The organism is Stenotrophomonas sp. Nf1 (genome assembly GCF_003028475.1).
Lineage (GTDB): Bacteria > Pseudomonadota > Gammaproteobacteria > Xanthomonadales > Xanthomonadaceae > Stenotrophomonas.
The window spans coordinates 1-461373 of the sequence record NZ_PYTV01000002.1 but is presented as its reverse complement, the minus strand read 5'-3'; the positions used below and the strand labels follow the sequence as shown (position 1 = coordinate 461373).

Here is a 461373-nt window from a genome sequence, read left to right as displayed (position 1 = left end):
GCGCCAGCGTCTGCGCGCCCTGGTGCTTGCCGCTCCAGGTCTTCAGCTGGCCGGCCAGCCGCTCGAAACGCTGCCGCGTGCGTTGGTGGTAGCCCGACGGCTGGGCGTCCAGTTCGGCGATCAGCGCGGTGGTGGCTTGTTCGATACGCGGTGCATCGTCCGGTGCAAGCTTCAGCAGGCCTTCGACGTACAGCACGCCCCACTGCACGCGGGTGGCCGGCCCTTGCGCGCTGTCGTACGCACGCTTCAGCCATTCCAGTGCGGCGGCGTTGTCGCCGCGTTGCTCGGCCAGTTCGGCCAGTTCGGGCATGTAGTAGTACGGCTGCTCGCTACGCTTGAGCTCGGCCAGCAGCAGTGCCTCGGCGCCGGCATCGTCGCCGACCTGGCGCAAGGCGTAGACCGCGCTGCTGATCGTGGCCTGCCGCGCATGCGCATCGCTGGCGGAGGCATCGGCGGCAGCCACGCGCTGCTGCACGCGTTCGATCAACGCGGCCGGCAACGCGCCCTTCGGCTGCGCCTGGCGCGCCAGCGTCACTTCTGTCAGCACGCGCGACAGTGCATCGTCGGCGCGGTCCCCGCGCTCGGTGTCTGCACGTTCCAGCGCGACCAGCAGTTGCTGGCCCAATGTGTTGCTGGTGGCAGGGCCGGCACTGGCCTGCTTGACCAGCTTCGCGCCGGCATAGCCGAGCAGTTCGCGATTGCGACGGACCTCGGCCGGCTGCGCCAGGACCGCCTGCAGCAGTTCGCGCACCTGGGTGGGGGAGGTGGCTGGCTTTTCCGAAGTCGCCAGCGCCAGCAGCGCGAAACGACGTTGCAGCGCCGCGTCCGGTGCCGCCCTGGACAGCTGCTGCAGCACATCGGCGCTGCCGCGCTCGCCGGCCAGGCGGTTGGCGTCCACTTCCCAGCCATAGTCGCCCAGCACCTGCCAGTCCTCGGCGGTCAACCTGTCCGGCGTGGCCAGTGCCGTGGCCAGCGTGGCGGCCACCGCGCTGCGGCGGCTTGCGGCCAGGGTCAGTGCGCGGGTCAGCTCGGCCGCGTCGTTGCCACCGGCCACGCGGGTGATCTCGTTGCGCTTGGGGTCCAGCACGATCAGGGTCGGATAGCCGCGTACGCCGAAACGCTCGCCCCAGGCCTGTGCGCCTTCCTCGTCACCGTCCAGATAGACGGGCACGAACTTGCCGGTCAGCGCGATGAACGCCGGGTCCTTGAACAGGCCGGCCTTGAGCTGGTTGCAGGGCGGGCACCAGACCGCGCCCCAGTACAGCAGCACCGGCTTGCCGCTGTCGGCGGCCTCGGCGAAGGCATCGTCGACATCGCCCTGGCGCCAGGCGATGGCTTTGGCCGCTGCCGGCTCGGAGGCCTGCACCGCGGCAATGGGCGCCTGCGCCGGGGAGCAGGCGCTCAGCGCCGTGGCCAGCAACAACAAGGGAAAGGCAGCGCGCATCGGCAGCATCTCGAAGAGCCAGGGTAAGCCGGCATTGTAGGAAGGGAGGTCGGCTGCATTGATTCAGTTTGATCATGAGCAGCAAGGGGCAGGGCATATGCGCCCTGCGCTCAACCCGGGCGCTGCAGCTCCGCCGCGAGCACGCCGGCCATCCAGGTCATGAAGGCTTCGACACGGCGGGGCAGGTGGCGGCGCTGCGCATAGACCAGATGAACCGGCATCGGCTCGGCCACGCAGTCGGGCAGCACTTCCACCAGGCGGCCAGTGCGCAGTGCATCGCGGGCGCCCAGTTCCGGTACCTGGATGATGCCCAGCCCGGCCAGCGCAGCGGCGCTGTAGCCATCGGCGCTGTTGACGGTCAGCGCGCCGCGCATCGGCCAGCTCTGGTAGCGCTGGCCGTCGAAGTACTCGAAACCCGGCGAGCGCTGGCCGAGGGTGCCGACGTAATGCACCAGGTGGTGCTGGTCCAGATCGGCCAGCACCTGCGGTACGCCGCGCGCAGCCAGGTAGCCGGGGCTGGCTGCGTTGACGATGCGCATCTGCCCGAGCGGACGGGCCACCAGGCTGCTGTCGTCCAGATGGCCCACACGCAGCACGCAGTCGAAGCCTTCGCGTACCACATCCACGCGCCGGTCGGTGGCGCTCAGTTCCACTTCCAGGCCCGGATGCAGGGCCAGAAAGGCGGGCAGCTGCGGGATCACCACGTTGCGGGCCATGCCGCCGGGCATGTCCACCCGCAGGCGACCACTCAGTTCGCTGGGCTGACGCCGGAACAGATTCTGCAGCTCCTCCATGTCGTCCAGCAGGTCGTGCGCGCGCTGCTGCAACTGCGCGCCGTCGGCGGTGAGGTGGACGCGGCGGGTGGTCCGGTGCAGCAGCTGGGTACCGAGGTCGGTTTCCAGCCGGGCGATGGCCTGCGACACACTGGCCTTGGGCAGGCCCAGGCTGTCCGCCGCGCGGGTGAACGAGCCCAGCTCGGTAACGCGCAGGAACACGCGCAGGGTGTCGAGGCGGTCCATCAATTGTTCACCTGGATTGAACAGTAAAATCAGCATCGCGCGATTTATGCGCGACGGCAATCCCAATAGTCTGGCCGCACCTTCTCCTTTCCTGGTGCCTGGCCATGACTGCTTCCTCTTCCCGTGTCGTCCTCATCACCGGCGGCAGCCGCGGCCTCGGCCGCAACGCCGCCCTCGCGCTGGCCGCCGACGGCGCCGATATCGTGATCACCTACCGCGCCCAGGCCGAGGCGGCGGCCGAGGTGGTCCAGCAGGTGCAGGCCCTGGGCCGTCGCGCGCAGGCGCTGCCGCTGGACGTGGCCGACAGCGCGGCCTTCCCCGACTTCGCCGTTCGCCTGCGTGACGCACTGCAGGCGTGGGGAGCCGATACGCTGCAGGGGCTGATGAACAATGCCGGTGAGGGCCTGTACGCGCCCATCGCCGACACCACCGAGGCCCAGTTCGACCATGCCGTGGCGGTGCACCTGAAGGGGCCGTACTTCCTGACCCAGGCGCTGTTGCCGTTGATCGCCGATGGCGGCCGCATCCTCAACGTATCCAGCGGCCTGGCGCGCTTCTCGCTGCCGGGCAGCTCGGCCTACGCGATGATGAAGGGCGGCATCGAGGTGTTCAGCCGTTACCTGGCCAAGGAGCTGGGCGCGCGCGGCATCAGCGCCAACACGCTGGCGCCGGGTGCCATCGAGACCGACTTCGGCGGTGGCCGGGTGCGCGACGATGCGCAGGTCAATGCGATGGTGTCGTCGATCACCGCGCTGGGTCGTGCCGGCCAGCCCGATGACATCGGTCCGGTGGTGGTGGCGCTGCTGTCGCCGGCTACCGGCTGGGTCAACGGCCAGCGCGTGGAAGCCTCCGGCGGCATGTTTATCTGACCGCCGACGTGGCGGTCAACGTGGCGGGGTGAAGGTGAGGGGCTGGTAGACCAGCCCGTTGAACTCGCCTGCCTCGCCGTCCAGCACGAAGCCGTAGCGCTGGTAGGTGGTCACGGCATTCAACGACGCGCGCACGCTCATCGTCGGCGTGCGCAGCTGCGGCAGCACGGCCCGGAACAGGGCGTGGCCGATGCCCCGGCCCTGGCAGCCGGGATCGACGAACAGCATGGCCAGATGCCGGCCTTCCTTCAGTTCGACCACGCCGACGATGCGGTTTTCGTGCTCGGCCACCAGGATGAGGTTGTCGCCGTGCTGGCGCGCAGCGAACGCATCGGCGGCCGCGACGCTGCCGAAGGTCGCGATGCCGACCTCGCCGAGGGACGGCGCGACGGCCACGTTGAAGGCGGACAGGCACAGCGCGCTGATCGCGGGCAGATCATCGACGTGGGCGGGGCGGATCCTCGGCATGCAGTGTTCTTCCTGTGGTGGGCGGCGCGTCATCGCCGCCGTAGCCCTGCACGCTAAGCTGTCGCCATGAGTGAATTCAATGCGGCACACGCGTTGGTGTTTCCGGGGCAGGGCCTGAGCCTGGGCCTGATGACGCCCGTTGCCGCGCACGGGGTGGCCGATCCGCATGCGGCACGACGCATCGCGCGGTTGGCCGATGACCTCGGTTTTGCCGCGCTGTGGACGCGCGACGTGCCGCTGATGGTGCCGCAGGGGCCCGACGCGACCGCCAGCGCGCTGGACGATCCGTTCCTCTGGCTGGGCATGCTGGCGGCGGCCACCGAGCGCATTGCGGTCGGCAGTGCAGCCATCGTGCTGCCGCTGCGGCAGCCGTTGCAGGTGGCGAAGTCGGCGATGAGCCTGGACCGGATCAGCGACGGGCGCTTCCTGCTGGGGCTGGGCTCGGGCGATCGCCCGGAAGAGTTCGCGGCGTTCGGCGAAGACCTTGAGGGCAGGGCGGCGACGTTCCGCGAACGCTGGTCACTGCTGCGTGCCGCGCTGTCCGTCGATGCGGAGGAGCGGGCTTCGGTGCGGCAGGCCACGGGTGGTTTCGATGTATTGCCAGCGCCAACCACGCGCATTCCGATGCTGGTAGTGGGCAGCGCACGGCAGAGCCTGCAGTGGATCGCGCGCGAGGCCGAAGGCTGGGCCACCTACCATCGCGAAGAGGCGGCGCAGGAAGGCCGCATCGGGTTGTGGCAGCAGGCGCTGGCGCAGCAGGGCGGACCAGCCAAGCCGTTCGTGCAGTCGATGCTGCTGGATCTGCAGACCGATCCACAGGCGCCAGCGGAAGCGCTGCCGCTGGGCCTGAAGGTTGGGCGCGAGGGGCTGCACGACTACCTGCAGCGCGTGCACGCGCAGGGCGTGGCGCATGTGATGTTCAACCTGGTCGACAACGGGCGGCCGGTGGAGCAGGTGCTGCGCGAGATCGGCGAGCACGTCCTGCCGGACCTGCTTCGGTAGGTGTCCACCTGGGTGGACACGGGGTTGCCGTTGCGGCCGATGCTTCTTTCGCGCAGCAGCAGTCGAGCATGGCTCGACTCTACATCGAGCGTGCATCTGCGTATCATTCGCGTTTGATATCCCGCTTCCGGAGTTCTGCGTGACCCCATCGACCCCCATGCACCCGAGCGGACGGCTGTTTGCTGCCGTGGCCTTCATCGAGGCCATCACCTGGGCCGGCCTGCTGATCGGTATGTGGATGAAGTACGGGCCGATGGCCAATGTGGCGCTGGTGAAGCTGTTCGGCCCGCTGCACGGCGTTGCCTTCCTGGTCTACGTGGCGGTCACCCTGTTTGCCGCGGTGCGCCTGCGCTGGCCGTGGTGGGCGAGTGCGCTGGCATTGCTGGCGGCCATTCCGCCGCTGGTGACCCTGCCGCTGGAATGGTGGTTCAAGCGCCGTGGTCTGCTGGGTCTGCGTGCAACGCGCTGAACCCGCTGTTGCATGCCCATTCAAGAGAATGGGTATCAAATGCAAATACGAGCCGTTATCATTTGAGGGTGGCGTCTGCTCCTGAACGGGGCGGATGCCGGGCCGGGCGCAGCTGCGCGTCCGGTGATCCTTCCCTGTTACGGCTGGTGTTCCATGCACGCACGTCCCGTCGTTCCCGGCTTGCCGGCGCTGGTGTTGGCGGCCCTGATCGGCACCATGGCGATGATGTCCTTTGTCGCGGTGATCGGCCCGGTGGTCCGCCTGCTCGGCCTGTCCGAATGGCACGCTGGCCTGTCGGTCACGGCTGCCGGCGTGCTGTGGATGCTGGCCGCACGCCCCTGGGGCCAGCTCAGCGACCGCATCGGTCGCAAGCGCGTGCTGATGCTGGCGATGAGCGCCTACACCGTGGTCTACATCGCGCTGGCGGTGTTCATCGATGTGGCCCTGCAGACGGTGCCACCGGTGCTGGTCTCGGTGCTGGTGCTGGTCGGCGCGCGCGGCCTGATCGGCCTGTTCTATGCCGCAGTGCCGCCCACGGCGGCGGCGCTGATCGCTGACAAGGCGCCGACCGGGCAACGTGCCAGATTCCTGGCCCGGCTGGGCAGCGCCAACGCGCTGGGCATGGTGCTGGGGCCTGCCGCGGCCGGTTGGCTGGCGTATACCCATCTGTCGTTGGCGTTGTACGTGGCCGCGTTGCTGCCTCTTCTTGCCCTGGCGCTGCTGGCCTGGCGGTTGCCGGCCACCGAGCCGGTGGTTGGCGCGTCCGCGCCGCGCCGTCCACCGATGAGCCGCCTCGACCCGCGCCTGCGCCTGCCGCAGCTGGCAGCGTTCATCGCCATGGTCTCGGTGACCATCGCGCAGGTCACGGTCGGCTTCTTCGCCATCGATCGTCTGGGCCTTGATGCAGCAGCCGGTGCGCGCATGGCGGGCATCGCGCTCACCGCGGTCGGTGTCGGCCTGATCCTGGCGCAGGCGCTGGTGATGAAGCTGGACGTGCACCCGCGTCGCTGGATCATCCTGGGCGCGCTGATTTCCGGCATCGGTTTCGCTTCGGTGGCGGGTGTGCAGCAGGCCTGGCAGTTGCCGGCGGCCTACGCGCTGGCCGCCTTCGGCATGGGCTTCGTATTCCCCTCGTTCCAGGCGCTGGCTGCCGATGCGGTGCAGGCGCAGGAGCAAGGCGCCGCCGCCGGCACCGTGGCCGCCGCCCAGGGCCTGGGCATGGTGGCCGGGCCGATGCTCGGCACGCTGTTGTATCGCGGCGGGCCGAGCCTGCCTTACCTGCTGGTGGGCGCGCTGCTGCTGTTGCTGTGCGCGCTGGCCGCAGCGCATCGGATGAAGGAGACCGCATGAACGATTCCCTGATGCAGGGCGCGTGGCCGGAGGCTGTGCCATCGCCGCTGGAAACCACGGACGACGCCTCGTTGTTCCTGTTGCAGCACGCCGGCCAGCATGTGCATGCGCGTGGTTGCCGCGCGGTACTGCCCGCTGGGGCGCTGGCGACGCTGGCCGAACGTGCCAGCACGTTCTTCGCGCAACAGCGCGGCGGGCCGGGCCTGCTGGTCGGTGCGGTGCCCTTCGAGCCGCGCGCCGACGATGCGTTGTACCAGCCCGAACGCCTGCTGCCGCCGTTGCCGTTGCAGCCGCAGGCAGCACCGCCGCTGGACGGTACGCTACGGGCCGAGCCTGCGCCGCAGGTCTACGCGGCGGCCGTGGCGGCCGCGGTGCAGGTGCTGCGCGCACCGGAACACGATCTGCACAAGGTAGTGCTGGCGCGCAGCCTGCTGGCGCACACCCGCCATGCGCTTTCACCGGAGGTGCTGCTGGCGCGGTTGGGTGCCGATCCTTCGGTGGCGACCTATGCGGTGCCGTTGCCGGTGGAACTGGGTCAGGCGCCGGCCTGGCTGGTGGGGGCGACGCCGGAGCTGCTGCTGCGCAAGCGCGGCACCCAGCTGCTGTCGCATCCGCTGGCAGGATCGGCGCGACGCAGTGCCGATGCCGCCGAAGACGAGCGCGCGGCTCAGGCGCTGCTGGCCTCGGCCAAGGATCACGACGAGCACCGCCACGTGGTCGAGGCGATTGTCGATGGGTTGGCGCCGTACTGCCGCCACATCGATGCGCAACCCCGTCCCGCGCTGCACGCCACGGCCAGCATGTGGCACCTGGGCACGCGTATCCATGCCACGCTGAAGGATCCGCAGACCTCGGCCGCCGAGCTGCTGGCACAGCTGCATCCCACGCCGGCGGTCTGCGGCACGCCGCGCATGGCCGCACTGCAACGCATCCGCGAACTGGAACCGGTACCGCGTGGCTTCTATGCCGGCGCGGTCGGCTGGCTGGATGCACAAGGCGACGGCGACTGGTACGTGGCGATCCGCTGTGCACGGTTGCAGGGCACCCAGCTGCGCCTGTACGCCGGTGCCGGCATCGTTGCCGAGTCGCAGCCCGAGGCCGAGGTGGCCGAAACCGCAGCGAAGTTCGCTGCCCTGTTGAACGCACTGGGCGTGCATGACGCCGCGCCCGCGATCGAGCCCGCCGCATGAACACACCGACCGTTTTCTCACGCCTGCCATTGCAGCAGGTCTGGCCCGAGCCCCTGGTGGCGCGCTATCGCGAGGCCGGCCACTGGCGCGGGGAGACCTTCCCGGCTTTCCTGCGCGAACGGGCCGAGCGTTATGCCGATGACATCGCCGTCGTCGCCGGCGACGTGCGCCTGAGCTATGCACAGCTATGGCACGAAGCCGGGCGCATCGGTGCCGGCCTGCTGGAACGCGGGTTGCAGCCGGGTGAGCGGGTGCTGGTGCAGCTGGGCAACACGGCCGGTTTCATCGCCACGGTCTGTGGCCTGTTCCGCGCCGGCCTGGTGCCGGTGTACGCGCTGCCTGCGCATCGCATCACCGAACTGGTACATTTCGCCCGCAAGGCCGAGGCCAGTGCCTACATCACCACCGACCTGCACGATGGCTTCGATCACCGGACGCTGGCGCAGGCATTGCAGGCCGAAGTGCCGGCGATACGCGAGGTGGTGATCGATGGCGATGCGCAGGCGTTCATCGCGCTGGACGGGCTGCAGGGGGACCGCAGCCAGCTGCCGGCCGACCCGGATCCGCAGTCGGTGGCCTTCCTGCAGATTTCCGGTGGCAGTACCGGCCTGTCCAAGCTGATTCCGCGCACCCACGACGACTACATCTATTCGTTCCGCGCCAGCAACGCGATCTGCGGCATCGACCGCGACAGCGTGTACCTGGTCGCGCTGCCGGCGGCACACAATTTCCCGATGAGCTCGCCGGGCTTCTTCGGCGCGCTGTATGCCGGTGCCCGTGTGGTGCTCAGCCCCGGCCCCGGCCCGGATGCGGCGTTCCCGCTGATCGCCCGCGAGCGGGTGACCTGCTGCGGCCTGGTGCCGCCGCTGGCGCTGCTGTGGGCGCAGGCCGCAGCCACCGCCAAGCACGACCTGTCCAGTCTGCAGGTGCTGCAGGTGGGCGGTGCCAAGCTGGTGCCGGAGGCGGCGCGGCGGGTCATCGAGGGTCTTGGCTGCACCTTGCAGCAGGTATTCGGCATGGCCGAGGGCCTGGTCAACTACACCCGGCTGGATGATCCGGAAGACCTGATCGTGGCCTGCCAGGGCCGGCCGATCAGCGAGGATGACGAAGTGCGCGTGGTCGATGACCACGACCAGCCGGTCGCCGAAGGCGAGGTCGGGCATCTGCTGACCCGTGGCCCGTACACCATCCGTGGCTACCACAATGATGCGGTGGCCAACGCACGCGCGTTCACCGACGACGGCTTCTACCGCACGGGTGATCGGGTGCAGCAGTTGCCAGGTGGCTACCTGGTGGTGCAGGGCCGTGCTGGTGACCATATCAACCGCGCGGGCGAGAAGATCTCCGCCGAGGAGATCGAGGACCACCTGCTGGCCCACGCGGGCGTGTTCGACGCCGCCGTGGTCTCCATTCCCGATGAGTACCTGGGCGAGCGCAGCTGCGCCTTTGTGATACCACAGGGCGAGCCGTTCAAGGCGCCGGCGCTGAAGGCCTGGATGCGCGGGCGTGGCCTGGCCGCGTTCAAGGTGCCCGACCAGATCGTCTTCGTCGACAGTTTCGATACCACCGCGGTCGGCAAGATCAGCCGCCGCGAACTGCGCGCGCAGCTGCGCGCGCGTCATCTGCAGCAGACAGGAGGAACGCGCTGATGGCGCTGCCCCGTATTACCGATTATCCCTTGCCGACCGCTGCCGAACTGCCGCCGTCACGCGGCCCGTGGCGCCCGCAGCGTGATCGCATCGCGCTGCTGGTGCATGACATGCAGCGCTACTTCCTGGCTGCGTTCGACGCCGGCAACGCGCCGCTGCGGCCGGCGGTGGACAACATCGCGCGACTGCTGGCGCATTGCCGCGCGCACGCCATTCCGGTGTTCTATACCGCCCAGCACGGCGACCAGGACCGTCGTGACCGCGGCCTGCAGGCTGACCTGTGGGGCCCGGGCATGCGCCGCAGTGCCGACCACGAGCCGATCATCGAAGCGCTGGCACCGCAGCCGGGCGAGCATGTGCTGGTCAAGCACCGCTACAGCGCGTTCCAGCGCAGCAACCTGGAAACGCTGATGCGGGTTCGTGGCCGCGACCAGCTGCTGGTGACCGGTGTGTATGCGCACATCGGCTGCACCGCGACGGTGGTGGAGGCCTTCCAGCGCGACATCGAAGCGTTCATTGCTGCCGACGCAGTGGCCGACTTCTCGCGTGCCGACCACGATCAGGCCCTGCACTGGATCGCGCGCACCAGCGGTGTGCCGATGACCACCGACCAGTTGCTGGAGGTGCTGTGATGGCGGCCACGGGTGAAGCGCTGGACCTGGAGCGCATGCGCGCCGATGTGGCGCGGGTGCTGGAATGCATGCCGGCCGAGATCGGTGACGACGACAACCTGATGGATCTGGACCTGGATTCAATGCGCATGCTCGGCCTGGTCCTGGCCTGGGGCAACACCGGCCTGCCGCTGGAGTTCTCACAGCTGGCCGAGCACACCACGCTGCGCCAGTGGTGGGGCGTGGTGCAGACACTGCAGGCATCGCAGAACGCATGAACGCCGTTGCGCTGGCCACACCGGTGGCGTTGACCGAGGCGCAGGCCGGGCTGTGGTTCGCGCAGCGGCTGGCGCCGGACAATCCGTCGTTCAACACCGCCCATGCGGTGTGGATCGACGGGCCGCTGGATGTGTCGGCGTTCCTTGCGGCGGTCGACCAGGCGGCGGCCGAGGCAGAGGCCTTCGCGCTGCGCTTTGCCGAGCGTGCCGATGGCCAGCCCGTGCAATGGCATGAGCCGGCGCACGTGCCACGGCTTTCGGTACGTGATGTATCGGCCGAGGCCCAGCCCGCGTCAGTGGCACGTGCGTTGATGCAGGCCGACCGGCTCAGTCCGGTCGATCCAACCCGCGACCGGATCAGCCAGCAGGTGCTGTTCGACCTGGGCGGGCAGCGCTGGGTCTGGTACCTGCGCGTGCACCATCTTGCCGCCGACGGCTACGGCATGGCGCTGTTCACCGATCGCGTCTGCGCGCTGTACGCCGGTCGTGCGGGCGAACCGATGCCAGGACTGGCAGCGGTGCTGGCCGATGATGCCGCTTACCGAGCCGATCCACGCCGTGCAGCCGCTGGGCAGTGGTGGCGCGAGCAGATGCAGGGCGCCCCGGCCGGCGCTGGCCTGGCGGGATCGCTGGAGGCGAGCAGCGACGCGCTGCGCTGGGTGCAGCCGCTGGATGCGGCGTTCCGCGAGCGCCTGCTGCAGGTGTCGGCAGGTTGGTTGCAACCCTGGCCGGATGTGCTGGCTGCGCTGTCGGCCGAGTACCTGCGGCGGATGAGCGCTGCCGACGAAGTGGTGCTGGGCGTGCCCTACATGGGCCGCCTCGGCAACGCGTCGGCGCGGGTGCCGGCGATGGTGATGAACGTATTGCCGCTGCGTGTGGCAGCCGGCGAGGGCAGCGTCGAGGCCTTCACCCGCGCGCTGGGCCTGCAACTCAGCCGGAGTCGCAAGCGTGGTCGTTACCGGGGTGAGCAGCTGCGCCGCGATCTGGGCCTGGTCGGCGCGCAGCAGCGCCTGCACGGCCCGATGGTGAACGTGCAGCCGTTCTACAAGCCGTTGGCGCTGCCGGGTGTACAGGCGACGCTGGAGGTACTGTGTACCGGCCCGGTTGACGATCTGACGCTGGGCTTCCGCGGCGATGGCCAGACGTTGCTGGATCTGGAGATCGAAGCGAATCCCGCACTCTACAGCCGCGAGGATGCGGAAGCGCATGCGGCGCGGCTGCTGCATTTCGTGTCGACGGCGCTGGGCGCTGATGACATTGCGACGGTGCCGCTGGCCACGGTCGCGGAAGCCCAGCGTGTGGTGCACGACTTCAATGCCACCACGCATGCGCTGCCACAAACCACGCTGGTCGAGCTGCTGCAGCAGGGCATGGATCGTGATCCGCAGGCGCCTGCGCTGGTGTTCGGCGAAACGGCGCTGGACCATGCCACGCTGGAAGCGCGCAGCTTCGCACTGGCGGCACAGCTGCGGGCGACGGGCGTCGGCCCCGGCAGCGTGGTGGCGGTGGCACTGCCGCGTTCGCTGGAACTGGTGATTGCACTGGTGGCGGTGCTGCGCGCAGGGGCGGCCTACCTGCCGCTGGATCTTGCCCACCCCGATGAGCGCTTGGCGCGCATCCTTGCGTCTGCGCAGCCGGCGTGTGTTCTGGCCGCGGCAGACGTGCAGGCGCGCATGCCTGGCGTGCCCGTTCTTGCGCCGGAGCAATGGACCGCGCTGAGCTTTGCTGCGCCCTGGGCCGACCCGGCACCTGATGATGCGGCCTACGTGATCTATACCTCCGGCTCGACCGGCGAACCCAAGGGCGTGGTGATCGAGCACCGCGCCATCGTCAACCGCCTGCTGTGGATGCGCGAGTATTACGGTGTCCGCGCCGACGACCGGATCCTGCAGAAGACGCCGGCCACCTTCGATGTCTCGGTCTGGGAGTTCTTCCTGCCGCTGCTGTGCGGTGCCACGCTGGTGATTGCCGGGCCGGATGCGCATCGTGATCCCACCGAGCTGGCGCGACTGATCAGAGCGGAAGGCATCACCACGGCGCATTTCGTGCCGTCGATGCTGGATGCCTTCCTGGCGGCGCCGGCCTCCGACGGCCTGCAGATGCGCCGGGTGTTCACCAGCGGCGAGGCGCTGGACGCCTCGCTGCGTGATCGCTTCCACGCGCGCGTGCAGGCCGAACTGCACAACCTGTATGGCCCGACCGAAGCGGCTGTGGACGTCAGCTATTGGCCTGCGTCTTCGCAGGATCGGTCACGGCCGGTGCCGATCGGCTTCCCGGTCTGGAACACACGCCTGTACGTGCTGGACGCGCGGATGCAGCCGCTGCCGGTGGGCGTACCCGGCGACCTGTACCTGGGCGGCGTGCAGCTGGCGCGTGGCTACCTGGGCCGCGACGACCTGACCGCCGAACGCTTCCTCGCCGATCCGTTCCTGCCGGGCGAGCGCATCTATCGCACCGGCGACGTGGCGCGCTGGCGCGCCGATGGCGCGGTCGAGTATCTCGGCCGCAGCGATCATCAGGTGAAGCTGCGTGGGCTGCGCATCGAACTGGGCGAGATTGAAGCGGCGTTGCGCGAGCTGCCGGGCATGGACCGGGTGGAAGTGCTGCTGCGGCATGATGCCCCCCATGATGCGCGGCTGGTGGCCTATGTGCCGGCCGCGCTGGCCGATGCGGCAGTGCTGCGCAGCCATCTGGCCACGCGTGTGCCGGACTACATGGTGCCATCGGCCTTCGTGGGCGTGGATCACTGGCCGGTGACCGCCAACGGCAAGCTGGACCGCAACGCGCTGCCGAAACCTCCGCAGCAGGCGGTGGCTGGACTGGCCGCGCGCACACCGCTGGAGCGGGAGCTGGCGGGCCTGTTCGCCCAGGCCCTGGGCCGCGCCGAGCCGGTAGCGGTCGACGCCGACTTCTTCAGCCTGGGCGGTGATTCGCTGTCTGCGGTGCACCTGTTGCTGGCCATTGAACAACGTTGGCGCTGCGATCTTGGCTTGGGCGCGTTGTTCGCGCAGCCGACTGTGGCCGCGCTGGCCGTACGCATCGCCGAACCACCGGCGCTGGCCGACCACGCATTGGGCCCGGTGATCGCACTGGCCGCAACCGACGCCACCGGGCCTTCACCGCTGTTCGTGTTGCACCCGGCCGGTGGCATCGCCTGGAACTACCGAACCCTGGCGCGGGCGCTGCAGCCGGCGCGTGCGGTGTATGGACTGCAATCGCCGGCGCTGGACGCACAGCAGCCACTGCCTGGCAGCATCGAGGCGATGGCCAATGACTACGTGCAGCGCGTGATTGCGTTGCAGCCGCACGGGCCAGTGCATCTGCTGGGCTGGTCGGTGGGCGGCATCCTGGCGCAGGCGATGGCGGTGCGCCTGCACGAGATCGGGCGCGAGGTGGGTGAGCTGGTGCTGCTCGATGCCTATCCCAGCGAGTGCTGGCGGGCCGAGCCCGAACCGGACCCGATTGCCGCCCTGCGTGCGCTGCTGGCCATCGCCGGGCACGACCCCGACGCGCATCCGGAACTGGACAGCCGTGAGCGCATCCTGGCGTTCCTGCGTCGCGGCGGCAGTGCGCTGGGCAGCCTGCCGGATGTGGTGCTCGACGGTGTAGTGCGTGCGGTGACCGGCACCAACCGGCTGATCCGCGAGCATCACCACCGGCCATTCATCGGGACCTTGGTGCATGTTCGCGCGGGTCGCGATCATCAGGCGCGGCCGCAGCTGCAGTCGGCACTGTGGCGTGCACACGCACACACGGTGCAGGCGCTGGAACTGCCGTTCCTGCATGCCGAACTGACCGGGCGCGATGCGGTGGCGCAGTTGGCGCCGTGGTTGTCGGCGCGTCTGCGCCAATGGGATGAGCAACAGGAGATCGCAACATGCAGTTGACCGGCTTTGAAGGCCGCGTGGCGTTGGTGACCGGCGCGGCCGGTGGCATCGGCGCGGCCTTGGTGCCGCTGTTGGCCGAGGCCGGATGCACGGTGGTGGCGACTGATCGCCAAGTGCCTGCCGTGGCCGGACCGCGCGTGCAGGCCTTCGCACTGGACGTGACCGACAGCGCGGCCGTGGATGCACTGGTGGACCGCGTGGAGGCCGATATCGGGCCGATCCGGCTGGCCGCCAGCGTGGCCGGGGTGCTGCATGTGGGCGCGGTGGCGGCGACGTCGGATGCCGACTGGCGTCGCGTGTTCGCCGTCAATGCCGATGGCGTGTTCCATGTCGGGCGTGCACTGGCGCGTGTCATGTCGCCGCGCACTGCGGGGGCCATCGTGACCGTCAGCTCCAACGCCGCCGGCGTGCCCCGGCACGGCATGGCGGCCTACGCCGCGTCCAAGGCGGCAGCGACCATGTTCACGCGTTGCCTCGGGCTGGAGCTGGCGCCGCTGGGCATCCGCTGCAACATCGTCGCACCGGGTTCCACGCTCACCCCGATGCAGACCGGCATGTGGCAGGACGCGCATGGCGCCGAGCGGGTGATCGCCGGCAACCTGGAGACCTACAAGGCCGGCATTCCCCTGCGCAAGCTGGCCACGCCGGAAGACATCGCCCATTCGGTGATGTTCCTGCTGTCCGAGCAGGCCGGCCATGTGGCGATGAGTGACCTGTACGTAGACGGCGGCGCCACCCTGCGCGGCTGAGCCCCGACTGCGGACGCCCGGCCGCTGGCCGGCATGCCATGGAGCCCGGTAGTGCCGGCCGCTGGCCGGCAACCTCAGCCAGCTTTCAGGCATCTCCCTGCCTTCAACAAGGCACGCCCCGACATTCAAGCCCAGTCGCCCGATCCACCATGGGCCATGAGCAGCCATCGCCTACGCCTAGGCCGTCACTCCATCATCGGCCAGGCCTACGTTCTGACCACAACGACGCATCAGCGTCGCCGGCTTTTTGAAAGCAAAGCCACCGCCGGTTGCGTGATCGATCAATTCCACTACATCGAACAACGAGGACTCGTACGGTCGCTGGCCTGGGTGGTGATGCCGGATCACGTGCATTGGATGCTGGAGCTGACGTCTGCGAACCTGGCCGATGTTGCGCGCCGGCTCAAGTCGTCCAGCTCGCTGGCATTGAATCGGTTGGCCGATCGTCGGGGTGTGGTATGGCAGTCTGGCTATTACGACCACGCGGTGAGGGCCGCGAAGTCGCTTGAGCGGCAGGCTCTGTACATCTTGGGGAATCCGATCCGGGCCGGGCTCACTGAAGAGATTGGGGAGTATCCGTTCGCATGGTCGGCTTGGCTGTGATGCCGGCCAGCGGCCGGCACTACCGAGGCATGTCGAGTGATTGCAGGTAGTGCCGGCCGCTGGCCGGCAACCTCAGCCAGTTTTCCGGTTTCTCCATTGACCACGTGGCGAGGGCCAATCGGAGCGATCGGGGAGTGTCCGTTTGCTGTGATGCCGGCCAGCGGCCGGCACTACCCGGAGATGGCGGGTGACTCCTGGCGGGCTGTCAGGGCAGGGTCAGACGGTACACCAGCACGCGGTTGTCGTTGTCGTATGGGCTGTCGCAAGGCTCGCCCTGCATGCGGCAATGACGGGCGATGAAGTCGTTGTCGTTGCCGATCAGCAGCAGCACGTCGTTCGGATGTTGTGCGTCCAGCGCCGGCAGCACGTCCATCGCCTCCCACTTCTCTGACAGCAGGCCGTCGTGCGGGCCGCGCCGGGTATCCAGATCCAGCCCGGCTCGGGCCAGCTGCGGACGGTCGAGCAGGTTCAGCAGTTCGTCGCTGCGGGCGGGCACGATCTCCCGCTTCAGCGCGGCGCCGGTTGGCTCGGCCAGCACCGACGCGGTGCTGGTTTCATAGGTGGAGCCTGCCAGATTGCTGGCGCCGGCCACATCCACCAGCAGCACCGACTTGTAGACGATCGGATCGTCGCCGTCCTTGCCCAGGCCATTGCCATCGCGCGCCAGCAGCAGGAAGCGGTGCGCGTCCAAGGCGCGTAGTTCGCTCTGCGCGGCGGTGCGGTCCAGCTTGCCCTTGCCGTCGTGGGCATAGGCCGGCAGGGCCATCACGTAATGGCCGATCGGCTGCTGCGGCGTCGGCGAGGCCGTCACGTCATAGACCAGCACACGGGTATTGATGCGGCCTGCGGCATTACCCTGCGCGCTGTCCTGCAGCGTCGCGCTCTGCAGGGCCACGAACAGCCGGCTGCCATCGGGCGAAAGGCCCATGCCTTCCACGCCCTGGTTGTTGCGGCGCCCGCTCTGCGGTGGGGCCAGTGAGCCGAACGCCGGCTTGCCATCGCGCTGCGGCCTGATCGCCGGCGGTGCCACTATCACGCCCTGCAGCTGGCCCTGTGCATTGAAGTAGTAGACGTTGGCGGTGTACTCATCGCCGATGTAGAAATGACCATCGGCAGTGAACTGCAGCGATTCCGCATCCAGCGAGACCTTGCCCGCACCGGCGCCGCTGGCCGGCGAGGGCAGCACCACCTCGCGCTGGGTGATCGTATGGTCACCCGGGTCGGCACCGGTGAACGTTTGGCCGTTGAAGTCCTTCAGCACAACGCCCTTGTCCGGCACCATCGTCAGCGTGCCCAGCGTGCCCGCCTTGCCCTGCGTCGTGTCGATACGCAGCCGCATGCGCTCCACGCGGCCGGCGTAGTCGTAGAACAAGCCGGCCTCGGGATCGTTGCGGCCACGGTCGGGCAGGGTCCACAGCACGCCCTCGTAGCCGTTGGCGGTGCGCTTCCAGGTGCCGGGCTGTACCGCCAGCGACGAGAACGAGCCCAGCGTGTCGCCGAGGAAGTCGACCGTGCCCGCCGGCAGCCGCCCGGCTGCAACCAGGCCTTTGTCCACATAGGTGCGGCCGCCCAGCTGCATAGTGCGCGGCGGTGCGTCGCTGGCCTCATGCGGGGCGGAATATCCGCTGGCCGACAATGTGGCCAGCAGCAGGGCGGTTGCGAGCATCAGTGGACTCCGGGCCGTCGATCAGAAGCGAAGGTCGAGGGTACCGAACACCTGGCGCGGTGCCGACGCATGGAACACGTACAGCTTGCCGGCCGGGTCGCTCGGCGCGAACACGCTCGAATCCAGGTTGCTGGCGTAGCGCTTGTTGGTCAGATTGGTCACATTGAACGACAGGCGTACGCCCTTGGCAAAGCTGACCTGGCCGAAGTCGTAGCCACCGGCCAGATCGAACACGGTGAAGCCACCAAAGCCCTGGTCATTGGTATAGGTGTAGAAGCGCTCGCCGGTGTACTTGCCACGCAGGCTGGCGAACCAGCCGTTGTCGCGCCAGGTGATCTCGGTGGCCAGCAGCTGTTTGGGGGTATCGGTCTGGATCTTGCCCTTGATCTGCTGCTCGACGCCGGCCTGCACGTAGTTCGACGCATAGGTCGAGCGGTTCAGCGAGGCCGAGGTGTACCAGCTGAAGTGCTCGTTCGGGGTCCACAGCACAGTCAGCTCGGCGCCACGGCTGTCGACGCCGCCCACGTTGTAGAAGCGGTTGCCGCAGGTGGGGCCAACCGGCTGCCGCGAGTCACAGGGGTTGTACTGCAGCAGGCGGTTGTCGAAGCGTACGTTGTAGGCGGCGATCGAGGCCTGCACAGTGTCGGTGACGAAGCGGTAGCCGGCCTCCAGCGAGCGCGATTCTTCCGGCTTCAGGTTGCCCTGCGCGTTCCAGGTGGCCTGGCTGACTGCCTGCGGACCCAGCTTGAAGCCGCCCTGGAACATGGCGATGTTTTCGGCGTAGCTGGCGAACACTTCGTGATGCTCGGCCAAGCGGAAGTTGGCGCCCACGCTGGGCAGGAAATTCCTGCTGGCCTTCAGCGAGCCGGTGGCGAACTGGTTGTTGGAGGTCGGCGGGATCGGCATCTTCGCATCGCCCGGCAGCGCCTGTGCGTCGGAGGTGGCATGCGGGCTCTTGGCGCCGAATTCCAGGGTCAGGCGATCATCAAGCAGGCGCCAGGTGTCCTTCAGGAAGAACTGATGGGTCTTCCAGCGCGTGCGCTGGGCGAACACGCCGACATCGGAGGGCAGGGTGTTCATGCCGCTGAGGTCGCGCGGGCCGTCCACGGCGGTCTGGTAGCGTTCGGCGCTGCTGGTGTTGCGCTCATACCAGACGCCGCCCTCGATGCGATGCGCGCCCAACTCCCAATCGAACGACAGCGTGCCGCCATCGCGGTCGATGGTATAGATCGTGTTGCGGAAGATGATCGGGATTTCCTGCGCGGTGCCCTTGTTCGACCACGCGCCGCTGTTCCAGTTGTGGCCTTCGCCGCGATCGTCATGGTGGTAGGCCAGCGCCCGCAGGCTGAAACCATCGGCCAGGAAGAAGTCGCCGGCCAGGTAGTAGAGATTGTCGTCGCGCAGGATCTGCCCGGCGGTGAACGCCCCGTCGGCATCCTTGTCCGGGCCACTGTTGTCGCACTTCTTCGCATTGAAGCTGGCCGTATTGCAGTAGGCCTTGGCCACCGCCTTGTTCCAGTCCGGCGCGTAGCCGCCCCAGTCCCAGCCCAGGCCGCGCGACATCTCGTCCTTGGACAGGTAGAGGTAGTCGGCCTGGGTGGTGCGCGACGTATCGACGAAGCCGGTGATCTGGCCGCGGCCGAAGTTCCACACGCCCTTGGCGTTGAACTGCTTGGTGATGGATTGGTTGTAAGCGGTCTGGTCGTTCCACAGGTCCGAGACGGCGTTCATGCCCGACACGTAGCCGGAGAAGCCGTTGTACTCGCCACTGTCCACGCGCACGAAGGTGCGACGGTTGGCATCGCTGCCGAAGGTCTGCACCACGCGGCCGCCGAGTTCCTGCGCCGGGCGGTCGGAGGTATAGGAAATCGTGCCGCCGAGGTTGCTGGTGGACGGCGTACCGAGGCTGCCGATGCCCACCGCCAGTTCCGCGCCGGCCATGTTCTCGCTGATCAGCGCACGGTTGATGGTCAGGCCGTTGTAGTTGTTGTACGCGCCATCGCCCAGCGGCACGCCATCCAGGGTGTAACCCAGGCGGGTGGAATTGAAGCCGCGCAGGCTGAGGGTCATCGACTGCTCGTTGGTACCCAGCGCATCGGCCGACTGTGCGTTGACGCCCGGCAGCAGGTTCAGGGTCTTCTGCAGGCTGGTGCCCGGCGGCAGGATGTCGAGGTTCTCGCGGGTGATGCGCTGCACCTGGCGCGCTTCACCGCTGCCGATCACCGAGACCGCGTCGAGGTCGGTGGCGGACGTGCCAGTGGAGGCCGGGGCGGCATCCTGCGCCCAGGCCGCGGGGGCAAGCGCAATGGACAGCGCAGCGGCCAACAAAGTCTTGGTCATGTTACGGACACTCAGGCAGGCACGAGCCACCGCGTGGGCGCGGAGCTCATGGAGTTCAAAAGGGGAGACAGCCGATGCGACCGGCAGCGCTGCAGGCGCCGTGGGTCAACGTGAAAATGGTGCGCTAGACAGATGACTGTCTGGTGACATGTTCATCCGTTGCGAGGGCTGACCTGTAGAGCCGAGCCCATGCTCGGCTGTTTCTGGCCGGAGCCGAGCGTGGCTCGGCTCTACAATGACACTTCTGTAGTGCCGGCCAGCGGCCGGCACTACCCCTTCGGTGTCTGGCGCGGCTTGCGCGTACGCTTGGGCTTTGCGGTATCGGCGCCGCTGGCGGCACCGTCCTGCAGCGCCTGCAACCACGACAGGGTGTCGACGTAATCGATGAAATGCCGCAGGTAACCGGGGCTGGTCGTCTGCATCGTGTCGAGCATGCGTTGTACCAGTACCGCCGAGTTCAGCGGGCCGCCGTCGGCCGGGGCTTCGGCGCGCAGCGAGCGGCGCACCTGCAGTTCGCTGCGCAGCTCGGTCCACTCGCGCTGTGCCTGCGCCAGCATCGGCACCTGCGGGTAATGCGCCAACGCGCGCGATCCCGCATCGAGATCGCGTACCAGGGCGCGCAGGCCCTCGCGTGCGGGCGGCTTACTTGCCATCCGGGGCCTTGGGCTTGGGAATCGGCGCGATCTCGACGCGGCGATTGCGCGCGCGGCCTTCTTCATTGGCATTGGAGCTGACCGGCTGCTCGCTGCCGAACGCGGCGGCAAACACCGCATCGGCAGGAACACCGTCGGCGATCAGCGTGCGGGTCACGGTCAGCGAGCGCTGCGCGGACAGCTCCCAGTTGTCGGCGAAGCGGCGGTTGCCTTCGCGCACCGGCGCGTCGTCGGTGAAGCCGCTGACCATCAGGATCTCTTCGCGGCTGCCCAGGTAAGCGGCCAGCGGTGCGGCCAGGCTGCGCAGCAGTTCCTGGCCTTCCGGCTGCAACTGGTCCGAGTTCAATGCGAACAGCACGCTGCCGCTGATGCCGATGCGGCCATCGACCAGGGTCACGCGGCCGGCGGCGAGCGGGCCGGCCAGTGCCTGTTCCAGGGTCTGCAGGCGCTTGGCCTCGGCCTGGCGCTGCTTCACTTCCTGGTCCAGCCGCTGCGACAGCTCCAGCTGCACGGCCACCACGCCGACCAGGATCAGCACGAATGCGCCCAGCAGCACCGACATCAGGTCGCCGAAGGCGGCCCAGATCGGCGCGTGCGAGCCACCATCGACCTCCAGCTCGTCGCTCATGCGCTACCGGCCTTGCCGCGCCGTGTGGCCAGTTGCTGCAGTTCCTCCATCACCTGCTTCTGCGACAGCAGGCTGAGATCAACCACCTCACGTGCCTGTGCCACGTAGTAGGCCAGCTGTTCGTCGCTGCGCGCCAGCGAGGCGTCCAGCGCGCCGCCGATCACTTCCAGGCGGCCGGACAGTTCGGCGGAGGCGCTGCCGAACTGCGCGACCGCTTCACCGAAGGCGCCAGCCAGCTGGCCCACATCTCCGGCGCTGCCACTGAGCGCTGCGGCTATGCCATCGAGCTTGCCGGTCTCGGCGGCGATATGGTCGGTGAAGCGGTTGCCGACGCGTTCCAGCAGCTCGGCCGAACCGCCGACCAGTGCGTCCACCGCGGTGCGCTGTTCGTGCGAGGCGTGGTTGATCGCATCAAGCAGGGTCTGCACGGTAGCCAACAGGCGCCCGCGCTCTTCCAGCATCGCGTTGTCGCGCACCAGGCTTTCCGACAGCGTGCTGCGCAGTTCATTGATGACGTCGGCGGCGGCCTTCGGCGCGGCGGCGGCGGTCTGCAGCAGGGTGGAGACTTCGGCGAGGGTGGCGCTGGCCTGCGCGCGGCCGTTGTCGCCGATCTGTTGTGCGGTCGTCGCCAGGGTGTCGCAGACCTGCTGTTGCTGCGCGGCCAGATCGCGGGAGATGGCCTGCAATGCGTCGCTCCAGTGTTGCAGGCGCTGCTCATCGCCGGCCTGCAACTGCGAATGCAGCGTGGCGTGCGCCTGCTGCAGTTCGGTGCTGACCGCGTCCCAGCGCGCCTGGCGCTGCTGTTCGCGGTGGTCCAGGCTGGCCTGAAGTTCGGCATGCGCACTCGCGGCGGCAGTCTGCGCGGCCTGCCAGTCCTGCGAGCGCTGCTGCTCGTGGTCCTGCAGCAGCGACTGGCTGGCGGAGTGTCGTTCGTCCAGCGCCTGCAGCAGCGCCTGCGCGCGCTCGTCCAGCTGCTCGCTGGCGGCCAGCAGGGCCTGTTGCTGGCGTTCGACCAGCGCGGTGTTCAGCGCCTGCTGCTGCTCGGCGGCGCTGCGCCAGGCCTCGGCATTGCCGCTGGCATCGGCCTGCAGGCGCTCGCCGATGCGTGCGACCAGTGCTTCGGCCTGCGTGCGTTGGCCCTCGCTGAAGCCCTGCAGGTGCTGGCGCAGATCGCTGACCAGCGCCTGCTGCGCCTGGGCCTGTTCGCCCACGACCTTGGCCCAGCTGACCTCGGTGGCCACGCGGCTGCGCTCGAAGCCATCGGCCAGCCCGGCCAGCTGTGCCTGCACGGCCTGCTCGACACGGGCGTGCAGGGCTTGGCCATGGTGAGCCAGGCCGGCCAGCGTGGTTTCGGCCATCGGCTGCAGCGCGCCACCGATGGCGGCGGCGCTGGCTTCGGCACCTTCGCGCAGCGACTGCTGCAACGAGACCGCCAGGCGTTCCTGCAGCGCCTGGCTCTGGGTCAGGAACTCGGCTTGGCCGGCCAGCAGGCGTTCGTTGGCGGCCGAGCTGTGCTGTTCAAAGGTCTGGGTCATCGCCTGCAGGCGGTCGACCAGCGCCGGCAACGCAGCGGACTGCGCCTGCAGCAGGCGCAACGATTCGGTGCGCTGCCAAGCCTGCGAGTACGGATGCAGGTCGCCGGCAACGGCGCGGTCCAGCTGCTGCACGGCCTGCAGGCGGTCGCGGCGCAGCAGGGCGGCCAGCAGGCCGAGCATGGCCGAGCTGGCAACACCGGCAATCGAGGTGCCAAAAGCTACCGCCAGGCCCTGCACCGGCGAGGCCAGCGAACCACGGATGGCGGCCATGTCGGTCGCGCTCTGCAGCGCAAGGCCGGTGCCGCGCAGGGTATCCATCATGCCCAGCAGGGTGCCGAGCATGCCCAGCAGCACCAGCAGGCCGACCAGGTACGGGGTCAGAACCGGTGCGGGCAGGGCAGTGCGCTCGCCTTCCACGCGCAGGCGCACGGCGTTGCGCAGGCTCACCGGCACGCGCTCCAGCCAGGGGGACAGGCTTTCCCGGGCAGCGGAAAGATCACTCAATGCACTGCGCAGCCCGTTGCTGGCCTGGCGATAGCGGTACAGCTCCACGCCACCGGCGATGTAGCAGGCCGCGATGATCGCCGCCACCGCCGCCCCCAGGGGATGCACCGACACATAGCCAATGCCGATCCAGCACACGGCCAGCAGGCCGACAAGGAAGACAACGACATGGAAAGCAGTTCTGGACATGGTGTTCCGGTCAGTGGGAGCGCAGGGCGTCTTGCAGCCCTTCGATCGGGTGGAAGCGCAGCTGCAGCTCGGCGAGCAGCAGCGTGCGCATGTCGTGGCGGAAGGCCGCGCGCCAGCCGGGCTGGCCGTGCACGCGCTCGAAACGGGCGCCGAGCACCGCTGGCGCGGTGGCCAGCAGGCTGTGCTCGCGCGGGGTGAGGGTCTGCTCCATCACCGCGTCGACCTCGGCCAGCCGCGCCAGTTCCGGCGACGCCTGTACCAGCTGGTCGCGCAGGCGCCCGCGCATGCGCCCGGTGGCGGTCTGGATGGCCTGCTGCAGCACCCGGTAGCGCTGCCGCAGCGAGGCGAAGTTGGGCGCGGCGGCGGCCTCGGCCAGGTCGAGCAAGCGCTCGGCCTCGGCATCCTCGCTGATCGAGGCGCGCAGGCTGGCCTGGGCCTGGGCGCAGTCGGCCAGCACATCCTCGACCGCCTCGGTGGCCTCGCCGGGCTCGGGCAGGCGTCCGCCGAGGGCCCCGGACAGGGCCACGGCGCGGCTCCAGTCCACCCACTGGCCGAGGCGATCGGTCAGGGCGGGACTGCTGGCCGGCATCGCGCCGTCGCTGAGACGGGCGAGCAGGCGGAGGAACTCCGGTCCACCCAGGACCGGCTGCGCTGCGTTCGCCATCAAGGGGTGAGGGGCCAAAAACCGTTGATTTTACAACCAGATGACCCCGGCTGGATGAAGGCGCGGCGGCAAGGCAGGACCCGCAGGCGCGACAAGGCTTAGAATGACCGGCTGCACCCACCCGTTCGACCCTTGGAGTACCCCATGACTGTTGCGCAGTTCTATCCGATCGGCACCCCCGGACAGCCCTGGGGCGACGCGGAACGCGCACAGTGGCGGGCCCGCCAGCAGCGCCAGCGCAGCTACCACGACGACGTGGTGGCGGCCCTTGAGCGCCTGGACGACAGCGTCTTCGACGTGATCCAGTACGGCCAGCTGGACTATGCCCCGGACCACTACCCGCTGTTTGCCGTGGTCAACCATGACTGGAACCCGGCGCTGCCGGCCGCGCTGATCACCGGCGGTGTGCATGGCTACGAGACCAGCGGCGTGCACGGCGCCCTGCAGTTCCTGGAACAGCAGGCCGAGCGCTACCTGGGCCGGCTCAACCTGATCGTGGCGCCGTGCGTCAGCCCCTGGGGCTACGAGCGCATCCAGCGCTGGAACCCGGATGCGATCGATCCGAACCGCAGCTTCCGTGACGGTGGGCAGATCGAGGAAGCCGCCGCCCTGATGGCCTGGGTGGCCGAGCGCAAGCCGAAACTGCTGGTGCACCTGGACCTGCACGAGACCACCGACAGCGACCTGCACGAGTTCGACCCGGCACGCTGCGCCCGCGACGGCAAGCCGTTCGAGCGCGACACCATTCCCGATGGCTTCTACGTGATCGGCAACAGCGAAGATCCGCAGGCCGAGTTCCAGAAGGCGCTGATCGCTGCGGTCGCGCCGGTCACCCACATCGCCCCGGCCGACGCCGAGGGCAACCTGGTCGGCCTGCCGTTGCAGTCGCCGGGCGTGGTCTGGGGCGAGTCGCGTTCAATCGGCGCCTGCGCCGGCTTCACCGATGCGCGCTTTGCCACCACCACCGAGGTCTACCCGGACAGCCCGCGCACCAACCCGCAGGAATGCAACGACGCGCAGGTGGCGGCGGTGTGCGCAGGCCTGGATTTCGCCCTGGCCGCGCAGTAAGCCATTCCCGCATCGGCAGCGCCGGGCCACGCCTGGCGTGTACGGGTGTGGTCTAGCCCAGCAGAATCACGCCCCACACCGCGCCGACCATCAGCAGTGCGGTGGTCTGCGCGGCGCTGCCCATGTCCTTGGCGTTCTTGGAGAGCGGGTGATGATCGAGCGAGATGCGGTCGACCACCGCCTCGATGGCCGAGTTGAGCAGCTCCACCAGCAGGCTGATGAAGCACACGGCCAGCACCACCGCGCGTTCGACGGTGCTGATGTCGAGCACGAAGGCGGCGACCGTCAACAGCGCGTGCAGCAGCAACAGCTGGCGGAACGCAGCCTCGCCACGGAAGGTGGCGATGAAGCCATCACGTGAGTGGATCAGCGTGTGCAGGATACGGCGCAGCCCGGTCTTGCCGTGCGGGTACTTGCCGCTGTCCCTGGGATGAGGTGGCTGCATGCCGGCCCTGCGATGAATGACCTCGCACCAGCATGGACAGGCGTGCGTCGGGAAATCGTCGGATGGCCGCAGGCCGTTTACCCGGCCGGGCTGCGCGAATCGCGGATCGAGTACACCACCGAGAAGATCTTCCAGCCCCGTTCGGTGCGGACCAGCTGCCACAGCTCCTTGCCCCAGTTGGTCTTCTCGCCGTCGTCGTGGAAGCTGTAGTCGAAGGATACCGAGGCCACGTCGCCATCGGTTTCGATCCTGGTATTGAAGAATTTCTCCTCCCTCGGCTTCGGCGACGCGACGGCGCCGTCGATCAGCGCGATGAAATTGTTGGCGGGAATCTTCCGCGCCTTGATCGCATCGGGCTTGGCCTTGCGGATGTCCTGCAGGCGCACATCCTCGGACACGAACTGCCAGCCGATGTCTTCCGGCTTGTCAGAGAAGAACAGGCCCATGTAGGTCGGCTTGTCCTTGTTGATCAGCGAGGTGCGGAAGGACTCGACCACCTGTTCGATGGCCTTGACGTCGGCAGGCGCGTTCTGCGCGGCGTGGGCGGGAAGGCTGGTGAGCAGAACGGCGATCAGGGGAATCGTCAACGAACGCGCCATGAATCTCCTTGGGGGCGGGTAGCGACCTGTGCCGGCGCCTGCTGGCCGGGGCCGTAGCACTCTACACGCGTGGACAGGTCAGCGGCGCAGTGCGTCGATGATCAATCCGCTGGCAATCTCTACCAGCAGGTACTCGGTATCGGACTGCCGCACCCAGCGCTGGTCGCGGCCCGGCGCGCGCAGATGGTAGCGTGCGTAGTCGTCCACCCAGTAGCGGCGGTCCACCTCGGCCCAGGGCAGGCGTTCACCGCGTCGCCAGGCCTTCTTCTGCCAGCCCGGCGGCGGCGCCTCGCGGTTGTGCGGCCCGCCGGCATGCGGTGGCGGGCCATTGCCACGCGCGTGGTGCGGCGGGTCGGCGAAGGCCGGTGCACTGGCGCATGTCGCGGCGGCGGCCAATGCAATGGCAAGCCATCGTGTGGTGTTCATCGCTACCTCCGGTAACCGCCGCAGCAGGCGGCGGGCGCGGAGACTATAGAGCGGGGCAGGTGAACGCATCATTCAATGGGTTCGGCCTGGCCCGCGACGGCGCTGATGGCCGCCACCACCGCCGCAGGATCCTCGCGCTGGAGGTTGTGCCCGGTCGGCAGATAGCGGTGCGAGCCACGCGTGAAGGCCGAGAAGAGCAGGGCGTGCTGGTGCTTCCAGAGGGCCTTGCCTGCGGCGGTTTCCTCGAAGAACAGGGGCTCGGCCGCCAGCTGCGTTGCAGTGAGCAGTGCGACCGGGACGTCCGGCATCGTGCGCGGGGTGTCCGCACCGGGCGCATCGAGCTGCTCGATCAGCAGGGTGTAGTCGGCGGCAAGCACCGGAGGCAGCATCGCCCGCAATTGGGCATCGTCGGCCTGCACGCGCGCGCTGTCGGCTGCCATGAAGGCGTGGCGCTGGCCCAGGGTGGCCGGGTCCACCAGGACCAGGCCCTGCAGCCGCTCGGGATGGCGGCGGGCGAACTCGGTGGCCAGCAGTCCGCCGTAGGAGTGGCCGACCAGCACAATGCGGCGGCCGGGCGCCAGGGTATCGATGACAGCGGTGAGGTCGGCCAGATGCGCATCGATGCGCTTGGGCTGGCCGTCGCTGCCGGATCGGCCGAGGCCGGCACGGGCATAGGCGATGCTGTGGTAACCCTGGCCCAGGCCTGCAATCACGCTCTTCCAGGCGCCCGCGCCCTGTCCGAACCCGGATTCAAAGACCACCGTCACCGGGCCCGCGCCAGACTCTTCGGCCTGCAGCGTGTAGGCGCCACGGTTCACCTGGATTTCCCCGGCGTGGACACTGCCTGCGGCCGCCAGCACCGCAGCCAGCACCCACAACGTCACTCGGCTGCTCTTCATTGCCACTCCCCTGGGCCGTGACGCGTGCCAGCCCGTGTGATGGGTTGGGTCTGCAGCGCCATGCTGCAGCCCGTCGACCTCGCGACAGGTCGTGCTGGTAATGTAGTGAGGTATAACACCAGCAGCCTGTGCTGGAAGTCATCCTGTTGGGCCGGTGTGCGCATCTGCACGGGTACGTTGCGCACTTGTCGCGCGCCGAGGCGATGTGCAACGTCGGAACCCGTGCGGCAACAGCTCTGAAGGACGGCGATGCGGGTGATTCTGGCGGTGATGCTGGCGGCGTTGGCGAGCCCGGCGATGGCACTGGAGGCGGCAACGCCGGCGCAGTTCGACAGCCATGTGGTGCAGGACCCGGCGCTGGGAGAGGTCGGCTGGCACCTCGACAATGTCAACGCGCAGGCGGTAGGGCCGCTGGTGGTCTGGCTGCCCGGCTCGGGCGCGTTCCCGCATTTCCAGCGTTTCAGCGATGGCAGCCGGGGGGCCAGCTTCCCGCGTGACCTGTTCGCCTTCCGCGACCGCGCGCATTTCCTGCTGGTGGACAAGCCCGGCATCCCGTTTTCGGCGGAGCTGCGCCTTGACCAGGCCAAGGGACGACCGCTCCCACTGGATGGGCCGATCTATCGTGCCGGCCTCACGCGCGAGAACCTGATCGCGCGCACGGTGCTGGCCATCGCTGCGGCCCGCCGCAGCTTGGGGGATAGAGTCTCGCAGGTGGTGATCATCGGCGGCTCCGAAGGCGCGCAGTATGTCTTTGCAGTGGCTGCACTCGCCCACGCCGACAAGGCCGTGGGCTGGGGTGGGCTGGCACTGCCGCAATATCACGACTTCATCATCGAGCAACGGCTGCGCGCCGAACGTGGCGAGATCACCCGCGCCCAGGCGCAGGCGTCGGTCGAGGAGATCTTCGCGGCCATCAAGGCGATCAACGCCGACCCGCTCGGTCTGCAACAGACCTTCATGGGGGAGACCAACCGGCGCTGGTCCGGGTTTGGCCCGCATGCGGTGGTGGACGACATGCTGGCGCTGGATATCCCGTTGCTGCTGGTGCAGGGCGGCGACGACGACAAGGCACCGATCATCAACACCGACCTGGCGATGGTGGCCTTCCTGTCCCGTGGCCGCAGCAATCTGGACTATTGGGTGTATCCGGAGGCCGACCACGGCTATCGGGTGCCCGATCCGGCGAATCCGGGCAAGCGCGTTTCCATTGCGCCGGACATCTGGACGCGTGTCTGGGCATGGGTGACGAAGCAGCCCTGACCCGGACGCACGCTGGCGCAAGCGGGAGGGCAGGGCAGGTGGGCAACGGGGCAGAACGAAGTCTCCGCCCCGTCGTCCAGGGTCATCGCGCTACGGTCGCCCATCCACCTGCAGCCGCACCACCGCTTGCGCGCCCAGTGCCAGGGCTGCCTGTTTCAGTCCTTCCATCACCCGGTCGCCTACGTACTGGTCGGGCTCGCCGTTCTGCCGGGTGCGCTCGGCGGCCAGCAGGATCTCGTGCACCACCCGCAGCCCGGCGAGCGCGCCATCGGCGTCGGCCAAGGCGAGGCGGCGTCCGGGAAGCAGGTAGCGTTCCGGCCACGGCTGGCCATCCGCCGCGACGCCGCTGTTGATGCGGTTCAGATTGGCAATGAAGGAGTGGCTGTCGGCAGGTGCTGGGCGCGCGGCGGGTTCGTCAGCGTTGGCCGGGCCGCGGTAAGCATGCAGATGGGGAAAGTCCGGTTCGTTCATGGCAAGGCTCCGTGCAAGGCAATCGGTAGCCGCCACCCGGAAGGTGGCGGGCGGTACGTGGTTCGAATCCGGGTTGGCCTCAAGCCGGTGGGCGCGAACGCCCCCACGCACCGCCCGCCATGTATCGGCAGACGGATTGCCAGCCGGTGTCACGCAAGGCGGCACCGACTGGCAAGCGCAATCACTCAAAGCCAACACGGGATTCGAAACCCGGCCACCCGTTTTCGGTGGCGTGCCATCTGAACCCTCGATGCTGTGCCATGCCCATCAGGAGAGTTGCAAATTGGTTCTGATTGAAGACGCGTTCGGCAGTGTTCCACGCTGTTGAGTGCTGACAGCGCTGGCTGGCGCAGGCATCCCCTTGTGCTTGGGCATCTGCGACAGGCGTCGTGATCGTGACGGATGGTACGGCGGGCCAACCGCGTCGATAGCGACAAAGCATCCCAATTCAGCGGCGCGCGCCCCGGGTTGACGCTTTCACCGCCCCAGCGCACTCTGGGCACTGGGGTCGACAACCCGTTCAGGGGGCAGGCTGCAGGGTGGTGCCAGGAGGTGGAACAGCCATGAGCCAACTCACCGACAGCTTCGGACGCAGCTTTCCGTACCTGCGCTTGTCGCTCACCGAAGCCTGCAACTTCCGTTGCAGCTACTGCCTGCCCGACGGGTATCAGGCTGACGGCCGCCCACGTTTCCTGCAGGTGGATGAGATCGCGCGCCTGGTGCGCGCGTTCGCCGCGCTGGGCATGAGCAAGATCCGCCTGACCGGCGGCGAACCCAGCCTGCGCAAGGACCTGGACGAGATCATCGCCACCGTGGCGGCGGTGCCGGGCATCGCCAAGGTGGCCATCACCACCAATGGCACGCTGCTGCCCAGGCGCCTGCCGGGCTGGCACCGCGCCGGGCTGACCGCGCTGAACGTGAGCATGGACAGCCTGCAACGCGAACGCTTCGCTGCCATCACCGGTCACGACCGGTTGCCGGAAATCGAGCAGGGCCTGGCCCTGGCGCAGGCGCTGGGCCTGCCGTCGATCAAGCTCAATGCGGTGCTGCTGCGTGGCCTGAATGATGATGAGCTGCCGCAGTGGATGGACTATCTGCGCGAGCGGCCTTTCAGCGTGCGCTTCATCGAGCTGATGCGTACCGGCGACAACGAAGCCTATTTCCAGCGCCATCACCTGCGCGCCGATGTGATGATCGAGCAGCTGCTGGCCGCCGGCTGGCACGAGCACCCGCGCGCGGCCGACGCCGGCCCGGCGCGCGAGTTCGGCCACCCCGACCATCGCGGCCGCATCGGCATCATCGCCCCGTATTCGCGTGACTTCTGCAAGGGCTGCAATCGCCTGCGGGTGACCGCCAAGGGCGACCTGCGGCTGTGCCTGTTCGGCGAGTTCGGCGTGCCGCTGCGGCCGCTGCTGCAGCACGACGACGACCATGACGCGCTGCTGGCGCGCATCACCACCCAGCTTGGCCTGAAAGCGGCCGGGCATGGCCTGCACCAGGGCCAGACCGGGCTGACCCCGCATCTGGCCTCCATCGGAGGATGAGCAACACGATGAGTGGGGAATGGAATGCGGCGTTTCACATGGCCGATGTGCGCAACAAGCGCATCACCCGACGGCGTGCGGTGGCGGTGGGCGAACTGCATGCCGGCCCGGTGGCGTATCCGCTGATTGTCGAGCGCCGCCTGCCCAAGGGCGATGCGCTGGTGATGGCCGAGATTGCCGGCCTGCAGGGCGCCAAGATGGCCTCGATGCTGATGCCGCTGTGCCACCCGTTGCCGCTGGAACTGGTGCAGGTGTTCTGCGCGCCGGTGCCGGAGCGGCAGGCGATCCGCGTGTGGTGCGAGTGCGCCAGCGAAGCGCGCACCGGCGTGGAGATGGAAGCACTGGCCGGGGTCAACGCGGCGCTGCTGACGCTGTATGACCTGAGCAAGCCGGTGGAACCGGCGCTGCGCATCGAAGGCATCCGCCTGCTGTTCAAGGAGGGCGGCAAGCGCGGCGTCTGGCTGCACCCCGAGGGCATGGACGAGGCCGAGCGCGCGCGTTTCAAGCCGCGTGCGCCGAAGGGCCTTGAGGGTGCCAGGTGTGCGGTGATCACCCTGAGCGACCGCGCCAGCGATGGCACCTATGAAGATGCATCCGGCCCGACGCTGGTGACCGGCCTGCAGAAGATGGGCGGAGAAGTGGTGGCTGCTGAAGTGCTGCCCGATGGCATCGAGCCGTTGGCCAGCCGGGTGCAGGCGCTGGCGGGCGAGGGCGTGCGCCTGTGCCTGTGCACCGGCGGTAGCGGCCTGGGCCCACGTGACCTGACCCCGGAAGCGCTGCGTTCGTTGAACGCGCGGCCGGTGCATGGCCTGGCGCAGATGGTGCGCGCGCTGAGTGCGCAGCACACGCCGATGGCCTGGCTGAGCCGCGCCGAGGTGGTGCAGCTGGGCAGCATGCTGGTGTTCGCGCTGCCGGGCAGCCCGAAGGCGGCGGCACAGTGCCTGGACATCCTGGCGCCGGTGCTCGGCCACGCACTGGCGATGGTCGATGGCGGCGGCCATGCCGAAGGGGGCGCGGCATGATTGCCTACAGCGAAGCCTTGCAGCATCTGCTGGACGCGGCCATGCCGCTGCCGGCCGAGCACCTGCCGTTGCATGAAGCGGCTGGCCGTATCCTGGCCAGTGACATCCACAGCGCGCAGTCGCTGCCGCCATTCGACAACTCGGCAATGGACGGCTTCGCGCTGCGCGCCGAAGGCCGGGTGTTCGAATCGGGTGCCGAATTGGCGGTGCAGGGCTGGCAGGCCGCCGGTGATGCCAGCGCCGAAGGCGGCGAGGGTGCCTGGGAAATCATGACCGGTGCACGCATGCCGTCCGGGCTGGATACGGTGGTGCCGATCGAGAATGTGCGGATCCTTGCCAGCGAAGCAGGCCGGCCGACCCGCGTCGCACTGACCTCGACGGTGAAGCCGGGCCAGAACGTGCGCCTGCGCGGCCAGGATGTGAGCGCAGGTGATCGCGTGCTGCAGGCGGGGCAGACGCTGGATATCAATGCCCGCACCCTGCTGCACGCCCTCGGCGTGGGCGAGGTGGCAGTGGTGGCGCGGCCGCAGGCGGCGGTGATCGCCACCGGCAAGGAGCTGGTGACCGAAGCGGCGCAGGCGCTGGAATCGGGCCAGATTCGTGACAGCAACCGGCCGTACCTGGTCGGCCGCCTGCAGGCAGCAGGTGCTGCGGTGGTCTGGCAGGGTACGGTGGGCGACGACGAGGCCGCCTTCAATACGGTGCTGGATGAGGCGCTGGGCGCTGGCGCGCAGCTGCTGATCAGTACCGGCGCGGTGTCGGCCGGTCGCTACGACTTCATTCCCGATGCGCTGGCCGGGCGCGGTGCACGCATCGTGTTCCACAAGGTGGCGATCCGCCCGGGTAAACCGCTGCTGTTTGCGGTGCTGCCCAATGGCGCGCTGTATTTCGGCCTGCCGGGCAACCCGGTGTCGGCGGCCGTCGGCCAACGCTTCTTCGTCGAGCCGGTGCTGCGCCGCCTGTTGGGGCTGGCGCCGGAGGCCGTGTTGCAGCTGCCGTTGCAGGCCGACGTGCGCAAGCCGCCGGGCCTGCGCTTCCATGCGCGGGCGCGGGTGGAGGTGGATGCACAGGGGCGCCTGAGCGCGCGCGTGCTGTCCGGGCAGGAATCGTTCCGTTTGATGTCCATGCTGCAGGCCAACGCCTGGGTGGTGCTGGAGGCTGACGGTGACCTGGCCAGCGCCGGCACTTACGTGCGCGTGCAGGGCTGGGGCCACCACGAACCGGTGCAATTGGTGAGCCAGGAAACGTGATGAAACAAGTGACGTTGCAGTTGTTCGGTGCGTTTTCCGATCTGGACGCCCGCCGCGAGATTGCGGTGGAGGTGGCCGGTGGCACCGTGGCCGACCTGCGTCAGGCGCTGCGCGAGCTGCTGCCGGTGCGCTGGCCGGGCTTCCGCGCCGGCCTGCTGGACTATTCGGCGTTTGCCGACCAGCAGCGCGTGCTGCGCGACCATGACGCGCTGCCCGACGATGGCCGGGTGGCGATCCTGCCGCCGGTCAGTGGAGGTTGAGCGATGAGTGAGACGATCATCGCCAGGGTGGTGGACCGCGCGCAGGCCGCGATCGATCCGGCCGAGGGCATTGCTGCGGTGTCTGATCCGGGCTTCGGTGGCGTCGATGTGTTCATCGGCAAGGTGCGCGACGTGAACGTTGGGCGCGCGGTGACCGGCATCACCTACGATCTGTTCGAACCGTTGGTGCTGAATGAGTTCAAGCGCCTGGCCGCCGAGGTGGAGGCCGCGTTCGGGCCTAAGCTGAGGTTGTATGTGGCCCATGCCCGGGGTCGCCTGGGCATCGGCGATGTGGCGGTGGTGGTGGCCGCAGGCAGCCCACACCGCGATGAGGCCTTCCGCGCCTGCCGGCAGTTGATCGAGGCGGTGAAGCACCAGTGCCCGATCTGGAAGCAGGAGCATTACGTGGACGGCGACAGCGCGTGGAGCGAGGGGTGCAGCCTGTGCCACGTGGATGATGAAGCCGCACATGATCACCATCACAGCCATTGACCTCGGTAGATCCACGCCATGCGTGGATGGGGCGTTTCCCGCGTACCCGGCTGCGGCAGCCACGCATGGCGTGGCTCTACTGAGGGGTGACCGGGCCACGCGCTGCGTGGATGCGCGCCAGGAATGCAGTAGATCCACGCCATGCGTGGATGGGGCGTTTCCCGCGTACCCGGCTGCGGCAGCCACGCATGGCGTGGCTCTACTGAGGGGTGACTGGGCCACACGTTGCGTGGATGCGCGCCAGGAATGCAGTAGATCCACGCCATGCGTGGATGGGGCGTTTCCCACGTACCGGGCTGCGGCAGCCACACATGGCGTGGCGCTACCGTGAGCGGGACCATCGACGGCATCGTGCTGGCCGGTGGCCTGTCCACCCGCATGGGGCGCGACAAGGCGCTGCTGCAATGGCAGGGGCGCGCCCTGCTGGAACACATGCAGACCCTGCTGCTGCAGGCCGGTGCTCGACGGGTCTGGATCAGTGGCGACTACCCGGCTTTCGACGGCGTACCGGATCGGGTCGCGCGTTGCGGTCCGCTCGGTGGGCTCTACAGCGTGGCGATGCAGATGCCGGATGGGCCCGCCTGGGTGGTGCCGGTGGATACGCCGCAGATGACGCCAGCGCTGTTGCAGCGCTTGCACGTGGTCAACGACACCGCTTGCACGGTGTTTGCCGATGAACCGTTGCCGATGCGGTTGCAGATCGATGATCATTGCCGTCGCGTGCTGCAGGAACTGATTGACGATCCAACGGCGCGCCGTTCACTGCGCGCGCTGCAGGAGCGCCTGGGCGTGACCCGGCTGCCCCTGGCCGCGGAAGATCACGCCTTGCTTCTCAACTGCAATACCCCGTCGGAGTGGGAGTCCATCGCACCATGAAAGTCCAGCTGCAACAGCAATCGATGCGCCTGCGCGTGGATGAACAGGAACTGGCACGATTGCTGGCCGGCGAGTCGCTGGAGAACCTGACCCGCTTCGGCGGGAGTGGTGGCTGGGGTGTGGCGCTGTCGCTGCATGCCGGGGAGCAGGCGGTGCTGCTCGACGGTGGCACGTTCTGCCGGCTGGTGCTGCCGCGTGCAGGGGTCGAGGCATTGGCGCAGCGCTTGCCCTGCCGCGACGGCCTGGGCTTCAGCATCGCGCTGGATGACGACAGCCTGCTGCAACTGCAGTTCGACGTGGACGTGCGCGACAGCGTGCGCCAGCGTGGCCCGCATCGGCGCCCAGAGCCTGCGGCGGAGTAAGCGCTTTGCGTACAAGGGGCTCAAGGCCGCTGTCGTATGATGAGCGCCTTCGTTCCTGCGTTGCTGCAATGCCCCTCAAGCCACCTGCTCCTTCCTTGCCCCGAGCGGCCACGCCCAACCCGGCGGCGGCCGACGACGGCGATGCACTGCACTTCTGCAGCACCTGCGCGTTCTCCGATGCCTGCACGTCGCAGGGCTATGACAAGACCGCGCTGGGCGAACTGCATGTGCTGGTCGACCATGTGGGTCCGTTCCAGGCCGGTGACTACCTGTTCCGTGCCGGCGATCCGTTCGACTCGATCGCGGCAGTGCGTGCGGGCATGGTCAAGACCTTCGTCGAGGACAGCCAGGGCAACGAGCAGGTGCTGGGTTTCAGCCTGCCCGGCGAGGTGATCGGGCTCAATGCCATCCACGGTGCACGCTTCCCCTGCAACGCGGTGGCGCTGGATACGGTGTACCTGTGCCGGATCTCGTTTCCCAGGCTGAGCCTGCTGGCCACGCGCATGCCGGGGTTGCAGGCCAAGCTGTTCAGCCTGCTGAGCGCGGAGATCGGCAAGGTGGCCACGCTGGCCGCCAACCAGCGCACCGATGAACGCATGGCGGCATTCCTGCTCGACCTTTCCCAACGCTACGCGCGGCGTGGCTTCTCGGCCACCCGCTTCAACCTGAGCATGGCCCGGACCGAGATCGCCAACTACCTGCGGATGGCGCCCGAGACGGTGAGCCGGGTGTTGCGCCGGTTGAGCGACGAGGGTGTGATTGCCGTCAATCAACGTGAGATGCTGTTGCTGCAACCCGAACGGCTGGCGGCGTTGGCCGTGGCCAGGGAATCCGATCCGGACTGACGAGACAGCCAAGGGGCCGACCATGAAGCGCGCAGGACTGTTGTTGCTGGGAATGCTGGCTGCGATGCCGGCCTGGGCGGCCGAGCTGACGGTGTCGGCGGCGTCGAGTCTGACCGAGAGCTTCCGGGAACTGGGCGCGGCCTATGAAAAGGCGCACCCAGGCACCAAGGTGGATTTCAACTTCGCAGCCTCCGGCGTTTTGTTGCAGCAGATCAGCCGCGGTGCGCCGGTGGATGTGTTCGCCTCGGCCGATGAAACCACGATGGATCAGGCGCAGCAGCAGGACCTGCTGGCCGCCGGCACCCGCGAGGTGTTTGCGCTGAATGCGCTGTGGGTGGTGGTGCCGCCACAGGCGAAGGCCGCGCCGCGCACGTTGAAGGACCTGGCCGGTACCGGCGTACAACGCATCGCGCTGGGCAACCCGGACAGCGTACCGGTCGGCCGCTATGCCAAGGGTGCACTGGAAGCGGCTGGACTGTGGCCGGCAGTGCAGGGCAAGGCCATCACCACGCAGAACGTGCGCCAGTCGCTGGACTATGTGGCACGTGGTGAGGTCGACGCCGGCTTCGTCTATGCCACCGACGCGCAGGCGATGCCTGATCGCGTGCGCCGCGCCTTCGCGGTGCCGGTGGCCGGGCGTATCGCCTATCCGCTGGCGGTGATCAAGGCCAGCGCGCAACCGGCGGAGGCGAAACGCTTCGCCGCCTTCGTGCGCTCGGCACAGGGCCAGGCGATCTTGGCCAGGCACGGGTTCGGCAAGCCCTGAAGCATGGATCTGGACTGGAGTGCGCTCGGGTTGTCGCTGAAGGTGGCCGGCTGGGCCACCGCGATCAATCTGGTGCTGGGCGTGGCGCTGGGCGCGTTGCTGGCCCGCCGTCGCTTCCCCGGGCGCGAGCTGCTGGATTCGCTGCTGACCCTGCCGATGGTGCTGCCACCGACCGTGCTGGGCTACTACCTGCTGGTGCTGATCGGGCGCAACGGCCCGATCGGTGCGTGGCTGCAGTCGTGGTTCGGCATCAATCTGGTATTTACCTGGCAGGCGGCGGTGATCGCCGCCGCCGTCGCGTCATTGCCGCTGGTGTTCAAGCCGGCGCGGGCGGCCTTCGAAGAAGTGGACGGGCAACTGGAGCAGGCGGCGCGCACGCTGGGGGTTTCCGAGGCGGCGGTGTTCTTCCGCATTACCTTGCCGCTGGCCTGGCGCGGCATTCTGGCTGGCCTGCTGCTGGCATTCGCACGTGCGATGGGTGAATTCGGCGCCACGCTGATGGTGGCCGGCAGCATTCCCGGCCGCACACAGACGCTGTCGATTGCGATCTATGAGGCGGTGCAGGCCGGTCAGGATGGCCGGGCCAACGCGCTGGTGATCCTGACCTCGGTGGTCTGCATCGTGATCCTGCTGCTGGCCGCGAGGCTGGTGGGCGGACGCCGACGGGAGCTGCGCGATGTGGCTTGACCTGCGGGTGCAGCGGCGCTTGCGTGCGGCGGGCCAGGAGTTCGTGCTGGACGTGGCCTTGCAGTGCACGCAGCGGCAGGTGGTGCTGTGCGGCCCCTCTGGTGCCGGCAAGAGCCTGACCCTGAAAGCGGTGGCCGGGCTGCTGCGGCCCGGCCAGGGTCATGTGCGCCTGCAGGGGCAGACGCTGTTCGATGCGGCCCGTGGTGTCGATCTGCCGCCGCAGCGCCGGCGGCTGGGCTATGTGTTTCAGGACTATGCGCTGTTCCCGCATCTGAGCGTGCGCCAGAACGTGGCGTTCGGGCTGCGCAAGGGCGTGTTGAATCCCCGCCCCGGGCAGCGGTTCGATGCCGCGGAGCAATGGTTGCAGGCGTTCCGCATCGACGGTGTGGGCGATCTGTTGCCCTCGCAGGTATCTGGCGGCCAGCGCCAACGCACGGCCTTGGCACGGGCGCTGGTGACACAGCCGCAGGCGCTGCTGCTGGATGAGCCGTTTGCTGCGCTGGACCATGACCTGCGCGATCACCTGCGCCAGGAACTGGCCGCAGTGCTGGACAAGACTGGAATTCCGTTGCTGCTGATCAGCCACGACCCGCAGGACGTGGCGATGTTCGGCCAGCAGGTGGCGCGGCTGGTGGACGGGCGCATCGTCGGCGATTGACCGGCCGGGTGCATGATCGGCGCTTGACCGGTGGGGAGGTAGTGCCGGCCGCTGGCCGGCAACCAGGAAATCCTCGGCAGCCGGCCAGCGGCCGGCTCTACCCCATGGGCAAGTCAATACAGCTCGCAGTGGATGCGGCCTTCACCGCGCAGCGTGTCCCAATGCCCCTTACCGCCGATGGCATCGATGGCTTCGCGTACCGCGCCTTCCAGGTGGCGCTTGTTGCCGCACAGGTACAGGTGCCCGCCGCGGGCGAGCACGTCGCGCACCTCGCCAGCGCGCTGCTGCAGCACATGCTGCACATAGACCTTCTCGGCACCATCGCGCGAGAACGCAGTATGCAGGCCGGCCAGCACGCCACGCGCCTGCCAGTCCTGCAGCTGCTCGCGGTACATGAAGTCGTGCGCGCGATGCTTCTCGCCGAACACCAGATGCACCTCGTGTTGGCCGGCATTGGCCTGCACTTCCTGTATCAGGCCCATCAGCGGTGCAATGCCGGTGCCGGTACCGACCAGCAACAACGGCGCCTCATCCGTATCGGGAAGATGGAAGCCTGGGTTGGAACGGCAGTACACGCGGGCATGCGCGCCGCCATGCAGCAGGCTGCCGGTGGCGGTGCCGCAGCGTTCGCGGCCGCGCAGGGTGTAGCGCACTTCACGCACGCACAGGCTGAGCTGGCCGCCGCGCGGGTGCGAGGCAATCGAATAGGCACGCGGCAGGCGCGGCGACAGCAGCTCGCGCAGGCGCGTCAGCGGCACGCTGTCCGGGGTGGCGTGGTCCTGCAGCACATCCAGCAGGTCCAGGCCGTACAGGTAGGCCTCCAGCTCGCGCTTCTGGCTGACCTTCAACAGGCCCTTCAGCACCTCGCTGCCACCGAGCCTGGCCACTTCACGCAGCACACCCTTGCCCAGCAGGCGCAGTTCGCGGTCGTGCAACGCGGCCAAGGCGGTCGCGTCGCCATACCAGTCCGCCAGCCCCTGCAGCAGCGCCGGGTCGTTCTCCGGCACCACATGCAGGGTGTCACCTGCGCGGTAGGCGATGCCGCTGCCGGCGATATCCAGCTGCAGGTGCCAGGCGGCTGGATCACTGCTGTTCAAGCGGCGGCGTTCAAGCACGCGCGCGGCAAAGGCGTTGTCTTCAGCATAGGCGGTGACCTGCAGGCGCAGGTCACGGCCAGCGCCCAGGTCGCCCTGCAGCACCTGCCCCAGCACCGGCTGCCATCGCTGGAAGAACTGCTCGTAACCGAGGTCGGCGTCCACGCGGTGCAGCAGCGGTTGCGCCTGGCGTTCACTCAGTGCGGTGTCCAGCGCCTTGGTGAAGCCGCAGAAGCGGGGGTAGCCGGTATCACCGAGGCCGAACACGGCGTAGCGCAGGCCGCTCAGGGTCGGCGTCTGGCGCAGGGCTTCGAAGAACTGCTCGCCATTGGCCGGCGGTTCGCCGTCACCGAACGAACTGGAGATGGCCAGCAGTACATCGCCCTGGCCGAGGCTGGCCACATCGATGTCGTTGAACGCAAGCACCTGCGGCTGATGGGGTTGCAGGCCCGCGCCCAGGCGCTGGGCCAGGGCGCGGGCATTGCCCGACTCGGAGGCGAAGCCCACCAGCAGGCGGTTGATGGGCGAGTGTGCCGGCAGGGCGTTCACGCCGCCTCGTAGAAGTCGTCGAACTTTTCCTTGCTGAACTCGACCAGGTCGTAGTTCTGCATCAGGTCGTTCACCACGCGGCGGATGCTGATGTAGGAGGTGATGTTGCCCTCGGCGTCGAACAGCGGCTGCACGGTGGTATCGACCACGTAGAGCACGCCACCCTTGCCGAGGTTGGGCACGATGCCGGTCCAGGTCTTGCCGGCCTTGATCGTGTCCCACATGTCCTTGTAGACCGCCTTGGGCACATCCGGGTGGCGCACGATGCTGTGCGGCTGGCCGATCAGTTCTTCGCGCGCGAAGCCAGTGAGCGTGCAGAACAGGTCGTTGGCATAGGTGATGTTGCCTTGCAGGTCGGTGGTGGAGATCACCATGACGTTCTGCAGGGCATTGAGCAGCTGGGCGTTGTCTGGGGTGTAGTGCATCGCAGGGTCCTTGTGGAGGCCGGTAACGCCGGCGTGTTCGGGTCCTGCATAGAGATACGCCCGCACGACGGCGGGCGTTTTGACATTGGTCAAGCGGGTGGCGCGATGGGCTGCGACGCGGTGTCGCAGGCGCGGGTTCGAACTGTAGAGCCGAGCCCATGCTCGGCTGCCGTTCGCACAAGCCGAGCGTGGGCTCGGCTCTACAGGTGGGGTGAGCGCTTCAGCCCATCAGGTAGCGCAGCGCTCCGGCCGAGACCACGCCGATCAGCACGGTTGGCAGCATCGACAGACGGGTGGCGGCCAGCAGGGTGATCGCCAGCGCGGCCAGATCGGCCGGCTTGTCGGCGACGAAGTCCGGGGCGATCACCGAGATCAGCACGCAGCCTGGCGCGGCTTCCATCACGGTGACCGCGCGCTTGCTCAGCGTGCGGTTGCGCAGCGCGAGGAAGCCGACGATGCGGGTGAGGTAGGTGGCGGCGGCCATCAGTACGATGGTCAGCACCGAGGTCCAGTGGATCAGTCCGTTGAAGATCATGCCGCGTCCTCGGCCAGCAGCCAGGCAGCGGCCAGGCCGGCCAGGGCGCCGCTGGCCACGTACCACGCACCGGGCACCAGCAGATAGGTGGCGGCGGCCACCAGCAGGCTGACCAGCCACGGCCGCGCCGCCTTCATGCCCTGCCACATGCCGCGCAGCAGTACCAGGAACACGGCAGGGAAGGCCATGTCGAAACCATAGGCGTGGATGTCGCCCAGCAGCGGGCCGATGATCGCGCCCAGCGCGGTGCAGGCCACCCAGACCGTGTACAGGCCGGCCGAGACGCCCAGGTAGTAGGCCAGGCTGAAACCCAGGGCACGGCGGCGCGCGTCGGCCACGCCCAGCGCCCAGCTCTCGTCGCACATGAAGAACAATGCCGGCAGCACGCGGCGGCGCGGCAGGTGCTGCAGCAACGGGGCCAGACTGGCACCCATCAACAGGTGGCGGCTGTTGACCAGCGCGGTGATCGCCACGATCAGCGCGATGTGCGGCGGCGAGGTCCACAGTTCGACGGCGGCGAATTCCGAGCCACCGGCGAAGTTGAGGCCGGTCATCAGCGGCACTTCCAGCGCGGTCAGGCCCTTCTGTGCGGCCTGGGCACCGAGCACCAGGGCAAACGGGATGAAGCCGATCATCACCGGCACGGCGGCGCGCAGGCCGCGCAGGAATTCGGCGCGCGGGGCGGTATCGCAGGCGGCATCCGGCAGGGGGAGGGTGGTACGGGCGTCCATGGAGCAGCAACGAAGTGGGGGTAGCCCATGCTAGCGGTCCGATCGCGAAATCGGGTTGCGTTGCTGCCATTGCATTGCGGAATATTGGCATTCCGTGCGGCCCATCCGGCCATGAGTGAAATGCCATGCACTACCAGCTCGACAATCTGGATCGCCGCATCCTCGATGCCCTGCAGCGCGACGGTCGCCTGCAGAACCTGGAACTGGCCCGCCAGGTGGGGCTCTCGCCCTCGGCCTGCCTGCGCCGGGTGCGGCTGCTGGAGGAGGGCGGTTACATCGATCGTTACGTGGCGTTGTTGAACGAGGCCAAGGTGGGCCGTGGCTTCACCGTGTTCGTGCGGGTGTGGTTGCGCGGGCAGGACGAGGACACCACCAATCACTTCATCAACAGCATCAAGTCATTCCCGGAAGTGCTTGAATGTCATCTGATGGCCGGTGACTGCGACTTCCTGTTGCGGGTGGCGGTGGCCGACCTCGACGCCTACCGCCAGTTCCAGATGCAGCACCTGAACCGGATCGCCGGGGTGCAGAACACCAAGACCGAGATCCCGATGCAGCGGATCAAGCAGACCACCCAGCTGCCGCTCTGAGCGGGCGCCTGGCCGGGGTGCACCCGGCCCCTGCGGTAGTGCCGGCCGCTGGCCGGCAACCTCAGGAGCAACAGCCGAAGCAACAGCGTGCATTCCGTGGGATGGCGGGGTGGGTCCGGTTGCAGGGGACGCCGTAAACCCGTCCATGGGGCTTGGCCGCGGCATCCATGCCGCGGACACCCCTGCAACCGGACCCACCCCGCCTTCGACAGATTTCCACGATCTGCCGGAACGGCATGATCTGCGTTTGGTGGGTGTCGACCGTGGTCGACACGTTTGGGGCGGCACGGGGTCGGATCCCGATGCTGCGCAACAGGCTCTGACCCCAGGAGCAGATGATCATGTCTGTTCGATTCCTTGATTCCTGATGCGTGACTGGCTTTACGGAGCCTGCCTCGACGCCAGGCCGCCGGCGGCGGTCATCGCAATGACATGTGGCCCCGGTACGGTGTGTCCCGCTTGCAGCTGCTGTCGCTGCCGAGGGTCATGTGTTCTACGTCAGGGGGCTGAATGGACACCGTGCGATCAGAACGTGGAGGCTGGCCATCGCCGGATGGCTGCTGCTGGCCTCTGCCGCTGCGGTCGCGCAGGACGCGGTTCACGCCTACGACATGCCTGCACAGCCGCTGGAACAGGCCATCGAGCGCTTCAGCGTCATCAGCGGGTGGTCGGTGATGTACCCGGGCGATCTTGCCGCAGGCCGCAGCAGCCATGCGCTGCACGCCAGCCTGGCGCCGCTGCCCGCGCTGCTGGCCCTGCTGCAGGATTCGGGCATCGAGGCCGAGGTGATCGGTGAGCAGCGAGTGGTGCTGCGACGGGGTTCGCAGCCGATGGCCGACGCAGTTTTCGACGGCGGGCTTGCCGAGGCCGAGCGCCGGCGCCGTTACGGCGGCCTGCAGCAGCGCCTGCGTGAAGCGTTCTGTGATGACCCCGGAATCTCCCCTGGCCACTACGCCGCGACGCTGCGCTTCGGTGTCGACAGCGAAGGCCGTGTGCAGGCGCCCGAACTGGTGTCCGGCAGTGGCAGTGCCCGCCGTGACGCGCGGCTGCTGCAGGCGCTGCAGGGCCTGGTGGTGGCGGCCGATGCCGCCGCGCTGCCGCAGCCGGTGACGCTGCAGATCCGTCCTTCCGGCACCGACCACGACTGTGGCCGGCGCTTGCCCCTTCCATGATTTCAAGGATTCGAACATGAGCAACGGTACGGCTGGGGCAGTTGACCTGATGGATCACCTTCTGGGGGCCTACGACGAGCTGAAGCGCCGGCTGGTGCGCAAGCTGGGTTCGGAGGAGTTGGCTGGCGACGCGCTGCAGGACACCTGGATGCGCCTGAGTGCGCGCCGTGATCGTCTGGACGCGGTGCAGAACCCGGCGGCCTACCTGCTGCGGATGGCGATGAACACCGTGATCGACCGCCAACGCGCCGACCACCGCCTGCTGAGTCTGGAAGAGGTGGATACGCTGATGGACATGGCCGACCCGGCGCCGGGCCCGGCACAGGCGGCCGAGCTGGACTTCGCGCTGGAGGACATGGTCGGTCTGCTGCAGCGCATGCCCGAGCGCCGCCGCCGCATCCTGCTGGCAATCCGCGTCGATGGCCTGCAGCAGCGCGATGTGGCCGACCACCTGGGCGTGTCGCTGCGGCTGGTGCAGCGCGAGCTGAAGGCGGCCCAGGATTACCTGGCCGAGCGCAATGGGCAGGGGCGCCAGGTGCGGTTCTGAGCGACGGCATCCGTCTACACTTTGACGCCGAGCAGAACCCCGCAGCGTGCGGGTCCGGCATGAGCCCCCATGGACGCTGACGATCGCCCGCAACGCCCGCTGGATGCCGTCGAGCGTCAGGCCCACGCGTGGGTGGTGCGGTTGACCTCGGGTGAAGCGACCGCTGCCGATGGACGCAGGTTCCGCGCGTGGTGTGAGGCCGACCCGCGTCATCGCGAAGCGTTCGGCCGTGCGCGCCGCCAATGGGATCAGGTGCGGCTGGCAGGGGAGCAGCTGCCCGCGGCCGCGCGCCAGCCGGTGGCTCCCACCCAGGTGCAGCGTTGGAGCCGCCGCGCGTTCCTCGGTGCGGCCATCGCCGCACCGGCCAGCCTGGTGGTGGTGGCGGCGATCCGCCCACCGTTGGGACTGTGGCCGTCGGTGACGGCGATGACCGCCGATTTCCACACCGGCACCGGTGAGCGGCTGCAGATCGCGCCCTCGCCGCAGCTGAAGATCGACCTGGATACGCAGAGCAGCCTGCGCCGTCGCGCTGACGCACAGGGTGAAGGCTTCGAACTGGTGCAGGGACAGGCCGCGATTGAAACCCGGGCTGGCCTGCACCTGGCCTTGTTCGCCGGGCCGGGGTGCGTGATCGTCGATGACGGCCCGGTGCGGCTGGACGTGCGCAACACCAACGCCCAGGTGCGGGTGACCTGCCTGCAGGGTACGGTCCGCATCGAACACCCGCAGGGCCGCCTGCAGCTGCAGGCCGGTCAGCAGACCCGCTATGACGAGCGCCTCAGCGGGGTTGTCGCTGAGGCGGTGGCGTCCGAAGCCAGTGCCTGGACCGAAGGCATGCTGGTGTTCCGCCGCGCACCGTTGCGCGAGGTGGTCGACGAAATCAACCGCTACCGCCGCGGCAAGGTGCTGCTGGGCGGGTCGGCACTGGCGCGTGCTCCGGTCAGCGGCCGCTTCCGCATTGATGATCCGGAGGCGGCGCTGGAGCAGCTGCGGCTGACGATGTCGCTGGATCTGCGTCGCTTTCCGGGTGGCATTGCCGTCCTTGGTTAGGTGAAGAGGCTGGCCGTGCGCGCCGCGGACGGTTGTTGCAAGCAAGGGAGGCCAAGGATGCGCAACGAGACCATCGGTGTGCTGGATCTGCGCCGCAATCTGTCGGCGTTGCTGGAAACCACGCAACGACGGCCATTGATGGTGCATCGCTACGGCTCGCCATGGGTGTGCGTGGTGTCCGACGCGCAGTGGCAGCAACAGGCGGTACTGCTGGACTTCGATCCCCAGTCGCATCCGTTGGGGATGCTGCTGCGTCTTCAGCAACAGGCCTTGCCGCTGGCGGAAGGCGGTGTGCTGCCGCCCGCAGCGCTTGCCCGCGCACTGCTGCTGGCAGGCATCCACGGCGTCGACACGCTGGCGCAGCTGCACGAGCAGGTGCTGCACCATCGGCTGTGGCATTGGTTCGTGGCCGGCTCCCGTGGCGTGATGGACCGATGGCAGCTGCCGGCGCTGCGCGTTGCGATGGCGGCACGCTGCGACGACGCAGGCCTGATCGATGCGCTGGCCGCGTTCGCCGCCCGCAGTGATGTGGCGATGCTGGCGCGCCGCTGCGGTGGCGATGCGCCGCGGCTGGAGCGCGAAGCCTGCAAGCGGATGACGCTGCGGTGACAGTACCGATGAATCGCCACCCAACGCACACCGCTGCGATTGCGCTGTCGCTTCACCTGCCTTGCTGACGTCTTCTCCAGAGTACGGCGCATCACGCGTCGCGGAGCACAGGCGACGCCGATGGCAGACAGTCGCAGGATCAGCATGCTGGAACTGGATCGCCACCTGAGCCAGTCACTGGAGCAGGCGCGGCACACGCCCCTGAATGTGCAGCGTTACGGCCACCCGTGGGTCTGGGTGCTGTCCAGTGACGCCTGGGCCGATGCTGCACGCTGGGCCACACTGGACAGCAGTTCGCACCCGCTGATGGCACTGCGCAGTGCCCTCGACCTGCAGCTGCACCCCTGGCCCGACACGGCCATGAGCGCTCTGCCACTTGACGCAGGCAACCCGCGCGCGCTGCAGCGGGCTGCACTGCTGGTGGTGCTTCAGGGCCTGGACAGCGCGCAGCGCGTGTACGACGACCTGCGCTACCACCAGGCTTACCGGCAGTTCATCGGCCTCGACCACGGCACGGCCTGGTCGCCGATGCAGTGTGTGCGCCTGCTGCACGCCTGCACACAGCCACTGCTGCGCGACTGCATCGACAGCGCGCTGGCCGCCGTTCCACCGCATCTGCTGGAGGCGGTGTGCCCCCAGCGTGCACATGGCACGCCAGCGCAGGCATCTGCGCAGCGAATTTCCGGCGGATGTTTATCGTACTGACACATGCACCGCTGACGATGGTGCAGCGGTCTCTTCCAGGATGACGAGGGCGGAACAATGGCAAGGCAGTTGGGTGGTCGCAGGGCGCGGCAGCAGGGTTTCAGCCTGATCGAGATCATGGTGGTGGTGGTGATCATCGGCATTCTGGCCGCGTTGATCGTGCCGCGCCTGATGGATCGCCCCGATCAGGCGCGCATGGTGGCAGCGCGTCAGGACATCGCCGCCCTGATGCAGGCGCTGAAACTGTACAAGCTGGACAATGGGCGCTACCCCAGTGCGGAACAGGGCCTGCAGGCGCTGGTGAAGCCGCCGCAGGGCAGTGGCGCGGTGCCCGCCACGCCGTACCTTGACCGGCTGCCGAATGACCCCTGGGGGCATCCGTACCAGTACCAGGTTCCCGGCAGCCACGGCGATATCGACGTCTTTTCGCTGGGCGCGGACAGCAAGCCCGGCGGCGACGCCGGAAACGCGGACATCGGTTCCTGGCAGCTGTGAGGCGGGTCGATGTCACCCCGGAAGCGTTCGGTTCGGTTTGCCCATCAGCGCGGCATGGCGGTGATCGTGGCGATGCTGGTGGTGGCGCTGGTGGCGGTGATCGCCACCGCGCTGCTGACCCGCCAGGCCGCCCAGCTGCGCGCGCTGCGTGGCGACCAGCTGCGCGCGCAGGTGCGCATGGCGGTGGATGCCACATTGGAGCGCGCCGCGCAGCAGCTGCGTGAGGACGTGCGCGAGCAGCTGACCACGGTCCGCAGTGGCCGGTGGGCGCGCCCGTTGCAGTTGCAGGCGCCGCTGCCGGTGCAGCTGCAGCTGGTCGACGCGCAGTCGCTGTTCAACCTGCGCAATCTGCTCGCGCACGGGCAGGCCGATGCCGACGCGCGCCGTGCGTTCGTGGCGCTGTGCAGCAGCCAGGGGCTGGGGCAGGGAGCGTGCGGCAGCGCCGCCGACTACATCCAGGCGCGCCTGCGTGATGGTGATATCCAGGCCCAGGCGCCGTTGCCACGCGAGTCGCTGATCGAACAGGCGCTGGCCGGTTCCGACCCGGTGGCTGTGCAGGCGCTGTCGCGGCGCACCGTGGTACTGCCGGCGCAAACGCTGATCAACGCCAACACCAGCGACATCAGCGTGCTGCAGGCCGTTGCGCCCGGCGTCGAGCGCGGGCGCCTGCAGGCCCTGCTGGGCGACCGCGATGGTGGCCATTGGCTGCTCAACCGTGGCGACATCGCCAACCGACTGCAACTGAGCGACGAACAGATGGCGATGCTTCCCCTGGGTATCCATAGTGAATGGTTTCTTGCGGTCGGCCAGGTGCAGGCCGACGGCAGTGCGGTCGAGTTCCGCGCGCTGATCTGGCGCGAGTACCGGGATGACGGGGTGCGCGTGCAGCGGGTGTGGACGAGGATCGGTGCATGAACGCGCAGCTACGGGTACGCCTGCCGGTGCTGGAACAGCTGCGTGCCGACAGTCCGGTGGCGTGGGCGCTGATGCGCAAGGGCGAGGTGCTGGCGCACGGGTGTGACGCCCTGGTGGCGCTGGGCCAGCGGCACCCGCAGGGTGAGGTGCTGGCCTGCCTCGATCCGCACGACCTGATCCTGCTGGAGCTGGCGCTGCCGCCGCTGACCGGGCGCCGGCTGCAATCGGCGCTGCACGGCGAAGTGGAAGCGATGCTGCTCGATGACCTGCAGGAGGTGGCGCTGGCGCATGGCAGCCAGGCCGTCGATGGCACGGTGCCGGTGGCCTGGCTTGGCCAGCAGGCGATCGCGCAGGCCCAGCAGGTGCTGGCCGCCAGCGGATTGCAGCTGCGGGCGCTGTATCCCACGCCGTTGCTGCTGCCATGGACGCCGGGTCAGGCCACGTTGCAGGCTTGTGGTGAACACCTGCTGGTGCGCAGCGGGCGCGAGCGCGGTTTCGTGCAGTGGTGTGGCGGACGTGACGCGGCGGCGGTGATGCAGGCGCTGGCCGCGCGCCTTCAGCAGACCGGTGCACACGCAGTGCAATGGATCGGCAGCGTGCCGTCGGCATGGCCGTCGACGCTGCCGGCAACTGCGGTCGGGCAGCCACAGCAGGCGTGCGGACCGTTGCCCAGCTGGTCTCTGCCTCTGCCCGGCAACGCTCGGCAGGCGCCGCGGCTGGCGATCGGGTTGGCGCTGGCGGCGATGCTGCTGGCAGCGCTTGGCCTGCAGTTGCAGGTGTCGCGTTGGCGCAGCGAAGGCGAGGCGCTGCAGCAGGATATGGCGCGGCAGCTCAGTGCGAATTTCCCGGAGATCACCGAGGTGGTGGACCCGGTGCTGCAGGCGCGGCGGGCCTTGGCGGTGCCGCTGCCGGCAGCGCCCTTGCCGCCGGTGCAGCGTCAGGTGGCCAGCACCTTGCAGGCGATCCCGGAGCTGGCCGGGCGGGTGCGTGGCCTGCACTACCAACCCGGGCAGCTGGAACTGGAACTGGATGCCGATGCGCAGGCCGTGGCCGACGACGCGCAGCGGCTGGAGCAGTGGCAACAGGCGACGCAGGCGCAGGGCCTGCAGCTGGCGCGTGAGAGCAGTGGACGCCTGCGCGTGAGCGGAGGCGGGCAGTGACCACCCGTGCTGCGCGCTTCGGTGATTCGCTGGCCGGCCTGTCGCAGCGCTGGCAGCGTCTGCCGCCGCGCGAGCGCCTGATGCTGGGGCTGATGGTGGTGGCGCTGCTGGCCGCAGGGCTCTGGTCGTTCTGGCTGGAGCCGCTGCTGAAGCAGCGCAGCCACTGGCAGGCCGAGCTGCCGCGCTTGCAGGCACAGGCCCGTGCATTGGCCCCGTTGCTGCGCGCCCGCGAGCGCCAGCAGCAGGCACAGGGCCAGCGCCCGACGCTGGCGGGGCTGCGCAATGGCATCAAGGCGGCCGGTCTTGCCGACGGCCTGCACATCGAAGCGCGCGAAGGGCGCTGGCACCTGCAGGTGCAGGCCGTGCCCGCCGACGCGTTGTGGAACTGGCTGCTGCCGCTGCTGGCCGACCCGGCCATCGAGCTTCAGCAGCTGCAACTGACACGCACAGGGGATGCGAACATGCCGGCGGCACGGATTTCCGGAAACATCGTGGTGGCGCTCGCTACCGGTGGCCATCCATGAGGGCGATGCGCAGCCTTGCCTGGACCACCACCTTGGCGCTGATCGTGGGCATGGCCCACGCGCCGGCGCCGGCATGGGCGCAGGACGCCCACGATGAGCCGGTGCAGTTGAACCTGGTCGATACCGATATTGGCGGCGTGCTGCGCATGGCGGCCCGTTTCACCGGCCGCCAGTTCCTGGTCGATCCACGCGTGACCGGCAAGATGACCGTGGTTTCAGACGGCCCGGTCAGCCGTACCCAGGCCTACCAGCTGCTGCTGGGGGCGCTGCGCATGCGTGGTTTTGCCGTGGTCGAGAACGGCGGCGTCAGCCGGGTGGTGCCGCAGGCCGATGCCAAGCTGCTCGGCGGACGCGTGGGTAGCGGCGGCGCGGGCGGTGAGATCGTCACACGCACCTTCGCGCTGCGCTACGAGAACGCTGGCGCGCTGGTGGCGGTGCTGCGGCCGATGATCAGCCCGGACAATCCGATCACCGCCAACCCGGGCAACAACACGCTGGTGATCACCGACTATGCGGACAACCTTGAGCGCATCGCGCGGGTGATCGCCAGCGTCGATACCCCGGCCGGCATGGACACCGACGTGGTCAAGCTGCAGCAGGGCATCGCGGTGGATGTGGCGGCGATGGTCGCTCCGCTGCTGGACGCGCAGGGGGCCGAAACCAGCCAGAAAGTGGTGGTGATGGCCGACCCGCGCAGCAACAGCGTGCTGCTGCGTTCCAGCAGTCCTGGCCGCACCCGCCTGGCCCGGCAGCTGGTGGAGAAGCTGGATCGCGCGCAGGACGAGTCGGGCAACCTGCACGTGGTCTATCTGCGCAATGCCCAGGCCAACCAGCTGGCCGGCGTGCTGCGTGGGGTGGTGGCCGGGCAGAGTGATGCGCCGGCGATGGGCAGCACCGAAGGCGTCACGCCGCTGCCCGGCGACGCCGGCCGCACCCAGCCGGTACAGCCGACGCAGCCACAGCAGGCAAAGACCGGGGGAAATGCGCTGGAATCACAGCGGCTGGACCCCAGCCGGCGTGATCCGATCGATGCCGGCAGTACCGGCTTCAGCCAGAACGGCATCTCGGTGCAGGCCGATGTGGCCACCAACACGCTGCTGATCTCGGCGCCGGAACCGGTGTACCGCAATCTGCGCCGGGTGATCGACCAGCTCGACCAGCGTCGCGCGCAGGTGCTGGTGGAAAGCCTGATCGTGGAGGTCAACCAGACCGATGCGGCCGAACTGGGCGTGCAGTGGATGCTGGGCAATGGGCGTACCTTCGGCGGCACCCACTTCGGCGGCGCCACCGGTGGCAGCGGCCTGAACACCGCCGCGCGCACCACCCTGGACGTGCTGCCCAAGGATGGCCTGAAGATCGGCGTGATCGACGGCACCATCAACCTGCCCGGGGTCGGCCAGATCCTCAACATGAAGGCGTTGGCCAATGCGCTGCAGAGCAAGGGCGGTGCCAACATCCTCTCCACGCCCAACCTGATGACGCTGGACAACGAGGCGGCCAGCATCATGGTGGGGCAGACCGTGCCGTTCGTCAGTGGCCGTTACGTGACCGATGGGGGCGGCGGCAGCAACAACCCGTTCCAGACCATCGTGCGCGAGGACGTGGGCCTGAAGCTGCGCGTGCGCCCGCAGATCTCCGAAGGCGGCACGGTGAAGCTGGACATCTACCAGGAAGTCAGCAGCATCGATGCGCAGAGCGCGAACAGTACGGCCGGCATCATCACCAACAAGCGCGCCCTGGATACCAGCGTGCTGCTGGACGATGGCCAGATCATGGTGCTCGGTGGCCTGCTGGAAGACAGCGTCAGCCATGGCCGCGATGCGGTGCCGGGCCTGGGGAAGATCCCGGTGTTGGGGGCGCTGTTCCGCAGTGACACCCGCAAGCGTGCCAAGACCAATCTGATGGTGTTCCTGCGCCCGCACGTGGTGCGCGACCCGGCCGCCGGGCAGCGCTTGACCCGCGACCGCTACGACTACATGCGCAACGCACAGGCGGGTGCGCAGCCGGTACAGAGCTGGGCGTTGCCGGCATTGCCGGCGCCGCAGTTGCCGCCGCAGGATCTGTCCGTGCTCGGCCAGGGCAACGCGCGCGATGGCCAGGGCCAGCCGCTGCAGAACACCAGCCTGGCCGCGCTGTATCCGGCCGGCGACGGCGATGCGCAATTGGTGCAGTTTGCGCAGGGGCTGGAGCCGGCACGCGCGAGCCAAGGCGTGGCGCAGGTGCGGGCGCTGGGATTGCAGGCCTATGCCGAGGCCATCCCGGGTGAAACGGGCCAGCGCCTGCGGGTGCGCCTGCCGCGTGATCCGGCGAAGCTGGACCCGGCGCTGCAGCAGTTGCGCGGGCTGGGCTACACCCCGGAACTGGTGATCGGGCCGTGAGCGTGCCCGCGCCATTGCCGTATGCCTGGGTGCGCAGCCATGGCGTGATGCTGGCCGAAGCGGGGGGCGAGGCCGTGTTGCTGGGCACGGCCGACACCGCCGCGTGGGCGGTGGCCGAGCTGCGCCGCCGCCATGGACCGCTGCCGTTCCAGGCGCTGGACGCGGCCACATGGCAGCAGCGGTTGGGCGAACAGTATCGTGACGGCGGCGATGCCGCAGCGGTGGTCGGTGCCGCCGAAAGTGAAGTGGATCTGGACCGGTTGATGCAGGACATGCCGGAGGTGACCGATCTGCTGGATGCGCAGGACGATGCGCCGGTGATCCGCATGATCAACGCGCTGCTGGCCCAGGCCGCCCGCGACGGCGCCAGCGACCTGCATATCGAACCGTTCGAGACCCATTCGGTGGTGCGTTACCGTGTCGACGGCACGCTGCGCGACATGGTGCAGCCGCGTCGCGCCTTGCATGCAGCGCTGGTGTCGCGCATCAAGATCATGGCCCACCTGGACATTGCCGAGAAGCGCTTGCCGCAGGACGGGCGCATCGCGATCCGGGTCGGCGGCCGCCCGCTGGACATCCGTGTCTCCACCGTGCCGACCGGGCACGGCGAGCGCGCCGTGCTGCGCCTGCTGGAGAAGGACGCAGGCCGCCTGCAGTTGCAGCGCCTGGGCATGGCCGACGATACGCTGGCCACATTCACCGGGTTGATCCGGCAACCGCACGGCATCGTGCTGGTGACCGGGCCGACCGGCAGCGGCAAGACCACCTCGCTGTACGCCGCGCTGGGCCAGCTCGACAGCAGCACCAGCAACATCCTCACCGTGGAAGACCCGGTGGAGTACGACTTCGCCGGTATCGGCCAGATCCAGGTCAATGCGCGTATCGGCATGAGCTTCGGCACCGCGCTGCGCGCGATCCTGCGCCAGGACCCGGACACCATCATGATCGGCGAGATACGTGACCTGGAAACCGCGCAGATTGCGGTGCAGTCGTCGCTGACCGGCCATGGCGTGCTCGCGTCGCTGCATACCAACGATGCGATCTCGGCGGTAACCCGTCTGGCCGACATGGGAGTGGAGCCGTTCCTGCTGGCCTCCTCATTGCGCGGCGTGCTGGCACAGCGGCTGGTGCGGCGGCTGTGCATGCAATGCCGGCGTGCCGAGGTGGACGACGAGGGCCGCACGGTGTGGCGCGCAGTGGGCTGCCCTGCATGTGCCAACAGTGGCTATCGCGGCCGCACTGGCATCCACGAACTGTTCGTGGTGGATGAGCGTGTACGTGCGTTGATCCATGAAGGGCAGGGCGAGCCCGCGCTGCGCGAGGCGGCGCGGCGTGCCGGCATGCGCAATCTGCGCGAGGATGGCCAGCGCTGGGTCGACAGTGGGGTGACCACGCTGGAAGAAATCCTGCGCGTCACCGGCGACGGCTGAGGCGGCCATGGCACTGTTCGACTATCAGGCGGCCAACGCACAGGGCCGCATCGAGAAAGGGCAACTGGATGCCGACAGCCCGCGCGGCGCCCGCCAGCTGCTGCGTGGGCGTGGACTGACGCCGGTACAGGTGAGTGCGGCACGCGGTGCCGGTGCTGGCTGGGGTGCCCGCCGCTTGTCGGCCAGCGAGCTGGCCTGGGCCACGCGCCAGCTGGCCAGTCTGCTGGCGGCGAGCCTGCCCCTTGAGGCGGCGTTGAGCGCGGTGATCGAACAGGCCGAACGCCCGCATGTTTCCCAGGCGCTCACCGCAGTGCGCGCCGACGTGCGTGCAGGTCAGCGTCTGACTGTGGCACTGGCGGCGCGCCCACGCGACTTCCCGCCGATCTATCGGGCACTGGTGGGTGCAGGGGAAGACTCCGGCGACCTCGCACGGGTGATGGAGCGCCTGGCCGACTACATCGAGGAGCGCAACGCGCTGCAGGCCAAGGTGCTGACCGCCTTCATCTACCCGGCGGCGATCAGCCTGGTGTCGGTGGCGATCGTGATCTTCCTGCTCAGCTACGTGGTTCCACAGGTAGTGACCGCGTTCGTGCAGGCGCGGCAGACGCTGCCGATGCTGACCCAGGTGATGCTGGCGGCCAGTGCATTCGTACGCAGCTGGGGCGTGTGGGTGGGGCTGGGCCTTGCTGCGTTGGTGGTGGCGTGGCGGCTGGCGCTGCGCCGGCCCGAGCTGCGCCTGCGCTGGGATGCGCTGCTGCTGAGGGTGCCGATGGTCGGGCGCTTCGTGCTGGGCGTGAACAGTGCGCGCTTTGCCTCGACGCTGGCGATCCTGCTCGATGCCGGTGTGCCGCTGCTGCGTGCGCTGGAGGCGGCACGACAGACGCTTGGCAATGCATTGCTGACGCGCTGCGCCGATGATGTGTCCGCGCGGGTGCGCGAAGGCGCGGCATTGGGCTCGGCGTTGAAGGTGCAGAAAGTGTATCCGCCGATCCTGGTGCATCTGGTGGCCAGCGGCGAGAAGACCGGCGCGCTTGCACCACTGCTGGATCGCGCCGCACAGACCATCTCGCGCGAGATCGAACGCCGTGCGATGGCACTGACCGCATTGCTGGAGCCGACCATGATTCTGGTGATGGGCGGCGTGGTGCTGACCATCGTGCTGGCGGTGCTGATGCCGATCATGGAGATGAACCAGCTGGTGCAATGATGCGCAGAGCGCATCACCGGTGGAGTCGACTGTCAGTCGACTGCTCTTCGCAGATGCCAAGAACACCCCGCGCGTCGCGCGTTAGTCGACTAATAGTCGACTCTACACAGTCGACTCTACACAGTCGACTCTACGCCGTTGACACTGCCCAGTAGCGGTAGGCGTGTCGCCACGCTTTCGATTCTCCACACAAAGCTCCACACCTTTTTCCGATCTTCCACAGGTTTCTTAAGCGGCCTGTCATCGGTACGGACCAGCATAGCCACGTCGCCGCAGAGCGGGCTGGGAGGCCCTCGGCGGCAGCAGGCGTGTAATGACCGTTCCTCCCTTGGTGTTTCACCTTCGCAGTAAACCCTTCAGGAGAAGATCATGAACAAGTACAAGACCCTGGCCGCGCTGGTTGCCACCGCGCTGCTGGCCACCGCCGGTGCCGCCTCGGCCCAGACCGCCGTCACCGGCGGCGGCGCTTCGCTGCCGGCCGACCTGTACAAGGGCCAGGCCGACAGCATCCTGCCGGCCAACTTCAGCTACGCCGTGACCGGTTCGGGCACCGGCAAGAAGGCCTTCCTGGAAAACAACTCGAGCCTGTTCCAGGCCACCGGCACCGTGCATTTCGCCGGCAGCGACTCGGTGCTGAGCGGCACCGAGCTGAGCACCTACAACAGCACCTACAACGTGTCCGGCGATGCCAACCGCTATGGCGCACTGGTGCAGATCCCGTCGGTCGCCACCTCGGTCACCATTCCGTTCAACAAGGCCGGTTCGGCGGTTGATCTGTCGGTCACCCAGATCTGCGGCATCTTCTCCGGCAAGATCAACAACTGGAGTCAGCTGGCGGGCCTGGGCCGTACCGGCGCCATCCAGGTTGTCTACCGCGGCGAAAGCAGCGGCACCAGCGAACTGCTGAGCCGCTTCCTGACCAGCGCCTGCCAGCCGGCTGACGTGTCGGGCACCAACCTGAAGCTGACCAACGGCGTGCCGGCATTCTCGGTGCAGTCGACCTTCGCCAACCTGTTCACCACCGTGCCGTCGAACTTCATCGCCGCACCGGCCACCGGTGGCACCTCGCTGTACAACGCCGTCTATGCCGTTGACGGCCGCGTCGGCTACGTCGGTCCGGACGTGATCCCGAGCCTGACCGATGCCACCAAGATCGCCAAGGTCAAGGGCTTCTCGCCGGATGAAGTGAGCGTGCAGGCCACGCTGGAAACCGCTGCGCCGCCGACCGGTGCCGCTGCCGAGAATCCGGCGAACTGGGTGCCGGTGTTCGGCAACCCGAACGCGGGCTATCCGATCGCCGGTTACACCAACTTCGTGTTCGGCCAGTGCTACAAGAACGGCACTGTGGGCGCCAACGTGCGTGCCTTCCTGGCTCGCCACTACGGCAGCGTCGTCGACGCCAACGGCGTCGAGAAGGGCCCGAATGACGACGCGATCCGCGCGCACAAGTTCATTCCGCTGACCAAGGCCTGGCGTGATGCCGTCCGTACCCGCTTCGCCACCGCCAGCAATGCCGGTGCGGTGAACAATCCGAGCACCTGCTCGGGCATCGGTCGTCCGCTGTAACTGCAATTGCGTCTGTAGTTGCAGGAGACACAAGGCGCCGGCAGCAATGCCGGCGCCTTCTGCGTATGTCCGCTGCATGACAGTGATGGGCGTGTCGCCTTCACGCCGCCACCACCGTCTATGAGGTGCAGGGCGTGCCTGGCGCAGGCCCATCCGTATACGCCGCCGCCGACGCGGCCCATCAGGTTGACGAGGTCCCCGATGTCGCACCCGCATTCGCCCACCGCCCGCTTCCCTGCTGCCCTGTGGCGCAGCCACCCGATGGCCTGGGCCGTTGCCGTGGCCCTGGGCAGCGTGGTGGCCCCGGCCAGCCAGGCCCAGCAGGCGTTCAGCCCCGGCTGGTTCGCCGAACGCGGTGCGGCGCAGGGCGCGGCGGCACAGAGCGGGCGCATGCCCAATGGCGTGCCGATCCAGTTCCAGCTGCCCGCGCAGCAGCAGGATGCGGCGCGGCAGAAGCTGCAGCAGTCCATCGACAACCTCGGCACGGCCGCGCAGGCCATCGCTCTGCAGCAGCGCCTGCAGGAGCAGGCACGGCAGACGCGCCGCGAGGCGGGCTTCGTAGTGGCCGATGGCCTGGGCAAGGATGGCCTGAAGGTCGACGAGAATCCGTTGACGCGTGGCTGGATCAACGCCCGCGAGGCGATCCAGTCGCAGGCAGCCGACGGGCGGGTGCTGGTCAACATCGAGCAGACCGCCGACCAGGCGATCCTGAACTGGGAAACCTTCAACATTGGTGGCAACACCACGCTGAATTTCCTGCAGAACGCCGACTGGGCCGTGCTGAACCGGGTCAACGATCCCGCCGCACGGCCCAGCCAGATTCTTGGCCAGCTGAAGGCCAATGGCACCGTATTCGTTGCCAACCGCAATGGCGTGGTGTTCGGCAACAACAGCCAGGTCAATGTCCGCAACCTGGTGGCGGCGGCGGCGCGCATCAGCGACGCGCAGTTCCGTGAGCAGGGTCTGTACAGTGCCGACGCGAACACCTCGGCGCTGACCGACGCCGTGGGCAAGGTCATGGTCGAACGCGGTGCACGCATCACCACCCACGAACCGACCACGGCAACGCGGGGCGGTGGCTACGTGCTGCTGGCCGGCCACAGCGTGGAGAACGCGGGCCAGATCGAGACGCGCAAAGGTCAGACCCAGCTTGCCGCCGGCGACAGTTTCGTGATCCGCCGTGGCGCGGGCACGGCGCAGAACACTGCATCGACCACCCGTGGCAATGAGATCGCGCCGCGCTTCGTCGCCGACAGCACAGCCGGCAGCGTTCGCAACAGCGGTCTGATCCAGGCCCGCGAGGGCGACATCACGCTGGCCGGTCGCACGGTCGAACAGGCCGGTGTTGTGGTTGCGACCACCACGCTGAATCAGCGCGGCACCGTGCACCTGCTGAATTCGGCGTCCGATGCTGCGGGCCGCGTGACCCTGGCTTCCGGTTCGACCACGGCCGTGCTGCTGGAAGACGATGGCAAGAGCATGGCGCTGGACAGCCAGCGCGATGCCCTCATCAAGGAGTCGGCCGAGCAGGACAAGCTTCGCGGTGCCAGCAACAGTGGCTCCTTCGACAATCTCTCGCGGCTGCAGGACCGCCGCGAGCAATCCCGCATCGAAGTCGTCTCCGGCGGCGATGTGAACTTCCAGGCCGGCTCGCTGGCAGTGGCCACCGGCGGCCAGGTGATCGCCGACGCCAGCCGCCGCAGCTATCTGGATGATGGCGCGCGCGTGGATGTCTCCGGTGCGGTGGGCGTGCAGGTGGCGATGGAAAGCAACAACGTCAAGGTGAAGGTGCAGGGCAACGAGCTGCGCGATTCGCCAGACAACCGTGACAGCGGCAAGCTGATCAGCAGCGAGGTGTGGATCGACCGCCGCCAGTTGACCGAAGTCGCCGCCGGTACCGGTGGCTATGAAGGCACGCGCTGGTATGCCGGTGGCGGCCTGCTGGAAGTGGGGGGCTACCTGGACAATCAGGGGCATTCGATCAGCGAATGGGCGGCGCAGGGTGGCACCGTCCAGCTGGCAGGCAAGGAAGTGGTCAGCCACGCCGGTTCGCGCATCAATCTGGCCGGTGGCAGCCTGGATGTGCAGTCCGGCGTGGTGCAGCAGAGCTGGCTGCGTGGGCGCGATGGCCAGTTGTACCGCCTTGACGATGCACCGGCGGAGATGCTGTACGACGGGCTTTACCAGGGCTACGAACTGAAGCAGGAGCGCTGGGGCGTCACCGAGTCCTTCCGCAACCCGCTGGTCGCCCCCGGTCAACGCTTCGACAATGGGTACACCGTGGGGCGCGACGCCGGCCGCCTGCTGATCTCGGCGCCGACAGCGGTGCTGCAGGGCCAGGTGGATACGGTGGCCTTCCAGGGCCTGCAGCAGACCCGCCGCCCCGACCCGGGGCAGGACGGGTACGCGCAGGCGCAGACGGCCGCGGCCCGCAACGCCCAGCTGTGGCTGGGGCGCTTCGACAACACCGGTCGCAGTGCGGTGTTCGATTCGAATGTCCGCATCGGAGAGATCCAGGCCGACCCCCGGCCGTGGACGCTGCAGGCGCCGATCGCCGAAGCACAGCGCAATACGGTGTGGCTGGACAGCGAGGTGCTGAGCGCCCAGCGCTGGGGGCAGGTGGACCTCGCTGCGGCGGGCCGTATCGACCTGGATGGCACGCTCAGGTTGCAGGAGGGCGGCCGGCTGGGACTCACCGCAAGCCGCGTCAGCTTCGGTGGCACGGTGCAGATTGCCGGCGGGCAGGTGGACGCCGGCAACCTGCTTGCGGCGCTTGGCGGGCCCACGGCGCTGCTCAGGTCCGGGCGCGGCGCGGTGGACGTTGCGGCGGGCGCGCGGATCGATCTTGGCGGTGGCTGGAGCAACGCGCTTGCAGCGTCGGAGGGCGGTCCCGCACAGGCGTGGATCGACGGTGGACAGGTGCGCTTCAACAGCAGCCACGACATCGGCATGGGCGAGGGAGCGACGATTCTGGTCGATGCCGGCGGTGCGATCGATGCCAACGGCAAGGGGCGCGTCGGCAAGGGCGGCAGCGTCAGTCTGCACGCGGCCAGCACCGAGGTCGCCACCGACGGCAGCGGCCGGCTGCGCTTGGGCGAGGGCGCGCGCTTCAGCGCACTTGGTAATGGCAGCGGCAACTTCACGTTGGCAACCGGCGGTGCGGTGTCCATCGGCGCGTCTGGCAGGGATGCATCGGCAGCCTCGCTGCGATTGCAGGCAGCGCTGTTCAACAGCGGCTTCGCCGGCTATGACATCGCCGGTCACAACGGGTTGACGGTTGAAGAGGGCACCCAGCTGCAGGTGGAGCGACCTGCGCTGCGCCTGGCCGAGGGCGCACTGCAGGCTCTGACCCGCGAGCAGGGCATGCAGGCCTGGATGCCATCGTTGTACGAGGCCGATCCGAGCAGCGGTCGCGTGTCGCAGCGCGGCGGCGCGAGCCTGACACTACGCGCGGGGCATCTGCTGTCCACGGCCGACCTGCGCGTTGGCAAGGGGGCCAGGATCGAGGTCGACCCGGGCCAGTCGATCGAACTGTTCAGCGCCGGCAACCTGAGCGTGGCCGGTCATCTGAAGGCGGCCGGCGGTCGCATCCGCCTGGACGAGGCATTTGACCCATCCGGTGTACGTGGCGATGCTCGTCGCGAGCGCCAGTGGACGATCGCCAATGGCGCACTGCTGGACGTGAGTGGCGATACCGTTTCGCTGGCCGACGCGCGCGGGACGTTGCGCGGGCAGGTGCGCAAGGGCGGAACGATCGAGATCGGGGGCGCGCTGGACTGGGAAGACCAGGACAACGTACGCCACCTGCCGCCCGATACCTTCGTGGTGGTGGAGCGTGGGGCGCGGCTGGATGCGTCCGGTGCCTCGGCGCTGCTCGATATCGAGGGCAGCGGGCGCACCCGCGTGGACAGCGACGGCGGCAGCATCGTGCTGCGCACCGGAAATGCCCTGTACCTGCAGGGTGAACTGGACGCAGCGGCCGGCGGCGACGGCGCGCGCGGCGGCACCCTGGGCGTTGCCTTCGGTGGTGGCACTTACGGCCGGACGGCAAACGGCAAGGACGTGCTGGCACCACGGGTGATCTCACTGACCCAGCACGCTGCGCAGGCGGCGGACCTGCCCGCACGCCTTGAATACGGCCATGCGGCACTGTCGGTGGAGCAGATCGAGGCCAGTGGTTTCGATCATCTGGCCCTGTTCGGTGACATCCGTGCCCAGGGGGATGTCAATCTGCGCATGGACCAGAGCCTGCGCATCCAGGGCTTGAACGAGCGTTACCTCGGCTTCGTCCCGGGCGGCAGCGAGGGTGGCCGCCTGCAACTGGCCGCGCCGTATGTCCGCCTTGCGCAGGGCCGCTGGTGGCAACCGGCCGGCGAAGGTACGTTGCGCCCGCTGGAGGCGCCCCTCGACGCCGGCCGGCAGCATCGCCTGGAGGTGGGCGCCGATCTGATCGACCTGCGCGATGTGACCTGGCTGGCGGGCTTCGATCAGGTCGCGCTGCGCAGCAGCGGAGACATCCGCATGCTGGCCCCGGTCGCCAGCAGTTCGCTGGTCTCCACGCTGGCAAGCCCGGGCTCGATCGATATCAGCGCCGCACGCCTGTACCCGGCGGCCCGGGCCAAGGGACGCATCGTGGCCGGCGTGCCCGACATCGGACCTTCAGGCGAGCCGTTCTGGCAGAACCCCGACGCCTTGCTTCGCATCCATGGCGCTGCAGGCGGCACGCAACCGGCACCGGACTCTGCGTTCGGAAGCCTGGAGCTGGTGGCGGCGACGGTGGTGCAGGGCGGCAATGTGCAGGCACCGTGGGGCCGTGTGCAGCTCGGTGGCCGGCAGTTCAACGCCGATGCGGCCGGCCGCGTCGACCTGCTTGCAGGCAGCGTGACATCGGTGAGCGGAGCGGGCCTGCAGCTGCCGTTTGGCGGCACCGTCGATGGTGTGGGCTGGCGCCGCAACGGTGCCGACTTCGATGTGCTGGGCCCCGGCTCGACCAACATCCCGATCGGTATCGACATCGTGGCCAACGCTTTCAATGGCGTGGCGGGCAGCGTGCTGGACGTGTCTGGCGGCGGCGAGCTGTCCGGTGCCGCATTCGTGGCCGGGCGCGGCGGCTCGGTGGACATCCTGCGGCACGCGCTGGCGGACGCGAACCCGCGCTACCGCTTCAGCGGCAGTGACAATGCGGTCTACGCGATCATGCCGGGACGCTCGGGCACGCAGGCGCCGCAGGCGATCGCTGACGGCAGCGCCGATCCGCGCGTTGGCCAGCAGATTGTCATTCCTGCCGGGGTTCCCGGCCTTCCGGCGGGAACCTACACGCTGCTGCCGGCCAGCTACGCACTGCAGAAGGGCGCATTCCGCGTCGAGGTCGGCGCTGAAAGCGCCGTCGGCAGCCGCCAGCCCGTGGCCACCGGCACCGGCTCCTGGCGCGTCAGTGGACACAAGGCGCAGAGCCTGGGTGGTGCAGTTTCATCGCTGCTCACCGATCTGGTGCTGACGCCGGCCGATGTGGTGCGCCGCCATGCCAGCTACAACGAGACCCCCTACAGCGCGTTCGTACAGGGCGTGGCCGAGCGGCGTGGTGAAGCGCTGCGCTGGCGGCCAACGGATGCCGGCAACCTCAACCTGGTGCTGGGTGATGGCGCCGGACGTTCCAGCGTGCCAGCCGCGATCTTCCAGGGCGTGTCACGCTTCAACGCCGGCAGCAACGACGGGCGGGGCGGCACGCTTTCGGTCAATCTGCTCGCTTCCAATGAGGCGACGCTGGAGATTGCCACCCAGGGCGGTCGTGCCGGCAGCGGTAGCGGCAGCGGCGCCACCCTCTTCGATTCGGCGCTCAATGCATTCCGCCCGGAAACGATGCTGATCGGCGGGGTTTTGCGACGTGACGCGACGACTTATTCGCTGGAGGGCAGCGCGCAGCACATCGTGGTGCGCAATGGCGTCAACCTGACGGCGCAGGAAGTGCTGCTGTCGGCCGCGTTCGGGGGCAAGGGAATCCTGGTCGAGCAGGGCGCTTCGATCGATACCTTGATCGCGGCCGATCCCTCGCGCGTGGCGCAGCCCACGGCGCCCTATCTGGTGTCGGGCGGCCTGCTTGCCGTGTCCAACCAGCGCTTGACGGCGTTCAGTGCGCAGGGCGGCAGTGCCGCCGGTCCGGTGGCGATCGACATCGGCGGATGCGTGGTGGACTGCAATGGCCAGACCCGGCTGCTGTCGGCAGGCAGCATCAATGTGGTCACCGACGGCGCCTTGAACATTGGCGACGCGGTGAGCTATGGCACACGCCAGCTCGGCCTGGGCATGTCGGCCCTCAATCTGGGCAGTGCCGAAGCCATTGCGGCGGCCACGGCGGCTGGTGGCCTGCCGGCCGGCATGACCATGAACCAGGAGGTGCTGCAGCGGTTGCTGCGCGGAAACACCGCCACCGGCGCGCCGGCGCTGGAGGCGCTCAGCCTGACCGCGCGCGATGCCATCAACGTCTTCGGCAGCGTGGACCTGGACACCCGTGAGGGCGCAACCGGTCGCAGCAGCCTGCGCAGCCTGGTGCTGGGCGCACCGGCCATCCACGGTTACGGCAGCGCTACCGACCGCGCGCGCATCTTCGCCGATACGCTGGTCTGGGACGGTACGCTGGCCGGCACCGCATTGGCCGGCGGTGAGCAGACCCAACCGGCCGGCGAGGCGATGGTGGGGCGGCTTGGCCAAGGACAGCTGGAAATCAATACGCGGGTGCTGGAGCTGGGGCGTGCGCCCTTCACCCGGCCCAGCTCGTCGGTGGCCGCAGATCGCCAGGTGCTTGGCTTCGCCGGCGTTATGCTGGCAGCGTCGGATCGCATGCTGTTCTCCGGCAAGGGCAGCCTGGACGTGTTCCAGCGCCAGGGCGACTACGTGGCAGGCAGCGGCTGGCAGTTCAGTGGCGGCGCGCTGGATATCGTCACCCCGCTGCTGACCGGCAACGCGGGTGCGCAGCTGGCCATCCGCAATGGCGGAACGGTGCAGCTGCGCGGTGCTGCGGCGACCACGGGCAGCGATGCATTGGGTGCAGAGTTGTCGATCACGGCCGAACGGATCGGCATCGACAGCCGGCTGGCGCTGGCGTCCGGCCGGTTCGAAGCCAACGCCCGCCAGGACGTGGCGCTTGGCAGCAACGCGGTGCTGGACATGGCCGGACGTAAGGTCAGCCTGTTCGACGTGGACAAGTACAGCTGGGGCGGCGACGTGGCGCTGACGAGCCGCGAAGGTGACATCGTTGCCGACGCCGGGTCGCGTATCGATCTTTCCGCCCGCAACAACCGCGGCGGCCGCTTGACCGTCGCTGCGCTGGGCCCGCAGGGCGGCCGTGTCGATCTGGCCGGGACCCTGCTGGGCGGCGCCAGCGGCCGCTACGACGCCGGTGGCACCGAAGTGCCGTACGACGGCGGCGAGCTGGTGCTGCGTGCACGCCAGTTGCAGGACTTCTCCGGCCTGAATACTCGGCTTACCGCCGGTGGCATCACCGGAGGCCGGATCTTCCAGTTGAGTGAAGGCGACCTGCTGATCGGCGATGAGGTGAAAGCCCGCAATGTCGATATCAGCGTCGATGGCGGCAGCCTGCAGGTCACCGGCCGCATCGATGCCAGTGGCGAACAGGTCGGCAGCATCCGCCTGTCGGCCCGCGATGTGCTGCGTATCGATGGCACATTGGATGCGCATGGCAGCGGCCTGCGCGTGGACAGCTACGGCAAGATCATCGACAGCCCGAACCGGGCCATGATCGAACTGACCTCGGCCAATGGCAGCCTGCAGCTGGGCGCGGCTGCCTCGATGGACCTGCGCGCCGGCACGTCGGTGGCGGTGGGTAGCAGCCCGGGCCAGAACGACGGCCGCGCACGCGGCAGCGTCAAGCTCAACGTGCCCCGCGCGGGCAGCAACGATGCAGCGATCGAGGTGGCCAGCGGCATCCGCATTGCCGGTGCCGGCGACCTCCAGGTCAACGCCTTCCGCAGCTACGATTCGGCGCCGCTGGCCAGCGCTCCAGACGTGCACGGCCATCGTCCGCAGGTGATCAACCAGCAATGGCTGGATACGGTGGTGGACCCGGACAACAGCCTGTGGATGAACGCCGCGCTGGCCAATACCGGATTGCAGCAGCGCACCGCCGCCCTGGGCAGCTACCGCCTGCGCCCCGGTGTGCAGCTGGTGGCGCGGAGCAGCAGTGACAATCCGCGTGGCGACCTGGTGGTGGCCGGCGATATCGATCTGTCCGGCTACCGCTACGGACCGCAGTCGAACCGTCTCGATCCTGCACGCCGTGGATTCGGCGAGTCGGCCGCGCTGGTGCTGCGTGCCGAGGGCGATATCAATGTCTACGGCAGCATCAACGACGGATTCGCGCCGCCGCCTGCCAACCCGGATGAAGACGGCTGGTTGCTGCTGGAGGGGCGCAGCGCAGGCTCGCCGAACACCGCATTTGGCGGCGATCTGATCGTGCCCGGCGAGGGGGTCAAGCTACAGAGTGGCACCGAATTCCGCGCTGGTGCGACACTGAACTACGCGCTGCCTTTCCAGGCCCTGACCTTGCCGTCCGGTACGGTGCTGCCGGCGGCCATGACGCTGTCGGCAGAGCTCACGCTGCCCGCCGGCAGTGTGCTGGGGGCGGCGGTGACCACCGATGGCGGCCAGGTGCTGCCAGCAGGCACCGTGCTGGCCCAGGCGCTCACCCTGCAGGCCGGCGCACGGCTGGGTGCCGGCTTCCGCCTGCGCACGCCGGCGCCGGTGGTCGCACAGGTGTGGCCGGCCGGTGTCGCACTGCCCATTGCAATGAAGCTTTCCGGCGCACTGGATCTGCATGCCGGTGCCATCATCCCCTCGATGACCAAGGTTGAACTGGCTGGCGACGCTCCGGTGAAGCTGCGGGTGGCCGACGCCAGCGGTCGACAGGGGCGCAATTGGGCGTTGGCCGCGATGCTGCCCGAAGGGACCACGTCATGGGATCTGACCGCGGTGGCCGGTGCAGATACTGCGTCTGCCGATCCGCGCACGCGGCGCTGGGGCAGTGACGGCAGCATCGTGCTCGCCGACAGCCACTACAGCACCATCGGTACGGTGACCACCACGACGGAATGGAAAGGCGATCGTGTCGTCAACCTGGAAGGTTCGCTGTTCTGGTGGGGAGACGACAGTCTGGTCGGCAAGTCGCCGCGGGAGGCCGCTGAAATGCTCGGCGTCGCCGAAGGTGACATCTGCGAGCTGGGACCGTTCTGCGGCGCGGCGCCACGCCTGGTGGACAAGGAGGGTTCGCTGATGTGGTGGGGCGACGAGTCCTGGGTCGGCAGGCCTGCATCGGAACTTGGCGCCGAGATGGGCATGTCCGAGGAAGATATATGTGCAGTCACCGGCTACTGCTACGGCGGCGGTACGCTTACCGAAGTCACCACCTACGGCAAGCGCCTGGGCGCGCCGGCCTGGAGCGTGTTGCGTACCGGCAAGGGAGACCTGGCGCTGCTGGCGGCGCAGGACGTGCGCATGAAATCCGGCTTCGGTGTCTACACCGCAGGTACGCCCACCCATCTGGGTGATGGCAGCGATCCGCGCTTCAACGCGGCGCGTGCGCCGAAGCCGGAGAACACCTTGCTGCTCGGTTCGACCCAGGTCTCCGGGGCCTACGACGCGGCCCTCGCCAGCTATCAGGCGTGGTATCCGGACCAGGGTGGCAATCTGCGCATCGAGGCGGGGCGCGACATCATCGGCGATACATGGAGCTTCCGCGCGGAATCGGGCACGGTCCAGCGCGACCAGGCTGGCCACTCAAGCGCAGCGGTGGGCAACTGGTTGTGGCGGCAGGGATCGGGCACCACCGGCGGTGTCGTGCAGACGCCGACCAGTTGGTGGATCAACTTCGGAACCTACAGCACGGTGAGGCCCGAACTGGATGCAACCCCCCGCCTGGTGGGCTTCACCGGGTTCGGGACGTTGGGGGGCGGCAATCTGAGCCTGGACGCAGGCCGCCATATGGGCATGCTGGACAGCATGGGCAACGCGCTGGGGTACGAGATCTCGCCGCATTCGGGTGCGCTTTCGGTCGCGGTCGGATCAACCGGGCGCGTGGTCGATGGCCAGTTGCATGTCACCGGCGGCGGTGACATGGCCCTGCGCAGCGGGGGGGCACTGAATCCGGGCCTGCGTGCCAGCAGTCGTGGCAGCACATCGGATCAGCAGGACCTGGACGTCAATGGCGTGGTGACCAATGTTCGTGGCAATACCCGCATCGACGCTGCGCGCATCGGTGGCCTCAGTGCGGTCCAGGCCAGCTATGGGCAGCTGGGCCTGAAGGATCCGCTGATGGCGGACAGCCCGGTTGCGATGGCCGGACCGGTGCTGGTGCTGGGCGACTCAACCGCGCAGTTGCAGGCACGCGGCGACGTGGTGCTGGGTAGTGCCGCCGATCCAGGCCGGGTTCCCGTGGCCAATTTCAACACCATCGTGCTGGATGATGGCAGCCGCGCGTCTGGCACAAGCTGGTTCTCGCTATGGACGCCGCGCACCGCGCTGGACCTGTTCTCCGCCGGCGGCAATCTCTCGCCGGGCCTGGTGGGCACGCAGCATGCGAGCGGCAGCAACCAGGCCAGGGAGGTGGTCGAGAGCAACGCCAGCAATGGCGACATCTATCTCAACTACTGGTTGTATCCCTCCCGATTCACCGCCATTGCGGCCTCCGGCAACATCAATCTCGCCAATCTGCGCAGCAGCAGTGTGCCCGATGCCCAGGACGTCATCCTGCTGGCGCCGTCGGCGTCGGGGCGGCTGGAGGTGTTGGCGGGAGGATCGATCCTGGCCGCCAACCAGGCGACACAGATCGCGCGCTCCAGCAGTGATGCCCGCATCCCTGGCCCGTTCGATCCCGGCTTCATCGCGCAGGGTCCCGGAAACGCCGGAACCGTGCGCAGCAATGTATCCGTCGATGGGAACGCGGCCAGCCCCGGCACCGTGCTGCCGTACTTCGCGTTCGGTCCCAATACCGCGCTGGGTGCGTTGTTGCCGGCTACGCCGACTGCGGTCAGCCGGTTCTATGCCGTGGCCGGCGATATCATCGGGCTGGGCAGCGGCAGCAGGCGGCAGCTCTCGCGCAATGGCCAGAATGGCGGGCGTACCGTATTTGACTGGTTTGAGGCGGGTTCGGCGGTACGGCTGCGCGCCGGCCGCGATGTCATCAGCGCGGATGTCACCGCGCTCAACACCAGCGGTACCGATATCAGCGGGATCGAGGCGGGCCGGGACATCATCCGCAGCAACCTGACGGTGGCCGGCCCGGGCAATGTCGAGGTCAGCGCCGGTCGCCAGCTGCGCCAGGAAGAGGCGGGCAGCATCGTCAGCCTGGGCGGCATCGTGCAGGGCGATACGCGCCCGGGCGCAAGCATTGCCTTGACGGCGGGCAACCAGGGCATTGATTTCGACGCAGTGCGCTCCCGCTACCTGGATCCGGCCAACCTCGCCGATGCCTCGCAGTCGTTGGCCTCGCAGCCCGGCAAGGCGGTGAAGATCTATGACAAGGAGTTGAGACAGTGGCTGCAGCAGCGCTTCGGTTCAGTTGTCGAGGGCGCAGAGGCCCTGGCGGCGTTCGACCGGCTACCGAAGGAACAGCAGCGCATCTTCCTGCGCCAGGTCTACTACGCTGAACTGCGTGAAGGTGGGCGTGAGTACACCGATGCCGAAGGCCCGCGTTCGGGTTCCTACCTGCGCGGTCGCGAAGCGATCGCCACGCTGATGCCGGACAAGGCTGCCACGGGCGCATCGGTCCAGCGTACCGGCGACATCGTGATGTACGGGGGTTCGGGCGTGCGTACCGAAGCCGGTGGCAACATCGAGCTGATGGCGCCGGGCGGGCAGATCGTGGTCGGTGTGCAGGGTGTGGTGCCACCGGCCAGTGCCGGACTGGTGACGCAGGGGCAGGGCGACATCCGGCTGTTCAGCCAGGACAGCGTTCTGCTGGGGCTGTCGCGGGTGATGACAACATTCGGCGGAGACATCCTGGCCTGGTCGGAGCAGGGTGACATCAATGCCGGGCGTGGTTCGCAGACTACGTTGTTGTACACGCCACCGCGTCGCGTCTATGACGGTTGGGGCAACGTGATCCTGTCGCCGCAGGCCCCGGCCAGCGGTGCAGGCATCGCAACCTTGAACCCCATTGCCGAAGTGGCGCCGGGCGACGTCGACTTGATCGCGCCGCTGGGCACCATCGATGCAGGCGAGGCTGGCATCCGTGTGTCGGGCAACATCAACCTTGCCGCGCTGCAGGTACTCAACGCCGCCAACATCCAGGTACAGGGCGAAAGCAAGGGCCTGCCGGTGCTGGCCACGGTGAACGTCAACGCGCTGGCCTCGGCCAGTGCGGCGGCCAACAGCGCCAGCCAGGCCGCACAGGACGTGATGCGCAAGAGCCAGGACGATGCGCGGCGCAACCAGCCGTCGGTGATCAGCGTGCAGATTCTGGGCTTTGGCGGCGGCACCAGCAGCATCGCTCCACCGGCGCGCGGCACCCAGGTCAGCAGCGGCTACGACAGCAACAGCGCTTTCCAGTTCCCGCAGGCGAACCCCGAGGAAGGCACGCAGCGCCGGTAGATCCACGCCCTGCGTGGATGCTTCGGACGTCGGTAGATCCACGCCATGCGTGGATGCGACCAACCTGCAGGAACACGCAGCATCGGGCCAGCCGCCACGGAACGGCAGCGGCCCCAGCCAGGACGGCACGGAGGGCAGGGAGCGGCCATCGGCGGTGAGGACCACCGACACGGCGCCGCCGGGTGCAGGAGTGCGCCCGGCGGCAGGAGGGTGGTAGAACCACGCCCTGCGTGGATGGTTGGGCCAGCCTCAATGCCGACCAACGGTCGGCATCCACCGGATCACGCTCGTACCCACCGGCTCACGCTCGCGCCCACCGGATCGCGCTCGCACCCACCGGCTCACGCTCGCCAGTAGATCCACGCCATGCGTGGATGCGTTGCCAGGGAAGAATCCTACAGCGCCAACACCCGCCGGTAGCTCAACGTCCCACGCCCATCGCGCAGCCCCAGCCGCAGTTCCAGCCCGGTGGCGGGCAACACCTCAGCCTGGCCCGGCAACGCCGCCCAGCCCACACCAGGCTGCCATGCACGCAGTTCGAAACGCTGTACATCGCGTGCCACGGCAATGCCCTTCGAAGGCTCCGGTGCGGGCAGGGGGTAGCGGTCGGTGGCTGCACCGCTGGCCCGCCACAACGTGTTGCCCTGCCGCCACCAGCGTACCCGCTGCCAGCGCAGCCCGTCGCTGCCCACGCTGCGGGTGATCTCCAGTGCGAAGCTGCCATCCGGGTGCCGCTCGCTCAGCAGCGAAGGCGGCAGCAGCCGCTGCGGCTGGTCCGCAGGGCGCACCGCACCATTCATCAGCGCGTCGTCTGCGCGCATTTCGATATCGCGCTGGAACTGCTGCAGTACCCGCAACGCGGTAGTGGTCTCGGCATCGGCCTGGCGCAGGCGCTGGTCGCTGCTGGCCACGCTGTCCAGCGCGCGCCAGCAGATCAATGCCAGTACGCCCATGATGGTGATCGCGATCATCACCTCGATCAGGGTGAACCCGCCGGCAGGGCGCCTCATGGCGGCGATGTCCACGGCAGCTGCAGCCGTGCCAGCGCCTGCGCCGGCGCATCCTCGGCAACCACGCTCAGTTCCAGCTGCGCTTGCCCGTCCGCGCCCGGCCCCAGCTGCTGCTGCACCAGGAAGCTGCCGCGCCCCTGCACGCAGCGCTGTCGCCCCTGCTGCGGCACCTGCCCGGAAAGGCGCAGTTCCTGCCAGCGATCCTGCGCGCACAGCAGCGCGAGGCGACGATCGCGCAGGCGCGATTGATCGTCGGTGGCCACGGCCACCGAGCGCATCACCGCGGCCAGCGCGATCGACACGATCGCCAGTGCGATCAGCACTTCAATCAGGGTGAATCCGCCCGCGTTCCGCTTCATTGCACGACCTGCAACTGTCCGCTGCCATCATCACGAAGACGCACGCTGCGGCCGTCCAGCGACAGTGCCAGTTCCCAGGGAACCCCGATCCATTCCGGGCTGAGTTCGATGGCGGTAGCGGGCTGTACCGTGACGCCTGCCGCCTGCCAGCGTTGCGGTCGCAGCAGATCGTCGCGCTGCACCTCCACCCAGCGGGAGCCATCGCGCCGGCTGAATCGATAGCCGGAGGCATCGGCCTGCCAGCGCAGGGCCCTGCCATCGATACGGGCCTCGTCGCGCGCCACCTGCAGGCGCTGCGCCAGCCGCTCAGCCTCCTGCCGCAGTTGGCGGGAGGGATCGAGCAGGCTGCCCAGCCCCAGGCCGATACCGGCCGTGCAGATGCCGATGATCACCAGCACCACCATCAGTTCCAGCAGGGTGAAGCCGCGCGGAATGCGCTGCATCGACATCGCCTCCTGTCCTTGCCGACGCCGGGCAGCGTACGCGCCCATGATGAAACAAAAGCGTCAGCGGCAGCTGTTAGCGTGGGCGTACACGAAGGTGGCGATGGTGCGGAACATGGATGGCAGGCGCTGGGATCGCAATCGGATGTTGACCCTGTTGGCAGCCACGCTGCTGCTGGCGGTGGTGGTCTATTGGGGCGTGACCCTGGCCGCGCCGGTAGCGGCCGCCGCCGCCAGCGAAGCGCACGCCGGGCCTCCCGCACGGCCCGCCTTCGATGCTGCTGCAAGCGTGCCGCTGGTGCGGCTGCTTTCACCGGGCGCGGTGCAGACCGAGGTTGTCGTGCTGGGCGTGATGGCCGGCGACCACGCGCCGCTGGCGCTGCTTTCGGTGGATGGCGGGCCCGCCGAGGCCTACGCGCCTGGGCAACGGCTGGGCCCGTCTACGGTGCTGGCCAGCGTCAGCGCCAGTACCGTGGAACTGACACAGGCCGGGCAGTCGCGCAGCCTGCCGGTGCCAGGGCTGCCCCCGATGCCGACCGATGGCATCGTGCCCAGCAAACAGCAAGGCGGCTCCCTGTAGAGCCGAGCCCATGCTCGGCTGCTCCTGCGTGATATTGCCGATGAATGCAAAGGCCGCCGAGCATGGGCTCGGCGCTACAGATGCGCAGGCTCAGCGCGCAGGTCGCTGCGGTACCACCGAGCGACCAAAGGCATCGCCCATGCGCTGCCGCGTGCCTTCCAGGTTGTACTGCATGCGCTGGTTTCCCGGTAACCGCATCAAGCGTTCGGCCTCGGGCAGCGTTGCCGGTTTGGCCGCGTTCGCAGGCGGCGCCAGTTTGCGCTGCAGGCAATCCCAGGCCGGGATGCGCTCGCCGTTGACCTGCACTTCGATGCAGGGCGCGGCAGCTTCCTGCTTCTTCGCCTCGTCGGCACGAACCGATGGCAGCGACAGCAGCAGGGCAGGGGCAAGGGCGGCGCGCAGGCACGCCATCAACGATTCACGCATCTCGAATCTCCCGCAGCAGTTCACGTTCTGCAATGAAGACGTGTGGCGAAGGCAGGGTCCGCCGGCAGGCGTTTCGGCGCTGTCAAAAGATGACAGTGCTGTCACAAAACTGTTGGCGGCTTTGACGCGGCGTACACGTCCTGTTGGTAGACCCACGCGCCGCTCCCTGGCCATTCCCTTCGATACGACGCGATGCCTTCGATGACTCCTGTTCCGTGCCGAGCCGACCGCCTCACGCTGCGCCTGCATCCACTGGTGCTGGCCCTGGCCGCGTTGCCGCTGCCACTGCTTGCGCAGGACGTGGTGCCGGCGCCCAGCGTCAACATCAACGAGTACATCGTGCGTGGCAACACGGTACTCGACCCACGCCAGATCGAACGCGCGGTGGAGCCGTTCCTCGGCCCGGGCAAGACGCTGGCCGATGTCGAGAAGGCGCGCGATGCGGTGAACGCCCTGTACCAGCAGGCCGGCTACCAGTCGGTCTATGTCGAGCTGCCGGAACAGCAGGTCAGTGGCGGCGTGGTACTGCTGAAAGTGCAGCAGACGCCGATCGGCCAGTTGCGTGTGGTGGGCACGAAGCATGAGTCTCCCGACCGCATCCGCGAGCGCGTGCCTGCGCTGGCCGAGGGCAAGGTGCCGGACTTCGACCAGGCCCAGAAGGAACTGACCGCGCTGAATGAGGGCGGGCGTCGCCAGGTGATGCCACTGGTGCGCGAAGGCCAGGTGCCGGGCACGATGGATGTGGATCTGCAGGTGGAGGAGAAGTCGCCGTGGCGCGCCAGTGCGGCGCTCAACAACGACCACAGCGCCGACACCGAGAAGCTGCGGCTGAGCGCGTCGCTGGCCTACGACAATCTGTGGAAACGCGGGCACAGTGCCAGCGTGAGCGTCTACATGGCGCCGGAAGATACCACGCAGGCCAAGGTGTTCTCGGCGTCATACACGATGCCGTTCGAGGGCACGCCGTGGAGCCTGGAAGCGTCCGGCTACAAATCCGACAGCCGCGTGCTCAATGCTGGTGGCCAGGTCGGCACCGGCACCGGCACCAATGTGATCGGTAACGGCCATTCGATCGGCCTCAAGCTCAACTACCGCCTGGCCGGCAGCAGCCAGTGGTGGCGCCAGCTCAGCCTCGGTGTGGATTTCAAGGACACCGAAGAAGATACGCAGATGGGCAAGGACAGCCTGAAGACGCCGTTGAAGTACGCGCCGATCACGCTGGGATTCGTCGGTGTGCGCCAGGGCGAACACGATCAGCTGAGCATCAATACCCAGCTGGTGGCCGGCACCCGGCGCCTGTTCGGCTATGGCAGCGACGCCACCGCGTTCGGCCAGAAGCGCTACTGGGCCGACCCGAGTTTCGTGGCGTTCAAGGCCGATGTGGCCAACACCCACACCTTCGGCAGTGACTGGCAGTGGTACGCGCGCGGCTCGCTGCAGGTGACCGACGCGCCGCTGGTGTCGGCCGAACAGTTTGCCGCCGGCGGTATGTACACCGTGCGTGGCTACCTGTCGGCCGAGGCGATCGGCGACTACGGCGGCTTGGCCAGCCTGGAATGGCGCACCCCGGCGTGGTCGCTGTGGAGCGGCACCGATCTGCGCGTCTACAGCTTTGCCGATGCGGCCTACCTGCGCCTGCGCCAGCCGCTGCCCGAACAGCGTGACAAGTACAACCTGGCCTCGGTCGGCCTGGGCGCGCAGCTGCGCCTGGGCGAACACCTGCAACTGCGCCTGGACTACGCCTGGCCCTACGCCGATGGCCCGGTCACGCGCAAGGACGACCCGCGCCTGCATTTCAACATCAGCACCAGCTACTGACCCTTTCCTTGAACATGCGTTCTCCGGAGACCCTTCGCATGGACCGTTTGCTTTCCCGAGTATTGCTGCTGCTGGCCGCGCTGGCCGCGCTGGTCGCGTTGCCCGCCGCTGCGGCCGATGCCAACTGGTGGCAGGCCGAATGGAAGTACCGCAAGCCGATCACCGTTGACGCTGGCCCGCAGGGCGCGGGCCTGGCCGGTGACCCGGGCCGCACGCCGCTGCTGCTGCGCCTGCATACCGGCAACTTCGGTTTCGACGGCACCCAGGATGCGGGCAACGACCTGCGTTTCGTCTCGGGCGATGGCCGCACCGTGCTGGCCCACCAGATCGAACAGTTCGATCCCACGCTGGGCCTGGCCCTGGTCTGGGTGGACGTGCCGGCGGTCAGCGCCGCTGCGCCGCAGACGATCTGGATGTACTACGGCAATGAAAAGGCCCCGGCCAGTGGCAACGGCCAGCAGGTGTTCGACCCGGACTACACGCTGGTCTATCACTTCGCCGAAGCAAACGCCCCGGCTCGCGATACCACCGCCTACGGCAACAATGCCGGTGCGGTGGCGTCGCCAGCGGAAGGTTCGGTGATCGGCCGTGGCGTGCAGCTGGGCACCGCGCCACTGCCGCTGCCGGCCAGCGCCTCGCTGGCACAGGAGGCGGGCGCACCGCTGACCGTCTCGGCCTGGATCAAGCCGGGCAGCAACAATGCCGCACAGGCCATCTACGCCCGCCGTGATGGCGCGTCCGAGCTGGTGCTGGGCCTCGAGAACCGGGTGCCGTTCGTGCAGCTCAATGGCCAGCGCAGCACGCCGGCACAACCGATTCCGGAAGGGCAGTGGGCGCACGTAGCCATCACCGCAGAGAAGGGCGCCGTGCAGCTGTACCTCAACGGTCGCGTGGTAGCGCAGCTCAGTGGTGATCTGCCGGCGCTGACCACCGCCCCGGTGCTGGGTGCCGACGCGCCCGGCGCGCCCCAGCCACTGGCCAACTTCGAAGGCGCGCTGGATGAGCTGCGCATCTCGCGGGTCGCGCGTCCGGCGGCACTGCTGCTGGCCGACGCCACCGCGCAGGGTGCCGATTCGCGCCTGATCAGCTACGGCGCCGATGAACAGTCGGCCGGCCAGAGCCACTTCGCCTTCATCCTCAAGGCGATGCCGTTCGATGCCTGGGTGGTGGTCGCCATCCTCGGCCTGATGATGTTGCTGTCGTGGGCGATCATGATCGCCAAGAGCCGCCACTTCGGCCGCACCAGCAAGGCCAATGCGGTATTCACCGAGAACTTTGGCAAGCTGTCCGGCGTGCCGCTGCGCACCCTGTCCGACATGGATCGCCAGGGCAAGGCGCCCACTGCGATGCACGACGGTTCGCTGTGGCGCATCTACCAGGTGGCCATCGATGAGATGCAGCAGCGCCATCAGCGCGACGGCAACAGTGGTTACCTCAGTGGGGCCACCATCGCCGCGATCCGCGCCTCCATGGATGCGGTGATGGTGCGCGAGCAGGAAGCGATGGCCCGCCGCATGAACTGGCTGTCGACCACCATCGAGGGCGCGCCGTACGTGGGCCTGTTCGGCACCGTGATCGGCATCATGCTGGTGTTCGTGGTGGCGGCGATGGCCGGCGCGGTGGACATCAACTCGGTGGCGCCGGGCATGGCCGCGGCGCTGTTGTGTACGGCGGCCGGCCTCGGCGTCGCGATCCCGGCACTGTTCGGCTACAACTATCTGGGCGCACGCGCCGAGGCGATCGGCGCCGACATGGCGGTGTTCATCGACGAGTTCGCTGCGCGTCTGGCCGAAGAGCAGGACGGGCGCGGCGCGGCCGCGGCCCAGGGCTGAGGGGCGAACCATGGGCCAGAAGGCGAAGTTCGGCATCAAGAAGCGCGAGAAGGGCATCAATGTGACGCCCTTCGTCGATGTGCTGCTGGTGGTGCTGGTGATCTTCATCCTGACCAGCAACGCCTCCATTCCCGGCATCGAGGTGAACCTGCCGAAGGCCAGCAACAGCGTGGCATTGGAGAAGCCCAAGACCAAGGCGATCACCATCGACCCCAGCGGCCAGGTGTTCCTGGATGCGTACCCGGTGACGATGGCTGAGCTGGAGGACCGCCTGCGCACCGAGCGCGCGACCACGCCGGATTTTCCGGTGATCGTGCGCGGCGATGCACAGGTGCAGTACGCCCGCGTGGTCGAGGTGCTGGACCTGCTGCGCCGGCTGGAGCTGGCCCAGGTCGGCCTGGTCACCGGCAAGGCACAGGGCTGAGGCATGACCGCCCATCAACCCCCTCGGCCGGAGCCTGGCATGCGCGGTCGCCAGCTGCTGGTGACCGTCGCGCTGGTGCTGGTCGCGTTGCTGGTGCTTGGCATCGCGGTGTGGTGGCTGCTGTTCAAGGACACCGCCAGCACCCGCCGGCCGGTGGTGCAGCCGCCGATGCTGGCGCTGCCGCCACCGCCTCCGCCGCCACCGCCGCCGCCGGAGAAGCCGCCGGAACCGGAGACACCGCCGGAAGAATCGATGCCCGAGCCGGAGCCGCTGGATCAGCCGACGCCGGCTGAAGAGCCCACGCCGACGCCGGACACCGCCGACCCGGTGACGATGAACGCCGACGCGCAGGCCGGCGGAGACAACTTCGGCATCCAGTCCGGCAGTGGCGGCGGTTCATCCGGCGTCGGCCGCGGTGGCGCCGGCAATGCCACCTATGGTCGCTACCTCGGTTACCTCATGCAGCAGGCGATCTCGCGCGACGACAAGGTCAAGCGGCTGGCATTCCAGCTGCAGGTGAATGTGTGGCTGGCCAGCGATGGCCGCCTGGAGAAGGTCGAGCTGGTGCGCGGCAGCGGCAACGAAGACGCCGATGCAGCCGTGCTCGATGCCCTGCGCCGCATCGGCAAGGTCGACCAGGCGCCACCACCGTCGCTCGATTTTCCCGCACGCGTGCTGATCCAGGGCCGCCGTCCCGGCGCCTGATTCCCGACTTCCGTGATTTCCCTTCTTTCGATGAGAACCGTGATGAACGACCACCACCGCGCACGAATCGACTCCCGCCGCCCGCGGCCGGCCCGACGGGCGCTGCTGTGCTGCGCCGTGCTGCTCAGCCTGGCCGCCCCGGCCGGTGCGATGGCCGCCGAGACCACCATGGTCAAGCTGATCAAGGGCCTGATCGCCAGCGGTGCGCTGAAGCCGGAAGACGGCCAGGCGCTGCTGGTGCAGGCCGAGGCTGAAGCCGCTGCGGCACAACGCACGGCAGCCACCAGCGGAGCCCCCGCCAGCGGCGGCGTGGCCCTGGAAGCCGGCGACGTGCGCGTGCCCTATGTGCCGCAGAGCGTGCGCGACGGCATCCGCGATGAAGTGCGCCAGGAGGTGATGGCGCAGGCGAAGTCGGAAGGCTGGGCGGCACCCAACGAGGTGGCCGAGTGGACCAAGCGGATCAAGGTTACCGGTGACATGCGCGTGCGCAGCGAGTCGCGGTTCTATTCCGAGCGCAACAGCGACATCGTGAGCAACTGGGCGTCGATCAACTCCGGCAGCGGCTTCGATACCAACACCAACACCAATCTGCAGCTGCCGCCGCTGCTCAACACCCGCCAGGACCGTCGCAACCTGTGGCGCATCCGCGCCCGCCTGGGTATCGAGGCGACCATCGGCCAGCACACCACCGCCGGCGTACGCCTGGCCAGCGGCAGCAGCAACGGCCCGGTATCGACCACCGAACAGCTGGGCGGCGGCCTGAGCAAGAAGGACGTGTGGCTGGACCAGGCCTGGCTGGCCTACAGCCCGGCCGACTGGGTGACAGTGCGGGGTGGTCGCTTCGGCAACCCGTTCTGGACCAGCGACACGCTGTTCTCCAACGATCTGAACTTCGATGGGCTGGCCGCCAACCTGAAGTACGACTTCGATGGCGGTGATCTCGATGTGTTCGGCAATCTTGCGGTGGTCCCGCTGGAGTACACCTCCGACAATGCGCCGAACCGCAACCAGGTGAAGACGCCCAACGAGAACAGGTGGCTGTCGGGCGCGCAGGTGGGCGTGAACTGGCGCTTCAATGAAGACAATGCCCTGCGCGCCGCAGTGGGCTACTACGATTTCAAGAACATCAGCGGCCGGCTGTCCTCACCGTGCCTGCTGTATGCCGGCGCCGACGGCTGCGATACCGACTGGTCGCGACCGGCGTTCATGCAGAAGGGCAACACCCTGATGCTGATCCGCGACATCGCGCGCAACCCGTTGGATCCGGCCAACACGCCAACCCCGCAGTACGTCGGCCTGGCCTCGGCATTCCGCCTGGCCACGCTCAACCTGCGCTGGGATACGCAGCTGGCGCAGGGCGTCGGGCTGCGCCTGGACGGCGATTACATCCGCAATCTTGCCTACGACAAGCAGGCGATGTTCAACCGCGCCAACAATGGCATCGTCAACAACTACGGTGCCGGCGGTGCCGCCAGCATCGATACCTTCCGCAGTGGCGATACCGCGTGGATGCTGCAGGCCACCTTCGGCGCCACCGAGTTGAGGGAGAAGGGCCAGTGGCAGGCGCTGCTGGGTTACAAGCGGATCGAGGCCGACGCGCTGCCCGATGCCTACAACGATCCGAACTTCCACCTGGGCGGCACCAATGCGCGCGGCTACTACGTGGGCGGCGCTTACGCGCTGGATGCGCGCAGCTGGATCAGCGGCAAGTGGATGGCGGCCAAGGAGGTGTCCGGGGCGCCGCTGTCGATCGATGTCTTCCAGCTGGAGTTCAACACCGGGTTCTAGACAGCGGGCGTGATGGCGGTCACGCGACACGTGGCGGGGGCGCAGCGATGCGCCCGTCTAAGGAAAGGAGACCACGCGTTGTTCAAAAGGAGGAGTGGATGAGCCGTCGCAAGCTGTTCGAGAGTCCCGAACCGTCCAGCCAGTCGCTGGGCATCGGCCCGGCCTACGTATCGGTGGAGGGCCTGCGCCAGCACCTGGCGGAGTTCCTGCTGTATGCGGGCCGGCCGGTGGTGATCATGCGCGGTCGCAGCGAAGTGGGCTACTTCCTGCCGGCGCGCTGCTGGCGCCAGCGTGACGACGATCCGCTGGCAGCTGCGGCGGCCGATCAGCTGCTGGATGCGGCCGGCTTCCGGGCCGAGGATATCCAGCAGGTGGAACAGGAGTTCAACGCCATGCGCCAGCGCACCGTGCTGCACTCACGGCGCTGAGCGGCCTGTAGAGCCGAGCCCATGCTCGGCTCCGCAGCATGCAGCCGAGCATGGGCTCGGCTCTACAGTAGATCCACGCCATGCGTGGATGGGGCTACGCGGTCGCCCCGCGCTCACTGGTGATGCGTGCACCCTCACGCATCACCAGCGTCACCGGCGTCTTCTCCACCACCTCCAGCAAGCGCTGCCATTGCGCGTCACTCAGTCCGGCGCTGGCATGCAGCACGCGGTGCACGTGGAAGCGTCCGTCGGCGTCACGCTCCGAGCGCAGTTCGGCATGGAATTGGCCAAGGTCCCAGCCCTTGCGCTGCGCGTACATGCGCAGGGTGATGGCCGTGCAGGCCGCCAGCGAAGCCAGGTACAGATCGAATGGCGCGAAGCCCTTGCCCTGGCCGCCCAGCGAGGCGGGCTCGTCAGCGTCCACTTCAAAGCTGCCATTGCTGAGGTGGTGCAGGTAGTTGTCGGCGGTCGAAACAACGCGTGCGTAGGCCATCGGGATCTCCTTCTGTCTGTAGCGTCGAGCCATGCTCGACGGCGCTCACTCGGTACGATCGTACGAGAACTGGATGCCCGCCGTGCCACCGGTCTCGATGAAGAGGTTCATGAAGGCCGGCACGGTCTCCGAGCGCGCCCAGTCGCGCTGCAGTTCGCAGAACAGCTGCGGCACGCTGATCAGCTGGCCGCCAGCCTGTTCGATGCGGCGCAGCGCGGCTTCGTGCGCGGCCAGCGAGGTACCGCCCACCGCGTCGACCACCACATACACCTCATAGCCTTCCTTCAACGCGTCCAGGGCCGGGAAGGTCAGGCAGGCCTCGGTCCACAGCGCGGTCATGATCAGTTTGCGGCGGCCGGTGGCTTCCACTGCCTTGCGGAACTCGACATCTTCCCAGGAGTTGATGGTGGTACGGTCATAGGTGGGGTAGTCGCCCAGCACCTTGCGCAGCTGCGGGATCGGTGGCTTGTTCAGGCCGGTCTGGACGTTCACCGTCGAATGCACGATCGGCAATCCATAGGCAACGGCGGCCTTGGCCGTGCCGACGATGTTGTTGACCAGCAGCTGGCGGTCCATCGATGCGATGGAGTTCACCTGCACCGGCTGGTAGTCGATGATGATGAAGGCGGAATTCTGCGGCGTCAGCAGATGGTCGCTGGCAGGATCGCGGATCGGTTCACTGGACATGGTAGGTCTCCGGGAGGCGGTGCCGACCTTGGGCCGGCACGTTGGGGGCTCAGGCGCGCTGCGAATCAAGCCGTTCGTGATGCTTCTGCACGTCCTGCGCCTTCAGGTAGCTTTCGATCAGCAGCTGGTAGTTGGGGAAGATCTTCGTATAGACCTCAGCCCACTGCTGCGCATCGTCGCGGTTCCAGCTGCGCTGGATTTCCGAGGCCACCGCGGCAGTATCCATCGGCACCACGCCGGCCTGCACCACGCGGGCCAGGGTGATCTCTTCGGCCATCTTCGAATAGGTGCCCGAGGCGTCGATCACCGCGAACACCTGGTAGCCATCGGCCACCGCGGCAATCGACGGGAACGCCATGCACACGCTGGTGATGGTGCCGGCGATGATCAGCTGCCTGCGGCCCGTGGCCTTCACCGCGGCAACGAAGTCGGGGTTGTCCCAGGCGTTGATCTCGCCCTTGCGCGCCACGTACTGCGCATGCGGTGCAGCGGCGTGGATGTCCGGAATCAATGGGCCATTGGGGCCCTGCGGCACCGATGCGGTGGTGATCACCGGCATCTTCGCCAGCGTGGCCATCGTCGCCAGTGCGGTGGCATGGGCGCGGACGGCCGTGAACGGCATATCGCCGATGGTCTGGAACAGTCCGCTCTGGTGGTCGATCAGCAGCATCGCCGCGTTGTCCGGGTCGATCACCGGGCGGGCACCATTGAAGTTGGCGGGGGTACTCATGGTCAGGCTCCTGGAGAAGGCGGGCGATGGCCCGCCGTGTCGATGCGCTCAGTGCGCGATCTGGCCGAAGCGGCCGCTGTTGAAATCGTTGACCGCCTGGGCGATCTCGGCCTGGCTGTTCATCACGAACGGGCCGTAGCCCACCACCGGCTCGTCGATCGGCTCGCCGCTGAGCAGCAGCACGGTGGCATCGCTGTCGGCGTCGACGAACACGTCCTCACCGCTGCGGTCGAAGGTGACCAGCTGTGCCTCGCCGACCGGGGCGCCGCCGTTGATCCGCACCGTGCCCTTCAGCACCACCAGCGCCAGCGTGCGGCCCTCGGCCACCGGCAACTCCGCATGCTGGCCCTGCAGCAGGCGGATGTCCCAGACATCCATCGGCGTGTGGGTGCGCGCCGGGCCGGCGTGGCCATCGAACTGCCCCGCAATGACACGGACGCGGCCAGCGCCGTCAGGCAGTGCGACCGAGGGGATCTGCGCGTCGAGCAGGGTCTGGTAGCCCGGCGTGCCCATCTTGTCGCGCGCCGGCAGGTTCACCCACAGCTGGACCATGTCCAGCGTGCCGCCGCGCCTGCTGAATTCCGGGGTATGGAACTCCTCGTGAAGGATGCCCGAGGCTGCGGTCATCCACTGCACGTCGCCCGGGCCGATGGTGCCGCCGGCGCCGGTCGAGTCACGATGGGCGACTTCGCCCTCGTAGACGATGGTGACCGTCTCGAAGCCGCGGTGCGGATGCTGGCCGACCCCGCGCGGGGTATCGCTGGGCGCGAAGCTGTACGGGCCGGCGTAGTCCAGCAGCAGGAACGGGCTCAGGTGCTGGCCGTGGGTGTTGTAGGAAAACATCGAACGGGCGGGGAATCCGTCGCCCACCCAGTGCGGCCGGGGCGCGCTGTAGGTACCGGTGACACGCTTCATGGCGATCTCCTGGCCGGGGCTGCCGGCCGCTGTTCTTCGTCGCGGAAACGATAGGGCTGCAACGATTGGACCGGTAGACGCCGATATTTGCCGTCATAGTCCTATCTGGTGAACAATGCCGGCAGGCCGCGCGCCGCAGGAGATCGCCCCGTGTTCATCGCTGATATCCGCCGTTGTGACCTCAACGACCTGTTCTACTTCGCCATGGTGGTCGAGCACGGCGGGTTCTCCCAGGCCGGGCGCGCCCTGGCCATGCCCAAGTCCAAGCTGAGCCGGCGCATCGCGCTGCTGGAAGAACGGCTGGGCGTGCGCCTGATCCAGCGTTCGACCCGGCGTTTTTCGGTCACCGAGATCGGGCAGGACTATTACCGCCACTGCAAGGCGATGCTGGTCGAGGCTGAAGCGGCCGAAGAGGCGATCGCGATGTCACGCGCCGAACCGCGCGGCACGATCCGGCTGGCGTGCCCGATCGCGATCCTGCATGCACGCATCGGCGTGATGCTGGCCGACTTCCTGGCCCTGCACCCCCAGGTGACGCTGCAGCTGGACGCCACCAATCGTCGCGTCGATGTGGTGGGCGAGGGCATGGATGTGGCCATCCGGGTGCGACCGCCGCCGCTGGAAGACAGCGACCTGGTGGTGCGCGTGCTGGCACGACGAGCCTGGTGCACCAGTGCCAGCCCGGCCTTGCTGCAACGCCTGGGTACGCCACAGGTGCCGGCCGATCTGGCGGTGCTGCCAACGGTGGATCTGGCTTCGCCCAGCCAGCTGCATGTGTGGGACTACAGCGGGCCCGATGAGGTGCAGGCCAGCGTGCATCATCGGCCACGCCTGGTCAGCGATGACATGATCGCGCTGCGTGCGGCAGCGGTGGCCGGGGTGGGCGTGCTGATGCTGCCCAGGATGATGATCACCGACGAGCTGGACAGTGGCGCGCTGGTGCCGGTGCTGCAGGAGTGGGCGCCGAAGCAGGGCATCGTGCATGCAGTGTTTCCGTCGCGGCGCGGGCTGCTGCCGGCGGTGCGGGCATTGATCGATTACCTGGCCGAGCGTTTCGAGGCGTTGGACGAGCCGTAGGTCTGCCCTCCACACATGGCGTGGATTACTGTAGAGCCGAGCCCATGCTCGGCTGTCCCTGGCGCATGCACAGCCGAGCATGGGCTCGGCTCTACAAGGCGTGGCTTGCCGCCTGCGGCCGCGCAGCCCATGCGGCGCGGCCTGCTGCCAGCGGTGCGGGCATTCATCGATTACCTGGCCGAGCCGTTGGCCTGCCATCCACGCATGGCGTGGATCTACTGTAGAGCCGAGCCTATGCTCGGCTGCCCTTGGCGCAGGCACAGCCGAGCATGGGCTCGGCTCTACAAGGCGTTGCATGCCGCTTGCGGCCGCGCAGCCCATGCGGCGCAGCTTGCTGCCGGCGGTGCGGGCATTGATCGATTACCTGGCCGAGCCGTTGGCCTGCCATCCACGCATGGCGTGGATCTACTGTAGAGCCGAGCCCATGCTCGGCTGCCCTTGGCGCAGGCACAGCCGAGCATGGGCTCGGCTCTACAAGGCGTGGCTTGCCGCCTGCGGCCGCGCAGCCCACAATCCACCTCCGGACCGTCGCCATCACGCCCATCATTCCCCGGTCCGGCCTTGGCACCTATGTCTCCCAATGCCCTGGCGCTGGTCGAGCTGCTGATCCGCGAGCGCCGTGCGTTGTCACGCTTCATCGCACGCTACCTCGACCCGGCCAGTACCGAGGACACCCTGCAGAACCTGTACCTGAAGGCCAGCAGCGTGCCCGGCGATCCGCCGATCCTGGAGCCGCGCGGCTACCTGTACCGGATGGCCTACCACCACGCGCTCAACCGCAGCCAGGCCGACGCGCGCGAGCGGCGCGCGATGGCCGAGTACGCTGTGGACATGGCCGATGCTGGCCACGATGGCGAGGCCCACGCGCTGGACCAGGCGCAGCTGCGCGAGATCACCCAGACCATCCTTGCCTTGCCGGCGCAGGTGCGCGAGTGCTTCGTGCTCAACCGCTACCTGGGCCTGAGCGAACGCGAGATCGCCGCCCGCCTGGGCATTTCCAAGAGCGTGGTCGGCAAGTACGTGCTGCGCGCGGCGCTGCTGATCCAGCAGCACCAGCAGGGAGCACGCCGATGAGCCGCGATTGCCGTGGGCAGATCGCCCCCGCCGTTGTCACAACAGGAAGGCGCACCCGTTCGTGGTGCGGCAGGCCACAACCATGATCACGTCCGAACCCTCGCCGCGTCAGGCCAGGCAGGCGTTGCGCTGGGTGATCCGGTGCAGTGCAGGCCCGCTGCCCGATCGCCAGCAACAAGCCCTTCAGCGCTGGCTGCAGGCCGATCCGCAGCATGCACAGGCCTGGCGCCAGCAACAGGCGTTCTGGCAGCGGCTCGATGCCGCCGGCCCCGAGGTGCTGGCGGCGCTGCCGGCGCTGACCGCCGATGACCGGGGCCTGCGCCCGATCGCGCCGCGCCGTCGGCTGCCCTGGCTGCTGGCCAGCGCGGCTGCGGTGGTACTGATGGTCGCAGCGGCACCGCACGCGTTGTTGCTGGCACGCAGCGACCTGCGCAGCAGCGACGCCCCGCGTGTGGTGCAGCTGGACGACGGCAGTACCGCCGTGCTGGATGCGGGCACCGCGCTGGCGCTGGACTTCGACGATGGGCAGCGCCGCCTGCGTCTGCTGCGCGGCCAGGCCTGGTTCCAGGTAGTCCACGAGTCGCGGCCGTTCCGGGTCGAGGCCGGTGGCGGCCAGATCCACGATATCGGCACGGCGTTCAGCGTCTCCCTGCACGACCACAGCGTCAGCACCGAGGTCAGCGAAGGCGTGGTCGAGGTGAGTCCGGGCGACGGCAGCGTTCAGCGCCTGCACGCCGGGCAGGTGCGGGCGTTCCGTGACGGCCGTTGGCTGCTGCCGGTGCAGCAGCGTGTGCCGGAGGACATCGCGCCCTGGCGCCGTGGCCAAGTGGCCATCGATGATCGCCCTGCCGCGCTGGCCATCGCCGATCTGGCGCGCTATCGCCGTGCACCGGTGTGGGTGTTGGGCGGGCAGGGTGCGCAGGTGCGGGTCAGCGGCCTGTTCCATGTGCAGCAGCCGGATACCGCCATCGATGCCGTGGCCGCGCAGGCGGGCCTGCGTGTGCAGCGCCTGCCAGGCGGTGCCATGGTGCTGTGGTGATGGGGGGCGCGCGTGGACGGATCGGCCGCATGAAAAAAACATGAAAAAACCGTGGGCAGCCGCTGCACCCTGCTGTCTATAGAGGTATAGCCAGAGCGAAACACCGTTTCTCCTCAAGCCAGACCCACCACCGGCAGCGGATCTGCCCGTGGTTCCGCCCCGCTTGAGGAGTTCCTGTCCATGCCGTCCACGGCATCTGCCTGTCACCGTCGCGCCACCGTTCTGGCTCTGGCCATCTCCACCGCACTGCTGCCGATGGCCTGGGTGCCGAGCGCGCAGGCGCAACCGGCGATCGTCGCGCCGTTGCGCACGTACGCCATTCCGGAACAACCCTTGGCCGATGCGGTGCGTGCATTCGGCCGCCAGGCCGACGTGCAGGTGGTGTTCCGCAGCGATCTGGTGGAAGGCCGCCGCTCCAGCGCGGTGAACGGCGAGTACAGCCAGATGCAGGCCCTGCAGCAGCTGCTGCGCGGCAGCGGGGTGCGCGCGCAGCGCGGCATGGATGGCACCTGGAGCCTGCGTGCGGCAGCGCAGGCCGGCGAGGGGGAAGGAGTGCGGGTGACCGACACACTGGACGTGGCCGGTCGCCTGCAAGCGGAGGGGGGCGAGGCCCGCGATCGGCGTGGCTACGATGATGTGTTCGCGCTCGACCTGACCACGGCGTACTCGGGGCGCGACCGGGTGGAGCGCTATCGCGGCTCCAATCCGGCCGACGTGGTCAAGGATCTGGTCGGTGTGTTCAGTGGCGACGCACGCAACAGCGGCGCGCTGGACATCAACATCCGTGGCATCCAGGGGCCGGGGCGGGTGCCGGTCAGCATCGATGGTGGCGAACAGGCGCTCACCGTCTGGCGCGGCTACAACGGGGTCAGCAACCGCAACTACATCGATCCCAACCTGATTGGTGGCATCCAGGTCATCAAGGGGCCAGGGCTGGTGCGCGATGTGCACAGCGGGATCGGCGGTGCGCTGGTGATCAAGACCATCGACGTTGATGACATCGTTGCGGCCGGCGAGCGCTTCGGCGGGGAGCTGAAGATCGAAGGCAGCAGCAATGCGGTGGCGCCGCGCCTGCCACGCCTGCACACCGGCGAAGACTACCGCACGGTATCCGGCTTCCCGCAGGGCTCGCCGGCCTCGCCCTATGACGACCGCACCCTGGTGGTGCCGGTGAAGTCGCGAAGTGGCAACAATCCCTTCGACGGCGAGGACCAGGCCTGGCGCCTGGCGCTCGGCTACCGCGGCGACACCGTCGACCTGATGGCCGCCTATGCCTGGCGCAAGCGTGGCAACTACTTCTCCGGCAGCAAGGGCAGCGCCTACTACGACCAGGACCCGCGCGAGCAGTACGAGTACCAGGGCATCGACTACATCACCACGCTGGCGCGCTACTTCAAGCCCGGCGATGAAGTGCCCAACACCTCCAGCGAACAGGAATCGTGGCTGCTGAAGGGCAGTTGGCAGATCAACGACGACCAGCAGCTCAAGGCCACCTGGCGGCGCACGCTGTCGCACTACGGCGAGATCATGCCCTCGCGCATCCTGTCGGCACCGGATTACGGCCGCATCCAGTGGCCGCTCAGCCGCGTCGCCTCCGATGCCTGGAACCTGGAATACCGCTTCCAGCCAGCCGGCAGCCGTTGGCTGGATCTGTACGCCAACCTGTGGCGCACCGAGACCGACAGCGATACCTACACTGCAGGCGGTTTTCCGAACTTCGCGCCGGGCAACCCGGCCTGGAACCCGGACGCCAGCCCGATCCTGCGCAACACCGCGCTGGCCAATGCGCGCAACGATCGCACCGGCCTGACCCTGAGCAACCGTTTCGCCCTGCATTCCACCCTGGATCTGACCGTGGGCGGCAACTGGCAGTACGAAAAGCTCGGCTCGCGCGACCCGTACTTCGGTCCCTCCGATGGTTGGCGCATGTTCCCGCGTGCCGGCCGCCGCCAGGAAGGCGAGGGCTACCTCAACCTGGAATGGCGCCCGTTCGAGTTCCTCACCCTCAATGCGGGCGTGCGCTACAGCCGCTACTGGGCGTTCGACGATTTCCTGCAGGCGCATCCGGAGCTGCTGACCAAGGGCGTGGGCGGCAAGGAAGCGACCTACCGGACCAACGAGCTGCCCGAACGCCCGGCCAGCCTGCAGGCGCAGATCGATGCGCTGGAATCCGAGCGCGAGTTCTGGGAGAGCATCGGCATGGGCTGGTTCGTCGATGATTCGCTGCGTGGCCTGCTGGCCTACTACGAAACGCCCCAGGCGGTGGAACACCGCATCGCCTGGCAGCCCGATGCCAATGGCAACTACAGCCGTGCCACCAACCCCTGCCTGAATGGCCAGGTGGCGGGCATTCCCGGTGCGCTGCCGCTCTACGCCGGTAGCGATCTGGTCTGCAGCATCGGCAGCACCCTGCAGTCGCGACCGGTGGACGGGCGCAACGAACGCCGTCGTGACCATGCCTGGCTGCCCAGCTTCTCGGCCACGGTGAACCTGTCGCCGGCCGCACGCGTCTACCTGCGCTACAGCGAGGCGGTGCGCTTCCCGAGCATGTTCGAAAGCACCATCGCCTTCTCCAGCAGCCTCAACCCGCTGTATGCGCTCAAGCCGGAACACGCCTACAACTACGAGTTGGCCTACGTGCACAACCTGTCAGGGCTTTTCGGCAACACCGCCGACGCCGATGTGAAGCTGTCCTACTACGTGCACAAGACCCGCGATGTGATCGAGCGTGATGCGTACTTCCTGTTCGACAACATCGACAAGCAGACCATCCGTGGCATCGAACTGCAGGCGCGCTTCGACAACCGCCGCTACTTCACCGACCTGGGCATCGCGCGCACGCTGGAAAACGAGGTGTGCGACGAAAGCACCGCGGTGCTGCTCGATGCCAACCGAGGCCTGGTTCCGAACTGCGTGCAGGACGGTTTCGTCGGTGGCTACCTGCTGACACAGGCCATTCCGAAACTGTCGGTGAACCTGTCGCTGGGCACCCGCCTGTTCGATGAGCGGTTGGAACTGGGCAGTCGCATCGTGCACTACCAGCGCCACGACAACCCGGACCTGCAGGCCTACCGCGACCGCCTGCTGGCCGGCGGCAGCAGCCTGCTCTGGCAGAACGTGCCGTTCACCTGGGGAAACATCACCACCGTCGATGCCTATGCGCGCTGGCGCTTCAACGAGCACGCCAGCGTGGAGCTGGTCGGCAGCAATCTGGGCAACCGTTACTACGTCGACCCAGCCACCCGCTCCACGCTGCCGGCGCCGGGCCGCACGATCAAGCTCGGCGTCACCGCGCGCTTCTGACCTTCCGCATTCAAGCGTTTCACCCGTAGTTCCCTCAACCCAAGGAGCAATACCATGAAGATGATCTCCCGTTCGGTGCTTGCCGTTGCTGCCACCTTCGCCCTGGCCGGTGCCGCACAGGCTGCCGATATCGTCGGTGCGGCCAGCCCGGTGACCGACGCCGAGCTGTATGTGGCCGTCGGCGATTCCCAGGTCAACGGTGGCCCGCACTCGGCCGGCAAGGCCGGTATCGGCGTCGGCACCGTTTCCGGCGCCCGCCGTGTCGACTTCCAGGGCCTGTCGGCCTACTCGGTGCCGACCACGGTCAACGGCACCACCGTGCGTACCCTGGCCATGCCGATCACCGGCGCGCCGGGCAGCCACTCGGGCATGGGCCACTTCAACTTCGTCAAGGTCGGCAGCGGCGATGTCTGGTTCGGCGAGTGGTCCAAGGATGGCGCCGCCGGTGGCTTCAACAACCGCCAGGTCTACTTCGTCGGTGACCGCACCGGCACCACGCTGCCGGCCGGCGTGGCCACCTACAGCGTGGCGGGCCTGAACAAGTTCAACGGCAGCAACCTGCTGTCGGGTACCTTCCGCGCCAACTTCGGCAATGGCACGCTGGCCGGTGGCATCAGCGGCGGCGGCCTGTCGGTTGCGGTCAATGCCTCCATCAACAGCGCCAACGCCTCGTTCGCCGGCTCGGCCACCGCCAACGGCTCGGTCACCGGCACCACCCAGGGCCAGTTCTTCGGCGCCAACGCCGCCACCCTGGCCGGCATCGCCACCTTCGCCGGCAACAGCCAGTACGACACCGCCTTCGGCGGCAGCAAGAACTGATCGCCACGCCCCTTAACGGGGCAGGGCAGGGACAAGCCGCGATCCGCCAGTCCCTGCTTCGGCCCGCTGCATGCATCATCACGGATCGACCATGCGCCATCCCATCTTCCTTCTCGTCCTGCTGCTGGCCGCCGCCGATGTGCGCGCCCAGCAGGACGATCTGCGTCGTGTGCTTGAACAGGGCAGCGAACTGCGCCATCAGCAGCAGGACCAGCAGCGCCTGCAACAGGCCGAATCACAGCGCCCGACCATCACCATCGACGGCCAGACGATGCGCGTGGAGCGCACCATCGACGACCTCGGCCAGGCCCTGTATCTGTCGTTGCAGCACCAGCAATGGCAGGCCGCCGCAGCGTTCCTGGGCGAGTACATCGAACTGCCCGGGCACGACCCGTTGCTGCGCCACTACGCACAGGGCGCGCTGGCCCGGGTGGCCGGTGACCATCGCGGTGCCGCGCGCGAGTATGAGGCCCTGCTGGAGGCGCAGCCGGACTTCCTGCCGGCCCGCCTTGAACTGGCGCGCGTCTACGCCGAGGATCAGCGCGACCGTGAGGCGGCGGCGTTGTTCGCGGCGATCGCGGCCGGCATCGACAGCGACGATCCGGCCACCGCCGGCGTGCGCGCGCGGGTCGATGGTTATCTGGCCGCGTTGCAGGCGCGCCAGCGCTGGAAAGGCGCGGTGGCGGCCGGGCCTGCCTGGAGCGACAACATCAACCGCAGCTCGGCCAGCCGCACCTGCCTGTTCGGCGTGGGCGACAGCTGCATCATTGAACGCACATTGCCGAAGGCGCAGCAGGCCGTCGGCCTGGATTACGATGCCAGCCTGGAGCGGCGCTGGGCGCTGGCCGGCCACCATGGCCTGTACGTGCGTGGGTTGGCATTCGGCCAGGCGTGGCGCGGGCACAGCGCCTACAACGAACTCAACGCCAGTGTGCAGGCGGGCTACAGCTGGCGCAGTGCGCGGCACACCGTGCTGCTGGCGCCCAGCTACGACTACCAGGCATTGGGCAACCACGCCCTGCAGGGCGGCAGTGGCATGCATGGCGAGTGGCAGTACGCACTCGATGCCCGCAGCCTGCTGAAACTGGAGGCCGACTGGAGACGCCAGCGCTACCGGCAGCCGGGCCTGGCCGACAACTACGATGGTGAGCTGGCCGCGCTGTATGCCACCTGGTTCCGCGCGCTCAACCCGCGCTGGACCGTGTTTGCCGGCGTGGACCTGACTGACAGCCATGCTGCCGATGACGCCAACGGTTACCGCCAGCGCGGCGTGCGGCTGGGCGCGGCACGCCAGTGGAGCGGCACCACCGCCACGGTGTTCGTTTCGCTGCGCCAACGTGACTACCACGCCTGGAGCCCGCTGCTGGAAGCGCGCCGGCAGGACGACGAACAGAACCTGATCGCCATCGTGCGCAGCGAGCGGCTGGCAGTGGCCGGCCTGGTGCCAAGCCTGAGCCTGCGCTACGCCCGTATCGACAGCAACGTTGGCTGGTTGTACAGCCATGACCGCAGCCTGTTCAGCCTGAAGTGGGAGCGTGCGTTCTGAGCCGTCTGCGTGCCCGGGGTGAATGCGCCGTGGGCGTGATCTTCATCGATCGTCACGCGCCCTTGTAGTCCAGTTCGCGCATCCTGCCCACGTTGCGGCGCGACAGGCCGCGGGTACCGAGGAGTGCGGCGCGTGCGGGAAGCAGGCAACACAGCGGAAGGGTTGAAAGGGCTACGTGTGCTGGTGGCGGAGGATGAGTTCGCCATCGCGATGTTCCTGGTGGACTACCTGGAACTGAAAGGGGCGCAGGTGGTCGGGCCGGCCGGTGATCTGCAGGCGCTGGGACAGCTGGTCGATACCCACCCCATCGACGTGGCCCTGCTGGACATCAACCTGGGCGGTGAACAGGTCTATCCGTTGGCAGATCGCCTGGCCGAAGCCGGCACGCCGTTCCTGCTCACCTCCGGTTACGACGACAACCTGCCCAGCCGCTTCGCGGCGGCGCCACGCTGCACCAAGCCTTACCACATCGAGGCCCTGGTCCAGCAGCTGGCCGGGCTGGCGGCAGCCCCGCAGGTGTCTGCGGGCCTGCGTTGATCGCAGCGCATGGCGCGCCGTAGCGACGATATACATGCCGACGGCCTGCGGGGGTCGATGCCCGCACCGTTGCATCGGCGCGCGCGCCGCGACGGCATGGCCGCACGCATTGCCCAGCACGAATGGTCCAGCACGCCGCTGGGCGCCATCGAGCACTGGCCGCCGCATCTGCGCGCCACGGTCGATCTGATGCTGGCCCACGGCTTCCCGATGATCGTGCTGTGGGGCGAGCAGCTGGTGCAGCTGTACAACGATGGCTACGCCGAGATCCTGGCCGACCGCCACCCTGCGGGGCTGGGCCAGCCAGCCCGCGAATGCTGGCCGGAGGTGTGGCACATCAATGGCCCGCTCTACACGCGGGTCTGGCAGGGCGAAACACTCACCTTCGAGGACAAACGCTTTGCGCTGGCGCGGCAGGGCCGCCTGGAGGACCGCTGGTTCACGCTGACCTGCAGCCCGATCCGCGGCGGGGAAGGGCGCATCTGCGGGGTGCTGGTGACGATGTTCGAGACCACCGCCGCGCATCGTGCGCTGGCGGCGCGCGAACGCGAGGAGCAGCGCCGGCGCGAGAGCGAACGGCGCCTGGAACTGGCCTTCAAGGTACTGCCGGTGGGCCTGTGCATCGTCGATCTGCAGGGCCACATACAGTTGTCCAACGACCAGATGCGTGCCTACCTGCCCACCGGCAAGGTGCCCTCGGCCGACACCGCCAACCAGTACCGCTGGCGTGGCTGGCATGCAGATGGCACACCGATTGAACCGCAGGATTTCGCCATCGCACGGGCCATGCGCGGCGAAACCGTGGTGCCGGGGCTGGAGTTCCAGTTCCTGCATGACGATGGCCGCACCCTCTGGACGCGGGTGGCGGCCGCGCCGCTGCGTGATGCCGATGGTGAGGTCAGCGGCGTGTTTGCCATCGCCGTGGACATCGACGATCTCAAGCGCGCCACCGAGCGCCAGGCGGTGCTGCTGGCCGAGCTGCAGCACCGGGTACGCAACATCATGTCCACCATCCATGCCATCGCCTGGCGTACCCGCGAATCGGTCGGCAGCGTGGATGAGTATGCCGACCGGCTGTGTGGGCGCCTGATGTCGCTGGCGCGCACGCAGAGCCTGCTCACCCGCGGCGCCAACGCTGGCGTCTGCCTGCGTGGCATGCTGGAACAGGAGATCGCAGCGCAGGTGCCTGCGGCGGCGGCCTGCCAGCTGCAGGGTGAGGATGTGCTGCTGCCGCCGAAGGCGGCCGAAGTGTTGTCCCTGGCCATCCACGAGCTGGCCAGCAATGCGCTGCGGCACGGTGCGCTGGCCCATGAAGACGGCCGCATCCAGGTGTGCTGGCGGGTGGAGGAGCGGCAGGGTGAGCCCTGGCTGCAACTGCACTGGTGCGAGCGCCATGCCGAGGTGGAGGGCTGGGCGCTGCCGCGCCAGCGCGGCCTGGGCCGGGCCCTGATCGAGCAGCGGGTGCCGTATGAGCTGGCCGGCAGCGGCCAGCTGCGCTTCGGGCCGCAGGGCCTGGATGCCCGCATCGGCTTCCCCTTGCGGGAGCGCGGCAGCTTGCTGCAGACCGACGCCCCGCAGGCCCGGTCGGGGGGCTGACGCAGGGGGAATGGGGCATTTATCCCCAATTGGGCCAAATTGGGCATAATGGGCTCAATCGTTCCCGCCTGGAGCCGTGCCATGACCCTTCCGCTGGACCTGCCTGGCCTGGAAAAGGCCCCTGCCTCGTCGGTGAAGACCCGTGGCTGGCCGAGCCTGATGCGCACCGTGCGCGAGAAGCAGGCGCTGGTCATCACCAACCACAACCACCCCGAAGCGGTGATCGTGGACATCCGCACCTACCAGGAACTGCTGGCCAAGGCCGCCGGCGGCGATGCCGATGAGCGCAGCGAGGAACTGCTGCGCCTGCGCACCGAGTTCGACCAGACCCTGGCCGGGCTGCAGCGCGGGCAGGGCCTGGGCAAGGTGCTGGGCAAGCCGATCCGCCGCGGCCGCAAGGTGGCCCTCGGCCGTCCGCTCTGACCGATGGGGCGGATCCTGGTACTGGCCGGTGTCAATGGCGCCGGCAAGAGTTCACTGCTGGGCACCTGGCTGGAAGCCGACGGCCTGGCCTGGTTCAACCCCGACAGCTTCACCCGTCGCCTGGTCGAGGCCGGCTGGCCGTTGGCCGAGGCCAACGCCGAGGCGTGGCAGGAAGGCACCCGGCGGCTGCGCCAGGCCATGGCCGAGGGCAGCGACTTCGCGTTTGAGACCACGCTGGGCGGCAACACCATTCCGCGCCTGCTGCGCGAGGCCTGCGATCACCACCAGGTGGCCATCTGGTTCTGCGGCCTGGCAACCGTGGAGCTGCACATCGCCCGTGTCGCCGCGCGGGTGGCCGCGGGCGGCCACGATATCCCCGTGGAGAAGATCCACGCCCGCTTCGATTCGGCCCGCGAGAACCTGCTGGATCTGCTGCCGTACCTGGCCGAGCTGCACGTCTACGACAACAGCGCCCCGGCCGACGCCGAAGGCTGCGTCGAGCCGCTGCCGGTGCTGGCGATGGAACACGGGCAGCTGCAGTACCCGGTGTCCGTGGCCGAGCTGCTGCACACCCCGGACTGGGCCAAGCCCATCGTGATGCGCGCCATGGAATTGAACAGCGCGCACGACTGACCGCAGGGACGTGTGGTGGGTGCGACCCACCGCCCTGGTGGGTGCAGCCAACCGCTCTGGTAGGTGCAACCAACCGCTCTGGTGGGTGCGAACCTGGGTTCGCACGCTTGAATCAACCCGCGCGGGCCACCATGCCCAGCACCGTGCCGGCCAACGCAAGCCAAGCCGGCACCGTCAGCCGCCGGCTGACCAACGCCGCGCCCACCACCGCCAGCATCGAAAACACGATGGCCAATGCCAGCAGCGGCTCGCCGCGCAGGAACTGATGGATGCAGCCGGCACAGCCGGCAATGGCCAGGCTGATGGCAAGGAAAACGGGGAACACGGAGCCAGCGTACACAGACGTACCTCGCGAAGATGCAGGCCATAGCGGCCGCGCAGCGCGCGAATTTAGCCCCGGTTGCAGATTGCGAGGCGTGCATCACAGGCCGTGCGCGTTGCGCTTACATCGTGCTGCCTAGGCTGGACCACACCCCACATCCACTGTCTGCTGGAGATTGCAATGGCACGTACCATTCCCGAAGGAACCCTGATTGTCGTCGCCGATGGCGGCTCGGCCCGCGTGTTCACCAACGTGGGCAGCGATCGCGAGCTCACCTTGAAGCAGGAAGGCGAACTGCGCCTGCAGGACATCAGCGCGCAGGGCGTATCGGGGCAGGGCCCGGCCGGTGCAGTGCCGAAGGATATGTCGGTGTCGCAGCTCAACGAAGCCACCTTCGCCAAACAGGTGGCCGAACAGCTCAACGACGACGCCCTGAACAACCGTTACGCCCACCTGGTGCTGGTGGCCGACCCGACCACGCTGGGGCGCATCCGCCCGCTGCTGCACAAGGAAACCCAGGCGCGGCTGCTGGGCGATATCGCCAAGGATCTGACCAACGCTCCGCTGGCTGACATCCAGAAGGCGGTTGCCGCATAGGTGCCTGGATGCATACCGGCGGGACGGATCAACCGGCGGGATGGATGGGCCGACTGGGTAGAGCCGACTGTTAGTCGGCTATCGCGCGAAGCGCGGGCTTTGGCGGGCGCGAAGCGAAGTCGACTAACAGTCGACTCTACCCAGTCGATGCGGTCGATGCCGTTGGCATCGTCTGCCCCGCCCGCCACCAGGCCCTCAGTGATACGTCACCTTCTCCGCTTCCGCCCGCAGTTCCTGCAGCAGGCATCGCCCGTGCTGGCTCAGCATCACCATCGCCATGGCAATCTGCTTGGGGTTGTAGTCCATCGGTGCCGGCGGCTTCGGCTCGGGGCCGTACTGCTCGCCAATCAGGATGGCCATGCCTTCGGCGCTGTTGAATGCCTGTTCGATACGATGGAACAGCGATTCCATGGCCGGGCTGAGCGTGCGTTCGGACGTCATGCGGGAACTCCTTGGGTAGCGAAGGCCACCGCAAGGGTGGCGGGCGATGCGAGTTGGAACCCGGAGAAACTGAAGAACTCCGATGGCCAGACGGCCACACGCAGCGCCCGCCGTAGTCACGACAGGCAGTTCTTCAGTTTCAAGCGGGGGTTCCAATCCCGGCAGCGGAATCCCCGCTGCGGCGCCATCGTGCACACATCACGGCGCGGAACACTCATTGATGTTTCCTGCCGAATGGGCGCAATCGAAAGATCACATCACTCACCACAACTCACTCCCGCGAAAACATGTCAGGCGCGACCATCCCTGTCGCGCCTTCCATGCAGTGGCCGGGAACTCCTGTTCTCCGGCCACACCTCTCGCCCCCAGATCAACCCGCAATCGAAACGATCACGGGTTGAAGGCGACCGATTGCCAGCCAGAACTGACACTGTGATCGGCGTATGTGCGCCATGCGTAGAGTCGAGCTTGCTCGACTGCTCTGTAGAGTCGAGCCATGCTCGACTGCTTCAAAACCAGCCGAGCATGGCTCGGCTCTACAAAAGACCAGCTGGGTGTGGCCTGGTTCCGCGCGGAAAAGCAGTCGAGCAAGCTCGACTCTACCGGCCAACAGGTGTCGAACAAGGCCCGGTGCCCCAGCATCGCGCCGTTGTGGAGCCGGGGTTCGCCCGGCTCCACCAGCACGCCGCTTTACCAGCTGTAGCTCACACCCACCTGCGCGGTGGTCTGGTGATAGCCGCTGGCACGCTGCAACGACAACCCGCCCCAGGCACCGAAGCCATTGGCGAACTTCAGCGATGCGCCGCCGCTGAACTCACCACGGCTGCGCGGCACTCGCGCATCGGCCACTTCGTCGTTCATGCGGATCTGCGAGTCGCTGCGGTTGTGCAGCCAGTTCGCTGCCAGGTACGGCTGCACCTCGGCGGCGCCGTTGCCCCAGCGGGTCACGCCGGACAGGCGCAGGCCTGCGCGGCCGAACAGGCCGTTGGCATCATCATTGGCCACCGTGGTGCCGTTCACCTCGATATGGCGGCTGTCGCTGAAGCGGTTGTAGCCCACCTGTAGCTGCGGCTCCAGGAAGATGCCGCCGTTGCTGGCACCGCCCACGCGGAACGCATAGCCGGTTTCCACCGCGCCCTGCCAGGCACGGCTGTCGTAGCGCTCCTCGGCCAGGCCGACGCCCTGCACGCGGTTGCGGAACTGCGCACGCTGCACCGAACCATCCACATAGAAGCCGGCATACGGGTCAGCGCCATTGCCGCCACGCCAGGTGCCGTACAGGCCCAGCGCTTCGCCCTTCACCTTGCCGCGTGCGTGGTAGCCGGTCACCTCGTTGGTGGAGGTGCTGCTGGCGTTGCCGGTGGACAGCATCACGCCGGCGCTGCTGCCATTGTCGGCGCGCCACAGATCGGCACCCACGGTCAGCGCCTGGCTGTTGCCACGGATGTCCAGCTGGCGGCTGATGGCATCGAAGCCATTGCGCGAGCCATCCACGCGCGCCCAGGCACGGCCGGAATTCTGGCCGGCATGGCGTTCGTGGTAACCCAGGCGGAACATGGTCTGCGCGGCGTGCAGGTTGGCCAGGTAGGCGCCGACTTCCGGGCGCAGCAGCGGCACCGGGTCAATGGGGTCCACCGGGTCGATGGGATCGACCGGATCGACCGGATCGACCGGGTCAACCGGCTTGCACTGCGGAAGACTGGGGTCGGTTTCACACGGGTCGGGGAAGAACTGGCGGGACGAGCTGAGGTACCAGTTGCCATCGGTGCCGGTGCCCTTGTGCAGGAAGTACTCGTACTGGCCACCCACGGCGCGGCCGGCCAGGGTGTACTGGCCATTGGAGGCGCCGCCAACCTGGATCAGCTCGATGCCCTGGGTGGTCTGCGCGCCTGCACCGTCGATGTTGTTCACGCGCACATTGGCGGTGCCGCTGGTATCGCCGCCGACAATCAGCTTGTCGGTGGCCGCATCATCGCCGGCCAGCACAGTGTTGAAGACCAGCGTGCCGCCGTTGCTGGCAAAGTTTCCGGCCACGTTGAGGGTGTGGAAGGCCGAGCCATCGCCGAGCGCGATCTCACCGCCGCTGCCCAGCGACAGTGAACCGGTGCTGCTGTCGCCGGTGAGCTGCCAACGGCCGTTGTCCACCGCCATCGAAGTGATGTTCTGGGTGGTGCCGAGCAGGGTGGCGTTGTTGGTCAGGTTCACATCGACGGTGCTGCCGGCGGTGTTGACGATGTTGCCGGTGAGGTTGGAGTTGTCGATGGTGAAGCCGACGGTGGCGGCGGCGGCGGTGACTTCCAGGATGTTGCCGTTGCTGCCGATGAGCTGGGCGCCGTTGCGGGCGGTGAATGCAATCCTCGGGTCCGAGAGGAGCGGCGATCGTGCCGCGGCCACAACCAGTGCGCCCCCCCCTTGCCCTCCACCTTGGATGCGTCGATCACGACATCGGATGCATCTGCTCCACTGCCCTGCTGAGTACTGCCCACGGCGTAGATACCATTCTGGGCGCCGGTAACGACGCTTCCGTTAGTTACACGGATATCGGACCCTTCGAAAGCAACAATGCCATTGCCTGCCAACGCGGCATTGGCACCGGCGTTGGCGAGTCCAGTAACCTGGGAGCGATCAAGGGTGAGCACGCTGCGTTGCCCCGGCAACGGCCCGATGACGCTGACTCCCGCGCCGAGCCCAGTGATCTGGCTATTCGTGATGCTGGCGGTAGACGCAGGCAGCTGACTGGTAAAATCGATAGCAAGCGAGAATCCTCGCCCATTGGTGTTGACCACAGTGGAGTTGGACATGATCAGGTCACTGTTCAGCAGGCGAAGCATGCCTGGGCCGGATGCTCCAGACACTTCAGCACCGGAGATTGTCAGCTTCGATTGCTCTCTAGCGGCAATGTCGAGCGTAGTTCCACCGGGATTGACGGTGAGCTGAGCATTGTTGAGCGTCCACGTCTCCGGCACATCACCCGGCTGCACGGTTGCAGATTCCCCAGGGTTCAACGTGCCGGCATACACCGGAGCAGCCAGGGCAAGAGAACTGGCCACGGCCAGCGCGAGGGAACGACGAACAGCGATCTTCATGACGGAACTCCTGTGGGGACCAGACTTCAGGAAAAGAGCCGCATTCACTTCGTCGGCGTGAATCAGACGCGCAGGGGGTGTGAAGGCAAAGTGATAGCGGCGGGTTTCGTGACCCCCGGCACAGCAAAATGTGAATTGGGTCGCCCTGCGACATGAATAGCCGGGACTGACTTTGCTGCGCCGCAATGGGCTCGGCGCACAGTTTTCCGATCTGGCCACGGGCAAGCCATGCAATAAGTTGCAGATGAAACAGGACAGCTTTTGTCGTGTTTGGAACTGTTCAGCTGCAGCGCAACATGCCGCCACCCATGGCCAGTGCTAGCATCCGGCCATCACCTAAATCGATCCAAATGCCGATGCCCAGGTTGCACCGTCGTCTCCTGATCGCTGTCGTCGCTACCGCCATGCTCGCCTCCGGTGCGGCCCTGGCGGCACCGCCGAAATCCGCCGCTGAACGCGCCTACGCCTCGGTCGATCCGTTCATCGGCACGGGCGGTGAAGGCCATACCTACCCGGGTGCGACGGTGCCGTTCGGCATGGTCCAGCTCAGCCCGGACACGCGCATCCAGCCGCGCGAGAAGGCCTACGGCTGGGCCGCCGGCTACCGTTACGACGACAGCAGCATCGTCGGCTTCTCGCACACGCATTTCTCCGGCACCGGTCATTCCGATCTGGGCGATATCCTGGTGATGCCGTTCACCGGCACGCCCGGCTTGGAGCGTGGTGATCCGGAAAAGCCGCGCAGCGGCTACGCCTCGCGCTTCCGCCACGACGACGAGAAGGCCGAGCCGGGCTACTACGCGGTCACCCTGGACGACTACAAGGTGCGCGCCGAGCTGACCACCAGTGCGCGCGTGGGCGTGCACCGCTATGCCTTCCCCAAGGGCACCGACGCCAAGGTGTTGCTGGACATGCGCACCAGCATGTACGACTACCCGGGCAAGATCCTGTGGTCGCGGGTGCGCGTGCGTGCCGATGGCACCGTGACCGGCTTCCGTGAGACCCGTGGCTGGGCGCCGGGCCGCCAGCTGTATTTCGCGATGCGCTTCTCGCGCCCACTGTCCGGCCACGAGCTGCATAACACCGAGCAGGACATCGTCTACAAGGGCTTCCCGCCGCCGGGCGAGAAGGACCCTGCACAGCGTGCCCAGATCGAAGGCCGGCAGCTGGTCGGCACCTTCAACTTCGGCAAGCTGGATGCACCGCTGGTGGTGAAGGTGGCGATTTCGCCGGTCAGCGAGGCCGGGGCCATCGCCAACCTCGATGCCGAAGTGGCCGACTTCGATTTCGACCGCGTGCGCGCGCAGGCCAAGCAGGAATGGACGCAGGCGCTGTCGGTACTCGATATCGACGCCCCCGAACACGCCCGCCGCAGTGCTTATACCGCGCTTTACCACACGCTGCTGGGGCCGACGCTGTTCATGGATGCTGATGGCCAGTACCGCGGCTCGGACAACGCCGTGCACAAGGCCGAGGGCTATACGAACTATTCCACGTTCTCGCTGTGGGACACCTACCGGGCGCTGCACCCGCTGCTGACCCTGGTGCAGCCGGAAAAGCGCAACAGCGACTTCATCAACTCGATGTTGGCCCATCATGAGCACAGCCCGTACGGCATGCTGCCGGTGTGGTCGTTCCACGGCCTGGAAGACTGGTGCATGATCGGCTACCACGCGGTGCCGGTGATCGCCGATGCCTACGTGAAGGGTATTCGCGGCTTCGATGCCGACAAGGCGCTGAAGGCGATGGTCGAGACTGCGAACTACGGCCCGTACGACGGCATCGCGCAGTACCGCGAACTGGGCTATGTGCCGATCGACGAAGAAGGCGAGGCGGCCAGCAAGACACTGGAATACGCCTTCGACGACTGGACCATCGCGCGCATGGCGCAGGCCATGGGCAAGACCGATGTGGCCGCCACCTTCGACAAGCGCGCCGGCAACTGGCGCAACGCCTTCGACAAAGACACCGGCTTCATGCGCGCACGCAAGCGCGATGGCAGCTTCCGCACCCCGTTCGACCCCAGCGCCAGCGGCTATGGCACCGACTACACAGAAGGCAATGCCTGGCAGTACTCGTGGTACGTGCCGCAGGACGTGGCCGGGCTGGCAGCCGCGCACGGTGGCAGCGACAAGCTGCTGGCGCGACTGGACGACGTGTTCAACGCCAAGGTTGATCCGTCGATCTTCGCGCACATGGAAGACATCACCGGCCTGATCGGCTGGTATGCGCATGGCAACGAGCCCAGCCACCATGTGGCGTACCTGTATTCGTATGCCGGGCAGCCGTGGCGCACGCAGGCGCGGTTGAAGCAGATCATGGACACCCAGTACGCCGACCGCCCCGATGGCCTGGCCGGCAATGACGACGTGGGCCAGATGTCGGCGTGGTACGTGTTCACCGCGCTGGGTTTCTACCCGGTGGCGCCGGGCTCGGGCGAGTACATCCTCGGCCGCCCGTTCCTGCCGAAGACCGGGATGCGCCTGCCCAACGGCAAGACCTTCACCATTGTGGCCGACGGGCTGGATGACGCGCACACCTATGTGGGCAGTGTGAGCCTCAATGGCAAGCCGTTGCAGCGCACGTTCCTACGCCATGACGAGATTCTGGGCGGCGGCGAACTGCGCTTCAGCATGCAGGCCGAACCGAACAAGGACTGGCCGGGGCAGGGCGCGCAGGCGCCGTACTCGATGAGCCGGTGATGTGGCGATGGCTGGCATACGGGGATCCCGCTTTGGTAGGTGCCAACCTTGGTTGGCACGCGCGGGGATCAACAGCGCCAATCAAGGTTGGCTGCTACCGATCCATGCCTCCCGCTGAACCCGCTTTGGTAGGTGCCAACCTTGGTTGGCACGCGGAAGATCAACATCGCCAACCAAGGTTGGCCGCTACCGGGGCATGCCTGCCGATGAACCCCGCTTTGGTAGGTGCCAACCTTGGTTGGCACGCGGGAAATCAACGGCGCCAACCAAGGTTGGCCGCTACCGGTCCATGCCTCCCGATGAACCCGCTTTGGTAGGTGCCAACCTTGGTTGGCACACGCGGGGATCAACATCGCCAACCAAGGTTGGCTGCTACCGGGCCGTGCCTCCCGATGAACCCGCTTTGGTAGGTGCCAACCTTGGTTGGCAAGCGGGAAATCAACGGCGCCAACCAAGGTTGGCCGCTACCGATCCATGCCTCCCGATGAACCCGCTTTGGTGGGTGCCAACCTTGGTTGGCAAGCGGGAAATCAACGGCGCCAACCAAGGTTGGCCGCTACCGATCCATGCCTCCCGATGAACCCGCTTTGGTAGGTGCCAACCTTGGTTGGCAAGCGGGAAATCAACGGCGCCAACCAAGGTTGGCCGCTACCGGGTTGTGCTTTGCTCTTGTTCGGCGCCTGCCACGGTTGGCGTCTACCCAGGTATGCCGCCAACGGCAGCCGAGCATGGGCTCGGCTCTACAGGGGGTGTTCGGTAGCCGTCAGGCGAACCGAAGGCTGACCCGCGCGCCGCCGATGGGGGCGGTGCTGATCGCCAACGCCGCGCCATGCCGCTGCGCGATCTCGGCCACGATCGCCAGCCCCAGTCCACACCCATCGCCTTCGCTGCTGGAACGGTAGAAGCGTTCCGTGACACGTCCACGCTCGGCCTCAGCGATGCCGGGGCCATTGTCGTCCACCCACACCTGCACGCCGTCAGCATCCCGCTGCACACCCAGCGTGATCACGCCGCGCACGGCGCCATAGCGCAATGCATTGTCCAGCAGGTTGCCCAGCGCCTCGCGCAGCAACTGCGGGTCACCCTGTACCGGCACGCCTTCGTCCGGGCCGTCGTAACCCAGGTCCACACCCGTCGCCAGCGCCCGGTCGGCATAGCGCTCAACCACGCCTCGGGCAAGCGCGGCCAGGTCCACCGGATGCAATGACAGCACGCTGCCGTGCGAATCCTCGGAACGGCTCAGCATCAGCAACTGATTGACCAGATGTTGCAGCCGCGCCAACCCGGCCAGGGTGCCGGACAAGGCCAACTGCTGCGCCTGCGGATCGTGCTGGCGCAACGAACTTTCCAGTTCCACCTGCATGGCCGCCAACGGTGTGCGCAGCTGATGCGCGGCATTGCTGACGAAGCGCCGCTGCGCGTCCTGCATCGCATCCAGCCGTTGCAGCAGGGCGTTGTAGGCTTCCACCGCCGGCCACAGTTCGCGCGGTGCCTCCTGTGCAGGGTCCAACGGTGCCAACGGGTCGGGGCGGGGGCTGGCCAGCCGGCGTGCGACCTGGTTGGCATGGCGCGCGGCAGCGCCGGTGCCGGACCAGGCCAGCCACGCGGCCAGCGCCAGGATCGCGGCCTGGAACGGAACGCTGGTCATCAGCAGTTTGCGTTCCAGCCGATGGCGCTTGCGCAGTGTCTCGGCCACGCGCAGGCGGATCTCATGGCCGGGCCCGGCGCTGACCACCACTTCCACCATGCGTACCGCCTGGCCACGCAGGCGTGCGTCGTAGTAGACCGCGTCGCTGCCATCGGCGGCGAGCGCTGGGCGCGGCAATGCCTCGGGCAGATCGCCATACAGTCGCCCGCCGGTGGCATCGACCACCTCGCCATGCACTTCGTCGGCGGTGTCCCAGGTGAACATGCGCGAGACCGCCGGGGTGATCTCGATGGGGACGCGGTCGTCCTGCACCTTCACCAGCTCGGACAACGACATCGCCGAGTCCAGCAGCCAACGGTCGTAGACCTGGCCGGCATAGAAGCGGGCCAGCGCGAACGAGCCGACCGCGCTGCACAGCATCAGTACCAGCAGCGGCAGCCACAGGCGGCGCAGCAGCAGGCCGCGCAGGCTGTGCACGCGCTCAGTCACCGCCGGCCTCCAGGCGATAGCCGAGGCCGCGCAGCATGCGGATGCCCACGCCAGCGCGTGCCTGTTCCAGCTTGCGGCGCAGGCGGCTGACATGCACCTCGATCACCGACAGGTTGGCCTCGTGGTCCCAGCTGTACAGCGCATCGAACAGCCGTTGCTTGGTGACGGTGCGACCGGGATGCTGCATCAGCGCTTCGACCAGCGCCAGCTCGCGCGCGGTCAGTTCGATGCGCTGGCCTTCCACCTGCACTTCATTGCGGATGCTGTCGAAGCACAAGCGGCCCAGCCGCTTCTGTGCCGGTGCATCACTGCGCCGGCGTGACAGCGCACGCAGGCGCGCCTCCAGTTCGCCGAGCGCGAAGGGTTTTGCGAGGTAGTCATCGCCGCCGCGGTCCAGCCCAAGAATGCGGTCCTCCACACCGTCACGTGCGGTAAGAATCAACACCGGCAGGGTGACGCCCTCGTTGCGCAACCGCGACAGCAGATCGAGCCCGTCCACGTCGGGCAGCGAGAGGTCGAGCACCATCACGTCATACGGCGCACTGGCCAGTGCCGCCGGTGCATGCAGACCACGCGACAGGTGGTCGCACAGATGGCCGGCACCCTGCAGGGCGCGGATCAGTCCATCGGCCAGGGCGGCGTCGTCTTCGATCAGCAGGATTCGCATTGCAAGCTTCGTGCAAGGTTGGGGCAAGTTTGGCGCAAGTGCGTCACCTTAACGTGACGTGCATGAATTTCTCCCTTCATGTTGCGGCCGTGCTGGCCGCCCTTGTGTGCGCACCCACGGCGTCAGCGTTGTCGCTGGCCGACGCGCAGCGTGCGATGGATGCTCACAACCCGGACCTGCGTGCAGCGGCACTGGAGCTGCGCGGGGTGCAGGGCGATGCGCAGAGTGCCGCGCTGCGGCCGGCAGCCGAGCTTTCGATCGGCAGCAGCAAGATCAGCCCGAAGCACGGCATCGGCGCCGGTCGCTGGCAGGACAAGCGGGTGGACAGCACGCTGGGCCTGGGCTGGACCTGGGAGCGTGGCGGCAAGCGAGCGCTGCGCATCCGCCAGGCCGATGCGTTGCTGCAGGTGGCCGGGCTGGAGATGCTCGATACCCGTCGCCGCCAGCAGGTGGCGCTGCACGAAGCCTATTTCGGGCTGAAGGGCGCACAGGAGCGCGCGCAGATTGCCGAGGCCAACCGGCAGAGCTCGGCCGAGCAGATGGCAGCCGCGGACAAGCGGGTGGCCACCGGTGCGATGGCGCCGGTGGACCGCGCGCGGCTGGCGGTGGACGATCTGGCGGTGGCCGACGCCGCACGCGAGGCGGCGCTGGACCTGCGCGATGCGCGGCACACGCTGGGCCTGTTGCTCGGCCGCGACGACAGCGGCGAGCTGAGTGCCGATGACCCGTGGCCGGACGCCGCCGGTGTGGCCGGTACGCGGGCCTTCGATCCTCAGCAGCGCGCCGACCTGCGAGCCGCGCGCTCGCGGCTGGCGGCCGCCGATGCCGGCGTGGCGCTGGCACGCAGCGAGCGTCACCGCGATATCCAGCTGGGGTTGGAGGCCGAACGTGAACCGACCGATATCAGTGGTGTCACCTGGGGCGTGTCGCTGACCATCCCGCTCGGTGGCCCGTCGCGTGCGCGCGGCGCGATCCAGCGCGCCGAAGCCGATCGGGACACCGCCGCGCTGGAACTGCAGGTGCTGCAGCGTGAGGCGCGTGCCGAACTGGACCAGCTGCAGGCCAGCGCGCAGGCCGCCGCCCAACGCCGTACCGACTACGAAGGCCTGCACGCTGATGCCGCACGCAAGGCGGTGCTGGGCATCGAGCTGGCCTACCGCCGTGGTGCCGCCAGCCTGACCGATCTGCTGGATGCGCGCCGTAGCTGGCGCGACTTCGAGGCCGCGCTGATCGAAGCACGCGCCGACCATGCCATTGCCCTGGCGCGCTGGGAAGCGGCCACATCCGTTGCTGAAGGAGAATCCCGATGAAGTCCACCGTCGCCCATTGCCTGCGGGCGCGTCATGCTGTGCTGCCGGCGTTGCTGGCGCTGGCCCTGCTGAGCGGCTGCGGTCGCGAGCCGGCGTCGTACAGCGAGGATGCGCCGCAGGTCAGTGCCGGGCAGATCCAGTTCCCGGCCGACAGCCGCCAGCTGGAGGTGCTGCGCAGCGAGGCGGTGACCGCCGGTGCCAGTGCCAGCCTGCAGCTGCCGGGCCGGGCGGTCTGGGATGAAACCCGCTCCAGTGCTCTGCGCACGCCGCTGCCGGGGCAGGTGGCGCGTATCGAGGCGCAGCCGGGGCAGAGGGTGAAGGCTGGTCAGGTCATCGCCTGGATCACCTCGCCGGAGTTCGGTCAGGCGCAGGCCGAGGGCGCGCGTGGCCGCGCCGAGCTGCAGCAGGCGCGCAGGGAGCTGGACCGCACCCGCGAGCTGCACGCCGCAGGCGTGGCGTCCGGGCGCGAGCTGGACGAGGCCGAGGCCAACTTCGCCGGCAGCCAGGCCGATCATGCGCGTGCGACCGCCTTCGCCAAGGCCTATGGCAATGGCCAGCGCGTTGATCAGCGCCTGCCGTTGCGCGCGCCCATCGATGGTGTGCTGGTGGAGCGGCGGATGAACCCGGGGATGACGGTCAGCCCGGACAGCGAGCAGCCGTTGGCGGTGATCGGTGACCCGGATCGCCTGTGGCTGCTGCTGGACATTCCCGAAAGCCTGGCCGGGCGCCTGAAGGCCGGCATGCAGGTGAGCGTGTCCGGCGCCGACGGCACCCCCTTGCAGGCCACGCTGCAGCACGTGGACGACTTCGTCGACAGCGAGCGCCGCGTGGTACAGGCGCGCGCCGAGCTGGACAACCGCGCACGCAGCTTCAAGGCCGGGCAGTACGTGCGTGCACAGGTGGCGTTGCCGGCCGAGGGGGGCGTCAGCCTGCCGGATGCGGCGGTGTTGCTGATCGATGGCACGCAGGTGGTGTTCGTGGAAGAAGGCAGGGGCCGCTTCGTACGCCATGCTGTGCATGCCGAAGAACTCGGTGACGGCCGCTTGTGGGTACGTGAGGGTCTGGCGGCCGGCAGCCGGGTGGTGGTCGAGGGCGGGCTGCTGCTGCAGCAGCTGGTGGACAGCGCTCCGGCCTCATCGGCCGCCGGTAGCGGCACGAGGCATGCCGCGCCATGATCGATCGCCTGATTGCCTATTGCCTGCGCCAGCCGTTGATGGTGATGCTGGCGCTGCTGTTGTTCATCGGCGCCGGTATCGCCGCGTTCCGCGTGCTGCCGGTGGAAGCCTTCCCGGATGTGTCCGATACCCAGGTGACGGTGGTGTCGCTGCACCCAGGCCGTGCCGCCGAAGAGGTGGAACGCGAGGTGACGATGCCACTGGAGGTGGCACTGTCCGGCATTCCGCATTCGGTGCGGGTGTTCTCACATACACAGTTCGGCCTGTCGATGATCATCCTGACCTTCGATGACAAGGCCGATGACTATTTCGCGCGCCAGCAGGTGCTGGAGCGCCTGCAGGGCGTGGAGCTGCCGGAAGGGGTGACCCCGGAGCTGGAGGCGATGAGCTCGGCGGTGGGCGAGATCTACCGCTATGTGCTGAAGGGCCCGCACCTGACGTCCACCCAGCTGCGCACCACCCAGGAATGGGTGATGGAGCGTGGTCTGCGCACCGTTCCGGGGGTGGCCAATGTGGTCAGCTTCGGCGGCTTCGCCAGAACGTTCCAGGTCAAGCCGGACCTGGACAAGCTGCGCGACCGCGGCATCAGCCTCGGCGAGTTCGCCGAAGCGCTGGAGAAGGGCAGCTCGAACGCGGGTGGCGGCTACGTGGAACGTGGCCAGCAGCAGTTCCTGATTCGTGGTGTCGGCCTGATGCGCACGCCGGCCGACATCGGCAACGTGGTGGTGGCGCAGCGCGGAGGCACGCCGGTGCTGGTACGCGACCTGGCCGGCATCGCCGACACCGGGCTGCCCAGGCAGGGCCTGGTCGGTCAGGACGACAACGACGACGCAGTGTTCGGCATGGTGCTGATGCGCAAGGGCGAGAATCCGTCCGATGTGCTCGACGCCCTGCATAAGCGCATCGCCGAGATCGAAGCGAACCAGCTGCCGGCCGGGGTCAGCATCGAGCCGTTCTATGATCGCTCGTGGCTGGTCTCGACCACTTTGAAGACGGTGTTCCGCAACCTGTTGGAAGGCGCGGTGCTGGTGTTCCTGGTGCTGTGGCTGTTCCTGTACAACGCCCGCGCGGCGTTGATCGTGGCGGCGATGATGCCCTTGGCGCTGCTGTCGACCTTCCTCGGCCTGCACCTGTGGGGCGTGCCGGCCAATCTGCTGTCACTGGGTGCGATGGACTTCGGCATCATCATCGATGGCGCGGTGATCGTGACCGAGCACATTGTTTCGCGACTATCGAAACTGCCACCCGACGCCGACCGGAAGACGCGCTTTTCGACCATCCTCTCGGCGGTATCGGAGGTGGGCCGGCCGACGTTCTTCTCGATGCTGATCATCATCGCCGCGCACATCCCGATCTTCACCCTGCAGCGCCAGGAAGGCCGCATGTTCGCGCCGATGGCCTACTCGGTGACCTCGGCGCTGATCGGTGCGTTGATCCTGGCGCTGACCGTGGTGCCGCTGTTCTGCTTCTGGTGGCTGCGGCGCGACCGCATGCGTGACGGCAACCCGCTGATGGACCGCCTGGCCGGCTGGTACAAGCCAGTGCTGGAGCGCGCCCTGGCGCGACCGCGTGCGGTGGTGCTGACCGCGGTGGCGCTGCTGGTCGCGACGCTGGCACTGGGCACGCGGCTGGGCTCGGAGTTCCTGCCGGAGCTGGACGAGGGGTCGATCTGGCTTACCGCCACGCTCGATCCCAGCACCAGCCTGGCCGAAGCGCAGCAGCAGTCGCGGCGCATCCGCGAGCTGGTCGGCACCTTCCCGCAGGTGTCGACGGTGGTGGCCAAGCTCGGCCGCCCGGAAGACGGCTCCGATGCCAAGGGCGCCAACCAGATCGAGGCGCTGGTAGCGCTGAAGCCGGAGAAGGAATGGCCTAAAGGCGTGGACAAGCGGCAGCTGGTGAGCGACCTGCAGCGCACCCTGGAGCAGCGCATTCCCGGGCCGGAGTTCTCGATCTCGCAGCCGGTGCGCGACAACATCCTGGAGAGCATTTCGCAGATCAAGGGCCAGGTGGTGATCAAGGTCAGCGGCTCGGACCTGGAGGTGCTGAACCGGCAGGCGCAGGCCATCCTGGCCCAGGTGCGCGGCGTGGAGGGCGTGGAGAGCGCCTTCATCGACCGCGACGGTTCACTGCCACAGCTGCAGATCGAGATCGACCGCGACCGTGCCGCGCGCTACGGCCTGAACGTGCGCGACGTCGATGAGGTGATCGAGACCGCGCTGGGCGGACGCCAGGTCGGCGAGCTGTGGGAGGGTGACCGCAGGTTCCCGATCACCCTGCGCCTGGACGACGCCGACCGCGACCTGCAACGGCTGCGCACGGTGCCGGTGGGTATCGGCGATGGGCATGCGGTGACGCTGTCCGATGTCGCCGACTTCCGCATGGCCAGCGGCGCGATCAACATCTCGCGTGAGAACGCACAGCGGGTGAAGGCGGTCAGCATCTTCATCGCCGGGCGCGACATGGGCAGCGTGGTGGCCGACATGCGCAAGCGCGTGGATGCGAACGTTCCACTGGCCGAGGGCTATCGGCTGGAATGGTCCGGTGAATTCGAGAACCAGCAGCGTGCGATGAAGCGGCTGGGCTGGGTGATTCCGTTGTCGGTGCTGCTGATCTTCGTGCTGCTGTTTGACGCCTTCAAGGACATCAGCAGCGCAGCCCTGATCCTGGCCAACGTGCCGCTGGCGATGATCGGCGGCATCCTGGCCTTGTGGTTGACCGGCATTCCGCTGTCGGTGTCGGCGGCGATCGGGTTCATTGCCTTGTTCGGGCAGGCGGTCCTGAACGGGGTGGTGATGCTCAGTCGGTTTGCCCAGCTGCGCGAACAGGGCATGGACCTGCTGCAGTCGGTGGTGCAGGGCTCGCTGCAGCGCCTGCGCACGGTGCTGATGACCGCGCTGCTGGCGATGTTCGGGCTGTTGCCGATGGCCACCTCGCATGCGATCGGCGCCGAGACCCAGAAGCCGCTGGCGGTGGTGGTGATTGGTGGCCTGCTGTCGGCGATGCTGCTGACGTTGCTGGTGCTGCCGACGCTGTATTACTGGGTGCACCGGCGGCGGGAGGCCCGCGCTGGATGACCCCGCGGTAGAGCCGAGCCCGCGCTCGGCTGCTTCTGGCCTGCGCACGAAAAGCAGCCGAGCATGGCTCGGCTCTACAGTAGATCCACGCCATGCGTGGATGGGGCATGCCGCTGTACGACCGGCAGCACCATCTCGAACACGGTACCCGTTTCGTCGGAGACAACACTCACGCTGCCGCCGTGCGCCTGCGCGATGGCACGGGTGATCGCCAGGCCCAGCCCGGCGCCCTCATGGCGGCCACGCTCGCCACGGTAGAAGCGGTCGAACAGGCGCGGCAGCGCCTCGGCGGCAATCGGTGTGCCGATGTTGTGCACGCTGATCCTGCACAGGCCCTCGGCCTCGACCAGCCGCACCCGTACCTCGCTGCCTGCAGTCGCGTGCTTCAACGCGTTCGAGAGCAGGTTGGCAATCGCCCGGTGCAGCATCAGTCGGTTGCCCTGGACCTGCAAGGCGCCTTCGCGGTGCAGCGTCAACTGCCGATCCTCGGCCAGTGGCTCGTAGAACTCCAGCAGCGCATCCACCACGGCATCCAGCGGCACCGGCTCGCGTGAGGGCAGGGCGCCGGGTGCTTCGGCCTGCGCCAGGTACAGCAGGTCGCCCACGGTCTGGGCCAGCTGCTGCAGCTCCTCGGCGCAGGACGCCAGGGTTTCGCGATAGGCCTCGTTGCTGCGCGGGTGCGCCAGCACCACCTGCACCTGGGTGAGCATATTGGTGATGGGCGTGCGCAGTTCGTGGGCCAGATCACCGGAGAACCCGGTCAGCCGCGCGAAGTCCTGCTGCAGGCGTGCCAGCATGCCGTTGAGGGTCTGTGCCAGCTGTTCCAGTTCGGCCGGCGCGCTGCGTGCGCTCAGCCGGCGCTGCAATCGACCGGCGGTGATCTGCCGGGCTTCGTCAGCCAGCGTGTGCAGCGGTCGCAGGGTGCGCCGCACCACATAGCTGCCGAGCAGGCTGCTGGCCAGTGCCGCGCCGATGATGGCGATTGCCAGCAGATGGCGGAACCGTTGCAGGAAGGCGGCGTGACGATCATCGTCAATGGCCAGCAGGGTCACCAGTGAACCGCCGTCGGCCAGGATCTGCCGCAGGTGCAGGGCATGCATGCAACGGCCATCGGCAAGGATCCAGTCATGACGGCGTGGCGCGGTGTCGATGGGTTGGCGGCGTGCGTGTTCGCGCAGCGGCGCCGGGGCGGTGGAGAACAGGACGGCACCGCGGTCCTCGACGATGTGGAAGGCGATGTCAGGATGGTGGCCGAGCGCCTCGCCCAGGCGCTGCGCGCGTCCGGGAGCAGGTCCGTTGCCGGCCAGGTCGCGGATCAAGGCCGCCTTGTTCTCCAGTTCGATGAAGTCCTGCGCCACCAGATCGTGACGGGCGCTGAGATAGATCGCCACGCCCAGCGCCGCCAATACCAGCGTAGCAACGGTGGCGAACAGCAGCGTCAGGCGTACCGCGATGGAACGGCGCAGGCTCATCCTTGGTGAGCGGCGCCCTCGTCAGGCGCCTCCAGCACGTACCCCATGCCGCGCACGGTGACGATCAGCCTGGCGTCGAAGCCATCGTCGATCTTCGCGCGCAGGCGCCGGATCGCCACATCGATCACGTTGGTGTCGCTGTCGAAGTTCATGTCCCACACCTGCGAGGCGATCAACGAGCGCGGCAGCACTTCACCGCGGCGGCGTGCGAGCAGCTCCAGCAGGGTGTATTCCTTCGGACTGAGGGTGATGCGTTGGCCGCCGCGCTCCACCCGGCGGCGCAGGGTGTCCACCACCAGGTCGGCGATGACGATGCGTTCGGCCTGCGGCACCACCTGGCCACGGCGCAGCAGGGTGCGCACGCGCGCGAGCAGCTCGGCGAAGGCGAAGGGTTTGCCGAGGTAGTCGTCGGCACCCAGCTCCAGGCCCTGCACCCGGTCGGCGATGCTGCTGCGCGCCGTGAGAAACAGCACCGGCACCTGCCCGCCGGCGGCGCGCAGGCGTGACAGCACGTTCCAGCCATCCATGCCCGGCAGCATCACATCGAGGATGACCAGCTGGTACTCGCCCCCGCTCGCCAGATGCAGGCCATCAAGGCCATTGCAGGCCAGATCGACCACGTAGCCGGCCTCGATCAGGCCCTGGCGCAGGTAGTTTCCGGTCTTGGGTTCGTCTTCGACGATCAGCAGCTTCATGGTGCGCCCATCATCGCAGTTTGCGCTGTCATAGGCAGGCAGGGTTCATGCCAGCGGGTCCAGCGTGCCCAGTACAGCGACGCAGGCCAACACCAGCAGCACCAGCGCCGACTCGCAGGCCAGGCTGTGGCGCAGCGCGCGCAGCGGTCGCGGTTGCCAGCCGCCACGGATGGAGGCGGCCAGCGCCGGCACCAGGCGCCAGCGATGCAGCGCAGCCAGCCCCAGCATGCCGGCCACCAGCGCCAGCTTCAGCAGCAACCAGCGCCCATGTGCGGTGCCGGTCAGGGTCTGCGCGGAGCCACCGAGATCGACGTAGGTGTAGGTCCCTGTCATCGCCAGGGTAGCAACGATGACGGTGCCGGGCAGCGCAAACCCGTGCGCGGCCTGCCACAGCGCATGGGTGCGTTCGCGCAGGCGCAGGCCCTGCGGGCGCAGCGCCAGCTGCAGGATGGCGGCGATCGCGCCGACCCAGGCGCCGGCCGCCAGCAGGTGCACGATACCGGCCAGTTGCCTCAGGGTGCCGCCCAGCCCATCGCCAGCGGCGGCGTGCCCGTTCCAGGACAGACTGGCCAGGGCCGTGGCCGCAAGCACGAGCGCGACCAACCGGCGCAGCCCCTGCAGCGGCCGGTCCAAGGCCAGCAGCGGCAGCATCGCCAGCACGGCGAGCACGCGCAGCAGCCCTGCTTCACCGACCGGTGTACCGGTGAGGAACCAGAGCGCCGTTTCGCGATCAATGTCGAGCGGCGCAACGCCGAGCACGCCGGACAGACGGGTCACCGCGTCGATGATCACCAGCGCCAGCGTGATCAGGGTCAGTGCCAGGCCGATAGCGCGTGGCAGCGCGGGGCGGGCGAACAGCGTCCGCCCGAACAGCAGCATCAGCACTAGGTACAGCGCCAGCCGCAGCGCATACGTGGAGAGCTCGGCCATGACCCGGGCCTACTTCACGGTGAAGCGGTAGCTGCCGGTGATCGGGTGGCTGTCCTGGCCGACCGCACGCCACTGTAGTGCGTAGTTGCCTGCGGGCAGCGGCGCGGCGAAGCGGACACGCAGCGTATGTCCATCTTCGGAGATCTCCTGCGTGGTGGTCGGCATGGCCATCTTCATGCGGCCATGGTCCATGCTCAGCTCGACGCGCGTGGCACGGGGCATCACTCTTTCACTGAACTGAAGCTCGATCTGGCTGGCCGGGACCACGGTCGCGTCGGCGGCCGGCGTCGAGCGCACCAGGCTGGGATGGGCCAGGGCCAGTGGCGCAACCGCGAGGCCGGACATGAGGACGAGGAGGGCGGTGGAGCGCAGCAGGGGGCGGGCCATGCGTGGGATACCTGTGGAAGACATGGCCCTCAGGGTGGAGGGCCGCGCCTTTCGCTGCCCTGACCCGTACATTACCGATCTGTAATGTTCCGTCCGCCCACAGGTAGCGCCGGCCGCTGGCCGGCATCTAGACGCGCAACCATAGGTTTTCACTTTTGCTGCGCCTAAGGTTTCGCGAGGGCAGAGAACCTTTGGTTGCAATGGTCACCGACCACGTCGGGCAGTAGTTCCTGGAGGTAGCGAGCATCGGCGTCGGGGTCGTTCATACAAGCGACCGTAACATCGATATTTAACCGTAACACGTGCAGGTTACGGTTAAATATCGATGTTACAGCCCCGCGCAAGAACGTATCAAAGGCTCGCTCGGTGCTACTGCAATAGCCAACGATCGCCATTGAGGGGCTCTAAGCCATCTATATAAGTCCGAATCAAGATGGTTCGCCACCAGACGAGATGCGCTACTCGCAATCGACGTCCGCTTTCGGCCAGAAGCGGAGCATAGGGCCTTCAGCGGTGGCGCTGGCTCTGCGAGAAGACTGATTGAGCATTCGCAGCCAGTAGCCCAAGTGCTCAATGACGCTATGCTCTGCAGCCAACTTGGAGGAATTCTCATGAAGGGACTCAAGATCAACACGATTCTTTCCATCACCGCTCTTTGTCTTTCAGCGCTATCGCTCTTCACCGCTTACAGTTCACGCGATTCTTCTCGCGTCCTGGAAGCTAGAGGTTTGGTGATCAGGGATGCCTCCGGTGTATCACGCGTGGAGATTGGCGCCCCGGTCAGTGATCCCATGGTGCATGGCGAGCGGGGGCCGCGGGCAGCTCCGGCGTCCGGGATCATCCTTAATGGGCCAGATGGAAATGAGCGAGGCGGCTATCTCACCGTCGATAGCGGTGATGAGGCTTTGCTCACGCTGGACGGCGCAGGAGATGCCAAGGAGGTGTTCAAGGTAGTCGCAAATGAATCCGCAGGTGCCTCTCTATTCCTGATTCACCAAAACGGCGCGGCGGCAATGCTGACGACTTACCAAGGTCACCCAGAGCTGCAGTTCTTTGAGAGCGATGGAAGCGTGTCCTACGCTCAAGGCGCCGAGGAGTAGTCACTGTTTCCTTTTCACGCGGGGAGGAACCGCGCGGTAGAAACAGTCGTCGCCGGGCTAAGCGGTCTCCTAAACGGAAGTCCGCTCCCGGCCAGAAGCGGACACCCCCCAATGTTCTGCCACGCGAGGGCGAAACTCCATCCGTTGCCACCGGTAGCCAGTGCCGACTGTTCCAAGTGCAGAACTCGCCTCGAAATTATCCGCGTTTGTCCACACTTTTGCGGAGCTGCAAGTGGTGTCCTTCCCGCTCAAAAGGCGTGCCGGGAGTGGGAGTACGCACTGCAGGCGCAGCTTGTTCAGCGCTGATCTGCCCCCTGATGCGAGCGTGCAGACACTCAACTATCGCCCAGTGGACAGTGATTAAGAATAGTGCTGCCGTCAGCGGTGATTGACCATTTCAAGCTTGCTCCTGCACCTGCGTACACCGTATCAACCTCCCACGCAAGGAAGCCGGAGGCTTGAAGTGCGAAGCGGCGGCTTTCAGTGACATCTTCTATGCTTCCCCTCTCGGCGAGATCCCTCAGGTCGCCGAGGAATACGCTGAGCACCATGTCTGAAAGGCGATCGAAGTCTGAGGACGGAATCTTGCGCCTTCCAACAGCGACGAACAGATCGGCCAGCATCTTTAGTTTATGTAGTGGGTCCGCACGGTTGATCTTGTCCAGCAGCAATTCGCCTAATCGCTCTCGCTTTGCTTCTGTTCCAGCCAGTTCGTCGACGACACGGGCTCGTTCGCTGGCCGATAGGTTTTCAACGCCGGCCAGGAACCGGGCTACTTTTGCGGCGTACAGACGATCACATACTGCCGCCGCTCCCTGACGTACGGCAAGCACAACGGAGACTACGGGAACCTTACCCAGGACGTTCTCGTCTAGCGCCTCTTCCCATACTGCCGAGGCCACATCCGTTGTAAGGCTGGCGGTGGGGCCGACGAGAGCGCCTATTAGGTCGGCAGGAATCTTCATACGGCTAGTGCCTAGGGGTGAGTTCGGATGTGTTTTACCACGCCATCTGGGTGAGTTCTGCCCCTCAGCTCGTACTTGGGGCAATTCGTGTCCAGAAAAATGTCGACTGTCCAAGAGAAACGTTGCCTGAAGAACTTCACTCTCATCCGCGGCTCATCTTTCCCCTTAAGGCTAAGGGTGGATCTCCGCCCCATCCTCGACAAAGCGTCCTAATTCGCCAGAGCGCGCAAGGTCTGCTCTGGGTCCAAAGCGGACGTCACAACCGGCTCAGTCACCAAGCCATCCCAATGTCCGCTTCCGGCCAGAAGCGGACTTCTGCACTTTTACTGCTGCACACTTGCGGCAGCACGAAATCCGATCACTGAATCCGGCTATACGCTGAATTGTTAACCACACCAATTGCCCTAGGATCGAGCCGCTTCAGGCGAAATGCGGCACCAGCCCATTCGGATCGATCCGCAACGAGCGGGAGGCGCTGCCGCCCACCACAGGCCAGACTGCCGCTCATCGTGCGCTGAACCGGTGGCTCAGTGGCTAGTGCATCGGATTGCCAAGGGCTTGTTGGAATGTCTCGCTGAGCTTAATATCGGGCGATGGTGTGATGAGCGTCACAGTATCAGCGACAGACTAGGAGTGGTTCTCAGGGGCAAATAGCAGGCGTGCAGTATTACGTGCGACCTTCTGAAAGGGATACGAGAGAGAGCTCCTATAGTCTGGAAGTTGAAGATACATAAATAACCGTGCCCTTTCCCACGATGCGAGAGAAGGGGCAGGCCATAGCGATTGAAGCTTGGTTGGGCCATGCAGCGTCAGATTGCGCAGATGAGGGAGCGTCAAGTGCAGCAGTTTGTTGAACGCGTGAGGGACAACATCGTCCCGCTTTCTGTAGCGAATTCACTTCCAGAAGCTTTCTCTGAGTGGAGGTTCACTGAGAGAACAATTGATCACGAGCAGCCAGCAGTCACCTGCGAGCTGTGTGAGCAAGAGCAGCTTAGGTATCAGTTCGAGATTGCGAACGAGATGAATCAGAACACGATGCTCGTTGGCTCGACTTGCATTCTTAGGTTCAAGGTCGCTGTCTATGAAGATGGCCGGAAGCTAAGCGAGGCCGACGCGCGGACCAAGCTTTCTAGGCTCACGGAAAGGATGCGCCAGGACAGCTGCATCGAGCGGCTGCAGAGAGTCAGTGACGCCGAGGCAAGCGAGGGAGCCGGAAAGGGAGACATTCTGCCCAATGCGCTCGCCTACTACAGAAAGAATGGAAGGCTTACGCCGAAGTATGCGTTCGTTGTGCTTTGGCGCCTCAAAAAGCACCAGATCGACCACAACCCCAGCTTCTTCAAGATCTCTCTATCAAATGATAAGCATAGGGACGATCTCAGAGCGATGCCGGTCAGTCGAGTGCATCTCATCTGGCCGGCGTTGACGTCTCAGCAGCGGAAAATTGCAGAGCGACTTGGGCACGCTCCGCCACCTCAGTTGCCTTGAGAAGTAGACGTTATTGCAGTTACGGAACATTGAGCCAATAGGGAAATAGATCATGTACCTACACAGCATCAAGGCGAGCGGCTTCAGAGGATTTGGAGACACAAAGTCATCGCCGAAGTTGGATCTCACACTCAACAAGGGCTTGAACGTCCTAATTGGTGAAAACGACGCTGGCAAGACGACCATCATCGATGCCATCCGGTTGCTCCTTTGGACCACGAGCTATGAAAGCGTCCGAATCCAGGAGTCGGACTTCCATGTGCATGGTGTAGCGCAGGCTGAGACACTGACGATCCAGGCATGCTTGAAGGAACTGTCCGTCTCCCAGGAAGCAGCTGTTCTGGAATGGCTTACCTACGAGAAGGATGGCAGCAGATCGCTGATCCTTCACCTGCAGGCGACACGGCTTCCGGCTACTCCGGGCAGGCGGTCACGAGTATTCTCAGTTACACGGTGTGGCGCGGATGGATCAGGGCCCGAGATCGGTGCTGCTGTGCGAGAACTGGTCCGGGCGACCTACCTACGCCCTCTCCGAGATGCAGAAGCTGAGCTTCGGCCCGGCAGGCTCTCGCGACTTTCGCAGATACTGGGCGCTCACAAGTCAATGGTCTCTCAAGACAACAATGACTTCGATCCTGAAGGCGGCATCCCCCCTGCGACGCTCGTGGGGATGATGAGTCGCGCGCAGTATGACATTCAGCGCCATGAGACCATCGGCACTGTCCAAGATGACATCAATACCAACTACCTTTCCCGAATGTCCTTCGAAGGGGAGGCACTCTCCTCCCGGATCCGTATCGCTGGGTCGAGTAGCCTTACCCAGATCCTTGAGAGATTCGAGCTGTCGCTAACTCCACCGCTGAGCGTTGATCAGGATGCGAAGTGCGCTCGCGGGCTTGGATACAACAACGCGCTATTCATGGCAACTGAATTGGTTCTGTTGAGTGGTGACGAAGAGGGGCTTCCGCTGCTGCTCATTGAAGAGCCTGAGGCCCATCTGCATCCTCAGCTTCAGGATCGAGTGCTACGGCTGATGGAGAACAAGAGCGCGGACGATCAGTCCCCGGTACAGGTTGTCCTTTCAACTCATAGCCCTTCCCTTGCGACCACCGCTCCTTTGCAGTCCCTTATCCTTGTCAGGAAATCTCGGACGTATCCGCTCCGGCAAGCGGACACCCGTCTGGACAAGCTTGATTTTGAGTACTTGGAGCGCTTTCTTGATGCAACGAAGGCGAACCTGTTCTTTGCGCGAGGAATCTTGGTAGTAGAAGGCCCAGGCGAGGCCTTACTACTTCCGGCGCTCGCCGAGGCAGCTGGGCTGTCTCTTTCAGGCCACGGCGTATCGATCGTCAATGTCGGTGATGTCGGACTGTACCACTACGCACGCATCTTCCAACGCGCGGACGGGTCCGAATCGGTTGGTATGCCAGTAGGTTGCGTTACCGACAGAGATATCGTTCCAACGCAGGCAACTTACGTCGATCCGCCAAAGAAGAAGGGTCAGAAGCGATTTGAGAAGGACTACACCGCAGCAGAGGCTGCTGCAGTGGTACAGAGAAAGAAGGACAGGGTCGAAGTGGAGGATGAAAAGTCTGTCCGTGTCTTTGTCTCAGATCAATGGACGCTTGAGTATGATCTCGCACTGAGCGACTGCTCCCAGCTAATTTTCACCGCTGTAAGCCTAGCTTGCGCCAAGAAGTCCCAGGGACTTAAATTCGACGAGTCCAAAATTCCCGAATTGGAGATCGAGGCGGCCGCAGCATGGGCGCTCCTTCAGGGCAAACATGCCGGAGACAAGGTTGCTATGGCATGTGAGATCTATGAGCCACTCTACGAAGGCGATGCTTCCAAGGCAGTCGCCGCGCAGTTCGCGGCTCGGCTTCTCGCCACTGGAAACTATGGCAGTGGGCAGGATCTCTTGAACATGCTGCCTTGCTATCTTCGAGAAGCTCTGCTTCACGTAACCACTGGTGCACCAGAGGCATGCGCCTCAGCGGAGAATGATGATGCTGAGCCCGCGCAAGAGGAGATCGCATGACCCTGCCCACAATCGTTGATCAAGACTTAGCGCTACTGGCTGAACTGATGCCTGGCTTGGACTTCAGTGATCCTGAACGAGCCGCAGTTCTCCAAACAATGACTTCCTGCGACGTACAGGCCGCTCCGGGAAGTGGGAAAACTACGCTCCTTGCTGCCAAGCTGATGCTGCTGTCTTCCAAGTGGAAGCACGCCAACAGGGGCATCTGTGTAATAAGCCACACAAACGTAGCAGCTGCGGAGATATCGAATCGCCTAGCATCGAATTCTCATGGCGCATCACTATTGTCGTATCCACACTTCATAGGAACGATTCACTCATTTATCAACACGCACCTTGCCCTCCCTCTGCTTCGCTCTGAGGGCATTGAGATCGACTCTATCGACAATGACGTGTTCCAAAGAAACGCTCTCTACTTGATGCAGAGGAAGTGGACTCTCAGGGCTTGGGCGAAAAGGCAGACTAACGGCGAGGATATCGTCGGAACGCTCATCCACGTAGGCGAAGATCTCAAGCTCGGCACGGAGATTGGCAGTCTTCCTGGCGAGAGCTCCCCTACATGGAGGCAGGCAGAAGAGATCAAGCATCAACTGAGTTCCGAAGGAATTTTCCGCCACGCGGACATGCTTGCTTTCGCAAGTCACCTACTGAAGAGGCAACCCTCCGTGGCCCGCGCGGCGTCATGGAGGTATCCACTGGTTCTCATTGATGAGATGCAGGACACTGATGCTGAACAAGAACATCTCCTGAACTCAATCTTCGGAGAGTCGGTGACCGTACAGAGGTTTGGTGATCGCAATCAGAGGATACTTAACAATGGAAAGGATGAGGGGAAACTCACCTTTCCGAAGGAAGGGGCTCTCACCGTAAGTTCTACTAAGCGCTTTTCAGAGGACATCGCGGCAATCGTCTCCTCTGTCCAAGACTATCCTGCGCAGATAGTGTCCGAGCGACAGGGCGAGCACGCGCCGGTAGTGATTCTGTATGACGACGGAAACGTTGCTGATGTCATCAGTCGATTCGGGCAAATAGTCATCGACACTTTGAGTGACCAGGATCGTGCTGGGCTGCCCGTCAAGGCGATCTGCTCAAGAAAGACCGGCTCATCAAAATTGGGACTCGGGCGCCATGTCGTTGACTACCATCCTTCGTTCTCGATGACTGCATCGGGAACAAGTTGCAAGGAGTCCGTCCGGTCGCTCCTGGCTGATCCACTGGAATGGGGAGTGGCTCCGGTCGACCTATCCAAGCGCACTCGCGACATCTCCCGCGCTCTTTTGCTCTGCTTCCGAGCAGGAGGCAGCAAGCTCGTTCGTGACGTACGAGACGCCAGCGGGCTTCTACGAGCACTTGAGAGACAAGGCGTTGACATTGCGCCGATCCGTAGCCTTCGATACAGGCTAGTGGTAACTGGAGGCTTGATTGGGACGAGCACGTGGCCACAGACTATCTCTCAGATATTTGATGTACTGAAGCCTCATCTGAAAGATGAGATCGATGAGAGTGAGTTCGCTGCGGCGCTGGAGATTGATGGCGATGCTAAGTCCGATTCCTGCGTATTGAACAACTCAGTCATCGTCTCTCATGGCGGAAAGACTGTCTCAATTGAGGTTGGCACCACCGCATCCGTCAAGGGTGAAACACACCTAGCCACTCTAGTTCTTGATGGGATAGTCCATCACCTAAAACGACATGACATTGGGGCGGCCATGGAGAGCATTGCCAATGGATCCCCAATTCCCAGCGGCCCTAGATCGATCAAGGGGGCGTATCGAGGTCTCTACGTTGGCATGTCCCGCCCCACTAAGCTTCTAGCCATCGCAACTCACAGAGATCGCGTGACTGCCCCGCACTTGGCTGCACTGGAATCAAACGGGTGGAGGGTGGTTGACATGTGCGCCTAAGCGTCGTTGCAATCAGATCTTATTGAGTTCGACCGCGTCCAGCTCCGGATGGCCGGCGATATCTGATCTTCACGGCCGCCAGCCAGCGCATAGGCGGTCTTTTAGCAGGAGAAGTTGATGTACGGAGACAACCCCGCAGGTCGTCTGCTATCGATCGTTGAAGCTGGAAGGGACGTAGACCATACAATCGTTGCGCACGACGCGTGGTGCGCAATTCTCGGCGTTCAACGCGATCGCACATCTGTGCTCTTGGAGAGGGTGGGGCGTGTGATGGCGCTTCCTGGTCAAGTTGTAGCCCAACTAGAGGCCAATCATCCTCGGCAGTTTGCTCGAAACACTCACCAGCACATGGTTGGGTGCTTCTTGTCTGCATTCAGTCGCAACATATTTGGCACGCGCTGGGCGGACTACATGTCGCCTATCGATACGCACACTATTCAGTTCCTCAGTAGTATGGATGAGCTTTTTGAGTCCAAGCAGCCCGGCGGGACTCTGACCTCTGAACAGTTGCAAGAGCTCCGTAGTAGCACAAACGAACTGATTGAATTTGTACTGCAGTCCTCATTCCCTGACGATCTGAAGAGGATTCTGTTGGATCGACTCAAGATTGTCGTCAACACGATCGACACATACTTCATCACGGGGGCCGCACCAATTCTGGATGCGGTGCTATGTTCGGTCGCGCACGCCAACCTCAGCGAGAATGGCAAGAGCAGCATGTCCACCGATGAAGGAAAGTCCTTCATGGATCGCCTGGCCACCCTTGCGAACCTAGTGACGGTGGCGACCGGAATGGTTGCGATCGGGCAAGCGTCAGCGACAATGTTGGCCTACGTTGCAAAGTGATCACGTCGCACGATGCGTGTTTGTGAGGGCAGGTCCAAGTTCATAGACCGATTCCGCGCTTACCCGGCTCCGACCTCTTGATGGGCACATGAACCGTTGAGCGCAGTGACGTGTTGCGAGAGACGCCCAGCGGTGCCGTTCACCATGTAGCGACGCGATGGCGGCCTTTCCAAGGGAGAGGCCTCGATCGGGAATCCGCGTGACATCTATAACTGAATAAAGGCAACCAAAGTTCTTCCTTCACTAGGCACAACGTCTATGCCGTTGATTTAAGAAAGCCTTCTGATAGAAGGTCTCAACCTATGGTTGCGGTGCAACCATAGGTTGACCTTGGCAGCACGCGTGACGGTCATAACTATGGTTGCGGGAAGGCCGTAACTACGCTTGCGCGGCTACATCACAGCACGCGCAGCGGCCCCTGCATGCGATGGAAGCGGCCATCGGCGGCGGTGAACCAGGCCAGCGAACGTCCGCCCACGAAGTCATCGACATGCACGACCGTTGCGCCATCGGCTTCCTGCCACGAAATGGCATAGACCCCCTCGCTGAGCTGCTGCCACTCGCAGGCGGCTTCGCCGCGTGCGCCGGCATGGGCGCCGGAGACGATGGCGTAGTGCACGTGGCGGCCATCGGCGCTGTAGACATTGTCGGCGGCCAGGCCGTCATAGCTGACGCGGAAGCCGCGGCCGGCGAAGGGTGGCAGCGCGGTGGCGGTACTCATCGGATCGCCACCGGGTTGATGTTGACCTGGGTCGAGCCGACGTACAGCGGCTGGCCGAGCACGAACAGGAATTCCCAGGCCTTGTCGCGCACCAGCGCACGGCTGTCGATCAGCTCAAGATTGTAGATGCCGCGCTTGGCCAGCATGTACTGGTTGATCGGGAACTCCTCGGCACCGTGCGGGTTCGGGTAGACCTCCGAGGCCCAGGTGTCGCCACCGAAGGCGACGATACCCTGGTCGGCCAGCCACTTCGCGGCCTCCATGCCGATTCCGGGTTCCACTGCCAGGAACTGTGCGTCGTCCTTGCCGATCAGTTCCAGCCAGCCGGTGTTGAACAGCACCACGTCGCCCTTGCGCAGGCGCAGCCCCTGCTTCTTCAGCACGGCCTGGATGTCGGCCACGCTGAATTCGGTGCCGCCGGGCACGATCGCCTTGCCGTAGTGCGCGGTCATGTCCAGCACGACGCCGCGGGTGACCAGTGGCGGTACCTTCTCGACGCCGAGCTTGCGCACGCCGTCCACGGTGACGAAGTCGGCGGCCTTGTTGCCGTTGTAGTAGACGTTGTCGATGCCGATGTGGCCGATGCCGTTGAGCTGGGTGCCAACGCCGGTCCAGGCGTTGACCAGTTCATCGTTGAAGGTGAACTTGTTGGGGCCCAGCGACTTGCCAGCCTGCTGGCCGACCTGCACGTTGTACAGGCGGAAGCTGCGATGGCGGAACGCGGGCAGGTTCTTGTCCACCGGCACCGCCAGCGGATAGGTCTTGCCGGTCCTGACCAGCGAGACTGCATGCTTGACCACCTCTGCGCTCAGCAGGTTGGCCGCACCGATCTCGTCGTTCGCGCCGTAGGCAGAGGGATACCAGTCTTCGGCGGTGGCCTGGAAGGACAGCGGCAGGGTGGCCAGCGCAATCGCGGCCAGGGTCTTCATCTTCATGGCAAAGCTCCGGTAACTGTTGACTGTCAGGCTGTCGCGGCGGTGCCGGCATGGGCCGGGAAGTGCGGCAGCACGTACTCGGCGATTTCGTGGAAGGTCTCGGCCAACGGCCGTTCGTTGCGGCGGAACTGCAGGCCGATGTGGTCGACGCCGGCTGCCTGCAGGGCATGCAGCTCGGCCAGCAGGGCGTTGCGGCCGCCGCGCAGGCCAAAGCGCCAGCGCTGCAGCGGGGCATCGGCATCGGCCATCAGGTCCAGATGGATGAAGCTGGCATAGGGCTTGTTGCCGGCCACGGCGCGCCAGGCCGCCACCCGTTGCGCATGGTCCTGTGGCGTGCCCGGGTAGGCCAGGCAACCGTCCATGTGCTGCCCGATCCACGCAGGCTGCTGCTGGGCGAGGCCGGCCACCCACAGCGGCAGGGCGGGGCCACCGGTGGGCAGTACGTCCAAGCCCTGCGGCAGGTGCGCGGTAGCGCCTTCGCGCAGCAGTGCGATCTGCTCGCGGAAGCGGCTGCCGCGGTTGTCGAAGTCGCGGCCGAACAGCGGGTACTCCACCGGGCGATCGCCACTGGCCACGCCCAGCAGCAGGCGGTCACCGCTCAGCCGCTGCACGCTGCGCGCCGACTTCAGGGTCAGCAGTGGCTCACGGATCGGCAGCACCACCGCAGCGGTACCCAGCAGGATGTTCTCGGTGATGCCGGCCAGATAGCCGAGGTAGCTGAACACCTCGAAGACCTGCGCTGCATCGCCGAAGGCCGGGTCGTACACCGGCACGTCGCGCACCCACAGCGCACGGAAGCCGAGGCGGTCGGCCAACCGGGCCAGCTCCGCATGGCGCCGCAGGTCCGGTTCGCCGGGCAGGCGCTGCGCGGCGCGTCGTGACTGTTCGCCCAGCGGCGTCCAGTCATTGTCCAGCGGTGCTTCGATGCCGATGCTGAAGCCACCGGCCTGCAGCTGCGTCAATGCACTGCGCATGGCCAGACGCCTCAGTCCCAGGCCGGAGCCAGGCCCGGCGGATCGACTTCGCGGCCGTTGCGGTCAAGCGCGGCGATCGCGGCCAGATCATCGGCATCCAGGTGCAGGTCCTGGGCGAGCAGGTTGCTGGCCAGGTTCTCGCGCTTGGTCGAGGACGGGATGACCGAGTAGCCCTGCTGCAGCGCCCACGCCAGCGCGACCTGGGCCACGGTGGCCTGGTGCTTGTCGGCGATGGCGGCCAGCACCGGGTCCTTCAGCACCTTGCCGTAGGCCAGGGTCATGTAGGAAGTGACGGTGATGCCCTGCGCCTGCAGGAAAGCGGTCAGTGCCGGGTTCTGCAGGTAGGGGCTCAGTTCGATCTGGTTGGTGGCGATCTCACCGGCGCCGACCACGTCGATCGCCTGCCGGGTCAGTGCGATGTTGAAGTTGGACACACCGATCTGGCGGGTCAGGCCCAGCGCCTTGGCTTCGGCCAGCGCGGTCATGTACTCGCGCAGCTCAACGCCATTGCCCGGCGCCGGCCAGTGGATCAGCAGCAGGTCCACGTAGTCGGTGCGCAGCTTGGCCAGGCTGTCGCGCAGGCTCGGGATCAATTTGTCGGCTGCGTAGTTGTCCACCCAGATCTTGGTGGTCAGGAACAGCTGGTCGCGTGGCACGCCGGACTCGGCGATGGCCTGGCCGACCTCGGCTTCATTGCCGTAGATCTGTGCGGTATCGACCGCCCGGTAGCCGATCTCGAGGGCGTTGCGCACCGAGTCGATGACGGTCTGACCGGTCAGACGGAAGGTGCCGACGCCAAAGGAAGGAACGCGCATGTTGGACTCCAGGGACTTCGTTGGGAGCCGATGGGCTCGGGACAGGGCGAAGTGTGGGTGCTTTACATTTGTTGATTAAGCCGTGTATACGGGAAATGCTTTTGCGCGCAGGTAAAAAATGAAAACGACCCTGGATGAACTGAAGGCCTTCGTTGCCGTGGTCGACAGTGGTTCGATCACCGCGGCGGCCGAGGCGCTGGAGCTGACCATCTCGGCCACCAGCCGCACCCTGGCGCGGCTGGAGGACAAGCTGCAGACCACGTTGCTGCGCCGGACCACGCGGCGGCTGGAGCTGACCGAGGAGGGCGCGGCGTTCCTGGAGTACGCGCGCACGATCCTGGCCACCGTGGACGAGGCCGAAGAACAGATGGCTGCGCGGCGGCTGCAGCCGGTGGGGCGCCTGCGCGTGGACGCCGCCACGCCGTTCATGCTGCACGTGATCGTGCCGTTGCTGGAGGGCTTCCGCGAGCGCTACCCGCAGGTGGAGCTGGAGCTGAATTCCAATGAGGGCATCACCGATCTGATCGAAAAGCGCACCGACGTGGCGTTCCGCATCGGCGTGCTGCGTGATTCCACCCTGCATGCGCGGCCGATCGGCCACAGCCGCATCCGCGTGGTGGCCAGTCCCGAATACCTGCGTCGGCACGGCACGCCCACGCGCTTGGCGCAGCTGCACAAGCATGACCTGCTGGGCTTCACCCAGCCCAGTTCGTTGAACGAATGGCCGCTGCACGACGCCGATGGTGGACCTTTCGTGATCGAGCCAGCGATTGCTTCGTCCAGTGGCGAGACGCTGCGGCAGATGGCAGTCGCCGGGTTGGGCATAACCTGCCTGTCCGACTTCCTGACCCGCCAGGACCGGCGTGAGGGTCGGCTGGTGCAGCTGTTCGCCCGGCAGACACAGGAGGTACGGCAGCCGATCAACGCGGTGTACTACCGCAATACCGCGCTGGCCGCGCGCATCACCTGTTTCGTGGACCACGTGACGCAGACGCTGGGGCGGCGCCCGTTCGACGAATAGAGAGGGGTGGGGCCGGCCGTTGGCCGGCGTTGCCCGTTGGCTGCGGTAGATCCACGCCATGTGGGGATGCCAGATTCCTGCCGGCCAGCGGCCGGCACTACCGGCTGCGCAATGCGCCTCGGTTCGCCAGGTGCGCCGCTGGAGATGGGTAGAGCCGGCCGCTGGCCGGCTTGGCCCGTTGGCTGCGGCAGATCCACGCCATGCGGGGATGCCAGATTCCTGCCGGCCAGCGGCCGGCACTACCGGCAGCGCAATCGATGGGTAGAGCCGGCCGCTGGCCGGCTTGGCCCGTTGGCTGCGATAGATCCACGCCATCTGCGCAATGCGCTTCGGTTCGCCAGGTGCGCCGCCGCCAGCAGTACGCCGCCACAGGCGGTGGCCAGACCATGCCAGAGCAGCGATTCCTTCAACGGCGCGTACAGCGATGCAGACAGCAGCAGCGCGGCACCGGCCACCGCCAGCCGCCGGGGCCAGCGTTGGCCGTGGCTGCGCGAACCGGCCAGGGTGCTGACCAGGGCGATCGCCGAGGCCAGCAGCGCGAACAGCCATTCCCAACGCGACATCAGCAGCAGGGTGGTCATCAGCGCGTGGCCGGGATGCTGGAACGAACGAAGCGCCATCATCGCCGCCGGCACGAAGGCCAGCAGCAGGGGCAGGGCAACGCAATGCGCGGCACAGGCCAGCGACAGCCCGGCGCCAGCCAGGTCGAAGCGGGGATGCCAGCGTGCCGATGCTGGCGGCTGGGGCAGGGCCCTTGCGGGCGTCGTGGGGTTGTGGTCCATAATGTTACATAGTAACAATTGGAGCCTCCCCCATGAAACGCCCTGCTGCTCTTTTCCTGCTGCTGGCTGCCAGCACCGCGCAGGCCCACGACGTTCGCCACCCGGGTGCGCACGTCCACGGCCAGGCCACCATCGATCTGGCGCTGGACCAGGCCACCCTGGCGCTGGAGCTGCAGGCGCCTGGTATCGGCATCGTCGATTTCGAGCGCGCACCGGCCACCGCAGCCGAGCGCGCAGCGCTGGCACGCGCCACTGCTGTGCTCAGCGGTGGCAGCTGGGTGACTCTGCCCACCGCAGCGCACTGTCGCCTGTCCAGCAGCAGCGCCAAGGCCGAAGGTTTTGAAGCAGCCGCCGCGGCAGGGCAGCACCGCCATGCCGGCTTCAGCGCCAGCCTGCAGTACCGCTGTGCGAACCCGGTGGCGTTGCGCGCTCTGGTCGTGCGCCTGCCGACACTGTTCCCGGGCCTGCACGAGGTCATCGTCAATACCGCCACCGACCGTGGCCAGGGTCGCAGCGTGCTCAACGCGGGCAATCTGCGCGTGGTGCTGGCACCGTGAGCGTACGGCCGGTGATCGCGCTGGAGGAGGTGCAGTTCGGCTACGGGCTGCGCTTGGTACTGGATATTCCGCGGCTGTGGATCGAACAGGGCAGCAGCGTGCTGCTGCGCGGTATCAGCGGGGGCGGCAAGAGCACGCTGCTGGGTCTGCTGGCCGGGGTGCTGCTGCCGAGCCGGGGAAGGCTGGAGGTGGCGGGCCACGCACTGCCGGGCATGCGCGGGCCGGCACGCGACCGTTTCCGTGCCGACCACCTGGGGGTGATCTTCCAGCAGTTCAATCTGCTGCCCTTCCTCAGCGTGCGTGACAACATCGCGCTGGGATTGCGTTTCTCTCCGCTGCGCAGTGCGCGCATCAGTGGACCGCTGGATCACGAGATCGTGCGCCTGCTGCGCGCCCTGCACCTGGACCCGGCGCTGATGCGGCGCCCGGCCGGCACGCTCAGTGTCGGCCAGCAGCAGCGGGTGGCCGCCGCGCGTGCGCTGATTGGTCGCCCGGCGCTGCTGCTGGCCGACGAACCGACGTCGGCGCTCGACCGTGAGGCGGCCGCCGCGTTCCTGCGGCTGATGTCCTCGCAATGCCAGGCCGCCGGCACCACCGTGCTGGTGGTCAGCCATGACGACAGCCTGGAACCGCTGTTCGACCGTACGGTCGCGCTGTCGGCGATCAATCAGGCAGGAGCTGCGCATGCTTGAGCTTGCCTGGGCCAGCCTGCGCAGCCGTGCGTTGAGCGTGGGCCTTGCGGTACTGGTGATCACCCTCAGCGTGGTGCTGCTGCTGGGCGTCGAACGCGTGCGCACACAGGCACACGAAGGGTTTGCCAGCACCGTCTCGGGTACCGATCTGATCGTCGGCGCACGCTCGGGGCCGGTGAATCTGCTGCTGTACTCGGTGTTCCACATCGGCGAACCGACCAACAATGTGTCCTGGCAGTCCTACCAGGCACTGACATCGCTGCCGCGGGTGAAGTGGGCGGTGCCACTGTCGCTGGGCGATTCCTGGCGCGGCTTCCGGGTGGTCGGCACCAGCGACGGCTTCTTCGAGCACTACCGCTACGGCGCGGGCCATGCACTGGCATTCACGCGCGGGCATGCGTTCGACGATCTGTACGATGCGGTGATCGGTGCAGAGGTGGCGCGCGCGCAGAAGATCGGCATCGGTGATGAGGTCGTACTGGCCCATGGCACCGGCGCGGTGACCCTGGCCACGCATGCCGACAAGCCGTTCCGGGTGGCGGGCATCCTGCAGCGGACGGGCACGCCGGTCGATTCATCGTTGCTGGTCTCGCTGCCAGCCATCGAGGCGATCCATGTCGATTGGCGTTCCGGCGTGCAGCTGCCCGGCCAGCAGGTCAGCGCCGAGCAGGCCCGGCAGCTGGATCTGACCCCGACCAGCATCACCGCCTTCATGCTCGGGTTGAACTCGCGCGTGGCCACCTTCTCGGTGCAACGCAGGATCAACGAGTATCCCGACGAAGCCATGCTGGCGATACTGCCCGGTGTGACCCTGCAGCAGTTGTGGCAGTCGCTGGGCACGGCCGAGCGGGCGTTGCAGCTGATCAGCGCGATGGTGGTGCTGTTGGGCATGGTCTCGCTGGTGGCACTGCTGGTTTCCACGCTGCAGGAGCGGCGCCGCGAGATGGCGGTGCTGCGTGCCATCGGCGCGCGGCCGGGTTACATCGCCGGCCTGCTGGTGGTGGAAGCGGTGGCCACCAGTGCGGTGGCCTGTGTGCTGGCGTTGGTGCTTCTGGTGGCCGCCAGCATTGCCGGGCGCGGCTGGGCCCTGGCCACCTTCGGCCTGTCGATCACCCATGTCTGGCCGGAGCTGGGCGAGCTGGCCTGGGTGGCGGGCGTGCTGGCGATCAGCGCGCTGGCCGGGTTGTTGCCTGCGTGGCTGGCCTACCGCCGTACGCTGGCCGATGGCCTGTCGCCGGGGGCCTGAGCATGCGCGCACTGCGGCTGCTGCCGATGATGCTGGTGCTGGTGGCCTGCCAGCGACCGGTCGATACCGGTGTGCAGGCGTTGCCACCGTCGCCGGTAGTCGATCACGAAGCTGCAGTGGCGTTGCAGGAGCAGGAACTGGATTGGCTGCAGATGATGCCCGGCGACGAGCTGGCGGCGCTGGAGCGCGGCGAGGGCCCGCAGGTTGAACACAACGGCAACCGTCGCATGCCACAGTTCGGCACCTTCCGCACCGTGGACGCGGTGCTGCAGCGGCCGGTGCGGTTGCCGGGCTACGTGGTGCCGCTGGCCACTGCGCAGGACGGGCGCCTGACCGAATTCCTGTTCGTGCCGTACTACGGTGCCTGCATCCACGTGCCGCCGCCGCCGCCGAACCAGATCGTGCATGTGCTGCTGTCGCGACCGATCGCGATGCCGGACATGTACTCGCCGTTCTTACTGGCCGGCACGCTGCAGGCCGAGCGGCTGGATGACGAACTGGCCGGCTCGGCCTACACCATGCGCGATGCGCGGCTGAGGGCGTATGAACCGTAGACATCTGTTCGTACTCGCAGCTTGCCTGTGGTTGGCTGGCTGTGGGCAGCGCGTTGATGATGCCGTGGCAGTGGCACGGGCTGCACCTGCGGCCAGCGCAGACGCACACGATGCCGCCATCGAGCGCTGGGATGCGTTGCGCCCCGATGAGGTGAGCTACCAGCGACCGCCGCCGCAGATCGGCCTGTCGCGCAACGGCATGGACGGCGTGGGCGGCCTGATCGACGACACCGGTTCCGGTACGCCGCCCGGTCAGGCCATCGACCATTCCAGCCCGGAGCGGGCCCGGCAGTTCGGTTCTTCGCGTGTGGTCGATGCCGTTGACGGTCGCACGGTGGATCTGGACGGCTTTGTGGTGCCGCTGGGTACCAATGATGCCGGGTTGGTGGACGAGCTTCTGTTCGTGCCGTTCTATGGGGCCTGCATCCATGTGCCACCACCGCCGCCGAACCAGATCATCCATGTAACCCTGGCCACGCCGATTGCGCTGGGCAACCTGTGGGATCCGTACCGGCTGGCCGGGCGCCTGCGGGTCAAGCGCTTCGATGCGGACATCGCCAGTGCATCCTACGATGCAGCAGCGGCGACACTGACGGCGATCGGCACCTGATGCGTGCGCGCTGGCTCCTGGCTGCGGGCCTGCTGGCAGCGGCTGCGGTGCTGGTGGTGTGCTGGCCACGGCCCACGACGGTGCCATTTCCTGCACCGGCCGCCGACGCCGCGCGGCGCATCGAACAGCGGCTGGTGGAAGACATCGCCTTCCGCAACGACGTACTGTTCCTGCTGGCGGCCACGCTGCGCGACCGCTGCCAACCGGCGCAGGCGGGTCTGCTGGCGCGCATGGCCAATCGTGCATCATTGCCGGTGCTGGCGGCGGTCAGTGCGGTGACGGCGCAGGATCCAACCCTGGATCGGCCGATTTATCAGTACATCCAGCATCTCGCCGACCAGGTGCGGTGTGGCCAGCCGCTGCGGATGCCGCTGGCAGCCGGTGGCAGCATGGCGGTGGACGTCGAGCAGTACGCGCGTACCTTCCCCGACAGCTACTTCGACCCGCAGCGCGGCAGCGAACCGCGCGACTTCGCGGGGCTGCCGCTGCAGCAGCGGGCCGACAACGCCTGCAACAGCGTGGTGTACTCGGTGCTGCCGCTGGGCGGTACCGATTGGCGGTGCAGCAGCCTGCGCGCGAATGCACGCGCGCGGGTGCGCGGTCTGTGCGAAGACGAGCTGCGTCGCCAGCATGGCGGCACCGGCGGTGAGCTGGACCCGGCCGTGGGGCAGGGCATGCAGGCGGCGGTGGTGGCGGCGATCGTCGCGTTGCCGCAGGACTGCCGGTGATGCCGGTGGCGCCTGAACATGAACATCGCCCGCCGGCCAACCTGAATCGCTGCACTGATCTCTCATAACTATACAGGACGTCCGGTATAGTTACGGCGGTATCCCTCCTTGTCAGGTTGTCCCATGGCTTTGTCCCAGCCCTTGGTCGGTGCTCCGGCCCTGTCGCGCGCCCGTCGCTGGGCGCTGTTGTTCACCGTTGCCGCCGGCCTGTTGCTGGTGACGCTCGACAACTCCGTTCTCTACACCGCGCTGCCCACCCTGACCGAAGAACTTTCGGCCAGTGCCGGGCAGGCGCTGTGGATCATCAACGCCTATCCGCTGGTGATGGCCGGCCTGTTGCTGGGTGCAGGCACGCTGGGCGACCGAATCGGCCATCGCCGCATGTTCCTGATCGGCCTGGTGGTGTTCGGCATCGCCTCGCTGGGCGCGGCCTTCGCTGGCAGCGCTGCGCAGTTGATCGCGGCGCGTGCGTTCCTGGCGGTGGGCGCGGCGGCGATGATGCCGGCCACGCTGGCGCTGATCGGCCTGAGCTTCCACGAAGAACGCGAGCGCAATATCGCCATCGCCATCTGGGGCTCGGTGGCGATCGTCGGTGCGGCCCTGGGCCCGATCATCGGCGGCTGGCTGCTGCAGTACTTCTGGTGGGGCTCGGTGTTCCTGGTCAACGTGCCGGTGGTGGTGGTCGCCTTCGTGGCCACCGTGCTGCTGGCGCCGGAAGGACTGCGCGACACCGCGCGCCCGTGGGATCTGCTGTCCTCGCTGCTGGCACTGGCGGCGCTGTCCGGGCTGGTGCTGGCGATCAAATCGCTGATCGCCACACCGCCGTCGTACGCGTTGGGCGCCGGCGCACTGCTGCTGGCCGTGGTTTCCGGCGCGGCGTTCGCACGCCGCCAGCAGCAGCTGCCATACCCGTTGCTGGATTTCACGATCTTCCGCAATCCGGCGTTCCTGGCCGGCACGCTGTCGGCGGTGTTCACCCTGTTCGCGATGGCCGGGCTGCAGCTGCTCACCACCCAGCGCTTCCAGCTGGTGGCAGGCTTCACGCCCCTGCAGGCCGGCCTGCTGGTGTCGGTGGCAGCGTTGGGGAGCCTGCCCAGCGCGCTGCTGGGCGGCAGCATCCTGCATCGCGTTGGCCTGCGCCCGCTGATCTGCGGTGGTCTGGCGGCCGGTGCGCTGGGTGTGGCGGTGGTGGCCTTCGGCTTCCCGCACGGCCTGGAATGGGTGGTGGCGGGCATGGCGATCACCGGCCTGGGCATGGGCGCGGCGATCTCAGTGGCGTCCACGGCCATCCTCAACAACGTGCCGCCCCACCGTGCCGGCATGGCCTCGTCGGTGGAAGAGGTGTCCTACGAATTCGGTGGGTTGTTGGCAGTGGCGATGCTGGGCAGCCTCAGCGCGGCCATGTACAGCGCGTTCCTGCCGGACTCGGCCGAGATTCCGGCGCTGGCCCGCGAAGGCTTCACCCAGGCGCTGCATGCCGCGCGTGCGGGCGGGCAGGGCGAGTGGTTCGCGCTGGCCGCGGCGGCCTATGACCGCGGTTACCAGATCGTGCTGCTGGCGATCACCGTGGTACTGGCCGCCGGTGCGGCGATCATCGCGCGCCTGCTGCGTGGCCGGGTCGGTGGCCGCGAGGGTGCGGCCGATCGAGTAAAATGACGTGATGAGAACCAGCAAGCGCGACCGCATCCTCGACGCCGCCGTCAACGTGATCAATCGTGACGGTGTGCGTGCGGTGACCTTCGAGTCGGTAGCGGCCGAAGCCCAGCTGACCCGCGGCGGCCTGCTGTACCACTTCCCGTCGCGCGAAGCGCTGCTGCGCGGCATTGACGAGCATCTGGTGCAGGCCTGGGAGGCGTCGATGGAGGCGCTGCTGGGCAAGCGTGCCGATGAGGCGACCGCACTGGAGCGTTACCAGACCTTCGTGCGGGTGTCGGCGCAGAGCGCCACCCGCGCCGAGTTGATGTTCATGCTCGAATCGGCCGACCCGGAGGCCGATGAGCGCCCATGGGGGCCGGCGGTACGCCGCTGGGCACCCTCTGCGCCGGAGGCAGGCTGTGTTGATTCCACCGCGCTCGACAATTTCGTGGCGCGGCTGGCGGCCGATGGCCTGTGGATCTACGAAGCGATGTACGAAGGCCAGCTGGATGAAGCGGTGCGCGCGCAGGTGGCCGAGCGCATCGCCGGGTTGCTGGCGAAGAACGACGGGGCGGCCAGTTAGGCCATGGGCCAACGCGCGGACAGCGCTTGTGGTAGAGCCGACCGCTAGTCGGCTGCCATGTGGCGTCGAGCCATGCTCGACCGCCTTCCGGTCAGGCCACGAAAACCCCGCGCTTCGCGCGATAGTCGACCAGCGGTCGACTCTACCCAATCGGTTGGTCGGCGCGGGTTTCGGTAGAGTCGACTGCTAGTCGACTGCTCTTCCATCAGACAGCGAGAACCCCGCGCTTCGCGCGATAGTCGACCAGCGGTCGACTCTACCTCTCATCCATCTACCCAGCCTGTGCTGCGCTTGCGGCCAACCACGCACGCGGCGATGCGCCCAGCCGTTTGCGGAAGGCTTTGGACAGTGACGCGGTATCAGCAAACCCCACCTCAATCGCCACCTGCTTGACCGCAACGCCCGCGCGCAGCTGTGCACAAGCCAGGCTCAATCGCCAGTCCAGGAGGTAGCTGGCCGGTGTGGCCTCCATCACCTCCTTGAACAGCACAGCGAACGCGCTGCGCGACATCCCGGCGGTCGCAGCCATGCGTGGCAGCGTCCATTCGTCCCGGGGCGCCTGGTGCATCGCCACCAGTGTGCGTGCCAGCCGCGCATCGGACAGCCCGCGCATCAACCCATGGCTGACCCCCGCCGCATCCGGATGATCGACCACCCAGCGCAGGATCTGGATCAATGCCACTTCGAACAGGCGATTGGTCAGCAACCGCGACCCGCAGCGCTGGCGGTCGGCTTCGGCAAACAGCAGGCGCAAGGTGTCGTCCAGCTCGCCGACGGCGGCCAGCGGTACCACCATCACCGGCGGCAGCGACTGCACGACCGGGTTGCGCGCGCCACCATCGAAATCCAGCGTGGCGCAGGTGAAGTCCGGGCCATCCAGCGGCGCGTTGTGGAACACATGGTGCAGCGGCTGCGGGTACAGCAGCAGGCTGGGGGTGTCGATCTTCAGCCGTGGCAGGACCGCATCCCCATCGGGGTGCCGGACTTCCATCTGCCCCTGGCGCAGGATGTGCAGGAAGGCGCGCCCGGGCTGCGGCGCGAAGACATGACGCCCGCACAGTGGCCCGCTGTGGAACAGCGCGGCCTGCACGCGGAAGCGCTCCAGCAGGGAGGAGAGGCGATCAGGCGCCGGGCGGGCAGCGGGGTCGGTGGAGACGCTCATGGACGAATGGACAATGGATGTGGCTGATGTGGCACATATCGTCCATGGAGTCTACCTAGGATGGCCGGGTCGTCCAATCCCGGGCGCGTTTCCAAGGAGATTCCCCATGTCCCGTATCCCCCTGATCGATGCCACCCACACCACGGCCGATCGCCAGGCCCTGCTGGGCCAGGTCCACGCCGCCTTTGGCGCCACCCCGGCGATGTTCCGCGCCGTGGCCAACTCGCCGGCCGCCCTGCAGAGCATGTGGGCTTCGTTCGGCGCCTTGGCGGGCGGGCGACTGTCGCCGCTGCTGGGTGAAAAGATTGCCGTGGCCATCGCCAACCGCAACGCGTGTAAGTACTGCCTGGCCGCGCACACCGCGCTGGGCCGCAAGGCCGGGGCCAGCAGCGAGCAGATGGCGGCCGCGCAGATCGGCCAGTCCAGCGATCCGGCCACTGCGGCCGCACTGGCGTTCGCGCTGAAGGTGGTCGAGCAGCGTGCACAGATCGCAGACGGCGACGTGCAGGCACTGCGTGCGGCGGGCTTTGATGATGAGCAGATCGTGGAGATCCTGGCGCACGTGGCGCTCAACCTGTTCACCAACTACGTCAACGTGGCCTTCGATGTGCCGGTGGATTTCCCGAAGGTGGCATTGCGCTGACGCACCGTTCCGCGTTTCGGTTGGCGAAAACCTCCGCGCTGCGCGCGTTAGTCGACCAACGGTCGACTCTACCCAAGCGGTGGGTCGGCGCGCTGGTCGACTGCCTTTCGGTAGAGTCGACTGTTAGTCGACTGCTCTTCCATCAGACAGCGAGAACCCTGCGCTTCGCGCGATAGTCGACCAACGGTCGACTCTACCCAAGCGGTTCGCCCGCCTGCAGCCGGTCGGGATGGGTGTACACATTGAAGCCGCTCTCACGCGCAAACCCGACCAGGCACAGCCCGGCACTGCGGGCCAGGTCGATCGCCAGTGCGGTCGGCGCCGACACGGCGGCCAGTACGCTGGCGCCGGCGCGCACTGCCTTGCTGACCATCTCGTAGCTGGCGCGGCTGGAAATCACCAGCAGGCCGCCGTCGATGGCGTGCTCGTTGTGGTGCAAAGCGCCGATCAGCTTGTCCAGCGCGTTGTGGCGGCCAACATCTTCGCGCACCCAGCCGATCCGCCCGCTGGCGTCGGCCCAGGCCGCTGCGTGAATGGCGCCGCTTGCCGCATTCATCGGCTGGTGCTGTGCCAGTGCGGCCAGGGCACGCTGCAGCGCAGCCGGTGCGTAGGTGCGGCGTTCGCGGATCGGCGGCAGGGGCCGCAGCACATCCTCAAGCTGGCGGGTGCCGCACAGGCCGCAGCCGCCACGGCCGGGCAGCAGGCGTTCTGCCTCCGGATCCAGCGCGGCGCCGGGCGCATCCGCAGCCACGGTCATCTGCAGTTCGATACCTTCCAGCTGCGGCCTCACCTCGACCGCCAGCAGCTGCGCGGGCGCCGTGATCAAGCCCTCGCTGAGCGAGAAGCCCAGCGCGAAGTCCTCCAGGTCACACGGCGTGGCCATCATCACCGAGAACGCGGCGCCGTTGTAGCGCATCGCAACCGGCACCTCTTCGGCCACCACATCGAGCTGCGGCTGCGGGAGTCCGCCACGCCAGCGATGCAGCGGGCGCTGGGCCGTGCCGGCAGGCGGGGTGTGTGGCGGGGTCGGGTCGGGCATGCAGCGCATCCGGGCAGGGAAGGTGCGCAGGCAACGAAGTGCCTGCGAAATCGAGGATAGCGCAGTACCCGGCCGCTGACGCAGGTGTAACCGTTGCCATGCCACGCTGGCCGCTAAGCAGCATGGGCCTCTGGCGCGCTGGCAGGGGCCGTGATTGACTGGAGCGGCGGGCAAGGCGCCCGCAGGCGGCCGATTCTGTGCGGCCGTTCGTCGTTGAGTTCCTCAGACCAGGTCGCCGAACATGTCCGAGCAGAAGCCGCCGCGTTACAAACCCTACAACCAACCGGCCGGTGGCTGGGGTGCCGCTGGCGCCACCGCCAAGGTGCTGCTGCAGCAGAGCGTGATCGGCAAGGGCTCCAAGGCGCTGCTGGCGATGAACCAGCCGGGCGGCTTCAAGTGCCCCAGCTGCGCATTCCCCGATGCCGACGAGCGCAAGAAGCTGGAGTTCTGCGAGAACGGCGCCAAGGCCCTGGCCTGGGAGGCAACGCAGTTCCGCGCTGGCCGCGAGCTGTTCGCGCAGCACACGGTCACCGAGCTGATGGCGCAGAGCGACTACTGGCTGGAGATGCAGGGCCGGCTGACCGAGCCGATGCGCTACGACGCGACCACCGATCACTACGTACCGTGCAGCTGGGACGAGGCGTTCGCGCTGATCGGTCGTCACCTGCAGGCGCTGGACAGCCCGCATCAGGCCGAGTTCTATACCTCCGGGCGCACGCCCAACGAAGCGGCGTTCCTGTATTCGATCTTCGTGCGCGAGTTCGGCACCAACAATTTCCCGGATTGCTCGAACATGTGCCATGAGCCGACCAGCCGAGGTCTGCCGCCGGCCATCGGGGTGGGCAAGGGCACCATCGTGCTGCAGGACTTCGAGCACGCAGAGGCGATCTTCGTCATCGGCCAGAACACCGGCACCAATTCGCCGCGGATGATGAGCAACCTGGTCGAGGCGCGTAAACGCGGCATTCCGATCGTGGCGGTCAACCCGATGCCCGAGCGCGCCCTGATCCGCTTTGCCGAGCCGCAGGATGTGGTGCAGATGGCCACCTTCGGTTCGACCGAGATCACCAGCGAGTTCGTGCACATCCGCATCGGCGGCGACCTGGCGCTGATCAAGGGCATGATGAAGGTGATGTTCGAGCGTGAAGCACAGGGCGAGCGTGTCCTGGACCACGACTTCCTGGCCGAACACACAGTGGGCCTGGAGGCGCTGCGCGAGGATGTGATGGCGCAGGACTGGGAGGAGATCGTGCGGGTCTCCGGCATTTCGCAGGCGCAGATCCGCCGCTGTGCGGAAATCTACATCCGCTCCAAGGCCACGGTGATCTGCTATGGAATGGGCCTGACCCAGCACCAGTACGGCTCGCGCCTGCTGCAGCAGGTGGCCAACCTGCTGATGCTGCGCGGCAATTTCGGCAAGCCCGGCGCGGGCATCGGCCCGATCCGTGGGCACTCCAATGTGCAGGGCGATCGCACCGTGGGTATCGACGAGAAGCCCAAGCCGGCCTATCTGGACCGGGTGCAGCAGGTGTTCGGTTTCGATCCGCCGCGCGAACATGGCCATCATGTGGTCGAGTCGATCGAGGCGATGCTGGACGGCAGCGCCAAGGTATTCATCGGCCTGGGCGGCAACTTCATCCATGCCGTGCCCGATACACCGCGCGCCTATGAGGCGATGCGCGGCCTGGAGCTGACCGTGGGCATCGCCACCAAGCTCAACCGCGGGCATCTGGTGCATGGCCGTGATGCCCTGATCCTGCCGGTGGTGGCACGCTCGGAACGTATCGTGACGTCAGCCGGCGAGCAGTTCGTCACCATCGAGGATGCGATGTCGAACGTCACCGCATCGCGCGGCGTGCTGGAACCGGTCAGCGCGCAGGTGCTGCCGGAGGTGGAGATCGTCTGCCGCATGGCGATGGCCACATTGCCGCACAGCCGGGTCGACTGGGCAGGCTGCATGTACGACTACGTGCCCATCCGTGAGCTGATCGCCGCGGTGTACCCGGAGATCTACGCCGGCTTCAACACGCGCATCCAGCAGGCGCACGGTTTCCATCTGGACATCCCGCCGCGCCGCCGGGTGTGGCCCACGCCCAATGGCAAGGCCAACATTCTGCTGATGCCCGGGCTGGACGTGGATGACCCGGTGGACGACCCGGAGATGCTGCGGTTGGCTACCGTGCGCTCGCATGACCAGTACAACACCACCATCTACAGCTACAACGATCGCTACCGCGGCGTGTACAACGATCGCATGGTGCTGTTCATGAACATCGAAGACCGCCTGGCGCGCGGGTTGGCCAAGGAAGCGCTGGTCAGCCTGGAAACGATCAGCGCCGACGGCGTGGACCGGCGCATCGAGGGGCTGACCGTGCTGGACTACCCGATGCCGCGCGGTGCATTGGCAGGCTACTACCCGGAACTGAATCCGCTGCTGCCGCTGGATTACTACGACCGGATCAGTGGCACTCCGGCGGCCAAGTCGATTCCAGTGCGGATGCGGGCGATGGCAACGGCCTCTGCGTGACATCCGCATCGGCTATCATCAAGGGGTGAACCTGCCTGGCCTGCTGCTGCGATGGATGCTGCTCGTTGCCCTGGTGCTGAATGCACCGGCGCTGGCGTTTGCCGTGCCTGCGTACAGCGGAACGGCCGGCCAGGAACACTGCGCCGCACCGCACTCGGCTGCGATGAGCGTGGCTGGCTGCTGCGATGATGCGGCTTCGATGGCCTGCCAGAGCGGAGAGTGTGAGTGCCCGCCTGCCTGCTTGGGCATGCTGGCGACCGCGAATCGAACACCGGCCTCGCCCTGGCGAGAGGCGCCGTTGGCGGCGAGTTCGTCGCAACGGGCGCCGCCGCCGATGCTCGACCCATTGCGCCCCCCCATCGGTTGATTCCTTGCGGGCGTGCTGCGTCCGTCTCGATTGCACGACACATTCTTGTCTCTGCCTGTGCCTTCAATGCGCGGGCGGCGGGCTGCATTGCCCGCTATTGCAAAGGAATCATTCCATGAACCGTTCTCTCTCCCTCGGCCTGCTGCTGGGCACCGTTCTGACCACCGCCGCCTGCGCGCGCGCTGCCGACGAATCCAGCGTCGCCCCGGTCGCCAGCGAAGCTGCACCGGCACCGGCCGTCGTGGCCCAGGTCGATCCGGCACTACCGGTTGCGATCGTGCACAAGACATCCAGCTGCGGCTGCTGCGGCGTCTGGGTGGACCATCTGAAGGCCGCCGGCTTCCAGGTGGATGTGCGCGATACCGACGACATGAACCCGATCAAGGTCCGCCTCGGCGTGCCGGTCGGCAAGTCCTCCTGCCACACCGCCGAGATCGGCGGCTACGTGGTGGAAGGCCACATTCCGGCTGCGGACATCAAGCGCTTGCTGGCCGAACGCCCGGCTGCGCGCGGGCTGGTGTTGCCGGGCATGCCGGCCGGTTCGCCGGGCATGGAAATGCCCGATGGCTACGTGCAGCCGTACACCGTCGAGCTGGTGCGCACCGATGGCAGCACCGAGCCGTTCGCCCAACATGGGCAGGGCGGCTGATAGACGGCGGGTGCCGATCGGTCTGACCGGCACCTCTCGACGCGTCCTGTGTAGAGCCGAGCCCACGCTCGGCTGTTTGCGGCCGGCAAGCCGAGCATCGGCTCGGCTCTACAGGATCAGTGCGATGCCGTTTCCTTGGCCAGCTGCGCGTCGAATTTCTTCTCGGCCTCATCGGCGTAGTCCTTGCAGGTCATTGCGTTGACCGCCGCCTTGCTGCCGGCGGCGTAATCCCAGCGGCTGGCGCCGGGATGCGGGGTCAGCAGCAGATCGCAGGGCAGGGCGCGCACCGTGGCGAAGCTGCGCCGGTAATCGTCGACCAGACGCGGATAGCGGTCATTGCCCTGCAACCGGTAGCCCGGCGCGCTCAGGCTGTCGGCGTAGGCGATGCGCACCGGCTTGCCGTTGCGCGTGTCGGTCCAGGTCCAGGCGGTACTGCCCGGGGTGTGGCCGGGCATGAAGTGGGCGGTGAAGGTGATGCCACCGAGGGAGACAGTCTCACCGTCCATGACGATGCGGTCGGCACTGGCCGGCGGGTAGGTGATCCCATCGCCGAAGTGCAGATCGTTGCTGCCGCCACGTGCCAGCAGCACGGCCGATTCGGCATTGGCGACCAGATGCGCAGCGGTACGCCGTTTCAGTTCCGCCACCGGTCCTGCGTGGTCGGCATGCGCATGACTGAGCAGGATCCATCGCAGATCCTGCGGGGCCACCCCGCGCGCTTTCATGTTGGCCAGCAGGTGGTCGGCCATCTGCGGCATGCCACCGTCCAGCAGCACCGCGCCGTCAGGGGTCTGCACCAGCAGGGCGGTCAGCTCCTGGGTGCCGATCTGCCAGGTGTGGTCGGCAATCTGCAGCGGTGCCATCGGCTGCAGCCAGGAGGCGTCGACGGTATAGGCGCGCAGTTGCGGCAGCGGTGCCTCAGCGGCATGTGCCTGGATGACAGGCAGTGTGGCAGCGAGGGCGAAAGCAAGCAGGGAACTGCGCATGGTGCATGTCCGTCTGAAGGAGGCCCAGAAACTAGCATGGGCCTCCTTCATCGCGTCGCGCATAGATTTCATGGCTCCCATAAGGGCGCCATGGCTCAGTACCGGTACTGCCAGCCCAGGCTCAGCACCCGCCCACGGCCGGAGAAGTAGCTCGGGTTCGACGGCGTGGTCTGCGAGTAGTAGCTGATGTACTGCTTGTTGGCCAGGTTCTGCACGCCCAGGGTGAAGCTGTGCTTGTTCAACGCGTAGCGCGCCACCAGGTCCATCGTGGTGTAGCCGTTGAACGTCGCCACGCGGTTGCCGAGCTGGTCGAAATCGCGGTCGAAGGCATGGCTGGCCTGCAGGCGGGTACTCAGCTGCGGGGTCCAGTTCTGTTCCCAGAACGCGGTCAGCCGGTTTGGCGCGATGTTGACGCCGGCCAGGTCGCTGTCCAGGCGGCCATCGACGTTGGCGTCGTAGCGTCCGTTGGCGCGCGCATAGCCCAGGCCCAGGCGGGCATCACCCAGGCGCACGCGCAGGTTGCTTTCAAAGCCTTCCACGCGGGTGGCCTGGCGCTGCACGTTGTAGGCGTCGATGCCCGCATCGTAGACCAGCACCGAACCCAGCTTCGATTCGGAGGTGTAGTAGGCAATGTCACCGCTGAAGCGGCCGTCGTCGTACTCCAGGCCGATCTCGCGGTTGTCCGACACTACCGGCGACAGGTCGACCAGGTTGTCCACGCGCTGGCCGTCGCGATTGATCGCGCGCAGCACGCGGCCGACGTCGGCCACCGTGTAGCCCTCCGAATACGAGGCGTACGCGTTGAGTCGGTCGTTGATGTACCAGACTGCGCCGATGTTGGGCAGCGTCTCGCTCATGGTCGGCTTGCCACCGGCCACCTTGCGCGCGCCGTAGCGCGGCAGGGTGGTGTAGTCACCCACTTCCAGCTCGCCCTTCTCGTAACGCAGGCCACCGGACAGCATCAGGTGATCGGTCGGCCACCAGTGCAGCTGCAACAGCGGAGACAGGCTCTGGTAGGTGGTCAACGGTACCCAGTTCATGCCGCTGGCCAGCAGCACCTGATGGGTACGATCGCGCAGCCCATCCAGGCCCACGGTCACGTCCAGCGTGGTGTCGGCAATGCGGGTCCAGCTCTGGGTCAGCTTGAAGCCGCGCTTGTCCGATTCGTTCTGGGTCTGGTCCCAGGCGGCGTTGGCGCCGGTGTTGCCCCACGGGTCCCACTGGCTGGCGCCATAGCGTCCTTCAAAGTCCACCGCGAAGGCCTGGGCCTGGAAGCGGCCACCCAGCAGATCGGCGGCGCTGTAATCCACGGTCAGTGAACGCGAGCGGTTCATCGGCGGGTCCAGCGGCGTATCACCGGGCACCGAAACGGTCGGCCGGCCGGTACGGAAATCACCATTCACCGCCACGTAGTTGTCCAGCCCACGCAGCTCGTAGCGATTGGCCATCACCTGCAGGCGATGGCCCTCGGCCAGGTTCCAGCCCAGCTTGGCGAACACGTTGGACGAGGTCGAGTCCATCAGCTCGCCCTGCGCATTGGTACCGATCGAGCGGCCCTCGCCATCATGGAACAGGCCCTGACGCTCGTAGGCGAGGCCGGCGACGAGGTCGAAACGATCGCCGCGCACGCCCACCAGAGCCGAGGCACGCTGGCCGTTGTCATCGTGGCGGTTGGGCAGGGCGCTGCTGTAGGTCAGGTTGCTGTCCAGCAGGAACGCGCCGGGTTCGGTGGGGGCACTGCGGGTGATGATGTTGACGATGCCGCCGGTGCCGCCGATGCCCTGCAACGCGTTGGCGCCGTGGATGACCTCGATGCGCTCGATCATCGCCGGGTCGATGGTGTGCGAATCGCGCGAGCCATCACGCAGCGGGGTGGACTGCGGCACGCCGTCGACCATGTAGAGGATGCCGCGGCCACGCATGCTCTCGCCGTAGTTGGACATCTTCTCGCGCGCGGGCGCGAAGGCCGGAATCTGCGCCGACAGCACGCGCGACATGTCCGAGCCCAGCGCCAGCTGCTGGGCAATGTCCTCGCGGGTCAGCACGGTGATGGTGTTGGGCATGGCGGTTTCACCCTGCGGCATGCGTGCGGTGGAAGCCGAAACCGTGACGCGTGCCAGCGAGGTCGGGCCCGCAGCCGGGGTGGCCCGCGCCGGGGTGCTGGCCTTTGCGGGGGCCGGTGCCGGTGCCGCAGCGGCACTCACCACGAACACGCCGGGCGAACGTTCCTGCAGGGTCAGCGCGTGGCCGGCCAGCAGGCGTTGCAGCGCGTCGCGCGGTGTGTAGCGGCCTTCCAGCGCGGGCGCACTGCGGCCGCGGGTGCTGTCGGCGGCAAACAGCAGCTGGATGCCGCTCTGCCGGGCCAGTGCGTTCAGCGACGCCGGCAGTGGCCCGGCCGGCAGGTGCAGTTCCACGGTGGCGGGGGCGCGGGTCTGCGCGGCAACGGGCAGCGCGGCGCACAGGCAGGCCGCGAGCAGGGCGGGGGCCAGCCGGCGCAGGGCGGCGGGCGGAACGGGGCGGGTCATGCAGGGTCCTTCGGAGGGGTTCAAGCACCTGCCGGATGGGACGGCGCGCAACCCACCCTCAGCCTTGCAGGGAGGATCACCGGCGCGCGCGCAGGTGCAGGCTGCCGTCGGCGGCGGTATGCACCTGTACCGGCAGGATCTCCGGCAACAGCGCCACGGCGGTTTCGGCGCGGTCGGCATCGAACACGCCGGAGACCTGCAACGGGCCCAGCGCCGGATCGTCCAGCACGATCGGGCGATCGTGATAGCGCTGCAGGATGCGCAGCACCTCGGACAGCGGCAGGCGATCGAACTGCAGGCGGCCGCGGGTCCAGTCGGCGCGATCGGGGCTGGCCGGCTCCGGCGGTGACAGTGAGCCGGCCTGGGCGAGCAGGCGCTGTCCGGGTTTGAGCCGCTGTTCGGCGCCGCCGCCCTCCACGCGCACGCCGACCTCACCGCGCCACAGGGTCACCTCGCTCAGGTCGCCCTGGCGGTCGACGTCGAACACCGTGCCGTAGTTGCGCACATGCACCGGCCCGGCCTCGACCTGGAACGGCCGCCACGCCGAATGCCGCACGTCGAAGCGCGCCTGGCCCTGTGCCAGCAGCACCTGCCGCGAACGGAGGTGGCGGCGTACCTGCAGCCGGGTACCGGCATCGAGCAGCACATGGCTGCCATCGGGCAGCGTGATCTGGCGCCGTTCGCCCACGGCGGTCTGGTAGTCGCGCACCTGCCAGGCCGGGTCGGCGATGCACACGGCGCTGATGGCCACCAGCAGCACGGGCAGCACACTCTTTGCGATGCGTCCGCCGCGTCGGCGCTGCAGGGCGGCCGGGGGCGGCAGCGGAAAGCGCTGCTTCAGCGCATCGCGATGCTGCTCCAGCACCTGTTCGGTAGCAACCGGCTCGGTCGGCGGCTGCGGTGGAGGCACCGGCTTCATTGCGGCCCGGCGTGCAGTCGGCAATCGGCCATGGCCAGGCGCAGGTGGCGCTCGACCGCCTTCAGGCCGATCCCCATGCGCTGTGCCACTTCGGCCTGCGGCAGCTCGTGGATCTTGTGCAGGATGAACACCTGCTGGCGCCGGCAGGGCATGCGTTCAATGGTGGTGCTCAAGCGCTGCAGCGCCTGCTGTCCCTGTGCCTGCTGTTCCGGCCCGGGTCGCGCGCAGGCGCCATCGGGCAGTTCGGCGCGCGGCTCCACCCAGTGCCGGCGCAGGTCTTCGGCACGGCAACGGTCGACCGCAGCGTCGTGGGCGATGCGGCGCAACAGCGCGATCGGTTGCCGCGCGTCCTGCACGGCCGGGCGCTCAAGCAGGCGCAGACAGACCTCGTGCACCACTTCGCGGGCCAATCCGGGCGAGCGGAAGCGACGGCGCAGGTAGTCGACCAGTTCCTCGTAGTGGCGCACCAGTGACGAAAGCAGCGGTGCGGCGGGCAGTGGCGATGAGGGCGACTCGTGCATCCGGAACGGGCGAGGGTGAAAGGCGGGTCGCGCAACAGGACGATCCCTGCGCGGTGATGGAATATTAATGGGAACGGTTCGCATTTGCCATCCATGCCGCATGCAGGCCATTGTTCGGTGGGCCTGGATGGTGAAAACACGATCATCGTCTGGCGCGCAGAATCGGCCCGTGCCAGCCTGCACCCGGGCTGAGGGGAGTGAGACATGCACGTACTTCTGGTCATCATCGCCGGTGTGCTGCTGCTGGCGGTGTTCATGCTGTTCGGGCGTCTCTGGAGCGTGGGCAGCTCGCAGTTGCCGACCGCGTTGCTGGCCTTCGTTGCCACCTGGCTGGTGCTGGCGCTGGCCAATCTGTGGGTGGGGGTCTACCGGGCCGGCTACGCCTTCAGGGAAGAGGCGCCGATCCTGCTGCTGGTGTTTGCGGTGCCGGCGCTGCTGGCCGGTCTTGTCTACTGGCGCCTGGCGCGCTGAGGGCGTCCGATGAGCACACCCCTGCGCCTGCCGGCGCTGCGCCAGCGCGATGGCCACCACGCACGGGTCACCTACGAAGAATTGTTCTTCGATCTGGTGTACGTGTTCGCGGTCACCCAGCTCAGCCACCACCTGCTGCACCACCTGGGCCTGGCCGGGGTGCTGCAGACGCTGGTGCTGTGGTTTGCGGTGTGGCTGGGCTGGCAGTACGCCTGCTGGGTCAGCAACTGGTTCGACCCGCAGGCGCCGCGCATCCGCGGGCTGTTGTTTGCCACGATGCTGCTGGCACTGCTGATGTCCTCGTCCATTCCCGAGGCCTTTGCCGACCGCGCCTGGGTGTTCGCCGGGGCCTACGCGACGATGCAGGTGGGGCGCACCGCCTTTGTGCTGTACGAGGTGGGAGGCACGCATGCGTTGGCGCCGAACTTCCGCCGCATGTTGGCCTGGGTGTGCGTGTCGGCCTGTTTCTGGCTGGCCGGTGCGGCGGCCGAGGGCCATGCACGGCTGGCGCTGTGGGCGCTGGCGGTGGCCTGTGAGTACGTTTCGCCGATGTTCGGCTTTGCCTTTCCCGGGCTGGGCCGCTCGCACACCCGCGAATGGACCATCGAAGGCGGGCATCTGGCCGAGCGCTGCCAGCTGTTCGTCATCGTTGCCTTGGGAGAGACACTGCTGGCCACCGGCGGTGTGCTCAGCGAGGTGGAGCACTGGAGCGGTGCGGTGGTATCGGCCGTGCTGGCCACCTTCGCCGGAACCCTCGCCATGTGGTGGCTGTATTTCGGCATCTCCAGCAGCGACGCCACCGAGGCGATCACCCATGCCGACGATCCGGGGCGGATGGGCGCCAACTTCCACTATGTGCATGCGCTGCTGATCGCCGGCATCATTGCCACCGCGGTCGGCAACGACCTGGTGATGGACCACCCGGGGGCGGCGGTGACGCCGGCGTATGCCGCGCTGATGGTGGCCGGCCCGCTGATCTACCTGCTGGGCAGCGCGCTGTACAAGCGCGTGGTGTATGGTCGGGCGCCACGCTCGCATCTGTTCGGTGCCGTGGCACTGCTGGTGCTGGGCCTGCTGCTGCCATTGACCCACCTGCTGGCCGCCGGCTGGTTGACCAGCCTGGTGCTGCTGGGTGTGGGCCTGCTGGATACACGGCTGAAACGGCGCATCCAGCAGGCAGGCAGCTAGAAGCCGCCGCCGGTCTTGAAGCCGCCACCGCCGCTGATGCCGCCACCGCTGCGGAAGCCGCCGCTGCTGGAACCGGAGTCCGAGCGGGCGCTGGAGCTGGAACTGGCGCCCGACCAGAAACTCGAACCGGAGTCCGAACTGCTGGAACTGCTCGATCCCCAATCGAACAACCCGCCGGAGGAGGCGGTGCTGGAGCGCCGCGGGCGGCTGCTGGCGGTGGCGAACAGCGAAGTCATGATCGGCTCGACGACGCTGCGGGCCGGGGCGCGATAGCTGCTGCGCTCGGCATCGAGCGCCAGCTGGTAGCTGCGGCGAGTGGCCTGCAGCGATGCCAGCGACGCCTTCAGCGTCTCCATGTCGCTCGTGTGCTGGCCGACGCTCCCTTCGATCTCGGCCAGGCGCAGGCGACGGGCATGGATCCGCTCCAGCACCGCATCGTCCTCGGCCGTGGCAGTCGCGGCGACGCGGCGGTACAGATCGTCGAGGTTGCGCGAGGACAGGGCGCGCGCCAGGGTGACCAGCACCGAACGGCCCTCGGTGTCGGACCAGCTGCGGAAGTCGGTGATCCGCGCCTGCTGGGCATCCACCGCCTGGCGTTGCCGCTGTTCGTCCAGCAGCGCCTGGGCCAGGGCACTCTGCGCATCCCGCAGGATGCTGCGCAGCACGCCGCCACCGGACAGCGCCGCGGCTGAATCGCGGGCAGCCTGTACCGGGGCGTGCGCCTGCTCGGCCTGCTCGCGGGCCTGCGCCGCATGCTGTTGCAGGTAGCCCGGCAGCTCGGTCAGGGTCCGGTACTCGCGGCGGGCACGGTCGTAGCCGCACAGATCGGCCAGCCATCCATCGACGGTGCGCAGCAGCGGCCAACCCCGGTAGCCGCTGCCACCGAAGTCGCGCGACAGCAGGTACATGAAGATCGGGTCGGCCTGGTAGGCACCGGCCTTGGCGTCATGTTCGGCCTGGGCCGAAGCGGCCATGCGCTCGGCGGTATCCCATCGCGCCTGCGCCAGCTCCAGGGCGTCCAGCTGGGCCAGGAAGTCGCTGTCATTGCGCAGCGTGGCCTCCACCTTGTCCTGCAGCTGCTGCAACCGCTCGCCGGCGGCATCACGCGCGGCTGCGGCATCGAGCGAGCGCTGCTGCAATGCCTGCTCCTCATCCAGCAGCCGCTGCAGTTCGTCGTCGTGCGTACGGCCTTTGCGTTCACGGCGGTCCAGGTCGGCACGCGACTGCAGCAGCAGATCGCGGGCAACGGCCGGTTCAACCTCGTTGCTGGCCTCGGCCTGCAGCCGGGCCAGTGCATCGAAATCGGCACGGGTCTGTTCGCGCAGCACGTCCTGTTCCTTGACCAGCTCCCGGCATTGGTTGCCCTGGGTGGCCAGGCGGGCCTGCAGGTCGGCGATCTCGGCTTCGACGTCGGCCAGCGCGGTATTCAAGTCACTCATGTCAGTTCCTCAGGCATCACCATTGGGTGATGTAGCCGCCGGTGGTGGGCATGCGGAAGCGCGGCGTCAGGCTGCCGCGCGGCTTGCTGCCGATCTGGTCGTCTTCGATGATGCCGTTGTCCTGCTTGTCGGCCGCTACACGGTTGTAGGTGGCCTTCGGCACGCGCACGCCAAACAGCGTGACCTGTTCGTCCTTGCCGGTTTCCTCGTTGCGGACGGTGATGGCGACGGCGTTGCCGGCTTCGTCCAGTGCCTCGCTCACCAGGTAGTAGTTGCGTCCGCCATTGGCGTTCTCGTTGTAGCGCCAGACGCCAGTGCGCTCATCGTCGCGGTTGACGATGCGGTAGACCAGGGTCTGCTGCAGCATCGCCACCAGCCCGGCGACCTGGTCCAGCGCCGGCCCGGCTTCGGCCAGTGTCTCGACGCGGATCAGGGTGGCCGCATGATCCAGCGCACGCTGCAGACGCTTGCGGTCGTCGCCGGCAACCCCGGTGGCCAGGCCGTCGGCCTTGAGCTGGGCCAAGCGCTCATTGAGCGCGGCCAGCTTGCCGGCACTGCCGATCAGTTCCTTGAGGGTGGCCGTGGCCTGGCCGGCCGTTGCGATGTCGCCGGCACGCAGGGCCACGTCGCCGTCGGTGTAGGCGCGGGCACGCAGCCGTTCTGCATCCGGGGTCAGGCGTGCGGCCTTGGCGGCCAGGTTGGTGGCATCGAGCAGTTCGCTTGCATCGGTGGCCTGGCCAAGCGTGGTGACGCGTTCGCTCAGTACCGGCAGGGCTTGCTGTGCCCGCGTCAGCGCCTGCTCGGCGGCCTGGCGCTGCTGTTCCACCCAGTCGGCGGCCTGGCCGGCGGTGGCCGTGCTGCCGTGGCTGACCCGGGTGACCTGGTCGCGGCGCACCAGGGTTGGCAGCAGAGTGTCCGCTGCCGGCACCTCGGCGAAGCGCCGCTGCGCTTCCGACAGCGCGGCCTGTGCCCCGTCGGTCAGTGGTTGCAGCCGCTCACCGCTGGCCGTGGTCCGCGGCAACAGCCCCTGCAGCGCCTGTTCCTGCGCGGCCAGCGCGTGGCGTGCGAGGCCGATGGCCTGCTGCTGCGCCGTGACCTTGTCGTTGAGGACCTGGACATTCTTCTCGATGTTGGCTTCACGCACGAAGGCGCCGAAGCTGCGCGCGAGCAGCAGTACCATGCCGAGCGCCAGCAGCGCCGCCGCGACCATCAGCGCCCATTTGAGCACTCGCCTGCGATCGATCCAGCGCCTGGCCAGCCACGCCTTCCAGCCACGCGGCGCGGTGTACAGGTAGCGCTGTTCACGCTGGGCCTGGATGCCGGCCTCGAGGATCTCGTCGGAGACCTCGATGCCCTGCGAGCGGTACAGCTCGAGCAGGCGTTGCTTCAGCGTCGCGTTGTCGTGGCCACTGTCGGCCAGTGCCTTCATCTCGGCATTGCGGTAGCGCAGCTGGTCGACCACATCCATGGTCAGCAGCGCATCCTGCAGCTCGGCAGGCGCCATCGTCGCACTCACGTCAGCGCGGCTCCGGGCTCGGCGGTGCCTGCAGCAGGGCGGCGAAGCGCTGCTTGCCCTGTTCGACATAGCGGGCGATCTCCGCCGAATCGCGGGTGGCCTGGCTGCGCAGCTGCTCGATCTCCTGCAGCGACGTCTCCTGGAAACGCACCACCGCATCGACCAGCTTGCGTACCGAATCGACACCGATGGTGCCGCCGTAGCCGGCCTTCAGGCCCTGGTGCAGTACCTCGTCGCCGATGCTGGCGACCGCTTCCAGGCCCTTCGAGGTGCCTTCGGTCATCGCGTTGAGCGCCTGGGTGGATTCGTGCAGGCCCATCTGCGTGGTGAAGGCCAGATTCAAGGCGGTGAAGCTGGTTTCATTGGTGGAGAAGAACACCACCGAGCGTTCGTTGACGCGGCGCTTGACCTCGTGCGACTGGTGCACGCGCAGCATGATCGCCTCGGAGGTGGCGTAGTTCACCTGCAGGTTCTCGGCCAGGTCCTTGGCCAGCTGGAAGCGCGATTCCTCGGCCTGCTGGTTGCGCAGGGCCTCATCGCGCGCCATCACCAGGCGCCCGGTGTCGGCGGCATCGGCGGCCGGGTCGGCGGAGTCGACGCGCTGCTGGGCCTGCTTCAGTACGTCCCGCGCATCGGCCAGCGCCTGTTCCTGTAGTTTCAGCAGCTCGTGGGCCTGGATTTCGGCGTCCTTGATCGACAGGCGGAAATCGCCGTACATCTCCAGCACGCGCGACTCGCGCTGCAGCTGCTCGGCCGAATCGCGGCTGACCTCAAGGAAGGTGTGGCGGATCTTTTCGAAGCGGCTGGGAATGTCGCCGCGGGTGACCTTCATCCACAGGTTCTGCAGGCGCTCGCCCATGTCGATCTTGCCGTCGCTGACCTGCTTGACCATGTTGCTGGCATCGTCACGGATGCTGTCGAAGGCGCGGATGATATCGGTGTAGCGGTCGGAGACCTTGGCCGAGCTGATTTCATCACGCATCACGGCATTGAAGTGCCCCGACTGCTGCAGCACGCGCGCGATCGCCACCACGCGGCCCTGGTCCAACGTCGCCAGCTGCGAGACCAGCGCGATGGCAGGTGCGTTGTTCTCCTGCGGTGCGGCCAGGCCCAGGCTGCGCAGGGTGGCCATGGCGCGGTCCAGGTACTTGATCGGCGCCGCAGCGGCCGGCGTGGCAAGGAGGGTGTTGTCGGACATGTCGATGGCTCCGGTCAGGGCGTGCAATGAGGAACCTGCCACGCGGAACGGGCAGGGTGCTGCGCAACGAAGGGAATGGGGCGCGGCAGCCATCGGCTGTGCGGCAGGGTGGCCCGGGCAAGGGCCACCGGCCCGATGCGGGCAAGGAGGTTGTCCTGGTCGAACATGGATGACGCGTTCCCTGCAGATCGCCCCCTGGCGATTCTGGGCCCATTGTAGCGAGGGTGAGGGTCAGGTGAAGCCCCACCGATGCCAGGGTGGAGTAGCGTTTGCCGGACGCCCATCGAGGGCGACCGGCGAGGCGACCGTGCAGAACCTACCGCAGTGGCTGGTGTGGGCCGGGTTGTCTGCCGTGTTCGCGGCGCTGACCGCATTGTTCGCCAAGGTTGGCGTCAAAGGGGTCGATTCGGACCTGGCCATGGCCATCCGCACACGTCATCGTGCTGGCCACGAAAAAATCGTGATGTCAGCTACGTTCCACACGGGAGAACAGCATGCAGGGTGAAGCGCGCGGTACGTTTGAGGTGACATTGCTGCCGATCGGCGGCAACGACGGCCCGATCGGCGTGCTGTCGATCGACAAGATATTCCGCGGCGATCTGCAGGGCAGCAGTGTCGGGCAGATGCTGGCATTCCGCACGCCGGTGGAAGGCTCGGCCGGGTACGTGGCGATGGAACGGGTGACCGCGGTACTGGCCGGCCGCGAGGGCGCTTTCACCCTGCAGCACAACGGGCTGATGACCCGCGGCACGCCCGAGCTGAGCGTGGTGGTGGTGCCCGATTCGGGCAGCGATGGCCTGCAGGGCCTGGCCGGTACGCTGGAGATCAGCATCACCCAGGGACGCCACGACTACCGGTTGCTGTACAGCCTGCCGGATGCGGGCTAGACGGCTGACCGCAGTCAGCCCGCGCCGGCCTGCAAGCGGTCGTACATGCGCACCAGATCGACCAGGGTGCGCGCGCCCATCTTGCGCATCACCTGCGCGCGACGCACCTTCACCGTGATCTCGCTGACCCCGAGGTCGCCGGCGATCTGCTTGTTGAGGCGGCCGCGCACCACGCCATCAACCACCTCGCGCTCGCCTGGGTTGAGCGTGTTCCATCGCTGCTGCAGCGCGTCCAGTGCCTCGCCTTCGCGGCGCCGCTGGCGGTCGATGTCGATGCCCTTGTGGATCGCATCCAGCAGTTCCTGGTCACGGAACGGTTTGGTCAGGAACTCGATGGCGCCGTCCTTGATCGCATTGACACCCATCGCGATGTCACCGTGGCCGGTGATGAACACCACGGGCAGCTGCAGGCCGTGGTTGCCCATCGTGCGGTGGAACTCCAGGCCACTCTGGCCGGGCATGCGTACATCCAGCACCAGGCAGGCCGGTGCATCTTCCCGTTCCTGTTCGAGGAAGGCCTGGGTAGAGGCGAAGGCGCGAACCTGCAAGCCCATCGAGGCCAGCAGGTCCTCCAGCGCGGCGCGCACCGACGGATCGTCGTCGATGACGTAGACGATGGGTGCCGGATCGGCGCGGGGGGCAGCAGGCTTACGCATGGGGCGCTTCCGTGGCGATGGGCAGCTCGAACACGAAGCAGGCGCCGCCGCCAGCGGGTCGCTCGGCGCGGATCCGGCCGTGGTTGGCCTCGATCATCGAACGGCTCAGGCTCAGGCCGAGCCCAAGCCCGTGTGACTTGGTGGTCCAGAACGCATCGAACACCCGCTCGGGCTGGTCGGCCGGCAGGCCCACGCCGCGGTCGCGCACGCTGAGGCTGATCCAGGAGCCGTCGCGCCGGGTGTGCAGCGACAGGCGCCTGTCGGCGGTGGGCACCGACTCCATTGCGTCCACGGCGTTGAGGATCAGGTTGCCGATGACCTGCTGCACCTGCACGCGATCGGCCCGCACGGGCGGCAGGTCGGCCTCCAGCAGCAGGGCGACGTCCACGCCATGCCGATCCAGCTCGCTGCGCGAGAGCGCGAGCATTTCCTCGACGGCCTGGTTCAGGTCGAAGGCGTGACGTTCCGGCGCCGCGCCCTGGGTCAGGCCACGGATGCGGGCGATCACATCGCCGGCGCGATGCGCGTCGGCCAGGATCCGGGCCACGGTCTGCCGCGCCTTGTCCACGTTCGGCGGGTCCTGTGCCAACCAGCGCTGGCACGCCTCGGCGCTGCTGGCGATGGCCGCCAGCGGCTGGTTCACTTCATGCGCGATGGAGGTGGTCAGCTCGCCCACGGTGGACGCCCGCGCGACCCGCAGCAGCCGGCCCTGCGCTTCCTGCACCGCCGCCTTGGCCGCCTCCATGTTCAGCGCGAGGTAGGTGGTGATGCCGATGACCAGCATGCCGATCACCGAATTGACCAGGCCGATACGGTAGGTGCCGAAGCGGGTCAGGAAGAAGCTCAGCGCGGTGAGTGCGACGCAGGCGATGGCCAGGGTGATCAGCTCGCGCGCGCCCAGCACGCGCGAGGCGGCAAGAATGACCGCAGCGTAGAAGCAGGCTGCCGCAACGGCGTAATCGGTGACGGTATCGAGCAGGAAGATCGCCGCCATCACGACGATCAGGGCCAGCAGCACCAGGGGGCGACGGGGCGACAGCGATGGCATCGGGACAGCTCCCTGGCGTGGGTGGAAAGGATAGCAAAGCGCAGTCGGTGGATGCCGACCCTGGTCGGCAGGCTCTTGTGCTCTGGGTGCCGGCTCCCGGTAGGTGCCGACCGTTGGTCGGCACAGCAATTGAATGGCCGGGGGCGATGAGGGTTTGTGCCGACCAACGGTCGGCACCCACCAAAGCGATGCACGGTGCGTCCGGGGGGCACGAGGCTGCCGGCCAGCGGCCGGCACTACTCCAGGCTGGCGTTCCAGAATCCCTGCAGCACGCCGGGCGTGGTGGCCAGGGTTGCCAGCACCGCATCCAGCTCGGCGGCATCGACCGTGGTGGCGTACAGCACCGCTTCGAGTTCAACATCCCGTTCGCCGAAGGGGCGCTGGTCCACCGCACGCACCGGATACTGCGCCTGCTCCAGCAGCAGCAACAGCTGGTCCAGCACCTCGGCCTGCTGCTCGCGCTGGCAGACCACGTTGATCGCATAGGTCGCCTCGCTGAAGGCTTCCGGCAGCGGTTGCCGCTGGATGCGGTTCACCACCGGCCGCAGCAGGGTATTGGCGGCCAGCACGAACACGGCGGCCAGCACCGCTTCCGGCAGCAGCTTGATGCCGGCACATGCGCCCACCGCCGCCGAGCCCCACAGGGTGGCGGCGGTGTTCAGGCCGGACACCTGCGCGCCATCCTTCATGATCGCGCCGGCACCGAGGAAGCCGACGCCGGAGATCACGTAGGCCACCACATGCAGCGGCGACGGCGGGCCGCCATACAGGTCATGGAAGCGCACGGCCAGGTCGACGAACACCGCTGCGCCCACCGCCACCAGCGTGTTGGTGCGCAGGCCGGCGGTGCGCTGGCGCAGCTGCCGCTCCAGGCCGATGACCGTGCCCAGCACGAAGGCCACCGACAGGCTGATCAGCGAGCTGAGGGTCGCGCCGGCGTTGAACGCCGGCAGGTGGGGGTTGAGGTCCATCCTGTTTCTCCCTGGACATGGCGCCGGGCCGTTACTGCCAGCCGTAGCGGCGGATGTACAAGCGCTTCAGCGCGGTGGTCAGCACCGCATAGCCGAACAGGATCGCCACCAGGAACGGCCAGTAGCCGGCCGGCAGGGCCTGCAGCTTGAAGTAGCCGGCCAGCGGGCTCATCGGCAGGGCCACGCCGATGGCCATGATCAGGCCGGTCATCAGCAGCAGCGGCGGTGCGGCGATGCTCTGCAGGAACGGCAGTTTCGGGGTACGGATCATGTGCACGATCAGGGTCTGGGTCAGCAGGCCAACCACGAACCAGCCGGACTGGAACAGGCTCTGGTCGGCGGCGCTGCGCGCGTCGAACACGTACCACATCAGCGCAAAGCAGGTCAGGTCGAAGATCGAGCTGATCGGCCCGAAGAACACCATGAAGCGCCCGATATCGGCCGGATTCCACTTCAGCGGCCTGCGCACCAGCTCTTCATCCACGTTGTCGAACGGAATGGCGATCTGCGAGATGTCGTACAGCAGGTTCTGCACCAGCAGCTGCAACGGCAGCATCGGCAGGAACGGCAGGAACGCCGAGGCCACCAGCACCGAGAACACGTTGCCGAAGTTGGAGCTGGCGGTCATGCGGATGTACTTGAGCATGTTGTTGAACGTGCGCCGGCCCTGGATGACGCCTTCCTCCAGCACCATCAGGTTCTTTTCCAGCAGGATGATGTCGGCGGCCTCCTTGGCAATGTCCACGGCGCTGTCCACGCTGATGCCGATGTCGGCCGCACGCAGCGCCGGGGCGTCGTTGATGCCATCGCCGAGGAAGCCCACCACCTTGCCCTGGGCGCGCAGCTCGCGCACCAGGCGTTCCTTGTGCAACGGCGTCAGCCGGGCGAACACGCGGTGATGGTGCAGCGCCCGCGACAACGCGCCGTCATCCATGCGCTCGATCTGCGGGCCGGTCAGGATGGTGTCGGCATCCAGCCCGACCTGGGCGCACACGCGGGCGGTGACCAGCTCGTTGTCGCCGGTGAACACCTTCACCTCCACCCCGTGCGTGGCAAGGGCCTGCAGCGCCTGTGCGGCCGATTCCTTCGGCGGGTCGAGGAAAGCGACGTAGCCGACCAGGGTCAGCGCACACTCATCAGCCTGCGAATACACGCTCTGGCTGGCGGCGGTCTCCTTCATCGCCACTGCCACCACGCGCAGGCCCTGTTCGTTCAACTCCTCGGTGGTCTGCCGCACGCGGGCCAGGCGCTGCTCGTCCAGCGGCATGTCCTGGCCGTTCTCGCGCACGGTGCTGCACACCGCCAGCATCTCCTCCACCGCGCCCTTGCAGATCAGCTCATGGTGGTCCTCGCGTTCGGAGACCACCACCGACATGCGGCGGCGCTGGAAGTCGAACGGAATCTCATCCACCTTGTGGTAGTCCTGCGACAGCCGCAGCGAGCTCTGCAGCTCCACATGCTCCAGCACGGCGCGGTCGAGCAGGTTGATCAACCCGGTCTGGAAGTGGCTGTTGAGGTAGGCGAACTTCAGCACGTCCTCCGAGTCATGGCCGAATACATCGGTGTGCCGCTCGAGCGCGATCCGGTCCTGGGTGAGGGTGCCGGTCTTATCGGTGCACAACACCTCCATCGCGCCGAAATTCTGGATCGCATCCAGGCGCTTGACGATCACCTTGCGCCGCGACAACAGCACCGCGCCCTTGGCCAGGGTGGAGGTGACGATCATCGGCAGCATTTCCGGGGTCAGGCCTACCGCCACCGACAGCGCGAACAGGAACGCCTCGGTCCAGTCGCCCTTGGTCCAGCCGTTGATCAGCAGCACGAACGGCACCATCACCAGCGCAAAACGGATCAACAGCCAGCTGACACTGTTGACGCCGGCCTGGAAGGCGGTGGGCGCGCGGTCGGTGGCGGTGCTGCGCTGGGCCAGCGTGCCGAAGTAGGTGCGGTTGCCGGTGGCCAGCACCACCGCCGTGGCGGTGCCGGAGACCACATTGGTGCCCATGAACAACAGGTTGTGCTGTTCCAGCAGACCGGCCAGGCCGTCGCCCGGGTGGGCGAACTTCTCCACCGGCAGCGATTCGCCGGTCATCGCCGCCTGTGCAACGAACAGATCCTTGGCAGTCAGCACGCGGCAGTCGGCAGGAATCATGTCGCCGGCCGACAGCACGATGTGGTCACCGGGCACCAGCTCGCGGATCGGCAGGTCCAACAGCCGCGCCGGGCCCCGGCTGTGCAGATGCGCGCCGAAGTACTGGTCGGCCACATCGGCCGCCTCGGTGCCCGGAGTGCGTCGCAGCACGCGCGCGGTATTGCCGACCAGCGCCTTCAGCCGCTCGGCGGCCCGATTGGAGCGGCCTTCCTGCACGAAGCGGATCAGGGTGGAGAGCAGCACCATCGCACCGATCACGATCGTCGCCTTGACGTCCTCGGTCAGCCACGACACGGCTGCCAGTACGCTCAACAGCAGGTTGAACGGATTGCGGTAGCACTGCCACAGGTGCCGCCACCACGGCAGCGGCTTTTCGTGATCCACCTCGTTGGGGCCGAGCGAGGCCAAGCGTGCCTCGGCTTCGTGCGCGCTGAGGCCATCGGCGTGCGAGGCCAGCGTGTCCAGCAGTTGCGCTTCATCCTGCTGGGCGAGGGTGACCAGGCCGGTGGTCAGCGTGAACGGTGCAGCGTCCGCGCTGCCCGGGCCGAAACCAGCCTCGGGCATTGCGCGGCGGCCGAACAGATTGCCTGCGCGACGGCTGCGCAGGAAGGCATTGAACCAGGCGTTGAGCAGGCTCATGGGAACTCCTCGAATGTCAGAGCCGGCCGCGGCCGGAACACGAACGGATGGGGCGGAACAGTTCAGGCGTGGCGCATGGCCAGCACGGCCGGCGACCATGGCTGCATGTGCAGGCGCTGGCTGCCGCCGATGCACAGCGGCTTCATCGCATCGCGCAGCGGGTAGGGCAGGTGGCGCAACACGTTGATGCGCTCGCTGATCGGCAGCAGTGACAGCGCATCGGCCACCACGCGTGGCGAGCCCAGCGACAGGGCGCGGGCGAACATGACCGGGCCGTGCTGCAGCAGCTGGCTGCGCAGGGCGGCGACATCGCGCTCACCGATCAGGCGGCGCAACGTGATGTAGAGGATCTTGTAGGACATGGGGGCGATCTCCAGGCAGGCGGCGCCTGGCGGTCCCCCGTCACTCAGGCAGGCAGGGACCAGCGGGCAGGCGCCAGGAACAGGCAGCAAGCGGGCGTGCGGGGCGCATCGCGCCCGGCAGGGTCGGGGTCCATCTGCGTCTCCTTGAGGGAAGTGGCAGGCCGGGGTTGCCCTGGCCAGTGGCGCTATTGTCCGCCCGTGAATGGGGCAGTCCTAGAGGCCCGTGGGTTAGCCGGGCTATACCTTGGTATAGCCGGCTGCCGGGGCCGCGCCGGAATCGTGATCAGTGCGAGCCGCTGGTGTTCCTGCACACGTCGTACTCGCCGCGGGTCAGCGTCTTGTCACGGTCGGTATCGCAGGCATGCAGGCGCTGCGCCCAATCGGGTGCCACCGCATCGACCTCGGCCAGGGTGACGATGCCGTCCTTGTCCTTGTCCAGCGATTCATACGGCGGAATCAGCTTTACCTGGGTCACCTCATCGGCGGCGGTCTTGCTGGGCTCCTGTGGTTTGGAACACGCCCCCAGCAGCAGGCCGGCTGCAACAACGAGGGCGGCGGGAACGAAACGGAAACCGGTCATGGCGTGCTCCTGTTGGCGGGGGCAGCCACTACGGCGCCCACCGGCGGATGATCGGCGCCGATCTGTAAGGGGTACGCGAAGAATCGTGCGCTGCCGGCGCTGGCATTGGGACCCCGTTCACCCGCGCCTGCGCGCAGCAATCGGAGATCCACCTGTCGAAATTGTCAGGCAGGCGACAGCAGGGTGCCGGAGCCGGCCGGAGAGGATGGCAACAGGCCCGCGCAGCCCCCGCGCCGGCACCGGCATGGACCCCCACAATGCGAATCCCGCTGCTGTCCGCACGATTGCGTCGTCGTCACCTGGCTCTGGGGGCGCTGCTGCTGGTCGCGCTCTCGCTGCTGATGCTGTTCCATGGTGTGTCGCGCGGAGACGCGCAACCGGCCAGCGCGCCACCGCCGGTGCCGGTGGTCACCGGTCGCGTCGAACAACAGGACATCGCCCACTGGCGAAGTAGCGTCGGCACGGTGCAGTCGCTGCAGAGCACGGTGCTGCGGCCGCAGGTGGATGGCGTGTTGACCGAGGTGCTGTTCGAGGAAGGTCAGAAGGTGCGCAAGGGGCAGCTGCTGGCACGCATCGATGATCGGGCGATCCGCGCCGACCTGGGTGGGGCGCAGGCCGCGGTGGCCCGCGATCGGGCCACGCTGGATGCCGCGCGCTCCGATCTGGCGCGCCTGCAGCACCTGTCCAGCGATCAGCTGGTGTCGCGGCAGATGCTGGAGCAGCAGGCCGCCACCGTACAGCAGCTGCAGGCCACCGGGCGCGGCAACCAGGCGGCGGTGGATGCCGCGCAGGTGCAGCTGTCGTATACCCGCATCCTGGCGCCGATGGACGGCCGCATCGGCCTGCGCCAGGTCGACCCGGGCAACCTGGTGCGCGCCAGCGATACCCAGGGCCTGGTGACCGTACAGCAGACCGACCCGATCTCGGTGGTCTTCGCGCTGCCGCAGGATGCGCTGCCGCAGCTGCGCCAGGCCCTTGCGGCCGGGGTGGTGCCGGTGCAGGCGCTGGACCGCGATGGCGGCCAGCTGCTGGCCGACGGCACCTTGCAGGTGATCGACAACCAGGTGGAGGAAACCTCCGGCACCGTGCGCCTGCGCGCACGCTTTGCCAACGCCGATGATCGCCTGTGGCCGGGCCAGCTGGTCAGCGTGCGCGTGCGCACCGGGCAGAGCGCGGCCACGCTGGTGGTGGACGCCGCCGCGATCCAGCGCGGCATCGAGGGCAGCTTTGTGTATCGGGTGGTGGCCGATGGCAGCGTCGAAGTGCTGCCGGTCAGCGTCGGTGAATCCGAGAACGGCAAAGTGGCGGTGCAGGGCGAGCTGCGGGTGGGCGATGTGATCGTCCGTGATGGGCAGTCGCGGTTGCGTCCGGGCGTGGTGGTTGCCGAGGCCGCGTCTGCGCCGGCGACCCAGCGCGGGCCCGCACCGTGAGCGCGCGGGTTTCGCTGTCCAGCTGGTTCGTCAGGCATCCGGTGGCCACCACGCTGCTGACGCTGGCGGTGATCCTGCTCGGCGTGGCCGCATTGCCGCGCTTGCCGGTGGCGCCGCTGCCGGAAGCGGAATTCCCGACCATCCGGGTCAATGCCAACCTGCCCGGGGCCAGCGCCGAAACGATGGCCTCGGCGGTCGCCACGCCGTTGGAAACCCAGCTGACCGGTGTGCCAGGCATCATCGAGATGACCTCCACCAGTGCGCTGGGCAGTACCTCGATCACCCTGCAGTTCGATCTGGAAAAGGACATCGACACTGCCGCGCAGGAAGTGCAGGCGGCGATCAATGCTGCCGCCGGGCGCCTGCCCAGCGATCTGCCGAACCTGCCGACCTGGCGCAAGGTCAACCCGGCCGACAGTCCGATCCTGGTGCTCAGCGTGGTCTCGGCGCAGATGTCGATGACCGAACTGAGCGATCTGGCCGAGAGTCGGCTGGCGCGTTCGATCAGCCAGATCAGCGGCGTGTCCGAGGTCAACATCGTCGGCCAGCAGCGCCCGGCCATCCGCATCCAGGCCCAGCCCGAGCGGCTGGCAGCGATGGGCATGACCCTGTCGGATCTGCGCGGCGTGGCCCAGAACGCCAGCCTCAACCAGGCCAAGGGCGCGCTGATGGGCGGCCAGCGCACGTCCACCTTCGAGGCCAACGACCAGCTGTTCGACGCGCAGGACTATCGGCAGCTGGTGGTGGCCTACCGCGATGGCTCGCCGGTAACGCTCGGCGATGTGGCGCAGGTAGTGGACGGTGCCGAGAACGCATATGTGCAGGCGTGGCCGAACGGGCAACCGGGGGTGGGCCTGATCATCAGCCGTCAGCCGGGGGCCAACATCGTGCGCACCACCGATGCGGTGCTGGCCGCGTTGCCGGCGCTGCGCGCCAATCTGCCGGCCAGTGTCGATGTGGAGGTGCTTAATGACCGTACGCGCACCATCCGCGCCTCGCTGCACGAAGTGGAACTGACCCTGGTGCTGACCATCGTGCTGGTGGTGCTGGTGATGGGGCTGTTCCTGCGCCAGCTGTCGGCCACGCTGATCGTCGGTGCGGTGCTGGTGGTGGCGTTGGTGGCCACGTTCGCGGCGATGTATGTGGCCGGTTTCAGTCTGAACAACCTCACCCTGGTCGCGCTGGTGGTCGCGGTCGGTTTCGTGGTGGACGATGCGATCGTGGTGGTGGAGAACATCCACCGCCATCGTGAGGCCGGACTGGGGCCGATGGAAGCGGCGCTGAAGGGCGCCGGCGAGATCGGCTTCACCGTGGTCTCGATCAGCCTGTCACTGATCGCCGCGTTCATCCCGTTGCTGTTCATGGGCGGCGTGGTCGGGCGCCTGTTCGCCGAGTTCGCGCTGACCATCACGGTGGCGATCCTGATTTCGATCGTGGCCTCGCTGACGCTGGCGCCGATGATGGCCGCGCACCTGATGAAGCGCATGCCGACCCACCGCGATGGCCAGGACACGCTGGCCGGGCGGCTGCTGGCCGGTTATGACCGCAGCCTGCAATGGGCACTGGGCCATCAACGTACGGTGCTGCTCGGCTTCGGCGCCACGGTGGCGGTGGCGGTGGCGTCCTACGTGATGATCCCCAAGGGCTTCTTCCCGTTGCAGGACACCGCCTTCGTGATCGCCACCACCGAGGCGGCGCAGGACATCGGCTACGAGCAGATGGCCGCCAAGCACCGGCAGCTGGCCGCCATCGCCGCCGAGGACCCGGCGTTGCAGGCCTACAACCATGCCGTGGGCGCCACCGGCGGCAGCCAGACCCTGTCCAACGGCCGCTTCTGGTTCGTGCTGAAGGATCGCGGCGACCGCGATGTGGACGTGCATGCGTTCATCGACCGCCTGCGCGCGAAGATGGCCAGCGTGCCGGGCATCACCGTGTACATGCGCGCCGCGCAGGACATCAATCTGGGCGCAGGGCCGGCGCGCACCCAGTACCAGTACGCGTTGCGCGGACAGGACAGCCGCGAGCTGTCGCGCTGGGCCGAGCAGCTGACCGAGCGCCTGCGCAGCCTGCCGCAGCTGCGCGATGTATCCAACGACCAGCAGGTCGGCGCCAGTGTCACCCGCTTGCAGATCGACCGCACCGCTGCGGCGCGGTTCGGATTGACCGCCAATGACATCGACCAGGTGCTCTACGATGCGTTCGGCCAGCGCCAGATCAACGAGTTCCAGACCGAGACCAACCAGTACCGGGTGATCCTGGAGATCGCGCCGAGCCTGCTCGGCGAGGTCGACGCGCTGTCCTACTTCCACCTGCGCTCGCCGTTGACCGGGCAGATGGTGCCGCTGTCGGCGGTGGCCCAGGTGCAGCCGCCGGGCAACGGGCCGTTGTCGATCAGCCACAACGGCATGCTGCCGGCGGTGAATCTGTCGTTCAATCTGGCCCCGGGAGTATCGCTGGGCGAGGCGGTGCAGCTGGTTGAACAGGCGCAGGTCCAGCTGGGCATGCCGGCCAGCATCAGCGGCCGCTTCCAGGGCACCGCGCAGGCGTTCCAGGAATCGCTGGCCAGCCAGCCATGGCTGATCCTGGCCGCGCTGCTGGCGGTCTACATCATCCTCGGCGTGCTGTACGAGAGCTTCGTGCACCCGCTCACGATCCTGTCCACGCTGCCTTCGGCCGGCATCGGCGCGGTGCTGATGCTGTGGCTGTGGGGGCTGGAGTTCTCGATCATGGCGTTGATCGGCATCGTGCTGCTGATCGGCATCGTCAAGAAGAACGGCATCCTGATGGTCGACTTCGCGCTGGACGCGCAACGCAACCGCGGATTGTCGCCATTGCAGGCGATCCACGAGGCCTGCCTGACCCGCTTCCGCCCGATCATGATGACCACGCTGGCCGCGCTGCTGGGCGCGATTCCACTGATGATCGGCTTTGGCACCGGTTCGGAGCTGCGCCAGCCGCTGGGCGTGGCTGTGGTCGGCGGCCTGCTGATCAGCCAGCTGCTGACCCTGTACAGTACCCCGGTGATCTACCTGGCCCTGGACCGGCTGTTCCTGCAACGTCGTCGCGAGCGCAGGGCAGCGGAAGGTGCCGCGCTGACGGAGCCCGGATGAAACTGCTTATTGTCGAGGATGAGAGCAAGACCGCCCATTACCTGCGCACCGGCCTGGGTGAGCAGGGCTGGGCGGTGGACCTGGCCGCCGACGGCGTGACCGGCCTGCACCTGGCCCGCGAATTCGACTACGACGTGATCGTGCTGGATGTGATGCTGCCGGGCATGGATGGCTTCAACGTGCTGCGTGAACTGCGCCGCAGCAAGCAGACCCCGGTGATCATGCTGACCGCGCGTGATCGCGTGGATGACCGCGTGCACGGGCTGGGGCAGGGCGCCGATGACTATCTGGTCAAGCCGTTCTCGTTCATCGAACTGCTGGCACGGCTGCAGGCACTGGTGCGACGTGGCCGGCAGCAGGAGCCGACCGAACTGCAGGTGGGTGACCTGCAGGTCAACCTGCTGGCACGCCGCGCCTATCGTGACGGCGCACGCCTGGATCTGACCGGCAAGGAGTTCGCGCTGTTGGCCCTGCTGGCGCAGCGGCGTGGACAGATCCTGTCCAAGACGGTGATTGCCGCGCAGGTCTGGGACATCAACTTCGACAGCAATACCAACGTGGTGGAAGTGGCGATCAAGCGCCTGCGCGGCAAGCTCGATGGCCCGTACCCCAGCAAGCTTCTGCATACCGTGCGCGGGATGGGCTATGTGCTGGAAGTTCGCGAGGACGAGGACGGGCCGCGATGAGGTGGTCGATCGCGCAGCGCCTGTCGGCGATGTTCGCTGTGGCCGCGCTGCTGGTGTTCACCCTGCTCGGCATCGGTGTGTATGGCGTGCTGGAACGGCAGGTCGTGCGTTATCAGCATGCCGAGCTGCAGACCAAGCTGCACGCAGTGAGCGGCAGCGTGGCGATGTGCGATACCCGTGAGCGCTGGACCAAGGTGCGCGAGAAGGTCGGCAACCTGATTTCCGGTGACCGTGACACGCTGGTCTGGGCCTGGAGCGATGACCCGACCTTCCGTATCGGCAGTGCGCAGCCGCAGGTGCAACCCCCCGGCAGCCATGACGGAGGGATGGGGACCCTGCAGCGTGACGGTGCGCACCCGCTGCGCACGCTCTACGAGCGCGTGCCGGGCAAGGGCGTGCGGCCGCCGGTGGACCTGTGGATCGGCATCGACTCCGAGCCCTATACGCATGCACTGCAGCGGTTTGCCGTAGCGCTGTGGGTGGCCGGTGTGCTGGGCGTGCTGCTGGTGGCCGGCCTGGGCTACTGGATCGCGCGGTTGGGATTGGCGCCATTGCGGGCGCTGTCCGACGAAGCGCGCTCACTCAGTCCCCAGCGGCTGTCGCAGCGGCTGGACACTGCGGGGCTGCCGGCCGAGCTGGGTCACCTGACCGGAGCCTTCAACGGCGCGCTGGATCGACTGGAAGCTGCCTACACGCGGCTGGATGCCTTCAATGCGGACGTGGCGCATGAACTGCGCACGCCTCTGGCCAACCTGATGGGCCAGACCCAGGTCGCGCTGTCGCGGCCGCGCGATAGCGCCGACCTGCAGGAAGTGATGCAGTCGAATCTTGAAGAGCTGGAGCGCCTGCGCGCGATCGTCAACGACATGCTGTTCCTGTCGCGTGCCGGGCAGGGTGACATCGCCATGGACACCCGCACCGTGTCCCTGGCCGAAGAGGTGGCCACGGCCGGGGAGTTCCTCGAGCTGCTGTTCGAGGAGGCAGGGCTGACCCTGCGCATTGAAGGTGATGCCAGCGCACGCATCGATCCGTCGCTGCTGAGGCGTGCATTGACCAACCTGCTGCACAACGCCGTGCAGCACGCGCGGCCTGGCAGCGTGGTGCGGGTGCAGCTGCAGGCCGAAGGCAACGGTGCCCGCATTGCGGTGCTGAACGAGGGCGACGGCATCGCCCGCGAACACCTCCCGTTGCTGTTCGAGCGCTTCTACCGGGTGGATGAAGCCCGCGAGTACCGAGGCGAGCGTCATCACGGGCTGGGCCTGTCCATCGTCAAGGCCATCGCCATGCTGCACGGCGGTGAAGTATTCGTGGCCAGCCAGGACGGACTGACCACGGTGGGATTCAGTGTCGGCTGAAGGAATCGCGCTGGGTAGAGTCAACTGTTGCTCGACTGCTCTTGGCGCGATGCTGGAAAGCCCGCGCTGCGCGCGTTAGTCGACCAACGGTCGACCCTACCAGGAGCGGGGTGCCGGCCATCACGGGGTCGGCTGGAGGAATCCCGCTGGGTAGAGTCGACCGTTGGTCGACTGCTCTTCGCACGAAGCCGGAAAGCCCGCGCTGCGCGCGTGAGTCGACCAGCGGTCGACCCTACCAGGAGCGGGGTGCCAGCCATTACGGGGTCGGCTGAAGCAATCCCGCTGGGTAGAGTCGACCGTTGGTCGACTGCTCTTGGCGCGATGCCGAGAAGCCCGCGCTGCGCGCGTTAGTCGACCAGCGGTCGACCCTGCCAGGAGCGGGGTGCCGGCCATTACGGGGTCGGCTGAAGCAATCCCGCTGGGTAGAGTCGACCGTTGGTCGACTGCTCTTGGCGCGATGCCGGAAAGCCCGCGCTGCGCGCGTGAGTCGACCAGCGGTCGACCCTGCCAGGAGCGGGGTGCCGGCCATTACGGGGTCGGCTGAAGCAATTCCGCTGGGTAGAGTCGACCGTTGGTCGACTGCTCTTGGCGCGATGCTGGAAAGCCCGCGCTGCGCGCGTTAGTCGACCAGCGGTCGACTCTACCAGGAGCGGGGTGCCAGCCATTTCCCCGGCCGATTCTTCACGAACCCAACGGATTCGCGGCCGATCGCTCTCGATGTCCCGTCAGACTCTGTCCGCAAACGCATCGGTGGCGCGCACCAGTGCATCGGTCGTGGCCGCTTCGTTGGCGCTGTGGCCCGAAGTCACCATCCGCAGCTGTGCTTCCGGCCAGGCCTTGGCCAGATCCCAGGCGCTGCGCGGCGGGCAGATGATGTCGTAGCGCCCCTGTACGATCACGCCCGGCAGGTGGCGGATGCGGTCGATACCGCGCAGCAGCTGGTCCGGCTCCAGGAAAATGCCATTGCGGAAGTAGTGCGCTTCGATGCGTGCCTTGGCCAGGGTATCCAGCGGGTCATCGCTGGATTCGGCGTCCACCTCGTGTTGCAGCGTGGCGGCGTTGTCTTCCCAGCCCAGCCAGGCCTGGGCCGCGGCGATGCGGGTGGCCTCATCCGGGCTGTCCAGCCGTGCCCAGTAGGCCTCGATCATGTTGCCGCGCTCGGCCTCGGGAATATGGGCCTCGTAGCGGTCCCAGCGCTCCGGGAAGATCCAGCGCGCACCGCCATCGACTTCGGCGAACCAGCGGTTCTCGATCTCGCGGCCGAGAAACACGCCGCGCACGATCAGCCCGGTGGCCCGCTCGGGATGCGCCTGCGCATAGGCCAGCGACAGCGTGGAGCCCCACGAGCCGCCGTAGACCAGCCAGCGCTCGATGCCCAGGTGCTCGCGCACCTTCTCGATATCGGCCACCAGATCCTGCGTGGTGTTGTCGCGCAGCTCGCCGAACGGGGTGGAACGTCCGCTGCCGCGCTGGTCGATCAGCACGATGCGGTAGCGCGCCGGGTCGAAGAAGCGCCGATGGGTGGGCGAGATGCCGGCGCCGGGCCCGCCGTGCAGGTACACCACTGCGATGCCACCGGGCGTGCCGCATTCTTCCACGTGCAGGGTGTGCAGATCGCTGACCGGCAGCGTGAACTCGCGGTAGGGCTCGATGGCGGGATACAGGGTGCGCATGGCAGGCGTCTCACGAACGGGGCCGCCAGCATAGCGCCCTCTGCGTGCCAGCACAGGGCATGCCACGTTGCCGATGCTGTAAATGCACTGGCCGATGCGCGTACACACGGTGCGATGCATGCGCAACTGAAATTGCTGCAAGCGCGTTTGACAGCATTTGGAGTCGCGCTTATAAGTTTCAGGCGGCGTTAACAAGGATCAATCACGACGCCGCATTCAGCAGTGTTCATCTCCCAACAAAATAAGGAAGTGAAGAATGAACAACGTACTTGCTCTGCAGTCGCTGGAAATCGAGTCGCTGGAAGCTGAAGCCGAGTGTGTGGTCTGCCTGTCCTGGTACAGCTCGGGCCTGGGCATCGACGAAGGTTCGGACAAGGCGTAGTCCATCGGGCTGCCCTGAACCTTCTGCCACCGGCCGGCGTCCGCCGCGCCGGTGGCGAAGTCTTCAACGGTTGAAGTCGCTGCGCCGTTCACCTGGGTGGACGGTGCAGTCTGTCGGCGCGTGCGATGCGGACACGGTGGATCCCGCCGTGTCGACAAGGAGGTGTGGAGTGAGTGAGGTAACGGCACGTCTGTACACGCTGGCTGACAGCCTGCATTTTGAATCACCGGACCGCTACCGGCCGACCGATGAGTATGCGGCAATCGCGCGCAGCCGCTTGCCATCCAGCTGGACGATGCAGGCGCGGGGCTTCTGGACTACCTGTCGTCCTGCGCAGAGCGTAGCGGCCAGCCACGGCTGGAAGATCCATTTGTCCAGCATTCCTGAAAACGCCGAACGCACGCTGTCTGCGATCCTGCCGGTGGTGCTGGAGGCCGGCGTGGCGTTCAAGTTCTGCTCCGACCCCTTCATGCTCGGGCTTTCGCTGGGCAAGGGATGGTCGCGCTTCCAGGTGGGCAAGTTCATCACGATCTACCCGCAGGACCCACAGCAGTTCCAGGCGCTGCTGCCACAGCTGCATCAGGCCACCTGCGATCTGGCCGGCCCGCATGTGCTGACCGATCGCCCCTACGCCGACAGCACGGTGGTCTACTACCGGTATGGCGCGCATGCCGGCGTATCGCGGCCGGATCCCTATGGCAGTCTGCAGCAGGGCTACCCGCTCAGCGACGGCGCATGGCAGGAAGACGTGCGTGGCCCGGCATTCCGGTTGCCGCCCGGCGTCATCGATCCGGTCACCCGCGCTGCCGAAGCGGCGCCGCAGTCACCGCAGGGGCCGATCACCCTCAACGGCCGCTATGAAGTGAAGGGGGTGCTGAAGTTCAACGGCACCGGCGGCATCTATCACGGGCGCGATACCGCGACCGGGCGCAAGGTCGTCATCCGCGAGGTGCGTGGCTTTTCCGCTGCCGATGGCAGCGAAGTGCCCAACGGCATGGTCAATGCGATCCAGCGTGAGGCCCGGATCCTGCAGAAGCTGTCCGGGACCGGACGTGTGCCGGTGTATGTGGACCTGTTCAAGGAATGGAACAACTGGTTCCTGGTCCAGGAGCAGCTGGAGGCGATCACGCTGTGGGACAGTGCGATGGCGTTCTATTTTGCCGATGAGGATCAGCGGTCGCGCGACGGTTTTGAGCGTATCCGCACGAAGATCCGCCAGATCGGCGAGGCGCTCCAGTGCGTTCACGACCATGACGTCGTGCTGCGCGACCTGACCCGCAGCAACGTGATGTTCACCGCTGATGGGGACGTGAAATTCATCGATCTGGAATTCGCGCACGAGATCGGTGTCGACTCGCGCTGGGCCAAGGGCTGGACACCGGGCTACGCCTCGCAGCAGCAGCTGGAAGCGCAGCGCCCTACGGTGCAGGAGGATCACTATGCGTTCGGCGCGCTCATTCTGGACATGATCACCTTCTGTGCCTCCGGCCTGGATCTGAGCCGTGAGGCCCTGCTTGAGCGCAAGCTGCGGCAGGTGCTGGATGATCTGGGCCTGCCCGCCGATCTGCACGAAATCGTGACGGGCCTGACGCTTCAGGACGTGGATGAGCGCTGGAGTATCGCGCGTGCGTTGGCACACCTGGCCAAGGCGCCGGCGCCCGCCCCGGACCGATTGATGTTTCCGACACGCGCGCAACTGCTGGAGCTGGCAGCGCCGGTAGCAGAGACGCGCGCGCGCATTGCTGCCGTGTTGGACGGCTACGAACGCTACCTGGGCTCGACCTGCGATCTCTCACGCAGCGATCGCCTGTGGCCGGCGGGCCTGCAGATGTTCATGACCAACCCGGTCTCGCTGCAGTTCGGCGCGACCGGCGTTGCCATGTTTCTGTTGCAACGGAGCGGCCAACTGCAGCCGGCTGTGCTGGACTGGATCGAACGCGGTGCCACCCCGCAACGATGCCCGAGCGGCCTGTACTCCGGCCGCGGCGGCGTCGCCTTGCTGATGATGTGCGCAGGCCGCCCGGACACGGCGCGCCGCCTGTTGGCCGAGATCAACGATGACCCGGCCGCGCGGGTGCTGCCGGGGCTGTACTTCGGCGCTGCGGGACTGGGCCTGCTGAATCTGCACGCCTGGCGGTCGTTGCGCGACCCGGCCTACCTTGAGGCGGCGGCGCGCATCGGCGATGCGATGCTGCAGCAGGGGCAGCGCGCTGCCATCGGCCTGTACTGGAAGGCCGGGGACCGCACTGGTCTGGGGTTGGGCGATGGGCAGAGCGGGATCGCGCTGTTCCTCACCTATCTGGGCAAGGCGACCGGCGCGCAGCGCTATCTCGATGCGGCCGCCGATGCACTGGATTTCGATCTCGCCCATGGCCTGCGCATTGCCGGCAGAACGGTATGGCCCACGCACGTTGAAAGCGGACCGGCCGCGCCGGCCAGCCCGCATACCCGTTTCGGATCGGCGGGCATCGGCATGGCCTGCCTGCGCCACTTCGTTGCTACCGGGCGTGAGCGTTTCCGCGAGGCGGCGCTGGACTGCGCGCATTCGGTGCGGCCACGGGTCACCAACAAGATCTGGCAGGACAGCGGCAATGCCGGCTTCGGTGAGTTCATGCTGGACATGGCGCATTTCCTCGGCGATGAGCGCTTCGCTCATGCCGCCTTCTACCAGGCCGAGGCGATCCTGCCACACGCGATCGACTGTGAGGGAGGCATCGCCTTTGCCGGGCCGGCACACTATCGCCTCTGCAACGACTTCGGCATGGGCGGCTCCGGCATTGGTGTGTTCCTGGATCGACTGCAGAACCGCCGCCGTCGCCTGCTGATGCTGGATGAACTGCTGGAGCCGTCGCCGACACCCGCCGCATGATCCTGCGACGTTGCCGGTGCGCTGCCCGGCAACGTCGCGTCCTGGACGGGCCAGGCGCCTCAGAAATCCATCGTCGCCGACAGCAGCACCGTTCTCGGCGCACCCAGTGCCAGGCTCGACAGCAGGGGCATGCCCCAGTACGCCTTGTTGGCCACGTTGTTCACCGTGGCACGCAGCGCAAACGGCCGGCCCGCCATCGTCGTGCTGTAGCGCGCGCCCACATCGAACAGCGTGCGGCCCGGCACCGACAGGCCGTTGTCTGCACTGATGTACTGCTTGGACATGGCCGTCGCATTGCCAGTCAGGGTCAGCCCCTGCAACGCCGGCACATCCCATTCCACGCCCAGCTTGGCCTGGCGCTGGGCCACGGCAGTGGCGATGCGGCCCTCATTCACGCCGCCGGCGGTACGGGTCAGCTTCGGTTGCACATAGGCCAGGCCACCCAGCAGGCGCACCCCGTCCAGCGGTGAACCGAAGAAGCCCCATTCCACGCCACGGTTTCGTTGCTCGCCACCAAACGAGAAGATGTTGGTGACCGGGTCGGTGTAGCTGCTCGGGCGCTTGATCTCGTACACGCTGAAGGTGTGCGCGAAACTGCCCCGGTCCAGCTTCAGGCCCAGCTCCTTCTGCTTGGTGCGGAAGGGTGCGAACACATCGCCAGCGTTGGCCGCGGTCATCGGTGCGGTGGCGCCCTGGCTGAGGCCTTCGATGTAGTTGGTGTAGACCGAGACGGTGTCGCTGGCTTTCACCAGCAACGCGGCCGCCGGGGTGGTGGCGCTCTCGTCATAGCGCGAGGTGCGCGCACCGGTGGCCACGTTGAAGGTCTCGCTGAGTACCTGCTGGCGACGCACGCCCAGCGTCAGCTGCACGCGTTCATCGGCGAAGGACAGGGTATCGGCGACGCCAAGGCTGTCCAGCCGCAGCTCGGTGTGCGAGATGTGCGGCGCGATGAACGGCGCGGCCGGCCCCCACACCGGGTGATAGAGGTTGGTGGTCCAGTCCCAGCCCGGCACGCTGCGGCGGCCATAGTCGTTCTGGGTGTGCTGGTAGTGGGTCACGTTGGCGGCCCACTGGTGGCCGACGCTGCCGGTGCGGAACGTGCCGCGCAGGCCGGCATCACCGGACTGCTTGCGGATATCGAACGCCAGCTGGCCGATCACCGTGCTGAAATCGCCGGCCGGATTGAGCACCTGTGCGCTGATCGAGCCGTTGTAGCGGTAGTCGGTCCTGCTGGTGCCATAGGCCAGGTAGGCCATCAGGTTGTCATTGATGTCCAGCTCGCCGCGCAGCATCGCGCCCTTGTCCCGGCTGTCCACGTACGCCCAGTCCGGGTTGATCAGGGTATCGCCGCGCGGCGGGCGCGGAATCGCCACCCCCGGGGCCAGACCGACCCCGCGCGCCGGGCCGTCAATGCGGTCGTCGGCGCTGTACAGATCGGCCGACAGGCGCGCACGGCTGCCGCGCCAGTCCAGTGCCAGCGACCCCAGCTGCACCTTCTTGCGCTGCTTGCCGACGGCACCGTCGCCATCACGCCAGGCACCGTTGAAGCGGATGCCGAACTGCCTGTCGGTGCCCATCCGGCGGCCGACGTCCACATGGGTGCCGAACTGCGCATCGGAGGCGAAGTTGGCACTGACCCGCAGCAGCGGCTGCTCGCCGGCACGCTTGGGCACCAGGTTCACCGCGCCGCCCACCGAGCCGCCCGGCGGCATGCCGTTGAGCAGCGCCGACGGGCCCTTGAGCACCTCGATGCGCTCGAACATTTCCGGCGAGGTGCGGTAGAACGGCGCCATGCCGCTGAGACCGTTGAAGGTGGTGTCGCTGGTACTGGAGGCGAAGCCACGGATGGCGTAGTTCTCGCTCCACGAGCCGGTGACGCCGTTGCTGAACACCGTGGGGTCGGTGGCGGCAATGACCTCGGTGATGTCCCGGGCCTGGCGGTCGCGGATGAACGCTTCGGTATAGCTGACCGTGCTGAATGGTGTGTCCATGAAGTCCTTGTCACCGAGCAGGCCGACACGGCCGCCGCCGGCCACCTGTCCGCCGGCGTAGTCGCTGGTGACCCGCCGCTGTTCCTGCACCTGCACCGAGGGCAGGGTGGACGGTGCCGATTCGGCAGATTCGGCCAATGCGGCGAACGAGGCCAGCAGGCCCAGCGTGAGGGCCGAAACGCGGTGGCGCCGGTCCGCGCCCGGCGGAGGCGTCGGCAGCCGCGCAGCGGCCATGGCCGGACGGACGGGCGAAGCGGGTAGATCAAACACGGTCATGCCAGGTTCCTGTAGATCGCAGGCGCGAACGCGCCTGGCGCGCTGCCATCGGCAAGCACGGGAAGAGGGCGCAGCGCAGGGTTGTTGGCTGGGTGGGGACCTGGCGGGAGATGAGCCACCGGCTCGATTCGGGTGTGGGCCACGGCGACGGGCCGGGCGCACTTCCATTTAGTTGAGTAAAATAAACTAAATCACAGGAAGCGGACAAGAGGGTCCCTTTGCTGTCACCCTGCCAACGCTATGAGTACGCAACCCGATCCAATACTGCCGCCCCGTGGCCGGCCGCCCACCATCACCCCCGAGCGTCTGGCCGACATCGGCATCCGCCTGGGGCTGCCCGGCCTGACCATGGCCACCGTCGCTGCCGAACTGGCGGTGAGCCAGGCCGCGCTGTACAAGCGCGTGGCCAATCTGGAGGCATTGAAACGGTTGGTGGCCGATGCCGTGTTCCAGCGCTGGCAGATTCCGCGCGCATCGCGTGATGCCGCGGGCGGACTGCAGGGCTACCTGCTGACCTTCGTGGCGTCGTTGTGCGAGGTGGTGAAGGCGCATCCCGGGCTGCCGCCGTATCTGCTGCGGCGTTCGGTGGCGACCACGCCGATGCTGGAAAAGATCGCCGCCCACCAGGTGCATGTGGCCGAGGTGTATGGGCTGCCGATCGACAAGGCGCGTTGGCTCCTGGCCACCCTGGCGTTCCACTGCATCGCCGGTGCCGACACGATCTACGCAATCGCCGACGATGAGGATGGCCAGGTCATCACCGAGTTCAAGCAGGGCCTGCGTGCGCTGGTGATCGGGTCGTTGCAGGTATTGGAAGAGGACGGCGCGGACCTATCGCCGTGACCCCATCCGCGCATGGCGTGGATCTACAATGCGGCCATGCCTGCCACGCCCACCCTCGATGACCTGCGCCGCTTCGCTGTGGCGCGCACCCTGTTCGCCCCCACCACGCTGATGGCGGCGATCCGGCGGCTCGGCTTCGTCCAGGCCGACCCGATCCGCGCCCCGGCGCGTGCGCAGGACCTGACCCTGCGGCACCGGGTGAAGGACTACCGCGCGGGGGATCTGGAACGGCGCTATGCGCGCCTGCCGGTGGAAGAAGACTGCCTGGTCAACTACGGTTTCCTGCCGCGTGAGCATCTGGCGCTGATGCATCCGCGGGTGTCCCGGCGCGCGTGGGATGCGCAGACCCGGCGCCGTGCAGACGATGTGCTGGCCTTCGTGCGCGAACGCGGCAGTGTGCACCCGCGCGAAGTCGATCAGGCCTTCGCGCATGGCCGGGTGACCAACTACTGGGGGGGCACCAGCAATGCCAGCACCCAGCTGCTTGACGGCATGCATTACCGCGGTCTGTTGCGCGTGCAGCGCCGCGACAGTGGCACGCGCATCTACACGTTGGCCGACCACGCCGAGGCCGATGCCAGCGAGGCCGCGCAGATCGAGCGCGCGGCGGCGCTGGTCAACCTGGTGGTGCGCAAGTACGCGCCACTGCCGTCGGCCAGCCTGACCTATCTGGTGCGCCTGCTGGGCTATGGCGCACCGCACCTGGCCAAGCAGACCCGGCACGCGTTGAAGCTGGCCAGGCAGCAGCTTGCCAGTTGCACGCTGGACGGCACCACGTGGTACTGGCCGGCGGATGAGAATCCACGCTCCCGCCGGCACGCGCCGGACGAGCAGGTGCGCCTGCTGGCACCGTTCGATCCGGTGGTGTGGGATCGCCGCCGCTTCGAGCAGTTGTGGGGCTGGGTCTACCGGTTCGAGGCGTACACACCTGCACCCAAGCGCCAGTACGGCTACTACGCACTGCCGCTGTTGTGGCACGACCAGGTGGTGGGTTGGGCCAATCTCAGCGTACGCGACGGCGAGCTGGCCTCGAGCGTGGGCTATGCCGGGCGATCGCTGGCGCGCGATCGGGTGTTTGGCCGGGCCCTGCAGGACGAGCTGGAGCGGATGCGCGTGTTCCTGGAGGCGGCCGGGCGCTAGCACCGGCGGCAGCGGAGGCGGCGTTCAGTGCCCGGAATCGGGCGCCTGCACCGGACGCATCTGCTGGCGGATGCGGGCGCGTGTCCGGTACAGCTGGGTATCTGCGCGATGGATGGTCTCGGCCACGGCCTCACCCGGGCGGTGCTCGGCGCTGCCCATCGAGAACGGCGTGGGTGCGGCGGCGGCATGCTGCCGGTACCAGCCTTCCAGCGCGGCCAGGCGCGCAGGCGGGGCATCCAGCACGACCAGGAATTCATCGCCGCCCAGCCGCACCACGACCTCGCGTTCGGCCAGCGGCCGGCGCAGGAAGGTGGCGAACTCCACCAGCACCGCGTCGCCGCGCCGATGCCCCTGCAGATCGTTGATCTGCTTGAAATGGTCCAGGTCGAACAGCAGGCAGGCCCAGCTCGCGTCGAGCTGGGCGTCGAGCCGATGCAGGTAGCGGCGGTTGTGGCAGTGGGTCAGCGGGTCGCGCTGGGACAGCTCGCGCAGGATGCGCTCCTGTTGGCGCAGCGCGGTGACGTCCTGCGCATGCCCCAGCACGTAGGGCGGATCGGCCTCTTCGTCGAGCACATTGTGGTAGGCCCAGTAGCGGCGATGGCCATCGGCGCCGATCAGCTCGATCACGCCCGAATCGGTGTGCGCCGCGGCGATGCGTGCCAGGTAGGCGTCGAACGCGTCGCGGCGATCTGTTGGCATCAGCGCGCCGAGGCTGCGCCCGACCATCTGGCTCTCCTCGAAACCCAGCGACTGCACGGCCGCCGGGTTCACCGAGGTCAGCGTGCCGTCCAGGGTATGCGTGCAGATCAGGCCCAGGCTGTAATGGAACAGGCGCCGATAGCGTGTTTCGCTGGCTTCCAGTGCATCCAGCACGGCGCGCTCGTCGGTGATGTCCTGGATCGCGCCGACCAGGCGTGTGTGGCCATCGACCTGCTGCCGTCCACCCACCACGCGCACCCAGATGTGGCGTTGGTCGGCGGTGGTCATTGGCAGCTGTATTTCCCAGGGCGTGCCTTCGTCGACGCAGCGCTGCACCGCGCTCTGCATGATGCTGCGGCTGTCGGCGCGATAGAACGACAGTGCCGATTCCAGTGTGGGCTGGTAATTGCCGCGGACGCCGTGGATATGCTTGGTCTCGCGGGTCCAGCGCACCTCGTTGCTGTGCAGGTCCAGCTCCCAGCCACCCACGCGCGCGGCGCGGTTGGTGCGCTCCAGGAAGTCCTCGCTGCGCTTGAGTTCGCGATGCAGTGCCTTGGCCTGGCCGACCTGCGCCAGCAGTGCGCTGCGCTGTTCCAGCACCTGGGTGGTGACCCGCGCCAGGTGCACCATCAGCTCGCGCTGCGAGGGTGACAGCACGCCGGGCATCGGGTCGAGCAGGCACAGGGTACCGATGCGCGCGCCATAGGCCGAGCCCAGCGCGATGCCGCCGTAGTGGCGGATGCGCGGGCCGCCGGTGACCAGCGGGTTGCTGGAAAAGCGGGGGTCCTGGCGCGCGTCGGCGACTTCGAACAGGGTGTCCTGTTCGATGGCATGGGTACAGAAGGAGATGTCGCGCGAGGTCTCGCTGACACCTTCCAGGCCGATGTTGGCCTTGAACCACTGGCGCTGTTCGGCGACCACCGAGATCAGCCCCATGGTCATTCCGGTGGCGGAACGGGCCGCTGCGACGATGGCGTCGAACACCGGCTCCGGCGGCGTATCCAGAAGGCTCAGTCGGTCGATTTCAAGCAGTCGGTCGGCTTCGTCCATGGTGCGTGACAGGGCAGGGGCGTGGGCGGGAGGCTGCGACGGCACCGGCGATGCTAGCGCCGCCGATGTTATCTAGTGCCAAGCACAGGTGATGCCAGCGTGAGGCGAGGGCAGTCGTCGGTCCGCACGCCTCGACTCGATCAGAAGCCGATCACCACATCGTTGAGCGGCAGCTGCTGCCGGCGTGGCTGCGGCGACGGGCTGTTCCAGGCAGGCCCTTGCCCGAACAGCTGCGCCTCCGATTCCGGACCGTAGTACTGGAAACGGTCGAAGACATAGGGAATCCCCTCCGAGCCCTCGAAGTGCACGCTGTTGCTCAGCTGGAAATGCAGGTGCGGTGCCGCCGAGTTGCCCGATTGGCCGAGCTCGGCCAGGGCCTGCCCACGCTGCACCGTCTGCCCGGGCCTGACCTTGATGCTGCCCTTGCGCAGATGGGCGTAGCTGGCGAACACGCCGGGCGCGATTTCCAGCACCACGTAGTTGCCGAACAGGCCGGCTGCGGTAAGCGATGCGGGCTCCGGCTGCGCAGTGAGTGGCGCATGCTCCGGTTCGCCATCGCGGGCATCGCGCACCACGCCGTCGGCCACCGCGATGACCGGTGCCGCGTAACCGACCCAGTCCTGGTGGCGCGTGTGCTGCAGGCGCTCGGGGGCGGCGTGCACCGCGCGGCCCTGTGCGTCCACCCCCACCAGATCGAGCGCGAACCGCTGCGGGATGGTCAGCGCGCCGTTCACCGCCACCAGGCTGCCCCAGTGATGCGACTGCGCCGCCCCGGGGCCTTCATGGGCGAGCCAGCGCCCTCCGCGCAAGGGTGGGCCGAGTACGGGTGGAACGGTTGGCTGCGTCGCGATCACAGCGCCTTCCAGGGCAAACCGTTGCTGATGATCGTTGCGGAAATCGATGTGGTGGCGAAGTGTGGTCGGCACCGCAGCGCCTGGCGGCAGTGTCAGCCACAGATAGATGACCGCGCGTTTGCCGGCGGCGACGGTGACCGGGGTTCCGTCGGCAGGGGCGGGGCGGGTCCATGCCGATAGCCCTTTGGCATCCAGATTCAACAGCGGTTGCGCGTCGCCGTCAGCGAATACCTGCAGATCCTCCGGGAACAGGGAGCCGGTATCGCCATAGAAATTGCTGACATGCAGTTCATAGGCGAGGTGGCGGGCACCGTCACTGCCGGTGAACACCGACGGCGCGAACGGTACCCGCGCCTCGACCGGGGCCGCAGCGGGCGTGGTGGCGGGGGCGGCAAGCAGCGGGGCCGCCAGCAGCATCAGGACGGTGGCGGACAGGGTGCGGCAGGTCATGCGGCAATTCCCGGGTGGGTGGCGCCGGGCGGGCGCGAGGGACCCATCATAGGGCGCCACGCAGCGCGCTGTACGGCGTTCCGGTGGCCGGCCCTCACCGGATCCATGGATCGCCGAAGGCCAGCTCGCCATCACCCAGCGGGAACTCGTTCGCGCGCTCGGTCCAGTGTCCCTGCGCATCGCGGGCACGGAACTGCCGGATCACGAAGGGCAGCCCTTCGCTGTTCATGATGTCGGCGCCGGAAGATACCTGGAAATGCAGATGCGGCCAGCGTGCGTCGCCCGAGTTGCCGATGCGTGCGAGGCGCTGGCCAGCGCTCACCCGTTGGCCGGCCTTGACCGCCACGCTGCCGGGTTGCAGGTGCGCATAGTGGGCGTACTGCCCATCGCCCAGATCCAGAACCACGGTGTTGCCCGCCAGGGTGTCCATGCTCAGCGGCAGCGCCGGGGTAAAGCCGGCGGCGGTGCGCGGGACGTTGTCGGGCAGTCCGTCGCGTGCCTGCACCACGACCGCGTCGGCCACCGCGAATACCGGTTGCGCATAGGCGTGGTAGCTGCGCACGTCGAGCGGATCGCCGCTCAGGACGGCCGCATCGATGCGCCGTTTCCAGTCGATGGCGTATCGCCGCGAGATCTGCGCGCGGCCGCCGGCCACGAACAGGCCGGGCCGATGATGACGGTCCAGCGCCAGGGCATTGTCGGCCAGCCAGTGCTGGCCACGTACGGGGCTGGCAAGCACGCTCACCCGGGTGCCCCGGGTCGGCACAGCTGGGCCGTCGGCGATGCCGCTGTCCAGCCGCAGGCGATGCCCCAGCTGCGTGGGAACCGGTTGCGTGCGCGCGAAGGCAAGGCAGAGGTAGGCGGTGGCCGAGCGCCCGGCAGGCAGTGGCTGTGCCGCGTCCAGTGATCCACCGCCGATCATGCGCAGTGCGCCAGACAACTCCGCGCCGGACAGCGAGCGCAGCAGGCGAGGGCCGTCCGCACTGTCGCCGCTGATGTCCAGCGCCTGGATCAGCATCGGACTCTCCGAGGCGTTCAACAGCTGGAGCTCGTAGACCAGGTAGTGCAGGCCGCCTGCATCGAACACGGAAGGTGCCACCGGCGTGCGCACCTCCAGCTGCGGCGGCGGAAATGCTGGGCTCGCGCCGGTGCCTACGGGAGCCGGTGCACCCGCCGCATCTGCAGTGGTGCAGCCCTGGGGCAGGGGCAGGGCGGGCGCCGCGTGGAGGGCCCAGGGCGTGGTCACAGCGAGCAGGAGCACCAAGGGCAGGGCGGCGGGCTTGGCCATGTTGATACCGGGCGATCATGAGCGATGGCCGAGTGTACGCGGTGACGCGGCGCGGCGTGCGGGAGGCGGGGCCAGCCGCCCCCCGCACGCCGGCTGCGATTACTGCGGTGCCACCAGGATGGAGGCATCCAGCACCGGGAACGTCTGCGGCGCCTGGCCGGACGACGCAACCAGACGGATCTCCAGTGTGGTCGTGCCGCCAGCGGCGGCGTTGAGTGCCTGTAGTGCCCCCAGTTTCTGCGGCAACGGCACCGCAAACGTGGTGGGATGGCTGTGGTCCATGCCGGGCATGCTCGGGCCGAAGAACGATACGGTGCCCGCGTAGTAGGGGCTGTCGGCCGCTACCGAGGTGGTGCCTGCGGGCGCGTTGATCAGCACGTCGAACTCGCGGGTGTTGTTCAACCCGCGTGGGCGCTCCAGCGTCACTTCGGCGATCAGCTGACGTGGCCCTGTCGATGCCAGGTGCGCGCGCACCGCTTCATCGGGAATGGCCACACGCACCGCACCATCGGAACGCGTGCCGCGCACCAGCCGCACCGCACCGGCAGCGGCCGGTTGCGCGGCGGTCTTCAGCAGGTCGTTGCGGCCCGGGTACACGTAGTCGTAGTCGAAGGCCGTGGTGGAGAAGAACGCACTGGCCGGACGCTCGCCGACGAAGCCACCCTGCGCGTTGACGAAGAAGCGGAACGGCTCGTTCATGAACTGACGCCGCTGCTCGACGTCCACCGGCATGATCGGCTTGCCTCGCTGGTACTGCAGCTGCGTCCACACATCCCACAGGCGGTCCATGTTGGCGTGGTGCAGGTAGAAGATCGGATCCAGCGGCGACAGGAAGTTGGTCATGTTGCCGTACGGGCCGGGATCGACCGCGCCGACACCGCCGATGCAGTTGTGCACCTTGTTGTGCGGGAAGCCTTCGAGCACCGAGAATTTCGTGGCGCCATCCGGTTGCACCACGTGCGAGGCCGTGCGCGAACTGGTGAAGCTGCGGCTGACATCGGCGTTGTAGAACTCCACCGGCGACAGCCCGGAATGGATGGTGTCGGGTGAAACCGCCGAGCGCGTCTTGTCGTCGAGGCCCGGATTTTCCCGCCACAGATAGCGCGCGCCGCAGGTGATCGCGTAGGCCGCGTTGCCGGAGATGCCGGTCTTTTCCGTGGCGCTGTACCCGGTCACATCGTTCCACACATCGTCCGCGGTGAGATAGCCGCGCAGCTTGAGTTGTCCACGCTGCCCGGCATCAAGCGATTCCCAGTAACGCTGCAGCGCCGGCCGCATGAAGCGGGTGAACACCGCCAGGTTGCGTGTGTAGGGGGCGTAGGCGCTGTCGGTGGGCGACAGCACCCCATCGAACATCGTCGGCGGAATACGCGGCAGCTCGGTCCAGTCCCAGTAGGGCATCGCGAACTGCGGATCACCACTGAGCGTGCGGATGGTCTGCTCGAAGTAGCCCACATAGCCACGGTGCCAGACGTAGAACCACCAGTTGCCGTGCGGGCAATCCATCAGGTGCACGAAGGCATTGCGGAACCAGTTGCGCGGATCACTCGCCGGCAGTTTCAGCATGGCCTCGATGCCGCGCGCATAGCTTTTCAGCATGCGCTGGCCTTCGGGGCTGGTGACGTTATAGCGGTGGTAGCGTGCCTGCACGGCCTTGTCGGCCGGCGCGGCGCCGCTGGCCCAGGCCCCGGGTGCGATCAGTGACGCCAGCGACGCACTGGCGGTGCTGGCAAGAAAATCACGACGTGTGTAGCGCATAGCCTTCCCCCTGGTGATTGGTTGAACCGCGTTGGGTTACAAATCACTGGCAGGGCCGGCGGCAGCAGGGTGGCCGGCCCGACGGGGCCATCCAGCCCCGCCGCTTCCACCGCCTGGCGCAGTGATGGCCGGGGTGGAAGCGGCGGTAGTATAGGCATGCGCCTTGGCGACGATCTGCGAAGCAGGCCACAGACAGCGGCGCGTGCACAGCGCCGCGGCTGAAGCCGTTCACCGTCGTCGTCGGGGCGTCTTCGGATCTCAGCCAGGCATGGCCTGGCGCTACGGCTCGGGTTTCACGCGGACCACGCGCCGTCGATAGTCGTACACGTTGTCACCGTCGATGCGCGTGGCTTCAGTGCCACGTACCTGGCCCACCTTCTGGTTGGAGCCGGTGACCGGTTTGGCCTTGACCTCGGTCTCGTGCTCGAAGGCGTGCGATTTGTCGGTGTTGCGGTAGTAGCGGTACAGCGCCCAGTACAGCGCGGTTGCGCCGGCCGGGCCTGCCGCCAACAGCCAGAGGCCACTGTCGTCGCTCATGAGGTTGCCATCAGGATTGCAATTGCCAGGGTTTCGATGACGGTGCCGGCGGCCAGTGCCGCCAGCAGCATCTTCCATTGCTGCACCGGCACGCTGCCCATGGTTTCGCCGGTGCGGCCGTTCACTGCGATGTAGTGCAGCATGCCGCCATTGCGGCCAGGCTGGTGGTAGGAGTAAAGCCAGACCGGCAGGTACATCGATACCCAGCGGGTACCGTGGACCTCCAGTTGCTCCTGCTCCCAGCGCACGCCGCGGTTGTAGCCGCGTACCGATGCTTCCACCTGCGAGCGCGCGATCGACAGCAGCTGGTCCTCCAGCCGCGGACGCAGTTTCTCCACGTCCACGTTGCGCTTCTCCGAGGTGAAGCCTGCCAGGTAGGAGGCGTTCCACTTCACCGCGTTCTTGGTGTCGAACGGCAGGATGGTGTTGATGATGTTGTTGGTGTTGGCGCTGACATCCAGGTTGCCGCGCTCGGCCGAGGATTCCATCTGCAGATCGTCGACGGTGAAATCGACCTGGCGCTCGATCTGGTAGACATCGGCGTCGTACACGGTGCGCTTGTTCTTGTCGTTGCCCACTTCGTAGCGGCGGGTCTGGATCTCGCCCTTGCCGGCCACCGCTGCGCTGACATTGCTGTCGACAATCATGTAGGGCAGGTACACGCCCACCACGTTTTCCGGGGTGAACTGCTGCTTGAAGGCCTTCAGCGCGAACAGCCGGCGCTTGTCCACGAACTGGCGGATGCGCGCTACCGCATCGTCCTTGCTGATATGGAAGGGCAGCACGGCGTCGGGCACGGCACCGTTGGCGATCTGCTCGTTGACGCCGAACACATGCCGGCACCAGTGGCAGCGTGCGGTCATGGTGCTTTCGGTGTTGACCGTCACCTCGGCACCACAGCCGGTGCATTTGAAGGTCATCAGCGCTGAGGTGTCGGCATCGATGTCACGCGCACCGGAGGCGATGACGGTGCCGCGCAGCTGGTCGATGTCCTCGCCCAGCCCGAATGCCTCTTCCACCCGCTCGCCATGCCATTGGTGACGGCAGTACATGCAGATGAGGATGTCGGTGCCGGGCTTGGGCCGGATGTCGGTGGCGCCGCACTTGGGGCAGCGGTTGAGGCCGTCCTTCAGTTCGCTGGCCGAGGTATCGATGGCCAGCGGGTCGGGCGCTTCCACTTCATCGCGGATCGCCTGTGGCAGTTTCGAGGCGTCCAGCGGGAAGCTGCCGGGCAGGGGAGGTACGTCCTGCGGCGAACCCGGGCCATCGAGCGACGCCGCCGGCAGTGGCGGCGGTGTCGCAGGCGCGGATCCGGGCAGCGGCGGTGGGCCGTTTCGGGGATCGGACATGGTCGTCGTGCGTCCTGCCCGTTACAGGCCCAGTGCCTTGGCCTTCAGTGCGTCGTAGTCGCTCTGGGTGATCAGGCCCAGATCCAGCATCTCCTTGGCCTTCTTCAGCTTGGCCACCGGGTCATCGGCGGCCGGCGTCACCGGCTGCTGCATGCCGCCCACGCCGAACATGCCCGAGGCCATGCCCACGCCCACCAGGCCCGCCGCGCCACCGTTCTCGCCGGCCGACTGGATGCCCTGGGCCACGCTGGCCTGCAGGTTGGAATTGCCGCGCGAACCAGACAGGGCATCGGCGCGCTGCACGGTCTTCAGCAGTTCGCGGGTGTTGGCGTCGTATTCGATGGAGACGATCGCGGTCTTGACGATGGCCAGGCCGCGGTCGGACTTCCACTGGTAGCCCTGTTCCACCGCGGCCGACAGGCTCTGCGCGAAGCCCAGCGAATCCTGCTGCAGCTTGGTGATGCGGTTGCCCTTGCCGGGATCGTTGGTGTACAGGCTGAACGCCGGCGCCAGCGAACCGACCACTTCATTGAACAGCTGGCTGGCCGCTGCATTGTCCAGGTCGGTGAAGTCGAACACCTGGCCCGGCCGCAGGTAGCTGGCCGGTACGAAGTTCTTCACGAACAGGATCGGGTCGACGATCTTCAGCGTGTACGAACCACGCGTGACCGCGCCGACCTGGGTATTGAGGAAACCGTCGTCCCAATAGATTTCCGACTGGGTGCCGAAGCGGTTGTCCGGCAGTTCCTTCAGCGACACGAAATAGGCGGCCTGCTGCGAGCCCGGCTGGCCACCGAACTTGAAGCGTTCCCAGCTCTGCTTGATGAAGGTGCTGACCAGGCCGTCACCAGCGAAGATCGACTGCGAATTCAGATCGTCCGAGCGCCACTCGTAGCCGCCGGGTTCGGCAACGAATGCGGTAATGGCACCGTCCTGGAACAGCAGCAGGCCATAGCCCTCCGGCACGATGATCTTCGAGCCGTTGCTGATGATGTTGGACGAGCCGCTGGTGTTGGAGCCGCGGCCGGCATTGGTGCCCTGGGGCACCGCGGCGAACAGTGCGGCGGTGGACGGCAGCCCCGTCGGCACGGTGTAGAAGTCCTTCCACTGGTCGGCCAGCACGCCGCCGACTGCACCCTTCACTGCCTGTACCAGACCCATGACCCGCTCCCTGAGATTCGTGGGCAGGCACCATGCCTGCCAAGCTGGACCGAATATAGCAGCGGGCGCCGACCCCTGTGGTGCCGGAAGATGAACCCGGGCCAGCGCGGGTCAGTGTCCGTCGGCACCGGCCCGGCCGGCACGGATGGCCAGCAGCACGGCGGCCATGTCCAACCCACCCAGGCCCATCTGCTGGGCACGGGCGAACAGCGCGTCGCTGTCCTCGATCAGTGCGGCGTGCATGCCGGCCTCGCGCGCCGCACCGGCCACCAGTCCGCTGTTCTTCAGTACATCGGTGATCGACGCCTGCACCTGGAAATCGTCGCGGATCATCTTGTCCAGCTTGATCCGCGACACGTCGCTGGCCATCGGCCCGGCATTGAGCACCTCGGCGAAGCGCTCCAGCGCGATGTCGTGCTTTTCGGCGAAGTGCACCGCCTCGGCCAGCCCGGTGACCAGCGTGATGAGGTACAGGTTCACCGCCAGCTTCATGCGCAGTGCCGACGGAACCACGCCGCAGGCGACGCATTGCCGCCCCAATGGCGCCAGCAGGGCTGTGGCCTGCTCGACATCGGCCGGCGCCCCGGCCAGCAGGATGACCAGTTGTGCGGCCTCGGCCTGCACGCGCGATCCGGACACCGGCGCTTCGACGTAGCGCCCGCCCGCGCCGCGCACCTGTTCGCACAAGGCCTGTGAAAACGCGGCAGAACTGGTGCCCATGTTGATCAGCAGGCGGCCCTGCACGCGTTCGCGGAAGGCCGCGCCGTGGCGGTCCAGCACGCTGTCGATGGCCTCGTCATGGGCCAGCATCAGGATCAGGGTGTCGCACGCCGCGAACACGTCGTCGAGCGATGCGCACACCCCGATGCCCACCGCCTGCGCGGCGGGATAGGTACGCCCGTAGCGCGACCAGCCCAGCACCGCAGTGCCTGCGCGCGCCAAGTGACCCGCCATCGGCGTTCCCATCACGCCCAGGCCGAGGAATCCAACAGGCATGACAGGCTCCGGATCATGGCAGGGCGCCCATCATGCCGCAGATCGGTCCTGGCTGGCTCAGGCGCCGGCGCGCAGGATCAGCGCGTAACCCACCAGCAGCAGCACGCACAACGGCAGCGTGACGAACGAAGCGATCAGCCAGCGCAGTGCCTTGCGTGAGGCCACCGTGGCGGCACCGATCTGGCCGGCGGCCACCAGTGACGAGGTGCGGTTGGCGTAGACCGTGGCAACGATGCCGAACGGCCAGAAGCCACCGAAGATGCTCAGGATGGCCCACATCAGGTAGTTCTTCGGGGCCGTGTTGGTGCCAGTGGTACGTTCCATGCAGTGAATCTCCGTGATTGGGGCGCGGATTATGTACGCCGCATGCGAGGCTGGAAACAGGGTGAACACTGGGCAGTGACCAGTCATCACTGGCAGGCGCCAAAGCAGCGTCCAAGCCTGCCATTGACGCCTCCGCTACGAGGGGCGAAAAGCCGGACCTGAATATTCACGTGATTATCATCACGATTTTCCTGAAACTCGCTTTCGATAATCGGGAGCAGCGACGCCGGCCAGGGTGTTGCGGGTATCCCGATCCGTCCGACGTCCGCATCGTCGAGCTACCGACGGCAACTCCCTGGGGGCATGGGGGCGGACAGCGTGAACGTTGATCTGCGTATGCAACGGCTGGTGCGGGGTGCGGCGACGGCATCGCAGCATCACGCAATGAGGCCAGAACGCTACGCATTGCGCGATCGGCTGGTGCAACGGCACCGGGTCGCCATTCGAAAGGGGAGTTTCAATGCACAGGCAAGTCAGTGAGATGTTGCAGCGCGCCTATCGGCCACACCGGTCCCTGCCGGATCTGCTGGGTGCGTTCGTGAAGGAGTTTTCGCAGCATCAGGCCCTGCGCGGTGGGCGCGTGCATCTGCGTGGCACCGGCACCGGCACCGGCAGCGCGGAGGACACGGCGACTGCAGCGTCGCCGCCGCAGGCACCCGGTTCGAGCCAACGCGTGCCGATCCGCTACGGGGGGGAGGTGCTGGGTGAGCTGCAGCTGGAGGGAGAGCCCGGCGGTCTGGACAGCCGGGCGCTGGCGCTGGGCGAGCTGTTCGCACACCGTTGTGCGCATCTGATCAAGCGTTACGAAGCGCAGGCCTGGGCCGAGCAGGCCTTGAGCCGGCCGCTGCTGCTGGTCGGTGCCTGTGACGCGCTGAAGCGGATGGAGGAGTTTGTCGAGCGCGCAGCCGCCAGTCGTTTGCCGGTATTGCTGCGCGGTGAGTTCGGCACCGAGAAGATGGAGCTGGCCGCGGCGCTGCACAGCGGCGGCCCGAGACGGCGCGGGCCGTTCGTGGAGATCAACTGTGCGCACGCCCAGGGTGAGCCGGCCGATTGGTTCGGTCGTGCCGGTGGCGGCACCCTGTACCTGCATGAAGTGGATGAGCTGCCTGCCGCTCTGCAGGGCCAGCTCTCGCACAGCATCCGCGGCCTGCAGGCGGCAACGGTCGACGCCGACCCGGTGCGCGCCATCCGGGTCATCGCTTCCACCAGCGCCGACCTGGAACAGCGCGTGCGCGAGCGGCAGTTCTCGCGTGCGCTGCTGGCCGGGCTGGAATTCCTTACCGTGGACATTCCGCCGCTGCGTGAGCGCACCGAAGACATTGGTGCCCTGGTGGCGCGTTCGCTGCAGATGCATGGGTTCAACCCGCAGGTCATCGGCGGCGACGTGCTGGACACCCTGCGCAGCCACGACTGGCCCGGCAACCTGCTGGAAATGGAACGGGTGGTGGTGCGGCTGGCGGTGATGACCGGTGGACGCAGCATCCGCCGCGAGGACGTGCTGCGCCACGCGCCGGGGCTGGTGGCCAGCGCCGATGCAGCGGCCCCCGTACCGGTATCGTCGGCGATCGACCCGCCTGCGCCCGAGGCCACCCGGCAGGAGGACGCGGTGGCCGCGCCGGTGTCGGCACATGAGGGGCTGCATGATGGTCTGAAACGGGCGCTGGCTTATCTGAAGGACCATGCCGCCGAGCCGGTGACCCTGGGCGACCTGGCCCGCCAGGCGCATGTGAGCCAGTCGCACCTGGGGTTCCTGTTCCGCAGCGAACTGGGCACCACCTTCAAGCTGCTGCTGCAACAGCTGCGCATCGAACATGCCAAGCAGCTGCTGCGCGGCGGCCAGCGCCTGCGTATCACCGATGTCGCCCTGCAGGTCGGCTTCGGTGACCTGAGCCACTTCGAGAAGAGCTTCCGCCGGGTGGTCGGGGTGAGCCCGCGCAGCTACCGCCGCACGCCGGAGCAATGAAAAAGCCCGGCGCAGGCGCAGGCCTGGCCGGGCCGAGTCACCGCCGCAGCGGGCGCTACCTGGCGTTCGCTTCGGTTGCCCGGCGTACCGCTTCTTCGGCCGCCTCGTCGGCACGCCGCGCCGCTTCGCTGGCGGCCTCGACCGCCTGCTGTGAGACCGCCATCGCCGCGCGGATGCCGGCCTCGCTGGCGGCCATGGCCGCGTCGGCCATCTCCTGCGCGATCTGCATCGGTGTCTTGCCACTCGGGTAGTCAGGGGTGGGCGGTGAGGGCAGCGGGGTCGGGAAGGTCATCGCAGGAACTCCTTCTGGGGCTGGGGATGGGGCGCCGTCGCGGTGGCCGCCCAGGATGTGGCGCAATGCCGCCTGGGCATCGGCCAGGATCTGTTGCGCCTGTTGCCGCGCCGCAAGGCGGCCAGCGGCCACGGCCACCCCGGCGGCGCTGGCCAGAGCGGCGGTGGCGGCCGGAACGCCGTCTTCGGGCGCGGCAGGCCGGTCCGGGCTCACACTGCGCCCGCCTCGAAGCCCTGCTCGGCGTCATCGTGGATGAAATGGCGGATACGCCGATAGTCCTGCAGGGTGATGACGTTGTCCTCCACCTGCACGCGCGCCTGTTCCTTGGAACCATCGATCGCGAACAGCAGGCTTGCGCCATCCTGGCCAAGCTGGCCACGGGCAACCGGATGTTCGTTGAGGAAGACCTGCGCGCTGCGCAGCTGGCGCCGTGTGGCCTCGCGCAGGCGTTCACCGTCCAGCGGTAGACCCGAACCATCGTTGAGGAACAGGGCGACCTGTTGCGCCGCCAGCGAGATGCGCGCGTAGCCGATCTGGCGGTTCGCGGCCAGGGTCTCGGCAATCGCCGCGCGCACCTGGTCCGGCGACGGCAGGCTGGGCAGCTGCGGCCCATCCAGGTAACCGAACAGCATCGGCAACAGGGTCTGCAGCGCATGGGTAGCGCGTTCCATGCGCAGTTCGCTGCTGCTGCCGGTCGGGTGCACGCGCTGGTAGAAGCGATAGTAGTCGGCGAACTCGATCGGCCTGCGCGCATGCAGCAGGGCGAACCGCGCTGCCTCGGCCTGGGCCTCGGTCGCCTGGCCCGCGCTGCCCTGCTCAGCGGCCAGCTGGTACAACGCCAGCGACTCACGGAAATCGAGCTGGCGCAGCAGCGGCGCATCGCCGGCGTCGACGGCGACCAGGAACGGGCGGAAGGCCTCCAGCTGCGTGTTGCTCAGCAGGCCGTGGCGAGTCAGTACCGCGTGGGTCTCGTTGACGAGCGGGCTGCTGGACGGGCCCATTTCAAGCTGGCGCAGCACATCCAGTTCGTCGTTTCCCAGGCTGAGCAGCTTGATGGGGCTGACCTGCAGGCCCGCCTGCGGCAACCACGTCATGCGCGAACCATGCAGGCCCTGCTGTACGCCGTCCAGCATCGCGCCTTCGTCGGCGAACATGTAGCGGTGCTCGTGCGAATCGATCGCCCATTGCAGCCAGTAGTGGCCGCCATCGATGAAGTGCAGCACGCGCCGGGTGCGTGGACCGAGCTGGCCGAGGTGAGGAATGGAACGACCGTCAATGAAAACGCTCATGCGTGGCTCTCCTTGCGGCCCTATGCGGCCGGAAAATCCTTGAGGACGGTCGCAGCCGCACTGCCGACCCGTGTGAAGTCGTCGGTAGCCCCTTGCATCATGGTCTGCGCCTGGGTCAGTACCCTCGCATACTTTTCGTCTCCCGTCGCCAGGTACTGGGCCATGGCCACACCGGCGGCGGTGGTGGCGATGGTGGAGACGTTGCGAAGCGCATCGGCGGCATCCTGGACGGCGATCGCCGCCGACTGCGCGACCGACTGGTAGGCCTTGCCGGCACCGCTGGTCTTGACCACGGTGCTGGCCATGGTGGCCGTCTGCACCTGGTTGATCACATCGATGACCTGGGCGTTGACGTTGCTCGGGTCCATACGGGCTCCTTGAGGGGCGGTGGGCGGCCGGACGCATCCGGCGCGGCGTCACGCGGCGGGATCAGTGCCGTCGCTCGCCGGGGTGGAAGGGGAGTCGGGCGCGGGGTCCTGGGCGGGACCCGCTGCCGGATCCGGACCGGGCGTGGAGTCGGGCGCAGGACCGGGCGCGGGCGCCGCGCCTTCGCCTGCAAGCTGTTCAAGCGTGTGCAGGCTGGCGGTGGCGGCCGCAGCGTCGGCAGTGGCACCGTGGGTCTGTGCCTGCAGGACGCTGATGGCGGTCTTTCCTTCTGCGGTGGCCGCGGCGATCACCGCAGAAGGCGAGGGTGGGGCCGGCACCGGGCCGGGCAGCGGGATTACGTTCGGCGGCGGTGGCGGTGCCGGCGCGGGCGGTGGGGGCGGCACCGGCCACGGCGCGTTGATCATCTTCGCGCAGGCCGCGGTCACCGCCGCCGAGCTGACCATGCCGGCGCCCTGCTGGCGCGCGACCGCGTTGTGCATGGCCGTGCTCAGGGTCTCCAGCATCACCATGTCCAGCATGCCGAAAGCCTGCGCCGGCGCCTGGCCGACCAGCAGCGTGGCGGCGGCGCTGACGCTGTCGACGATCTGGCTGTTGACCGTGTTGTCACTGCTCATGATGGAACGGCTCCCTTCTGGATGATCAGGGCCAGGACCTGGGCCAGGCTTGCGCCGGCGGTCACCTGGCCACGTTGTTGGTTTGCCACCGCGTTCTGCATCGCCAGGCCGATGCTGTCGGCCATCGCCAGGTAGGTGGCGGACATCGCAAACGACGGGGCAAGGCCGATCGCCAGCGCGGACCCACTGCTGGTGGCATCCAGCAGGTAGCCGATGGCAGGCGGCGCGGCCATCAATCAGGGGCCCGGCGTGACGCCACCCGGGGCGGGGGCGCGGTGGGCGACGTCACGCCGGGCCAACACGTCAGCGCAGGCCCAGGATTTCGCGGGTGGCCACGCCATTGGAGGCGGTGTCGATCGCATACAGCGTGGACACCCCCTGGGTGGTCGACGCCTGCATGGTCACGTAGGACTGCTGCTGGTTGTTGGTGGCGTTGTGGGCGGCGTTGGACAGCGCCTGGCTGGTGGCCACGAACAGGTTGCCCATTGCGATCGCCGGCGCATCACCGAGAACCTTGGTGTTGACCTGCGAGACCGAGTCGGTGATCTGGCTGTTGACGGCGGTGGGAAATGCCATGGTGAAAGCTCCTTGGATGGACTGCACTACAGGAACGGAGATCGACGACATTCAGCTGGATCAGCCGAGGATCTTCCGGGTTGCGGCGCCGGTGGCGCCGGTATCGACGGCATAGAGCAGGGCCACGCCCATCGTGGTGGCCGCCTGGGCGGTGACATACATCTGCTGCTGGGCCAGCGTCGCGTTGTGGGCGGCATTGGCCAGCGCCTGGGCGGTGGCCTGGTACAAGGTGCCCATCGCCGTGGCCGGTGCCACGCCCAGCACCTGCAGGTTGGCCTGGGTGACCGAATCGGTGACCTGGTCGTTGACGGCCGTGGGAAACGCCATGGATCAGCTCCTTGCCTGCCGGCGCGTTACGCGCCGAGGATCTGCTTGGTGGCCACGCCGGTGGTGGCCGTGTCGATCGAGTACAGCGTGGCCACGCCCATGGTGGTGGCCGCCTGCGCGGTCACATAGGACTGCTGCTGCGCGTTGGTCGCGTTGTGGGCGGCATTGGCCAGCGCCTGCGCGGTGGCCTGGTAGAGATTGCCCATCGCCACGGCGGGGGCGTCACCCAGCACCTTGGTGTTGGCCTGGGTAACCGAATCGGTGATCTGGTCGTTTACAGCGGTCGGAAATGCCATGTCTTGCTCCTTTGGGTTGGCGGGTCAGCGGCGGAACGACGGATCAGGAACCCAGCCCGCGCACGCGGGTGCTGAGGATTTCCTTGCTGGCCACGGCGGTGGTGGCGGTATCGATCGAGTACAGCGTGGCCACACCCATGGTGGTCGCCGACTGCGCGGTCACGTAGGACTGCTGCTGCGCGTTGGTGGCGTTGTGGGCGGCGTTGGCCAGCGCCTGTGCGGTGGCCTGGTAGAGATTGCCCACTGCCACGGCGGGCGCATCGCCCAGCACCTTGGTGTTGGCCTGGGTGACCGAGTCGGTGATCTGGTCGTTTACCGCGGTTGGAAATGCCATGTGCTGCTCCTGCGGAAAGTGGAAGTGCGGGGTAGTCACGGTGCCTTGGGGGGAACTGCCTGTGCTTCACCGTGGGCCCAGCGTAGGAAATGACGACGCCGCCGGATTGGCGGAATCGACGAAGAATGCGGGGCGATCCCCGTGAAGGCGCGGCCGGGATGCGGCGGATCTGCTGATCGGCACCGTCGATGCCGCGGGGCAGGGGGCCGTGCGCCCCCTGCCGGTGCAGCGCAGGGGCTGCTAGAGCATGTACGGGATCTTGAACGCCAGGGTGAAGTCGGGCGCATCCGGCGTCAGGCCGATGCCCAGCAGGGTCACCAGGGTGGTGTGCTGGTTCAGCGCATAGGTCACGCCCAGGTTCAGCGACGCGGCGTTGGCGTCGCTGCCGATCACCTTCACCCACTGGCCGCCCTCGAAGCGGGTCGAGGCGCGGGCGCTGATGCGGTCGCTGAAGGACAGGCTGAGGCTGGTGCGCTCGTTGAAGGCGAAGGCCACGCCCGCGCCGAAGTACACCGAACCGCCCAGCTTCACTTCACCGGGATTGACCGTATCGGGGTTGCTGTCGATATCGTCGAAACTGCGCGCGAACGAGTGCACGTAGCCCACATTGGCGAACAGGATGGCCGGATCGGCGGTCTTCACCATCGACAGGCCCAAATTGGCCTGCCAGACGCCGTTGCCGGTGGGTTGCTCGCGTGGCACCGCGAAGCGGATGTAGTCATCGTCGTCGCGTTCGATCACTTTCCAGTCCAGGCCATACGGTGCGCGCCCGGTGGGGGCGGTCACCCCGGCGGTGAGCACGGTTTCCGGGCGCCAGCCACGCTCGCCGAACAACCGGTAGTTCGCACTCAGTCCGATGTCACCCAGGCCATTGCCGTTGGTCTCTTCCTGCGCGATCGCCGCCGCCGCGCCACCGGCACCGCCTTTCTGGTAGACAGTGCGCCGCGCCAGGTACGGCACGTCCAGGTTCAACGTCAGGTTCGGGCTGACGCCCCAGCGCGCCGCCAGGTTGTAGGTGAGCGAATCGGACTCCACGTTCTCGATGGCGATGTTGCCCAGGAAGATCGCATCCAGCGCCAGGAAGCCGTTGAGGGTGAGCTGCTTGCGATCGTAGCGCGCGTAGGTAAGGCTGTTCTCGAGGGTGAAGCGACGCGAGAACAGCGCCGATTGCTGCTGCTTTACATCATCCACGCTGCGTCGCGATTCCTGCTTGGCCTGCTGCGCCTCGGCGGCAGTGCTGGCATAGCCTTCACTGCTGGGAGGAACGGCGGCGGCCGCAGCCTGTGCCAGCGGCGCCGCAGGAGCGGCGGCGTCCGGGCCGGCCCGGCCCGCCAGGCGGGCCTGCATCGCCTGTACCTGCATGTCCAGCTCGCGCAGCCGTCGCACTTCCTGGGCGTAGTTGCTCTTCAGCTGCTCCAGCTGGTTGGCCAGTGCCTGCACGTCGGCGCCATCGTCGGCACCAGCGCCGGGTGTGGGCGGCGCGGCAAGCGCGGTGCCTGCCAGCGCCGCCAGCGCCAGCGGGGTGATCCTCAGTAGGGTGTGCATGTTCGTGCCCTGCGTTGTGACTCGCTTCCCCCAATGCCGGGCCGCTGTTACTGGCCCGGCCCCATGCCGCGGTTCAGTGCAATCGCCTGGGCCACGTTCTGGCTCAACGGCAGGTTGCCGCCCGCGGTATCGCGTACCAGCTCCAGCCGCAGCTGGTTGCTGGCGCTCTGGCCATCGCCCACCAGGGCAATGCCCTGGCCGACACTGCCGTTGCGTATCCACTGCTGCACCAGACCCTGTCCATCCACCTTCAACAGCAGGCGCGCCTGGTTGCCATCCAATGCCGCAGTGGCATTGATGCCGGCCTGCTGTGCGCTGGCCGAATGCGCGCCGTCGCTGAAGCCGGCGGGCACGGCGCCATCGCGCACGGTCAGCGTGGTCGCGTTGCGCGCCACGTTGCCATCGCCGGCCACCTGTACGCTCTGCACCAGTCCGCTGGCATTGGCCAGCCCGCTGCTGTCGATGCTGCGGCCGGAGGTGTCCGGCAGCGGCGCATCGGCCGCGGTGACCTGCACGCTGGGCTGGAAGCTCAGCCGGGGGGCGCCGCCGCCGCGGAAATCCATGCCCAGCGTCAGTGCGCCCTGCAGTGCGGCGCCATTACCGGCCTGCCACTGCGACACCATGGTCACCCCGAACCACGCCACCGTGTTGCCTCCCACGGTGTAGCGCCCGCGCATCAGGTTCAGTTCCGGGTCTGGAATCTCGGTCAGGCCACGGCCGGGGGCGGCCTCCGCTGCCCGGATCGGCAGGGCAGGCGTCGCCAGCAGCAGGGCCATCCAGCAACATTGACGAAACATGTGCGTGCCTCCTTCAGAACAGGTCGGCGTGGCTGAAGCCGAAGTCCACCAGTTCCGCATCGGTGATCGGCCCCTGTCGCGCGTAGAGCGCGCGTGCACTGGGCCGTTCGCTGGGTTGCAGCAGGACGGTGTTGCGGTCGAAATCACTGCCGATCACCACGAACACGGCGCGTGATGGCCAGGCCGCCAGGAAGTCGGGCAGGGCCAGGCTGCGATTGCCGAGAATCGGGTCGGCCACCTCCACGTAGCCGTCGCGCACCTGCTTGAGCACCACGAAGTGGCGGAAGCCGCGCACATCCATCAGCACCAGGCCGGGAACGCGCAGCGTGCGCAACCGCGCCTCGTCGATGCGATAGCCCCGCCCGCGCATGCCCAGCGACTCCACGTAGCGCTTGATGTCCAGCAGCGAGAAGCCGCGCTCGGCTACCAGTGCAGGATCGGATACCCCCATCATCCCTTCGATCACCGTCGCTTCATCGGTCTGCAGGTGGTAGGCATGGCGCAGGATGGTGGCCAGCGCCGCCGCACCGCAGCTGTAGTCGGTGTGCTGGCGCACCACGTTGCGGTAGCGCCGCTCCTGCATGCTCTCCACCTTCTGCTGCAGCAGCGCGCCGTTGGGCAGCACACCGCTGAAACGCACATCGCCCGCCCACGCCGGGCCCGTGCCCAGCAGCAACAGGGTCATCAGCAGCAACCACGCGCGACAGCCGGACATGTCGTTCTCCGTCAGCAGGGGGGAGCCCCTGTCCCAAGGGGGAGGAGGAACAGGGGCTCCCGGGGACCCGGCCATTGGCGGACGGCCGGGGTGTTGCGCTTACTCGCCGTTGCCACCACCGCCGCCCGTACTGGGCTGGGCGACCGCCAGGGCGAGGCTGTTGGCCTGCAGGTTGCCGGTGCCGGCGGCCACGTTCACGCCGATGTTGCCGGAGGCGCCGGAGAACGCACTGCCCGACAGCGCCGAGGTGTTGGTCGCATTGACGTTCACCCAGCGTGTGGTGCTGACCGTGCCGCTGAGGCTGGCGTACAGGTCGGCCACCCCCAGTTCGACGAACTGGCTGGTGCCGCTTTCACGCGTATCGAAGCCCAGGCCGCCCACCCCCGGCCGGTTGGGGTTCATCGTGGCGTTCTGGATCTCGTTGTCCAGGTCGATGTGGCCGGTGCTGTTGCCACCCGGGTGCGGCAGATCGCCACTCCACGTATCCAGGTAGTAGTTGGCCATCTGGTAGGCGTTGCCGGTGCCACGGTAGGTGCCGGCGCCGTAGGCCAGGGTCAGGCCACTGACGCCACCGTGCATGCCGACCTGCACCGTATCGGTGTAGGACTGCACGAAGCCGGCATTGCTGACCGTGTTGCCGGTGGAGACCTGGTTGGAACTGATGCTGGACTGGGCAACGGCGGTGGTGGCCACCGATGCGGCCAGTGCGTTCTTCTGCTCGTTGTTGTTGCCCGAGGCGATGTTCACCCCGATGTTGCCCGACGCGCCACCAAAGGCATTGCCACCCAGCGCCGCGGCGTTGGTCACACCGGAGTTCATGGTGGCGTTGCCGAAGCCGGCCTGGTTGACGAACACTTCGGCGTCGGCCATGCCGAAGCTGAAGGAGGCGTCGGCCGCCGACAGCGAGGCCGCGTTGTCCTGCGCATTGTTGTCGCCGGAGACGACGTTGAAGCCCAGGTTACCCGAGGCACCGGCACCCACGCTGTCACCGATCGACGCACTGTTGGTGACCAGGCTGTTGCTGGTGGCGTTGTTGCTGATCGACTGCCGGTTGTCGATCACCGCGATCGCGGCCGAGTCCAGGTCGATGTCGCCATTGATGCTCGGATCACCGGAGAAATTGACGTCGGTACTCAGGCGCAGGTCCTTTTCCAGGTTCACGTCGACGCCGTGGTTGTTCTTTTCCTTGCGTTCGTCGGTCTGGATGTTGCTGTGCTTCTGTACGTTGACATTGACGGTGCGGTTGCGCACGTCGTTGTCGGTGTGGTTGTGGGTGTCGTTGCGGGTCTCGCTGACGGTGTGGTTGTGGTTGATGTTCGCGTTGGCGTTCTGGTTGTCCCAGCCATTGGCCGCAGCGGCGGTCGAGGCAGTGGCAATCGCCATGGCGAGCATGGTCTGTTTGACGGTCGCTTTCATGGTGCCCTCTCTCTCATCGGATGGTGCATCGCGTGGGTGGTTGTCACGGGCGGTCCTGCACGACCAGGCCCAGTACGTTGGCCGTATCGTTGCCGCTGCCCGCGACCTGATTGAGTTGCAGGACTCCGTCGAATCCCCGCAGCGCGGTGCTGGCTACACCGGCGCTGCGGGTGCCCGTCGCAACGCCGCGACCGGCGTCGTCCCGCCCCCCTGCCAACGCGGAACCTTCGGCGGCCAAGGCCGTGTCGTCGGTTTCGCGTATGCCCTGTCGGGCCAGCGTCGCGCTGACGACGTTGAGCGTCGTGTTGGCGATGCCGCTGGCCTGGTTGATCGAAGCGATGCCGCTGGCGCCCGCCAGTGCATCGCCGCCGATGTCGGCGCGTGCATGCAGCGGCGCCGACAGCACGCGGTTGCCGCCTTGAAGCTGCTGCGCGTTGATGGCCACGTCGGCGCGCTCGCCGCTGGCGATGCCGCGCAGATTGCCCTGCAGGTTGAGATCGCCGGCGGCCTGGTTCACCGCGATCGCGCCGCTGGCGCCGGCCAGGGCGCGGCCGTCGATGCGGGTCACGTCGAGGTAGGCCAGCATGCCGGTGTAGTCATCGGCGTGTGCCGGCAGCGGGGCCAAGGCCACCATCAGCAGCGGCCAGCAGTGGCGTTTCACTTGCCACCTGCCGGGGCCGGGCCCTGCAGCGGGAACTGCGCAAGCGCACCGCGAACGGTATCGCCGATGCCGCGTGTGCTGTTGCCGACCGCGCCCAGTGGACCGCTCATGGTGCCCCCGAGGCTGCTGCCGAGCATGCCCTCGCTGCTGCGGCCGAGCGTGCCGCCCAGGGCCTGCTGGGTCACCCGCTCGACGGTGGTGCCGTGTGGCGTTGCAGGCCCGGCGCTGCGGCCGGCGCCCATGCCGGCGTAGTCTTCCTCGCTCAGTTCGTCCATGCCGCTGCCTGCGGCACCAGTGCCCAGCGCAGTGGCGATTTCGCGCTGGGGCTTCGGGTCGGCGATCAGGGCCATGCCCGGCGGGGCCATCCGGTAGGCCGGCCGCGCCGCCACATCGCGCAGCAGGACAATTTCGCCCGGCTGCGCCTTCACGCCCTGGCGAGCACCGGAGGCGCCGACGCTGGGGGCAGCCGACAACGAGGCCAGCGCCAGTGCGGCTGCCAGGCTGCGAATGAGGGTAGTGCCGTCCATGCCGATCTCCCGCGGTGGGTGCGGCGGAGGGACGCATCAACCGTGCCAACTTCACGAGGCCCGCCCGCCAACAGATGGCCAGGGCGCGCGCGCCCGGGGTGGCGCCGGGGTGTTACAACCGTGTGGGAAAAGTGTTGGGATTGCGCAGCCCCAAGTGCCGCAGGGCAAGGCGGGGCGCGGCCTGTCGCATTCCTGTTACAGGTGCGGCCGCCGACTGCAACGGTGCCGCTTCAGCTGGCGAGATCTTGACGCGGCGCTCATTGCGCAGCCGTTTAGCGCAGCGCTAGGATCCGCCCAACAAAGGCCGCCGTGGTGGCCGTTAGAGGTCCCGGCGGGGGGCGGCACGCCGGTGATTGCCCGACAGTCCGCCGACGGTGTCCGGTTGCTGGGGGAAGCATGGCGGCGGTCCCGGAGGCTTCTACATCGCGTTGCGTACTCTGGTTTGGTGAACCGCTGGCGATTGAGCGCAGTGCGCTGGCGGCCGCAGGCTGGTACGTGCGCAGCATCCATCCTGATCCGGGCATGGCCATCGGCCTGCGCGGGCGCGACCGGCTGCTGGCCGTGCTGGACCTTCGCCACCTGGATGCAGCTGCGTTGCAGCTGCTGATGCCGTGGATCGAGCAGCACCAGCATCTGCCATGGCTGGCGGTTCTGCCGCCCAGCGCAGGTGCGATGCCGGCAGCGTGGCTGCCGTTGCTGCAGCACTGCCAGGCACGCTTCACGCTGCCATTCGGCTTGCAGGATCTGGTCAGCGCGATGCGCCAGCAGTTCGATGCGGACCAGTTGCCCGCTGAGGCGGCGTGCAGCGGCCAGGGGCCGCGCGCCCTGATCGGCGAGAGCCCGGCGCTGCATGCGGTGCGCACGGTATTGCACAAGTTCGCTCCGGTGGAGCTGCCGGTGCTGGTGACCGGTGAGACCGGCACCGGCAAGGAACTGGCCGCACACGCGCTGCACGCGCTGTCGGGGCGCGCGGGCAAGCCGTTCATCGCGGTCAACTGCGGGGCGATTCCGGCCAATCTGGTGCAGTCGGAGCTGTTCGGGCATGAGCGCGGCTCGTTCACCGGGGCCGACAAGCGCCAGATCGGTGTCTTCGAATCCGCGCAGGGCGGTACGGTCTTCCTCGACGAAGTGGGCGATCTTCCGGCCGAGGCGCAGACCAGCCTGCTGCGCGTGCTGCAGGAGGGCACCTTCGAGCGGGTCGGCAGCAGCCAGCCGTTGCGCGCCGATGTGCGGGTGCTGGCCGCGACCCACGTCGAACTGGAACACGCGGTGGCCCAGGGCCGCTTCCGCAGTGATCTCTACTACCGCCTCAACGTGCTGCGCTTGCTGATGCCGCCCTTGCGCGAGCGTGGCGCCGATGTACAGCTGCTGGCCGAGCACTTCCTGCGCTGCTTCCGCCTGCGCCACGCCGTGCGCGCGCGTGGCTTCTCGCCGGCGGCGATCCAGGCAATGCGCCGCTTCGACTGGCCGGGCAATGTGCGTGAGCTGCTGAACCGGGTACAGCGGGCGGCGATCATGGCCGAGGGCGAGCTGATCAACGAGCGTGATCTTGAGCTGGGCGCACCGGTGCAGGCGCTGCCCGGTGCGATGCTGCACGATGCGCGCGGCCAGGCCGAGCGTGATGTGCTGCTGCAGACCTTGCGCCAGACCGGTTACAACGTGTCCGAATGCGCCCGGCAGATGCAGATTTCGCGGGTGACGGTGTACCGGCTGTGCCGCAAGCACCGGCTGGAGCTGCCTGCGCAGCGCTGATCCGGGTTGACGGCCGATGCCGCGCCGCACACGCTCCGCTATCCATTGTCTGCATGACCCTGCGCGAGATGAGCCAGAGCCCTGAACTGCTGCGCCGCCTGCTGCGTGCCAAGGACCGCATGGACCATGCCAGCCACGAAGACTGGCCGGTCTCGCGCCTGGCCGAGGTCAGTGCGGTGTCGACGGCGCATTTCGCGCGGGCCTTCAAACAGGCCTTCGGCCTGCCGCCGCATCGTTATCTGCTCAGCCGCCGCATCGAGCGGGCGGTGGCGCTGCTGCGCGAGACCGATCTGCCGGTCACCGAGATCGCGGCGCAGACCGGCTGGGCCAGCCTCGGCACCTTCGGTCGGATCTTCCGTGACATCACCGGCGACAGCCCGGGCAATGTGCGCCTGCGCGAGCGGTCCGGCCATGCAGGCGCCGATCACGTTCCCGAATGCCATGCCCGTGCCGCGCAGCGCCCGGACCTGAACATCGCAGTTTTGGAGAAGCGTCGCCGCCAGGCGGTTGCTAACGTGGACCCCACCTGAGGGAGGTCCCATGACGAACACCGTGAACACGGTCGGCCTGTATGTACGCGACCAGGATGAAGCACTCGAGTTCTACGTCGGCAAACTGGGCTTCGAAGTCCATACCGATGTCCGCAACGGCAGCTATCGCTGGCTGACCGTGCGCAGTCCCGGTCAGGATGGATTCCAGCTGGGCCTGTTCGTGCCCGGACCGCCGACCCACGATGCTGCGACGGCACTGGCCCTGCAGCAGCTGGTGGCCAAGGGCGCGATGCCACCGCTGGTGCTGGCCGTGGAGGATTGCCGGGCGCGCCATGCACAATGGCAGGCGCAGGGCGTGGAGTTCACCCAGGAGCCGATCGAGCGCTTTGGTGCGATCGATGCCGGATTCCGTGACCCGTCAGGCAACGGCTGGAAGATGATTGAAGCCCGTTCCGAAATGAGGCGGCGGCAATGAGCCGCGGCAGCTGGGCGCGACCGGTGCATCGCTGGACCTCGATCGTGTTCACCGTGGCGGTGATCGCCAATTTCATCGCCCGTGGCCTGGGGCAGGGGGAGCCGGCGGCGTGGATCACCTATTCGCCGTTGCCGCCGCTGTTCCTGCAATTGTTCACCGGCCTGTACCTGTTCGGGTTGCATTACGCAGGCAGACGCCGCAGCACCGCGCCCGGTGCTGCGGGGTGATGCAGGCTCAGGCTGCCGCGTCGGCGGCGTAGGCGGCCAACAGCGCCGGAAGATCCTCCATGCGCTGGAAGATCACCTGCGCACCGGCCGCACGCAGTGCCTCCGGCGTGCTGTGGTGCGGGCCGCCTTCGCTGAAGCCGAACACGGTGGCACCGGCGGCAACGCCGGCGGTCGCGCCGGTCACGGTGTCTTCGATGACCGCGCAGCGCTTCGGGTCCACGCCCAGGGCGGCGGCGGCTGCCAGATAGACGTCCGGGTGCGGCTTGGTGTTCGCCTGGTCCTGGCCGCTGTAGACGTGGCCGCCAAAGGCATCGAGGATGCCGACCTTGCCCAGCTGCAGCTGCACTTTGTGCAGGTCGGCACCGGAGGCGCAGGCAATACGCCCGCCGGTCGCCGCGGCGATCGCACGTACCGCCGCCGGCGCGCCCTGGATGGCCTGCAGGTCGCGTTCCAGCGCGATGTTGCGCTGCTGGCGGAATTCCTCCAGCCATGCCTCGGTGAACGGCTTGCCGGTGCGTTCTTCGATCAGCCCGGCCAGGTGGGCCACCGACTGGCCGAGGAAGACTTCGCCGGCCTGGGCCGGGGTCAACGGCCAGCCGCGCTCGGTCAGCATTTCCGAGAGCACGCGGGCCACCAGCGGCTCGGAATCGACCAGCACGCCGTCACAGTCGAACAGCACGGCATCGAAGGGGTAGGGGGACATCAACAGCTCCTGGCAATTGCAATCACGGTGCGACGGGGCGCCTATCTTCCCACGGCGGAACGGGCAGGAACGCATCCACCAGCGCATCCACCGCCGCACGCACCTTCGGAGCAAGGTCCCGGGTCGTGGGCCAGATCGCATGGATGGGCGCGCTTTGCATGCTGTCCGCCGAAATTACCCCGACCAGCGCGCCACTGCGGAGCTCTTCTCCCACCAGCCAGGTGGTCGCCTCGCCAATGCCAAGGCCTGCCAGAAGTGCAGACCGCAACGCCTCGCCATCGCTGATGCGATGCCGGCCCTGGATGCGATGGCGGACGAGCGTGCCGTCCGGACCCGGCGCCGTCCAAGGCAGCACATGCCCCTGCCTGCCAAAGGTGACGCAGTCGTGCGCGGCCAGATCGGCGATGTTCTGCGGTATGCCGCGCGCCCGCAGATAGGCAGGTGCCGCACATATCATCGAACGTTGGTATCCCAGTGCGCGTGCGGACAGCGAACTGCTCTCGGCAAGTGGTCCCAGTCGCACCGCAAGATCGATGTTCTCCTCCAGCAGATCCACGGCGCGGTCGGTGAAGCTGACGTCCAGCTGCAAACCGGAGTGGCGTTGCGCCAGCGCGATCAGTATCGGCATGACCCAGCGCTGCCCGAACGCAACGGGCAGGCTGACCCGCAGCACGCCAGCGGGCTCCCGCCGGCGCGAAGCAGCATGGGATTCGGCCTCATCCAGCTCCGCCAGGATGCGGCGGCAAACCCGGTAGAACTCCGCGCCCTCCACGGTCAATGCCAGACGTCGGGTGGTGCGATCGAGCAGGCGCGTACCCAGCCGCCGCTCCAGTGTGGCCACGCTCTTGCCTACGGCGGATTTGCTCAGGCCCATGCGCAGCCCCGCGGCAGTGAAGCTGCCGGCATCCACGGCCTGCACGAATACGCTGATGCCCTGCAGGCGTGCCGCGCTGTACGTGGTCATGTTTTGCTGATTGAAGAAGAATTGGCGCCAGTCTAGATCGAATATTCCGCAACTGGCCACCTCGGCGCGTCAATAGACTGGCTGGGCGCACTTCTGCGCAGCTTCGAGAAGCCCCGTGTCCATTTCAACGATGAATGCCTGGGAACTGACCGGCCCAGGCCTGGCCAGACTCCGTTGCGCTCGGCGCCCCTTGCCGGAACCCGCGCCCGGAGAAGTGCTGGTCAAGGTGGGAGCGGTCTCTCTCAACTACCGTGATGTCCTGATGGTGGACGGTGCGTTGCTTCCCGGCCAACTGCCCGCTCACTTTGTGCCGGCATCGGATATGGCCGGGGAGATCGTCGGCGTTGGCGAGGGCGCGCGACGCTTCACTGTGGGCCAGCGGGTGATGGGCAATTTCTGGACGCAATGGCTTGATGGCCCGCCGCCCGATGCGATCCTCCAGCACGGCCTCTCCCTCGGTGGACCGCTGCCCGGGATGCTGGCCGAATATGTGGTGTTGCCGGAGGCCGTCGCCGTTGCTACGCCCCCTTCGCTGTCAGACGTGCAAGCGTCCACATTGCCAGTGGCGGCGCTGACGGCGTGGTTCGCGTTGGCTGAGACCGGCCGGCTGGCTTCCGGGCAGACCGTGCTGGTGCAAGGCACCGGAGGGGTTTCGCTGTTCGGCCTGCAGTTCGCGCAGGCACTGGGTGCGAAGGTGATCGTCACCTCGCGCAGCGAGGCCAAGCTGGACAGGGTGCAGCGCCTGGGTGCCTGGGCCGGAATCAACACCGGCAGCGATCCGGAGTGGGCAACCCGGGCAGTGGCGTTGACCGAAGGCAAGGGCGTGGACCATGTGCTGGAGGTACTTGGCGGCGACAATCTCGCCCAGAGCGTGCAGGCGCTGGCCATTGGTGGGCAGATCCTGCAGATCGGCTTCCTGCAGGGACGGGAGCTGCAGTTGCCCGCCCTTCCGCTGATGCTGCGATGTGGCGCGCTGAAAGGAGTTTCAGTCGGTCATCGCGCGAGCTTCGAAGCGATGAATGCCGTCATCGAACGTGCAGGCATCCAACCGGTGATTGATTCAGTCCATGATTTCCCCGATGTGCTGGCCGCCTTCGCACGGCTCCAGCAAGGGCCATTTGGCAAGGTGGTGATTCGGGTAAACGAGCTCTGATCGAGTGGCAAAGCGCCTGTGCGGCGCGGGAAGCGCACGCACAGGCAGATCGGCAGTCAGCCCAGGTCGCAGCCGGCCGGCTGCGGCCAGGTGGTGGCCGGCAGCATGTTCTTCAGCGAGGCCGGTGCGTTGATGGCCACGTAGCTGGCACCCAGCAGCTCCTCCAGATCGGCGATGGTCACCAGGTAGCTGTCCAGGCTGCCCAGGTTGGCTTCATTGGGGATGATCCAGCTGATGGCCTTGGCGGTACCGGTGTTCGGGTCGCGGGTGATGATCGTCTTCCAGAAGAACTCCGGGGTCGGAATGCCATGGCTGGCCAGGAAGTAGTCGTTGGCGGCATCGCCATAGACCACGCCGCCGTAGACGTCCACCGGCGCGATGTCGCGGTAGCACTCGGCCACGTTCTCGGCCTTCACCCAGATGCCCTGGTTGAAGCTGGACACCTGCGGAACGATGTTGGTCATGTAGTTGGCGCGACGGATGTAGGTCGCGTTGTAGTCCATGTGGTTGGAGGTCACCAGGTGGCCGCGGTCATAGCCGGACTTGATGCTGGCATAGGAGGCGGTGCTGTTCTGGCCCAGGCAACCGGCCGGCAGGTCCGGGTCCTTGTAGAAGCTGGACGGCCGCGCCGCCGAACCGGTGTCAGCGGTGAGCGTGTATTCGTAACGGGTGGCGCTGTGGATGTCACAGTCGTAGGTCAGCACGAAGCCGCCCTTGTTGAGGGTGACGACCTGGGCCTGGGCGGCGCCGGCGAAGGCGCTGAGGACGAACGCGAAGACGAAGCTTGCAAGGCGCATTGCGGTTCTCCAGCAGAAGATTCAGGGCGCAGCCGTCCACCTCGACCTGGCCGTGGCGAGGTCATGGGGAGACACTGCGGATGCGGAATGCGGGTGCTGCCGATTGCGGTGGAGCGTGACCGCGGCGAAGCGGCCAGACCGGCCGTGCGGTGGCACAAGCGTCACAAGCTGTCGCCTTTCGGTCAACGAGGAAAAGGCGAAGCTGTGACAGTGCGCAAGCACTGGCGACGTGTCAGATCAGGCGATGGGTGGGTGAAATGCGCGCATGCTAAGGCCAGGCCTTTCCTGCCGAACAGATCAGGGCTGCGCCTTCAGCATGTAGTCGCCAGCGCGTGCGCCGGCCACCACCGACCAGCCCGGCGCGAGCTGCAGCGACCAACCGTCGCCCTGCAAGAGCGGCCCGTCCGCTGCAGGGGCCTGCACGAACACGGCTTTCCAGTCGCTGTGCATCAACGCACCGTCGGTCACCTGCAGCGTGCCCCAGTCATCGGTCAGGCGCAGCGTCGGATACACCGCGCCGCTGCCCGGCAACGGCTGCACGCTGTTGGGGTCGAACTGGATGCGCATGCGGCGCAGATCCAGCCGCAGCACCGGCCCGCTCACGAAACGCGCGTGGTTGCGTTCAATCTGTGCCTGCCGATGCTGCGCGCGCAGCGTTTCGGCGCGGTGAAGCGCCGCACCGTCGTAGCGGTTGGCCGCCGCACGCATCGCCGGTTCGTCCAGGGTCGGCTCGATGCGCGACGCCTGCGCAAGCAGCGTACCGAGATCGCGGGGGGGCTGGTCGAGCGCGCTGCGCCAGCGCGGTGCGGCCTGGTCCAGCAGCAGGCCGTAGGCCGGGCCGGTGGCATAGGCGAAGGATCGGACGAAGCTGCGGTCGTCGACGTGTGCGCGAAGATCGTGCAGCGCGGCCTCGATACGCGCGGCCGGTGTCGGATTGCCGACCCGCACGCCGGTGTATTCGGCCAGGCCCTCGTTCAATTCCAGTGCCGCTTCTTCCTTCGCGGCTGAGGGGAAACGTCGATGGCGCTCGGCACGGAAGGCGAGGGCGTCGCTCACCGCGATACGCTGGGCATTGTCGTCGTTGGCCAATAATGCGGCGGCCAGCGCCCGCCATTCCAGTTGCAGCAGATAACGCCCACCGAGGGTGTCGAGATGATCATTACCGCCTTCGACCGGCCCGGCGATGGACAGTGCCGGCTGCAGGCGATGGAACATCTCGTGTGCCAGCAACGTGCGGCGCCGCGCGTCATCCTGTGGCAGTGGCCACAGCAGCTGCGTCCAGCGTGTGCCGGACCAGTCGACGGCGGTGTTGGCCACCAGTGCATCGGGGGGCAACTGGCCGACGAAGATCGCGCCACGCGCGCTCAGGGCGCCCTGTGCATCCTGCTGCGACGCCTTCAGCTCACGGCTGGCGGCATCGACCAGCATCATCGGTCCACACAGCGATGCGCCCCACAGCGCGCCGTCGTCAGCGCGGCACAGCGCATCGGCTTCGCTGAAAACAGCATGCGCCGCAGCATCGGCCATCGGTGTATCAACCGCGTCAGCCCGCCCGATCACGCAGGGCAACAGGCACATCAGTGCGTAACGTCGCAACTCCATGGCATCCCTGCATCGGTGTGTGGCGTGCGCGCATGGTAGCGGTTGCGGCCGATCGTCGTTGGCGGGGCGAGGGTGCCTTCCATACCCGGGCGTACAGCAAGGCGCTGCGCCGTCGTGCTGCAAAAACTGTGCGACACGTCAAATTTTAGGGTAGTGTCGGGGTCGCTGCCGGGGACGCAGCGAGGTGTGCAGCGTTGGGGACGACGCGCGGCACCAGCAATTGAAGCACCAGACACCACAGCGCCGGCGCTGCGCCGGCGTGCATCTTGGGCTTTCATTGAAGGGGTATTCGATGCGCAATGCATGGATCAAACGAAGCAAATGGGTCGCGTTGACACTGGTGGCCGGTGCCGCTCTGGCGGCCGCTGCCGTCGGCGTGCGCAGTACCGCCACCCAGTCGAAAACCGGCAATCCCTCGGTGGACGCGCGTGCCGGCAACCCTGCCGGTCCGGCCGCCACCGGCCCCGGCAGCAGCCTGGGTGAGCTGTCCAACCGCTACATCGTGGTCTACCGCGAGGAACCGCTGGCCACCTACAAGGGGGACATCCAGGGCCTGGCGGCGCCGGAACGCCTGCGACCCTCGGCCAGTGCCGCACGCGCCGCGGCGGCCACCGGCAATACGCCCACCCCGCGCATCGCCGTGCAGGGCGCACGCTCGCGCGACTACGTGCGCTTCCTGGCCGGTCGCCAGGCGCAGCACGAAGCGCGCATCAACGCCACGCTCGGCCGCAGCGTGCGCGTGGAGCGCCGGATGCAGCATGCGATCAACGCCTCGGTGCTGCAGATGAATCCGCAGGAAGCCGAGCAGGTGCGCCAGCTGCCCGAAGTGGAGCTGGTGGAGGAGTACAAGGAGTACGAACAGGACACCGATGTCGGTCCGGGGCTGATCGGTGCCACCGCGCTGTGGAATGCCACCCCGACGCCATATCGCGGTGAGGGCATCGTGGTCGGCGTCATCGACTCGGGCATCAACTTCGGCAGCCCGGCCTTCACTGCCCGCGCTGAAGATGGCTACGAGCACATCAATCCGCTGGGGGCAGGCACCTATCTGGGCACCTGTGCCCCCGGTGGTGTCGATGAGGGACGCTGCAACAGCAAGCTGATCGGTGGCTACGATTTTGTCTGCACCGCACCCGGCAATCAGTGCGGCGTGGCCGATGTGCGCGAAGAGCCTGGATTCGGCGATACCAACGGCCATGGCAGCCACACCGCGTCGACCGCGGCGGGCAATCCGCACACCGCGTCCTACCGAGGCAACCAGATCCACATTTCCGGTGTGGCCCCGCGCGCCAACCTGATCGCCTACGACGCCTGCTACACCGAGGTGTCCAGCGGCCGTGGCCTGTGCCCCAACACCTCGACACTGGCGGCGGTGAACCAGGCGTTGGCCGACGGTGTGGTCGATGTCATCAATTACTCCATTGCCGGCGGCACCGCACCCTGGGGTGAAGCGGTGTCGCTGGCCTTCCTCAATGCGTCCGATGCCGGCATCTATGTGGCGACCTCGGCCGGCAACTCCGGCCCGGGCCCCAATACCCTGGGGCATCTGGAGCCGTGGACCGGCAGCACCGCCGCAGCCACCCACGGGCGCGGCGACATCGAGCTGTACGCCGCGGTAAGCGGGCCTGGCGTGGTGCCGCCGGAGCTGAGTGTGATCCTGCTGACCGAAGGCTCCGGTGGCGTGCCGTTCACCACGCCCATTGCCGCCAGCACGCCGCTGCGGGTCAGTGCCGGCATCGACACCGCCAATGATGGCTGCGCCGCATTCCCGGCCAACACCTTCCAGGGTGCGATCGCGGTGATCCGGCGGGGCTCGTGCAACTTCAGCGACAAGGTCAACAATGCGGCCGGTGCCGGTGCCATCGCGGTGCTGATCGCCAACAACCAGCCCACGCCGATCCTGCCCAACGTGGCGGGCGCCACCATCCCGGCGTTCGCCATCGACCAGGCCGACGCCAATGCGCTGCGCACTTTTGCCAACAGCGTGGGCAATGCTGCTACCGGCGGCATCGCCTATCCGGCCACCAAGGTGAGCAACACACCGGACGTGCTGGGTGATTTCAGCTCGCGCGGCCCGGCCGGCGTGTTCGATCTGGTCAAGCCGGACGTGACCGCGCCAGGCGTGCGCGTGCTGGCAGTGGTGGCCGGTACCAGCGTGACCGGCTCGGAGAACGCAGTCGGTCTGATGGATGGCACCTCGATGGCCTCACCGCATCATGCCGGTGCGGCCGCGCTGCTGCGCCAGGCACGACCGGACTGGACCGTGCAGGAAGCGCGTTCGGCGCTGATGATGACGGCGCGCCAGGAGGTGATGAAGGAGGATGGCGTCACCCCGGCCGATCCGTTCGCGATGGGCGCCGGTCGCATCCAGGTCGATCAGGCATTGCGCGCCGGGCTGGTATTGAACGAGACCAAGGCCAATTTCCTGGCTGCCAACCCCGCCAACGGCGGTGATGTGGCCTCGCTCAACATCGCCAGCATGGGCAAGCGCAAATGCCCGGACAGCTGCAGCTTCACCCGCGTGTTCCGCAATGTGCTGCCGACCCGGCAGACCTGGACAGCGAAGGTGACCGGCCTGACCGCGGTGGTGTCGCCGTCGGTGTTCACCCTGGCGCCGGGCGAAAGCAAGGCGGTTCGGGTGATCGTCACCACCGGTGCGGTGCCCAACGATGGCAGCTGGCGGTTCGCACGCCTGACCGTGGCGCCGCAGGGCGGTGACACCAGCCAGCCGTTGCTGCGTCTGCCGATTGCGGTTTCGGTGCCGCCGCCGCAGATCGCCGCCACGCCGCCGACCAGCTCGCTGACCCTCCCGACCGGTGGCAGTGGCTCGGTCAACCTGCAGATCACCAACACCGGCGGTTCGCCGCTGGAATGGCAGATCGACAACTCCGGGGTAGGCACCCGCACGTTGGTCGCGCAGGCGCCGAACAACGCCAATGGGCGCCGCTCCACGCGCTTCACCGATGCCGCTTCGGTCGGTGCGCGCGCGCAGTTGTCCGCCGATGACTTCACCCTGGGCGAGACCACCGGCATTACCCGCATCGTGGCCGATGGCTTCGTCAACGGTGGCTCGCTGGCGACCTCGACCAACCTCAACTGGTCGATATTCCGCGACGTCGGCGGCAATCCGGAAGGCAACCCGGAATCGAGCCCGCAACTGGCGGTGTGGTCGCATACCGCAACCGTTGGCAGCGCGGGCGTGAGCACCTCTGCCACCCTGGCCAGCATCAACCTGGACATGGCCGCCGCCGGGCAGAACGTCAGCCTGCCTGCCGGCCGCTACTGGCTGGTGGTTTCGGTGCGTGCACCGCTGGCCACCAGCTGGTTCTGGTTCAACGCCACCAGCGGCGACAGCGTGTACCGCGGCGCGATCATCAACCCGGACGGCAGCGGGGCCTGGTCGGCCACCACCGGTGCGCCGGGCCTGGCCTACGGGCTGGGCGGCAGCAACGCCTGCGGTGCCGGCTGGATCGGTACGCCCTCGCGAGCGCTTGGCCGCATCGTGGCCGGTGCCAACCAGACCACGCAGGTGCAGATCAACGCCGGTGGGCTGGCGCCAGGCAACTACTCCGGCTTCGTCTGCGTGGGCAGCAATGACCCGACCACGCCGAAGACCGCCGTGCGTGTTGCGTTGACGGTCACACCGTAAGGCGCGCGCAGCATCCGGGCCGGTCCCGCAGGGGCCGGCCCGTTCTCCAGCGTTTCCGGCCGTGGCCGGAGACCTTCCTTGATGGACCTTGGGGGTACCGTGAAGACGATGCACAAGCACATCCTTGCCGTGGCGCTGGCCATGGCAACCGCGCCGGCGTGGGCCGGTGATACCTGCCAGCTTGACGATGGGTTCGGCGGCGTTTCCAGTGGTGGCGCGACCGCCGGCGGCGCCGCGTCGATGGCCTGTGGCAATGGCGCCGACGCCAGTGGTGATCTGTCCGCTGCGGTCGGTACCGGCGCCAGCGCCAGCGGCACCGGCAGCACCGCCATCGGTGCCGCCAGCAGTGCCTCCGGCGACCAGAGCGCGGCGGTTGGCGTGGGCGCGTCCGCGTCCGGCGCCAACAGCGCGGCGATCGGTGACAGCAGCACCGCCAGTGGCGATTTCAGCAGCGCCAGCGGCTCCGGCAGCTCCGCCACCGGTTCGTTCGCAACGGCGTCCGGTGCCGGCAGCACGGCCAGCGGCGAGAACAGCACGGCGGTGGGCAGTCTGTCCGAAGCCAGTGGTACCAACAGCAGCGCACTGGGCAACGGTGCCGTGGCCTCGGCCAACGACAGCGTTGCACTGGGCAACGGCTCGGTGGCCGATCGTGCCAACTCGGTGTCGGTCGGCAGTGCCGGCAACGAACGGCAATTGACCAATGTGGCCGCCGCCACCCAGGGCACCGATGCGGTCAATCTCAACCAGATGAACTCCGCCAATGCCGCCACGCTGTCTTCGGCGAACGGATATGCCGACACCCGGGCCGCCGCTGCCGTCACCACGGCCAATGCCTACACCGACGCCAGCAGTGCGACGACGCTGTCATCGGCCAACGGCTACACCGACACCCGCGCCGCGGCCGCCGTCACCACCGCCAACGCCTATACCGATGCCAGCAGCGCAGCCACGCTGTCGTCGGCCAATGGCTACACCGACACCAAATCGGCGCAGGCGGTCACCACGGCCAACGCCTACACCGATCAGCGCCTGGCCCAGTTCGCCGTGGACAACAACGGGCTGCGCCAGGAGATGGAGCGCCGGCTGCGCCACCAGGATCAGCGCATCGATCGCATGGGCGCGATGAGTTCGGCGATGTTGAACATGGCCATCAATGCGGCTGGCTCGCAAAGCCCGCGCGGTCGCATTGCGGTCGGTGCCGGCTTCCAGGGCGGTGAGCAGGCGCTGTCGATCGGCTACGGCAAGCGTATCGGCGAGCGCGCTTCGTTCTCGCTGGGCGGGGCCTTCAGCAATGGCGAGAAGTCGGCGGGCATGGGCTTCGGCGTCGATCTGTAGTCGAGGGACGCGGGCAGGGGGCGGGTAACGCCCCCTGTTCAGCATTGAATGCCCGACAACATGCCGGCAACGGCATGTTGCGTCGCAAGGTGCCAGCCACCATGCGCACTGGTACGGTCCAGCCCGTTGCATACCAACAACGGGGAGAGACGACGATGCGCAAGCTGGTGCTGATGTTGATCCTGCTGACGGGCCTGGCACCCTCCGCCTGGGCGGCCACGGTCAAGACCACCCATACCACCATCAACAGCTGGGACGGAACGCCGCTTGGCGCCTTCGTCATCGAGCCGCAGGACGCCGGCAGCGGACGGTTCCCGCTGCTGGTGATGCCCAGCAGCTGGGCCGTGCCCAGCGCCGAGTACGTGGGCGTGGCGCAGGCCCTGGCCCGCCGTGGCTACATCGTGATCAGCTACAGCTCGCGCGGCTTCTGGGAGTCGGGCGGCAACATCGACATCGCCGGCCCGGCCACGGTCGAAGATGTCAGTGCGCTGATCGATTGGGCCTTGGACAACACGCGGGCCGACCCGGCGCGGATCGGCGTTTCGGGCATTTCCTATGGCGCCGGCACCAGCCTGCTGGCGGCCGCGCGCGATCCGCGCATCAAGGTCGTGGCCGCCTTGAGCGGCTGGGCCGACCTGGAAGCCTCGCTGTACAGCAACCGCACCCCCAGCGCGCAGGGCATCGCCTTGCTGGTGGCGGCCGGGCTGGCCACCGGACGCCCGGGCTCCGAGCTGGCCACCATCAACCGCAACGTGCTGCTGGGCAATTTCCAGGGTGCAGTCGATTCGCTGTTGCCGGTCGCGGCCCAGCGCAGCCCGGCCAGCAGCGTGGATGAGATCAACGCCAACCGGCCGGCGGTGTTCCTTGCCAATGCCTTCAATGACAGCCTGTTCCCGCCCGGCCAGCTGGTGGACTTCTTCAACCGCCTGCAAGGGCCCAAGCAGCTGCAGCTGCGCCACGGCGATCACGCACTCAACGAGCTGCTCGGTGCGCTGGGTATTCCCAATGAAGTCTATGAGCAGGCGGGCGACTGGTTCGATCACTACCTCAAGGGCGTGGACAACGGCATCGATCGCCAGGCCGCGGTGCAGCTGAAGTCGCAGAAGGGCCTGTGGAGCCGCTATTCCAACTGGCAGGCCACCGGCAATGGCGCCGTCAGCTACGCGCTCACCGCACCCGGCGGCCTGCTGCTGCCCACCGGCGGCCTGGCCGAGAACGGCCGCAGCACCGGCTGGAACTATCGCATCGGCAGTGGCCTGTTGACCGCCGCCAACTCGGGCGTGGCGATGGCATCGGGCGCCCTGCAGATGATCAACCTGCCACCGGGCGCGTACATTCCGTTCGTGGGCCGCAGTGCCGCCGGCGTCTGGCAGGGCCCGGTGCAGTGGAGCGCGCGCCGGCTCGATGGCACGCCCGAGCTGCGCGTCACGGTCACGCCCAGCCGCGCCAATACAACGCTGTATGCCTACCTGTACGCCGAAGACGTGCTCGGCAATGGCCAGCTGATCAGCCACAAGCCCTACACGCTGCGAGATGCGACGCCAGGTCAGGCGCAGACTCTGGACCTGCGCCTGGAGGCCAGCAGCTGGAACCTGCCTGCCGGCAGCCGCTTGACGCTGGTGATCGACACAGTGGATCTGCGCTACGCCGGCATCAGCCAGCTGGGCGGAACGGTCACCTTCAGCTCGCCGGCCGCGGCGCCTTCGCTGCTGAAGGTGCCGTTGCACTGAGGCGCAGCGGCAGCCTGCATGCCACAGCTCAGAGCGGCTGTGGCAGCAGGGTGCGGATCGCCTCGTGCTGCTTGGACAGCGTGGCCCGTTGCACGAAGCCCTGGATGATCGACGCGGCCACCTTGCGTTGGTTGTCCATGTCCAGCAGCGGGGCGATCTGTCCGGCACCGGTGGGGGAGTCACGGAACGGGCAGCCCACCGCATCGGCGGTGGTCAGGGTGATGATCGCCTTGGCCAGGCGTGCCGAGGGCGCGCGCTTGGCGTGGAAGATCACCAGCGTGCGCTCGTAGCTGATGCCGGTGGGGCGCACCGTGGAGTGCAGGGTGTCTTCGATGGTCACGTGCCGGCCGTCAATCCAGTCCAGCGCCTGCATGCAGTTGGCGATCGTGGCACGGCACAGCGTGGCGTAGTCGGTGCGGATGACCACCGCGTAGTCTACGCCGGAGACCGGCACCCGGTTGAGGTCCAGGTAGGGGTTCTGCGCCAGCGTTGCCACCAGTGCCAAATCATCGCTGAAACCGCAGGCGGTACCGAGAGGCGCACCCAGGCGCTGCAGCAAGGTCTCCATCCATTGCATGCCCCACTGGCGCCCGGCCATCAGCTGGTTCCGTTGCCGGACGGTCAGCGCACCCTGTTCGACGCCTGCCATGGCGTCGCGCATGGCGTCCTTCACCGCCGCCATGCAAGCGTCGACCTGCTTCATGCAGTCAGCACCAGCGGTATGGACTGGTGTGGCAGAGATGCCGTCGATCACCCGCTGGAACACCGAGAGATCACGTTGCTGATTCAGATACCAGTCGTGGATGCGCTGCACGTTGCGGCGGCGCTTGTCCAGCTTGTCGGCGCCGGGCCAGTTCGGATAGGCCGCGATCTCGCACAGCATCGTCAAGCCTTCCCAGAGGTGATATTCCATGCTGGGCAGTGGCAGGCGCCAGCGTTCATCGGCACCGGCATCTTCGGTGATCACCAGATGGTTGCGCACGATGTCCGACCACACCGTGATGGCTTCAACCGTGTCGCGGCGCGGCGTGGTGACATCGATCAGTTCCATCAGGATCGGCCGTGGCGTCACCGGGTCATCGCCGGTGGGCGCGCGTGGATCCTTCACCCAGCGCGCATGCCAGGTATACCCCAGGCGATACAGCACGAACGGCTTGATGCCATCGTTGAGGATGATCCCCGGTGGCGGTGGGGGTGCCGGCGCGGGCTGCACCGGCGGCGCCACCGGCGGGACCGGAGGCGGCAGCACCGGCGCATTGGCCGGCGCGGTCGCCGCCTTGGCCGATCCGATTCCCTTCAACGGTGTGCTGGTGAACAGATGCAACCCGGCGCGGTCGCGCTCGTAGACCTTGCGGAAGGTCTGTGGATTGTCACAGGTCACCAGGCACGATTGGCCCGGCGGAACGTAGATGTCGACCGTGGTCAGATCCACCACCTGGCCGCACAAGGGGTTCTGCGCGGGTGGGGCGAGGCTGATCTCCAGCGCGATGTTCAGACCGGCCGGGCCCATCACCTCGATCACGATGTCCTCCACACCTCCATGCAGGGCGTCCTGCGCCGGAATCGGAATCCAGGGATTGATCACCACCTGGGTGTCCCAGTCGGACCTGCCGAAGTCGAACAGGGTCGGCGGTGGCTCTGCCGGGCGTTCGATCAACGCGTCAAGGGCGTTGCCACCTTTTACGTAGAAGAACAGCAGCGCCTGGTCGGGCCTGAGGTTGTAGTCGCGGCGGACCGTGCTGACCAGGCTGCGCAGGCGGTCCTTGATGTCCGACAGGGCCTTGACCACTACCGAGCGCACCTCTGGGTACGCCTGGGCGTTGTTGATCTGCGCGGTCAACTGCTTGCTGATGTGGCGACGCGCCTCGCGTTCCGGCGTGCTTTCTTTCATGGGGAGCCTCGTAGGCAGAGGGGGGCAGGGGGCGGCTCAGCGCGGGGCCAGCAGTGCGGCGATCGCGCCGTACCAGTCGATGGCCTGGCTGCTGCGCCGGGCGCGCGCCAACGCGCGGGCCGCACCGGGTACCGATACCGGTATGCGCACACCCAGATACCGGCGCAGATCCCGGGTGGCGACCAGCACGGCGGTGTCCACTTCCCAGTCCGAAACCGCCGTTGCCGCCGGGCGGGAACTGCCGAGCAGGACGCGGGTGTTGCGCGCGGCCAGATCCGCAACCCGTTGCAGCTCGTGCGGGGTGGTGCGGAAGCGGACCAGCGAGAAACTGCCGCCGCCTTCCGGGAACACGCGTGCACGCAGATCACACGCAGCGTGTCCCTGCGACAGCCAGATGCCAAGCTCTTCGGCAAACTCGCGGCGTGCGGTGTGCTCGCGCCATTCGTCGTTCAAGCGCCCACCGCCGGGCAACGACCACTGGCCAGCCTGGTTGACCAGCACCGGCACGATCGCATCCGACCATTCGCGAACCTCCACCACCAGGCGCGCGGCCAGCACCTGGGCGCCGGCCCAGTCCGGCACGGTTCCCGCCTCGGGCTGCAACGCCGCCGACAACTCAGCCACGGTGGTGCGCGCCACACTGCCAGGCGGCGGTGTCTCCGGGCGCTCGGTGTACAGCAACTCAAGCGCGGCCAGGGTCTGCAATGTCACCTCGGCAATGGGCGCCCTGCGATCCGCGTTGTCGCGGGCCTGCGCCAGCGCGTCGCCGGTCTGCGGCAGTGAACGCTCGCCATCGCGCGCCACTGAATCAGCGGCGCGCAGGGCATCGGACAACAGGTCCGCCGCCTGGCTCCACTGCTGTTCGGTGGCGGCGGTGCCGGAGGTGCAGATGGCCAGCACCGCGACCATCGCCTCGGCAGAGAGCACGACGACGGCATTGCTGCCCCACCAGCTGTTGAACACCCGCTTGCGGGTGATCAGGTAGTGGTCGCCATCCCACAGCGCGACATAGACCTGGTTCATGGCATCACCCTCCCACCCGCAGAGAACGATGAGGGACGGTGGCTGCGCACCACGCTGCTGTCGGGTTCCACGAAGGGGTTGCCATGTCTCGCTCCTGCGGGCTTGAGGGGTGGAGGCGGCAACACAGCGCGATGGACCACGGCACGTTGCATTGACGTGCGATCACTCTAGGGACCGGTCGGAACGGACGATTGGCGCCAGCCACGGAAAATGCGGTGCGATTCGACGGAACCCGGTCGAATCGATGCATTGATTGCGCCGCACGCCCTGTGCGGGCAACGCACGCGCGCCGCCCGGGCCTGGACAGGCCGGGCGTTGCCTCAGGGGCTCAAACGGTGATTGCCGCGGCGGTCTTGGGGCGCCTGGCGGCTATCGAATCGATTGCGGCACGCGCCGCAGCCTGCCCACGTCGTAGCCCATCTGCGCGATCCGCTGCACGGCCTGCTGGTAGTCCTGCTCGGACACCTTCGGCGTGCGCGCCATGTACCAGACGTAGTCGCGCTTGCTGCGCGCGACGATGGTCTGGCGGTAGTCATCGTCCAGCCAGGCAATGAGGTATTCGGCCTGGATGGGCCAGACGAACTGCATGCCCCAGACCGCGCCCTGGCCCTCCTTCTCCACGCGTCCGATCGGGTGCATCGACCGCTGCGGGGCGGCAAAGCTGCCCTTGCGATAGGTAAAGGTGGTCTGGATGCGCCCGTCCGGCCGCAACGCGTAGCTCTCAACCGCGTCGTAGGCCTCGCGCTCCGGCCACGAGGGAATGTGCGCGATCACGTACCAGTCGCCCATGAAGCGTGGCACATCCACCGAGGGTGGGCGTGGCAACGGACGGGTGTCCTGGGCACTGCAGCCGGAACCGAACAGGCCCACGGCCAGTAACGGGAGCAGGGAGAACAGGCGCATGGATCACCTCAGCGGGGGCGGAACAGATAGTGGGCGACCAGCCATTGCTGGCCGCCGTCATAGCCGAACAACTCGGCACAGGCCATCCAGAACATCCGCCAGCGCTGCCACCAGATCCGGGCGGCGGCCGCGCCGTAGGTGGCGATCAGTACCGGCATCACCCGCTCGCGTGCAGCGTCCTGGTTGGCCAGCCAATGCTCGGCGGTGCGCTGGTAATGGGTGCCATCGAGCAGCCAGCGCTGCTCCAGCCGCAGGTCGCGCTGGAAATGCAGCAGGGTATCGGCCGCCGGCATCAGGCCACCGGTGAAGAAGTGACGGCCCATCCAGTTGTCGCCGCCATCGGTCTCGAACGGGTACATCAGGGTGCGGTGCGCGAAGATGTGCACGAACAGCGCGCCATCGGCCTTCAGCCAGCGACCGATGCGCTGCAGCAGCTGCGGGTAGTTGCGCACGTGCTCGAACATCTCCACCGAAACACAGCGGTCGAACCGTGCGTCAGGCAGAACCAGCTGGTTGACGTCACAGGTAAGCACCTCGACGTTGCCCAGCCCACGTGCAGCGCACTGCGCCAGGATGTGCTCGCGCTGGCTGTGTGAGTTGGATACGGCGGTGATCCTCGCATCTGGATAACGCTCGGCCATCCACAGCGTCAGCGAGCCCCAGCCACAGCCCAGCTCCAGGATCTGCTGGCCATCGGCCAGTGCAGCGCGCTCGCCATACAGCGCCAGCATCGCTTCCTCGGCCTGGTCCAGGCTTTCCTGCCCGCTGGCGTAATAGCAGCTGCTGTACTTCAGGCGCTTGCCCAGGCAGGCCTGGAAAAAGGCAGCGGGCACCTCGTAGTGCTGGCGATTGGCCGCGTCGGTATGCAGTGCCACCGCGCTTCCGGCCAGCTCGGCAAGGCGCTGCCGGAAGCGCGCGGACTGCGCGTCGATGCCGCCGCGCGTTTCTTCATGCAGGCGCTGCGCGCACAGGCGGCGGATGCCCGCGCGCAGCGCCGCATCGGGCACCAGCCCGCGCTCGGCCCAGGCGATCAGACCAGTCTCTTTCGTGTCGCTGGCGGGCATTGCAACGGTGGCGGTCATTCTGGCTGCTCCTGGCTACGACGGGGAAACCACGGGAAGAACATCGGCGTGCTGCGCTGGTAATCGCGATAGTCGTCGCCGCGGCTGCGCAGGGCCTGTTTCTCGGTGAACGGGATGCCGCTCAGGTAGCGCAGGAACACGTACATCAGCAGAGGCCCGGTCCAGGCCAGCCACCACAGCGGTGAACCCACCGCCAACAGCACGTAGGTGAACCAGTGCAGCCATTCGAAGAAGTAGTTGGGATGCCGCGAGTACCGCCACAGGCCGGTACGGCAGGTCCGGCCCTGGTTGGCCGGATCGGCGCGGAAGCGTGCCAGCTGGCGGTCGGCCAGCGCTTCACCGCCCACACTCAGCAACCACACACCCACGGCCGCCAGCAGCCAGGGCGAGAGGCCCGCGCGCGGATGGGCGGCAGCGGCCACAAAGGGCAGGGCGAACAGGGCCACCAGCAGCGCCTGCGCCATGAAGAAACCGAAGATCCGCCGTTGATCGCCCTGCCAGTGCTCGCGCAGGTAGCGGTAGCGCCCGTCCTCGCTTTCATGGCGCACGCGATGCCACAGGTGCAGCGCGAGCCGGCTGCCCCACAGGCCGCCAAGCACACCCAGAGCTACCCGTGGCGCCAGCGCGCCGTCGCCCAGCACCGCCAGCAGCAGGGCCGATGCGCCGACGCCTTTGGCCCACAGCACATCGACCACGCCGATGTTGCGGTGGCGGCGTTGCCAGGCCCAGCCCCAGCACATGATCAGTACCGCGTACAGCAGCACCCACAGCAGCGCGCTCATGGTGATACTCCTGCAAGCGGTGGCGTCGGCGTCGGCGCTGCCCAGCGCCGGGCGGCAAGGCACAGCACAGACAGCGCGATGCTCCAGCCTGCGCCGAGCAGCAGCACGCCGCGCCAGGCCGGCGCGATGAACTGAACGGCATCGAAGCCGCGGGCGGCGGAAAGATAGGCCAGTGGTGCCAGCAACAGACCGAACAGGAACGGCAGTGCGGCATGGCGCTGCAGGAAGCGCATCGACGAGGTGAGCGTCATCGCGAACGCCGCCCACAGCGCCAGGATCCACGGTGGTGGCGCCCAGCCCAGCGCTGCTGCGGCATAGCGCACGCTGCCGCTGGCGGCGGCGCTGGCATCCACCAGCCAGGCGCACGCCAACGCCAGCAGGATCAACCGCAGGTCCAGGCGAACGTGCGGAGAGCTCGACAGCTGGCTGCCGATGTACAACGCCGCACTCAGCAGCGCAGGCCACTGCCAACCTCGGCCCGCGCCGGCCACGGCGCACAGCCAGACCAACTGGTTGCCCACCAGGTTGACCCAGGGCCGGCGCATCTCAGCCTTCCCGCCCTGGCGCCAGGCTGGGCCGGTAACTCGGCCGCGCCATCAGCAGGTGCGAGACACCGATCGAGCGCTCCAGGAAGCCCCCCTCGCAGTACGCCAGGTAAAACTCCCACAGTCGGCAGAACCTTTCATCGAAGCCCTGCGCATGCACCGCCGCCCGCTGGGCCAGGAAGCGCCGGCGCCAGGCCCGCAGGGTCAGCGCATAGGAATGGCCGAAGTCCTGCTGGGCGATCAGCTGCAGATCGCTGGCGCGGGTCTTGGCGGCCATGATCGCGTTGATTGAAGGAATGAAGCTGCCCGGAAACACGTAGCGCTTGATGTAGTCCACGCTGCGCCGCGCCTGTTCGTAGCGGTGGTCTTCGATGGTGATCGCCTGCAGCAGCGCCAGGCCATCGGGCTTGAGCAGCCGCTGCAGGGTGGCCATGTAGGTGTCCAGATACTCGGCACCGATGGCCTCGATCATCTCAATGGACACCAGCTTGTCGAACTGTCCCTCCAGGTCACGGTAGTCCTGCATCAACAGCGTGATGCGGTCCTGCAGGCCGGCGGCGTGTACGCGCTGGGTGGCCAACGCGTGCTGCTCGGCCGAAAGCGTGGTGGTGGTGACATGACAGCCATGATGGCGGGCGGCATGCAGGGCGAAACCGCCCCAGCCGGTGCCGATCTCAATCACCCGGTCGCCGGGCCCCAGCTGCAACTGCCGGCAGACCTGTTCCAGTTTGCGCTGCGAGGCCGCCTCCAGCGATTCGGTTTCACTGGCGAACAGGGCGGAGGAGTACATCAGGTCCGGCGACAGGAACAGACTGAAGAAATCATTGCCCAGGTCGTAGTGTGCCGCGATGTTGCGGCGGCTTCCTTCGCGGCTGTTGCGGCGCAACCGGCCCCACCCGCGAAGCAGCCAACCGCCGATACGGGCCGGGCCGTGCTCCATGCCGTCCAGCAGGTCGCGGTTGCGCACCAGCAGCTGCACCAGCCCGACCAGGTCATCGCACTGCCATTCGCCCAGGATGTAGCTCTCGCCGGCGCCGACGCTGCCCTGTGCGGCCACCCTGCGGAAGAAGGTCGGATCGTCGATGTGCAGCGTGACCCGCAGCGCGGCGTCCGTTTCCCCCAGCCGGACCTCGCCCAGCGCATCGCGCACGCACAGGCATCCACCACGCATCGGTGCCAGCTGCGCCAGCAGTCTCCGGCGCAGGAAGGTGTCCAGGGCGCCAGGCCGGGGCAGGGCCACGGCAGGGGTTACGTTGTTCATCGTGGCTTCTCGGCAAGGGAAGGGTGGTCGTGCACCGGGTTGCGCTTGAACCACAGGCGCAGGGCCTGCCAATGGATGGCCGCCACCACCTGCACGGTCATCAGCGGATAGCAGGCAAGTACGCGCGCCAGGCCGCGCCCGTCCAGTGGGCGCCGCCGCAGGGTCTGGGTTGCGTCGAACTGGCGCACGCCGTGCTGCAGCACCTGCATGTACACGCGCAGATCCTGCCCGGGCATGCTGAAGCGCCAGTCGTAGCGGCAGTCCATGGCCATGAACGGCGAGACATGGAAGCCCTTGTCGAACTGCCAGCGCAGCGAGGTGCCTTCGTGGCTGGCGGTCGCAGCCGGCAGGACGTAGGCGTGCCGCTCTTTCCAGGGGGTGTTGGTGATCTCGGCAACGATGCACTCCAGCGTGCTGCCGTCAGCGGCATAGCAGTAGTAGAAGCTGACCGGATTGAAGACATGCCCGCCGTAACGCAGATGGGTCAGCAGGCGCACCGGCCCGGCCGGGCGATGGCCGAGGGTGGCCGCAGCATGATCACGAATCGCCTCGGCCAACGGCCTGGCCGCATCGCCGAAGTAGTCGCTGCGGCGGAACTCGGCCAGGTTGCGGCGGTTCACCGACCACAACCAGCGGCCGGCGAACACCGACTCCAGCTCGTCCAGATCGAGCAGCAGCTGCGCGACCGGGTAGCGGAACTGATGGGCGTGCGGCTGGTGCCGGCGATGCACCACCTGGCCGAAGTAGAGGGCACTGGCGCTCACGCGGCCACCTCTCCCGGCGCCGGCTGTGGCCGTTGCTGCAGCCGCCCGCGCATCGCATCCACCACCTGCCGCGCACTGCGGATGCCATCCTCGTGGAAGCCCCAGCCCCAATAGGCCCCGGCGAACCACGTATGGCGCCGTCCCTGCAGCTCGGCCCAGCGCTGCTGCGCGCGCACCGCGGCGTGGTCGTGTACCGGGTGGGCGTAGTGCAGGGTGCGCAGCACCGTGGCCGGGTCGATGGCCTGGCTGCGGTTGAGCGTGACCACCAGCGGCGTGCGCCCCGGCAGGCCCTGCAGCAGGTTCATGCAATAGCTGACGGTACAGGCCGCAGCGGGGTCGCGCGGCACGTGGGCATTCCAGGCAGCCCAGGCCTTGCGGTTGCGCGGCAGCAACGAGGCGTCGGTATGCAGCACCACCTCGTTGGCCTGGTAGCGGATGGCGCCCAGTACCTCGCGCTCGGCGGCGTCGGCATCGCGCAACAGCGCCAGCGCCTGATCGCTGTGGCAGGCCAGGATCACCTCATCGAAACCCTCCACGCCGGCGGCGCTGCGCACCCGCACGCCATGCGCCATGCGCTCGATGGAATGGACCGGGCAATGCAGCCGTTCATGCACCCGCCAGCGCCGGCGCAACGCATCGACATAACGCGCGGAGCCGCCACTGACCACCCGCCACGGCGAGCGGCCGCGAATCTGCAGCATCTGGTGATTGGCCATGAACTGCGCCAGGTAGCGGGCAGGAAACGCCTCTACGGTTGCGCTGGGCGAGGACCACAGGGCCGATGCCATCGGCAGCAGGTGCTCTTCGATGAAGGCGCTGCCGTAGCGCTGGCTGCGAAGGTACTGCCCCAGCGTCGGCCCTTCGGCCTCGGACAGCAATCGTGGCGCATCACGATAGAACCGGCGTAGATCCGAGAGCATGCCCCAGAAGCGTGGCGAGACCAGGTTGCGGCGTTGGCAGAACAGGCCGTCGAGCGAGGTGGCGTTGTATTCCACGCCACTGCGCTCGCTGTGCATCGAAAAACTCATGGTGGTCGGCTGCGAGGCCACCCCCAGTTCGTCGAACAGGGCGGTCAGCAGCGGGTAATGCAGCGGGTTGAAGACGATGAAGCCGGTATCCACGGCCAGGTGAAGACCGTCGACCTCCACCTCATGGGTGTGGGTGTGGCCGCCCAGATGATCGCCCGCCTCGAACAGCGTGACCTCGTGGTCTCCGTCCAGCCACCAGGCGCTGGCCAACCCTGCAATGCCCGATCCGACGATGGCGATGCGCATGTCAGTACCTCGCCTTGGCCAGCACCCAGGCCGGAATCGGCTTGAGTCCTTTCACCAGGCCCAGCAGCGCCATCAGGCGCAGGCCGTACCAGGTCAGATCCACCTCCCACCAGCGGAACCCCTGGCGCACCGTGCCGGGGAAGAAGTGATGGTTGTTGTGCCAGCCTTCGCCGAAGGTCAGCAAGGCCAGCCAGAGATTGTTGCGGCTGTCGTCACGGGTATCGAAGCGCCGGCGACCGAAGCGATGTGCCAGTGAATTGATGGTGACGGTGGCGTGGAACAGCACCACCGTTGAGATGAAGAAGCCCCACACCAGCAGTTGCGGCCCATCGGTGTGCAACGCCGGCGCCCAGCGCTGCAATACTTCACCGGTGGCATAGAGGCTGGCTGCGAGCAGCACCGGCACCGCAGTATCGAAGCGGTCCAGCCAGCGCAGCTCGGGAAAGACCGCCAGATCCGGTATCCGTGACAGATCGGTCGCAAAGGCGTCACGGGTCAGGAACCAGCCCATGTGGCTGCGCCAGAAGCCTCCCTCGCGCGGCGAGTGCGGATCCAGCGGCTGGTCGGCATGGCGGTGGTGATGGCGATGGTGCGCGGCCCACCACAGCGGCCCGCGCTGCACGCTGGCGGCACCGATGGCCGCAAACACGAACTGCACCCCCCGCGAGGTCTGGAAGGTGCGATGGGAGAAATAGCGGTGATAGAACGCGGTGATGGCAAACATGCGGACCGCGTAGAGTGCCGCGGCGACGATGACCGCCGTCCACGAAATGCCGACCCAGATCACCGCCAGGCAGGCCAGGTGCATCAGCGCGAACGGCACCGCGCGCAGCCAGTCGATACGCTCGCCGCGCTCGATTGCAGCGTCGGGCGCACTGCCGCTGTCGAACCACCGTTGCAGTGTGCGCAACAGGCGATGGCGACGACGGGGTAGGGACTCGACAGCGGCCATCATGCGATCCGGGTGGGCGTATGCATCCTCTACGCAGCATCGGCGGGTTTGGATGCAGATCGTGTGGAATTCACTTCTCCGTAACGGCGCAAGTGGCGACCAGCGGCTGTGCCCATGCGCGCCGCCACTGCGCTTCGTCGCTCGGCTCTGGTGTGGTGGCAAAGCGCACCACAACCTGCGGATAGCGGCCTTGGGCGTCGCGTAGATTGCTGGTGCCGCGAAATTCCAGCAGGCGTCGATCGGCATCGGCATAGGTCAGTGCCAGGCGCGGTGCGACGCTTCCGTACCACGCATCCAGACCGACCTCGAAGGACTGTGCGGCGATGTTCTGCCAGCGCACAGCGCCACGGTGGACAACCTTGACCGGAAAGAAGCGCTGCCGGCCCGGCACCAGGAAGGGCATGCGCAGCACGTCACCGCGCATCAATGCCTGCCAATGCAGGCGGATCGCGGCGTCGAACCCGGCATCGACCACCGCGCCCTCGGGCAGTTCGAGCTCGCCAGTGCGCGGCGTGGCGGTCTGCGATTCTTTCCATGACACCTGCACGTTCGGACCATCGACGCGCACGCTCGCCTCCTGGCCGCTGCGCCGATCCTGCAGCTGATAACCGCGGGCCTGCACCTGGCGGCTGGAGGGCAGCCGCTTGCGGGCAAAGGGGGCGCCCTCCGGGCACAGATACTGCACCCAACGTTCTGCACCTTCCTCGGTGCTTTGCATCCAGTGCACCTCGCGATAGGCCGGCGTGCCATCGGCGAGGCGGACCACCCCCTCGGTTCGCAGCATCGGGGCGGACCAGGCGACCTGGGGCAGGCACAACAGGAACCAGGCGATACGCATGCGCTTGCTTCCGGCGGGGGTTGCAGAGCCTACGGCCGGCGCAGGCAGATGGATGCAGCCGTGGCCTGCATCCAGTTGCGCCCTTCTGCCGTAGAGGAGGCGAACCTTCACCCGCCCGCCGCGAACGCAGATGTACCCTGACGCCGCCCCCACCTCCCTTGACTTCGACACCGCCCGCATCGTGTCCAGTTCCCAGCAGCCGAGCAACGAGCCGATGAACTGGACAGGCGACATGGATGGTGTCGCGCGCCTGCGCGACCGCGACTGTTTCATGCGCATCTACGACCACTTCATGCCGCGGCTGTGCGTCTACCTGCGTGGCCTGGGCGCACCCGCTGCGGTCGCCGAGGAACTGGCCCAGGAATGCCTGCTGCGGCTGTGGCTGCGTGCGGCCGATTTCGACCCGGCGCAGGGCGCACTGAGTACCTGGCTGTACCGCATCGCGCGCAACCTGCATATCGACCGGGTGCGCCATGAGCGCGGCTGGATGCAGGTGCAGGCGGCGGTGGATGAGGCCGCCAGCGCCGATATGGTGGAGCGCAGCAGCGCAGAACAGTTTGCCGACCAGATGCGACTTCGCCAGCGCATCAACGAACTGCCTGCCGTACAGGCACGGCTGGTGCGCATGTCGTACTTCGAAGCCAAGAGCCATGCCGAGATCGCGCAGGCGCTGGGCATGCCGCTGGGCACGGTGAAATCGCACCTGCGGCGCGCGTTCCTGCAACTGCAGGCGAGGGTAGGGGGTGGTGCATGAGCCCGCGCCACCACCTGCACGAATCCACCCTGATGAGCTACGCCGCCGGTGCCTTGCCGGCGCCGTTGAGCGTGGTGGCAGGCGTCCATCTTGAACAGTGCCCACACTGCCGGCAGCGGCTGCGTGAGGCTGAAGCCATCGGCGCGGCCCTGCTGGAGCAGACCCAGCCGGTGACGCAGGAATCGCGGCATGCGCAGTTGCGCGGCGCCATGCTGGCACAGCTGGACCTGGCCGGCGAGGCCACCTCGCGCCGTGCGCCTGCGCCCCGTGGCCGCGTCGAGTCCGGCGCCGATCCCGACGCCCTGCCGGCATCGCTGCATCCGTACTTCGGGCGCTCGCTGCGCAGCCTGCCGTGGCGTTGGATGGCGCCCGGCGTGCACTGCATCCGCGCCGAGCAGATGCCGTCGCTGATCATGCTGAAGATCGCCCCCGGCAAGTGCCTGCCGATGCACAGCCACGGCCGCTCGGAACTGACCCAGATTCTGCAGGGCTCCTACAACGATGCACTGGGCCTGTTCACCCCGGGCGACATGGCCGATCTGGACGAGGATGTCGAGCATCAACCGGTGACGGCTCCGGGTGTGCCCTGCATCTGCGTGTCTGCGCTGGATGCACCGCTGGTGTTCAGTGGCTGGCTGGCGCGGAAGATCCAGCGGTTCGTGAAGCTTTAGGGCGGCCTCTGCATCGTTGCACGGCCGCCCAGCGCCGTTGCTGTCCGCTCCCGATGTGCCAGGGTTATCCTGAGGCCTCATGACGGGGAAGGGATGTTCCATGGGAATGGAGAACGCGCCGGAGCAACTGACAGCGGCCAAGGTACTCAAGGCCCTCTCGGCTCTGGGGAGCGGAGCCATTGTGGTCTGCCTGGTGAACTTCATGGTCGGGATCGACTGCCCGGCTGACCGCTATCCGCCGGTTGTCCTGGGATCGCTTTTCCTGTCCCTGGCAGTGCTGTTTCTGTACACCAACTTCAGGATGCTGGGCCGGGGACTGCTGCAGGCGCCTGTGCAGGCAACAAGACTGGCGTTCGCCGCGGTTGTGGCGGTCGAAGTGACAGGAGTGGGGCTGATCATCGGCCTGCATCGCGAATGCGACAGCGTCATCCGGATCATTCCCCTGCCGGCGGTGCTCCTGATCTTCTACACCGGCTCGATTTTTGCACTCGTATTTGGAGATGCCTATCTTGGCGTGCTGAGACGCATCATCCGGCTTGGCCGCAAGCCCATTGACTTCATGAACGACCGCGATCTTGGGCACAAGTAGCAACGGCAACAGTACGAGGCCGACAGGGCCGATCAGCCTCCAGCGCCGGAGGCACCCGGCCCGTCGCTGGAAGGCAGCAGTGAAGGCCGCTGATCAAACCACTCGCGCGCCTTGATCAGATGCCATTGGCGCCGGTCGCCCTCCAGCTCGACGCCTGCACCGAGCACGCCCCAGCGCAGATACAGGTCGCCACGCTTGCGGCGCTCCAGCAGGTCCAGCCGTGCACGTACCGACAGGCGCTGGTTCTCCGCCCGCAGGCCGTCGACCACCAGATGGCCCGGGCGCCATTGCAGTCGCGCCTGCGCGTCCACCCGGCCCGAATCCAGCAGCGACAGTGTCCAGCGCGGGTAGTCGGTGCGCTCGGCAAACAGCGCCAGCAGGGGCCGGGCGTCACTGAGCGTGAGGTCAGTGGTGGCATCCACCTGGAACGGGGATTGCGCATCGATGCGCCCCTGGCGGAAGACCACGTCGCCCTGCCAGGCCGTCGTGCGCGGCGCCCCATTGATCTGCACATTGCGCAGGGCGACGCTGGTGCCGGACAGATCGAAATGGCGTTGGCTGAAATCGCCCCGTCGCAGCGCGGCATTCACTTCAACGTCCCCGCCCATGCCCAATCCGGCTACGTCGGCGCTCGCGCTGCGCCCAACCAGGCGTGCGCTCCCGTGTCCGACGCGGCCTTCGGTATCCAGCGTGACATCACCGGTCAGCACGCCTGAGCCTTTCAGCAGGCGGACCTGGCGGCTGCCCAGATAGCGGTTGTACGCGGCCAGATCGGGAATGTCGGCCTCGCTGAAGCGCAGCCGTGCGCGTACACCCTTGCGCAGTTCCTGCAGGCGTCCATCGCCGCTCAGGTCCACTGCCAGGTCACGGCCGTCGAACAGGCGCACGTCCTTGGCGTCGAGGGGCCGCGCACTGAAACGCGGCAGGCGGATGGCCAGCTGCGCCTGCGTCGGCTGGCCCGCCTTCAGTTCGCCGTGCGCGCTGGCGGTGCCGGCCAGGCGCACGCCGGCAACCTCGGCCACCGCTTCAGCGGCAGGGATGTCCACCGTGCTGCCTTCGGCCAGCTCGCCATCACGCAGGTGCAGGTCGGCTTTCAGCGTGCCGCCGCCGTCCAGTTGCAGCCAGGGCTTGCGCACGAACAGGGCAGGGATCCAGTTGAGCGAAGTGAAGGCCCATTCGCCACGCAGCGTGCCTGAGCTGCGCTCCAGCAGCTGGGAGGGCTGCTGGAACGGAATGTCGCGGCCGCGGATATGCAGGTCCGCGTCGACTTCGGCGCCCGACCCCGGTCGTGGCGGCAAGCGCGCCTGCAGGCGCAGATCGTCGGCCACATTCAGCTGGAGCGCGAGCACGCCGCGATCGGGCGCACCGTCGCCCATCTGCAAGGGCAGATGCCAGAGCGCGTGGTCACCGGGCTGGAGTTGCCCGTTCGCAAGATGCAACTCGGCGCGCAGCCGGCCGGCCACGGGCGAGCTGGCAATCTTCGGCCGCAGCGCCTCGGTATCCATGCGCAGGCCCTGGCTGCGGGCATCGACGCTCAGCGCGGCGCGCAGCAGCTTCATTTTGGCCAGGCCCGGCGCCTGGTCCCGGTAGTGGCGCGGATAGCTGAAGCGCGGGGTGAGGTTCATGTCGCCCAGCAGTTGCACGCCATCGAAGCTGGTGTCGGCTTCCTTGAAGGTGACGGTGGAGTCGAGCAGTTCCGATGGGCCACCGCGCAGCTGCTTGACGAAACCGACCGTGCCCTGGCCCCGGCCGATGATCAGCAGTTTGCCAAGGCGGGCGCTGCGGATGCTGTCGCTGTGAATCGCGTCGAAGCGCAGCGTCCAGCCCTGGTCGCTGCGGGGAGGGGGAGGGATGGCGTCCTCGACCCGGCTGATCTCGGCCGAAACGCCGGTGGCCTGCAACCGTGGCACCCGCACCTGGCGCTTGAACAGCGGCAGCACGGCCAGCCGGGCGCTGGCGCGCTCGGCGTGCAGTACGTACACCGTATGGTTCACATGCCCGCGCATATGCACGTTCCAGGCAATGACATGCCCGGGCAGCACGGTGATGGCCGGGCCCGTGGTCATCACGAACTTGTGGGGCTTGCGGTTGGTGACCTGATCGAACAGCGGTGTATTGAGGAACACGTTGCCGGCCAGCAGATAGACCGCATAGACCACCAGCAGTGCGCGCAGCGCCACGCGTAACGGTCGGGGCCAGTGCCGGTAGCGCATCAGGATCAGGGTTTCACCTTCCAGGGCGGGGGAACGCCACTATTACCGAGCTCGTGGCGGCGGGGTGTGAACGCTGGCGTGACGCGTCACGCAGACAGACGGCCACGGCGGACACGACGAGCGCATCCGCCGCAGTGGCGCCGCTACTTCGGCATCAGCACCGAATCAATCACGTGGATCACGCCATTGGACTGGGCGACGTCGGCAATGCTGACCGCGGCCTTTCCGCCCTTGGCATCGACAAGCCACAGCTTTCCGTCGTGCAGCGCAACGGTCAGCGGCTCACCTTCGACGGTTTTCAGGGTGGCCTTGCCGCCATGCTTTCGGGCATCGGCCATCAGCTGCATCGCGCTGTAGTTGCCGGGCACCACGTGGTAGGTGAGGATCCGGGTCAGCTGGGCCTTGTTTTCAGGCTTCACCAGCGCATCCACCGTGCCTGGCGGCAGCTTGTTGAAGGCCGCATTGGTGGGTGCGAAAACGGTGAAGGGGCCTGCACCGTTCAGGGTGTCAACCAGGCCGGCGGCCTTCACGGCGGCCACCAGGGTGGTGTGGTCCTTGGAATTGACCGCATTGGCGACGATGGTGCGGGTCGGATACATCTCCGCACCACCGACCATGACCGGGCCGGCCGCAAAGCTGACCGTCGCGGCGGAAGCAAATACAGCCAAACCTGCAGCAGTGGCAATACGCTGGAGAACGTTCACGGTACGTCCCTCGATTGGGCGCCCGCCAGATGCGGGCACCTAAGCTACGTTGCCGGGCCGCAGATGGATGCAGCACTTCTGGTGAAGACTCAAGAATGCCGGTCTGCGGCCGATAGCGGGAGCGACCACAGGCGATGGAGCAGCAATGGATTCCACTCATCCGCATGGAGACGTGCATGGAAAGGTGCAGGGGGCCGCGACAAAGGACTATCCCCACTACATCGATGCGACAATCGACCCCGAGGAACCGGTCTACCTGCGCGTCAACCTGGCCTCGCTACGCCACGCACTGCGCGACAACCCGGCGTGGGCAGACACGCCGTTCGAGCGCGATGAACATACCTTCAATGTTTTGAGGTACGGCCGCGCCATGACGACGATCCATCAAGGATCCGCGATCTACACCCCGGAGTTGGGCAGCGAACACGGACGGGTGCGCGTTCTCAATGGACGGCACAGGTTGTACGCGCTCATCGATCTGGGCTATTCGCACGCGCGGATCGTGACCGCCCCCTCACACGCTACAGTCCTTGGCGCGCTGGTCGATCCGGTCGACAGTGCACAGGACCACAGCAGCCACCGGTAGCGTCCTGCACGCCATCGGCAAACGCTACAATCGCCGGATTCATCAATGCGAACGGATTCCCAGGGGGAAGCAATGAAGAACGGAATTCTCGGTGGATCGCTGCTGCTGGTTGCAGCGCTGGCCACGCCTTTTACCAGTTCCGCGCAGAGCGGCTCGCTCAAGAGTCAGGCCAAGGCGGCAGCCAAGGAGCTGCGCAGGCTGGGCGAGCCGATGGATCGCTGCAATCTGGCGGCCACCACCAATGACACGGCGGTAGTCACCAGTGTTTCCGGCGGCAACGTACTGCAGCCGGGCGACCGCCTGCTTGCCCTCAACGGCCAGGATGTAGCCGGCAAATCCAAGGATGCAGTGGGTGTCGTGCTCAGGGGCATCGGGCCCGACCTGACCGTGCCGGTGGTGGTGGAACGCGCCGGCACCCGCACCGAGCTGTCGCTGCCATGTGGCAATGCCCGGTCGCGCATGGAGGCGGTGCTGAGCGGCCTCGATGCCGCCGCGAGCGGCAATTACCAGGCGTGCGCCGATACGCTCAGTGCGCGCAAGGATCTGGGTGGCAGCATGGCCGTGCTGGCGGCGCAGTGTGGCGAAGCCGCCAAGAGCATCGGCCCGTCGCGGCAGGCCGAACTGATCCACGAAGCGCTGAAGCAGCGGATCGCCGAGGCCCAGTGGGAACCGGACGCGCGCAGCAACATGATCGATGTCATGCGCAAGCAGCGGGTACTGATCGAAAAGTACCTGGGCCAGGACCGGTACGCGGAGCTGGTGGCGGCAACCGAGCGTTGGCCGGGGGCGGAAACGCTCTACAAGCGCACCGAGATCGACCAGAGCCAGTTCCGCCGCATTGCCCAGGAAGCGGTGCGCGGCCGTCTGTTCGACCCGGAATCGGCCCGCATCGACATGCCCTACGGCTTCCTGCGCGGCAGCTGGCGGCCGCTGCTGCAGAAGGCCGTGGACGGCTACTGGACCTGCGGCACGGTGAACGCCAAGAACCGCATGGGCGGCTACGTCGGAAGCAATGCGTTTGTCGTGGTTCTCGGTGAAGAGGGCCAGGTGAAGTACTTGGAAATGGGCAACAGCCGCGAACTGGACCTGGTAGGTACGGCGTGCGCCAAGGCCGTGGCCTCCCTGCCGCCGGCACCGGCGGAAACCGCGACACGCGCAGGCGGCGCGGGCAGCGCCAGTGCAGGCTCGCTTGCCGATGAGCTGAAGCAGCTGGCCGAGCTGAAAGCCAGCGGCGCGCTCACCGAGGCCGAGTTCGAAGCTGCCAAGCAGCGCGTACTGTCCAGCGGCAAGACCCCGTAAATACCTGCCGGCTGGAGCAGGAGACGGTACCCGACTGAACCCCGGGTGCCTCCTGCCGGACGGGCGATGCAGTTTCGGCACAGTACGATGTCCATCGGTTCTTCGGCCCGATAGCGTTGCGGTGGATCACCCCCTCACAGGATTCCGCCATGCGCTATCTGGTCGTACTCGACCCGCAATCGACCACCAGCAAGTGCTACGCCAGCAAGGGCCCCGACGGCACCTGGTTTGGCCAGCCGTGCGTGGTGTGCTCCGAGCTTGACGCCTCGCACCCCACCTACCTGTTCGCGGTGCGCTCGTTCATGCATGGCGCCCGCGCCATCAGGCAGCGGATCCACTTTCCGCATGAAGCGGTGGCATTCGTCATCGAGGACGAGCACGAAACGGGCACCCACATCGGATTCCGCCAGGTGGCCTGACGCAGCGTCCGCCCCACCTGCCGGCGCGCAGCCAGCCTCAGCCGAGGCTGCCCAGCGCAGGGTCGTGCAGGCAGCGCAGCTTCTTCTTGTTGATCTTGCCGACGCTGGTGCGCTCGAGTGAGGCCACGAACTGCACGCGTTCGGGAATCGCGTAGCGGGAGATGTCGCCGGCGCGGCTGCGCGCCGCCACCTGCTCGATGATCTCGGCCTCGGTCACCTCGCTGCCGGCGTGGGTGACCACCAGCGGCAGCGGGCGTTCGCCCCATTTCGTATCGGCGATGCCGATCACAGCCACTTCGCTCACCGCCGGATGCAGCGCGATGATGTCCTCCAGCGCGAGCGAGGAGATCCACTCGCCGCCGGTCTTGATCACATCCTTGATGCGGTCGGTGACCCGCAGGTAGCCGCCGCCATCGATGTTGCCGATGTCTCCGGTATGCAGATAGCCGCCGTCCCACAGTACGGCCGAAGCGTCCGGGTTGTGCAGATAACCCTGGGTCAGCCAGGGCGCACGTACCACCACCTCGCCGGTGGCGATGCCGTCGTGGTCAACATCGTGCAGCTCGGCATCGACGATGCGCAGGTCGACCAGCGGCACCGGAATGCCCGCCTTGGTGCGCAGCGACAGCGCCTCCTCCGGCCCATCAGCGGCGTCGCTGTCGATCTGGGCCAGGGTCAGCAGCGGGCAGGTCTCGGACATGCCATAGCCGCCGAAGATGTCGATGCCGCGCGCCAACGCCCGTTGTGCCAGCGAACGTGGCAGCGCGGCGCCGCCGATGATCACTTTCCAGCGGCTCAGGTCGGTGCCCGCTGCGGCGGGATGCTCCAGCAGCATATGCAGGATGGTCGGAACACAGTGCGAGAAGGTCACCTTTTCGCGCGCGATCAGCGCCAGCAGCGTGCCCGGCAGGTAGCGCCCCGGGTAGACCTGCTTGATGCCCAGCAGCGTGGCCACATAGGGCACCCCCCACGCGTGTACATGGAACATCGGTGTAATCGGCATGTAGACATCATCCCGGTGCAGCCGGCCCTGACTGGCGGCACTGCCCAGCGCGGCCATCGCCGCCAGCGAATGCAGCACCAGCTGCCGATGGCTGAAATAGACCCCTTTGGGCAGGCCGGTGGTCCCGGTCGTATAGAACGTGGTCGCACGGGTGTTCTCGTCGAACTCCGGGAAATCCGTAACGGGCGTAGCCTGGCGCAGACCCGCCTCGTACTCGGCGGCGAAACCGGCCGGCAACGGGCCTTCGTCATCCTGCAGCAGCACGCGCGTGCGGATGTCCGGCAGCTGCCCGTCGAGGCTGTCCAGCAGGGGCAGGAACTCGCGATGGACCAGCAGCACCCGTGCGCCGCTGTGGTTGAGCGTATAGGCAATCTGTTCGGGAGCCAGCCGGATGTTCACCATCATCAGCACCGCGCCGAGCATGGGCACGGCGAAGTAGCTTTCCAGATAGCGGTTGCTGTCCCAGTCCATCACGGCCACGGTATCGCCCTGTCGCACGCCCAGCGCGGTCAGCATCCCCGCCAGCCGGCCGATGCGCTCCTGCAACGTGCGGTAATCGAAGCGGACGTGGTCGCCGCACACGATCTCCTGCTGGGGACTCACCGCCAGCGGCGTCAGCAGCAGCTGTTTGATCAGCAGGGGATAGGCATGTGCAGTGTGATCAGCGGTGGATGGCATGGCGCTTCCTTGTGGGAACCCGGCCTGCGGCCGGCGTGTGTCAGCCCACACTAGTCCTGCCAGCGGTGCGCGCCAGCGTACCTAGGTCCCAGTGCCTGCCGGCCAACCTTTTTGCTACGCTCGCCAGGACATGCCCACTCTGCTCATCGCCGATGACCACCCGCTGTTCCGCGCGGCATTGCACCGCGCGGCGGAGGAAGCTGTTGCCGACCTGCAGATCAGCGAAGCGGCGTCACTCGATGGCGTGCTGGAGATCCTCGAACGCCAGCCGATCGATCTGCTCCTGCTCGACCTGCACATGCCCGGCAACCACGGCTTGGCCGGGCTGGCCACCCTGCGCGCCCTGCAACCCGGCTTGGCCGTCATCATCGTCTCGGCCAATGAAGAGCCGCAGGTCATCCGACGCGCCCTCGATCTCGGTGCGGCCGCGTATCTGCCCAAGAGCTCGGGACTGACCGAACTCCACTGCGCACTGTGCTCGGTGCTGGAAGGTGAGCGCTGGATTCCGCCGTTGCTGCGCGAGCCGGTGGCACGTGTGGCGCACTTCAGCAAGGACGCCGACCTGGCCGCACGCCTGGCCAGCCTGTCCGCCCATCAGTACCGGGTACTGGGCCTGGTCGCCGAAGGCCTGCTCAACAAGCAGATCGCCGATCGGCTCGGTGTGCAGCTGCGCACGGTCAAGGCGCACATGACCCGTATCATGGAGCGGTTGGGCGTGCGCAACCGCGCACAGGCCATTCGCGTGCTGCACGAAATGGAGTTGGCCGATCCGTCCCGGCAGATCGAAGCAACGCCGGACCGTTGACGGTCAGGCGGTGCTGGCCGTTGCCAGCAGATGGTTGATCGCCCAGCGCAAGGCCAGGGGCTTGAACGGTTTGCTCAACAGCGACAGGCCCGCCGCCCGCACCGCCTCGCGGGTGGCGCTGCCGGTATCGGCGCTCAGGATCACGGTGGGGCGGGGGCCGTGCCGTACCGCCAGGCGCTTCCACAGCGCCACGCCGGTATCGCCATCGTCCAGGTGGTAGTCGAACAGCCACAACGCAGCCTGCTGCGCCGAGGGCCCGATGGCGGTGGTGTCCGTTGCTGCGGTGACCTCGCACCCCCATGACAGCAGCAGCTGCCGCAACGCCTGCAATGCCTCATCGTCGTTGTCGACAATCAGCACGTGAACGCCCTTGAGGGGGCTGTTGCCGATGGCCGCCGGTGCGGCGCTGGGCATGGCCGGTGGCGTGGCGCGTGCCACGCTGATCGAGAAGGCCGATCCGCGCCCCGGCGCGCTGCGCAGCTGTAGCGGTGCGTCCAGCAGGTCGGCGATGCCGCGGGCGATGGTCAGGCCCAGGCCCAGCCCCTGGCCGTTGCTGCGGTCGACCCGATGGAACTCCTCGAAAACGACCGCCTGCTGCTCCGCTGCGATACCCGCGCCACTGTCGTGGACGCCGATCGACAAGCGCTCCCCCTGCCGGCGGACCCCCAGCAGCACGCCGCCGTGGCGGGTATAGCGGATCGCATTGGCCAGGAAATTCTGCAGCACCCGGCGCAGCAGCAAAGGATCGCTGTGGACCCAGGCGCCGGTCCGCACGTAGCCGAAATGCAGCCCGCGGGCCGCGGCAAGCACGGCAAATTCCTGGGCCAAGGGGTCCAGTACGCTCGACAGCGCGAACGGTCGCGGATCGGCGACCAGTCCGCCCGCCTGCAGGCGCGAGATGTCCAGCAGACCCGACAGCAGGTCATCGGTGGAATCCAGCGCGCTGCGGATCTGGCGCAGGAAGCTGCCCAGGAACTCCGATTCGATGTGCTGCGACATGGCATCGGTCAGCAACTGCGCCGCATGCAGCGGCTGGATCAGGTCGTGACCGACGGCGGTGAGGAAGCGGGTCTTGGCCACATTGGCGCGCTCGGCCTCCTGCACGGCATGCTGCAACTGCGCGGTGCGCTCCTGCACGCGACGCTCGAGGGTTTCGTTGCTGCGCTTGAGCGCATCTTCGGCACGGCGGAAGGCGGTGACATCGGTGAACGTGGCGACGTAGCCGCCGCCCGGCATCGGATTGCCGCGGATCTCCACAATGGTGTCATCCGGGAACACGCGCTCGGACAGGTGCGGCGTGCCCCGCCGCATGTGTGCCACGCGACGCTGCAATGCCCTGGCAGGCGAATCACCGGCCGTGTTGCCGATGTCCAGTTGCCCCAGCGCCCACGCGGTCAGGTTCACCACCGGCTGCCCCACCTGCAACAGCTCCTGCGGGAACTTGAACAGCGCGGCATAGCGGCTGTTCCAGGCCACCAGCTGCAACTGCGCATCGACCACGCTGATGCCCTGGCTCATGTTCTCCAGCGCCGCCTCAAGCAGGCGCTGGTTGAAGCGCAGCACCTGGGTGGCTTCACCCACCGCGCGGGTGACCGCATCCAGCGGGGCGGCACCGCCGTCGCGCGCCGCTTCAACCAGCAACCGAGCCATGCCGGCGCCGACCACCGCCGTCAGCTCGCGCTCGATGGCCGTGACCCGATCGTCATCCAGCAGCTGTCCGGCGTGCCCTCCCATCAACTGGCGCGCACGTTCCTGCCCCAGGAAGCGACCTGCGGTCCTGCGCAGCGAGGCCGCCGCCACCGCGTCCTGGCGCGGCGGCAGTGCCGGCCGCACCGCGCGTGCCACCAGCACCACGGTCAGCAGATTGACCGCCAGGCTGGCCCCCATGCTGAGCGCGATATGCCCCGGCTGCAGGCGCAGCGAGACCACGCTCAGCCAGTGCAGCGCGTCGGTGTCGGCCGGCGACGACGCGGTGGGGATCACCATCGGCAGCAGCACCAGCCACAGCCAGGCCAGCGAGCCCAGCAGAATGCCGGCGATGATCGCCGGGGAGGGCGTGCGCGGGCGATAGACCGCCAGCAGCACGGCCGGTGCCAGCTGCGAGAGCGCGGTGAACGACATCAGGCCGAAGTCGCTGAGCGCTTCGGTGCCGCTCATCGCGCGGCTGTACAGCCACGCCATCAGGAACACGGCAACAATGCCGGCGCGGCGGAACGCCAGCACGCGCGGCCGCAGGTCGGCGCTGGCCACACCGTGTTCGATCCCGCCCAGCAGGCGCGAACCGAAGCCGTGGTTGCCGAGCATGATCGACAGCGTCAGGCCCGACAGGATCATCATGCCGGTGGCCGCGCTCAGGCTGCCCAGATAGGCCAGCAGGGCCAGCAGGTGGTGGCCGCCGGCCTGCGGCAGGGCCAGCACATACAGATCCGGCGTTACCGACGCCGGCAACGCCGCGCTGCCGGCCAGCGCCATCGGCACCGACGGCAGGCCGATCAGCAGCAGGTAGACCGGGAACATCCAGCGCGCCGTCTTCAGGTCCGACGGCTGGCGCAGCTCCACCACGCCCACGTGGAACTGGTGGGGCAGGGTGAAGGCAGAGATCGCACCGAGTGCGACCATGGTGAGGTAGTCCGGCACCACGGCCGGCGCGGGCAGCTGCGCCATCTTCTGCAGCAGCGGCGTTCCGGCCTGCTGCACCGAATGCGCGGCGTACAGGCCGATGGCCAGCAACGCCACCAGCTTCAGGATCGATTCCAGCCCCAGCGCCACCACGATGCCATGGTTGTGCTCGGTGGCCGACGCCTTACGCGCCCCGAACAGCAGGGTGAACGCAGCCATCGTCAGCGCGAACCAGAAGGACATGTCCAACTGCCAACCCACCGGAGCGAAGCGATCGCCCAGCAGCGCGCCCAGGCCCTGGCTGACCGCTTTCAGCTGCAGCGCGATGTAGGGAATGATGCCCAACAGCGCCACCAGGGTGATGGTGATGCCCAGCCCCTGATCGGCGCGCAGGCGTGCCACCACCAGGTCGGCGATGGTGGCGCTGTTGTGCTGCCTGGCCAGCCGACCCAGGCGCGCCAGGAAGGGCAGGCCGAAGGCAAAGATCAGCGCCATGCCGACCAGTGTCGGCGGAATCGGGACGCCCCACTGCACGCCCTGCGAGGCCGCCCCGTAATAGGTCCACGCCGTGCAGTGCACGGCCAGCGACAGCGCATAGATCACCGGCCAGACCCGGGCCAGCCGATGCCCGCGGCGCTCACCCCACAGCGCCACGCCGAACAGCAGTACGGTCCACGCAATGCAGGCGAACAGGACGACAGAGGGCGTCAACATCGCTCCAGTGTAGAGAGAACCCGGACCGGGCGGCGCTAGTCGGCCAGCACGATCAGTGACAGCTGCTCAGCCACCACTGCCAGCGCGCCATCGGCAACCCGCTCGACCACCTTGTGCTGGGTCAGCAGCCATTGCCCGGGCTGGCGCGGTTGCAGCGACAGCAACCGCGAGCGCACCTGCACTTCGGCCCCGCTGGCGACCGGTGCCAGGAAGCGCACCTTGTTCAAACCGTAATTCAGCACATGTGCAATGCCGGGGAAGCCGGCCAGGGCCGCCACGTCATCCTCCACCGTCAGCGACAGCAGCAGGAAGCCGTGCGCGATGGTCTGGCCGCCGGGCAGGTGGCCGCGCGCCCGCGCCGGGTCGACATGGATCCAGTTGTGGTCGCCGGTTGCATCGGCGAAGGCATCAATGCGTGACTGCGCCAGCTGCGTGGCGCGTCCCAGGCGCTCGCGTGCGGCCCACTGCTGCAGGGGCGCAAGCGCGGCGGGCAGCGCGCCGTCGCTCATCGCACCCGGTCCAGCAGGGCCAGGATCGCCTCACGCGCTTCGGGCTCGTTCAACATCGGCGCGTGGCCTACGTCGGGCACTTCCACCAGCCGTGCGGTGTCCGAGCTGCTGGCCATCTGCCGGGCAACATCGGCCGGCAGAATGTCCGACAGTGCGCCGCGTACCACCAGTACCGGCACCCGCGCGGTCAGGCCGCGCACCGCCCGCCACAGCACCGGGCGCAGCAGCCACAGCAGCCACGGCCGGGTGGTGCGGATCACCGCCGGGTCGTAGTCCAGCTCCAGCAATCCATCGCCGCGCGGCCGGAACGTGCGCACCGCCATCGCACGCCAGTCGTCCGGCCCAAAACGCGGGAACGCCGCTTTGCCGATCGATTCGACGTAGGCGGTGGCCTGCGGCAGATCCATCGGCGGCACCGGCTTGCCGGCATATTTGCCGATCCGCGCCAGTGCCTCGCGCGGCACCTTGGGGCCGGCATCATTGAGCACCGCTGCGGCGACCAGCTCGGGTGCACGCGAGGCCAGGGTGATGGTGACCAGCACGCCCAGCGAGGTGCCGACAAACACCGCCTTGCCGATGTTCTGCGAACGCAGCAGCGCCACCATGTCATCGGCATACGTGCGCGGGTTGTAGCTGGCCGGGTCCTTCGCACGCTCCGAGCCGGCGCGCCCGCGCAGGTCAACGGCGATCACCCGCCAGCCTGCCGCAGTGAGTGAATCGGCCAGCGCATCGAAGTCGGCACCGTTGCGGGTCAGGCCCGGGATGCAGACCACCGTGCCGCGCGGCACTTGCCCGGCGGCTGGGGCATGGTCGCGCGCATGCAGGCGCAGGCCATCGTTGCTGTTCCAGTACAGATCTACACAGGACTGCATCATGCAGAGGTTTCCTAGAAATCGTAGCGGACGCTCAGGCTATATTGGCGCGGCGGTCCGTAGAAGCCAATCAGGGTGCCGACCGCCGGGATGTTGTAACCGGTGGTGCGATAGGATTTGTCGGCCAGGTTGCTGCCCTGCAACGAGAAGGTCCAGGCATCGTCCAGGCGCCAGATCACACCGGCATTGACCAGCCCGTAACCGTCCTGGCGGATCACCGGGCTCAGATCGGTGGTCGGCCATACCTCGCTCTGGTAGCTGTAGCTCACCCGCGCCGAGAGATTGCCGCCGTTGGCCAGGTCGGTGCGGTACTCCACGTTCAACGCGCCGGAAAAATCCGGAGCATTGGTGAACTTCATCTGGTCGGCCACATTGACGCCGCGGTCCATGTACTCATCGTACCGGGTGTCCAGCCAGGCCAGATTGCCCGAGATCAGCCAGTGCCGGCTCGGCAGGTACTGGTACTCCAGTTCCAGGCCCTTGACGGTGCCGGCGCCGGCATTGGTGAAGTCGCCAAAGAACGAATCGTCGATGCCATCGCCATTGGTGTCCAGGCCGGTGAACACCGACAGCTGGATATCCTTGTACTTGTTGTAGAAGGCCGACAGGTTCAGGAACAGGCGCTGGTCGAGGAAGGCCATCTTGCTGCCCACCTCATAGCTGTCCACGGTCTCGTCATCGAACGGTTCGGCCGAGCGCGGCACCGCCACAGCATTGGCGCGGATGTTGTAGCCGCCGGACTTGAAGCCGCGCGTGGCCAGCCCGTAGACCATGATGTCCGGGGTGATCTGGTAATCCAGCGAGACCTTGGGCGAGACATTCTTGAAGTTGGTCTTCTTGTCGAAGTCTGCGGTCACCGCCACCGGCCGGCTGAAGCCCGGGTCGGCGTAGAGGCGGTTGAGCACGATCGCGCGCTTGTCCTCGTCGGTGTAGCGCGCGCCCAGGTCAAGCTTCAGCGCGCTGGTCAGGTCGAAGGTCCAGTCCGCGTACAGCGCGATGCTGTCGGTCAGCACCTTGCCCTGGTTGTCGGCGAACTGCGCGCTGAAGTAGTTGTTCTGGATCTGTCCACCGGCCTCGCCGCTGAACTGGTAGACGCCGACCACGCCACGCACGCGACCACCGGCATCGTAATTCAGCTGCACTTCGTTGCTGACCTGGTTGTCGTTGTAGGTGCCACTGACGTCGGCCAGCTTCACCGGCGTGGTGTCGAAATCGATGTTGGCCGCGCTGTCCGATTCGCGCTTGGCCACCACGTACTTCACCGCAACGTCTTCATTGGGCCGCCAGTTCACCGTGGCCGACGCGCCCTTGGTTTCCACATCGTTGAGGTTGCGCATGCCCGAACGGATGTCGTAACGGCTGTCCATCGGCGGGTAGGCGCGCAGGAACGGGTTGGGCGCCAGCATCTTCGAACCACGCATGCCGGACTGGTCGTCGATCCAGTCCAGTGCGAACTGCACGTCGAAGTCATCGCCGGCGTAGGCGCCCAGGTTCAGGCGCGCCGCGTTGATCTGCTTGTCGCTGACTGGCTGGCCAGTGAAGGTGTTCTCGCCGAAGCCATCGTGGTTCATGCTGGCCACCGCCACGCGGGCACGCAGGCCGCTGTCGGTGCCGCCGATGGGGCCACCGATGGCCGCCTTGGCGTCCAGCTGGCTGTAGTTGCCCACCGTGACCTGGGCAAAACCCTCGGTCTGCGTGGGCAGGCCGCGCGAAATGTACTTGATCGCACCGCCAATGGTGTTCTTGCCGTACAGCGTGCCCTGTGGCCCGCGCAGCACTTCGATGCGCGACACATCGAACACATCCAGCAAGGCGCCTTGCGGCCGCGCGATGTAGACATCATCCAGGTAGATGCCCACGCCAGGGTCTGCGCCCCAGGTGGGGTCGGACTGGCCGATGCCGCGGATATAGGCAGTGACCGTGCTGCTGGCGCCACGCGCCGCGTAGATGGTCAGGTTGGGCACCTGCGCATCGAGGTCGCTGATGTCCTGCACGTTCATCCTGTCCAGCGCCTCGGAGGTGAACGCGGTGACCGCCACCGGCACTTCCTGCAGGGTTTCCTCGCGCTTGCGCGCGGTCACCTTGATGCTGTCCAGGTTGGTCGGGGTGGCAGAGCGGGCCGTGGCCGGTCCGGTCGCCGGCGCCTCCTGCGCCAGCGCCGGCGCGGAGGCCAGCAGCATGCCGATCATCAGGCTCAAGCCATTCCGTTTCATTCCATCCTCCCCAGGCAGGTCCATTGCAGATGGCCCGATGCCACCCCTGCTGCCAAGGCTAGCGGTGTCATCCGGCGCTCACGAGTGGACCTAGGTCCAGTCGGCAGCCGCGTGCGGATGCGGATACTGGCCACGCGCCCCCCGCCGCACGTGCTGCCCGGTACCCCGTCATCCACGACTCATGCAGGAGGATCTGGCCATGAAACCCGCATTCGATTCAAACAAGGCGATGTTGCTGGTGCTGTGCATCTGGCTGGCCACGGCAGGCAGCGCCTTCGCTGCCGCGCCGGCCGGGCACTGGGACATCGCCCTGTACGGCAATCTGTTCGGCGTCCGCGAATATCAGGTCTGGGTACCGGCCGGCTACGACGGCGCCCAGCCATTGCCGCTGCTGCTGGTCCTGCACGGCTGCGTCAACGGCCCGAACCTGATGGGCGAGGCCTCGGGGTTCAACGATGTGGCCGATACCGAGGGCTTCATCGTGGTCTATCCACGGCAGAACGTTACCTCCAACCCGGCGCGCTGCTGGAACTGGCAGCTGCCGATCAACCAGGCCCGCGACAGCGGCGAGCCGTCGATCCTGGCCGGCATCGTCGACAAGGTAAAAGCCGACTACAGCGTGGATCCGCATCGGGTCTATGTGACCGGCATTTCGGCCGGCGGTGCGATGACCTCGATCATGCTGGCCTGCTACTCGGATGTGTTCGCCGCCGGCGCCATCCATTCCGGTGGCATGTTCAAGGGTGCCACCACCATTTCCGGCAGCGCCTATGCGCTCCTGGCCGGCAGCATCTATTCGCCGGACAGCAACGGGCGCCTGGCCTGGCAGTGCTCGGGCTCGCCCTCGCCACGGCCGCTGCCGGTACTGGTGTTCCATGGCAGCGCCGATCTCACCGTCAACCCGGTGAACGGGCAGCAGGCCGTGCGCCAGTTCCTGCAGACCAACGACCTGGCCGATGATGGCCTGGACAACGATTCGGTGAAGTACCAGCCGACCAGCACCTATCACGGCCAGGTACCGGGTGGGCGCGCGTACACCGTGGATACCTACCGCTACGGCGGCCGCACGCTGGCCCAGCATTACGTGGTGCAGGGCATGGGCCACGCCTGGAGTGGCAGCCAGTCGGGCCTGCCGTTCACCGACCCGAAGGGGCCCGATGCCACGTTGATCACCTGGCTGTTCCTGAAGGATTACCAGCGCTGAGGGGAGGGGCCGTCGCCCAGGCAGGCATGGCCAGCGAGAACGCTACCATCGCCGGGGAAATCACCAACACCGAGCTCATGCGTTAGGTGCTTAGGCTCCGGAAGGACCTGAGCCTGCTGGCCCGGAAGTTCTCCTGACCGGCGGTGATGGCGGCAGCAGCGACCGCAAACCGGCCGCTGCTTCAGCCTCATCATTCATCTCAAGCCGGTGTACTCAGCGCGCGGCCTGCTTTCGCAGCAGCCAGGCTGCAATGGCTTCACCGACCTGATCAGGAGCGTCTTCCTGCGGGTAGTGCCCGCCTTCCACAACGATCTCGTCCTGGTTGCGCCAGCTTCGTACACGCTCGATCAGCCGTGGGCTGTAGGTTCCCGGGTCGGCACGCAACCACAGCTTGGGAACAGGGCTGGAACCGAGCCACTCCTCGTTCTTCAGGAAGGCGTCGGCAACTTCAGCCGGAGCGCCATCGATCGGGATCTGTCGTGGCCATGCAAGCATCGTCCGACGGTCTTCGCCCGGGCGCAGGAAGGGGCGACGATACTCGGCGGCTTCCTCATCGCTGAAGTTCCTGCGCGTGCCCTTCAGCAGACTGCGCTCAAGGAAGGCATTCTGCAGCAGGATCAGATGCTCGCCCTCGTCGGAGCGCACGGACTGGAAGAACTGCCGCGGTCCGTCCGGCAGCTCTTCCGAGCGGATGGCGGCAACCAGACCCTCCATGTGGATGAGGGCCTGGGTCGCACCGCCGTGGCGTCGGGCCCAGTCAAACCCAAGCGGGGCACCCCAATCGTGCATTACCAACGTTACGGCATGGTCGATGTGCAGCGCGGCGAGGAAGGCGTCGAGGTACAACTGATGCTGCTTGAGGGAATAGAGGGCATCTCCCGGCCCGAGCTTGTCCGAATCACCCATGCCGATCAGATCCGGGGCAACAACCCGGCCGATGCTCTGCAGATAGGGAATGATGTTGCGCCACAGGTAGGATGAGGTGGGATTTCCATGCAGCAGCACGATCGGATCACCGGTGCCTGCCTCGATATAGGCCATGCTGCGCCCGTTGGCGTTGACTGTCTTCTTGTGGAAGGGGTGCATGTGCTTCTCCTGGGGAGGGTCGCGTACGGGGTGCGCTGCGGGGGATAGAATCGCCACGGGACGGTCCCGTCGGGGTTCGTAGTCTAGAATGACAACATGTTGTCATTCGGGAAACATGTTGTCAACTTACAAAAGGCGTCATGCATGCAACAAAGCGACCCAAAAACCAGCGCCGGCCTTGAGCTCTGTGGCCTGATCTTCACGGTGCTCCGCCTCAACGGCCGCCTGGTCTCGGCGGGCGACCGCATCGCTGCGCCGTTTGGCCTGACCAGCGCCCGCTGGCAGATCCTTGGCGCAGTGGCCATGAGCCCATCCGTCACCACCGTGGCAGGCCATGCCAGGACGATGGGGCTGACCCGGCAAGGGGTGAATCGAATCGTCGGCGAGCTGGTCGCAGACGGCTACCTGAAGCTTCAGGACAACCCGGGCCACCGCACTGCGAAGCTGGTGGTGATGACGCCGGAAGGGCAACGGGCGCTGGACAACTGCATGCGGGCCCAGGCGCCGTGGGCGAACGAGGTCTCCGAGGGCTTGAGCCCGGCCCGGATCGCGAACGCGCACAAGCTTCTGCAGGAAGTGCTGCTACGCACCGACCAGCACGCACAGGAGTGATTCCTGCGGCGCCCCCGGTGGGGTGCCTGATGGCACCTCCTGTGGCGCTGGGCCCTCGGCTATCGTGAGCGCCCGTTCCCACGCCTTCCCAAGTGCGCACGCATGGACGCCACACCGAACACGGTCCGAACCCGGCGCTGGCTTTGCGCCTTCGTCCTGTCCACCGCGCTGCTGGCCGCCGGCTGCGCCGATACAACAGTGCCGGCCAAGGATCTGGGGTTGGATATCGACGAGGTGGCCCAGACCCTGATTGAGCAGCCGTTGCTGCACTCGGCCTCGATCGGCGTGGTCCACCGTGGCCAGACGTTCATCCGTCATCGTGGCGACATGCAGTCCGGAAAACCCGGTGCGCCGACCGATGCCACCCTCTATGAGATCGGCTCGTTGAGCAAGACCCTGGCCGGCACGCTGGTGGCCAATGCGGTGCTGGAAGGCAAGCTGGGGCTGGATGACGACGTTCGCACCTACCTGCAGGGCGACTATCCGAACCTGCAGTACCAGGGCGCGCCGATCCGCATCCGCCACCTGCTGTCGCACACCAGTGGCCTGCCGAACATGCTGCCGGAGCGCGCGAACACCATACTGGCCGGCTTCACCGATCACCGCACACCGGCTGAACTCAACACCCTCTACGCCGGCTACGGCAAGGCGGATTTCCTCAACGATCTGCACGCGGTGCGGATCCCCCGGATGCAGGGCAACGAGTACGCGTACTCCAGTGCCGGAACCCAGCTGACCGCGCATATCCTGGAACGGGTCTATGGGCGTGACTATGAGGCGCTGCAACGTGCGTTCTTCAGCGACGCGGCTGGAATGACCGGCGTCACGATCACCCTCAGTGGCGCCGACGCATCGCGACTGGCGGTCGGCTACCACAGCGACAATCCGGTGCCGACCACGCCCATGCCGGAGTTGCCATGGGGTGCGTCCGGCAATGTGAAGGCCACCGTCCCCGACATGGTGAAGTACCTGCAGTTCCAACTGGCCAACGGGCCGGTGGTGAAGGAGTCGCACCGCACCTTGGCCCGGTTCGACGACGAATTCAGCATCGGCTACTTCTGGAACATCGTTGCCGGCGATCAGCTGAAGGGCATCTACTATGCCCATCATGGCGGCGTGCCCCGCTCGCAGTGCTATATCTACGTCATGCCGAAGCACGACCTGGGCATCTTCGTCATCACCAACCAGAGTGGCGAGCAGACCGCGCACGCCATGGAGGCGGCCGTCGATGCGCTTGTGCAAAGGATCGCCGCGCGCGAAACCGCAGCGAACCCGGCTGCGTCCCCCTGAAGGAGGACGCGCTGCCTGGCATCAGGCCAGAGCGGAGAGCTCCTCACGCACCAGCTTCGCCCCCGCGCTGAGTGCGCGCAGCTTGCCGCGTGCCACCGCGCGCGGCAGCGGGGCCATGCCACAGTTGGTGCTCGGGTAGAGCTTGTCGGCATCGACGAACTGCAGCGCCTTGCGCAGGGTATTGGCCACGTCCTCCGGCGTTTCAACCGTGTGCGAGGCCACGTCAATGGCGCCCACCATCACCTTCTTGCCGCGTACCAGCTCGATCAGGTCGATCGGCACATGCGAGTTCTGGCATTCCAGCGAAATGATGTCGATGCTGGAGCGCTGCAGCTTCGGGAACGACTCTTCGTACTGGCGCCATTCCGAACCCAGCGTCTGCTTCCAGTCGGTGTTGGCCTTGATGCCGTAGCCATAGCAGATGTGCACGGCGGTCTCGCACTTCAGCCCTTCAACCGCCCGTTCCAGCGCTGCCACGCCCCAGTCGTTCACTTCATCGAAGAACACGTTGAAGGCGGGCTCATCGAACTGGATGATGTCCACGCCGGCCGCCTCCAGTTCCTTCGCTTCCTCGTTGAGCAGCTTGGCGAACTCCCAGGCCAGCTTCTCGCGGCTCTTGTAGTGGGCGTCGTACAGCGTGTCGATCATGGTCATCGGGCCGGGCAGGGCCCACTTGATCGGCTGCGCGGTCTGCCGGCGCAGGAACCTCGCGTCCTCCACGAACACCGGCCTGGGGCGGCTGACCGCGCCGACCACGGTCGGCACGCTGGCGTCGTAGCGGTTGCGGATGCGCACGGTCTCCCGCTTCTGGAAGTCGACACCGCTGAGGTGTTCGATGAAGGTGGTCACGAAATGCTGCCGGGTCTGCTCGCCATCGCTGACGATATCGATGCCGGCGTGCTGCTGTTCCTGCAACGAAAGGCGCAGGGCGTCCTGCTTGCCTTCAACCAGGCCGTCATCCTGCAGCTTCCAGGGTGACCACAACGTTTCCGGCTCGGCCAGCCAGGAGGGCTTGGGCAGGCTGCCCGCGGTGGAGGTGGGGAGCAGTATCTTCGTCGGCATTGCGGCGTGTTTCCTAGGGGGCGAATGAAAAGCGATGGATCAGCGGGCAGCCCACTGCTCAAGCACGGCGCGGTAGGGCTTGATGAAGTGTTCTTCGGTGAAACGGCCCTGCTTGACCGCCAGCTGGCTGCGCTCTTCGCGGTCGTACACGATGCGGGTGGAGGAATAGTCCTGGTGCTTCAGACTGGGCTGGTAGACCTTGCCGGCCACCGAATTGGCGTTGTAGATCTCCGGGCGGTAGATCTTCTGGAAGGCTTCCATGGTGGCGATGGTGCCGATCTGCTCCAGGTTGGAGTAATCGCCCAGCAGATCGCCGCGGAAGTAGAACGCCAGCGGCGCGACGCTGCCCGGCGGCATGAAGTAGCGCACCTGCAGGCCCATCTTGTCGAAGTACTGGTCGGTGGCGGAGAACTCGCCCTGGCGGTATTCCATGCCCAGGATGGGGTGGTGGTTGCCGGTGCGATGGTAGGTCTGGCTGCTGGACACGCTGATGCAGATCACCGGCGCCTTGCTGAAGTTGGCGCGGTAGGCCTCCGACTGCAGGAAGTGCTTGAACAGCTTGCCGTGCAGGTCACCGAAGCCTTCCGGAATGCCGAACGTCGCCTTGCCTTCGTTGCTGGCCGGCAGCACCACGCTGAAGTCGTAGTCGCGCACATACGACGAGAAGTTGTTGCCGACGATGCCTTCGATGCGCGCGCCGGTGCGGGTATCGACGATGGTCGGCCGCAGCACCTCAATCAGCGGAAATGGGTCAGCATCGCTGGCATCGTCGATATGCATCTCCACCGAGATGATGTCCAGCTCCACGCTGTAGCGATCGGCGCCCGGGTTGTCCCAGTGCGCCAGATCGTTGAAGCGGTTGTTGATCATGCCCAGCGTGTTGCGCAGGTTCTGCTGGCGCGCGTCACCTCGGGCCAGGTTGGCGAAATTGGTGGTGATGCGCGTGCCGTCAGCGGGTTGGTAGTCCTCGTTGAAGGGAATGCGCGAGATGCGGAAGGTAAAGGTGTCGGTGGTCATGGGCGGCGTTCCGTGGTGCAAGGTGGCATCCGAAGGCAAAGGGGGAGGGGCTTCGGCATTCAAAGCGTGGCAAAGGTTTCGGCCACGGCTGGCGCGCGACGGCGCGGCAGCGCCAGCAGCGGCAGCGCCCGCTGAACGGCCAGCCGCGCCCGCTCGATCAGGGCATGGCTGTGCAGCCGGCCGTCGGCGAAATCGCGGTCGGTGGCGTACACGCCCAGCGGCAGGGTGCGGGCCTGGAAGAAGCTGAAGAGCGGCCGCAGCTGGTGGTCGATCATCAGCGCGTGGCGCTCGCTGCCGCCGGTGGCGGCCAGCAGGATCGGGGTATCGACCAGCGCATCCTGGTCGACGAAGTCGAAGAAGTGCTTGAACAGGCCGGTGTATGAGCCGCGGTAGACCGGCGTGGCCACCACCAGCACATCGGCCTGTTCGACGCTGGCCAGCGCGTACTGCACGGCGTCCGGCAGTTGTGTGCGCCACAACACACCGGCAAGCTGCGGGGCCAGTTGGCCCAGCTCGATCAGCTGCGGGTCGCTGGGCACGTGCTCGCCAATCACATCGAGCAGGTGCTCGCACAGGGTGGCGGCGCGCGACGGGCGCTGGAGTCCGCCGGAAACGGCGACGGTACGGAGGGGGCGGGTGGGCGAAAGCATGACCCGATGCTAGCCAGCGCCTTGCATGACGTAAAATGGTATTACTTCACCAATCCATGAGCAGGATTCATCGTCATGCTGGAACGGATCCACCTGAGCATCGTGCAGCAGGTCGAGCAGCAGGGCTCGCTCACCGCCGCCGCCGGCGTGCTCAACCTCACCCAGTCGGCGCTGAGCCACAGCATGAAGAAGCTCGAGCAGCAGCTGGGCACCGATATCTGGCTGCGCGAGGGCCGCAGCCTGCGCCTGACCCAGGCCGGGCAATACCTGCTGGCCGTGGCCAACCGGGTACTGCCGCAGCTGGACCTGGCCGAAGAGCGGCTGGGCCAGTTCGCCCAGGGCGAGCGCGGCACGCTGCGCATCGGCATGGAATGCCACCCCTGCTACCAGTGGTTGCTGAAGATCGTCTCGCCCTACCTGGCTGCGTGGCCGGATGTGGATGTGGACGTGAAGCAGAAGTTCCAGTTCGGCGGCATCGGCGCCTTGTTCGGCTATGAGATCGACCTGCTGGTCACGCCGGATCCGTTGCTGAAGCCCGGCCTGAAGTTCGTTCCGGTGTTCGATTACGAACAGGTGCTGGTGGTGGCCAAGGACCATGCCCTGGCCAGGGTGGACCATGTAAAGCCGCGCCAGCTCGCCCAGGAAGTGCTGATCAGCTACCCGGTGCCGTTCGAGCGGCTGGACATCTACAACCAGTTCCTGTTGCCGGCAGGCATCACCCCACGGCGGCACAAGGCCATCGAAACCACCGACATCATGATGCAGATGGTGGCCAGTGGCCGCGGCGTGGCGGCCATGCCACGCTGGCTGGTGGAGGAGTACGCCGCGCGCATGGATGTGGTGCCGGTACGCCTGGGGGCAAAAGGCATCCCCAAGCAGATCTATCTGGGCGCGCGCCAGAGCGACACCGGCATCGACTACCTGGAGGCCTTCATCGAGCTGGCCCGCCACAGCACGCCCATCGCCCGCGCCGCACACGGGGCTGCGTGATGTCCGCACGGCTTTCCGCGCGGGCGCACGCCTTCATCAACGCCTTTTCATTGGAAGTCAGCGCCAAGGCGCTGCCGGCGCTGCGCGAACAGGCTGCCCGCATCGCACCCGGCACGCGGGTCTCCATCCCCTATCTGGCCAGCGAAGACGACGAGGCACGGCTGGCCGCGGCGCGCGCGGTGCGCGAACTGGGCTTTGCACCGATGCCGCATGTGTCCGCACGTCGCGTGCCGTCGCGCGCGGCGCTTGAGCACTTCATCGGCCGCGCCGTCAGCGAGGCCGGCGCCGAGTGCTGCCTGTTGATTGCCGGCGATCTGTCCACGCCCGCCGGCCCCTTCGCAGACAGTGCCTCGATCATCGGGACCGGCATCCTCGAGCGCGCCGGCATCAAGGCGGTCGGCATCGGCGGGCACCCGGAAGGCCATCCGGTGATGGACGATGCGCAGCGCTGGCAGGTGCTGGCGCACAAATGCCAGGCCATCGAAGCACGCGGCATGGCGCCGATGATCGTCACCCAGTTCGCGTTCGATGCCGACCGGGTGTTGGCCTGGCTGCACGCGCTGCGTGGCCATGGCATCAGCCATCCGGTGCTGCTGGGCGTGCCGGGCCCCGCCAGCATTGCGCGGCTGGTGCGCTACGCCACGATGTGCGGCGTGGGTGCCAGCACCTCGATGCTGGCCCGTTATGGCATTTCGATGGGCCGGTTGCTGGGAACCGCAGGCCCGGAGGCGTTCGTGGATCGCCTGATGCAGGGCTTGCGCGACGACGATGGCCCGGTCAGTCCACACCTCTTCCCGTTCGGCGGCATCGCCCCCTCGCTGGACTGGATCGACGCGTATCGGCAGCGTGGCACCCCAGGCGCCCGCTGAAAAGTCTGGCCCACGCGCAATCGAGGCCCGCTTTTGCGGGCTTCGTCCAGCCACAGAGGCGTTTCGTCGCAGGTCTTCTTCCGCAGCGGCGTGTTCGGCTAGGCTGCGCGCACTGACTGCCAGATGGAAGGGACCCATGAACCGATGGTTGTTGCTGGCCCTTGCCGCATTGCCCTGCGCCGCTGGCGCGGTGGTGATCCGTCACGACGTTGACGATGCCCGCTACCGCATCGAGGCCGCCGCGTTCCCGGCACTGGCCGACATGCCGGGCGAAGGGCATGGCGTTCTGATCGCGCCGCGCTGGGTGCTTACCGCAGCGCATGCGGCGCCGATGGAAGGCATGGGCGCAACCGTGGCTATCAACGGGACGAGCTACGGCGTCGAACGGGTCGTCCTGCATCCCGGCTTCAAGCGCCTGCCGGAAGACCTGGGGAAAGAGGCCATGGCCACCGGCAGCGCGTCCAAGATCCATGCGTTCCTGGCCACCTCCGATGACATCGCGCTGGTCAGGCTGGCGGCGCCGGTCAACGATGTGCTGCCGGTCGATCTCTATCGCGGTACTGGCGAGGCCGGGCAGGTTGCCGCGCTGATAGGGAAGGGCGCCACCGGCACCGGCGCCACTGGGCTGGTGCCGGGTGGGTCGCATCGCACGTCGTTGCGTCGGGCCTACAATGCCATTACCGGTGGCAATGATCGCTATCTCTGGTATCGCTTCGACGCGCCGCCGCAGGGGCTGCCGCTGGAAGGCGTGCTGGGCAGCGGCGACAGCGGCGGTCCGCTGCTGATCACCGTGGGCGACCAGCCGCAACTGGTGGGCCTGGGCTCGTGGATCACCGCCGTGCCCGAGCATGCGCTGGAAGCGGGCTTCTACGGGCAGATGGTCTACAACGTCCGCGTCTCACGCTACATCGACTGGATCGAGAACGTGATGAGCCGGAGGCCCCCTTTGTAGAGCCGAGCCATGCTCGGCTAAAGCTCTCCACCACACCGAGCATCCCCCGGCACACCACCTGCCATCCACTGCATCACCCGATCCATCAAAACAGGCTCCGGCACGCCGGCAGACATCTGTTCCAGCGCGCCCAACGGCTCCATCTGCCATCGCAGGAAGGCCCGCAACGGCAGAACATCCGGCGCCCGCTGCTCGGCATCCAGTGATACCTGCATCAGCAGATGCTGCGGCCGCCGTTCCAGCCACAGCACCGGAACGCCCCGGCAGTGAATCTGCAAAGGCGCGCCTTTCGGCGTATCGACGAACTGGAAGCCCTGCCGTGGCCGCTCCTCCACGAACTGCATTGCCTGGCGGCGCAGCTGCGAGAAGCGATCGTCGGAGATGAGCTGGAACACGAGCTGCTCGGGCACGGGCGGCGATGGCCATCGAAGCCGCACCGCCACCACCACGGCAAGGCTCAGCACGGTGGTGGCCCAGCGGAACCAGACCACTCAGACCTCCGGGCGCACCCGCGTACTGGCGTGCGCGGTCAGCCCCAACCCGGCCATGATCAGGCCCTCCATCACGCGGGGGCCGACGTACTGCGCCAACTCGCCGTTCTCGCGGGCGCGTTGTGCGGCCAGCAGAATCTCCATCACCACCCGCAGACCCGCCAACGAGCAGTCGGTGTCCGCAAGGGCGATACGCCGCCCGGGCAGCTGATGGCGCTCTGGCCACGGCTGGCCATCGGAGGCCGCGCCTGCGCCAATGCTGTGCAGCAGGGCGATGAGCGTGTTCGCGTCCGGCGCGGGCCCATTCGCAGGCGGGTCGTGGATCGGGTGTGGGGCAGGGGAGTGCGGCGTGGTCATGGCGGGGCTCCTTGCGTGCAGGCAGAAGCCGCCACCGATAAAGGTGGCGGACGATGCGTGGTTCGAAACCCCGTGTGTGGATGACCGGGCAGGCTCAAGGCCTCCACGCACCGCCCGCCATAGCCGGCCGACGGATTGCCAGCCGACACCGCACAGGGCGGTGCCGGCTGGCAAGCGCTAACTACATCCACACAACCGGGGTTTCGAATCCCGGCCACCCGTTTTTGGTGGCACAGAAAGGAATACGCCCAGTTGTGCAGGAAGCCAAGGCCGTGAGGGCAATGCCGTCACAGAACTTGACGCTTTCTGCATTGTCGCACACCGCGAAAGCGCGCGAGAGGCTTGCCCTGCAAGGGATGCCGGCAGTAGGCAGCGGGTAGGTCCTAAGTGCCTTTCAGCCCAAGGCGCGGGGCGCGGAAGGTGTCATATACGACACGTTGTCGCATCTGCGTCGCCATCGCGGTGCTGCGCGCGGAGCCAATTGCTCACGTGGCGCGTGAAGCCTGTCGGTCCGGTCAACGCTGGGGATGGCGCATGTCTGGCGGGCAGCTCACGAGGCCGGCGTTGCTGATCGCCTGCCGCGTGCCACAGGCAGGGCAGGCCAGCACGGTGCCCCCAGCCACATGCTCCATGTCCTGCTCGCTCCAGACACTGGCCGCCCCGCAGGCCGTGCAGGTGGCTTCAATCTGCAGCGCACGGGCCAACCCGCCCTCTGCGCCCAGCCGGTAGGTGAGGTTGGTGATCTTGAAAATGCCGGTATGACTCATCGGAACGCCAGATTAGGTCTACAGCAGAAAGATAGGGCCGGGCAGATGGCAGGAGCGTTGATGCGGTGTTGAGGCGAGGTGGAACCGGATTCAGTCACCACCACGCGAACTGAATTCCTCAAGCCTGGCACGGCTGACCGATTGGTGATTGCCGCAGCCCGGGCAGCTGAGCGCAGCCGCCCCATCGAGGTCGACCAGCCCGTGGCCGGGAATGGCGCGGAACTGCCTGGAGCATTTCAGGCAGGCGCAATCAATGCGGGTGACCTGCAGCAGGGTGCCATCTGCACGTGTCACTCCTTCGACGCTTGTTACATAGAACTGTCCGATGTCACGCATGAAGATGAACAAAGCCCTGAACGTGGGGCGCCCATCATGCCTGCTGGCACGCGACCCAGGGCCGGGTGAATTCTGAAGAGTTAAGAATGCGGCGCCGGGGTGCATCTTGAACGGGATGCTAGAGTGTGAGTGCGTGCCGACGTGGCACTGCTTATCCAAGGCGAAGACCATGCCCATCCGGGCCGTTGTATATGCAAGTGAAGTAGCCGTAGGTCTTTCGATTGAACATCTGGAAGCGCTGGTCGCCGATGCGGCGAGGTTCAACAAGGTTGCCGGCGTGACCGGCGTGCTGCTGCACGATGGCGTTCGATTCGTGCAGTACTTCGAAGGCCCCGAAGACGGGGTCGCCAGCGTGTATGAGCGTGTCCTGCAATCGAACAGCCACACCGGCATTGTCGAGCTGGCGCGAGGCCGTGTTTCAACCCGGCAGTTTCCCTATTGGTCGATGCAGCAGCTTCCCGCCGACCAGCTTCTGGTGGGCAGGCTGGCCAGGGCCGACTGGTCGCGCTTCAAGATCAGCGAACCGGAAGACATCGCAGGTTCGGTGTGGGGTATCGATGTACTGGCGGCCGCCGTGGCGCCACACGTGCAGGCCGCCTAGCCGACACGCGGATCAGGGTCGGGCGTGACGCGGTGCGCGTCACGCGATCATTCCCATCACCCACATTCACCCTGCAGCAGCGAGAATACAGCTCTGGGCGCGCACAGGTGCGCGTCGCTCACTGCCTGCAGGATCGCAAAGATGTCCCACATCCCCTTTGGTGAATCGTCATGTGCCGCCGCAGCGAGCGGCTGCGTGGAGGTGCGCGGCGCGCGCGAGCACAACCTCAATAACGTTGATGTCTCCATACCGCGCAACGCGCTGGTGGTGTTCTCCGGGGTCTCCGGTTCCGGCAAATCCTCGCTGGCGTTCGGCACTGTGTTCGCCGAGGCGCAGCGGCGCTACTTCGAATCGGTCGCGCCCTATGCCCGGCGCCTGATCGACCAGGCCGGCGTGCCCGATGTGGATGCCATCGACGGGCTGCCGCCCGCGGTGGCATTGCAGCAGCAGCGCGGTGCCAGCAATGCACGCTCATCGGTGGGCAGCGTCACCACGCTGTCCAGCCTGGTGCGCATGATGTATTCGCGCGCCGGCGCGTACCCGGCCCACCAGCCGATGCTGTACGCCGAGGATTTTTCGCCCAACACGCCGCAGGGCGCCTGCAGTACCTGCCACGGGCTGGGGCATGTCTATGAGGTGACCGAGGCCTTGATGGTGCCGGACCCGTCGCTGAGCATCCGCGAGCGCGCCATCGCGTCGTGGCCGCCGGCATGGCACGGGCAGAACCTGCGCGACATCCTGGTCACGCTGGGCTACGACATCGACGTGCCGTGGAAGAAGCTGCCGAAGAAGGACCGCGAGTGGATCCTGTTCACCGAGGAGACGCCGAGCGTGCCGGTCTATGCCGGCTTCACACCTGCCGAGACCCGCGCCGCGCTCAAGCGGAAGCTCGAACCCAGCTACATGGGTACCTACACCGGCGCGCGTCGCTACGTGCTGCACACCTTTGCCAACACCCAGAGCGCGCTGATGCGCAAGCGGGTCTCGCGCTACATGGAAGGCAAGCTGTGCCCGGCCTGCCATGGCAAGCGCCTGAAGCCGGAAGCACTCTCGGTCACCTTTGCCGGCGTGGATATCGGTGAGTTCATGCGGCTGCCGCTGGATCAACTGGCTGATCTGCTGGAACCCATCGCGCAGGGTGACTTCAGCGCGCAGCGCCAAGGCGCACGCGCCAGCGGCAGCGCCACACGTCGCGACCGCGCCGCGCGGGCCGCCAGTGGCCGCGCCGTCCATGCGGCGGCCCCCGACGTGCGGCTGACGTCGGCCCTGTCGGAAGAGAAGCGGCTGGCGGCACAACGGCTGGCCGAAGGGGTGATGGCGCGCGTACGGCACCTGCGTGCGCTGGGCCTGGGTTACCTCTCGCTGGATCGCGCCACGCCAACGCTCTCGGCCGGCGAACTGCAGCGGCTGCGGCTGGCCACCCAGCTCAGCTCGCTGCTGTTTGGCGTGCTGTATGTGCTCGATGAACCTTCTGCGGGCCTGCATCCGGCCGACAGCCAGGCGCTGTACGACGCGCTGGACCGCCTGCGTGATGGCGGCAACTCGGTGTTCGTGGTCGAACATGATCTGGAACTGATGCGCCGCGCGCAGTGGCTGGTGGATGTGGGGCCCGAAGCCGGAGAACGGGGAGGGCGCGTGCTGTACAGCGGCACGCCCGATGGCCTGCGTCAGGTGCAGGATTCGCGCACCGCCCTGTACCTGTTCGACCAGGTGCCGGCAGCGGTCAGCCGCCAGCGCAGCGCCGCCAGCTGGCTGGAACTGAAAGGCATCCACCGCCACAACCTGAAGGGCGTGGATGCGCAGGTGCCGCTGGGGCTGCTGACCGCAGTGACCGGCATTTCAGGTTCAGGCAAATCCAGCCTGATGGCACAGGCGCTGCCGGAGCTGATGCTGCTGCACCTGGGCCACGAGCCGGCGGACGACAGCGCGGAGAACGCGCCTGCCGAAGGCCCCACCGTCATTGAAGCGACACGCGGCCAGCTGGCAGGCGACGTGGACGCCATCCAGCGGGTGGTGCAGGTGGACCAGAAGCCGATCGGCCGCACGCCGCGCTCCAATCTGGCCACCTATACCGGCCTGTTCGACCACGTGCGCAAGCTGTTCGCCGCCACCCCGGCCGCGCGCCGGCGCCGCTTCGATGCCGGTCGCTTCTCGTTCAACGTGGCCAAGGGCCGATGCGAGACCTGCGAAGGCGAGGGCTTTGTCAGCGTCGAGCTGCTGTTCATGCCCAGCGTCTATGCGCCATGCCCCACCTGCCTCGGCGCCCGCTACAACGAAGCCACGCTGAAGGTGCTGTGGAACGACCGCAACATCGCCGAGGTCCTGCAGATGACGGTGGACCAGGCGCAGGCATTCTTCATCGAGGAAGAGCCCATCGCCCGGCCGCTGCAGCTGCTGCAGGAGATCGGCCTGGGCTATCTGCGGCTGGGCCAGCCGGCTACCGAACTCTCCGGCGGTGAGGCGCAACGCATCAAGCTGGCCACCGAACTGCAGCGCAGCCAGCGCGGGCGCACGCTTTACGTGCTGGACGAACCCACCACCGGCCTGCACGCCTCGGACGCGGACAGGCTGCTGGTGCAGCTGCAACGGCTGGTGGACGCGGGAAACACGGTGGTGATGATCGAGCACGACATGCGCGCGGTCGCCCAGGCCGACTGGGTGATTGACGTAGGGCCGGGCGCAGGCAGTGCTGGTGGCACCATCGTGGCGAAGGGAACGCCGCAGCAGCTCGCCCGCGCGAAAGGCAGCCGAACCGCCCCCTTCCTCGCGCGCGAGCTGCCTGCTCTGTAGAGCCGAGCCACGCTCGGCTATAACCCCTCATCACCAGCGTGCCCCGCGCCAGCCGGGCAGCATCGTGGCTGCGCGCGCGGGTCGCCCTCCACCCTCATTCGTGGCGTTTGAGACCGTCCGGGAGCGCGCCAACCGTGCGCGCCATCACGCAATTCGTGAGGCAATTGACATTCCCCAGCGGCTTCGTGATAGTCCGCGGCAGGCTCAGGGGTGAGCCCATAGCAGGGATGTTATGAACCAGGCACATGCGGCCCTTGCGGTCGCGGACGGGGAGAGAGGGGGCGCTTCCCAGGATACGGTCGATCTAGGCCTGCGCGGACTGGTGCTGCTTGCGCAGTACCATGGCGTAGCGGCAGACGCGGGGCAGTTGTCGCACGCGTTCGCGGCCAGCGGTGAGTCCTTCGACCAAACCACCCTGCTACTGGCAGCGCGCCAGCTGGGCCTGAAGGCCAGCGTCGCGCGGATACCCATTGCGCGCCTGCCAATGGTCAGCCTTCCCGCACTGGCATGGGACACATCGGGGCAGGCATTCCTCATCGCACGCATCCACGGCGAAGAGGTGCTGATCCATGACCTGGCGCAACGGCGCCCGCGCCAGATGACCCTCGACGAACTGGACGCATGCTACGCCGGCACGCTGCTGCAGGTGGCATCACGGGCCTCGGTGCTGGGGCAGCTGGCACGCTTCGATTTCACCTGGTTCATTCCTGCAATCATCAAGTACCGCAGGATGCTGGCGGAGGTGTTCATCGTCTCCCTCTTCATCCAGCTGTTCGCACTGGTCACGCCACTTTTCTTCCAGGTGGTGATGGACAAGGTTCTGGTCCACAACGGCCTGACCACCTTGGACGTGATCGCCATCGGGCTGGTGTGCATGGCGCTTTTCGAAGTGGTGCTCAGCGGCCTGCGCACCTATGTCTTCGCGCACACCAGCAGCAAGATCGATGTTGAGCTGGGCGCACGGCTGTTCCGGCATGTCATGACGCTGCCGCTGGCCTATTTCGAATCGCGCAGGGTCGGCGACACCATCGCGCGCGTGCGCGAACTGGAGAACATCCGGGGATTCCTGACCGGCAATGCGCTGACATCGGTACTGGACCTGCTGTTCACCGTTGTGTTCCTCGCCGTCATGTTCTGGTACAGCGGCTGGCTGACCCTGATCGTGGTGCTTTCGTTGCCGGTCTACGCGCTGATCTCTGCGGGCATCACGCCGGTTCTTCGCCGGCGGTTGCAGGACAAGTTCGCGCGGGGGGCTGACAACCAGTCCTTCCTGGTCGAAACGGTCAGCGGCATAGGGACGGTCAAGGCGATGGCCGTTGACCCGCAGGCCACACGCACCTGGGACAACCAGCTGGCGGGGTATGTCAACGCCAGCTTCGGTGTCACCCGTGCCGCCACGGTGGGGCAGCAGAGCGTCCAGCTGGTGCAGAAGCTGGTGGGGGTGGCAATCCTGTTCTTCGGTGCCAAGCAGGTACTGGAGGGAAAGCTGTCACTGGGCCAGTTGATCGCGTTCAACATGCTGTCCGGCCAGGTGGCCGCGCCGATCATCCGGCTGGCCCAGCTCTGGCAGGACTTCCAGCAGGTGGGCATTTCCGTGGAGCGGCTGGGCGACATCCTCAACACCCGTACCGAACTGCCGGGCAGCCGCGCGGCCCTGCCGCCGATCCAGGGCGGCATCAGCTTCGAGCGCGTGCAGTTCCGTTACCGGCCCGAAGCCCCCCAGGTCCTGGATGGCATCGATCTGGAGATCAAGCCCGGTGAGGTCATCGGTATCGTCGGCCGATCGGGCTCGGGCAAGAGCACGCTGACCAAGCTGGTGCAGCGGCTCTACATTCCCGAGCGTGGCCGCGTACTCATCGATGGGCACGACCTGGCGCTTGCCGATCCGGCATGGCTGCGCCGCCAGCTGGGAGTGGTGCTGCAGGAGAACTTCCTGTTCAACCGCAGCATCCGCGACAACATTGCCCTGGCCGACCCGGGAGTGCCCTTGGAGCGTGTGATCCGCGCCGCGACGCTGGCCGGTGCGCATGACTTCATCGTCGCGCTGCCCGAAGGCTACGACACGATTGTCGGTGAGCACGGCGCCGGACTCTCCGGTGGGCAGCGGCAGCGGGTGGCCATCGCCCGTGCGTTGATCACCGAGCCACGCATCCTGATCCTGGACGAGGCCACCAGCGCACTGGACTACGAATCGGAGCATGCCGTGATGCGCAACATGCAGGCCATCTGCAAGGGCCGTACCGTGCTGATCATTGCGCACCGATTGTCCACGGTCCGCCATGCCGACCGGATCGTGGTGGTGGAGAAGGGCCGCATCGTCGAGTCCGGCAGCCACGCCGAGCTGGTTGATCGCCCCGGCGGCGCCTACCAGCGGCTGCACACCCTCCAGGCGGGCACGCCATGAAACACGTGCTCGAAGGATGCGCGGCGTTCGTACAGCGCTATTACGGCGCGTTCCGTGCACACTGGGCGGCGCGGCACGCACACCAGACGCCGGCGCGCCAGCGGGCGGAGCGCGAGTTCCTGCCCGCTCACCTGGAGCTGATCGAGACCCCCGTCTCGCCGACAGCGCGCTGGACGGCCTGGATCATCATTGCCTTCTTCTGCATCGCGCTGCTCTGGGCCTGCCTGGGCAAGCTGGACATCGTGGCGGTGGCGCCCGGAAGGATGGTGGCTGACTCGCGCACCAAGATCGTGCAGCCGCTGGAGACGGCCGTTGTGCGGCGTATTCTGGTGCGCGACGGTCAGCAGGTCGCGGCCGGGCAGCCGCTGATCGAACTGGATACCACCGCCAGCGGCGCAGAGCTGAGCCAGGTGGACGCGGCGCTGACAGAATCACGCATGACCGCACTGCGGCTGGCCGCGATGATCGAGGCGATGTCCTCGGGGCAGCGACCACAACTGCCGCAGGCCGAAGGGATCGCCGATGCACGACGCACCGCCGAGCAGCAGCTGCTGCTGAGCCAGTTCGACGCGCTGCAGGCCAACCGGCTCAGGTTGCAGGCGACCATCGACCAGCGGGCGGCGGAGATCCAGACCACCTCCGAGGCCATCGCGCCGATGGCCGAGCTTGCACGGATCACCAAGGTGCGTGCGGAGGACTATGCGCGGCTGGTGCAGGGCAACTACGTTGGGCGCCATGACTACCTGCTGCGCGAACAGGAGCGGATCAGCGCCGAGCGGGATCTTGCCGTGCAGCACAATCGCCTGCGTGAGCTGAAAAGTTCACTGGCCACCGCGCAGGAAGAATTGCGGGTGCTGCTCACCGAATCCAAGCGGCAGTTCCTGGAGCAGCTGCGCGAAGCACAGCAGCAGATCGCACAGGGAACGCCAGAACGGGACAAGGCTGGGCAGCGCAACCGCTTGATGACCCTGCGCGCGCCCGTGGCCGGCACCGTGCAGCAGCTGGCCGTGCACACCGTCGGCGGCGTGGTCACGCCGGCCCAGGAGCTTCTGGCCGTGGTGCCTCGGGAGTCGCTCGAGGTGGAGGCCACCATCCTCAACAAGGATATCGGCTTCGTCCGCGCCGGGCAGGCCGTTGTTGTAAAGGTGGAAAGCTTCCCGTACACGCGCTACGGCTATCTGACCGGGCGCGTGGTCAGCGTCTCGCACGACGCGGCCCAACACGAAACCCTGGGCTCGGTCTTCCCTGCACGGATCCGCCTCGATGGCAGCACCCTGGATATCGATGGCGTGGTGGTGGGTATGAGCGCGGGCATGGCGCTCAGCGCCGAGGTGAAGACCGGCAAGCGACGGGTGATCGACTACCTGCTCAGTCCCTTGCGGCGGCATGCCGGGGAAGGGCTGCGCGAGCGCTAGTACCAGCCTCCAGCGAACGCGCGCGCAAGCGCGCAATCCGGTTCGCAGGGCGTTCGTTGTTCGAGTGGAAACGCTGTTGAAGATGCTGGCGGGATCCCCGCTCGGCAGGCTCCTGTTCCAACCCTGGCAGAACGGCAGAGCGCTCTGTGGGTTCCTCTTCCGGTGGCGTGCTTCGGCACTCCGCTGCACATGACGATACGACCAATCAACGAAAGGAAACGGTGATGGCTGCAGATGCGATCAATGATGCAAAGGCGATGCTGCTGACCGAGATATCAGCGGCCCTTGCGGCCAACCTGAAGCTCGGGCTGGATCGGGTGAGGCCAGCGGACGGGACCGGTGCAGTTCCTCCTGACCAGCTGCTCGCCATGTACAAGGATGTGCTGGAACAGAATACCGAGCTGCTGAGCATCTACGCCAGCCGGTTCCAGCTGGAAGGAAACGCCGATCTGCTGGCGTGGTGCCAGGGCATGATCGCCGACACGCAGCGTCAGCTGGCGCTGGTCAACAAAGACCAGGAGCCGGCCATCACCCTGAAGGATCTGGCCAGCGGTGTGATCAGCTCGCTGGACGAGCAGGGCAAGCACATCTCGCTGGGCGGCTCGGAAAAGGTCTTCGGCGTGGTGGGCAAGGGACTGGACCGCCTCGACGTCATCCAGAAGATGCTCGACGGTGACTTCAGCGCGGCGGCGGCCGTGTTTGCAGGCAGCGCCGTCAATACCGTCGTAACCGGTGTGCTGACCGGCGCGGTGGTCGCGGCGGGCGTGGTCTCCTGGCCGATCGTTGCCGGCATCGCGGTGATCGGCGCGGTGGCCGGTATCGTCGGCGGCAACATGGCCAACGACCTGGTCGAGGACTTCTTCGAATTCGCCAAGGAGCCGGAAGACCTTCGCGACGATGCCTACAATTCCATCGTCTTCCAGATCCAGCACGGCGGCAGCAGCTACCTGCCCGCCATGGGCGACTACCTCAGCTTCGGCACCTCCGGCGATGACCAGCTCAGCGCGCAGTATCTGCAGGGCAACGGCAGCATCCTGATCGGCGGAGGTGGCAATGACAGCCTGCACGGTGCCGAGCGCGTGGACCGCCTGAGCGGCGGCGCCGGCAACGATCTGCTGAAGGGCTATGAAGGCAACGACGTGCTCAACGGCGGTGCCGGCAATGACGTTCTGGAGGGCGGCAAGGGATCCGACCGGCTGGAAGGCGGCACCGGCTTCGACACCTACGAGTTCCACCTGGCCGATTTTGCCGGCGGATCGCAGGACATCGTGGTCGATACCGATGGCATCGGCAAGATCACCTTCGACAACGTCGCCATCGGCGATCTCTCGGTCAATCATGTCTCCCGCGACGGCCTTGGCTGGGAAACCCAGGACCGCAAGTTCCGCCTGCAGGTGGTCGGCAGCGGCGATACCTCCTCGCTCATCATCACCCACCGCGAGACCGGCGGCCGCATCGTCGTACGCAACTGGTCCAATGGCGAGCTGAACATCACGCTGCCAGGCCTCGGCCAGCCGGGTACGCCCGAGAATCCGTACGCGTTGACCAACGAGAACGACCAGGTCGGCCACGATGGCGATCCGGATGAAGTACGCAGCGGCAACGACATCATCAGCGCGATGGGCGGCAATGATGGCGTGGACGGCGGCTATGGCGACGACTGGATCGACGGTGGCCACGGCAACGACCTGATCCTTGGCGGGCCGGGCAGCAACCGTCTTCTCGGCGGACTGGGAGACGATGTGCTACTCGGCATTCCAATGCTGCTGGCATGGACCGTGCCGAACGATCTGGAAGGCTGGTACGAGGACATGCGCGAACGCAACGATGTCCTCAATTTCGGCAAGGGCTGGTACACCCACATGGAGGGTCACGCGCCGGTCAACGGTGACGCGACACAGAACCTGATCGGCTTCCAGGTCAGCGCCACCTACGACAACGGGCAGGATCCCTGGGTCGAAACCGATTCGAACGTGAGCCCGAGTGGCGACGATGAGATCGACGCCGGGGACGGCTCGGACGTCGCCTACGGTGGCGAAGGCGATGACAACATCAGTGGTGGCACCGGCAACGACCTGCTGATCGGTGGCGCCGACAACGACTACATCCGCGGCGAGGAGGACAACGATCTCATCCTGGGTGATGACTTCGCTGCCGCCGGCGGCATGTGGGATTTCGTGGCGACGCAGATTTCCAGCCAGGCCAATACCTCGGGCAACGACACCCTGATCGGCGGAGCGGGAAATGACCGCATCTACGGGCAGGGAGGCCACGACATCATCGACGGCGGTGAAGGCGATGACATCCTCCAGGGCGACCGTGTCGACTATGGGCTGGGATACTCCTACAACGTCGGCGGCGTGGCCGGGGATGACTTCATTGATGGCGGCGAGGGCAACGACCAGATCTACGGTGACGGCGGCAACGACACCCTGCGCGGCGGCAGCGGCAACGACATGATCGTTGGCGATTCCATCGGGATCGATGGATCGCTGCATGGAAACGACACGATCGATGCAGGCGAAGGTGCCGACACCGTGATCGGCCTGGGCGGCAACGACGTGATCCGGGGCGGTAATGGCAACGACATTCTGCTCGGCGACGGCGCCCTCAGCGATGTCGGCGCAGACTTCCACGGCAACGACACCCTGTACGGCGAAGCGGGCGACGACGAGCTGCAGGGCAACGGCGGCAATGACTTCCTCGATGGCGGCACCGGCGACGATCTCCTGTCCGGCCAGGATGGCAACGACACCCTGCAGGGCGGCGACGGCAAGGATGAGCTGCAGGGCGGCGACGGCCAGGACACGCTGTCCGGTGGAAACGACGACGATCGCCTGTTCGGCCAGGACGGTGACGACGTACTGAGTGGCGATCACGGCAACGATGAGCTGTATGGCGGCGCGGGCAATGACCGCTTGAGCGGTGGCGCAGGCATCGACAAGCTGGGCGGCGGCGTCGGCAATGATGTCCTGGATGGAGGCGATGGCAACGACACCCTGGACGGCGAAGCCGGTGACGACACGATCTATGGCGGCGCCGGCAACGACACCATCGACGGCGACGACGGCAGCGACCTGGTCTTCGGTGGCGCCGGCGATGACGGCATCTATGGCGGCATCGGCAACGACGAACTACACGGCGAGGACGGCGATGACATCATCTCGGCCGCCGAAGGCAATGATCTGGTCCTTGGCGGTGCCGGCAATGACATGCTCAACGGCGACGCAGGCAACGACGATGTGCAGGGCGGAGACGGCAACGATCACCTGACCGGCGGCGACGGCGAGGATGTTCTGACCGGCGGTGCAGGCAACGATCTTCTGCGCGGCGGCGCAGGCAACGACCGTTTCCATTTCGAGTCCGGCTTCGGCGCCGACCTGGTGGTTCTGGAAGATGCAGGCGCAGGCCAGGACACCATCAGCTTCGGCAGCAGCATCGCTGCCGAAGACCTGACCTATACGGCCCATGGCCTGGATCTGGTCATCCTTCACGCCAGCGGTGTCGACTCCATCGTCGTGCGCGGATTTTTTGCGGCAGGGATGGCCGCAGCGGTGCAGCTGCCCAATGGCACGGTCTTTGATCGGGCCTACTTCGAGCAGCTGCTGTCCATCCCCGCACCGACCGGCGTGGGCAGCGCGGGCGACGACCAGATGGTCGGCACGGAGAACGCAGACAACCTGCACGGCGGTGGCGGCAATGATGTCATTCATGGCCTGGCCGGCGACGACTTCCTGTACGGCGGTGCCGGCAACGACACCCTCAGCGGCGGGCTCGGCGGCGACGTACTCGACGGTGGCACCGGCAACGACACCTACATCTTCAACTTCTACGACGGCTACGACTCGATCCTCAACCTGGGCGAGGCGGACGCGGGCAGCGATGTGATCCAGCTTGGCACGTCGATCACCCGGGACATGATCAACAACTTCCAGGTCTCCGGAGACGACCTGATGATCGCCTTCCGGCAGGGCGCCGACTTCGCCAGCATCTACCTTGAAGGATTCCTCTCGGCAGCCAACGGCACGCATCGCATCCAGTTCGCCGATGGCACCTGGTTGTCGGCGCAGGATTTCCGGGGCAACTCCGATGCATGGGTCGGCACCGACGGCGATGACCTCTACCTTGGCACCGCCGCCAACAACAATGTGCAGGGCGGGCTCGGCAACGATGAGCTGCACGGACTGGCCGGCGACGACCGCATCTTCGGCGGCGCGGGCAATGATCGGATCTTCGGCGGCGCGGGCAACGATTCGCTGGACGGCGACGGCGGCATCGATGAGATCGATGGTGGCGACGGTGACGACCAGCTGTATGGGGACGACGCGATCTCCGGCCCCGGAGAGTACGACGTGCTGCGCGGCGGCGCGGGCAACGACCGTTATTACGTCGGTGCCGGTTACCAGGATGCGCCCAGCCCGGATACGGTGATCGAACTGGCGGGCGAGGGCATCGACACCGTGTATGCGGAGTCCTACTCCTACACCCTTACCGCCAACGTCGAGAACCTGGTGGGCGTCTACGCCTCCACCTTCCTGTACTGGCAGAACCCCGAGTACTACGGGTGGCGCGTCAACATCCCACGCAAGTTCGTCGGCAACGACCTGGACAACACCATCCAGATCGGGCCTGCGCCCTGGAACGGCAACCACGATCAGCGCCTGTACCTGCTGGACGGTGGCGCTGGCAACGACACCCTGATCGGCAGCATTGCCGATGAGATCTACGTCGTCGACAGCCTGGGCGATGTCATCGTGGAGACCGACACCGGTGTCGGCGCATCGTTCGATACCATCCGCGCTTCGTTGTCCTACTCGCTGGCAGACCACGCCAACATCGAGCGGCTTGAACTGTGGGGCGCCAACGCGCTCTCCGGCTGGGGCAACAGCGGCAACAACATCCTGGTCGGCCGCACGTCCGATGCGGCCAATCACCTGTATGGCGGACTCGGGGATGACACCTACGTCATCACCGCCAAGGATGTGGTGGTGGAGAATGCCGGGGAAGGCATCGACACCGTGATCATCGATCACGTCGACGAAGTGAGCAGCGCGACCCAATGGTTCAACGTGGCCGACTACGCCAACGTCGAGAACCTCTCGCTGGGCAACAACCTCAGCCTGGACCTGTACTTCAGCGGCAGCAACAACGAAGGCGCCTTCAATGCCAACCTGCGTGGCAATGCCGGCGACAACCGACTGGTCGGCAACGGCTTCAGCAATGAACTGCGCGGTGGCGGTGGCAACGACACCCTGGTGGGCGGCGAGCGCGAGCTCAACACGTCCTACGCCACCGGCCGCGACTACCTGTACGGCGAGGAAGGAAACGACCTCCTGCAGGCCGGAAGCGGGGGCGCCGACCTGTATGGCGGCACCGGCAACGACACCCTGGAAGGCGGCACCGGCAACGATGACTTCCATTACGCGCGGGGTGATGGCCAGGACACCATCGAGTCCAAGGGCTATGGCGTCTCGACCCGCGACCGTGTGATCTTCGCTGCCGGCATCGATCCGGACGACATCACCTGGTCGCAGGTCGGGCTGGATCTGGTGGTCCAGGTGGGTACGGATCCGTCGGACCGGATCACCGTCAGCGGATACTGGCAGGAAAGCGATGCGGGCATCGTTCTCAGCCAGCGCATCGACGAATTCGTGTTCGCCGATGGCACCATCCGCAAGGGCGGGCTGGATCGGCTGCCGTTCACCAACAATCCGCCCGAAACCCTGATCTATTACTTCGATCATGAGGCGGTGGGCGAAGAGGCCTTCACGCTTGCACTGCCGGCCGGCATGTTCCGCGATGCGGCCGATGACTCGCTTTCCTTCAGCCTGGGCAACGGCAGCCCCGAGTGGCTGGCCATCGACGCGAGCACAGGCGTCATCTCCGGCAGTCCGCCCAACGGGGGTGGCGAGTACACGGTGCAGATCGTCGCCAGGGACAGCTGGGGCCAGACCACCACCTCGTCGCTGTCGCTGGGCGTGCGCAATGTCATCCGCGGCACCGCCGCGGCGGACTCCCTCACCGGCACCCAGTTCCGCGACGACATCCATGCCGGTCAGGGCAACGACACGCTGACAGGCGCGGGCCCCGGCGATCGTCTCTACGGTGGCCAGGGCGACGACACCTACGTGGTCACCGACGCCTCCCAGCAGATCATCGAACTGGCCGGCGAAGGCCACGACACCGTACAAAGCTCGAGCTACACCTACACGCTGGGCGAGCAGGTCGAGGGCCTGACGCTGCTGGGCCAGGCCGTCGAGGGCATCGGCAACCAGCTGGACAACCTGATCATCGGCACCGACGGTGACAACCTGCTCGACGGAGGACTCGGCAACGATCGGCTCGTCGGCGGGCTGGGGGACGACATCTACCGCGTCGACTCCGTATCGGACCAGACCGTGGAGCAGGCAGGCGAGGGCATCGATACGGTGCTGGCAGACCTCAGCTGGCAGCTCGGCGACAACGTGGAGAATCTCGAACTGGTCGGCACCGGGCACTGGAACGCGACCGGCAATGCACTGGACAACCAGCTCATTGGCAATGCCGGCAACAACCGCATGGAGGGTGGCGGCGGCAACGACTGGCTGCAGGGCGCGCAGGGCGACGACTACTACGTGACCGGTTCGGCCCAGGAGCGTGTGATCGAAGAGCTCGATGCGGGCGTGGATACGGTCGAACGGCGCTTCGAAACCAATCTGGTGCTGGCTTCGAACGTGGAGCACCTGGTGCTCGGTGCCGGCATCGTGACCGGCAATGGCAACGGCCTTTCCAATCAGATCACGGGCAATGCTGCGGCCAATCGACTTTCGGGTATGGATGGCGACGACACCCTGATCGGTGCCGATGGCGACGATCAGCTGTGGGGTGGCACTGGCCTGGACATCCTGCACGGCGGCAACGGAGCAGACTACCTGGACGGCGGGGCCGGTGCCGACCAGCTGCGCGGCGGCGCCGGCAATGACGTCTACATCGTGGACCACGCCGATGACTCCGTGATCGAACTGGCGGGCGAGGGCACCGATCAGGTCCAGGCGTCGGCAAGCCACGTCCTGTCGGCCAACGTGGAAAACCTGTTCCTGACCGGCACCGCCGCCATTGCCGGCACCGGCAATGATGCCGCCAACTACATCGCGGGCAATGCGGGCGCCAACACGCTCAATGGCGCCGGCGGCAACGACACGCTCAGTGGCGGTGCGGGCAACGACCTGCTGATCGGCGGCTCGGGCAACGACGCCTACCTGGTGGATGCCAGCAGCGGCAGTGACACCGTCGACAACACCGGCGGCGGCAGCGACACGCTGTTCTTCGGCGCTGGTGTGAGCCGCGAGCGCCTGAGCTTCTCCCGCAACGGAAACGACCTGCTGATCTCCATCGATCAGTCCGCCACGCCGGCAGTGCGCGTGCTCAATCACTTCCTCGGCGGCGACGCGGCAATCGATTTCGTGCAGCCCGACGGAGGCAACACCCTGACGGCTGCGCAGATCAACCAGATCGTTGCCGGCAACGGCAGTGGCTTCGATCAGGTGGTGCAGGGCACAGCGGCGGGCGAGCAGCTGGTCGGTGGCGCCGGCAAGGACCTGATCGAAGGTCTCGGCGGTGCCGACACCCTGTTCGGCATGGGCGGCGATGACACGCTGCGGGGGGGCGACGGCAACGATCAGCTGGCCGGTGGCAGTGGCAACGGCACCGGCTCGGGCAACGACATCCTGGAAGGCGGGCTGGGCAATGACACGCTGCGTGGCGAGGACGGCACCAACACCCTGAGCGGTGGTGCAGGTGATGACCAGTACGTCTATGGCGGCGGCACCGATGTGATCAACAACACCGGCGGCGGCACCGATTGGCTGATTTTCCAGAACGGCATCGGCACCGCGCAGCTGGCGTTCACCCGCGATGGCAACAACCTGATCATCACCGTCAATGGCAATGCCAGCCAGCGGGTGACGGTGACCGATCATTTCCTGGGCGGCGACTTCGCCCTGGATTACCTGCAGCCCGCCAGCGGCTCGGCGCTGAACACCGCCGCGATCAATGCGCTGGTCTCCAACAACGGCGGCGGCAGCAATCCGGGCGGCGGATCCCCCGGTATGGGCAACGACGCGGATTACCCCTCGGTCAAGACCGGAACCGCGGCCGGCGAACAGATTGTCGGCACCAGCGGCCGTGACCTGATCAAGGGGCTGGCCGGTGATGACACCCTGTTCGGCATGGGCGGCGACGACAAGCTTGATGGCGGCGATGGCAATGACTACCTCTCCGGCGGCAACGGCAGCTTCAGTGGCTCCGGCAAGGACATCCTCATCGGTGGCGCCGGAGACGACCAGCTGGTAGGCGAGGACGGCGACGACATGCTGTTCGGAGGGACCGGCAATGACACCTACTTCTACACCGACGCGTCCGGTGCCGACACCATCGACAACACAGGCGGCGGAACCGATTGGCTGTATCTGGAGGGCATCGACCGCGCGCGCCTGGCTTACCACCGCGATGGCGACGACCTGATCGTCCGTGTGGATGGCAGTGCCAGCAAGCAGATGCGGGTGCTCGGCCACTTCCTCGGTGGAGAGCGCGCGATCAGCTTCGTCCAGCCGGGTGATGGCGGCTACGCGATCTCGGCCGCCACCATCGCTGGGCAGCTGACCCCGCTGCCGGCGGCCCGGGCTGCATCCAGCGCCACCGCAAGCCCGGCGGCGCCGCTGGATGCGCCGTTGCCCAGCCTCGCAGACGAGGCTTCCGCCTTCGTCCAGGCGATGGACGTGTTCGATGACGGCCACAGCATCACTCTGCCGTCCACGGTGACCGCGGCGCCGGTTGTCGCCCCGCCGCTTGCCGAGGCTTCCGCCCAGGACGTCTCACCACCGACGCTGCGCACCTCGTCGTCGATCCGGGCAGGCGACACCGCCGCATCGCTTGCGGAGCTGCAGCATCTGGTGGACAGCATGGGCAGTTTCGGCGGCAAGGGGGCTGAGCTGGCGCTGGGCAGCGAAGACGACCCGCAGGCCAGCCTGGCCCAAGGTCACGCACTGACGGGGGGGCGCCTGAATCCCCGCTACAGCGCCAACGCGGTACGCCAGCTGCTGCTGTGATGGCCACTGCGGGAGGGCCAGGAGGCCCTCCCGCAGGCAGCTCTTGGCAAGGGCGGGGGACAGGTGGGGGGTGCCGTCTGCTCAGCCTGCGCTATTGACCCGACACCGTCCTGCCCCGGCTGCCATGCCTTCTTTTCACTCGACGATCCTCGGTGGCGGCGCGCGGGTGGCGGGGAGCAACCAGCTGCTCGCGGCGTTCAACCAGGAAGTCCATCAGTGCCCTGATCTTTGCCGGCATCTGCGCACGTGACGGCACGTACAGGAAGAAGCCCGGGAAGGGCCGGCACCAGGGGGCGAGGACGCGCACCAGCGAGCCATTGGCCAGGTGTTCGCGCACACATAGATCGATGTGGCGAATCAGCCCTACACCCTGCAGCGCGGCGCGCAGCATGCTGTCGTCGTCGTTGAACACCGCATTGCCCTGCGGCTCGAACACCAGCTTTCGACCCTCGCTGCCTGGCGCCGCGAACGTCCAGTGGTCGATGGTGCCGCTGGAGGTGAAGCGGTAGGCCAGGCAGTTGTGCCGGATCAGATCGGCCGGGCTCTGCGGCAGGCCGTGCCGCTCGAAGTAGGCCGGCGAGCCGACAATCGCCATCTCCAGGGGCGGTGTAATGGGAACGGCCACCATGTGCTCATCCAGGCTCTCGCCAAGCCGGATTCCGGCATCGAGACCGTTGGCCACCAGGTTGGAAAAGCGGTCATCCATCACCAGTTCCAGCCGCAGTTTGGGATAACGCGCCAGGAACTCGCCCATATGCGGTTCCAGCAGCAGCCGTGAAGCGACCCGCGACGAGTTCATCCGGATCACCCCGGAGGGCTCGGCGTGCACCTCGCCCAGTTCTCCCACCGCCCGTTCGATGGCGGTCAATGCCGGCTGCAGCACGTCCAGCAGCTGCTGCCCCTCTTCGGTCAGCGACATGTTGCGGGTCGTGCGGTGCAGCAGCCTGACGTCCAGCCGCTCTTCCAGTGCTTTGAGGTGCTGGGAGAGAGCGGCGCGGGTGATCTCCATCTCGGTGGCCGCCTTGGTGAAGCTGCGGTGCCGGGCGATGTGGGCAAACCAGGTCAGCGAGCTGACCAGAGAGGGCTCGATGGGCATTGTTTAGCTCCACTTACGGCTCATGTCTCCGGAAGACTATTTATCAGGCCCAATGCGGTCAATAGCATGGGCTTCGTCGGCACAAGCACCGGCCACCTCACACCCACAGCGGAGCAGGCACATGCGCAACGTCACGTTCAAGAATCTCAACGGCCAGGGCGTCACCACCGCGGCCACCCTGTACTTCCCCGAAGGCTTTGACGAGTCCCGCAGCTACCCCGCGGTGGTGGTGTCCCACCCGGGCGGCGGCGTGAAGGAACAGACGGCCGGCCTGTACGCAAAGAAGCTGGCCGAAGCCGGTCTGGTCACGATCGCGTTCGATCGTTCCTACCAGGGTGCCAGCACCGGCGAGCCGCGCCAGCTGGAGAACCCCTACATCAGCACCGAAGACGTGAGTGCGGTCATCGACTATCTCACCACATTGCCGTACGTCGACCCGGACCGGATCGGTGCCATGGGCATCTGTGCCGGTGCAGGCTACAGCGCCAACGCCGCCATCAACGACCGCCGCATCAAGGCGCTGGGCATGGTGAGCGCGGTCAACATCGGCCAGATGTTCCGCAACGGCTGGGAGAACACGGTCAACGACGCAGATGCCGTGGGCTACCTGGACTTCGGTTCCAAGGCGCGCAGCACCGACATCGCTTCGGGCCAGTTCGCCACCATCCCGCTGGCACCGCTGCGCGAAGAAGACGCGCCCAATGCCGAGCTGCGCGAAGCCTGGGAGTACTACCACACCCCGCGCGCCGAACACCCCAACGCCCCGGGCTTCGCGCTCACCCGCAACCTCAACCAGATCATCACCTACGACGCCTACCACAAGGCCGAAGCGTTCCTGACCCAGCCGATCCTGGCGGTGGCCGGCAGCGTGGCCGGCAGCAAGTGGATGAGCGATGACCTGCTGTCCCGCGCCGCCAGCACGGACAAATCCCTGCATGTGGTTGAGGGGGCGAATCACATGTCGCTGTACGACGTGCCCAACTTCGTGGAAGAAGCGGTTTCGGTGTTGGCACCGTTCTTCCTGAGTCGCCTGAAGTAGATCAGCCCACCAACGAGGAGAACGCATGAACACAATTTCCATCAAGACCGTCAGCTATCCGAACCTCGGCTGGCAGACGGCGGCCGATCTCTACCTGCCGGCCGGTTTCGATGAAGCCAGGAAGTACCCGGCCATCGTCAGCACCCATCCCATCGGCAGCTGCAAGGAACAGACGGCCGGTAATGTCTACGCCAAGGGCCTGGCCGAGCAGGGCTTCGTGGTGCTGGTGCACGACGCCAGTTTCCAGGGTGCCAGCGGCGGCGAGCCGCGTTTCATTGAAGATCCGGCGATCCGCGTTTCGGATATCCGTTTCGCGGTGGATTACCTGCAGTCGCTGCCGTATGTGGATGCGGGTCGCATCGGTGCCATCGGCGTCTGCGGCGGCGGAGCCTACACCATCCACGCCGGCATCACCGACCATCGCCTGCAGGCGCTGGTGTCCATCACCGGCGTGAACTACGGCCGGCTGATCCGCGAGGGCTTCGCGCAGTTCAAGCCGCGCGAGCTGGCGGCCAACATCGCCAGCATGCGCAGCGCCCAGGCGCAGGGCGCTGCGCGTGATGTCGCCAACCTGTTGCCGGAATCGGTGGAAGCGGGCAGGGCTGCGGGCATCACGGATATCGATGTGCTGGAGGCCACCGAGTACTACAAGACCGCACGCGGCCAACAGCCCAACGGCGCCACTCGCCAGCTGATGTCCTTCAGCGGCGCGGCGATGGGCTGGGATGCCTTCCTCAATGCCGAGGTGCTGCTGACCCAGCCGCTGATGGTGGTGATCGGTGACAAGCCCGGCGGCTTCGGCGCCTATCGCGATGGCTGGGAGATCTACGGCCGCGCCGCGTCCGAGCACAAGCAGATCGTGGTGGCCGAAGGCTGGTCGCACTACGACCTGTACGACAAGCCGGAACCGGTCGCGATCGCGATGGCCCAGGTGGTTCCGTTCTTCAAGGCCCATCTCTGACCGGTCGGCAGGTCGTCAATCAGCACGCAAAGGAAGTGAACATGAATGCTCTTCTGTCTGGGAAGACCGCCATCATCACCGGCGCCAGCAAGGGTATCGGCCTGGCCACGGCCACGCTGTTTGTCGAGCACGGCGCCAACGTTGTCCTGACCGCCCTCAATCAGGCCGAACTGGATGCGGTCGTGGAAGACATCCAGGCCAAAGGCGGACACGCGCTGGGCATCGTCGCGAACTCGGCCGATCCGGCAGCACCCGGGCGTGTGTTCGGCAAAGCAATCGAAGCGTTCGGGCAGGTCGATATCCTGGTGAACAACGCCGGGTATGGCGACATGATGTCCATCGAGGAGTACACCGACGAGCACTTCGACGAAGTGGTGCAGGTGAACTACGCCGGCGTGTTCCGCTTCTGCCGCGAGGCGGTCGGGCACTTCATGCCGCGAGGGAGCGGAACCATCGTCAATGTCACCTCGGTGAACGGATCACTGCCGCTGGGCGGCCTGGCGTACGTCTCCACCAAGGCCGCCGTGAACGCGATGACCACCAACATCGCGGTCCGCTTTGCAGGCACCGGCATCCGCTGCAACGCGGTGGCGCCGGGCAACACCGATACGCCGATGGCCCGTGATTGGGCGGCCGGCAAGCTCACCGGGGGATCGACCATGGTTCCCTACATCACCAAGCACACCGACCAGTCCCTGCCGTTCACCCAGCCCGAGGACCAGGCCAACGCCATCCTCTATCTGGCCAGCGACATGGCACGCGCCATCACCGGGCGGGTGCTGGTGGTAGACAACGGCGCCTACATCGGTGCCTGACCACAAAGGAGTTGCATCATGAAGAACGTACTGATCCTGGGCGCAAGCGGCCAGATTGCCCAATGGGTGATCACGTCGCTTGCCGCAGAGAAGGATGTGCAGCAGACCCTGCTGCTGCGTGACCCGAAGAAACTGACGGGCAAGGAGCCGGCCAACGCGAAGGTGGTCATCGGCAACGTGCTGGACAAGAAGCTGCTGAAGGATGCCGTTGCCGGGCAGGACATCGTCTACGCCAACCTCACCGGTGAAGACCTGGACAAGCAGGCGCAGGCGGTGATCGCGGCGATGAAGGCCACTGGTGTCGAGCGCCTGATCTTCGTTCTCTCGCTGGGCATCCATGACGAGGTTCCGGGCAAGTTCGGCGAATGGAACAACGCCATCATCGGCGAGGATCTCAAACCGTTCCGGCGTGCGGCCGATGCCATCGAGGCGTCCGGGCTGGACTACACGATCCTGCGCCCGGCCTGGCTGACCGACGAGGACGAAGTGGACTACGAGACCACTGAAAAGGGCCAGCCGTTCAAGGGCACGGTCGTCTCGCGCAGGAGCGTGGCCGACCTGATCAGCCAGATCATCGCCAATCCGTCTCGCCACACTGGCGGGAACCTCGGAGTGAACAAGCCAGGCAGCGACGGCGACAAGCCGTATTTCATGTAAGTAGAGTCGAGCTTGCTCGACTACGACCAACCCTCACACCAAGCCTCACCCGGCACTTCACCAACAATCGCCAACAGCAGCAGGTGATCCCCAGGCAGGCAGCTGCCCCTGCATGAAGCAACTGTCGCGGCAGTCGGCTAGGATGATGCCGCCGGCATCCGCGCCGGCGGGGCAGGGGACGCAATGGACATGCAGATAGGCGGCGGAGTCGATTCGCCGGACCAGACGAAGCAGCAGGAACTGACCTTCCACTGGCTTTACCAGCGGGTGCAGGGGTTGGTTGAGCACAGCATCTACCCCAAGACCGGCCGGCTGGAGAAGTGGTCGTTGCGCGTAGGCGCACTGGCGGCCGCCATCGGCATTCTCGGCAGCCAGCTGCCTGATCGATGGCTGCCGCTTGCGGCCGCGCTGCTTCTGGTCAGGGTGTGCCTGGCGGTGGAGATCGGAGGCTTTGTCATCGGCGGCTTTCTCGCGGCCCGCCGCGGAATCCGCCAGTTCGTGCAGCCACGGCTGTCGCACGCGCAGGAAATGGATGGCGAGTTTGCCCAATGGCAAGCGGTGATCGCCGAGCTTCGAGGATTCCCCAGGGTCGAGCGTGAGCGCCGCCTCAAGTACGTCACCCACCTGCGCACAAGCATGATCGAGCGCATGGGGCTGATCTACGGCGGCCTGCAACGGCTCGGGCCATTTCCGCTGCTGATCGCCCTCTACCTGCAGTTCCGGGAGTGGAAATGGGGCGACTGGAGCAGCGCCTTTGACGTCGGCCAGCTGGGCGCATTCCTCATCTGCGCGCTCGTACTGCTCTATCTCACAGGATGGCTGTTGACCGGGCTGCGCACGCGCCTGGACACCTACGTCGCCCTGCTGGAAGGCTCCACCCACGAACCCGAGCCCACGCCGCCCACCTCCCCGTAGCGTCGAGCTTGCTCGACTACGACCAACCCTCGCATCGCATATCCCCAGCCACATCACCCGCCATCGCCAACAACACCCGATCCATCAAGACCGGCTCCGGCACCCCAACCAGCAGCTGTTCCATGTAGTCCAACGGCTCCAACCGCCGCTCCAGAGACGCCCGCAACGCCAGAACCTCGGGCGCCCGCTGAGACGCATCCAGCGATACCCGCATCGTCAGATGCTGTGGCTGCCGCTCCAGCCACAGCACCGGAACGCCTTTGCAGTGAATCCGCAAAGACGCACCCCGCTGCGTCTCGACGAACTGGAAGCCCTGCTTTTGCCGGGCCTCCACGAACGTCATCGCCTGCTGGCGCAGCTGCGAAAAGCGATCATCCGCGATGCTCTGGAATGCCAGCCGCTCGGGCACGGACGGCGACAGCCAAAGGACGGGCGCCGCCACCGCCGCTGCCAGGCACAGCGCCGTGGCGGCCCAACGCCAACCCACCCTCAGGTCTCCGGTCGCACCCGCGTACTGGCGTGCGCGGTGAGCCCCAGCCCGGCCATGATCAGGCCCTCCATCACCCGGGGGCCTACGTATTGCGCCAGCTCTCCGTTCTCGCGGGCGCGCTGCGCAGCCAGCAGGATTTCCATCACCACGCGCAGGCCCGCCAGTGAGCAGTCGGTATCGGCCAGTGCGATGCGTCGGCCGGGCAGCTGATGCCGCTCTGGCCAGGGCTGGCCATCGGAGGCGGCGCCTGCGCCGATGCTGTGCAGCAGGGCGATGAGGGTGTTGGGGTCCAGCGCCTGGCTTTTTGCCGGCGTGTCGTGGACGGGTTGCGGGGCAGGGGAGTGATGCTGGGTCATGGCTGGGCTCCTTGCGTGCAGGCAGAAGCCGCCACCGATAAAGGTGGCGGACGATGCGTGGTTCGAAACCCGGCGTTCGCTGAACCGGCGGGCACAAGGCCCCCACGCACCGCCCGCCATAGCCGGCCGACGGATTGCCAGCCGGCACCACACGGGGTGATGCCGGCTGGCAAGCGTTTACTTCAGCGAACTACCGGGGTTTCGAATCCCGACCACCCCTTTTCCGGTGGCACGCAAAGGAATACGCCCGGTTGTGCGCGATGCCAATGCAGTAAGGCCGATGCCGTCACCACATTCAACGTTTTCAGAATCGTTGTAGATCGCGCAATGCGTCTGGAGCCTTGCGCTGCAATGCGATCGGCGATGCCGGTGCTCTGGATGTGTTGCCTGTCGTCATCCACTCGGCGGGGCCATGGGCAAGGCGAATGCGACAGTCAGCGCCCCTTCAATGCGGCTTTGGTCCGCTCCAACCAGGCCGCATTGTGGCTGCGCGCATGGCGCGACCAATGCTGCGCATCGTCGATGATGCTGGCGAACAGGCTGCGGGCCTGCTCGCGGTCTTCGGGCTGAGGTTGTGCCATCAGCCACTCGGCGTACAGGCAGCGGGCGGCCGCATCGTTCCCGCATTCCACCGCGCGTTCGAACGCGGCGCGGGTGTCGGGCGACTGGGCCGCGGCCAGTGCCTGCGCGTACAGCAGCGTCTGTTCCGGCTTGCGGCGCACATCCGGGTAGCGGGCGAACAGGCCATCCAGTGTCTCGGCCGCAGGCGCGGCGTCTCCGCACTCAAGGCGTGCACGGGCCAGCCCGGTCAGGATGTAAGGATCGTCGCCGAGGGGCGAGGTGGCGGCCTGCTCGAGCAACGTTCTGGCTTCCTCCGTCTGGCCGGCCTCCAGCAGCGTCATGCCCAGGCGAACCCTGTTCTGCAATGTGGGCGTTCGCGACAGCTCAGCACGTGCGTTGCGCAGGTCCTGACCCGGGTCCATCAGCTGCTTGGCCGAGCGGATAGCCTGACGGGCGCCGCGCGAGTTGCGCGCTTCCGGGAAGTAGATCGCCAGGAAGTAGACCACGCTGCCCAGCAGCGGGAAGGAGAAGAGCAGGATCAGCCAGTAGAGGCTCTGGCCTGAGCGGATGGCGTGCACCGCGAAGTAGATGGCTGCCAGTACGTGGAGCCCGAGTCCGATGTAGGGCATGCGTGCCGCCTCGTCCGTGTGGGGGCTGGAACTATAGATGGGCTGGGGTGGGGCGCCAATGGGGTGGGGGCGTTCGGGCGTGACGCGTCACGTTAATAGGATTGGATTCTGCGAGGTGGAGCGCTGCGTGTCACTATGTGGCGGGGTTGCATTGATGGAAGGGGATACATGAAGTGCATCAAGCTCACGCCCTTTGGGGCTACTCCAATTAGGTAGATGGTGGTGATTTGTGGGAAGTATTCAGATGGAACACGGCGGAAAGGTTTACGAGGCTGAGTATTTTGTTGATCGAGGCGTCATCACTGTTTGTGGAGAACGCGGCCAGGAATCCACTCAGATCGGAGGAGCTGGCGAGCAGCTGGTAGCAAAGTTGCTGCTCAACAACCTTATTCGCAAAGGTCAAATTGATCCCGCCAATTGAAACCAGGAGCCCAAACCCTCGGTGGCATAATGAGTGGCAGATCGCCTTGACCCAGCGGGCCGAATACTCGGTTCGCACTTCGAGTAACTCGTAGATGACGATTCTAAAAGAACAACACGAAACTTTTGCCCGATTCTTTACGGCGCCAACCCGCGAGGCGCTGCGCGACCTGCTTCGTCGCAACATTGGCGAGACCGACTATCTGGACTTCAAGGCCGACTGGCCTGCGCTACCGAAGCTCGCCCGCCACATCTTGGCCTTAGCGAATTCTGGCGGCGGCGCGCTCGTCGTGGGCGTGTCGCAACAGGCCGACGGCAATTTGGTTCCGAGTGGCTTGCCGAACCTCAAGGACAAGGCGCAGCTGATCCCGCCACTCAGCAGCTATCTGCCTAAGTCGATTGAGTATGAAATTATTGACTTCTCCTTCGGCGCGGCGGAATACGAAGCCTTAGTGGGCAAGTCGTTCCAAGTCCTACTCGTCGAAGAGAAGCCAAAACTCCTACCTTTCCTGGCCTTGAAAGAGGGGGAAGGGCTGCGGACTAGTGTGGTCTACGTGCGCGAGGGTACGACGTCCACAGAAGCTGGTCACTTGCAGCTGCAGGAGGTACTCAACCGACGCATCGAGTCGGGCTACTCCAGTCAACCTAGCCTAGACCTCGATAAACATTTGGCGCAGTTGCGTGTCCTCGACGAGCATCGGGAGGCGAACGACAGCTGGGCAAGGCAGTTCATCCGAGATGAGCATAGCCGCTTCGACGATACAGAGTCGGACGACTACAAGGAATTCATCGAAGACGCCTACCAAGCGAAAAAGCAGGTCCTCTGGCGGTTGCTGGGCCTGTAATGAATGCATGTCCAAGCTTCTGACTGGCGCGGCACATCATGGAAAGCGGCCGCGCGGGGAAATGACCCGCGCGCCGCCTGCCGCCGCCTACCAGCAGGACTGGTCTGCGAAGCACTGTCTGCTGACCGTCTCCGGCGGGATAGAATCTATCGAGATTCGCTACCGGAGGAGCGGCGGAATGGATGACGTTTACTTGATGCTCCGTGGCCTGGGAGAAGGTGTGGGCGCTCTCATTGCAAGCCCGCTTGTGCAGACCATCATTGGTGGCGTGATTGGTGCATATGCCGCGACGAAGGCAGTAGATCGCCAAGTGTCGGCCGATAGAGAGGCTGAAGAGAAATCAGACCTTGCCGCTATCGCCAGGCTGATTCTGGGTCTCCGTGTAGAGATGGAGGCCGTTTTGAAGATGACGCAGCAGTCGCTAGGCCCCGCGATAACAGTATGGAAGTTGGCAGGGGGAAAGGGAGTGTTTCAGGCCGCCTTTCCGGCTCGAAGTGATTACTTCACTCTGTTTGCAAAGAATGCCGACAAGCTGGGTTTAGTGGATGAAGAAACGGCGACCCTGATCACTCAGGCCTACATCGATCTCAAGGGCTCGCTGGACAGTTTTCTCTACAACAATCGACTCCTTGAGCAGCACCAACAAGCACGGCTCAACATGGGATCTTCGATACAGAACTCGTGGGTGAAGGAGCATCTCGAGAGCGTTAATCGTCAGCTGGAGTGCTATGGCCCGCTGTTGATCCAAAATTACGACCAAGCTGTCGAGTCCGTGAACCTCGCTCTGAAACACCTGAAGGCTAACCCAGGGGTGTAGGGCTGGCGCCGACTCGGAATCACCCGAACCGGCCTGATCTCGGCCCACGGATCATGCACATCACATTGGAGGCCTTGGCGGCGGAACCGGGACGATCGATACCGAACCGCTGCTTTCGGCGAATTCTGAGCGCTTCGGCTAAGCGGATGACACCGGAGCCGCCTCGCGTTCGTGTACGGGTGTAGCCTACAGGCGCTACGAAGCCCCGCCAACTACGGCAGAACAAGCACTCGCTCACGCTCAGCCAGAAGCCGGCTCTCCAGGACAATCACTTCTTCGCTGAGAGTCGCAAGCGAGGACGCGATCGACTCAAGGAACACGTCGTCCTCGTAGCCGGAATCCCTGCAAACCTCAATAAAGTGCCTGACCTGCAGCATCGTGATCTCCGCGTTTCCAAGCGCCCCTTGGTCGGCCGCATTGAGGCTTGCAACGTCTTCCGCCGCCCAGACGATCTTTGCAAGAGCAGCTTCAAGCGCCCTGATCTTTCCCTTCCTGAGCGTAGTACTGAGATCGGTGAGCTTCTGATCATCACCATGAAGCAACTTGAAAGCACGCTCTTGACGGCCGGCGAGCTTCGCTTTAGAGATCATGTAGTCCAGCTTCCGCACTCGAGCTTCGCAGCGCTCTCGCTCAGCCTTGGCCTCTTGCGAAAGGCGGTACAGCTGAGCTTCCCTCGCGTAACTATTGGCGCCAATGCCAATCGCCCATGTACCTACTGCTGCGGCAGCTCCTCCCACTGCTGCGATCCAGTCTGCCGCATTCCCCGTCGTACTGAATTTCCCGACCGCCCAGCCCGCGCAAATAGCGCCAGCACTAAAGGCGAATACTGTAATCGCCGAGATCACAGCTATAGAAACTTGATCGATACTCTTCTGCACGCACCCTCCTGTGGACCTGAATCTACTGAGAGAATTCTGGCATGACGGAGGCCCTTCATGTGTTGCTGGTGGGTTCCGCCGCATCCATTTCGTATGGGCTGGTCAAGCTGGCTTCGTGCTGCGCCTACCAGGCAGGGGAGTCGTCCCGCCGTGCTGCATGCGAAGCCACCTTCGTAGCCCATACACGCGCCGAGCTGGCCGCAACCGGCTGGACCCCGACTCACGAACCTCTCCACCAGGCTGAAGTCGCCGCCACCAAGCGCGGCGACCTTCTGGCCTCTGCCCGCTGAGCCGAAAAGCAGGGATGCGCCGCATACCCGCCGAGCCCCTGATTATCGTGACGCATCACATCGGGCATGGCCGGCACACGCGCATTGATGAGATCGAGCGCAACAACACCACGGAGCCGCCTCAGCAGTCATCTGGCTCATTGTCGTTGAGCTGCAGGACTTTGGCCCGGCTCAGCGAGAGGACAAAGACAGAGATGCTGGCGCCTCCGCGCACGCCAGGCTTACATATGGTGGGCTTCGCGTTTTCATGGATCGCCTTGAGCGATCTGCTCACCAGGGCGTAGGGGCGGCGCTTCTACGGAAGCGCCTCACGCGCGCTGGCGGAACGTCGTCTCGCGACTCTTGTAGACAACACTTGACGTTGCGACGCCGGAACCGGGGTCACCATTGCCGAACCGCCGTTCTCGGCGAATTCTGAGCACTTCGGCAAGGTAGATCACGCTGGATTTCGCTGTGGTGGGAATCTCGGCAGACGGTACTGGACGCCTAGCAGTTCCCGTGCGAGCCCCGGTCATCATCGACCGACAAGTCATATCGGAGGACTCCAGCTCATGGCCTTAAGGAGTCAACATATTGCCAGTTTGGAAGCCGAGACCTACCCAAGGGCCGGCCAGGTCAGTTCGGTCATGCGGATCAATCTCGATCATGCTGCAAGCTCATCCTTGTCGGGGGAGCCAGCAGGGAGGCAAGAGCCAAGCCAGAGTCGGAGCCATTGCCAAGTCGAGCCCGCGAACCGGATCAGGCCAGATACAGCATTTCGCATAATGTATATTATGTTCAAAGTAGCCCAGCGGTGGCTGCCACGGCTCTCTGGCTCCTACTCTGGAGCCGCCCCAACTAAAAGTGCTTCGCCGCTCAACGTATCAGCGTTACTTCTCTGAAGTTGGCACCCCTATCACATAAGTAGCGCTCTTAGTTGGCGCGCAACTGGCTCAGCTGGAGGAACTCGGGCGATTCGATTCGCCTTTTTGGAGGCGATCCCGCCAGGTAAAAGTGCTACTTCTTCGTTTTGTAGCCGGATGCACGCGCGATACGGGCACGAGTTTGGGCCGACACGGGCTAGATCCAGGCAAGTAGCGACATTAGTTGGATCCGATCCGGCAAGTCCACGGCTAGCCGCGCACACCGCCCACGCAGGGGCAAGCCGCAACGATGCTGGATCTCAGCCGTTGGGACAGCTTGGCCTTAGACTGCACTGCGAGCTTGCTATCGATGCCAATCAGAATAGGAAGATACCCATGACCGACACAGAAGTTGCATTGTCCAGCGCCGAGTTCGCTCAGCTTACGTCTTGTGCGAACCAGGTGTTGAGCGCTGCGAATTTAGGGCAGCTTGTGAGGCAACTTGTAGCAATTGATGCACTGAGCTACGTGCAGTCCCAATGACTCGCTGTGATCTTGGCGTATCGCCAATGGCGGGGCGCGAATCTGGTGCATCCCCAATGATGTTGCCAAGGCGCTTTAGCCACGCGCCTTCGAGAGCATCTACTTCAGGAGACGGCTATGACCATCAGCTTCATTTCTGAGCCACCTCAGCGGCCTGGGGTAACGATCAGGGGCGTCCCGTCTAGCCGGGCCCGGCAATCCTCGCCTGCTTGAATTCTGGGGCAGCTTAGTGGTCTCTCTGCTGCAGATCTGGCGAGCAGAGCGGCGGATTCCGTTACGGTGACCGAGATGAAGTGGCGCCTAGGAAGACGCCACTGGAAAGCCTTTGTGACGTCACAGTCGCTGGTTGATCCAATCCCAGGTCGCCTTGTTCAACCAGCCTTGGTGGCTGCCGGTGGTGATGCGCGCTACGAAAAGTCTGTCGTTCTTATCGAGCGGATGCTTAAGATCATCTGTGAGCGCGTCGGGTGTTAGGTTCGTTGAAATCCAACGAACTGACTCCAGTCCGGGATCTGCAACGTTCTGATATTGGTTGACTTGCTTGAGAAACGCTGTGCGCTTTGCGTCGTAGTCGGCTTCGCGATTCAAGTTCCAGGTGACGACATAGACAGCCATTTCGATCCCTCGAGCCTGACACCAAGTGTGTCCGCGCGATCATAGTAAGCGTGATGCATGTCACGCAACGGATGGTTGAGTGATTTGTGTGGAAAGCGGTTGAACGAGCCCCTACCCTATGTTCTGATGGTTCCGATAAGATATATTTATCGGAACTCCAGATATTTTTACGCTCTATTTTCAATAGCTTATGAGCGACCTTCTGCCAGCTCTGACCACCGCGGCTCCTGCCAATCCGACCGTAGCGCAGCTATCGCAGTCCTCGGCGGACGCCGTGCGCGAAGTCTTCGCCGAAGCGGCCTCGGCCAACACCACGCGCAGTTACGCCACCGCCTTGCGCTACTGGGCAGCCTGGTACCAAGGCCGCTACGGCGTGGTCATCGCCATGCCGGTGGACGCGCCTTGTGTGATCCAGTTCATCATCGATCATCTGGCCCGGCGCTCAGGCGATGCCCAGGCCTGGGAGCTGCCGCCGGCATTGGATGTGCTTCTGGTGGAAGGCAAATTCAAGCAGCGTCCAGGGCCGCTCAAGCTGTCGACCATCGTCCACCGCGTTGCGGTGCTCTCCAGTGCCCATCAACTGCTCAAACTGGCCAATCCCTGCGAAAGCAGCGAGGTGCGGCAACTGTTGGCTAAGGGCCGTCGCGCCGCGCATAAGCGCGGCGAGCGGCCGAGCAAGAAGACAGCGATCACTGCGACCGAACTGATGGCGATGATTGCGACCTGTGGCGAGGATCTCGTTGGGAAGCGGGATCGTGCCCTGCTCTACTTCGCTTTTGCCAGTGGTGGGCGCCGTCGGAGCGAAACGGCCCATGCCACCTTGAGCAAGCTTGCACCGATCGACGGCGGTTACCTCTACCACCTGGATGTCGGCAAAACGCTGCAGGACGGGGTCAAAGCCGGTGGTTCGCCGGACAAGCCCTTGTTGGGTCCACCGGCCGAAGCGCTGCGCGCCTGGATCGAAGCGGCAGGGCTGCAGGAGGGCGCCCTCTTCCGCCAGCTGACGCGCGGGAAAGTTGGGGCCGGCTTGTCACCCAAGTCAGTAGCCACCATCATCCAGAATCGCGCACGCGCCGCCGGGTTGGTAGGAAACTTTGGCGGCCACAGCTTACGATCGGGTTTCGTAACCGAAGGCGCCCGGCAAGGAATTGCCCTGCCCGCCATTATGGCAATGACCGATCACCGATCGGTGGTCAGTGTCATCGGCTACTATCAAGTCGGCGCGGCCGAAACCAACCCGGCGGCGCGAATGTTGGAAGGCGCAGCAAGGTCGACCACCACAGCGCCGCCTCCCAGGTTGCCTGAATCTCCGACGGGGGCTGATTCCTAGATGCGTTGGACGCAACATTGATGTCGGAGCTCGTGGAGAAGCTAAAGGCGATCCGCCCCGGGTTCGACGGCAGCAAGGAGCGCCATTCGAAGATTGATGTTTCGATACTACAGGCGCATCGAGAGAAGCGAAATGCGCTTGGCAAGGCCTGACTGATCAACTTCACCCCCCTTTAAAGCCAGGTGACCAATGGCAGAACGCAGCTACACGCCCGAACAGATCAAGGTCATCGAGCACGGTGAGGGGCATGCGGTCGTCTCGGCTGTGGCCGGATCGGGAAAGACGGAAACGCTGGTTGGACGGGTTCGCCAGCTCCTCAAGGAGCACACCCCAGCCCAGATCGCCGTGGTCATGTTCAATCGAGATGCTAGGGAAGCATTCCAGAAGCGGTGCCAAAAGGCGATTGCAGGACCTGCGCCTGAGATCCGCACGTTCAACTCCATGGGCAACAAGATCGTCCAGCGCTTGGTCAGCCAGGGACTGCTGCCCGACGCCAAGATCGTAGAGAAGGATTTCCAGCGCGCAAAGATCGCCGCCCAGGTGTTCACCCGCGTCTTCAAGAGCATCAATGGCGACGATGCTGCTCCCGATAAGGAACTGATCGACGAGTTCATCAGCTTCATTTTGTTGGTCAAATCCGAAGTTCGTTCAGCCGAGGAAGTCTTTGATAGCCGACCCTATGGCAAGTCAGCGCTGGGCTTCCCTGATGCCTTCAGGCTTTACGAGCAGCAACGAATCAAGATGAAGATTCGGTTCTTCGAAGACCAGGTCTATGACCCGGTCAAGCTGCTACTACGCCACCCCGAGTATCAGCGATTGATTGCCAATAAGGTCGATCACCTCATCGTCGATGAGGCTCAGGACGTCAATGGAATTCAGATTGAGCTTTTGAAGATGCTTGCGGGTACCCGCGCCAAGGTCATGCTCTGCGGCGACGAGGATCAGGCCATCTACGAATGGCGAGGAGCCAAGCCCGACTACATCACGCGTGGCTTCGAGCGGGATTTCTCTGGAGCCACCCGCTATACCTTGCCGCATACCTTCCGCTTCGGCCACACCTTGAGCTTGGCAGCAAGCCACGTCATTACACGAAACGCCAATCGCAACCCCAAGATCAGCATCTCAGCTCCTACTACTCCCAAGACCCGGATTCACTCGTTTGGGCTGGCATTGGGCACCGCCGGATTCGGAGAGCTTGTCTCAGCCAGCCTGGCTGACGGGTTCAAGCCTGATGAAATCGCCATCCTGGTGCGAACCTACAGTGTGGCCGTGGCTCTGGAGCTTGAGCTGCACCAGCATGGCATCCCCTACTTCGTTTACGGCCGGCCTCCGTTGCAGCGGATTCCAGAGATCAGCGCGATGGTGGGCGTGCTGCAGCTGGCATCGGGCCGATGGAAGGACCTGCCAACGGACGAAGCCCGGTTCGTGATCAACAGTTTGTTATGGCGACCGGCGCTCTACCTGAGCAAGGAGGCTATACATGCCGTCATCGATCGATCCCTGGAACAGCCAGATCACCTGTCCGAGGCCGTGCGCTCGGCGATCACACCGCAGCTTCAACCCTTCCAGGCGGACCAGATCAGGGACAGGGCCGATCTGCTGGATATCATCGCCACCTGCACTGATCCCGACGAGAAGCCAGTGCAGCTGCTGGACCGCTATCTCAGCGGTACCAGCTTCGACAAGTCGATCATCAAACAGTCCCCCACGGCAGAAGTCGCGGAAACCATCTTGGCCAATGTGGCTGCATTCCGCGCTTTGGCGGCAAAGCACGAGGGCACGATTGCAGAGTTCCTGGACGATATTGATCCCCTCATCGACTCTACCAACTTGGATCCCCCTTCTGTTCCCCATGTATGGATCGGCTCGATTCACCGTGCCAAGGGGGCGCAGTGGCCAATCGTGATGCTTCCAGGGCTGGCCGCCCGGTCCTTCCCTCGCGATCACATCACCCAGGAAGAACTTGAGGCCGAAAGGCGATTGTTCTATGTCGCCATGACGCGCGCGGTCGAAGAGCTCTATCTGATCCATCCGGTAGATTCAGACTTCGGCAACGCTGTCAAGGACATCAAGTCTGATGCCAAACGCAGCTTCGAATGCCCGACATCTCCATTTCTTTGGGAGATGGACCTGGCGGTGGCGCGCTACGCTGCCGAGGCCATTGAGAACGAGGGGCCATTTGAAAGCGTCCCGCTCGAATCGCCCGCGGTTGCCAATGAGTACTTCAAGCGCTTCCCCTTTGCCAAAGACTGGGCCTTCACTCGCCTGCCCCGCGGTGCTGTGCGCCGGCCTGCCGAGACACCGATCGGCTCGCTAGCCAGTCTGCGTGAGGGAGTGCGCGTGCATCACGATACCTTTGGACCCGGCACCTTTGAGAGATGGGTAGACAATCGCGTCTATCACGTTCGGTTCGACAGCGGAGAGACCAAGATGCTGGTGGCTCACTATGCACCGATCCGTGTTCTGGCCTCATAGGGTGCGCCTCTGCGGGCGGATGGGAGCATTTCGTGGTGATCAGAGTGCTAGCGGGGTAGTCCCTTACCCCCTAGCCCAACTATCTCTTGCCTCTACTCATAGTCATCTCGATCATAGCTGCGATCGAAATCAACGCCGAACTCCAGGTCCAGCAAGACCAGGCCGCACCGACCATCCTTCTTGAAAGTGTAGATAGCAGTGAAGTTGCCCGCATGCCCGCTGTAGGGTCGATCCTCGTCAAGTTCACCGGTATGCGAGCCAGACGCTAACAGCGTCCATTCTTCGTCAGTCTTAGCCAGTGGCTCAAATTCGAAGTCATTGGTGTAAAACTCGTCGATGTAGGCATTAGTCTCTGCGTAGGCATCGGCTACATGGCTATCACCGGCGGCCTGTTCTTGGACGTCCTGGAAGATGAAGTCCCGGAAGTCGTCCATCGAGGTATAGAAATGGCATGGGTTCTCCTTGGCCTGGGCGTTCTGGGCGAATGCGTCACGGATGGCTAGGCTTACCGTACTCGCCATCTGCTCATCCAGTCCTAGGTCCTTCAACCGCCACTTCACGGCATCGGCTTGCAGAACGACATGCTCAGCCTCGGGAAACAGGTCTTCCACGTCCAAAGAGGCATCGAGCTTCAACGCTGCATAAGTGCCGTAGCCGATTGAAGCTGCGACCAGCTCAAGGGCGCTGACATGTACGACCGGTATGCCCAGCGAACGCAGGGCGGAACGCGCCTGATAGGCGACGGTAGAGATCTTGATCATCACTCGGACTCCGCAATTAGACGCATCGCGATGAGTGATTGCCCGCAACGCGCCCCGGATCATCCGAACTGGAAAATGGGCAGCTGTCGTGCTGGGTACCGCTATGCCAGTTTTGGGCCACTCACAACCCAGGCAGGCGCCTAGATGAGAGCCTACACCCGATCTCGGCGATCTTCAATGCCTTCTGCCCACCTCTTCCGACCTGGTCTCCGCGGGAACAAGCCATTGCACTTGGTCAGCCAGCATCGTCTATCCGCCTCGGGGAGGCTGCCCTTCCCTATCCCCGATAAGTTGCCCTACCCGTTTCGAAAAGGAGGCGATATACCCTGCTCACGATAGAGATCCCCGGCCCCTCCTCCACTGAATGCACGCCCTCGGCTTGGAGCGGATACCTCCGGAGATTGGCCTCGCATGTCGCGCGCACCTGATGGCTATTGCCAGCCCAAAGCGGACATCTGCGCGCGTGGCGGCGACAGTCTGCGAAGACTGGTCTTCTCGGCCCTCAGCTATTCGCTCACTAGCCAATAAGCCCTTGCCGCACCACCTCGCTTGGCATAGTCGATACCGAACACCATCAAGTCTGCCAAGTGCGCGTCAACTCGATGCCGACTAACCCCGGGCTGAACGCCGACGACTGCAAAACTCAGCTTCGTTGAAGGCGACGACTGCAGAAGCTGCCTCAGGCTATCTAGATCTCCGGAAACGAAGGTGGAAGGGGTCCTGTACCGAGCATGCATTCGGTCTTCCATGTGCCCTAGAAGAGTTGGAACATCGCAGTAATAGACCGACTTCACCAACTGGCCAGCAACCTCATATATATCTCCGACTCGACGACCGCTTGGCGCCCCACCAGCGCCTTTGCAGTGATACAGCGCAATCTCGACCTCGCCTTGTGGGGATGCTGTCACCGCGATGTAATCAGCTGCCTCTCCCGACCGGTGGTCGTAGAAAAGAGCGAAAAGTCCAGAGGTCTGCAACAAGTATCGCTCAAGGTGTTCTTGAACTGTGGCCTGGCCCGCCAATCGCCGTCGGAGCTCTACGGACGCCGGAGAGTCGTTGCTCGGCACGAATTCGACATCGATCGCGCAGCCGCTCCAATCGATAAATTCGGCGTCACCAGGGGAAAGGGTGGCGATCTGCAAGCTCGGTGCTGACATTTGGTTCATCCCTTCGAAGGATGACTTATTGGCGGCGTAGAATACCGGCGGATGCTCGGCGAGCCACTCGGACAGATGCATCCAAGAGTCTGTCGCCGATTCAACCTCAATCTCGACGCCGCCATTTTGCTGCGTCACCAGACGTCCCTGACCTATAGAAAAGCGCATCTGCACTGAGATCTGGTCCTGGCTGACTTTGAAGTCCAAGATGCCGTTAGCTGGATCCGGCGCGAACTCGCATAGCTCCCAGTCGGTCAAGCGGCTGAAGTCGAACGGGCCAGCGCCTCCTGTTCGATAGCGAATGCGCGGATTGGTTTTGAATCCGCCCTTTGCCCATGTGGCTGCGATCACTACATCCGGAATTTGCCGCAACGTAGTCGCAGCTTTAACGATGTCGAACTGCGTTTGAGCGAACGGGGCTGTACCGACCAGTCGAGCGTTGAGCTGCCCTACCCATGATATGAACTCAGAAACCGTCAGGGCCTGATTGCTCCAGATCTTTGAGGAGCTGCTCGCGCCAATGGTCTCCTTCGTATTCCCTAGCACACCGCTGCCGAAGAAGTGTCCTTGCACGTAAGCACGACCGTCCCCGGCTGTAACAGCACGCTCGGCAGCTGGACCAGTGAGCATCCGATATGTTTCGCTTTGAGAGTTGAAGGTCGAGTTCTTAAGACCCACGTTGTAGAACCGAACAGCTTCGAGCCCCGCGCGGGCCCGACTGGTCTCCTCATAGCTCAGCAGACGGAAACTCGCGCAGACTTCTCCCATCAGACGTTGATAGATCTTCTCGGTGCGTCGCGTCGATCCGATGTAACAAAGTCTAGATTCTGGGAAATAGATGAGCAGGAACGCATCGTGCCGGACATTGACCAGTACATCAGAGGTCGCCCAGTTCGGAGGATTTTCGTCTACCGTCAGCACCAAGCTGACCGTGCCATCCGTCGATAGCCATTGTTTAACAGCGCGAAGGTCCTTGCCGATCGTGTCGCCGATCTTCGAGAAGTCGGGCGTCTCGGCACACATGAACACTCTCACGTGGGCATACAACTCCAAGGCCAAGGGCGATACCAGCTCGTAGTCGGACTCCGCGATTCGGCTTACAGGGAGGCGATCAAGGACTGCCTGACTCTCAGCGTTTCCAACAAGTTCTCGTCGCGCCGCTTCGTCGATCATGCTGGCAAGGTCTACGCCGTCCTTCAGCAGTAAGCTTGGCGCCTCCAGGACGCGAACTAGAGGCGCAATGAGCGTGGCGTTGCCAGTACTTTCGTCAACTCGAGCGAATCTCCCGATGAACTGGATGGTTGGAACAAGAGAGCGGTGAGGCGAATGGAGCGCTGCCACCTTAAATTTCGGAAAGTCGTAGCCCTCTCCGAACATGTCCACGCAAACTATCCCTCTCAGCTCCCCACTAATCAGCCGACGTTCGCATTCGTCCTGAGTTCGCTTGCTAACCTTGCTGTCGACCGCCTCTATCTGGACGCCTAGATTCCGATAGATGGAGACAAGCTCTCGCGCTGACTTGATACTGCCCGCCCTCACGAACAAGCGATGATCCTTGCCCGCATCTCTGTCAGCATCGAGCTGAGCTACTGCGGTCATTGCAATAGAGCGATCAATCTCATCGTCATTGAGCGGATTGAGAACAGGCGCCGCACGAAATGCGACAGGCTGGAAGGCCCCTTCCTCTACCGCGCGCGTGACCGGATATCGATAGACCAGCTTCCCAGGGATAACCCGTCCATCACGCCTGAAGGGCGTTGCCGTGAGAAACACGAAACGGGCTTTTTTATAGTGCCCCAAGAAAGCTGCCCAAGTATCTGCGGGAGCGTGATGAGCCTCGTCAAATATGATGAGGTCGAAAAGGTCTTCACGAGCTCCTGGAGCAAGCGCCGGCGATGCACTTGCCGCTGTTGTCACGACCACATCCTGCTCTGAAAGAGCCTCCCAAGCCCTCCGATCGGCAGGGCGTCCCTCCAGCCTGAGTACTTCCGGGTTCGGAACGTCATCGCTGATCGCACCGATTCGACGAAGTGTCGAGAGCTCCCTGAAGTGAGAGGACACCTGCCGTCGTAATGCATTGGAGGGTTCCACTACTAAGACACGTTCAGCAGCTAACAGCAGAGGCAGCGCCATCATCAGCGAGGTCTTGCCGTATCCAGTTGGTAGGCAAACAATCGCAGGGTCGTCATGCACAGACTCGTGTGCCAGCACAGCGTGCATAGCCCCAAGCTGACCAATTCGAAATCCCCGGTTGGGCGTTGAGACCTGTTTAGCCAGATTTAGAGCGCCGCCATGCTGAACGAAGAAATTTGCCATCTCACCCCCAGTTCACACTTCCTCGGTCTTCGCCAGAGATTAACTCAGGACGGCTCGATACAGTAGCATTTGGGCGTGAGATTGCTGGATCCAACTGGACTAATCCACTTTGCGAGGACCTGTCCTTCCAGGCAGATATTTACGTTGCGCGAACCGTTACGAATGAGCTAACCGCAGGGGCAGCGCTGCGGGGCTAGGTGTAAGCATCCCGCGGCCGACAACTTGCCCCAAAAGTTGACCCCATGGCTCTGAGCCCTCGTCGACAGCAGGTCGCGACGCAGGCTAACCGAGCACTCGCGACTGGCGTGAGGACTTCCGCGCGGGTCGAAGGCTCTCGCCCGCTACTCCAGATGAATTTTCCTTATCCACGACTGTCCTTGAGCCTACTATGGTCCCGCAGAAATGAGAGATATGGGGAGGGCCGATTCTTGCGCTTTCCGGATTGACGCCAACGACCTAGATCTCCCCTAGATCCTTGAGCACGGCCTGCCCCTTCTGCAGAAACCCAGCCAGCAGCCGGCCACCCGCCACCTTTCGGCCCATTTGCTCATTGAGGTGACTCGCTGTAGGCGCGCATGGGCCAGAAGATCCGTTTGGGCCATGCTAGGCGCCACGGCGTGGAGCGGTTCGCCTGGCGACGCCAGCTGGCCCCCGATCGGCTGAACGACGCAAGGGCGCCGACTGTCACTCTTGGCATATGCCGTGGCCATCATCCGCTCGTGCTTCGGCGACCAGCCACCAAGGACCAACTCGGTCCCGAGTTGCTCGATCGGCAATCCTGCCTCGGCTACCGCCTTCTCGTAGTTCGGCAACAGCTGATCCACAACCAACCCCAGCTCGGCAGATAACTGTTCCATTGTGAAATCTACGCGGAAGCTGGCCTGCAGCGCCAGCCCATAAATGCGAAGGAAGAACTGCGTAGAACCTCGCGTAGCAAACACCAGGTTGTGCTGAGGGATCAGCAGCAATTATTCCCCTGCGGAATGTGCCCCTGTGAGAGCATCCTCTGCCAAGGTATCCACTGCAACGACAAGGTGGTCACGAGTGAGCAGAACGTTGAGGATGCTCATAGCGGGCTCGTCTAAACGTTAGCAGACTATCGCCTTCCCCTCCCCCTCCTGTCCAGACTGCCATGACCTCCGAGATCACAGAAATCCTTGATCGCCTCCATGCTTGTGAGGCCGCACTTGAGATGCACCGCGGCTACATCAAAGCAATGGAGTATGGGTTGCGGGTTTCGTTTCTAACCCACCAAGACCCAGAAACTCTGCTCGACACGTGGACCAGGCTGCTCCCCTCGATCGCTCACAGCCACAAGACAGACAGCGACCAGCCATTTGCGGCCGCATTCCAGCAATCTCTGACAGTTCTCACTGAGCAAATCGGCGCAGCGCGCAATAGACCTTAAGCAGCTAAGTCTGCTCTCGGTCAAAGGCAGACATCCGTCCTACCCTTGATCAATATCTCTAGCCGCCCGAGGTTCGGTCCAGGCCAGGAGGAGAAGTAGTACCTTCCCAGAGGCATCCAAAATTGGTACCGCCCATATGCACAGCTGCGCCTCATCGCCATTCACAGCTTCATGTTCAGCCCAATGTACAGCTGCCGGCCGGCCGAGGGAGAAAACATTGGTTGCACCTGGCTCTGGAAGAAGCTGTCGTACCACACGTAGGCGTACTCCCGCCCGGCCGCGTTCTTCACCTGCAGATCCACGCTCCAGGTGGGGTCGATCTGGTAACTGGCGCTGAGGTCCAGCACGGCGAAACTGCCGTGCTTGCCAGCCACATTGCGCTCTTCCAGGTAGTAGTCACCCTGCGCGCGGCCCTGCAGGCCGAACTTCAGCTCGTCGGTCGCACGGAAGTCAACTCCCACGTTGCTGATGTAACGCGGCACAGCGGCCACTTCATTGCCTTCCAGCGATTCCACGCCTAGCCGTCCGTCGCGTTCGATCTTGGCCTCTTGGTAAGCGTGCGATGCCCACACGGTCCAGCGTTCATCTAGTTGCGCGGTAATCTGCGCATCCACGCCACGACGGCGGGTCTTGCCCAGCTGCACAGTGGTGCCGGTGGCAGGCATGTTGGAGATTTCGTTTTCCGCATCCTGCTGCCAGACCGCCAGGCGTGCCTGCGTACCCTGGAACGGGCTGAACTTCAAGCCCAGCTCCATGCCCGTGTTGGTGGAAGGACTCATCGCCGTCTGGCCCGGGGTCAGGTAGGCCGGTGCCGTGCCGCCGGTCAGCACCTGCGCGGTGCGCCCCCAGTTGGCGTAGACATTGGCACTGGGGGTGAGCGCATAGACCACACTTAGTTTGGGCTGGTTGATGTTGCCGTAGCGCTGCAGCTTGCCGGTCGTGTCATCCACCAGGCGTGTGTTGCCGCTGTAGCGGTCAACGCGGTAGGCCGGAACGATCTTCAGCGCCTCGACGGGCTGGTAGATGGCCTGCACGTAGGCACCCCAGTTGTCGAAGTTGTGGCGCTCATCATTCTGGATGCGCGCCGGGGTGGCCCAGAAATCGGTCGGCTCGGCATAGCTGAAGCGCATGCGCTGGTAACGATTGTCCTGCTGCTCGTAATTGAACCCGCCTTCCAGGGTCAGCGCGCTGCTGGCATTCCAGGTGAGGGTGTTGAGCATGCCGAACTGGCTTTCGTCCCACATACGGCGCTGGCGAGGCGCATTGCCGGTGGGTAGGTCGCTGAAGGTGACCCGGCGGTCATCTTCGTAGTTGTTGTAGTAGAGCTTGCTGGCCAGATACAGATTGTCGGCCAGCTTCAGATCGACATGGGCCGCAACCTGGCGCATGTCGCGGTCGTCGCCATCATTGCGATTGCGCAGGTCCGAGCCGCGGCGGTGGCTGCGCAGTTCCTCTGCGGTCATGAAACCGGGCTCTTCGGCTTCGTTGTGATAGGCGCGCGCGGTCAGGCCCACGCGCAGCCCCTCTTCTTCCAGGTTGCCGTAGAACCACTTGCCACCGACGCTGTATTTCTTCGATGTGTCGTTATCGCGGTAGCCATCGGAGTCCTGGTAGCCCACGAAGTAGTTCTGGGCGAATCCATTGCCTTCGCGGCCCACCGCCAACTGGGCGCTGCGTGTGTTGTAGCTGCCGTAGCCCAGCCGCGCATCGGTGTAGTTGCCGCCCTGGCGGGTGCCGAAGTTCACGTTGCCGCCGATGTTGTGCAGGCCGTAGCGCGGGTCATTGGTGCCACGCACCACCTCGATGTAACTGATTTCCAGCGGGAACAGCATGTCGATGAAGCGCTGGTTGCCACTGTTGACGTTGCTGGGCACGCCGTCGATCAAGGTCTTGATGGCGTTCAGATAGCCCTCGCCGTTGAAGGCACGGAAGCTGACCTTGCCGGATTCGGCGCCCTGCCGGGTTTCGGTGAGCTGGATGCCGGGCATCTGGCCCAGCAGTTCCCAGCTCTGCGACACGTTCTTGTCTTCAATCTGGTCAGCACCCAGCACGTCGACCGAGGTCAGCACCTGATGTGCGGTGAGCTGGCCCTCCGAATGCTCATGCACATCGACTTTGCCCAGTGTGAGGGTGGAGTCGGCCGATTGGGCATGGGCCTGCATGGACAGGCAGGCGGCCGCAATGGCGACCACCAAAGTGTGGGTTTTCATGAGCATCTGAGGGAGACGGGGAAACGAAGGCCGCCCACTGGCTGACGGCAACAATAGGTAATGATATAACATTTAATCTACTGGCCGCCGACCTTGCCGCTCCCGGCCGCCACGGCCACGCCTCTTTGGGATCCATTGCCTTGAAAACGCCCGCCCCCGTTGTCGACATCCAGGACCTTCGGGTCGCCTATGCAGGCAGAGCTGTCCTGTCCGATCTCTCGCTGCGGGTTTCCGCCGGAACCATCTACGCGCTGCTCGGCGGCAATGGTGCGGGCAAGTCCACTACCCTTTCGGTGTTGCTGGGCTTCCTGAAGCCGGCCTCTGGCCATGTGAATGTGGCCGGTTTTGTGCCCTGGGAAGCGCCGGCCAAGGCACGCAGCCAGTTGGCCTATCTGCCCGAGAACGTGGCCCTGTATGAACACCTCAGCGCGGTCGAGAACGCCGACTATCTTCTGTCCTTGAGCGGAAGCGCCCCTGATCGGAAGGCGATCACCGATGCGCTGCGCGCGGTGGGCCTGCAGGAAGCAGCGTGGCATCAGCGATTGGGAGGCTTTTCCAAGGGCATGCGGCAGAAGGTGGCCATCGCCATCGCGCTGGCCCGCCGCGTTCCATTGCTTCTGCTGGATGAACCCACGTCCGGCCTGGACCCGGGCGCGAGCGCCGACTTCCACCAACTTCTTGAGTCGGTGCGCGCGCAGGGTACCTCGGTGCTGATGGTGACCCACGATCTGATGGGGGCCATTGAAGTGGCCGATCGCATCGGCGTGCTGGAACGGGGGCGCATCAGCTATGAGGCCGAACGCAACGATCTTGATCTGGCCTCGCTGCATGCGCATTTCGCCGGCCGGGCGAACGTTGCATGAGTGCCTGGCGAGCGGTGATGCGCAATGAACTGCGCGGCATGCTGCGTGATCGCACGGCGCTGTCGGGCATCGTCCTGCTTACGTTGTTGGCGTTGGCTGCCACGCTGGTGTCGTGGAACCACATGCAATCGGCAGCCGACTACCGGGCCCGGCAGCAGGCCGCTGCACAGCAGGCCTTCGATGCGCAGCCGGACCGTCATCCACATCGCGTGGTGCACTACGGACACTTTGTCTATCGGCTGCCCTCCGCATTGGCTGCCTTCGATCCCGGCGTGGATCCGTTCACCGGCAGCAGCATGTTCCTGGAAGGGCACCGGCAGAACAGCGCCAACTTCGGCGACGTGATGCAGAGCTCCATCCTGACCCGCTTCGGGCAGCTGACGCCGGCTTTCGTGCTGCAGGTCCTTGCGCCGCTGGTGCTGATCTTCCTGGGGCATGGCGTGCTTGCGCAGGAACGCGAACGGGGAACGCTGCGGCAGTTGATGCTGCAGGGCGCGCCAGCACGGTCGATCATCCTCGGCAAGCTGGCCGCGCTGTGGGTGATGGCGGCGGTGTTCATGCTGCCTGCCTGCACAGGCTTGCTGTTGCTAACCGTTTCGGCCCATAGCTCGCTGGGTGTTTCGCTGTTGTTGATGGCGGCCTATGCGCTTTACCTGGGGGCCTGGTGCATGCTGATCGTGGCCGGCTCGGCCGTGCTGGTGCGCCGGCGCGATGCGTTGCTGGCCCTCGTTGCAGTGTGGGCCGTATCGACGCTGCTGGTGCCCCGCCTGGCCCCGGACCTGGCCCATGCCACTTACCCGCTGCCGGATCGGCTGCAGACCGAAGTTTCGATCGGCCGCGACGCCCGTGCGCTGGGTGACAGCCACGATCCGCAGGACCCCTACTTCGCCACGTTCCGCCAGCAGGTGCTGGACAAGTATGGCGTGACGCGCATCGAAGACCTGCCGGTGAACTACAAGGGGTTGCTGGCGGTGGAAGGCGAGCGCATGACCTCCTCACTGTTCAACGCCTACGCCGCCCGCAGTGCCCAGGCACAGCAGCAGCAGAACCGCCTGGTGGGCCGCTTCGCCCTGCTCAGCCCGTCCATCGTGCTGTCACAGCTTTCGATGGCAGCCGCACAGACCGATCTGGCTGCGCATCTCCAGTTCGTTTCGCAGGCGGAGGCCTACCGGTACCAGATGGTGCAGAACCTGAATCAGTTGCAGGCCGATGCGGTGAGCTACGCCGACGATACTGCCAAAGATGCGGGCGCCGACAGCCGCAAGCGGGTTGATCGCAGTCACTGGCATGACATTCCCCGGTTTACGTTCCAGCCGCAGCCTACGGGCGCGATCGTGGCGGCCATGCAGTCCGGACTGCTGGCACTGCTGGGATGGTTCGGCGTGGGCGTGCCGCTGCTGTGTGTGGGTGCGCGACGCATGGGGGCTGCACGATGAAGGTCTGGCGCTATGAGTGGGCGCTGCTGCTTCGCTCGAAGATTGCCTTGGCCGGGCTTGCCCTGTTGGTGGCGCTGACAGTGGCCAGTCTTTTCTCGGGCATCGAGCGGATCGACAGCCAACGGCGGGCGATCGCACAGATTCCGCAGTTGCAGAGCGAGGATCTGGCAGCGGTCATCAAAGCAAATACCGCTGCCGGCGACGCCGGACAGGCGGCCTACTATACGTTCCACCCCACCTGGAATCCGCCGTCCGCGCTCGCCTTTGCTGCGGTAGGCATGCGCGATGTCGCGCCCTTCATGCTTCGGGTACGAGCCTTGGGCCTTGAAGCGCAGATCCACGATGGCGATGTCTTCAATCCGGAACTGGCATTGGCGGGTCGCTTCGACTTCGCGTTCTTGCTCACGTTCCTGGCGCCGCTGTTTGTCATCGTGCTGTTCCACGACATCCGTTCTGCAGAGACCCAGTCGGGCCGGGAAAAGCTGCTTGCCAGCCTGCCGGACGAGCTGAAGTGGATCTACCTGCGCCGCGCCCTGGTCAGGCTGGTTGCGCTGGATCTTTGCCTCGCCCTGCCCTTTGCCATTGCGGCCATCCAGCAGGGGGTGCCGGCCGCGCAGGTCGCCGGGGTGCTGGGGTTGATGCTGGCCTATCTGTTGTTCTGGGCTTGCGTGGCTGTGTTGATCGCTTGGCGCGGCTGGCCGTCGGGCACCAACGCGGCGGCACTTGCCACGGTCTGGGCCGTTGTCGCGCTGATTCTGCCCGCTGTGTCCAATGTATTGATTGAACGGGCCATCCCCGTAGGACAGGGTGCCGAGATTGCTCGGGCGCAGCGCGAAGCGGTGAACCACGCATGGGATATTCCCCGCGAGCAGACCATGCAGCAGTTCTATGCGAAGTACCCGCAGTGGAGCCATTCGGCCCCGCTCGGCACAACCTTCCATTACAAGTGGTACCTGGCCTTCCACCAGAACGGCGACGACGCCGTGCAGCCGCTGGCGAAGGCGTACCGTGAAGGCATCGAGCGCCGTTCGTCGGCCGCCTCGGCGCTGGGCTGGGTGCTGCCGCCGGTAGGTGTGCAGGCCGCCTTGACCCGCATGGCCGGTACTGACATGCAGGCGCACCTGGCCTATCAGGATCGCATTCGGACTTACCACGCCGCCCTGCGTCAGTTCTATTACGGGTACCTGTTCGAGGATCGTCGTTTTGGTGGGGAGGACTACGGCCTCGCGCCCGCCTACATGGCCGTGCCTGCGGAAGCGAGCGCTGACCATGATTGATTTGGCCGGTACGAATGGGTGGGTAGAGATCTGTCTACTGGATGCCCGCTGCTTTGCTTGCATGGTACATTCCTGGGCCAGCCACAGCTCACTGCTTCATCCGTACGAGTCTTAGGGATCGGATTAACTCCGCGGCCTTGGTCATGGGGAGGCAGCTCATTATCGCCCTAGCCCGCTCGCTACCTACCCGCAGGTATTACGCCCGCACTGCGCGGGAATGCCCTCTCGTGGCCCGCGCAGGCCAGTGGCTATAGATGCAACACCCACCTTCGTCGCTGGCGATGTCCACTATCGTCCTGAACTCGAACTCAAGTTCGCGCTCTCCCACAAGCATCAGGTGGACGCATTGATTGATGCCAACTCCCGAGCGCGCTTTTATCCAGGCCTGGGAGCAACATCCAGCAGCCTGGAGACAGCCGCGATGATCGAAGCCTTCGCCGATCAGTACCTCGCTGTCGCGGCTCACCAGGATTCGGAGGTGGCCGCCGCGGGGATTCGGGCTCGAGTTGCTACTAAAGAGCGGCGTGCACCGCGAATCGCTGCTTGGCTGCAACAGAGGCTTGACTGAGCGCCTTTGAGCACCGCCAAAAGGGCGAGAACCGCACAATGCGATGCATTGTTCGGCCCCTGTACCTACCATACTTCCGATGGGCCACGGCCCCGAGGTACGACGATCAAGTCCCCCTCGCCAGCAAAGCGTTGATCCCTAGGGAATTTGTCGGGCCTGTTACACCCATTCAAACCGGGATCTTCGGACCAGCACCTCCACCTGGTCGGCCATCCGGCCAGCAGCTTCCTTGCTCGGGCGACATGCTCAGGTCGATAGGGCTGCATGCCCCAGAGCATCTGCCGTCGGAAACGCTGGACCGACAAGCATCGCCGGACGCTGAACTCTATTGGGATGCGTCATTGGCGGCTTGCGTCTTGCGATGATGGACTCGCTCTCGAGATCATGATCGCAATGGCCACCAAGAGGCCTGCAAGCCATGTACCAATGACCATTGCGGCAATGAAGTCCATGAAAACCACATCCAGCAATCCAATCTCCTCAATCGTCCTAAGTGTGCGATCCAGTCCCCTGATGATGAATAAATTGGCAATGGTTAGCGAAAGCGTGGATACGACCTGAACCAGGAGTACCGAGCCAACGAATACCCAAGCTGGATGCCATGCCCGTGCAAGCCGTATCAATAGTAGAACTAGCAGAAAGAGCCCAATGAAGAAGCTAATCGCATAGGGGATCCTCATAGCTTCAAGCTTGACAATTGCCCGGAACACTCTTTGGCTTGGAGGCAGCAGCCAAAGCGCGAGAGATAGCCCACAGACAGCCAGCGCGCAGATTACGCTTACGGTTACTTTCCCTGTGCGGGGCATTGCTGTGCACCCTCAGCCTGGCTGCGGAGCAGTCCTGGAAAATTCGTCATGGTCACACCGCAATAGCCTGACAGGACCGTGGAAACCGAGCGAGCACAGGTGAACCCACGTCGATCACCGTAATTCTCCGCGTTGATCTTGAATCTGTTCTCCTGATCAACGGTAGTGTCCAGCCGAGTCACCTCGACTTGGCTCCCTTGACCACTGTGATACTTGATGTACTCGCTAAGAACTGCCCCGTCCTCTGCACCTTCAAAGATTCCTCCGCCTCCCCGCATCCCCGTGCTCTCTCTATAGCTTCCCGCCGGGTCATACAAGAATGGCACCTGGCCTGATGAGTCGATGAATAGAGCCGAGTGGGTCGCTACTCGAACTCCCGCGATCCTGTCGTATGTCGTGATCACGTACGTGGCCAGACCCAAGGGGTCAGACTTCAATAGTGGTGAATTCAACGCGTATGCGTAAAGACTGATGTCGCCGGCCAGTCCAATCGGATCGCCCTGGATGTAGCGACCAATCGAGGCGTCATAATCACGGTGAAGATTGTAGTTCAGCCCACTGGCCACATCGAGCCGCTGCCCTGGGAACCGCATATCCAGAACGAAACGAGACGTGTCCAGATCCGGGTCCTCGTTCGGCGCACTGTTTCCAAACGCTTCGCTGGCGATGTCCCACGTCCAGACGGCGACATCTCGAACCGGATCAATGACGGCGCGTGGTGTGCCCAGGTGGTCCGGCTGGACATAGTGCAGACGGTTCACCGCTGCAGATGGCCCAGCCACCAAACCCACAGGCAGATCGTCCAGCCATACAGCTTGCTGGAGCGCCAGACCGCTTGCGTCATAGTCACCCAGCCACCGACCGGACTCGTCGTAGACAGTCAGAGTGTCCGACGAGCCCAGGTGACGACGAACTCGTTCGCCCCGGCCGTTGTAGGCGTAATTCATTACCGGAACTCCCGCCTGCGTTACCTGTGTCAGGCGGCCATTGGATCCATGAACGAATACCTTGGTTGCGCCATCGATTGACGTGGTGTTGCCGGTAGCGTCGTAGCCGCGAGCGATACCGTCAACCACGGCAAGCCGATGATCCTGCCCCGAGTACTGATATGTGTGAATGCCGCCGTTATTTGCGAACTGGGTCCGATTTCCCGTCTTGTCATAGTCGTAGGTCTCCAGGGCCACATCGGAGGGACCATCGCGGAACTTCGTCAGTCGATTCAACGGATCGTAGTCAAATTTGACGCGCGCTTGTTGCGCGAACGCGGCGTCATGAATCGCGGAGACCTGCATCAGTGCATTCCGGGCGAATCCAAGGTTCAGGCCGCCAGCTGCGGTATCTCGCAACGAGCGGACTTCATAGTTCAGATCGTGGGTTCGTTCGAGCACGCGGCCGTTGCCATACGTCCAGCCCATGGCCGGCCCAAAGGGGTTGTAGCCCGCCACCGTCAATAGCAGTTCGCGTGTTCTACCTGGGCGCGTCACGCCGATGCTTGCAATGCGTCCACGGGCGTCGCGGACGTAGTCGGCGACGGTGCCATCCGGATAGGTCTGGGCCACCAGTCGCCCGGCAACGTCGTAATCGTACTTGACCACGAGCGTCACCCCGTTTGTGATCTGCACCTTGCGTACCAGTTGCCCGAAGCGGCTATAGCAATAAGCTGTCCCGCCACTGCCATCAACCATAGTGGCCCGATGCCCCTGGCTGAAACGCTCTCCGAACGGACACTGCGTCGGGGGAGTGTCGTAGGTATAGGCCTCATTGAGGCTGCTGTCGGGGTAGGCCGTGGTGATCAGGCGATTCAGCGCATCGTAGCTGTGAGTGCGGACTACGCCTCTCGCATCGGTCTCAGTTCGGACGTTGCCTGCCCCGTCGTAGGTGTAGGCGGTACCCCCCGTGTCAGGACTGATGAGCTGGATCCGGTCGCCGAATCCGTTGTACACGTAGTGCGTGCTCAGACCGTTCGGGTCTGAAATTTGGGTGATCCGATCCTGTGCGTTGTACGCATAATTTATCTCTGCAGCCAGGCCGCCAGCGTCCTGAATGCTTCGACTGAGGCGGTTGAGAGCGTCATGTGCGTGGATGGTCCGTCGACCCATCGCATCCGTTGTTTGATAGGGATTGCCGTTGGAATCATAGATGAATCCGGTCGCGTTCAGAGATCCGTCTTTCAGGGTCTCGAGCTGGCTAAGTACGTTGAACTCGCGTGTCAGCGTCCGCTTGAGTTCGCCCCCTACTGTTCTCGTATCCTCCTGCTTGCGATTGCCGGCCAGGTCAAGTGTGTAGCGAACTGTGTTGCCAGCCTCATCGATGACCTCGGTCAGGCGATGGGCTGCATCATAGACGTAGCGGATATACGCGCCGCCGGGGAGCGTGACCTTCTTGACGAGGCCGCTGGGCTCGTACTCGATCCGGGTGATTCGATCATCTGTCTCGACGGCATCATCGGCGCCGCGCACTTTGGTCGTGATCAGCCAGCCACGCGCGTTGTACTCGTAGTCGGTGACCACGCCATTTGCATCCACCAATGAAAGCGGGCGCCCTTGCGGGTCGTAACCCAGAATCTCTGTAATTTTGCCAAGGGCGTCGATGGTCTTGTGCAGGTCGCCCTTACGATACGTGCACAATTGCGGCGTAGCCGCACACGATGGATCGTCGCTGCTGTAGTACTGGAACGTGGTGATGTCGTTGACGTCAGTGCGTGGTCCGTTGAACGACTTGAGCAAGCCCGGAACCGGGCAGGTGCTGTTGGCGGCGGTGACGTCAGCGGCCTCGCAGTAGACGTACGTTGTGGTTCGGACCTCACCGGTAGCAGTATCGCGTACCGCCACGCTGATCGGCTGCAGCCTATCGTTGCGAGCAATACGGGTTTCCTGACCCTCGATAGTCGAGCGCATCACCCGATTGCTGGTGACATCGGTGGTTGTCGTGCTAGTGCGCTGCTCTGGTTGACCTACCGCTTCAGTAGTCGTCACTGTACGAGCAGGTGTGCCGGCGACCGGGTCATTGGCCTCGACATAGGTGTACTCTGTTTTGGTGCCCGCGCGATTGATGACACTGGCCGGGCGGCCTCGGAAGTCATTGGCCTCGGCATGGTAGGTGCCGTTTGCAGTACCCAGTTCATCCGCGACCACTGTCAGTCGTCGCGGCAGCGCACCAACATCGTCGGTCAGCGCGTAGGTTGTCGTCTGTCCGATGGAATCGGTGACCACGGTGCCGCCCTCTGCGCGGTACGTCAGAGTGATGCCGTCGGCACCTCCAGCGTGCTGGCTAGAGGTCACTCGACCCTTGGCGTCATAGGTGAATGTGCTGTAGCGCTGATTGTCCTCACGAGTAACCCCAGTGAGCAGGCGCGGGAATCGGCTGTCCTCATAGTGGTATTGGCGCCTACCGCCGTCAGCGAACGTTGCCGTCTCAACCTGTTGACCCGCTGAGTAGGCATAGCTGACCAGGGTGATGCCATCTGCCGTTACCCCACTAATCACAGCGTCTGCGGCCGGGCTGGCGTAAACAAACCGGATTGATCGGCCTGTGGTGTGAGTTACAGCGTCTAGCCGTCCCGTCGCGGTGTAGCTGTACGCCAGACCAGTACCGTCTTCGCTGCGCTGCTCAACCAACTGGCCCTGGCTATCAAAGATCAGCACGTCACTGCCGCGGTACAACCACCACTGGTCGCCCACGGCGACAATGCGATCTCCGCTGTTGTCGGCGGCCAAGTAGGCATTGCCTACCTGCGTGTAGCGCACCTGATAGCCGCCGCCTCCGCTCAGGTTCATGGTGTCACCCAACACGACCAGACGCCGGTCGAGCGAGTGGCTCCACCCGGGGCCAAACCCACCGGCTTTGGTTGTCACACCAGAGTGATACGTACGGGTCAGCCTAACCCACCCCAGATCAACATCGGTCTGGTGCTCAACCTTGGCGCCCGTCTTCACGTTGCAGGGGTTTCCTTGTTCCGCGCGCCCAACAGCATCGGCCCCACACTCCTGAATCTTGCCGGGGCTGATGCTGGCTGTGATCCAGCTAGCGCAAGCCTGGCGCGCGTTGTCCCATTGCATGAACATGTTCGGGCATTGCTGGTGCCGTGAGCGCATCGCTCCTAGCTCGATCACCTGCGGTTCACAGGGAGAATGTTGCGTGTTCAAGCCATCCGAGTACTCCACCGAATATCGTCGTTGCTCGATCGTGCCCTCGTGCAAAGGCTGTTCGGTGTACCAATCGCCTACGAACGTGACTTTGGCGTTGCTCGTACACTCGGCGTAATCTTGGTTGTAGCGGGCTTGAATGGCCGCCACCAATTCGGCTTCGGCGGCAAACGGACCTGCACCGTTAAGCCCACCCGCGTTGTACTTCCAATCGGGGTCCAACGAGGGCTTCAAGCCCATCCAATACACGATCGACAACTTGCCATCGGAACCGACTTGCGGCTCCTTGATGGTGTCGATGTAGGGATACGGGTTGGGGATCGGATAGCCTGGTGGAAATGGGCTGGGCAGGCCTTCAATGGCCGCTGCGGCCTCTTCCTGCGTCCTATACGTTCCCTGTTGCGGCCCCTCCATGGAGCTAACCGTCCACACGATTCCGCTTTCCTGGGCACCTGCCTGCGCACTGACAAGCAGCAGACTCAAGCACAGTGCTCTGCATAGGTGGCCTGAAGCTTGCTCAGTGCTGATAGCAACATCAAGGCTGTGTCGTTGACACCTGGGCGAATCTCCGGTGAGACATGGAGAGACGCCACTTTGAGTGGAAGCGAAGCGCGGTTTCACAATGCGACTCCATTCGGCTGACGTGGTGATATGTAGGGCGGATCCATGGGAAGCCACTTCCAATCGGCAGATGCCCCCTTGCAGTGTCAAAGACCGCAAGAGACAACGCCAAATTACTCACAATCGATTGCCGCGAAGAACGAGCGCTACGAGCACAGCGGATGGCGGACACTCTGGAACTACAGCCCATCCATTACAAACTGGGCAACACTTGTGCAAGAAAAGCAACAAGGATGTACCGATGAGAACAGGTCGCAGCTACTACTCTTTCAAGGAGCGCACCTGGAAAATTCGAAATAGTTCAGTAGCCAGTACTAAGTGTCTCGACACTCGGTGTTGGGTCCAGGACTGAGATGGTTGCTCAGCGGATATCCCGCTATGCCACCCCACTTCAAAGCCGGAGTAGAGATAAGCTCACCGACCCAGAACTGCAGCGGCAGACCACATTCCCCTTGCCATGATCGCTTGTCCAACGGGCTGATGTCTTGTAGGAATAGTCCGTACTGTCGAGTGAGGGCTTTCCTACCCTCCCGGCCGGCATCCCTAGTCCAAAACGGCAGAAGCTGCCGGAAGCATAGTTGCGGCCAATTCATGAGTATCGCCCCCCCCTCGCCCTACCTCTTGTGCCAGCGCTGGCTCCATCCCAGCCGCCTTAGGCTTACGATGCCCCTGCAGATCAACTTGGCGACGCCTGCGTCGGGCTCGATTGCAGTTCGCTCTTGGCCGCCGTTCAGCGGGACGCCACAGCCGCCGGCAATTGGGGCGCTGTGATCGGCACCGGTACGCGCTTGACTGACCGAAAGAGCTGAAACCAGGCACTCGACCGGTGACAGATGAGGCAATGCGGGTCAGCCAGTCATCGGACAGCAGGCACATGCCCTCTGCCTCAATACCCTTCACTTCTGCTTTGCCGCGGTTGATCGGCATGGTGTAGACATAGTCATTGGTGGCGACACCTCGGCTGTTGCGGTGCCCGACACCCTGGCCGTTGCCGTTGCCGTTGCCGTTGCTGTCGGTGCGGGAGAACTGCGCGTCGCACACTCACTGATACTCGGCTCGGTCGACCTTACCATCGCCGTTTTCGTCGTAGAGCTCGAGGAAACCCGCGGAGGTGTGGCCGGCCGGCACCCCCAGGCGGCGGCGCCGCTGGTTGTCGAAGCGCTGGACGACGGCGGCGGTCTTCGCCTCGCGCTGCGGTGCAGCCGTGGCTTCCGTGCCCTTGCTGGCCAGTGCCTTCTACCCGCCCTGTCAGGCCTTCTCGCCCGCAGCATCGAACTCGGCTCGCGAAACCTGGCCGTACCTGTCGCTATCCAGCGCCGCAAAACGCGCCCTGGTCTGCTCGACCTGGACGGCACGCTCGCGCTCGATCTTGGCGACCAACCGATGGCCGCCCACCAGCGGGGACGGGCCCGACGCGTTCTGTGCGGAGGCAGCAGAAGAAAGCAGCAGCGTGGCAACGCACGCACTGGCAAGCACGGTGGTTTTCATGTTGACCTCGAAGGCAGTATTTCAGCGAACTCAGGGATTCAGCACGCGCAACGAAAGCGTGACGCTGTTGCTGTGGCCACCGGGGCACCTGCCGGCGCGGGCGTGCGGTAGCGGGTCAGCGCAATCCAGGTGCCGGCGGCGGAATGCGGGACGCGCACGTGCCCAGCAGCATCGCCTTTCAGGTTTGCAACCTGCCGCGTGCGATCCGAGCTCCACACCGCCTCGGTGATCTCCACGGCCTGATGGGGCAGTGGCTTGCCGTTGTACTGCACGATGAGATCGAATGTCTCACTACGTACAGGTCATTGGAATGGGTGACCGGCACCAGCTCCACACCCTAGTTGCGAGGGGCAAGTGCGGCGTGGTCCGGATTGCCTACGGTGACGTAGCCGACGGCCTGTGTGAACGATTGGGAGTCGGGAATGATCCTGAATGATCCTGACGCCGGCGGGAATCTTCACTGCGGGCTCGCGCGAACTCTCGCGCTTGCCGTTCTGCTCCCATGTGCAGAACGGCGCGCCCAGGCGTGGACCGGTGCTGATGGGGCAAGTGAAGGTGCCCTCCTGGTCGGTGAGCGGGGCACTTAGAAGCCCGCCGGGATTGGCTAACATAAGCGGTCTTTGCCTCGTTCTCGTCCTGCGGTACACAGAGAGGTGCTATCGACAGCGTCGCTCCGGATCCATCCCGAGAAATCTACTGGGTGAGCTGAACTAGAAAAAGGTTTTGACGTCCTCAGATAGCTTGCGCCCAAGTCTCGCTCCGCTCGTTGCGCCCGCCAACTGTCAAGCGTGGCGCAGATTGCGCTTTCCCGCTTGAACCCAATCATTCCAACTTGGTACTTCCGCGCCAGAAGAGCACCTGCTGCCCGGCCAACGGGGCAACGCTTTGATGGATGGATCGGGCGTCCTTCAGGACGCCCGCCCACCTATCGCCTAAACAAATATCTAGCAGGAGGAGGAAGACTCAACATCACCGCGACACGTTAGCATTGCGGTTATTGTTCTTGAACTCCTGTCGCTTCCCTGGACATGAAGATCCAGATCCCCCAGTGGAGTGCACTGATAGTCGAGGCGGGAGGGCGTCGGGCAAATTTTATCCAATCATCAGGAGTGGTGCTTTAATGTTCGCCCAGATTGAGCTCCGCCCAACCATTGGCATGGAATGCTGCGAGGAACGCTGAGGGGTCATCTGTGCGCCAGGCTGCCGCAATGTGGAGTTCTGGAACTGGATCAGCAACTTCCAGAAAAACCAGTCCTTCGACCGGCAGATTGGTCCGTCGACTAGGTATGAAGAGCACTCCCAGACCCGCACGAGCCAAACCGAGGCAAGTTTGGTTCTCCGCACACTCCCTTAACCGTGGTCTGAAACCAGCATCTTCGCAGGCCTTGATTACTTCATCATGCACTGTCGGGTTGTCACGCTTTGCTGGAATGATGAAGCAATCCGCTGCGAACGCAGACAACGGCACCGCACCATTTCGTTCCACTGCAGTCGCATGTGGATGGTCGTCAGGTACGGCCAAACGCATACGCTCGTGGTAGATGGGTTGAACAGTCAGCGTTGGATTGCTGGCTGGCATTAAGAGAAAGCCAAGATCAATCTCAGTCGAAAGCAGTGACTCCACTTGCGCGTCGCTCGTCAGCTCGCGCACCTCCAGCTGGACATCAGGGTGGATCTGCTTGAAGCGTCGAAGAAACGCAGGTGTCACGGTCTGCATCGCCATCGAAGTCGAACCGACTGTGAAGCGGCCGCTACGCTCGGCTACGGCATGTCGCACGGCCCTCTGAACCGACTCGATGTGTGCCATCAGTGGTTGAGCTTCCTTTAGAAGAAGTACGCCGCCTGGTGTCAAAGCGACTCGTCGCGTCGTCCGATCAAGCAGCTTGATGCCAACGGAGTGCTCGAGCTGAGCAATCACACGCGTCACAACCGATTGCGACACATTCAGGCGCTCAGCAGCACGACTAAAGCTAAGCGTGTCCGCCACGTGAAGAAAGAAGCGCAACGCCTTGATATCCACAAATCGGTGTCCTGTAAGGCCGCATTGACATGCTACCACGGACTACTCATCCTGAAATGACAACGGGACTATTGCTTTAATAGCATTAATTAAATTCCAAATTCGCAATGGACTCGCCTTTCTGGTGGTGTACATTTGATGCCGTTGCATCAAGGCGGCGATCTTGAGGCCGTCCATTAGCGAGTCTGCCCCCCCCTCCGCCTTCAGCAAGCAGCCGGATCGAGGGTACGGCGAATCTGAGATCCGACTCTACATCCAGGTGATTATTCTCATGAAGGCACAAGCATCAAGCGCCGCAAGGTTCGCTTCAGATGTCCTCAACAGCAGCAAGCCAGTCCTAGTCGACTTTTGGGCTCCATGGTGCGGGCCTTGCCGCGCGATCGCCCCGGCACTTGATGCAATTGCTGAAGAGTTTCCAGACAAGATCGCCGTGGTGAAAATAAACATCGATGAGAATATAGATCTCGCAATTAAGTATGGCATCCGGTCCATCCCCGCCCTGCGCGTCTTCGAGGGCGGCCGGATCTCCAAATCATTTGATGGTGCAATGCCAAAGAATGAGCTGGAATCCCTCCTAGCCGAGTACCTGTGGTGAACACCATCAAACTACGGTCAGTCAATCTAGCTATCACCGATCTCAGTTTCCTGAGCGTAATCTAGCAGCAAGAATAGTCGATCTAGGAAGCGCATGAGATGAAAATCATCCAGACTGACGTGGCCATTATAGGTGCTGGAACTGCTGGTTTGAGTGCCTACAGGGCAGCAAAGAGTGAGGGAGTGAAGGCTCTTCTAATCGAGGGTGGCTTACATGGCACGACTTGTGCGCGGGTAGGCTGCATGCCCTCGAAGCTGCTGATAGCAGCTTCCGAAGTTGCCCATGCGGCTTCGCATGCGGTGCCTTTTGGAATCCACATCGAGAGCCTTCACATCGACGGCCGCGAAGTTATGGGGCGCGTCAAGCGCGAACGGGATAGATTTGTTGGCGCAGTGATCGCCGATGTCGAAGCTATGCCCAGTGAGGATCGCCTCCACGGACACGCGCACTTTGTTAGCGATCTCGTCCTTCAAGTCGGAGAGAATGTGCAGGTTCACGCATCCAGCATCGTGATCGCAACTGGATCAGCGCCATTGGTTCCTGGCGTTCTCAGCGGCCTTGACGACCGATTGGTGGTTAGCAGCGACCTGTTCGATTGGGACTTATTGCCAGACAGCATTGCGGTGATTGGGGCGGGCGCGATCGGACTTGAGCTTGGGCAGGCGCTGTCGAGACTCGGCGTCCAGGTTGGCTTGTTCGGTGCACGCGGCCATGTAGGGCCACTTACTGATCCTGCCCTTATCTCTAGTGGAAGGAGCATCTTTTCATCTGAACTCTACTTCGAGCCTGATGGCGAAGTGATAGCCGCTAGTCGCGTCGATGACGGGGTCTGCATTCGCTATAAGCGGGAAGATGGCTGTGTGATAGAACGGATCTATAGCTACGCACTTGCGGCAGTTGGGCGTCGTCCAAATCTGGCTGGGCTCGGACTAGAGCACACATCCATGATTCTCGATTCCGGGGGCGCTCCTCAGATCGATAGTCAGACCCTAAGGGCAATTGGTCCTCCAGTCTTCTTTGCGGGTGATGTGACCGGCGCGTTCCAGATAATGCATGAGGCGGTTGGCGAAGGCCGCAGTGCAGGGCGAAACGCGGCCCTGGTCGCGAAAAAGGATGTCATAGCAAACTTGGCACGGCATGTCCCCCTTTCCATTGTCTTTTCTGATCCGCAGATCGCCTTGGTCGGCTTGCGCTATCGCGAACTTCCAGAAGGTGGATTCGTCGTTGGTGAAGCAAACTTTGTAAATCAAGGGCGAAGTCGGGTGATGCTCAAGAACCGCGGAATGCTGCACATCTATGCGGAGCGTGGCACGGCACGTTTCTTGGGGGCGGAGATCATCGGCCCTTCCGCTGAGCACCTAGGGCACCTGTTGGCATGGAGTCTCCAGATGGGGCTGACCGTCGACACCATGCTTGCGATGCCGCTCTATCACCCAGTCGTTGAGGAGAGCCTGCGGACAGCCCTTCGTGATGCCGCAAGGAAGTCCGTAGCGCCCCCACCACTCCTAGGCTGAAGGCGACTGGATTCGTGTGGCGATCCATAGATGCCTATTCACTAATTGGCAGCTCGCCAATCTGGAAAGAGATTGTTGTGACACCACCCTTCCTGACCACGGAGGCACCCTCAGTCGATGACTAATTCATAACCAATGAACACAATGTACATGTGATCGATCATAAACCATTGAATAACCAACCTTGAGGTAATTATGGCTAGCTCAGCAAATGTTCTATCGGTGACTTGGAGCGGAAAAATTTCGGGTGAGGGCCGCCTGCTGTCGCCAACCCTGGATACGAAGATTGCAGTCCCCCAAGAGATGAGAGGAAGTGGTAAGGGTACGCACCCCAAGGAGTTGTTGGCTGCATCCGCCGCTTCGTGCTATGTAATGACGCTTGCAGCCATGATGGATGGGCGCAAGCTCCCTGCAGCTGATATCAAGATCCAGACGACCTTGGCCGGGCGAGAGGCAGGTGGTTTGCAGGTTGCACATGAGGTTCATATTGCGTTCACTGAGAATGCCACCAATGATGAAGTTAAGCGTGCCGAGGAGCTTCTCAAAAAGGCGGATGAGGCTTGCATGATTGGCAACTTGTTGCGAAAGGCTGAGGTTGACGTAACTCTGCGTGGATTCGTGTCCTAATCCAAGCTCCCCCAATCGCTCGAGGGTTCCCAGTCCTTGAGCGATTAGGGTCGGCTATCGGGGTCTCTGTGGAATTATTGCATGTCTAGCCTATCATTCGACTTTCAGGGCGCTTCAGGGGAGCTGCTATCTGGACGTATCGAGAAGCCACAAGGCACGGCGCGCGGCTGGGCTATTTTCGCCCATTGCTTTACTTGCGGAAAAGATAGTTTGGCGGCAGTCCGGGTTTCGCGGGCGCTGGCGCGCTATGGAGTAGGCGTTCTTCGCTTCGACTTCGTCGGACTTGGTAGTAGCGGAGGAAACTTTGGTAGCGCAGGATTTTCCACAGACGTCAATGATTTGGTGGCGGCGGCGCTTGCACTGTCAAACGCAGGCATGGCCCCATCGCTGCTTGTTGGGCATAGCCTGGGTGGAGCAGCGGCTCTATCTGCGGCTGGTGCGATCAAGACGGTTAAGGCTGTCGCAACCATAGGCACCCCTTCCGATGTCGCACATGTTCAGCACTTGCTACAACCGGATGTTGTCCATGAAATCGAGACGGAAGGTGGTTCGATGGTCAGTTTTGGGGGTAAGACCTTCCACCTTAGTCGACGCTTCCTCGATAGTTTGAGGAGGGAGAGCTTGATGTCGCGGGTGAAGATTTTAGGGCTTCCGCTGCTTATTCTTCATGCCCCAAGCGACAACATAGTCGGTATCGATAATGCCCAAGCGCTATTTGATGCCGCGTCGCATCCAAAAAACTTCATCGCGATCGAAGGAGCGGATCATATGCTGAGCTCGCGCGGTGAGTCCGAATATGTAGCCGCGGTGATCTCGGCATGGGCTGAGCCATACCTTCGTACCCCGAACATTTGAGTGCCCGGTGGTTCGATGGCAGTGTCTACCGGAGCGACCCTCTTCATAGGGACTGACGCTAGTCCAGACGGAAGCCAGTCCTTTCAGGGGAGGTACGTCAGTCAGCAGCTGAGGAGCAGGTTTTTAGAAGAGGGAGCTCGCGTAGCGCCCATGGGAATGTTGTCGCAAACACTGCGGCCCAACTAGAGGCTGCGTGCAACTAACTTTGCTTGAATCTATGATCACTATTGTAGGTGGCGTTACCATTCCACGGTCAGTCGCCACGAGGGTAGATTTGATGAATGTTGCTGTTGATCAACATCCATTGAGTGGTCGCAGCTCGTTTTAAGGGTGAGTTTAAAAAAGGGAAATTCCCAAGTCAGACTGGTGTGGCCCAATGCTAAATTGCCATGAGTCATGTTCTTCTTTGCGCGTATCCCTTAGCCCATCTTGGCTCGCGATGGGCTTTGCGGTACTGCAGGCGACATCCATGCCCACTGCTGCTCATGCTACCAGCAGATGCGAGATGGATGGGATTCGCGAACATCCCCCACAAGTAAGTTTCCGCATTGACAACGATCTGTTCGGTGGCCGCCACCAGGATCAGGGCTATACAAACGGCGCAGCACTGACCTTCGTGTCGTCGAACCTGGTCGATCCCTGCCTGCCGCGCATGGCGCGCTGGGTCAATGGCTATCTAGAGCACCTGCACGCTGGTCGGTTCGAGCAGCAGAACATGATCTTCAGCATCGGCCAGGGCATCTTCACCCCGACCGACCTCACCCGTAAGGATCTGATCGTAGATGACCGCCCCTACGCGGGAGTGCTAATCGCCAGCTTCGGCTACAACGCTCGCAGTGGCGACCGCCTGCAAACAACCCAGCTGACCCTGGGCGTGGTCGGTCCATGGGCCCAGGGTAAGCAGGCGCAGAATGCCGTGCACAACGTGCTGGGCGACGAGAAGTTCCAGGGCTGGGATAACCAGCTGCACAACGAGCCGCTGTTCATGCTCACCCATGAGCGTATGCGACGCTGGCCGCACGATGCCAGCATCAACGCGGGCGGCTGGGGTTGGGACGCGATCAGCCATTACGGCGGCTCGGTCGGCAATCTGGCAACCAAGACCAACATCGGTGGCGAAGTGCGCTTCGGCTGGAAGCTGCCGGATGACTTCGGTAGCACGCCGCTGCGTCCCGCCGGCGAGAACACCGCGCCGACCCGCGGTGGCAGGCCGAGCAGCTGGTCCTGGCATCTGTTCGCCACCAGCGATGCGGCCTGGGTGATCCGCGACGTCACCCTGGATGGCAACACGTTCCGCGATAGCCACAGCGTGGACAAGCGCCACATTGTGGCCTACGGTGGCTACGGCATTGCGGTGACGAGGGGTCACTGGAAGTTTGCGATGGCCCGTTACCACAGCACACGCGAGTTTAACGGCCAAAGTGCCCCGCCTGTGTTCGGCAGCTTGACTATTAGCAGAGTGCTGCAGCAAGAGTGAGGGATTGAACCTTTGGGGCTGACTGTAGCTCGCCGCATGGCCCCCTCCCCCTGGAAGTGAACGCCTAGCCCACTTGCGCCGCCTAGCGCTGAAGCAGAGATTGAAATCACTACTCATTTGACTTGGCCAACTTAGAACGAAGGCAGTTCTTTCGCTCAACGGCGCACTGAACGCAAAACGCGAGCAGTCGATCTCTGAGCGAGGCGACATTTCAGCCAAACGCTCAGCACTCCCACCAAGAAGTGCAAATCGCTAAACAGCGGCGACCTCGTCGTGACAGCTGTCTTCAGGCATATCTAGGAGCTCATAGAGAAGCTTCTCGGCTGTTGCCTGGCTATGTGATACGCCAGCATCATTTAGGGCAGCCTTGAACCCCTGGCTCAGAACAATGTCTTCGCACCTCACGATCGGGAACGTGAATCGACCTGAATGTGGTACGAGGCTGCCCGCCTCTCTGGACATCCTCCGTCGGTCGCATCAGTCTCTGGCAAGTGCTCTGAGCCTTCTCGTGCAGGAAGAGAAGGCGCTAAGGAATCACAGCAAGTGGCCGCGAAGAGGATCTCTAGATCAAGTTCACAATTCCGCGTCTTAGGTACCTCGTGAAAAGCTGGCTCCGGTAGCACTCTTCCAATCAAGGTCACGCCGAGCGGCCTGCTCTCCAGCGTCGCTTCGTACCACGGCCGGCTAAGACTTCTGACAGAAGAACGGGTAGCCTTATGGACAGCATTGAACGCTGCACACTGGATGCACTCAAGAGACTATTCGCCGGAAAGCCCACTCATGCGACCATCTAGGCGAGAATGATGGCTGGACACCAGATCATCTTAGTACGCATTGTGGCTATCGAGGCGGGAGTAAGTCGTAACAGTTTTCGCCCGGACTTGGAACGCAATGCCCACGCAACGTCGACCCATGACGCAGTGCCTACCACACCTTGGGACGCATCTTGCTCAGCGCATCGGCCAACGACAAGAACCAATGTTCATGCAGGCGCTCTTGGCGGAGCCGGCCGTTGAATCCCTCCACCATCGCATTGTCCGTCGACATTCTGCGCCGAGAGAAATTCACATCCACGCACTTCTCTTAGACCCAGCGGTCCGTAACCTTCCCGGCGAACTCATCGCCGATTTGCACCTTGACTGCATCAGACTTGCATCGTAGCGACCAGCCATGCCACCACTTCGGCGACATCGTCTGCACGCAAAGACTGATCCAGGGCGATCTCCAGGCACTCCATGCCTGAAGTGATCCAGCACCTGCAGTAACCGGATGCGCCGACCATTGGACAAGGCATCACTGAGAAGGCCCATGCCCCACAGGGCGTCGGGTGCTGTCGCCCCCCCCCCTTTGCACAGCAGTCGGCGACGACAGCTCCGGCTGCAGCATGGCCGGCAATGCCATTAAGAAGGGCCCTCTGCCTTATGGGTGCGATGCGCGCTTACGATCATTCCGCCAGCCCTCCCTTCGCAACATCAACTATAACTACACGCGACCACCGCCGCAACGAATCGGCGCCTGTCCAGTCTCATGCATCCGCCGGCGGATCGCACTGCTGTAACGCGGTTGAGGCAGATAGGAAAGCGCAGAGTGAGACATCGACACAATCCGCGGCGCACGCTACTCACTGCTACCAATTCAGCCCGGCAGCCGCCCACACTGGCACGCTTCTGGGCAGGCTTCAGAGCTCCCATGTGAGCATCTACTGTAGCAGTACTCCGCCTAGGTTCAACCCCAACACCAACTGTTTGAGCTTGCAGCTTTCCTCAACGAGCAATTGCACCCGCTTGAGCTGAGATGCCCTCGTCCGCCCTACTTCTTGCGTCACACGTACAGCGCCGCCTCCGCGATCTAGTGCATCCCGCTAGCACTGAAGCTGCCGAACACCGGCGACTGACGTCGGCCATAGAACTCGCAGGCGCTGTGGCAGCCTTCCACTGCAAACGTCCAGCGCCCGAGCATCACCGCGATGCCGTAGGCGTCCTGGGTGAGCATGTGGCGCTTGTCCACTCTGTGGCTGTTGCGGAACGTGTTGTGTCGTTCAGGGTGATGTCGCGTATCACCCATGCCGCGTCTGTGGTCGCAAGCAGGCGCCCGAACCAGCCCCGGGGGTGGCCACCACTGGTAGGCGCGGCATTCTCGCCGGCCGGCCGCAATGGTCTGTTGCCCAAATCGTCCGCCAGCTTCCAGCCGAAACGCAAATCGCCACCGGCGTTGACCTTGGCTTCTCGGTCGGGGTGAAGATGCCCTGGCCGATGCTGATGATCATGTTCTGCTGCTCGAACTTGCCGAGATGCAGGCCTTCCAGGTACTGGTTCACCCAGCGCGCCATGCTCGGCAGGCAAGGATCGTCGGTGTAATCGAACAGGTTCGACGACACGAAGGTCAGTGCTACGCCGTTGGTATGCCCCCCTCCTGGTGGCGGCCACCGAACAGGTCATTGTCGACTCGGAAGTCGATCTGCGACGGTTGGTCGCGCAGAGTTCTCTGTCCCACATTCTCTGGACGCGTTAACACCAAATGGAAGAGCGAAAGGGAGAATCGAGAGGCTGATTGCAATAGGACGCAGAGAAGGACAGGTGCCCACAATCACTTGCATCTCATATACCTCATTCTTCAATTGCTGTGTAAAAGAGCCAGCCAACGCGCAGACGCAAAGCATGATCCGATGCCAAGCAAAATTCGGCTCGGAACGAACTCTCCGCCCTTCCAGTTCGTAGAGGATAATGAATTAATTATGCACTAGATCAAATTCACCCCACGAAAAGCACCTTGATCGACTGGCATCTTTTTCTCACGACAAAGCTCCGGCGCTGTGCGGGGGGCTCGAAGTTAGTATTCTGCAACGACCTTGCTATTGGTGTGAGGCGGCACTTCCTCGTCGTAGCCCATCGGGATTCCGGAGAGAATCCAATGTTTGAAGTGGCCGATCTGCGGGTAAATAGGTATGTGCTTCAGCGTTACCCACTAGCATTGTCGCCAGCTAGTAGATCTCGCGATCCTGTTGCTAGACACAGACTGTGTGATCTGGATAAGCGCTTCGACAAGCCGCTCAGGCATTGAGAAGAACGGTGAGTGATCGCTTGGAAGTGACATGGCGATGAGGCCGGGGTAGTACTCAATCATCTTCTCTTGCTTTTCAAGTGGAATAGCGCGATCAAACTCTGCTTTGATGAAGTACTTGGGAACCAACCCAAAACGCCCAGCTGTCGTTTCAATAGGAAACATCATCGGCTGGATGGGGTCAGGGCAAAGCCTGTTGATATGCCTTGACGCCTGCGCCTCGTCCAGTATGTTGTAAAAGACCGCCGATGCCTGCTCGCGGACGATAGTGCAGGTTCCGGTCGTTTGCTCCATGACCACCGGTATGTCAGCGCCCACGCCCAGCTCCATTGCCACGTCGAGCGCTGACTGGCCTGGACGCGTCAGAATCGCAGTTAGATAGACTAGTGCGTACAATTTTTCCGGGATCCGCTCAGCCACGGCGGTAATGACAACACCGCCTCTGCTGTGCCCGACCAGCATCACCCTTCCCTCGAGTTGGCGGATGCGGTCAGTGATGTCATCCACCCATCGCGACATGACATCCCCTTCCAAAGATGCCTGGTCCGACCCCATCCCTGGGAGATCGGGCGCAATGACGTCATAGCCTAACCCTTCGAGAAGCGGGCCAACTTCCTCCCAGCACCAGCCACCGTGCCACGCACCATGAATCAGGACGAAATGCATCAGATCATGCCCCTTATCTGGAGTTAATTAAGCGCGAGTCGCAGTCCACCGCCTAGAGGGCAAGCGCAGAGATGAGCTGCGCTCTGGTGGACTTATAAGAACCAGAGCAGAAACCCTCTGTAGTATCCTTCGAGCCATTCTTTGCGCTCACTTGCGGGTCGCCATGACCTTCAGACCACCTGCCTCGTGATGCAGGCGGCGCGCGTTCTCGATCAGTTCCACACCATCTGGCCCCCACATCAGACGCTGCACTCGGGATTCCGATTCGGGCCGCTGCATCCACTTGATCCAATCCTGCGAAGAGGTCAACTGCTCTGCCAGGTCCGCTCGTTCGGCCGGGCCAATTCCTACAATCTCTTGCATCCATTCAGGAAAGCTTGCCTTTACCAGCGAGGCAATCGGCCCGACCACTAGCTCGGACATCGCATCGGCCGCCATCTGATGCGACGGATGCCAATTACGCTTGACCATCTCGTCCATTAGCTTGGCGATGTCCACCCCATCCTCCGGACTCACCCAGGATGTGTCGCTGTGCCCAAATAGAGACTTGTACTTCTGGAACAGGGCCTCAACTTCCGCCATCGAGGTCGGGATCTCTTCCTCCGACGCCCCCACTAATCGCAGGTAGGGAATCCAGTCGCGTACATACTGGTCGCGTAGTTCTGGGCTCAACTTGTGTGGCTTGGTGTCTCCGTGATAGGCAAAGGCCTCATAGGCCCACAGGATGGGCATCATCTCGGTGATCGCTGCCCACATCGCGTCGCGTGGCTCGGCCGCAGCATACCCCCCCAGCTCCGGCAGACTCACATCGATGATCGAGCCCCGCACATGCCCGTGAATGCGATGCAGGTATTCCGCCATGCGTTTGGCTGTATTGGTGTCACCCAACCACATTGGTGCGTGCAAACCAGAATTACGCTGCGTGCGATGAAACCCGTCAAACACAGTGAACGTTCCGCGCCGCGCTTTGTGCATCACTCCATCACCATCCCGTACACCTGCAGGTACCGGGCGATACAACACTTGCAGTGTCCCCTGCGCACCGGTCTCGAAGACGGCGGTGGCCGGATGCAGCAGTACCTCCCAAGCCACCGTTCCAGGACCAAAGATCCCGTAGTCCGGCGTGCCGTCCGGCTTAGTCGAGGCACCTGCCGCCACTGGGGCACCAAATCGCCGCCACCGATCCTCCGTCCCCAGCAGTTCTTCTTCAGTGAGAACAAAGACTGCCGGCTTCTGGTGAGATGTTTCGCCTTGCATTCTCATAACGATCTCCTGTCTATACCGCTACATAAACATGCCACCGCTCTCTGGACGGACGCTTCGTTCAAGGGGGGACGATGCCTATCGCCTCCCAGGGATAGAGAAGCCGCCATCAACCACAATGCTCTGTCCCGTGATGAAACGGGCTTCGTCAGAGCAAAGCCAAGCAACGACATCTCCTACATCTTCTGGCTGCCCCACACGCTTGAGCGGAGTTTGCTGAATGAAGGGCTCAAAGATCTTTTCAACGTCACTACTGCGGCCGTTGATCGAGGTATTGATGATTCCAGGGCTGACGTTGTTGATGCGAATATTGTTGGGTCCCTGTTCAATCGCCACGGCACGTATCATTGCATCGAGCGCACCCTTGCTGGCGGAATATGCCGACATTCCCGGCAGGGATCCCTTAGCCAACCAAGATGATGTATTGACGATTGCACCGCCCCGCTCTTGAGCAACAAAGGCCTGCACCTCATACTTCATGCAGAGCCATACGCCGCGCAGGTTCACTCCAATTGTGGCGTCGAAGTCCCTACTTGTCTGCTCATGGATTGCCGCAACGGTTCCAAGTATCCCGGCATTATTGAAGGCCGCATCAAGTCTTCCATAGTGAGCTCGGGCCAGGTCAATCAAGTGGCGGACGTCCTCTTCGATTGAAACATCGCAGGAAACGGATATTGCCTCTCCACCTGCGGCCGAAATCTCGTGTGCAACCCCCTCAATTTCTGCCGATCGACGACCGGCCAAGACCACTTTTGCTCCATGCCGTGCATAGGCAAGTGCTGCTCCTCGCCCTATACCCGTTCCACCGCCGGTGACGATGACCACTCGCCCAGGAAGTAGCACGCCAGATGATCGTTCTGTTGAGTGGGACATTGCTGCTCTCCAGATCTATGAGAATTGCCTACTTACGGGTGATGCGATAGACGAAGGCCGGTGGGGCGTTAAGTAAGACAAAGCTGGTCCGAGTCGCGGTGAGGCCGAGACGATTCAGTATCGACGCAGGTACAGGGCAGCGCGGACCATAGCTGAACTGATAGAGTGCGCCCCCCTCGCGCAGATGGCGGAATACACCGGCCATCACTTTGAAGACGCTTCGTGTGCTCATAGCAAGCAACGGCAGTCCGCTAACGACGACGCCGGGAGTGACGACATCACGCGCTGGTGAAAGCCGGCCCAGCGATGTTGCGTCGGCACGTAGAACACGCGCCAACGGAAAGCGCTGCTCGAGCAAGTGCGAGAACCCCACGTTTGATTCCAGCAGGGTCATCTGTACCTCTTCAATGCCGCGTGCGAGCAGCGCATGAGTAAAGACGCCGGTACCGGGGCCCAGCTCGAGAACTGGCGCATCGGAGGCGATGATTTCCTGGGTCATTGCCTGCGCCAATCGCTGCCCGGAGGGCAGCAAGGCTCCGACACTGAATGGACTGCGCATCCACTCCATCAAGAAGTTCCACCTTTCGGAGGCAAGACTCCTCTCTCGAGGTAGCGGGCGGACGTCGCGGCGCGGACGGCAGGCGATGAGCTGATGAGTCATGGGGAAGGGGCATGGCCTAGAGGGGGGAGCAATGCAGAACGGGGTCGCCTGTTGCTTGGCCGATAGGTGGAGATCCCGGTATCATTCGATCTGCCGGGACGCTATGAATTTTCACGTAGATCGCGCGGCGAGCTTCGTGTTGGCGGCAACCTTGCCATTGGCCAAGAACCACTCCACCTCGTCGCGGAGGGTTTCTGCCAAGGGTCGGAAGCGCAATCCGAGTTCCCGCGCGCTCTTGCTGGGGTCGAAGCGTGACTGTCCGTTCTCGCGCGAAAGAGCGCGTACCATTGCCCAGCTCAACTGAACAGGCTTCCCGGTCAGGCGAGCCTTAACTTCGCTCACCAGCCCAATCGGATAGAGAAGTGCAAGTGGAATTGAGCGTGTCGGAGCCTTCACGCCGGTCACCTTCTCCAGTGCTGCTAGAACCTGGCTCATGCTCATTCTCGGCCCCGCTGCCAAATAACGGTCGCCACGGACGCCGTGTTGATTCGCAAGAATGAGAGCACGTGCGACATCACGGGCATCAACGATGGCCACCGATCCTGGGGGGACTCCTGGAAGCTTCCCATGCATGAAATCGAGCACCAGTTGCCCAGCTGATGTTGGTCCGAGGTCGCCAGGGCCATGCATCCACCCAGGCAGCACCATCGCTGCCCAGAAGTCTGGGTGAGACTTCAGGAATGCCAGCACCTCGCGGTCCGACAGGATCTTGCTTCGATAGTACTCGTCTGCGTCAGATTCCTTCCGCAGCATTGTCTCGTTAATCAGCTGATCAGGCTTTCCACGCAGCACGGCAATGGAGCTTGTATGGACAAAACGTCGGACGCCCGCGGAGTAGGCGGCTTGTAGGAGATTGCGAGTTCCACTCACATTCGCTGCATAGAGAGCGTCCCAATGGCTTCCGCCGTTGTAGCTGTCGCGAAAGTATGCGGCGGTGTGAAAAACGACGTCGACACCTACAAGGGCGGCAGCAAAGCTCGCGACCTCCAACATGTCACCTTCGACAATCTCTACAGGCAGGCCCTCTAACTGTTGCTCGGCCTTCTTTCGAGATCGCGCTAGCGCTTTCACCACAAACCCAGCGTTAAGCAGCTCACGCACAAGGTTGTTGCCCAACAGTCCGGTCGCCCCGGTGACGAAGGCGACCTGCTGCGCAGGATGTGAAATGGATTGAACGTTATTCGCCATGGCTCTTCTCCCCATTGGCAATGTCGCTTAGCACGACACGCGTCTCGAGGAATGCCTGCAGGCCAGGCAAGCCAAACTCGCGCCCTATGCCAGACATATTGAAGCCGCCAAACGGAACGGTCGGTGCGTCGAAGAGCTGATTAATCATGACGCGTCCGGCAAGGATACGATCGGCCACTGCACGGGCCCGCTGAGGGTCCTCGCTGCTGATATATCCCAACAAGCCGTAAGAAATGTCGTTGGCAATCTCAATGGCGTGTTCTTCGTCGCGGTAGGCAATGATGGAGAGCACCGGTCCAAAGATCTCCTCTTGCGCGATGATCATGTCATTAGTGACGTTAACAAAGATAGTGGGCTTGACGTAGTTGCCCGTTTCCAGCCCTTCCGGCTTCCCTAGTCCGCCAACGAGCACCTCGGCACCCTCCTCGATGCCGGTACGGATGTAGTTCTGAACGCGCTGATAATGGCCTTGAGAAATCATCGGCTGGAGCAGCGTGTCAGGTTCGGCCGGATTGCCAATTTTTAGTGTTGGTACTGCCGCCTTGAACGCTTCCTTGAATTCTTCCAAGCGAGTTTCCGGCACAAGAATGCGAGTTCCAGCAATGCAGGCTTGGCCAGTATTGATCAGGCCGACCGTCAGTGCGAACTGGACCGCCTTGCCCAGATCAGCGTCGTCAAGGATGATCGTCGGCGACTTACCGCCGAGCTCAAGTGTCACGCGCTTCATCGTTTCTGACGCTACATTCATAATATGTTTGCCAACTCGCGTAGAACCTGTGAACGAGATCTTCCTCACGTCGGGGCTGCTGGTGATGGTGTCACCGACTACATCGCCCCGGCCATTGATGAGGTTAATGACGCCTGGCGGAAGTGCGGCCTTCTCAAAGATCTCCATCAGAATCTGAGATTCGAACGGGCACAGTTCGCTGGGTTTGATCACCACCGTACAGCCGGCAGCCAGTGCTGGTGCCAGTTTGGCCGCGACGAACCAGACACTACCGTTCCACGGAGAAAGCAGGCCAGCAACGCCCACAGGGATCTTTTCAATCCGTGCGTTGCCTTGGGTTTCGACGAAAGTCTCCGGCTCCAGCAACTCTTGGGCATAGAGAAAGAAATCGCGCGCCTGGCCTGATCCGTATCTCACGAAGGAAGATAGCGCACCGAACTCGGCAACAGTGATTGCATCGAGATCATCAAGGCGCTCGGTCCACGCGTCCGCGATGCGCTGCAAGTACCCTTTGCGCTCTGTCAACGTCGTCTTGGACCATGCAGGGAACGCCGCTTTGGCCGCTGCGATGGCACGCTTTGTATCATCTTGGTCGCCAAGCGTTGCCCGACCAATCTGTTCACCGGTGGCCGGATTGAATACGTCGAGCGTTTCCTGGCCGTGAGAGTCGGTGAGACGTCCATTGATGAAGTGCTGATTAAGGATTTTCATGGTGTGAGCCCTAGAAGGAATGCCAATGAATGGTGGTTCGGAGATGCATCGGCGGAACTGGCGGCGCCCTATTGATAGGCGGGGGCAAATCATCTGTAGCTGATGTACGCATCGAGTAAGTCAGGCCTCATCCATAATTGGCTCCTTCCCGGTTCGCGCGTTCAGAGCGCGTGGCAGCTGCGGCGTAAATCTGCGCCGGGGACAAGACAGCCGCAGCGGGCACTCCTAGCCGGGTAACGTTCAACATGGCCTGGCCCATCGTTTCGGTGGTCAGCACCGCACGGGGTTTGAGCCAGCGCAGCAGACTCAGCGCCGGGCTGGTCACCTGATAGAACAGCCGGAGCGGCGTGTTCTTTGATCGGGCGCCATGGAGCGGCTGGATCACCAATGGACGGAAGACATAGACGGCACGAAAAGGGATGTTGAAGAGCGCACTCTCAGTGTTTCCCTTGACACGTGCCCACCCTTTGCCTTCACGCCCGCTTGCGTCGGCGCCCGCCGCGCTGACGTAGATGAACGTCATCTTGGGGTTCAGCTGAACCAATAGATTGGCCACGGTGAGGGTCAGGTCATACGTAAGCCGCGTATAGACGGCTTCTGAAAGGCCTGCGGAAGACACCCCCAGACAGAAGAAGCAAGCATCAAACCCCTTCAGCGAAGTTGCGATGTCCGCGAGGTTGAACAGGTCCGAGTGAACCAAGTCGCGAAGTTTCGGTGCTTGCATACCCACTGAAGTTCGCCCAACCGCCGTGACGGCCTGGACATCGGAAGCGGCAAGGCATTCGCGTAGAACTCCCTGCCCTACCATGCCCGTTGCACCAAACAGGAGCACCTTCATTGACGCCCTCTCCACATGCGTACGACGTGCGGTGCACGGGCAGTCCAAAGCTGACTTACAAGGAGTACGGAAGTTCGCAGGCGATGCATGCAAGTCTTCTCCGGTTCTATAACTGAGTGAGCAGACACTCATTAAATGGACAATAAAAGGCAGGTTAGGTTAGCGCTCGCCAGATAGCCTCGAAACTAGCATTACAGGCTTCCTCTGCGAGATCCGGCGTACTGCTCATGAATCCAATTGTTGTCGCAGCCAAGGCCTCCAACACTCCATTGACGAATGCGGGAGGAAGGTTCTTTAGAGCTCCCATCGCGCCTACGTTACGTACCAGCTCCAAACCCGCTTCCGCGATTTTCATGGCAGCTTGCCTGGACTCACTAGTGATCTGGTCCGAGACACTTAGTTGGGCTAATGCACGAAGCTTTTGCGGATGGGCCACTCCCCATGACATCCAGCTTGACCAAATATGATACATCTGGACTTTGAGGTCCACAGACGGGGGAAGGGTTTTCTCGATAGATTCGGACAGCTCAACCTTCAATGCAAGATAGAGCTCATTGAACAACTCGGCTTTGGTTTTGAAGTATGTGAAGAGCGAACCGTGGGAAATCTCCGCCGCCTGGGCGATCGACGCCGTGGCTGCCCCCAGTCCCTGAGCCGCGATGACCTCCGTAGCTGCGGCCAGGATGGCTGCCTTCCTGGCATCACTTCTTGGTCGAGCCATCAGCCTTGCCCTCGAATAAACACTTGCGTCCCACCACTGATGTGTCGAAATGGAAAGGCGACGTCAACTAGAATGAGTGAGTAGGTAGTCATTTCAGACAAGCTTAGTTCTCATCGCCGCCTCGAGTCAAGCCACATGCCGTCAACCAGTACGCAAGTACAGCTTTTATTCATCCTAATGCGGTAAAGCCCACCCTTCGAGATTCGCTGCTGGGTGTTCCAGTGCTGTGGCTGGAGTGGCGGCCGCAGCCTCTGCTGACAGAGATATCGCTAGATGCGTAGCTGCAGGCGCCCAGCATTCGGAAGCTGCGGGAACTGCATCGACTGACCAGCGCCCTGCCCTGGGGTGCTCCATGTGGTGCAGAGCGATCGTGGGGCATGCCTCAACTCTACAGCGGCGTGTTCAGCCATGTGCTCGATCATGCTTGTGCAAGGTTGGCTGAAGTACTTGAGCCTTCGGTCACGTTCCAACATGGGGAGCAGTGAGGTGAGCGGTCACAGTTTGCCTGCGGGCAAACTCGCCATCCTTCTCGTACGCAAGCGCCAGCCGCAGCTGGACGGACTGGCGGAATCCGCAGCGGACTGCAAGAAAGCCTTTTGCGACCAAGCAACTACTCTCCACGGCCAGCAATCGAGGCCACTGACCCGTCACTGCTGGAGTGATCACCGGCCTTCGCGGAGATCGCAATGATCGTCTCTCTATCCAATCCCCACGGTGTTAAGCCTCAGTCAACATCCTCAAGCTCATCCCCGGTCGCCCCGACAATCTCTACAAGCGCCCTTCTGGTTCGGGCATTGGCGGTCACCCTGTAGGCCGTCCCTGTGCTGTGGTGCCCCCCAGCGAAATCACATGCTTGATCAAGCCGATCACACGATTCTCAGTTAGCGTGAGCATCGTGCCGTTCGCGTCATACTCGCCGGCATCCAGATGCAAGAAAGCCTTGCTAGGCACGCCTGCGTAGAGGTTGGTCAGCGAGCTCTTGCTAACCGCATTTACCCAGCTGACGTCTCCGCTGCCAGATACGCCAACTTCCCGATAGTTGACCAGCGGCCCACTGCTGGTTCCTACTCGACTCTGGGCCTCGGTCAGGCGTGCAGCATTGATCGGCCAGCCTCGAATTGCAAAAATTCCGCGATCGACTTGGCGCAACAGCGACGAATTGGCCAAGGCCACCGAGAATGAGACGGCACTGATCCCAAGGCCTGTGACCAAGACCTCATGAAGCTCACTGCGGGAGGCCAAACCACCTCGGCGCTTGAGCTCCTCAACGATTGACTGTGCAACTCCCTTTTTGCCTTCCTGAACTGCATCAGGGTTGGCCAATCGGAAGTCATCCCCTTGCTGACAAACTAAGGCAGGCGTCTTTGCCAGAACCCATTGGACGACCTCCATCGGCGGACATATGCCGGCGTCCTCTGCAACGTCCGATGAGGCTATACGGCAGTGTCTCGTCACCCCGCTATAGATGACCTCAATGTCCAGCGCACCCTTGGCGATGGACAGAATGTCGATAGCTCGGTTCACGACTCGATTTGCACTTCCGTCGACACCGAACCAGTACCAAGCGTGATCCTCATCGATCCACTCGAATCCTGGAGCATGAGCGATGATAGAACGGAACTCGTCAGGCGCGATCCAGTCACCGTGCTGGCGCATGGTCAAAGCCCACACAAGATTGACCTGGGCAGCCCCGCAGTGCCGGATCGCTGCTTTGGACTGGGCAATTCCGGCCAAGAACCAACTGGGCAACTGCCCAGCAAGCACGACCGGCTCTCCCTTCTTGAAGCGGATGATCTGGACTGGAAGAGATCGACCGAGTACTTCACGCCCATAGTCAATCGCACCCTGTAGGCTCAGTGTTCCGCCCAAGAGACTGCGTAGTCGTTCCTCGGCTCCGGCAACTGCAACTACCCCTAGATCCTGACAGGCTTCTACCAGTGCATCGAACTGCGTGGCTATTACCGGCGTTGTTGGAAGGAAGGACAGCTGCTTGTCCACGATCTGGCGGATTCGCTCGCGGGTGATCCCATGTATCTCCCCGATGGCACGCAGCGTACTTTCGGCATCTCCTTGCCCGCCGTAGCGGGCCCTGAAGACCAACGCATTTCGCTCCACATGGGAAGGGGCGTGTGCGCGCCTGCTTAGCAGGCGGCCATTAAACAGAATCTCCTCATGTAGGTCCGCTGGGGGACTCATTGACGCTATGACTTCGGCCTGAATAGCCTGCCCTTGACGCACGTCGAAATCGGGGCCAGGCGGCTCAACGCCACATGCCTCGGCAATTGCGCAGATATCCTTGTACTTTGGGATCCTGCTAGTCCCGATGTTCTCCCACGCTGCCACAGACATGTGGGACCGCCCTATCCGCTCGGCAAGCTCCATCTGCGTAAGACGGCCTCCGGGATTGTCTCGGCGTGCAGAGCGAAGCCAGAGCTTCAGCGCATTGCGCGAAGTCCGGGGAAGTTCGACCGATCTCTCTGGAGCATTGATGTTCAGTACGGCAGGAGAAAGGTAATCAGCAGCTTGCACTACAAGATCGTGGGCCGGGTAGCCGGTTGCAGCAGAGATCTTACTGATCTCCTCTGGTCGAGGAGTGACTTGGCAATGCGAGCTGAAGAGCTTGACGAGGCGCTTCCTCTGGATTTCCGTCTTCGCATGAATATCCGAGATGCCGTCGGATCGTTGTAGCGAGAGTGACATCCAGTTCTTGATGATCTCGACAGCGGACTCATCTGAAAGCTCACCAACTTCGGTACCGATCCATCCGTCCAGCATGCCCCCTCCCTTGAAGTCCATGCCAGCGCCAGACCCAGGCGCCCTGTGAATGACTATGGCGCGGCGCTGGCAGACTGTCCACTGTTCACTCAGGGCCAGAACTTCAGGCATCTATGGCGCAGATGAGCGCGATCCTCGCTCTTGGCGGAGGCCATCATCGACAGATCCTCAGTTGGAATGGTACAGCTGATTCTTGAGCCCCTTACATCCCGTCCCCGCTTAGGCCTGCGCCCCTCCCCCTCCATCGGTTGGCCATTGTGAATTGACTAAGTCAGGACCCCGCGCTCGCGGTGCGGACGCCCCACGATGATCCCCAGCGCGAACGACAAGGTCGTCGCATTCCGCGTGGCCAATGTCGCCAAACTCGCCTTCTCTCCTCCCGCCAAATTGTGGATGATTGGTATCGGAAGATCAGATAGACACCACCTAGGCCTGTTGCTATGCTAGTCGGCTAGGCAGCGACTTGAGAGCAAAGTGGCCTATGTTGTCACCCAACCGACCCTCATTTCGCATTGGCCAGAATTGGACGATTTTGTTCGTACTATCGGCCCATTCCTGGCCTGTGCCTGGTGTGCATTGGAGCGCTCAAGGACGGTAAGTGCGCCAGTTGCAGCGGAAGGATTGGCGTCTGCAGCTGTGGATACGCTTGCTTCGCTCCGGGTGTTGCAGCGCGCTCCCATCGAAGGGCTCAAGCCAGATGCCAGGTCCTTGTATGAGCCTCTGGCATGGACTTATCAGGCCTCCTGGTCGCGTAAGGACGTGAATCTGGAGGCTCAGTTGACCAGCGCGCTCATCCGATGGGCCGCCGAGTGCCCTGTCGACACCAAACGAAGTCTAGGAAACTCGCTCGCCGAAAGCGAAGCCCGAGCGTACTTCACCAATCTTCTGCGCAAGCATCGGTTACGTCCTGAACTGGCGGATGGCCTAAGATCCACCCAGCTTCCGGAGTGGAATGCGTTGAGTCTGGGGCGCAAAAGGTACGTGCTATGGGCCAGCATGCGCAATGCCGCGTCGTCGTTTCTGCAAAGCGATATGGATGAGGTGGCTGCTCGTCGAGTGCTTGACCGAGAGATCAACAAGAGATGCACATGGCTCGCTGCACGAGCCCAGTTCGGATCGATTGCGACAACCGACTTCTGCTTCCTGCCTGATCGCGGCTGGCGTCAGCCGTTGATCTTGGAGGTTGCACTGGAAACGTTCTTGCCGCTGGGAAAAGAGTATTGGTTAGAGCCAAGCAGCAACTGGAGGCTCTAGTGGATTCACGATTGGCACTCGTTGTAAGCCATCCCTCGAGTAGACTGAGGTCAGCCACGAGCTGGTAAGCAAGGAGGCCTTGCAAAGACCAAGCGTTAAGGAGGTAGGCTCTATTGCTGCAGAGATCCATTCCACTGCCGATGTTTGCGGCAGAAGGTCAGGACCTCGAGTTCGAACGCCGGCATTGCGCCCACCAGCACTCCAAAAACTCCTCCTGAGCCGCGGTCTCGATGGCGCCCGGTCTCGCGAAACGTACCATTCTCATCGCATCTTGGGCCGTCTGCGCGGTTTCGCTCTGCAGTAGAAGCATGGCCGCAACGGTTCCAGCTCGGCCGAGTCCTCCCTTGCAATGGATGACGACACGTTGACCGGAATGGAGGCCACGGATGAGCCCTGCGCTTAGCACCGGCCACCCCTGCAGGAACCGCTGATCCGGTGCCGAGCCGTCAGTAATTGGCAATGGGTACCACGATATGCCCCGCCCTGCTGCGACCTCAGGAAGCTTCTCTATCTGAAGTTCACTGAACTCCAATGGCTCAAGCAGCGAAATCAAGTGTGCGGCACCCCATTGGCGAATCGCCAACATATCCTGCTCCAAGTCCCTCGCCCATGCTCCGGTCATGGCGGCTACTTGGTACTTGCCTGGCGCGAAGGTCACGCCAATGGCGCCTCCCCTGTCACCAATAGGGATCTCCGCAATGATCAGCGGGTGAGTCAAACTGGTTCGCATCATCCAGGTCCCCATGAGGTTCTTGCTCCATCTATTTCGACACCCGTAATGCAGTTCAGACCAGGCGCGCTCGTAAAGCCGTTGATTGAGTGCGGCACGCTAGGTGCGTGCGGTCAAACACTCCCTCAACTTGCCCAAGGCCACGTCCAGACCGGTGTCGCTCGCCTCGTACGGAGATTCGAACAAGGAGACTTCAACCCAGCAGCCTTCTTGCCCTGGATGAATGTAGGCCCTGTAGTCGTCCAGCAGTAGCGCTGCGCCAGGAATCGGAGACACATTCTGCAGATCCTTAGTTGCGCCGCTCCAGCTCGTATACGGCATTTGAGCGAACCAGGCAGGAGCGCAGCCCTCTCCTACCAGAAGTGCCGCGATTCTGCGGAAAGCTGGCTCAGGAACCGAGGTGTAGATGACCAAATGCTCAAAGAGCTCGTTGACTGTCTCAAGGAATTCGCAGAGTCCAGGCCGTGGCATTTGGCTGACGGCGTTTGAGATCAACGTTCCCTCGAGATCCATAGCTAGGATGGTTGGTCGCATTGGTCGCTGCCCCTTGTTGGCAGTTTGATTGTGAATCGATGGCGAAAGGCTCAGTCAATGCCGGCTGAGCGCAGATGTCTGGTCCCGACGCATCAGATGTCCGAGAATTTGTCCGCGTCTTTGAGCTGACTCTCCAGAAGCTCAATCCTCTTCTGATGATCGGCCGCCAAGTACGGTTTATCACTGAAGTCCATGAGTCCATGGCCGTCAGAGGGATGATCGTGACTTCGACGCGTGTAGATGACGCCTGTCGGACTGCCAGCGTCGTCCACGCCTCGTCACCCTTGACGAAACCAACATTGAATCGGGCCCTGACGCCATCGCCTGACTTTAGGCCATCAATCTTGCGGAAGTCGCTGTGGACCTTCGCCTTGGCTATCGGCAGCGTGCCGTCGTTGATGTAGAGCACCGCTTCCCAGCTGACTTGGCTCAGGGGCAAAGAAGATCCGTTGGCGATCCGAGCCTCAATGAACGGCTTGAAGCCAAAGAGGCTGTCCTCTATCTCAAGCTTGGCGTCATTCGCATGAACCTTTCCAAGCTCTGTGATTGTCGGCAACTGGGCCTGCGCCTGCTCCCTGAGCGTTCGAATCTCCTTCGGGTTGGCATTCCTGATGCGTTCAATGTGCGTCCTGACAACCTCTCTTACTGATGCGTTGGGGTAAGTCGCATTGAGCTTGTCCAAGTCAAGACCGGCGACAGCCCAGCTGAAGGCATCCCGCTCATGGGGACTCAACTCCGCGCCAATTGCATCAATGGAGGCTCTGTACTGCTGCTCTGTACCGTTGGTAACCATATTCCTGTCCATCGGTGCGCCGCAGGCGGTAACCAGGGCAGTCAGTCCCAGTGCCAGACCAAGTCTACTGCGCGCTACCACAGTGTTTCGATCTTGCCAGTTGCCCATGCTTCCCCCTGTCTATGAGGAAGAGAGAATATCGTGTTTTTAGATATCTGAGAACTGGATATAGCTTTTGAGGCCGCTTAAGCAAGGTGCGGCCGTGCCCAAGTCCATCCATCGCAAGGAATACGCCGCCCTGATCGAGGCTGTCAAAGATGCGCGAGTGGCCGCCGGCCTCACCCAGGCGCAAGTGTCGAGCAAACTCGGACGCAGCCAGTCTTTCATCAGCGATGTTGAGACGGGGAAGCGCAGGGTCGACGTGGTTGAGCTTAGAGACATCGCGCGCTTGACGGGCCTGTCGCTGGGTAAGCTAATTGCTGACTTTGAGAGGCGACTCAGGGGCTGACGCTCCAAAGAGGGGCCAGGTTCGTTAGCTGCACTCCAGATGCCTCACGTCCCGCACCCGTAGACCCACCCTATGGCAGGCGATTGGCCCACACTGCCCTCCAATCTGAAACCTCCTATGAGATTTCAACTGGACTGCACGGAGACTAGCCCCTTCGCCCTGTCCACCCGAACCATGCTCTAGCCGGCAGCTCGCCACGCCTGATCTTGCGCCCTACTGGTGACATCGTCACATTCGCCCAAGCCCGGAGGAGCTCGGCATGAGCGGGCGAAACTTTAGGGTGATTTTTGGAACCCTGAGGTGCGCAGTGGTCATGACTGGCGATGAAGTACGGCCCTTACAGTTGGTCAGGTGAAGACCTTTCTCCGCCCTAATTCAGACCAACTTCGCAACGCACTGCGACGAACTCCTCGCGCTCTCCGGTGGGCATGTCGTGCTGCCTATGCGGTATCGGTCCACCTCTCTTCATTGGAAGATACGGCCGTCCGCAAGATCCGCACACTGAAGGCCTTCGCACATAAGCGAACCCGGGAAGCAAGAAGATGGGCAGAGGCTCGCCCATACATGTTGCTGGCGGTTTTCCCCCTCTGGGGCGATCCACGCTCGTTCTCAGCGACGTCCCGATCGAGCCTTTGGAAGCGCTTCTGGACCGGTTTCGCTCTAGTGAGCGCCGCGACTACCCCGTGGGTGTCGGCATGCCGGCAGCTTCAGTCGATGTTTGTAGAGATGAACAAGGCCGAGGCTGTATCAGCGATTGGCCAGGTCGCCTTTGAACAGCTGGAAACGATGCTTGAGTTCAGTGGCCTGCTCTATGCAGCGCTTGGATGGAGCCTAATCACAGCATCGGCGGCGATCGCGATGCTCATCCACCGGCTGGAAATCGTAGTGACTCACCTGGACGTGAAGGCCCGCCCGAGGGTCGGCTTCAGATTCCACATGGTGCAGATCAGCTCGATGGCCTTGTATCTTGGCCTTCTTGCGCATTGGATTGCTTGGACGATGAATCATCGGAGCTTTGCTGAGCCACTGCTCTATAAGGCTTTCAACTCACCACTGATTCTGGTGCCTGGCATTCTGTGGCTACTCCTCCGCCCCTGGCTGGATAAGAATCGCAAGTCCACACAGCGAAAGCTCTATGGAAATGTACGGCGAGCGCTAATGGCGTCAGTCATCTCAACTGTTGGCTTTGCTGGAGCATCGGCAGCCATGATGATGCTCCTTGGGAAGCCCGTTTGATGTGAACGACGCCACCCCCGACTTTGAGTAGCGCAACAGTTCGGACTCCAATTCCCCGACCCAAGGAGATTGGACGTGAAGAAGCGAGCTTCCGAAGAGCAGATCATCGGCTTCCTGCGTGAGGCCGACGCGGGCATAGCAGTACAGGCTCGTTGCCGACGGCATGGCTTCGGCGAGACCTCAGGCTACTTGTGACGCGGCAAATTCGGCGGCATGAGCGCGCTCGGTGCCAACCGACTGGAGGAGCTGGAGGCCGAGAACGCGCGACTGAGGAAGCTACTGGCCGAGGAGCTTTTCGAGAACGACCTGGTCAAGGATGCACTGCGAAAGAAGTAGCAGCCGCACCAGCCCGTCGTGAGTTGGTTCGGCAATGGGTGCAACGCGGGGCGAGCGAACACCGTGCATTCCCGGAGACGGACACTCCACTTTCCTCCCATTCTCATTTGCCCAACGTCATACTCTGCGCACGGCGGGGACACTACACGCTTTCTGGTTTTCTGGCTTTCTGGCTTGCCAGTTCTCGGTGCTCCTGCCAAGATTTCTCTCCCGCCGTGCATTGCATCATTGAAGGATCAGGATGACCAGCAAGATACTCAATCGGCGAGCAGATGCGGTCGAGAATACCCTCAAGGTCAGAGCCGCAGCCCGCCAAGCATTCGAACTGCGCGGCAAAGACCTGACCATGGGCCAGGTTGCGGATTTGGCAGGCGTCAGCAAAGGGACGGTCTACAACACCTTCAAGAACCGGGATGCGATCATTTCCGAAATGACCATTCTTTTCGCGACAGAATTGCGCTTGTCGTTCGAGGCCGCGCGCAAACTTGACAATCCCTGGCTGGGGCTGCTGGCCATACTAAAAATACCGACGATCGGGATTGACAGCATTTCGGACCCCAGACTTGTCCCTACGTCCGTGCGCAAGGCCTGGACCGCCGCCCATCAGACCTTCCAGGGATTGATCGACGATTGCAAGGCGATGGGGTACGTTCGCGAGGATGTGACCTCCGAGCAAATTACGGTGTTGTTCCGCGGGCTCTATGCCGTCCTTCCCAACTACGAGCGTCGCAGGGGCCCGGGGCTGGAACCCTATATTCAAATCATCGTGCGCGGCATCCAGGCCTGATGCGCTCCACATCCCACCAGCCGGTGGGACGGGATTAGAGTCGAGGATCGCTCAACAGCAGCTTGAGTAGCTGTTGGTCCACGCAAGAAATTTACGTTTTTCAATGACTTGCGGCGATATCAGGCCGCCAGATGCCCCTTTCTTTTCCATAACTTGACTCACTGGGTCAAGTTATGCAGGATTGCTGCACTCCTGCCAGTGCCGAAATGCTGCATTACAGCAGGCAGTGAGAATGTGCCCTGGGAGGGGACTGAGGATTAGCGACCGTGCGGCGTCACGAACCCGACAGAAGTGCTGCATCCGGCTTTCCGGGCAGCGTCCTCCATGCCAGGTTTCCGAGCAAGCGAACAGTAGGAGGCATAGCTAATGAGTGGTCAAACGATGACCCAAAAGATCCTGGCCAAGTCGTCGGGACGCGCACGGGTCGAACCTGGTGAAACGGTGGTGGCGAAAATCGGGATGTTCTCGTCCTTAGATGCCACGTTCTACGTGGAAGTGTTTCGCGAGAAAAAACTCAAGGTCTTTGATCCGAAGCGAGTGATCTTCTGCTTTGACCACTTCTTCCAACCGGAGTGGTTCCCTCAGGTCGCCAGCAAGGAGCACCCGAAGATCCGTGCGTTTGCGCGTGAGCAGGGGATTCCGCCGGAGAACATCTACGACCTCGGCCGGAACGGCATCTCGCATCAGATTCCCGTCGAAGACGGCTGGGCCATGCCTGGCACCATCACCGCCGGCACAGACACCCAGTTTGCCACGGCCGGGGCGGCCAACACTCTCGCGATCCCGCTGCTCGGCACGACGGGCGCCGCGCTGCTCACGGGGGAAATGTGGATTGTCGTCCCGGAAGTCGTCCGCGTCGACCTGACGGGGACCCTTGCAAAGGGCGTGCTTGGAAAAGACGTCGGCTATCGCCTGTTGCACGACCTGTCGGACATCGTCAATGGGCGCGTCATCGAATTCGCAGGCGAGGGCATTCAGAGCCTTCCGCTGGACGTGCGTATGGGCATCTGCAACTGCGCGGTGCAAATGGGCGCACTGTCGATGATCTTCCCCTTTGACGACACGCTGATGAACCACCTCGACCAGTGCGCTCGCTTCCCCTACGAGCCAGTTGCAGCGGACCCGGATGCATCGTATTTCGCCGCCTATGGATACGATCTTTCGACGATGGATTGTTTGATCGCAGGTCCGGGAGAGATCGACCATATCCGTCCCGCCAGAGAATTGAGCGGCCTTCCGATCAGTGCCGCGTACATTGGTTCCTGTTCGAGCGGCCGCTTCGAGGATCTTGCCCTTGCAGCTGAAGTCCTGAAAGGCCGAAAGGTGCATCCCCGCGTACGGCTGGCCATCACGCCGATTTCTGCCGCCACCATGCGCAAGGCCGAGGATGCAGGTCTGATCAAGATCTTCGCCGACGCCGGCGCCATGGTGACCCAGCCCGGCTGCGGATCCTGCTACAGCGCCAATCTCGGGCCGATCAAGCTGGGCGACGGAGAGCGCTGCATTTCAAGTTCCGTTGAAACCGTCAAGGGACGCATGGGAAGCGCAGAGGCAGAGATCCTGCTGGGCAATGCCGCGCTGGTTGCGGCATCGGCCGTCGCCGGGGAAATCACCCACCCCAACGGCCTACTCATGAAGACAGAGATCGCCGGAGGTGCTGCATGAAATTCGAAGGCCGTGTCTGGAAACTCAACGACGACGTCAAAGCCACCGACCTTCTTCCCGCGGCGTATGACCGCCAGGCGTCGCAGAGCAAGTGGGACGAATGCGCGCCACATGTACTCGAAGAGGTCCGCCCCGATTTTGCCGATCGTGCCGACGAGCATGTGATCTTTGTCGCGGGCAAGAACCTGGGCTCGGGACATGCCCATTACCACCGAGGCGGCGCCCTCGCCTGCCGAGCCGCCGGCGTCAAGGCCTTGCTTGCCGACTCGGTCAATGGCCTGTTCCAACGCTGCGCCATCGACGATGGCTATCTGGCTTGGCCAATTCCGGGCCTCAGGGACAACGTCAACGATGGCGACTGGCTGGAAATCGAACTCGCCCTTGGCACGGTCGAGAACGTCACGCAGGGTACCCAGTTCAAGTTCAAGCCCCCCAGCCAGGTAATCACCGACATCCTTGAGGCGGGCTCCTCCTTCGCTTGGGCCATCAACCGGGTCCAGGCCTTCCCAGTACGACAAGCTTGAAGGACGCAGTGACATGAAGAATTCAACAAAATTGCGGAATCTCCTGAGCGAGGGCCCGGTGGTTGCGGCGACCTGCTACGACGCCCTATCTGCGCGATTGGCCGAGCTGGCTGGCTTCAAGGCCCTCCATCTCACAGGTTTCGGCACGGAAGCCACCCAGATCGGCGCGCCTGACATGGGGCTTATCTCGGCGGGTGAGCTGGCTGCGCATGCGACTCGGATGGTTGATGCGGTCCAGACCCCGATCCTGTCCGACGCTGACACCGGATTCGGCGGCGCCAACAATGTAGCCAGGACCATTAAGATGATGGAACGCGCAGGCGTGGCTGGGGTTCACATCGAAGACCAAGCATTCCCGAAGCGCTGCCCATTGCTGGAAGGGCGTGTCGTGGTTTCGCGTGGCGAGGCCTTAGGCAGGGTCAAGGCCGCCGTGGATGCGCGCACAGACCCGGACTTTGTCATCGTGGCGCGCAGCGACAGTGACGTGCACTCCCTCGACGAAGTGATCGAGCGCAGCAATCTTTTTCTGGAGGCCGGCGCAGACATGGCTATGCCGTCTTTCCTGAATGTCAACGGAAAGGACTTTCGTACCCTACCGCCGGAAGAACAGATGGCGATCTTCCGCCGACTCAACAACGAGATCAACGGGCCTGTCATGACCCTCGGCGGAGACCCGCCCAACGGATTTACGACCCATGACATGGTCAAGATCGGATTCGCCTTCATTATGCTGGCTGGCCCACCCGTGATCGCTGTTGCCAGCGCGCTCTCCGAGGTCTACGCCGAGATGCTCAGCCAAGGCACCGCACGCGGCTACTTCGAACGCCACCCGGGGCCCTTGGCCGATGCCGTAAAGGTAATGAAAGCGCTGCATCTTGACCGTTATGTCGAAGTGGATCGGCAATACCTGGAACGCGCCAGGGCTGCCTGACACGCGACAGGCTGACGGTTACGACAACTCTAATTCGGGCCCCAGAACCACCTGGACTCCTGCACAAAGCGACCATGCCGTTGCCCGGGTAACGGCGTGGCCTGTGACCTGTGGCCTGTGACGGATTCAACCGCTCCGCTTGCCCGCCGGACAATCCAATCCCTGCCCGTGCCCAATGTCATCAGGAGAGAGATGATGCCTGCAATCAAGACCCAACTCGGGCCGTTGGCGCTTGCCACCCTGGCCCTGCTCTCGGGCAATGCCCGCGCCCAGGAAAGCGAGGTGCCTGCCGCACCAGCCGAGCCCGCTGCCAGCGCCAATCCTTCGGATGCGGCCCTCGAGACGTTGAAAAAGTTCCAGCGGTTCGACGCCTTGGCGGAACACGACCTGTCTGTCAAACTGCCCCCGACCATTGATTCGTTGTGGCGGGACGTCGGTGGCTGGCGGTCGGCACTCGCCGAACACGACATTTCCCTGACTGGCCGCACGTCAATCAGCCTTGCCTACGACGTCCTCGAAAACAACCGTCCTGCCCGCCCACAGGTATACAACGGGCAGAAGTACACAGTCACCACGGTCACCCAGGACTTTATCCTCGGCATTGGGCTGGGTCGCGTCGGACTGCCCAACAGCCAATTCCTCTTCGGTGGCCAAATCAATCATTCCTCCTGGCTGCCGACCGGCCCCGACATTGCCCGCGTCAAGACCCTGGCTTACTACCAGAGCTTCAGGGATGGCGCGATCCAGCTGAAAGCCGGCTGGATCCCAAACTACCGCGAATACATCGGCATCTTTGCCGGCGGCAACCCGTTTCTCGCCAATGGGTTGAGCGGTATCGTCCCGGTCCAGGTCGGGCTGAGTGCAGACCCTGCCACCACGCCTGCGGTCAATGTCTCGATCACCTCCAAGAATGGCACCTACTTCAAGGGTGGCATACAGCGCAGTACCAGCCCGCTAGGACAGCTGTACGAAGTCAAGCACAACGGCTTTGGTCTGAACTTTGGTTCTAGGCGTGCCTCTGCGCTGTACATTGGCGAAGTGGGTAAGCGACAGGCGCCAGCGCCGGACAAGCGCGAGATCTGGGTTAGGGCCGGCGCCATCTACAACACGTCGGACTATTCGAGCTTCAAGGATAGCTCCTTCAGGAGCAACACAGGAGCGTATGCACTCGGGGACTACCAGGTTTCCCAGATCTCGCGATCAGAGCCCTACCGAGGGCTGTTCATCGGGGCCTCGGCCATGTATGCAGACCCCAAGGTCAACGTCTCCTCCAAGTACTACGAATTGCGGACCTACGCCCTGGGCCTGTTCAATGCTCGCCCCAGTGATGCAATCCTCTTCAGCGTTGCGTACACCGGGTACTCGAACGATGCGCACCGCTACCTCATCCCGTCGGGCGTCAAGAGCCCCAGGGGGCAGGTCCAAGTCACGACCAGCTACACCTTCCACGTCATCCCAGGCGTCTATCTCACCTCCAGCCTCACTTATCTGGATCACCCTGCTTTCGGAGGGGACTATAGGGATGGACTGGTGGCTGCACTGACGCTGTTCGTCAGCCACTGAGGCCATTTGATCAAGTGCCCTCAAGAGAGCGCTTCGAAGATCGGCCTCCCCGGAGGGAAATGACCAAGTCCAACCATTGAGTTCCAGCCCCCTTAAAGGGATCGGCACGCCCCATTTGGCCTATAGGGCTTGCGCCATTCTCGCCAGGCAAAAGAACCCGTCGTTCGCATCCAACCATCGCCAATTCGCTGAGCGCCGGGCTTCCACGCCGCCTGTGACTGGCGCAATCCGCAAGACTCTCAGCGTCCCTCGCAGCAACGGATTCATCATAGCGACTACCCAGGAAACGCTTGAGCCTCGGGGCACACGTCTCGCCATCTGCGCAAGCACCTGAAACAAGCTCAGTGGCATCAACAGACGTATAGACCCAGCGTCCATTGACCTCCAGGGGTCTCAAACGAAATCCGCCGGCAGCCCCCCAGCTTCCGGAAAGGTCCCTGAGCCCCAATAGCACCTGCCTAACTTCACTTAGATCCATCTCGCCCGCCTGATGCCTCTGGAACACCTCCTCGCATGCACGAATGCAGTAGTGCAGCTCGGACCTTGCTAGCATATAAAGCACGCAATTTCCACCTACCTGGCTCTTCAGCAGTTCAGACTGCCAAGCACTCAGGGGGTTCCGGCGAATCATTGAGAGTAGGTCGTCACAGAGCATTCTCCAGATCCAGAAGCCCACACCGACTGGACAGCACTGCACCAACTCAGACATTGAATCAGCCTGCAACAATAGAAGCGACTCACGAAACATGATCCAAGGCAAGTCTATGCATGCATGCTTCGAAGTGGCCACAAGATGGGCGATCGCCACCCTCCGAAACGCACTAGCAACTGCTCCAATAATGGGAGGAGAGCCATCGGAGGCGAGACCTTCGCTGCGCTCCTTTCCTCCCGATGTCGACCACTGGAAATTTCCGAACTCCCAATCCCCGGAGGTCACGTTCTTCAATGAACCGTCGTAGATTCCAACGCTCTTGAGCCGAACATCAAACCGTGGGTCGATCTCACGACGCATGCAGGCCGGAACAGGAAGCCGCTGCAGACTGATTGCGCAGACTTCGGCGAAATGTTGCGCCTGCCACGACCCCGGCAGTTCCACTGAGGATGCCTGTGCGGCAGCAAGTGAAAGCCAGCCAGACATCTCTTCAGAAATTCTTGGCAAGCGCTGAAATTCTTCACGTTCAGCTACAGCAGAACAGCCCGCGGAACCGACCAGAGGGTGTCCACACAGACATGCGAATGGCGCTTGAGAGACCCGGTACGAGATTTGAATCGGCTGGCCGCAGCGAGCACAAGCCGATGTAAGCGGAATCAGGTGCACCGGGCACTTTACGATGAGAGTGTGCTGGTGGATCCACAGATGCACGCCAAGTGAGACACACTCCTGGCAGAACCTTAACACTGGCGATTGCCATAGATCGGCAATACACACTCTCTGATCAGCCTCTGCCTTAACGAGTGAGTCTAGCAAAGTCCCCTGAGTCGTGGCAGGAAGGCAAGACGAGCCATGGAGACTTCTGATCCAAATATCGGGCATTCCGAACATCACCATGCGTGACCGGCGCCCATACGTGGGCCTCCCCTCGCCCACGTAGCTGGCGAGCAGGGAGCTGGGAGTTACAGACTTCCACCATGCCGCTTTACTGAACAGCGAGTACGCACTTTCGTAAGGCAACTCACTATCGATCCGCCAAGGTGCGTAGGCGTCCATCTCCACACTCCTCTCTACGCAAGAACTCCATGGAGATCGCATTTCCATGCAGACTCGTCATGCGAGCTTGAACTACGGAGGCGACCAGCCACCTTCAGTGCCTACCTACACATCACGATAGGCGGCGATAAATGTGGCTTTAATGAGCCGTGGATCAACCTCCATGCCGGCCACATCCTTGTCCTTGAGTTCGTCACACAGCGAGGCGAGAAACGATCCAATCACTGCCATTGGAATCCCCTTTTTCAACTGAAGCCCAGGCACATTGCCAACTGCGTCACACACGCTTCCTGACAGCTGCTCGAACCTAAATCCTGCGCTATAGGCCTTTGGAAACAGGAACTCAGTAAAGAGGAGCTCCTGCCCCTCAATAGCCCACCTGCAATTGTCGATCGACTTCATGATTACCTCGATGTCCTCCGCCGTTCTCACGCCCCGATACCGATAAAGTCGACTCATGAACCTAACTGACAGGTCTGATCTCCCATTAATCTCAAGCTCCTTCTTGGTTGCTTCCAGCTCCATCTGCCCAAACAGGACCGTCGTCACATCAACATCAGACCGCGCAAGATGGTTTATGACTCGTTTGAGCCAGCGGAAATGCTGATTCTTCATTTCCTGAGCCTCGTCTATGAGCATAAAGATGTGCCTCTTAGCCCCAGAGAGCGCGAGGAGAGCGCGATGAATCTGGTCTCGCTTTCCTGCAACAGACTTGGCCATTCCCCCTCCGCAGCCTGCAGCAAGCATCATCGTCTCAATCATGCGCCCTTCGGACGGCGCGAGATCATCGTCTCCGAACTCCAGATGCAGAATCCCTGCGTTAGGGAATTTTGTGGCCAGTTCCGCTTCAAGTGCCTTGATGCAGAATGACTTGCCAAATTCAGGATGTGCGAAGAAGGCAATCGATGCGCGAGACCTGGTTGCAGCACGCATCACGCGAGCGATAGCATCCCTCATCGTCCGGGTCTGAATGACTGCGTTCGCCTTGACTAAGGGATGCAGTGCCCAGTATCGAGCCCTCAACTTCTCTATATCTTCAATCCTCATCGCTCTCCATCCCCAAGTCAGATGTGAACCTGTAGTCCAGGTACTCATCTGATGGCATCAGATCAGCATCCTCGTCGGACCCAGATAGCTGAGCCTCCCCGGGATGCAACGCGTTGGTGCCACCCACAGGCATTGCACCTCTTGACGAGCCACCTTCTTCGGGCTTAAGCCCTGCCAGCTCTGATGTCGTGGCAAAGGTTGACAACAGACGCTTGTTCGGACGCTGTGTCTTCTTGTCCGACTCAGAGGCATTCATTACGGCCTCGTTGAACGTGGCAACTGCAGACTCGCCGTAGCCAACGCGGAGCTGCCCCGTAGCAATGAGTGAGTTGATGTGCGAACGCACATCAACCGAATGCTCGTGCCTGGACCACCCACCCATTACAGTGCAGGTGTCGATGAAACTCCCGGATTTAGCGAAAACGTCGATATTCCTTATGTCTTTTCGGCGGACGTGCAGGTGAACACGTTTACCGATAAGGTCGAAATCTCTAGATAGCGCGGGACCAGTGTAGGCTTCCTTCATGAATGTGAAGTACGGACGCCTCCCTTTGTCCTTGTTACCGCACACTGACACCTTGTAGACGGACATATCCAGCCCAGCCACATGTGCCGGAAGCGGCGGCAGAACGGGAAACAAGAAGCCCATCCCATCTTGGTCATCGTTACCCGCTTCCAGCCTCCCCATCGGCGAGTCACCATAGTTGGCCTTGCCCTGATGGGTGTTGTATTCGCCGACCACATCGTCAATGAGTTGTAATATTGCCTCCAGTGGAATTCGAGCCTGCACGGCAACCTTCTCTGGAGACTGGCGCTGCGGATCTGTCGGGCTGACCCCAGTGGTGAGCGGAATCCTTCGGAACCCTCGCCGCTCTAGCAGCCCGAAGACGTTCTCGACCAGCGCCCTGCGCTCGAAACGGGCTTTCGGGCCAAAGTTCACGTCACACCCAATAATGTCCCTGGCCCTTTCCACTACATCGTTAGCGAGATGGGCAAGCGCGTTATCTAGTAGAAGTGCGTCAAACCCACACCACCGGAATGTCTCTGATAGTTCACGCGGCAGCTTGGCGACAGATGAGTAGGCGAGGCCTTCGACAGCGCAAGAAGGCGCATCGGCCCCCAACGCCGCATTCAAGGCGTCCAATACGTCCCCCGAATTGGCCTCACGCCGCAGAACAACCGCGTAGCCCAGCACGACCTTGTAGAACCTCTCAACGACCATCACGATCGTGATCCGCTCCATGGGCAGCCAGCGAAGTCCCTCTGGAGAGGGAACGCCTATTGCACCAATGAATCCGCACTTGTGCTCGTCAAGCTCAACAATGTCAAACGGCCTGGTGCAGGCGAGCCGACTCGTGCGCCCAGTTGACGTATTGGCCCGAGCCCTTGCCTTTGACCCGTACTGCGTTGATACGATCTGATCGTAGTTATCGCTTACGAATTTGTTGCAGTACCGTCGAATCGACTCTCTACCCTGGTACTTCGTAGTGAACGGCCACTTTGAGTCAGGTATGCCGGCTGCCTCGCAAAGATCGAGGAACTTGCCGTGAACGCTGGCAGCAGAAATCCCCGCCTCATACCCCACCTTCCTCATTGCACAGCCCATGAGGAAGTCATCAATCCCGTCTCGGATAGCCGGATAGCTATTCAATGTGCTAGCCAGTGCTCCTGTTAGCCCGCCCTGCGCCATCCGCCCCGTTCTGACCAAAGGTGCGCGTCGCTGCGGAGGCTGCAGCCGGCGGTAAGGCAGCACACCTGGCCAACCAACTACTCGTCCGAAAGAGTCCAGTGCGATACACCGACGAAATGCTCTCAGGACGGTTGACCTGTAGATGCCGCGCGCCTCCAGGGACCGATCATGCGGCTCACCATCGATGTAATCTTTGATTGCTTTTGTCAGAAGATGGACCCTCACACTCGCCAGATCATCCAAGCCGTCCAGAGAGATGCTCGTCCAGCTCTCATATGAAAGGCGCCCTACTGGCGTGTTCGCCCTGGTCCAGCGAAACTCTCCGCTCATGGGCTCTCAGCCATACGAAGCTTGGTCGCCATCGACCAGGGGGCTACATCCAAGTCGGAGCATATTTCTCGATTGCGCAGAAGCGCAGCGACGGTACCTCGAAGGGCTGCAGGATTGACGTCCGCCAATCGGTAAGCGAGCTCTCGCATAGAGATGCCCCTGACGGCCCCCAACTCAAGCAGGATCCTGCGTTCAACAACTGGACTTACGCCAACGAGCAGCCTCCGAATGCAGGCGACAATCCGCGACCAGTTTTCCACGCGCTGCGCGTTTGCGTTAAGTGTGTGGTCGCTGACGTACAGCAGCTCAGCGTTTGTCCCAGTATCTGCGGCAGCGGGCGAGGCGCCCCGGGGATCGAGATAGACCTCGCACCGCCCCCCTTTATTGGTAGTGGCGCTTGCAAAGTGCCGAGCCTCGCCAAGCGCAGTGCCCAGCGGGCTCGCGCGGGAGCCAGACCACCATGACTGGGCGTAGTCGATGCGCACAAACGAGTGCTCGCCTTCGATCAGATAGAAGGCCTGCCTTTGGAAGTCACTACTGAGAACCAAATCCCGGCTGGCAAACGGGGGCCGAACTAGCCAGATGTTCCCGCCCGTCTCTCCCCGCGCCTCTATAGAGGACGAGACACGGTCGCGCTGCGCTTGACGCGGCGATTTCTGTTTAGCCCCAACCATTCTTCCTCCTGTTCGTATTCAGGAGGACTTCCCCGCGCGGCGCTAGGCACATGGACGAAGTACGCCATTGACACCCCGTAGCGGGGCATCTAGCCTTGGCATCGCAACACACGGGATCGTCCCCGTTCCAACAGCCAGTCCTTGCCGGGACTGGCTGTTTTTCGTTGCAGATGAAACAAATTTTCGAAGCTCTTGCTTGGAGCGTAATCGGCGGCCCAAAATCTGTCTCGATCGGATATTTTTTTTATCCGTCAGGGGCCGATATCTATGGGCAGGAGACTGCTGGGAGCCGGTGAGCGCATCGGGCCGCGTATCTGGGCCCGATATCTGAAGGCGCGCTTTGGCTGCAATGCGCTTGCACAGCTGAATGCGCAGCTAGCATTGCCGATCGTCCCCTTCGAGACCTTTGTCTTTGGGCACGAGCCAGCCCCTCTGCCCTTGCGCCTAGCCCCCAAGTTCTTTGAGAGCGCCTACGAACTGGGCAGGTCGCCAGACGGGACGTACTGGCCTGAGATCCACTCGCCGGACGGCCTTGTGAAATTCAACCTGTTTGAGCGCGTCTCATCGCGCGTCCCGGAATCATCCAAATGGCTTCTCAATGACCTTTCTCCCTATCTGGGAGATGTCTGCCCCCATATCGAGGCAAGTCAGAAGTTGGTAGAAGACGGGCTCAGCGAGATCGGAGCGTTCGCACTTTCTGTCCCGGCGGTTGCGACCCTCTTGCTTCTGGACGAGAGCGGCTTAGGTGCCGCGGCAGTGGCTACAGTCTCTTTACTTCTCACCCCATTGCCGCAGTGCCTTGCACTCATCCACGGGCTTCACCACATCGCAGTTTGGCATTCACTTCACCTGGGCCATACGCCCGTTGTCGACGACTTGAGCGCCGCTTGTGCTGACGCTGCGTGCACGTTCAGAAACGGCTTGATCTCACTCGGCCTGGACGAGGCTGCGAAACTAGGCGAAGAGCTGATTGCCGAATTGAGAAGGGGCAACCATTTGATATCGAAAGACGGCGCACGTTCGACGCGCAGCCCAGAGCTACCCCCGCCTCTTGAGATAGGGATTCGCTTGGTGTTGGTCGAGGACAGACCTCGTGCTCGGCAGGCGGCCAAGCACCTTGATGCACTTGGTCAGGTCGTTCTTGAACGCGCCTATCCTTATCAAGTCCAGAACGCGTTCTACTCTTCGGGCCTAACAACCACCGAAGCAATCGAGGAAGTTCTTATGGGCTGCGCCGACCTGACTGGGCAAATGAGTTCCCTTTGGGACAAGGAACTGAGCCGGCTCTCCTCGGCGGAAGCTGGACGAATACCTGCCACCACGGACCGGCATGACAGGGTCAATTCAGATCAAGCCACTCGACCAGTGTTCGCCTTGACGCGATGAGCAGCCAAGCGACCGACCTGGCCGCCAAGCCCGCGGTCAGCAGGTTCCCCAGAATCCAAGCGAGGCCCCTTTTGCAAACGCATTCAGTAAAGTTGCAAGATTAGTTGGAGCGCAGCTATTGCATCAAATTTAGTTGGAGGAATGGACGATGGAAAGTGTTACAGCCGGACCCATAATTACTGCAACTCATTGATTTTAATTGACGCAGAGAGAAGCACTTGTAGTTGGGCCGGCTTCTGGCATGCTCTGGCATCGATGATGGAGCCTGATCGTGCGTGATCGGAAACTAACTGGCCTAGGGCCGGCCTTCGTTCAGGCGTAGCTCCTTCTGCCCGACGGCCGCGAGCTGGTGCCGCAACATCTGGCCGGGCTGTTGCTCACCGTTGCGCAGGCAAAGGAATGGCTTCGAATGACGGGCAAACTCCGAGCAATGCTCGAGCATGACACCAGCGAAAACGTCGCCTTAGAGACCCCAGAATCCATCCCAAATTGTTCGCCACCATGACTTAACTTTCTTGCCGGAATCGATTGGCCGCCTTGCCAACTCAATAACAAGCCATGCCGTAGACCCGGCAATAATAAGAAGCCCTACGACAGTAAATACAATCGGATTCACACTTCGCCAGATCCACCAGGACAGAAGAACAAGAACGATCACTGCGAAGTACTTCAGAAGAATACTATTCATAATCCCATCGTCCCCACTTCCTGAATAAACTCCCACGGCGACCTCCGGGCATCCCTGATCCGCTGCTCCAGCACCTCAATCCAGAAAGGCTCATTAGGATCGTCGGTCTCGGTTCCCCAAGGGAGAAGTCCGGAATATGTCTTGAGAACCTCGCCCCTCGTGTAGTTGCTGCTATCTTCACATGCCGCTTCAGCCCACTGCTGCTGTGCGCGGGCCCATGCTTTTTGCCCACTAGTGAGATTCCATACGCCCAGCCCCAGGGTCGCGGATCCGGCAGGAGCCCCTACGCCCGTCCCCTCCAACCCAAGACCAGCCGCAACACGCAGAGTGCCCACAGAAAAGAGACGCCCGGCATTCACAGCATTACCGACCGCCACGGCGGTCTTATGCACATTCCTTAGGCCAAGCGGATCAATTGCGCTGACGGGATTGCCGCTTACATAGGCGTACATATTGACCCCCCCACGAAGCCCGATGGGATCTTCTGAGATGAATCGCCCCATGCCTGAATGGTAATAGCGAGCGCGATAGTAGTAGAGGCCGTTCTCGTCGAGCTCGCGACCGGTGTATCTATAGGGGTTGTCGTAGCCTTGGGTACTGCTTGAGCCACCGTATGGATCGGCATCGTACGCGACAAGCAGATCTCCTGACGCACTTGAAAGTGCGATCGTGCTTCCCAAATGGTCTGTCAAGAAATACGCCCGCTCCCCCCCCGCATTGCGAGCGAACCTCTCATCCACTCCCAGGCCTGTAAAAACAGGGTTACGAGCTCCGCCGCGCGTCTCCTGTACAGCAGTCAAGCCGTCGTATAGATAGCTAGTCACCACCCCCTTTTCGGCTTTCGTCACCCTGCGACCGAGCCCATCGTACTTGTACTCAGCGACAACTTCGCCAGACTCAGAAACGCGCACAAGCTCATTTCGGGAATTCCACTCAAGGACGCGACCTTCGTAGGTCAGCAGATTGCCGTTGGCGTCATAGGTCAACGCTTGGCCGTTGTAGCGCGTCTGCCGCTGATTGTCATCGAAGCTGTTCTCTCCAATGCTAGCGCTTGGGAGAGACTTGGAGGAGAAGGTTCCGGTCTGGGAAACAACAAGACCCCGATTGTCATATGCGTAGCCAAGATTACCAAGTGCCTGCCCCCCGCGGCTCCATGCAAGGCCAGTCAGCTGGCTTCCTTCGTTGTATGCATAGCCCGCCCTCACCTGGTTGGGCAGCGTCATACTCGTTCTTCGGTTCACTGAGTCATATGTGTACTCAACCACCTCACCGAGCTGCCGCTGACCAATCAGTCGATCACCGTCGTCATAGATGTATCGCATCTCCGGCTGATTGTCCGCGACCATCGAGGTGCGCCGGCCGACCAGATCGTAGCCGTAATTCACCTCGCCTTGTGCGCTGACGACCCTCACGATTCTGTCTAGCCCGTCGTACCCCCAGGCGAGGACACCCGACGCCGAGTCATTCAATGACAGCCTTCGGTTACCTGCATCATAGGTGGACGCAACGGTCGTTCCGTCGTGATAGGTGATCAGGATATGACGACCGAGCGCATCGTATTCGTAATGAGTCGTGAATCCACGTCGATCGGTGTACCTTGTAGGCCGACTCATAACGTCATAGGCCCACGTCTCGACTTGCCCAAGACCATCGGTTCTCTTGATCATGCGATTTCGATTGTCGAAATCGTAGGAAAGCCCCCCGTTATGGGGAAGCAAGACATCTGTCAGATTGCCATTCGGGTCGTAAGCGAGTTCGACTACCTCACCTGCCGCCATAACCGCCCTGACCATTCTCCCCTGCGGGTCGTACTCGGAGCGCACCAGCTCACCATTCGGCCCTTCACTGGCGATCACACGCCCCAGCGCATCATGACGATAGGTCGTTCCGCGGCCCAATGGATCGCGCGTGGCGGCCAGATCGGCTCCCACGTAGTATGCGAAAGACGTATTTGACAGCGCATCGGTCAGGGTTTCTAGCTGTCCCGAGCTGTTGCAACCAAATGTGCTGCTATGACCCAAGGGGTTAGTGACTTTCGACAAGCACCCGCGATCGTACTCGAAGTGCGTCACGCGCCCCAAGGGATCAGTCAACGACGTCACTCGGCCTTCTGCGCTGAAGGTTGCTCGTGACTCGACGGCATCTGGCGAGCCAGCCAGCCGGATCGTACGCACGAGTTGCCCCTCTCCGTCGTACTGGTATTCAGTCCGCCTGCCAAGTGGATCTATCCGGGCCAGCATGCGTCCGTCCGCGTCCCGCTCAAATTTATACTCCTGGGCGAGAGACGTGCCGTAGGCCAGCGTATCCGATGCCGGATAAAGGCCACCGTTGAACACTACGCGCCGCTGACTTCCATCTGGATGAGTGACCAGTGTCCCATTGTTCGTGCCATCGAAATGATCGTACTGAATTCCGTACACCGCTCCATCGGCCAGCGTCTGACGAACCACCTCCCCAGTGGTGATCACGCCGGTCCCGATCAGATCAGTCTCTTGGTACTCGTTGAAGAGCAACCGATTCCCGCGTTGATCGTAGATCTCATTCAGGAGATGCTGCTGAACCGGCGCCTTTCCATAGGTCTTGTATCCATACCGACGGAACGTATTGTCCGGATAGATCACCTTCGCCAGCATGCCCAAGGCGTTGTACTCGTACCGCCATGTCGTACCGAGTGGATCAACCGCTGAGATGATCCGGTTCTGGGCATCGTAGTTCAGGTCAATATGACGCCCATGCGGCGACACTATCCGGCTCACACGACCCGCATCGTACTGGTACTCGATCGTGTTCCCAAAGCGGTCCTGAACCGTCTTGATCCGGTTGGGGCTGTACTGCTCGAAGGTCATCTGGCTCCCGTCGCGCAGTTTCAAACGGTACTTCCACCCCCCCTCGTTTTCAGACGCCAGAACGGCGCCCGAAAAACCATGCTTTCCGTTGTAGCGCCAGGTGCCGTAGGCCTCACTTCCCGAGGTCTGCTGAAACACCAGTGGTGTGCCGTTGGGAAGTACGAGCTGCATCTGGGCATAGGTGTTCTTCCTGGCAATGCGATAGTTGAAGCCAGCTCCAGTTCCGATGCCGAACTCGCGCTTCACCGAGTCGCTGGGTCGATAGTTGCGCCCCAGGATCAGCGGCATCACGTCGGCAATCGAGATGTCGGTTTCCTGGTATGTGAATCGCCCTGTTCGAAGATCAATCGGGTCACCCGCTGTCGCGTTGCTGCCGGTACCGGCATTGCATTCGCCACACTCCTGCGGGTCTGGAGGCATCCCCTCCTCCGGAGCCGGGTCGTTCGGACTGACCGCCGCACCAAAGCTCACCACTTCGTGAAGCGCAACTCCCGGCTCCGGGACGAACTGAGTCTCTTCCTTGTTTACCCGCCCTTGGCCGTACACACGCCACCCTTCCATGGCGTCGTAGAGCCAGAAGTCGGCACGCGTCCCTTCTGGATGACGGTCGTAGTTCGGATAGTGGACAGTGGCTCCCCTGCCAGCTTTCGGCGTAAGACCCTGCAGAACGGCGCCGCCGGGTTGCAGGGTGAAGTACATGGAGAAGTTCGTCGGAAGCGGATAGGGCGAGCGGTTGATCGGCGTGGGGACGATCGCCACTTCTGTCACGATCTTGCCCTTCTGATCCCGAATGACCGTTCCAGCAGGAAGATGCAGCTCCATCCCCGGTAGATCCGGATGAGTAAGCGTCAGGTCCTTGGCACTGGGAGAGGAAATCTTGATCTTGTCGCGCTCAGTGATGCGCGGCAACCACATGGTGAACGGGACCTGGGTGAGCTCACCCTCCTTCACATCCACGCCCGCAATGAACTGTCCGTACTCATAGCCAGCACTGTTGGCAGTGGTACCGTCGACATAGACGCGCTGGCGCCCTGCAGGAACGTCGTACAGAAGGAACTGTCCACTCTGGTTGGTCCGGGCGCTGTTGGAACCCACACTGACAGCCACACCGGCCACTGGCACGCCATCGGTGCGCAGCACCGTTCCGGCCAAGGCAGTCTTACCAAGTGCCTTGTAGAAGGCTGGCATGAATCCCAGGTAGGAAAGTTCCGGTTGCCGGCCAAGCATGCGCCAATGGTCGCCCAGATTGTCCTGCCCTGGCGTCCAAACGCCTTCGTGCATGCTGCTCGCGCGCGCGCAGGGCTGAGGCACCCGAGCTCGACCACCGCAGTAGCGGACATTGACTTGTGACTGGACAGTCTTGCTGGCGTCGGCCGACGCCCCTTGGGCAGCAGCGTCCGGAGAGAGCGCCACCGTTGTGAAGTCCACCATCATCAGGGGAAGGGCCCTACCCTGCTGTGTACGAACGCCATCAACCATCAGGGTATAAGGAGCGTTTGGGAAGAGCGACCGCGCCGGCTTCACAAAGACAAGGCGCCCTCCTTCAGCCGCTACGATGTGTGCCCTCGTTGTTCCACCCGGCCCGAACAAGGTGATGTTCGCGTCGTTGAGATCATCCAGTCGCGCAGGCTCGGTGAAACGAAGAGCAAGACGGGCGTCCACATTGACGTCCTTGGCGCCCTGCATGGGGAGCGCGCCGGCCAGCCCTTCGGACGATGACCGTGACACCGGCTCTGGCGCACGAACCACGACCTTGTTGCTGGCTGGATCGAACAGCATATCCGCGCGTGAGCCAACGGACCCTGCTCCGCCGTTGAAAAGATCGACCTGGCCGTCTGCGCGCAGCACCGCCCTATGGCCTGAGCGCGGCGCAGCACCCTCTGGCTGGACCAGCTGCCCCATGTCAGGGCTCCAGACCTCGTAGCCCCTCCCCTCCCCGTCACCACCAGCGAACAACACGCGGCCGTCCGTCAGCACGGTCGCCGTATGACCACTCCGCGCACTCATCGGCAACCCAAGCGCAGGCTCAATAACACGCAGTTGCGGATCGAACCATACCCCATCCTGCTGCAGCTTTCCCTGGCCATCGCGCCCGCCCCATATCAACACGCGCCCATCAGGCATGATGGTCAGGCTTGGATTCCTGCGAACCTGAGGCAGCGACCAGCGCCGTGAAACCTGGCTTCCAACCGAGCGCTGCAACTGAAGTTCGGCGCCACTGGAGGAGACCAGCAACAACTGGCCTTCCGGAAGCCTGAGGGACTTCTGGATGCCAGGAGCGCCAGTGCGCTCAGCCGCCCTGGATACATTTTCCGCAGACGTACCGGATGCGAACAGCTGCTGGGACGGCCCCACAGCCCCGACCAGACCCAGCAACAGGCCGACCAAGAGAACGTTCCAGCGATTGCGATTGCTGACCATGCCTTTGCTCCAATCCATTGTGCAGGCGGCCTACTGCGGGCAGGCCGATTGTCCCTACTTCAACTCGATACTCATTGACAGAGGTCTTCCGTAGTCCGGACTGACCATCATGCGGTAGGTTCCGCCACTGGGCAGTGCCGGCAGTTGCAGTACCTGGTTCGTAGTGACGTTCGCGCCGGTGAGTGCACTGCCGTCTGGCTTGTAGATCACACAGTAGACGTTGCCGCCTGACGGCTGGGTCACCGGGTCGGTGAAGTGCATGGCAAGCTTTTCACCACCCGTACCATCGAACGATATCCAACCGTTCTGCCCCACACGCGGCAGCGAGAGCAACAGCGGTGCACCCTTCCTCAGCACACCGGTCACGTCCGTGGATGCCGTCGCCGTGAACCCGATCTGCTGATTGCCGGAAACTGGCTTGGCGTACAGCCGGTAGGTTCCATCAACGTTGGCTGTCAGCTTCATCTGACAGCCTCCATTCTGCGGGTAACAGTTTGCACTTGAGGTCACGCCGTCCGGCCCATGAAGGGACGCGGCGAAGTAGGTCCCGCTTGAGACGTGGAGATTCGAAAGGCCCACCGTGACGCGCTGGAGGGCTTTTGCCCCAAACGTCAGGAATACCTCCTGGCCGCCCAAGCCGGTGACGATGCTGGCGTCGCTGCCGTCAAGACGTAGCCCGCTGGCACCAGAGGCGAGTGTCAGTCTCGCCTGCAGGGATTCGCCATGCGTTGAGTCGACCAGGACCGAGTACTGCCCCGTTACCGGCAAGACCGGAAGACGCAAGGCCTCAAACGATGAGGTATAGGTACTTGTCCACTGGGTCCCGTCCGGCCGGTACACCCGGTAGTAGATGGTGCGCTCCGCGGGCAGCGTCACCTGCCCTGCGATCTGCAACGACAGCCACTGCCCGGCCTGGCCGTCAAAAGTGAATCGAGCATTCTGCCCTCGCCGGCCGATCGACAGATCATGCGGCCGATCCAGTTGCAGGACACCCTCAATATCCTGCGAGAGTGTGAGCTTGTAGGCGAAGGTCTGGCTACTGGATTGTGGAGTGACCGCAATACTGTAGGTTCCGGATACCGTTGGCGCCAGGCTGAGTTTGCAGCCCTGATTGGATGCCGAGCAGGTCGTGCTGGTAAACGCGGCACCATCGGGGCGATAGACCGCGACGCTCACATAGCTGCCGGAGGATACGGTGAGGTCATGGATGCCGATGCTCAGCCGCTGGCCTGCGTTCGCCTGGAACCTGGCATGTGTTGATTGCCCACCATGCTGGGTCTGAACAGCTGCAGGCTCGCCACCGATCAGCTGGACTGCGCCCGAAGCAAGGGTGACCCGACTACTCACAGTCTGCCCATAGGTACTGTCAACGAACACCTGGTAGGTCCCTGCAACAGGCAGCCGCAACTCCTGCGAGCCATGCCCGGTTGCCCCCATCGTCACCAGCGTGCCGCCATCGGGCTTGACTACGCGATAGTAGACCGTTCCATCTACCGGGAATGTCGTCTGCGCGGCAACCTGCAAAGCGACCGCATCCCCCGCCAAACCAGTGAAGCTGAGCCGCGCGTTCTGGCCGCGACGCGGAAGCACAAGATTCAGGGGTTCGTTCGGCTGCAGCGCGCCAATCTGATCCAGCGAGACCAGCCATGTGTATGCGAATGTCTGGCTGGCAGATTGAGGGGTGATTACAACACTGTGCCGGCCGGTGCTGTTGACGGATACGTTGAGTTTGCAGCCCTTGTTGGAAATGTAGCAGGTGGCGCTGGTCAACTGGCTGCCATCGGGCCGGTAGATGGTTGCGTAGACGTAGCTGCCGGACGACACGCTGAGGTCATAGATGCCGACTCCAAGCTGCTGCCCCGCCACCGCATCGAAAGTACCGCGCGTTGATTGGCCACCATGAGTCGTCTCCACTGCGGCGGGCTCACCACCAATCGACTGAGGGTCACCCGCATCAAGCGTCAATCGACTGGTCACAGTCTCCCCATATGCCGAGTCGACGAACAGCTGGTACTCGCCGGCAACAGGAAGACGCAGCTCCAACGCCCCAAAGTTCGTCGTACTGAAGGAACTCAGCGAAGTCCCATCGGGCTTGTAGACGCGATAGTAGACGGACCTATCTGCCGGAGTTGTCGATTGCCCTGAAACCTGTACAGAGAAGGTTTCTCCGGCCGCACCACTGAAACTCAGACGCGCGTTCTGTCCTCGACGGGGCAGTACCAGATCCAGCGGCTGATTGGCAGCCAGAGTACCCGTTCGGTCCTGCGACACCATCCACTTGTAGGAAAGCATCTGATTGGCCGAGGTTGGCACGACAGCCATGCTGTAGATGCCCGACTGGTTGGCCTGGACATTGAGCTTGCACCCCTGCTGACTGGCGTAGCAGCTCGTACTTGCGGCCAGGCCTCCATCAGGACGATACGCAGCGACACTCACATATGAGCCGGATGACAGAGACAGGTCGTACACGCCGATTCCGAGCCTCTGGCCTGCCGTTGCCTGGAAGGTTGCACGGACAGACTGCCCGCCTAGAGAGGTCTCTACGGAGGTGGGATCTCCGTCAACGGCCTGGGCGTTACCAACAGCCAACGTAACGCGGCTGTTCAAGGTTTCACCATAGCGAGGCTCCACCAGAACCTGGTAAGCGCCCGATACCGGCAACCGCATTTCCAGGGAACCGTGCCCCGTTGCACTGAACCAGTCCAGCGAGTTTCCGTCAGGTTTGAGAACCCTGTAGTAGGCGGATCGACCAGCCGGGAACGTGCTCTGGCCAGCAACCTGCAATGAGAGGGTATCGCCCGCCTCGCCATTGAAGCCCAGGCGTGCCCGTTGGCCCCGGCGCGCGATCACAAGATCAAGCGGAACATCCCGCGTAACTGGAATGCGCAGATCACGCGACAAGGTGGCTTTGTACTGCACTGTCTGACTGGCACTCTGCGGCGTGGTCACCACACTGTAGGTTCCACTCTCTACAGCATTGATTCCTAGCGCACACCCTTGATCCGACACGTAGCACGTAGCACTGGCAGCAGTGTTCCCGTTCGGGCGATAGACCGCCACACTGACGTAACTTCCGTTGGAGACAGTCAGGTCACTGATGCCAAGGCCCAACTGTTCGCCCGCAGTTGCCTGGAACGTCATGTAGATGGGCTGCCCTGGAACCGTGGTGGCAAACTCACCCTGGCCGCCGTCGATCTCTGTTCCGCCCCCTGCCCCCGTTGTCAGGGTGACCTTCGACGTATTCGTTGAGCCATAGCTTGGATCAACGAATACCAAGTACTCACCACTGGCAGGAAGGGTGGGAAGATTCATCGTTTCGAAGCTCCACACGGTCCGACTGATCAGGGACGTACCGTCAGGCCTGTAGACACTGTAGTAGACCGAGTTTCCTGCCGGCTGTGTTACCTGCCCTGCGACCTGCAGGGCCAGCGTTTCTCCCGCCTGGGCATTGAACGTCATGCGGGCGTTCTGACCACGACGTGCAATATTCAACGTCTGCGCCGTCTCCCGCGACAATACCTGACGCAGATCATTGCTGACCGTCAACGAGTAGCTCATCGTCTGATTGGCTTCATGAGGCGTCATCACAATGCCGTAGATGCCGGCCTCCGGCGCACGCAGATTGAGATCGCATCCCTGTTGGGACTGATAGCACGTGACGCTACCTGCTGATCCGCCATTTGGCCTCGCAAGCGTGACCGTGACCGCCGAACTCCCATTGCTCAGCTGCAGATCGCTGATACCGATACCCAGGCGCTGATCGACCTCATCGACCTTGAATGTGGTGAATGTTGCCTGCCCTCCGGCCGCGGTGGTGACCCGGCCCGACTCGCCGTCGATGACCGGACTAGTTCCGTTGCCAGCCGTCAGCAGCACGCGTGATTGAACCGTGGCGCCATAGTTCGGATCCACGAAGACGAAGTACTCCCCGGCAGCCGGCAGGTTCATCATCCTCAGACTTTCGAATGCAGTGGTTCCCATGCTTGTAAGCGAGGTTCCATCAGGCTTGTAGACGGTGTAATAGACCGTTCGATTCGCCGTACTGGATTGACCACTGATCTGGAGCGCCAGATTGTCACCGACGTTCGCGCTGAACTTCAGGCGTGCATTCTGGCCCGGCCGGGAGATGTTCAGGCTGAGTGGTTGCTCACGGGAAAGATCGATGATTTGGTCATTTGTCAGGAACGCAGTGAAGCGCATCGACTGCGATGGAAGCTGTGGAGAGACCACCAGCATGTGAGTGCCGATCTTCGGTGCCCGGATATTGAGGTCGCACCCGCCATCACTGAGACTGCAGCCACGACTTGCAAGCAAGTCTCCACTCGGCCCATACACGTTTGCATTGATGTAGGTCCCAGTGCTCAGCTCCAGATCTCTAATCCCAAGCCCAAGCCGTTGGTCTGCGATCGTAGTGGTGAAGGTGATGAGCGCCGGTTGCCCCGCGACGGGGGCGACAAATCCACCTGCTGCGCCGTCAATCTCAAGGCCACTCTGCCGCCCCGAGGTAAGGGTAATTCTGCTTTGCAGCGTGGCGCCATGGGCAGGATCCACAAAGAGCATGTACCGTCCCGAGGCAGAGAGCGTCGGGAGGCGAAGCGTGTCGGAGCCTGCGGAGTTGACACTGGTCAGCAGCGCGCCATCGGGGCCGTAGACCTGATACGAAACGTACTTCGCCGACGGCTCGGTTGATTGGCCGGCGATCTGTATGCCAAGAGTCTCGCCTGCCTCCGCGTTGAAGTAGAGCCTCGCATTCATGCCGCGACGGCTCGTCGAGAGCTGATAGGGCGACTCGCGGGCGATATCTGCATGCAGATCCGTTGTCACCAAGGCCCGCAACCGCATGGTCTGTGTCGCGTTGAGCGGCTCAACCCTGACGCTGTAGCGACCGACCTTGGTTGCGCGAACATTGATGCCGCACCCGCCGTCGGACTGATAACACGTGATTGTGCCCAGGGAGGTGCCGTCAGGCTGGAAGACGTAGACCCAGACATAGTTTCCATTGCTCAGGGTCAGGTCGCTGATCCCTATGCCAAGACGCTGATCCACCTCGGTGGCGGTGAAATTGAAGTAGACAGACTGCCCACCGGACTCGGTCTGGAAGTCACCCACTTCGCCGTCCACTTCCCCACCACCTCCTCGGCCTTCGCTAAGAATCACGCGAGCGGTAGAGGTAGCCCCAAAGTCTGCATCGACAAATACGAAGTACTGACCTGTCTGCGGTAGGCTTGGAAGATTGAAGAACTGATGGGTGGTGACATTCGCGCTGGAGAACAGGGTCCCATCTGGCTTGTAAACCGCGTAGTTGACGTATCGACCGGCAGGCAGCGTCGCCTGGCCCATGACCTGAAAGGACAGAGACTCCCCGGCCTGTGCGTTGAACAGCAGCCTGGCGTTCTGCCCCCGTCGCGGCACAACCAACTGCAAGGGCGTTTCGCGCTGAAGATCCATGCGGAGATCGTTGGTAAGCGTCACCTTCCCCTGGAAGGTCTGCGTCGTTGAACCCGGAGCAAAAACCACACTGTAGATCGCCGTCTGCGGTGCCCGAATATTGAGCTGACATCCGTCGTAGCTGGGAAGGCAAGATGCGCTGACCACCGTGTTGCTTCGATTCATGACGGTGGCATACATCGAGGTTCCGGAGGAGAGAGTGAGCCCCTCCAGCCCCAGTCCCAGCCGCTGGTCCACACTTCCACTGAAGATGAATCGCTTCTTCTGACCGGCAATCGTCGTTGCAAGCGGCAGCGTTTCGCCGTCGGCCATGATCATGCGGCTACGCTCGATGGCCAGCTTCCAGCTGGCGGGGCTCTGCGAAGGCTTGATCAGCAGCAGGTGCGTTCCCGCTTTCGCCGCAGGCGGCAGTAGCACGGTGGGGTCTGAGGTCGTTGCAGTACCGTCAACCACCTTGCGATTTGAGGGATCGTAGAGCGTGTAAGCCAGATTGCCGGCCGTGATTGCCGACATCTGGACGTCGAGATGCTCACCCAGCTCAGCATCAAACAGGATGGCCACCTGCTGGCCGGCGTTCTGGGTGGACAGAGGGATCTCCACACCGTCTGCCTGAACGCGCCGTACGGCAGCGATCTCAGCCGCCGTGACACCAGAAGGCAACACCACCAGATCCCGATCACTGACGGTCAGACCATAGGGCGTGGACAGGCTGACCCTGGAACTGGCGCCCCCCAAGGGCACCGAGAACTCCACCTCATTGTTCGCAGCACGCGTGACCAGCGCCGAGCGGGTGCCGACGCGCACGGTAGTTTGATGTGGAAGCGGGTACAACGATTCACCCAGCAGGGTGACTTTCGCCCCAACGGAAACAATCTGCGGGGAGAAGCTATCAATTCTTGGCGTGCGACTGGATTGATCAACGACAAAGTCCGTGCGGCTGGTGACCGACTGCGCTCCAACCGTTACAGAGATCGGGCCGGTAACCGCACCTGTTGGCACCACTACCTGCAGCTCGCTACCACTGGCCCCGAGCACGTCCGCGCTGACACCCCCAAAACGCACTGCGTTGGCAGTCGGCTCAACACTGAAGCCCTGCCCCTGGATGCGCACAGGCGTACCGCTGACGCCACGGCCAGGACTGAAGCCGAACAGCACCAGCTCGCCGGCTGCAAAGCGCTCGACCTTCTGGATGTTGCCCATCACATCGTATACGTAACGCGCAGATTCCCCCGCGTCATTGGTTACGGCAGTCAGACGCCCATTGGCGTCATAGACATAGCTTGTTGCCCATGCCTGCGCGGCAAGAGTAAATACGATCAGGCTCAACAGCCAAACTGCGAGGCGATGGATGTGGTATCGCCCTCCCCGGCCCAAGGCGCCCACCATTCGGCCAGCACCTGCACTGCAACGCATGCGTCCTTCCATAAATGCTCACCCCTGAGCTAGCAGCATTCCCGCCGCTTCGTGGAATTGCAGGCGCCCTCATGGCGCGTCCATCGGGAAGGATATACAGTGACCAGCGAAGCTCTGTCAATCCGGACGGAGATGACCACCTCCAGGACTGAGATGGGGCGCACAAGGATCGGCGGGATACTCGCAATTGCGTCATTGCTGAGCGCCTGCTCTCCGCTGGGCGAAGCGATAGCGACCCAGCAACAGAACCAGCAAACCCGGATGGGGGAGTTGTTGTTCAACGACCCACGGCTCGGCGCGGACGGCACGACCAGTTGCAGCTCCTGCCATGCAGCTGAGCACGCCTTCACCGATGCGCGAGCCGTTTCCATTGGCGCCTTCGGCAAGGCCGGCACGCGAAACGCGCCGAGCCTGATTGGACTAAGCGCAAAGGGCCCCCAGTTCTGGGATGGACGGGAGAGCAGCCTGGCCGTCGCGGTGCTTCAACCCTGGGCGAATCCTGTTGAGATGGGGCATGCAACGATGCACGAGGCAATGCAGCACATCTCCAAGCATCCGGAGTATGCAGAATTCCTTGGGAGACCTGTAACCGAGCAGGACATCGCAGAGGCCCTCTCCAGTTATCTGCTCAGCCTTCAACCCGCGCCAAGTCCGTACGATCGGGCTCACCTATCGGGAGATTCCCAGCTCCTGGGCCCACGAGCCGAGCGCGGCATGACACTGTTCAAAGGCAAGGCTCAGTGCGCCAGCTGTCATTCCCTGGATGGAACTCACGAATTGAGCGACGGGAAGTTTCATCACGCGAGCGTGGGCTTCGAGCGCATTGCCGGCAATCTGCGAAATCTACAGATCCAGTTGGAGGATGCACGCGCAGGAGGCCAGCCGCTGGGAACCTTGATTCTCACGGAGGCCGATATTGCGGAGCTGGGTCGCTTTGCCGTGAGCGGCAACCCCAAGGACATGGGGGCATTCCGCACCCCAAGCCTTCGCAATGTTGCCCGCACTGCCCCCTATATGCACGACGGCAGCATCCAGACCCTGGATGCTGCCGTCGAACATGAACTCTACTATCGAGGACTGACCACCGGGCAACCGATCAGTCTGACCATTGAGGAAAGGCGTGATCTCATTGCATTCCTGCAAGCCTTGAGTAACCCGTGACAGGCCCTTCTGAAGTCATTGCGCGGGAGCGTCCGGTTCGGCTGGGAAGATCTCAAGCTCCTGGCTTCCCGCCAACTTCCCGTTGAGGCTGACCTCAAACAGATACCGCCCGACCCGCCAGGGCTCGCCTGGCTCAAACACCAGTTTCGGCGCGGCAGCATTACCCGCATTCAGCCGCAGCTTCCGGACACCCGCAGTGCTGCCGTCGGCCAGTGCAATCATCTTTACGGATAGATCCGCACCTCGCGTTGAGCCCTGACTCTTGAGCGACAGCTCAATGGCATCGTCAGGATGGGCCGGCCGCGTGGCGTTGCCTGGCGACTGGCCAACCGGGCGTGCGACAACCTCCACGAACGAAAACTCCTCAGCGGTTGCCGCGCTTGCTGCTGGCGGCACTGGGTCAGCGGGTGATCGGCCACACCCCACAAGCGTTAACCCGAGACACAGCATGGCTGCCATCCGAACTTCCCTTGTCATCCCCATGACACGTCCTTTTTCTCTGTGATGGCTTCGGATAGTAACCGTAACCGGGCAGCATCTGACAGAAGCAGGCGTTCCAGTTGCCCCCCCCCCCAACCAATCGGAGGAGCTTGCACCACCCACCAATCCATCACATCAATGATTCGCAGGATATCGATGGATACAGCCCATCGATTTATAGGAATAGTCGCAAAAATCCAACGATTTCGATGTTCGACGCGACAGCGGCCCCAGAATGGTCACCACGCCTGCGGGCGCCGATCACCTCCTGCGCATGAATGGATTTCCTGCACCGCGCGCCCTGCAACTGGCGCTTCTGGATGACCACGAAATCGTCCGCCGCGGCACCGCCCTCCATCTTGCCGGCGACCGCCGCTTCACCATCGTCGCCAGCCATACCCACAGCGACGATCTCATCAGCAGCCTGCGGTACGCCCGGGTGGATGTGGCCATCATCGACCTGACCCTGGCCCCGGGCGACCGCGACGGCGCCGAGCTGGTGGCGCTGCTGCGCGAGCAGTTCCCCCGCCTGCCGCTGCTGGCCTTCGCCACCCATCTGCCCACCACCAACCTCAATCACCTGATCGGCACGGGACTGAGTGGCTTTGTCAGCAAGGCCGAGCCACTCCACGCCCTCTCCGATGCGATCCTGCGCGTTGCACAGGGTTTGACCCGCGTGCCGCCGGATTTCACCCTGGCCATCGGACGTGACGAGCTCACCCGCAACGAGCGTGAGGTACTGGATCTGCTGCTGGAGGGATTCACCCTGTCCGAGATCGCCCTGCGCCGCCATCGCAGTATCAAGACCGTCAGTACGCAGAAGATCGCCGCGTTGCGCAAGCTGGGGCTGCGCAGTGACATTGAAGTCTATGCCATGCGTGAACGACTGCTGGAACTGCGGTGAGACGCGGCGGCGCGCTCCGCCAGCTCGCGATGACGGCACTGCTGCTGACGCTGCTGCTATTGCCCGGCGCGGCGGCCGAGGATGCCACGCTGCAGCACTGGTCTCCGAACGGCCCTGTCCGGGTGGCCATGCCGCCATCCCTGCGCCCGATGCCGGCTGCACTGGCTGACAGCATGTCTCCGGCAACCCTCGCCCACGGCTATGCGGAGATTGTGTCCCGGCATACCCGCCTGGTGTTTGAAGAGATTCCCTACCCCAGCATCGAGGCGTCAATCCGCGCCGTCTGCCGGAACGAGGCCGAACTGGTGATGGTGTTCGGTGGCGCCAGGCACCGTGCACTCCCCTGCCCTGACCTGATTGCGTCCAACGCATTTCCCGGCGGGGCCGCGCTGCTGGCCGCACGTTCGGGCACGCGGTTGCCACGCGACGTGCACGAACTGTACGGGCGGACCATCGCGGTGGTCCGGGGTGGCCCCTTTGCCGGCTGGCTGGCCGCACATCACCCGCAGATTCAGCTGCGGCATTTTCCGGATCGGCACGCCACCCTGGCCGCCGTTGCAGCCGGCCTCGCCGACGGCGCCATCGGCCTGGAAAGCACGCTGCGACCAATGGTCCGTCGCCACTTCAATGGCAGCCTGCAACTGCAGCCACTCGAAAGTGACTTTTCCACCGACCTGCATCTGCTGGTGCGCCGCCCGAACGAGGCCCTGCTGCGACGGATCGACAAGGCCGTGCGCGACATCACACTGGACGAGCATGCCGGCCTGCTGCATCTGTGGGCCAAGCAGGCGTTGCCAGCCCCCTTCGGCGAGGCGCTGCGCTGGGCGCGACAACCGCCTGCGCTTGCCTGGGTGGCGCTGATACCCCTGCTGGCCGCCCTGCCCTTGTTGTGGCGCCTTCGTCATCGCCTGCGCTCAGGCAGCGATCGGCTGGGCGCACGCGCGGCAGGCATGATCAGCCACGAAATGCGCAATGCAGCCCAGGCCATGCTCGCCGCGATCGAGCTGCTGGCACAGTCGCCGTTACGCCGTGGGCAAGGTGAGCTGGTTGGCGTTGCCAAGGCCGCCGGCCATTCCCTTCGCGGGCTGTTGAATCGGGCGTTGGACTTCTCGCGACTGGCCGCCGGCACGTTCACCCCCCAGCCCCGGCCCTGCGATGTGCTGGGCCTGTGCCAGCAGGTGCTGGATGCCATTGACCCTCAGGCTCGCCGCAAGGGACTGCGACTGCAGTTCGCGGCGCCGGCGTCGCCCTCGCCCAGCGTGCTGGTCGACCCGGATGCACTGCGCCAGATCGCCAGCAACCTGCTGATCAATGCCGTGAAGTTCAGTGACGCCGGCAGCGTCGAGCTACGCCTGGATCTGGTGCCGTCCGCGCGGCCGCGCGAACTGCTGCTGGAGGTCATCGACAGCGGGATCGGCATTGCGCCCGAGACGTTGAAAGCCCTGTTCCGCCCCTTCCACCAGGGTGCCGGCGGCAGGCGTCGCGGTGGCAGCGGACTGGGGCTGGCCATCTGCCGCGAGCTGGCCCGCGCGATGGGAGGCGAACTGACCGTGCACAGCGTGCTCGGCAAAGGCAGCCGATTCATCCTGCGCCTGCCGGTGCGCGCCATCAGGGCAACCACCGACCCGGCACCCGCTCGCGCTGCGGCAGCGCCACTGGCGGGGCTGGCGTTGTTGCTGGCGGAGGATCACCCACTGAACCGGCGCGTGGTTGCCGAGCAGCTGCGACAGCTGGGCGCCGAAGTGTGCGCGGTGGCTGACGCCACCGAAGCGCTGGCCGAACAGGCGCGCCACCCTCGCAGCGTGATGCTGCTTGATATCGAGCTTCGCGGCATGGATGGCCATGCGCTGGCAGCTGAACTGCGACGGCAGTCGGCCGCGCCGTTGCGGCTGATCGCACTGTCGGCGCGCACCGGACGCAGGCATCTTGAACGCTGCAGGGCGTCAGGTTTCGATGCCGTGCTGACCAAACCGCTGCGGCCGGCGCAGCTGCTGCAGGCGCTGGAACTGCACGCACCGCAGGGAATCGCACCCAACGAAGCAACCGCCGCAACCGACGGCCTGCTGGCTGCCTATCTGAGCGACATGGGCAGCGAACTGGGGAATATTGAAGGCTGCCTGCGCGATCACAACGCGCCCGCACTGCGCCACCATGCACATCGACTGCAAGGGACCTTGCAGATGCTCGGCGCCCACGAGCAGGCCGCACTGGCGGCCGCACTCTGGGATCTGGGACAGCGTGCCACGCCGGACTGGAGCGCGGCGCGGCAGCTGCTTGAACGCCTGCAGGATTGGCACGGCGCCCGCACCGCGGACGCCCTGCCATCGCCGTGATCAGGCCGCCAGGCGCTCGACCTGGCGGCGGGTCAGGTCGTTGAAGCGACCCAGCGACATCAGGTGCTGGTGAATCAGCGCCATCCAGCCGCTGCGGTGCCACTCGACCACGGTCGCTTCCGGCAGCGCGACGAACTTCTCGACGTCCACCACCAGGAAGCCATTGAGGTTGAACTCACGGCCATCGGGGGTACGCACGGTGGCGTTGCGCTCGACCAGCAGGCCGTTGTCGACCAGAGCCTTGGAGAAGGCCAGGGTCTGCTCGTGTTCACGGGTGAACTGGCCGCAGAATTCCAGCGCCTGCTGCACCATTTCGGTGGCCTTGCCGTCGGCGAACAGCGGCTGCCCTTCCTCGCCACCCTTCACCACGCGCGGGCTGTCTTCGTCGATGCCCAGCAGGAAGTCATTGTCCGCGCCGGTGTCGATGAAGATGAAGGGATGGCGGCGCAGGTAGGCCGGGATGTAGGTCTCGTCTTCCCACAGGCCGTCCTTGATGAACAGGTTCTGGTCGGACACGCCCACGGCGGCCATCGGCACCGCGCCCGGGCCGGCAAACAGGATCGGGAAGTGATGCAGGGCCAGCGCGAACTCGCCCAGCACCAGCGGAATGGCGTTGTTGCCGGCGGCGAACTCGAGGCGGCCCGGCAGAATGCGCAGGTCGGCGTGGAGATCGGCCTGCAGCGGCACCGGACGGGAATAGAACAGGGGTGCGCCGCTCGGCGCCGCTTCGGTGGTGGTGTCGCTGGTGGTGGTCATCTTGGGAACCGTTCGATCATGCGCGCCTGCCATCCCGGGCACGCCAGCGGGAACAACCTGAATCCCGCATTATCAACAAGCACGATGACAACGGCCACCCCACCGGCGCACTATTTCAGCTGCAGGGGATAGCGCTGCCACAGCACATGGACCAGGAAACCGGCCAGCTCGGTATCGCGGGCACTGACGGCGGCACGGATCTTGTCCAGCAGCACCATGTCGCTGCACGAGCGCACGTCGGCGTGATTGGCCTGCCCGGCCCTGCGCGCACGGTAGCGCGCAGCCCGCTGCGCATCGCTCATCGCGTACCCGAACTTGGGCGGACGACCGCGCTTGCGCGGCAGGGTCAGCTCAAGGGTTCCGGGGTCTTTGTCATCACGCATGGGCGGGGTGCGGGCGGCGGCGAGCAACGGGGGGTGCGCAATTTATCGTGAGGCATCACTTTAATCCAGCTTTTTCTGTGGTTTTGTTGCGATGCAGTGCAAAAAAGTTTCGTGCGCCGCGGCGAATCCATCCACGCATGGCGTGGATCTACCGCAGACCCACATCGATACGCATACCCGTCGACGCCCGGTAGATCCACGCCATGCGTGGATACCGAACCCATGCCAGCACAAAATAGGGAGCCCGCGAACGGGCTCCCCTCACCTTCTTCATGCGGCGCGCACCGGCTCGTACCCGTGCAGGTGTGCCTCACTGCTGGCCCGGCCCTGGCTGAGCGAGCGCAGCGATGTGGTGTAGCCCACCATCTGCGCCAACGGCGCAAAGCCGCTGACTTCGGCGCGATCCTCCTGGTCATCGATGCGGGCAATGCGGCCGTGGCGGCGATTGAGGTCGCCCACCACATCCCCCACCGACGCCGACGGCGAATGCACCGTCACCGCCATCACCGGCTCCAGCAGCTGCGTGCCACCCTCGGCCAGCGCCGCCTTGATCGCCTCGGCACCGGCACGATGGAACGCCATCTCCGAGGAGTCCTTGGCATGGGTCTGGCCATCGACAAGACTGACCTCGATGCCGACCACCGGATGCCCTTGTGGGCCCTCGGACAGCGCGGCACGCACGCCCTTCTCCACCGCAGCGATGAAGCCGCGCGGCACCACGCCACCGACGATGCGGTCGTTGAACACCACCTGGCCGTCCTCGCGCGGCGCCACATCCAGCACCACCTGCGCGAACTGGCCCTGACCGCCGGTCTGCTTGACCAGCCGCCCGACGACACCGGTCATCGCGCGCAACGGCGTCTCCTGGTAAGCCACACGCGGCGAACCCACGCCGACCTCGACCTTCCATTCGCTGCGCAGGCGCTCGACCATCACTTCCAGGTGCAGCTCGCCCATGCCCCAGGCCAGCGTCTCACCCGTATCGCGATCGGTTTCGACGCGGAACGACGGGTCTTCCTGGGCCAGGCTGGCCAGCCCCTGCGCCATGCGGATCAGGTCGGCCGCACGCGCTGGCTCCAGCCGCCACGCCAGTACCGGCACCTGTGCCTGGATGTTCTCCAGGCGCAGCGGCTGGCTTCGGCTGCTCAGCGTCTCGCCACTGACCGCATCCTTCCAGCCCAGCACTGCGACGATGTCGCCGGCCACGGCCTGCTCGATGTCGTGGGTCTGGTCGGCCTGCACCCGCACCAGGCGGCTGACACGCCGCCCCTGCGGATGCTGCGAACTGGCCAGCGCATCACCGGCCTTCAAGGTACCCGAGTACAGCCGCACGAAGCTGAGGGCGCCGTGCTGCTGGTGGGTGATCTTGAACAGCAGCCCAGCCAACGGACCGTCCGGGTCCGGCGGCAGCGACACGTCACCGTGGTCTGATTCGGCGGTGACCGCAGGCCGATCCAGCGGCGACGGCAGGTAATCGACCACCGCGTCCAGCAGCGTTTCGATGCCCTTGTCCTTGAACGCCGCCCCTGCCAGCACCGGTACACCGGCGCCGGCCAGGGTCGCCCGGCGGATCGCCGCGCGCAGCTGTTCGGCGTCGATCACCCGACCTTCCAGCCAGGCATCGGCCAGTGCTTCGTCATGGTCGGCCACCGCCTCGATCAGTGCATCGCGCTGCGGCTCCCACTGCGCACGCGTCGCCTCGTCCCACCGGGTGACGGACGTCGCCGCGCCGTCCTGCCAGTGCAGCACGCGCTCATCCACAAGATCGACCCAGCCGTTGAAGCTGCTTTCGCTGCCCAGCGGCACGCCCAGCGCCCACGGCCGCGCCTGCAGCTTGTCCTGCAGCTGCTCCAGCACGCGCTCGAAGGAGGCACCAACGCGGTCCATCTTGTTGACGAAGGCGATCAGCGGCACACGATGGCGGCGCGCTTGGCGCCACACGGTCTCCGATTGCGGCTGCACGCCGTCCACGGCCGAGAACACGGCCACGGCGCCGTCCAGCACGCGCAGGGACCGCTCCACTTCAATGGCGAAGTCGATATGGCCAGGCGTGTCGATCAGGGTCAGCCGATGCGGCGGCAGATCGCGCGGCGCCCATTGCGCCTGCACGGCAGCCGCGCCGATGGTGATGCCACGCTCGCGCTCGATCGCCGAGAAGTCGGTGGTCGCGTTGCCGTCGTGCACTTCGCCGACGCGATGGATTTCGCCGCTTTTCCACAGCAGGCGTTCGGTCAACGTGGTCTTGCCGGCGTCGATGTGGGCAATGATGCCGAGGTTGCGACGGCGGGAAAGGATCTGGGTGTTCATGGAGAGATTCCTGCAAAGCCAACTTCAGGGGCCGCGCACCCCGGTTGGCGACAGGGCGCGCGGCTAGCGTTCGGTCTCGGCGATCTGGTGCATGGCACGTTCTCCTTGCGGTACATCGGGTTGCGGGAAATGGAACTGCAGAAACGAAAAGAGCGCCCCGGAGGGCGCTCTGTCGAAGGTCCAGCGATGGCCGTTTCAGCGGCCTCGTGGGGCTCCAGGCAGACACGCCCGTTCCGCGCTTGCGCGGGTCAGGGTGAAAAACTTCAGGAGCGGCATCCGGTTCATGGGGCGCATTCTAGACCTGCCAATCTGGCGCGCAAGTGAATATTGCGCACATAAATGGAACGATGCGGGTAAGGGTCGGGATCGGGATCGGGGTCGGATCCCTTTGCCAGAGCAAAGGGCTCTGACCCCTGCCATGCCTTACTTGCAGCGGTGCAGCTTGCGCGCCTCGGCCACCGTCGCCGCCTGATCGTCCGCCATCGGCAGCCAGCCCTTCAACGACATCGCCGGGTCCACCTGTGCCTGGCGTGGGCCACCCTGGATCAGCACCTCGGTCCAGCTGCCGACCGGCGCCAGTTCGGACAACCGCGCGGCCTGGTCGTCCTCGGTACTGAACATGTCATCGGGGCTGGCCGGCGGCGTGGTGTTCACGGTTTCCGTCTTCCGCGCGCGCACCCGCAGCGTGCCATCCGGCAAGCGCTGGGTGGTCACTTCATGGCGCTCGACACCGTACGCCCAGCTGCTTTCGCCGACGCTGCGGGTCTCGCTGCCATCATCTGCCACGGCCACCTCCTCGCCCGCCGGCCCGATCACGCCTGCCACAGCCCCCAGGCCAGACATCAGCGCCTGATAGACGATCATCTGCCGCTGCTCGGTGGTCAGCGCACCGCCCTCCAGTTTGGCAGCAGGAATCTTCAGGTACGCCGCCTCCTTGCACAGCACCAGCACCTGCTGGTCGTCCCAGCTCACCGACATTTCCTCGTTGGCGAAGTACTGCGTCCTGATCGAGGTAACACCAGCGCCCTCGGCAGTGGCATGCCGGGTCTCGATCAGCGAGGCGTTCTCGGCCGCGTGGGTCAGCGAAACTGGAGATGTCGACACCGCATTGGCGGAAAATGTGGAGAAAACGGCCGATGCGAACAGCAACGTCCGTGAAAGATCTAAAGCAGAGAGCAACATTGAATCAGTCCATTGACACTAAATTGGCACTGAATGATACAGCGACCGGATGGCGTGACCCATCAGTCAACAAGTGCCCGGATGACCCGCAGCTCCAGGGCCCAACCAAAGACCGGCAAGCTTGAATGTTGAGATCACGAGTGCTTCCCGGCCGGCAGCTGATCTCTGGTGGAAGGGGCGGCGCGCAACAACCTCATGGCGTTGTCTTGGCTTCCTGCGGTATTGCCGCCCCGTTATCCGTCTCAACCTCCTTGTCTGCCGCAACTGCAAGCGCGCGCACGAACGGGAACTTCTCCAGCAGCCAAGGGTATTCTGCCGCGATCGTTGCGCGGGCCTCGGCTTCCCTGTCTGTGACCTGGATCATGTCGGCCGGTGTGCCGCTGCGCGGATGCCGTTCCAGTTCCAGTTCGGGGTGCATGCCCACCCGGATCTGGCCGATGTAGTTCAACTTGCCGGGCTCGATGGTGAAGCTGTAGGCCTCGGCTTCGGGCACAGCCAGCCCCGTCTGGCCCACGGCGATCCAGCCGATGTAGTAGCGACCGGCCTTGACCCGCCGTGTCTTGATGCCGGGCTCGCAGGTGGTCACGCTGCTGAAGCGGTACAGGCCCAGTGCGCCGGTGGAGGGCGTGCCCGGGCGGTACAGCTGTACGAACCGGGCCCACCCCGCACACGCGGTGGTGGCGACCAGGATGCCTTCGTCGGCACCCACCTTGGCGGTCGGTTTGATGTTCTCGATGCCGGCACTCACCGATGCCGAGACCGCAAGTAGCGCGAGCATGCAGATCCACTTCATTGAAAACCTCCGGCTCAGCGGATGAACAGCGGTAGGGCCAGGATGCTGTCGCACGCCGGCGTGCAGCTGCGGAACTGCTCCGCGAGCATCTCGGCGCTCGGCGCGCCCGGCGCTGGTGTCGCCAGCCGGGTATGGAACGGATGGCGTTCCAGCAGCCAGGGCTGCGTCTGCTGCAACAGCCGTAGCGACTCCGCTTCGCGATCGCGTACCGAGATCCAGGTCGGCCTGGAGTGCAGGCGGTCGAACAGTCCAGAGACCACAACCTCACCGATGTAGGTCGTTTCACCCGCGCGCACGTCGAACGTCAGCGCTTCGTCTTCGGACACCGCCCCGACGTATCCATAACCGTGTTCGGTCAGGTAGCCGACATAGTGGCGCCCGGCCTTGGCGCGGATGGCGGCCAGACCGGCCCTGCAGCCGAACTCGAATTCGCCGCGCAGGTCAGCCAACGGCGACGTCGACCGCGTGCCGCTGGAAAAGATCGTGATCAGCCTGATGTTGCTGGTGGCGCAGTTCACCGACATCACCACGTAGCCCTCGTCCGCAGCCAGTGGAACATCCGGTCGTGCCTTCAGCGTCGCGCACCCACCTAGCACCGTCGCGAGCGCTGCCGCGACCACCCACGAAATCCCTTTCATCGTGCTTGCCCCCTGGTTCCGGCGGAGCATACGGGATCCGCTGCCGCTGCGCCATTGAGGGGCCTGATGCCGCGGCCAGCACCGCTTTGTCCGGAGTTCCGCGTGAAAGCGCCAATGCCACCCCGCACGGAACTGCGGCCAGTCACATTCCAGCGCGTGGTCCGGCAGGACGAGAGTGAGGTGGGCGAAGCGGAGAACATCGCGCTGGTGGCCACGCGCAGCCGCTCCGGGGATATCTCACGCTATGCGACTCCCGAACGGGTCCGCTTCGTGGATGCGTTCGAGCGCACCCGCGTGGACAAGATCAGAACGCCCAGGGCGGATGCTTCCAAGCCGCTGGCACAGCTGCCCGGCGCCCAGCCCGCCCCAGGGGGCAGCCTGCATCGCCACCGCACTGGAGAGCGTGGTGCGGAAGGTGTACGGACGGGTGAACGCGATCCTGCGCTTGCCCCCACCACGCCGGGCTTCGCGGTTTTTCAGGCTCACCTGCAGGGTCACGTACATCGCGCTCATGGTCTGATCCAGCGCGACGCCCTCACACGGTCACGTGACCACCACCAACGGCACCCCACGACGCGGATGCTCCAGCACCACTACATCCTGCTGGTAGACCCGCTGCGGGTTGTCTTCGGTGAGCACCTGCAACGGCGTGCCATCGGCCGCCACCCTGCCCTGTTCCAGCAACACGATGCGGTCGGCAAAGCCTCAGCCACTTAGGGGCTATGAATTCACTCCGCACTTTTCCGGGTGCTGCAGGTAGTCCCATTTTCCTTGCGCCTGCTCCCTGACGCGACGGCTCCTATCCTTTGCGAGTGTCGGATACAACCTCGTGGCAAGCCCCGCTGAGATCCAAAGCAAGTGGCAAGCCACTCGGAATCTGACTTTGGCCATCGGGTGGGATGCCAGTTCAAACCAGACACACTCTGTAGCTGGATACGCATCATTCAGCTTGCAAAGCCAACTGCCAGATGTCTCCCATGTTCCCGAGGCGCCGTCCACAAGACCCTTGCGAATCGCATCCAGTACGCTCTCGATCGGAACGATGCCATCCTTAAAATCGTGAATGGCATTGATGATGGCAAGCACTATCTGCAGTTCATCGTCCTTGCGGTGTCTGCGAATCGCGCATTTGATTTCGTGCTCGCGGCCGAAGGTGAACATATGGGCTTCCTCCCTCTGGAACGCCCAATGGTCAGTCAGCCAGAAACATCAAAGCAATAATCAACTTCCACCGCACATACCTGAAGGAGGGGCTCAGCCAGCGCAACTCCTGCGACCTCAAGGCCCAACATCCCAGCTTCGCCTGTGGCAGGGGCGGAGAATCACCCGAAAGCCGCTCAGGACGACGTGAAAGACGCGGCTATTTACGACACCACCCTAGAATCAGGTCACCACCACCAGCGGCACGCCACGACGCGGATGCTCCAGCACCACTACATCCTGCTGGTAGACCCGCTGCAGGTTGTCTTCGGTCAGCACCTGCAGCGGCGTGCCATCGGCCGCCACCCTGCCTTGCTCCAGCAGCACGATGCGATCGGCATAACCAGCCGCCAGATTCAGGTCATGCAGCACCACGATCACGCACGCACCGGCCTCGGCGCAGGCACGCACGCTGCGCAGGGTGCGCTCCTGGTGGCGCAGGTCGAGCGCGGCGGTCGGCTCGTCCAGCAGCAGCAGCGGCGTATCCTGCGCCAGCACACGGGCGAACGTGGTGCGAGCCGATTCGCCACCGGACAGCTGCTGCACTTCGCGCAGGCGCAACGCCTGCAGTTCAGCGGCATCGATCGCCGCCTCCACCTGGGCATCGTCGACCACCGGGTCCGGCGGATGCGGCAAGCGCCCCATCGCCACTACCTCTTCCACGCTGAAGGCAAAACGTACGCCGTGCTCCTGCGGCATCACCGCGCGCTCGCGTGCCAGCGGCCCGGCCTTGTAGCTGTTCAATGGCTTGCCCAGCAGACTCACTTCGCCCGCATCGGCACGCAGATCGCCGGCCGCGACGGCCAGCAACGTGGATTTGCCTGCGCCGTTCGGACCCACCAGCGCCGTTACCGTGCCGGGCTCGAACGCCAGCGTGATGCCATGCAGGATCTCGCGCTGCTGGCGGCGCACCACCACTTCGTGCAACTTCAACAGCACGCTCATGGTGCCGCCTTGCGGCGCTGCTGCAGCACCAGCCAGAGGAAGAACGGCGCACCCAGCGCGGCGGAGAACAGGCCCAGCGGAATCTCCGCGGGCGGATCCAGCGTGCGCGCTGCGGTGTCGGCCACCACGATCAGCAGCGCACCGAGCAGGCCGGACAGCGGCAGCAGCCAGCGATGGCCGGGGCCAACCAGCAGGCGCGCCACGTGCGGCACCACCAGGCCGACAAAGCTGATCGAACCGGCGAACGCCACCGCCGCACCCACCAGCAGCGCACTGAAGGCCACCAGGCGGCGTCGCGTGCGGGTCACATCCAGGCCGAGGTGCTGCGCCTGGCGCTCACCCAGCGCCAGCATGTCCAGCGGCGTTGCCAGCCGTTGCAACGCCAGCACGCCGATGGCAAACAGCGGCACCACGGCGGCCACGTCGGCCCAGTTGGCACGTGCCAGCGAGCCCATCTGCCAGAACACCAGCGACTGCAGTTCGCTTTCGCTGGCGATATAGGTGAGGAAACCGATCAGCGCCGAACAGAACGCCGCCATCGCGATGCCGACCAGCAGCAGCGTCGCATTGCCACTGCCCTTGCCCGGCCGCGCCAGCGCATAGGTCAGGCCGATGGCCAAGGCGCCACCGACGAAGGCGGCTACCGGCACCAGCCAACCAGCGGCACCGGCCGCGCCGAGCACGATGGCGGCCACCGCACCCAGCGCCGCACCCTGGCTGACACCGACGATGCCCGGATCAGCCAGTGGATTGCCGAACAGGCCCTGCAGACTGGCACCGGCCATGGCCAGCGCGGCACCAACCATCGCGCCCAGCAACGCGCGCGGAATGCGCAGCTGCCAGACCACGGCCAGATCGCGCGTGCTGACCGCCTGTGGATCGACCAGGCCCAGCTTCACCCCCAGCGCCTGCATCACGTCCAGCGGTGGCAGCCGCAGCGGGCCCACGGCGAACGACGCCAGCACTGCCCCCAGCAGTGCCAGCAATGCCACCATCACCATCATCCGCCCGCGACGGCGGCGCCGATCCGCTGGACTCATGCCTTGGGCATCGCCGTGAAGGCCTTGGCCAGCGCCAGCGCACCGGCACCGGAGCCGACGCTGGTGTACTTCAGCTGCACATCCGGCATCACCCAGACCCGGTTGGCCTGCCCGGCCGGGGTCTGCTTCAGCGTCGGGTACGACTTCCACAGGCCGTCGGCACCGCCGAACAGCTGCAGGTCATGCTCGGTCACCAGGATCACCTCCGGTGCCGCGGCAACCACGCCTTCATTGCTCAGCTGCGAGTAGTTCTTCACTCCGGCTTCGGTACCGATGTTGACCCCGCCGGCCAGCGCGATCAGCTGCGCCGAAGCGCTGTCAGCACCGGCCACGGTCGGTGCACCACCGGCACCGGTGGCCGAGACATGGATCACGCGCGGCGCATGGCCCAGGCCCTTGCCCAGTGCTGCCGCCTCGTCCAGCTGGTGCTGCACCTGGGTGGCCAGCGCCTGCCCGGCCTCGGCCAGCCCGAGCGCGGCGGCGACCTTGCGCACCTTGTCCGGCGCCGGCTGCAGATCGTCGATGACCACGGCCGGCTCGCCCACTTCGCGCAGCTTCTTGGCCAGCTCGGTGTGGCGGCGCAAGCTGTTGCCGAGGAACAGCGAACCCTTCAGGCTCAGCACGCCTTCCACGCCGGTAGTGCGGTTGAACAGGAACTGGTGCGGCGCGGCCAGACCGGCCTGGGTGGTGGTGTTGGTCGGCGCGGCAAAGACCTGCTTGCCCAGCCCCAGCGCCTCGATCACCGCGATGACATCGTCGCCGCCGGCAATGATGCGACTGGTGTCGGCCACCTCGACGTCGGCGCCATCATCGGAATGCACCTTGGCCGGCAGCACGGCCGTCTGGTCCTGCACCGCCGGCATCTCGGCGCCGGCCACACGCTGCCAGCCTGCCGGCAAGGCGGCCTCGGCAGGCGCCGCAGCGGCAGCCGGTGCGGCGGGCTTGGCGGCATCGGAGGGCGCCGACGCGCCACCACAGGCGGTCAGTGCCAGCGAAACAGCCAACGGAAGCGCACACAGGCGCAGGCGGGACGCGACGTTCATGGGTCTTCTCCTTGCTGGCAGGGCGACGCCTACGCCGCCCTGCCCGGTGACTTACTGCTTCGGGGTGATGCGGGTGATGCGGTCACCCTTCGGGTCTTCGGCGCCACGCGACTTGTTCACCGCGAACACGTTGCCCTTGCCATCGGCACGGACGTGGTTCGGCAGCGTGCCGCCATCGAGATTGGCGACCACCTTGCCGTCGCCGTTGACCACGGTGACGGTGCCAGCGCCTCGGTTGCTGACGTAGGCCAGGCCGGAGGCGTCATCGAAGGCGACGTTCAGCGCGCCGGCGCCCACCGGCACATCGTGCAGCACCTTGCCGGCGGCCACATCGACGATCAGCAGGTTGTCGGTGCCCTGCGAGGCCACGTACAGGCGGTTGCGCGCAGCGTCGAAGGCCACGCCCGAGGCGCTGATCGAATTGCCCAGGTCGATGACCTTGTCGACCTTGCCGCTGGCCACATCGATCACCGCCGCTTCCGGGGTGCCTATGCTGACGGTGAACAGCTTGCCGCCCTTCTCGTCCAGCACCAGGCTCATCGGGGTGAACTTGCCGTCATCGACGCCGGACTCCAGCGTGATCTGCGGAAGCTCCTTGAGCGTCTTCGCGTCGAACACCGACAGGTGGTCCTCACCCGTGGCCGAGGCGAACACCTTGCCGTGGGTGCCATCGACCACCACGTCGCGCGCATGCGGCACGGCATCGACCGGGAACTGGTGGACCAGCGACAGGTCCTTCTGGCGGTAGACCGCGATCGAGTTCTGGCGGGTATTGGTCACCCACACATTGCCGTTGACGTCATCCACGCCCACGCCGTAGACCGCGTACACCGCACCGTTGCTGCCGCCCGGCACCTGCGCCGGGGTGATCGCCTTGGACACCTTCAGCGTCTTCGGGTCCAGCTTCAGCAGCTGCGACTGGGTGACCGGCGGACGGCCCACGGCCGAGGTCACGAATACCGCATTGCTGGCGGCGCTGTAGGCGGACTGGTACAGCCCCGGCACCAGCTTGTTGGACTGGGTGGCGAACTGCGCCTGGCCGGACAGCGGCAGCTGCGGCGACACGCGCAGCTTCAGCACCGTTGCCGCCGCCGGCTGGCTGGCACGCACCACCACCGGGTGGGTGCCCGGCACCGCATCGGTCGGGATGCTCAGCTGGGTCTTGAAGTTGCCATCGGCATCGACCACCACCGGCTGCGCGTTGAGCACACTGTCGCCACGCAGCAGGCTGACCTTCTGGCCCGGCACGAAGCCCCGACCGATCACGTCGGCGTTGCTGCCGGGAACCACATTCTCACCACGCGAGACAACCTCGCCCTTGAAGGTGGCATTGGCCGGCTGGTCGAACACCGGCTGCGCGGTGACGGTGACGGCCAGCAGCAGGCCGGCGGCGAGAGAGGTGAGACGGAGAGACGGACGGAACGACATGGAAGGCTCCTTGCACACGTAGGCCGCGCCACGTGACGCGGGATTCATCGGTTGCCTGGGCCGCTGCACGCCGGCAGCCTCGCCTGGGTAGTGGGGTCGCACGGCGATGCGTGCGTACGGATTCATTCGGCAGCGTTGTCACTGCCGTTGGGGGCGCCGTCGCCGGCACTGCGATCGGTCACGCCGTACAGCTCGTGCAGCGCAGCGTGGAACGAGGCGGGCAGCATCGGGCCATGGCCCAGGCCGTCGAACTCGCGGTACTGCACGCTCAGCCCGGGCACCTTGCCCAGGCGTTCGGACAGCTGCATGGCTGCATCGGGCGTGGCACCACCAATACGGCGCAGGTGCGCGACCACGCGCGGATTGTTCATGTCACGCTTGCCGCGATCGCCGACGCGCTCGGCACCGCCCAGCATCAGCCACAGCTTTGCCGGCTGGCCATGCACGTTCTGCACGAACTGCTGCTCCGGATCGCCCAGCGCAGCACCCTGGCTCCACCACAGCGACGGGCTGGCGGCCAGATAGGACTGGAAGGCGGCGGGGCGGGTGTACAGCGCATTGAGCACGAACAGGCCGCCCAGCGAGTGGCCCCACAGCGCTTGCTGCTGCGCATCGATGCGTGCGCGGCGCTCGACTTCCGGCTTGATGCGGCGTTCGATCACATCGAGGAAGGCCGCTGCACCGCCGCCGACGGCCTGCGTGCTGCCGCTCTCGTCATCCGCACGGTCGATCCATGCGGTGTAATCGCGGGTGCGGGCCTTCGAGTCGATACGCAGGTCGTTGTCGTAGCCGATCAGCACCAGCACCGGCGGCGCCTTGCGCGCGGCCAGCTCGGTCAGGATCGGCTGATCCAGCACCATCGCCACCGCGTTGCCGTCCAGCGCATACAGCACCGGCATCGGCGCCTTGCCCGCCTTGGCCGGGATCGCCACGTTCACCCGCCAGCGGCGCTGCTGGTCGGGGCTGTCCACCACGAACTGCTCGAAGCGATAGCTGGCGGCCGGCTCGTCGAGCACGGTGTGGCCGATCTTCTGCAGCGGGTTGCGCTGCTGCGCATGGGCATAGGGAGTGGCCAGGAGCAGACCCATCATCAAGGCGGCCAGGCCGCGGGCCAGCGGACCACGGCGCGAAGGCAGGACGAAATGCTTCATCAGCGGCAGCGGAGGCAGCCCGAAGCCGCCGGTTCACAAGGGACCGCAGTCTACCTCAAACGCGAATGATTATCACATCGATCATACGTCACACTGTGTATCACGCGCGCGACGGGCCGGTTGCACAGGAGGCGGCACTTCCCCTATTTTTCCGCCCACTGGGGCATTGGACCGCCCCACTTCCAGCGCAGCCATGGACGGCGGGCACGTTGCCGTCGTCCGGGTCGCGTTCATCCGCGCCACGACCGCCATGGGATTGGATCCCATGATTGTGAGACCCCCTTGAAGCACACCGCACTGATCGCCCTTACCCTCGGCCTGTCTGCACCGCTGGCCGCGCACGCCGCGCAGGATCTGCCCACGCTCTACCAGGCCTTTGAAGAAGCCGGCAATTCGACGCTGAGCATGGAAGAACTCAACCAGACGGTGACCTTCACCGCCGTCGCGCTGGGCGTGTCCAGCAACATGGCGGGCGAACCGCTCATCGAGGCCGGCGATGACCAGGGCAATGTCCTGGCCCGACTGACCAGCGATGATGAGCAGCAGGCGGCCAAACTGGGTGAACTGGAAGAAGGCGCGGTCTTCACCGCCAGTTGCACGCTGCAGTTCAGCTCCGGCACCGACTACCTGTCCTTCGGCGATTGCAGCCTCAAGTAACGACGAAGCCGGCGAACTGCCGGCTTCTTTTCTTTGCCACGGTAGCGTCGAGCCACGCTCGACCTACGCCATGTCAGGGGCCCGCAGGCACCGGACCGTACGCGTTCTCCTGCGGCGTACCTGGCAGCAGCGCAAAGACCAGGATCACGATTCCACCGCCCGGCACCAGCGCCAGCAGGTAGAACCAACCCGACTGGTTGCAGTCATGCAACCGGCGCACGGTGACGGCGATGACCGGCAGCAGCGTAGCCAGCCAGAACACGACGAACAGGATGATCGACGCGATGCCCAGGACGTCGGACTGCATCACCAGCGCGGTGACCAGCGGCACCATCAGCACAGCGGAGATGATCAGCAGGAACAGCTGGAACATCCAGTACTCGCGGCGGTTCGCACGACCCTCGAACTGGGCGTAGCGCTTCAACGGCAGAATCATTTCCTGCACGGCATCGTTCCTTGATAAGAGAAGCCGCGCAGTGTGCCAAATGAACGCGCGCAGGACAATGTAGAGCCGAGCCATGCTCGGCTGCCATTGCCACTGTAGAGTCGAGCCTTGCTCGACTATCGGGAACCATGAGGTGCTGCGAAAAGCAGTCGAGCAAGCTCGACTCTACGGAAGCGGGGTCAACGGCCCTTGGCGGCACGCGCGGCTTCGCGTTCGGCGCGCAGGCGGTCCAGCTTTTCCTTCAGCTTGATCTCCAGACCACGCGGCACCGGGTTGTAGTACACCCGCTCGCCCATCGCATCCGGGAAGCCTGTCTGGTCCAGCGCGATGCCGCCTTCGGCGTCGTGGTCGTACTGGTACTCGGCACCGTAGCCCAGCTCCTTCATCAGCTTGGTCGGCGCATTGCGCAGGTGCAGCGGCACTTCTTCGGTGCCGCTTTCGCGTACATCGGCCTTGGCCTGGTTGAAGGCCGCATAGCCGGCGTTGGATTTGGCGGTGCTGGCCAGGTACAGCACCAGCTGGGCGAAGGCGAGCTCGCCTTCCGGGCTGCCCAGCCGCTCGTAGATGTCCCAGGCTTCCAGCGCCATGCTTTGCGCGCGCGGATCGGCCAGGCCAATGTCCTCGATGGCCATGCGCGTCAGCCGGCGCGCCAGATAGGACGGATCGCAGCCGCCATCGAGCATGCGCGTCAGCCAGTACAGCGCAGCATCGGGATTGGAGCTGCGTACCGATTTGTGCAGCGCCGAGATCTGGTCGTAGAACTGCTCGCCGCCCTTGTCGAAGCGCCGGGTGCGATCGGCCAGCACCTGGGTCAGGGTCTGCGGGGTGATACGCCCGCCCTCCCCGCCCGCCAGTTCGGCGGCGATCTCCAGCAGGGTCAGCGCACGGCGTACATCGCCATCGGCAGCGGTGGCAATTTCCAGCAGCAGCTCCGGCGCGACCTCGATGCCCTCCTCACCCAGTCCACGCTCGCGATCGCCCAGTGCGCGCTCCAGCGCCTCGACGATATCGGTCGGCGAAACCGCCTCCAGCACGTGCACGCGGCAGCGCGACAACAGCGCCGAGTTCAGCTCGAACGACGGATTCTCGGTGGTGGCACCGACGAACAGGATGGTGCCGCGTTCGATGTGCGGCAGGAACGCATCCTGCTGCGCCTTGTTGAAGCGATGCACCTCGTCCACGAACAGCACGGTGCGCCGGCCTTCGGCGAAGCGCTGCGCCGCCTCGGCCAGCACCTGGCGCACCTCCGGCAGGCCGGACAGCACCGCGGAGATGGCGCGGAACTCAGCATCGGAATATTCGGCCAGCAGCAAGGCCAGCGTGGTCTTGCCGCAGCCCGGCGGCCCCCACAGGATCATCGAATGCACGCGGCCGGACTCGACCGCGCGACGCAGCGCGCTGTCCGGCGCCAGCAGGCGCTTCTGCCCGACCATCTCATCGAGGGTGCGCGGACGCATGCGCTCGGCCAACGGGCGCAGGTGATCCCGATCGACGCTCAGCAGATCGGGGCCAGGGAAGGAATTGGAACGATGTCTTGGCACTGGGCCATTGTACCGCGAGAGCGTGCCAACCAAGGTTGACACCTACCAAGGCCAGGTAGCGCCGGGCCTTGCCCGGCGGGTCAACTGTCGGGAATGACCATGGCCGCTGTACCCACGCCACTGGTAAGCCACTGATTCGGCGAGGCATCCTTGGTCTCAGCATCCCTCCGCGTACCCAGCTGCTGAAAATGCCGGGTTCAACCAGCCAGGACCTACGCGTGCGCGATCCAGAATCCAATGTGCTTGAGTTCGTTGCCGGCTGCGCGGTCGACGCCGATATCTACTATCTGGCTGCGGCGATTGGCCCTGGGCATGAGTACTACGACCCAGATCCCGGTCCGCCGTCGCGGATGTTCGTATTTGGTCGCACCCCTGAAGAAGAGTGGTTCCACCATGACCTGCCGGACTTCCAGGTCATGTCTGTGCAACTTGTACCCGAGAAGAACGGGCATCCTCGGCGCGTGCTCGCACTGGATTTCTATGGGCAGCTGGAACACTACTCCCGGCTTGGCGCCACGACTGAGTACATCTCGCCCGAGGGCCCCGGGTTTTCGGGCGGCCTCACTGCCCTTCGACGCGTGGGCGAAGATCTTTTCTGTTGTGGTGTGCACGGAATGATCCATCACCGCGGCGAGTCTGGGTGGAGGCAACTTCCCACCGACTTCCCGTCACCCAAACGCAGCAGTTTCGAGGACGACCTTGATTCGCTCGACTTCGACACGTGGCTTCTGTATTGCGGCCACATATTCGAACTTGACGGCACTGCCCCGCTACCCACTGACCCGGTCGAACGCGAAGCCGAGCTGCGTAGGAAGTTCGACGAAACGCGGAGTCAGCTGGCCCATGCCCACAAGGACCCTGAACGCAGCAAGTGGCTCGCCAGTCTTGACGTGCCAAACGTGAACGACCTCTGTGGAACCGGCCTCACAGATCTCTACGCAATCGGCTCTGATGGCTTGATTGCACATTGGAATGGTTTGAACTGGACACTGCCCGAACAAGTCACCACCTCGGACCTGTTTCATGCCTGCAGAACCGACCAGGGCCGCCTCATCTTCGTGGGCAAAGAAGGCGCCATCGTTTCGGGAGACATCGCCACTGGGTTTGAGCTTGTGCAGCTCGACGTGAGCGAAGGGGTCCATTTCGGTACCGCCTGCCAGTACGGGCAGAAAATCTATCTCGGCACGGAAACTGACGGGCTGTACGTCTACAGCCTGGAGACCGGCGTGGTTGCGCCCTTGCTGGAAGGTATCCCGGACGAACTGAGAGATGCGACGATCGTTGACATCAGCTCCGTCGGCAGCGTTCTGTGGGTTCTGACGCCGTGGGACTTGATGCGATTTGATGGCGCCACGTGGCAGGTGATCGTTCATCCGGACAACGGATGAACGAGCCGAATGCGTGCCAACCAAGGTTGGCAGCTACCAGAGTCAGGTAGCGCCGGGCATGCCCGGCGGATCAAGCCTGTGCCAACCAACGGTTGGCACCCACCGACACAGGAGGATTGGCACCCACCAGATCATTTCCACCCGGAGATCAGTTGCCGATGACGTCGGTGCCCTTCGGCGGGGTGAAGCTGAAGGTGCCGGCGGCGAAGCCCGGGTTGCGCTTCCAGCCACTGAAGGTGATCACGGTACGCTGGCCGACAGCATCGGTGATCTCCATCTTGGCCAGGCCCTGTGCGTTGAAGCCCAGCGCGGCGTACTGGAAGCTGGCTTCGGTATCGCGCTTGGGCGACAGCGACAGCCACTGCAGGCCGTCGCGCTGCGCCGCTTCTTCGCTCAGGTCGTACTGCTGTTCCAGCAGCGCCGGGTTGATCAGTGCGGTCAGCGGGCTGTTCTGCTCTTCCTTGCCCTGCTCGCGCACGGTGGCCTGCTCCAGGTCCGGCTCGTACATCCAGACCTTCTTGCCGTCGGCCACGATCAGCTGTTCGTGCGGGCGCACGTACTCCCAGCGGAACAGGCGCGGCGCCGACAGCGCCACGCGGCCGCTGGTCGATTCCTTCACCTTGCCCCGGCTGTCGAACACCTGCTGGCTGAACTGGCCATCCAGGCCCTTCAGGCCGCTGGTGAAGGTCTTGAGGTTATCGCGGGCGCCGGCCCAGGCACTGCCAGCGGCGGCACAGGCCACAGCCAGGGTGGTGGTGGCGAGGAAACGGCGGAAGCGGAAGTTCATGCGGAAATCCTGTGGGCGCGAACGCCAGGAAAGGTAGTGGCCAGTGTGCCCGTAGAAACATGAATGGGCGATCAGGGCGACATTATGCCGCCCCGAACGTCCATCGGCGATTCAGCCGCCGGCCGCCGGCAGCTTGCCGTACAGCACCTGGCCACGGAAGCCGCGACGCACCTCGCGGTACAGCGCGCGGAACGCGGCGTAGTCCTGTGGCTGGCACAGCGCTTCCGGGCCACGCACCGCGTTCTGCTGCAGGCGATGATGAACGGTCACTTCCTGGCCCTGCCGGCTCCACTCCACCCGGTAGTCGCCAGCGGCATTGCTGAAGCGCTGACTGGCCGGAATGGCGATGATCGGCGCATTGGCCGGGAACTGCAGGCGGTAGGTTTCTTCGCGCAGGCTGGCGTTGCAGTAGAACGGCGTTTCGTTGGCCGGCGCCGAGGCGGTGGCGTAGAGGCCACGCACCGATTCGCCGCCCGGCGGATCGGGCACGGCCATGCCGCCGGCCACGCTGAAGTCGGCGTAGTCCTCGGCCTGGAACGCCATGCGATAGCCGAACGGCCGCGTCAGGTCGACCGGCACGCCCTGGATCTGCAGCTGCCCTCGCCCATCGAAACCGGACGCGGCCATGATCTGCTCTTCAGCGCGCGCACGGTTCTGCGCGTTGAGCTGGGAGAACTGCGCGCGCATGCCGATCTCGGCGTTCTCACCCAGCTTCGGAACGGTCTCGCCGCGCAGGTTGCCGTTGACATCGAACGTGAAGCGCACCTCCATCGAGGTGGCATTGCGCTGCGGCGTGTTGGCCGGGGTGCGCGCCAGCGTGGCGTCGCGCGTGCGCATCACCGGCGCGCCGAGGTCACCTTCCGGCAGCTGGCCGAAACGCGCCCACGCGGTGGTCGAATCCAGATACAGATCAAATTCGGGAATGTAGGTAATGGCGTGGTTGAAGCGGCCCAGCACCGGAATCTTCGGCAGCGTAGGTCCACCGCCGGCACCGATCAGCACCGGCGAACTGGCGATGCCCTTGGCCGCCAGCAGTGCCTCCAGGATCGTCACATGGTCCTTGCAGTCGCCATAGTGGTTGTCGAGGATGCTCTGCGCGCTGTTCGGCTCCAGACCGCCATTGCCCAGGTACACCGCCACATAGCGGATGTTCTGCGCCACCCAGCGGTACAGCGCATCGGCCTGCGCGCGGCGGTCGCTGATGCCAGCGGTGACCTGGTCGGCCAGCGCCTGCAGTTCCGGCGTGACCTGCGCGGCCGGGCCTGCCTTGAGCTGGTAGGCACGCCCCATCTGCGACCAGTCACGATAGGTGCTGGCCATGATGTTCGGGCCGAACTCCCAGCCGGCCGCCGACCAGTTCTGCGCCGGCATGGCTTCGCGGCGCTGGTAGTGCCAGCGCCACTGCGCCTGGCCATTCTTCACCACCGGGCGATCACTGCCCTGCACGCCGCGGCTGTCGACGAACATCGGCAGGTTGGCCGGCGCACTCAGGGTGACCTCGGCGTCCTCGTATTCGGTGAACACATTGAAGGTCTCCCACAGGCCGAAGTAGCCGGGGAAGTACGGCGTGGCCTGGGTGCGTCGCACCTGGTAGTACAGGCGCGTGCCCGGGGCCAGGTTCGGGAACACGATCACCCGCACCTTGCGGTCGGCGTACATCGCCGCCGAGGCGCTGGAGTAGCTTTCCTGGGTGTAGATGCGGTCGGCCGGCACGTCGCGGCGCTGGCCGTCGGCGGTGATGGTGTAGGCGCCAAGCACTTCCAGCGTTTCCATCTTTTCGCTGTAGCTCAGCCGCACCTGGCTGAACTGCTCGACGGCGGCCTTGGTCTTGAGCAGCACCTCGTAGGTTTCGGTCTGCACATTGCCCGCATCCGGCCGCACCTGGTAGTCGGCGCGGTAACGGACAATGCTGAAGTTGTTGCTGGCTTCGGTGTCGCCGCTGGTGGAAGGCGGCGCCGTGGCGGGCGCGGAGGTGGCGGTATCTGCCAGTGCCGGGCCGGCAGCCATCAAGGCTGCCAGCGCCAGTGCCAGCGCGCTGGGGACGGGGTGAAGCATGCGTCGGTTCCTTGGACGTCGTGGGGGTACGTCGGGTCTTACTTCGGCGGCGGCGGTGCCAGCACCGTGCGGTCGCCGTTGTGTTCGGGCGCACTGACCACACCGGCCGCTTCCATGGCCTCGATCAGTCGCGCCGCGCGGTTGTAGCCGATCTTCAGCCGGCGCTGCACGCCGGAAATCGAAGCGCGGCGGGTCTCGGTGACCACCCGCAGCGCTTCGTCATACAACGGGTCGGACTCATCACCGCCGCCGGAACTGGTCTCCGGCAGGCCGGTGGCGCCAACGACCACGCCGTCACCCATGGTCTGCACTTCGTCCAGCACGCCGTCGATGTAATCGGCCGGGCCCATCGCCTTGAGGTGCTCGACCACGCGATGCACTTCCTCGTCGGAGACGAAGGCGCCGTGCACGCGCTCAGGCAGGGCGGTGCCCGGCGGCAGGTACAGCATGTCGCCGTGGCCGAGCAGGGTTTCCGCGCCGGACTGGTCGAGGATGGTGCGCGAGTCGATCTTGGAGCTGACCTGGAAGGCGATACGGGTCGGGATGTTGGCCTTGATCAAGCCGGTGATCACGTCCACCGACGGGCGCTGCGTGGCCAGGATCAGGTGGATGCCGGCCGCACGTGCCTTCTGTGCCAGGCGCGCGATCAGCTCTTCCACCTTCTTGCCGACGATCATCATCATGTCGGCAAATTCGTCGATGAAGATGACGATGAACGGCAGCGTCTCCAGCGGACGCGGCGCCTCGCCCAGTTCCGGGTTCGGCTTGAACAGCGGATCCATCAGCGGCTGCCCGGCGTCTTCGGCTTCCTTCACCTTCTTGTTGAAGCCGGCCAGGTTGCGCACGCCCACCGCGCTCATCAGCTTGTAGCGGCGCTCCATCTCGGCCACGCACCAGCGCAGGCCGTTGGCGGCCTCCTTCATGTCGGTGACCACCGGCGCCAGCAGGTGCGGGATGCCCTGGTAGACGCTCAGTTCGAGCATCTTCGGGTCGATCATCAGCATCCGCAGGTCTTTCGGCGAAGCCTTGAACAGCAGGCTCAGCACCATCGCGTTGACCGCCACCGACTTGCCCGAACCGGTGGTACCGGCCACCAGCAGGTGCGGCATGCGCGCCAGGTCGGCCACGGTCGGGCGGCCGGCGATGTCCTTGCCCAGCGCCAGGGTCAGCGCACTGGCCGACTTGTCGTATTCCTTCGAGCGCAGCAGCTCGGACAGGAAGATCATCTCGCGGGTGACGTTGGGGATTTCCAGGCCGATCACCGACTTGCCCGGAATGACGTCGACCACGCGCACCGACTTCACCGACAGGCCACGCGCGATGTCCTTGTCCAGCGAGCTGATCTGGCTGACCTTGATGCCCGGCGCCGGTTCGATCTCGAAGCGGGTGATGACCGGGCCGGGATTGGCGCCAACCACCTGCGCGTCGATGCGGAAGTCCTTCAGCTTGAACTCGATCTGCCGCGACAGGGTCTCCAGCGTCTCCTCGTCGTAGCCCTTCGGCTGCGGCTTGGGGTCGTCCAGCAATGCCAGCGGCGGCAGGTCCGAGCCGTCACCGTTGACGCCCCGGAACATCGGGATCTGGTTGTCACGCTTGGCGCGGTCGCTCTTCTCGATCACCGGCTCGGGACGCGGCTCGATCTTCACCGGCTCGCGCTTGGCGCGCACCTCGGCATCGGCCTTGCGCACTTCCTGGCGCTCCTCGCGCATCACCCGGGTCTGCTTCCACTCGGTGACTTCTTCCTTCTTGCGCTCCAGCAACGGCGCCAGCGACATCACGCCGCGGCCGATCTTCTCCATCACGCTGAACCAGGACAAGCCGGTGGCCAGCGTGATCGAGGCCAGCAGCAGCACCAGCACGAACAGGTTTGCACCCAGCGCGCCGAAGCCCACCGTGAGCGAATTGCCGACCAGCTTGCCGAGGATGCCGCCGGCACTGGAGACATCACCACTGAACAGCCGCACGTGCAGGAAGCCGGTGCCGGCGATCAGGAAGCCGACCAGGCCGACCAGACGCAGCGCCGGGTCCAGATCGTTCTCGCCCTTGCTCTCGCGCTTGAGGCCGAACATGGCGATCCACGCCAGCGCGCCCAGCACCACCGGCAGCAGGAAGGCGATGTAGCCGAACAGCTGCAGCAGCACGTCGGCGATCCAGGCCCCTGCGCGCCCGCCCATGTTGTGCACCGGCGCGACCACGCTGCCGGTATGCGACCAGCCCGGGTCGGTGGCTGAATAGGTGAACAGACTGGCCGCCAGATACAGCAGCGCTGGTGCGATGGCGATCAGGCCAAGGTCGCGCCAGAGCCGCTGGCGGCGTGGATTGTCGGTCGTCGCCGCCGCGGCCGTGCGACGTGACGCCTTGCTGTCGTCGGACTTGGAGCGTTCGGGGACCTGCTTCGCCACCTTAGACCATACCTTTGGAATGCGCTGTTAGTGATTGATAATAAATGAGACGGCGTCAGTTTTCAGTTATGCGACGCACTGCGGTGTCTGTGGGGCGCCCGAACCACCGCTGGACAACGGCGTTCTGTTCATCGGCTTGAATCGCCCTGCCCCAGCCGCCACTCTATGACCTGCCATGGATGCTGCGCAAACATCGCCAGCGCCTTGTCCCATCTACCTTTTCGCGAGTTTACATGAGCACCAGCCTGCCCTCCCGCCATCAGCGTCTTGTCATCCTTGGTTCCGGCCCGGCCGGCTGGACCGCCGCCGTCTACGCCGCCCGCGCCAACCTGAAGCCGGTGGTGATCACCGGTCTGCAGCAGGGCGGCCAGCTGATGACCACCACCGAGGTGGACAACTGGCCGGGTGACGCCCACGGCCTGATGGGGCCGGACCTGATGGCGCGCATGCAGGCCCACGCCGAGCGTTTCGAGACCGAGGTCATCTTCGACCACATCCATACCGCCGACGTCTCCCAGCGCCCGTTCAAGCTGATTGGCGACAGCCATGAGTACACCTGCGATGCCCTGATCATCGCCACCGGCGCCACCGCCAAGTACCTGGGCATCCCCACCGAAGAAGCCTTCAAGGGCCGCGGTGTGTCCGCCTGCGCCACCTGTGACGGCTTCTTCTACCGCGACCAGGACGTGGTCGTGGTCGGCGGCGGCAACACCGCCGTGGAAGAGGCGCTGTACCTGTCCAACATCGCCCGCAAGGTCTATCTGGTGCACCGCCGCGACACCCTGAAGGCGGAAAAGATCATGCAGGACAAGCTGTTCAAGAAGGTGGCCGAAGGCAAGATCGAGACCGTCTGGCACCACCAGGTGGAGGAAGTGCTGGGCAACGATGCCGGCGTGACCGGCGTGCGCGTGAAGTCCACCCTGGACGGCAGCACCCGCGACATCGACGCCCACGGCTTCTTCGTGGCCATCGGTCACCACCCGAACACCACCCTGTTCGACGGCCAGCTGGCGATGAACAACGGTTACCTGGAGATCCGCTCGGGCCTGGGCGGCAACGCCACCCAGACTTCGGTGGAGGGCGTGTTCGCCGCCGGCGACGTGGCCGACCAGCACTACCGCCAGGCGATCACCTCGGCCGGCTTCGGCTGCATGGCCGCGCTGGACGCCGAGCGCTTCCTGGATGCCGAAGGCAAGGCCAGCTGAAACGCTGACCCGCTTCGGTAGCGTCGAGCCATGCTCGACCCGGATCAAGGGCCGACGCCAACGCGTCGGCCTTTTTGTTTCACCTGCCCTATCCTTCCTCCATGCCTTCGCCCCGTTTCCTCGATTCCCTGCAGTCCATTGCCGCCACCGACTGGGACGCCCTGCATGATGGCCGCAACCCCTTCATCAGCCACGCCTTCCTGGCCGGACTGGAAGCGCACGGCTGCCTGCGCGAGGACTGGGGCTGGCAGCCCCGGCACTTCACGCTCTGGGAGGGCGATGCTCTGATCGGCGCCCTTCCGGGCTACCTGAAGACCAATTCGCACGGTGAGTTCGTGTTTGACCATGCCTGGGCCAACGCCTACGCCCGCCACGGCCGCGACTACTACCCGAAGTGGCTGGGTGCGGTGCCGTACTCGCCGGTGACCGGGCCGCGACTGCTGGCCCGCGACGATGCCGCACGTGCCGCGCTGTTGCCGGCACTGCGCCAGCAGCTGCCCGCGCTGGGCGTGTCATCGGCCCACATCAATTTCCACACCGCCGCTGACGAGGTCGTGTTCGACGATGACTGGCTGCTGCGCGAGGACGTGCAGTTCCAATGGCAGAACCCCGGCGACTGGGCCACGTTCGAGCAGTTCCTGGGCGCGATGGATCACAAGCATCGCAAGAACATCCGCCAGGAGCGGGCCAAGGCCGCCCGCCAGGGCATCCGCTTCCGCGTGGTGCATGGAAATGAGGCCAGCCGTGCCGACCTGCAGGCGATGTACCGCTTCTACCTGCAGACCTTCCTCGAGTACGGCAACGCACCGGCGCTGACCGAGGCGTTCCTGCGCCATCTGGCGATCGCACTGGGTCGCGGGCTGGTGATGTTTCTGGCCGAGCAGCAGGGTGAGCCGATTGCCGGCGCGCTGTGCCTGCGCGGCGGCGACACCCTGTATGGGCGCTACTGGGGAGGCGCGACCCGGCCCGGCCTGCACTTCGAGGCCTGCTACTACCAGGGCATCGAATATTGCCTGCGCGAGGGCCTCACCCGTTTCGAGCCCGGCGCGCAGGGCGAGCACAAGCTGGCACGCGGCTTCCTGCCCGCCCGGGTGCGCAGCCGCCACTGGGTAGCCGATGCGGAGTTTGCCGACGCCCTGCAGGACTGGTGCCGGCAGGAGCGGGGCGACGTGCGTCGTTACCAGCAGGAGCTGCTGGGGCACAGCCCGTTCCGCGCGGAGCCGTAGCGTCGAGCTTGCTGGACGTGCCAACCAAGGTTGGCACCTACCGGGGCATTGTAGCGTCGAGCTTGCTCGACTGACGTGCCTACCGGAACCGGAGAAGGTAGGCACCCTCCCCCGTTACACTGCGTGCATGACCCGCCCGCTGCCCTGGCGCCTGGCCGATGCGCCGGACGCGCCCTTTCCCCCGGCCGAGACCGCGCTGCGCCAGCCCGATGGCCTGCTCGCCGTCGGCGGTGACCTGCACCCGTTGCGCCTGCTCAACGCCTATGCCGGCGGCATCTTCCCGTGGTTCAGCGAGGGCGAGCCGATCCTGTGGTGGTCGCCCGATCCACGCATGGTGTTCCGCACCGACGGCGTGCACCTGTCCAGCCGTTTCCGGCGCCAGCTGCGCGCCAGCCCCTGGGAGGTCACTGCCGATGTGGCCTTCAGCCAGGTGATGCGCGCCTGCGCCACCACCCCGCGCCCCGGCCAGGACGGCACCTGGATCAGCCCGGCCATGGTTGACGCTTACAGCCAGCTGCACGACCTGGGCTTTGCCCATTCGTTTGAAGTGTGGGACCGGCAGACCCTGGTCGGTGGCATCTACGGTGTGGCGATCGGCGCGATGTTCTTCGGCGAAAGCATGTTCAGCGGCGCCAGTGGCGGCTCCAAGATCGCATTGGCGGCGCTGGCGGCCACCCTGCGCGGCTGGGGCTGGGAACTGATCGATGCGCAGGTGGAGAATCCACACCTGCTGCGGATGGGCGCAGTGCACCTGCCGCGCACCGTGTTCCTGGATCAGGTGCGCCAGGCGGTGCGCCGCGAGGGCCGTGAAGGCGCCTGGACCCAGGCCGTCGGACGCCTGCCGGCGAAGCGTTTGGCCGAGGGTTAACGCAAACTTTGCAAGCTGGCCGCATCACGCGTAAAATACCGCGCCTTAGGCCCAGCGTGGCCGTTTTCTGAACCGCACAGGACTACATGTCGAAAGACGATTCCATCGAGTTCGAGGGCACCGTCAGCGAGACGCTGCCGAACACCACTTTCCGCGTTCGCCTGGAAAATGGGCACGAAATCATCGCCCACATCTCCGGCCGCATGCGCAAGAACTACATCCGCATCCTCACCGGTGACCGGGTCAAGGTTGAAATGACCCCGTACGACCTGACCAAGGGTCGTATCACCTACCGCATGAAGTAAGCGGTCGGCGCCTGGCGCCACTTCGACAAGGCCAGCCCTGGTTGCTGGCCTTTTGTCATGCCCGCAATCCGGCCCTGCCGGAGGTCATCGTGACCGGCAGACACGACAAGGGCGGCCGAAGCCGCCCTTGTCCTTGCATGACTGCCCGCGCAGGAAACCGGCCGGCTTACTCCACCGTCACCGGCAGCAGGCGCTCCGGCTCGGCCTGGGTCTCCACCACCAGCTCGTCGTCGCGGACATCGATGCTGACCTTGCCGCCGTTGACCAGCTTGCCGAACAGCAGCTCGTCGGCCAGCGGACGCTTGATCCTGTCCTGGATCACACGGGCCATCGGCCGCGCACCCATCAGCGGGTCGAAGCCGTGGTGGGCCAGCCAGTCGCGCGCGGTCGGCGTGGCCGACAGGCTGACGTGCTTCTCCTGCAGCAGCATCTCCAGCTCGATCAGGAACTTGTCGACAACACGCAGGATGTGCTCGAAGCCCAGCGGCTGGAACTGCACCACCGCATCGAGGCGGTTGCGGAACTCCGGCGTGAACGCGCGGCGGATGGTCTCCATCGCATCGGTGGCATGGTCCTGCTTGGTGAAGCCGATCGAACGCCGCGAGGCCTGTGCCGCGCCAGCATTGGTGGTCATCACCAGCACCACGTTCTTGAAGTTGGCTTCACGACCGTTGGTATCGGTCAGCACGCCGCGGTCCATCACCTGCAACAGGATGTTGAAGATGTCCGGATGCGCCTTCTCGATCTCGTCCAGCAGCAGCACGCAGTGCGGGGTCTTGACGATCTTTTCGGTCAGCAGGCCACCCTGGTCGAAGCCGACGTAGCCCGGGGGTGCACCGATCAGGCGGCTGATCGAATGCGGCTCCATGTACTCGGACATATCGAAGCGGACCAGCTCGATGCCCAGCTGCAGCGCCAGCTGCTTGGTCACCTCGGTCTTGCCGACACCGGTCGGGCCGGCGAACAGGAAGTTGCCGATCGGCTTTTCCGGGTTGCCCAGGCCCGAACGGGCCAGCTTGATGGCCGATGCCAGGGTGCCGATGGCCGGGTCCTGACCAAAGATCACCATCTTCAGGTTGCGCTCCAGGTGCTGCAGCACGTCCTTGTCGGTGGCACTGACCTGCTTGGCCGGGATGCGCGCCATCTTGGCCACGATCGCCTCCACCTCCTCGACGTCGATCAGCTCCTTGCGCTGCCCTTCGGGCAGCAGGCGCTGGCGCGCGCCGGCCTCGTCGATCACGTCGATGGCCTTGTCCGGCAGCAGGCGGTCGCCGATGTGCTTCACCGACAGGTCCACCGCCGCCTGCAGCGCCTCGTCCGAATAGGTCACGCCATGGTGCAGCTCGTACTTGGACTTCAGGCCCTGCAGGATCTCGTAGGTCTCGCCCACCGTCGGCTCGACGATGTCGATCTTCTGGAAGCGGCGAGCCAGGGCGCGGTCCTTCTCAAAGATGCCGCGGTATTCCTGGAAGGTGGTCGAACCGATGCAGCGCAGCTCGCCGGAGGCCAGCGCCGGCTTGATCAGGTTGGAGGCATCCATGGTGCCACCGGAGGCCGAACCGGCACCGATGATGGTGTGGATCTCGTCGATGAACAGCACCGCGTTGGGCACCTTCTTCAGTGCGGTCAGTACACCCTTCAGGCGCTTCTCGAAGTCGCCGCGGTACTTGGTGCCGGCCACCAGCGCGCCCAGGTCGAGCGAGTAGATCACCGCATCGGCCAGCACGTCGGGCACCGAGCCTTCGACGATGCGGCGGGCCAGGCCCTCGGCAATGGCGGTCTTGCCCACGCCGGCCTCACCCACGTACAGCGGGTTGTTCTTGCGGCGGCGGCACAGGACCTGGATGGTGCGCTCGATCTCGTCGGCGCGACCGACCAGCGGGTCGATGCGACCGGCCCGGGCCTGTTCGTTGAGGTTGCTGGCAAACTCGGTCAGCGCGTCGCCCTTGGGCTCACCCTCGCCGCCCTCCATGCGGCCTTCGCCCTCGGAGGACGAGGACGGCTGCTCGCCCTCCTCACCCAGCTTGGCGATGCCATGGGACAGGTAATTGACCACGTCCAGCCGGGTGACATCCTGCTGGTTGAGGTAATAGACGGCGTGGGAGTCCTTCTCACCGAAGATGGCCACCAGCACATTGGCGCCGGTGACTTCCTTCTTGCCCGAGGACTGCACGTGGTAGACGGCCCGCTGCAGCACGCGCTGGAAGCCCAGGGTCGGCTGGGTATCGCGTCCGTCATCTTCGGCCAGGCGGGACACGGACGCCTCGATGGCCTGCTCCAGCTCCTGGCGCAGGCGTTCGGCGTCGGCCCCACAGGCCTTCAGGACGGCCTGGGCGGACGGGTTGTCGAGCAGTGCCAACAGCAGGTGTTCGACCGTCATGAACTCATGCCGGGCCTCACGGGCGCGCTTGTAGCACTGGCCGATGGTGTGTTCGAGGTCTTTGCTGAACATGGATTACTCCGGCGGCAGATGGGGACAATATGCGGCCTGACTACGCGATTTCCATCACCCTAGCGGATTGCTGCGTTCAGATGGCGTTAGCAGTGCAGATTGCTTGATCTTCATTCACTCCAGGACGACCCTGCCAGCATGAGCGAACCCTACCTGAGCCGCTGGCGATTGCGGCGTGATGGCGCGGCCATCGAAACGCCCCGCGCCCGGCTCTGGCCGGTGCTGACCCCGGCCGGCGTGCCAGCCATGCTCAAGGTCAGCGACGAGCCTGAAGAGCAGAACGCCCATCGACTGCTGCGCTGGTGGGACGGCGACGGCGCCGCCCGCCTGCTGGCCCATGAGGGGCCGGCCATCCTGATCGAGCGTGCCGCCGGCGACTCGCTGCGGCAGCGTTCGATCGATGGCGACGATGACACCTGCACCACCCTCCTGTGCCAGGTCCTGCAGCGGCTGCACCGGCCACGGAGCACCGCACCCAGTGACCTGGTCTGCCTGCGTACATGGTTCGCCGACCTGCTGCAGCCAAGGGCGGCGTTGCCGCCACTGCTGGAACAGTGCAGATCGCTGGCGCTGGGTTTGCTGCAGGACGAGCAGGAGATCCGGCCACTGCATGGCGACCTGCACCACGACAACGTGCTGGATTTCGGCGCGCGCGGCTGGCTGGCGATCGACCCGAAGCGGCTGATCGGCGATCGCGCCTTCGACTACACGACACTGTTCAGCAACCCGGACCTGTGCGGCCCGGGCATCCACGTCGCCACGCGGCCGGAGCGGTTTGCGGCGCGGCTGCAGCAGGTCGGCGCGCTGTCCGGCATCGAACGCCGTCGCCTGCTGCGCTGGATCGCGGCCAGCATGGGCCTGTCGGCGGTGTGGTTCCGCGATGACGGCGACCCGGCCGACATCGACGAGGCGGTGGCGAAAATGGCGCTGGAGGCGCTGGCGGAGGCATGATCCAAGGTGGGTGCCCACCTTGGTGGCAGACCAAGCGTCGGGCATCGCCATACCCGCCCTGGTAGGTGCCCACCTTGGTGTGCACAGCCGAGCGTGGGCTCGGCTCTACAATCTTCCGGATCGGCAGCCGGTCAGGCCTTTTCCATCGTGCACAGCAACGGATGCTGGTTCATCCGCGAATACTCGTTGACCTGGGCGACCTTGGTCTCGGCCACTTCGCGGGTGAACACCCCGCACACCCCGCGGCCGCGGGTATGCACATGCAGCATCACCTGCGTGGCCTTGTCCAGGTCCATGCTGAAGAACTGCTGCAGCACGTCCACCACGAAATCCATCGGGGTGTAGTCGTCATTGAGCAGCATCACCTGGTAGAACGGCGGCGGCGCCACTTCCGGGCGCGCGGGCTCCACGGCAATACCGTGTTCGTGATGGGAATCGGGGGAAGACTCGCGAGGCATCCGTCCATTATAGGGCCTGTGCCGAGCCTGCGTCGGCCCGCCGCAGATTGGACGGCACGGACGCCCCCCGTCACAATTGCACCTTCTTTCAAATCCGCTTCACAGGATCTTCATGAAAAGGACGCTTCTGCCCGCCCTGCTGCTCGGCCTGGCCGCGACCGGCTCCGCCGTGGCCGCACCGGAGGCCGACAAATCCGTAGCCCGCCATCTGGACAAGCTGGGCTACACCTACGAGGTCGACGTGGACGGTGACTACCGCCTGGTGTTCGACGTCGAAGGCGACCGCACCCAGATGGTCTACGTGCGTTCGGCGGTGGAGGATTTCGGCAGCCACAACATCCGCGAGATCTGGTCGCCGGCGTACACCGCCACGGCCAAGCAGTTCCCGGTGGCCGTGGCCAACCGCCTGCTGGAAGATTCGCAGGACGCCAAGATGGGCGGCTGGGTGAAGCAGGACAACACCGCCATGTTCGTGGTGAAGATCGATGCAGACGCCACCCCGGACCAGCTCAGCGACGCCATTGATGCGGCCATCCGCACCGCCGATGCGATGGAGCTGGAACTGACCAAGAAGGACGATTTCTGAGTTGAACGCCACGCCGGACCCGCGCTGGGCACCGCACGCCACCGTCGCCACTGTGGTGGTTGACGGTGGCCGCGTGCTGCTGGTGGAAGAGACCATTGAGGGCCGCCAAGTGCTGAACCAGCCGGCCGGCCACCTTGAGCCGGGCGAAAGCCTGGCCGAGGCAGCCCTGCGCGAGACCCGCGAGGAAACCGGCTGGACGGTCGAGCTGACCCACTTCATCGGCTGCTACCAGTGGACTGCCGCCGATGGCACCGCCTTCCTGCGCTTCTGCTACGCCGCCAGGCCGCTGTCGCATGACCCGGCACAACCGCTGGACACCGGCATCGACCGCGCGCTGTGGCTGACCCCGGCCGAACTGCAGGCGGCCGGCGAGCGCCAGCGCAGCCCGCTGGTCTGGAAGGTGGTGGCCGACTACCTGGGCGGCCAGCGCCATCCCCTTTCCCTGGTCCAGGAGGTCGCATGAGCACCCCGCGCGTGATGGTTGGCGTCTCCGGTGGCGTCGATTCCTCGGTCGCCGCCTGGCGCCTGGTGCAGCAGGGAGAAGCGGTGGCCGGTCTGTTCATGCAGAACTGGGCAGACGACGGCAGTGGCGAGTGCCGCGCTGAGGACGATCGCCGCGACGCAGTGGCCGTGTGCGGCCTGCTCGGCATTCCGTTCCACTTCCGCGATTTCTCCAGCGAGTACTGGCAGGGCGTGTTCGAGCACTTCCTGGCCGAGTATGCCGCCGGCCGCACGCCGAACCCGGACGTGCTGTGCAACCGCGAAGTGAAGTTCAAGCACTTCCTGGACGCCGCCCGCGAGCTGGGCGCCGAGCGCATCGCCACCGGCCACTACGCGCGGGTGACCCAGCGCGGCCACCAGTGGCTGCTGCTGCGCGGCGCCGACCGTTCCAAGGACCAGAGCTACTTCCTGCATCAGCTGGGCCAGCAGCAGCTGGCGGCCACCCTGTTCCCGATCGGCGACCTGGAAAAGAGCGACCTGCGCCGCATTGCGCGTGACGTCAGCCTGCCGACCCACGCCAAGAAGGATTCCACCGGCATCTGCTTCATCGGCGAGCGCGACTTCCGCGAGTTCCTCGGCCGTTACCTGCCGGCCAAGCCGGGCCAGATCCTCGACCCGGCCGACGGCAGCGTGATCGCCGAACATCCGGGCGTGTTCTATTTCACCCTGGGCCAGCGCGAGGGCCTGAACATCGGCGGCGTGCGCGGCCGCCCCGCCGCGCCGTGGTATGTGGTCGGCAAGGACGTGGCCAGCAACGTGCTGTACGTGGACCAGGACCGTGACAGCCCGTGGATGCTGTCCGAGCGCCTGCGCTCGGAGACCGCGCACTGGATTGCCGGTTCGCCGCCGGCGCGCCGCTTTGAATGCACCGCGCAGACCCGCTACCGCCAGCCCGACGAGCCGTGTACGGTCGAGGTGCTGGACGATGGCAGCGTGCTGGTCACCTTCGCCCGCCCGCAGCGCGCCGTCACCCCCGGCCAGTCGCTGGTGCTGTATGACGGTGAGGTGTGCCTGGGCGGTGCGGTGATCGCCGCCACCGACGCCCCGCTGGAACAGCGCCTGCGCACCACCCCTTCTCCTTTTGAGGTAATTGCTGCATGAGTTTCACTGTCGACGACCGCGTCCTGGCCCTGGCCGGCATTGCCCAGGCCCTGCAACAGGTCCGCCGCATCGCCGATACCGGCCATTCCGACGCCGCCGCCGTGCGCACCGCCGTGGACAGCGTGTTCCGCGTCGATGCGTCCTCGCCGCAGGAGGTGTTCGGTGACCGCCATGCACTGAAGGCAGGCCTGCGCCTGCTGCACAACTATTTCCGCAGCCAGGGCCAGGACCCGATCCTGCCCAAGCTGGCCCTGTCGGTGCTGCAGCTGGAGCGCCGCTTCGTGCAGGACGGCGCCACGGTGAACAAGGTCGCCAGCGGCATCGAGCGCGCCCAGCGCCAGGCCGCCGAGCTGGGCGACAGCGGCCACCCGGATGTGCTGGCCAACCTGGGCGGCCTGTACGCGGACACCATCAGCCACCTCAAGCCGCGGGTGATGGTGCAGGGCAACCCGCACTACCTGGGCCAGGCCGGCGTGGTGGCCGAGATCCGCGCCCTGCTGCTGGCTGCGGTGCGCTCGGCGGTGCTGTGGCGGCAGCTGGGCGGCAGCTACTGGGACTTCCTGTTCAGCCGCAAGGCGATGATCGAGGCCGTGGACCGGCAGCTGGCCTGAGGCCCATGGGGTCAGAGCCCTTTTCCCATGGAAAAGGGATCCGACCCCATCGCTGCCTGCCAAAGGGCTCTGACCCCGAAGCCGCCAAGGCGCCGGAAAACCGGCGCATTCAGAATGCACATCAAGGCACATCGACGTTAAAGAGAAGGGGGGTACGGCCGATACATCCTCCGTGCACCTCCCGAGAACGTCCATGTACTCACGCATTTTCATCCGTCTGGCCGCCCCCCTGGCCCTGACCCTGCTGCTCCCCTTCGCCATCGGTTTCGAATGGCCGGCCGCCCTGCGCTGGGCGATCCTGACCACGATGACGCTGAGCTGGCTGGGCTTTGCGTGGTGGACCACCCGCGCCCAGGCGCACCGTTCCCCGGAACACGCCCGCGTCCTGCGTGAGCAGGATCAGCTGCTGACCGAACTGCGCAACTTCGTCGGCAACGAGATCGACGGTTCGCGTGGTGAAGTGGAACGCGCCCGCGACCTGATCCGCCAGGCCGTTTCCAGCCTCGGCGGCAGCTTCGATGCGATGAACCGCAAGTCGCGCCAGCAGAGCCAGGCCCTGTCGCGCATCGTCGACCGCGCCGGTGATGAAGGCAGCACCGGCCTGGACGTCGCCCGCTTTGCCCAGCACGCCAGCCACCGCATGGAACAGCTGGTGGAAGCGCTGGAACAGGTCAGCGGCCAGAGCTCGACCACCGTGCAGCACATCGACCAGATGGCGCAGCACCTGGATGGCATCTTCGCGCTGCTGGAAGACGTCAAGTCGATCGCCGACCAGACCAACCTGCTGGCCCTGAACGCTGCCATTGAAGCCGCGCGTGCCGGTGAAGCCGGTCGTGGTTTCGCGGTGGTGGCCGACGAGGTCCGCAACCTGTCCGAGCGCTCGACCACCTTCAACGAGCAGATCCGCAAGCTGGCGCACAGCTCCAAGGACGCCATCGCCAAGGTTCGCGAGACGGTCTCGCACATGGCCTCGCGTGACATGGACCGCTCCCGCGAAGCACGCCAGGAAGCGGCGGCGATGCTCGACAACGTGGCCCAGATCAACGCCTCGCTGGGCGACGGCATGCGCGAAGTGTCCGACTGCGCCCGTTCGATTGATGGCAGCGTGGCCGAGGCCGTGCGCGCCCTGCAGTTCGAGGACATCGCCACCCAGGCGCTGGGCGGCGTGCACACCCACCTGGACCGCCTGACCGCGATCAACCGTGAAGCGGTGGCCCTGCAGGAACTGCTGCACCGCAATGGCGGCGTGTTCGACGAAGAGATCGCCACTGCCCTGCAGCGCACCGGCAGCCGCCTGCGCGAACTGCGCAGCGAGTGGGAGCGCCCGCCGCACAAGCCGGTTGCCCAGCAGAGCATGGGCGCCGGCACCGTCGAGCTGTTCTGATTCTGATGTCCGCTGCCGTTGCCGGCAGCCCGCAAGGCCCCGGTCATTCCGGGGCCTTTGCCTGTACCCTGCCGTTGGATGCAACCTGTACGCGCACCATGACCCTGATCCGCGCCCTGCCCTCTCTCACCGAACCCGAGCGCCCGCGCAACGCGAGCGTGCGTGAGCAGCTGCAGCAGCTGGAAGAGGTCGCCCGCGAAGAGATCCGCGAACTGCAGCAGCTGGCCGACGCGCGCCCCGCCCCCTTGCCTGCGGGCGAAGAACTGCTCGGACTGGCCTGGGACCTGGGTCTGGATGGCGAAGCCCTGAGGTAGATCCACGCCATGCGTGGATGGCTTTACCGCCACCCGCTGCAGACCCATGGCATGATCCGCCTACGTCGCCTATGACTGGACACGGAGTGTCGTCGCATGAGCACCACGTTCATGACCTGGCTGGGATTTGCTGCGATGGTGCTCATCGCCGTTACTTTCACCTGGCGCCCCGCCTACGCCACCCTGCGGCCACCCCGGCATCGACCGGTCGCGTTCCTGTTCGGCAGCCTGCTCTTCCTGCTGATGGCCTTCCTGGCTGCCTGGGCGGCGGCAACGGCCATCCATACCGGGCACGTCCATCTAAGCCATCACCGCTACGGCACCATTGATGTGTGGCGCGAGGTCGAGCCGATGACCTATTGGCTGATCATCGTGGCGGAGTACGTGATCGGGCTGCTGATCGCCAGCTATTCGATCGCAGGCATCGCATTGATGAACCGGTAGATCCACGCCGCGCGTGGATGATCGCGCGTGCAGGCCTCAGTGCCGACCAACGGTCGGCACCCACCAGGGCAGATGTCTGGATCGGTAGATCCACGCCGTGCGTGGATGATCGCGCGTGCAGGCCTCAGCGCCGACCAAGGTCGGCACCCACCAGAGCAGGCGTCTGGATCGGTAGATCCACGCCATGCGTGGATGATCGCGCGTGCAGGCCCCAGTGCCGACCAACGGTCGGCACCCACCAGAGCAGATGTCTGGAACGGTCGGCACCCACCAGAGCAGGTGTCCGGATCGGTAGATCCACGCCATGCGTGGATGGTCGCGCGTGCAGGCCTCAGCGCCGACCAAGGTCGGCACCCACCAGAGCAGGTGTCTGGATCGGTAGATCCACGCCATGCGTGGATGATCGCGCGCGCAGGCATCAGTGCCGACCAACGGTCGGCACCCACCAGGGCAGGTGTCTGGATCGGTAGATCCACGCCATGCGTGGATGGTCGCGCGTGCAGGCCTCAGCGCCGACCAAGGTCGGCACCCACCAGAGCAGGTGTCTGGATCGGTAGATCCACGCCATGCGTGGATGATCGCGCGTGCAGGCCCCAGTGCCGACGAACGGTCGGCACCCACCAGAGCAGGTGTCTGGATCGGTAGATCCACGCCATGCGTGGATGGTCGCGCGTGCAGGCCTCAGCGCCGACCAACGGTCGGCACCCACCAGAGCAGTCATCCGGCACCCACCAGAGCGGGTTGTCAGCGCACCAGCACCGCTTCGCCGCTGGCGTCGGTGCGCATCGGCATCGGGTGTTGCTGGCGCAGCCATTGCGCCAGGTCGCGCGGGCTGAGCGGGCGCGAGTACAGGTAGCCCTGGATCTCGTCGCAGCCCTGGCGGCGCAGCATGTCTTCTTCCTGGTGCGTTTCCACACCCTCGGCCACCACCTTCATGCCCAGCGCGTGGCCCAGATGCACGATGGCCTGGGTCACTTCGGCCGTGCCCGAATCGTGCAGCATGCCCTGCACGAAGCTGCGGTCGATCTTCAGGCGCCCGACCGGGAAGCGGTTGAGGTAGTTGAGGTTGGAGAAGCCGGTACCGAAGTCGTCCACCGCCAGCGGTACGCCGTGCCGTTCCAGCACATCGAAGCAATGGCGCAGCACGTCGGTGTCACGAATCAGGGCCGACTCGGTCAGCTCCAGTTCCAGCCGCTGCGGCGGCCAGCCATGGGCGTGGCAGATCTCGATCACACGCTCGGCGAAGCCACGGTCGCGCAGCTGCACGGCCGATACGTTCACGGCAATGCGGTCAAAACGCAGTCCGGCGCGGTCCCAGGCGGCCGCCTGACGGCATGCCTCGCCCAGCACCCAGTCACCGATGCGTACGATCTCGCCGCATTTCTCGGCAATGGGGATGAACTCGGCCGGGCTGCAATAGCCGATGCCAGGCCGATGCCAGCGCAGCAGCGCCTCGATCGCCGGCGGCTCGCCCTGGTGGGCGTGCAGCAATGGTTGGTAAGCCAGGCTGAACTCTTCGCGCTCGATCGCACCATGCAGGGCATGCTCGATCTCCAGCCGACGCTGGATGCGGGCCAGGGCGTCCTGGCTGTAGTACTGGTAGGTATTGCGCCCCGCTTCCTTGGCCGCGTACATCGCCGCATCTGCGGCGCGCAGCAGGGAATCGAAGTCGGTCTGCGCATCACCCAGCATCGCGATGCCGACGCTGGCGCCCACCTTCAGGGTGGTCTCGCCACGGCGCAGCGGCTCGGCCAGCGAGGCGATCAGCTTGCGCGCCACGTGGCCGGCGTCTTCCGGCTCGGCCAGATCGCGCAGCACCACGATGAACTCGTCGCCGCTGAAGCGGCCGAACAGATCGTTGTTGCGCAGGTTCTGGTGCAGGCGGGTGGCCGCCGCCTTCAGCAGCGCATCGCCAGTGGCGTGACCGAAGCTGTCGTTGATGGTCTTGAAGCCATCCAGGTCGATGAACAGCATCGCCAGCGAAGTGCCGCGATCACGCGCTTCCTCGATGGCCTCGGCAGTCTGCTCGCCGAGCAGCACCCGGTTGGGCAGACCGGTCAGCAGATCGTAGTGGGCCAGTAGTTCAATGCGCTCGTTGGCCTCGCGCTCGCGGGTGATGTCACGGAACAGCACCACGAAGCGTGCTGGCAGGCCGTCGCGCCGGTCCAGCTCGATCAGCACCTGCACCCACACCCGCAGGCCCGACTGGCGATAGAAGCACAGGTCCAGCTGCTCGGGCAGCCCGCCGTCGGCAATACGCGCCAGCGCGGCGTCGAAGGCGTTGCGCGAATCCTCGGTGTACAGCGCCAGCGCTTGGTCGAGGGTGATCGGCTCCTTGCGCAGGCCGTGGATGCGGTAGCACTCCTCCGTCCACTGCATGTGCCGGGTCTGCACTTCGATCTCGCAGCCGCCGATGCGTCCCAGCGCAGAAACTCGGTTGAGCAGCTCGGTACGCCAGCGGATCAGCGCATCGGTCTGGTGCTGCTCGGTGATGTTCTGCACCTGGCCGAGCAGGCGCTTGGGCTGGCCGTCCATGTCCAGCAGCGGCTGCATCCACAGGCGCAGATGCTGCGAGGGTTCGTTGCCGCGGGTCAGTTCCAGTTCCAGATTGGCAGCACGGCCATCGCGCCACAGGCGCCGCCAGGCCGCGCGCAACGCCCCGCGCGATCTCGGATGTAGATGCTTGAGCCAGCGCCGCTGGCCGGGTACGGCGCCCTGCTCCAGGGCCAGCAGCGAGCGCAGCTCTGGCGACCACCAGAAATGCCCCGTGTTGGGATCAAACGACCAGCTGCCCATGCTGGCAATGCGCTGGGCTTCGCTCAGATGCAGCTGCTGCTCCTGCAGCAGCGCTTCCAGCTGCTTCTGCTGCTCGATATCGGTATGCGTGCCGACCATCCGCAACGGCTGGCCATCGGCGGTACGCGCCACCACCCGGCCACGATCCAGCACCCAGCGCCACTGGCCGTCGGCCTGGCGGAAACGGAACTGTGCGCTGTACTGCTCGCTCAGGCCGCGCAGATGCTCGTCCAGCGCAGCGCGGACCTGCACGATGTCATCGCCATGCACACGCGAGAGCATCGCAGTGGCGGTTTCATCACCCAACGCTGGAGTACGCGCCACCCGGTCACTGGGGATGTCCCAGTCCCACAGGCTGTGGCCGGCGCTGTCCAGTGCCAGCTCCCAGCGCCCGCCCCCATCCACCGGAACCGGCTCGGGAATGCTCAGGGTGAAGGCCAGTAGATTGCCGGCACCGTCATGCACGGCGCGCAGGTGGCCATCGTAGTGACCGCGCGGGCCGCCCGGCAGCGTGCAGGCCACGATGCCGCCATCAGCCGCCATCAGCCGCAGATCTTCCAGCATCGGGGCATACGCGGCCACGGTGGCCGGCAGCCCATGCTCGCGCGCGGCCGGATTGGCCGCCAGCGGGCGGCCGGTACGGTCGACGATGACCAGTGCCGACGCAAGCGGGTGCTGCAGCAGGCTGGCGATGATCCCTTGGTCCACGCGATCTTGCTCCGGATGACACGCCCGTCAGCGGGGCACGCAGTGGTTAACGGCCCCTGCGGCGGATAATTGAGTGGCCAGGGCACACCTGCGCGGTAAGATGGCCGGCGACCCCTTCTTCCGCCCTGTCCATGCCCGCAGAACCGACCGGCAACGCCCCTGCTCCCGACCCGCGGATGGCGCAGGCGTTGAGCCGCGACCGGCGGCGGGTGGTGCTGAGCTACCTGGTGATGGCGCTGGCCTGGATGATCTCCACCGACAGCGCGGTGCAGGCCTTCATTCCCGATCCGCAGCAGGCGGCATTGTGGCAGGGGCTGAAGGGTTCGTTCTTCGCACTGGCCAGTGCGGGACTGCTGTACCTGCTGCTGCGCCCGCTGGCCGAACACGTACTGCATACCCATGCCCGCCAGCAGGCCTCGGAGCTGCGCCTGCGGCAGATGTTCGAAGGCAACCCCGGCCCGATCCTGGTCTACGACCTGGACACGCTGGCCATCCTCGATGCCAACCCGGCCGCCTGTAGCGCCTTCGGCTGGGAGCGCGAGGAACTGCTGGAACAGACCATCGAAGCGCTGTGGCCGCCGGGCCAGGACCAGGCCCTGCAGACCAAGCTGGAAGCCATCCGCGAGGCACCGGAGGAGCTGTGCATCCTGCGCACGCAGCTGCAGCTGCGCGATGGTTCACTGCGGCAGATGGAGCTGCGCTCCAACGCCATCGGCTTCGACGGCCACAACGCACGCCTGCTGATTGCCATCGACCGTACCGCCGAAGACCTGGCCCAGCTGCGCCGTGACCAGGCGTTGGCGCGCGTGGAGGAAGCCCATGAGCTGGCCCGCATCGGCGCCTGGGAACTGGATCCGTCGACCGGCCTGGGGCGTTATTCCAACCAGGTCTACCGCCTGCTCGGTCGTCGCCCGCCCGAGGCCCGCCGCTGGCACCGGTTCGACGAGCTGCTGGTGCCGGCCGACCCGGCCACCGCCGCGCAGACCGAACAGCTGCTGGGCGAGCTGTGTTCGGGCGAGGCCGTGCAGGTGGACGTGCTGCTGCCCTTGCTGTCGATGGACGGGCGCGCACTGATGGTGCACCTGCGCGCCGCCAGCGGATTCGACGAGGCCGGGCGCAGCCGCGTGCTGGGCACCCTGCAGGATGTGACCGAGCGCGAACAGTCGCGGCGCCTGCTGCGTGAGCGCGAGGAGCAGTTCCGCGAGCTGGTGCGGGTGCTGCCCGACGGTGTTGTGATCCTCTCCGAAGAGCATGTGCTGTACGCCAATGCCTGGGCCGCCAGCCTGTTCGGCTATGGCAGCCACACCCTGCTGGGCGAACCGCTGTCGGCACTGGTGGCCGCCGGCGATCTGGCCCGGGTGCGCAGCCAGCTGCGCGCCGGCCAGCTGCACCTGGGGCCGGGCCACAGCAGCGTGGTGGCGATGCAGCGCGCCGACGGGCGCCGCTTCCACGCCGGGCTGGCCGTGGGTGAAGTACGTTATGGCGGTCGCGACTGCAAGCTGCTGATCGTGCGCGACCTGAGCGATTCGGAGCGTACGCGCAGCGCACTGGAAACCAGCAATCGCGAGCTGCAGGCCATGGCCGGCCGCCTGTTCTCGTTGCAGGAGGACGAGCGCCGCGCGATCTCGCGTGACCTGCACGACGATATCGGCCAGGCGATCACCGCCATCAAGCTGTCTGCGCATGCCGCGCAGGATGAAGAAGATCCGCGCCGGCGCGCCGAGGACCTGGCGCAGATCGTCAGCCTGGCCGACACCACGGTGGCCAAGCTGCGCGACATCTCGACCCTGTTGCGTCCACCGCAGCTGGATGCGCTGGGGCTGGAGGCCGCACTGAGCTGGCAGGCCCGCGTACTGTTCCGCTCTTCGCCGGTGGAGCTGCTGGCCGAGATCGAGTCACTGCCGCATCGGCCGGACACCAGCATTGAACAGGCCTGCTTCCGCATCGCCCAGGAAAGCCTGACCAACGTGCTGCGCCACGCGCGAGCCAGCCAGGTGCAGCTGCAGCTGCGCGACGTTGGCCAGCGCGGCCTGCATCTGCAGATCCGCGACGACGGCGAAGGCTTCGATCCGGACGGTCCACGCGGGCTGGGCCTGATCGTGATGCGCGAGCGCGCACAGAGCGTGGGAGGCCACGTGCGGATCGAATCGGCGCACGGCGAAGGCACCCTGGTCGATGTCCATCTCCCCTACCAGGCGGCCGGCATGGCCGCTGTCGAGTCACCGGAATACTGAGCCTATGTGGAATCCCAACCTGCCCCCGGTCAGCATCGATGATGCACCCGATCGCCTTGGCGCCGGCAACCCCGAGCTGCAGGCGATGGTCGCCGAAGCCGCCTCCGGGGGCACGGCGCTGATGCTGATGCACGTGGACATCGATCACTTCGCCTCGGTCAACGAGAACATGAGTGCCGAAGTGGGCGACCAGGCGCTGGTGCTGGTGGCACAGCGGCTGCAATCCTATCTGCGCGGGCGCGGCAAGCTGTGGCGGCATGGCAGCGACGAGTTCCTGCTGGCCGTACCGCGCACCGACGATGTGCCGCTGCCGGAGGATTTCGCCGAAGAGATCCGTCAACAGATGGAGCTGCCGCTGTCGGTGCTGCCGTACACGCTGTTCATGACCGGCAAGCTCGGCGTGAGCCTGTGCCCGGAACACGCCAGCAGCACCTCGCGCCTGCTCGACCATGCCGAAGACGCGCTGTACCAGGCCGCCCGCGAAGGCGGCAATGCGGTGCGCATCCACGCGGTGGATACCCCGCCCAGCGCGCACAGCGAGAGCATCATCGCCCGCCAGATCGTCGATGCCATTCCCAACGGTGAGCTGAAGCTGCGCTACCAGCCGCTGGTCAGCGCCCGCGACGGCCACGTGGTGGGCATGGAAGCGCTGCTGCGCTGGCAGTCGCCCACGCTGGGCATGCTGGTGCCGGAGCGCTTCATGCGCACCGCCGAGCGGCTGGGCATCATCGTGCAGATCGGCACCTGGGTGCTGGAGGGTGCGTTGAAGCAGGCGCGGCTGTGGCGTGACCAGGGCTTTGACGATTTCACCATCGCGGTCAACGTGTCCACCCTGCAGCTGCTGCGCCCCAACTTCTTTGCCGAGGTGATGGGCCTGATGCAGGCCGCCGGTGTGCCGGCGCAGATGCTGACGCTGGAGATCAACGAGAGTGCGTTGACCAACAACGTCAATTTCGTGCACGAGACGCTGGCCAACCTGCGCAACGAAGGCATCAGCCTGAGCCTGGACAACTTCGGCACCGGCGACTCCAGCCTCAGTGCACTGGTGCGCTACCCGGTGGACAAGCTGAAGATCGACCGCAGCTTCATCAAGAGCGCGCCGGCCGGTAATCGGGAGGCGGCCATCGCCCGCGCGATCATCGCCATGGGCCACCAGCTGGGCATGACGGTCATTGCCAATGGCGTGGAATCGCAGGCGCAGCTGGGCTTCCTGCGCCGCAACGACTGCGACGTGTTCCAGGGCTATCTGTTCGGCGAGCCGATGTCGGCCGATGCCGCCGGCATGACCCTGCGCCGCCGTTACCTGCGCCCGGAGGCCTTCGCCGAAACCCGCCCGGACCGCACGCTGCTGCTGCTGGATGATGAAGAGAACGTACTGCGTTCGCTGGTGCGCCTGTTCCGCCGTGACGGCTACCGGATCCTGGCCGCCGGCAACGTGCGCGATGCCTTCGACCTGCTGGCGATCAACGACGTGCAGGTGATCCTGTCCGACCAGCGCATGAGCGACATGAGCGGCACCGAATTCCTGGGCCGGGTGAAGATGCTGTACCCGGATACGATCCGCCTGGTGCTGTCCGGCTACACCGATCTGAACACGGTGACCGATGCGATCAACCGCGGGGCGATCTACCGCTTCCTGACCAAGCCCTGGAACGACGACGAACTGCGCAAGCACATCCACCAGGCGTTCCGCACCTACGAGGAGCAGCGCCGCAGCAATGCCGGACCGGCAGCGGCCGAGCCGGTGGATGGCGGTGAGGATCGACCGCTGCGGTGATGATCCGGCGCCGGATTCGATGAGGATGCCGGCCAGCGGCCGGCACTACCCGGCTCCTCCGGGGCGCCGGATTCGATGAGGATGCCGGCCAGCGGCCGGCACTACCCGGCTGCTCTGGGGCGCCGGATTCGGCGAGGATGCCGGTCAGCGCGGCTGCTTCACCGGCAACACCACGCGGAAGCGCGAACCCACGCCCGGCGTGCTGTCCAGGTCGATGCGGCCATGGTGCTTGTTGATGATGCTGTAGGAGATCGACAGGCCCAGGCCGGTACCACTACCTACCGGCTTGGTGGTGAAGAACGGATCGAAGATGCGCTGGCGCAGTTCCGGCGAGATGCCGCCGCCGGTATCTTCGAACTCGACCCATACGTGATCGCCATCAACACCGGTACGCACGGTGATGGTGCCGCGCTCGGCGATGGCATGGCCGGCGTTGAGCAGCAGGTTCATGTACACCTGGTTCAACTCCGACGGCAGGCATTCCACCAGCGGCAGCTGGCCGAATTCACGCACCAGGGTGACCTTGTACTTGAGCTCGTTCCAGATGATGTTGATGGTCGATTCCAGGCCTGCATGCAGGTCGACCAGCTTCCACGACTCATCGCGGCCGGAATACGAGAAGTCCTTCAGATCGCGCACAATGCGCGTCACCCGTTCAATGCCCTCGCGCGACTCGGCCATCAACTGCGGCAGGTCGCGGCTGATGAAGTCGATGTCCAGGCGGTCACGGATATCGTCGATTTCAGGAATCAGCGCTTTCGGGTCCGGCGCGCGCAGTGCGCGCTCGTAGGCCTCGATCACGGTGAACAGGCTGCGCAGGTATTCCTGCAGGCTGCCCAGGTTGGAGTGCACGTAGCCGATCGGATTGTTGATCTCGTGCGCGACACCGGCGGCGAGCTGGCCGATGGACGCCATCTTTTCCGACTGCAGCAGCTTTTCCTGGGTACCGTTCAGGCGCAGATAGGCCTGGCGCAGCTCGGCATGGCGCTGCTGCAGCTCGCGTTCGTAATCTTCCTGGCCTTCGATATGGCGGAACAGCGCCAGGAAATGCCCCTGGCCCACCGGGCCGTGGTGGTAAAGATGGGCGATGACCACGCCCTCGCCCAGCGGCAGGCTGCCATTCCACTGCCCCTGCTGGCGCGCGTGTTCCAGTGCATCCGGCGGCAGCAGTTCACGCAGGCGCTGCGGCGGTGGCGTTGCGGCCTCTTCGGCGCCGGCGAGCAGGGCCTGCGCAGCCGGGTTGGCCAGGGCCACCTGCCCATCCTCGGTGAACAGCAGCAGGCCTTCGCGCAGGCGCTCAAGCAGAGCCTGCAGCACCGGCTGCGGCGGAAGGGGGGCAGTAACGAGGGCGTTGGCAGCGGACACGGCAACTCGGGGCGTTCGAACAGGCGCCCAATATACGCGGTCGTGCAGCGGGCTTCAGCCCGGCAAAGGGGATCGGCCGTCGCCTCAGGCGACGGCGAGCGGGCGGCCCGCCATGATCGCGTGCGACTGGCCCTTGGCATCGTAGGACGAGGCGTCCTCGGTACGGCCGAGCTGGCGCAGTGCCCAGTTGACCTCACGGCGGCGCCGCGAGAGCAGCACGCCGTTGGCGCGGTTGCGCTCGGCCAGTTCCTGCAGCTGCTCGCCCTGCCCGACCGGCGGCGCGCCTTCCAGCGCCCGCAGCGCTTCCAGCTTGGCCCCGGTGGCCCGGATCAGGGCATGCACGTCGTGCTCGACCAGGGCCTGGCGTTCAACGTCCAGGGCCTGGGCAAGGCGCTGCAGCGGCTCGCTCATCGCCGCCGTCATCCCTGCAGCTGCTGGTCCAGTTCAAGCATGCGCGATGCGATCGCGTCCGGATTGATCCTGTAGGTGCCGTTCTGCAGCGATTCGCGCACGGCCGCCACGCGCTGGGCGTCGATGGCCGGCGCGGTGCTCAGCTCACGCTCGATGGCCTGCAGATTGGTGGCCTCGCCGGTCAGACGCAGGCTGTCGGCCGCCTCGACCGGGCGTGCCGGCGAATCGCTGCTGACGCCGGGCTTGCTGGCCGGGGTCGTCACGCTGCGCAGTGCCTGGGGGACCTGCAGGTTGCCGTCGATTTTCTGGCTCATGGGGTGTCCTGGAGTTGCCGTTCACAAGGGATAACGGCCGCAGGGCCGTGATCTTTAGGGATTTCTTGCACTAAATCAACGCGCCACGATTACGTCACCTGCGGCATCGACCGTGCCCTGCACGATCCGCCGCGAGGACAGGTTCTCCACCGAGACCCGCTCGTTCTCACCGGCATCGCCCATTGCGCGGCCGGCAATGCGGACCTCGACCGAGCCGCGACGCGACACCAGTGCGACATTGTCTCCTCGCTTGATGAGACGCTGCACCACCAGATCGTTGTTCGACAGCAGGGCCCCGGCCTGCAACGGTCGGCGGGCGATGCGGCCGATCGCCGCGTTGGGATCGGCCAGCACCGCTCCGGCAATCCGGGCGGCGTCACGCTGGGCAGTGGTGATATCGGCGGCGGTGAGGGTTTCTCCAGTACCGATTCCGCGATTGAGCACCAGTACGGTCTGGTTGCGCCGCACCTTCACCGGCACGAACAACCGCCAGCCCCCCGCATCTGGGCAGCTGACCTCTACGGTGGTGTTGGCGGTGGGCTGCACCTGCAGCGCACCGCCGCACCTGGGCAGGCGCAGCGCATCGGCCACCTGCGCCTCGCCTTCGCTGCCGGCCGGCAGCGTCGACAAGGCCGCCGTGCGGATGCTGGCGACCGGTTGCCAGTCGGCAGCGGCCGCCCACGGCGAGGCCACGACCAACGCGATGGCAAGTAGAGATGTGACCCGGCGCATGGCGCCTCCTGTCGAGGGGATCTGGCCCAGCTGCGTGCAAGCGGCGTGCCAGAGCGACGAGACCTGTTGATCGGGACCGGGATGGGGATGGGACCGGATGGGTAGAGTCGACTGTTAGTCGACTTTCGCGCGAAGCGCGGGGTTTCCCGCGATCGGATCGAAGAGCAGTCGACCGCACAGAGCAGTCGACTAACAGTCGACTCTACAGAAGAGCAGAAGCGGTGCAGACCACCCTCAAGTTCCGCCGCTGCGGCGCCGATACAGCAGCCATGTCCCATGACCTGCTCAACCGGATCGACCAGCGGACCCGACTGGCCGGCCACAATCGCCTGGCGCTGCTGCTGTTCCGTCTCGGCGGACGTCAGCTTTTTGGCGTCAACGTCTTCAAGGTGCAGGAAGTCCTGCGTCGCCCGGAACTGTTCCAGGTGCCCGGGCTGCCGAGCCAGTTTGCCGGCGTGGCCGATGTCCGCGGTCGCTCGGTGCCGGTGCTGGACCTGGGCCTGGCGATCGGCCACCCCGAACGTGAACCCGATGCGGATACGTCGCCCGGCTACCTGGTGGTGACCGAGTTCAACCGTTCGATCCAGGGCTTCCTGGTCAGCGGCGTGGAGCGCATCGTCAACATCGCGGTTGAAGACATCCACCCGCCACCGGAACTGGGCGCCGAGTCCAGCTATCTGACCGCGGTGACCCGCTTTCAGGGCGAACTGATCCAGGTGATCGACGTGGAAAGCGTGCTGGCCGACATTGCCCAGGTCCGCGGCGAAGCCGTGCTGGACCCGGCCATGGCGATGCCGGCCGATGGCCCGCAGCTGCAGGTACTGGTGGTGGACGACTCGCGCGTGGCGCGCCAGCAGATCCGCAGCGTGCTGGACCAGCTGGGCGTGGGCGCCACCCTGCTCTCCGACGGCAAACAGGCACTGGACCACCTGCTGCAGATCCATGCCTCCGGTGAAAACCCGGCCGAGCGCTACGCCATGGTCATTTCGGATATCGAGATGCCGGCCATGGACGGCTACACGCTGACGACGGAAATCCGGCGCCATCCGGGCCTGGCCGGACTGTACGTGCTGCTGCACACCTCGCTGTCGGGCGTTTTCAACAATGCGATGGTCGAGCGCGTCGGCGCCAACGCCTTCGTCGCCAAGTACTCGCCGCACGAGCTGGCCGACTTCGTGCTGGACCGCCTGCGCAAGGTGGCGCTGGCGGCGTAAGGCGCGCTGATCCGGTAGTGCCGGCCGCTGGCCGGCAACCGCAGACATATGGGGGAGCCGGCCAGCGGCCGGCACTACCCTCTCGAATTTGGCACACCCCTTGCAGCTTCCCGGGCAACGTTCCCGTGGGAGTGCACCGTGCGCAACCTGATTACCGACTACCTGGGCGTCCACGCCCAGGCCATGCCGTTGCGCGAACAGCGGATGAAGCTGATCGCCAGCAACCTCGGCAATGCCGACACTCCCGGCTACAAGGCCCAGGACCTGGACTTCGATGCCGCCCTGCGCCACGCCCAGGGCCAGAATGCCAATGGCCTGATGACCACCACCAACGAACAGCACTACGAAATCAGTAGTGGCCTGAACCCGTTCCAGGTGGCCCGTGAAGGGGTGCAGCCCAGCCTGGACGGCAACACCGTCGACCCCGATGCCGAGCGTGCGGCCTATGGCCGTGCCGCCCTGGAATACCGCGCCTCGCTCAGCTTCGTCGAGAGCAAGGTGCGTTCCATGCTGACCGCGATCACGGGGCAATAAGCCATGAGCAACCTGCCGATCTTCGATATCGCCGGCTCCGCACTGCAGGCGCAGTCGGTGCGCATGAGCACCATCGCCTCCAACCTCTCCAATGCCGACACCGTCGCCGGTTCCGCCGACGCCGTGTACAAGCCGCTGGAGCCGATCTTCCAGGCCGTTACCAGCAAGAACGATCCGAACATCACTTCGGTGAAGGTCAAGGAGATCACCCAGAGCGAAGCGGCGCCGATCAAGCGCTACGAGCCGGGCCACCCGCTGGCCGATGCCGATGGCTACATCTACCAGCCCGACGTCGATCCGGTGGCGCAGATGGTCAACCTGATCTCGACCTCGCGCAATTACCAGGCCGGCGTGGAGATGCTGACCACCGCCAAGGAACTGGCCCTGGCCACCCTGACCATGGGCCGTTGAGGCCCGCAGTACCGGATACCGCCATGACCACCGCCGTCAACAACCAGACCAGCCAGGACGTCTACAGTGCCCTCGGCCTGAACGCCCCCAACAGCAACGCTACCAAGAAGAAGAACACGCTGGACCAGGCCGATTTCCTGCGCCTGATGACCGAGCAGCTGCAGCACCAGGATCCGCTCAAGCCGATGGACAACACGCAGATGGTTGCGCAGATGGCGCAGATGTCGACCGTGCAGGGCATCACCGATCTGAACAAGACGGTCAAGGGCTTCCAGGAGTCGATGGCCAGCGACCAGGTGCTGCGGGGTGCCGCGCTGGTCGGCCACCAGGTGCTGGTGCCCTCTGAAAAGCTGGTGCTGGAGAAGGAAGGCAACGTGGAAGGCACGGTGGCCGCGCCGTCGGCCGGCATCATCACCGTGGACATCACCGACGCCAACGGCGCCAAGGTCACCTCGCTGAGCGTGGAAGCCAAGGCCGCCGGCGAGACCGCCTTCCAGTGGGATGGCAAGGATGCCAACGGCAAGCGCATGGAACCGGGCAAGTATTCCATCGTCGCCAACCACGTCGACACCGCCGGCAAGAGCACCAAGCTGTCAACCTATGTGCAGGCGCCGGTGGAAAGCGTGACCGTCGGTTCCGACGGCCTGTATCTGAACCTCAAGGGCCTGGGCACGGCCCCGATCGACTACGTGCTCCGCGTCAGCTGAGCCGCACATTCCGCATCAACCAGGAGCATCCCATGGGCTTCAATGTCTCGCTGTCCGGCATCAATGCCGCCAACACCGACCTGAGCGTCACCGCCAACAACGTCGCCAACGTCAACACCACCGGCTTCAAGCAGTCGCGTGCCGAGTTCGCCGACCTGTTCGCCTCCACCAGCTATGGCCTGTCGACCAACCAGACCGGCTCGGGCGTGCGCGTTTCCAACGTCGCCCAGCAGTTCATCCAGGGCCACAACGAACAGACCGGGCGCAGCCTGGACATGGCCATTTCCGGTGAGGGCTTCTTCACCATGAACATGAACGGCTCGCGCGTGTACTCGCGCGCCGGCAACTTCCAGACCGATTCGTCCGGCTATGTGGTCAACCCGCAGGGCGCACGCCTGCAGGTGTTCGCGCCCAATGCCGACGGCACCAACTTCGATGCCGGCCGCCTGGTCGACCTGCAGCTGCTGACCACCGACAGCCCGCCGAAGCAGACCAGCGAAGTGAAGGTCGGCTTCACCCTGCCGGCCAATGCCAAGCAGCCGACGGTCGCCACCTTCGATCCGACCGATTCCAACAGCTACAACCACTCCAGCGGCGGCATCACCGTGTACGACTCGCTGGGCGTAAGCCATATCCAGGTCTCGTACTTCGTCAAGGGCGCCAACCCGAACGAGTGGACCGTGCGCAATTACGTGGACGGCCAGCCGGCCGGCACCCCCACGGCGGTCACCTTCGACAACAGCGGCAAGCTGACCAGCCCGGCCAACGGCAAGGTCAGCCTGGGCACCTTCACCCCGACCACCGGTGCCGGCCAGCTGAACATGACGCTGGATATCGGCGGCTCGACCCAGTACGGCGAGAAGTTCGCGCTGCGCAACACGCAGCAGGACGGCTATGCCGCCGGCAAGCTCAACGAGATCACCGTGTCCGAGTCGGGCGTGGTCTACGCCCGCTATTCCAACGGCGACGACAAGCCGCTGGGCCAGGTCGCGCTGACCACCTTCAACAACACCCAGGGCCTGGAATCGAAGGGCAACAACCTGTGGGTGGAGACCTTCGAGTCGGGCACGCCGCGCACCGGCATGCCCGACACCTCCAACCTCGGCAAGATCCAGGCCGGTTCGCTGGAGGCGTCCACCGTGGATCTCACCGAGCAGCTGGTCAACATGATCACCGCGCAGCGCAACTTCCAGGCCAACGCGCAGATGATCACCACCCAGGACCAGATCACCCAGACGGTCATCAACATCCGTTGATGACCCGCTGACCCTGTCACGGAACTCCCCGCATGGATAAAGCCCTTTACGTGGCGATGACCGGTGCCCGCGCCTCCCTGCAGGCGCAGGGAACGCTCAGCCACAACCTCGCCAACTCGGACACCCCCGGCTTCAAGGAAGCGCTGGCCAACACCGAAGCCTTCCCGATCCGCGGCCCGGGCTTTGCCTCGCGGGTGGATGCGCTGCACGTCGACGCCGGCTTCAACCGCCGGCCCGGCGCGCAGCACATCACTGGCAAGCCGCTGGACCTGGCGCTGCAGAGCGGCACCTGGCTGGCGGTGCAGGCCAGCGACGGCAGCGAAGCGTATACGCGCGGCGCCGCCCTGTCGGTGACGCCGAACGGCCAGCTGGTGACCTCTGGTGGGCGCACGGTGCTGGATGACAACAACAACCCGATCGCCATTCCGCCCTACCAGGCGATGGAGATCGGCGCTGATGGCACGATCTCGATCATCCCGCAGGGCGAAGGCCCGCAGACGATGGCGCAGATCGGCCGGATCAAGGTGGTACAGGCCCCGGACGAGCGCCTTGAACGCGGCCTGGATGGCCTGTTCCGCAACACCGACCCGCGCCAGCCGTTCGCGCCTGCCCAGGGTACGGCGGTGCACAGCGGCCAGCTGGAGGGCAGCAACGTCGATGCCGCCGGCGCGCTGGTGCAGATGATCCAGCTGCAACGCCAGTACGAAATGCAGGTGCAGGTGATCAAGCACGGCGATGACAACGCGCGCAGCGCCAACAGCCTGCTGCGCCTGGGCAGCTGACAGAATTCCGGCACCGGCAGGCACCGGCGCTGGCACACCGCTTGCACACCCCCCACCAAGGGCCGCACCACGCGGCCGGCTTCACCAGACAGGACAGCGAAGATGAACCAGGCATTGTGGATCGCGAAAACCGGACTGGATGCGCAGCAGATGCGCATGTCGGTGGTTTCCAACAACCTCGCCAACACCAACACCACCGGCTTCAAGCAGGACCGTGCCAGCTTCGAGGACCTGCTGTACCAGCAGGTGCGCCAGCCCGGCGGTTCCTCTTCGGCACAGACGCAGCTGCCGACCGGCCTGCAGCTGGGCACCGGCGTGCGCGTGGTCGCCACCGCCAAGAACTTTGAACAGGGTGGCCAGCAGCAGACCGGCCGCGCACTGGACGTGATGGTCAACGGCCGCGGCTTCTTCGAAGTGCAGATGCCCGACGGCAGCTCGGCCTACACCCGCGACGGTTCGTTCAAGATCAACCAGGACAGCGAGCTGGTGACCAACAGCGGCTATCCGGTGCAGCCGGGCATCCAGATTCCCGAGGGTGCGCAGTCAGTGACCATCGGCAGCGACGGCACCATCAGCGTGAAGATGGCCGACAACGCCGCCTCGGTGGAAGTGGGTGCATTGACCCTGACCGACTTCGTCAACCCAGCCGGCCTGCAGGCGCGTGGCGAGAACCTGTTCCTGGAAACTACCGCATCGGGTCCGGCGCAGAACGGCAATCCCGGCCTGAACGGCCTGGGCACCGTGGTGCAGGGTGCACTGGAAGGCAGCAACGTCAACGTGGTGGAAGAGCTGGTGTCGATGATCGAAACCCAGCGCGCCTACGAAATGAACGCCAAGGCGATCTCCACCACCGACTCGATGCTCGGCTACCTCAACAACAAGATCTGACCGGCCCAACCGGGGAACCGCCATGTCGTCCATTTCCAACTTCGCCCGCACTGCCCTGGCCTGCGCTGTGGTCGCCCTGCTCGGTGGCTGCGTGATCGCCGGCGACGTGCGTCCCTACGCAGCGATGGCACCGATCCAGCCGATCATGCCGCCGCAGGCCGCGCCAACGGCCGGTGCGATCTATGCCGCAGGCCCGACCCTGCAGCTGTATTCGGACCGCCGCGCGCGCGACGTCGGCGATCTGCTGACCATCACGCTGCTGGAAAACACCACCGCGCAGACCAGCGCCAACACCGCCACCAACAAGGAATCCAACCTGAGCCTGGGCAGCCCGAGCATCTTCGGCGCGCCGGTCACCCTGGGCGGCAAGGACATCCTCAGCGCCAGTGCCGAAGGCAAGCGTGATTTCAGTGGCAAGGGCAACAGCGCGCAGAGCAACCGCCTGCAGGGCAATGTCACGGTCACAGTGATCCAGCGCCTGCCCAACGGCAACCTGGTGGTACAGGGGCAGAAGAACCTGCGGCTGAACCAGGGCGACGAACTGGTGCAGGTGCAGGGCATCGTGCGTCCGGGCGACATCAGCCAGGACAACACCATTCCCTCCAGCCGCGTGGCCGAAGCGCGCATCGTCTACGGCGGTCGCGGCCCGGTTGCGCAGTCCAATGCGATGGGCTGGCTGAGCCGCTTCTTCAACTCCGGGCTGACGCCGTTCTGAGTATGGCCATGAAACTTTTCTCCGCTTCTTCCTGGCAGCGACGCATGGCGTCGCTCTACGGATCAGTTTTCCTGGTGATGGCGATGGTCGCCCCCGCCAGCGCCGAGCGCATCAAGGACCTGGCCCAGGTCGGCGGCGTGCGCGGCAACGCGCTGGTGGGCTACGGCCTGGTGGTCGGCCTGGATGGCAGCGGTGATCGCACCAGCCAGGCGCCCTTCACGGTGCAGAGCCTGAAGAACCTGCTCGGCGAGCTGGGCGTGAACGTGCCAGCCAACGTCAACCCGCAGCTGAAGAACGTAGCCGCCGTGGCGATCCACGCCGAGCTGCCGCCGTTCGCCAAGCCGGGCCAGCCGATCGACATCACCGTCTCCTCGATCGGCAACGCGGTGTCGCTTCGTGGCGGCTCGCTGCTGATGGCGCCGCTGCGCGGTGCCGACGGCCAGATCTATGCCATCGCGCAGGGCAACCTGATCGTCGGCGGCTTCGGCGCCCAGGGCAAGGACGGTTCGCGGGTCTCGGTGAACGTGCCCAGCGTCGGCCGCATTCCCAATGGCGCCACCGTTGAACGCGCCCTGCCCGACCCGCTGGCCAATGGCGGCGACATCACCCTGAACCTGCACAACAACGATTTCACCACGGTTTCGCGCATGGTCGCCGCGCTCAACAACGCGTTCGGCGAAGGCGCGGCGCGCGCGGTCGATGGCGTGACCGTGGCGGTGACCGCACCGACCGACCCGGGCGCGCGCATCGGCCTGCTGGCCCGCATCGAGAACCTGGAGCTGACCCCGGGCAGCGCTCCGGCCAAGGTGGTGGTCAATTCGCGTACCGGCACCGTGGTCATCGGCCAGCAGGTGCGGGTCGGCCCGGCGGCGATCTCGCACGGCTCGCTGACCGTCACGATCCAGGAAAACACCAACGTCAGCCAGCCCAACGCGCTGTCCGGTGGTCGCACCGTGGCCAGCCCGCAGTCCACCATCACCGCCACCAACGATGGCAGCCGCATGTTCAAGTTCAGCGGCGGCACCACGCTGGACGAGATCGTGCACGCGGTGAATGCGGTGGGCGCGGCACCGGGTGACCTGATTGCGATCCTGGAAGCCCTGAAGCAGGCCGGCGCATTGAGTGCCGAGCTCGAGGTGATCTGACATGCGCATCACTCCCGCATTCGATCTGAATCCCGCACAGCAGAACGACCCGGCCAAGATCGACAAGGTCGCGCGCCAGCTGGAAGGCCAGTTCGCGCAGATGCTGGTCAAGAGCATGCGTGATGCCAGCTTCGGCGACTCGCTGTTTCCCGGCGAGAACAAGATGTTCCGCGACATGTACGACCAGAAGATTGCCGAGGCGATGACCCGCGGCAAGGGCCTGGGGCTGTCGGGGATGATCAGCCGGCAGCTGTCCGGCCAGGCCGCCGAAGGCCCGGCACTGGATACCCGCGTGGACCCGGCCAAGGCCAGCCGTGCCTACCAGCTCAATGCACCAGCGCGCCCGGCACCGGCGCTGCCGCTGGAAGACGGCAGCCAGGCCGTGCGCCTGCTGCAGCAGATGGCCGCCGGCGCACAGGACGGCGCACAGGCCGCGCTGGCCCCGATGGCGCAGGCCCTGGACCTCATCGCCGGCCGCGAGAGCAGCAGCATGCATCGCTCGCTGGGCACCGAAGATCCGTACATCGGTGGCCTGCAGGGCGAGGACTGGGCCGCCAACAACGACCAGTGGGCGGCCACCGCCAGCAATCGCGGTACCGCGATCGGTCCTGCCGATGCGATGGCCACCCGTACCGCTGTCGCCCAGCTGGGCGCGCATACGCCGGAAGGCTTCGTGGCCAGCATCTGGCAGCACGCGCAGAGCGCGGCCAAGGAGCTGGGCGTGGACGCCCGCGCACTGGTCGCCCAGGCCGCGCTGGAAACCGGCTGGGGCAAGCGCCAGATCAAGCACGCCGACGGCAGCACCTCGCACAACCTGTTCGGCATCAAGGCCACCGGCTGGAACGGCCAGCGCGCCGTGGCCGGCACCCATGAGTACGTCGATGGCGTGCGCCGCAACGAGACCGCCAGCTTCCGTGCCTACAGCTCGCCGGCCGAAAGCTTCGCCGACTACGTGCGCCTGCTGAAGACCAGCCCGCGCTACCAGCAGGCGCTGCAGGCCGGCACCGACGTGCAGGGCTTCGCCCGTGGCCTGCAGCGCGCCGGCTATGCCACCGACCCGCGCTACGCGGCCAAGATCGCCGCGATCGCCGGCGGCCCGACCATCGAGCGTGCTGTCGCCGCCGTGGCCGATGCCGGCTCACGCCTTGGCCAGACCTTCGCCAGCACCGCAACCGCGGCGCTGGGTATCACCCGTCGTTGAGGAACCCCATGTCCAGCGTACTTTCCACCGGTACCGGTGCCCTGCTCGCCTTCCAGCGTGCGTTGGCGACCACCAGCCACAATGTGGCCAACCTCAATACCCCCGGCTACAGCCGGCAGAAGGTCGACTTCGCCACCGCCGATCCGCAGAACTACGGCTACGGCACGGTCGGCAACGGCACCCGCATCACCGACATCCGGCGCACGGCCGACCAGCTGGCGATTTCGCGCCTGCTCGACAGCAGTGGCGAACTGGCGCGCCTGAAGCAGCTTTCAGGCATGGCTGACCGGGTCAACTCGCTGTTCTCCGATGCGGCCACCAATGTCTCGGGCGTGTGGTCGAACTTCTTCGACTCGGTCAGCGGCCTGTCCTCCAACGCCGCCGGCACCGCCGACCGCCAGAACATGCTCGATGGCGGCAAGACCCTGGCCAACCGTTTCGTGCAGCTCAACACGCAGCTGAACAACCTCAACAGTGAGGTCAACAACGGTCTGCTGGCCGGTGCCACCGAGGTCAACCGGCTGGCGCAGGAAATCGCGCAGATCAACGGGGCGATCGGCACCAACCTGGCCACCGCCGCACCGGATCTGCTCGACCGTCGTGACCAGCTCATCAGCCAGCTGATCGGCTACACCGGCGGCACCGCGGTCATCCAGGACGGCGGCATCATGAATGTCTACACCGCCGGCGGCAACGCGCTGGTGGTGGGCACCACGGCCACCAAGGTCACCACCGTGGCCGACCCCTACCAGCCCGAGCGCCTGCAGCTGGCGCTGGAAACCCAGGGCAACACCATCCGCCTGGACCCCAAGGCCGTGGGCGGCCAGATCGGTGGCCTGCTGGAATTCCGCGATACGGTGCTGACCCCGGCCCAGGCCGAACTGGGCAAGCTGGCGGTGGGTCTGGCCGAGAGCTTCAACCAGGCCCATCACCAGGGCGTTGACCTGTACGGCCAGCTCGGCGGCGATTTCTTCAACATCGGCAACCCGCGCGTCACCGGCAACACCAGCAACACCGGCACCGCCAGTCTCAGCGCCACCTATGGCGACCTGGGCAAGCTCGACGCACAGAACGTAGTGCTGCAGTTCGACGGCAGCAACTGGAAGGCCAGCCGCGCCGATACCGGCGCCAGCATTCCGCTGACCGGCACCGGCACCGCCGCCGACCCGCTGGTGATCAACGGTGTGCAGCTGGTGGTCGGTGGTACGCCGGCCGCCAACGATCGCTTCCTGCTGCAGCCCACCGCCGGCGTCGCCGGCAGCCTGGAAGTGGCGATCACCGATCCGTCGCGGATCGCCGCCGCCGCTGCGGTGAAGGGTGCCGCAGCCACCGCCAACACCGGCACCGGCAAGCTGAGTGGTGTCACCGTGACCGACGCCAGCAATGCCAACCTGCGCAATCCGGCGGCGATCGTGTTCACCTCGGCCACCACCTACACCATCGACGGCGGCCCCCCGCAGACCTACACCCCCGGCCAGACCATCAGCGCCAACGGCTGGAGCTTCGTGCTCGACGGTGCGCCCAAGGTCGGTGACACCTTCAACATCACCCCGACCCCGGCCGGCTCGTCCGACAACAGCAATGCAACCCGGCTGGCCAAGGTGGAGAGCGCCAAGGCCTTCAACAGCGGCACGGTCACCCTCAACGGCGCACTGGGCGGGCTGACCACCCAGGTCGGCGCCGCCGCGCGCTCGGCCGAGTATTCGCTGGATGCGCAGCTGGTGATCAATGACAAGGCGCAGGCCGCACGCGATGAAGTGTCCGGCGTCAACCTGGACGAGGAAGCCGCCGACATGCTTCGCCTGCAGCAGGCCTACCAGGCGGCGTCGCAGCTGATCTCCACCGCCGACAGCATGTTCCAGACCATCCTGGGAGCCGTGCGCCGATGAGCACCCGTATCTCCACCGGAATGATGTACAACCAGTCGGTGTCGCTGATGATGGCCAAGCAGGCCAAGCTCAGCCACCTGGAGCAGCAGATCGCCACCGGCAGCAAGATCGTCAGCGCCAAGGACGATCCGGTCGGCGCCGGCGCTGCTGTCGGGCTTGATCGCAGCCTGGCGGCGCTGGAGCGCATGAAGCTCAACGCCGGCAACGTGCAGAACCGCCTGGGCGTGCAGGAAAACACCCTGGCCCAGGTCAACGACCTGATGACCCGCGTCAACGATCTGACCATCCAGGCCAGCAACCCGGCACTGAGCGCGGCCGACAAGAAGACGCTGATCACCGAGTTGAACCAGATCCGCGACGGCCTGCTGTCGCTGGCCAACGCCGACGATGGCACTGGCCGCTACGTGTTCGGCGGCACCAACGACGGCGATCCGCCGTTTGCCAAGATCAACGGCAAGGTGGTCTACCGTGGCGACCAGACCCAGCGCCAGATCGAAGTCGGCCCGGATACCTATGTGCGCGATGCGCTGCCCGGCAGCGAGATCTTCATGCGCATTCCCACCGGCGATGGCTTCGTCGACGGCAATGCCGCGGCCGGCAACACCGGCAATGGCGTGCTGACCAACATCACCCGCGACAGCAGTGACAGCTGGAACGGGCAGTCGTTCAGCATCCGCTTCACCGCCGCCGACCAGTACCAGGTGCTGGACGGTGCCGGCAACGTGACCGGCACCGGCACCTACAAGGCCGGCGACAACATCGAAGTGAACGGCGTACGCCTGCAGCTCACCGGCGCGCCTGCGGCCGGCGACAGCTTCAACGTCAAGCCGGCCACCAGCCGCGACATCTTCGACACCATGGACAAGCTGATTGCCGCACTCGATGCCGACACCGGCACCACCGCCAAGATGTCCGCGCAGCAGAACGAGTTGCAGAGCGCGTTGCGCGATGTCGCGCGTGCGTCGGAACGGATGATCGATTCGCGCGCCGCCGGTGGCGCACAGCTGAAGGCGCTGGACAACGCGGCCGACATGCGCGAGGCCAACAGCGTGACCCTGAAAACCACGCTGTCGCAGATGCGCGACCTGGACTACGCCGATGCTTTGAGCCAGTACCAGTTGCAAAGCACTGCACTGCAGGCGGCGCAGACGATCTTCTCGCAGATGCAGTCGATGTCGTTGTTCAACAAGATCCGCTGACGCCGCTTCCGCGTCAGCCCTGAAAGGCCGCGATGCCCTGCATCGCGGCCTTTTTCGTTTCTGGATGGCCGTGCCGCGGCACCCGCCGAGCGTGGCCCGCGTGATCAATGCCAGCCGCCCCAGGCCATTCCAGGCCGATTTTCCGTGATTTCCCTTCAAGCCCGGCCCGACCCCGCCGATACCTTCATCAGCGCTGGACGGGCCCTGCCCGACCACCCCTTCCGCGGCACCTTGACCCTGGCAACAGGGCGAAAACCCCGGAAAAACAGCCTCCGGCAACGAATTACGGCTCCATTGGAATTCACGCCTAAAGGTTGTTGACAAAGCGCCGTTATTCATTTGGCAACGGCGAAGCACACAGCCACACAAAAAAACAGGCGGCGCTTCGTTTCATTCACCAACGGGTTCCATATAAGAGGAGACGACCCCATGGCACAGGTAATCAACACCAATACGATGTCGCTCAACGCTCAGCGCAACCTGAGCACCAGCGGCAGCTCGCTGGCCACCACCATCCAGCGCCTCTCGTCCGGCCTGCGCATCAACAGCGCGAAGGACGACGCCGCCGGCCTGGCCATCAGCGAGCGCTTCACCACCCAGATCCGTGGTCTGGATGTGGCCATCCGCAACGCCAACGACGGCATCTCGCTGGCCCAGGTCGCCGAAGGTTCGCTGAACGAAGTCGGCAACAACCTGCAGCGCATCCGCGAACTGGGTGTGCAGGCCTCCAACGCCACCAACTCGGCCAGCGACCGCAAGGCCCTGCAGGCCGAAGTGACCCAGCTGGTCAGCGAGATCGACCGCGTCGCCAAGCAGGCCGACTTCAACGGCACCAAGCTGCTGGACGGCAGCTTCACCAGCCAGCTGTTCCAGGTCGGTGCCAACGCCGGCCAGGCCATCGCCATCAACAGCGTGGTCAACGCCAAGGCCGATTCGCTGGGCGCAGCCACCTTCGCCAACGGCTACACCGGCACCGCGCTGGCCGTGGACAAGGCCACCGCCGATACCACCTACTCCGGCCTGCAGGTCTCGGTGACCCCGCCGGGCGGCACCGCCACCACGGTCACCATCAGCGACTTCACCGTCAAGGCAGGCGAATCGATCAGCTCGGCCACCGCAGCGGCGATCAACAACAAGCTGGGTGAAACCGGTGTGGTCGCCTCGGTCAACGCCGGTGTGATCAGCCTGGCCTCGGTCAAGGATGGCCAGACCTTCGCCCTGGGCGTCAGCGCGGCCACCCCGCCGACCGGCGCCACCGCCGCCACCCTCGCCGGCCTGGGCCTGACCGAAACCAGCACCAACGGCGGCACCCTGACCGGTGCAGCGGCCAGCTTCGTCAAGGACCTGAACGTCACCACCGCCGAGGGCGCGCAGAAGGCGATGTCGATCGTCGACAAGGCGCTGGAATCGGTCAACAGCGTGCGCGCCGACCTCGGCGCGATCCAGAACCGCTTCACCTCGGTGGTGGCCAACCTGCAGACCTCCTCGGAGAACCTGTCCGCCTCGCGCAGCCGCATCCGCGATACCGACTTCGCCAAGGAAACCGCCGAACTGACCCGCACCCAGATCCTGCAGCAGGCCGGTACGGCCATGCTGGCCCAGGCCAACCAGGTGCCGCAGAACGTGCTCAGCCTGTTGCAGCGCTGACATGAGTCGCCCCCGGGGCACGTCGGGGGCGCCTAACCCAACTCACGTGCAACCGCTCAAGGACCTCTCCTCATGGCACAAGTCATCAACACCAATACGATGTCGTTGAATGCTCAGCGTAACCTGAGCACCAGCGGCAGCTCGCTGGCCACCACCATCCAGCGCCTGTCCTCCGGTTCGCGCATCAACAGCGCCAAGGATGACGCCGCCGGTCTGGCGATCTCCGAGCGCTTCGGCACGCAGATCCGCGGTACCGACGTGGCCATCCGCAATGCCAACGACGGCATCTCGCTGGCCCAGGTCGCCGAAGGTTCGCTGACCGAAATCGGCAACAACCTGCAGCGCGTCCGCGAGCTGTCGGTGCAGGCCTCCAACGCCACCAACTCGGCCAGCGACCGCAAGGCCCTGCAGGCTGAAGTGACCCAGCTGGTCAGCGAAATCGACCGCGTGGCCAAGCAGTCCGACTTCAACGGCACCAAGCTGCTGGACGGCTCGTTCTCCAGCCAGCTGTTCCAGGTCGGTGCCAACGCCGGCCAGGCCATCGCCATCGACAAGACCATCGATGCCAAGGCCAACGCCCTGGGCGGCGCCCGCTTCGACACCAACTCGCTGGCCCTGGCCGACCCGGGCACCAACGGTGACTTCAGCACCACCGGCCTGTCCATCAACGGTGTGGCCATCGCCGATGTCTCGGTCAAGCAGGGCGCCGACGCCACTGCCACCGGCAAGGCCTCGCGTGAAGCCCTGGTGACCGCGATCAACGCCAAGATCGGCGAAACCGGCGTCTATGCCGAAGTCAACGGCACCACCGGCGTGACCCTGACCTCGGTCAAGGACAGCACCAACGCCGACGGTTCGTTCAAGGCCATCACCGCGACCCCGGGCACCTGGACCGGCGCCACCGCGCCGACCTTCACCGCCACCACCGCTGCGGCGGCACCGGCGGCGAAGTACGCCAGCAACCTGGACGTCAGCACCGTGAAGGGCGCCCAGCAGGCGATGGAAATCGTCGACAAGGCCCTGGGTGCGATCAACAGCACCCGCGCCGACCTCGGTGCGATCCAGAACCGCTTCACCTCGGTCGTGGCCAACCTGCAGACCTCGTCGGAAAACCTGTCCTCCTCGCGCAGCCGCATCAAGGACACCGATTTCGCCAAGGAAACCGCCGAACTGACCCGCACCCAGATCCTGCAGCAGGCCGGTACGGCCATGCTGGCCCAGGCCAACCAGGTGCCGCAGGGCGTGCTCAGCCTGCTGCGCTGATCGGCTCGCCGCTCGATCTCCGGGCGCTGCATGACGCGGCGCCCGGACCCTGAAACACGTTCCACCTCCGCCAAAGGAAAAGCACCATGGCACAAGTCATCAACACCAACACGATGTCGCTGAACGCTCAGCGCAACCTGAGCACCAGCGGCAGCTCGCTGGCCACCACCATCCAGCGCCTGTCCTCCGGTTCGCGCATCAACAGCGCCAAGGACGACGCCGCCGGTCTGGCGATCTCCGAGCGCTTCGGCACGCAGATCCGCGGTACCGACGTGGCCATCCGCAATGCCAACGACGGCATCTCGCTGGCCCAGGTCGCCGAAGGTTCGCTGACCGAAATCGGCAACAACCTGCAGCGCGTCCGCGAGCTGTCGGTGCAGGCCTCCAACGCCACCAACTCGGCCAGCGACCGCAAGGCCCTGCAGGCTGAAGTGACCCAGCTGGTCAGCGAAATCGACCGCGTGGCCAAGCAGTCCGACTTCAACGGCACCAAGCTGCTGGACGGCTCGTTCTCCAGCCAGCTGTTCCAGGTCGGCGCCAACGCCGGCCAGGCCATCGCCATCGACAAGACCATCGACGCCAAGGCCGGCTCGCTGGGCACCTCGACCTTCGCCAGCGGTGCAACCGCTGCGCTGGCCGCCAGCACCGACGGCGCCCGTTTCTCCGGCACCGTGATGGGCGTTGACATCGGCACCGTCGAAGTCAAGGCCGGTGCCACCACCGCCGATGCCTCCAAGGCCGTGGCCACCGCCATCAACGCCAAGATCGGCGAAGCCGGCATCTACGCCGAAGCCAATGCCGACGGCACCCTGAAGCTGAGCTCGGTAAAGGAAGGCAAGGCCGTGGCCGCTGCCGACATCGCGCTGATGCGCAGCGATTTCGATGGCACCGCCAAGACCTGGGGTACCGCTGCCGCCGCCGGTGCCTACACCGCTGGTGCCGATACCGCCGCCAACGTGCAGAAGCTGGACGTGAGCACCGTGCTCGGCGCACAGCAGGCACTGGAAGTGGTCGACAAGGCCCTGGGTGCGATCAACAGCACCCGCGCCGACCTCGGCGCGATCCAGAACCGCTTCACCTCGGTCGTGGCCAACCTGCAGACCTCGTCGGAAAACCTGTCCTCCTCGCGTAGCCGCATCAAGGACACCGACTTTGCCAAGGAAACCGCCGAGCTGACCCGCACCCAGATCCTGCAGCAGGCCGGTACGGCCATGCTGGCCCAGGCCAACCAGGTGCCGCAGGGCGTGCTCAGCCTGCTGCGCTGATCCACGGCAAGAAGGCGCCGCTACCGTCGAAGTGAATCGACGGTAGCGGCAACCTGGAAGCCAGGATGCTCGAAGGCGCGGGCCATGCCCGGCCCGGGAAGATTCCCGAACCGGCTTGGCATCGCCCGCCCCTGCGGACCTCTCTTTCAGCGCTGTACTCTTGACTGTACGTACCGGGCGGCTTCGTCTCCCCCCGATTGTCAGTAGCCTGATCCCTCCCCTGCTTTTGGGGGAGGGTTTTTTGCAGACCCCCGGCAGCCTGCGGTGAACCCACCCGCACCCTGCCCTATCCGTCCTGCAACCTGCGTGCCAGAACCCGCCGCCAGAGCGTTGGCACGGCGCATGCATCAACGAAGTCCTCAAGACCCAGCGGCGCAGGCCGCTATTTTCGTTGACGACGGGCCACCGCACCGCGGCCAGGCCCGGATACCAGGAGAAACGACGTGGCAGACTTTGGATACGGTGGCATTGGCTCGGGACTGAACATCTCGGACATCGTCAACCAGCTGGTCGCAGCAGACCGCAAGCCCGCCGACAATGCGCTGAACCTGCAGCAGTCCAAGACCAAGATGCAGCTGTCGTCGATCGGCACCGTCACCTCGGCCTTCGACAAGCTGAAGACCGCGCTGACCGCGCTGAAGGCCACCACCGCCTTCGACACCCGCACCGTGACCGCCTCGGGCAAGGCCGGCCTCAACAATGCCGAGGACGTGCTGACCGCCTCGGTGGCGCTGTACGACCTGGGCACGACCAAGGCCGCCGCCTCCAATGGCACGCACATCGTCGATGTGACCTCGCTGGCCACCGCCCACAAGCTGATTGCCGACACCTCGGTGCCGAAAACCGACACCTTCGGTGCCGGGACCTTGACGCTGACCGTCGGCGTCGGTGACAAGGCCAAGACCATGAACGTGGAGGTGGAGGACGGCGATACGCTGACCACCATCCGCAACAAGATCGATGCCGCCGGCCGCAAGGAAGGCGTGCAGGCCACGCTGATCACCTCTGGTGACAACCAGTACCTGTCGATCGCCCAGGAAAAGACCGGCGCGGCCAACGCCATCAAGCTCGAGTACGGCGGCAGCGACCCGAAGCTGGGCGCGCTGGTCGGCAGCCTGAAGCAGAACACCCCAGCCGCCGATGCCGAACTGACCATCGATGGCGTCAAGGTGGTCAGCGCCAGCAACACCGTGGCCGATGCCGTTCCGGGCCTGACCCTGAACCTGAAGGTGCCCGGCAAGAGCACCGTGGTGATCAGCACCGACACCACCGCAGCGACCAAGGTGATGCAGGAGTTCGTGACCGCCTACAACGCGGCGATCGCGGCGATCAACTCGGAAACCAAGTACGACGCCAAGACCAAGGAAGCATCGGCCCTGACCGGCGATGCCCAGATGCGCGGTGCCTCCAGCCAGCTGCGTTCGGTGATGGCCGGCGTGCTGAAGGAACTTTCCGCCTCCGGGTTGGACCCGAAGGCGATCGGCCTGCAGACCCGCGGCTACCCCAATGCCGACGGCAGCCTGGTGCTGGATACCACCAAGTTCGCAGCCACCCTGGCCGCCCAGCCGGAGAAGGTGCGCCAGGCGATCACCGGTGACACCGGCGGCGCCGGCCAGCTGTACTCGCTGGTGGATGGCTACGTGAGCACCACGGTCGGCAAGGAAGGCGCCTTTGTTGCACGCACCAAGGGCCTGAACACCACCCTGGACAACATCGACAAGCGCCGCAAGGACCTGGACACGCGCATGAAGAGCGTGGAAGAGCGCTACAAGAAGCAGTTCATCGCGCTGGACAGCCTGATGGGCAAGCTGCAGCAGAGCAACACCGCATTGCAGCAGCAGCTGGCGCAGTTGAATCGCTGACAACGCGTGTGCAGCGCTCAAGTTTGGCGCGCAACGCACCGATAACGGACGCAACAGCAATCATCGCCGGGCCGTCGGCTGCGATCACCCTGATCGCCCGGCGGCGCCCAGCGCAAGGAGAATCACGAATGTACGGTTCCAGCCGTCAGTACGCCGAGCAATACCGCCAGGTGGGTGTGACCAGCGCGGTCGCCGATGCCGATCCGCACAAGCTGGTGGCGATGCTGCTGGCCGGCGCGCTGGAGCGCGTGCGCCGCGCCCAGGCCAGCCTGGAACGCGGCGACCAGGCCGGCAAGGGCAAGGCGATCGGCGAAGTGTGTGCGATCGTCGGCCACCTCAACGGCTCGCTGGATCATGAGGCCGGTGGCGAGATCGCCGCCAATCTGTCCTCGCTCTACGACTACGTGCTGCAACGCCTCACCGAAGCCAACCTGCACAATGACCGTGCCGCGCTGGACGAGGCCCTGCAGCTGCTCGGCGAGATCGACAGCGCCTGGAACGCGATTCCGCAGGAACAGCGCCGCCCGGCCGCGGTGGCGCCATGAGCCTGCACGAACTGCACGCACAGCTGGATGCCTTCGAGAAGGCGCTGGGCGAGGACACGTTCGACCAGGCCGACAGCCTGCTCGATGGCCACGACAGCACCCTGCACGCCCTGCTCAGCCAACCGCTGACCGCAGCCGACCACGCCCCGCTCACGGCTCTGTTCGAACGCCAGCAGAACCTGCTGGGCCTGCTGCGCCAGCGCCGCGACGCGGTGGCGGCACTGATGAACGATGGCCAGCGCTCTCTTCGCGCCGCGCATGCCTACCTGCAGGCAGAATCGCTGGTATGACCCTGCTGCCCACCACCTCGCTGCATCATCCGGCCGAGAGCGAACTGTTCGACGAGACCCTGAGCTGCGAGCTGGCCCTGCCGGCCGAGTTCCAGGCCGGCAGCGCGGCGGGCCGTACCAGCAGCGCCGAAGGGCTGCTGCGCAGCCTGGCGCTGGTGGAAGACAGCCGCATCGACGAGCACGAAGAACGCAGCGAAGCCAGCCTGCAGCTGCAGCGCGTGGAAGCCAAGCTCGATCTGGCGATGGTGCTGCTGGGCCGTCTGGTGCGCCAGCAGGGCCAGGAACTCACGCTGCGCCCGGTGCGCTGGTCACGCCGCGGCATCCGCCTCCAGCTCGGCCCACGCAGTGGCGCCAGCGCGGGTCAGGCCGGGGTGGTACGCCTGCAACCCAGCGACTGGCTGCCCGATCACATCGACCTGCCGGTGGAAGTGGTGGCTGAAGCCGCCGACGGTAGTGGTGGGCATTTCCTGTGGCTGCGCTTCCAGCGGCTGGGCGATGGCCTGGAGATGGCCATGGAGCGGCACCTGTTCCGCCTGCACCGCCGGCAGGTGGCCGAGGCGCGTCGCGCCCGTTGAATCGTGCGTGCGGGTGCGCGAAGGTCAACCCTTGGCGCGCCCGTTCAGCTAAGTTAAGGTGGGCTCCCCTGGACGGATCTGCTGCGTGCCTGTGCGAGTTCTCATCGTCGACGATCACACCCTCGTCCGTGCCGGCCTGGCGCGGCTGCTGCAGGGGTTTGCCGACGTGCAGCTGGTCGCTGAGGCCAGCAACGCCGAGCAGGCACTGCAGCTGGCCCTGCAGCACGCACCGGACGTGGTGCTGATGGACCTGTCGCTGCCCGGCCGGACCGGCCTTGAGGCGCTCAGCGATATCCGCCTGCGTGCCCCCGGCACCCGAGTGGTGATGATGACCATGCACGACGACGCCGCCCATGTCCGCGACGCTTTGGATCGCGGCGCGGTAGGTTTCGTGGTCAAGGACGCGGCGCCGCAGGAGCTTGAGCTGGCGCTGCGCGCCGCGCATGCCGGCCAGGTGTTCCTGAGCCCGCAGATCTCGGCCAAGATGCTGGCACCGATGCTCGGCCGCGAGAAGCCTACCGGCATCGCCGCATTGTCACCGCGCCAGCGCGAGATCCTGCGCCGCATCGGCAAGGGTGAGAGCAACAAGGAAATCGCCGCCGATCTCGGCATCAGCGTCAAGACCGTGGAGACCCATCGTGCGCGCATGATGGAATCGCTGGGCTGCCGCCGCGCCAATGATCTGCTGCTGCTGGCCGCGCGCCACCAGCATGAGCTGGAGTGATCTGCGCCAGCGGTGGTCGGCGGAAGAATGCCCGGTAGAGTCGACTGTCAGTCGACTTGCGCGCGGAGCGCGGGATTTCTCTGGGGCTGATGGGAGAGCAGTCGACTAACAGTCGACTCTACCGACCGTCGACTCTACCGGCAGTCGACGCTACCGGCAGTCGACGCTACCAACGCGCGACACCCTGCGCCGGCGACGAAATCCCGTCACCCCGACACGCCCCGACAGGAATCCGTACACCGCCCACAGCGGATCCTGCGCCGTCCCCACGGCCAATCAATGACTTGGCGGCGACCTTCGTCAATATCCCGCGCCCTTGTAGGGAGTTTCCCTACACGCTGTCGGGGCAACCACCAAACCCCTCAGGAACCCCCCGATTCCGCCTGTGCCGGATGAAAAGCAAGATGCGTTCCACAAGGCGCCGGGGAGCGGTGCCGGGGAACCACGATGAAGGCTGCACTCTCGACCCAGCTGGGCCAACAACTTCACCTCACCCCGCAGTTGCTGCAGTCGATCCGGCTGCTGCAGCTCGATGGCCTGCACCTGGAACAGGAAATCCAGCGCCTGCTGGACTCCAACCCGCTGCTGGAGATCGAAGAGGCCGAAGCGCCCGCCGCCGACGCCAACGATGCCAGCGCCACCACGCTGGACACCGCCGCCTTCGACGAACTGCCCGAGTCGTCGATGTGGGATGTCGCCGGCGCCAGCTGGCAGGACGGTGATGACGACCGCATGGCGCGCATCGCCGCAGGCGAATCGAGCGATCCGCAGCTGCGCGTGCTGCAGCGCCTGTCGCTGGACATGGACGATCGCCAGCTGGCGGTGGCGGCGTTCTGGCTGGACCATTGCGACGAGGCCGGCTATCTGCAGGCACCGCTGGACCAGCTGCAGCTGCTGGCCAGTGCACAGTTCGATATCGCCGCCGACGGCGTGGAAGCCATCCGCCAGCAGCTGCTGCACGGCGAACCCGCCGGCATGGCCGCGCAGGACCTGCGCGAGGGCCTGTTGGCGCAGCTGCGCAGCCTGCATGGCGTGGTGCCTGCGCGGCACCTGGCCGCGCGCATCCTGGACGGCGCACTGGACGCACTGGCCACGCACGATTACCCCGCCCTCGCCCGCCAGCACGACGCCGAGATCGACGACGTGCGCGAGGCGGTGCGCCTGATCCTCTCGCTGCAACCGCGCCCGGGCGACAGCCTGCTGCCCGAGCGCAACGCCGTGGTGGTACCGGACGTGGTCGCCTGGCATGCGGACAATCAATGGAAGGTGGCGCTGAACCCGGCCACCAGCCGCCGCGTCTCGATCAACAGCCAGTACGAACAGGCGCTGGCCGACAGCAGCGAGGCCGCTCCGGCGCTGCGCGAGATGTTGCAGGAAGCACGCTGGTTCAGCCGCGGCCTGTCGATGCGCTATGACACGCTGCTGCGCACCGCGCGGGTGATCGTCGAGCGCCAGGCCGCGTTCCTGGTGCGTGGCGAGGAAGCCATGGCGCCACTGACCCTGAAGGAAGTGGCCGAGGAGATCGGCATGCACGAGTCCACGGTCTCGCGCATCACCACCGGCAAGTTCCTGCAGACCCCGCGCGGCACCTTCGAACTGAAGCACTTCTTCGCCGTGCGCCTGGAAGGTGCCAGCGTCTCCGGCCAGGCGGTCAAGGCCATGGTCCGGCGCCTGATCGACGCCGAGCCGGCCGGCCGCCCGCTGGCTGACGAGGCCATCGCCGGCCTGTTGTCGCGCCAGGGGGTGAACATTGCACGCCGAACCGTCGCAAAATACCGAGAACAACTGGATATCGCCCCGGCCCGCGAACGGCGCCGGCTCAGCGCCAGGCAACCGCAGCTGGCCCGGGTGGGCTGAAAAGGATGTTGGACATGAACAAGCTCACGGTCCTGCTGGTCGATGACCACGAGGGCTTCATCAATGCGGCGATGCGTCATTTCCGCAAGATCGACTGGCTGCAGATCGTCGGCAGTGCCGGCAACGGCCTGGAAGCCATCGAACGTTCGGAGACGCTGCGCCCGCAGGTGGTGCTGATGGACCTGGCCATGCCGGAAATGGGCGGCCTGCAGGCCACCCGCCTGATCAAGTCGCAGGACGATGCCCCCTACATCGTGATCGCCAGCCACTTCGACGACGCCGAGCACCGCGAACACGCGCTGCGCGCCGGCGCCGACAATTTCGTCAGCAAGCTGTCCTACATCCAGGAAGTCATGCCGATCCTGGAAGGCCTCAGGGAGGATCGATCGTGAGCGAATCGCGCATCCTTGTACTGGACAACGACGCTGTGCGCGCCGAGCGCACCGTTGCCCTGCTGGAATTCATGGACTTCAATCCGCGCTGGGTCTCCGACGCGGCCGACTTCGACCTGGGCCGGCAGCGCCAGAACGACTGGATGGCGGTGATCGTCGGCAGCCTGGACGACAGTGCCGCCAGCACGGCGCTGTACCACTGGCTGGGCGGCAGCAGCCTGCCGCCACCGGTGCTGCTGGCCGATGGTGATGCCGCTGCCTTCGCGCAGCTGCATGGCCTGCACGAAGCCAACATCTGGCCGCTGGAAACGCCACTACGTCACGCGCAGATGGAAGCCCTGCTGCGCCGCGCCAGCCTCAAGCGCCTGGATGCCGAGCACCAGGCCGGTGCCGTGCAGGACCAGGGGCCGACCGGCAATGGCCCGGCCGTCACCGAACTGCGCACCATGATCGAGCAGGTGGCCGCATTCGATACCACCGTGCTGGTGCTGGGCGAATCGGGCACCGGCAAGGAAGTGGTCTCGCGTGCGATCCACCAGCGCTCGCCGCGTCGTGATGGCCCGTTCGTGGCGATCAACTGCGGCGCCATTCCGGCCGACCTGCTGGAAAGCGAACTGTTCGGCCACGAGAAGGGCGCCTTCACCGGTGCACTGACCGCGCGCAAGGGCCGTTTCGAAATGGCCGAGGGCGGCACCCTGCTGCTGGATGAAATCGGCGACATGAGCCTGCCGATGCAGGTCAAGTTGCTGCGCGTGCTGCAGGAACGCAGCTTCGAGCGCGTGGGCGGCAACCAGACCATCCGCTGCAATGTGCGCGTGGTCGCCGCGACCCATCGCGACCTGGAAACCCGCATTGCCGAGGGCAAGTTCCGCGAGGATCTGTTCTACCGTCTGAACGTGTTCCCGATCGACGTGCCGGCCCTGCGCGAACGCCGCGAGGACCTGCCCGCGCTGGTGGAAACCATCGCCGCGCAGCTGGCCCGCACCGGCCGTGGCGAAGTGCGCTTCACCGCGGAGGCCCTGCAGGCCCTGGCCGGTTACGAATGGCCGGGCAACGTGCGCGAACTGACCAACCTGGTCGAGCGCCTGGCGGTGCTGCATCCGGGCGGTTCGGTGCGCGTGCAGGACCTGCCGGCCCGCTACCGTGGCGATACCGCACTGGCTGTCACCCCGATCGCGGCCCCGGCGCCGCCGGTGGCCAGTGAAGAACGCCTGGATCTGCGCAGCTTCTCGTTCCACACCCCGGGCAGCGGCAACCAACCGGCGCTGGAACACGGGATTGCCGTCAATCGCCCGGCGGCGCCTGCAGCGCTGCCCGACGACGGCCTGGATCTGCGCAACCACATGGCCAACATCGAACTGGGCCTGATCAACGAAGCACTGGAACGCACCCAGGGCGTGGTCGCCCACGCCGCCCAGCTGCTCGGCCTGCGCCGCACCACCCTGGTGGAGAAGCTGCGCAAGTACGGCATCGAACGCGAGCAGGCCGAACTGGCCAGCTGAACCGTGTTGCCAGCATGAAGGGGGCACCAACGCCTGGGCTTGCCCGGGCGTTGGTGTTTCCGGAACCCGGGGTCAGATCCCTCCCAAAGGGAGGGCTCTGACCCCGCAGAACCTTAGAGCGGCCGGATCCCTTTCCCCCAAGCACCACGGCTTGACCTGGGTTGGTGTTCGTGGGATTTGCAACTTTTTTCAATGCGCTTTGCTGAGATAGCCCATAGCCTTTCCCGTTCGATTCAAATCGGGAAACCCCATGAGCGACACCTTCAAATGCTCCCTACAGGAAATTCTGGAAGCGATGGTCGCTGTCTGCCTGGAATTCATCGGCGATAGAGCTCAGGTCGTCTACCTGCATTGTTCGACTGAGCAGGGAGTGTCCTCAGCAAACGTCTTCTACGACATCAACGGCGCTCTCTGCCGCACGCATGAACTGAACTTGCCCGAAGCTGGCACAGGCACTACCGAGGCTGGCACCTCCGATGCGCGGCTCTCATCGCTTCTCGAAAGCCTTCTGGACGATCTTGACCGATTGATTGAACTCCATGAGAACAACGGGCAGGAGCCGCCTACCGAGGTGAAGTTGCGCTACGACGTTGTACGGATGAGCCTGTCCGCTTCCTACAGCTATGACCTCAAGTTCTCCAATAGCGACACGCTCCTGCCCAGCGACATCTTCGACGCGTGGCACGAAGAGGTGAAGTCGCAGCGACCACGCGCGGATTGACATCGCGATCATCGGGGTCAGATCCCTTTCCTGCGGAAAGGGATCTGACCCCATTGCATTTGCAGGTTTTCCTAAAGACAACGCAGCTGCGATGCGGAGCATGGCAGGAACACTCCAAGGAGGTTCCATCGTGCAACGCCTTACCCTGCTCACCGCCCTGCTCTGTCCGGCCCTGGCTGCCGCCGCCGACTGCACCCTGCCCACCACACTGGACCAGCGTCAATTCACCAACCTCAGCGACCCGCTGTACGCGCCAGACAACCCCAACGCCGGGCGCATGGTGCAGGTCAGCTTTGCCGGCAACCAGTACGTGCTGGATATCCTCGGCACCGACCTGCGCATCGGCGGCAGCTACCGCTACCAGCGGCTGGCCCCACACATCGCGGAGATCCGGATGAGCGAAAGCCACCCGGCCGGCGCCGCCCACTACACCCTGCTGCTGACCTGCCTGAGCGACCGGCAGGGTCGTTTCATCTACACCCAGCACGACGGTCCCATCACACCGCGCCAGCGCCAGAATTCCGGCCGCTGGACCCTGCACCCCTAGGCCAGAAAACCGACGCCGGATAAATGGCGCCCCAACGGGGTCAGAGCCCGTTGCGTTGCAACGGGATCTGACCCCGTCCGATTAGTGCCGACCAACGGTCGGCACCCACCATCAGCAGCAGGTTCCAACAGTTCGCGGCCAACTGTCGAAGGCGGGGTGGGTCCGGTTGCGGCGGCGTGAGCGCCATGGATGGCGCGACCGAGCCTACAGGGACGTACTTGCGGCGTCCCCCGCAACCGGATCCACCCCGCCATCCCACGAATAGCCCGCCGTTGCCGTTGATTCGGCAGGGAGCGGGGTGCAACCCTGCAAAACACCCCCCACCCTCACTTCACTGAATCGAAAACCGGTTTCGGCACGGCACTTGCACCTGCTCCAGCAGACAACCCCATCCCCTGTTTCTGGAACCGTTGCAGATGTCCCACTCCGTCACGTCGATCCTTTCGCAGATCCGCTCCTATCAGACCCAGATGGGACAGCCGGCGCTCAACCCGCTGGCCGAAGCACCGCGCAGCAATGCCCTGCCGGGAGCGGTCCTGGATGCCCCGCAGGCGCAGCCGGCCAGCTTCACCGAGACCCTGCGTGGTGCGATCGCTGGCGTCAACGATGCGCAGCAGAAGTCCGGCGCGCTGGCCAAGGCCTTCGAACTGGGCGACCCCAGCGCCGACCTGGCCAAGGTGATGGTCGCCTCGCAGCAGTCCCAGATCGCCTTCCGCGCCACCGTGGAAGTCCGCAACCGTCTCGTCCAGGCCTACCAGGACGTGATGAACATGCCGCTGTAAGGAACGTTGACGCATGGCACTGACGCTTTCCAAGGACAGCCTGAACGCCGAGAAGGCCGGGCAATGGTTCGACCGCCTGCAGAGCCTGCAGATCACCCGTCGGCTCGGCCTGATGGCAATGATCGCCGTGGCGGTGGCGGCGGGCCTGGCGGTGTTCTTCTGGTCGCAGAAGCCGGGCATGGTGCCGCTGTACACCGGACTGGACCAGAAGGCCACCGCTGAAGCCACCGACCTGCTGCGCGCCGCGCAGATTCCGTTCGCCCTCGATCCGGCCACCGGTGGCATCACCGTGCCGGAAAAGAACCTGCACGATGCCCGCCTGAAGCTGGCCGGCTCGGGCCTGACCGACAGCGGCAAGCTGGGCTTCGAGCTGATGGAGCGCGATCCCGGCTTCGGCGTCAGCCAGTTCGTGGAAAGCGCCCGCTACCAGCACGCGCTGGAAACCGAGCTGTCGCGCACCATCAACACGCTGCGCCCGGTGCGCGATTCGCGCGTGCATCTGGCCATTCCCAAGCCCAGCGCCTTCACCCGCCAGCGCGACGTGGCCAGTGCCTCGGTCACCCTGGAACTGCGGGGTGGCCAGCAGCTGGAGCGCAGCCAGGTCGATGCCATCGTGCACATGGTGGCGGCCAGCATTCCCGACCTGGCCCCGGAACGGGTCACCGTGGTCGACCAGAGCGGGCGCATGCTCAGCGTCAGCGATCCGAACAGCGAGGCGGCCGTCAACGCCGCCCAGTTCGAGCAGGTGCGCCGCCAGGAAACCTCGTTCAACCAGCGCATCCGCGAACTGCTGGAACCGATGACCGGCCCCGGCCGCGTCAATCCGGAAGTGAGCGTGGACATGGACTTCTCGGTGACCGAGGAAGCCCGCGAACTCTACAACGGTGAACCGCAGAAGCTGCGCAGCGAGCAGATGAGCGAGAACACCACCAGCACCCCGGGCCCGCAGGGTGTACCGGGCGCGACCAGCAACAGCCCGCCGGGCCAGCAGGCCGCGCCCGCCACCGCGCAGGCGCCGACCGAAAGCAGCAAGAACGCCACCCGCAACTACGAGCTGGACCGCACCCTGCAGCACACACGCCAGCCGGCCGGCCGCATCAAGCGTGTCTCGGTGGCGGTGCTGGTGGACAACGTGCCGCGCGCCGGTGCCAACGGCAAGGTCAGCCCGCAGCCGCTGTCGGCCGCCGAACTGACCCGCGTTGAAGCCCTGGTCAAACAGGCGGTCGGTTTCAACGCCGAGCGCGGCGACACCGTATCTGTGATGAACGCCCCGTTCGTGCGCGACACCACCCCGGTCGAAGGCCCGGCCTGGTGGGAGCTGCCCTGGGTGCACGATGCCGGGCGCATGCTGCTGGGCGCCGTGGTGGTACTGGCACTGCTGTTCGGCGTACTGCGCCCGGCGCTGCGTGCGATCACCGGCCAAGGCAAGAAGAACGAGAACCAGGCACTGGAGCCGCACACCGCGGACGTGCAGCTGGTGGATGACGATGGCCTCCCGCTGCCGGCACTGGGCGCGGACCGGGCCAGCCTGGGAGGGCCGGATGCACTGGCCCTGCCGGTGGATTCTTACGAGGAACGACTGCGGATGGCGCGTGAAGCCGTGAAGACCGACTCCAAGCGTGTGGCCCAGGTGGTCAAGGGTTGGGTGGCCAATGACTGAGCCGCAATTGACCGGTGTGCAGCGCGCGGCCGTGCTGCTGCTGTCCCTGGGTGAGCTGGACGCAGCCGAAGTGCTGCGCCACATGGAGCCCAAGGAAGTGCAGAAGATCGGCATCGCCATGGCCACCATGACCGACATCACCCGCGAGCAGGTGGAACGGGTGATGGACCAGTTCGGCCAGGAACTGGGCTCGAAGACCTCGCTGGGCGTGGGCTCGGATGACTACATCCGCAACATGCTGGTGCAGGCGCTGGGCAGCGAAAAGGCCGGCAACCTGATCGACCGCATCCTGCTCGGCCGCAACACCACCGGTCTGGACGCGCTGAAGTGGATGGACCCGCGTGCGGTGGCCGACCTGGTGCGCAACGAGCACCCGCAGATCATCGCCATCGTGATGGCACACCTGGAAACCGACCAGGCCGCCGATGCGCTGAAGCTGCTGCCCGACCGCACCCGCGTGGACGTGCTGCTGCGCATCGCCACCCTCGACGGCATTCCGCCGAACGCACTCAATGAGCTCAACGAGATCATGGAACGCCAGTTCGCCGGTAACCAGAACCTGAAGTCGTCCAACATCGGCGGCGTGCAGTGTGCGGCCAACATCCTCAATTTCATGGACAGCGGCCAGGACCAGGCGATCCTGGGCGAGATCGCGCGCATCGATGCGCCGCTCAGTGGCCGCATCCAGGACCTGATGTTCGTGTTCGACGATCTGGTCGACCTGGACGACCGCGAGATGCAGCTGGTGCTGCGCGAGGTGAGCGGCGAGCGGCTGGGCCTGGCCCTGCGCGGTGCCGACATCAAGGTGCGCGACAAGATCACCCGCAACATGTCCCAGCGCGCGGCCGAGATCCTGCTGGAGGACATGGAAGCCCGTGGCCCGGTGCGCCTGTCCGACGTGGAAGGCGCGCAGCGCGAGATCCTGGCCATCGTCAAGCGCATGGCCGATGAAGGCACCGTCACCATCGGTGGCAGCGCGGAGGCCATGCTGTGAGCAACGTCGTGCGCTGGCTTGCCCCGGATCTGCTGGCCCGGCCCGAACCGGTGCTGGACCAGCAGGATGCCTTCGAGCTGACCGAGCCGGACCCGGACCACGCACCGGAACCGCCACTGCAGCTGCCCACGCTGGAGGAAATCCAGGCCATCCAGGACAGCGCCGAGAAGGAAGGCTTCGAGCACGGCCACGCCGAAGGCTATGGCCAGGGCCAGGCCGAGATCCGCCGGCTTGCCGCGCAGATCGAAGGCATCCTGGACAACTTCAGCCGCCCGCTGGTGCGCCTGGAGAACGAAGTGGTTGGCGCACTGGGCGAACTCGCGGTGCGCATCGCCGGTGCACTGGTCGGCCGCGCCTACGAGGCCGAGCCGGCACTGCTGGCGCAACTGGTCAGTGAAGCCATCGATGCCGTCGGTGGCAGCAGCCGCGAGGTGGAAGTACGGCTGCACCCGGACGATATCGCCGCCCTCGCCCCCCTGCTCAACCTGTCTCCGCAGCAGCGCCTGGTCCCCGATACCAGCCTCAGCCGCGGCGACCTGCGCGTGCATGCCGAAGCCGTGCGCATCGACGGCACCCTGGAAGCGCGCCTGCGCGGCGCGCTGGACGCGGTGATCCGCCAGACCGGAGCCAGCGCATGACGCCCGAACCCCTGCCGTCCCCGCCGCCGGCCGACTGGGCGGTCGCACGCAACCTGCGCCTGGCCCGACGCCTGGAAGGACTGCGCGTGGATACCACCCATGGCCGTGGGCTGATCCGTGAGGGCGTGCTGCGCCGCGCGGTCGGGCTGACGCTCGAGGCGGTCGGCTGCGAGGCGCCGCTGGGCGCCAGCTGCAAGGTGGAAGTGGTCGATGGCGGTTGGGTCGATGCCGAGGTAGTCGGCTTCGCCGGCGAACGTACCTACCTGATGCCCAGCGCCGAACTGCACGGCCTGCTGCCCAATGCACGCGTGGTGCCCTCGGCCCGCCGTGGCGGCGTGGAAGTGGGCGAAGGCCTGCTCGGCCGGGTGATCGACAGCGATGGCGTACCCCTGGATGGCAAGGGGCCGATCCGCGCCGAAGGCCATGTCGGCATGGCCGGCGTATCGATCAATCCGCTGGCCCGCGAGCCGATCACCCAGCCACTGGACGTCGGCGTGCGCGCGATCAACGCGCTGCTGCCGATCGGCCGTGGCCAGCGTGTCGGCCTGTTCGCCGGCTCCGGCGTCGGCAAATCGACGCTGCTGGGCATGATGACCCGTTACACCGCCGCCGACGTGATCGTGGTCGGGCTGATCGGTGAACGAGGCCGCGAAGTGCGCGACTTCGTCGAAACCACGCTGGGCGAAGAAGGCCTGCGTCGTGCGGTGGTGGTGGCCAGCCCGGCCGACCGGCCACCGCTGGCGCGCCTGCACGGCGCCTACCGCGCCACCGCCATCGCCGAATGGTTCCGCGACCAGGGCCTGAACGTCCTGTTGCTGATGGATTCGCTGACCCGCTTTGCCCAGGCGCAGCGCGAGATCGGCCTGTCGGTGGGCGAACCGCCGACCACCCGCGGCTATCCGCCGTCGGTGTTTGCCAAGCTGCCGGCGCTGGTCGAACGGGCCGGCAACGGCGCCAAGGGCCGCGGTTCGATCACCGCGTTCTACACCGTGCTGACCGAGGGCGACGATCCGCAGGATCCGATTGCCGATGCGGCGCGCGCGATCCTTGACGGCCATATCCTGCTGTCACGCCGGGTGGCCGACAGTGGCCTGTACCCGGCCATCGACGTGGAATCGTCGGTCAGCCGCGTGGTTACCGAAATCGCCGATGAGCCGTGGCGCCTGCGCATCCGCAAGCTGAAGCGGCTGGTCTCGGCGTACTCGGCCAACCGCGACCTGATTGCCATCGGCGCCTACCAGCGCGGCAACGATGCGGCCACCGACGAAGCTCTGGAACGCTGGCCGGAAATCATGGAATTCCTCGGCCAGGACGTTGCCAAGGCCGCAGATCTCCCGCACAGCCAGGCGGCACTGCAGCGCCTGGTGGAACAAGAGAGTTAAGGCATGAACCAGTCCAAGCGCATCGACCCCCTGCTCAAGCGGGCCCAGGAACATGAGGACGCGGTGGCCCGTGACCTGGCCGAGCGCCAGCGCGTGCTCGACACCCACCTATCGCGACTGGACGAACTGCGCCGCTACGCCGAGGAGTACGCCAACGCACAGATGGCGGCTACCAGCCCGGCGCAGCTGCTCAATCGCCGCGCCTTTCTCGACCGGCTGGACAGTGCAGTGGAACAGCAGCAGGCCACCGTCAACGGCAACCGCGAGAAAGTGGAAGCCGAGCGTGCGCGGCTGATCCTGGCCAGCCGCGACAAGGCCGTGCTCGAACAGCTGGCCGCCAGCTATCGTGCACAGGAAAAGGTGGTGACCGACCGTCGCGACCAGCGCGAGATGGACGATATCGGTGCCCGCCGTGCACGCCTGGTACAGAACGAAGACCAGGACGGCAGTGAACAGGGAGGTCGCCCGTGATGCCTACCGCGCTTTCCGGCAGCGCCAGCGCTTCCACCTCGGCCACCGGCACCGCTGCCGGCCGTGGCCCGCGCAATGAAAGCAGCAAGGATTTCAGCCAGCTGCTGCAGGGCGGCCCCGCGCCATCGGCGCCGGCGACGGCAAGTGATACGCCCTCCGCGCCGAGCACGTCCGCATCGGGCCAGCCGGCGACCTCGGACGGCAACGGGCGTACGCGCAACGAGCGCACCGCAGAACCCGACGCGGCTGGCAGTGAACCGGCGACGGCGCCGCCGTTGCCGCCGGGCACGGCCGAGCCCTCCATCGACAAGGACAAGGCGCTGCCCAGCGACGACGCGCCGTGGCCCCCGCTGGGTCTGGCCGGGCTGGTGCTGGCCGTGGCGGTTCCGGTTGATCCGGCAGCCGCCCTGCCCGCCGCCACCGCCGCCGTTGCCAGCAGCGCTGGTGCATTGCCCGACACTGCGGTGCCGGCCACCACGCCGGCCCTGCCGACCGCCGCCGCTGCCGGTGCACCGGCGTCGGCCACCGCGAGCACAACCGCCGCGCCCACCGCCGACGATGCCGGCGCCTTGCCCTTGCCGGAGCTGATCCTGCCTGGCAGCAAGCGCGGTGAGCAGGGCGACGGCAGCGACCTGACCGCGATCGGCGACCGTGCCGCGCCCCCGCTCCTGCATGCACCCGCCCCTGCGGCGCTGCAGGAGCTGAAGGCGGCGCTTGCCACCGGTACCGCCATCTTCAACGGCGAACCGACGCCGAAACCGGTGCTCGGCGACGATGGCTTCGACCAGGCCATCGGCACCCGCCTGGGCTGGCTGGCCGACCAGAAGATCGGCCATGCCCATATCCGGCTCAGCCCGGATGACATGGGACCGGTGGACGTGCGCCTTCAGCTCAACGGCGACAAGGTGCATGCCAGCTTCAGCAGCCCGCACGTGGATGTGCGCCAAGCGCTGGAAAGCAGCCTGCCGCGCCTGCGCGAACTGCTGGGCGAACAGGGTTTCCAGCTGGCCCATGCCGATGTCGGTCATCAATCACCGGGCGGTGACGGCCAGGCAGCGGGGCAGACCGGCAGCGGCGGCATCGTGGGTGACGGAGAACCGTCGCCGGGCGACGCCGGGATGTCGTCCGCGCAGATGATCCGCCAGCGCGGGTTGCTGGACGCCTACGCCTGACAGGCGTGCCAACCAAGGTTGGCACCCACCAGAACAGCGTGCCGACCAAGGTCGGCACCCACCCGAACGTTGCCCGACGGAAATCCGTCGCACCCCTCGCCCCCGCCTTCGGCACACCCCTTGCATATCCCGGTGAAGCAACCCTCAGGAGCTTCACCCCGTGGCCGCAGCCGCTGACAAAACCAAGAAGACCGCCGAGAAGGACAAGGCCGCCAAGCCGCGCAGTCCGATCCTGATCACCGCCTTGGTGGCCGTACTGGCCGCCGCAGCCGCCGGTGGCGGCGTCTGGTTCTTCACCCAGTCCAAGCATGAAGAGAAGGCCGCGCAGGCGCCGAAGAAGGCCGCTGCTCCCGCGCCGGCCCAGTACTTCGCGCTGGACCCGGCCTTCGTGGTCAACCTCAACGGCCCGGTCGACGGCCCGCGCTACCTGCAGCTGGAAGTGCAGCTGATGACCCGCGATCCGGCCGCGCTGGAAGCGATCAAGACCCACGCGCCGGCCATCCGTGCACGGCTGCTGATGCTGTTCTCGCAGGTCAGCCCCGACCAGATCGCCGACATCGCCGGCAAGCAGAAGCTGCAGGCCGCCTCGCTGGCCGAAGTGCAGAAAGTGCTCAAGGCCGAGACCGGCAGCAACGGCGCCGATGATCTGCTGTTCACCAGCTTCGTGACCCAGTAAGGGCCCACCGATGAATGACCTGCTGTCCCAGGACGAGATCGATGCCCTGCTCCACGGTGTGGACAGTGGCGCGGTCGAGACCGATGCGGAACCGCCTTCGGGCGAGGCACGTTCGTACGACTTCGCCAGCCAGGACCGCATCATCCGCGGTCGCATGCCCACCCTGGAGATGGTCCACGAGCGCTTCGCGCGCCTGTGGCGCATCGGCCTGTTCAACCTGATCCGGCGTTCGGCTGAACTGTCGGTGCGCGGCATCGAGCTGATCAAGTTCAACGACTACATGCACTCGCTGTATGTGCCGACCAACCTGAACCTGATCCGCTTCAAGCCGCTGCGTGGCACCGGCCTGATCGTGTTCGAGCCGACCCTGGTGTTTGCCATCGTCGACAACTTCTTCGGCGGCGACGGGCGCTACCCCACCCGCATCGAAGGCCGCGAGTTCACCGCCACCGAAATGCGGGTGATCCACCTGCTGCTGAAGCAGACCTTCGCCGATCTGCGCGAAGCCTGGGCACCGGTGATGGATGTCGACTTCGAGTACATCAACTCGGAAATCAATCCGCACTTCGCCAACATCGTGACGCCACGCGAGTACGTGGTGGTCTGCCGCCTGCACGTCGAGCTCGACGGCGGCGGCGGCGACATCCACGTCACCCTGCCCTATTCGATGCTCGAGCCGATCCGCGAGCTGCTCGATGCCGGCATCCAGAGCGACCGCAACGACCGCGACGAGAGCTGGGGCCAGACCCTGCGCGAACAGCTCAACGTCGCCGAGGTGACCCTGTCCAGCGTGCTGGCCAGCAAGCGCATGACCCTGCGTGACCTGACCCAGCTGAAAGTCGGCGACATCCTGCCGATCGAGCTGAGCCCGCAGGTGCCGCTGTGCGTGGAGAACATCCCGGTGTTCACCGGTGAGTTCGGCATCGCCAACGGCATGAACGCCGTGAAGATCACCGCTACCCATCCGCCGGGCACCCGTCCGCGCGTACCCGTCATCCAGGAAGACCCGCAATGAACGATATCGACGCCCTCGAACCCACCCCGGCCCAGTTCAGCAGCCTGCAGGCCGACGAGGCGAACGGCCCGGACCTGAACCTGGACGTGATCTTAGACGTGCCGGTGACCCTGTCGCTGGAAGTCGGTCGCGCGCGCCTGCCGATCCGCAACCTGCTGCAGCTCAACCAGGGCTCGGTGGTGGAACTGGAACGCGGCGCCGGCGAATCGCTGGACGTATTCGTCAACGGCACCCTGATCGCCCACGGTGAGGTGGTGGTGATCAATGACCGCTTCGGCGTGCGCCTGACCGACGTGGTCAGCCCGAGCGAACGGATCCGGAGACTGCGTTGAGCCCGCTGGCCTCCACCCTGCTGGCGGTCGGCAAGGCCGCCACGCCGGTCGGCCAGCACGCGGCGGCCGCGCCGAGCCTGTTCGGTGCGGTGCTGGCGCTGCTGGCCGTGCTGGCCCTGGTCGTCGGCCTGGGCTGGCTGCTCAAGCGCATGCCCGGCAGCGGCTTCCGCCCGGCCGAAGGCATGAAGCTGGTGGCCAGCCTGAGCGTGGGCGCCAAGGAACGCGTGGTGGTGGTCGAGGTCAACGGCCAGCAGCTGCTGCTGGGCGTGACCGCCGGCGGCATCAACACCCTGCACACCCTGCCCGAACCGCTGCCGCCCCCGGCGCCGGTGCGCGTGCCGGATTTCAAGAACCTGCCGAATTTCGCCCAGCTGCTGCAGCAGCGGCTGCGCAAGGACCCCTGACATGCGTGTCACCCGTTCCCGTTTCGCTGCGCTGATGCCGTGGCTGATCCTGCTCGCCCTGTGCCTGTTGCCGGCGCTGGCCTTCGCCGCGCCCGGCGCGCCGGCCACGCCGCTGCCGGACATCAACGTGGGCAAGATCGGCGGCGCGCCGGCCAGCCTGCCGTTGCAGACCCTGCTGCTGATGACGGCGATCACCCTGATCCCGTCGATGCTGCTGGTGCTGACCTCGTTCACCCGCATCATCATCGTGCTGGGCCTGCTGCGGCAGGCACTGGGCACCGGGCAGACGCCGTCCAACCAGGTGCTGCTGGGCCTGGCCCTGTTCCTCACTGCAATGATCATGCTGCCGACCTGGGACAAAGCCTGGAGCACGGGCATGGCGCCCTACCTCAACGGTGACATCGACTTCCAGACCGCCTGGACGATGACCACCCAGCCGCTGCGTGCGTTCATGCTGGCGCAGATCCGCGAGACCGACCTGATGACCTTCGCCGGCATCGCCGGGCACGGCACCTACGCCAGCCCCGACGCGATTCCGTTCCCGGTGCTGGTCGCCTCGTTCGTCACCAGCGAGCTGAAGACCGCCTTCGAGATCGGCTTCCTGATCTTCATTCCGTTCGTGATCATCGACCTGGTGGTGGCCAGCGTGCTGATGTCGATGGGCATGATGATGCTGTCGCCGATGCTGGTCTCGGCCCCGTTCAAGATCCTGCTGTTCGTGCTGGTCGACGGCTGGGTGCTGACCGTGGGCACGCTGGCGGCCAGCTTCAATCCGGCCTGATTGAAAGACAGTCGAGCGTGGCTCGACTCTACATAAGCAGATGGAACCCGAATGTCTCCCGAACTTGCCCTGACTGAACTGCGTGGCGGCCTGATCACCGTGTTGTGGGTGGCCGGCCCGCTGCTGCTGACCGTACTGGTGGTGGGCGTGGTGGTCGGCGTGGTGCAGGCCGCGACCCAGCTCAACGAACCGACCATCGCCTTCGTCGCCAAGGCGGCGGCACTGACCGCAGTGCTGTTCGCGCTGGGCAGCCTGCTGATCGGCCACCTGGTCGAGTTCACCACGCTGCTGTTCCAGCGCATCCCGCACCTGATCGGCTAGGACGCACGCTTCGATGGACGCCGCCACCCAGATGGCAGCCGACGGCCTGCAGGCCTTCGGCATGATCGGCACGGTGTTGTGGACGCTGCTGCGCATCGGTGCGGTGGCCATGGCCATGCCCATGGTCGGCACGCGCGCGGTACCGGCGCGGATCCGCGTGATCCTGGCCGCCACCCTGGCCATCGCACTGGCGCCGCTGTTGCCGCCGGTACCGGACTGGACCGGTTTTGACGCGGCCACTGTGCTCACCATTGCCCGCGAGCTGGCCATCGGGGTGGCCATCGGCTTCCTGCTGCGGCTGGTGTTCGAGGCCGGCGCGCTGGCCGGCGAACTGATCGCCCAGGGCACCGGCCTGGCCTTCGCGCAGATGAGCGACCCGCTGCGTGGCGGCACCTCCGGCGTGATCGGACAGTGGTTCTACCTGCTGTTCGGGCTGCTGTTCTTCACCGCCAATGGTCACCTGGCGCTGATTTCACTGGTGGTGGACAGCTACCGCGCGCTGCCGATCGGCACGCCGTTGCCCGACCCGCACGCGTTCTTCAGCATCGCCCCGACCTTCCTGCTGACCGTGCTGCGCGGCGCGCTGACCCTGGCCATTCCACTGACGGTGGCGATGCTGGCGGTGAATCTGGCCTTCGGCGCACTGGCCCGTGCCGCGCCAGCGCTCAACCCGATCCAGCTCGGCCTGCCGGTGTCCCTGCTGCTGGGCCTGTTCCTGCTGGCGCTGCTGGCCGGGGAAATGGGCCCGCCGGTCCAACGCCTGTTCGATGCGGCCTTCCAGGCGGCCGACGCGGTCACGCGCTGACCCGCCCTCCTGCACCGTCGGCCCATGGCAGTCGAACATGGCTCGACGCTACAAGGGCGAAGAGGGCACGCGCTGACCGCCCACCTGTAGAGCCGAGCCCACGCTCGGCTGCACCGTCGGCCCATGGCAGTCGAACATGGCTCGACGCTACAAGGGCGAAGAGGCCACGCGCTGACCGCCCACCTGTAGAGCCGAGCCCACGCTCGGCTGCACCGTCGGCCCATGGCAGTCGAACATGGCTCGACTCTAAAGGGTGAAGCTTGGCTCTCCCCCGGGGGCGCGGGACGGGATTTCACGTCTTGCTGCTTGAAGTCCCCCCGGGTCTGCGCGTTAGAGTGAATGCGCGACGTCCAGGGGGGACGCCGCACCTGGCCGGCGCGCCTGCGCGACGGCCTGCCTCATGCATGCCCCACCGTAGTTTCCGTCGACAGGCAGGTCCGGGAGACTGACGAATGCTGGTAGGCACGTATAACCCATGGCTGGTGGCGACCTCGCTGCTGGTTGCTGTGATGGCTTCCTATACCGCGCTGGCCATGGCCGGGCGCACCGTCACCGCCCCCGGCAAGGGCGCGGCGTGGTGGTGGCGGCTGGGCGGGGGCTTCGCCATGGGCCTGGGCATCTGGTCGATGCATTTCATCGGCATGCTCGCCTTCGATCTGCCCATTCCGCTGGGCTACGACCTGCCGATCACCCTGCTCTCGCTCACCCTGGCCATTGCCTCCTCGGTATTCGCGCTGTGGCTGGTGTCTCTACGCACGCTGCCGCATCCACGCCTGGCCGGTGGTGCACTGCTGATGGGCACCGGCATCGCCGGCATGCACTACGTCGGCATGGCCGCCATGCGCATGCAGCCGGGCATCGACTACGACCCCGGCTGGCTGCTGTTCTCGCTGCTGGTGGCGGTGGCCGCCTCCTGGACCGCACTGTATGTGGCGTTCCGTCTGCGCGCGCAGCGCACCCGCGTCGGCGACCGGCTGGCGGCGGCGGGCCTGCTCGGCCTGGCCATCGTTGGCATGCATTACACCGGCATGGCGGCCGCGCGCTTCCCCGAAGGCAGCATCTGCGGCGCGGCAGTAGGTGACGGCCTGCAGAACGACTGGCTGGCGATGCTGGTGGTGGTGCTGACCGTGGCCATCCTCGCCGTGGTGCTGGTGGTGTCCTGGCTGGACCAGCGCGTGGAAGCGCAGCTGCTGCGCCTGCGCAATTCAATGTTGAGCACCTCGCTGACCGATGCGCAGCAGGAACTGACCCAGGCCGCCCTGCACGACCCGTTGACCCGTCTGCCCAACCGCCTGCTGTTGCAGCGGCGCATCGTGCAGGCGTTGGCCGAAGCCGAACAGGGCGGCAGCCGCTTCGCGGTGATGTTCATGGACCTGGACGGCTTCAAACAGGTCAATGATGCCTATGGCCACCAGGCCGGCGACGCGCTGCTGGTGGCCGTGGCCGAGCGCACCCGCCAGCTGCTGCGCCCGCATGACCTGCTGGCGCGGCTGGGCGGCGACGAGTTCGTGATGGTGGTGCGCATCGAACACGATGAAGACCTGCCGACCCTGGCCCGACGCATCCTGCAGGCGGTTGGCAGCGGTCCCCTGCTGCCGGACAACGAACTGCAGGTCACCGCCAGCATCGGCGTGGCGATCTGCCCGGACCATGCAGCAAGCGAACGCCAGCTGATGGCCTTCGCCGATGCAGCGATGTACCAGGCCAAGGAATCCGGACGCAATGCCTTTGTGCTGTTCGCTGACTGGATGAACGACAGCGCCGAGCAGCAGTTCCGCCTGCTGGCCGACCTGCGCCGCGCGATCGGCAGCGAGCAGCTGTTCCTCCACTACCAGCCGAAGATCCGCGTGGCCACGCAGAAGGTGGCCGGCGCCGAAGCCCTGATCCGCTGGCGCCACCCCGAGCACGGCCTGATTCCACCGGATCGCTTCATCCGCCTGGCCGAGCGCAGCGGCGCGATCAACGAGATCGGCCGCTGGGCGCTGGACCAGGCCTGCCAGCAGCTGCGCCGCTGGCATGACGCCGGCCATGACGGCTGGTCGATGTCGGTGAACCTGTCGCCGGTGCAGTTCAGCTCGCCGCATCTGCTGCAGGATGTGCGCGAGGTGATCGAGCGCTACCAGATCATCCCGCGCCATCTGGTGCTGGAAATCACCGAAAGCACGGTGATGCGCGATACCGATACCAGCCTGCGCCTGCTGCAGGCGCTGTCGGCGCTGGGCGTGGGCATTTCCATCGACGACTTCGGTACCGGCTATTCCAGCCTGCTGTACCTGAAGCGGCTGCCGGCCACCGAGATCAAGATCGACCACGCCTTCGTGCGCGACCTGGAACACAGCGCCGAAGACGTGGTGATCGTCTCGGCGATCGTGGCGCTGGGCCACGCACTGGACATGGACATCGTGGCTGAAGGCGTGGAAACCGCCGCCCAGCGTGCCTACCTGGAGCGGCTGGGCTGCGACTACCTGCAGGGCTACCTGCTCGGCCGCCCGGTCGATGCCGCCCGTTTCATGCAGTTGCACGACCTGCCGCGGCCACGGGTGGAGCTGGCGCAGAACCCCCCCCCTGGCGACAACGCTCCCCTGTAGCGCCGAGCCTGCGCTCGGCTGCGCTTCGCGCCTGAATCCAACCGCAGCCGAGCATGGGCTCGGCTCTACAAATGTCCCGCGCCTGCTGTAGAGCCGAGCATGGGCTCGGCTCCCGTATGATGGGCCGCGCGACCGTCATGCAAGGAAGAGCCCGTGGCACTCCGCACCCCCCTGGTTGGTCTGCTACTGGCCCTGAGCTGCGCCCGCGCGTTGGCCAGTGATCTGTCGTGGTCACTGCCTGCGGATGCATCACCCGCGCAGACCGACGCAGCCCTGCGAACACTCGGCACCGAGCTGCTGAAATCCGCCTCCCTGACCGACGCGCAGCGCAGCCATACGCTGCTGGCACTGGGCCGGACCACCGAAGCACGGCCATCGATCCAGCAGGTGCGCGCCGGCCTGGCAAGCGCCGGCGACAGCGCGGCAGCGCAGCGCTGGGTACCGATGCTGCTGCTCGCCACGGCTGGTGAGCAGGACGCAGCCGGGTATGCGCGTGCCTTTCAGAGTACCTTTGCCGCCCTCGGCGACGTCGCCGCCGTGCAGGCGGAAACCGCGCTCGCGGTGGAACCTGCCACCGCGCGGGCGCAACTGGAGCAGGCCATCGCCGCGCAGGCCAGCGCCACCGCCCTGCCCCAGGCCGTCGCCCTGGAATTGTTGCGACTGCGCGCACTGCTGCGTGCACAGACCCTGGCCGCCGCCTTGGCCCCGCCACTGGTCGCGGCCGAAGAACAACGCCGCTTCGTCATCGACGATGCGTTGCGCATCCCCGCCGGCGATGGCGTCGTGCTGTCGGCGCAGCTGGCCCGGCCCAGGGCCGCGCAGGCCCCCCTGCCGGCCGCCATGCTCTTTACCATCTATACCGACCCGGCCAAGAACCGGTTGAAGATGCTGCTGGCCGCTGCCCACGGCTACGCCGGCATCGTGGTCGACGCGCGCGGCAAGGGCCAGGGCAGCGGCAGCATCGCCCCCTACGAGCACGATGGCGAAGATGCCAATGCGGCGATCGACTGGACCAGCCGCCAGCCGTGGAGCGACGGCCGCGTGGCCATGTACGGCGGCAGCTACGAGGGCTTCACCGCCTGGGCCGCGGCCCGCCACCACCACCCCGCGCTGAAGACCATCGTGCCCTACGTTGCCGCCATCCCCGGCCAGGGCCTGCCGATGGAGAACAACGTGTTTCTCAGTGCCAACTATGGCTGGGCCTTCTATGTGGCCAATAGCCCGATGCTGGACAACGACACCTACAACCAGAACGAGCGCTGGTCGCAGCTGCCGCGCCGCTGGTATGCCTCCGGCCGTCCTTACCGGCAGATCGACCAGGTCGATGGCACACCCAATCCCTGGCTTCAGCGCTGGCTCGATCACCCGGCGTACGACGCCTACTGGCAGTCGATGGTTCCCTATGGTGACCAGTTCGACGACATCCGTATCCCGGTGCTGACCATCACCGGCTACTACGACGATGGCCAGATCTCGGCACTGCAGTACTTCAAGGACCACCTGCGGCACCGCCCCGATGCCGATCATGCCCTGCTGATCGGCCCCTATGACCATCGCGGTGCGCAGTCGGCAATCAAACCGATGCAGCTGCGCGGATACGACCTGGATGCCGTCGCGCAGTTCGACACACCTGCACTGACCTTCCAATGGCTGGACCACGTGCTGCGTGGCGCCCCGCGTCCGGCGCTGGTGCCAGACCGCGTGAACTACCAGCTGATGGGCGCCAACCGCTGGGGGCATGCACCCTCGCTGGCTGCCGCCGCCGGCAGCTACCGCCGCTATCACCTGTCCGCCGCACCGGCCACCAGCGACGGCTACCACCAGTTACAGGAACAACGGCCACCCTCGGGCCAGCTCCAGCAGACCGTGGACCTGGCCGACCGCGATGAAATGCGGCATGGCTACTACCCGTTCCCGATCATCGCAGCTCAGGACGAAAGGGATACGGCGCTGTCCTTTGTCACCGATCCCGTTACCGGCCCGATGGACCTGGTGGGCAGCTTCTCCGGCGACCTGAAGGTGCGGATCAATAAGCGCGACTTCGATTTCACCGTCACCCTGTACGAACTGATGGCCGATGGCCGCCGCATGCAGCTGTCCTACTACATGGGCCGCGCCAGCCACGTACGTGACCCGAGCACACGCCAGCTGCTGCAGCCCGGCCAATGGACCCACCTGCCCTTCGACCGCACCCGCATGGTCGCGCGCCGCCTGGCCACGGGCAGCCGCCTGCTGGTGAAGGTGGACTTGTTGAAAGACGCCATGCACCAGGTCAACCACGGCACCGGGCGCGATGTCAGCGACGAGCGCGCGGTCGATGCGGGCCAGCCGCTGCGCGTGGACTGGCACAGCGACAGCGTGGTGTCGATTCCGTTGCGGCCGGCAACGCCGGACGGATGATTGCGCCGGGCACGGCCCGGCGCTACCTGCGACATCCTCCTGTAGAGCCGAGCCCACGCTCGGCTGCGCTTCGCGCCTGAACCCATCCGCAGCCGAGCGTGGGCTCGGCTCTACAAACAGGCATCCGGTAGATCCACGCCCTGCCTGGAACGGTTCTTGCACGCACCCCGGCATCTCCTGCCGTAGTACCCGTGATGTCCGAGAACGAATCCGCCGGCGAAAAGACCGAACAACCGACCGAAAAACGCCTGCGCGATGCCCGTGAACAGGGCAACCTGCCACGCTCGCGGGAACTGGGCACGGCCGCCGTGTTCGGTGCCGGCGTGCTGGCGGTGATGGCCATGAGCGGCTCGATCGGGCGTGGCGCCACGGCCTGGATGAAGCAGGCGCTCAGCCCGGAACAGAGCCTGCGGCAGAACCCGAAGGAACTGTTCGGTCACTTCGGCGACCTGCTGCTGCAGTTCCTGCTGGTGATCGCGCCGCTGGTGCTGGTCTGCCTGCTGGCCAGCTTCGTCGCCCCGCTGGTGATGGGCGGCCTGCGCTGGTCGCAGAAGGCGTTGCTGCCCGACATCAACCGCCTGAACCCGATGAGCGGTCTCAAGCGCCTGTACGGCCCGGAGGCCATCGCCGAGTTCACCAAGTCGCTGCTGCGCGTGGCCTTCGTCGGCGTGGCCGCCGGGCTGGTGGTCTGGACCGGCTTTGACACCCTGCGCGGGCTGATCCACCACCCGCTGGAGACCGCCATCACCGATGGCCTGGGCTTCACCCTGCGCCTGCTGCTGGCCACCGCTGGCGCCATGCTGGTACTGGCCGCCATCGACGCGCCGTACCAGCGCTGGAACTGGATGCGCAAGCTGAAGATGACTCGCGAGGAACTGCGCCGGGAAATGAAGGAAAGCGAGGGCAGCCCCGAGGTGAAGGGCCGCATCCGCCAGCTGCAGCAGCAGATGGCCAACCGCCGGATGATGGAAGCGGTGCCCACCGCCGACGTGGTGGTGGTCAACCCCACCCACTACGCGGTGGCCCTGAAGTACGAAGGCGGCGCGATGAACGCCCCCACCGTGGTGGCGCTGGGCGTGGACGAGACCGCCCTGCGCATCCGCGAAGTGGCCGACGGCAACAAGGTCGCCATTGTCTCCGCCCCGCCTTTGGCACGCGCCTTGTATCGGGAAGGCCAACTCGGAAAGGAAATCCCCGTGAGACTGTATTCGGCCGTCGCCCAGGTCCTGTCCTACGTCTACCAGCTGCGCACCTGGCGCACTGGCCCGATGCCGGACGCCCCGCACATCCAGGTGGATGAATTCGGCAAGGGAGGCCGCCCGTGAGCGCCCAGCCTTCGACCGGTTTCAACACCCGCCGCGCCCTGGAAATGATCCGCCAGGGCCTTGGCGCGCCGCTGATCGTGCTGGCCCTGCTGGCCATGGTGGTGGTGCCGCTGGCGGCGCCGGTGCTCGATGCATTGTTCACCTTCAACATCGCCATCTCGCTGATGGTGCTGCTGGCGGTGGTCTATGTGAAGCGCCCGCTGGATTTCACCATCTTCCCGATCGTGCTGCTGATCACCACCATGCTGCGGCTGGCGCTGAACGTGGCCTCCACCCGCGTGATCCTGCTCAACGGCCAGAACGGCCACGAGGCGGCCGGCAAGGTCATCGCCTCCTTCGGCGAGTTCGTGATCGGCGGCAACTACGCGGTCGGCATCGTGGTGTTCGCGATCCTGACCATCATCAACTTCGTGGTCATCACCAAGGGTGCCGGCCGCGTCTCGGAAGTGACCGCGCGCTTCATCCTCGACGCCATGCCCGGCAAGCAGATGGCCATCGACGCCGACCTCAACGCCGGCCTGCTGACCCGTGAAGAAGCCAAGCTGCGCCGCGAGGAAGTACGCGAGGAAGCCGACTTCTACGGCGCGATGGACGGTGCCAGCAAGTTCATCCGTGGCGATGCCATCGCCGGCATCCTGATCCTGTTCATCAACATGCTCGGCGGCCTGGCCGTGGGTGTGCTGCAGCATGGCATGCCGTTCGGCGAAGCGGCCGCCACCTACACCCTGCTGTCCATCGGTGACGGTCTGGTGGCGCAGCTGCCGGCGCTGCTGGTGTCCAGCGCGGTGGCAATGCTGGTGACCCGTGCCTCGCGCTCGCAGGACATGGCCCAGGCCATGACCGGCCAGGTGTTCGGCCAGTACCGCGCGCTGGCGATCACCGCCGGCATCGTCGGCCTGGTCGGCCTGGTGCCGGGCATGCCCAACGTCGCTTTCCTGACGCTGGCGGCGATCCTCGGGTTCATTGCCTGGAAGCTGTACCGCAAGGAGAAACAGCCGGCCTCCGACGCCGCTGCCGGCGCAGGCGATGGCGCCGCGCTGAACGCGCTGGGCCGTCCGGCCGCTGCAGCACCGACGGCGGAACTGAGCTGGGACGAACTGCGCCCGGTCGACCCGCTGGGGCTGGAAGTGGGCTACCGGCTGATTCCGCTGGTGGACAGCAACCAGGGCGGCGAACTGATGGCGCGCATCAAGGGCGTGCGCCGCAAGCTGACCCAGGATGTCGGCTTCCTGATTCAGTCGGTGCACATTCGCGACAACCTGGAACTGCCGGCCAACGGCTATCGCGTGCTGGTGCACGGCGTGCCGGTGGCCACCGCCGAGATCCATCCGGACCGCGAACTGGCGCTGGACCCGGGCAGCGCCCTGGGTGCGCTGGAAGGCATCGCCGGCAAGGACCCCGCGTTCGGCCTGGATGCCACCTGGATCCAGCCGCACCAGCGCGCCCAGGCCGAAACGCTGGGCTACACCGTGGTCGACCCGGCCACCGTGGTCGCCACCCATCTGTCACACCTGATCCGCGAGCACGCCCCGGAACTGCTCGGCCACGAAGAAGTGCAGCACCTGCTGGCCAACCTGGCCAAGAGCGCGCCCAAGCTTGTCGAAGATCTGACGCCCAAGGCGTTGCCGCTGTCGGCCGTGGTGCGCGTGCTGCAGAACCTGCTGGTCGAGCGCATCCCGATCCGCCAGCTGCGCAAGATTGCCGAATCACTGGTCGAACACGCGCCGAGCAGCCAGGACCCGGCCGTGCTGACCGCCGCGGTGCGCACCGCGCTGGGCCGCTTCATCGTGCAGGAGATCGCCGGAATGTCGGCGGAGCTGCCGGTGTTCACCCTCAACCCGCAATTGGAACGTGTCTTGCAGGAGTCCACGCAGGGCAACGGCGCCGCGCTGGAACCCGGACTCGCAGAGCGACTGCATCAGAGCCTGGCCGACTGTGTCAGCAAGCAGGAGGCCCGCAACGAGCCCGCGGTTGTGCTGGTACCCGGCCCGGTGCGCGCCGCGCTGGCCCGCCTGGTCCGCCACAGCGTTCCGTCGCTGTCGGTCCTGGCCTACAGCGAGGTGCCGGAGGACAAGCGGCTGAAGCTGGTCGGAACGATCAGCTGACGCCGCCCACCGATGCGCCAGAAAACAGACACCACTTCCGAACCAACGCAACAGACAGATACCAAGGGGAACCCGCACCGTGCAGACCACCGACCACCCGAGTTCCCCGAACGCCACCCCGCCGTCTTCGTCCCGTGACCACAGCATGAAAATCAAACGATTCGTCGCCGCCGACATGCGCTCGGCCATGAACCTGGTGCGCAAGGAACACGGCCCCGACGCCGTGATCCTGTCCAACCGCCGGATCGAGGAAGGCATCGAGATCGTGGCCGCCGCCAACTACGATGAAAGCGCCGTGCAGCGTGCACTGGAAGCCTCGCGCCGCGACGTGGCGCCGCCGCCGGCACCGAAGCCGCGCACCGCCGCCGATGCGGTGATTGCCGCCGTCACCCGCCGCCGCAGCAGCACCCCGGCACCGGAACCGGTCGCCGCCACCACCTCGGCGGTGGCCGCCCTGGCCCGCGCCGCAGTCGGTGCCACCGGCCGCACCCTGGACAGCGCCGACGAGATCGTGCCGACCCGTGGCAGCACCGGCTTCGCCGCCACCCTGGCGCGCGCCGCCGTCAACGAACCGACGCTGCCGGAACAGATCTTCGCCCCGTTCGCCGAGGCCATCGTCGCGCCGGCAGCGGTGGCCGTGGCAGCGCCCAACCGCGCCCGCTTCCAGATCGACCCGCCGCACGAAGCGCATCACGAAAGCCCGGTCCCGGCGGTGCAGCCGCCGCCGCTGCCGACCGCCGCCGTGGCCGAGGCGCCGGCCGAATCGACCGTCAGCGAACCGGCACCGGTGGACGCCGCCGACGACGCCAGCCCGGCGCCGATGCTGGCGCCGGCCCCGGCGCTGACCGTGGTGGCCCAGGACGACGCCGAGATCCGCCAGCTGCGCCAGGAAGTGGCCGGCATGCGCCAGGTGATCGAGCGCGAGATGAACCGCTTCACCGACGAGCGCCTGCGCGGCTGCCCGGTGCGCGCCACCGCGCTGGACCTGATGGACGAGTACGGCTTCGACGCCGGCCTGGCCCGCGACGTGGCCATGCAGATCCCGCTGGAGACCGAAGCCCACCGCGGCCGCGGCCTGATGCTGGGGCTGATCTCGCGCAAGCTGCCGATCGCCCCGGTCGACCCGCTGGAAGAAGGCGGTGTGATCGCCCTGGTCGGCCCGACCGGCGCCGGCAAGACCACCACCATCGCCAAGCTGGCCTCGCGCTTCGCCGAAAAGCACGCCCCGCGTGACGTCGCCCTGGTCACCACCGACACCACCCGCATCGGCGCCCGCGAACAGCTGTACGGCTACGGCCGCCAGCTCGGCATCGCCGTGCACGAGGCCAACAGCGGCACCGACCTGGACCAGCTGCTGGAGCGCCTGAAGGACTACAAGCTGGTGCTGATCGACACCGCTGGCCTGGGCCCGCGCGACCGCGCGCTGGCCGCCCAGCTGCAGTGGCTGCGCGCCGCCCGCCAGGTGCGCACCCTGCTGGTGCTGCCGGCCAACACCAGTTTCGGCGACATGGACGAGGTGGTCCGCCGCTTCGGCGCGGCCAACCTGCAGGGCCTGGTGCTGAGCAAGCTGGACGAGACCGGCCGCTTCGGCAACGCGCTGTCGGTGGCCGTGGATCACAGCCTGCCGATCACCTGGGTGACCGACGGCCAGGACGTGCCGGAGGACCTGCACCGGGCCAGCGCGGCCAATCTCGTACTTCGCCTTGAAGATTTGCGCCGAGCGGCCGATATGCCCTGCAACCCGGAGTTGAACCATGCCGTCGCGTGAGTACGCCAAGCTGACCAAGACCTTCCCGCTGTCGGCCACCCGCAGCGAGCCGCTCGGCCCTGTGCGCACCATTGCCGTGACCGGCGGCAAGGGCGGCGTGGGCAAGACCAACGTGTCGGCCAACCTGGCCGTGGCGCTGGCCGGCATGGGCAAGCGCACGCTGCTGCTGGATGCGGACCTGGGCCTGGCCAACATCGACGTGATCCTGGGGTTGAACCCCACCTTCACGCTGGCCGACCTGGTCGCCGGCCGCTGCTCGCTGGACGACGTCATCGTCGAAGGCCCGAACGGCGTGCTGGTGGTCCCGGCCGCGTCCGGCCGCCGGCACATGGCCGAGCTGGCCCCGGCCGAGCACGTCGGCCTGGTCAACGTGTTCTCCGAACTGGAGCGCGAGCTGGACATCATGGTGGTGGACACCGCCGCCGGCATCACCGATGGCGTGCTGACCTTCTGCCAGGCCGCGCAGGACACCGTGGTGGTGGTCTGCGACGAACCGGCCTCGATCACCGACGCCTATGCGCTGATCAAGGTGCTCTCGCGCGAGCGTGGCGTGGACCGCATCCAGGTGGTGGCCAACATGGTGCGCGACCCCAACGAGGGCCGGGTGCTGTACGAAAAGCTGACCCGCGTCTGCGAGAAGTTCCTGGCCGATGTCTCGCTGAACTACCTGGGCTGCGTGCCGCAGGATGACTGGCTGCGCCTGTCGGTGCAGCGCCAGCAGCCGGTGGTGAAGGCCTACCCGTCCAGCCCGGCCGCGCTGGCGATCACCGAGATCGCACGGCGCACCGCGCGCTGGCAGGCGCCGACCGAACCCCGTGGCGGCGTCGAGTTCTTCCTCGAACGCATCCTCAAGCAGCGCGGGGTGGCCGCATGAAAGGCGCAGCCCAGTACCGGGAGGTCCAGCGCTCGGCGGCCAACGAGGTCATCGCCCAGCATTCGGACCTGGTGCGGCGCATCGCCCACCACCTGGCCGCACGCCTGCCGGCCAGCGTCGAGGTCGACGACCTGATCCAGGCCGGCATGATGGGCCTGATCGAGGCCTCGCGCAGCTACGACGCCGACCAGGGCGCCTCGTTCGAGACCTATGCCTCGATCCGCATCCGCGGCTCGATGATCGACGAGATCCGTCGTGGCGATTGGGTGCCGCGTTCGGTGCACCGCCGTGCACGCGATGCCGCCGCCACCATCCGCCGCTTGGAACAGAGCAGCGGCCGTGCCGCCAGCGCCACCGAAGTGGCCGCTGCGATGGACATGCCGCTGCCCGAGTACCTGCGGCTGATGGAAGACGCCGCACGTGGCCAGGTGCTGAGCCTGGAATCGCGCATCGAGGACCAGGGCGAACTGGATACCGTCGCCCAGGGCGGCCCGACCCCGCAGCAGGTGCTGGAGCGTGGCGAGTTCGGCCGCGAACTGGGCAAGGCCATCGGCCACCTGCCCGAGCGCGAACAGCTGGTGCTCTCGCTGTACTACGAGCAGGAGCTGAACCTGAAGGAGATCGGCGCGGTGCTCGGCGTGAGCGAGTCGCGGGTCTGCCAGATCCACGGCCAGGCGGTGCTGCGCCTGCGTGGCCGATTGAAGATTTTCGAGGCCGTCGACGCCGGCCTTGAAGAATGAACATCCCCGAGGCGGCTGCCCCCGGCCGCCCGGAATGAACAACAAAGGAACTCTGCTTTGAACAAGAACATGCGCATCCTGATCGTCGACGACTTTTCGACCATGCGTCGCATCGTCAAGAACCTGCTGGGCGATCTGGGCTTCACCAACACCGCCGAAGCCGAGGACGGGCATGCCGCGCTGTCGCTGCTGCAGAGCCAGCCGTTCGATTTCGTGGTCACCGACTGGAACATGCCGGTGATGACCGGCATCGAGCTGCTCAAGGCGATCCGCGCCGACGCCAAGCTGAAGACCCTGCCGGTGTTGATGGTGACCGCCGAAGCCAAGCGCGAGCAGATCATCGAAGCCGCCCAGAGCGGCGTCAACGGCTACATCATCAAGCCGTTCACCGCGCAGACCCTGGAAGAAAAGCTGGGCAAGATCTTCGAACGCCTGGCGGCCAGCGCCTGATGGATACCACGGTCGACAAGAACGCCCTTGCCCTGCGCCTGCAGGAAGCCCTGGACGCGCTGGAATCCGGCGACGAGGCCGCCTGGCGGCAGCGCATCGACGGACTGGTCGCGCTGCGCACGCAGCCGATGATGAGCGGTCTTTCGCGGCTGGCCCGCGAACTGGGCCAGGCGCTGGGTGAACTGCCGACCGTGCCCAGCGATGCCGGCGAACTGGACGACGCCTGCGCGCGCCTGGACCACGTGGTGGCGATGACCGAACAGGCCACCCACCGCACCCTGGACCTGGCCGAGGAATGCCGCAGCCTGACCGAACAGTTGCGCGCCGAAGGCCTGCAGCCCGGCCAGGACGCCCAGCTTGAGCGCATCCGCCACAACCTCACCGAGATCGCCCTGACCCAGAGCTACCAGGACCTGACCGGGCAGATCATCCGTCGCGTGGTCGGCATCGTGCGCCGCGTGCACGAAGGCTTCGGCGCGCTCGGCCTGCCGCCGGAACAGCATCGCACCGACCCGGAACTGGCCGGGCCGGCACTGAAGGGACTGGACCGCCACGCGGTCTCGCAGAACGACGCCGACGACCTGTTGTCGGATCTGGGGCTGTAAGCATGAGCGCGGTATCCGACGACATCACTGCCGATTTCATCATCGAGGCACAGGAAATCCTGGACCGCCTGGGCGAACAGCTGGTGTCGCTGGAGCAGGCACCGCAGGACAGCGAGCAGCTCAACGCGGTGTTCCGCGGCTACCACACGCTCAAGGGCGGCGCCGGCTTCCTCGGCGTCACCGCCATGGTCGAGCTGTGCCACGCCGCTGAAGAAGCCCTCGGCATCGCGCGCGCCGGCCAGGCCGTGCTGCAGGCCCATCACTTCGACGCCGCCCAGCAATCGCTGGATTACCTGCAGTCGATGCTCGATGCGGTGTCCTCGGGTACCGAGCCGGGCTATGCGCCGCCGGAGCTGATCGCACAGTTCGACATGCACGGTGGCGGTACCGCGGCCCCGACCGCCGCCGCACCCGCCGCCGCGGGCGGCGACCTGATCACCGAAGACGAATTCGAGGCCCTGCTCGACCAGCTGCACGGCGGCAACGCGCCGACCGCGGTCGCGCCGGCGAAGAAGGCCGACGACGGCCTGATCAGCGAAGACGAGTTCGAGGCCCTGCTCGACCAGCTGCACGGCGGCGCCGCCCCCGGAAGCAAGCCGGTCGCCGCCACGCCGGTCGCTGCACCACCCGCGCCGCGCCCGGCCGCCGCCACCCCGGCCGCCAAGCCGGCCGCCAAGCCGCTGGCCGAAGCCGAGCACACCGTCCGCGTGGATACCAAGCGCCTGGATGCGATCGTCAACCTGATCGGCGAGCTGGTGCTGTCACGCAACCGCCTGAAGACGCTGCGCGCACGCCTGCGCGATGAAGAGCTGGACCGCGCCGTATCGACCCTGGACATCGCCACCGCACGACTGCAGTCGGCGGTGATGCGCACCCGCATGCAGCCGGTGGGCAAGGTGTTCTCGCGCTTCCCGAAGGTCGCCCGCGATGTCGCCCGCTCGCTGAAGAAGGAAGTGGACCTGGAACTGATCGGCGCCGAGACCGAGCTCGACCGCAACCTGGTCGAAGCGCTGGCCGACCCGCTGGTGCACCTGGTCCGCAACGCCATCGACCATGGCGTGGAAATGCCCGAGCTGCGCGAAGCGCAGGGCAAGCCGCGGATGGGCCATGTGCGCCTGTCGGCGCAGCAGGAAGGTGACTACGTCAGCATCGAGGTGCAGGACGATGGCGCCGGCATCGACCCGGAAAAGCTGCGCGCCAAGGCACGCGAAAAGGGCCTGATCGATCCGGAAGCCGCCGCCCGCCTGAGCAGCGAGGAATGCCTGCACCTGGTGTTCCTGCCCGGCTTCTCGACCAAGCAGCAGGTCACCGACATTTCCGGCCGCGGCGTCGGCATGGACGTGGTGCAGTCGCGTATCCGCGAACTCAGCGGCCAGATCCAGATCCAGTCGGAGCTGGGCCGTGGCAGCCGCTTCCTGATCCGCGTACCGCTGACCCTGGCGATCCTGCCGACCCTGCTGGTGCAGGCGGGTGAGGATGTCTATGCGCTGCCGCTGGCGCGCGTGATGGAGGTGCTGCACGCGCCGCGCACTTCGCTGGGCTGGTTCGATGGCCGCGCCGTGCTCGACCGCCGCTCGCACACCCTGCCGCTGGTCGATCTGCGCCAGTGGCTGGATGTGACGCCGGCCGCCTCCACCCTGCTGACCATCGTGGTGCTGCAGGCCGGCGAGGCACGCTTCGGGCTGGTCGTGGACCAAGTGCGCGGGCGCGAGGAAGTGGTCATCAAACCGCTGCCCAAAGCCCTGCGCGGCCTGCGCGGTTATGCCGGTGCAACCTTGATCGGCGATGGTCGCATGGCGCTGATCCTGGACGTGGACGGCCTGCGATGAGCCCCGCCGGGCCCTGCCCGGCGCCCCAAGAAACTGTGACTACCGTCTGTACACGAACGCCCGGTGTCTCAAGTCCCATTCACACAAGCCGATACCGGATCCATGGATAGACTCAGCCTCATTGGACTCTTTCTCGCCCTGGCCTCGCTGGTCGGTGGCAGCATCCTCAAGGGCGCCGGCCTGGCGTCGTTGTGGTCGCCTGCGGCCTTTGTGATCGTCATCGTCGGCACCGTCGCGGCGATCCTGCTGCACACCTCGCCGGCGGTGTTCAAGCACGCCTTCAAGATCGTGCGCTGGGTCGTGCGCCCGCCGAACAGCGATCGCCACGAGCTGATCCGCCAGATCGTGGAATGGAGCAACATCGCCCGTCGCCAGGGCCTGCTGGGCCTGGAATCGCAGGTGGAAGCACAGCAGGACCCGTTCCTGCGCAAGGGCCTGCAGCTGCTGGTGGACGGCGTGGAGCCCGAATCGATGCGGCACATGCTGGAAATCGAACTGGGCAGCCAGGAGCACCAGGACCAGGCCGGCGCCAAGGTATTCGAGGCGATGGGCATCTATGCGCCCACTCTCGGCATCATCGGCGCCGTGCTCGGCCTGATCGCAGTGATGAAGAACCTGGCTGACCCGAGCAAGCTCGGCCATGGCATCGCCGCCGCATTCACCGCCACCATCTATGGCATCGCCTCGGCCAACCTGCTGTTCCTGCCGATCGCCGCCAAGCTCAAGAGTGTGATTTCGCACAACACGCGCGACCGCGAAATGGTCATCGAGGGCCTGATCTCGATCGCCCAGGGCGAGAACCCGCGCAACATCGAAACCAACCTCTCCGGCTTCCTGCACTGACATGGCCCGCCGCAAGCACCACGAAGAGCACGCCAACCACGAAGCATGGGCGATCCCCTATGCCGACCTGATGACGCTGCTGCTCGCCTTCTTCGTGGTCATGTACGCGATCTCCTCGGTCAACGAGGGCAAGTACCGGATCATGGCCGACGCGCTCACCGACGCCTTCGGCGGTGCGCCGCGCACCATCAATCCGGTGCAGGTCGGCAACAAGCAGGTGCAGGGTGGCGGCTGGGACAGCCCGTCGGTGATCAAGTCCGGCACCAAGATCGGCCCTTCGGCGCCGGCGCCCTCGCATGATCCGACGCTGCTGCCGTCGATGGCCTCGCAGATGCGCATGCCGGTGTCGGTGCACAACCAGGAACAGATCGCGCGCGCCGAGCGCCAGCTCAACAGCATCGCCGACCGCCTCACCGCCGCGCTGGCACCGTTGATCGACCGCGGCATGATCAGCGTGCGCCGCACCGAGCTGTGGATCGAAGTGGAGATCAACAGCGACATCCTGTTCCCCACCGGCTCGGCGGCGCTGGACGTGCACGCCCGGCAGACCCTGGCCAGCCTGGCCGACGTGCTGCGCGACGTACCCAACAGCGTGCGCGTGGAAGGCCACACCGACAACGTGCCGATCGCCACCGCCACCTTCCCGTCCAACTGGGAACTGTCGGCCGGGCGCGCGGCCAGCGTGGTGCACCTGTTCGCCGACCAGGGCGTGCAGCCGTCGCGGCTGGCGATGGTCGGCTACGGCCAGTTCCGCCCGCGCGAGGAGAACGACAGCGCGCAGGGCCGCAACCGCAATCGCCGGGTGATGGTCATCATCCTGGCCGACACCAGCCATTCGGTGGACCCGCTCGGCCAACGCCTGAACGCTGCCACCGGTGCCGTTGACAGGGCCACCCCCGAACAAGCCGCCGCAACGCCGGCTACCGCCCCCACTTCCCCCCTCGCGCCGGTGACGTTGCCACCGGTGCCGGCTGGCAGCCGCGTCGGCGCCGCCGTTCCCCCGGCAATGAAGGAGTAATCCGATGCGCATCTGGGCAGTCGCCAACCAGAAGGGCGGAGTCGGCAAGACCACCACCACCCTCGCCCTCGGCCGCGGCCTGGCCGCGCTTGGCCATCGCGTGCTGCTGATCGACCTCGATCCGCATGCGTCGCTCAGCCGTGCCTTCGGCGTGCCGGTGGATCCGCCGCCGGCCGGTGTGCTTGAACTGTTCGGCACGCCGCCGGCCGATCTTTCCGGCCTGTGCCACGCCAGCAACATCCACGGCCTGGACTACGTCTGCGCACAGTCCGCGCTGGCCACGCTGGAGCGCCGCAGCGCCAACCAGCCTGGGCTCGGCCTGGCGCTGCAGAACGCGCTGGCGCGCCACCAGGGCCAGCACGACTACATCCTGCTGGACTGCGCGCCGACCCTCGGCCTGCTGATGATCAATGCGCTGGCCGCGGCCGACCGCCTGATCATCCCCACCCAGGCCGAGCCACTGGCCCTGCACGGGCTGGATGGCATGGTCCGCACCGGTGAAATGGTCGAGCGCTCGCGCCGCCGCCCGCTGCCGATTTCGATCCTGCCGACCCTGTTCGACCGCCGCACGCGCGCCGGCAACGAATCGCTGCGCACCATGCAGGATCGCCACGGCGCACGCGTGTGGGAAGACGCGATTCCGATCGACACCCGCATCAGCAACGCTGCCGGCCTGACCCTGCCGAGCATCGGTGAGGACTATCCGGGGCGCGGCCTGGCGGCCTACCGGCGTGCGCTGAACTGGATTCTGGGTGAGGACGCGCGCGCGCTGGAGCAGGCGGCATGAACAGCACCGGCGTACTCGACGACTACCTGGACGAACTGCTGGGCGAAGCGATTGTGGCGGCGCCGGTTGCCGTGCCACCTCCCGGTAGCGCCGGGCCACGCCCGGCGGACGCGGCGGCACCGGAGCGCGAGCCGACCTGGGACGACCTGCCGGCCGAAGTGATCTATGAGACCGAGACCGAGACCGTCACCGCTGCCCTTGCCGTGGACAACACCGCGCTGGAAGCGGCTTTCGAGGCCGCGTCCGCGCCCGTCAGCGTGATCGATGCGGAGCGCGAGCCGACCTGGGACGATCTGCCGGCCGAAGTGATCTACGAAACCGACGCTGTCGTTGCGGCGCCGAGCGCGGACGACGCCCTGCTGGAGGCCGCTTTCGAGGCTGCGTCTGCACCGGCGGGGGCCCCGCCCTCCCCGCCAAGCGCCGCCTCTCCGGAACGCGAGCCCACCTGGGATGACCTGCCCGACGAAGTCATCCACGAAACCGCGCCAGCGCCCGCAGCCGCCGCAACGAGCGGCCCCGAGCCTACCTGGGATGACCTGCCGGACGAAGTGATCTACGAGACCGATGCGGCCGACAGTCATCGTCTTGCCCACACCGACAGCCCCGGCCTGCAGGCCGCCTTCGAGGCCGCCGCCGGTGGTGAGGACCTCGCCCCGCCCCCACCCGCGGTGATCGCCGCGCCGGCCCCGGCGCCGTCGCCCACTCCCCGCCCCGCAGCTGCACCGTCCGCACGGGCCGCCGTCGCCCCGCCACCGCGCGTGGCACTGGACGCCCCCAGCGGCAACCGCCCGGGCAGCTGGCAGGAGTTGCAGGCCCAGGCCCACCAGCCCGCCAGCAGCCCGCATCCGCAGAACCGCCGTGCCGCCGAACGCACCTCGCGCTGGCTGCGCCTGCGCTGCGGCACCCAAGCCTACGCACTGGAACTGCTGAAGGTACAGGAAGTGGTGTTGCCGGTGCCCTTGCTGCCCCTGCGTGGCACCGCTCCGGCGATGCTCGGCATCATGAACCTGCGCGGCCAGGTGGTACCGGTGATGGACCTCGGCCTGCACCTCGGTGCCGCCGCCGCCGAAGACGACGCGCAGACCCGGATCGTGGTGCTGGAAGAGGACGGCGAGACCATCGGCCTGCGCGTGTCGGCGGTGGAAGACGTCGCCAACCTCACCGATTCGCAGATCGAACCGCCGGATACCGCGCGCATCTGCCAGATCTCCAACGACCTGTTCCGCGGTGTGGCACGCGTCAGCCAGCGACCGATGATCCTGCTCGACGCCACCCGGCTGCTGAGCTGAGCCCCGAAAAGGGGACGGAGGGGATCAAGTCGTAAAGGCCCCTGCGATCTGCCCACCATCAGCCGCATCGACGCACCGCGTCGATTCCTCTAAAGAACCCTGCCGGGGTGCCGTTATGGATCACGGAACCGTTTGTCCGGAGCAACGATGAGCACTGTCGAACTGGGTGAGGATCTCGGCATCGAGAGCAGCACCGAGCTCAAGAACCGCCTCGCCCCGCTGGTGGCGCAGGCAGGCGAGCTGACCCTGGATGCCAGCCAGGTCGCCCGCATCCACACAGCCGCCGTGCAGGTGCTGTGTGCATTCGTGCAGGCCCGCCGCGAGGCAGGCCTGGGCACCGGCTTCCACGGTTGCACTGCAACCTTCCGTGACGCCGCGCGCCTGCTGGGCGTCACCCAGGCCCTGGGCCTGGACGTACCCCATGACAACCTGAAATCTGTGGAGAACGCTGCATGAGCGCACGTATCTTGGTGGTGGACGATTCGGCGTCGATGCGCCAGATGGTTTCCTTCGCCCTCACCTCGGCCGGTTTTGCCGTCGAAGAAGCCGAAGACGGCGCGGTCGCGCTTGGTCGTGCCAAGGGCCAGCGCTTCAATGCGGTGGTCACCGACGTCAACATGCCCAACATGGACGGCATCGCGCTGATCCGCGAACTGCGCCAGCTGCCGGACTACAAGTTCACCCCGCTGCTGATGCTCACCACCGAATCGGCCGCCGACAAGAAGTCCGAAGGCAAGGCCGCCGGTGCCACCGGCTGGCTGGTCAAGCCGTTCAATCCCGAACAGCTGGTCGCCACCGTGCAGAAAGTGCTGGGCTGATCGCCCGCCACCGCTCCCCCTCTTCGCTTCCGGACCACCACTGCCATGAGCATGGACCTGCAACGCTTCCACGCCACCTTCTTCGAGGAGAGCCGCGAAGGCCTCGACGCGATGGAGGCTGGCCTGCTGGCCCTGGAATCGGGGCAGCAGGACGCGGAGATCATCAACTCGGTGTTCCGCGCCGCCCACTCGATCAAGGGCGGCGCCGGCACCTTCGGCTTCGACGCCATCGCCAGCCTGACCCACGTGCTGGAAACGCTGCTCGATGAGCTGCGCGCCGGCAAGCGTGCGCTGGAAGGCCACGCCGTCGACGCCATGCTGTCCTCGGTGGACGTGCTGCGCGCCCTGCTGCGCGAAGCCGAGCATGGCCAGGCCGCCGACCCGGCCGCCGTTGCTGCGGTAAAAGCACGCCTGGAAGCGGTGCTGTCCGGGCAGGCAGCGGCAAGCGCCCCCGCGCCGGCAGCGGCCAAGGTCGACGACACGCCGGAAGCCTGGCAGATCGGCTTTACCCCGGCACCTTCGCTGTTCATGAGCGGCAACGACCCGCTGCGCATCATCCGCGAACTGGAACACCTCGGTTCGCTGCAGGTGGCCGCGCGCATGGAGCGCCTGCCGGGCTTCGCCCAGCTCGACCCGCTTGAAGCGCATCTGGCCTGGGACCTGGGCCTGGTCGGCAAGGTGCCGCGCAGCAAGATCGAAGACACCTTTGCCTGGGTGCTGGACGACTGCGAACTGGACATCCGTCCGGCCGCGCCGCCAAGCCTGGCCACCCAGGCCCCGGCAACAGCACAGATTGCCCCTTCCACCGCCTCCGCCGCCGCTCCGGCCGCCCCAGCCAGCCCGGCCGCCGGCGCCAGCCAGGAAGCGGAGACGTCGATCCGTGTCAGCGTCGACAAGGTCGATGCGCTGATCAACCTGGTCGGCGAACTGGTCATCACCCAGGCCATGCTCAAGCAGGTCTCGCACGCACTGGATCCGGTGCATGCCGAAAGTCTGTTCGCCGGCCTGGACCAGCTCGAGCGCAATACCCGCGATCTGCAGGAAGCGGTCATCGGCGTGCGCATGCTGCCGGTTGACGCCGTGTTCCGGCGCTTCCCGCGCCTGGTCCGCGACCTGTCCAGCCGCCTCGGCAAGCAGGTGCGCCTGCGCACCGTCGGCGAAGGCACCGAGCTGGACAAGGGCCTGATCGAGAAGATTGCCGATCCGCTGGTGCACCTGGTGCGCAACTCGATCGACCACGGCCTGGAAATGCCGGACGTGCGTCGTGGTGCCGGCAAGGACGAGACCGGCACGATCACGCTGGCGGCCTCGCATCAGGGTGGCCACATCGTGATCGAAGTCAGCGACGATGGTCGCGGCCTCGACCGCGCCAAGATCCTGGCCAAAGCGCATGAACGCGGCCTGGCGGTACCGGACAATCCGACCGATTCGCAGGTCTGGGACTTGATCTTCCAGCCCGGCTTCTCCACCGCCGATGCGGTCACCGATCTGTCCGGGCGCGGCGTCGGCATGGACGTGGTCCGCCGCAACATCCAGGCGCTGGGCGGCGAGGTGCAGATCGAAAGCAGCCTCGGCGCTGGCACCCGCACGCTGATCCGCCTGCCACTGACCCTGGCCATCCTCGATGGCATGACCGTGGCCGTGGCCGGTGAAACCCTGATCCTGCCGTTGGCCTATGTGCTGGAGGCGCTGCAACCGCAGCCCGAAGACATCCGCAGCATGGCCGGCGAAGGCCGCGTGCTGCGCGTGCGCGGCGAGTACCTGCCGATCCTGTCGCTGACCGAGTACTACGGCTATGGCAGCCGCCGCGCCAACAGCGAATCGCTGGTGGTGGTGGTCGAGGGTGATGGCCAGAAGATCGCGCTGGAAGTGGACGAACTGGTGGGCCAGCAGCAGGTGGTGGTGAAGAACATCGAGAACAACTACCGCCGCATCGGCGGGGTCTCCGGTGCCACCATCCTCGGCGATGGCCGCGTCGCCCTGATCGTCGACATCGGCGGCCTGGTGCGCTCGCTGCGGATGCCGCAGGCCGCCTGATCCTGCTTGCAGGCTGTGCAGAACCGCCGCCCTTTCGGGGCGGCGGTTTTTGTTTGCGCGCGCTCCGGCGATCGGGGTGGCGATGGGGTCAGATCCCTTTCCCCAGGAAAGGGATCTGACCCCGACTGAGGGCACCGCGCATTTCGTGAACTCCGTCGCCGCGATGGTTTTGCGCGCAACCACATCGCTCAAGCGAAAGCCCCGCCATTGCTGCACTTTCGCGCCGTCATCCCTACGCAACCGAATGTGATCTGCGTCCATAAAGTCCGCTCAAACCGCGCCGTTATTCCGCAATGACGGCCGTCACCGATCCCCCACCGGGCACCACCGTTCGCTCTGCAACCACCCCCGGCCGGCGCAATGACGCCGCCACCCTGCCCACCTGGAGCACCCTGCATGAAGTGGTTCCACGATCTGCCCATCGCCCGCAAGCTGGCCGTGGGGTTCACCCTCACAACGTTGATGACCCTGGTTCTGGGTGCGTTTGCCCTGCTGCGCCTGAGCGAGGCCAACACGCAGCTGGGCGAGATGGCCGCCAACGATATTCCCTCGGTGCAGCACCTGGGCGAAGCGCGCTCGCAGCTGGGTGAGTTCCGCACCTACGAACTGGCCCTGCTGAGCATGCTCGACCAGCCCGACAAGGTGGCCGACTACAACAAGCGCATGGATGACACCGCCAAGGCCGTGCAGGACGAACTGGCCGCGTACTCTGCGCTGCCGGCACTGGCCAAGGAACGCGAGCTGTATCGCGCCGCCAGCGTGCAGCTGGACCGCTACTTCGCCGCCAACAAGGCGATGCGCGCCGCGGTGGCCGCCGGTGACGGCGCCCTCGCCCAGCAGATCTCCGACGAGCAGTCACGGCCGGCACGCCGCGATCTGTTTGCCGCGATGAAGACCCTCGGCACGCACATCGCCGGGCTGATGGACGACAAGATCGCCGCCGCCAATGCCACCCATCGCACCAGCATGATTGCCATCATCGGCTGCATCGTGCTGCTGTCGCTGGTCGCGGCCGCACTGGCCACGGTCATCTCGCGCGCCGTCACCGGTCCACTGGGCAAGGCGGTGCAGGCCATCCAGGCGGTCGCCCGCGGCGACCTCAGTGTCAGCACCCAGGCCACCAGCAAGGACGAAGCCGGCAAGATGCTGGCCGCCACCGCCGAAATGACCGCCACGCTGCGGCGCTTTTCCGAGCAGACCCAGCTGATGGCGCAGATGCATGCCGGCCCGGACATCGGCCACCGCATTCCGGAAGATTTCCCGGGCGTCTATGGCCAGCTGGCCGCCGGCATCAACACCGTGATCTTCGAACACCTCGATGCAATCCGCGATGCCATCGACGTGCTCAACCAGTACGCCATCGGCAATCTCGCCCCGGATGCACGCCGCCTGCCGGGCAGCCGCGCGATCCTGCATGAATCGATGGATGCGGCCAAGGCCAGCCTGCTGGCGATCAACACCCAGATCCAGCAGCTGGCCGCCGCAGCGGCCGCAGGTGACTTCAGCCAGCGCGGTGACGCCCAGCGCTTCCAGCATGATTTCAGGCTGATGATCGAGCATCTCAACACCATGATGCAGGTGGCCGACGGCAACCTGGGCCAGCTCTCGCAGCTGCTGCAGTCGATCGCCGCCGGCGACCTGACCGCGCGCATGGAGGGCCAGTTCAACGGCGTGTTCGCGCGCATGCGTGACGATGCCAACACCACCGTCGCACAGCTGACCCAGATCGTCGGCCAGATCCAGGCCAGCGCCTCCAGCATCACCCTGGCCGCCGGCGAGATCGCCTCCGGCAACAGCGACCTGTCGCGCCGCACCGAACAGCAGGCCGCCAACCTGGAAG

At 65.7% G+C, this 461373-nt stretch carries 386 protein-coding genes and 5 pseudogenes (1 of these 391 only partly in view); 222 read left to right on the top strand and 169 right to left on the bottom strand.

What is annotated here, in order from left to right; translation table 11 throughout:
• Together C9412_RS05945 and C9412_RS05940 are read right to left on the bottom strand one after the other, a co-directional pair.
• Window positions 1–1453, bottom strand: partial view of a thioredoxin family protein gene (locus C9412_RS05945; protein WP_107230775.1) — the 5' portion only. Its footprint begins 71 nt before the window's first position; only the first 1453 of its 1524 coding nucleotides appear in the window; the start codon lies at window positions 1451–1453; its stop codon lies off the left edge, out of view.
• Window positions 1454–1554: 101 nt separating this feature from the next.
• Complete coding sequence (locus tag C9412_RS05940; RefSeq protein ID WP_107230774.1) at window positions 1555–2463, bottom strand: LysR family transcriptional regulator; 909 nt, start codon at window positions 2461–2463, stop codon at window positions 1555–1557.
• A gap of 104 nt (window positions 2464–2567) precedes the next feature.
• On the opposite strand from C9412_RS05940, the gene C9412_RS05935 reads away from it, so the two are divergent.
• A complete protein-coding gene (locus C9412_RS05935) occupies window positions 2568–3332 on the top strand; it encodes an SDR family oxidoreductase (protein ID WP_107230773.1) in 765 nt (254 codons plus the stop codon).
• A 15-nt stretch (window positions 3333–3347) separates the two neighbouring features.
• On the opposite strand, the gene C9412_RS05930 is transcribed toward C9412_RS05935, so the two are convergent.
• On the bottom strand, window positions 3348–3800 hold the full coding sequence (locus C9412_RS05930; protein ID WP_107230772.1) for a GNAT family N-acetyltransferase: 453 nt from the start codon (window positions 3798–3800) through the stop codon (window positions 3348–3350).
• Between the two features lie 66 nt (window positions 3801–3866).
• On the opposite strand from C9412_RS05930, the gene C9412_RS05925 reads away from it, so the two are divergent.
• From C9412_RS05925 to C9412_RS05880, 10 genes are all read left to right on the top strand, one after another.
• The gene (locus tag C9412_RS05925) at window positions 3867–4802 is read left to right on the top strand and encodes a TIGR03571 family LLM class oxidoreductase (protein WP_107230771.1); all 936 of its coding nucleotides are present in this window, start codon (window positions 3867–3869) and stop codon (window positions 4800–4802) included.
• A gap of 157 nt (window positions 4803–4959) precedes the next feature.
• A complete protein-coding gene (locus tag C9412_RS05920; protein WP_107230770.1) occupies window positions 4960–5271 on the top strand; it encodes a DUF3817 domain-containing protein in 312 nt (103 codons plus the stop codon).
• Window positions 5272–5424: 153 nt separating this feature from the next.
• A complete protein-coding gene (locus C9412_RS05915) occupies window positions 5425–6621 on the top strand; it encodes an MFS transporter (protein ID WP_107230769.1) in 1197 nt (398 codons plus the stop codon).
• Entirely contained in the window at window positions 6618–7811 is a 1194-nt protein-coding gene (locus C9412_RS05910; protein ID WP_107230768.1) for an isochorismate synthase, read from the top strand. The genes C9412_RS05915 and C9412_RS05910 overlap by 4 nt, the downstream gene beginning before the upstream one ends.
• Complete coding sequence (locus tag C9412_RS05905) at window positions 7808–9460, top strand: AMP-binding protein (RefSeq protein ID WP_107230767.1); 1653 nt, start codon at window positions 7808–7810, stop codon at window positions 9458–9460. Before C9412_RS05910 ends, C9412_RS05905 begins: the two co-directional genes overlap by 4 nt.
• Window positions 9460–10092 carry an isochorismatase family protein gene (locus C9412_RS05900; RefSeq protein ID WP_107230766.1) on the top strand — a complete coding sequence of 211 codons (633 nt, stop codon included), beginning with the start codon at window positions 9460–9462 and terminating at the stop codon, window positions 10090–10092. Before C9412_RS05905 ends, C9412_RS05900 begins: the two co-directional genes overlap by 1 nt.
• Window positions 10092–10349 (top strand): phosphopantetheine-binding protein, encoded by a 258-nt coding sequence (locus tag C9412_RS05895; RefSeq protein WP_107230765.1) that lies wholly within the window; start codon window positions 10092–10094, stop codon window positions 10347–10349. Before C9412_RS05900 ends, C9412_RS05895 begins: the two co-directional genes overlap by 1 nt.
• Window positions 10346–14236, top strand: coding sequence for a non-ribosomal peptide synthetase (locus C9412_RS05890; RefSeq protein ID WP_107230764.1), 3891 nt, complete (start codon window positions 10346–10348; stop codon window positions 14234–14236). The genes C9412_RS05895 and C9412_RS05890 overlap by 4 nt, the downstream gene beginning before the upstream one ends.
• Window positions 14227–14985, top strand: coding sequence for a 2,3-dihydro-2,3-dihydroxybenzoate dehydrogenase (locus C9412_RS05885; protein ID WP_107230763.1), 759 nt, complete (start codon window positions 14227–14229; stop codon window positions 14983–14985). The genes C9412_RS05890 and C9412_RS05885 overlap by 10 nt, the downstream gene beginning before the upstream one ends.
• A 156-nt stretch (window positions 14986–15141) precedes the next feature.
• Window positions 15142–15588, top strand: a complete 447-nt coding sequence (locus C9412_RS05880; RefSeq protein ID WP_107230762.1) for a transposase — start codon at window positions 15142–15144, stop codon at window positions 15586–15588.
• Window positions 15589–15793: 205 nt separating this feature from the next.
• Here C9412_RS05880 and C9412_RS05875 read toward each other — a convergent pair whose 3' ends face one another.
• The 6 genes from C9412_RS05875 to C9412_RS05850 all read right to left on the bottom strand — a co-directional run bounded on the left by C9412_RS05875 (window position 15794) and on the right by C9412_RS05850 (window position 23767).
• Window positions 15794–17254 (bottom strand): esterase-like activity of phytase family protein, encoded by a 1461-nt coding sequence (locus C9412_RS05875; RefSeq protein ID WP_107230761.1) that lies wholly within the window; start codon window positions 17252–17254, stop codon window positions 15794–15796.
• 21 nt (window positions 17255–17275) lie between these two features.
• Window positions 17276–19594 carry a TonB-dependent receptor gene (locus C9412_RS05870; protein WP_107230760.1) on the bottom strand — a complete coding sequence of 773 codons (2319 nt, stop codon included), beginning with the start codon at window positions 19592–19594 and terminating at the stop codon, window positions 17276–17278.
• Window positions 19595–19863: 269 nt separating this feature from the next.
• Window positions 19864–20247: a DUF2894 domain-containing protein gene (locus tag C9412_RS05865; protein WP_219906192.1), complete on the bottom strand. Its 384-nt coding sequence runs from the start codon at window positions 20245–20247 to the stop codon at window positions 19864–19866.
• Entirely contained in the window at window positions 20237–20875 is a 639-nt protein-coding gene (locus tag C9412_RS05860; protein WP_099553377.1) for an OmpA family protein, read from the bottom strand. Before C9412_RS05860 ends, C9412_RS05865 begins: the two co-directional genes overlap by 11 nt.
• Complete coding sequence (locus tag C9412_RS05855) at window positions 20872–23103, bottom strand: DUF802 domain-containing protein (protein WP_107230758.1); 2232 nt, start codon at window positions 23101–23103, stop codon at window positions 20872–20874. The genes C9412_RS05860 and C9412_RS05855 overlap by 4 nt, the downstream gene beginning before the upstream one ends.
• Window positions 23104–23113: 10 nt before the next feature.
• Window positions 23114–23767, bottom strand: coding sequence for a DUF3348 family protein (locus C9412_RS05850; RefSeq protein ID WP_107230757.1), 654 nt, complete (start codon window positions 23765–23767; stop codon window positions 23114–23116).
• Window positions 23768–23911: 144 nt separating this feature from the next.
• Here C9412_RS05850 and C9412_RS05845 point away from each other — a divergent pair, with 144 nt between their 5' ends.
• Window positions 23912–24835 (top strand): M14 family metallocarboxypeptidase, encoded by a 924-nt coding sequence (locus C9412_RS05845; RefSeq protein WP_107230756.1) that lies wholly within the window; start codon window positions 23912–23914, stop codon window positions 24833–24835.
• Window positions 24836–24887: 52 nt separating this feature from the next.
• Here the strand turns inward: C9412_RS05845 and C9412_RS05840 are convergent, their stop codons facing one another.
• The 4 genes from C9412_RS05840 to C9412_RS05825 all read right to left on the bottom strand — a co-directional run bounded on the left by C9412_RS05840 (window position 24888) and on the right by C9412_RS05825 (window position 27204).
• Window positions 24888–25280, bottom strand: a complete 393-nt coding sequence (locus C9412_RS05840; protein ID WP_107230755.1) for a diacylglycerol kinase — start codon at window positions 25278–25280, stop codon at window positions 24888–24890.
• A 77-nt stretch (window positions 25281–25357) separates the two neighbouring features.
• On the bottom strand, window positions 25358–25879 hold the full coding sequence (locus C9412_RS05835) for a hypothetical protein (RefSeq protein ID WP_107230754.1): 522 nt from the start codon (window positions 25877–25879) through the stop codon (window positions 25358–25360).
• Between the two features lie 78 nt (window positions 25880–25957).
• Window positions 25958–26305: an RcnB family protein gene (locus C9412_RS05830; protein ID WP_107230753.1), complete on the bottom strand. Its 348-nt coding sequence runs from the start codon at window positions 26303–26305 to the stop codon at window positions 25958–25960.
• A gap of 68 nt (window positions 26306–26373) precedes the next feature.
• Entirely contained in the window at window positions 26374–27204 is an 831-nt protein-coding gene (locus C9412_RS05825; RefSeq protein ID WP_107230752.1) for an alpha/beta hydrolase, read from the bottom strand.
• Window positions 27205–27453: 249 nt separating this feature from the next.
• On the opposite strand from C9412_RS05825, the gene C9412_RS05815 reads away from it, so the two are divergent.
• Window positions 27454–28464 carry a hypothetical protein gene (locus tag C9412_RS05815; protein ID WP_181358729.1) on the top strand — a complete coding sequence of 337 codons (1011 nt, stop codon included), beginning with the start codon at window positions 27454–27456 and terminating at the stop codon, window positions 28462–28464.
• Window positions 28465–28554: 90 nt separating this feature from the next.
• Here C9412_RS05815 and C9412_RS05810 read toward each other — a convergent pair whose 3' ends face one another.
• Window positions 28555–28935 (bottom strand): hypothetical protein, encoded by a 381-nt coding sequence (locus C9412_RS05810; RefSeq protein WP_107230749.1) that lies wholly within the window; start codon window positions 28933–28935, stop codon window positions 28555–28557.
• A 563-nt stretch (window positions 28936–29498) separates the two neighbouring features.
• Here C9412_RS05810 and moaA point away from each other — a divergent pair.
• The 11 genes from moaA (at window position 29499) to C9412_RS05755 (ending at window position 37697) form a co-directional block, all read left to right on the top strand.
• Complete coding sequence (gene moaA / locus C9412_RS05805; protein ID WP_107230748.1) at window positions 29499–30479, top strand: GTP 3',8-cyclase MoaA; 981 nt, start codon at window positions 29499–29501, stop codon at window positions 30477–30479.
• Window positions 30480–30487: 8 nt separating this feature from the next.
• Window positions 30488–31501 carry a bifunctional molybdenum cofactor biosynthesis protein MoaC/MoaB gene (gene moaCB, locus C9412_RS05800; protein ID WP_107230747.1) on the top strand — a complete coding sequence of 338 codons (1014 nt, stop codon included), beginning with the start codon at window positions 30488–30490 and terminating at the stop codon, window positions 31499–31501.
• Entirely contained in the window at window positions 31498–32751 is a 1254-nt protein-coding gene (gene glp / locus C9412_RS05795; protein ID WP_107230746.1) for a gephyrin-like molybdotransferase Glp, read from the top strand. The genes moaCB and glp overlap by 4 nt, the downstream gene beginning before the upstream one ends.
• Window positions 32751–33011, top strand: coding sequence for a MoaD/ThiS family protein (locus C9412_RS05790; protein WP_107230745.1), 261 nt, complete (start codon window positions 32751–32753; stop codon window positions 33009–33011). The genes glp and C9412_RS05790 overlap by 1 nt, the downstream gene beginning before the upstream one ends.
• A gap of 3 nt (window positions 33012–33014) precedes the next feature.
• Window positions 33015–33503: a molybdenum cofactor biosynthesis protein MoaE gene (locus tag C9412_RS05785; RefSeq protein ID WP_107230744.1), complete on the top strand. Its 489-nt coding sequence runs from the start codon at window positions 33015–33017 to the stop codon at window positions 33501–33503.
• A 327-nt stretch (window positions 33504–33830) separates the two neighbouring features.
• Window positions 33831–34379, top strand: a complete 549-nt coding sequence (locus tag C9412_RS05780; protein WP_107230743.1) for a molybdenum cofactor guanylyltransferase — start codon at window positions 33831–33833, stop codon at window positions 34377–34379.
• Entirely contained in the window at window positions 34376–34741 is a 366-nt protein-coding gene (locus tag C9412_RS05775) for a hypothetical protein (RefSeq protein ID WP_107230742.1), read from the top strand. Before C9412_RS05780 ends, C9412_RS05775 begins: the two co-directional genes overlap by 4 nt.
• Window positions 34742–34836: 95 nt before the next feature.
• Window positions 34837–35586 (top strand): helix-turn-helix domain-containing protein, encoded by a 750-nt coding sequence (locus tag C9412_RS05770; protein ID WP_258190011.1) that lies wholly within the window; start codon window positions 34837–34839, stop codon window positions 35584–35586.
• A 22-nt stretch (window positions 35587–35608) separates the two neighbouring features.
• The gene (gene modA / locus C9412_RS05765) at window positions 35609–36352 is read left to right on the top strand and encodes a molybdate ABC transporter substrate-binding protein (protein ID WP_107230740.1); all 744 of its coding nucleotides are present in this window, start codon (window positions 35609–35611) and stop codon (window positions 36350–36352) included.
• Window positions 36353–36355: 3 nt separating this feature from the next.
• The gene (modB, locus tag C9412_RS05760) at window positions 36356–37039 is read left to right on the top strand and encodes a molybdate ABC transporter permease subunit (protein ID WP_049455117.1); all 684 of its coding nucleotides are present in this window, start codon (window positions 36356–36358) and stop codon (window positions 37037–37039) included.
• Window positions 37029–37697, top strand: coding sequence for an ATP-binding cassette domain-containing protein (locus C9412_RS05755; RefSeq protein WP_107230739.1), 669 nt, complete (start codon window positions 37029–37031; stop codon window positions 37695–37697). Before modB ends, C9412_RS05755 begins: the two co-directional genes overlap by 11 nt.
• A 113-nt stretch (window positions 37698–37810) precedes the next feature.
• On the opposite strand, the gene C9412_RS05750 is transcribed toward C9412_RS05755, so the two are convergent.
• From C9412_RS05750 to C9412_RS05735, 4 genes are all read right to left on the bottom strand, one after another.
• Window positions 37811–39340 carry a sulfite reductase flavoprotein subunit alpha gene (locus C9412_RS05750; protein ID WP_107230738.1) on the bottom strand — a complete coding sequence of 510 codons (1530 nt, stop codon included), beginning with the start codon at window positions 39338–39340 and terminating at the stop codon, window positions 37811–37813.
• Window positions 39337–39765, bottom strand: a complete 429-nt coding sequence (locus C9412_RS05745) for a PAS domain-containing protein (RefSeq protein WP_107230737.1) — start codon at window positions 39763–39765, stop codon at window positions 39337–39339. The genes C9412_RS05750 and C9412_RS05745 overlap by 4 nt, the downstream gene beginning before the upstream one ends.
• 220 nt (window positions 39766–39985) lie before the next feature.
• A complete protein-coding gene (locus C9412_RS05740) occupies window positions 39986–40300 on the bottom strand; it encodes an AzlD family protein (RefSeq protein WP_100440855.1) in 315 nt (104 codons plus the stop codon).
• A complete protein-coding gene (locus C9412_RS05735; protein WP_107230736.1) occupies window positions 40297–41031 on the bottom strand; it encodes an AzlC family ABC transporter permease in 735 nt (244 codons plus the stop codon). The genes C9412_RS05740 and C9412_RS05735 overlap by 4 nt, the downstream gene beginning before the upstream one ends.
• 125 nt (window positions 41032–41156) lie before the next feature.
• Between C9412_RS05735 and C9412_RS05730 the strand changes: the two genes are divergently transcribed.
• The 15 genes from C9412_RS05730 to C9412_RS05660 all read left to right on the top strand — a co-directional run bounded on the left by C9412_RS05730 (window position 41157) and on the right by C9412_RS05660 (window position 67979).
• Window positions 41157–41621, top strand: a complete 465-nt coding sequence (locus C9412_RS05730) for an Lrp/AsnC family transcriptional regulator (protein WP_107230735.1) — start codon at window positions 41157–41159, stop codon at window positions 41619–41621.
• A gap of 488 nt (window positions 41622–42109) precedes the next feature.
• Window positions 42110–42793 carry a TonB-dependent receptor gene (locus C9412_RS05725; RefSeq protein WP_107230734.1) on the top strand — a complete coding sequence of 228 codons (684 nt, stop codon included), beginning with the start codon at window positions 42110–42112 and terminating at the stop codon, window positions 42791–42793.
• A 16-nt stretch (window positions 42794–42809) separates the two neighbouring features.
• Window positions 42810–43340 (top strand): sigma-70 family RNA polymerase sigma factor, encoded by a 531-nt coding sequence (locus tag C9412_RS05720; RefSeq protein WP_107230733.1) that lies wholly within the window; start codon window positions 42810–42812, stop codon window positions 43338–43340.
• Window positions 43341–43409: 69 nt separating this feature from the next.
• Window positions 43410–44390, top strand: a complete 981-nt coding sequence (locus C9412_RS05715) for a DUF4880 domain-containing protein (protein ID WP_107230732.1) — start codon at window positions 43410–43412, stop codon at window positions 44388–44390.
• 57 nt (window positions 44391–44447) lie between these two features.
• Window positions 44448–44999: a hypothetical protein gene (locus C9412_RS05710; protein ID WP_107230731.1), complete on the top strand. Its 552-nt coding sequence runs from the start codon at window positions 44448–44450 to the stop codon at window positions 44997–44999.
• A 120-nt stretch (window positions 45000–45119) separates the two neighbouring features.
• Complete coding sequence (locus C9412_RS05705; protein WP_107230730.1) at window positions 45120–45704, top strand: hypothetical protein; 585 nt, start codon at window positions 45120–45122, stop codon at window positions 45702–45704.
• Window positions 45705–45761: 57 nt separating this feature from the next.
• Window positions 45762–46199 (top strand): type II secretion system major pseudopilin GspG, encoded by a 438-nt coding sequence (gene gspG, locus C9412_RS05700; RefSeq protein ID WP_107230729.1) that lies wholly within the window; start codon window positions 45762–45764, stop codon window positions 46197–46199.
• Between the two features lie 54 nt (window positions 46200–46253).
• Window positions 46254–47114: a type II secretion system minor pseudopilin GspK gene (gspK, locus tag C9412_RS05695; protein WP_107230728.1), complete on the top strand. Its 861-nt coding sequence runs from the start codon at window positions 46254–46256 to the stop codon at window positions 47112–47114.
• Entirely contained in the window at window positions 47111–48274 is a 1164-nt protein-coding gene (gspL, locus tag C9412_RS05690; protein WP_107230727.1) for a type II secretion system protein GspL, read from the top strand. Before gspK ends, gspL begins: the two co-directional genes overlap by 4 nt.
• Window positions 48271–48798 carry a type II secretion system protein GspM gene (gspM, locus tag C9412_RS05685; RefSeq protein WP_107230726.1) on the top strand — a complete coding sequence of 176 codons (528 nt, stop codon included), beginning with the start codon at window positions 48271–48273 and terminating at the stop codon, window positions 48796–48798. The genes gspL and gspM overlap by 4 nt, the downstream gene beginning before the upstream one ends.
• Window positions 48795–51176 carry a type II secretion system secretin GspD gene (gspD, locus tag C9412_RS05680; protein ID WP_107230725.1) on the top strand — a complete coding sequence of 794 codons (2382 nt, stop codon included), beginning with the start codon at window positions 48795–48797 and terminating at the stop codon, window positions 51174–51176. Before gspM ends, gspD begins: the two co-directional genes overlap by 4 nt.
• Entirely contained in the window at window positions 51173–52606 is a 1434-nt protein-coding gene (gspE, locus tag C9412_RS05675; protein ID WP_107230724.1) for a type II secretion system ATPase GspE, read from the top strand. The genes gspD and gspE overlap by 4 nt, the downstream gene beginning before the upstream one ends.
• Before the next feature lie 7 nt (window positions 52607–52613).
• On the top strand, window positions 52614–53813 hold the full coding sequence (gspF, locus tag C9412_RS05670; RefSeq protein ID WP_107230723.1) for a type II secretion system inner membrane protein GspF: 1200 nt from the start codon (window positions 52614–52616) through the stop codon (window positions 53811–53813).
• 369 nt (window positions 53814–54182) lie between these two features.
• Complete coding sequence (locus C9412_RS05665; protein WP_107230722.1) at window positions 54183–55379, top strand: substrate-binding domain-containing protein; 1197 nt, start codon at window positions 54183–54185, stop codon at window positions 55377–55379.
• 201 nt (window positions 55380–55580) lie between these two features.
• Window positions 55581–67979 (top strand): filamentous haemagglutinin family protein, encoded by a 12399-nt coding sequence (locus C9412_RS05660; protein WP_107230721.1) that lies wholly within the window; start codon window positions 55581–55583, stop codon window positions 67977–67979.
• 395 nt (window positions 67980–68374) lie between these two features.
• On the opposite strand, the gene C9412_RS05655 is transcribed toward C9412_RS05660, so the two are convergent.
• From C9412_RS05655 to gspH, 3 genes are read right to left on the bottom strand one after another with little or no spacing between them, the layout of a single operon-like run.
• A complete protein-coding gene (locus C9412_RS05655; protein ID WP_107230889.1) occupies window positions 68375–68989 on the bottom strand; it encodes a prepilin-type N-terminal cleavage/methylation domain-containing protein in 615 nt (204 codons plus the stop codon).
• Window positions 68986–69348 (bottom strand): type II secretion system minor pseudopilin GspI, encoded by a 363-nt coding sequence (gspI, locus tag C9412_RS05650; protein WP_107230720.1) that lies wholly within the window; start codon window positions 69346–69348, stop codon window positions 68986–68988. Before gspI ends, C9412_RS05655 begins: the two co-directional genes overlap by 4 nt.
• Window positions 69345–69791 carry a type II secretion system minor pseudopilin GspH gene (gene gspH / locus C9412_RS05645; RefSeq protein ID WP_107230888.1) on the bottom strand — a complete coding sequence of 149 codons (447 nt, stop codon included), beginning with the start codon at window positions 69789–69791 and terminating at the stop codon, window positions 69345–69347. The genes gspI and gspH overlap by 4 nt, the downstream gene beginning before the upstream one ends.
• 103 nt (window positions 69792–69894) lie before the next feature.
• Here gspH and C9412_RS05640 point away from each other — a divergent pair, with 103 nt between their 5' ends.
• Window positions 69895–70371 carry a general secretion pathway protein gene (locus tag C9412_RS05640; protein ID WP_181358726.1) on the top strand — a complete coding sequence of 159 codons (477 nt, stop codon included), beginning with the start codon at window positions 69895–69897 and terminating at the stop codon, window positions 70369–70371.
• A gap of 90 nt (window positions 70372–70461) precedes the next feature.
• Here C9412_RS05640 and C9412_RS05635 read toward each other — a convergent pair whose 3' ends face one another.
• Window positions 70462–70797 carry a hypothetical protein gene (locus C9412_RS05635; protein ID WP_107230719.1) on the bottom strand — a complete coding sequence of 112 codons (336 nt, stop codon included), beginning with the start codon at window positions 70795–70797 and terminating at the stop codon, window positions 70462–70464.
• A gap of 201 nt (window positions 70798–70998) precedes the next feature.
• Between C9412_RS05635 and C9412_RS05630 the strand changes: the two genes are divergently transcribed.
• From C9412_RS05630 to C9412_RS05605, 6 genes are all read left to right on the top strand, one after another.
• Window positions 70999–72615, top strand: a complete 1617-nt coding sequence (locus tag C9412_RS05630; protein WP_107230718.1) for a ShlB/FhaC/HecB family hemolysin secretion/activation protein — start codon at window positions 70999–71001, stop codon at window positions 72613–72615.
• A gap of 38 nt (window positions 72616–72653) precedes the next feature.
• Complete coding sequence (locus tag C9412_RS05625) at window positions 72654–74447, top strand: MotA/TolQ/ExbB proton channel family protein (RefSeq protein WP_107230717.1); 1794 nt, start codon at window positions 72654–72656, stop codon at window positions 74445–74447.
• Between the two features lie 10 nt (window positions 74448–74457).
• A complete protein-coding gene (locus tag C9412_RS05620; RefSeq protein WP_005409874.1) occupies window positions 74458–74871 on the top strand; it encodes a biopolymer transporter ExbD in 414 nt (137 codons plus the stop codon).
• A gap of 39 nt (window positions 74872–74910) precedes the next feature.
• Window positions 74911–75576 (top strand): cell envelope integrity protein TolA, encoded by a 666-nt coding sequence (locus C9412_RS05615; protein ID WP_107230716.1) that lies wholly within the window; start codon window positions 74911–74913, stop codon window positions 75574–75576.
• 42 nt (window positions 75577–75618) lie between these two features.
• Window positions 75619–77364 (top strand): putative porin, encoded by a 1746-nt coding sequence (locus tag C9412_RS05610; protein ID WP_107230715.1) that lies wholly within the window; start codon window positions 75619–75621, stop codon window positions 77362–77364.
• A gap of 98 nt (window positions 77365–77462) precedes the next feature.
• Window positions 77463–77792, top strand: coding sequence for a hypothetical protein (locus C9412_RS05605; protein WP_107230714.1), 330 nt, complete (start codon window positions 77463–77465; stop codon window positions 77790–77792).
• 94 nt (window positions 77793–77886) lie between these two features.
• Here the strand turns inward: C9412_RS05605 and C9412_RS05600 are convergent, their stop codons facing one another.
• From C9412_RS05600 to C9412_RS05585, 4 genes are read right to left on the bottom strand one after another with little or no spacing between them, the layout of a single operon-like run.
• Window positions 77887–78285, bottom strand: a complete 399-nt coding sequence (locus C9412_RS05600) for an OsmC family protein (RefSeq protein WP_107230713.1) — start codon at window positions 78283–78285, stop codon at window positions 77887–77889.
• A gap of 45 nt (window positions 78286–78330) precedes the next feature.
• The gene (locus C9412_RS05595) at window positions 78331–78972 is read right to left on the bottom strand and encodes a hydrolase (protein ID WP_107230712.1); all 642 of its coding nucleotides are present in this window, start codon (window positions 78970–78972) and stop codon (window positions 78331–78333) included.
• Between the two features lie 49 nt (window positions 78973–79021).
• The gene (locus C9412_RS05590) at window positions 79022–79702 is read right to left on the bottom strand and encodes an isochorismatase family protein (RefSeq protein WP_107230711.1); all 681 of its coding nucleotides are present in this window, start codon (window positions 79700–79702) and stop codon (window positions 79022–79024) included.
• Window positions 79703–79750: 48 nt separating this feature from the next.
• The gene (locus C9412_RS05585; RefSeq protein ID WP_107230710.1) at window positions 79751–80617 is read right to left on the bottom strand and encodes a pirin family protein; all 867 of its coding nucleotides are present in this window, start codon (window positions 80615–80617) and stop codon (window positions 79751–79753) included.
• 150 nt (window positions 80618–80767) lie between these two features.
• Between C9412_RS05585 and C9412_RS05580 the strand changes: the two genes are divergently transcribed.
• The 10 genes from C9412_RS05580 (at window position 80768) to C9412_RS05535 (ending at window position 92664) form a co-directional block, all read left to right on the top strand.
• On the top strand, window positions 80768–81694 hold the full coding sequence (locus C9412_RS05580; RefSeq protein ID WP_107230709.1) for a LysR family transcriptional regulator: 927 nt from the start codon (window positions 80768–80770) through the stop codon (window positions 81692–81694).
• 570 nt (window positions 81695–82264) lie between these two features.
• Complete coding sequence (locus C9412_RS05575) at window positions 82265–82768, top strand: RNA polymerase sigma factor (protein WP_107230708.1); 504 nt, start codon at window positions 82265–82267, stop codon at window positions 82766–82768.
• Window positions 82769–82850: 82 nt separating this feature from the next.
• Window positions 82851–83807, top strand: coding sequence for a FecR domain-containing protein (locus C9412_RS05570; RefSeq protein WP_107230707.1), 957 nt, complete (start codon window positions 82851–82853; stop codon window positions 83805–83807).
• 180 nt (window positions 83808–83987) lie between these two features.
• Complete coding sequence (locus C9412_RS05565) at window positions 83988–87110, top strand: TonB-dependent receptor (protein ID WP_107230706.1); 3123 nt, start codon at window positions 83988–83990, stop codon at window positions 87108–87110.
• 54 nt (window positions 87111–87164) lie between these two features.
• On the top strand, window positions 87165–87929 hold the full coding sequence (locus C9412_RS05560) for a Slam-dependent surface lipoprotein (RefSeq protein WP_107230705.1): 765 nt from the start codon (window positions 87165–87167) through the stop codon (window positions 87927–87929).
• Between the two features lie 91 nt (window positions 87930–88020).
• Window positions 88021–89475 (top strand): surface lipoprotein assembly modifier, encoded by a 1455-nt coding sequence (locus C9412_RS05555; RefSeq protein ID WP_107230704.1) that lies wholly within the window; start codon window positions 88021–88023, stop codon window positions 89473–89475.
• Between the two features lie 132 nt (window positions 89476–89607).
• The gene (locus C9412_RS05550; protein ID WP_107230703.1) at window positions 89608–90012 is read left to right on the top strand and encodes a response regulator; all 405 of its coding nucleotides are present in this window, start codon (window positions 89608–89610) and stop codon (window positions 90010–90012) included.
• 9 nt (window positions 90013–90021) lie between these two features.
• On the top strand, window positions 90022–91608 hold the full coding sequence (locus tag C9412_RS05545; protein ID WP_107230702.1) for a PAS domain-containing protein: 1587 nt from the start codon (window positions 90022–90024) through the stop codon (window positions 91606–91608).
• 81 nt (window positions 91609–91689) lie between these two features.
• Window positions 91690–92031 carry a type II toxin-antitoxin system prevent-host-death family antitoxin gene (locus C9412_RS05540; protein ID WP_107230701.1) on the top strand — a complete coding sequence of 114 codons (342 nt, stop codon included), beginning with the start codon at window positions 91690–91692 and terminating at the stop codon, window positions 92029–92031.
• A 3-nt stretch (window positions 92032–92034) separates the two neighbouring features.
• A complete protein-coding gene (locus C9412_RS05535; RefSeq protein ID WP_107230700.1) occupies window positions 92035–92664 on the top strand; it encodes a hypothetical protein in 630 nt (209 codons plus the stop codon).
• A 112-nt stretch (window positions 92665–92776) separates the two neighbouring features.
• On the opposite strand, the gene C9412_RS05530 is transcribed toward C9412_RS05535, so the two are convergent.
• Window positions 92777–92989 carry a hypothetical protein gene (locus C9412_RS05530; RefSeq protein WP_258190008.1) on the bottom strand — a complete coding sequence of 71 codons (213 nt, stop codon included), beginning with the start codon at window positions 92987–92989 and terminating at the stop codon, window positions 92777–92779.
• A 177-nt stretch (window positions 92990–93166) separates the two neighbouring features.
• Here C9412_RS05530 and C9412_RS05525 point away from each other — a divergent pair, with 177 nt between their 5' ends.
• Entirely contained in the window at window positions 93167–93583 is a 417-nt protein-coding gene (locus C9412_RS05525; RefSeq protein ID WP_107230698.1) for a host attachment family protein, read from the top strand.
• Window positions 93584–93778: 195 nt separating this feature from the next.
• Here the strand turns inward: C9412_RS05525 and C9412_RS05520 are convergent, their stop codons facing one another.
• Window positions 93779–94024, bottom strand: a complete 246-nt coding sequence (locus tag C9412_RS05520; RefSeq protein WP_107230697.1) for a hypothetical protein — start codon at window positions 94022–94024, stop codon at window positions 93779–93781.
• A gap of 496 nt (window positions 94025–94520) precedes the next feature.
• Here C9412_RS05520 and C9412_RS20510 point away from each other — a divergent pair, with 496 nt between their 5' ends.
• Window positions 94521–94727: a hypothetical protein gene (locus tag C9412_RS20510; RefSeq protein ID WP_146160117.1), complete on the top strand. Its 207-nt coding sequence runs from the start codon at window positions 94521–94523 to the stop codon at window positions 94725–94727.
• On the opposite strand, the gene C9412_RS05515 is transcribed toward C9412_RS20510, so the two are convergent.
• Together C9412_RS05515 and C9412_RS20860 are read right to left on the bottom strand one after the other, a co-directional pair.
• Window positions 94715–96175 carry an autotransporter outer membrane beta-barrel domain-containing protein gene (locus C9412_RS05515; protein ID WP_258190059.1) on the bottom strand — a complete coding sequence of 487 codons (1461 nt, stop codon included), beginning with the start codon at window positions 96173–96175 and terminating at the stop codon, window positions 94715–94717. The two genes, C9412_RS20510 and C9412_RS05515, sit on opposite strands and share 13 nt — an antisense overlap.
• A gap of 50 nt (window positions 96176–96225) precedes the next feature.
• On the bottom strand, window positions 96226–97110 hold the full coding sequence (locus tag C9412_RS20860) for a hypothetical protein (RefSeq protein WP_258190007.1): 885 nt from the start codon (window positions 97108–97110) through the stop codon (window positions 96226–96228).
• Window positions 97111–97460: 350 nt separating this feature from the next.
• Between C9412_RS20860 and C9412_RS05510 the strand changes: the two genes are divergently transcribed.
• Entirely contained in the window at window positions 97461–99812 is a 2352-nt protein-coding gene (locus tag C9412_RS05510) for a GH92 family glycosyl hydrolase (protein WP_107230695.1), read from the top strand.
• Window positions 99813–100575: 763 nt separating this feature from the next.
• Here C9412_RS05510 and C9412_RS05505 read toward each other — a convergent pair.
• On the bottom strand, window positions 100576–101949 hold the full coding sequence (locus C9412_RS05505) for a sensor histidine kinase (RefSeq protein WP_107230694.1): 1374 nt from the start codon (window positions 101947–101949) through the stop codon (window positions 100576–100578).
• A complete protein-coding gene (locus tag C9412_RS05500; RefSeq protein ID WP_107230693.1) occupies window positions 101942–102616 on the bottom strand; it encodes a response regulator in 675 nt (224 codons plus the stop codon). The genes C9412_RS05505 and C9412_RS05500 overlap by 8 nt, the downstream gene beginning before the upstream one ends.
• Window positions 102617–102678: 62 nt before the next feature.
• Between C9412_RS05500 and C9412_RS05495 the strand changes: the two genes are divergently transcribed.
• From C9412_RS05495 to C9412_RS05485, 3 genes are read left to right on the top strand one after another with little or no spacing between them, the layout of a single operon-like run.
• Window positions 102679–103926 carry a TolC family protein gene (locus tag C9412_RS05495; RefSeq protein WP_107230692.1) on the top strand — a complete coding sequence of 416 codons (1248 nt, stop codon included), beginning with the start codon at window positions 102679–102681 and terminating at the stop codon, window positions 103924–103926.
• Window positions 103923–105101: an efflux RND transporter periplasmic adaptor subunit gene (locus tag C9412_RS05490; protein WP_107230691.1), complete on the top strand. Its 1179-nt coding sequence runs from the start codon at window positions 103923–103925 to the stop codon at window positions 105099–105101. Before C9412_RS05495 ends, C9412_RS05490 begins: the two co-directional genes overlap by 4 nt.
• Window positions 105098–108175 (top strand): CusA/CzcA family heavy metal efflux RND transporter, encoded by a 3078-nt coding sequence (locus C9412_RS05485; RefSeq protein WP_107230690.1) that lies wholly within the window; start codon window positions 105098–105100, stop codon window positions 108173–108175. Before C9412_RS05490 ends, C9412_RS05485 begins: the two co-directional genes overlap by 4 nt.
• Window positions 108176–108249: 74 nt before the next feature.
• Here the strand turns inward: C9412_RS05485 and C9412_RS05480 are convergent, their stop codons facing one another.
• Genes C9412_RS05480 through copC form a run of 4 tightly spaced genes read right to left on the bottom strand, consistent with a single transcriptional unit; the run spans window position 108250 to window position 111659 of the window.
• On the bottom strand, window positions 108250–109647 hold the full coding sequence (locus C9412_RS05480; RefSeq protein ID WP_107230689.1) for a heavy metal sensor histidine kinase: 1398 nt from the start codon (window positions 109645–109647) through the stop codon (window positions 108250–108252).
• Window positions 109644–110342, bottom strand: coding sequence for a heavy metal response regulator transcription factor (locus C9412_RS05475; protein WP_107230688.1), 699 nt, complete (start codon window positions 110340–110342; stop codon window positions 109644–109646). Before C9412_RS05475 ends, C9412_RS05480 begins: the two co-directional genes overlap by 4 nt.
• A gap of 45 nt (window positions 110343–110387) precedes the next feature.
• A complete protein-coding gene (gene copD / locus C9412_RS05470) occupies window positions 110388–111272 on the bottom strand; it encodes a copper homeostasis membrane protein CopD (protein ID WP_107230687.1) in 885 nt (294 codons plus the stop codon).
• A 9-nt stretch (window positions 111273–111281) separates the two neighbouring features.
• Entirely contained in the window at window positions 111282–111659 is a 378-nt protein-coding gene (gene copC / locus C9412_RS05465; protein ID WP_107230686.1) for a copper homeostasis periplasmic binding protein CopC, read from the bottom strand.
• Window positions 111660–112270: 611 nt separating this feature from the next.
• Here copC and C9412_RS05460 point away from each other — a divergent pair.
• Window positions 112271–112759 carry a hypothetical protein gene (locus C9412_RS05460; protein ID WP_258190004.1) on the top strand — a complete coding sequence of 163 codons (489 nt, stop codon included), beginning with the start codon at window positions 112271–112273 and terminating at the stop codon, window positions 112757–112759.
• Window positions 112760–113094: 335 nt separating this feature from the next.
• Here C9412_RS05460 and C9412_RS20505 read toward each other — a convergent pair whose 3' ends face one another.
• Complete coding sequence (locus C9412_RS20505; RefSeq protein ID WP_146160118.1) at window positions 113095–113724, bottom strand: hypothetical protein; 630 nt, start codon at window positions 113722–113724, stop codon at window positions 113095–113097.
• 801 nt (window positions 113725–114525) lie between these two features.
• On the opposite strand from C9412_RS20505, the gene C9412_RS05455 reads away from it, so the two are divergent.
• The 4 genes from C9412_RS05455 (at window position 114526) to C9412_RS05440 (ending at window position 120000) form a co-directional block, all read left to right on the top strand.
• Window positions 114526–115212: a hypothetical protein gene (locus tag C9412_RS05455; protein ID WP_219906179.1), complete on the top strand. Its 687-nt coding sequence runs from the start codon at window positions 114526–114528 to the stop codon at window positions 115210–115212.
• A 52-nt stretch (window positions 115213–115264) separates the two neighbouring features.
• On the top strand, window positions 115265–117250 hold the full coding sequence (locus C9412_RS05450; RefSeq protein ID WP_107230685.1) for an AAA family ATPase: 1986 nt from the start codon (window positions 115265–115267) through the stop codon (window positions 117248–117250).
• Complete coding sequence (locus tag C9412_RS05445) at window positions 117247–119154, top strand: UvrD-helicase domain-containing protein (protein WP_107230684.1); 1908 nt, start codon at window positions 117247–117249, stop codon at window positions 119152–119154. The genes C9412_RS05450 and C9412_RS05445 overlap by 4 nt, the downstream gene beginning before the upstream one ends.
• A 117-nt stretch (window positions 119155–119271) precedes the next feature.
• On the top strand, window positions 119272–120000 hold the full coding sequence (locus tag C9412_RS05440; protein ID WP_146160119.1) for a hypothetical protein: 729 nt from the start codon (window positions 119272–119274) through the stop codon (window positions 119998–120000).
• 397 nt (window positions 120001–120397) lie between these two features.
• Here the strand turns inward: C9412_RS05440 and C9412_RS05435 are convergent, their stop codons facing one another.
• From C9412_RS05435 to dkgB, 4 genes are read right to left on the bottom strand one after another with little or no spacing between them, the layout of a single operon-like run.
• Window positions 120398–120721, bottom strand: coding sequence for an adenylate cyclase (locus tag C9412_RS05435; protein ID WP_107230682.1), 324 nt, complete (start codon window positions 120719–120721; stop codon window positions 120398–120400).
• Window positions 120718–121656, bottom strand: a complete 939-nt coding sequence (locus tag C9412_RS05430) for a cyclase family protein (protein ID WP_107230681.1) — start codon at window positions 121654–121656, stop codon at window positions 120718–120720. The genes C9412_RS05435 and C9412_RS05430 overlap by 4 nt, the downstream gene beginning before the upstream one ends.
• Before the next feature lie 26 nt (window positions 121657–121682).
• Complete coding sequence (locus C9412_RS05425) at window positions 121683–122630, bottom strand: TIGR03571 family LLM class oxidoreductase (RefSeq protein WP_107230680.1); 948 nt, start codon at window positions 122628–122630, stop codon at window positions 121683–121685.
• Window positions 122631–122641: 11 nt separating this feature from the next.
• Complete coding sequence (gene dkgB / locus C9412_RS05420) at window positions 122642–123445, bottom strand: 2,5-didehydrogluconate reductase DkgB (RefSeq protein WP_107230679.1); 804 nt, start codon at window positions 123443–123445, stop codon at window positions 122642–122644.
• 118 nt (window positions 123446–123563) lie between these two features.
• On the opposite strand from dkgB, the gene C9412_RS05415 reads away from it, so the two are divergent.
• On the top strand, window positions 123564–124466 hold the full coding sequence (locus tag C9412_RS05415; RefSeq protein WP_107230678.1) for a LysR substrate-binding domain-containing protein: 903 nt from the start codon (window positions 123564–123566) through the stop codon (window positions 124464–124466).
• Between the two features lie 239 nt (window positions 124467–124705).
• Here the strand turns inward: C9412_RS05415 and C9412_RS05410 are convergent, their stop codons facing one another.
• On the bottom strand, window positions 124706–125248 hold the full coding sequence (locus C9412_RS05410) for a MerC domain-containing protein (RefSeq protein ID WP_107230677.1): 543 nt from the start codon (window positions 125246–125248) through the stop codon (window positions 124706–124708).
• Window positions 125249–125280: 32 nt separating this feature from the next.
• Here C9412_RS05410 and C9412_RS05405 point away from each other — a divergent pair, with 32 nt between their 5' ends.
• From C9412_RS05405 to C9412_RS05370, 8 genes are all read left to right on the top strand, one after another.
• The gene (locus C9412_RS05405; protein ID WP_107230676.1) at window positions 125281–125805 is read left to right on the top strand and encodes a DUF2796 domain-containing protein; all 525 of its coding nucleotides are present in this window, start codon (window positions 125281–125283) and stop codon (window positions 125803–125805) included.
• A complete protein-coding gene (locus C9412_RS05400) occupies window positions 125802–126497 on the top strand; it encodes an ATP-binding cassette domain-containing protein (protein WP_107230675.1) in 696 nt (231 codons plus the stop codon). The genes C9412_RS05405 and C9412_RS05400 overlap by 4 nt, the downstream gene beginning before the upstream one ends.
• Entirely contained in the window at window positions 126490–127743 is a 1254-nt protein-coding gene (locus C9412_RS05395; protein WP_107230674.1) for an ABC transporter permease, read from the top strand. Before C9412_RS05400 ends, C9412_RS05395 begins: the two co-directional genes overlap by 8 nt.
• Window positions 127744–127745: 2 nt before the next feature.
• On the top strand, window positions 127746–128297 hold the full coding sequence (locus C9412_RS05390; protein WP_107230673.1) for a DUF3299 domain-containing protein: 552 nt from the start codon (window positions 127746–127748) through the stop codon (window positions 128295–128297).
• A complete protein-coding gene (locus tag C9412_RS05385; protein WP_107230672.1) occupies window positions 128287–128907 on the top strand; it encodes a DUF3299 domain-containing protein in 621 nt (206 codons plus the stop codon). Before C9412_RS05390 ends, C9412_RS05385 begins: the two co-directional genes overlap by 11 nt.
• Window positions 128907–129635, top strand: a complete 729-nt coding sequence (locus tag C9412_RS05380; RefSeq protein ID WP_107230671.1) for a hypothetical protein — start codon at window positions 128907–128909, stop codon at window positions 129633–129635. Before C9412_RS05385 ends, C9412_RS05380 begins: the two co-directional genes overlap by 1 nt.
• Window positions 129636–129758: 123 nt before the next feature.
• Complete coding sequence (locus C9412_RS05375; protein ID WP_107230670.1) at window positions 129759–131291, top strand: MFS transporter; 1533 nt, start codon at window positions 129759–129761, stop codon at window positions 131289–131291.
• Between the two features lie 4 nt (window positions 131292–131295).
• Window positions 131296–131853 carry a TetR family transcriptional regulator gene (locus C9412_RS05370; RefSeq protein ID WP_107230669.1) on the top strand — a complete coding sequence of 186 codons (558 nt, stop codon included), beginning with the start codon at window positions 131296–131298 and terminating at the stop codon, window positions 131851–131853.
• A gap of 271 nt (window positions 131854–132124) precedes the next feature.
• On the opposite strand, the gene C9412_RS05365 is transcribed toward C9412_RS05370, so the two are convergent.
• Window positions 132125–133015, bottom strand: coding sequence for an AraC family transcriptional regulator (locus tag C9412_RS05365; RefSeq protein WP_107230668.1), 891 nt, complete (start codon window positions 133013–133015; stop codon window positions 132125–132127).
• Window positions 133016–133121: 106 nt separating this feature from the next.
• Between C9412_RS05365 and C9412_RS05360 the strand changes: the two genes are divergently transcribed.
• On the top strand, window positions 133122–133658 hold the full coding sequence (locus tag C9412_RS05360; protein ID WP_107230667.1) for a peroxidase-related enzyme: 537 nt from the start codon (window positions 133122–133124) through the stop codon (window positions 133656–133658).
• 193 nt (window positions 133659–133851) lie between these two features.
• On the opposite strand, the gene fdhD is transcribed toward C9412_RS05360, so the two are convergent.
• Window positions 133852–134697, bottom strand: coding sequence for a formate dehydrogenase accessory sulfurtransferase FdhD (gene fdhD / locus C9412_RS05355; protein WP_107230884.1), 846 nt, complete (start codon window positions 134695–134697; stop codon window positions 133852–133854).
• Window positions 134698–134938: 241 nt separating this feature from the next.
• On the opposite strand from fdhD, the gene C9412_RS05350 reads away from it, so the two are divergent.
• Both C9412_RS05350 and C9412_RS05340 read left to right on the top strand, forming a co-directional pair.
• A complete protein-coding gene (locus tag C9412_RS05350) occupies window positions 134939–137224 on the top strand; it encodes an FdhF/YdeP family oxidoreductase (RefSeq protein WP_107230666.1) in 2286 nt (761 codons plus the stop codon).
• A gap of 482 nt (window positions 137225–137706) precedes the next feature.
• Window positions 137707–138240: a DUF411 domain-containing protein gene (locus tag C9412_RS05340; RefSeq protein WP_107230664.1), complete on the top strand. Its 534-nt coding sequence runs from the start codon at window positions 137707–137709 to the stop codon at window positions 138238–138240.
• Between the two features lie 116 nt (window positions 138241–138356).
• Here C9412_RS05340 and blaL1 read toward each other — a convergent pair whose 3' ends face one another.
• The 4 genes from blaL1 to C9412_RS05320 all read right to left on the bottom strand — a co-directional run bounded on the left by blaL1 (window position 138357) and on the right by C9412_RS05320 (window position 143191).
• Window positions 138357–139226, bottom strand: a complete 870-nt coding sequence (gene blaL1 / locus C9412_RS05335) for a L1 family subclass B3 metallo-beta-lactamase (protein ID WP_107230663.1) — start codon at window positions 139224–139226, stop codon at window positions 138357–138359.
• Between the two features lie 95 nt (window positions 139227–139321).
• On the bottom strand, window positions 139322–141751 hold the full coding sequence (locus C9412_RS05330) for a TonB-dependent receptor (protein ID WP_107230662.1): 2430 nt from the start codon (window positions 141749–141751) through the stop codon (window positions 139322–139324).
• 76 nt (window positions 141752–141827) lie between these two features.
• Entirely contained in the window at window positions 141828–142670 is an 843-nt protein-coding gene (locus C9412_RS05325) for a FecR domain-containing protein (protein ID WP_107230661.1), read from the bottom strand.
• Window positions 142667–143191: an RNA polymerase sigma factor gene (locus C9412_RS05320; RefSeq protein WP_107230660.1), complete on the bottom strand. Its 525-nt coding sequence runs from the start codon at window positions 143189–143191 to the stop codon at window positions 142667–142669. The genes C9412_RS05325 and C9412_RS05320 overlap by 4 nt, the downstream gene beginning before the upstream one ends.
• 204 nt (window positions 143192–143395) lie before the next feature.
• Here C9412_RS05320 and C9412_RS05315 point away from each other — a divergent pair, with 204 nt between their 5' ends.
• Both C9412_RS05315 and C9412_RS05310 read left to right on the top strand, forming a co-directional pair.
• Window positions 143396–143662, top strand: coding sequence for a hypothetical protein (locus tag C9412_RS05315; RefSeq protein WP_107230659.1), 267 nt, complete (start codon window positions 143396–143398; stop codon window positions 143660–143662).
• 9 nt (window positions 143663–143671) lie between these two features.
• Window positions 143672–144850: a low temperature requirement protein A gene (locus C9412_RS05310; RefSeq protein WP_107230658.1), complete on the top strand. Its 1179-nt coding sequence runs from the start codon at window positions 143672–143674 to the stop codon at window positions 144848–144850.
• Here the strand turns inward: C9412_RS05310 and C9412_RS05305 are convergent.
• The 3 genes from C9412_RS05305 to C9412_RS05295 are packed head-to-tail and all read right to left on the bottom strand — an operon-like array spanning window position 144847 to window position 149003.
• Window positions 144847–146289 (bottom strand): hypothetical protein, encoded by a 1443-nt coding sequence (locus tag C9412_RS05305; protein WP_107230657.1) that lies wholly within the window; start codon window positions 146287–146289, stop codon window positions 144847–144849. The two genes, C9412_RS05310 and C9412_RS05305, sit on opposite strands and share 4 nt — an antisense overlap.
• A gap of 16 nt (window positions 146290–146305) precedes the next feature.
• Complete coding sequence (locus tag C9412_RS05300) at window positions 146306–147805, bottom strand: DUF6384 family protein (RefSeq protein WP_258190003.1); 1500 nt, start codon at window positions 147803–147805, stop codon at window positions 146306–146308.
• A gap of 1 nt (window position 147806) precedes the next feature.
• Window positions 147807–149003, bottom strand: a complete 1197-nt coding sequence (locus tag C9412_RS05295; RefSeq protein WP_107230655.1) for a cell surface protein — start codon at window positions 149001–149003, stop codon at window positions 147807–147809.
• A 307-nt stretch (window positions 149004–149310) separates the two neighbouring features.
• On the opposite strand from C9412_RS05295, the pseudogene C9412_RS05290 reads away from it, so the two are divergent.
• A pseudogene (locus C9412_RS05290) lies at window positions 149311–149436 on the top strand (transporter); the annotation flags it as partial.
• 61 nt (window positions 149437–149497) lie between these two features.
• On the top strand, window positions 149498–149890 hold the full coding sequence (locus C9412_RS05285; RefSeq protein WP_107230654.1) for a DUF3224 domain-containing protein: 393 nt from the start codon (window positions 149498–149500) through the stop codon (window positions 149888–149890).
• Between the two features lie 14 nt (window positions 149891–149904).
• Here C9412_RS05285 and C9412_RS05280 read toward each other — a convergent pair whose 3' ends face one another.
• The 6 genes from C9412_RS05280 to C9412_RS05255 all read right to left on the bottom strand — a co-directional run bounded on the left by C9412_RS05280 (window position 149905) and on the right by C9412_RS05255 (window position 156298).
• Window positions 149905–150546 carry a response regulator transcription factor gene (locus C9412_RS05280; RefSeq protein ID WP_107230653.1) on the bottom strand — a complete coding sequence of 214 codons (642 nt, stop codon included), beginning with the start codon at window positions 150544–150546 and terminating at the stop codon, window positions 149905–149907.
• The gene (locus tag C9412_RS05275; RefSeq protein ID WP_107230652.1) at window positions 150539–151594 is read right to left on the bottom strand and encodes an ATP-binding protein; all 1056 of its coding nucleotides are present in this window, start codon (window positions 151592–151594) and stop codon (window positions 150539–150541) included. Before C9412_RS05275 ends, C9412_RS05280 begins: the two co-directional genes overlap by 8 nt.
• Window positions 151595–151830: 236 nt before the next feature.
• On the bottom strand, window positions 151831–152565 hold the full coding sequence (locus C9412_RS05270; RefSeq protein ID WP_107230651.1) for an MgtC/SapB family protein: 735 nt from the start codon (window positions 152563–152565) through the stop codon (window positions 151831–151833).
• Window positions 152566–152596: 31 nt separating this feature from the next.
• Complete coding sequence (mgtA, locus tag C9412_RS05265) at window positions 152597–155356, bottom strand: magnesium-translocating P-type ATPase (RefSeq protein ID WP_107230650.1); 2760 nt, start codon at window positions 155354–155356, stop codon at window positions 152597–152599.
• A 62-nt stretch (window positions 155357–155418) separates the two neighbouring features.
• Complete coding sequence (locus tag C9412_RS05260) at window positions 155419–155718, bottom strand: hypothetical protein (protein WP_107230649.1); 300 nt, start codon at window positions 155716–155718, stop codon at window positions 155419–155421.
• Between the two features lie 283 nt (window positions 155719–156001).
• Entirely contained in the window at window positions 156002–156298 is a 297-nt protein-coding gene (locus C9412_RS05255) for a hypothetical protein (RefSeq protein ID WP_107230648.1), read from the bottom strand.
• Between the two features lie 257 nt (window positions 156299–156555).
• On the opposite strand from C9412_RS05255, the gene C9412_RS05250 reads away from it, so the two are divergent.
• From C9412_RS05250 to C9412_RS05235, 4 genes are read left to right on the top strand one after another with little or no spacing between them, the layout of a single operon-like run.
• Entirely contained in the window at window positions 156556–157728 is a 1173-nt protein-coding gene (locus C9412_RS05250) for an efflux RND transporter periplasmic adaptor subunit (protein ID WP_107230647.1), read from the top strand.
• The gene (locus tag C9412_RS05245) at window positions 157725–160838 is read left to right on the top strand and encodes a multidrug efflux RND transporter permease subunit (protein ID WP_107230646.1); all 3114 of its coding nucleotides are present in this window, start codon (window positions 157725–157727) and stop codon (window positions 160836–160838) included. The genes C9412_RS05250 and C9412_RS05245 overlap by 4 nt, the downstream gene beginning before the upstream one ends.
• The gene (locus C9412_RS05240; protein WP_107230645.1) at window positions 160835–161524 is read left to right on the top strand and encodes a heavy metal response regulator transcription factor; all 690 of its coding nucleotides are present in this window, start codon (window positions 160835–160837) and stop codon (window positions 161522–161524) included. The genes C9412_RS05245 and C9412_RS05240 overlap by 4 nt, the downstream gene beginning before the upstream one ends.
• Window positions 161521–162879, top strand: coding sequence for a heavy metal sensor histidine kinase (locus tag C9412_RS05235; protein WP_107230644.1), 1359 nt, complete (start codon window positions 161521–161523; stop codon window positions 162877–162879). The genes C9412_RS05240 and C9412_RS05235 overlap by 4 nt, the downstream gene beginning before the upstream one ends.
• Window positions 162880–163604: 725 nt before the next feature.
• Here C9412_RS05235 and pip read toward each other — a convergent pair.
• Window positions 163605–164552, bottom strand: coding sequence for a prolyl aminopeptidase (gene pip, locus C9412_RS05230; RefSeq protein WP_107230643.1), 948 nt, complete (start codon window positions 164550–164552; stop codon window positions 163605–163607).
• Between the two features lie 256 nt (window positions 164553–164808).
• Here pip and C9412_RS20855 point away from each other — a divergent pair, with 256 nt between their 5' ends.
• Both C9412_RS20855 and lanKC read left to right on the top strand, forming a co-directional pair.
• Window positions 164809–164934 carry a hypothetical protein gene (locus C9412_RS20855; protein WP_012511180.1) on the top strand — a complete coding sequence of 42 codons (126 nt, stop codon included), beginning with the start codon at window positions 164809–164811 and terminating at the stop codon, window positions 164932–164934.
• 169 nt (window positions 164935–165103) lie between these two features.
• Window positions 165104–167803: a class III lanthionine synthetase LanKC gene (gene lanKC, locus C9412_RS05225; protein WP_107230642.1), complete on the top strand. Its 2700-nt coding sequence runs from the start codon at window positions 165104–165106 to the stop codon at window positions 167801–167803.
• 59 nt (window positions 167804–167862) lie between these two features.
• Here lanKC and C9412_RS05220 read toward each other — a convergent pair whose 3' ends face one another.
• Window positions 167863–170070: a TonB-dependent siderophore receptor gene (locus C9412_RS05220; RefSeq protein WP_107230641.1), complete on the bottom strand. Its 2208-nt coding sequence runs from the start codon at window positions 170068–170070 to the stop codon at window positions 167863–167865.
• Between the two features lie 240 nt (window positions 170071–170310).
• Here C9412_RS05220 and C9412_RS05215 point away from each other — a divergent pair, with 240 nt between their 5' ends.
• The gene (locus C9412_RS05215) at window positions 170311–170913 is read left to right on the top strand and encodes a TetR/AcrR family transcriptional regulator (protein ID WP_107230640.1); all 603 of its coding nucleotides are present in this window, start codon (window positions 170311–170313) and stop codon (window positions 170911–170913) included.
• Window positions 170914–170925: 12 nt separating this feature from the next.
• Window positions 170926–172053, top strand: a complete 1128-nt coding sequence (locus tag C9412_RS05210) for a crosslink repair DNA glycosylase YcaQ family protein (protein WP_258190001.1) — start codon at window positions 170926–170928, stop codon at window positions 172051–172053.
• A 24-nt stretch (window positions 172054–172077) separates the two neighbouring features.
• Here C9412_RS05210 and C9412_RS05205 read toward each other — a convergent pair whose 3' ends face one another.
• The 9 genes from C9412_RS05205 to C9412_RS05165 form a co-directional block, all read right to left on the bottom strand.
• On the bottom strand, window positions 172078–173802 hold the full coding sequence (locus C9412_RS05205) for a diguanylate cyclase (RefSeq protein WP_107230639.1): 1725 nt from the start codon (window positions 173800–173802) through the stop codon (window positions 172078–172080).
• A 140-nt stretch (window positions 173803–173942) separates the two neighbouring features.
• The gene (locus tag C9412_RS05200) at window positions 173943–175106 is read right to left on the bottom strand and encodes a M23 family metallopeptidase (RefSeq protein WP_181358664.1); all 1164 of its coding nucleotides are present in this window, start codon (window positions 175104–175106) and stop codon (window positions 173943–173945) included.
• A 94-nt stretch (window positions 175107–175200) separates the two neighbouring features.
• Window positions 175201–176205 (bottom strand): M23 family metallopeptidase, encoded by a 1005-nt coding sequence (locus C9412_RS05195; protein WP_219906180.1) that lies wholly within the window; start codon window positions 176203–176205, stop codon window positions 175201–175203.
• A 288-nt stretch (window positions 176206–176493) separates the two neighbouring features.
• A complete protein-coding gene (locus C9412_RS05190; RefSeq protein WP_107230637.1) occupies window positions 176494–178152 on the bottom strand; it encodes a tyrosinase family protein in 1659 nt (552 codons plus the stop codon).
• A 279-nt stretch (window positions 178153–178431) separates the two neighbouring features.
• Window positions 178432–178689: a hypothetical protein gene (locus C9412_RS05185; protein ID WP_107230636.1), complete on the bottom strand. Its 258-nt coding sequence runs from the start codon at window positions 178687–178689 to the stop codon at window positions 178432–178434.
• Window positions 178686–180038, bottom strand: a complete 1353-nt coding sequence (locus tag C9412_RS05180; RefSeq protein ID WP_107230635.1) for a hypothetical protein — start codon at window positions 180036–180038, stop codon at window positions 178686–178688. Before C9412_RS05180 ends, C9412_RS05185 begins: the two co-directional genes overlap by 4 nt.
• Before the next feature lie 21 nt (window positions 180039–180059).
• Window positions 180060–181199, bottom strand: a complete 1140-nt coding sequence (locus tag C9412_RS05175; RefSeq protein ID WP_107230634.1) for an SPFH domain-containing protein — start codon at window positions 181197–181199, stop codon at window positions 180060–180062.
• 111 nt (window positions 181200–181310) lie between these two features.
• Window positions 181311–182195, bottom strand: a complete 885-nt coding sequence (locus tag C9412_RS05170; protein ID WP_107230633.1) for an NAD(P)-dependent oxidoreductase — start codon at window positions 182193–182195, stop codon at window positions 181311–181313.
• Between the two features lie 57 nt (window positions 182196–182252).
• Window positions 182253–182519: a CD225/dispanin family protein gene (locus tag C9412_RS05165; protein WP_181358665.1), complete on the bottom strand. Its 267-nt coding sequence runs from the start codon at window positions 182517–182519 to the stop codon at window positions 182253–182255.
• Window positions 182520–182979: 460 nt separating this feature from the next.
• Here C9412_RS05165 and C9412_RS05160 point away from each other — a divergent pair, with 460 nt between their 5' ends.
• On the top strand, window positions 182980–184482 hold the full coding sequence (locus C9412_RS05160) for a helix-turn-helix domain-containing protein (RefSeq protein ID WP_107230631.1): 1503 nt from the start codon (window positions 182980–182982) through the stop codon (window positions 184480–184482).
• 55 nt (window positions 184483–184537) lie between these two features.
• On the opposite strand, the gene C9412_RS20850 is transcribed toward C9412_RS05160, so the two are convergent.
• The 15 genes from C9412_RS20850 to C9412_RS05085 all read right to left on the bottom strand — a co-directional run bounded on the left by C9412_RS20850 (window position 184538) and on the right by C9412_RS05085 (window position 194258).
• A complete protein-coding gene (locus tag C9412_RS20850; RefSeq protein ID WP_258189999.1) occupies window positions 184538–184987 on the bottom strand; it encodes a hypothetical protein in 450 nt (149 codons plus the stop codon).
• Complete coding sequence (locus C9412_RS05150) at window positions 184984–186063, bottom strand: hypothetical protein (RefSeq protein ID WP_107230629.1); 1080 nt, start codon at window positions 186061–186063, stop codon at window positions 184984–184986. Before C9412_RS05150 ends, C9412_RS20850 begins: the two co-directional genes overlap by 4 nt.
• A gap of 20 nt (window positions 186064–186083) precedes the next feature.
• Window positions 186084–186431: a hypothetical protein gene (locus C9412_RS05145; protein WP_107230628.1), complete on the bottom strand. Its 348-nt coding sequence runs from the start codon at window positions 186429–186431 to the stop codon at window positions 186084–186086.
• A 48-nt stretch (window positions 186432–186479) separates the two neighbouring features.
• On the bottom strand, window positions 186480–187064 hold the full coding sequence (locus C9412_RS05140; RefSeq protein WP_107230627.1) for a RebB family R body protein: 585 nt from the start codon (window positions 187062–187064) through the stop codon (window positions 186480–186482).
• Entirely contained in the window at window positions 187061–187297 is a 237-nt protein-coding gene (locus C9412_RS05135) for a RebB family R body protein (RefSeq protein WP_107230626.1), read from the bottom strand. Before C9412_RS05135 ends, C9412_RS05140 begins: the two co-directional genes overlap by 4 nt.
• A 70-nt stretch (window positions 187298–187367) precedes the next feature.
• A complete protein-coding gene (locus C9412_RS05130; RefSeq protein ID WP_005416651.1) occupies window positions 187368–187640 on the bottom strand; it encodes a RebB family R body protein in 273 nt (90 codons plus the stop codon).
• 60 nt (window positions 187641–187700) lie between these two features.
• On the bottom strand, window positions 187701–187967 hold the full coding sequence (locus C9412_RS05125) for a RebB family R body protein (protein WP_107230625.1): 267 nt from the start codon (window positions 187965–187967) through the stop codon (window positions 187701–187703).
• A gap of 26 nt (window positions 187968–187993) precedes the next feature.
• Window positions 187994–188263, bottom strand: coding sequence for a RebB family R body protein (locus tag C9412_RS05120; RefSeq protein ID WP_005416649.1), 270 nt, complete (start codon window positions 188261–188263; stop codon window positions 187994–187996).
• Window positions 188264–188306: 43 nt separating this feature from the next.
• Complete coding sequence (locus C9412_RS05115; protein WP_005416648.1) at window positions 188307–188597, bottom strand: RebB family R body protein; 291 nt, start codon at window positions 188595–188597, stop codon at window positions 188307–188309.
• A 240-nt stretch (window positions 188598–188837) separates the two neighbouring features.
• Entirely contained in the window at window positions 188838–190142 is a 1305-nt protein-coding gene (locus C9412_RS05110; protein ID WP_107230624.1) for a transporter, read from the bottom strand.
• Window positions 190143–190189: 47 nt separating this feature from the next.
• Entirely contained in the window at window positions 190190–190939 is a 750-nt protein-coding gene (locus tag C9412_RS05105) for a hypothetical protein (protein WP_107230623.1), read from the bottom strand.
• A gap of 13 nt (window positions 190940–190952) precedes the next feature.
• On the bottom strand, window positions 190953–191654 hold the full coding sequence (locus C9412_RS05100) for a C39 family peptidase (protein ID WP_107230622.1): 702 nt from the start codon (window positions 191652–191654) through the stop codon (window positions 190953–190955).
• Between the two features lie 99 nt (window positions 191655–191753).
• Window positions 191754–193070, bottom strand: a complete 1317-nt coding sequence (locus tag C9412_RS05095) for an adhesin (protein ID WP_107230621.1) — start codon at window positions 193068–193070, stop codon at window positions 191754–191756.
• Between the two features lie 43 nt (window positions 193071–193113).
• Complete coding sequence (locus C9412_RS05090; RefSeq protein ID WP_107230881.1) at window positions 193114–193704, bottom strand: hypothetical protein; 591 nt, start codon at window positions 193702–193704, stop codon at window positions 193114–193116.
• 23 nt (window positions 193705–193727) lie between these two features.
• On the bottom strand, window positions 193728–194258 hold the full coding sequence (locus C9412_RS05085) for a hypothetical protein (RefSeq protein ID WP_107230620.1): 531 nt from the start codon (window positions 194256–194258) through the stop codon (window positions 193728–193730).
• A gap of 396 nt (window positions 194259–194654) precedes the next feature.
• On the opposite strand from C9412_RS05085, the gene C9412_RS05080 reads away from it, so the two are divergent.
• The 4 genes from C9412_RS05080 to C9412_RS05065 all read left to right on the top strand — a co-directional run bounded on the left by C9412_RS05080 (window position 194655) and on the right by C9412_RS05065 (window position 197203).
• Entirely contained in the window at window positions 194655–196010 is a 1356-nt protein-coding gene (locus C9412_RS05080) for a sigma-54 dependent transcriptional regulator (protein ID WP_107230619.1), read from the top strand.
• Between the two features lie 68 nt (window positions 196011–196078).
• Window positions 196079–196540, top strand: a complete 462-nt coding sequence (locus C9412_RS05075) for a helix-turn-helix transcriptional regulator (RefSeq protein WP_107230880.1) — start codon at window positions 196079–196081, stop codon at window positions 196538–196540.
• A 10-nt stretch (window positions 196541–196550) separates the two neighbouring features.
• Window positions 196551–196976 carry a VOC family protein gene (locus C9412_RS05070; RefSeq protein WP_107230618.1) on the top strand — a complete coding sequence of 142 codons (426 nt, stop codon included), beginning with the start codon at window positions 196551–196553 and terminating at the stop codon, window positions 196974–196976.
• Complete coding sequence (locus C9412_RS05065) at window positions 196973–197203, top strand: hypothetical protein (protein ID WP_107230617.1); 231 nt, start codon at window positions 196973–196975, stop codon at window positions 197201–197203. The genes C9412_RS05070 and C9412_RS05065 overlap by 4 nt, the downstream gene beginning before the upstream one ends.
• 7 nt (window positions 197204–197210) lie before the next feature.
• On the opposite strand, the gene C9412_RS05060 is transcribed toward C9412_RS05065, so the two are convergent.
• Both C9412_RS05060 and C9412_RS05055 read right to left on the bottom strand, forming a co-directional pair.
• Window positions 197211–197906, bottom strand: coding sequence for an HAD family phosphatase (locus tag C9412_RS05060; RefSeq protein ID WP_107230616.1), 696 nt, complete (start codon window positions 197904–197906; stop codon window positions 197211–197213).
• Window positions 197907–197928: 22 nt separating this feature from the next.
• Window positions 197929–198870: a LysR family transcriptional regulator gene (locus tag C9412_RS05055; RefSeq protein ID WP_107230615.1), complete on the bottom strand. Its 942-nt coding sequence runs from the start codon at window positions 198868–198870 to the stop codon at window positions 197929–197931.
• Between the two features lie 214 nt (window positions 198871–199084).
• Between C9412_RS05055 and C9412_RS05050 the strand changes: the two genes are divergently transcribed.
• On the top strand, window positions 199085–200023 hold the full coding sequence (locus tag C9412_RS05050; protein WP_258189998.1) for an NAD(P)-dependent alcohol dehydrogenase: 939 nt from the start codon (window positions 199085–199087) through the stop codon (window positions 200021–200023).
• A 56-nt stretch (window positions 200024–200079) separates the two neighbouring features.
• Here the strand turns inward: C9412_RS05050 and C9412_RS05045 are convergent, their stop codons facing one another.
• Window positions 200080–200820, bottom strand: a complete 741-nt coding sequence (locus tag C9412_RS05045; protein ID WP_107230613.1) for a DNA/RNA non-specific endonuclease — start codon at window positions 200818–200820, stop codon at window positions 200080–200082.
• 297 nt (window positions 200821–201117) lie between these two features.
• A complete protein-coding gene (locus C9412_RS05040; RefSeq protein ID WP_107230612.1) occupies window positions 201118–202422 on the bottom strand; it encodes a hypothetical protein in 1305 nt (434 codons plus the stop codon).
• Window positions 202423–202714: 292 nt separating this feature from the next.
• On the opposite strand from C9412_RS05040, the gene C9412_RS05035 reads away from it, so the two are divergent.
• From C9412_RS05035 to C9412_RS05025, 3 genes are all read left to right on the top strand, one after another.
• Window positions 202715–206071, top strand: a complete 3357-nt coding sequence (locus C9412_RS05035) for a S8 family serine peptidase (protein WP_107230611.1) — start codon at window positions 202715–202717, stop codon at window positions 206069–206071.
• 108 nt (window positions 206072–206179) lie between these two features.
• Window positions 206180–207406 (top strand): YadA-like family protein, encoded by a 1227-nt coding sequence (locus C9412_RS20985; protein ID WP_308811142.1) that lies wholly within the window; start codon window positions 206180–206182, stop codon window positions 207404–207406.
• Between the two features lie 155 nt (window positions 207407–207561).
• On the top strand, window positions 207562–209136 hold the full coding sequence (locus C9412_RS05025) for a CocE/NonD family hydrolase (RefSeq protein WP_107230609.1): 1575 nt from the start codon (window positions 207562–207564) through the stop codon (window positions 209134–209136).
• 28 nt (window positions 209137–209164) lie between these two features.
• Here C9412_RS05025 and C9412_RS05020 read toward each other — a convergent pair whose 3' ends face one another.
• From C9412_RS05020 to C9412_RS04970, 11 genes are all read right to left on the bottom strand, one after another.
• A complete protein-coding gene (locus C9412_RS05020; RefSeq protein ID WP_107230608.1) occupies window positions 209165–211027 on the bottom strand; it encodes a hypothetical protein in 1863 nt (620 codons plus the stop codon).
• Between the two features lie 36 nt (window positions 211028–211063).
• Window positions 211064–212050, bottom strand: a complete 987-nt coding sequence (locus C9412_RS05015) for an NUDIX hydrolase (protein ID WP_107230607.1) — start codon at window positions 212048–212050, stop codon at window positions 211064–211066.
• A gap of 369 nt (window positions 212051–212419) precedes the next feature.
• On the bottom strand, window positions 212420–212953 hold the full coding sequence (locus C9412_RS05010) for a lipocalin family protein (RefSeq protein ID WP_107230606.1): 534 nt from the start codon (window positions 212951–212953) through the stop codon (window positions 212420–212422).
• Between the two features lie 8 nt (window positions 212954–212961).
• Window positions 212962–214035: a cyclopropane-fatty-acyl-phospholipid synthase family protein gene (locus C9412_RS05005; RefSeq protein ID WP_107230605.1), complete on the bottom strand. Its 1074-nt coding sequence runs from the start codon at window positions 214033–214035 to the stop codon at window positions 212962–212964.
• Window positions 214032–214817, bottom strand: a complete 786-nt coding sequence (locus C9412_RS05000) for a DUF1295 domain-containing protein (protein WP_107230604.1) — start codon at window positions 214815–214817, stop codon at window positions 214032–214034. Before C9412_RS05000 ends, C9412_RS05005 begins: the two co-directional genes overlap by 4 nt.
• Window positions 214814–215362, bottom strand: a complete 549-nt coding sequence (locus tag C9412_RS04995) for a DUF2878 domain-containing protein (RefSeq protein WP_107230603.1) — start codon at window positions 215360–215362, stop codon at window positions 214814–214816. The genes C9412_RS05000 and C9412_RS04995 overlap by 4 nt, the downstream gene beginning before the upstream one ends.
• 1 nt (window position 215363) lies before the next feature.
• A complete protein-coding gene (locus C9412_RS04990) occupies window positions 215364–216623 on the bottom strand; it encodes a cyclopropane-fatty-acyl-phospholipid synthase family protein (RefSeq protein ID WP_107230602.1) in 1260 nt (419 codons plus the stop codon).
• On the bottom strand, window positions 216620–217387 hold the full coding sequence (locus C9412_RS04985) for a DUF1365 domain-containing protein (protein WP_107230601.1): 768 nt from the start codon (window positions 217385–217387) through the stop codon (window positions 216620–216622). Before C9412_RS04985 ends, C9412_RS04990 begins: the two co-directional genes overlap by 4 nt.
• The gene (locus C9412_RS04980; RefSeq protein WP_107230600.1) at window positions 217384–218661 is read right to left on the bottom strand and encodes an FAD-dependent oxidoreductase; all 1278 of its coding nucleotides are present in this window, start codon (window positions 218659–218661) and stop codon (window positions 217384–217386) included. Before C9412_RS04980 ends, C9412_RS04985 begins: the two co-directional genes overlap by 4 nt.
• Window position 218662: 1 nt before the next feature.
• On the bottom strand, window positions 218663–219613 hold the full coding sequence (locus C9412_RS04975) for an acyl-CoA desaturase (protein ID WP_107230599.1): 951 nt from the start codon (window positions 219611–219613) through the stop codon (window positions 218663–218665).
• Between the two features lie 70 nt (window positions 219614–219683).
• Window positions 219684–220451 carry a hypothetical protein gene (locus C9412_RS04970; protein ID WP_107230598.1) on the bottom strand — a complete coding sequence of 256 codons (768 nt, stop codon included), beginning with the start codon at window positions 220449–220451 and terminating at the stop codon, window positions 219684–219686.
• Between the two features lie 130 nt (window positions 220452–220581).
• Here C9412_RS04970 and C9412_RS04965 point away from each other — a divergent pair, with 130 nt between their 5' ends.
• From C9412_RS04965 to C9412_RS04955, 3 genes are all read left to right on the top strand, one after another.
• Entirely contained in the window at window positions 220582–221205 is a 624-nt protein-coding gene (locus C9412_RS04965) for a sigma-70 family RNA polymerase sigma factor (protein WP_107230597.1), read from the top strand.
• A complete protein-coding gene (locus C9412_RS04960) occupies window positions 221202–221876 on the top strand; it encodes a ChrR family anti-sigma-E factor (protein WP_107230596.1) in 675 nt (224 codons plus the stop codon). Before C9412_RS04965 ends, C9412_RS04960 begins: the two co-directional genes overlap by 4 nt.
• A gap of 100 nt (window positions 221877–221976) precedes the next feature.
• On the top strand, window positions 221977–222465 hold the full coding sequence (locus tag C9412_RS04955) for a hypothetical protein (RefSeq protein ID WP_146160121.1): 489 nt from the start codon (window positions 221977–221979) through the stop codon (window positions 222463–222465).
• 32 nt (window positions 222466–222497) lie between these two features.
• Here C9412_RS04955 and C9412_RS04950 read toward each other — a convergent pair whose 3' ends face one another.
• Complete coding sequence (locus tag C9412_RS04950; protein ID WP_107230594.1) at window positions 222498–224678, bottom strand: hypothetical protein; 2181 nt, start codon at window positions 224676–224678, stop codon at window positions 222498–222500.
• Between the two features lie 143 nt (window positions 224679–224821).
• On the bottom strand, window positions 224822–225382 hold the full coding sequence (locus C9412_RS04945) for a fasciclin domain-containing protein (protein WP_107230593.1): 561 nt from the start codon (window positions 225380–225382) through the stop codon (window positions 224822–224824).
• A 145-nt stretch (window positions 225383–225527) separates the two neighbouring features.
• On the opposite strand from C9412_RS04945, the gene C9412_RS04940 reads away from it, so the two are divergent.
• From C9412_RS04940 to C9412_RS04930, 3 genes are all read left to right on the top strand, one after another.
• Complete coding sequence (locus C9412_RS04940) at window positions 225528–225968, top strand: hypothetical protein (RefSeq protein WP_107230592.1); 441 nt, start codon at window positions 225528–225530, stop codon at window positions 225966–225968.
• A 72-nt stretch (window positions 225969–226040) separates the two neighbouring features.
• Entirely contained in the window at window positions 226041–227267 is a 1227-nt protein-coding gene (locus C9412_RS20760; protein WP_219906181.1) for an SHOCT domain-containing protein, read from the top strand.
• Between the two features lie 149 nt (window positions 227268–227416).
• Window positions 227417–227686, top strand: coding sequence for a hypothetical protein (locus C9412_RS04930; RefSeq protein ID WP_107230591.1), 270 nt, complete (start codon window positions 227417–227419; stop codon window positions 227684–227686).
• Between the two features lie 37 nt (window positions 227687–227723).
• On the opposite strand, the gene C9412_RS04925 is transcribed toward C9412_RS04930, so the two are convergent.
• Complete coding sequence (locus tag C9412_RS04925; RefSeq protein ID WP_107230590.1) at window positions 227724–229367, bottom strand: fatty acid--CoA ligase; 1644 nt, start codon at window positions 229365–229367, stop codon at window positions 227724–227726.
• A gap of 130 nt (window positions 229368–229497) precedes the next feature.
• Here C9412_RS04925 and C9412_RS04920 point away from each other — a divergent pair, with 130 nt between their 5' ends.
• Complete coding sequence (locus tag C9412_RS04920; protein WP_107230589.1) at window positions 229498–230172, top strand: response regulator transcription factor; 675 nt, start codon at window positions 229498–229500, stop codon at window positions 230170–230172.
• A 3-nt stretch (window positions 230173–230175) separates the two neighbouring features.
• Here C9412_RS04920 and C9412_RS04915 read toward each other — a convergent pair whose 3' ends face one another.
• From C9412_RS04915 to C9412_RS04900, 4 genes are read right to left on the bottom strand one after another with little or no spacing between them, the layout of a single operon-like run.
• On the bottom strand, window positions 230176–233505 hold the full coding sequence (locus tag C9412_RS04915) for a PAS-domain containing protein (protein ID WP_107230588.1): 3330 nt from the start codon (window positions 233503–233505) through the stop codon (window positions 230176–230178).
• 35 nt (window positions 233506–233540) lie between these two features.
• Window positions 233541–234014 (bottom strand): MaoC/PaaZ C-terminal domain-containing protein, encoded by a 474-nt coding sequence (locus tag C9412_RS04910; RefSeq protein WP_107230587.1) that lies wholly within the window; start codon window positions 234012–234014, stop codon window positions 233541–233543.
• Window positions 234011–234889 (bottom strand): alpha/beta hydrolase, encoded by an 879-nt coding sequence (locus tag C9412_RS04905; RefSeq protein ID WP_107230586.1) that lies wholly within the window; start codon window positions 234887–234889, stop codon window positions 234011–234013. Before C9412_RS04905 ends, C9412_RS04910 begins: the two co-directional genes overlap by 4 nt.
• A gap of 11 nt (window positions 234890–234900) precedes the next feature.
• Window positions 234901–237099 (bottom strand): TonB-dependent receptor, encoded by a 2199-nt coding sequence (locus C9412_RS04900; protein WP_258189997.1) that lies wholly within the window; start codon window positions 237097–237099, stop codon window positions 234901–234903.
• A gap of 199 nt (window positions 237100–237298) precedes the next feature.
• Between C9412_RS04900 and C9412_RS04895 the strand changes: the two genes are divergently transcribed.
• Window positions 237299–238303: a PHB depolymerase family esterase gene (locus tag C9412_RS04895; protein WP_107230877.1), complete on the top strand. Its 1005-nt coding sequence runs from the start codon at window positions 237299–237301 to the stop codon at window positions 238301–238303.
• 213 nt (window positions 238304–238516) lie between these two features.
• Here the strand turns inward: C9412_RS04895 and C9412_RS04890 are convergent, their stop codons facing one another.
• Window positions 238517–239389, bottom strand: a complete 873-nt coding sequence (locus C9412_RS04890; protein WP_107230585.1) for a haloalkane dehalogenase — start codon at window positions 239387–239389, stop codon at window positions 238517–238519.
• 144 nt (window positions 239390–239533) lie between these two features.
• Here C9412_RS04890 and C9412_RS04885 point away from each other — a divergent pair, with 144 nt between their 5' ends.
• The gene (locus C9412_RS04885) at window positions 239534–240001 is read left to right on the top strand and encodes a MarR family winged helix-turn-helix transcriptional regulator (RefSeq protein WP_181358666.1); all 468 of its coding nucleotides are present in this window, start codon (window positions 239534–239536) and stop codon (window positions 239999–240001) included.
• Between the two features lie 102 nt (window positions 240002–240103).
• Entirely contained in the window at window positions 240104–241291 is a 1188-nt protein-coding gene (locus C9412_RS04880; protein WP_107230583.1) for a serine hydrolase domain-containing protein, read from the top strand.
• Between the two features lie 21 nt (window positions 241292–241312).
• Here the strand turns inward: C9412_RS04880 and C9412_RS04875 are convergent, their stop codons facing one another.
• The 3 genes from C9412_RS04875 to msuE are packed head-to-tail and all read right to left on the bottom strand — an operon-like array spanning window position 241313 to window position 244020.
• Entirely contained in the window at window positions 241313–242353 is a 1041-nt protein-coding gene (locus tag C9412_RS04875; RefSeq protein WP_107230582.1) for a methionine synthase, read from the bottom strand.
• Between the two features lie 39 nt (window positions 242354–242392).
• Window positions 242393–243370: a DUF1852 domain-containing protein gene (locus C9412_RS04870; RefSeq protein ID WP_107230581.1), complete on the bottom strand. Its 978-nt coding sequence runs from the start codon at window positions 243368–243370 to the stop codon at window positions 242393–242395.
• Window positions 243371–243429: 59 nt separating this feature from the next.
• Window positions 243430–244020 (bottom strand): FMN reductase, encoded by a 591-nt coding sequence (gene msuE / locus C9412_RS04865; protein WP_107230580.1) that lies wholly within the window; start codon window positions 244018–244020, stop codon window positions 243430–243432.
• Between the two features lie 75 nt (window positions 244021–244095).
• Between msuE and C9412_RS04860 the strand changes: the two genes are divergently transcribed.
• The 3 genes from C9412_RS04860 to C9412_RS04850 all read left to right on the top strand — a co-directional run bounded on the left by C9412_RS04860 (window position 244096) and on the right by C9412_RS04850 (window position 246831).
• A complete protein-coding gene (locus C9412_RS04860; RefSeq protein WP_107230579.1) occupies window positions 244096–245010 on the top strand; it encodes a LysR family transcriptional regulator in 915 nt (304 codons plus the stop codon).
• Window positions 245010–245879 (top strand): methylenetetrahydrofolate reductase, encoded by an 870-nt coding sequence (locus C9412_RS04855; protein ID WP_107230578.1) that lies wholly within the window; start codon window positions 245010–245012, stop codon window positions 245877–245879. Before C9412_RS04860 ends, C9412_RS04855 begins: the two co-directional genes overlap by 1 nt.
• Window positions 245880–246015: 136 nt before the next feature.
• Complete coding sequence (locus C9412_RS04850; RefSeq protein ID WP_107230577.1) at window positions 246016–246831, top strand: trypsin-like serine protease; 816 nt, start codon at window positions 246016–246018, stop codon at window positions 246829–246831.
• Window positions 246832–246848: 17 nt separating this feature from the next.
• On the opposite strand, the gene C9412_RS04845 is transcribed toward C9412_RS04850, so the two are convergent.
• From C9412_RS04845 to C9412_RS04830, 4 genes are all read right to left on the bottom strand, one after another.
• Window positions 246849–247322, bottom strand: coding sequence for a hypothetical protein (locus C9412_RS04845; protein ID WP_107230576.1), 474 nt, complete (start codon window positions 247320–247322; stop codon window positions 246849–246851).
• A complete protein-coding gene (locus C9412_RS04840; RefSeq protein ID WP_107230575.1) occupies window positions 247323–247679 on the bottom strand; it encodes a hypothetical protein in 357 nt (118 codons plus the stop codon). It abuts the gene before it with no gap.
• 515 nt (window positions 247680–248194) lie between these two features.
• On the bottom strand, window positions 248195–248446 hold the full coding sequence (locus C9412_RS04835; RefSeq protein WP_107230574.1) for a hypothetical protein: 252 nt from the start codon (window positions 248444–248446) through the stop codon (window positions 248195–248197).
• 90 nt (window positions 248447–248536) lie between these two features.
• Entirely contained in the window at window positions 248537–248782 is a 246-nt protein-coding gene (locus C9412_RS04830; protein WP_107230876.1) for a hypothetical protein, read from the bottom strand.
• Between the two features lie 169 nt (window positions 248783–248951).
• On the opposite strand from C9412_RS04830, the gene C9412_RS04825 reads away from it, so the two are divergent.
• From C9412_RS04825 to C9412_RS20980, 5 genes are all read left to right on the top strand, one after another.
• A complete protein-coding gene (locus C9412_RS04825; RefSeq protein WP_107230573.1) occupies window positions 248952–249383 on the top strand; it encodes a BLUF domain-containing protein in 432 nt (143 codons plus the stop codon).
• A 141-nt stretch (window positions 249384–249524) separates the two neighbouring features.
• Window positions 249525–252173, top strand: a complete 2649-nt coding sequence (locus C9412_RS04820; RefSeq protein WP_107230572.1) for an excinuclease ABC subunit UvrA — start codon at window positions 249525–249527, stop codon at window positions 252171–252173.
• A 232-nt stretch (window positions 252174–252405) separates the two neighbouring features.
• A complete protein-coding gene (locus C9412_RS04815) occupies window positions 252406–254577 on the top strand; it encodes a type I secretion system permease/ATPase (RefSeq protein ID WP_107230571.1) in 2172 nt (723 codons plus the stop codon).
• Window positions 254574–255992 (top strand): HlyD family type I secretion periplasmic adaptor subunit, encoded by a 1419-nt coding sequence (locus C9412_RS04810; RefSeq protein WP_107230570.1) that lies wholly within the window; start codon window positions 254574–254576, stop codon window positions 255990–255992. The genes C9412_RS04815 and C9412_RS04810 overlap by 4 nt, the downstream gene beginning before the upstream one ends.
• Window positions 255993–256216: 224 nt before the next feature.
• Window positions 256217–265078 (top strand): calcium-binding protein, encoded by an 8862-nt coding sequence (locus C9412_RS20980; RefSeq protein WP_107230569.1) that lies wholly within the window; start codon window positions 256217–256219, stop codon window positions 265076–265078.
• Window positions 265079–265169: 91 nt separating this feature from the next.
• Here C9412_RS20980 and C9412_RS04800 read toward each other — a convergent pair whose 3' ends face one another.
• Entirely contained in the window at window positions 265170–266174 is a 1005-nt protein-coding gene (locus C9412_RS04800) for a LysR family transcriptional regulator (protein ID WP_107230568.1), read from the bottom strand.
• A 121-nt stretch (window positions 266175–266295) separates the two neighbouring features.
• Here C9412_RS04800 and C9412_RS04795 point away from each other — a divergent pair, with 121 nt between their 5' ends.
• The 5 genes from C9412_RS04795 to C9412_RS04775 all read left to right on the top strand — a co-directional run bounded on the left by C9412_RS04795 (window position 266296) and on the right by C9412_RS04775 (window position 270561).
• Window positions 266296–267213 carry an alpha/beta hydrolase gene (locus tag C9412_RS04795; protein WP_107230567.1) on the top strand — a complete coding sequence of 306 codons (918 nt, stop codon included), beginning with the start codon at window positions 266296–266298 and terminating at the stop codon, window positions 267211–267213.
• Window positions 267214–267238: 25 nt separating this feature from the next.
• A complete protein-coding gene (locus C9412_RS04790) occupies window positions 267239–268174 on the top strand; it encodes an alpha/beta hydrolase (RefSeq protein ID WP_107230566.1) in 936 nt (311 codons plus the stop codon).
• A 41-nt stretch (window positions 268175–268215) separates the two neighbouring features.
• The gene (locus C9412_RS04785) at window positions 268216–268989 is read left to right on the top strand and encodes an SDR family NAD(P)-dependent oxidoreductase (protein WP_107230565.1); all 774 of its coding nucleotides are present in this window, start codon (window positions 268216–268218) and stop codon (window positions 268987–268989) included.
• 18 nt (window positions 268990–269007) lie between these two features.
• Window positions 269008–269646 (top strand): SDR family oxidoreductase, encoded by a 639-nt coding sequence (locus C9412_RS04780; RefSeq protein ID WP_107230564.1) that lies wholly within the window; start codon window positions 269008–269010, stop codon window positions 269644–269646.
• A gap of 183 nt (window positions 269647–269829) precedes the next feature.
• On the top strand, window positions 269830–270561 hold the full coding sequence (locus C9412_RS04775; RefSeq protein ID WP_107230563.1) for a hypothetical protein: 732 nt from the start codon (window positions 269830–269832) through the stop codon (window positions 270559–270561).
• A gap of 16 nt (window positions 270562–270577) precedes the next feature.
• Here the strand turns inward: C9412_RS04775 and C9412_RS20975 are convergent, their stop codons facing one another.
• The 3 genes from C9412_RS20975 to C9412_RS04760 form a co-directional block, all read right to left on the bottom strand.
• A complete protein-coding gene (locus tag C9412_RS20975) occupies window positions 270578–271048 on the bottom strand; it encodes a hypothetical protein (protein WP_107230562.1) in 471 nt (156 codons plus the stop codon).
• A 2-nt stretch (window positions 271049–271050) separates the two neighbouring features.
• Window positions 271051–271407, bottom strand: a complete 357-nt coding sequence (locus tag C9412_RS04765) for a hypothetical protein (RefSeq protein WP_107230561.1) — start codon at window positions 271405–271407, stop codon at window positions 271051–271053.
• Window positions 271408–271841: 434 nt separating this feature from the next.
• Window positions 271842–272597 (bottom strand): tetratricopeptide repeat protein, encoded by a 756-nt coding sequence (locus tag C9412_RS04760; protein WP_107230560.1) that lies wholly within the window; start codon window positions 272595–272597, stop codon window positions 271842–271844.
• Between the two features lie 244 nt (window positions 272598–272841).
• Here C9412_RS04760 and C9412_RS20500 point away from each other — a divergent pair, with 244 nt between their 5' ends.
• The 3 genes from C9412_RS20500 to C9412_RS04750 all read left to right on the top strand — a co-directional run bounded on the left by C9412_RS20500 (window position 272842) and on the right by C9412_RS04750 (window position 274679).
• The gene (locus tag C9412_RS20500; protein ID WP_181359086.1) at window positions 272842–273018 is read left to right on the top strand and encodes a hypothetical protein; all 177 of its coding nucleotides are present in this window, start codon (window positions 272842–272844) and stop codon (window positions 273016–273018) included.
• Window positions 273019–273112: 94 nt separating this feature from the next.
• Window positions 273113–273862 carry an ATP-binding protein gene (locus C9412_RS04755; RefSeq protein ID WP_107230559.1) on the top strand — a complete coding sequence of 250 codons (750 nt, stop codon included), beginning with the start codon at window positions 273113–273115 and terminating at the stop codon, window positions 273860–273862.
• A gap of 7 nt (window positions 273863–273869) precedes the next feature.
• Complete coding sequence (locus C9412_RS04750; protein ID WP_146160123.1) at window positions 273870–274679, top strand: hypothetical protein; 810 nt, start codon at window positions 273870–273872, stop codon at window positions 274677–274679.
• Between the two features lie 212 nt (window positions 274680–274891).
• Here C9412_RS04750 and C9412_RS20495 read toward each other — a convergent pair whose 3' ends face one another.
• Together C9412_RS20495 and C9412_RS04730 are read right to left on the bottom strand one after the other, a co-directional pair.
• A complete protein-coding gene (locus tag C9412_RS20495) occupies window positions 274892–275557 on the bottom strand; it encodes a hypothetical protein (protein WP_146160124.1) in 666 nt (221 codons plus the stop codon).
• A 2008-nt stretch (window positions 275558–277565) separates the two neighbouring features.
• On the bottom strand, window positions 277566–277847 hold the full coding sequence (locus C9412_RS04730; protein WP_107230554.1) for a hypothetical protein: 282 nt from the start codon (window positions 277845–277847) through the stop codon (window positions 277566–277568).
• 190 nt (window positions 277848–278037) lie between these two features.
• Here C9412_RS04730 and C9412_RS04725 point away from each other — a divergent pair, with 190 nt between their 5' ends.
• Both C9412_RS04725 and C9412_RS04720 read left to right on the top strand, forming a co-directional pair.
• The gene (locus tag C9412_RS04725) at window positions 278038–279177 is read left to right on the top strand and encodes a site-specific integrase (RefSeq protein WP_107230553.1); all 1140 of its coding nucleotides are present in this window, start codon (window positions 278038–278040) and stop codon (window positions 279175–279177) included.
• Between the two features lie 189 nt (window positions 279178–279366).
• Window positions 279367–281652 carry an ATP-dependent helicase gene (locus C9412_RS04720; RefSeq protein ID WP_107230552.1) on the top strand — a complete coding sequence of 762 codons (2286 nt, stop codon included), beginning with the start codon at window positions 279367–279369 and terminating at the stop codon, window positions 281650–281652.
• A gap of 92 nt (window positions 281653–281744) precedes the next feature.
• Here the strand turns inward: C9412_RS04720 and C9412_RS04715 are convergent, their stop codons facing one another.
• The 3 genes from C9412_RS04715 to C9412_RS04695 form a co-directional block, all read right to left on the bottom strand.
• A complete protein-coding gene (locus C9412_RS04715) occupies window positions 281745–282413 on the bottom strand; it encodes a hypothetical protein (RefSeq protein WP_107230551.1) in 669 nt (222 codons plus the stop codon).
• Window positions 282414–282919: 506 nt separating this feature from the next.
• Window positions 282920–285886, bottom strand: coding sequence for a DEAD/DEAH box helicase family protein (locus tag C9412_RS04710; RefSeq protein ID WP_107230550.1), 2967 nt, complete (start codon window positions 285884–285886; stop codon window positions 282920–282922).
• Between the two features lie 1569 nt (window positions 285887–287455).
• Window positions 287456–289504, bottom strand: a complete 2049-nt coding sequence (locus C9412_RS04695) for a TonB-dependent receptor (RefSeq protein ID WP_107230548.1) — start codon at window positions 289502–289504, stop codon at window positions 287456–287458.
• 134 nt (window positions 289505–289638) lie between these two features.
• Between C9412_RS04695 and C9412_RS04690 the strand changes: the two genes are divergently transcribed.
• The 3 genes from C9412_RS04690 to C9412_RS04680 are packed head-to-tail and all read left to right on the top strand — an operon-like array spanning window position 289639 to window position 293080.
• A complete protein-coding gene (locus tag C9412_RS04690) occupies window positions 289639–290367 on the top strand; it encodes an ABC transporter ATP-binding protein (protein ID WP_107230875.1) in 729 nt (242 codons plus the stop codon).
• Window positions 290364–291803 (top strand): DUF3526 domain-containing protein, encoded by a 1440-nt coding sequence (locus tag C9412_RS04685; RefSeq protein WP_107230547.1) that lies wholly within the window; start codon window positions 290364–290366, stop codon window positions 291801–291803. The genes C9412_RS04690 and C9412_RS04685 overlap by 4 nt, the downstream gene beginning before the upstream one ends.
• The gene (locus C9412_RS04680; RefSeq protein ID WP_107230546.1) at window positions 291800–293080 is read left to right on the top strand and encodes a DUF3526 domain-containing protein; all 1281 of its coding nucleotides are present in this window, start codon (window positions 291800–291802) and stop codon (window positions 293078–293080) included. Before C9412_RS04685 ends, C9412_RS04680 begins: the two co-directional genes overlap by 4 nt.
• Window positions 293081–294432: 1352 nt before the next feature.
• Here C9412_RS04680 and C9412_RS04670 read toward each other — a convergent pair.
• From C9412_RS04670 to C9412_RS04660, 3 genes are all read right to left on the bottom strand, one after another.
• Window positions 294433–299082 carry an RHS repeat-associated core domain-containing protein gene (locus tag C9412_RS04670; RefSeq protein WP_146160125.1) on the bottom strand — a complete coding sequence of 1550 codons (4650 nt, stop codon included), beginning with the start codon at window positions 299080–299082 and terminating at the stop codon, window positions 294433–294435.
• A gap of 1386 nt (window positions 299083–300468) precedes the next feature.
• Window positions 300469–300708 carry a hypothetical protein gene (locus C9412_RS04665; RefSeq protein WP_107277794.1) on the bottom strand — a complete coding sequence of 80 codons (240 nt, stop codon included), beginning with the start codon at window positions 300706–300708 and terminating at the stop codon, window positions 300469–300471.
• 1117 nt (window positions 300709–301825) lie between these two features.
• Window positions 301826–302728, bottom strand: a complete 903-nt coding sequence (locus C9412_RS04660; RefSeq protein ID WP_181358667.1) for a LysR family transcriptional regulator — start codon at window positions 302726–302728, stop codon at window positions 301826–301828.
• 271 nt (window positions 302729–302999) lie between these two features.
• Between C9412_RS04660 and trxA the strand changes: the two genes are divergently transcribed.
• From trxA to C9412_RS04635, 5 genes are all read left to right on the top strand, one after another.
• Complete coding sequence (trxA, locus tag C9412_RS04655; protein ID WP_107230874.1) at window positions 303000–303323, top strand: thioredoxin; 324 nt, start codon at window positions 303000–303002, stop codon at window positions 303321–303323.
• A gap of 98 nt (window positions 303324–303421) precedes the next feature.
• Window positions 303422–304837, top strand: a complete 1416-nt coding sequence (locus C9412_RS04650) for a dihydrolipoyl dehydrogenase (RefSeq protein ID WP_107230541.1) — start codon at window positions 303422–303424, stop codon at window positions 304835–304837.
• 195 nt (window positions 304838–305032) lie between these two features.
• The gene (locus C9412_RS04645) at window positions 305033–305464 is read left to right on the top strand and encodes an OsmC family protein (protein ID WP_107230540.1); all 432 of its coding nucleotides are present in this window, start codon (window positions 305033–305035) and stop codon (window positions 305462–305464) included.
• Window positions 305465–305545: 81 nt separating this feature from the next.
• Complete coding sequence (locus tag C9412_RS04640) at window positions 305546–306319, top strand: alpha/beta fold hydrolase (RefSeq protein ID WP_107230539.1); 774 nt, start codon at window positions 305546–305548, stop codon at window positions 306317–306319.
• A gap of 469 nt (window positions 306320–306788) precedes the next feature.
• Entirely contained in the window at window positions 306789–307796 is a 1008-nt protein-coding gene (locus C9412_RS04635; RefSeq protein WP_258189995.1) for a lipid A deacylase LpxR family protein, read from the top strand.
• Window positions 307797–309644: 1848 nt separating this feature from the next.
• Here C9412_RS04635 and C9412_RS04625 read toward each other — a convergent pair.
• From C9412_RS04625 to C9412_RS04580, 10 genes and pseudogenes are all read right to left on the bottom strand, one after another.
• Window positions 309645–310362 (bottom strand): annotated as a pseudogene (locus tag C9412_RS04625) (lipid A-modifier LpxR family protein).
• Window positions 310363–310760: 398 nt separating this feature from the next.
• Entirely contained in the window at window positions 310761–311522 is a 762-nt protein-coding gene (locus C9412_RS04620; protein ID WP_107230536.1) for an alpha/beta fold hydrolase, read from the bottom strand.
• 147 nt (window positions 311523–311669) lie between these two features.
• Window positions 311670–312779, bottom strand: a complete 1110-nt coding sequence (locus tag C9412_RS04615; protein WP_181358668.1) for an oxygenase MpaB family protein — start codon at window positions 312777–312779, stop codon at window positions 311670–311672.
• 84 nt (window positions 312780–312863) lie between these two features.
• On the bottom strand, window positions 312864–313658 hold the full coding sequence (locus C9412_RS04610; RefSeq protein WP_107230534.1) for a glucose 1-dehydrogenase: 795 nt from the start codon (window positions 313656–313658) through the stop codon (window positions 312864–312866).
• A gap of 28 nt (window positions 313659–313686) precedes the next feature.
• Complete coding sequence (locus tag C9412_RS04605) at window positions 313687–314226, bottom strand: SAM-dependent methyltransferase (protein ID WP_107230533.1); 540 nt, start codon at window positions 314224–314226, stop codon at window positions 313687–313689.
• A gap of 204 nt (window positions 314227–314430) precedes the next feature.
• Window positions 314431–315507 (bottom strand): SDR family oxidoreductase, encoded by a 1077-nt coding sequence (locus C9412_RS04600; RefSeq protein WP_107230532.1) that lies wholly within the window; start codon window positions 315505–315507, stop codon window positions 314431–314433.
• Window positions 315497–316945 (bottom strand): aldehyde dehydrogenase family protein, encoded by a 1449-nt coding sequence (locus tag C9412_RS04595; protein ID WP_107230531.1) that lies wholly within the window; start codon window positions 316943–316945, stop codon window positions 315497–315499. The genes C9412_RS04600 and C9412_RS04595 overlap by 11 nt, the downstream gene beginning before the upstream one ends.
• A gap of 127 nt (window positions 316946–317072) precedes the next feature.
• On the bottom strand, window positions 317073–317783 hold the full coding sequence (locus C9412_RS04590; RefSeq protein ID WP_107230530.1) for an NAD(P)H-binding protein: 711 nt from the start codon (window positions 317781–317783) through the stop codon (window positions 317073–317075).
• 154 nt (window positions 317784–317937) lie between these two features.
• Complete coding sequence (locus tag C9412_RS04585; RefSeq protein WP_107230529.1) at window positions 317938–318504, bottom strand: TetR/AcrR family transcriptional regulator; 567 nt, start codon at window positions 318502–318504, stop codon at window positions 317938–317940.
• Between the two features lie 801 nt (window positions 318505–319305).
• Entirely contained in the window at window positions 319306–321279 is a 1974-nt protein-coding gene (locus C9412_RS04580; protein ID WP_219906182.1) for a helix-turn-helix transcriptional regulator, read from the bottom strand.
• 474 nt (window positions 321280–321753) lie between these two features.
• Here C9412_RS04580 and C9412_RS04575 point away from each other — a divergent pair, with 474 nt between their 5' ends.
• The gene (locus C9412_RS04575) at window positions 321754–322533 is read left to right on the top strand and encodes a hypothetical protein (RefSeq protein ID WP_146160127.1); all 780 of its coding nucleotides are present in this window, start codon (window positions 321754–321756) and stop codon (window positions 322531–322533) included.
• A 157-nt stretch (window positions 322534–322690) separates the two neighbouring features.
• On the opposite strand, the gene C9412_RS04570 is transcribed toward C9412_RS04575, so the two are convergent.
• The 3 genes from C9412_RS04570 to C9412_RS20675 all read right to left on the bottom strand — a co-directional run bounded on the left by C9412_RS04570 (window position 322691) and on the right by C9412_RS20675 (window position 324698).
• Window positions 322691–323155 (bottom strand): protein-tyrosine phosphatase family protein, encoded by a 465-nt coding sequence (locus C9412_RS04570; protein WP_258190051.1) that lies wholly within the window; start codon window positions 323153–323155, stop codon window positions 322691–322693.
• A 207-nt stretch (window positions 323156–323362) separates the two neighbouring features.
• Window positions 323363–323734 carry an NIF family HAD-type phosphatase gene (locus tag C9412_RS04565; RefSeq protein WP_258190050.1) on the bottom strand — a complete coding sequence of 124 codons (372 nt, stop codon included), beginning with the start codon at window positions 323732–323734 and terminating at the stop codon, window positions 323363–323365.
• Window positions 323703–324698, bottom strand: a complete 996-nt coding sequence (locus tag C9412_RS20675; RefSeq protein WP_146160128.1) for a hypothetical protein — start codon at window positions 324696–324698, stop codon at window positions 323703–323705. Before C9412_RS20675 ends, C9412_RS04565 begins: the two co-directional genes overlap by 32 nt.
• Window positions 324699–324792: 94 nt before the next feature.
• On the opposite strand from C9412_RS20675, the gene C9412_RS04560 reads away from it, so the two are divergent.
• The 8 genes and pseudogenes from C9412_RS04560 (at window position 324793) to C9412_RS04525 (ending at window position 332080) form a co-directional block, all read left to right on the top strand.
• A complete protein-coding gene (locus C9412_RS04560; protein WP_107230872.1) occupies window positions 324793–325038 on the top strand; it encodes a helix-turn-helix transcriptional regulator in 246 nt (81 codons plus the stop codon).
• A 714-nt stretch (window positions 325039–325752) separates the two neighbouring features.
• Window positions 325753–326274, top strand: coding sequence for a hypothetical protein (locus tag C9412_RS20670; RefSeq protein WP_181359085.1), 522 nt, complete (start codon window positions 325753–325755; stop codon window positions 326272–326274).
• Window positions 326275–326349: 75 nt separating this feature from the next.
• Window positions 326350–326678: pseudogene (locus tag C9412_RS20815) on the top strand (transposase); the annotation flags it as partial.
• Between the two features lie 173 nt (window positions 326679–326851).
• On the top strand, window positions 326852–327397 hold the full coding sequence (locus tag C9412_RS04545) for a helix-turn-helix domain-containing protein (protein WP_107230524.1): 546 nt from the start codon (window positions 326852–326854) through the stop codon (window positions 327395–327397).
• Window positions 327398–327778: 381 nt separating this feature from the next.
• Window positions 327779–329062: an aconitase family protein gene (locus C9412_RS04540; RefSeq protein ID WP_219906183.1), complete on the top strand. Its 1284-nt coding sequence runs from the start codon at window positions 327779–327781 to the stop codon at window positions 329060–329062.
• Window positions 329059–329586 (top strand): hypothetical protein, encoded by a 528-nt coding sequence (locus C9412_RS04535; RefSeq protein ID WP_107230522.1) that lies wholly within the window; start codon window positions 329059–329061, stop codon window positions 329584–329586. The genes C9412_RS04540 and C9412_RS04535 overlap by 4 nt, the downstream gene beginning before the upstream one ends.
• Window positions 329587–329599: 13 nt before the next feature.
• Entirely contained in the window at window positions 329600–330517 is a 918-nt protein-coding gene (locus tag C9412_RS04530; RefSeq protein ID WP_107230521.1) for an isocitrate lyase/PEP mutase family protein, read from the top strand.
• 195 nt (window positions 330518–330712) lie between these two features.
• Window positions 330713–332080 carry a carbohydrate porin gene (locus C9412_RS04525; protein WP_181358670.1) on the top strand — a complete coding sequence of 456 codons (1368 nt, stop codon included), beginning with the start codon at window positions 330713–330715 and terminating at the stop codon, window positions 332078–332080.
• A gap of 1813 nt (window positions 332081–333893) precedes the next feature.
• Here the strand turns inward: C9412_RS04525 and C9412_RS04520 are convergent.
• The gene (locus tag C9412_RS04520; protein ID WP_181358671.1) at window positions 333894–334835 is read right to left on the bottom strand and encodes an AAA family ATPase; all 942 of its coding nucleotides are present in this window, start codon (window positions 334833–334835) and stop codon (window positions 333894–333896) included.
• Window positions 334825–336486: a hypothetical protein gene (locus C9412_RS04515; RefSeq protein ID WP_146160129.1), complete on the bottom strand. Its 1662-nt coding sequence runs from the start codon at window positions 336484–336486 to the stop codon at window positions 334825–334827. Before C9412_RS04515 ends, C9412_RS04520 begins: the two co-directional genes overlap by 11 nt.
• 1577 nt (window positions 336487–338063) lie before the next feature.
• On the opposite strand from C9412_RS04515, the gene C9412_RS04505 reads away from it, so the two are divergent.
• Window positions 338064–338915, top strand: coding sequence for a hypothetical protein (locus C9412_RS04505; RefSeq protein WP_146160130.1), 852 nt, complete (start codon window positions 338064–338066; stop codon window positions 338913–338915).
• 684 nt (window positions 338916–339599) lie between these two features.
• Here the strand turns inward: C9412_RS04505 and C9412_RS04500 are convergent.
• Window positions 339600–344870 carry an RHS repeat-associated core domain-containing protein gene (locus tag C9412_RS04500; protein ID WP_181358672.1) on the bottom strand — a complete coding sequence of 1757 codons (5271 nt, stop codon included), beginning with the start codon at window positions 344868–344870 and terminating at the stop codon, window positions 339600–339602.
• 54 nt (window positions 344871–344924) lie between these two features.
• The gene (locus C9412_RS04495) at window positions 344925–351644 is read right to left on the bottom strand and encodes an IPT/TIG domain-containing protein (RefSeq protein ID WP_181358673.1); all 6720 of its coding nucleotides are present in this window, start codon (window positions 351642–351644) and stop codon (window positions 344925–344927) included.
• Between the two features lie 186 nt (window positions 351645–351830).
• Here C9412_RS04495 and C9412_RS04490 point away from each other — a divergent pair, with 186 nt between their 5' ends.
• The gene (locus tag C9412_RS04490; RefSeq protein WP_107230513.1) at window positions 351831–352892 is read left to right on the top strand and encodes a cytochrome c peroxidase; all 1062 of its coding nucleotides are present in this window, start codon (window positions 351831–351833) and stop codon (window positions 352890–352892) included.
• 15 nt (window positions 352893–352907) lie between these two features.
• Here the strand turns inward: C9412_RS04490 and C9412_RS04485 are convergent, their stop codons facing one another.
• The gene (locus C9412_RS04485) at window positions 352908–353243 is read right to left on the bottom strand and encodes a hypothetical protein (protein ID WP_146160131.1); all 336 of its coding nucleotides are present in this window, start codon (window positions 353241–353243) and stop codon (window positions 352908–352910) included.
• A gap of 403 nt (window positions 353244–353646) precedes the next feature.
• On the opposite strand from C9412_RS04485, the gene C9412_RS04480 reads away from it, so the two are divergent.
• Together C9412_RS04480 and C9412_RS04475 are read left to right on the top strand one after the other, a co-directional pair.
• The gene (locus tag C9412_RS04480; RefSeq protein WP_107230871.1) at window positions 353647–354276 is read left to right on the top strand and encodes a response regulator transcription factor; all 630 of its coding nucleotides are present in this window, start codon (window positions 353647–353649) and stop codon (window positions 354274–354276) included.
• A gap of 29 nt (window positions 354277–354305) precedes the next feature.
• Window positions 354306–356609, top strand: coding sequence for an ATP-binding protein (locus tag C9412_RS04475; protein WP_107230870.1), 2304 nt, complete (start codon window positions 354306–354308; stop codon window positions 356607–356609).
• On the opposite strand, the gene C9412_RS04470 is transcribed toward C9412_RS04475, so the two are convergent.
• From C9412_RS04470 to C9412_RS04405, 14 genes and pseudogenes are all read right to left on the bottom strand, one after another.
• Complete coding sequence (locus tag C9412_RS04470) at window positions 356610–357365, bottom strand: SapC family protein (protein WP_107230511.1); 756 nt, start codon at window positions 357363–357365, stop codon at window positions 356610–356612.
• A 110-nt stretch (window positions 357366–357475) separates the two neighbouring features.
• On the bottom strand, window positions 357476–357748 hold the full coding sequence (locus C9412_RS04465) for a hypothetical protein (protein ID WP_005409616.1): 273 nt from the start codon (window positions 357746–357748) through the stop codon (window positions 357476–357478).
• 270 nt (window positions 357749–358018) lie between these two features.
• Window positions 358019–360055: an elongation factor G gene (gene fusA / locus C9412_RS04460; protein WP_107230510.1), complete on the bottom strand. Its 2037-nt coding sequence runs from the start codon at window positions 360053–360055 to the stop codon at window positions 358019–358021.
• A 423-nt stretch (window positions 360056–360478) separates the two neighbouring features.
• Entirely contained in the window at window positions 360479–361237 is a 759-nt protein-coding gene (locus C9412_RS04455; protein ID WP_107230509.1) for a hypothetical protein, read from the bottom strand.
• Between the two features lie 193 nt (window positions 361238–361430).
• Entirely contained in the window at window positions 361431–362030 is a 600-nt protein-coding gene (locus C9412_RS04450) for a hypothetical protein (protein WP_107230508.1), read from the bottom strand.
• A gap of 14 nt (window positions 362031–362044) precedes the next feature.
• Window positions 362045–362668, bottom strand: coding sequence for a hypothetical protein (locus tag C9412_RS04445; RefSeq protein ID WP_146160132.1), 624 nt, complete (start codon window positions 362666–362668; stop codon window positions 362045–362047).
• 237 nt (window positions 362669–362905) lie between these two features.
• Window positions 362906–363181: a hypothetical protein gene (locus C9412_RS20665; protein WP_107230506.1), complete on the bottom strand. Its 276-nt coding sequence runs from the start codon at window positions 363179–363181 to the stop codon at window positions 362906–362908.
• 30 nt (window positions 363182–363211) lie between these two features.
• Window positions 363212–363373 (bottom strand): annotated as a pseudogene (locus C9412_RS04435) (hemin ABC transporter ATP-binding protein); the annotation flags it as partial.
• A gap of 15 nt (window positions 363374–363388) precedes the next feature.
• Complete coding sequence (locus C9412_RS04430; protein WP_107230505.1) at window positions 363389–363829, bottom strand: hypothetical protein; 441 nt, start codon at window positions 363827–363829, stop codon at window positions 363389–363391.
• 222 nt (window positions 363830–364051) lie between these two features.
• Window positions 364052–364813: a heme ABC transporter ATP-binding protein gene (locus tag C9412_RS04425; protein WP_107230504.1), complete on the bottom strand. Its 762-nt coding sequence runs from the start codon at window positions 364811–364813 to the stop codon at window positions 364052–364054.
• The gene (locus C9412_RS04420) at window positions 364810–365853 is read right to left on the bottom strand and encodes an iron ABC transporter permease (protein WP_107230503.1); all 1044 of its coding nucleotides are present in this window, start codon (window positions 365851–365853) and stop codon (window positions 364810–364812) included. Before C9412_RS04420 ends, C9412_RS04425 begins: the two co-directional genes overlap by 4 nt.
• Window positions 365850–366896, bottom strand: coding sequence for an ABC transporter substrate-binding protein (locus C9412_RS04415; protein WP_107230502.1), 1047 nt, complete (start codon window positions 366894–366896; stop codon window positions 365850–365852). Before C9412_RS04415 ends, C9412_RS04420 begins: the two co-directional genes overlap by 4 nt.
• Before the next feature lie 51 nt (window positions 366897–366947).
• The gene (locus C9412_RS04410; RefSeq protein ID WP_107230501.1) at window positions 366948–368324 is read right to left on the bottom strand and encodes a YncE family protein; all 1377 of its coding nucleotides are present in this window, start codon (window positions 368322–368324) and stop codon (window positions 366948–366950) included.
• Window positions 368325–368446: 122 nt separating this feature from the next.
• A complete protein-coding gene (locus C9412_RS04405) occupies window positions 368447–369475 on the bottom strand; it encodes an alpha/beta hydrolase-fold protein (protein ID WP_107230500.1) in 1029 nt (342 codons plus the stop codon).
• 282 nt (window positions 369476–369757) lie between these two features.
• On the opposite strand from C9412_RS04405, the gene C9412_RS04400 reads away from it, so the two are divergent.
• A complete protein-coding gene (locus C9412_RS04400) occupies window positions 369758–370132 on the top strand; it encodes a hypothetical protein (protein ID WP_107230499.1) in 375 nt (124 codons plus the stop codon).
• A 73-nt stretch (window positions 370133–370205) separates the two neighbouring features.
• On the opposite strand, the gene C9412_RS04395 is transcribed toward C9412_RS04400, so the two are convergent.
• Together C9412_RS04395 and C9412_RS04390 are read right to left on the bottom strand one after the other, a co-directional pair.
• Window positions 370206–370577, bottom strand: a complete 372-nt coding sequence (locus C9412_RS04395) for a DUF805 domain-containing protein (protein WP_107230498.1) — start codon at window positions 370575–370577, stop codon at window positions 370206–370208.
• Between the two features lie 179 nt (window positions 370578–370756).
• On the bottom strand, window positions 370757–372034 hold the full coding sequence (locus C9412_RS04390) for a replication-associated recombination protein A (RefSeq protein WP_227199431.1): 1278 nt from the start codon (window positions 372032–372034) through the stop codon (window positions 370757–370759).
• A 302-nt stretch (window positions 372035–372336) separates the two neighbouring features.
• On the opposite strand from C9412_RS04390, the gene C9412_RS04385 reads away from it, so the two are divergent.
• Window positions 372337–373506: a hypothetical protein gene (locus tag C9412_RS04385; protein WP_107230496.1), complete on the top strand. Its 1170-nt coding sequence runs from the start codon at window positions 372337–372339 to the stop codon at window positions 373504–373506.
• A gap of 148 nt (window positions 373507–373654) precedes the next feature.
• Here C9412_RS04385 and lolA read toward each other — a convergent pair whose 3' ends face one another.
• From lolA to C9412_RS04370, 3 genes are all read right to left on the bottom strand, one after another.
• Entirely contained in the window at window positions 373655–374293 is a 639-nt protein-coding gene (lolA, locus tag C9412_RS04380) for an outer membrane lipoprotein chaperone LolA (protein ID WP_107230495.1), read from the bottom strand.
• A 111-nt stretch (window positions 374294–374404) separates the two neighbouring features.
• Complete coding sequence (locus C9412_RS04375; RefSeq protein ID WP_107230494.1) at window positions 374405–376348, bottom strand: DUF3857 domain-containing protein; 1944 nt, start codon at window positions 376346–376348, stop codon at window positions 374405–374407.
• 38 nt (window positions 376349–376386) lie between these two features.
• Window positions 376387–378750, bottom strand: coding sequence for a DNA translocase FtsK (locus C9412_RS04370; RefSeq protein WP_107230493.1), 2364 nt, complete (start codon window positions 378748–378750; stop codon window positions 376387–376389).
• A gap of 233 nt (window positions 378751–378983) precedes the next feature.
• Here C9412_RS04370 and trxB point away from each other — a divergent pair, with 233 nt between their 5' ends.
• The 4 genes from trxB to infA all read left to right on the top strand — a co-directional run bounded on the left by trxB (window position 378984) and on the right by infA (window position 382354).
• Window positions 378984–379955 carry a thioredoxin-disulfide reductase gene (trxB, locus tag C9412_RS04365; RefSeq protein WP_107230492.1) on the top strand — a complete coding sequence of 324 codons (972 nt, stop codon included), beginning with the start codon at window positions 378984–378986 and terminating at the stop codon, window positions 379953–379955.
• A 101-nt stretch (window positions 379956–380056) separates the two neighbouring features.
• Complete coding sequence (locus C9412_RS04360) at window positions 380057–381181, top strand: GNAT family N-acetyltransferase (RefSeq protein WP_107230491.1); 1125 nt, start codon at window positions 380057–380059, stop codon at window positions 381179–381181.
• Window positions 381182–381308: 127 nt separating this feature from the next.
• Window positions 381309–382049, top strand: a complete 741-nt coding sequence (gene aat / locus C9412_RS04355; RefSeq protein WP_107230490.1) for a leucyl/phenylalanyl-tRNA--protein transferase — start codon at window positions 381309–381311, stop codon at window positions 382047–382049.
• A gap of 86 nt (window positions 382050–382135) precedes the next feature.
• Window positions 382136–382354: a translation initiation factor IF-1 gene (infA, locus tag C9412_RS04350; protein WP_005409596.1), complete on the top strand. Its 219-nt coding sequence runs from the start codon at window positions 382136–382138 to the stop codon at window positions 382352–382354.
• Between the two features lie 166 nt (window positions 382355–382520).
• Here infA and clpA read toward each other — a convergent pair whose 3' ends face one another.
• Entirely contained in the window at window positions 382521–384806 is a 2286-nt protein-coding gene (clpA, locus tag C9412_RS04345) for an ATP-dependent Clp protease ATP-binding subunit ClpA (RefSeq protein ID WP_107230489.1), read from the bottom strand.
• A 138-nt stretch (window positions 384807–384944) separates the two neighbouring features.
• On the opposite strand from clpA, the gene C9412_RS04340 reads away from it, so the two are divergent.
• On the top strand, window positions 384945–385757 hold the full coding sequence (locus tag C9412_RS04340; protein WP_107230488.1) for an APH(6) family putative aminoglycoside O-phosphotransferase: 813 nt from the start codon (window positions 384945–384947) through the stop codon (window positions 385755–385757).
• Between the two features lie 131 nt (window positions 385758–385888).
• Here the strand turns inward: C9412_RS04340 and clpS are convergent, their stop codons facing one another.
• On the bottom strand, window positions 385889–386215 hold the full coding sequence (gene clpS, locus C9412_RS04335; protein ID WP_057496341.1) for an ATP-dependent Clp protease adapter ClpS: 327 nt from the start codon (window positions 386213–386215) through the stop codon (window positions 385889–385891).
• Window positions 386216–386327: 112 nt separating this feature from the next.
• Between clpS and C9412_RS04330 the strand changes: the two genes are divergently transcribed.
• The 7 genes from C9412_RS04330 to C9412_RS04300 all read left to right on the top strand — a co-directional run bounded on the left by C9412_RS04330 (window position 386328) and on the right by C9412_RS04300 (window position 391156).
• Window positions 386328–386801, top strand: coding sequence for a hypothetical protein (locus C9412_RS04330; protein WP_107230487.1), 474 nt, complete (start codon window positions 386328–386330; stop codon window positions 386799–386801).
• A gap of 1 nt (window position 386802) precedes the next feature.
• On the top strand, window positions 386803–387264 hold the full coding sequence (locus tag C9412_RS04325; protein WP_107230486.1) for an NUDIX hydrolase: 462 nt from the start codon (window positions 386803–386805) through the stop codon (window positions 387262–387264).
• Window positions 387261–388403 (top strand): tRNA 2-thiouridine(34) synthase MnmA, encoded by a 1143-nt coding sequence (gene mnmA, locus C9412_RS04320; RefSeq protein ID WP_107230485.1) that lies wholly within the window; start codon window positions 387261–387263, stop codon window positions 388401–388403. The genes C9412_RS04325 and mnmA overlap by 4 nt, the downstream gene beginning before the upstream one ends.
• Window positions 388400–389014 (top strand): high frequency lysogenization protein HflD, encoded by a 615-nt coding sequence (hflD, locus tag C9412_RS04315; protein WP_107230484.1) that lies wholly within the window; start codon window positions 388400–388402, stop codon window positions 389012–389014. The genes mnmA and hflD overlap by 4 nt, the downstream gene beginning before the upstream one ends.
• A gap of 193 nt (window positions 389015–389207) precedes the next feature.
• On the top strand, window positions 389208–390398 hold the full coding sequence (locus C9412_RS04310) for a methyl-accepting chemotaxis protein (RefSeq protein WP_107230483.1): 1191 nt from the start codon (window positions 389208–389210) through the stop codon (window positions 390396–390398).
• Between the two features lie 98 nt (window positions 390399–390496).
• Window positions 390497–390712 (top strand): hypothetical protein, encoded by a 216-nt coding sequence (locus tag C9412_RS04305; RefSeq protein ID WP_107230482.1) that lies wholly within the window; start codon window positions 390497–390499, stop codon window positions 390710–390712.
• A gap of 96 nt (window positions 390713–390808) precedes the next feature.
• On the top strand, window positions 390809–391156 hold the full coding sequence (locus C9412_RS04300) for a hypothetical protein (protein ID WP_107230481.1): 348 nt from the start codon (window positions 390809–390811) through the stop codon (window positions 391154–391156).
• Between the two features lie 744 nt (window positions 391157–391900).
• Here the strand turns inward: C9412_RS04300 and C9412_RS04295 are convergent.
• Window positions 391901–394660: a GGDEF domain-containing phosphodiesterase gene (locus C9412_RS04295; protein ID WP_107230480.1), complete on the bottom strand. Its 2760-nt coding sequence runs from the start codon at window positions 394658–394660 to the stop codon at window positions 391901–391903.
• A 131-nt stretch (window positions 394661–394791) separates the two neighbouring features.
• On the opposite strand from C9412_RS04295, the gene C9412_RS04290 reads away from it, so the two are divergent.
• Both C9412_RS04290 and C9412_RS04285 read left to right on the top strand, forming a co-directional pair.
• The gene (locus C9412_RS04290) at window positions 394792–396894 is read left to right on the top strand and encodes a PAS domain-containing sensor histidine kinase (protein ID WP_107230479.1); all 2103 of its coding nucleotides are present in this window, start codon (window positions 394792–394794) and stop codon (window positions 396892–396894) included.
• Window positions 396895–396898: 4 nt separating this feature from the next.
• Window positions 396899–398671, top strand: a complete 1773-nt coding sequence (locus C9412_RS04285; protein ID WP_107230478.1) for an EAL domain-containing protein — start codon at window positions 396899–396901, stop codon at window positions 398669–398671.
• A 144-nt stretch (window positions 398672–398815) separates the two neighbouring features.
• Here C9412_RS04285 and C9412_RS04280 read toward each other — a convergent pair whose 3' ends face one another.
• The 4 genes from C9412_RS04280 to flgA all read right to left on the bottom strand — a co-directional run bounded on the left by C9412_RS04280 (window position 398816) and on the right by flgA (window position 401493).
• Window positions 398816–400036: an ATP-binding protein gene (locus tag C9412_RS04280; protein ID WP_107230477.1), complete on the bottom strand. Its 1221-nt coding sequence runs from the start codon at window positions 400034–400036 to the stop codon at window positions 398816–398818.
• Window positions 400037–400120: 84 nt separating this feature from the next.
• Window positions 400121–400459: a flagellar protein FlgN gene (locus C9412_RS04275; protein WP_107230476.1), complete on the bottom strand. Its 339-nt coding sequence runs from the start codon at window positions 400457–400459 to the stop codon at window positions 400121–400123.
• Window positions 400456–400761: a flagellar biosynthesis anti-sigma factor FlgM gene (flgM, locus tag C9412_RS04270; protein ID WP_107230475.1), complete on the bottom strand. Its 306-nt coding sequence runs from the start codon at window positions 400759–400761 to the stop codon at window positions 400456–400458. Before flgM ends, C9412_RS04275 begins: the two co-directional genes overlap by 4 nt.
• Before the next feature lie 75 nt (window positions 400762–400836).
• The gene (gene flgA, locus C9412_RS04265; RefSeq protein WP_107230474.1) at window positions 400837–401493 is read right to left on the bottom strand and encodes a flagellar basal body P-ring formation chaperone FlgA; all 657 of its coding nucleotides are present in this window, start codon (window positions 401491–401493) and stop codon (window positions 400837–400839) included.
• Window positions 401494–401762: 269 nt separating this feature from the next.
• On the opposite strand from flgA, the gene C9412_RS04260 reads away from it, so the two are divergent.
• From C9412_RS04260 to C9412_RS03975, 57 genes and pseudogenes are all read left to right on the top strand, one after another.
• Window positions 401763–402707: a chemotaxis protein gene (locus C9412_RS04260; protein WP_107230869.1), complete on the top strand. Its 945-nt coding sequence runs from the start codon at window positions 401763–401765 to the stop codon at window positions 402705–402707.
• Window positions 402708–402845: 138 nt separating this feature from the next.
• Window positions 402846–403241, top strand: a complete 396-nt coding sequence (flgB, locus tag C9412_RS04255; protein WP_107230473.1) for a flagellar basal body rod protein FlgB — start codon at window positions 402846–402848, stop codon at window positions 403239–403241.
• A gap of 3 nt (window positions 403242–403244) precedes the next feature.
• On the top strand, window positions 403245–403652 hold the full coding sequence (gene flgC, locus C9412_RS04250) for a flagellar basal body rod protein FlgC (protein ID WP_005416461.1): 408 nt from the start codon (window positions 403245–403247) through the stop codon (window positions 403650–403652).
• 23 nt (window positions 403653–403675) lie between these two features.
• Window positions 403676–404359 carry a flagellar hook capping FlgD N-terminal domain-containing protein gene (locus tag C9412_RS04245; protein ID WP_014647064.1) on the top strand — a complete coding sequence of 228 codons (684 nt, stop codon included), beginning with the start codon at window positions 403676–403678 and terminating at the stop codon, window positions 404357–404359.
• A gap of 32 nt (window positions 404360–404391) precedes the next feature.
• On the top strand, window positions 404392–405615 hold the full coding sequence (gene flgE / locus C9412_RS04240) for a flagellar hook protein FlgE (RefSeq protein WP_107230472.1): 1224 nt from the start codon (window positions 404392–404394) through the stop codon (window positions 405613–405615).
• A 32-nt stretch (window positions 405616–405647) separates the two neighbouring features.
• Window positions 405648–406397 (top strand): flagellar basal body rod protein FlgF, encoded by a 750-nt coding sequence (locus tag C9412_RS04235; protein ID WP_057498420.1) that lies wholly within the window; start codon window positions 405648–405650, stop codon window positions 406395–406397.
• A 102-nt stretch (window positions 406398–406499) separates the two neighbouring features.
• Window positions 406500–407285, top strand: a complete 786-nt coding sequence (flgG, locus tag C9412_RS04230) for a flagellar basal-body rod protein FlgG (protein ID WP_005416457.1) — start codon at window positions 406500–406502, stop codon at window positions 407283–407285.
• A 22-nt stretch (window positions 407286–407307) separates the two neighbouring features.
• On the top strand, window positions 407308–408000 hold the full coding sequence (flgH, locus tag C9412_RS04225; RefSeq protein ID WP_107230471.1) for a flagellar basal body L-ring protein FlgH: 693 nt from the start codon (window positions 407308–407310) through the stop codon (window positions 407998–408000).
• 2 nt (window positions 408001–408002) lie between these two features.
• Entirely contained in the window at window positions 408003–409145 is a 1143-nt protein-coding gene (locus C9412_RS04220) for a flagellar basal body P-ring protein FlgI (RefSeq protein ID WP_107230470.1), read from the top strand.
• A gap of 1 nt (window position 409146) precedes the next feature.
• Entirely contained in the window at window positions 409147–410346 is a 1200-nt protein-coding gene (gene flgJ, locus C9412_RS04215; RefSeq protein ID WP_107230469.1) for a flagellar assembly peptidoglycan hydrolase FlgJ, read from the top strand.
• Window positions 410347–410354: 8 nt separating this feature from the next.
• Window positions 410355–412235, top strand: coding sequence for a flagellar hook-associated protein FlgK (gene flgK, locus C9412_RS04210; protein ID WP_107230468.1), 1881 nt, complete (start codon window positions 410355–410357; stop codon window positions 412233–412235).
• Complete coding sequence (flgL, locus tag C9412_RS04205; protein WP_107230467.1) at window positions 412232–413434, top strand: flagellar hook-associated protein FlgL; 1203 nt, start codon at window positions 412232–412234, stop codon at window positions 413432–413434. The genes flgK and flgL overlap by 4 nt, the downstream gene beginning before the upstream one ends.
• Before the next feature lie 429 nt (window positions 413435–413863).
• Window positions 413864–415081: a flagellin gene (locus C9412_RS04200; protein ID WP_107230466.1), complete on the top strand. Its 1218-nt coding sequence runs from the start codon at window positions 413864–413866 to the stop codon at window positions 415079–415081.
• Between the two features lie 72 nt (window positions 415082–415153).
• The gene (locus C9412_RS04195) at window positions 415154–416344 is read left to right on the top strand and encodes a flagellin (RefSeq protein WP_107230465.1); all 1191 of its coding nucleotides are present in this window, start codon (window positions 415154–415156) and stop codon (window positions 416342–416344) included.
• Between the two features lie 86 nt (window positions 416345–416430).
• On the top strand, window positions 416431–417609 hold the full coding sequence (locus C9412_RS04190) for a flagellin (RefSeq protein ID WP_107230464.1): 1179 nt from the start codon (window positions 416431–416433) through the stop codon (window positions 417607–417609).
• A gap of 443 nt (window positions 417610–418052) precedes the next feature.
• Window positions 418053–419471, top strand: a complete 1419-nt coding sequence (gene fliD / locus C9412_RS04185) for a flagellar filament capping protein FliD (protein WP_107230463.1) — start codon at window positions 418053–418055, stop codon at window positions 419469–419471.
• Between the two features lie 128 nt (window positions 419472–419599).
• Window positions 419600–420016 (top strand): flagellar export chaperone FliS, encoded by a 417-nt coding sequence (gene fliS / locus C9412_RS04180; protein WP_107230462.1) that lies wholly within the window; start codon window positions 419600–419602, stop codon window positions 420014–420016.
• A complete protein-coding gene (locus C9412_RS04175) occupies window positions 420013–420306 on the top strand; it encodes a hypothetical protein (RefSeq protein ID WP_107230461.1) in 294 nt (97 codons plus the stop codon). The genes fliS and C9412_RS04175 overlap by 4 nt, the downstream gene beginning before the upstream one ends.
• A complete protein-coding gene (locus tag C9412_RS04170; RefSeq protein WP_107230460.1) occupies window positions 420303–420881 on the top strand; it encodes a PilZ domain-containing protein in 579 nt (192 codons plus the stop codon). Before C9412_RS04175 ends, C9412_RS04170 begins: the two co-directional genes overlap by 4 nt.
• Before the next feature lie 91 nt (window positions 420882–420972).
• A complete protein-coding gene (locus C9412_RS04165) occupies window positions 420973–421605 on the top strand; it encodes a response regulator transcription factor (RefSeq protein WP_005413261.1) in 633 nt (210 codons plus the stop codon).
• A 447-nt stretch (window positions 421606–422052) separates the two neighbouring features.
• Window positions 422053–423462, top strand: a complete 1410-nt coding sequence (gene rpoN, locus C9412_RS04160) for an RNA polymerase factor sigma-54 (protein WP_107230459.1) — start codon at window positions 422053–422055, stop codon at window positions 423460–423462.
• A gap of 14 nt (window positions 423463–423476) precedes the next feature.
• The gene (locus tag C9412_RS04155; RefSeq protein WP_010485922.1) at window positions 423477–423854 is read left to right on the top strand and encodes a response regulator transcription factor; all 378 of its coding nucleotides are present in this window, start codon (window positions 423477–423479) and stop codon (window positions 423852–423854) included.
• Entirely contained in the window at window positions 423851–425356 is a 1506-nt protein-coding gene (locus C9412_RS04150; protein WP_107230458.1) for a sigma-54 dependent transcriptional regulator, read from the top strand. Before C9412_RS04155 ends, C9412_RS04150 begins: the two co-directional genes overlap by 4 nt.
• 250 nt (window positions 425357–425606) lie before the next feature.
• Window positions 425607–426077 (top strand): hypothetical protein, encoded by a 471-nt coding sequence (locus C9412_RS04145; RefSeq protein ID WP_107230457.1) that lies wholly within the window; start codon window positions 425607–425609, stop codon window positions 426075–426077.
• 130 nt (window positions 426078–426207) lie between these two features.
• A complete protein-coding gene (locus C9412_RS04140; RefSeq protein WP_107230456.1) occupies window positions 426208–426624 on the top strand; it encodes a hypothetical protein in 417 nt (138 codons plus the stop codon).
• 416 nt (window positions 426625–427040) lie between these two features.
• Window positions 427041–427406, top strand: coding sequence for a flagellar hook-basal body complex protein FliE (gene fliE, locus C9412_RS04130; RefSeq protein WP_107230455.1), 366 nt, complete (start codon window positions 427041–427043; stop codon window positions 427404–427406).
• A 13-nt stretch (window positions 427407–427419) separates the two neighbouring features.
• Window positions 427420–429066, top strand: coding sequence for a flagellar basal-body MS-ring/collar protein FliF (gene fliF, locus C9412_RS04125; RefSeq protein WP_107230454.1), 1647 nt, complete (start codon window positions 427420–427422; stop codon window positions 429064–429066).
• Between the two features lie 7 nt (window positions 429067–429073).
• On the top strand, window positions 429074–430060 hold the full coding sequence (fliG, locus tag C9412_RS04120; protein ID WP_057496445.1) for a flagellar motor switch protein FliG: 987 nt from the start codon (window positions 429074–429076) through the stop codon (window positions 430058–430060).
• Window positions 430057–430698, top strand: coding sequence for a FliH/SctL family protein (locus tag C9412_RS04115; RefSeq protein ID WP_107230453.1), 642 nt, complete (start codon window positions 430057–430059; stop codon window positions 430696–430698). The genes fliG and C9412_RS04115 overlap by 4 nt, the downstream gene beginning before the upstream one ends.
• Window positions 430695–432080, top strand: a complete 1386-nt coding sequence (locus C9412_RS04110) for a FliI/YscN family ATPase (RefSeq protein ID WP_107230452.1) — start codon at window positions 430695–430697, stop codon at window positions 432078–432080. Before C9412_RS04115 ends, C9412_RS04110 begins: the two co-directional genes overlap by 4 nt.
• Window positions 432081–432083: 3 nt before the next feature.
• On the top strand, window positions 432084–432551 hold the full coding sequence (gene fliJ / locus C9412_RS04105) for a flagellar export protein FliJ (protein ID WP_107230451.1): 468 nt from the start codon (window positions 432084–432086) through the stop codon (window positions 432549–432551).
• Window positions 432551–433723 (top strand): flagellar hook-length control protein FliK, encoded by a 1173-nt coding sequence (locus tag C9412_RS04100; protein ID WP_107230450.1) that lies wholly within the window; start codon window positions 432551–432553, stop codon window positions 433721–433723. The genes fliJ and C9412_RS04100 overlap by 1 nt, the downstream gene beginning before the upstream one ends.
• Before the next feature lie 160 nt (window positions 433724–433883).
• Entirely contained in the window at window positions 433884–434399 is a 516-nt protein-coding gene (locus tag C9412_RS04095) for a flagellar basal body-associated FliL family protein (protein WP_107230449.1), read from the top strand.
• 10 nt (window positions 434400–434409) lie between these two features.
• On the top strand, window positions 434410–435414 hold the full coding sequence (gene fliM / locus C9412_RS04090; protein WP_057496435.1) for a flagellar motor switch protein FliM: 1005 nt from the start codon (window positions 434410–434412) through the stop codon (window positions 435412–435414).
• The gene (fliN, locus tag C9412_RS04085) at window positions 435411–435746 is read left to right on the top strand and encodes a flagellar motor switch protein FliN (protein WP_005409543.1); all 336 of its coding nucleotides are present in this window, start codon (window positions 435411–435413) and stop codon (window positions 435744–435746) included. The genes fliM and fliN overlap by 4 nt, the downstream gene beginning before the upstream one ends.
• Window positions 435743–436150, top strand: coding sequence for a flagellar biosynthetic protein FliO (gene fliO, locus C9412_RS04080; protein WP_107230448.1), 408 nt, complete (start codon window positions 435743–435745; stop codon window positions 436148–436150). The genes fliN and fliO overlap by 4 nt, the downstream gene beginning before the upstream one ends.
• A 1-nt stretch (window position 436151) precedes the next feature.
• Window positions 436152–436931 carry a flagellar type III secretion system pore protein FliP gene (gene fliP / locus C9412_RS04075; protein WP_107230447.1) on the top strand — a complete coding sequence of 260 codons (780 nt, stop codon included), beginning with the start codon at window positions 436152–436154 and terminating at the stop codon, window positions 436929–436931.
• Between the two features lie 51 nt (window positions 436932–436982).
• Window positions 436983–437252 carry a flagellar biosynthetic protein FliQ gene (locus tag C9412_RS04070; RefSeq protein ID WP_005413254.1) on the top strand — a complete coding sequence of 90 codons (270 nt, stop codon included), beginning with the start codon at window positions 436983–436985 and terminating at the stop codon, window positions 437250–437252.
• A 13-nt stretch (window positions 437253–437265) separates the two neighbouring features.
• Window positions 437266–438057: a flagellar biosynthetic protein FliR gene (gene fliR / locus C9412_RS04065; RefSeq protein ID WP_107230446.1), complete on the top strand. Its 792-nt coding sequence runs from the start codon at window positions 437266–437268 to the stop codon at window positions 438055–438057.
• A gap of 452 nt (window positions 438058–438509) precedes the next feature.
• Window positions 438510–440645 (top strand): bifunctional diguanylate cyclase/phosphodiesterase, encoded by a 2136-nt coding sequence (locus C9412_RS04060; protein ID WP_107230445.1) that lies wholly within the window; start codon window positions 438510–438512, stop codon window positions 440643–440645.
• A 153-nt stretch (window positions 440646–440798) separates the two neighbouring features.
• Window positions 440799–443045 carry a CocE/NonD family hydrolase gene (locus C9412_RS04055; RefSeq protein ID WP_107230444.1) on the top strand — a complete coding sequence of 749 codons (2247 nt, stop codon included), beginning with the start codon at window positions 440799–440801 and terminating at the stop codon, window positions 443043–443045.
• A gap of 194 nt (window positions 443046–443239) precedes the next feature.
• Entirely contained in the window at window positions 443240–444370 is a 1131-nt protein-coding gene (gene flhB, locus C9412_RS04050; protein WP_107230443.1) for a flagellar biosynthesis protein FlhB, read from the top strand.
• A gap of 44 nt (window positions 444371–444414) precedes the next feature.
• Window positions 444415–446475 (top strand): flagellar biosynthesis protein FlhA, encoded by a 2061-nt coding sequence (flhA, locus tag C9412_RS04045; RefSeq protein WP_181358757.1) that lies wholly within the window; start codon window positions 444415–444417, stop codon window positions 446473–446475.
• Between the two features lie 145 nt (window positions 446476–446620).
• Window positions 446621–448243 (top strand): flagellar biosynthesis protein FlhF, encoded by a 1623-nt coding sequence (flhF, locus tag C9412_RS04040; protein WP_107230441.1) that lies wholly within the window; start codon window positions 446621–446623, stop codon window positions 448241–448243.
• Entirely contained in the window at window positions 448230–449117 is an 888-nt protein-coding gene (locus C9412_RS04035) for a P-loop NTPase (RefSeq protein WP_005409532.1), read from the top strand. The genes flhF and C9412_RS04035 overlap by 14 nt, the downstream gene beginning before the upstream one ends.
• A complete protein-coding gene (locus C9412_RS04030; protein ID WP_057496426.1) occupies window positions 449114–449857 on the top strand; it encodes an RNA polymerase sigma factor FliA in 744 nt (247 codons plus the stop codon). Before C9412_RS04035 ends, C9412_RS04030 begins: the two co-directional genes overlap by 4 nt.
• A 57-nt stretch (window positions 449858–449914) precedes the next feature.
• Window positions 449915–450307 carry a chemotaxis response regulator CheY gene (cheY, locus tag C9412_RS04025; RefSeq protein ID WP_006365466.1) on the top strand — a complete coding sequence of 131 codons (393 nt, stop codon included), beginning with the start codon at window positions 449915–449917 and terminating at the stop codon, window positions 450305–450307.
• Window positions 450307–450912, top strand: coding sequence for a protein phosphatase CheZ (locus tag C9412_RS04020; RefSeq protein ID WP_107230440.1), 606 nt, complete (start codon window positions 450307–450309; stop codon window positions 450910–450912). Before cheY ends, C9412_RS04020 begins: the two co-directional genes overlap by 1 nt.
• Before the next feature lie 2 nt (window positions 450913–450914).
• Window positions 450915–452741 (top strand): chemotaxis protein CheA, encoded by a 1827-nt coding sequence (locus tag C9412_RS04015; RefSeq protein ID WP_107230439.1) that lies wholly within the window; start codon window positions 450915–450917, stop codon window positions 452739–452741.
• Between the two features lie 102 nt (window positions 452742–452843).
• Window positions 452844–453584, top strand: coding sequence for a flagellar motor protein (locus C9412_RS04010; RefSeq protein WP_107230438.1), 741 nt, complete (start codon window positions 452844–452846; stop codon window positions 453582–453584).
• Window position 453585: 1 nt separating this feature from the next.
• Window positions 453586–454452, top strand: a pseudogene (gene motD / locus C9412_RS04005) (flagellar motor protein MotD); the annotation flags it as partial.
• Window positions 454453–454606: 154 nt separating this feature from the next.
• On the top strand, window positions 454607–455389 hold the full coding sequence (locus C9412_RS04000) for a ParA family protein (RefSeq protein WP_107230436.1): 783 nt from the start codon (window positions 454607–454609) through the stop codon (window positions 455387–455389).
• On the top strand, window positions 455386–456678 hold the full coding sequence (locus C9412_RS03995) for a chemotaxis protein CheW (protein ID WP_107230435.1): 1293 nt from the start codon (window positions 455386–455388) through the stop codon (window positions 456676–456678). The genes C9412_RS04000 and C9412_RS03995 overlap by 4 nt, the downstream gene beginning before the upstream one ends.
• Before the next feature lie 147 nt (window positions 456679–456825).
• Window positions 456826–457134: an STAS domain-containing protein gene (locus tag C9412_RS03990; protein WP_057496420.1), complete on the top strand. Its 309-nt coding sequence runs from the start codon at window positions 456826–456828 to the stop codon at window positions 457132–457134.
• Entirely contained in the window at window positions 457131–457496 is a 366-nt protein-coding gene (locus tag C9412_RS03985; RefSeq protein WP_005409521.1) for a response regulator, read from the top strand. Before C9412_RS03990 ends, C9412_RS03985 begins: the two co-directional genes overlap by 4 nt.
• Window positions 457497–457541: 45 nt before the next feature.
• Window positions 457542–459533, top strand: coding sequence for a chemotaxis protein CheA (locus C9412_RS03980; RefSeq protein WP_107230434.1), 1992 nt, complete (start codon window positions 457542–457544; stop codon window positions 459531–459533).
• Window positions 459534–459929: 396 nt separating this feature from the next.
• Window positions 459930–461373, top strand: a 1444-nt coding sequence (locus C9412_RS03975) for an MCP four helix bundle domain-containing protein (protein WP_146161734.1), incomplete at its 3' end; no start/stop codon positions are given.

Excerpts from the sequence above, each read along its gene's own strand:
- C9412_RS04980 (WP_107230600.1), bottom strand. The coding sequence starts at position 218,661 with ATGCGCATCGCCATCGTCGGATCGGGCATTGCAGGGTTGGCCAGCGCC.
- C9412_RS04870 (WP_107230581.1), bottom strand. The coding sequence starts at position 243,370 with ATGACCACCGACACCTTTACCTTCCGCATCTCGCGCATTCCCTTCAAC.
- C9412_RS05085 (WP_107230620.1), bottom strand. The coding sequence starts at position 194,258 with ATGGACGGCACTACCCTCATTCGCAGCCTGGCAGCCGCACTGGCGCTG.
- C9412_RS04970 (WP_107230598.1), bottom strand. The coding sequence starts at position 220,451 with ATGCGTATCGCCTGGTTCCTGTTGTGCCTGCCCCAGGTCGCCTGGTCC.
- C9412_RS04545 (WP_107230524.1), top strand. The coding sequence starts at position 326,852 with ATGACCAGCAAGATACTCAATCGGCGAGCAGATGCGGTCGAGAATACC.
- C9412_RS05020 (WP_107230608.1), bottom strand. The coding sequence starts at position 211,027 with ATGAAAGAAAGCACGCCGGAACGCGAGGCGCGTCGCCACATCAGCAAG.
- C9412_RS04995 (WP_107230603.1), bottom strand. The coding sequence starts at position 215,362 with ATGCGCCGGCCCTGGGTCAACCTGGTGGGCAACCAGTTGGTCTGGCTG.
- C9412_RS05385 (WP_107230672.1), top strand. The coding sequence starts at position 128,287 with ATGAACCGTAGACATCTGTTCGTACTCGCAGCTTGCCTGTGGTTGGCT.
- C9412_RS03980 (WP_107230434.1), top strand. The coding sequence starts at position 457,542 with ATGAGCATGGACCTGCAACGCTTCCACGCCACCTTCTTCGAGGAGAGC.
- C9412_RS04540 (WP_219906183.1), top strand. The coding sequence starts at position 327,779 with ATGACCCAAAAGATCCTGGCCAAGTCGTCGGGACGCGCACGGGTCGAA.
- C9412_RS05475 (WP_107230688.1), bottom strand. The coding sequence starts at position 110,342 with ATGAAGCTGCTGATCGTCGAAGACGAACCCAAGACCGGAAACTACCTG.
- mgtA (WP_107230650.1), bottom strand. The coding sequence starts at position 155,356 with ATGAGCCTGCTCAACGCCTGGTTCAATGCCTTCCTGCGCAGCCGTCGC.
- C9412_RS04860 (WP_107230579.1), top strand. The coding sequence starts at position 244,096 with ATGCTGGAACGGATCCACCTGAGCATCGTGCAGCAGGTCGAGCAGCAG.
- C9412_RS05130 (WP_005416651.1), bottom strand. The coding sequence starts at position 187,640 with ATGGCATTTCCCACCGCCGTCAACAGCCAGATCACCGACTCGGTCTCG.
- C9412_RS20985 (WP_308811142.1), top strand. The coding sequence starts at position 206,180 with ATGCACAAGCACATCCTTGCCGTGGCGCTGGCCATGGCAACCGCGCCG.
- C9412_RS05180 (WP_107230635.1), bottom strand. The coding sequence starts at position 180,038 with ATGTCCGATCCCCGAAACGGCCCACCGCCGCTGCCCGGATCCGCGCCT.
- C9412_RS05635 (WP_107230719.1), bottom strand. The coding sequence starts at position 70,797 with ATGCGTGAATCGTTGATGGCGTGCCTGCGCGCCGCCCTTGCCCCTGCC.
- C9412_RS05590 (WP_107230711.1), bottom strand. The coding sequence starts at position 79,702 with ATGAGTACCCCCGCCAACTTCAATGGTGCCCGCCCGGTGATCGACCCG.
- C9412_RS04605 (WP_107230533.1), bottom strand. The coding sequence starts at position 314,226 with ATGGAGTGGATGCGCAGTCCATTCAGTGTCGGAGCCTTGCTGCCCTCC.
- C9412_RS05275 (WP_107230652.1), bottom strand. The coding sequence starts at position 151,594 with ATGCCATCGCTGTCGCCCCGTCGCCCCCTGGTGCTGCTGGCCCTGATC.
- C9412_RS04425 (WP_107230504.1), bottom strand. The coding sequence starts at position 364,813 with ATGAGCGTGCTGTTGAAGTTGCACGAAGTGGTGGTGCGCCGCCAGCAG.
- C9412_RS04725 (WP_107230553.1), top strand. The coding sequence starts at position 278,038 with ATGAGCGACCTTCTGCCAGCTCTGACCACCGCGGCTCCTGCCAATCCG.
- C9412_RS03985 (WP_005409521.1), top strand. The coding sequence starts at position 457,131 with ATGAGCGCACGTATCTTGGTGGTGGACGATTCGGCGTCGATGCGCCAG.
- C9412_RS04100 (WP_107230450.1), top strand. The coding sequence starts at position 432,551 with ATGCCTACCGCGCTTTCCGGCAGCGCCAGCGCTTCCACCTCGGCCACC.
- msuE (WP_107230580.1), bottom strand. The coding sequence starts at position 244,020 with ATGCTTTCGCCCACCCGCCCCCTCCGTACCGTCGCCGTTTCCGGCGGA.
- C9412_RS04955 (WP_146160121.1), top strand. The coding sequence starts at position 221,977 with ATGGGAATGGAGAACGCGCCGGAGCAACTGACAGCGGCCAAGGTACTC.
- C9412_RS05380 (WP_107230671.1), top strand. The coding sequence starts at position 128,907 with ATGCGTGCGCGCTGGCTCCTGGCTGCGGGCCTGCTGGCAGCGGCTGCG.
- C9412_RS04170 (WP_107230460.1), top strand. The coding sequence starts at position 420,303 with ATGACCCTGCTGCCCACCACCTCGCTGCATCATCCGGCCGAGAGCGAA.
- C9412_RS04760 (WP_107230560.1), bottom strand. The coding sequence starts at position 272,597 with ATGCCCTACATCGGACTCGGGCTCCACGTACTGGCAGCCATCTACTTC.
- C9412_RS05375 (WP_107230670.1), top strand. The coding sequence starts at position 129,759 with ATGGCTTTGTCCCAGCCCTTGGTCGGTGCTCCGGCCCTGTCGCGCGCC.
- C9412_RS05425 (WP_107230680.1), bottom strand. The coding sequence starts at position 122,630 with ATGCGCAGTGCATTGACGCAGCTGCAGGCCGGTGGCTTCAGCATCGGC.
- moaCB (WP_107230747.1), top strand. The coding sequence starts at position 30,488 with ATGAGTGGGGAATGGAATGCGGCGTTTCACATGGCCGATGTGCGCAAC.
- C9412_RS04145 (WP_107230457.1), top strand. The coding sequence starts at position 425,607 with ATGAGCGACACCTTCAAATGCTCCCTACAGGAAATTCTGGAAGCGATG.
- moaA (WP_107230748.1), top strand. The coding sequence starts at position 29,499 with ATGAGCCAACTCACCGACAGCTTCGGACGCAGCTTTCCGTACCTGCGC.
- C9412_RS04910 (WP_107230587.1), bottom strand. The coding sequence starts at position 234,014 with ATGAGCGACGGCGCGCTGCCCGCCGCGCTTGCGCCCCTGCAGCAGTGG.
- C9412_RS04455 (WP_107230509.1), bottom strand. The coding sequence starts at position 361,237 with ATGTTGCTCTCTGCTTTAGATCTTTCACGGACGTTGCTGTTCGCATCG.
- C9412_RS04730 (WP_107230554.1), bottom strand. The coding sequence starts at position 277,847 with ATGGCTGTCTATGTCGTCACCTGGAACTTGAATCGCGAAGCCGACTAC.
- C9412_RS05785 (WP_107230744.1), top strand. The coding sequence starts at position 33,015 with ATGAGTGAGACGATCATCGCCAGGGTGGTGGACCGCGCGCAGGCCGCG.
- C9412_RS05615 (WP_107230716.1), top strand. The coding sequence starts at position 74,911 with ATGCGCGGTCGCCAGCTGCTGGTGACCGTCGCGCTGGTGCTGGTCGCG.
- C9412_RS04405 (WP_107230500.1), bottom strand. The coding sequence starts at position 369,475 with ATGAAGCATTTCGTCCTGCCTTCGCGCCGTGGTCCGCTGGCCCGCGGC.
- C9412_RS05870 (WP_107230760.1), bottom strand. The coding sequence starts at position 19,594 with ATGACCAAGACTTTGTTGGCCGCTGCGCTGTCCATTGCGCTTGCCCCC.
- C9412_RS05430 (WP_107230681.1), bottom strand. The coding sequence starts at position 121,656 with ATGAAGATGAAGACCCTGGCCGCGATTGCGCTGGCCACCCTGCCGCTG.
- C9412_RS05410 (WP_107230677.1), bottom strand. The coding sequence starts at position 125,248 with ATGGACCACAACCCCACGACGCCCGCAAGGGCCCTGCCCCAGCCGCCA.
- C9412_RS04445 (WP_146160132.1), bottom strand. The coding sequence starts at position 362,668 with ATGAAAGGGATTTCGTGGGTGGTCGCGGCAGCGCTCGCGACGGTGCTA.
- copC (WP_107230686.1), bottom strand. The coding sequence starts at position 111,659 with ATGGCCCGCCCCCTGCTGCGCTCCACCGCCCTCCTCGTCCTCATGTCC.
- C9412_RS05415 (WP_107230678.1), top strand. The coding sequence starts at position 123,564 with ATGAAAACGACCCTGGATGAACTGAAGGCCTTCGTTGCCGTGGTCGAC.
- C9412_RS05745 (WP_107230737.1), bottom strand. The coding sequence starts at position 39,765 with ATGCACTACACCCCAGACAACGCCCAGCTGCTCAATGCCCTGCAGAAC.
- C9412_RS04960 (WP_107230596.1), top strand. The coding sequence starts at position 221,202 with ATGAGCCCGCGCCACCACCTGCACGAATCCACCCTGATGAGCTACGCC.
- fliF (WP_107230454.1), top strand. The coding sequence starts at position 427,420 with ATGGCACTGACGCTTTCCAAGGACAGCCTGAACGCCGAGAAGGCCGGG.
- C9412_RS05915 (WP_107230769.1), top strand. The coding sequence starts at position 5,425 with ATGCACGCACGTCCCGTCGTTCCCGGCTTGCCGGCGCTGGTGTTGGCG.
- C9412_RS04855 (WP_107230578.1), top strand. The coding sequence starts at position 245,010 with ATGTCCGCACGGCTTTCCGCGCGGGCGCACGCCTTCATCAACGCCTTT.
- C9412_RS04030 (WP_057496426.1), top strand. The coding sequence starts at position 449,114 with ATGAAAGGCGCAGCCCAGTACCGGGAGGTCCAGCGCTCGGCGGCCAAC.
- fliR (WP_107230446.1), top strand. The coding sequence starts at position 437,266 with ATGGACGCCGCCACCCAGATGGCAGCCGACGGCCTGCAGGCCTTCGGC.
- C9412_RS04965 (WP_107230597.1), top strand. The coding sequence starts at position 220,582 with ATGTACCCTGACGCCGCCCCCACCTCCCTTGACTTCGACACCGCCCGC.
- C9412_RS04595 (WP_107230531.1), bottom strand. The coding sequence starts at position 316,945 with ATGAAAATCCTTAATCAGCACTTCATCAATGGACGTCTCACCGACTCT.
- C9412_RS04580 (WP_219906182.1), bottom strand. The coding sequence starts at position 321,279 with ATGCTGGACGGATGGATCGGTACCGAAGTTGGTGAGCTTTCAGATGAG.
- C9412_RS04665 (WP_107277794.1), bottom strand. The coding sequence starts at position 300,708 with ATGAAAACCACCGTGCTTGCCAGTGCGTGCGTTGCCACGCTGCTGCTT.
- C9412_RS05845 (WP_107230756.1), top strand. The coding sequence starts at position 23,912 with ATGACTGTTGCGCAGTTCTATCCGATCGGCACCCCCGGACAGCCCTGG.
- C9412_RS04305 (WP_107230482.1), top strand. The coding sequence starts at position 390,497 with ATGACCCTGATCCGCGCCCTGCCCTCTCTCACCGAACCCGAGCGCCCG.
- C9412_RS05555 (WP_107230704.1), top strand. The coding sequence starts at position 88,021 with ATGCGCCATCCCATCTTCCTTCTCGTCCTGCTGCTGGCCGCCGCCGAT.
- C9412_RS05390 (WP_107230673.1), top strand. The coding sequence starts at position 127,746 with ATGCGCGCACTGCGGCTGCTGCCGATGATGCTGGTGCTGGTGGCCTGC.
- fliJ (WP_107230451.1), top strand. The coding sequence starts at position 432,084 with ATGAACCAGTCCAAGCGCATCGACCCCCTGCTCAAGCGGGCCCAGGAA.
- dkgB (WP_107230679.1), bottom strand. The coding sequence starts at position 123,445 with ATGCGCGTTCCTTCCTTTGGCGTCGGCACCTTCCGTCTGACCGGTCAG.
- C9412_RS05825 (WP_107230752.1), bottom strand. The coding sequence starts at position 27,204 with ATGAAGAGCAGCCGAGTGACGTTGTGGGTGCTGGCTGCGGTGCTGGCG.
- C9412_RS05040 (WP_107230612.1), bottom strand. The coding sequence starts at position 202,422 with ATGGAGTTGCGACGTTACGCACTGATGTGCCTGTTGCCCTGCGTGATC.
- C9412_RS05235 (WP_107230644.1), top strand. The coding sequence starts at position 161,521 with ATGAGGTGGTCGATCGCGCAGCGCCTGTCGGCGATGTTCGCTGTGGCC.
- C9412_RS04310 (WP_107230483.1), top strand. The coding sequence starts at position 389,208 with ATGTACTCACGCATTTTCATCCGTCTGGCCGCCCCCCTGGCCCTGACC.
- C9412_RS05115 (WP_005416648.1), bottom strand. The coding sequence starts at position 188,597 with ATGGCATTTCCAACCGCGGTAAACGACCAGATCACCGACTCGGTCACC.
- C9412_RS05895 (WP_107230765.1), top strand. The coding sequence starts at position 10,092 with ATGGCGGCCACGGGTGAAGCGCTGGACCTGGAGCGCATGCGCGCCGAT.
- C9412_RS04780 (WP_107230564.1), top strand. The coding sequence starts at position 269,008 with ATGAAGAACGTACTGATCCTGGGCGCAAGCGGCCAGATTGCCCAATGG.
- C9412_RS04895 (WP_107230877.1), top strand. The coding sequence starts at position 237,299 with ATGAAACCCGCATTCGATTCAAACAAGGCGATGTTGCTGGTGCTGTGC.
- C9412_RS04330 (WP_107230487.1), top strand. The coding sequence starts at position 386,328 with ATGAAAAGGACGCTTCTGCCCGCCCTGCTGCTCGGCCTGGCCGCGACC.
- C9412_RS04750 (WP_146160123.1), top strand. The coding sequence starts at position 273,870 with ATGTCCAAGCTTCTGACTGGCGCGGCACATCATGGAAAGCGGCCGCGC.
- C9412_RS04000 (WP_107230436.1), top strand. The coding sequence starts at position 454,607 with ATGCGCATCTGGGCAGTCGCCAACCAGAAGGGCGGAGTCGGCAAGACC.
- C9412_RS04850 (WP_107230577.1), top strand. The coding sequence starts at position 246,016 with ATGAACCGATGGTTGTTGCTGGCCCTTGCCGCATTGCCCTGCGCCGCT.
- C9412_RS05150 (WP_107230629.1), bottom strand. The coding sequence starts at position 186,063 with ATGAGCGTTTTCATTGACGGTCGTTCCATTCCTCACCTCGGCCAGCTC.
- C9412_RS05370 (WP_107230669.1), top strand. The coding sequence starts at position 131,296 with ATGAGAACCAGCAAGCGCGACCGCATCCTCGACGCCGCCGTCAACGTG.
- C9412_RS05840 (WP_107230755.1), bottom strand. The coding sequence starts at position 25,280 with ATGCAGCCACCTCATCCCAGGGACAGCGGCAAGTACCCGCACGGCAAG.
- C9412_RS04570 (WP_258190051.1), bottom strand. The coding sequence starts at position 323,155 with ATGACCGGAGCATGGGCGAGGGACTTGGAGCAGGATATGTTGGCGATT.
- C9412_RS05710 (WP_107230731.1), top strand. The coding sequence starts at position 44,448 with ATGCGCAACGAGACCATCGGTGTGCTGGATCTGCGCCGCAATCTGTCG.
- C9412_RS05460 (WP_258190004.1), top strand. The coding sequence starts at position 112,271 with ATGAAGGGACTCAAGATCAACACGATTCTTTCCATCACCGCTCTTTGT.
- C9412_RS05285 (WP_107230654.1), top strand. The coding sequence starts at position 149,498 with ATGCAGGGTGAAGCGCGCGGTACGTTTGAGGTGACATTGCTGCCGATC.
- C9412_RS04875 (WP_107230582.1), bottom strand. The coding sequence starts at position 242,353 with ATGCCGACGAAGATACTGCTCCCCACCTCCACCGCGGGCAGCCTGCCC.
- lolA (WP_107230495.1), bottom strand. The coding sequence starts at position 374,293 with ATGAACTTCCGCTTCCGCCGTTTCCTCGCCACCACCACCCTGGCTGTG.
- fliN (WP_005409543.1), top strand. The coding sequence starts at position 435,411 with ATGAACGATATCGACGCCCTCGAACCCACCCCGGCCCAGTTCAGCAGC.
- C9412_RS05885 (WP_107230763.1), top strand. The coding sequence starts at position 14,227 with ATGCAGTTGACCGGCTTTGAAGGCCGCGTGGCGTTGGTGACCGGCGCG.
- gspD (WP_107230725.1), top strand. The coding sequence starts at position 48,795 with ATGAGGGCGATGCGCAGCCTTGCCTGGACCACCACCTTGGCGCTGATC.
- C9412_RS04340 (WP_107230488.1), top strand. The coding sequence starts at position 384,945 with ATGAGCGAACCCTACCTGAGCCGCTGGCGATTGCGGCGTGATGGCGCG.
- hflD (WP_107230484.1), top strand. The coding sequence starts at position 388,400 with ATGAGTTTCACTGTCGACGACCGCGTCCTGGCCCTGGCCGGCATTGCC.
- C9412_RS05135 (WP_107230626.1), bottom strand. The coding sequence starts at position 187,297 with ATGGCCGCGCCGCCTGCCATCGGCTACCTGCTGGATGCCACCAGCAGT.
- C9412_RS05090 (WP_107230881.1), bottom strand. The coding sequence starts at position 193,704 with ATGGTGGCCTTGGCCCCGCTGCCGGCACACGCCGATGACTACACCGGC.
- C9412_RS04220 (WP_107230470.1), top strand. The coding sequence starts at position 408,003 with ATGGCCATGAAACTTTTCTCCGCTTCTTCCTGGCAGCGACGCATGGCG.
- flhA (WP_181358757.1), top strand. The coding sequence starts at position 444,415 with ATGATCCGCCAGGGCCTTGGCGCGCCGCTGATCGTGCTGGCCCTGCTG.
- C9412_RS04715 (WP_107230551.1), bottom strand. The coding sequence starts at position 282,413 with ATGATCAAGATCTCTACCGTCGCCTATCAGGCGCGTTCCGCCCTGCGT.
- C9412_RS04565 (WP_258190050.1), bottom strand. The coding sequence starts at position 323,734 with ATGCCACGGCCTGGACTCTGCGAATTCCTTGAGACAGTCAACGAGCTC.
- C9412_RS04290 (WP_107230479.1), top strand. The coding sequence starts at position 394,792 with ATGCCCGCAGAACCGACCGGCAACGCCCCTGCTCCCGACCCGCGGATG.
- C9412_RS04420 (WP_107230503.1), bottom strand. The coding sequence starts at position 365,853 with ATGAGTCCAGCGGATCGGCGCCGCCGTCGCGGGCGGATGATGGTGATG.
- C9412_RS05250 (WP_107230647.1), top strand. The coding sequence starts at position 156,556 with ATGCGAATCCCGCTGCTGTCCGCACGATTGCGTCGTCGTCACCTGGCT.
- C9412_RS05110 (WP_107230624.1), bottom strand. The coding sequence starts at position 190,142 with ATGCACACCCTACTGAGGATCACCCCGCTGGCGCTGGCGGCGCTGGCA.
- C9412_RS05620 (WP_005409874.1), top strand. The coding sequence starts at position 74,458 with ATGGGCCAGAAGGCGAAGTTCGGCATCAAGAAGCGCGAGAAGGGCATC.
- C9412_RS04200 (WP_107230466.1), top strand. The coding sequence starts at position 413,864 with ATGGCACAGGTAATCAACACCAATACGATGTCGCTCAACGCTCAGCGC.
- C9412_RS05755 (WP_107230739.1), top strand. The coding sequence starts at position 37,029 with ATGTGGCTTGACCTGCGGGTGCAGCGGCGCTTGCGTGCGGCGGGCCAG.
- C9412_RS05920 (WP_107230770.1), top strand. The coding sequence starts at position 4,960 with ATGCACCCGAGCGGACGGCTGTTTGCTGCCGTGGCCTTCATCGAGGCC.
- C9412_RS05000 (WP_107230604.1), bottom strand. The coding sequence starts at position 214,817 with ATGAGCGCGCTGCTGTGGGTGCTGCTGTACGCGGTACTGATCATGTGC.
- C9412_RS04680 (WP_107230546.1), top strand. The coding sequence starts at position 291,800 with ATGAAGGTCTGGCGCTATGAGTGGGCGCTGCTGCTTCGCTCGAAGATT.
- C9412_RS05365 (WP_107230668.1), bottom strand. The coding sequence starts at position 133,015 with ATGAGCGTCTCCACCGACCCCGCTGCCCGCCCGGCGCCTGATCGCCTC.
- C9412_RS05940 (WP_107230774.1), bottom strand. The coding sequence starts at position 2,463 with ATGGACCGCCTCGACACCCTGCGCGTGTTCCTGCGCGTTACCGAGCTG.
- C9412_RS04840 (WP_107230575.1), bottom strand. The coding sequence starts at position 247,679 with ATGACCACGCCGCACTCCCCTGCCCCACACCCGATCCACGACCCGCCT.
- C9412_RS05535 (WP_107230700.1), top strand. The coding sequence starts at position 92,035 with ATGGGGCGGATCCTGGTACTGGCCGGTGTCAATGGCGCCGGCAAGAGT.
- C9412_RS04015 (WP_107230439.1), top strand. The coding sequence starts at position 450,915 with ATGAGCGCGGTATCCGACGACATCACTGCCGATTTCATCATCGAGGCA.
- C9412_RS04900 (WP_258189997.1), bottom strand. The coding sequence starts at position 237,099 with ATGAAACGGAATGGCTTGAGCCTGATGATCGGCATGCTGCTGGCCTCC.
- C9412_RS05145 (WP_107230628.1), bottom strand. The coding sequence starts at position 186,431 with ATGGACCCGAGCAACGTCAACGCCCAGGTCATCGATGTGATCAACCAG.
- C9412_RS05740 (WP_100440855.1), bottom strand. The coding sequence starts at position 40,300 with ATGATCTTCAACGGACTGATCCACTGGACCTCGGTGCTGACCATCGTA.
- C9412_RS05165 (WP_181358665.1), bottom strand. The coding sequence starts at position 182,519 with ATGGAACGTACCACTGGCACCAACACGGCCCCGAAGAACTACCTGATG.
- C9412_RS04785 (WP_107230565.1), top strand. The coding sequence starts at position 268,216 with ATGAATGCTCTTCTGTCTGGGAAGACCGCCATCATCACCGGCGCCAGC.
- infA (WP_005409596.1), top strand. The coding sequence starts at position 382,136 with ATGTCGAAAGACGATTCCATCGAGTTCGAGGGCACCGTCAGCGAGACG.
- C9412_RS03995 (WP_107230435.1), top strand. The coding sequence starts at position 455,386 with ATGAACAGCACCGGCGTACTCGACGACTACCTGGACGAACTGCTGGGC.
- C9412_RS20980 (WP_107230569.1), top strand. The coding sequence starts at position 256,217 with ATGGCTGCAGATGCGATCAATGATGCAAAGGCGATGCTGCTGACCGAG.
- C9412_RS04610 (WP_107230534.1), bottom strand. The coding sequence starts at position 313,658 with ATGTCCCACTCAACAGAACGATCATCTGGCGTGCTACTTCCTGGGCGA.
- C9412_RS05200 (WP_181358664.1), bottom strand. The coding sequence starts at position 175,106 with ATGACCTGCCGCACCCTGTCCGCCACCGTCCTGATGCTGCTGGCGGCC.
- C9412_RS04645 (WP_107230540.1), top strand. The coding sequence starts at position 305,033 with ATGGCTAGCTCAGCAAATGTTCTATCGGTGACTTGGAGCGGAAAAATT.
- modB (WP_049455117.1), top strand. The coding sequence starts at position 36,356 with ATGGATCTGGACTGGAGTGCGCTCGGGTTGTCGCTGAAGGTGGCCGGC.
- flgH (WP_107230471.1), top strand. The coding sequence starts at position 407,308 with ATGTCGTCCATTTCCAACTTCGCCCGCACTGCCCTGGCCTGCGCTGTG.
- C9412_RS04755 (WP_107230559.1), top strand. The coding sequence starts at position 273,113 with ATGACGATTCTAAAAGAACAACACGAAACTTTTGCCCGATTCTTTACG.
- fliM (WP_057496435.1), top strand. The coding sequence starts at position 434,410 with ATGAATGACCTGCTGTCCCAGGACGAGATCGATGCCCTGCTCCACGGT.
- C9412_RS04800 (WP_107230568.1), bottom strand. The coding sequence starts at position 266,174 with ATGCCCATCGAGCCCTCTCTGGTCAGCTCGCTGACCTGGTTTGCCCAC.
- C9412_RS05930 (WP_107230772.1), bottom strand. The coding sequence starts at position 3,800 with ATGCCGAGGATCCGCCCCGCCCACGTCGATGATCTGCCCGCGATCAGC.
- C9412_RS04020 (WP_107230440.1), top strand. The coding sequence starts at position 450,307 with ATGGATACCACGGTCGACAAGAACGCCCTTGCCCTGCGCCTGCAGGAA.
- clpA (WP_107230489.1), bottom strand. The coding sequence starts at position 384,806 with ATGTTCAGCAAAGACCTCGAACACACCATCGGCCAGTGCTACAAGCGC.
- C9412_RS05510 (WP_107230695.1), top strand. The coding sequence starts at position 97,461 with ATGCCGATGCCCAGGTTGCACCGTCGTCTCCTGATCGCTGTCGTCGCT.
- C9412_RS20510 (WP_146160117.1), top strand. The coding sequence starts at position 94,521 with ATGCTCGACTGCTTCAAAACCAGCCGAGCATGGCTCGGCTCTACAAAA.
- C9412_RS04710 (WP_107230550.1), bottom strand. The coding sequence starts at position 285,886 with ATGGCAAATTTCTTCGTTCAGCATGGCGGCGCTCTAAATCTGGCTAAA.
- fliP (WP_107230447.1), top strand. The coding sequence starts at position 436,152 with ATGCGTGTCACCCGTTCCCGTTTCGCTGCGCTGATGCCGTGGCTGATC.
- C9412_RS05520 (WP_107230697.1), bottom strand. The coding sequence starts at position 94,024 with ATGACGTCCGAACGCACGCTCAGCCCGGCCATGGAATCGCTGTTCCAT.
- C9412_RS05735 (WP_107230736.1), bottom strand. The coding sequence starts at position 41,031 with ATGGACGCCCGTACCACCCTCCCCCTGCCGGATGCCGCCTGCGATACC.
- C9412_RS05360 (WP_107230667.1), top strand. The coding sequence starts at position 133,122 with ATGTCCCGTATCCCCCTGATCGATGCCACCCACACCACGGCCGATCGC.
- C9412_RS05325 (WP_107230661.1), bottom strand. The coding sequence starts at position 142,670 with ATGAAGCCGGTGCCTCCACCGCAGCCGCCGACCGAGCCGGTTGCTACC.
- C9412_RS05105 (WP_107230623.1), bottom strand. The coding sequence starts at position 190,939 with ATGTTTCGTCAATGTTGCTGGATGGCCCTGCTGCTGGCGACGCCTGCC.
- C9412_RS05175 (WP_107230634.1), bottom strand. The coding sequence starts at position 181,199 with ATGGGTCTGGTACAGGCAGTGAAGGGTGCAGTCGGCGGCGTGCTGGCC.
- C9412_RS04930 (WP_107230591.1), top strand. The coding sequence starts at position 227,417 with ATGCGCTATCTGGTCGTACTCGACCCGCAATCGACCACCAGCAAGTGC.
- C9412_RS05705 (WP_107230730.1), top strand. The coding sequence starts at position 45,120 with ATGGCAGACAGTCGCAGGATCAGCATGCTGGAACTGGATCGCCACCTG.
- C9412_RS04195 (WP_107230465.1), top strand. The coding sequence starts at position 415,154 with ATGGCACAAGTCATCAACACCAATACGATGTCGTTGAATGCTCAGCGT.
- C9412_RS04620 (WP_107230536.1), bottom strand. The coding sequence starts at position 311,522 with ATGCATTTCGTCCTGATTCATGGTGCGTGGCACGGTGGCTGGTGCTGG.
- C9412_RS05280 (WP_107230653.1), bottom strand. The coding sequence starts at position 150,546 with ATGCGTAAGCCTGCTGCCCCCCGCGCCGATCCGGCACCCATCGTCTAC.
- C9412_RS04155 (WP_010485922.1), top strand. The coding sequence starts at position 423,477 with ATGAACAAGCTCACGGTCCTGCTGGTCGATGACCACGAGGGCTTCATC.
- trxB (WP_107230492.1), top strand. The coding sequence starts at position 378,984 with ATGAGCACCAGCCTGCCCTCCCGCCATCAGCGTCTTGTCATCCTTGGT.
- flgK (WP_107230468.1), top strand. The coding sequence starts at position 410,355 with ATGTCCAGCGTACTTTCCACCGGTACCGGTGCCCTGCTCGCCTTCCAG.
- C9412_RS04190 (WP_107230464.1), top strand. The coding sequence starts at position 416,431 with ATGGCACAAGTCATCAACACCAACACGATGTCGCTGAACGCTCAGCGC.
- C9412_RS05445 (WP_107230684.1), top strand. The coding sequence starts at position 117,247 with ATGACCCTGCCCACAATCGTTGATCAAGACTTAGCGCTACTGGCTGAA.
- C9412_RS05260 (WP_107230649.1), bottom strand. The coding sequence starts at position 155,718 with ATGTCCTACAAGATCCTCTACATCACGTTGCGCCGCCTGATCGGTGAG.
- C9412_RS04525 (WP_181358670.1), top strand. The coding sequence starts at position 330,713 with ATGCCTGCAATCAAGACCCAACTCGGGCCGTTGGCGCTTGCCACCCTG.
- C9412_RS04640 (WP_107230539.1), top strand. The coding sequence starts at position 305,546 with ATGTCTAGCCTATCATTCGACTTTCAGGGCGCTTCAGGGGAGCTGCTA.
- C9412_RS05125 (WP_107230625.1), bottom strand. The coding sequence starts at position 187,967 with ATGGCGTTTCCCACGGCCGTCAACGACCAGGTCACCGATTCGGTCACC.
- glp (WP_107230746.1), top strand. The coding sequence starts at position 31,498 with ATGATTGCCTACAGCGAAGCCTTGCAGCATCTGCTGGACGCGGCCATG.
- C9412_RS05070 (WP_107230618.1), top strand. The coding sequence starts at position 196,551 with ATGACGAACACCGTGAACACGGTCGGCCTGTATGTACGCGACCAGGAT.
- C9412_RS05120 (WP_005416649.1), bottom strand. The coding sequence starts at position 188,263 with ATGGCATTTCCGACCGCTGTAAACGACCAGATCACCGATTCGGTTACC.
- C9412_RS20670 (WP_181359085.1), top strand. The coding sequence starts at position 325,753 with ATGTTTGTAGAGATGAACAAGGCCGAGGCTGTATCAGCGATTGGCCAG.
- C9412_RS05045 (WP_107230613.1), bottom strand. The coding sequence starts at position 200,820 with ATGCGCCTTGCAAGCTTCGTCTTCGCGTTCGTCCTCAGCGCCTTCGCC.
- C9412_RS05160 (WP_107230631.1), top strand. The coding sequence starts at position 182,980 with ATGCACAGGCAAGTCAGTGAGATGTTGCAGCGCGCCTATCGGCCACAC.
- C9412_RS05330 (WP_107230662.1), bottom strand. The coding sequence starts at position 141,751 with ATGACCCGCCCCGTTCCGCCCGCCGCCCTGCGCCGGCTGGCCCCCGCC.
- C9412_RS04415 (WP_107230502.1), bottom strand. The coding sequence starts at position 366,896 with ATGAACGTCGCGTCCCGCCTGCGCCTGTGTGCGCTTCCGTTGGCTGTT.
- C9412_RS05065 (WP_107230617.1), top strand. The coding sequence starts at position 196,973 with ATGAGCCGCGGCAGCTGGGCGCGACCGGTGCATCGCTGGACCTCGATC.
- C9412_RS05720 (WP_107230733.1), top strand. The coding sequence starts at position 42,810 with ATGAGCAACGGTACGGCTGGGGCAGTTGACCTGATGGATCACCTTCTG.
- C9412_RS04635 (WP_258189995.1), top strand. The coding sequence starts at position 306,789 with ATGCCCACTGCTGCTCATGCTACCAGCAGATGCGAGATGGATGGGATT.
- fliE (WP_107230455.1), top strand. The coding sequence starts at position 427,041 with ATGTCCCACTCCGTCACGTCGATCCTTTCGCAGATCCGCTCCTATCAG.
- clpS (WP_057496341.1), bottom strand. The coding sequence starts at position 386,215 with ATGCCTCGCGAGTCTTCCCCCGATTCCCATCACGAACACGGTATTGCC.
- C9412_RS05910 (WP_107230768.1), top strand. The coding sequence starts at position 6,618 with ATGAACGATTCCCTGATGCAGGGCGCGTGGCCGGAGGCTGTGCCATCG.
- flgL (WP_107230467.1), top strand. The coding sequence starts at position 412,232 with ATGAGCACCCGTATCTCCACCGGAATGATGTACAACCAGTCGGTGTCG.
- C9412_RS05485 (WP_107230690.1), top strand. The coding sequence starts at position 105,098 with ATGATCGATCGCCTGATTGCCTATTGCCTGCGCCAGCCGTTGATGGTG.
- C9412_RS20665 (WP_107230506.1), bottom strand. The coding sequence starts at position 363,181 with ATGAGCGCGATGTACGTGACCCTGCAGGTGAGCCTGAAAAACCGCGAA.
- C9412_RS20505 (WP_146160118.1), bottom strand. The coding sequence starts at position 113,724 with ATGAAGATTCCTGCCGACCTAATAGGCGCTCTCGTCGGCCCCACCGCC.
- C9412_RS05540 (WP_107230701.1), top strand. The coding sequence starts at position 91,690 with ATGACCCTTCCGCTGGACCTGCCTGGCCTGGAAAAGGCCCCTGCCTCG.
- flgG (WP_005416457.1), top strand. The coding sequence starts at position 406,500 with ATGAACCAGGCATTGTGGATCGCGAAAACCGGACTGGATGCGCAGCAG.
- C9412_RS04480 (WP_107230871.1), top strand. The coding sequence starts at position 353,647 with ATGAATGGATTTCCTGCACCGCGCGCCCTGCAACTGGCGCTTCTGGAT.
- C9412_RS05730 (WP_107230735.1), top strand. The coding sequence starts at position 41,157 with ATGCACTACCAGCTCGACAATCTGGATCGCCGCATCCTCGATGCCCTG.
- C9412_RS04360 (WP_107230491.1), top strand. The coding sequence starts at position 380,057 with ATGCCTTCGCCCCGTTTCCTCGATTCCCTGCAGTCCATTGCCGCCACC.
- C9412_RS05005 (WP_107230605.1), bottom strand. The coding sequence starts at position 214,035 with ATGACCGCCACCGTTGCAATGCCCGCCAGCGACACGAAAGAGACTGGT.
- C9412_RS05015 (WP_107230607.1), bottom strand. The coding sequence starts at position 212,050 with ATGAACCAGGTCTATGTCGCGCTGTGGGATGGCGACCACTACCTGATC.
- C9412_RS04720 (WP_107230552.1), top strand. The coding sequence starts at position 279,367 with ATGGCAGAACGCAGCTACACGCCCGAACAGATCAAGGTCATCGAGCAC.
- flgA (WP_107230474.1), bottom strand. The coding sequence starts at position 401,493 with ATGCGCCGGGTCACATCTCTACTTGCCATCGCGTTGGTCGTGGCCTCG.
- C9412_RS05080 (WP_107230619.1), top strand. The coding sequence starts at position 194,655 with ATGGCGGCGGTCCCGGAGGCTTCTACATCGCGTTGCGTACTCTGGTTT.
- gspI (WP_107230720.1), bottom strand. The coding sequence starts at position 69,348 with ATGAAGCGGAACGCGGGCGGATTCACCCTGATTGAAGTGCTGATCGCA.
- C9412_RS05935 (WP_107230773.1), top strand. The coding sequence starts at position 2,568 with ATGACTGCTTCCTCTTCCCGTGTCGTCCTCATCACCGGCGGCAGCCGC.
- C9412_RS04520 (WP_181358671.1), bottom strand. The coding sequence starts at position 334,835 with ATGAGGATTGAAGATATAGAGAAGTTGAGGGCTCGATACTGGGCACTG.
- pip (WP_107230643.1), bottom strand. The coding sequence starts at position 164,552 with ATGCGCACCCTGTATCCCGCCATCGAGCCCTACCGCGAGTTCACGCTG.
- C9412_RS05075 (WP_107230880.1), top strand. The coding sequence starts at position 196,079 with ATGAGCCAGAGCCCTGAACTGCTGCGCCGCCTGCTGCGTGCCAAGGAC.
- C9412_RS04470 (WP_107230511.1), bottom strand. The coding sequence starts at position 357,365 with ATGACCACCACCAGCGACACCACCACCGAAGCGGCGCCGAGCGGCGCA.
- C9412_RS04475 (WP_107230870.1), top strand. The coding sequence starts at position 354,306 with ATGACGGCACTGCTGCTGACGCTGCTGCTATTGCCCGGCGCGGCGGCC.
- C9412_RS05900 (WP_107230766.1), top strand. The coding sequence starts at position 9,460 with ATGGCGCTGCCCCGTATTACCGATTATCCCTTGCCGACCGCTGCCGAA.
- gspF (WP_107230723.1), top strand. The coding sequence starts at position 52,614 with ATGGCACTGTTCGACTATCAGGCGGCCAACGCACAGGGCCGCATCGAG.
- C9412_RS04285 (WP_107230478.1), top strand. The coding sequence starts at position 396,899 with ATGTGGAATCCCAACCTGCCCCCGGTCAGCATCGATGATGCACCCGAT.
- C9412_RS04765 (WP_107230561.1), bottom strand. The coding sequence starts at position 271,407 with ATGACCCAGCATCACTCCCCTGCCCCGCAACCCGTCCACGACACGCCG.
- C9412_RS05880 (WP_107230762.1), top strand. The coding sequence starts at position 15,142 with ATGAGCAGCCATCGCCTACGCCTAGGCCGTCACTCCATCATCGGCCAG.
- rpoN (WP_107230459.1), top strand. The coding sequence starts at position 422,053 with ATGAAGGCTGCACTCTCGACCCAGCTGGGCCAACAACTTCACCTCACC.
- flgJ (WP_107230469.1), top strand. The coding sequence starts at position 409,147 with ATGCGCATCACTCCCGCATTCGATCTGAATCCCGCACAGCAGAACGAC.
- C9412_RS05790 (WP_107230745.1), top strand. The coding sequence starts at position 32,751 with ATGAAACAAGTGACGTTGCAGTTGTTCGGTGCGTTTTCCGATCTGGAC.
- C9412_RS04060 (WP_107230445.1), top strand. The coding sequence starts at position 438,510 with ATGCTGGTAGGCACGTATAACCCATGGCTGGTGGCGACCTCGCTGCTG.
- C9412_RS05545 (WP_107230702.1), top strand. The coding sequence starts at position 90,022 with ATGGCGCGCCGTAGCGACGATATACATGCCGACGGCCTGCGGGGGTCG.
- C9412_RS05140 (WP_107230627.1), bottom strand. The coding sequence starts at position 187,064 with ATGAGCAGTGACAACACGGTCAACAGCCAGATCGTCGACAGCGTCAGC.
- C9412_RS04775 (WP_107230563.1), top strand. The coding sequence starts at position 269,830 with ATGGACATGCAGATAGGCGGCGGAGTCGATTCGCCGGACCAGACGAAG.
- C9412_RS05490 (WP_107230691.1), top strand. The coding sequence starts at position 103,923 with ATGAAGTCCACCGTCGCCCATTGCCTGCGGGCGCGTCATGCTGTGCTG.
- C9412_RS04890 (WP_107230585.1), bottom strand. The coding sequence starts at position 239,389 with ATGCACCCCTTCCACAAGAAGACAGTCAACGCCAACGGGCGCAGCATG.
- C9412_RS04235 (WP_057498420.1), top strand. The coding sequence starts at position 405,648 with ATGGATAAAGCCCTTTACGTGGCGATGACCGGTGCCCGCGCCTCCCTG.
- C9412_RS04950 (WP_107230594.1), bottom strand. The coding sequence starts at position 224,678 with ATGCGCTACCGGCACTGGCCCCGACCGTTACGCGTGGCGCTGCGCGCA.
- C9412_RS04810 (WP_107230570.1), top strand. The coding sequence starts at position 254,574 with ATGAAACACGTGCTCGAAGGATGCGCGGCGTTCGTACAGCGCTATTAC.
- C9412_RS20855 (WP_012511180.1), top strand. The coding sequence starts at position 164,809 with ATGAACAACGTACTTGCTCTGCAGTCGCTGGAAATCGAGTCGCTGGAA.
- C9412_RS05640 (WP_181358726.1), top strand. The coding sequence starts at position 69,895 with ATGGTGCGGAACATGGATGGCAGGCGCTGGGATCGCAATCGGATGTTG.
- C9412_RS05310 (WP_107230658.1), top strand. The coding sequence starts at position 143,672 with ATGAGCACACCCCTGCGCCTGCCGGCGCTGCGCCAGCGCGATGGCCAC.
- C9412_RS20860 (WP_258190007.1), bottom strand. The coding sequence starts at position 97,110 with ATGAAGATCGCTGTTCGTCGTTCCCTCGCGCTGGCCGTGGCCAGTTCT.
- C9412_RS04260 (WP_107230869.1), top strand. The coding sequence starts at position 401,763 with ATGTCCCATGACCTGCTCAACCGGATCGACCAGCGGACCCGACTGGCC.
- C9412_RS04430 (WP_107230505.1), bottom strand. The coding sequence starts at position 363,829 with ATGTTCACCTTCGGCCGCGAGCACGAAATCAAATGCGCGATTCGCAGA.
- C9412_RS05495 (WP_107230692.1), top strand. The coding sequence starts at position 102,679 with ATGAATTTCTCCCTTCATGTTGCGGCCGTGCTGGCCGCCCTTGTGTGC.
- flhB (WP_107230443.1), top strand. The coding sequence starts at position 443,240 with ATGTCCGAGAACGAATCCGCCGGCGAAAAGACCGAACAACCGACCGAA.
- C9412_RS04650 (WP_107230541.1), top strand. The coding sequence starts at position 303,422 with ATGAAAATCATCCAGACTGACGTGGCCATTATAGGTGCTGGAACTGCT.
- C9412_RS04410 (WP_107230501.1), bottom strand. The coding sequence starts at position 368,324 with ATGTCGTTCCGTCCGTCTCTCCGTCTCACCTCTCTCGCCGCCGGCCTG.
- C9412_RS04880 (WP_107230583.1), top strand. The coding sequence starts at position 240,104 with ATGGACGCCACACCGAACACGGTCCGAACCCGGCGCTGGCTTTGCGCC.
- C9412_RS04815 (WP_107230571.1), top strand. The coding sequence starts at position 252,406 with ATGAACCAGGCACATGCGGCCCTTGCGGTCGCGGACGGGGAGAGAGGG.
- copD (WP_107230687.1), bottom strand. The coding sequence starts at position 111,272 with ATGGCCGAGCTCTCCACGTATGCGCTGCGGCTGGCGCTGTACCTAGTG.
- C9412_RS04600 (WP_107230532.1), bottom strand. The coding sequence starts at position 315,507 with ATGGCGAATAACGTTCAATCCATTTCACATCCTGCGCAGCAGGTCGCC.
- C9412_RS05575 (WP_107230708.1), top strand. The coding sequence starts at position 82,265 with ATGTCTCCCAATGCCCTGGCGCTGGTCGAGCTGCTGATCCGCGAGCGC.
- C9412_RS05340 (WP_107230664.1), top strand. The coding sequence starts at position 137,707 with ATGAACCGTTCTCTCTCCCTCGGCCTGCTGCTGGGCACCGTTCTGACC.
- C9412_RS04825 (WP_107230573.1), top strand. The coding sequence starts at position 248,952 with ATGCCCATCCGGGCCGTTGTATATGCAAGTGAAGTAGCCGTAGGTCTT.
- C9412_RS04175 (WP_107230461.1), top strand. The coding sequence starts at position 420,013 with ATGAGCCTGCACGAACTGCACGCACAGCTGGATGCCTTCGAGAAGGCG.
- C9412_RS20500 (WP_181359086.1), top strand. The coding sequence starts at position 272,842 with ATGGAACACGGCGGAAAGGTTTACGAGGCTGAGTATTTTGTTGATCGA.
- C9412_RS05655 (WP_107230889.1), bottom strand. The coding sequence starts at position 68,989 with ATGAGGCGCCCTGCCGGCGGGTTCACCCTGATCGAGGTGATGATCGCG.
- C9412_RS04070 (WP_005413254.1), top strand. The coding sequence starts at position 436,983 with ATGTCTCCCGAACTTGCCCTGACTGAACTGCGTGGCGGCCTGATCACC.
- C9412_RS05480 (WP_107230689.1), bottom strand. The coding sequence starts at position 109,647 with ATGAGCCTGCGCCGTTCCATCGCGGTACGCCTGACGCTGCTGTTCGCC.
- C9412_RS04830 (WP_107230876.1), bottom strand. The coding sequence starts at position 248,782 with ATGCGTGACATCGGACAGTTCTATGTAACAAGCGTCGAAGGAGTGACA.
- C9412_RS05815 (WP_181358729.1), top strand. The coding sequence starts at position 27,454 with ATGCGGGTGATTCTGGCGGTGATGCTGGCGGCGTTGGCGAGCCCGGCG.
- gspL (WP_107230727.1), top strand. The coding sequence starts at position 47,111 with ATGAACGCGCAGCTACGGGTACGCCTGCCGGTGCTGGAACAGCTGCGT.
- C9412_RS05715 (WP_107230732.1), top strand. The coding sequence starts at position 43,410 with ATGGACGCTGACGATCGCCCGCAACGCCCGCTGGATGCCGTCGAGCGT.
- C9412_RS05525 (WP_107230698.1), top strand. The coding sequence starts at position 93,167 with ATGGCACGTACCATTCCCGAAGGAACCCTGATTGTCGTCGCCGATGGC.
- C9412_RS04885 (WP_181358666.1), top strand. The coding sequence starts at position 239,534 with ATGCAACAAAGCGACCCAAAAACCAGCGCCGGCCTTGAGCTCTGTGGC.
- C9412_RS05185 (WP_107230636.1), bottom strand. The coding sequence starts at position 178,689 with ATGAGCGACGACAGTGGCCTCTGGCTGTTGGCGGCAGGCCCGGCCGGC.
- C9412_RS05100 (WP_107230622.1), bottom strand. The coding sequence starts at position 191,654 with ATGTCCGGCTGTCGCGCGTGGTTGCTGCTGATGACCCTGTTGCTGCTG.
- C9412_RS05610 (WP_107230715.1), top strand. The coding sequence starts at position 75,619 with ATGAACGACCACCACCGCGCACGAATCGACTCCCGCCGCCCGCGGCCG.
- blaL1 (WP_107230663.1), bottom strand. The coding sequence starts at position 139,226 with ATGCGCAGTTCCCTGCTTGCTTTCGCCCTCGCTGCCACACTGCCTGTC.
- C9412_RS04915 (WP_107230588.1), bottom strand. The coding sequence starts at position 233,505 with ATGTTGACGCCCTCTGTCGTCCTGTTCGCCTGCATTGCGTGGACCGTA.
- C9412_RS05595 (WP_107230712.1), bottom strand. The coding sequence starts at position 78,972 with ATGTCCAGTGAACCGATCCGCGATCCTGCCAGCGACCATCTGCTGACG.
- C9412_RS05210 (WP_258190001.1), top strand. The coding sequence starts at position 170,926 with ATGGCGTGGATCTACAATGCGGCCATGCCTGCCACGCCCACCCTCGAT.
- C9412_RS05190 (WP_107230637.1), bottom strand. The coding sequence starts at position 178,152 with ATGCGCTACACACGTCGTGATTTTCTTGCCAGCACCGCCAGTGCGTCG.
- C9412_RS04585 (WP_107230529.1), bottom strand. The coding sequence starts at position 318,504 with ATGGCTCGACCAAGAAGTGATGCCAGGAAGGCAGCCATCCTGGCCGCA.
- C9412_RS04465 (WP_005409616.1), bottom strand. The coding sequence starts at position 357,748 with ATGCGTGATGACAAAGACCCCGGAACCCTTGAGCTGACCCTGCCGCGC.
- C9412_RS05925 (WP_107230771.1), top strand. The coding sequence starts at position 3,867 with ATGAGTGAATTCAATGCGGCACACGCGTTGGTGTTTCCGGGGCAGGGC.
- C9412_RS04835 (WP_107230574.1), bottom strand. The coding sequence starts at position 248,446 with ATGAGTCATACCGGCATTTTCAAGATCACCAACCTCACCTACCGGCTG.
- flgM (WP_107230475.1), bottom strand. The coding sequence starts at position 400,761 with ATGAGCCAGAAAATCGACGGCAACCTGCAGGTCCCCCAGGCACTGCGC.
- C9412_RS05830 (WP_107230753.1), bottom strand. The coding sequence starts at position 26,305 with ATGAACACCACACGATGGCTTGCCATTGCATTGGCCGCCGCCGCGACA.
- aat (WP_107230490.1), top strand. The coding sequence starts at position 381,309 with ATGACCCGCCCGCTGCCCTGGCGCCTGGCCGATGCGCCGGACGCGCCC.
- modA (WP_107230740.1), top strand. The coding sequence starts at position 35,609 with ATGAAGCGCGCAGGACTGTTGTTGCTGGGAATGCTGGCTGCGATGCCG.
- C9412_RS05295 (WP_107230655.1), bottom strand. The coding sequence starts at position 149,003 with ATGTCCGACAACACCCTCCTTGCCACGCCGGCCGCTGCGGCGCCGATC.
- C9412_RS05515 (WP_258190059.1), bottom strand. The coding sequence starts at position 96,175 with ATGGCGGTGGACAACGGCCGTTGGCAGCTCACCGGCGACAGCAGCACC.
- C9412_RS05560 (WP_107230705.1), top strand. The coding sequence starts at position 87,165 with ATGAAGATGATCTCCCGTTCGGTGCTTGCCGTTGCTGCCACCTTCGCC.
- flgE (WP_107230472.1), top strand. The coding sequence starts at position 404,392 with ATGGGCTTCAATGTCTCGCTGTCCGGCATCAATGCCGCCAACACCGAC.
- C9412_RS05095 (WP_107230621.1), bottom strand. The coding sequence starts at position 193,070 with ATGAAAGCGACCGTCAAACAGACCATGCTCGCCATGGCGATTGCCACT.
- C9412_RS05865 (WP_219906192.1), bottom strand. The coding sequence starts at position 20,247 with ATGGCAAGTAAGCCGCCCGCACGCGAGGGCCTGCGCGCCCTGGTACGC.
- flhF (WP_107230441.1), top strand. The coding sequence starts at position 446,621 with ATGAAAATCAAACGATTCGTCGCCGCCGACATGCGCTCGGCCATGAAC.
- C9412_RS05630 (WP_107230718.1), top strand. The coding sequence starts at position 70,999 with ATGACTCCTGTTCCGTGCCGAGCCGACCGCCTCACGCTGCGCCTGCAT.
- C9412_RS05405 (WP_107230676.1), top strand. The coding sequence starts at position 125,281 with ATGAAACGCCCTGCTGCTCTTTTCCTGCTGCTGGCTGCCAGCACCGCG.
- C9412_RS05890 (WP_107230764.1), top strand. The coding sequence starts at position 10,346 with ATGAACGCCGTTGCGCTGGCCACACCGGTGGCGTTGACCGAGGCGCAG.
- C9412_RS05455 (WP_219906179.1), top strand. The coding sequence starts at position 114,526 with ATGCAGCGTCAGATTGCGCAGATGAGGGAGCGTCAAGTGCAGCAGTTT.
- C9412_RS05605 (WP_107230714.1), top strand. The coding sequence starts at position 77,463 with ATGAGCCGTCGCAAGCTGTTCGAGAGTCCCGAACCGTCCAGCCAGTCG.
- C9412_RS04110 (WP_107230452.1), top strand. The coding sequence starts at position 430,695 with ATGACGCCCGAACCCCTGCCGTCCCCGCCGCCGGCCGACTGGGCGGTC.
- C9412_RS05350 (WP_107230666.1), top strand. The coding sequence starts at position 134,939 with ATGTCCGAGCAGAAGCCGCCGCGTTACAAACCCTACAACCAACCGGCC.
- C9412_RS05875 (WP_107230761.1), bottom strand. The coding sequence starts at position 17,254 with ATGCTCGCAACCGCCCTGCTGCTGGCCACATTGTCGGCCAGCGGATAT.
- C9412_RS04685 (WP_107230547.1), top strand. The coding sequence starts at position 290,364 with ATGAGTGCCTGGCGAGCGGTGATGCGCAATGAACTGCGCGGCATGCTG.
- C9412_RS05500 (WP_107230693.1), bottom strand. The coding sequence starts at position 102,616 with ATGCGAATCCTGCTGATCGAAGACGACGCCGCCCTGGCCGATGGACTG.
- C9412_RS04790 (WP_107230566.1), top strand. The coding sequence starts at position 267,239 with ATGAACACAATTTCCATCAAGACCGTCAGCTATCCGAACCTCGGCTGG.
- C9412_RS04010 (WP_107230438.1), top strand. The coding sequence starts at position 452,844 with ATGGATAGACTCAGCCTCATTGGACTCTTTCTCGCCCTGGCCTCGCTG.
- C9412_RS04245 (WP_014647064.1), top strand. The coding sequence starts at position 403,676 with ATGACCACCGCCGTCAACAACCAGACCAGCCAGGACGTCTACAGTGCC.
- fusA (WP_107230510.1), bottom strand. The coding sequence starts at position 360,055 with ATGAACACCCAGATCCTTTCCCGCCGTCGCAACCTCGGCATCATTGCC.
- C9412_RS04275 (WP_107230476.1), bottom strand. The coding sequence starts at position 400,459 with ATGACGGCGGCGATGAGCGAGCCGCTGCAGCGCCTTGCCCAGGCCCTG.
- C9412_RS05060 (WP_107230616.1), bottom strand. The coding sequence starts at position 197,906 with ATGTCCCCCTACCCCTTCGATGCCGTGCTGTTCGACTGTGACGGCGTG.
- C9412_RS05810 (WP_107230749.1), bottom strand. The coding sequence starts at position 28,935 with ATGAACGAACCGGACTTTCCCCATCTGCATGCTTACCGCGGCCCGGCC.
- C9412_RS05625 (WP_107230717.1), top strand. The coding sequence starts at position 72,654 with ATGGACCGTTTGCTTTCCCGAGTATTGCTGCTGCTGGCCGCGCTGGCC.
- C9412_RS05205 (WP_107230639.1), bottom strand. The coding sequence starts at position 173,802 with ATGGACGAAGCCGACCGACTGCTTGAAATCGACCGACTGAGCCTTCTG.
- C9412_RS05255 (WP_107230648.1), bottom strand. The coding sequence starts at position 156,298 with ATGACCGGTTTCCGTTTCGTTCCCGCCGCCCTCGTTGTTGCAGCCGGC.
- C9412_RS04590 (WP_107230530.1), bottom strand. The coding sequence starts at position 317,783 with ATGAAGGTGCTCCTGTTTGGTGCAACGGGCATGGTAGGGCAGGGAGTT.
- C9412_RS04990 (WP_107230602.1), bottom strand. The coding sequence starts at position 216,623 with ATGAACAACGTAACCCCTGCCGTGGCCCTGCCCCGGCCTGGCGCCCTG.
- trxA (WP_107230874.1), top strand. The coding sequence starts at position 303,000 with ATGAAGGCACAAGCATCAAGCGCCGCAAGGTTCGCTTCAGATGTCCTC.
- C9412_RS04820 (WP_107230572.1), top strand. The coding sequence starts at position 249,525 with ATGTCCCACATCCCCTTTGGTGAATCGTCATGTGCCGCCGCAGCGAGC.
- C9412_RS05025 (WP_107230609.1), top strand. The coding sequence starts at position 207,562 with ATGCGCAAGCTGGTGCTGATGTTGATCCTGCTGACGGGCCTGGCACCC.
- C9412_RS20760 (WP_219906181.1), top strand. The coding sequence starts at position 226,041 with ATGAAGAACGGAATTCTCGGTGGATCGCTGCTGCTGGTTGCAGCGCTG.
- flgC (WP_005416461.1), top strand. The coding sequence starts at position 403,245 with ATGAGCAACCTGCCGATCTTCGATATCGCCGGCTCCGCACTGCAGGCG.
- C9412_RS05850 (WP_107230757.1), bottom strand. The coding sequence starts at position 23,767 with ATGGCGAACGCAGCGCAGCCGGTCCTGGGTGGACCGGAGTTCCTCCGC.
- C9412_RS04535 (WP_107230522.1), top strand. The coding sequence starts at position 329,059 with ATGAAATTCGAAGGCCGTGTCTGGAAACTCAACGACGACGTCAAAGCC.
- C9412_RS04975 (WP_107230599.1), bottom strand. The coding sequence starts at position 219,613 with ATGGCCGCTGTCGAGTCCCTACCCCGTCGTCGCCATCGCCTGTTGCGC.
- C9412_RS05270 (WP_107230651.1), bottom strand. The coding sequence starts at position 152,565 with ATGGACCTCAACCCCCACCTGCCGGCGTTCAACGCCGGCGCGACCCTC.
- C9412_RS05305 (WP_107230657.1), bottom strand. The coding sequence starts at position 146,289 with ATGAGTGACTTGAATACCGCGCTGGCCGACGTCGAAGCCGAGATCGCC.
- C9412_RS05440 (WP_146160119.1), top strand. The coding sequence starts at position 119,272 with ATGTACGGAGACAACCCCGCAGGTCGTCTGCTATCGATCGTTGAAGCT.
- C9412_RS04920 (WP_107230589.1), top strand. The coding sequence starts at position 229,498 with ATGCCCACTCTGCTCATCGCCGATGACCACCCGCTGTTCCGCGCGGCA.
- C9412_RS05435 (WP_107230682.1), bottom strand. The coding sequence starts at position 120,721 with ATGAGTACCGCCACCGCGCTGCCACCCTTCGCCGGCCGCGGCTTCCGC.
- fdhD (WP_107230884.1), bottom strand. The coding sequence starts at position 134,697 with ATGCCCGACCCGACCCCGCCACACACCCCGCCTGCCGGCACGGCCCAG.
- C9412_RS04905 (WP_107230586.1), bottom strand. The coding sequence starts at position 234,889 with ATGATGCAGTCCTGTGTAGATCTGTACTGGAACAGCAACGATGGCCTG.
- C9412_RS05665 (WP_107230722.1), top strand. The coding sequence starts at position 54,183 with ATGAACAAGTACAAGACCCTGGCCGCGCTGGTTGCCACCGCGCTGCTG.
- gspG (WP_107230729.1), top strand. The coding sequence starts at position 45,762 with ATGGCAAGGCAGTTGGGTGGTCGCAGGGCGCGGCAGCAGGGTTTCAGC.
- C9412_RS04390 (WP_227199431.1), bottom strand. The coding sequence starts at position 372,034 with ATGCGTCCGCGCACCCTCGATGAGATGGTCGGGCAGAAGCGCCTGCTG.
- C9412_RS04500 (WP_181358672.1), bottom strand. The coding sequence starts at position 344,870 with ATGGTCAGCAATCGCAATCGCTGGAACGTTCTCTTGGTCGGCCTGTTG.
- C9412_RS05320 (WP_107230660.1), bottom strand. The coding sequence starts at position 143,191 with ATGCACGAGTCGCCCTCATCGCCACTGCCCGCCGCACCGCTGCTTTCG.
- C9412_RS05215 (WP_107230640.1), top strand. The coding sequence starts at position 170,311 with ATGAGTACGCAACCCGATCCAATACTGCCGCCCCGTGGCCGGCCGCCC.
- C9412_RS05905 (WP_107230767.1), top strand. The coding sequence starts at position 7,808 with ATGAACACACCGACCGTTTTCTCACGCCTGCCATTGCAGCAGGTCTGG.
- C9412_RS05775 (WP_107230742.1), top strand. The coding sequence starts at position 34,376 with ATGAAAGTCCAGCTGCAACAGCAATCGATGCGCCTGCGCGTGGATGAA.
- C9412_RS04795 (WP_107230567.1), top strand. The coding sequence starts at position 266,296 with ATGCGCAACGTCACGTTCAAGAATCTCAACGGCCAGGGCGTCACCACC.
- C9412_RS05450 (WP_107230685.1), top strand. The coding sequence starts at position 115,265 with ATGTACCTACACAGCATCAAGGCGAGCGGCTTCAGAGGATTTGGAGAC.
- C9412_RS05395 (WP_107230674.1), top strand. The coding sequence starts at position 126,490 with ATGCTTGAGCTTGCCTGGGCCAGCCTGCGCAGCCGTGCGTTGAGCGTG.
- C9412_RS05570 (WP_107230707.1), top strand. The coding sequence starts at position 82,851 with ATGATCACGTCCGAACCCTCGCCGCGTCAGGCCAGGCAGGCGTTGCGC.
- C9412_RS04450 (WP_107230508.1), bottom strand. The coding sequence starts at position 362,030 with ATGAAGTGGATCTGCATGCTCGCGCTACTTGCGGTCTCGGCATCGGTG.
- fliS (WP_107230462.1), top strand. The coding sequence starts at position 419,600 with ATGTACGGTTCCAGCCGTCAGTACGCCGAGCAATACCGCCAGGTGGGT.
- C9412_RS04695 (WP_107230548.1), bottom strand. The coding sequence starts at position 289,504 with ATGAAAACCCACACTTTGGTGGTCGCCATTGCGGCCGCCTGCCTGTCC.
- C9412_RS05010 (WP_107230606.1), bottom strand. The coding sequence starts at position 212,953 with ATGCGCCTGTTCTCCCTGCTCCCGTTACTGGCCGTGGGCCTGTTCGGT.
- C9412_RS04300 (WP_107230481.1), top strand. The coding sequence starts at position 390,809 with ATGAGCACCACGTTCATGACCTGGCTGGGATTTGCTGCGATGGTGCTC.
- C9412_RS05855 (WP_107230758.1), bottom strand. The coding sequence starts at position 23,103 with ATGTCCAGAACTGCTTTCCATGTCGTTGTCTTCCTTGTCGGCCTGCTG.
- C9412_RS05220 (WP_107230641.1), bottom strand. The coding sequence starts at position 170,070 with ATGACCGTGTTTGATCTACCCGCTTCGCCCGTCCGTCCGGCCATGGCC.
- C9412_RS04375 (WP_107230494.1), bottom strand. The coding sequence starts at position 376,348 with ATGCTTCACCCCGTCCCCAGCGCGCTGGCACTGGCGCTGGCAGCCTTG.
- C9412_RS05055 (WP_107230615.1), bottom strand. The coding sequence starts at position 198,870 with ATGACCACGTACAGCGCGGCACGCCTGCAGGGCATCAGCGTATTCGTG.
- C9412_RS05860 (WP_099553377.1), bottom strand. The coding sequence starts at position 20,875 with ATGAGCGACGAGCTGGAGGTCGATGGTGGCTCGCACGCGCCGATCTGG.
- gspK (WP_107230728.1), top strand. The coding sequence starts at position 46,254 with ATGGCGGTGATCGTGGCGATGCTGGTGGTGGCGCTGGTGGCGGTGATC.
- C9412_RS20675 (WP_146160128.1), bottom strand. The coding sequence starts at position 324,698 with ATGGGCAACTGGCAAGATCGAAACACTGTGGTAGCGCGCAGTAGACTT.
- C9412_RS05565 (WP_107230706.1), top strand. The coding sequence starts at position 83,988 with ATGCCGTCCACGGCATCTGCCTGTCACCGTCGCGCCACCGTTCTGGCT.
- mnmA (WP_107230485.1), top strand. The coding sequence starts at position 387,261 with ATGAGCACCCCGCGCGTGATGGTTGGCGTCTCCGGTGGCGTCGATTCC.
- C9412_RS05660 (WP_107230721.1), top strand. The coding sequence starts at position 55,581 with ATGTCGCACCCGCATTCGCCCACCGCCCGCTTCCCTGCTGCCCTGTGG.
- C9412_RS05600 (WP_107230713.1), bottom strand. The coding sequence starts at position 78,285 with ATGGCCTACGCACGCGTTGTTTCGACCGCCGACAACTACCTGCACCAC.
- C9412_RS04925 (WP_107230590.1), bottom strand. The coding sequence starts at position 229,367 with ATGCCATCCACCGCTGATCACACTGCACATGCCTATCCCCTGCTGATC.
- C9412_RS05585 (WP_107230710.1), bottom strand. The coding sequence starts at position 80,617 with ATGAAGCGTGTCACCGGTACCTACAGCGCGCCCCGGCCGCACTGGGTG.
- C9412_RS03990 (WP_057496420.1), top strand. The coding sequence starts at position 456,826 with ATGAGCACTGTCGAACTGGGTGAGGATCTCGGCATCGAGAGCAGCACC.
- C9412_RS04530 (WP_107230521.1), top strand. The coding sequence starts at position 329,600 with ATGAAGAATTCAACAAAATTGCGGAATCTCCTGAGCGAGGGCCCGGTG.
- C9412_RS05315 (WP_107230659.1), top strand. The coding sequence starts at position 143,396 with ATGCACGTACTTCTGGTCATCATCGCCGGTGTGCTGCTGCTGGCGGTG.
- C9412_RS05835 (WP_107230754.1), bottom strand. The coding sequence starts at position 25,879 with ATGGCGCGTTCGTTGACGATTCCCCTGATCGCCGTTCTGCTCACCAGC.
- C9412_RS04940 (WP_107230592.1), top strand. The coding sequence starts at position 225,528 with ATGGATTCCACTCATCCGCATGGAGACGTGCATGGAAAGGTGCAGGGG.
- C9412_RS05240 (WP_107230645.1), top strand. The coding sequence starts at position 160,835 with ATGAAACTGCTTATTGTCGAGGATGAGAGCAAGACCGCCCATTACCTG.
- C9412_RS04035 (WP_005409532.1), top strand. The coding sequence starts at position 448,230 with ATGCCGTCGCGTGAGTACGCCAAGCTGACCAAGACCTTCCCGCTGTCG.
- C9412_RS04615 (WP_181358668.1), bottom strand. The coding sequence starts at position 312,779 with ATGCAAGGCGAAACATCTCACCAGAAGCCGGCAGTCTTTGTTCTCACT.
- C9412_RS05035 (WP_107230611.1), top strand. The coding sequence starts at position 202,715 with ATGCGCAATGCATGGATCAAACGAAGCAAATGGGTCGCGTTGACACTG.
- gspH (WP_107230888.1), bottom strand. The coding sequence starts at position 69,791 with ATGCAGCGCATTCCGCGCGGCTTCACCCTGCTGGAACTGATGGTGGTG.
- C9412_RS05170 (WP_107230633.1), bottom strand. The coding sequence starts at position 182,195 with ATGCCTGTTGGATTCCTCGGCCTGGGCGTGATGGGAACGCCGATGGCG.